At 66.2% G+C, this 331,723-nt stretch carries 285 protein-coding genes, 1 pseudogene and 2 riboswitches (1 of these 288 cut by a window edge); of the genes and pseudogenes, 117 read left to right on the top strand and 169 right to left on the bottom strand.

Features of this window, described 5'->3' with window-relative positions; genetic code table 11:
- A protein-coding gene (locus V9K93_RS10730; protein ID WP_337302533.1) for an FAD-binding oxidoreductase crosses the window boundary here: on the top strand, positions 1 to 1,283 show its 3' portion. The gene continues 103 nt to the left of window position 1, outside the view; 1,283 of the gene's 1,386 nt are visible here — the last part of the coding sequence; its start codon lies beyond the left edge, outside the window; the stop codon is at positions 1,281 to 1,283.
- A gap of 15 nt (positions 1,284 to 1,298) precedes the next feature.
- On the opposite strand, the gene V9K93_RS10735 is transcribed toward V9K93_RS10730, so the two are convergent.
- Positions 1,299 to 3,338, bottom strand: a complete 2,040-nt coding sequence (locus V9K93_RS10735; RefSeq protein WP_337302534.1) for an acyltransferase family protein — start codon at positions 3,336 to 3,338, stop codon at positions 1,299 to 1,301.
- Between the two features lie 154 nt (positions 3,339 to 3,492).
- On the bottom strand, positions 3,493 to 6,720 hold the full coding sequence (locus V9K93_RS10740) for an autotransporter family protein (RefSeq protein WP_337302535.1): 3,228 nt from the start codon (positions 6,718 to 6,720) through the stop codon (positions 3,493 to 3,495).
- 398 nt (positions 6,721 to 7,118) lie between these two features.
- On the opposite strand from V9K93_RS10740, the gene V9K93_RS10745 reads away from it, so the two are divergent.
- The 3 genes from V9K93_RS10745 to V9K93_RS10755 all read left to right on the top strand — a co-directional run bounded on the left by V9K93_RS10745 (position 7,119) and on the right by V9K93_RS10755 (position 13,122).
- On the top strand, positions 7,119 to 9,527 hold the full coding sequence (locus tag V9K93_RS10745; protein ID WP_337302536.1) for an autotransporter family protein: 2,409 nt from the start codon (positions 7,119 to 7,121) through the stop codon (positions 9,525 to 9,527).
- A 335-nt stretch (positions 9,528 to 9,862) separates the two neighbouring features.
- On the top strand, positions 9,863 to 12,247 hold the full coding sequence (locus V9K93_RS10750) for an autotransporter family protein (RefSeq protein ID WP_337302537.1): 2,385 nt from the start codon (positions 9,863 to 9,865) through the stop codon (positions 12,245 to 12,247).
- Positions 12,248 to 12,714: 467 nt separating this feature from the next.
- On the top strand, positions 12,715 to 13,122 hold the full coding sequence (locus V9K93_RS10755; RefSeq protein WP_248151343.1) for a hypothetical protein: 408 nt from the start codon (positions 12,715 to 12,717) through the stop codon (positions 13,120 to 13,122).
- A 45-nt stretch (positions 13,123 to 13,167) separates the two neighbouring features.
- On the opposite strand, the gene V9K93_RS10760 is transcribed toward V9K93_RS10755, so the two are convergent.
- The 9 genes from V9K93_RS10760 to V9K93_RS10800 form a co-directional block, all read right to left on the bottom strand.
- Positions 13,168 to 14,355 carry a hypothetical protein gene (locus V9K93_RS10760; RefSeq protein ID WP_337302538.1) on the bottom strand — a complete coding sequence of 396 codons (1,188 nt, stop codon included), beginning with the start codon at positions 14,353 to 14,355 and terminating at the stop codon, positions 13,168 to 13,170.
- 34 nt (positions 14,356 to 14,389) lie between these two features.
- On the bottom strand, positions 14,390 to 16,831 hold the full coding sequence (locus V9K93_RS10765; RefSeq protein ID WP_337302539.1) for a TcfC E-set like domain-containing protein: 2,442 nt from the start codon (positions 16,829 to 16,831) through the stop codon (positions 14,390 to 14,392).
- Between the two features lie 126 nt (positions 16,832 to 16,957).
- Complete coding sequence (locus V9K93_RS10770) at positions 16,958 to 17,452, bottom strand: CS1 type fimbrial major subunit (RefSeq protein WP_025876629.1); 495 nt, start codon at positions 17,450 to 17,452, stop codon at positions 16,958 to 16,960.
- 109 nt (positions 17,453 to 17,561) lie between these two features.
- Complete coding sequence (locus V9K93_RS10775; protein ID WP_136638846.1) at positions 17,562 to 18,296, bottom strand: CS1 fimbrial subunit B flags: Precursor; 735 nt, start codon at positions 18,294 to 18,296, stop codon at positions 17,562 to 17,564.
- A gap of 442 nt (positions 18,297 to 18,738) precedes the next feature.
- Positions 18,739 to 19,701 carry a thiamine-phosphate kinase gene (gene thiL / locus V9K93_RS10780; protein WP_099782816.1) on the bottom strand — a complete coding sequence of 321 codons (963 nt, stop codon included), beginning with the start codon at positions 19,699 to 19,701 and terminating at the stop codon, positions 18,739 to 18,741.
- Between the two features lie 120 nt (positions 19,702 to 19,821).
- A complete protein-coding gene (gene nusB / locus V9K93_RS10785) occupies positions 19,822 to 20,301 on the bottom strand; it encodes a transcription antitermination factor NusB (RefSeq protein ID WP_025876637.1) in 480 nt (159 codons plus the stop codon).
- Positions 20,298 to 20,765 carry a 6,7-dimethyl-8-ribityllumazine synthase gene (gene ribH, locus V9K93_RS10790; RefSeq protein ID WP_025876639.1) on the bottom strand — a complete coding sequence of 156 codons (468 nt, stop codon included), beginning with the start codon at positions 20,763 to 20,765 and terminating at the stop codon, positions 20,298 to 20,300. The genes nusB and ribH overlap by 4 nt, the downstream gene beginning before the upstream one ends.
- 159 nt (positions 20,766 to 20,924) lie before the next feature.
- On the bottom strand, positions 20,925 to 22,025 hold the full coding sequence (ribB, locus tag V9K93_RS10795) for a 3,4-dihydroxy-2-butanone-4-phosphate synthase (RefSeq protein ID WP_136638844.1): 1,101 nt from the start codon (positions 22,023 to 22,025) through the stop codon (positions 20,925 to 20,927).
- Complete coding sequence (locus V9K93_RS10800; protein WP_088480869.1) at positions 22,022 to 22,624, bottom strand: riboflavin synthase; 603 nt, start codon at positions 22,622 to 22,624, stop codon at positions 22,022 to 22,024. The genes ribB and V9K93_RS10800 overlap by 4 nt, the downstream gene beginning before the upstream one ends.
- A 77-nt stretch (positions 22,625 to 22,701) precedes the next feature.
- Positions 22,702 to 22,847: riboswitch (FMN riboswitch) on the bottom strand.
- Between the two features lie 305 nt (positions 22,848 to 23,152).
- Here V9K93_RS10800 and V9K93_RS10805 point away from each other — a divergent pair.
- From V9K93_RS10805 to V9K93_RS10815, 3 genes are all read left to right on the top strand, one after another.
- Positions 23,153 to 23,773 (top strand): hypothetical protein, encoded by a 621-nt coding sequence (locus tag V9K93_RS10805; protein ID WP_046982679.1) that lies wholly within the window; start codon positions 23,153 to 23,155, stop codon positions 23,771 to 23,773.
- Positions 23,774 to 23,925: 152 nt separating this feature from the next.
- Positions 23,926 to 24,810, top strand: coding sequence for a hypothetical protein (locus tag V9K93_RS10810; RefSeq protein ID WP_337302540.1), 885 nt, complete (start codon positions 23,926 to 23,928; stop codon positions 24,808 to 24,810).
- A gap of 88 nt (positions 24,811 to 24,898) precedes the next feature.
- Complete coding sequence (locus V9K93_RS10815) at positions 24,899 to 25,438, top strand: hypothetical protein (protein ID WP_337302541.1); 540 nt, start codon at positions 24,899 to 24,901, stop codon at positions 25,436 to 25,438.
- Between the two features lie 8 nt (positions 25,439 to 25,446).
- On the opposite strand, the gene ribD is transcribed toward V9K93_RS10815, so the two are convergent.
- From ribD to V9K93_RS10845, 6 genes are all read right to left on the bottom strand, one after another.
- On the bottom strand, positions 25,447 to 26,532 hold the full coding sequence (gene ribD, locus V9K93_RS10820) for a bifunctional diaminohydroxyphosphoribosylaminopyrimidine deaminase/5-amino-6-(5-phosphoribosylamino)uracil reductase RibD (protein ID WP_253079749.1): 1,086 nt from the start codon (positions 26,530 to 26,532) through the stop codon (positions 25,447 to 25,449).
- Positions 26,533 to 26,620: 88 nt separating this feature from the next.
- The gene (gene nrdR / locus V9K93_RS10825; RefSeq protein WP_004143350.1) at positions 26,621 to 27,142 is read right to left on the bottom strand and encodes a transcriptional regulator NrdR; all 522 of its coding nucleotides are present in this window, start codon (positions 27,140 to 27,142) and stop codon (positions 26,621 to 26,623) included.
- A gap of 148 nt (positions 27,143 to 27,290) precedes the next feature.
- The gene (locus V9K93_RS10830) at positions 27,291 to 27,740 is read right to left on the bottom strand and encodes a hypothetical protein (protein WP_295378450.1); all 450 of its coding nucleotides are present in this window, start codon (positions 27,738 to 27,740) and stop codon (positions 27,291 to 27,293) included.
- 27 nt (positions 27,741 to 27,767) lie between these two features.
- Positions 27,768 to 28,187, bottom strand: a complete 420-nt coding sequence (locus V9K93_RS10835; protein ID WP_153856276.1) for a hypothetical protein — start codon at positions 28,185 to 28,187, stop codon at positions 27,768 to 27,770.
- A 124-nt stretch (positions 28,188 to 28,311) separates the two neighbouring features.
- Positions 28,312 to 29,565 (bottom strand): serine hydroxymethyltransferase, encoded by a 1,254-nt coding sequence (glyA, locus tag V9K93_RS10840; protein WP_337302542.1) that lies wholly within the window; start codon positions 29,563 to 29,565, stop codon positions 28,312 to 28,314.
- Positions 29,566 to 29,745: 180 nt separating this feature from the next.
- Positions 29,746 to 30,219 carry an RcnB family protein gene (locus V9K93_RS10845; protein WP_136639790.1) on the bottom strand — a complete coding sequence of 158 codons (474 nt, stop codon included), beginning with the start codon at positions 30,217 to 30,219 and terminating at the stop codon, positions 29,746 to 29,748.
- A gap of 254 nt (positions 30,220 to 30,473) precedes the next feature.
- Between V9K93_RS10845 and ettA the strand changes: the two genes are divergently transcribed.
- The 4 genes from ettA (at position 30,474) to V9K93_RS10865 (ending at position 35,539) form a co-directional block, all read left to right on the top strand.
- Positions 30,474 to 32,138 carry an energy-dependent translational throttle protein EttA gene (ettA, locus tag V9K93_RS10850; protein ID WP_046982668.1) on the top strand — a complete coding sequence of 555 codons (1,665 nt, stop codon included), beginning with the start codon at positions 30,474 to 30,476 and terminating at the stop codon, positions 32,136 to 32,138.
- 245 nt (positions 32,139 to 32,383) lie between these two features.
- Positions 32,384 to 33,073 (top strand): outer membrane protein, encoded by a 690-nt coding sequence (locus V9K93_RS10855; protein ID WP_136639789.1) that lies wholly within the window; start codon positions 32,384 to 32,386, stop codon positions 33,071 to 33,073.
- A gap of 63 nt (positions 33,074 to 33,136) precedes the next feature.
- A complete protein-coding gene (locus V9K93_RS10860; protein WP_136639788.1) occupies positions 33,137 to 34,453 on the top strand; it encodes an NCS2 family permease in 1,317 nt (438 codons plus the stop codon).
- Between the two features lie 81 nt (positions 34,454 to 34,534).
- Complete coding sequence (locus V9K93_RS10865; RefSeq protein WP_337302543.1) at positions 34,535 to 35,539, top strand: DUF4434 domain-containing protein; 1,005 nt, start codon at positions 34,535 to 34,537, stop codon at positions 35,537 to 35,539.
- Here the strand turns inward: V9K93_RS10865 and V9K93_RS10870 are convergent.
- From V9K93_RS10870 to V9K93_RS10905, 8 genes are all read right to left on the bottom strand, one after another.
- Entirely contained in the window at positions 35,533 to 38,370 is a 2,838-nt protein-coding gene (locus V9K93_RS10870) for an NfrA family protein (protein ID WP_337302544.1), read from the bottom strand. The genes V9K93_RS10865 and V9K93_RS10870 overlap by 7 nt on opposite strands.
- The gene (locus tag V9K93_RS10875) at positions 38,367 to 40,514 is read right to left on the bottom strand and encodes a glycosyl transferase family protein (protein WP_337302545.1); all 2,148 of its coding nucleotides are present in this window, start codon (positions 40,512 to 40,514) and stop codon (positions 38,367 to 38,369) included. The genes V9K93_RS10870 and V9K93_RS10875 overlap by 4 nt, the downstream gene beginning before the upstream one ends.
- Positions 40,515 to 40,520: 6 nt before the next feature.
- Entirely contained in the window at positions 40,521 to 42,722 is a 2,202-nt protein-coding gene (locus V9K93_RS10880) for a hypothetical protein (protein ID WP_337302546.1), read from the bottom strand.
- Positions 42,719 to 43,903 (bottom strand): non-hydrolyzing UDP-N-acetylglucosamine 2-epimerase, encoded by a 1,185-nt coding sequence (gene wecB, locus V9K93_RS10885; RefSeq protein WP_046982663.1) that lies wholly within the window; start codon positions 43,901 to 43,903, stop codon positions 42,719 to 42,721. Before wecB ends, V9K93_RS10880 begins: the two co-directional genes overlap by 4 nt.
- Positions 43,904 to 44,170: 267 nt before the next feature.
- A complete protein-coding gene (locus V9K93_RS10890) occupies positions 44,171 to 45,208 on the bottom strand; it encodes a fimbrial protein (RefSeq protein WP_337302547.1) in 1,038 nt (345 codons plus the stop codon).
- Complete coding sequence (locus V9K93_RS10895) at positions 45,199 to 47,763, bottom strand: fimbria/pilus outer membrane usher protein (protein WP_308518049.1); 2,565 nt, start codon at positions 47,761 to 47,763, stop codon at positions 45,199 to 45,201. The genes V9K93_RS10890 and V9K93_RS10895 overlap by 10 nt, the downstream gene beginning before the upstream one ends.
- A gap of 92 nt (positions 47,764 to 47,855) precedes the next feature.
- Complete coding sequence (locus tag V9K93_RS10900) at positions 47,856 to 48,587, bottom strand: fimbrial biogenesis chaperone (protein WP_046982660.1); 732 nt, start codon at positions 48,585 to 48,587, stop codon at positions 47,856 to 47,858.
- Between the two features lie 85 nt (positions 48,588 to 48,672).
- Entirely contained in the window at positions 48,673 to 49,212 is a 540-nt protein-coding gene (locus V9K93_RS10905; protein WP_046982659.1) for a fimbrial protein, read from the bottom strand.
- Between the two features lie 236 nt (positions 49,213 to 49,448).
- Between V9K93_RS10905 and V9K93_RS10910 the strand changes: the two genes are divergently transcribed.
- Positions 49,449 to 49,586 (top strand): hypothetical protein, encoded by a 138-nt coding sequence (locus tag V9K93_RS10910; RefSeq protein WP_337302548.1) that lies wholly within the window; start codon positions 49,449 to 49,451, stop codon positions 49,584 to 49,586.
- Between the two features lie 84 nt (positions 49,587 to 49,670).
- Positions 49,671 to 50,036 (top strand): hypothetical protein, encoded by a 366-nt coding sequence (locus V9K93_RS10915; RefSeq protein WP_014645902.1) that lies wholly within the window; start codon positions 49,671 to 49,673, stop codon positions 50,034 to 50,036.
- Positions 50,037 to 50,052: 16 nt separating this feature from the next.
- Here the strand turns inward: V9K93_RS10915 and pncB are convergent, their stop codons facing one another.
- The 17 genes from pncB to purL form a co-directional block, all read right to left on the bottom strand.
- A complete protein-coding gene (gene pncB / locus V9K93_RS10920; RefSeq protein ID WP_046982657.1) occupies positions 50,053 to 51,234 on the bottom strand; it encodes a nicotinate phosphoribosyltransferase in 1,182 nt (393 codons plus the stop codon).
- 107 nt (positions 51,235 to 51,341) lie between these two features.
- Complete coding sequence (locus tag V9K93_RS10925) at positions 51,342 to 52,181, bottom strand: glycosyltransferase family 2 protein (protein WP_046982656.1); 840 nt, start codon at positions 52,179 to 52,181, stop codon at positions 51,342 to 51,344.
- Positions 52,178 to 53,032: a glycosyltransferase family 2 protein gene (locus tag V9K93_RS10930; RefSeq protein ID WP_046982655.1), complete on the bottom strand. Its 855-nt coding sequence runs from the start codon at positions 53,030 to 53,032 to the stop codon at positions 52,178 to 52,180. The genes V9K93_RS10925 and V9K93_RS10930 overlap by 4 nt, the downstream gene beginning before the upstream one ends.
- 315 nt (positions 53,033 to 53,347) lie before the next feature.
- Entirely contained in the window at positions 53,348 to 55,549 is a 2,202-nt protein-coding gene (gene gspD, locus V9K93_RS10935; protein WP_136638596.1) for a type II secretion system secretin GspD, read from the bottom strand.
- Positions 55,550 to 55,558: 9 nt separating this feature from the next.
- On the bottom strand, positions 55,559 to 56,350 hold the full coding sequence (locus V9K93_RS10940; protein ID WP_337302549.1) for a hypothetical protein: 792 nt from the start codon (positions 56,348 to 56,350) through the stop codon (positions 55,559 to 55,561).
- Positions 56,340 to 57,053, bottom strand: coding sequence for a type II secretion system protein GspM (gspM, locus tag V9K93_RS10945; RefSeq protein WP_337302627.1), 714 nt, complete (start codon positions 57,051 to 57,053; stop codon positions 56,340 to 56,342). The genes V9K93_RS10940 and gspM overlap by 11 nt, the downstream gene beginning before the upstream one ends.
- Positions 57,034 to 58,179, bottom strand: coding sequence for a PilN domain-containing protein (locus V9K93_RS10950; protein WP_337302550.1), 1,146 nt, complete (start codon positions 58,177 to 58,179; stop codon positions 57,034 to 57,036). Before V9K93_RS10950 ends, gspM begins: the two co-directional genes overlap by 20 nt.
- Positions 58,176 to 59,039: a type II secretion system minor pseudopilin gene (locus V9K93_RS10955; RefSeq protein WP_004142842.1), complete on the bottom strand. Its 864-nt coding sequence runs from the start codon at positions 59,037 to 59,039 to the stop codon at positions 58,176 to 58,178. The genes V9K93_RS10950 and V9K93_RS10955 overlap by 4 nt, the downstream gene beginning before the upstream one ends.
- Positions 59,036 to 59,668, bottom strand: a complete 633-nt coding sequence (locus tag V9K93_RS10960; protein WP_136638600.1) for a type II secretion system protein J — start codon at positions 59,666 to 59,668, stop codon at positions 59,036 to 59,038. Before V9K93_RS10960 ends, V9K93_RS10955 begins: the two co-directional genes overlap by 4 nt.
- The gene (xpsI, locus tag V9K93_RS10965) at positions 59,665 to 60,084 is read right to left on the bottom strand and encodes a type II secretion system protein XpsI (protein ID WP_136638601.1); all 420 of its coding nucleotides are present in this window, start codon (positions 60,082 to 60,084) and stop codon (positions 59,665 to 59,667) included. Before xpsI ends, V9K93_RS10960 begins: the two co-directional genes overlap by 4 nt.
- Positions 60,081 to 60,575 carry a type II secretion system protein XpsH gene (gene xpsH, locus V9K93_RS10970; protein WP_136638602.1) on the bottom strand — a complete coding sequence of 165 codons (495 nt, stop codon included), beginning with the start codon at positions 60,573 to 60,575 and terminating at the stop codon, positions 60,081 to 60,083. Before xpsH ends, xpsI begins: the two co-directional genes overlap by 4 nt.
- Positions 60,576 to 60,581: 6 nt before the next feature.
- Complete coding sequence (gspG, locus tag V9K93_RS10975; RefSeq protein WP_004142831.1) at positions 60,582 to 61,025, bottom strand: type II secretion system major pseudopilin GspG; 444 nt, start codon at positions 61,023 to 61,025, stop codon at positions 60,582 to 60,584.
- A gap of 49 nt (positions 61,026 to 61,074) precedes the next feature.
- Positions 61,075 to 62,295: a type II secretion system protein XpsF gene (xpsF, locus tag V9K93_RS10980; protein ID WP_136638603.1), complete on the bottom strand. Its 1,221-nt coding sequence runs from the start codon at positions 62,293 to 62,295 to the stop codon at positions 61,075 to 61,077.
- A gap of 24 nt (positions 62,296 to 62,319) precedes the next feature.
- A complete protein-coding gene (gene gspE, locus V9K93_RS10985; protein WP_136638604.1) occupies positions 62,320 to 64,041 on the bottom strand; it encodes a type II secretion system ATPase GspE in 1,722 nt (573 codons plus the stop codon).
- Positions 64,042 to 64,177: 136 nt separating this feature from the next.
- Positions 64,178 to 66,031 carry a S8 family peptidase gene (locus V9K93_RS10990; RefSeq protein WP_295380585.1) on the bottom strand — a complete coding sequence of 618 codons (1,854 nt, stop codon included), beginning with the start codon at positions 66,029 to 66,031 and terminating at the stop codon, positions 64,178 to 64,180.
- A 158-nt stretch (positions 66,032 to 66,189) separates the two neighbouring features.
- Positions 66,190 to 73,368 carry an ESPR-type extended signal peptide-containing protein gene (locus V9K93_RS10995; RefSeq protein WP_337302551.1) on the bottom strand — a complete coding sequence of 2,393 codons (7,179 nt, stop codon included), beginning with the start codon at positions 73,366 to 73,368 and terminating at the stop codon, positions 66,190 to 66,192.
- 438 nt (positions 73,369 to 73,806) lie between these two features.
- Positions 73,807 to 77,691: a phosphoribosylformylglycinamidine synthase gene (gene purL, locus V9K93_RS11000; RefSeq protein ID WP_337302552.1), complete on the bottom strand. Its 3,885-nt coding sequence runs from the start codon at positions 77,689 to 77,691 to the stop codon at positions 73,807 to 73,809.
- Between the two features lie 839 nt (positions 77,692 to 78,530).
- Between purL and V9K93_RS11005 the strand changes: the two genes are divergently transcribed.
- A complete protein-coding gene (locus tag V9K93_RS11005; RefSeq protein WP_136638607.1) occupies positions 78,531 to 80,642 on the top strand; it encodes a glycosyl hydrolase family 18 protein in 2,112 nt (703 codons plus the stop codon).
- Between the two features lie 80 nt (positions 80,643 to 80,722).
- Here the strand turns inward: V9K93_RS11005 and V9K93_RS11010 are convergent, their stop codons facing one another.
- Positions 80,723 to 81,514: a DsbC family protein gene (locus V9K93_RS11010; protein ID WP_046983859.1), complete on the bottom strand. Its 792-nt coding sequence runs from the start codon at positions 81,512 to 81,514 to the stop codon at positions 80,723 to 80,725.
- A 100-nt stretch (positions 81,515 to 81,614) separates the two neighbouring features.
- Positions 81,615 to 82,592, bottom strand: a complete 978-nt coding sequence (xerD, locus tag V9K93_RS11015) for a site-specific tyrosine recombinase XerD (RefSeq protein ID WP_046983858.1) — start codon at positions 82,590 to 82,592, stop codon at positions 81,615 to 81,617.
- Positions 82,593 to 82,648: 56 nt separating this feature from the next.
- Here xerD and V9K93_RS11020 point away from each other — a divergent pair, with 56 nt between their 5' ends.
- Positions 82,649 to 83,140, top strand: coding sequence for an RDD family protein (locus tag V9K93_RS11020; protein ID WP_046983857.1), 492 nt, complete (start codon positions 82,649 to 82,651; stop codon positions 83,138 to 83,140).
- A gap of 148 nt (positions 83,141 to 83,288) precedes the next feature.
- Here V9K93_RS11020 and lptG read toward each other — a convergent pair whose 3' ends face one another.
- Together lptG and lptF are read right to left on the bottom strand one after the other, a co-directional pair.
- Entirely contained in the window at positions 83,289 to 84,395 is a 1,107-nt protein-coding gene (gene lptG / locus V9K93_RS11025; RefSeq protein ID WP_046983856.1) for an LPS export ABC transporter permease LptG, read from the bottom strand.
- Positions 84,392 to 85,474 (bottom strand): LPS export ABC transporter permease LptF, encoded by a 1,083-nt coding sequence (gene lptF, locus V9K93_RS11030; RefSeq protein WP_295378653.1) that lies wholly within the window; start codon positions 85,472 to 85,474, stop codon positions 84,392 to 84,394. Before lptF ends, lptG begins: the two co-directional genes overlap by 4 nt.
- A gap of 104 nt (positions 85,475 to 85,578) precedes the next feature.
- Between lptF and V9K93_RS11035 the strand changes: the two genes are divergently transcribed.
- From V9K93_RS11035 to V9K93_RS11055, 5 genes are all read left to right on the top strand, one after another.
- A complete protein-coding gene (locus tag V9K93_RS11035) occupies positions 85,579 to 87,057 on the top strand; it encodes a leucyl aminopeptidase (protein WP_136638611.1) in 1,479 nt (492 codons plus the stop codon).
- Positions 87,058 to 87,139: 82 nt separating this feature from the next.
- Positions 87,140 to 87,565, top strand: a complete 426-nt coding sequence (locus V9K93_RS11040) for a DNA polymerase III subunit chi (RefSeq protein ID WP_005415211.1) — start codon at positions 87,140 to 87,142, stop codon at positions 87,563 to 87,565.
- Positions 87,566 to 87,584: 19 nt separating this feature from the next.
- Positions 87,585 to 87,776 carry a YqaE/Pmp3 family membrane protein gene (locus tag V9K93_RS11045; protein ID WP_012510005.1) on the top strand — a complete coding sequence of 64 codons (192 nt, stop codon included), beginning with the start codon at positions 87,585 to 87,587 and terminating at the stop codon, positions 87,774 to 87,776.
- A 33-nt stretch (positions 87,777 to 87,809) separates the two neighbouring features.
- A complete protein-coding gene (locus tag V9K93_RS11050; protein WP_136638612.1) occupies positions 87,810 to 90,638 on the top strand; it encodes a valine--tRNA ligase in 2,829 nt (942 codons plus the stop codon).
- Between the two features lie 135 nt (positions 90,639 to 90,773).
- Positions 90,774 to 91,595: an EamA family transporter gene (locus V9K93_RS11055; RefSeq protein ID WP_337302553.1), complete on the top strand. Its 822-nt coding sequence runs from the start codon at positions 90,774 to 90,776 to the stop codon at positions 91,593 to 91,595.
- Positions 91,596 to 91,737: 142 nt separating this feature from the next.
- Here the strand turns inward: V9K93_RS11055 and rimI are convergent, their stop codons facing one another.
- Genes rimI through pssA form a run of 3 tightly spaced genes read right to left on the bottom strand, consistent with a single transcriptional unit; the run spans position 91,738 to position 93,508 of the window.
- Positions 91,738 to 92,235 (bottom strand): ribosomal protein S18-alanine N-acetyltransferase, encoded by a 498-nt coding sequence (rimI, locus tag V9K93_RS11060; protein WP_046983852.1) that lies wholly within the window; start codon positions 92,233 to 92,235, stop codon positions 91,738 to 91,740.
- The gene (locus V9K93_RS11065; RefSeq protein ID WP_046983851.1) at positions 92,232 to 92,735 is read right to left on the bottom strand and encodes a hypothetical protein; all 504 of its coding nucleotides are present in this window, start codon (positions 92,733 to 92,735) and stop codon (positions 92,232 to 92,234) included. Before V9K93_RS11065 ends, rimI begins: the two co-directional genes overlap by 4 nt.
- A complete protein-coding gene (gene pssA, locus V9K93_RS11070; protein ID WP_046983850.1) occupies positions 92,732 to 93,508 on the bottom strand; it encodes a CDP-diacylglycerol--serine O-phosphatidyltransferase in 777 nt (258 codons plus the stop codon). Before pssA ends, V9K93_RS11065 begins: the two co-directional genes overlap by 4 nt.
- 80 nt (positions 93,509 to 93,588) lie before the next feature.
- Here pssA and V9K93_RS11075 point away from each other — a divergent pair, with 80 nt between their 5' ends.
- The 3 genes and pseudogenes from V9K93_RS11075 to V9K93_RS11085 all read left to right on the top strand — a co-directional run.
- Complete coding sequence (locus V9K93_RS11075) at positions 93,589 to 93,972, top strand: DUF4124 domain-containing protein (RefSeq protein WP_046983861.1); 384 nt, start codon at positions 93,589 to 93,591, stop codon at positions 93,970 to 93,972.
- Between the two features lie 574 nt (positions 93,973 to 94,546).
- Positions 94,547 to 96,250, top strand: coding sequence for a proline--tRNA ligase (locus V9K93_RS11080; RefSeq protein WP_295380176.1), 1,704 nt, complete (start codon positions 94,547 to 94,549; stop codon positions 96,248 to 96,250).
- 222 nt (positions 96,251 to 96,472) lie between these two features.
- Positions 96,473 to 96,850: pseudogene (locus tag V9K93_RS11085) on the top strand (H-NS histone family protein); the annotation flags it as partial.
- 86 nt (positions 96,851 to 96,936) lie between these two features.
- On the opposite strand, the gene V9K93_RS11090 reads toward V9K93_RS11085, so the two are convergent.
- Positions 96,937 to 98,196: a threonine/serine exporter family protein gene (locus V9K93_RS11090; protein ID WP_004142069.1), complete on the bottom strand. Its 1,260-nt coding sequence runs from the start codon at positions 98,194 to 98,196 to the stop codon at positions 96,937 to 96,939.
- A 92-nt stretch (positions 98,197 to 98,288) separates the two neighbouring features.
- Here V9K93_RS11090 and V9K93_RS11095 point away from each other — a divergent pair, with 92 nt between their 5' ends.
- Genes V9K93_RS11095 through V9K93_RS11110 form a run of 4 tightly spaced genes read left to right on the top strand, consistent with a single transcriptional unit; the run spans position 98,289 to position 101,807 of the window.
- On the top strand, positions 98,289 to 99,410 hold the full coding sequence (locus tag V9K93_RS11095; protein WP_046983180.1) for an ABC transporter permease: 1,122 nt from the start codon (positions 98,289 to 98,291) through the stop codon (positions 99,408 to 99,410).
- A gap of 1 nt (position 99,411) precedes the next feature.
- Positions 99,412 to 100,239, top strand: coding sequence for an ABC transporter ATP-binding protein (locus tag V9K93_RS11100; protein WP_046983181.1), 828 nt, complete (start codon positions 99,412 to 99,414; stop codon positions 100,237 to 100,239).
- Positions 100,240 to 100,242: 3 nt separating this feature from the next.
- Positions 100,243 to 101,169, top strand: coding sequence for an MlaD family protein (locus V9K93_RS11105; protein WP_046983182.1), 927 nt, complete (start codon positions 100,243 to 100,245; stop codon positions 101,167 to 101,169).
- Positions 101,166 to 101,807, top strand: coding sequence for an ABC-type transport auxiliary lipoprotein family protein (locus tag V9K93_RS11110; protein ID WP_295380183.1), 642 nt, complete (start codon positions 101,166 to 101,168; stop codon positions 101,805 to 101,807). The genes V9K93_RS11105 and V9K93_RS11110 overlap by 4 nt, the downstream gene beginning before the upstream one ends.
- A gap of 76 nt (positions 101,808 to 101,883) precedes the next feature.
- On the opposite strand, the gene V9K93_RS11115 is transcribed toward V9K93_RS11110, so the two are convergent.
- Entirely contained in the window at positions 101,884 to 102,471 is a 588-nt protein-coding gene (locus tag V9K93_RS11115; RefSeq protein WP_337302554.1) for an alpha-ketoglutarate-dependent dioxygenase AlkB family protein, read from the bottom strand.
- Positions 102,472 to 102,589: 118 nt separating this feature from the next.
- On the opposite strand from V9K93_RS11115, the gene V9K93_RS11120 reads away from it, so the two are divergent.
- Complete coding sequence (locus V9K93_RS11120) at positions 102,590 to 104,638, top strand: glycoside hydrolase family 99-like domain-containing protein (protein ID WP_337302555.1); 2,049 nt, start codon at positions 102,590 to 102,592, stop codon at positions 104,636 to 104,638.
- 37 nt (positions 104,639 to 104,675) lie between these two features.
- Here V9K93_RS11120 and V9K93_RS11125 read toward each other — a convergent pair whose 3' ends face one another.
- Entirely contained in the window at positions 104,676 to 105,308 is a 633-nt protein-coding gene (locus V9K93_RS11125; RefSeq protein ID WP_295380186.1) for a CoA transferase subunit B, read from the bottom strand.
- A 1-nt stretch (position 105,309) separates the two neighbouring features.
- On the bottom strand, positions 105,310 to 106,041 hold the full coding sequence (locus V9K93_RS11130) for a CoA transferase subunit A (RefSeq protein WP_046983187.1): 732 nt from the start codon (positions 106,039 to 106,041) through the stop codon (positions 105,310 to 105,312).
- 172 nt (positions 106,042 to 106,213) lie between these two features.
- On the opposite strand from V9K93_RS11130, the gene V9K93_RS11135 reads away from it, so the two are divergent.
- From V9K93_RS11135 to V9K93_RS11145, 3 genes are all read left to right on the top strand, one after another.
- Positions 106,214 to 108,838: a DEAD/DEAH box helicase gene (locus V9K93_RS11135; protein WP_337302556.1), complete on the top strand. Its 2,625-nt coding sequence runs from the start codon at positions 106,214 to 106,216 to the stop codon at positions 108,836 to 108,838.
- A 96-nt stretch (positions 108,839 to 108,934) separates the two neighbouring features.
- On the top strand, positions 108,935 to 110,281 hold the full coding sequence (locus V9K93_RS11140; protein ID WP_337302557.1) for a phosphohexomutase domain-containing protein: 1,347 nt from the start codon (positions 108,935 to 108,937) through the stop codon (positions 110,279 to 110,281).
- A gap of 12 nt (positions 110,282 to 110,293) precedes the next feature.
- Positions 110,294 to 111,697 carry a mannose-1-phosphate guanylyltransferase/mannose-6-phosphate isomerase gene (locus V9K93_RS11145; RefSeq protein WP_046983190.1) on the top strand — a complete coding sequence of 468 codons (1,404 nt, stop codon included), beginning with the start codon at positions 110,294 to 110,296 and terminating at the stop codon, positions 111,695 to 111,697.
- A gap of 73 nt (positions 111,698 to 111,770) precedes the next feature.
- Here the strand turns inward: V9K93_RS11145 and rfbD are convergent, their stop codons facing one another.
- From rfbD to V9K93_RS11175, 6 genes are all read right to left on the bottom strand, one after another.
- Positions 111,771 to 112,667 carry a dTDP-4-dehydrorhamnose reductase gene (gene rfbD, locus V9K93_RS11150; RefSeq protein ID WP_337302558.1) on the bottom strand — a complete coding sequence of 299 codons (897 nt, stop codon included), beginning with the start codon at positions 112,665 to 112,667 and terminating at the stop codon, positions 111,771 to 111,773.
- Positions 112,664 to 113,221 carry a dTDP-4-dehydrorhamnose 3,5-epimerase gene (gene rfbC / locus V9K93_RS11155; protein ID WP_046983192.1) on the bottom strand — a complete coding sequence of 186 codons (558 nt, stop codon included), beginning with the start codon at positions 113,219 to 113,221 and terminating at the stop codon, positions 112,664 to 112,666. Before rfbC ends, rfbD begins: the two co-directional genes overlap by 4 nt.
- Positions 113,218 to 114,105, bottom strand: a complete 888-nt coding sequence (rfbA, locus tag V9K93_RS11160) for a glucose-1-phosphate thymidylyltransferase RfbA (RefSeq protein ID WP_046983193.1) — start codon at positions 114,103 to 114,105, stop codon at positions 113,218 to 113,220. The genes rfbC and rfbA overlap by 4 nt, the downstream gene beginning before the upstream one ends.
- 14 nt (positions 114,106 to 114,119) lie before the next feature.
- Complete coding sequence (rfbB, locus tag V9K93_RS11165; protein ID WP_046983194.1) at positions 114,120 to 115,175, bottom strand: dTDP-glucose 4,6-dehydratase; 1,056 nt, start codon at positions 115,173 to 115,175, stop codon at positions 114,120 to 114,122.
- A gap of 129 nt (positions 115,176 to 115,304) precedes the next feature.
- Positions 115,305 to 116,180, bottom strand: a complete 876-nt coding sequence (locus tag V9K93_RS11170; protein ID WP_169050336.1) for a class I SAM-dependent methyltransferase — start codon at positions 116,178 to 116,180, stop codon at positions 115,305 to 115,307.
- A 91-nt stretch (positions 116,181 to 116,271) separates the two neighbouring features.
- On the bottom strand, positions 116,272 to 116,646 hold the full coding sequence (locus V9K93_RS11175; RefSeq protein WP_136638619.1) for an EamA family transporter: 375 nt from the start codon (positions 116,644 to 116,646) through the stop codon (positions 116,272 to 116,274).
- 286 nt (positions 116,647 to 116,932) lie between these two features.
- Between V9K93_RS11175 and V9K93_RS11180 the strand changes: the two genes are divergently transcribed.
- From V9K93_RS11180 to V9K93_RS11195, 4 genes are all read left to right on the top strand, one after another.
- Positions 116,933 to 117,679 carry an electron transfer flavoprotein subunit beta/FixA family protein gene (locus V9K93_RS11180; RefSeq protein WP_012509979.1) on the top strand — a complete coding sequence of 249 codons (747 nt, stop codon included), beginning with the start codon at positions 116,933 to 116,935 and terminating at the stop codon, positions 117,677 to 117,679.
- Entirely contained in the window at positions 117,679 to 118,620 is a 942-nt protein-coding gene (locus V9K93_RS11185) for an electron transfer flavoprotein subunit alpha/FixB family protein (RefSeq protein WP_136638620.1), read from the top strand. The genes V9K93_RS11180 and V9K93_RS11185 overlap by 1 nt, the downstream gene beginning before the upstream one ends.
- 125 nt (positions 118,621 to 118,745) lie before the next feature.
- Positions 118,746 to 119,729 carry a glycosyltransferase family 2 protein gene (locus V9K93_RS11190; protein ID WP_046983197.1) on the top strand — a complete coding sequence of 328 codons (984 nt, stop codon included), beginning with the start codon at positions 118,746 to 118,748 and terminating at the stop codon, positions 119,727 to 119,729.
- Between the two features lie 65 nt (positions 119,730 to 119,794).
- On the top strand, positions 119,795 to 121,534 hold the full coding sequence (locus V9K93_RS11195; RefSeq protein WP_337302559.1) for a DUF2142 domain-containing protein: 1,740 nt from the start codon (positions 119,795 to 119,797) through the stop codon (positions 121,532 to 121,534).
- A gap of 114 nt (positions 121,535 to 121,648) precedes the next feature.
- On the opposite strand, the gene V9K93_RS11200 is transcribed toward V9K93_RS11195, so the two are convergent.
- From V9K93_RS11200 to V9K93_RS11250, 11 genes are all read right to left on the bottom strand, one after another.
- Positions 121,649 to 122,788 (bottom strand): glycosyl transferase, encoded by a 1,140-nt coding sequence (locus tag V9K93_RS11200; RefSeq protein ID WP_136638622.1) that lies wholly within the window; start codon positions 122,786 to 122,788, stop codon positions 121,649 to 121,651.
- 5 nt (positions 122,789 to 122,793) lie between these two features.
- A complete protein-coding gene (locus tag V9K93_RS11205; protein WP_136638623.1) occupies positions 122,794 to 123,660 on the bottom strand; it encodes a glycosyltransferase family protein in 867 nt (288 codons plus the stop codon).
- A complete protein-coding gene (locus tag V9K93_RS11210) occupies positions 123,657 to 125,696 on the bottom strand; it encodes a glycosyltransferase (RefSeq protein WP_337302560.1) in 2,040 nt (679 codons plus the stop codon). Before V9K93_RS11210 ends, V9K93_RS11205 begins: the two co-directional genes overlap by 4 nt.
- 34 nt (positions 125,697 to 125,730) lie before the next feature.
- Positions 125,731 to 126,492: a class I SAM-dependent methyltransferase gene (locus tag V9K93_RS11215; RefSeq protein ID WP_169050338.1), complete on the bottom strand. Its 762-nt coding sequence runs from the start codon at positions 126,490 to 126,492 to the stop codon at positions 125,731 to 125,733.
- Complete coding sequence (locus V9K93_RS11220) at positions 126,482 to 127,819, bottom strand: ABC transporter ATP-binding protein (protein WP_337302561.1); 1,338 nt, start codon at positions 127,817 to 127,819, stop codon at positions 126,482 to 126,484. The genes V9K93_RS11215 and V9K93_RS11220 overlap by 11 nt, the downstream gene beginning before the upstream one ends.
- Positions 127,809 to 128,597 (bottom strand): ABC transporter permease, encoded by a 789-nt coding sequence (locus V9K93_RS11225; RefSeq protein WP_046983200.1) that lies wholly within the window; start codon positions 128,595 to 128,597, stop codon positions 127,809 to 127,811. Before V9K93_RS11225 ends, V9K93_RS11220 begins: the two co-directional genes overlap by 11 nt.
- Positions 128,597 to 129,769, bottom strand: coding sequence for a cystathionine gamma-synthase (locus V9K93_RS11230; RefSeq protein ID WP_046983201.1), 1,173 nt, complete (start codon positions 129,767 to 129,769; stop codon positions 128,597 to 128,599). The genes V9K93_RS11225 and V9K93_RS11230 overlap by 1 nt, the downstream gene beginning before the upstream one ends.
- A gap of 123 nt (positions 129,770 to 129,892) precedes the next feature.
- Positions 129,893 to 131,263 carry a pyridoxal-phosphate dependent enzyme gene (locus V9K93_RS11235; RefSeq protein ID WP_046983202.1) on the bottom strand — a complete coding sequence of 457 codons (1,371 nt, stop codon included), beginning with the start codon at positions 131,261 to 131,263 and terminating at the stop codon, positions 129,893 to 129,895.
- 299 nt (positions 131,264 to 131,562) lie between these two features.
- Positions 131,563 to 131,799 carry an HP1242/YdcH family protein gene (locus V9K93_RS11240; protein WP_012509964.1) on the bottom strand — a complete coding sequence of 79 codons (237 nt, stop codon included), beginning with the start codon at positions 131,797 to 131,799 and terminating at the stop codon, positions 131,563 to 131,565.
- Positions 131,800 to 132,122: 323 nt separating this feature from the next.
- The gene (locus V9K93_RS11245; RefSeq protein ID WP_136638626.1) at positions 132,123 to 133,007 is read right to left on the bottom strand and encodes an OmpA family protein; all 885 of its coding nucleotides are present in this window, start codon (positions 133,005 to 133,007) and stop codon (positions 132,123 to 132,125) included.
- Positions 133,004 to 133,369 carry a DUF4398 domain-containing protein gene (locus V9K93_RS11250; protein WP_046983203.1) on the bottom strand — a complete coding sequence of 122 codons (366 nt, stop codon included), beginning with the start codon at positions 133,367 to 133,369 and terminating at the stop codon, positions 133,004 to 133,006. Before V9K93_RS11250 ends, V9K93_RS11245 begins: the two co-directional genes overlap by 4 nt.
- Positions 133,370 to 133,490: 121 nt before the next feature.
- Between V9K93_RS11250 and V9K93_RS11255 the strand changes: the two genes are divergently transcribed.
- From V9K93_RS11255 to V9K93_RS11265, 3 genes are all read left to right on the top strand, one after another.
- Complete coding sequence (locus tag V9K93_RS11255) at positions 133,491 to 134,618, top strand: PilT/PilU family type 4a pilus ATPase (protein WP_046983204.1); 1,128 nt, start codon at positions 133,491 to 133,493, stop codon at positions 134,616 to 134,618.
- A gap of 110 nt (positions 134,619 to 134,728) precedes the next feature.
- Positions 134,729 to 136,012 (top strand): putative DNA modification/repair radical SAM protein, encoded by a 1,284-nt coding sequence (locus V9K93_RS11260; RefSeq protein ID WP_136638627.1) that lies wholly within the window; start codon positions 134,729 to 134,731, stop codon positions 136,010 to 136,012.
- Entirely contained in the window at positions 135,993 to 137,453 is a 1,461-nt protein-coding gene (locus V9K93_RS11265) for a UdgX family uracil-DNA binding protein (RefSeq protein ID WP_046983206.1), read from the top strand. The genes V9K93_RS11260 and V9K93_RS11265 overlap by 20 nt, the downstream gene beginning before the upstream one ends.
- A gap of 46 nt (positions 137,454 to 137,499) precedes the next feature.
- On the opposite strand, the gene maiA is transcribed toward V9K93_RS11265, so the two are convergent.
- Positions 137,500 to 138,168, bottom strand: a complete 669-nt coding sequence (maiA, locus tag V9K93_RS11270) for a maleylacetoacetate isomerase (RefSeq protein ID WP_136638628.1) — start codon at positions 138,166 to 138,168, stop codon at positions 137,500 to 137,502.
- Positions 138,169 to 138,182: 14 nt separating this feature from the next.
- Entirely contained in the window at positions 138,183 to 139,172 is a 990-nt protein-coding gene (locus V9K93_RS11275; protein ID WP_046983207.1) for a fumarylacetoacetate hydrolase family protein, read from the bottom strand.
- 873 nt (positions 139,173 to 140,045) lie between these two features.
- On the opposite strand from V9K93_RS11275, the gene V9K93_RS11280 reads away from it, so the two are divergent.
- Entirely contained in the window at positions 140,046 to 141,464 is a 1,419-nt protein-coding gene (locus V9K93_RS11280; protein WP_337302562.1) for a DEAD/DEAH box helicase, read from the top strand.
- A gap of 556 nt (positions 141,465 to 142,020) precedes the next feature.
- On the opposite strand, the gene V9K93_RS11285 is transcribed toward V9K93_RS11280, so the two are convergent.
- On the bottom strand, positions 142,021 to 144,615 hold the full coding sequence (locus tag V9K93_RS11285; RefSeq protein ID WP_337302563.1) for a M14 family zinc carboxypeptidase: 2,595 nt from the start codon (positions 144,613 to 144,615) through the stop codon (positions 142,021 to 142,023).
- A gap of 74 nt (positions 144,616 to 144,689) precedes the next feature.
- Positions 144,690 to 147,329 (bottom strand): TonB-dependent receptor, encoded by a 2,640-nt coding sequence (locus V9K93_RS11290; protein WP_337302564.1) that lies wholly within the window; start codon positions 147,327 to 147,329, stop codon positions 144,690 to 144,692.
- Between the two features lie 192 nt (positions 147,330 to 147,521).
- Here V9K93_RS11290 and queD point away from each other — a divergent pair, with 192 nt between their 5' ends.
- Positions 147,522 to 147,884, top strand: a complete 363-nt coding sequence (gene queD / locus V9K93_RS11295) for a 6-carboxytetrahydropterin synthase QueD (protein ID WP_046984141.1) — start codon at positions 147,522 to 147,524, stop codon at positions 147,882 to 147,884.
- A gap of 117 nt (positions 147,885 to 148,001) precedes the next feature.
- The gene (locus tag V9K93_RS11300) at positions 148,002 to 148,355 is read left to right on the top strand and encodes a phasin family protein (protein ID WP_046984142.1); all 354 of its coding nucleotides are present in this window, start codon (positions 148,002 to 148,004) and stop codon (positions 148,353 to 148,355) included.
- 447 nt (positions 148,356 to 148,802) lie between these two features.
- Here the strand turns inward: V9K93_RS11300 and asnB are convergent, their stop codons facing one another.
- Entirely contained in the window at positions 148,803 to 150,704 is a 1,902-nt protein-coding gene (gene asnB / locus V9K93_RS11305) for an asparagine synthase (glutamine-hydrolyzing) (RefSeq protein ID WP_136639265.1), read from the bottom strand.
- 349 nt (positions 150,705 to 151,053) lie between these two features.
- On the opposite strand from asnB, the gene V9K93_RS11310 reads away from it, so the two are divergent.
- Positions 151,054 to 151,743 carry a winged helix-turn-helix domain-containing protein gene (locus V9K93_RS11310; protein WP_004141029.1) on the top strand — a complete coding sequence of 230 codons (690 nt, stop codon included), beginning with the start codon at positions 151,054 to 151,056 and terminating at the stop codon, positions 151,741 to 151,743.
- On the top strand, positions 151,740 to 153,086 hold the full coding sequence (locus V9K93_RS11315) for an ATP-binding protein (protein WP_046983053.1): 1,347 nt from the start codon (positions 151,740 to 151,742) through the stop codon (positions 153,084 to 153,086). The genes V9K93_RS11310 and V9K93_RS11315 overlap by 4 nt, the downstream gene beginning before the upstream one ends.
- On the opposite strand, the gene V9K93_RS11320 is transcribed toward V9K93_RS11315, so the two are convergent.
- Both V9K93_RS11320 and V9K93_RS11325 read right to left on the bottom strand, forming a co-directional pair.
- Positions 153,083 to 154,552: a sensor histidine kinase gene (locus V9K93_RS11320; RefSeq protein WP_046983054.1), complete on the bottom strand. Its 1,470-nt coding sequence runs from the start codon at positions 154,550 to 154,552 to the stop codon at positions 153,083 to 153,085. The genes V9K93_RS11315 and V9K93_RS11320 overlap by 4 nt on opposite strands.
- Positions 154,549 to 155,268 (bottom strand): response regulator transcription factor, encoded by a 720-nt coding sequence (locus V9K93_RS11325; RefSeq protein WP_046983055.1) that lies wholly within the window; start codon positions 155,266 to 155,268, stop codon positions 154,549 to 154,551. Before V9K93_RS11325 ends, V9K93_RS11320 begins: the two co-directional genes overlap by 4 nt.
- A 143-nt stretch (positions 155,269 to 155,411) precedes the next feature.
- Here V9K93_RS11325 and msrB (V9K93_RS11330) point away from each other — a divergent pair, with 143 nt between their 5' ends.
- The 4 genes from msrB (V9K93_RS11330) to V9K93_RS11345 all read left to right on the top strand — a co-directional run bounded on the left by msrB (V9K93_RS11330) (position 155,412) and on the right by V9K93_RS11345 (position 160,099).
- Positions 155,412 to 155,984: a peptide-methionine (R)-S-oxide reductase MsrB gene (msrB, locus tag V9K93_RS11330; RefSeq protein ID WP_046983056.1), complete on the top strand. Its 573-nt coding sequence runs from the start codon at positions 155,412 to 155,414 to the stop codon at positions 155,982 to 155,984.
- A 2-nt stretch (positions 155,985 to 155,986) separates the two neighbouring features.
- A complete protein-coding gene (locus tag V9K93_RS11335) occupies positions 155,987 to 157,756 on the top strand; it encodes a cytochrome c biogenesis protein DipZ (RefSeq protein WP_337302565.1) in 1,770 nt (589 codons plus the stop codon).
- 14 nt (positions 157,757 to 157,770) lie between these two features.
- Positions 157,771 to 158,508 carry a peptide-methionine (S)-S-oxide reductase MsrA gene (msrA, locus tag V9K93_RS11340; protein ID WP_337302566.1) on the top strand — a complete coding sequence of 246 codons (738 nt, stop codon included), beginning with the start codon at positions 157,771 to 157,773 and terminating at the stop codon, positions 158,506 to 158,508.
- Positions 158,509 to 158,650: 142 nt separating this feature from the next.
- Positions 158,651 to 160,099, top strand: a complete 1,449-nt coding sequence (locus tag V9K93_RS11345) for an aminotransferase-like domain-containing protein (protein WP_253077867.1) — start codon at positions 158,651 to 158,653, stop codon at positions 160,097 to 160,099.
- A 75-nt stretch (positions 160,100 to 160,174) separates the two neighbouring features.
- On the opposite strand, the gene bioD is transcribed toward V9K93_RS11345, so the two are convergent.
- Positions 160,175 to 160,858, bottom strand: a complete 684-nt coding sequence (gene bioD / locus V9K93_RS11350) for a dethiobiotin synthase (protein WP_046983060.1) — start codon at positions 160,856 to 160,858, stop codon at positions 160,175 to 160,177.
- Positions 160,859 to 160,926: 68 nt separating this feature from the next.
- Between bioD and V9K93_RS11355 the strand changes: the two genes are divergently transcribed.
- Positions 160,927 to 161,409: a GAF domain-containing protein gene (locus V9K93_RS11355; protein WP_046983061.1), complete on the top strand. Its 483-nt coding sequence runs from the start codon at positions 160,927 to 160,929 to the stop codon at positions 161,407 to 161,409.
- The gene (locus tag V9K93_RS11360; RefSeq protein ID WP_046983062.1) at positions 161,406 to 161,768 is read left to right on the top strand and encodes a TfoX/Sxy family protein; all 363 of its coding nucleotides are present in this window, start codon (positions 161,406 to 161,408) and stop codon (positions 161,766 to 161,768) included. Before V9K93_RS11355 ends, V9K93_RS11360 begins: the two co-directional genes overlap by 4 nt.
- Positions 161,769 to 161,859: 91 nt before the next feature.
- On the opposite strand, the gene V9K93_RS11365 is transcribed toward V9K93_RS11360, so the two are convergent.
- Complete coding sequence (locus tag V9K93_RS11365; protein WP_046983063.1) at positions 161,860 to 162,438, bottom strand: histidine phosphatase family protein; 579 nt, start codon at positions 162,436 to 162,438, stop codon at positions 161,860 to 161,862.
- Positions 162,439 to 162,570: 132 nt separating this feature from the next.
- Positions 162,571 to 162,793: riboswitch (cobalamin riboswitch) on the top strand.
- A gap of 114 nt (positions 162,794 to 162,907) precedes the next feature.
- Here V9K93_RS11365 and btuB point away from each other — a divergent pair.
- A complete protein-coding gene (gene btuB, locus V9K93_RS11370; protein ID WP_046983094.1) occupies positions 162,908 to 164,749 on the top strand; it encodes a TonB-dependent vitamin B12 receptor in 1,842 nt (613 codons plus the stop codon).
- 91 nt (positions 164,750 to 164,840) lie between these two features.
- Here btuB and gph read toward each other — a convergent pair whose 3' ends face one another.
- The 3 genes from gph to V9K93_RS11385 all read right to left on the bottom strand — a co-directional run bounded on the left by gph (position 164,841) and on the right by V9K93_RS11385 (position 167,278).
- A complete protein-coding gene (gene gph, locus V9K93_RS11375) occupies positions 164,841 to 165,497 on the bottom strand; it encodes a phosphoglycolate phosphatase (protein WP_136639258.1) in 657 nt (218 codons plus the stop codon).
- Between the two features lie 63 nt (positions 165,498 to 165,560).
- Positions 165,561 to 166,352: a class I SAM-dependent methyltransferase gene (locus tag V9K93_RS11380; protein ID WP_337302567.1), complete on the bottom strand. Its 792-nt coding sequence runs from the start codon at positions 166,350 to 166,352 to the stop codon at positions 165,561 to 165,563.
- Positions 166,349 to 167,278, bottom strand: a complete 930-nt coding sequence (locus V9K93_RS11385; protein ID WP_046983066.1) for a LysR family transcriptional regulator — start codon at positions 167,276 to 167,278, stop codon at positions 166,349 to 166,351. Before V9K93_RS11385 ends, V9K93_RS11380 begins: the two co-directional genes overlap by 4 nt.
- A 108-nt stretch (positions 167,279 to 167,386) precedes the next feature.
- Here V9K93_RS11385 and V9K93_RS11390 point away from each other — a divergent pair, with 108 nt between their 5' ends.
- A complete protein-coding gene (locus V9K93_RS11390; RefSeq protein WP_337302568.1) occupies positions 167,387 to 168,025 on the top strand; it encodes an NAD(P)-dependent oxidoreductase in 639 nt (212 codons plus the stop codon).
- An 85-nt stretch (positions 168,026 to 168,110) separates the two neighbouring features.
- A complete protein-coding gene (locus V9K93_RS11395; protein WP_337302569.1) occupies positions 168,111 to 169,022 on the top strand; it encodes an MBL fold metallo-hydrolase in 912 nt (303 codons plus the stop codon).
- A 311-nt stretch (positions 169,023 to 169,333) separates the two neighbouring features.
- On the opposite strand, the gene dinB is transcribed toward V9K93_RS11395, so the two are convergent.
- Positions 169,334 to 170,428, bottom strand: a complete 1,095-nt coding sequence (dinB, locus tag V9K93_RS11400; protein WP_136639254.1) for a DNA polymerase IV — start codon at positions 170,426 to 170,428, stop codon at positions 169,334 to 169,336.
- Between the two features lie 190 nt (positions 170,429 to 170,618).
- Here dinB and fabA point away from each other — a divergent pair, with 190 nt between their 5' ends.
- Together fabA and fabB are read left to right on the top strand one after the other, a co-directional pair.
- Positions 170,619 to 171,134: a 3-hydroxyacyl-[acyl-carrier-protein] dehydratase FabA gene (gene fabA / locus V9K93_RS11405; protein ID WP_004140661.1), complete on the top strand. Its 516-nt coding sequence runs from the start codon at positions 170,619 to 170,621 to the stop codon at positions 171,132 to 171,134.
- Positions 171,134 to 172,342 carry a beta-ketoacyl-ACP synthase I gene (fabB, locus tag V9K93_RS11410; RefSeq protein WP_136639253.1) on the top strand — a complete coding sequence of 403 codons (1,209 nt, stop codon included), beginning with the start codon at positions 171,134 to 171,136 and terminating at the stop codon, positions 172,340 to 172,342. The genes fabA and fabB overlap by 1 nt, the downstream gene beginning before the upstream one ends.
- Positions 172,343 to 172,505: 163 nt before the next feature.
- Here the strand turns inward: fabB and V9K93_RS11415 are convergent, their stop codons facing one another.
- The 3 genes from V9K93_RS11415 to V9K93_RS11425 are packed head-to-tail and all read right to left on the bottom strand — an operon-like array spanning position 172,506 to position 174,954.
- Complete coding sequence (locus V9K93_RS11415; protein ID WP_046983071.1) at positions 172,506 to 173,189, bottom strand: HAD family hydrolase; 684 nt, start codon at positions 173,187 to 173,189, stop codon at positions 172,506 to 172,508.
- Positions 173,186 to 173,887 carry a pseudouridine synthase gene (locus V9K93_RS11420; RefSeq protein WP_046983072.1) on the bottom strand — a complete coding sequence of 234 codons (702 nt, stop codon included), beginning with the start codon at positions 173,885 to 173,887 and terminating at the stop codon, positions 173,186 to 173,188. The genes V9K93_RS11415 and V9K93_RS11420 overlap by 4 nt, the downstream gene beginning before the upstream one ends.
- Complete coding sequence (locus V9K93_RS11425; RefSeq protein WP_032968446.1) at positions 173,884 to 174,954, bottom strand: class I SAM-dependent methyltransferase; 1,071 nt, start codon at positions 174,952 to 174,954, stop codon at positions 173,884 to 173,886. The genes V9K93_RS11420 and V9K93_RS11425 overlap by 4 nt, the downstream gene beginning before the upstream one ends.
- Before the next feature lie 156 nt (positions 174,955 to 175,110).
- Between V9K93_RS11425 and V9K93_RS11430 the strand changes: the two genes are divergently transcribed.
- Complete coding sequence (locus V9K93_RS11430; RefSeq protein ID WP_005407925.1) at positions 175,111 to 175,374, top strand: hypothetical protein; 264 nt, start codon at positions 175,111 to 175,113, stop codon at positions 175,372 to 175,374.
- A gap of 92 nt (positions 175,375 to 175,466) precedes the next feature.
- On the opposite strand, the gene V9K93_RS11435 is transcribed toward V9K93_RS11430, so the two are convergent.
- Together V9K93_RS11435 and V9K93_RS11440 are read right to left on the bottom strand one after the other, a co-directional pair.
- Positions 175,467 to 175,760 carry a DUF3247 family protein gene (locus V9K93_RS11435; protein ID WP_337302570.1) on the bottom strand — a complete coding sequence of 98 codons (294 nt, stop codon included), beginning with the start codon at positions 175,758 to 175,760 and terminating at the stop codon, positions 175,467 to 175,469.
- Positions 175,761 to 175,803: 43 nt separating this feature from the next.
- Positions 175,804 to 177,792: a hybrid sensor histidine kinase/response regulator gene (locus V9K93_RS11440; RefSeq protein ID WP_337302571.1), complete on the bottom strand. Its 1,989-nt coding sequence runs from the start codon at positions 177,790 to 177,792 to the stop codon at positions 175,804 to 175,806.
- Positions 177,793 to 178,036: 244 nt separating this feature from the next.
- Here V9K93_RS11440 and V9K93_RS11445 point away from each other — a divergent pair, with 244 nt between their 5' ends.
- Positions 178,037 to 178,600, top strand: coding sequence for a DUF3016 domain-containing protein (locus V9K93_RS11445; protein WP_046983095.1), 564 nt, complete (start codon positions 178,037 to 178,039; stop codon positions 178,598 to 178,600).
- A 173-nt stretch (positions 178,601 to 178,773) separates the two neighbouring features.
- Here V9K93_RS11445 and alr read toward each other — a convergent pair whose 3' ends face one another.
- Together alr and V9K93_RS11455 are read right to left on the bottom strand one after the other, a co-directional pair.
- The gene (gene alr, locus V9K93_RS11450) at positions 178,774 to 179,841 is read right to left on the bottom strand and encodes an alanine racemase (protein WP_295376999.1); all 1,068 of its coding nucleotides are present in this window, start codon (positions 179,839 to 179,841) and stop codon (positions 178,774 to 178,776) included.
- A complete protein-coding gene (locus V9K93_RS11455) occupies positions 179,820 to 181,124 on the bottom strand; it encodes a D-amino acid dehydrogenase (protein ID WP_004140565.1) in 1,305 nt (434 codons plus the stop codon). The genes alr and V9K93_RS11455 overlap by 22 nt, the downstream gene beginning before the upstream one ends.
- Positions 181,125 to 181,273: 149 nt before the next feature.
- On the opposite strand from V9K93_RS11455, the gene V9K93_RS11460 reads away from it, so the two are divergent.
- A complete protein-coding gene (locus tag V9K93_RS11460) occupies positions 181,274 to 181,753 on the top strand; it encodes an Lrp/AsnC ligand binding domain-containing protein (RefSeq protein WP_004140558.1) in 480 nt (159 codons plus the stop codon).
- 111 nt (positions 181,754 to 181,864) lie between these two features.
- On the opposite strand, the gene V9K93_RS11465 is transcribed toward V9K93_RS11460, so the two are convergent.
- Together V9K93_RS11465 and V9K93_RS11470 are read right to left on the bottom strand one after the other, a co-directional pair.
- Positions 181,865 to 182,050, bottom strand: a complete 186-nt coding sequence (locus tag V9K93_RS11465; RefSeq protein WP_049424811.1) for a hypothetical protein — start codon at positions 182,048 to 182,050, stop codon at positions 181,865 to 181,867.
- Between the two features lie 116 nt (positions 182,051 to 182,166).
- Complete coding sequence (locus V9K93_RS11470) at positions 182,167 to 182,532, bottom strand: classical arabinogalactan protein 4 (RefSeq protein ID WP_136639250.1); 366 nt, start codon at positions 182,530 to 182,532, stop codon at positions 182,167 to 182,169.
- A 140-nt stretch (positions 182,533 to 182,672) separates the two neighbouring features.
- Between V9K93_RS11470 and msrB (V9K93_RS11475) the strand changes: the two genes are divergently transcribed.
- The 5 genes from msrB (V9K93_RS11475) (at position 182,673) to V9K93_RS11495 (ending at position 185,905) form a co-directional block, all read left to right on the top strand.
- Positions 182,673 to 183,140 (top strand): peptide-methionine (R)-S-oxide reductase MsrB, encoded by a 468-nt coding sequence (gene msrB / locus V9K93_RS11475; RefSeq protein WP_136639249.1) that lies wholly within the window; start codon positions 182,673 to 182,675, stop codon positions 183,138 to 183,140.
- A 91-nt stretch (positions 183,141 to 183,231) separates the two neighbouring features.
- Positions 183,232 to 184,086, top strand: coding sequence for a flagellar motor stator protein MotA (gene motA / locus V9K93_RS11480; RefSeq protein WP_046983079.1), 855 nt, complete (start codon positions 183,232 to 183,234; stop codon positions 184,084 to 184,086).
- Between the two features lie 3 nt (positions 184,087 to 184,089).
- Positions 184,090 to 185,028 (top strand): flagellar motor protein MotB, encoded by a 939-nt coding sequence (gene motB / locus V9K93_RS11485; RefSeq protein ID WP_046983080.1) that lies wholly within the window; start codon positions 184,090 to 184,092, stop codon positions 185,026 to 185,028.
- Between the two features lie 75 nt (positions 185,029 to 185,103).
- Entirely contained in the window at positions 185,104 to 185,616 is a 513-nt protein-coding gene (locus V9K93_RS11490) for a hypothetical protein (RefSeq protein ID WP_136639248.1), read from the top strand.
- A 13-nt stretch (positions 185,617 to 185,629) separates the two neighbouring features.
- Positions 185,630 to 185,905 (top strand): DUF4031 domain-containing protein, encoded by a 276-nt coding sequence (locus V9K93_RS11495; protein ID WP_046983082.1) that lies wholly within the window; start codon positions 185,630 to 185,632, stop codon positions 185,903 to 185,905.
- 40 nt (positions 185,906 to 185,945) lie between these two features.
- Here the strand turns inward: V9K93_RS11495 and V9K93_RS11500 are convergent, their stop codons facing one another.
- Positions 185,946 to 186,488: a DUF6630 family protein gene (locus tag V9K93_RS11500; RefSeq protein WP_046983083.1), complete on the bottom strand. Its 543-nt coding sequence runs from the start codon at positions 186,486 to 186,488 to the stop codon at positions 185,946 to 185,948.
- A gap of 89 nt (positions 186,489 to 186,577) precedes the next feature.
- On the opposite strand from V9K93_RS11500, the gene V9K93_RS11505 reads away from it, so the two are divergent.
- On the top strand, positions 186,578 to 186,826 hold the full coding sequence (locus V9K93_RS11505) for a DUF3297 family protein (RefSeq protein ID WP_012509930.1): 249 nt from the start codon (positions 186,578 to 186,580) through the stop codon (positions 186,824 to 186,826).
- Between the two features lie 81 nt (positions 186,827 to 186,907).
- On the opposite strand, the gene V9K93_RS11510 is transcribed toward V9K93_RS11505, so the two are convergent.
- From V9K93_RS11510 to V9K93_RS11520, 3 genes are all read right to left on the bottom strand, one after another.
- The gene (locus tag V9K93_RS11510) at positions 186,908 to 188,557 is read right to left on the bottom strand and encodes a Na+/H+ antiporter (RefSeq protein WP_012509929.1); all 1,650 of its coding nucleotides are present in this window, start codon (positions 188,555 to 188,557) and stop codon (positions 186,908 to 186,910) included.
- A gap of 118 nt (positions 188,558 to 188,675) precedes the next feature.
- Positions 188,676 to 189,464 (bottom strand): dioxygenase family protein, encoded by a 789-nt coding sequence (locus V9K93_RS11515; RefSeq protein ID WP_046983084.1) that lies wholly within the window; start codon positions 189,462 to 189,464, stop codon positions 188,676 to 188,678.
- Positions 189,465 to 189,495: 31 nt separating this feature from the next.
- On the bottom strand, positions 189,496 to 189,906 hold the full coding sequence (locus V9K93_RS11520; protein WP_337302572.1) for a DoxX family protein: 411 nt from the start codon (positions 189,904 to 189,906) through the stop codon (positions 189,496 to 189,498).
- Between the two features lie 96 nt (positions 189,907 to 190,002).
- On the opposite strand from V9K93_RS11520, the gene V9K93_RS11525 reads away from it, so the two are divergent.
- Positions 190,003 to 190,884, top strand: a complete 882-nt coding sequence (locus V9K93_RS11525; RefSeq protein ID WP_046983085.1) for a LysR family transcriptional regulator — start codon at positions 190,003 to 190,005, stop codon at positions 190,882 to 190,884.
- Positions 190,885 to 190,975: 91 nt separating this feature from the next.
- On the opposite strand, the gene V9K93_RS11530 is transcribed toward V9K93_RS11525, so the two are convergent.
- A complete protein-coding gene (locus tag V9K93_RS11530) occupies positions 190,976 to 194,038 on the bottom strand; it encodes a bifunctional diguanylate cyclase/phosphodiesterase (RefSeq protein ID WP_046983086.1) in 3,063 nt (1,020 codons plus the stop codon).
- A 176-nt stretch (positions 194,039 to 194,214) separates the two neighbouring features.
- Here V9K93_RS11530 and V9K93_RS11535 point away from each other — a divergent pair, with 176 nt between their 5' ends.
- Positions 194,215 to 196,326, top strand: a complete 2,112-nt coding sequence (locus tag V9K93_RS11535) for a M13 family metallopeptidase (protein WP_253077880.1) — start codon at positions 194,215 to 194,217, stop codon at positions 196,324 to 196,326.
- Between the two features lie 206 nt (positions 196,327 to 196,532).
- Here the strand turns inward: V9K93_RS11535 and V9K93_RS11540 are convergent, their stop codons facing one another.
- Positions 196,533 to 197,705 carry an MFS transporter gene (locus tag V9K93_RS11540; RefSeq protein ID WP_337302573.1) on the bottom strand — a complete coding sequence of 391 codons (1,173 nt, stop codon included), beginning with the start codon at positions 197,703 to 197,705 and terminating at the stop codon, positions 196,533 to 196,535.
- Positions 197,702 to 198,916, bottom strand: a complete 1,215-nt coding sequence (locus V9K93_RS11545) for an MFS transporter (RefSeq protein WP_295376971.1) — start codon at positions 198,914 to 198,916, stop codon at positions 197,702 to 197,704. The genes V9K93_RS11540 and V9K93_RS11545 overlap by 4 nt, the downstream gene beginning before the upstream one ends.
- Before the next feature lie 133 nt (positions 198,917 to 199,049).
- On the opposite strand from V9K93_RS11545, the gene V9K93_RS11550 reads away from it, so the two are divergent.
- The gene (locus V9K93_RS11550) at positions 199,050 to 199,637 is read left to right on the top strand and encodes a TetR/AcrR family transcriptional regulator (protein ID WP_253077883.1); all 588 of its coding nucleotides are present in this window, start codon (positions 199,050 to 199,052) and stop codon (positions 199,635 to 199,637) included.
- 111 nt (positions 199,638 to 199,748) lie between these two features.
- Here V9K93_RS11550 and V9K93_RS11555 read toward each other — a convergent pair whose 3' ends face one another.
- The gene (locus V9K93_RS11555) at positions 199,749 to 200,678 is read right to left on the bottom strand and encodes an oxygenase MpaB family protein (protein ID WP_253077884.1); all 930 of its coding nucleotides are present in this window, start codon (positions 200,676 to 200,678) and stop codon (positions 199,749 to 199,751) included.
- Positions 200,679 to 200,987: 309 nt separating this feature from the next.
- Between V9K93_RS11555 and V9K93_RS11560 the strand changes: the two genes are divergently transcribed.
- Positions 200,988 to 201,602 (top strand): hypothetical protein, encoded by a 615-nt coding sequence (locus tag V9K93_RS11560; RefSeq protein ID WP_046983091.1) that lies wholly within the window; start codon positions 200,988 to 200,990, stop codon positions 201,600 to 201,602.
- Positions 201,603 to 201,641: 39 nt separating this feature from the next.
- On the opposite strand, the gene V9K93_RS11565 is transcribed toward V9K93_RS11560, so the two are convergent.
- The 13 genes from V9K93_RS11565 to V9K93_RS11625 all read right to left on the bottom strand — a co-directional run bounded on the left by V9K93_RS11565 (position 201,642) and on the right by V9K93_RS11625 (position 214,206).
- A complete protein-coding gene (locus V9K93_RS11565) occupies positions 201,642 to 201,986 on the bottom strand; it encodes a hypothetical protein (protein WP_046983092.1) in 345 nt (114 codons plus the stop codon).
- A gap of 33 nt (positions 201,987 to 202,019) precedes the next feature.
- On the bottom strand, positions 202,020 to 202,790 hold the full coding sequence (locus V9K93_RS11570; protein ID WP_004140108.1) for a LytR/AlgR family response regulator transcription factor: 771 nt from the start codon (positions 202,788 to 202,790) through the stop codon (positions 202,020 to 202,022).
- A complete protein-coding gene (locus V9K93_RS11575; RefSeq protein WP_012509918.1) occupies positions 202,780 to 204,039 on the bottom strand; it encodes a sensor histidine kinase in 1,260 nt (419 codons plus the stop codon). The genes V9K93_RS11570 and V9K93_RS11575 overlap by 11 nt, the downstream gene beginning before the upstream one ends.
- A 212-nt stretch (positions 204,040 to 204,251) precedes the next feature.
- Positions 204,252 to 205,901 carry a M28 family metallopeptidase gene (locus V9K93_RS11580; protein ID WP_136639240.1) on the bottom strand — a complete coding sequence of 550 codons (1,650 nt, stop codon included), beginning with the start codon at positions 205,899 to 205,901 and terminating at the stop codon, positions 204,252 to 204,254.
- Between the two features lie 381 nt (positions 205,902 to 206,282).
- Positions 206,283 to 207,932, bottom strand: coding sequence for a CsgG/HfaB family protein (locus V9K93_RS11585; RefSeq protein ID WP_337302574.1), 1,650 nt, complete (start codon positions 207,930 to 207,932; stop codon positions 206,283 to 206,285).
- A 16-nt stretch (positions 207,933 to 207,948) separates the two neighbouring features.
- The gene (locus V9K93_RS11590; RefSeq protein WP_136639238.1) at positions 207,949 to 208,638 is read right to left on the bottom strand and encodes a hypothetical protein; all 690 of its coding nucleotides are present in this window, start codon (positions 208,636 to 208,638) and stop codon (positions 207,949 to 207,951) included.
- A gap of 134 nt (positions 208,639 to 208,772) precedes the next feature.
- Positions 208,773 to 209,873, bottom strand: a complete 1,101-nt coding sequence (locus tag V9K93_RS11595) for a hypothetical protein (RefSeq protein WP_136639237.1) — start codon at positions 209,871 to 209,873, stop codon at positions 208,773 to 208,775.
- Complete coding sequence (locus tag V9K93_RS11600) at positions 209,864 to 211,060, bottom strand: hypothetical protein (RefSeq protein WP_136639236.1); 1,197 nt, start codon at positions 211,058 to 211,060, stop codon at positions 209,864 to 209,866. Before V9K93_RS11600 ends, V9K93_RS11595 begins: the two co-directional genes overlap by 10 nt.
- Before the next feature lie 107 nt (positions 211,061 to 211,167).
- Complete coding sequence (locus V9K93_RS11605; RefSeq protein ID WP_337302575.1) at positions 211,168 to 212,430, bottom strand: RNA polymerase sigma factor; 1,263 nt, start codon at positions 212,428 to 212,430, stop codon at positions 211,168 to 211,170.
- A gap of 45 nt (positions 212,431 to 212,475) precedes the next feature.
- Positions 212,476 to 212,832, bottom strand: a complete 357-nt coding sequence (locus V9K93_RS11610) for a DUF1428 domain-containing protein (protein WP_032128771.1) — start codon at positions 212,830 to 212,832, stop codon at positions 212,476 to 212,478.
- A 24-nt stretch (positions 212,833 to 212,856) separates the two neighbouring features.
- Positions 212,857 to 213,267: a VOC family protein gene (locus tag V9K93_RS11615; RefSeq protein ID WP_136639233.1), complete on the bottom strand. Its 411-nt coding sequence runs from the start codon at positions 213,265 to 213,267 to the stop codon at positions 212,857 to 212,859.
- Between the two features lie 34 nt (positions 213,268 to 213,301).
- Entirely contained in the window at positions 213,302 to 213,724 is a 423-nt protein-coding gene (locus V9K93_RS11620) for a VOC family protein (protein WP_005407887.1), read from the bottom strand.
- Positions 213,725 to 213,792: 68 nt separating this feature from the next.
- Positions 213,793 to 214,206, bottom strand: coding sequence for a YciI family protein (locus V9K93_RS11625; protein ID WP_049424778.1), 414 nt, complete (start codon positions 214,204 to 214,206; stop codon positions 213,793 to 213,795).
- Positions 214,207 to 214,854: 648 nt separating this feature from the next.
- On the opposite strand from V9K93_RS11625, the gene V9K93_RS11630 reads away from it, so the two are divergent.
- Complete coding sequence (locus V9K93_RS11630) at positions 214,855 to 215,262, top strand: YciI family protein (RefSeq protein ID WP_049449291.1); 408 nt, start codon at positions 214,855 to 214,857, stop codon at positions 215,260 to 215,262.
- Here the strand turns inward: V9K93_RS11630 and V9K93_RS11635 are convergent.
- Positions 215,240 to 217,321: a gluconolaconase gene (locus V9K93_RS11635; RefSeq protein WP_337302576.1), complete on the bottom strand. Its 2,082-nt coding sequence runs from the start codon at positions 217,319 to 217,321 to the stop codon at positions 215,240 to 215,242. The genes V9K93_RS11630 and V9K93_RS11635 overlap by 23 nt on opposite strands.
- A 167-nt stretch (positions 217,322 to 217,488) precedes the next feature.
- Between V9K93_RS11635 and V9K93_RS11640 the strand changes: the two genes are divergently transcribed.
- The gene (locus V9K93_RS11640) at positions 217,489 to 219,009 is read left to right on the top strand and encodes a tetratricopeptide repeat protein (RefSeq protein ID WP_337302577.1); all 1,521 of its coding nucleotides are present in this window, start codon (positions 217,489 to 217,491) and stop codon (positions 219,007 to 219,009) included.
- Between the two features lie 94 nt (positions 219,010 to 219,103).
- On the opposite strand, the gene V9K93_RS11645 is transcribed toward V9K93_RS11640, so the two are convergent.
- Together V9K93_RS11645 and cycA are read right to left on the bottom strand one after the other, a co-directional pair.
- A complete protein-coding gene (locus V9K93_RS11645; protein WP_046987900.1) occupies positions 219,104 to 219,880 on the bottom strand; it encodes a lytic transglycosylase domain-containing protein in 777 nt (258 codons plus the stop codon).
- Positions 219,881 to 220,198: 318 nt separating this feature from the next.
- On the bottom strand, positions 220,199 to 221,572 hold the full coding sequence (cycA, locus tag V9K93_RS11650) for a D-serine/D-alanine/glycine transporter (RefSeq protein ID WP_004139828.1): 1,374 nt from the start codon (positions 221,570 to 221,572) through the stop codon (positions 220,199 to 220,201).
- Between the two features lie 229 nt (positions 221,573 to 221,801).
- On the opposite strand from cycA, the gene V9K93_RS11655 reads away from it, so the two are divergent.
- Positions 221,802 to 223,418 carry an EAL domain-containing protein gene (locus V9K93_RS11655; RefSeq protein ID WP_295380931.1) on the top strand — a complete coding sequence of 539 codons (1,617 nt, stop codon included), beginning with the start codon at positions 221,802 to 221,804 and terminating at the stop codon, positions 223,416 to 223,418.
- A gap of 314 nt (positions 223,419 to 223,732) precedes the next feature.
- On the opposite strand, the gene V9K93_RS11660 is transcribed toward V9K93_RS11655, so the two are convergent.
- The gene (locus tag V9K93_RS11660; protein ID WP_046984495.1) at positions 223,733 to 224,917 is read right to left on the bottom strand and encodes an MFS transporter; all 1,185 of its coding nucleotides are present in this window, start codon (positions 224,915 to 224,917) and stop codon (positions 223,733 to 223,735) included.
- Positions 224,914 to 226,092, bottom strand: coding sequence for a serine hydrolase domain-containing protein (locus V9K93_RS11665; RefSeq protein WP_337302578.1), 1,179 nt, complete (start codon positions 226,090 to 226,092; stop codon positions 224,914 to 224,916). Before V9K93_RS11665 ends, V9K93_RS11660 begins: the two co-directional genes overlap by 4 nt.
- 228 nt (positions 226,093 to 226,320) lie before the next feature.
- Between V9K93_RS11665 and V9K93_RS11670 the strand changes: the two genes are divergently transcribed.
- Both V9K93_RS11670 and V9K93_RS11675 read left to right on the top strand, forming a co-directional pair.
- A complete protein-coding gene (locus tag V9K93_RS11670; RefSeq protein WP_046984493.1) occupies positions 226,321 to 227,220 on the top strand; it encodes a LysR family transcriptional regulator in 900 nt (299 codons plus the stop codon).
- 240 nt (positions 227,221 to 227,460) lie between these two features.
- Positions 227,461 to 229,068: an ABC-F family ATP-binding cassette domain-containing protein gene (locus V9K93_RS11675; protein ID WP_337302579.1), complete on the top strand. Its 1,608-nt coding sequence runs from the start codon at positions 227,461 to 227,463 to the stop codon at positions 229,066 to 229,068.
- A 104-nt stretch (positions 229,069 to 229,172) separates the two neighbouring features.
- Here the strand turns inward: V9K93_RS11675 and V9K93_RS11680 are convergent, their stop codons facing one another.
- Positions 229,173 to 230,498, bottom strand: a complete 1,326-nt coding sequence (locus V9K93_RS11680; RefSeq protein ID WP_337302580.1) for a GTP-binding protein — start codon at positions 230,496 to 230,498, stop codon at positions 229,173 to 229,175.
- Between the two features lie 69 nt (positions 230,499 to 230,567).
- Between V9K93_RS11680 and V9K93_RS11685 the strand changes: the two genes are divergently transcribed.
- Entirely contained in the window at positions 230,568 to 230,939 is a 372-nt protein-coding gene (locus tag V9K93_RS11685; RefSeq protein ID WP_046984490.1) for a MerC domain-containing protein, read from the top strand.
- A 28-nt stretch (positions 230,940 to 230,967) separates the two neighbouring features.
- Here the strand turns inward: V9K93_RS11685 and V9K93_RS11690 are convergent, their stop codons facing one another.
- Positions 230,968 to 231,252: a metal/formaldehyde-sensitive transcriptional repressor gene (locus V9K93_RS11690; RefSeq protein WP_136639946.1), complete on the bottom strand. Its 285-nt coding sequence runs from the start codon at positions 231,250 to 231,252 to the stop codon at positions 230,968 to 230,970.
- A gap of 48 nt (positions 231,253 to 231,300) precedes the next feature.
- Between V9K93_RS11690 and dmeF the strand changes: the two genes are divergently transcribed.
- On the top strand, positions 231,301 to 232,275 hold the full coding sequence (dmeF, locus tag V9K93_RS11695) for a CDF family Co(II)/Ni(II) efflux transporter DmeF (RefSeq protein WP_046984488.1): 975 nt from the start codon (positions 231,301 to 231,303) through the stop codon (positions 232,273 to 232,275).
- Between the two features lie 88 nt (positions 232,276 to 232,363).
- On the opposite strand, the gene V9K93_RS11700 is transcribed toward dmeF, so the two are convergent.
- A complete protein-coding gene (locus V9K93_RS11700) occupies positions 232,364 to 232,639 on the bottom strand; it encodes a hypothetical protein (protein WP_046984487.1) in 276 nt (91 codons plus the stop codon).
- A 90-nt stretch (positions 232,640 to 232,729) separates the two neighbouring features.
- Between V9K93_RS11700 and V9K93_RS11705 the strand changes: the two genes are divergently transcribed.
- From V9K93_RS11705 to V9K93_RS11715, 3 genes are all read left to right on the top strand, one after another.
- A complete protein-coding gene (locus V9K93_RS11705) occupies positions 232,730 to 233,146 on the top strand; it encodes a hypothetical protein (protein ID WP_337302581.1) in 417 nt (138 codons plus the stop codon).
- A gap of 111 nt (positions 233,147 to 233,257) precedes the next feature.
- The gene (locus tag V9K93_RS11710) at positions 233,258 to 233,920 is read left to right on the top strand and encodes a hypothetical protein (protein ID WP_337302582.1); all 663 of its coding nucleotides are present in this window, start codon (positions 233,258 to 233,260) and stop codon (positions 233,918 to 233,920) included.
- 454 nt (positions 233,921 to 234,374) lie between these two features.
- Entirely contained in the window at positions 234,375 to 235,217 is an 843-nt protein-coding gene (locus V9K93_RS11715; protein WP_337302583.1) for a class I SAM-dependent methyltransferase, read from the top strand.
- A gap of 3 nt (positions 235,218 to 235,220) precedes the next feature.
- On the opposite strand, the gene V9K93_RS11720 is transcribed toward V9K93_RS11715, so the two are convergent.
- Both V9K93_RS11720 and V9K93_RS11725 read right to left on the bottom strand, forming a co-directional pair.
- Positions 235,221 to 236,189, bottom strand: a complete 969-nt coding sequence (locus V9K93_RS11720; protein ID WP_337302584.1) for a polysaccharide deacetylase family protein — start codon at positions 236,187 to 236,189, stop codon at positions 235,221 to 235,223.
- A 70-nt stretch (positions 236,190 to 236,259) separates the two neighbouring features.
- On the bottom strand, positions 236,260 to 236,919 hold the full coding sequence (locus V9K93_RS11725; RefSeq protein ID WP_337302585.1) for a hypothetical protein: 660 nt from the start codon (positions 236,917 to 236,919) through the stop codon (positions 236,260 to 236,262).
- Between the two features lie 133 nt (positions 236,920 to 237,052).
- On the opposite strand from V9K93_RS11725, the gene V9K93_RS11730 reads away from it, so the two are divergent.
- Positions 237,053 to 237,733 (top strand): hypothetical protein, encoded by a 681-nt coding sequence (locus V9K93_RS11730; protein ID WP_337302586.1) that lies wholly within the window; start codon positions 237,053 to 237,055, stop codon positions 237,731 to 237,733.
- Positions 237,734 to 237,824: 91 nt separating this feature from the next.
- Here V9K93_RS11730 and V9K93_RS11735 read toward each other — a convergent pair whose 3' ends face one another.
- Both V9K93_RS11735 and V9K93_RS11740 read right to left on the bottom strand, forming a co-directional pair.
- Complete coding sequence (locus V9K93_RS11735; protein ID WP_004139657.1) at positions 237,825 to 237,998, bottom strand: hypothetical protein; 174 nt, start codon at positions 237,996 to 237,998, stop codon at positions 237,825 to 237,827.
- Positions 237,999 to 238,007: 9 nt separating this feature from the next.
- Complete coding sequence (locus tag V9K93_RS11740) at positions 238,008 to 238,820, bottom strand: alpha/beta fold hydrolase (protein ID WP_337302587.1); 813 nt, start codon at positions 238,818 to 238,820, stop codon at positions 238,008 to 238,010.
- Positions 238,821 to 239,042: 222 nt separating this feature from the next.
- Here V9K93_RS11740 and V9K93_RS11745 point away from each other — a divergent pair, with 222 nt between their 5' ends.
- Positions 239,043 to 239,525, top strand: a complete 483-nt coding sequence (locus V9K93_RS11745) for a nuclear transport factor 2 family protein (RefSeq protein ID WP_337302588.1) — start codon at positions 239,043 to 239,045, stop codon at positions 239,523 to 239,525.
- Positions 239,526 to 239,565: 40 nt separating this feature from the next.
- Here V9K93_RS11745 and V9K93_RS11750 read toward each other — a convergent pair whose 3' ends face one another.
- The 4 genes from V9K93_RS11750 to V9K93_RS11765 form a co-directional block, all read right to left on the bottom strand.
- Entirely contained in the window at positions 239,566 to 240,585 is a 1,020-nt protein-coding gene (locus V9K93_RS11750) for a helix-turn-helix transcriptional regulator (protein WP_337302589.1), read from the bottom strand.
- 70 nt (positions 240,586 to 240,655) lie between these two features.
- Positions 240,656 to 241,681 (bottom strand): hypothetical protein, encoded by a 1,026-nt coding sequence (locus V9K93_RS11755; protein WP_337302590.1) that lies wholly within the window; start codon positions 241,679 to 241,681, stop codon positions 240,656 to 240,658.
- Positions 241,682 to 241,693: 12 nt separating this feature from the next.
- The gene (locus V9K93_RS11760; protein WP_033833675.1) at positions 241,694 to 242,248 is read right to left on the bottom strand and encodes a tellurite resistance TerB family protein; all 555 of its coding nucleotides are present in this window, start codon (positions 242,246 to 242,248) and stop codon (positions 241,694 to 241,696) included.
- Positions 242,249 to 242,334: 86 nt separating this feature from the next.
- Complete coding sequence (locus V9K93_RS11765; protein WP_337302591.1) at positions 242,335 to 243,879, bottom strand: hypothetical protein; 1,545 nt, start codon at positions 243,877 to 243,879, stop codon at positions 242,335 to 242,337.
- A gap of 515 nt (positions 243,880 to 244,394) precedes the next feature.
- Between V9K93_RS11765 and V9K93_RS11770 the strand changes: the two genes are divergently transcribed.
- Entirely contained in the window at positions 244,395 to 245,486 is a 1,092-nt protein-coding gene (locus tag V9K93_RS11770; RefSeq protein WP_337302592.1) for a hypothetical protein, read from the top strand.
- A gap of 55 nt (positions 245,487 to 245,541) precedes the next feature.
- Here the strand turns inward: V9K93_RS11770 and V9K93_RS11775 are convergent, their stop codons facing one another.
- From V9K93_RS11775 to V9K93_RS11795, 5 genes are all read right to left on the bottom strand, one after another.
- Positions 245,542 to 246,687 carry a YncE family protein gene (locus V9K93_RS11775; RefSeq protein WP_337302593.1) on the bottom strand — a complete coding sequence of 382 codons (1,146 nt, stop codon included), beginning with the start codon at positions 246,685 to 246,687 and terminating at the stop codon, positions 245,542 to 245,544.
- 165 nt (positions 246,688 to 246,852) lie between these two features.
- Complete coding sequence (locus V9K93_RS11780; RefSeq protein ID WP_337302594.1) at positions 246,853 to 247,779, bottom strand: XVIPCD domain-containing protein; 927 nt, start codon at positions 247,777 to 247,779, stop codon at positions 246,853 to 246,855.
- 196 nt (positions 247,780 to 247,975) lie between these two features.
- Positions 247,976 to 248,656 carry a helix-turn-helix domain-containing protein gene (locus tag V9K93_RS11785; RefSeq protein WP_136639552.1) on the bottom strand — a complete coding sequence of 227 codons (681 nt, stop codon included), beginning with the start codon at positions 248,654 to 248,656 and terminating at the stop codon, positions 247,976 to 247,978.
- Positions 248,657 to 248,781: 125 nt separating this feature from the next.
- Positions 248,782 to 252,129, bottom strand: coding sequence for an XVIPCD domain-containing protein (locus V9K93_RS11790; RefSeq protein WP_337302595.1), 3,348 nt, complete (start codon positions 252,127 to 252,129; stop codon positions 248,782 to 248,784).
- 37 nt (positions 252,130 to 252,166) lie between these two features.
- Positions 252,167 to 252,805, bottom strand: coding sequence for a DUF1629 domain-containing protein (locus V9K93_RS11795; RefSeq protein WP_046984445.1), 639 nt, complete (start codon positions 252,803 to 252,805; stop codon positions 252,167 to 252,169).
- 167 nt (positions 252,806 to 252,972) lie between these two features.
- Here V9K93_RS11795 and V9K93_RS11800 point away from each other — a divergent pair, with 167 nt between their 5' ends.
- The 8 genes from V9K93_RS11800 to V9K93_RS11835 all read left to right on the top strand — a co-directional run bounded on the left by V9K93_RS11800 (position 252,973) and on the right by V9K93_RS11835 (position 259,520).
- The gene (locus tag V9K93_RS11800) at positions 252,973 to 253,155 is read left to right on the top strand and encodes a hypothetical protein (protein ID WP_197633195.1); all 183 of its coding nucleotides are present in this window, start codon (positions 252,973 to 252,975) and stop codon (positions 253,153 to 253,155) included.
- Positions 253,156 to 253,246: 91 nt separating this feature from the next.
- On the top strand, positions 253,247 to 253,672 hold the full coding sequence (locus tag V9K93_RS11805; RefSeq protein WP_046984447.1) for a TonB family protein: 426 nt from the start codon (positions 253,247 to 253,249) through the stop codon (positions 253,670 to 253,672).
- Positions 253,673 to 254,125: 453 nt separating this feature from the next.
- On the top strand, positions 254,126 to 254,494 hold the full coding sequence (locus tag V9K93_RS11810; RefSeq protein ID WP_337302596.1) for a hypothetical protein: 369 nt from the start codon (positions 254,126 to 254,128) through the stop codon (positions 254,492 to 254,494).
- Between the two features lie 766 nt (positions 254,495 to 255,260).
- Positions 255,261 to 255,872 carry an HNH endonuclease gene (locus tag V9K93_RS11815; protein ID WP_197697520.1) on the top strand — a complete coding sequence of 204 codons (612 nt, stop codon included), beginning with the start codon at positions 255,261 to 255,263 and terminating at the stop codon, positions 255,870 to 255,872.
- Positions 255,873 to 255,968: 96 nt separating this feature from the next.
- The gene (locus V9K93_RS11820) at positions 255,969 to 256,388 is read left to right on the top strand and encodes a very short patch repair endonuclease (RefSeq protein WP_076738390.1); all 420 of its coding nucleotides are present in this window, start codon (positions 255,969 to 255,971) and stop codon (positions 256,386 to 256,388) included.
- Between the two features lie 94 nt (positions 256,389 to 256,482).
- Positions 256,483 to 257,301: a NaeI family type II restriction endonuclease gene (locus V9K93_RS11825; RefSeq protein WP_024957157.1), complete on the top strand. Its 819-nt coding sequence runs from the start codon at positions 256,483 to 256,485 to the stop codon at positions 257,299 to 257,301.
- Positions 257,302 to 257,703: 402 nt separating this feature from the next.
- Complete coding sequence (locus tag V9K93_RS11830; RefSeq protein WP_046984449.1) at positions 257,704 to 258,660, top strand: DNA cytosine methyltransferase; 957 nt, start codon at positions 257,704 to 257,706, stop codon at positions 258,658 to 258,660.
- Positions 258,657 to 259,520, top strand: a complete 864-nt coding sequence (locus V9K93_RS11835; protein ID WP_337302597.1) for an NgoMIV family type II restriction endonuclease — start codon at positions 258,657 to 258,659, stop codon at positions 259,518 to 259,520. Before V9K93_RS11830 ends, V9K93_RS11835 begins: the two co-directional genes overlap by 4 nt.
- Before the next feature lie 1,427 nt (positions 259,521 to 260,947).
- Here V9K93_RS11835 and V9K93_RS11840 read toward each other — a convergent pair.
- Positions 260,948 to 262,222, bottom strand: a complete 1,275-nt coding sequence (locus V9K93_RS11840; protein WP_337302598.1) for a hypothetical protein — start codon at positions 262,220 to 262,222, stop codon at positions 260,948 to 260,950.
- A gap of 92 nt (positions 262,223 to 262,314) precedes the next feature.
- Entirely contained in the window at positions 262,315 to 265,002 is a 2,688-nt protein-coding gene (gene aceE / locus V9K93_RS11845) for a pyruvate dehydrogenase (acetyl-transferring), homodimeric type (RefSeq protein ID WP_337302599.1), read from the bottom strand.
- A gap of 545 nt (positions 265,003 to 265,547) precedes the next feature.
- Here aceE and V9K93_RS11850 point away from each other — a divergent pair.
- Positions 265,548 to 266,108 (top strand): PadR family transcriptional regulator, encoded by a 561-nt coding sequence (locus tag V9K93_RS11850; RefSeq protein WP_136639541.1) that lies wholly within the window; start codon positions 265,548 to 265,550, stop codon positions 266,106 to 266,108.
- A 59-nt stretch (positions 266,109 to 266,167) separates the two neighbouring features.
- On the top strand, positions 266,168 to 266,965 hold the full coding sequence (locus tag V9K93_RS11855) for a siderophore-interacting protein (protein WP_253079207.1): 798 nt from the start codon (positions 266,168 to 266,170) through the stop codon (positions 266,963 to 266,965).
- Between the two features lie 73 nt (positions 266,966 to 267,038).
- Here V9K93_RS11855 and V9K93_RS11860 read toward each other — a convergent pair whose 3' ends face one another.
- Positions 267,039 to 267,872, bottom strand: coding sequence for a hypothetical protein (locus V9K93_RS11860; protein ID WP_337302600.1), 834 nt, complete (start codon positions 267,870 to 267,872; stop codon positions 267,039 to 267,041).
- 206 nt (positions 267,873 to 268,078) lie between these two features.
- Between V9K93_RS11860 and V9K93_RS11865 the strand changes: the two genes are divergently transcribed.
- A complete protein-coding gene (locus V9K93_RS11865; protein WP_164079980.1) occupies positions 268,079 to 268,480 on the top strand; it encodes a hypothetical protein in 402 nt (133 codons plus the stop codon).
- A gap of 138 nt (positions 268,481 to 268,618) precedes the next feature.
- Here V9K93_RS11865 and V9K93_RS11870 read toward each other — a convergent pair whose 3' ends face one another.
- Both V9K93_RS11870 and V9K93_RS11875 read right to left on the bottom strand, forming a co-directional pair.
- Positions 268,619 to 269,326: a YceI family protein gene (locus tag V9K93_RS11870; RefSeq protein WP_136639537.1), complete on the bottom strand. Its 708-nt coding sequence runs from the start codon at positions 269,324 to 269,326 to the stop codon at positions 268,619 to 268,621.
- A gap of 86 nt (positions 269,327 to 269,412) precedes the next feature.
- Positions 269,413 to 270,003: a malonic semialdehyde reductase gene (locus tag V9K93_RS11875; RefSeq protein WP_004139510.1), complete on the bottom strand. Its 591-nt coding sequence runs from the start codon at positions 270,001 to 270,003 to the stop codon at positions 269,413 to 269,415.
- Between the two features lie 127 nt (positions 270,004 to 270,130).
- Between V9K93_RS11875 and V9K93_RS11880 the strand changes: the two genes are divergently transcribed.
- The 6 genes from V9K93_RS11880 to V9K93_RS11905 all read left to right on the top strand — a co-directional run bounded on the left by V9K93_RS11880 (position 270,131) and on the right by V9K93_RS11905 (position 274,080).
- The gene (locus tag V9K93_RS11880; RefSeq protein WP_337302601.1) at positions 270,131 to 271,090 is read left to right on the top strand and encodes a mitochondrial fission ELM1 family protein; all 960 of its coding nucleotides are present in this window, start codon (positions 270,131 to 270,133) and stop codon (positions 271,088 to 271,090) included.
- A 155-nt stretch (positions 271,091 to 271,245) separates the two neighbouring features.
- A complete protein-coding gene (locus V9K93_RS11885; protein WP_046984459.1) occupies positions 271,246 to 271,476 on the top strand; it encodes a hypothetical protein in 231 nt (76 codons plus the stop codon).
- A 48-nt stretch (positions 271,477 to 271,524) separates the two neighbouring features.
- Complete coding sequence (locus V9K93_RS11890) at positions 271,525 to 272,376, top strand: DUF2145 domain-containing protein (RefSeq protein ID WP_337302602.1); 852 nt, start codon at positions 271,525 to 271,527, stop codon at positions 272,374 to 272,376.
- Positions 272,377 to 272,395: 19 nt separating this feature from the next.
- On the top strand, positions 272,396 to 272,899 hold the full coding sequence (locus tag V9K93_RS11895) for a hypothetical protein (RefSeq protein WP_046984475.1): 504 nt from the start codon (positions 272,396 to 272,398) through the stop codon (positions 272,897 to 272,899).
- A gap of 32 nt (positions 272,900 to 272,931) precedes the next feature.
- A complete protein-coding gene (locus V9K93_RS11900; RefSeq protein ID WP_046984461.1) occupies positions 272,932 to 273,444 on the top strand; it encodes a hypothetical protein in 513 nt (170 codons plus the stop codon).
- Positions 273,445 to 273,519: 75 nt separating this feature from the next.
- A complete protein-coding gene (locus tag V9K93_RS11905) occupies positions 273,520 to 274,080 on the top strand; it encodes a queuosine precursor transporter (protein WP_337302603.1) in 561 nt (186 codons plus the stop codon).
- A gap of 168 nt (positions 274,081 to 274,248) precedes the next feature.
- Here the strand turns inward: V9K93_RS11905 and glnE are convergent, their stop codons facing one another.
- On the bottom strand, positions 274,249 to 277,044 hold the full coding sequence (glnE, locus tag V9K93_RS11910) for a bifunctional [glutamate--ammonia ligase]-adenylyl-L-tyrosine phosphorylase/[glutamate--ammonia-ligase] adenylyltransferase (protein ID WP_337302604.1): 2,796 nt from the start codon (positions 277,042 to 277,044) through the stop codon (positions 274,249 to 274,251).
- A 386-nt stretch (positions 277,045 to 277,430) separates the two neighbouring features.
- On the opposite strand from glnE, the gene scpC reads away from it, so the two are divergent.
- Positions 277,431 to 278,945 carry a succinyl-CoA:acetate CoA-transferase ScpC gene (gene scpC, locus V9K93_RS11915; protein ID WP_057501969.1) on the top strand — a complete coding sequence of 505 codons (1,515 nt, stop codon included), beginning with the start codon at positions 277,431 to 277,433 and terminating at the stop codon, positions 278,943 to 278,945.
- Positions 278,946 to 279,036: 91 nt separating this feature from the next.
- On the opposite strand, the gene hglS is transcribed toward scpC, so the two are convergent.
- From hglS to V9K93_RS11960, 9 genes are all read right to left on the bottom strand, one after another.
- Positions 279,037 to 280,401 (bottom strand): 2-oxoadipate dioxygenase/decarboxylase HglS, encoded by a 1,365-nt coding sequence (gene hglS / locus V9K93_RS11920; RefSeq protein ID WP_337302605.1) that lies wholly within the window; start codon positions 280,399 to 280,401, stop codon positions 279,037 to 279,039.
- A gap of 205 nt (positions 280,402 to 280,606) precedes the next feature.
- Positions 280,607 to 281,095, bottom strand: a complete 489-nt coding sequence (locus tag V9K93_RS11925; RefSeq protein WP_136639531.1) for a hypothetical protein — start codon at positions 281,093 to 281,095, stop codon at positions 280,607 to 280,609.
- Positions 281,096 to 281,126: 31 nt separating this feature from the next.
- A complete protein-coding gene (locus tag V9K93_RS11930; protein ID WP_004139358.1) occupies positions 281,127 to 281,879 on the bottom strand; it encodes an HAD family hydrolase in 753 nt (250 codons plus the stop codon).
- Positions 281,880 to 281,974: 95 nt separating this feature from the next.
- Positions 281,975 to 282,385 carry an EF-hand domain-containing protein gene (locus V9K93_RS11935; protein ID WP_337302606.1) on the bottom strand — a complete coding sequence of 137 codons (411 nt, stop codon included), beginning with the start codon at positions 282,383 to 282,385 and terminating at the stop codon, positions 281,975 to 281,977.
- A 232-nt stretch (positions 282,386 to 282,617) separates the two neighbouring features.
- Entirely contained in the window at positions 282,618 to 282,989 is a 372-nt protein-coding gene (locus tag V9K93_RS11940; protein WP_046984467.1) for a hypothetical protein, read from the bottom strand.
- A gap of 296 nt (positions 282,990 to 283,285) precedes the next feature.
- Positions 283,286 to 283,999: a M15 family metallopeptidase gene (locus V9K93_RS11945; RefSeq protein WP_046984468.1), complete on the bottom strand. Its 714-nt coding sequence runs from the start codon at positions 283,997 to 283,999 to the stop codon at positions 283,286 to 283,288.
- Positions 283,932 to 285,482, bottom strand: coding sequence for a serine hydrolase domain-containing protein (locus tag V9K93_RS11950; protein WP_337302607.1), 1,551 nt, complete (start codon positions 285,480 to 285,482; stop codon positions 283,932 to 283,934). The genes V9K93_RS11945 and V9K93_RS11950 overlap by 68 nt, the downstream gene beginning before the upstream one ends.
- 27 nt (positions 285,483 to 285,509) lie before the next feature.
- Positions 285,510 to 288,509: a TonB-dependent receptor gene (locus V9K93_RS11955; RefSeq protein WP_337302608.1), complete on the bottom strand. Its 3,000-nt coding sequence runs from the start codon at positions 288,507 to 288,509 to the stop codon at positions 285,510 to 285,512.
- A 51-nt stretch (positions 288,510 to 288,560) separates the two neighbouring features.
- On the bottom strand, positions 288,561 to 290,051 hold the full coding sequence (locus V9K93_RS11960) for a transglutaminase-like domain-containing protein (RefSeq protein ID WP_337302609.1): 1,491 nt from the start codon (positions 290,049 to 290,051) through the stop codon (positions 288,561 to 288,563).
- 132 nt (positions 290,052 to 290,183) lie between these two features.
- Here V9K93_RS11960 and V9K93_RS11965 point away from each other — a divergent pair, with 132 nt between their 5' ends.
- The 6 genes from V9K93_RS11965 to V9K93_RS11990 all read left to right on the top strand — a co-directional run bounded on the left by V9K93_RS11965 (position 290,184) and on the right by V9K93_RS11990 (position 296,492).
- Positions 290,184 to 291,620, top strand: coding sequence for a C40 family peptidase (locus V9K93_RS11965; RefSeq protein WP_337302610.1), 1,437 nt, complete (start codon positions 290,184 to 290,186; stop codon positions 291,618 to 291,620).
- Positions 291,621 to 292,715 carry a dipeptide epimerase gene (locus V9K93_RS11970; RefSeq protein WP_337302611.1) on the top strand — a complete coding sequence of 365 codons (1,095 nt, stop codon included), beginning with the start codon at positions 291,621 to 291,623 and terminating at the stop codon, positions 292,713 to 292,715. It abuts the gene before it with no gap.
- Between the two features lie 400 nt (positions 292,716 to 293,115).
- Positions 293,116 to 293,964, top strand: a complete 849-nt coding sequence (locus tag V9K93_RS11975) for a MurR/RpiR family transcriptional regulator (RefSeq protein ID WP_337302612.1) — start codon at positions 293,116 to 293,118, stop codon at positions 293,962 to 293,964.
- A 15-nt stretch (positions 293,965 to 293,979) separates the two neighbouring features.
- The gene (locus V9K93_RS11980) at positions 293,980 to 294,741 is read left to right on the top strand and encodes a L,D-transpeptidase family protein (protein ID WP_337302613.1); all 762 of its coding nucleotides are present in this window, start codon (positions 293,980 to 293,982) and stop codon (positions 294,739 to 294,741) included.
- Positions 294,738 to 296,039 (top strand): APC family permease, encoded by a 1,302-nt coding sequence (locus V9K93_RS11985; RefSeq protein ID WP_337302614.1) that lies wholly within the window; start codon positions 294,738 to 294,740, stop codon positions 296,037 to 296,039. Before V9K93_RS11980 ends, V9K93_RS11985 begins: the two co-directional genes overlap by 4 nt.
- A gap of 111 nt (positions 296,040 to 296,150) precedes the next feature.
- Positions 296,151 to 296,492 carry a hypothetical protein gene (locus V9K93_RS11990; RefSeq protein ID WP_004139052.1) on the top strand — a complete coding sequence of 114 codons (342 nt, stop codon included), beginning with the start codon at positions 296,151 to 296,153 and terminating at the stop codon, positions 296,490 to 296,492.
- 52 nt (positions 296,493 to 296,544) lie between these two features.
- Here V9K93_RS11990 and yiaA read toward each other — a convergent pair whose 3' ends face one another.
- Positions 296,545 to 296,997, bottom strand: a complete 453-nt coding sequence (gene yiaA / locus V9K93_RS11995; protein WP_046983882.1) for an inner membrane protein YiaA — start codon at positions 296,995 to 296,997, stop codon at positions 296,545 to 296,547.
- A gap of 170 nt (positions 296,998 to 297,167) precedes the next feature.
- On the opposite strand from yiaA, the gene V9K93_RS12000 reads away from it, so the two are divergent.
- Positions 297,168 to 298,334, top strand: a complete 1,167-nt coding sequence (locus V9K93_RS12000; RefSeq protein ID WP_136639637.1) for a PQQ-dependent sugar dehydrogenase — start codon at positions 297,168 to 297,170, stop codon at positions 298,332 to 298,334.
- 70 nt (positions 298,335 to 298,404) lie between these two features.
- Here V9K93_RS12000 and V9K93_RS12005 read toward each other — a convergent pair whose 3' ends face one another.
- From V9K93_RS12005 to folB, 4 genes are all read right to left on the bottom strand, one after another.
- Positions 298,405 to 298,953 (bottom strand): hypothetical protein, encoded by a 549-nt coding sequence (locus V9K93_RS12005; protein WP_337302615.1) that lies wholly within the window; start codon positions 298,951 to 298,953, stop codon positions 298,405 to 298,407.
- 108 nt (positions 298,954 to 299,061) lie between these two features.
- Positions 299,062 to 301,236, bottom strand: coding sequence for a glycoside hydrolase family 3 N-terminal domain-containing protein (locus tag V9K93_RS12010; protein ID WP_337302616.1), 2,175 nt, complete (start codon positions 301,234 to 301,236; stop codon positions 299,062 to 299,064).
- A 128-nt stretch (positions 301,237 to 301,364) separates the two neighbouring features.
- On the bottom strand, positions 301,365 to 302,636 hold the full coding sequence (locus tag V9K93_RS12015; protein ID WP_046983886.1) for a mechanosensitive ion channel family protein: 1,272 nt from the start codon (positions 302,634 to 302,636) through the stop codon (positions 301,365 to 301,367).
- A gap of 58 nt (positions 302,637 to 302,694) precedes the next feature.
- Positions 302,695 to 303,048: a dihydroneopterin aldolase gene (folB, locus tag V9K93_RS12020; protein WP_046983887.1), complete on the bottom strand. Its 354-nt coding sequence runs from the start codon at positions 303,046 to 303,048 to the stop codon at positions 302,695 to 302,697.
- A 356-nt stretch (positions 303,049 to 303,404) separates the two neighbouring features.
- Here folB and V9K93_RS12025 point away from each other — a divergent pair, with 356 nt between their 5' ends.
- Complete coding sequence (locus tag V9K93_RS12025) at positions 303,405 to 304,058, top strand: hypothetical protein (protein WP_136639634.1); 654 nt, start codon at positions 303,405 to 303,407, stop codon at positions 304,056 to 304,058.
- Positions 304,059 to 304,091: 33 nt separating this feature from the next.
- On the opposite strand, the gene tsaD is transcribed toward V9K93_RS12025, so the two are convergent.
- The gene (gene tsaD, locus V9K93_RS12030; protein WP_004138714.1) at positions 304,092 to 305,117 is read right to left on the bottom strand and encodes a tRNA (adenosine(37)-N6)-threonylcarbamoyltransferase complex transferase subunit TsaD; all 1,026 of its coding nucleotides are present in this window, start codon (positions 305,115 to 305,117) and stop codon (positions 304,092 to 304,094) included.
- A gap of 166 nt (positions 305,118 to 305,283) precedes the next feature.
- Here tsaD and rpsU point away from each other — a divergent pair, with 166 nt between their 5' ends.
- From rpsU to V9K93_RS12060, 6 genes are all read left to right on the top strand, one after another.
- Positions 305,284 to 305,499, top strand: a complete 216-nt coding sequence (rpsU, locus tag V9K93_RS12035) for a 30S ribosomal protein S21 (protein ID WP_002808376.1) — start codon at positions 305,284 to 305,286, stop codon at positions 305,497 to 305,499.
- Positions 305,500 to 305,631: 132 nt separating this feature from the next.
- Positions 305,632 to 306,075, top strand: coding sequence for a GatB/YqeY domain-containing protein (locus tag V9K93_RS12040; protein WP_046983889.1), 444 nt, complete (start codon positions 305,632 to 305,634; stop codon positions 306,073 to 306,075).
- A gap of 103 nt (positions 306,076 to 306,178) precedes the next feature.
- A complete protein-coding gene (locus V9K93_RS12045) occupies positions 306,179 to 307,123 on the top strand; it encodes a YihY/virulence factor BrkB family protein (protein ID WP_046983890.1) in 945 nt (314 codons plus the stop codon).
- Positions 307,124 to 307,183: 60 nt separating this feature from the next.
- Positions 307,184 to 308,923 carry a DNA primase gene (dnaG, locus tag V9K93_RS12050; RefSeq protein ID WP_046983891.1) on the top strand — a complete coding sequence of 580 codons (1,740 nt, stop codon included), beginning with the start codon at positions 307,184 to 307,186 and terminating at the stop codon, positions 308,921 to 308,923.
- A 27-nt stretch (positions 308,924 to 308,950) separates the two neighbouring features.
- Entirely contained in the window at positions 308,951 to 309,451 is a 501-nt protein-coding gene (locus tag V9K93_RS12055; RefSeq protein WP_136639632.1) for a protein tyrosine phosphatase family protein, read from the top strand.
- Positions 309,452 to 309,479: 28 nt separating this feature from the next.
- Positions 309,480 to 310,451: a bile acid:sodium symporter family protein gene (locus tag V9K93_RS12060; protein ID WP_337302617.1), complete on the top strand. Its 972-nt coding sequence runs from the start codon at positions 309,480 to 309,482 to the stop codon at positions 310,449 to 310,451.
- Between the two features lie 177 nt (positions 310,452 to 310,628).
- On the opposite strand, the gene cyoE is transcribed toward V9K93_RS12060, so the two are convergent.
- Genes cyoE through V9K93_RS12080 form a run of 4 tightly spaced genes read right to left on the bottom strand, consistent with a single transcriptional unit; the run spans position 310,629 to position 314,037 of the window.
- Positions 310,629 to 311,522 carry a heme o synthase gene (cyoE, locus tag V9K93_RS12065; RefSeq protein WP_046983893.1) on the bottom strand — a complete coding sequence of 298 codons (894 nt, stop codon included), beginning with the start codon at positions 311,520 to 311,522 and terminating at the stop codon, positions 310,629 to 310,631.
- A gap of 4 nt (positions 311,523 to 311,526) precedes the next feature.
- The gene (locus V9K93_RS12070) at positions 311,527 to 312,690 is read right to left on the bottom strand and encodes a COX15/CtaA family protein (protein ID WP_088479121.1); all 1,164 of its coding nucleotides are present in this window, start codon (positions 312,688 to 312,690) and stop codon (positions 311,527 to 311,529) included.
- Between the two features lie 10 nt (positions 312,691 to 312,700).
- Positions 312,701 to 313,270 (bottom strand): hypothetical protein, encoded by a 570-nt coding sequence (locus V9K93_RS12075; protein WP_489686268.1) that lies wholly within the window; start codon positions 313,268 to 313,270, stop codon positions 312,701 to 312,703.
- 50 nt (positions 313,271 to 313,320) lie between these two features.
- Positions 313,321 to 314,037, bottom strand: coding sequence for an SURF1 family protein (locus tag V9K93_RS12080; RefSeq protein WP_136639630.1), 717 nt, complete (start codon positions 314,035 to 314,037; stop codon positions 313,321 to 313,323).
- A gap of 57 nt (positions 314,038 to 314,094) precedes the next feature.
- Between V9K93_RS12080 and V9K93_RS12085 the strand changes: the two genes are divergently transcribed.
- The gene (locus V9K93_RS12085) at positions 314,095 to 314,313 is read left to right on the top strand and encodes a twin transmembrane helix small protein (RefSeq protein ID WP_010484233.1); all 219 of its coding nucleotides are present in this window, start codon (positions 314,095 to 314,097) and stop codon (positions 314,311 to 314,313) included.
- A gap of 20 nt (positions 314,314 to 314,333) precedes the next feature.
- Here the strand turns inward: V9K93_RS12085 and V9K93_RS12090 are convergent, their stop codons facing one another.
- The 6 genes from V9K93_RS12090 to V9K93_RS12115 all read right to left on the bottom strand — a co-directional run bounded on the left by V9K93_RS12090 (position 314,334) and on the right by V9K93_RS12115 (position 319,130).
- Entirely contained in the window at positions 314,334 to 315,209 is an 876-nt protein-coding gene (locus V9K93_RS12090) for a cytochrome c oxidase subunit 3 (protein ID WP_046983897.1), read from the bottom strand.
- 14 nt (positions 315,210 to 315,223) lie between these two features.
- The gene (locus V9K93_RS12095; protein ID WP_337302619.1) at positions 315,224 to 315,814 is read right to left on the bottom strand and encodes a cytochrome c oxidase assembly protein; all 591 of its coding nucleotides are present in this window, start codon (positions 315,812 to 315,814) and stop codon (positions 315,224 to 315,226) included.
- Positions 315,811 to 316,008, bottom strand: a complete 198-nt coding sequence (locus V9K93_RS12100; protein WP_337302620.1) for a hypothetical protein — start codon at positions 316,006 to 316,008, stop codon at positions 315,811 to 315,813. The genes V9K93_RS12095 and V9K93_RS12100 overlap by 4 nt, the downstream gene beginning before the upstream one ends.
- Before the next feature lie 8 nt (positions 316,009 to 316,016).
- Positions 316,017 to 317,624 (bottom strand): cytochrome c oxidase subunit I, encoded by a 1,608-nt coding sequence (gene ctaD, locus V9K93_RS12105; RefSeq protein WP_025878294.1) that lies wholly within the window; start codon positions 317,622 to 317,624, stop codon positions 316,017 to 316,019.
- A 61-nt stretch (positions 317,625 to 317,685) separates the two neighbouring features.
- Complete coding sequence (gene coxB, locus V9K93_RS12110; RefSeq protein ID WP_337302621.1) at positions 317,686 to 318,603, bottom strand: cytochrome c oxidase subunit II; 918 nt, start codon at positions 318,601 to 318,603, stop codon at positions 317,686 to 317,688.
- A gap of 50 nt (positions 318,604 to 318,653) precedes the next feature.
- Complete coding sequence (locus V9K93_RS12115; protein WP_337302622.1) at positions 318,654 to 319,130, bottom strand: DUF2244 domain-containing protein; 477 nt, start codon at positions 319,128 to 319,130, stop codon at positions 318,654 to 318,656.
- 274 nt (positions 319,131 to 319,404) lie between these two features.
- Between V9K93_RS12115 and putA the strand changes: the two genes are divergently transcribed.
- On the top strand, positions 319,405 to 322,623 hold the full coding sequence (gene putA / locus V9K93_RS12120) for a bifunctional proline dehydrogenase/L-glutamate gamma-semialdehyde dehydrogenase PutA (RefSeq protein ID WP_337302623.1): 3,219 nt from the start codon (positions 319,405 to 319,407) through the stop codon (positions 322,621 to 322,623).
- A 118-nt stretch (positions 322,624 to 322,741) separates the two neighbouring features.
- Here the strand turns inward: putA and pnuC are convergent, their stop codons facing one another.
- Positions 322,742 to 323,314, bottom strand: coding sequence for a nicotinamide riboside transporter PnuC (gene pnuC, locus V9K93_RS12125; RefSeq protein ID WP_019338979.1), 573 nt, complete (start codon positions 323,312 to 323,314; stop codon positions 322,742 to 322,744).
- Positions 323,315 to 323,456: 142 nt separating this feature from the next.
- Entirely contained in the window at positions 323,457 to 324,806 is a 1,350-nt protein-coding gene (locus V9K93_RS12130; RefSeq protein ID WP_046983902.1) for an outer membrane protein transport protein, read from the bottom strand.
- Between the two features lie 226 nt (positions 324,807 to 325,032).
- Between V9K93_RS12130 and V9K93_RS12135 the strand changes: the two genes are divergently transcribed.
- Positions 325,033 to 325,725 (top strand): rhomboid family intramembrane serine protease, encoded by a 693-nt coding sequence (locus tag V9K93_RS12135; protein ID WP_004138280.1) that lies wholly within the window; start codon positions 325,033 to 325,035, stop codon positions 325,723 to 325,725.
- 109 nt (positions 325,726 to 325,834) lie between these two features.
- On the opposite strand, the gene V9K93_RS12140 is transcribed toward V9K93_RS12135, so the two are convergent.
- Both V9K93_RS12140 and V9K93_RS12145 read right to left on the bottom strand, forming a co-directional pair.
- Positions 325,835 to 327,331, bottom strand: a complete 1,497-nt coding sequence (locus V9K93_RS12140; RefSeq protein WP_136639626.1) for a S41 family peptidase — start codon at positions 327,329 to 327,331, stop codon at positions 325,835 to 325,837.
- Between the two features lie 108 nt (positions 327,332 to 327,439).
- Entirely contained in the window at positions 327,440 to 328,738 is a 1,299-nt protein-coding gene (locus V9K93_RS12145) for a murein hydrolase activator EnvC family protein (RefSeq protein ID WP_136639625.1), read from the bottom strand.
- Between the two features lie 95 nt (positions 328,739 to 328,833).
- Here V9K93_RS12145 and V9K93_RS12150 point away from each other — a divergent pair, with 95 nt between their 5' ends.
- A complete protein-coding gene (locus V9K93_RS12150; protein ID WP_046983905.1) occupies positions 328,834 to 329,496 on the top strand; it encodes a DUF4097 family beta strand repeat-containing protein in 663 nt (220 codons plus the stop codon).
- Between the two features lie 86 nt (positions 329,497 to 329,582).
- Positions 329,583 to 331,298: a M28 family metallopeptidase gene (locus tag V9K93_RS12155; protein ID WP_337302624.1), complete on the top strand. Its 1,716-nt coding sequence runs from the start codon at positions 329,583 to 329,585 to the stop codon at positions 331,296 to 331,298.
- Positions 331,299 to 331,723: the final 425 nt, after the last annotated feature.

A 331,723-nucleotide genomic window follows, 5' to 3' on the forward strand; every position in this document is an offset into this window, starting at 1 on the left:
ACAACTCGTGGCGCCACCAGCGCCCGGCTGCGGTGGCACTGCCGGCGGATATCGAACAGGTGCAGGCGCTGGTGCGTGCCTGCCGCGTGCATGGCGTGGCCTTGGTCGCGCGCGGTGCGGGTACCGGCACCACCGGCGCCGCTGTGCCAGTGCCCGGCAGCATCGTGCTGTCGTTCACCCGCATGGACCGCATCCTCGAGATCCGCGCCGGTGACCGCTGCGCGGCGGTGCAGCCGGGCGTGCTCAACGGAACGCTGCAGCAGGCACTGGCACCGCACGGCCTGTTCTGGGCACCCGATCCTTCCAGCGCCGAGATCTGCAGCATCGGCGGCAACCTGGCGTGCAATGCCGGCGGCCCGCGCGCGGTGAAGTACGGCACCAGCCGCGACAACGTGCTGGGCCTGGTGGCGGTGACCGGTACCGGCGAGGTAATCCGCTGCGGTGGCGCCTACACCAAGGACGCCACCGGTTACGACCTGACCCACCTGCTGGTGGGCAGTGAAGGCACGCTGGCGCTGATCGTGGAAGCCACGCTGAAGCTGACCCCGTTGCCGGTCAGCCAGGCTGGCCTGCGCGTGCTGTACCGCGATGCCGATGCCGCCGCCGCTGCCGTGTCGCGGCTGATGTCGCAGCCGGTCGTTCCCACGCGCTTGGAATTCATGGACGCACGCAGCCTGGAGCTGTTGCGCCTCAACGGTGCCGACGTACCCGACGCTGGCGCGATGCTGTTGGTCGAGGCCGATGGTGACCACGACACCCTGCCCTACCTGCTGCAGGCACTGGCCAACGCCGCCGAAGGCGACGGCATGATCGAACTGGATGTGGCGATGGAAGGCCGCGCGCGCGACCAGCTGTGGGCCGCGCGCAAGGCGTTGTCCCCGGCACTGCGGACCGTCGCGCCGGGCAAGATCAATGAGGACGTGGTGGTACCGGTATCGCGCATCCCCGATCTGGTGGCTGGCGTGCAGGTACTGGCCCACGACTATTCGCTGACCATCGTCACCTTCGGCCATGCCGGCAACGGCAACCTGCACGTCAACATCCTCTACCACCCGGACGATGCCGACGAGAACGCACGCGCGCATGCGGCGCTGCCGAAGATCTTCGAGCTGACGCTGGCGCTGGGTGGCACGCTGTCGGGCGAACACGGCATCGGCCTGGCCAAGCGTGATTTCATGGCAAAGGCGTTCACCACGGAAACGCTGGCGGCGATGCGCGCGATCAAGGCCGCGCTGGACCCGGATGGCATCCTCAACCCGGGCAAGGTGCTGCCGCCGGCATAGGGAATCACGAGGGAATCACGACGGTGGAAGTGCGCCGGTAGCGCCGTCGCCGGCAAGATCAATCAGCAACTGCCGGAAGCTGGGCAACAGCACGCGGTTGCCATGGCCGCTCAGGTGATCGTTGTCGAAGAACAGCGGTTCACCGTCCTGCACGGCCGAGCAGGTATCCGGCCCGCACAGCAGCGGCAGCGGATCCCACACGGTCAATGACGGGTAACGCGCGGCCAGCTCGGCCAGCAGTGCCATCTGCGGTGCACGCAGCATCTGCAGATCCGCGCGCGACATGCTCAGGCCACCGGCGCACGCCGGATTGCTACGGTTGAACCAGTCCGAGCAGCGATAGGCCCCGGCCTTGAACAGCGGCAGCGGTGCATCAATGACCATGTGCACGCCCAACCGCTGCAGGCGGCCCAGCACACGCTCGGCTTCATCACGTGCCGCCTGCGCATGCGCGGGCGTGCGTTCGGCCAGCAATTGCCGGTAGACGTCCTGCTCATCCTTGTGCTGCCAATCGAACCCTCGCAGCTCCGGCATGCGCAGCACCGCCAGCAACACGATGTCACCAGGGCGCGCGTCGCGTTCGATGGCCGACAGGCTGTCCTCGATGAAGTCCTGGCAGTCGGCCGGGCTGGCCCGCAGCAGATTGACGAAGCTGCAGCCGCCGCGATCCTCCTGGCGGATCTCCATTCCGGTCTGCCGCGCGACCATGCTGGTCATCGTGCGGTAGGCCGCCGCATGCGAGTCGCCCACAACAAACAGGCGTCGCCCTTCAAGCGCCGGTGCGCCCACCGGCTCCAGCGGTCGCCACGCCGGGTAGCGACGCGCCTGCCATGCGTAGCCATCACGTGTGACGCTGAGCGAGATCTGCTCGTGGTACTCCACCGTCGCCCAGGCACCGGCGCCGCACAGCGCCACCACCGGCAGCGCCATCGCCAGCACCTTCGCCGGCGCCAGCCGCAACAGCGGCAGGGCGCTGCGCAGCGGACGTTCGACGTAATGGTAGGAAGCGGCCGACACGGCCAGCAGCAGCACCGGGTACAGCCACAGCGCAGCGCCCTGCAGCCCGTAGGTCCAGCGCAGCAGCACCAGCAGTGGCCAATGCCACAGGTACAGCGAATACGACAGGCGCCCCAGGTACGACAGCGGTGCCCAGCCCAGGGCGCGGCCGACCCGCGATTGGCCATGCCCCGCTACCGCCGCCAACAGCAGCAGAGTACCGACCACTGTCGCCAGCACACCCGGCACCGGCATCGCCAGTTGCGGCGCGACAAGTACGCCCGCCAGCAGCAGCGCCAGGCCGGGCAGTGCGAGCGCATCCTCGCGCTTGCCGGGACCGCGCGCGCTCATCCACTGGTACAACAGCGCACCGGCCGCCAGTTCCCAGAACCGCGACGGCAGCAGGTAGAACGCCGCCGCCGGGGCGGCCTGCGCCTGCCAGGCCGCCCACGCCAGCGACAACACCGTGAGCGCCGGCAACAGCACACGCGACCACGGCCAGCGGTCGCGGCCGCGCAACCAGACGAAGAACAGCAGCGGGAACACCAGGTAGAACTGCTCCTCCACGCCCAGTGTCCAGGTGTGCAGGAACGGATTGAGTTCGGCGCCGGGCGAGAAGTAGTCATCCTGCTGGCCGGCCAGTACCACGTTGCTGAAACCCACCAGCGCCGCCCAACCGGTCTGGTCGAACTGCTCGTTGCGCCAGGCGCGGGGAATGAACAGCGCCGACAGCACGAAGGTGGCCATCAGCATCACCAGCAACGCCGGCAACAGGCGCAGCACGCGGCGCCGGTAGAAATCGAGCAGCAGCGCGCCCAGTGGCGCGCCTGCACGCGATGCCAGCGACTGGCTGATCACGAAGCCGGAGACCACGAAGAACAGGTCCACGCCGGTGAAACCACCGGGCAGCCACGCCGCATTCGCATGGAAGACGATGACGGCCAGCACGGCCAGTGCACGCAGGCCATCGATGGCAGCGTTGTGGGAGCGTTCGGGGTGAGGCATGCGGGCGACCGTCAGCGAGCGATCGGGCAGCATGACCAGCGCTGGCGCAGTCATTCAATGGACAATCGCGACAGACGCGGACATCGTTCATGTCCGATCCCAACTCAGCACGATGATAGAGCCGAGCCATGCTCGGCGGTTCTGCAGCCAGATCGCCTGGGGTCAGAGCCCATTGCCATGCAATGGGCTCTGACTCCGGCGTCGTGGGTTACCAGGCCATGCGCAGGCCCACCTGGCCGCCCACGTTGCGGTAGCCGTGATCGCCGCGTTGCACGGTCATGCCGCCCCATGCGCCCCAGCGCTGGCCCAGCTTCAGCTCGGCGCCGGCCTGTACCTCATAGCGGTTGCGCGGTACCTCCGCGCCCAGCGTCTCACCGTTGAACTGCGACGCGCTGGTGCCGCTGCCACGCAGCCAGTTCACGCCAATGTACGGCTGCACCACACTGCCCGCCGCAGTGCCTCCACCGAACACGCGCACGCCCACGCGTCCGTTCAGTCCGCCGGCATCGGCACGATCAATCACCGTGCCGTTGTGCTCCACATGACGGTCGGCGCGGAACTCCGCGTACGACAACTGCAGCTGCGGCTGCAGGTACAGCTGGCTCGATTCCCCCTGCCACACATTGAAGGTGTAGCCGGCCTCCAGCGACGCGCTGGTCGTGCGCGAATCGTACTGCTCCGGCTCCAGGCCCACGCCCCGCACCCGGTTGTCGAAACGGCCGTACTGCACGTTCGCATCCACATAGGCGCCGTGAGTGCCCTCGGCGTCCTGCAACCAGGTGCCATAAACACCCAGCGCAGTGCCACGCACGCGGCCGGTAGCGGTGTAGCCGGTCAGATCCGAAACGACGCGGTTGTCGGCACGGCCGCTACCCAGCATCACCCCGAAGGCGGCGCTGCCCCGACGCAGCAGGTCGCTGCCGATCTGCAGTACCGACGTATTGCCGTCCGCCGACAGCTGACCACCCACCGCAGTGAAATCTGCATTGCTGCGACCTACGCGCGCCCACGCAGTGCGCTCGCTGCCGATGGCGCCGGTGCGCTCATGCATGCGGTGGGCAAACATGCTGATGGCCGCCGACTGGTTGGCCAGGTAGGCGCCAGCCTCGGGGCGCAGCACCGGCGGCGGCCGGATCGGGTCCACCGGCCCCACGCCCTCGCCACCGCCCCCGCCCTCACCCGGGTCCGGGCCCGGGCCCGGATCAACCGCACAGCCCGGCGCCGCCGGATCGTCCTGGCACACATCGAACCACTGCGAACGCAGGTACCAGTTGCCATCGGAAGGATCGGCAAGACCGCCCTGGAACAGGAAGTACTCGTACGAACCTCCCACCGCGCGTCCGGCCAGCGCGTAGCGCGCCAGTGATGCACCGTCCACTTCGATCAGCTGGATGCCGTCCACCGTAGGTGCGCCCACTCCGCCGATGTTGTTGACCACGATGCTTGCATCACCCGAGGTATCCCCCCGCACATGCAGGCGATCGATCGCGCTGTCATCGCCCGCCAGTGCGCCCTGGAACAGGAAGGACGCACCTTCGCTGTGCAGGTCGCCGTCTACGGTGAGCGTGTTGAAGCGGCCGCTGCCGTCGGACAACGCCAGCCCGCTGTTGAGCACCTGCAGTTCACCCAACGTGGCGTCACCGGCCAGCGTCCACTGGCTACCGCTTTCGATCGCCATCGTCTGCACAAGATTGGACGAACCCTGCCACAGTGAACCATCGGCCAGGCGCACGTGCACGTCCGACTGCGGCACCAGCCCGGCGTCCTCGTCCTCGGGCGTGGTGACGATGTCGCCCACCATCTGCGAATGCCCTTCCAGCACCACGTCGAAGCGCCCGGCCACCGCCGCATCCAGTGCCAGGCCGATGCCGTTGCCACCGGATACCCGCGTGCCGTTGGACAGGGTCAGGCCCGCGTCACGGCTGCTGCGCAGCCACACACCGCCATGCTGTGCACTGACCAGCGAGCCGCCGTCGATACGCATGCGGCCGTTGTCATTGATCACCGCGGCCCACGCGCCTTCGCCTTCGGTGCGAACGTGGGTGTTGGTCAGCGTCATCTCGCCGGCTCCACCGGACAACACGCCGTGCGAGTTGACGCCGGTGGTGCGCACCACGCTGTCGGCCAAGTGCACGGTACCACCCAGGCGCGCGATGGCGCCGATGGCGCCGGGGCCTTCGGTAAGAATATCGGTGCTGTTGGCCGTAACCAGCGGGTCGGGCCCAGCGGCGCCTTCAGCATACAGACCGTGACCATTCTGGCCGAGGGTTCGCAGTCGGCTGGCGGTAACCTCGGCGGTACCGCCCAGCACCGAAATCGCCTGCCAGTAGGTGCCGTCAGAGGTGATGGTCGAACCCTCGACTGTCAGATCACCGTCGTGCACCAGAATGCCCACGCCGCTGCGGGTGGTGACCGATGAACCAACCACCCGCGCCACGGCATCGCGCTGGTTCATGTTGATGCCGGTCGAAACGCTGTCGAGGTGACTGTCCTGCAGGGTCAGGTCAGCGCCTTCGGTCATATGGATGCCGTGGTGACCGGACAGCTCCACGCCCACCAGCCGCAGCACCCCGCCACCACCGGTGGCGAAGCTGACGGCACTGGCATTGCCACCGCGCGCATGTACGCTGCCACCGTGCATCTCAAGCTCTCCTACCACCAGAAGACCCGCACCCGAACGTTCGTGGGTGAGATGGATGTCCACGTTCTCCAGCACCACGTTGCTGCCCAGCCCCACCAGCACGCCCGATGCACCCGCGCCAGTGCCATCGATCCGCACCGAGCTCAGCCTGACGTCGCTGCTGCCTTCGGCCCAGAGCCCGTGCCCGCTACCACCTACCTCGATGTGGACGCCCTCTGCCTGGAGGGTCCCGCCAGCAATCTCCACGCCGTGGGATCCGCTGCCATGGACGGCGATGGTGCTGTCGCGGACCTGCGCTTCTCCGCCGCGTACGGCTACGCCATGCGACAGCCCGCCACGGGTCACGATCTCCGCGCGCTCAAGTTCGATGCGGCCAGCGAGCGCTTCGGCACCGTGTGCGGTACTGCCCGCCGTCTCGATGCGCGCGCCGATCGCCTGCACATGCCCCCCAGCGGATGCTGACAGACCTGCTGCACCATAGCCGGTCGTCGAAACCTGCCCACCGTTGAGCTGGATGCTGCTGCCCACGCCTTCGGCCCGTGCAGCGGCAGCGCGCAGACCTTCGGTACGCAGATTGACCTCGCCGGTGGGAACAATCGTGCCGCCATTGATCGAATGGAACACATAACCCGCCGGATTGCCGGGCTCCACCGGTTCGGTAGTCGCGTAGTCGCCTGCCGCCGGAACCTGTTCGTCACCATCAGCGATTACCTGCTGCGCCATAGCGACAGACGGAACCAGCGTGGTGGAGAGCGCCATGGCAAGCAGGTGGCGGCGGGGAAGCGTGGGACGCATGCAGGTGGCTCCAATGGAAGGGCCCCACCTTAGAAACGCGTCGCAACTGCGCCCATCGAATAGCTTGCAAATCCGTTGCACCGCAGCTGCTCGGGCCCGCGTCGCCTGCGATGAACAGTGGCCAACCCGATCGGCAGCCTGATCCGGCCTTTACAACAAATTGCATGGGCTGAAGCCAGCGTCCCGCCCAGAATTCGTGCCGATCAAGACATGAACCGGCGAATTCAGCTCATCCCAACCGCTTCACATGAACGCCCAAAAAAAGCGCTTACGTGAACGAATGGATGGGCGAATTCGGCGCAGACGCACTTGCGCACGATGCGGAACTCAATCGCCGCCTCGGCCGATGCCCGCGTCAATCGGGCCCTGCAATCCACTTCTGCCATGAGGACCTACCCATGCGTCACCGCTACAGCATTTCCCAACCCAAGCTGCTGCCACTGGTCCATGGCTTGTTGGCCGCACTGGCTCTGGCTCCTTCTACGGCGGCGTTTGCAGGTGACCTGGACGGAACTGCCGCCTTCGTGCATCCGGGCGATGCCGTCGAGGAGTGGACGTTGAAGAACGACGCATTTCTGGCCGTGCAGGACGCTGAGACGCAGACCATCAGCGCCGATACCTCCCGAATCAACGCCTTCCGCACCACGATCAGCCGCAGCGGCATACATCAGCACGCCGTGGCACTTTACGGCACGGCCTTGTTCCAGTCCGAGGGAAGCACGCTCCGCGGCGGTGGCGTCCTCGTCAGCGGAGCGTCAATGGCGCACATGATCGGAAATCGTGTGCTGGTGACCGCTGAAGATGGTCTGTCACCCACTGAAGCACTCAGCATCGGTCTCTCGATGGGTGGCACGCCGGCCGGCCCGCCGCTGCCCGGTGCATCGGCCATCATCGACTCCACCTATATGCGCGTGGAAGACACCGCCGCCGGCAGCGACATTGCCAGTGGGCTGGGCGTGCGCATGCAGAATGGCAAGGTAAGCATCGTCAACGGATCGCGCATCGACGCGGACAACGTGGGCGTACTAATGATGGGCACGTTCCGCACGCCAGACACCCTGCAGTTGGTGGTTGATGGCTCCACGATCTCGTCTGGCCGCGGCGCCGCCATCCGTGTGGCGGCCGACCAGCCTGCGGACTTCGTCATCAACGTCAGCAATGGCGCCCAGCTGCTGGGCGGCAACGGCAATCTGCTGCAGGTCGATTCCCGCAGCGGCAGCGCCACACCCGGTGCCAGCCACGTAACGTTCAACGTGGATGATGCGCGGCTTGCGGGCAATGTCAGCTTCGACGCCGCCACGGTCGATGGCAGCCTGGACGTCACCCTGCGTAACAAGGCGCAGATCGACGGCCGCTTCATCAACGTCACCAGTGCCAGCATAGACAGCGACAGCACCTGGCTGATGACCGGCGACAGCAACGTCGGCCACCTCGCCCTGGGCAGCACCGGTACCGTGGCACTGGGCAATGCCAGTACGTTCAACACCCTTGCCGTCGACAGCTTCGACGGCGCGGGCGGCACCCTGCTGTTCAACACCCAGCTGGGCGATGACAGCTCAGCAACAGACAAGCTGGTGATCACCGGCGATGCCAACGGCCAAGCCAACGTGCGCGTGCTCAATGCCGGCGGCGCTGGCGCCCAGACCGAGCACGGCATCGAGCTGATCGATATCGGTGGTGCGTCCAACGCGCAGTTCGATCTGGTCGGCCGCGCCGTGGGTGGGCAGTACGAGTACTTCCTGGTGAAGGATGCCAACGGCAACTGGTACCTGCGCTCACAAACCGGTGCCGGTCCGGATCCGTGCGTGGTCGATCCCACCCTGCCCGAGTGCACGCCGATTGATCCGGTTGATCCGGTTGATCCGGTTGACCCGGTGGATCCGCCGCCGCCGGTACTGCGCCCGGAAGCAGGCGCGTACCTGGCCAATCAGTTCGCGCTGGACCAGCTGCTGCGCCACGGCTGGCGCGACCGCCAGGGCGGCAGCACCGCTGCCATCGACGGCGTGCGCGGCTGGGCCCAGGTGGATGCCACGCAGAGCAAGCTCGGTGCGGTGCAAGACCAGCTCGACCTGCGCGTGGACCGCTCGCGCCTGCAGCTGGGTGCGGACATCGGCGTGTTCGACAACGGCCGTGGCCGCGTCGGTGTGATGGGTACCGCTGCACGCAGCAGCGCCACCTCGCGCTCGGACGTGACCGGCTACAGCGCACGCGGCAAGGTGGAGGGCGGCGCACTGGGCGTGTACGGCAACTGGGCCAACGACGCCATGTACGTGGATGCCAGCGTGCAGCGTGGTCAGTTCCGCAACCGCGTGCAGGGTGAAGGCCTGGCCGAGGAGCGTTACAACTCGGACATCTGGCAAAGCTCGCTGGAAGCGGGTTATCGCTTCAACATCGGCCAGATCGGCAGCACGGCGCTGAGCCTGCAGCCGGAACTGCAGCTGGTCTACACCGATGCAAAGACCGACGTGCATACCGAAGCCAACGGCACCGTGGTGCGTGCAGCGGGCAACAGCGGCCTGTCCGGTCGTGCCGGCCTGCGCCTGCAGGGTGCATCGCGCTCGGCGGTGGGTGCCTCGGTCAGACCGTATCTGGCGGCCAACTGGTACCGCGATGGTGCCGGTAATGGCATCGCCTTCGACGACGAAGTGCTGAAGGCCGGCATCCCGCGCAACCGCTATGAACTGAGCGCGGGCGCGCGCGTGGACTTCCGTTCCGGGCTGAGCGCATGGGGCGGGTTTGGCGTGATGCGCGGTGACCACGGCTACCGCGAAGCGACGGCGAACCTGAGCGTGGCTTACACGTGGTGATCTGCTTTCAGTAGCACCGCGCCATGCTCGGCTTCTCTTCGGTCCGACGCCCCTCACCGCAAGCAGCACCGGCACGGCGCCTCATGCCGCCGCGTGCCGTGCTGCTGTCCGGGGGCTGAACCTGCATCACCCCCGACCGTGGCTTTACAACAAGTTGCATGGGACTGGCCAAAGCGCATGACGAAAATGTAGCCATAAGAGACATCTGCTAGCGTAATTCCCACCAATTTCATATTTCATTCACATGCTCTCGACCTATACCCAACGTCGATGTCGAGAAGCAGACCCGGAAGCGCGCAGTTGCACCAGCCTTTTCCATCTGACAGGACAGCCGCATGTGCTACGCCAATAACTCCCGCGACAATCCGCGCCTTCCCCTCGCCCAGGCCGTACTGCTGGCCATCACCGCATTCGCAGCAGGTTCTGTCGAGGCGGGCGACCTGGACAATCAGAACGCCACCGTCGTTGCCGGTGACCCGGCAGAAGCATGGACACTGGTCAATGAGTCGAACCTGATCGGGCAGAACGCACAGATGAACCAGATCACCGCCGGCAGCGACTCGACGGTGACCCTGGAGGGCGGTCGTGTTAGCAGCACAGGCACAGGGGCAAACACGGTCTCGTTATCGGGTGGTGCACGCCTCATCAGCAATGGCACTGACTTCTACGGCGGCAGCGTCTCGCTGCATGGAGGCAACAGCCAAGCCCATTTGACCGGCGGAAAGATCACGGTGCCCGCTGGGACTGCAGGTGGTCCCACGCCAACCGCAGGCGTCGATATCGTCGCGCGTGTTGGCGATCGCGCTGGATATGCTTTGCTGGATGCCATGCAGGTGCATGTCGAGGCATCGAATGATCCTACCGTTCCCGCCTACAACACCGGCAATGGCGTTCGTGTCCAGTATGGCAGCATGGACCTCGTCAACGGCTCGCGGATTTTCGGCGAGAACGCAGGCGTCCTTCTATGGGGCTACGATCCGGTCGGCGGCAGCGTCGATCTGGGCATCGACAATTCGACCGTCCAATCGGGCAAGGGCGCTGCCATCCATGTCATGCCGCTGACTGCCAGTGACTACAACATCCTTGTGGCCAACAACTCCACACTGCTTGGCGGCGACGGCAATCTGTTGCTCGTATCCAGTCTCGCAGGACCGATTTCCAGCCGCACCGATGTCCAGTTCACCGTTGACGACTCGCGCCTGGCCGGCAATGTGCACCTCGATCCGACCACGGCAACCACTGCCACGCTGGACGTCACCCTGCGCAACAAAGCCCAGATCGACGGCCGCTTCATCAACGTCACCAGTGCCGATATTGATGGCGACAGCATCTGGCTGATGACCGGTGACAGCAACGTCGGCCACCTCGCCCTGGGCAGCACCGGTACCGTGGCACTGGGCAATGCCAGCACGTTCAACACCCTTGCCGTCGACAGCTTCGATGGCGCGGGAGGCACCCTGCTGTTCAACACCCAGCTGGGTGACGACAGCTCGCTGACCGACAAGCTGGTGATCGCCGGCGATGCCAACGGCCAGGCCAATGTGCGCGTGCTCAACGCCGGCGGTGCCGGTGCGAAGACTGATCGCGGCATCGAGCTGATCGACATCGACGGTGCATCCAATGCGCAGTTCGATCTGGTCGGCCGCGCCGTGGGCGGGCAGTATGAGTACTTCCTGGTGAAGGACGCCAACGGCAACTGGTACCTGCGTTCGGAACTGGGCGGCGCGCCGGACCCGTGCCTGGCCGACCCGACCCTGCCCGAGTGCACGCCGGTGGACCCGGTGGACCCGATCGAGCCGCCGTTGCCGATCCTGCGCCCGGAAACCGGTGCGTACCTGGCCAACCAGTTCGCGCTGGACCAGATGCTGCGCCACACTTGGCGCGACCGCCAGGGCGGCGCCGCTGCGGTGGATGGCATCCGCGGCTGGGCGCGTGTTGACGCTACGCAGAGCAAGTTCGGTGCGGTGGATGACCAGCTCGACCTGCGCGTGGACCGCTCGCGCCTGCAACTGGGTGCGGACGTGGGCGTGTTCGACAACGGCCGTGGCCGCATCGGCGTAATGGGTACCGCTGCACGCAGCAGCGCCACCTCGCGTTCGGACGTGACTGGTTTCAGCGCGCGGGGCAAGGTGGAAGGTGGCGCACTGGGCGTGTATGGCAATTGGGCCAACGACGCCATGTACGTGGATGCCAGCGTGCAGCGCGGCCAGTTCCGCAATCGCGTGCAGGGTGAAGGCCTGGCCGAGGAGCGTTACGACTCGGACATCTGGCAAAGCTCGCTGGAAGCGGGTTATCGCTTCAATATCGGCCAGATCGGCAGCACCGCATTGAGCCTGCAGCCGGAACTGCAGCTGGTGTACACCGATGCAAAGACCGACGTGCATACCGAAGCCAACGGCACCGTGGTGCGTGCAGCGGGCAACAGCGGCCTGTCCGGTCGTGCTGGCCTGCGCCTGCAGGGTGAAGGCCACTCGGCGGCGGGTGCCTCGGTCAGCCCGTATCTGGCGGCCAACTGGTACCGCGATGGCACCGGCAAGGGCATCGCCTTCGACGACGAAGTGCTGAAGGCCGGCATCCCGCGCAACCGCTATGAACTGAGCGCGGGTGCGCGCGTGGAATTCCGTTCCGGCTTCAGTGCCTGGGGCGGGTTTGGCGTGATGCGCGGTGACAGTGGCTACCGCGAAGCCACGGCGAACCTGAGCGTTGCCTACACGTGGTGATGTAAACACGAACGGCGCCGGAGAGATCCGGCGCCGTTCTGCTTTCTGCTTTCTGTAGCGCCGAGCATGCGCTCGGCGCTACAACAAATGTCGCAACTGGCACGCGCGGGCGTGCTCGACTTCGCCCAGCGCATGCGATACGCGTCTGCAACGTTTTCGAAATTGAAACTTTTCTGATTGGTATAGCAGCACCTGCGTGCACGTCATGGCGCGCCACCGACAACGGGTGGCACGGGCTTGCAATCCCGTTTGGCAACTTTGTTGTTTACGCTTGCCTGTCGGCGTCGCTCTTTCCTTGTTGGGCGGCGTCGGCAGGCAATCCGTCCGTGCCCTATGGCGGGCGGTGCGTGGGGGCCTCGTGCCCGCCGGCGTTTCGCAGAGTTGCCACCGGTATTGCAACCACGCACCGTCCGCCGCCCTCGCCCAACGCGAGGGCGGCCCCTTGCTTCACACTCAAGGACGCCGCCATGACTTCTTCGCTCTATCCCTATCTGTTCGCCACACTGGGCGACGCCGTCGAACGCCTGCCGGATGATCTGGCCAAAGCACTGGAAACCACATTGGGCAGCACGATGCGCGCCCATGCCGACGAAGGCATCACCCTGCTCGGCTGCCTGCAGCGCATCCGCCACGTGGACGCCGCCGACGGCCAACCGTGGCCGGACAAAGGTCGCAAGTGCTTCGGCTTCGCGATGGCGCGCATCGACCGCGCCAATGCCGGGCTGACCTTGCTGCTGGAACTGCTGCACGCCATCGAGCGCGTGCGCGTGGACGGCGATGCCGACCAGCAGGTGGGCGATGACGTGCGCGAAGGGCTGCTGCTGGCCTGCCGTGGGCTGGCCGAGTATGTGGATGTGCAGTTGCGGGTGGCGTGATGCAGCTTCCGCGGCACCTCGGCCACGCCAATCCCTGTCCCTGGCTCAGGGATTGGCGTCGAACAGCACGGTCATGTCTCCTTCCCAGCGCGAGCCCGGTGTCTTCACCATCTCCAGCACCGCGTCACGCCCGGCGGTGAAGCGCAGGGTCGAACGGCGCTGCATCAGGTAGCCATCGGGCGTGAAGCGCGGTGCCTGACCGTCATCGGCCAGCAGTACGGTGTTCTGCGCCGGACGACCATCGCGCAGGTTGTTCATGCCCGGAAGGGTGACGTCCACCTCCACCGGCACCTGCTTGTCCGCCTGCGGATCATGAATGCCGCACTGGTCGCCGACGTGGTGCTGGCAGCGCAGCTTCATGCTGAAGTCCATCGACGTGGTCAGATGAAACGGCAGCTCCTGGCGCAGCCTCGCCGGAGCAGTGCCATGATCGATCCAGGGCGACCAGCCCCCTTCGGGCGCCAACTGTACGCGCGGCGCTTCGGTGGCGAAGCGCACCTGGAAATCGTGGATCACATCGAACACGAAGTTCATGCGCACGGCCTCGACACCGGTGATGTTGTCGCCCAGATCGATGTCGGCCCCGGCGCCGCCGGTGGTCCAGGTTTCCTGGGCCACGTAGCGGCCGTCCTGCAGCGTCATTGCATTGGGCAGGTTGACGTGGATGCCGAGCCCCACGTTCCTGTAGGAGTAGGTGCGGGCATACCGCGTGTTGGTGCTGTAGCACTCGGTGGGGCTGGCTGGCGTCCGCCCCGCCCAACCACCCAGCGAAAATCCAACCCCACCGGCGCCGCGGATGGCCGTGCAACCTCCACTGACGCCGTGGTACCAGGGATCGGCGCCACCACCGAAGTTGATGCGCATGGACAGCGCCGCAAAGCTGATGGTCGCCTCGAAGGTGCGTCCGCTCGACATCTCCTGCAGGGTGATCGTACGCGGCGGCGGGAAGCGGATGTAGGTGGTATCACGCCTTGATGTGTCGTCGCTCGGCCCTTCCTTGCGCCAGTACTCGCGGTTGCCGAGATCGAAGATATAGGCCCCGTTTCTATCGCATTCGGCCGGCCTCCAGTTGCAGAAGCTGCCCCGGGGTGTCGTGTTGCGGAATGCGGTATCGCCCGGATCCAGGGCGTTGGGCCTGAATTCACCGGTGACGTTGACGTCCACCACCTGTGCGGTGGCAGGCAGCGCCGCCATTACGGCCAGCAACGGGAACAGCCGGATGCCAATAGTCATGCTTTAGACCTGCCTGGTTCGTCGGAACAATGGGCTAGTGCGCGACCACCGACGGCGGACAACCGATGCCGCCCACCATCAGTACATCGCCTTCGCGCGGGTGACGGCCCTCCTCCATGGTCAGCACACAGCTGATCCGGTTCGGATAGCGCAACTCGACCACCGGCGCGCGTGCGCTGAGTTCAAGGGTGAAGAAGCCTTCTTCCTGGCTGACGCTGCGGCCGACGTGGTTGATCACCTGCACCCCGCGGATGCCGTTGCCATCGGCATCCAGTACCTGCCCCATCACGGTGAAGGTGCGCAGTACATCCACCGTGGTATGCACCACGCCGCCCTTGTTGAGGTGGTAGCTGATGGTCGACGGCTGCAGGGCCGCCGCAGGTGCGTGCCGGCCGTGGAAGTCGAACTGCACCTGTCCCGCACGATAGGCGGTGACCGGAACGAAGTTGCGTCCCGGGCGCAGCTGCACGCCACCGCCACGACTGTCGTCGGCACGCAACGTGATATCGCGGAAGTCACTGCGCACGTCGACGATGATGCCGGTGTCCACGCTGCCGCTGCGTCCTTGGCCCAGCACGGCAGCATGTCCTCCCCCGATCACCACGGTGCTGTCCAGGTTGGCGCTGCCGCCAACGTGGCCAGAACTGGCACCGCGATACAGCTGCACATCGCCTTCCAGCAGTGGACTCTGCAGATAGGCACCGGCGCCCGCGCCAATGCCGCTGCGTTCAGCTGTGACCATGCCATTGACGCTGCGCAGGATCTTCCCATCCACACGCTGGGTGGCGACCGCGGTGACGTAGCCGTCGCGCTGGCCGGCTTCGCCGGTCCGGCTGCCCAGGCTGCCGCTGTAGCTGCGACGCTCGCTGCCGAGAGACACGCTGACGGTCAGATCGATGCCGCGCTGGCGGCGATAGTGGGTGAAGCGGCTGCCCGGACGGTCGTAGGCCGAGACACGCCAGTTGACGTCATGCCTGCCGAACAGGGTTTCGCGGCGACCGTAGGACACGTCGATGCCGGTGCCACGGGTGAGGCCGGAACTGCGGGCCACGCGCAGGCTCGCATTGTCGCGGTGACTGAAGCGATGGGTGATCGATACGGCCGTGGTGTCCTGCCAGCCTCCCCGGGTTTCCCAACGTGGCGGAGCACCCTCGCTGGCGGGCAGCCGATGACGCTGCTCTGCCCAGCTGCGCGCGTGGTTGGCGACCACCGAACCGGCACGGTAGCGATACAGTCCCTGCAGATCCACGCCGCGCCCTGCATCGCTGGAGGTGTAGAAATTGGTGTAGGCGCTGAAGCGATCACTGGCCTGCCAGTCCATCGACAGGCCGGTGGCGCGGCGCGTGCCGATCTGCTGCACGGTGGCACCGGCCACTGCGCGCGGGTGCAGCAGGTAGTTGACCACCGCACCGGCGGCGATCTCGCCTTCCTGCATTGAACGATCGCTGTCGAGCAGGCTGCGCTGCTGGCCGGCGAACGCGCTGTAGCGCCAGCGCCGGGTGGGATCGCGCCAACGGCTGGGTTTGTGGATCGAGGCGGTTTCGCGCGAGGCCTCCTGCCCGTCTTCAATGACCCGCAGTACCACGTCGTAGATGCCGCCTGGCAGGCGACGCGTGTCGATCTCCTGCACGCCCGGCTTCACGGCCTGTGTGGCCAGCAGGTTGCCGTCGCGCAGAATCTCCACCACACCGTCGCGGTTGGCGGTGACATAGACCGGATAGACGCTGGCGCTGCGCGTGTCGGCCAGCAGTACATCCGACGAACCGAACATCACTCCCAGTGCGGTGTCATTCTGCGTACCAGGCGCGCGTGGCTGGCGGATGATGCCCTCGAACGTGGGCAGGAAATAGCCCGCGCGGACGAAATGATCGCCGAGCTCGCGTTGTGCATACAACGCACTGAGATAGTGCTCCGTGCTGCCGGGTTGGGCGTAGTACTGGTAGCTGCCAACCGTGCTCCACAGACCGATGCTGCCACTCAGTTCAGCGCTGTAGCGTGCGCTGGCCGGCTGGTCCTGGCCGCCATGCACGGCCAGGCTGTTACGTACGATCAAGCCGTGGCTGCCGGACGCCGGCAGGGCAATGTTGCGTTGTTCCGCACTGGCAGTTGCCGGCGTCAACAGGCTCAGCAGCGAATTGGCCAGACTGTAGTGCAGCGCGGCCAGGCCACGGCACTGCGGCGCGCATATGCCAAGCGGCAGCGGTTCGGCCAGCTGCTCGGCCCAGCGCGTGCGCTCGCTCTGCGGCCATGGGCTGTCGATGCTTTCGACGAAGCCGATCAGCTGTACGCGGTTGTCTTCATGCAGCAGTACTTCGGCGTCGCCCAGGTACTGCCCTTCCAGTTCCACGCGCACGGTCAGCGGATTGCCGAACAGATGCTCGCGGAACTCCGCAGGCATGCGGTCGCGCTGCTCCAGCAGGCTGACCTGTGCGTCTGGCACGCCTGCGGTCGCCTGCGCCGAGGCAGCAGCAAGCATGGCGGCAATGGCAACAGCCAGTCGCAGCGGAACCGGTCGCGGAGGTAGGTGTGAAAGGCGCATAGATGACATTGGCCCTCCTGCCGCACGCGCGGTGGGGCAGGAAGGCACATAGCTCGGCAGGCGTCAGATGTCGCTTTCGAAGATCATGTGGAACTGACCGCCGTAAGTACCCTGCTTGTAACCGCCGCCCGGTTCGGTAGGCGCGATGGCGAAGGCCAGAGACTTGCCGGATGCGGCCTGGGCTGCGTTGGCAACGGTGATCTTGGCGGCGGCCGTTGCCGGCACGACCACGTTGTCCAGTTTCACCGCCAGATCCACGACGTCCGCGGCCGATGCCATCTGCGCCGGGGCGGACAGATAGGCGGTGATGGCAGCCGGCGACTTCACGTTGATCACGCGACCGGTCAGTTCGCCGAGCACCTGGCGTGCGGTATCCCACGGCAGATTCTGCGGCAGGCCTTCCCAGCCGTCCGGCGTGGACACCTGCAGGCCGGCAACGTTGGGAACATCAGCCGACACATTGACGGTGATCGATTTGGTTTCGGTAGCCGCAAAGCTGACGGCCGGGGTGATGAGCAGGACTGCCGCAGCCGCCATCGCGTGTTTCAAGAAGGACATTCAGATACTCCAGGGTGAGTGGGTACAAAAGCCAGGACAAGGGCAAAGCAGTCCCATCGGACTCCTGGCGGGCCCGGGCGGGACAATGGCGTTGGTGGGGGACGGACGGTCAGCGGCGACTGTCGATGCTGCGCTGGCGTTCGCCCTCCTTCAGGTCGTAACGGATGAAATGCGTATCGTCAGACGCCAGCACGTGAGAGCGGCCGGGGCGTACGTGCACGATGATTCCGGGCGTACAGGCGTCGACCTTGGCCCGCTCGCACTGGCGCAGGTTTTCCAGAACAATGGTGGCGTTGCCGTGGTTGTGGATCTGGCCGGACTCGATGCGGGTGTCATAGCGCGGGTGTTGTGGCGCGATGAACAGCACGGTGCCGAAGCCGGTGAACACGCGGATGGCCGAGGAAAGCTCTGCGGCCTGCTGTGCCTGTTCCTCGCTGAGCGAGAATTCCTCGGCACTGGGCGCCACCGGCACGAAACGCAGGCGGTAGTAGCGTTCCTCGTCGCGCAGGCCCCGATATACCAGACGTGTGGCCTGCTGGCCGTTGCCTGCGATGATCAGGCGACTGGGACTGGCGATGACCCCACGCGCCCCAGGCGCGTTGCGCACCAGCGACGGCGCATCCACCGGAACTTCGACGGGGTTGTCATCGGCATCGAAAAAGATCTCTGCCACTTCCACCCGGACGTAGGCGGTGCCAGCGCCGGTATTGCGGATGCGTTTGAGCAGGTTGCTGCTGCCGGGCTGCAGGTAGTCGAAGAGGACGCCGACATTGATCTGCGGTGCACCGGCGTGACTGGGGAACGCCAGCGCACACAGCAGCAGGACATGGACGACACGTGACATGGGACCGCTCGTTTTCAGGAGCGTGGAGTGTGTCGTTGCGTCAAACGCCCCGCTATGAAATTAGTTGTAAGCCGAAGCGCGCAGCGTCGAATTCGGACGATTCCTAAATGCTCATCGCCCGTGCTGCCAGCATGGCCGGCAATCAAGGCACCTTGCCCGCTGCCGCGTACCGGCAGGACACGAATCCCTGCCGCACTCAGGCGAAATGCTCGTCTCCGCTCGGGCCGTGGCCTTCGGCGTGCACGCCCTGCCCTTCCATGATGCGGCCGGTGCGGGTGATCGGCGCGCCCAGCGATTCGGCCACGAAGTGGCACGCCCGTTCCGCACGTTTAAGGGTTACGCCAAAGAGGCGGCGCGCAGAGCGGTTACATCCGTGCCAACCAAGGTTGGCACCTACCAGAGCAACACCGTAGCGCCGGGCCATGCCCGGCGTTCTCATGTGTCAGGCGAAGTGCTCGTATCCGCTCGGGCCGTCGTGGCCTTCGGTGTGCACACCCTGCCCTTCCATGATGCGGCCGATGCGGGTGATCGGCACGTCCAGCGATTCGGCGACGTAGTGCAGCGCGTCGCGCTGGTCGGCGGCGGCGGTGAAGCACAGTTCGTAGTCGTCGCCGCCGTGCAGCGCGCAGTCACGGGCGCCATCGCGGCCGAGCAGTTCGCGCAGTGCCGACGACATCGGCAATGCATCGGCATCGACTTCGGCGCGTACACCGCTGCGTGCAGCGATGTGGCCCAGGTCGGCCAGCAGGCCGTCGGAGACGTCGACGGCGGCATGCGCGAATGCACGCAGGCGCAGGCCCAGGGTGACGCGCGGGGTGGGACGCAGCAGGCGCAGGCGCAGGGTTTCGTAGTCGGCCAGCAGGGTGGCGGCGGTGACGTTCAATGCGCCCTGCTGCCACAGGCGCAGCGCACCGGCAGCATCGCCGAGGGTGCCGCTGACCCAGATGTCATCGCCAATCTGTGCGCGATCACGACGCAGCGCCTGGCCGCGTGACACCTGGCCCATCGCGGTGACCGACAGCGACAGCGGGCCACGCGTGGTGTCACCGCCAATCAGGGCGATGTCGTGCTGGTCGGCCAGGGCGAAGAAGCCATCGGCGAAGGCATCGATCCAGTCTTCGCTGGCTTCGGGCAGCGACAGCGCCAGCGTGCACCAGGCCGGGCGCGCGCCCATCGCGGCGAGGTCGGACAGGTTGACGGCCAGCGTCTTCCAGCCGATGTCGAACGCCGGGGTCTCGGCCGGGAAATGCACGCCGCTGTTGAGCGTGTCGGCGGTGACCACCAGTTGCTCGTTCGGGCGCGGCTGCAGCAGCGCGGCGTCATCGCCGATGCCGAGCACGATATCGTCGCGCTCGACGGTGCGGGCGCGGATGCGGTCGATGAGGGCGAATTCGGCCAGGGACATGGGGCGCTCCCGCGTTTGTACGTGCCGCGCCGTGCGCGGTGGGCGGTAGTGCCGGCCGCAGGCCGGCAACCTCAGAATCCCTGCAGTTGCCGGCCAGCGGCCGGCATTACCACAGGTGGGTCAGTGACCCGATTCGACCTTGCGCCATTCCACGGCGGCACGATCCAGCACGCCGTTGACGTAGGTGTGGCCATGTTCGGAACCGAAGCGCTTGGCCGATTCGATGGCTTCGTTGATCACCACGCGGTACGGCACGTCCAGGCGGTAACGCAGTTCGTAACCGGCCAGGCGCAGCACGGCGCGTTCGATCGCGTCCACTTCGTCGATGCCACGGTCCAGGTACGGGCCGAAGGCTTCGTCGATGTCGCGACGGTTGTCGAGCACGCCATGCACCAGCGCTTCGAAGTACGCCAGGTCGGCGATTTCGCGGGCCTGTTCGTGGGCGAACTGGGCGATCAGCGACTGGCCGTTGCCGCCGGAGATCTGCCAGGCATAGATGGCCTGCACGGCACGACGGCGCGCGCGCGAGCGCAGCACCGGATCGATGCCATCGCGGCGGACGGGTTTACCGGAGGGCTTGCCCTGGGTGTTCTTGTTCATGGCAGCTGCTCCAGAAGGTTGACCATTTCCAATGCGGCGAGCGCGACTTCCTCGCCCTTGTTGCCGTGGCTGCCGCCTGCGCGGGCCTCGGCATCTTCCACGCGTTCCACGGCCAGCACGCCGTTCAGCACCGGCACGCCGAAGTCCAGCTGCACGCGCATCAGGCCTTCGGCACAGCGGTCGGCCACGTGTTCGTAGTGGCGGGTGTCGCCACGGATCACGCAGCCCAGGGTGAGGATGGCGGCGTGTTCATGGGCGGCGGCCAGGCGCGCGGCGACCAGCGGCAGCTCCCAGGCACCCGGCACGCGGATCACGTCGATGTTGGCTTCGGCAATGCCGTTGCCGGCCAGGCTCTGGCGGGCGCCAGCAACCAGCACATCGGTGATGCGGGCGTTCCAGCGGCTGGCCAGGATGGCGAAGCGCGCCGACTCGGGAGTGCGAAGATCGCCTTCGTAGTGGCTCATATGCGGCTTGGGATTCGATTAAGGGGTAATTCTACCGTGGATGGGCCCCGGCCGTGGCTGGCGGGGGCCCGGGGGCGTGCCGACCAACGGTCGGCACCCACCAGCTGCAGTGGGCCGCCCCTTTGTGGGTGCCGACCGTTGGTCGGCACACCGAGCGGGTTACGGGGTGACCGTCTCCACCACTTCCAGGCCGTAGCCGGCCAGGCCGATCTGGCGGCGCGGGGTGCCCAGCACGCGCAGCTTGCCCAGGCCCAGGTCGGACAGGATCTGCGCGCCGGCACCGTTGCGGCGCCACTGGCTCACGTCCTTGTCCTTGCCCGGCACGACCGGCGCCGGCTGCTGGCGCAGGCGGGCCAGCAGGCCTTCGCCATCGCGCGGGGCCGACAGCACCACCATCACGCCACTGCCTTCGGCATCGATGGCACGCAGGGCATCGGTGGCCGCCACGCCGAAGTCATCGCGGCGCCAGTGCAGCAGGTCGGCCAGCGGGTTTTCCACCTGCACGCGCACCAGGGTGGGCGTGTCCGCATCCGGGGTGCCGCGGACCAGGGCGAAATGCAGGTCGTGGGCGATGCGGTCGCGGTAGGTGACCAGCTTGAACGGGCCGAACTCGGTCTCGATCTCGCGTTCGTCCACGCGCTCGACGGTCTTTTCGGTGGCCAAGCGGTAGGCGATCAGGTCGGCGATGGAGCCCATCTTCAGGCCGTGCTCGCGGGCGAACACTTCCAGCTCCGGGCGGCGCGCCATGCTGCCGTCCGGGTTGAGGATCTCCACCAGCACACCGGCCGGTTCCAGTCCGGCCAGCATGGCCAGGTCGACGCCGGCTTCGGTGTGGCCGGCGCGGGTCAGCACGCCACCGGGCTGGGCGATCAGCGGGAAGATGTGGCCCGGCTGGTGCAGGTCCGACGGCTTGGCATTGGGCTTCACCGCGGTGCGGATAGTGTGCGCGCGGTCGTGTGCCGAGATGCCGGTGGTCACGCCCTCGGCCGCTTCGATGCTGACGGTGAAGTTGGTCTGGAACTGCGCGGTATTGGCCTGCACCATCGGCGCCAGGCCGAGGTCGGCGGCGCGGGTGCGGGTAAGCGGCAGGCACACCAGGCCGCGGCCATGGGTGACCATGAAGTTGATGTCCGACGGCTTGACCAGCTCCGCAGCCATGATCAGGTCGCCTTCGTTCTCGCGGTCTTCGTCATCGACGATGACGACCATGCGGCCGAGGCGGATGTCTTCCAGGATGTCGGGAATGGGGGCGAAGTTCATGCGCGGGCTCCTTCACCCAACAACCGCTCGACATAACGAGCGACCAGATCGATTTCCAGGTTGATCGCGCTGCCCACGCCGGTGGCGGAGAACGCAGTATTGGCCACGGTGTGCGGGATCAGCGCCACTTCAAAGCCCTCGTCGTCCACTTCGTTGACGGTGAGGCTGACGCCGTCCACGCAGATCGAGCCCTTCTTGGCGATGTAGCGGCGCAGGGCGGCCGGCGCGGCGAAACGCCAGCGCTGGGCACGCGCATCTTCATGGATGGACAGGACCTGGCCGAGGCCGTCGACGTGGCCGCTGACCAGATGGCCGCCGAGGCGGTCGGTCGGGCGCATGGCACGTTCGAGGTTGATGACCGCACCTTCGGCCAGTTGACCCAGCGTGGTCAGGCCCAGGGTCTCGGTGGACGCATCGGCCTGGAAGCTGCCGGCGTCGAATGCGATGACGGTGAGGCAGACGCCGTTGATGGCGATGCTCTCGCCCATCTGCACGTTGTCGAACGGCAGATTCCCGACATTGAAAGTAAAGCGGACATCGCCGCCGATGGATTCGCGTGCGGCCAGACGGCCGACGCCTTCGATGATTCCAGTAAACAAGTAACGTTCTCCGCGAAAAGTGAGCGAAAAACGCCGCAAGGCAAACAGGCGGGCGCAGGGCCGCAAAGGCCCTGTGGCACCGTCTTCTTTCATCCGGACTATACCGTCGGCTCCGGCATTGGACCGGATCTGCTGACCCCCGACGGTAAGGCCGGGGCGCTCGCGGGCTCGTGCTTGCGCACCTACCGCCGGTGGGGAATTGCACCCCGCCCTGAAGACGTTTGTGTACCGGCGAACCGGCCGGCGTAGTGTACCAGCCCCTGCTGAACGGGGTGGATGACGGGGTCGGATCCCTTTCCGCAGGAAAGGGCTCTGAGCCCAGGGACCGGTGGCGCAGCAGGACTGGGGTCAGAGCCGTTTCCCGATGGGAAACAGATCCGACCCCCAACCCCGGCCCGCCCCAGCCTGTGACGGCCGTCGCTCGCAATCTGTAAAAATTTCATTAACATGCGCACCGGACGACATGAGGTCGCCACGGGCCGCCCGCTGGGCAGACCCGCCAATGGACTGAAATTCACAGGAATTCCCATGCGCAAGATCCTGATCGTGGCCGCTCTGCTGGCCGCCGCTCCGTTCTCGGCCTCCGCCGACGCCCTGAGCTACACCTACGTCGAAGGCGGCTGGACGCAGGTCAAGGTTGACGACAACGCACTGGACGACCCGAAGGTCGACGGTGGCTACCTGCGTGGCTCGGTCGCCGTGGCCGAGCAGGTCTACGTGTTCGGTGGCTGGTCGCGCACCAGCAAGACCTACCACTACAGCGATGGCTCGCTGAAGGTTGAACTGAATCAGCCGGAGCTGGGCATCGGCTACCACATGCCGTGGACCGACCGCGTCGACTTCACCGCCGACATCGCCTGGGTGCGTCAGAACGCTGAACTGACCGATCGTTACGACGGCTACAGCGACCGCTACAAGGACCACACCAACCTGGCCCGCGCCACCATGGGCATCCGCGGCAAGCCGTCGCGCATGACCGAAGCCTGGGCCAAGGCCGGCTACATGGACGGCGGCAACAACTACAAGGGCACCTGGGTCGGCACTCTCGGTGGCCAGATCAACTTCACCAAGACCTGGGGTCTGGTGGGTGAGATCTCCGGCTACCGCGACGTTACCCAGTACTCCGCCGGCGTCCGCGCCAGCTTCTGATCCAACGATCGCTCCTCGTCGTGCGATCGAACGGGCCCCGCAAGGGGCCCGTTTTTTTGTCCGCTGCGCACCGTCACCTGGCTGCTTCTCGCCATCGAAAGCGTGGGCAGATGCGCTAGTCTTGCGCGCCTCTGGAACAGGAAAACACCGTCATGAAGACCCCCACCCGTACCCTTCTGGCCAGCGTGCTGCTGTGCGCCCCGCTGGTCGCCACGGCCGCCCCGGCCACGCTGTCGCCCGAACAGGCGTTCGACCTGTATGCACGCACCCTGCTGGAGGACGACGCTGCCGCCACGCGTGCGCTCAACGACGCACTGAAGCCGGCGTTCGAGGGCCAGGATGCAGTGACACCGTCCCCGGGTGCGCTGGCCAAGGCGTTGGCCGAACCCTGGCAGACGGTGCTCGCAAGCGCCGGCGCCAAGGCCGACGCCGCCGCCACCGAAGCGCTGTATGCCAAGGCCCTGCGCGATTCGAAGTGCCGCGCGACCAAGAGCGTGATCGAAGACAACGAATACGTGGACGACCAGAAGCTGGCGCGGATCACCTTCAGCTGCCAGGTGCCCGACCTGGGCAAGGTCCGCCCGCTGTTCGCCGCCAGCCTGGCCGCCGATGCCACCCCGGCCTCGCGCAAGCAGTTCACCGACGCCTACACACAGGCACTGCAGAGTGGCGCGCGCGTGCCGGTCAGCGGCACCTTCACCCTGTACCCGGCCAAGGACAACGGCTACTGGTACAGCGGCAACTTCGATGACCTGGTGGGCACCGTCGCCGGTGCGCTGGCCCCGTTCGAGGACTGGATGCAGGACGCGCAGGCGGCCAACGCGCCGAAGGTAACCGGCGTACCTGGCTGCGACCTGTTGCTGCAGCAGCACCGCGCCTGCGTGGCGAAGATCGCGCCGGACCAGATCAGCGGCGTGGATGCGATGGCCGAGGAACTGAAGGCCAAGGCGCAGGTGAAGTCGGCCGATGAGATGACGCAGGAGTGCAAGGCGCTGCGTCCGATGGCCGAGATGATGTGGACCGATGCGTGCGCGTGAGTTCGCTGCGCTGAAGCGACTGGGGCTGGCTGCATTGCTGGCCCCGGTTGCGGCACAGGCGGCGCCGCCTGTGCCGACGTCCGGACACGTGTTCGAGCTGTACGCACAGGTGATCGTGCACGGCGATACCGCGGCCCAGGCCGAGCTGGGCCGCTATCTGGGTACAGCCAAGGGCCCGGCGATCGCGGCGGCGCTGGCGAGCGTAAGCCATCTCGAGCAAGCGCCTGAAATGGCCGATTGGCCGCAGGCCGCCGCGGCCCTGCGCAGGCGCCAGACATCGGTGCGTTGCAGTGTCGGCAGCGTGCATCATCCGCAGGCAGACGTCGCCGATGTTGACTACCGTTGCCACCTGCCGGACCTGACGGCCCTGCTGCCCGTCTATCGTGCGCATCCGGTGCCATTCAACGGACCACATCCACCGCAGATGTCGAGCGAACTGGTCACGGCGTATACGCAGATGATCGCGACGGCCCCGAACCGGGAGAGGATCATCACCGTGTCCTTCGAGCGCGATCATGACGGTGGCGCTTGGCGCGTACAGAACCCCTCGCCGCTGATGGGCGGGCTGGCCGATGCGTTCCTGCCGTTCTTCGAGTGGAACGAGCACCCGCCTGGCGAGGATCGTTGAACCCCTTTTCATGCCCGCAGCAGCAGGCGCAGGTCGTCGCCCACCTGGCGCTGGTCGATCACGCGCAGTCGGCGCTGCTGGTCCATCGCGCCGATGCCGAGGTCGGCCAGCAGTGGGCGGCCGCTGTCGCCCAGCAGTGTGGGTGCTTGGTAAAGCAGCAGTTCGTCCACCCAGCCACCACGCACCAGCGCGCCGGCCAGGGTTGCACCGGCTTCGGTATGCACCTCGTTGATACCGCGTTCGGCCAGCAGAGCCAGCACCGCGCCCAGATCAAGTCGGCCGTGGCGCATGGCTACGCTGGCGAAGGCCGCGTCGGCTGCGTCAGGCGGGCTGACCATCGCATCGTGCAGGTACAGCGTCGGACCTCCACCTTCGCGCACACGGCTGCATTCCAGCGAGCGCAGGCGTGAATCGAGGACCACGCGCAGTGGCGGCAACACTTCGGTGTCGGCCAGGCGCACGGTCAGCATCGGGTCGTCGGCGATCACGGTGTCGGCGCCGGTGAGGATCGCGCCCGCGCGCGCGCGCCAGTGCTGCACGTCCTCGCGAGCGGCGGGGCCGGTGATCCACTTCGAGCTGCCGTCGGCCATCGCGGTACGGCCATCGAGGCTGGCGGCCAGTTTCACCCGCAGCCACGGACGGCCGCGCTCCACGCGGGACAGGAAGCCCTTGTTGAGTTCGCGCGCCTGCGCCGCCATCAAGCCCTCGGCAACGTCGATGCCGGCGTTGCGCAGCAGGTCAAAGCCCCCGCCATCGACCTTCGGGAATGGATCGCGCATCGCCGCGACCACGCGCGACACACCAGCTTCGATCAGCGCCAACGCGCACGGCGGCGTGCGGCCGTAATGCGCGCACGGTTCCAGGGTGACGTAGGCAGTAGCTCCACGTGCTTCGCTGCCGGCTTCGCGCAATGCGAACACTTCGGCATGCGGGCCGCCAGCACGCTGGTGCCAGCCCTGCCCGACCACACGTTCGCCGTGGGCAATGACGCAGCCCACCATCGGGTTGGGGCGGGTGGTGTAGGCGGCACGCTCGGCCAGACGCAGTGCGTTGGCCATGTGCAGGTGGTCGAGGACGGAGAACAGGGTGGTCATGCGGCCATGGTAACGCCGCCGGTGTTGATCCACGCCATGCGTGGATGAAGCGTACGGCGCCAACCAAGGTTGGCATCTACCGGGGCGGTCAGCCCTTCTTCTTCTTGGTCAGGGCAATCACATCGCCCAGCAGCTGCAGCTGTTCGGTACTGGAAGGCAGGTCGCGTTCAAGCTTCTCGATCTCCTCGCGGAAATCGGCCACGTCCTCGAAGCTGCGATAGACCGAAGCGAAGCGCACATAGCCGACATGGTCGAGCTTGCGCAGTTCGTTCATCACGAACTCGCCGACCTTGATCGAGGGCACTTCGCGCTCACCGCTGATGCGCAGCTGATGGACCACGGCGCGTACCGCCGCTTCGATCTTGTCTTCGGCCACGGCACGCTTCTGCAGCGCGCGGTCGAAGCCTGCACGCACCTTGCGCTGGTCGAACGCCTCGCGGGTGCCATCGCTCTTGACGATGGCGGGCAGCTTCAGTTCGACCGTTTCCATGGTGCTGAAGCGCTCGCCGCAAGCTTCGCATTCACGCCGACGACGGATCGTCGCGCCGTCTTCGGAGACGCGCGAGTCGATGACCCGGGTATCGGCATGTTGGCAGAAGGGGCAGTGCATTGAACGCCTGGCTCAGGGAGTACCTATTGCCACGGTCATGGCAGCGTCGCAAAGGTACCTGAGAAGGGCCGCAGCAGCAAATGCTGGCTGCGCGGAAGCACCTGCATTTCAGCCAATCCAATCGTCCAGCGAGGTCTGGACTACCCACTCAACCGGGTGCGGGCGGCACCGAGGCGGCGCGAGCCCAGCGCAACCACACCAGGTGCCCCGCCATCACCAGCAGCGGTGGGCCAAAGCCAAGGAAGGCCAGGGTCGAGATCTCCCCGTGCTTGAAGGTGAAGTACAGCGTGGCGGCAACCACGCCCAATGCAGCCAGAGCCCCCAGCGCCAGCCCTACCCAGGCGACAACCGGGGAGTGACGCAGGCCGGTAACCCCGCGCCACAGGAAGAGACCGCTCAGCCACAACCAGGACAACACGCCCAGGATTCCGGCCAATGACCACAGCAGCAACAGCCTGTGCTCGTCGCCCGTCAGGTACTTGCCGTCCCATACGACCATCAACCCCAGCACGGCACCTGTGCCGCCTGCCGCCACGGTGGGCAGGCCTACCAGCAGGCCGGCGATCGCCATCCAGCGTTTGTGCAGACGCTCATCCATGCGTTCGATTTCCTTCCCTGGGCCGCGTCATGCGCGGCGTTTGATCCACACCAGCATTGCAGCCGGCACCAGCATCGACGGGCCCAACAGCAACAAGCCGATGCCTTCGCCGTGCACGGCGATGCCCCACCACAGCGCCAGCCCCAGCGGAGGCAAGGCGGCGAGACCGCCCGCCAGCAGCATCCACCACCAGAGGCGGTGCACGTGCAGCCCGGCACGCCCCTGCAGCAGAAAACCCGCGCTGAGCCACAACCAGGCCAGGCAGCCGGCAATGCCGGCCAGGCCCCACAGCGGCATCACCGTCACCGAGGCCAGCGTGCCATGGCCGAACTGGCCCAGCCCCATCAGCAGCAGCATCGTCGCCGCCGCGCCGCCCATCGCCAGGCTGGGCAGGCCAAACAGCACCGCCAGCGCGGTGTAGAGGTACTTGAGGTGGCGCTCATCCATGCGCGGTTACTCCAGTGCAGGGGTCAGAGCCCTTCCCTGCGGGAAGGGATCCGACCCCGGCTTCGATCCGGGTTTCGGGGTCGGATCCCTTTCCGTCAGGAAAGGGCTCTAACCCCTGCTTCGATCAGCCGTAGACCGGATACTTGCGGCACTGCGCGCTGACGGCGTCGCGCACGCGGGCGATGACGGCGTCATCGCTCGGCGCGTCGAGCACGTCGGCGATCCAGTTGGCCAGGTCCACGCAGTCCTGCTCGACGTAGCCGCGGGTGGTCACCGCCGGGGTGCCCAGGCGCAGGCCCGAAGTGACGAACGGCGAACGCGGGTCGTTCGGCACCGAGTTCTTATTGACAGTGATGTGGGCCTTGCCCAGCGCGGCTTCCGCATCCTTGCCGGACACGTTCTTGCCGATCATGTCGACCAGCATCAGGTGGTTCTGGGTGCCACCGGAGACGATCTTGTAGCCGCGCGCGATGAGCGTGTTGGCCATCGCCTGGGCGTTCTTCACCACCTGCTGCTGGTAGGCCTTGAAGCCCGGTTCCAGCGCTTCCTTGAAGGCCACGGCCTTGCCGGCGATGACGTGCATCAGCGGACCGCCCTGGATACCCGGGAACACGATCGACTGCAGCTTCTTGACCAGGTCTTCGTCGGCGCCCTTGGCGACGATGATGCCGCCACGCGGGCCGCGCAGGGTCTTGTGGGTGGTCGAGGTGACCACATGGGCGTGTTCCAGCGGGCTCGGGTAGACGCCTGCGGCGACCAGGCCTGCAACGTGGGCCATGTCGACGAACAGGTAGGCACCGACCTTGTCGGCGATGGCACGGAAGCGCGCCCAGTCGATCACCTGCGAGTAGGCCGAGAAGCCGGCCACGACCATCTTCGGCTTGTGCTCCAGGGCCAGGCGCTCGACTTCGTCGTAATCGATCAGGCCCTGGTCGTTCACGCCGTACTGCACGGCGTTGAACAGCTTGCCCGAGGCGTTCACCTTGGCACCGTGGGTGAGGTGGCCGCCGTGGGCCAGGCTCATGCCAAGAATGGCGTCACCCGGCTGCAGCAGGGCGAAGTAAACGGCCTGGTTGGCCTGCGAACCACTGTGGGGCTGCACGTTGGCGTAGTCGGCGCCGAACAGCTGCTTCAGGCGGTCGATCGCCAGCTGCTCGGCGATGTCCACGTATTCGCAACCACCGTAGTAGCGCTTGCCCGGGTAGCCTTCGGCGTACTTGTTGGTCAGCTGGCTGCCCTGGGCTTCCATCACCGCCGGGCTGGTGTAGTTCTCGCTGGCGATCAGCTCGACGTGGTCTTCCTGGCGCTGGGTCTCAGCGGCGATGGCCTTGGCCAGTTCGGGATCGTAGGATTCGATGCGGACGTCACGCGGGAACATCGGGTACTCCAGCAGGCAGGGAAAGGGGTACGACTCAGCCCTTGATTGTAGCCCCGCACCGGCCTGCTGGGGCCGAAAAGGACGGGGCCGGCATCCCCGAAGGAATCCGGCCCCGTATGGTTTCGTCAGTGGGGTCAGAGGCCTTTCCGGTGGAAAGGGATCCGCCCCCTGCCGCGATCTTCAGCGGTTGCTGAGCACGTACTGGGCGATCACGCCGGTTGCGATGGCCACCAGCAACATGTTGCCGCGGTCATCGCGGATCCATTGGTGCCCGTACGGCGGGCGGCGCAGGTGATAGCGCGGATAGTCGTTCACCACGTAGATCGGGCCGCGGTAATAGTCGCGGTAGCGGTGGCCGACCTTCCAGCCATAGCCCGGGCCATAGGCTGGGCGATAGACCACGCGCGGCGGCGCTGGGCGGTAGTAACGGTCATGGTCGCGGTGCCATTCACGGCGGTCCTGGCGATAGTCGCGCCGGGCCTCGCGGCGATCACGTTCCCACTCACGGCGATCCTGGCGCCATTCGCGGCGATCCTCGCGCCACTCGCGGCGGTCATGGTCGCGGCGGTGATCGTTGTCGGCGAAGGCCGGGGCCACCGCGCCGAGCGCCAGCACAGAGGCCACGGCTCCGGCCATTACTCGATTGATGCGCATGTCAGACCTCTGCTTGGGTGGGTGGTGAGCCCATATTGCGCACCCGATCTGAACCGTTTCCAGCTGGAAACGCTTCCTGCCGCGGGACTGTGACGGAGTATTCAGGCCGCAGCCAGCCCGGCAGCCCTTCCCGGGCGCGGCGCGGAACCGGTTCCGGCTATAATTGGCGGTATTCCTTTTCAGTCTGTGCCCGCTGCCGCAACGGGAAGCTCCCCGTGACGGATCGGGCGCAGGGCCGCGCCTACGGAGACCTCATGTCCTCGCAATACATCTACACCATGAACCGCGTGTCCAAGGTGGTCCCGCCCAAGCGGCAGATCATCAAGGACATCTCGCTGTCGTTCTTCCCGGGCGCGAAGATCGGCCTGCTGGGCCTGAACGGCGCCGGCAAGTCCACCGTGCTGAAGATCATGGCCGGCGTGGACACCGATTTCGAGGGCGAAGCCCGCCCGCAGGCTGGCATCAAGGTCGGCTACCTGGCGCAGGAACCGGAGCTGGACCCGACCAAGACCGTGCGTGAAGCGGTCGAGGAAGGCGTGGGCGAAGTGCTGCAGGCGCAGGCTGCGCTGGAAGCGGTGTACGCGGCCTATGCCGAAGAAGGCGCCGACTTCGACGCCCTGGCCAAGGAACAGGAGCGCCTGGAGGCGATCCTCGCCGCGGGCGATGCGCACACCCTGGAAAACCAGCTGGACGTGGCCGCCGATGCGCTGCGCCTGCCGCCGTGGGATGCCATCGTCGGCAAGCTGTCCGGTGGTGAGAAGCGCCGTGTGGCGCTGTGCCGCCTGCTGCTGCAGAAGCCGGACATGCTGCTGCTGGACGAACCGACCAACCACCTCGACGCCGAGTCGGTGGAATGGCTGGAACAGTTCCTGGCGCGCTACACCGGCACCGTCGTGGCCGTTACCCATGATCGCTACTTCCTGGACAACGCCGCCGAGTGGATCCTGGAACTGGACCGCGGCCGCGGCATTCCGTGGAAGGGCAACTACACCGACTGGCTGACCCAGAAGGATGAGCGCCTGAAGCAGGAAGACAATCAGGAAAAGGCCCGCCAGAAGGCGATCCAGAAGGAGCTGGAGTGGTCGCGCCAGAATGCCAAGGGCGGCCGTACCAAGGGCAAGGCCCGTCTGGCCCGCCTTGAAGAGCTGCAGTCGGTCGATTACCAGAAGCGCAACGAGACCAATGAAATCTTCATCCCGCCGGGCGAGCGCCTGGGCCAGGCGGTGATGGAGTTCAAGAACGTCTCGAAGAAGTTCGGCGACCGCCTGCTGTTCGACAACCTGAGCTTCCTGGTGCCGGCCGGCGCTATCGTCGGCATCATCGGCCCCAACGGTGCCGGTAAGTCGACCCTGTTCAAGATGATCACCGGCCAGGAAAAGCCGGACACCGGCGAGATCGTGGTCGGCCCGACCGTGAAGCTGTCCTACGTGGACCAGAGCCGCGACGCGCTGGAAGGCAACCACAACGTCTTCCAGGAAATCGCTGGCGGCCTGGACATCCTCAACATCAACGGCATCGAGATCCAGTCGCGCGCCTACATCGGCCGCTTCAACTTCAAGGGCCAGGACCAGCAGAAGATGGTCGGTTCGCTGTCCGGTGGTGAGCGTGGCCGCCTGCACATGGCCAAGACCCTGCTGCAGGGTGGCAACGTGCTGCTGCTCGACGAACCGTCCAACGACCTGGACATCGAAACCCTGCGTGCGCTGGAAGATGCGCTGCTGGAGTTCCCGGGCAACACCTTCGTCATCTCGCATGACCGCTGGTTCCTGGATCGCATCGCGACCCACATCCTGGCGTTCGAAGGCGATTCGCACGTGGAGTTCTTCCAGGGCAACTACCGCGAGTACGAGGAAGACAAGCGCCGCCGCATGGGCGACGACGCTGCGCCGAAGCGCCTGCGCTTCAAGGCGCTGAAGTAAGCAAGAACGAAAGGCCGCGCTCGCGCGGCCTTTCGCCTTTCATGGGCCGCAATCGATTTTTATTGACGCTTTTGGCCTCTTCGCGACGCGCTTCAACGCCACCCGGCTGAAGGCTGCCCGTGTAAAGCAGTGTTGATTCCTTGTCGCACACGGCATCCTCCGTACTTTGCAACTCGTTGTATGTTCCCGGCCCAACGCTTCGGTTTTCCTACGCACCCGATTCATCCCCCTCGTAGGAAAACACCATGAAAGCACTGATCTCCACCACGGCAGCGCTGCTGCTGTCGGGCACTGCCGCGGCCGCGCCGGCGAACTGGGAAGGCATCTACCTGGGTGCCCATGCCAGCCATGGCGAAGGCCACAGCCAGGACCGCAGCAACGCCAATGCCTCTGAAAAAAGCATCCGTGGCTTCGCTGGCGGGCTGCAGGTCGGCCGCAACTGGCAGTTCGACAACAATGTGGTTGCCGGGATCGAAGGCACCCTTTCCTTCGGCAGCGTCAACCAGGAGTGGAAGGACCGCGACAACCACCAGTACAGCCCTTACTACGGCAAGGATTCGGTGACCCGTTCGGGCGCAGTCAACCTGACGCTGGGTTACGCGGCAGGCCAGTGGCTGCCGTACGTCAGCGCCGGCGTGAGCGTGGCCCGTCAGGAGTTTTCGCTGGGCTGCGACAAGTCGCTGGTGGAGGCCACCAACGGCTGCCGCGTGGCCGAATTTGAAACCCGCGCATCCCATGTATCCACCGGCGCGAACGTCGGCGCGGGCGTGCTGTACCGCTTCAGCGACCAGCTTTCGGCGGGTGCGGAGTACCGTTACACCCATCTGGGCTCCAGCCCGGTTTACCTGGAAGATCCCAACTACCCGGCTGCGGCGCGACGCAGCTTCCATACCAGCTACAGCAGCGTTACGCTGAAGTTGAACTACCACTTCTAACCGCCTGGCGACGCACCCGCCGGTCCTTCGGGCGGCAGGGCGCGCAGGTACGAGAGATCTGCGATGTCCCTGTTCGAGCGCCTGTTCCAGCTGCAGCAGCACGGCACCACCGTGCGCACCGAGCTGCTGGCCGGTGTCACCACCTTCCTGACGATGTCCTACATCGTCTTCGTGAACCCCGAGATCCTCGGCACCACCGGCATGGACGCCGGCGCCGTGTTCGTGGCCACCTGCCTGGCCGCTGCACTGGGTTCGGCGGTGATGGCACTGGCCGCCAATTTCCCGGTGGGCATGGCACCGGGCATGGGCCTGAACGCGTTCTTCGCCTTCACCGTGGTCGGTGCCGCCGGCCTGCCGTGGCAGCAGGCACTGGGGGCGGTGTTCATCTCCGGCCTGGTGTTCCTGGTGCTGTCGCTGACCGGTGTACGCGCGTGGTTGGTGTCGGGCATTCCTTCGTCGCTGCGCTCGGCGATCGTGGCCGGCATCGGCCTGTTCCTGGCGATCATCGCGCTGCAGAAATCCGGCGTGATCGTCGGCAATGAAGACACGCTGGTGGCGCTGGGCCCGTTGAACACGGCACCGCCGCTGCTGGCGCTGGCCGGCTTCCTGCTGATCGCGGTGCTGGAAGCGCGCCGCATCCGCGGTGCGATCCTGATCGGCATCCTGGCGGTGACCGGCGCTGGCTGGGCACTGGGCGACGTGCAGTACCAGGGCCTGGTCTCGCTGCCGCCGAGCCTGGCACCCACCTTCCTGCAGCTGGACCTGCCGGGCCTGCTGCACCATGACGGCGGCGCGCCGATCGCTGTGCTGCTGCAGGTGGTGCTAGTGTTCGTGCTGGTGGAAGTGTTCGATGCCACCGGCACGCTGTACGGCGTGGTCGGCCGCGCCGGCCTGCTGAAGCTGCCGGGCGCGCAGAAGCGTTTCGGCCGCGCTCTGCTGGCCGACAGCACCGCGATCGTGGCCGGTTCGATGCTCGGCACCAGCAGCACCACCGCCTTCGCTGAAAGCGCCTCGGGCGTGCAGGTCGGTGGCCGTACCGGCCTGACCGCGCTGGTGGTGTCGGCGCTGTTCCTGGCCGCGCTGCTGTTCTCGCCGCTGGCGGCGATGGTGCCCAGCTACGCCACCGCGCCAGCACTGCTGTTCGTGGCCGGCCTGATGCTGCGCGAACTGGTGGAAGTGGACTGGAGCGACCTGACCGAATCGGTGCCGGCCGCGCTGTGTGCGCTGGCGATGCCATTCACCTACTCGATTGCCAATGGCCTGGCGTTCGGCTTCATCGCCTATGCCGCACTGAAGGCCGGTACCGGGCGCTGGCGCGAAGTGCATCCGGCGGTGTGGCTGGTGGCGCTGCTGTTCACCCTGCGCTACGCGCTGGAGTAAGCGTTGGGCGGTGCCGGCCAGCGGCCGGCACTACCGGCGGTGGTTCACCTGCCGCGCACGGTGCTTTGGGATGATGCGGGCATGCCGCCGCCAGTCCTTCCTGCTGATCCGTCCTCGCCGTTGCGCCGCCGGCTGCTGCGTACGGCAGTGCTGGCACCGCTGGCCGCTGCGCTGACCACCCAGCCCGGCTGCTCGCTGCCGGTGCAGATCGATGGCACCTTCCTGCAGCCGTGGCGCAGCCACCTGCAGTGGGGCCTGGCCGACTGGCAGCGTTCCCTGAAGCTTGCACGTACGCTGGGCTGCCGGCAGCTGGTGCTGCAGTGGACCGGCATCGTCGGTGGCAGCGACGGCGACTGGTCATTGCCCGACGGCAGCCTGCAGCAGCTGTTCACCGCTGCCAGCGAGAACGACATCCGCATCCGCGTCGGCCTGCCCTTCCAGCAACGCTGGTGGCAGGCCATCGGCGCAGACGACGCAACGCTGCAGGCCTTCCTGGCCGAGAGCCTGGCGCACGCACGCAGCTGGTTGGCACAGGCGCCCTGGGCACAGCAGCCGGCCTTCGGGGGCTGGTACCTGCCCTACGAACTGGAGCAGTACCACTGGGCCGATCCGGCCCGCCAGCAATGGCTGGCGCAGTGGCTGCACGGGCTGGTGCAGGCCGCCAGCGCACGCGGCGGCGACTGCGCGATGTCCTGCTACTTCAGCCGCCTGCAGACCGACGGCAACCTGGTCACGTTGTGGCAGGCCGTGCTGGCCCAAGCGGCGGTGCGGCCCATGGTGCAGGACGGCGTGGGGGTGACCGGTGCCGGCAACGTGCAGCAGCTGCAACCGCTGCTCGATCATTTCCATGCACACAGCATCGGTTTCGATGCGATCGTTGAGTTGTTCCGCGAACTGCCCGGCGGCCCTGCCGACGGCAGCGCGTTCAAGGGCGAAACCGCCGACGCCGCGCGCATCCAGCGCCAGCTCGCGTGGGCACGCGACAGCGGCGCGCAACACGTGCTGGTCTATGCGCTGGAGCCGTGGCTGACCCAGGATACGCCGCAGGCCGCAGCGTTGCGGCGACGCTGGGGCCTGCCTCAGTAATAGAGGATGGCGGTGGCGAACAGGCCCTTGGCGCGTTGCGTATCGCCACCGCCGATGGCGATGCGGTACTGCACGGTCAGATCCAGGTAGGAACGTGGAGCGTTGTAGTGGTCCTCGCGGAACCAGTAGCGCACGCCTACGCCCGGGCCCGCGCCAAGTGACCAGCTGCGCTGCGTATCGTTGAGCGCGAACGACTGCGCCGGGAACGGCGAGTAACGGATGTCGCGCACACGCGAGCGCTGATCCAGCCAGTCCGCTCCCACCACCACGTACGGCGTGACCACCCAGTGGGTCTGCCCTGCACCGAAGCGGAAGCTTCGCCCGGCGCGCAGTTCACCGGCAGCGAACCACTGTTCGCGATGCAGGCGGCCATTGGCCTCGCCAAGGCGCCGCACCGGCGTGCCGTTGGCATCAAGCGCGTCGAGGGTGAAGGTGGCACCGTTGTCGTCCCAGGTATATCCCCCCTGCGCGTAGCCACTGACCATCCACCACTGATTCACATCGGTGCGTAGATCGGTGCCGTGGTAGTAGCCGTAGGTGAGGTAGGACATCCATCCACCGGAGCCACTGGCCAACCGGTATCGCGCCAGCGTACTGGCTTCCAGTGGTGGGTTCAGCGCCAGCTGCAGGCGGCATTGCACGGCCGCCGATGCGGGGTAGACCTCGCCCTGGCGGGTGGCACTGCCGAGGAACTGGCGGCGCTCGATGCCGGCACTCAGGCCAGTCTGGCCGAACGCATAGCGCATGCCGAAGGACGCGATGGTGGACGGCCAGCCGGTGGTCGAACGCGAATGACTGAGGCGCTCGGCGCGTGCGCGTGCATCCGGTGTCGATTCACCCGTGCAGGGATCCACCGCACGGATGGATTCGTAGGTGCCGCCTTCGTCATACAGCGTGTTGAGCAGCCGCGCGTAGAGCTCCAGCGTGCCGTGCCGGTCGTTGAAGGCCGGGGGCCGCCAGAACGCCTCCAGCGTACTGAACACCGAATCGCCCGGTGTGCTGATCGCCGCACCGCCGACATTGGTTGCGGCTTGGCGTGCGCCTCGGAAACCGGCCGAGGCAATCACGCCCCACTCGCGCGAATAGTTGGCGATGGCATTGCGCACGTTGTAGCGCTGAAGCTCATCCAGTGTCAGCTCGCCGGCATCGGCGCGATCAATGGCACTGCGCAGCAGCGTCACCGCCTGTGGATGGTCGCCGTTGGCGGCACTGGCGTAGGCCTGGTCGAGCACCACGGTCTTTGGCGCCTTGCCGGTGGCCTCTGCGGCGCGGAAGTCTGCCAGCGCCTGTGCCGGGTCACCCGCCTTCTGGTTGAGATAGCCACGCTGCATCAGCGAACCCGCGTCATCAGAATGCTGTGCCAGCGCCGCACCGAGGCGCTGCCGTGCTTCGTCCTGCTGGCCGCGGTTGCCCGCTGCCAGGGTAGTGGTCAGCAAGCCCTGCAGGTTCTCGTCCTCCGGCGCGAGTTGCGCGGCCTGCCGCGCCTCAACGATGGCGTCAGCGTAGTCCCGGCGTGCGTAAGCCGCGTAGGCACGCTGCGCGGCACCGCCATCACCCTGCAGGTCGGCCGGCATCAGCTCGCACGCGTTGCCGGTGTCACTCACCTGGCAGTGCTGGAACGGAGCCGGGTAGCTCTGCGCACTCATTCGGGGAGGCTCGCCGCTGGTGCGGATCGCCTTGGCGCGTTGCTCGATGCCCTGCTGCAGCAGCTGCCGTGTCCGTGCATCGCCTTCACCTGCGGGACCTGCTGCCTGCAGCGGTGCCAGCAGTGCAGCCGCACGCTCCCGATCGCCTGCAGCCAGCGCCGCATCCACCGCCAGCAGGCGCACGTTGCGCTGCTGCTGGGCTGATTGCCCGGGCGTGGCGAGTGCGGTGTCGAAGTCCTCATTGGCGAGCACCGAATTGCCCTGGCGCTGGCGCAGATAGCCCCGCATCACCTGCGCATTGAGGTCCTTGGCGTCGGTCTGCAGTGCCAGGTCCGCGCTACGTTCAGCCTCGGACAGCTGCTCACCCTGCAGCTGCGCGGTGATCAACAGCAGCCGGTAGGAAGCCATATCCGGCGCCAGTTCCACTGCCGCGCGCGCCTGTGCAATGGCGGCGGCATCGTTACGTGCGGACAGTGATCGGTAGGCCTGCTGAGCCTGCAGCAGTGCGCGCTGGCGGTCCAGCGCCGCACGCCTTTCGCGCAGCTCCTCGACGTTGGGCGCGCCCAGCCGCAGCGCGGTGCTGATCGCGGCGTCGGCCTGCTCGGGTTGCTGCTGGGCCTCCAGTGCGGCTACCCACAACAGCGCCCACGCCCCCTGCCCCGGCTGCTGGCGGAACGCCTGTTCGGCCTTGCTGGCCGCCACGCCCATCTGCTTGGCGTCATAGGCCGCGTAGGCCTCGGTGGCCAGCGAGTAGGCCCGCTGCTTGGCGCGGTCTGCGGCGCTGCCGACCGGACGCGATGGGGATGCGGTGCGCACGCCCTTGCCGTCCGTGGACGCGCTACGTGCAGCGGTAGCCGCCGCCAGCGCAGGCAAGGCAGGATCCTTCAACCCCACGTCCAGCGCACGGCGCGCCTGCTGCTGCGCTTCTGCGCCACGACCGAGCTTCTGCAGCGCATAGATCTGCAGCAGGCGCAGCCGCACCACGTCCGGGCGCAGCCGGATCGCTTCACTGGACTGCCGGTAGGCGGTGGGGTAATCGCCACGTTCATAGGCGGCAAAGGCCTGCTCGGCGATGCGGTAGGCCGCACCGGACAATGGCAGCGGCGCATCGGCCTGTGCCAGCACCGGGGTGGTGGCCGTGGCCAATGCCACGGCAATGACGGTGGAGAGCAGCGTGGTCTTCATGCCGGCAAGGCCCCGGGAGGCGGCGACTGCAGCGTGGCCGCGCGCCGGCGTTGTTCCTGCATGGCCTGGGCCACGGCCTCTTCGCTGGTGATGCCCTGCTTCACCAGGTAGTCGCCGATGCGGCCGTCGCGCTGCGGCTTGTACGCGTCCAGTGCAATCTCAAAGCGCGCGTGGTCGATCAGGCGCATCTCCACCAGCAGGTCGCCCAGCAGCGGCACGTTGTTCAGGTGCCATTGCCGGTCGCCGCCGATCAGGCGCAGGCCAGCGTTGATTTCGCTTTCGCGGGCAATGCTCTGTTCGACGTGATCACTGCGGGTTTCCTGCTTCAGCAGTGCCAACGCTTCTTCGGGTAATGGGCTGGCTACTGCCAGCCGCAGTGTTCCCTCCTGGCGTGGAGGCAGCGGCAGCATGCGCCACTGCACGCAGGCATCGGCACTGACCGGGAACTGACAGGCCCGCAGGTAGTCCACATCGATCACCGCGCGCTGCAGGTCACCCTGGAAGGCGATCGCCTCGGCCAGCGTCTCATCATCCAACCAACCCTGGGTAAGCAGGATGCGGCCGAGCGGCTGCTGCCGACCGGCATGCTGCTGGTCCAGCGCCAGCTGCAGGCGTTCGGGTTCAACGGCCTGCCAGGTGCCCAGCAGTTCACCCAGCTGCTTGCGGGTCTGCACCAGCTGCGCCGCATCCGGGAAATCGTGCATGGTCTTGTCCCAGACCATGCGCTTGCCGAACAGCAGGTAGGCCAGGAACACCTTCCAGGCGCGGGCGGTGGCCATGAAATTGATCATGTTGCCGACCACCATGCGCGGGATCGACATCAGCGCATGCTCCCAGCCATACAGCCGGTTGACGAAGTAGAAACGCTGCACGACGCGGGTCACCAATGCAGCCGTGGTCAGCAGCGCCACGTTCATCTGCCAGGTACCGGCCTGGAACACACTGGGAAACTGCATCGTCCATACCCCGGCCATCTTCAGCAGCCAGAACAGCAGCAGCTGCAGGAAGATGACGTAGGCGATGATGCTGACGAACGAAGTGATGATGCCCTTGCGGTCGCGCGCCAGCAGGTACTTGGTGGCCAGCGAGCCGCGCCAGCCCAGCGACTCCCAGCTCTGCAGGCCGATGCCCAGCACCCAGCGTGCCTTCTGCCGGTAGGAAGCGCGGAAGTTGTCGGGGAAGTATTCGCGCACGCACAGGGCCATCTGCTGGGTGCGTTCGCGCACCGGACCCCAGCCGAACCACGAGGGACGGCGCACGCGGAACTGCACCGGGAAGCGCGCGAAGATCGACTGCATGCCCATCGCCGCCAGTCGTGCACCGACGTCGTAGTCCTCGGTGAGGCTGTCGGTGTTGAAGGGCTGGTTGTCGGTCTGCGCACTCAATGCCAGCAGCGCGCGCCGCGAGAAGCAAGTACCGACGCCCGCGGAGGGCACCATGCCGGACACGCTCTCGCGCACCACCAGATCCTTGGCGTGCCATTCGGCGAATTCGTCCATGTAGACGCCCGCCACCAGCTCATACCATTCGCGATCCAGCGAGGTCACCGGCAGCTGGATCATGTCCTTGCGCGGCAGCAGGTAGTTGTAGAAGCGTAGTTCCATCGGGTGCAGCACGTCTTCGCTGTCGTGCAGGATCACGCCGGCGAACTCGATGTCGTGGCGCTTCTCGTAATCGAAGATGGCCAGGATCAGCCAGTTCAGGCAGTCGGCCTTGCTGGTCGGCCCGTCATGCGGCACTTCCACGCGGCGCAGGCGCTTGTAGCGGCGGCGCATGCGCTCGACTTCATCGATGGTCTGCTGGTCGTTGGGATAGGTGCCGACGAACACCACGTACTCGCGGTAGTCGAGTACGTTGATCATGTTCTCCACCATCTGCGCGATGACGTCGTACTCCATCCACGCCGGCACCATGATCGCCAGCGGCTGTTGCGGCCGCTGCAGCAGGTCTTCCTGGGTCAGCGGTTTATACGCTTCGCGACGCTTGATGGTGAGCGCGCGCCAGCTCTCGCGCACCCAGTACCAGACATCGATGAACAGGTCATCGAGGCTGGAGATCAGGATCAGCACGGCCACCGCCGCCGCCGTGGTTTCCAGGGCGGCGTAGTAGTTTGCCAGCTGGATGTTCCAGAACAGACCGTCCACGGTGGATCAGTGCCCTGTGTTGGCGGACTTGCGGCGGCGCACCTGGGTGACGCGGGCGGCCAGCAGCGCGAACACGATCACGCCGACCAGCAGCAGCAACCAGACCATGTGCCGTTCCCACTTCGATTGCGGATTGCCGTCCTGCGCGACACGCGTGCCATAGGGATCCTGGCGGTCGAATTCGCGCACGGCATCACTGCCGTCGAGCACGGCGAGATCACCGCGCAGCAGCCGGAACGGTGCGCCGAACGGCGGTGCCTGTGCGCCAAGGTCGCTGTACAGCACGCCGAGCTGGCCGCCGGAGGTGCCGACCTGCACCACCGCTGCGCGGTCCAGGCCGCTGACATCCAGCAGCGGCTGCGGCTTCCCGCCGATCAGCAGGTGCCCGTCCTTCAGGCCGGCCACATCGACACCGGCCGGTGCCACGCCGAAGGCCAGCCATGGCGCACCCGGGCTGACCACCGCACCGGCATCGACCACCTTCAGTTCCGATGCCTCCGGCGACGCACCCACTGCACTGGCCACAGCGATGACCTTGGCCAGCGATGACGGTGCATCCTGCAGCCACGTGGCGGGCACGAACACCTGGTTGCCGCGTGACAGCTGGCTGCTGGCACCGACGAAATCGCTGCCGAGCGAACGCTTGGCCAGGGTCAGGTGGCTGCTGGGCAGGATCGAGACTGGATAAGCGGTGGCCGGATCGTGGCAATAGGGGCGTGCCGGCTGGCGCAGGAAGCTGACGCGGATCTCGTTGCGCGCCGACAGCGCATAGGCCGGCACCTTGGCCACCAGCCGCTGCGGCTGGCCATTGGCCGACAGCACCTTGCCGCCCAGCAGGTAGTCATTGAAGTAGATCGTGGCTACCGCGCCCTGTCCGGCTGCGTTCGGCGCCGCCGAGACATCGATCACCACTTCCTCGGGCAGGCGGCCATCGGCCGACAGCGCGCCGAGGTCGAAGCTGGCACTGCGATCGGCGCGGGTGACCACGTCCATCGTGCCGGCGATGTTGCCGAGCCGGCTCAGCAGCACCTGGTCGCCGTCGAGCTTCGGCGTGCCGGCCGCGGTGACCTGCAGGCTGCGGCCCAGCGCATAGCTGCGCCAGTGTTCCGCAAACAATCCGGCGACCTTGCCCGCCGCCGCCGGGTCGACCACCAGCGTCGGACGGCCGGCAATGGCGACCACGCTGACCGAGGCGTTGGCCGCGGGCTTTTCCAGGCCGTCCATGCCGGTACGGCGCCACGCGGCGAACGCCGTGCCGGCATCAGCGCCAGCGCCGCCGACCTGTGCAGCGAGTGCGTCCAGCGCCGCGCGTACTCCAGCCCGCAACGCGTTGCTGCCGATCATCACATCGGCGGCCAACGGCCCGCTGTCACGCAGCGACAGCAGCGCCCCCACTTCAGCCAGATCCTTCAGCACATGCGCACGTTCGCCCGACGCCAGCGCGGCATAGGCCGGCACGCCCTGCAGGCTGGCCGGGATGCTGATGCCAGTCAGGTCGACGCTGTCACCAACCTTAGGCAGTGCGACCACCTGCACCTGCTTGCCACCGGCCTGCAACGCGGTACCGATGCGCCAGGCGGCATCATAGACAGGCGCCTGCAGAGCCTTGCCATCCACCAGCAGGCGCACCCGTGGCGGCAGCGCGCCCCAGGCCTTGGACACGGTGTCCACGGCGCGGCCGTCGAAGCGATAGCTGAAACGCGAATCCGGCGACAGCCGCAGCACGTTGGCCGGTGCGCTCTGATCGGCGCACTGGTAATCGGAAACGATCGACCACCAGCCGACGCCGACCCGCACGAAACCGTTCTGGCGGGGTTCGCCATCGATGGCCAGCAGCTGGCTGGCATCACCCTGCGCATCGGTGATCGAACGCGCGGCGATCGGGTCTCCGTCGACCGACCACAAGCCCGAGGTGCGCCCGGCATGCCCGCGCACGTAGCGCCCGTCCAGCTGCAGCTGCGCATCACGGGTGGCGACGCCGGCCGGCACCGGCAGGTAAATCTCGCGCTGGCTTTCCTGCCCGCTCAACACCAATGGCTGGCGGAAGCCGAGTTCGCGCAGGCTCATCTGCCGGTTCACCGTACTGTCGCCGCTCCATTCGGCGAACTGGCCGGCAACGCTGTCTGCGGCATGGGCACTGGCGACCACACCCGAAAGGATGAACGCGGCAGCGGAAGCAAACAAAGGAGAGCGGCCGGTCTGGGTCATGGCATCACTTCATGGGGATGAGGGTGGATGGCCCCGCCGCTGCGGAGACCGGGCGAGAATTCGGGAAGGGGCGTGCCACGCAGGGCGGCGACGATGCGCGCGCTGGCGCGACCATCGCCATAGGGACTGGCATCGGGATCGAAGTGGGTCGGCTGCGGTGGCTGTGCCAACGCTGCGTTGACCGCCTCGACAATGCGCGAAGGCGTGGTGCCGACCAGCGTCACCACACCCGCCTCAACCGCCTCCGGACGCTCGGTGACATCGCGCATCACCAGAACGGGTTTGGCCAGCGCCGGCGCTTCTTCCTGCACGCCACCGGAATCGGTGAGGATCACGTCGGCGCGCTGCATCAGGCGCACGAAACGCAGGTAGTCCTGCGGCGGCACCAGGTGCACGTTGTCGAGATGGCCGAGGTGGGCGTTGACCGGACCCTGCACGTTCGGATTGAGGTGCACCGGGTACAGCACCTGCAGGTCCGGCCGCCGCGCCAGCTCGGCCAGTGCGCGGCAGATATCCTCGAAGCCCTGGCCGAAGCTCTCGCGGCGGTGGCCGGTGACCAGCAGCAGGCGCCGCCGCGGGTCGAGCATGTGGAAGGGCACGTCGGCCTGCGCGCGCAGGGCCGGGTCGGCATCCAACCGCTGTACGGTCTGCTGCAGGGCATCGATGACGGTGTTGCCGGTGACCAGGATCTGCCCGCCCAGATGCTCGCGGGCCAGATTGGCGCGCGAGCTGGCGGTGGGCGCATACAGCTGGTGGCCGACCACGTCGATCACCCGCCGGTTCATTTCCTCCGGCCATGGCCGGTTGATGTCACCGGTGCGCAGGCCGGCCTCGACGTGGCCGATCGGGATGCGGTGATGGAACGCGGCCAGCGCGGCGGTCATCGCCGTGGTGGTATCGCCATGCACCAGCACGCGGTCCGGGCGAACCTGGGTGTAGAGCGCGTCAAGCCGCTCGAACAGCCTGGCGCACAGTCCGTTGAGGGTCTGGTTGGGCACCATGACATCGAGGTCATGGTCGGCGGTGATCTCGAACAACGACATCACCTGGTCGAGCATCGCCCGGTGCTGGCCCGTGATGCAGACCACCGACTCGATATCGGCAGATTCTGCCAAGGCCCGCACCAGCGGCCCCATCTTGATCGCTTCCGGCCGTGTGCCGAACACGGACAGGACCTTCACCGCAGCGCTCCCGAAGGCTGGCGCGGGGGGATGCAGGCAGCTGTAGCCACGTCTGGATCCTTTCGGCGTTCCCGTCCAACACCCGCGGGCAGGAGACGGTCACCTCATGAGGAAACTCCAAATTCGCGACATACATCACATTCATGTGGTTGTACGTGCGTCGTGGCACCGATCTTCATCGTTGGAAGATCAAGACGCAGTCAACGCCACCTGCGGAACAGGTGACGTTGCGGTGGAACGCAGCGGTGGCGGCGGCCTGCGGGCGCCTTACTCGTACTGGATGGTGAAGGTCGCCTGGCCGTTTGCGACACCCGCACCGACGGTACCGGCCTGGGTCTGCACATAGCGGGCACGCAGCGGCAAGGTCATGGTGCTGGTACCGGTGGTGGTGGTACCGACGTTGACGGTCTGGCCGAAGCGCACTTCGCGCTCGGTGCTGCCATCGCGCTGGACCATCTGGATGCCGATGCGGGTGGCGCTGTTGGTGGCCGCGCTCAGCTTCAGCACGCCGGGCATGTTCGAGCTGTCCTGGTCGGCGTCCAGGCGGATGCCGATCTTGCTCTGGTAGGCAGCGACATTGCTGCCCTGGCAGTTCAGGCGGATCTCGAAATCACGATCGACCGCACGCGAACCAACGCCGGTGAAGGTGGTGTTGGGCACGCTGCCGAAATCAACGGCGATGTTACGGCTGCCGGCCTGCACTTCGCAGGTCGGGCTGACCACGGTGGTGCCCGAGCCCCTGAAGGTGGAGGTCAGCACCGGGCGGCTGGGGCCATCACCATCGAAGTAGTAGGTGGTGAAGCGACCGTTCGGTGCGATCACGCCCGAACCGGTCTGTGCGGCGGTCTTGATCAGCTGGATGCGGAACTGGCCGCCGATCAGCGAGATGGTGGAGTTGGCCGCGAAATTGATGGTATGTGGGTAATAGGCCTGGATCGCGCCGGAGTCGCGGAACAGGCGGATGCCCACGCCGGCCACGCCGGTCTCATAGACGTTGGCAAAGCCGGCCACCGGTCGCTTCTGCGGCGCGTTGACGTACTCGCCTGTCGAGTAGCCGCTATACCAGTAGTCGCAGCGGGCAACGTTGTTCTGCTGGTTGATCGGCACACTGATCTCTTTGATCACGCCACCCACCGGTGTACTGGGCAGGATCACGATCTGACCCATGTCCATCTGCACGTCCTGCGCAACGAAACCGTTGACCTGGATGCGGCAGGCCGCACTGGCCTGCTGCGCCAGCAGCATGCCCCCCAGCAGAGCCAACGCGGCCAATGCCTTGCGGCCACGGGAAGAAATCATCGGCATGCTGCCTCCAGCGGGATGAAGCCGGTCTTGGACGCATCGGCGCCCGCCGGTACCTGGTAATCAATGGTGCAGCGCTGGTCGGCACCTGCGCCCCACTCGACCTGCAACTGGCCCTGGTTCTTCTCGCTGCGCACGTACAGGCGGCCACCCTGGCTGACCATGCCCACTGGCTGGCCCTGCTCGTCCTTGACCTGTGCACCGAACGGCATGGTGCGGCCATCGGTGTTGCGCACCTGGATCAGCAGCGCGTTGCCCTTGCGGGTATCGAAGCGCAGGTAGCTGATGGCACCGGCGAACGGCGCGATCGACTGGCTGGTGCTTTCCAGCTCGACGTCGTGGGCCATGCCCTGCGGATCGAGGGTAACGGTGTTGAGGCGGTACGGCGACACGTACGGGACCACAGCGTAACCGCGGCCGTCGACGCGCAGGCCCGGGGCGTTGCTGACGATCGCATCGCGCGCGCCCGGTGCTTCGACCAGCACCATGGTGTCGCCACGCTGCGGGGTGAAGGTGAAGCCGCCCGGATGCACGACCACGCTGCCGTTGGCGCCGACCGAGGCCTGGCGGAAATCGCGCGAGTGGCTGTAGGTGGCGTTCAATGCGCTGTAGCGGCTGCGGTATTCGGCGCTGCCGACCGCGGTGGTGCCACCTTCGCGGGAGTCGGAAAGGGCCACGCCGTAGCTGAAGTTGTTGTCGATGCCGGTCGAACCGGTAATGCCGACACGGCTGTTGTCGTAGCCACCGCGCTCGCGCACGCCGACATCGGCGCTGAACGACACCGGGTGGCTGCCACGGCCCAGCGGCACGCTCATCGACAGCAGGTACTGGGTATCGGAACGGCCGAGCACGCCTTCTTCGGTGCGCAGTGCCGAGAAGCCGTAGTTCACGGAGCGCCAGGCGTTGTTGTAGCCCACCTGGTACTGCTTGGAAGTGCCCGGACGATCGTAGAAGTCACGCACCGAACCGGTCACGTACAGCGCACCGCCGCGACGGCCCAGCGGCTGGTTCAGCGTTACCTGGAACTGGCTGCGCTGACGACCGCGGGTGGTCGGGTCGATGCCGCGCTTGTCCGAATCACGGCCATACAGCGCGTCCTGCAGGCTGTAGAAGCCTTCAGTCGAATACCGGTAGGCGGCCAGGGTCAGGTTGGTCCCGGTCTCGCCGATCATGTTGCTGTAGCTCAAGCGCACGCTGGCACCGGTGTGGTTGCCGTAGTGGTCGAACGTCGTACGTGCATGGGTGACGTCGGCGGCGAACGCGCCGACCGGCGTGGACAGGCCGACGCCGTACAGCAGCGACAGGTAACCATCGCTCAGCGCCGTGCCGCCGTACAGGGTCAGCTGGTTGCCGATACCGCGCTGATAGGTGCCCTGCACAAGCCACGGCTCATCGGCCAGCAGCTTGTTGCGCACCTGGCCGGCGGTCAGCGCGTAACGCGACACGCCTTCGCGCAGCATCTGCGGCACCGAACCGAACGGCACCTTGAATTCGCGGCGGCGGCCATCGGCCTCGATCACGCTCACGTCCAGGTCGCCGCCATAGCCGGTCGGGTACAGATCGTCGATGACGAAGCTGCCCGGCGACACCGTCGAGGAGTAGATCAACTGCTCATTCTGGCGCACTTCGATGCGCGCGTTGGTTTCAGCAATACCACGCACGACCGGCGCGTAGCCGCGCAGCGAGTCGGGCAGCATGCGGTCGTCGCTGGCCAGGCTGGCACCGCGGTACCCGATCGAATCGAACAGTTCACCGGTGGTGTAGGCCTCACCGATGGTGAGCATGCCGCGCACCTGCGGGATGCCGCGCTGTGCGTAGGTGGCGATGCTCTGCCAATGGCGGCCGTCACCCTCGGACCAGGTCAGGTTCGAGTCGTGGCGGAACTGCCAGCCGCCCAGGTTCAGGCCGGCATTGAGGCCGAGGTAGGCACTGCGGTTGCGCTGGCCACCTTCGACGCGGCTGTCGCTGTTGATCGCATTGAAGCTGTAGCCGACGAAGCCGGCATTGATGCCGCGGTCCCACAGCGCCGGGTTGACGTAGCCGCGCGCCTCGCGGCGCAGGAACACCTGCGGAATGCTGAGATCGTAGCGCAGGTTGCCGCTGTCATAGATGCCGTAGGCGTTGCTCATGCGCTGCTGCACCGGCACGCAGCTGGTCTTGTCGGCCGGCACGGACGGGTCCTGCTGCAGCAGCACGGCCTCGCTGTCCACGCCCATTTCTTCCAGCATCGGCAGCGGCAGGCAGGCGTCGACGCGACCCTGCGCATCGGCCTTGAACTGCAGGTCGCGACGGCCCTGCCAGGCACCGTTGACGTAGACGTCGACGCGGTAGGTGCCGGCCACCATCGGGTTGCCGTTGCTGAAGGCCGCCAGGTCGACCTGCTTGGCCTGGCCGGACAGGAAGCTGGAGTTGAACTGGGCCGATTCCGGTGCACGCGCATTGGCCGCACCACTCTGCGCCATCAGCGCCTGTTCGCCGAGATTGGCCGGGGCAGCCAGCGCCCATCCTGGGCAGGCCACGCCAGCAACCAACAGGCAAAGCGCCTGATGGATCGACAATGTCAATCTGTTTCCGATCACACTGACATTCCTTCAATTCGCCGCACGGCGGCGGTGGCGGGATGCGCAGGCCATGGGCCGGCGCGGCGCGTTCAGCCCCCGGTGCTGCCGAGGCGGATGGTGTGTTCCACCCGGCCGCCGTAGTCGTTGATGGTGATGAAGCGGACCTGGTCGGTGCCCGCCGGTGCGGCGAACTCCAGGCTCTGCTTCGGCGCGACCATCGCGCCCTTGTCCTCGACGGCCTTTTCACTGCTGCCGGTCACGGCATGCACTTCAGCCAGCGTGACGTGGAAGGGGCTCGGGTTTTCCACCCGCAGGCGGTCGCCATTGCGGGTCCAGCGCAGTGCTGCCGGTGCGTCGTTGGCGACGCCCTTCAGGCCCTGCGGCCGGTAGAAAAGCTTCAGGCGCGAACGAAACGCGACCTGCAGGTAATTCTGTTCGCCACTGTTGTCGGCGTTGTCCGGCGACGGCGGCACATCCAGCACGTTGAGCCAGAACACCGACTCGCGGTCGGTCGGCAGCTGCGCGCCGGAGAAGATCAGGCGCAGCGCCTGGCTGCGGCCCGGCTCGACGCGCGCGATCGGCGGCGTCAGCACGAACGGTGCATCGCTGGTATCGGCGGTCTGGTTGGCGTCGCCGCTGTCGATCCAGGCCTGCACCAGCGCCGGCGATTCGCCCACGTTGTCGACCTGCACGGTGACTTCGCGCGCCTGCGCCGGATAGATCACTCGCGTGCCGTTGACCACCACGCCGGCCAGTGCGTTCTGGCAGAAGGGCAGCGTGAACGCTGCCAGCAGCAGCGCCCGGGGAAAGATTGCTTTCATCGGAAGTACTACGCTCGAGGTGTGTGGCCAGAGGCCGCGGAGCATTGGCCGGCGCGTACGCCGGCCAATGCGGGTACGGCTACGATCAGTTGTAGATGATCGTGTACTTGACGCTGCTGGTGACGTCGCCCGGGGTGGCGGCGGCAGTGGCGTAGTACTCAGCGTAGTAGCTCAGGTCGGCCGAACCGTCGGTGCCGACGGTGACCCACTGCGAGTTGGTCTGGGCCAGGCCAGCGCCGGCTGCCTTGATCGGCAGGACCTGGTTGTTGGAACCCAGCAGCTGCAGCTGCACGTTGGTGGCAGCGTTGGCCGAAGCCTGGTTCAGCAGGCGGCCGGTGTTGAAGTCAACGGTCGAACCCGGCTCGAAGTAGGTCGCGACGTTGCCGGCGCTGCACTTGGTCAGGTTGATCGCGAACGGGGTACGACCCGCAACGGCACCGGCATTGGCCAGGGTGTTCTTGGACACGGTCGGCAGGTTGACGGCGAAGTCCTTGCCGCCCGGGGTCGAGATGGTGCAGGTCTTGTCGGTCACCTTGCCGTTGAAGGTGATGGTGCCGTCGGCGGCGTTGGCGGCCAGCGGAGCGGCGGCCAGCATCAGAGCGGCGATGATATTGATCTTGTGCATTCGCTTTTACCTAACCCTACTGAAGAGATGAGAAGTAGAGGAGGAAGCAAGGAGCACTGCCGGGCTATCAAGACCCATCCTTGCGTCTCACCTGTGGCCGGACTCGGACATACCTTCCCCTGAATCCGTGACGCAAGTATAGGCACAACTGTGATGAAAGTCTCATTATTTTTCTGAACGACAATTTATTGACGCTCGAAATGTGACGTGGTAGGCGGAACGCCGGAATCGGGGGCATGAGGGATTTGACGGGCGCCATGATCGGCGGTGAGCGCCACCCGCTGACGCATTTGGCTACCTGCGGCGCCAACGCGAGAACAGGCTTTTTCAACGGGAAATCGCCTTATTTGATGCGCATCACTCTTTCTTGGTGATGGCCCTAGCAGATTCGGAAACGTCCTATTAAAGACGGATCGAACCTGTCGCTAACTAGGACACACCGAACCAGAGAACGTGTCATGAGGAACTCCATCCTGCTGTGTGTGGCCCTGATGTCCGTCAGTGCACTGGCCCAGGCCAGCAGCGGCAGCATCCGTTTCAGCGGTCGCATCGCTGAGCCGGGCTGCACGACGAACCTGTCCCAGGGCGAGTTGAGCCTGGCGGCCTGCCCGCCATCGGCCAAGGGCTCGACGGTGGCCGTGACGGCACTGGCCGATGGCCAGGCCGCAACGCTGCGCGATGGCAAGCGCCAGGGCCAGAAGCTGTCGGTGTCGGCCAGCGCGATGCGCGCCGGTGATATCGCCTTCTCCGAGCGCTACAGCGTGCAGGCCTCGAAGCAGCAGCCGCTGCAGGGCGCCTACCTGGTGGTGGTCGACTACCTGTAAGACCCGCAGGCCGGCATTACTCCGGCTGCGGCAGCTCGAAGACCTGGCGCAGGTAAGCCAGGTAACCAGGGTCGTCGCACATGCTCTTGCCCGGCGAATCGCTGAGCTTGGCCACCGGCTGGCCGTTGCAGCGGACCATCTTGATGACGATGTTGAGCGGCGTTGGCCCCAGATCATTGGTCAGGTGGGTGCCGACGCCGAAGGCGACCTGGCAGCGACCACGGAAGTAGTCGTACAGGCGCATCACCTTGACGATGTCGAGGCCATCGCTGAACACCAGCACCTTGCTGCGTGGATCGACACGGCGCTGCTGGAAATGCGCCAGCATGCGGTCACCCCAGTCGAACGGATCGCCAGAGTCGTGGCGCACGCCGTCGAACAACTTGCAGAAGTACATGTCGAAGTCGCGCAGGAACGCGTCCAGGCCGACCACATCGGACAGCGCGATGCCGAGGTCGCCGCGATATTCGCGTGCCCATGACTCCAGTGCCGCCACCTGCGAATCACGCAGGCGCGGGCCCAGCGCCTGGAACGCCTGCAGGTACTCATGGGCCATGGTGCCGTGCGGAGTCATGCCATACAGGCGCGCGAAGTGCACGTTGCTGGTGCCGACCAGCTGCGGCCCGAGTGCATCGCGCAGCAATGGCAGCAGGCGGGCATGCCAGTCACGCGAGTAGCGGCGGCGGCTGCCGTAGTCGGCGATACGGCACTGCTCGAAGCCGGGGGTATCACGCAGCAGCGCGGCCTTGGCCTGCAGGCGGCGCTCGCCTTCGGCGAAGTCGGCGGTGGTGGTGTTGCGGAACCAGACCTCGTTGATGATCGCCAGCAGCGGCACTTCAAACAGGATGGTGTGCAGCCACGGGCCGGTGATATCCAGCTCGATCTCGCCGGGCACGGTCTTCGACGCGCGCAGTTGGATGTACTTGCGGTCGAGGTGGAACAGGCCAAGGAAGTCGGCAAAGTCGGGCTTCACGAAGCGCAGGCCACGCATGTAGTCCAGCTCCACGTCACTGAAGCGCAGGCTGCACAGGTGGTCGATCTCTTCGTCGATCTGGTCGATGTAGCGGGCCAGTTCGATGCCGGGCGTGCGGCACTTGAACCGGTACTGCACCTGGGCGCCGGGATGCTGGTGGAGCACCGCCTGCATCATGGTGAACTTGTACAGGTCGGTGTCGAGCAGGGACTGGATGATAGGCATGGGGCGGATTATGCGCCCGACGGAGTGAACCGTGGGCGCGCCGGCCTTCTGTAGAGCCGAGCCCACGTTCGGCTGGATTGTTGCCTGAGCCGAGCGTGGGCTCGGCTCTACAACGACCTGCGCAGCAGGCGCGGCACCAGCATCAGCGCGTGCGCCCAGATCGCGCCCCACACCGCCACGCGTACCGGCAGCGAACGCTGCCTGGCCTCGAACTTCTGGAAATAGCGCCACAGGCCCTTGTGCTTGTGCCACTCGACGAAGAACGGACGTGAGCGGCTGGATACGCCGCGCACGTGGGTGACCTGCAGATCGTTGGCGATCGCCACCACTGCGCCGGCCTCGCGGGCACGACGGCACAGGTCCAGGTCTTCGGCATGCAGGCGGTAACCAGCGTCCCAGCCACCGATACGGTCGAACAGTGCGCGCGACATCATCAGCAAGGCACCGGACAACGCCGGTACCCGCTGCAGTGCCTGCTGCGGGTCACGGGGAACGGCCAGTTTCGAGCCTTTGCCCGGCGAGCGCAGCATCAACAGGAAATCCGGGTCGCGGCGGCGCACGGCCTCATCGGCGTGGCCATGCTCATCCAGCTGTTCGACACCGAGCAGGCAGTCACCGAGCGCGTCGGCGCGGCTGCGCAATCCGGCCAGCGTTTCCGGTTCGACCATCAGGTCCGGATTGATGAAGGCCAGCCACGGGCTGCCCGAATCGGCCACGCCCTGGTTGTTGGCGGCGGCGAAGCCGGGATTGTCCGGATTACCGATGAAGCGCACACGCGGGTCATGGCTGGCGTGTCGCTGCACGATCTCCAGCGTGCCATCCACCGAACCATTGTCGATCACCCGGATCTCGGCCACGTCCTGCGCTTGGCGCAGCCGTGAGAGGCAGGCATCGATGGTGCTGCCGCTCTGGTAGGTGACGACGATGGCGGCAATGGCAACATTCAAGCGTGAGGCTCCGGCGCGGATGACGGGACGAACAGGTCACCCTGCTCGGCCGGTATTATCGCCTGCTGCATGCGCTGCTGCAGATCGGCGCGCATCCCGTGCAACGGATCGTGCATCAGGAAATCGGCCAGCCGCGGCACCCAGGCCGGCCAGCGCGCGGCCAGCGCTTCAAGATCGCCATCGCGGCTGATGGCCTCCCCTGCGCGGCCGACGAAGGCTGTTTCGCACAGGACATTGCGCCAGCCCAGCCCGGCCATGCGCAGGCTCAGGTCGACCAGCGCCGCGTTCCACCCCGCATAACTCTCCACGTCCAGGCCACCGGCGCGGCGACGCGCGTTGCCGCGCACCAGTACCGCGTGGGTGACTGCCGAGGGCAGCTCCGGATGCAGCACTGGCAGCGTGGCACAGGCGTGTGCCAGCAGCGCCGGGTCCTCCGGCTCGGGATTGATTTCGCCCAATCGCGGCCACGCGGCGGTTTCGCCGGCATTGCACCACGGTGTTGCGGTGGCGATGGCGGCATCGCGGGCGAAGGCGTCCTGCAGCTGCTGCAGCCAGCCGGGTGCGGGCACGCTGTCCGGCGCCAGCACGGCCACGTCCAGGCCCTCGCAGGCGCGCAGCATCTCATCCAGATGGGCGACCTCGCCCAGCGGCCGCGCGCGGCGGGTGTATTCGGCCTGCAACGGCGTATGCGCCAACCAGTGCTCCACCACCGCCTGCGCACGCGGCCCGGTCTGCGCGTCATCGGCCAGCCAGACCGCGGTTCCCGGCGCGGTGCCGGCATCCAGCGCGGCCAGGCAGCGGTCGAGCGCAGCATCGTCCACGCACAGCGGCAACAACACGATCGCCCCCATCCCGCCTCCGTGGTTGTCGGTGGACACAGCCTAGCACTGGGAGGGTATCGGCCGGGTTGCACCCGGCGCCCGCTTCAGGCCGGAGCAACAGCAACAGCCGAAGCAAAGGCTGGGTTCCTGTGGGATGGCGGGGTGGGTTGGCAGGACCGTTGGCGCCATGGATGGCGCCATCGAGCCCCCAGGGACGGGTTTACGGCGTGTCCTGACAACCCACACCGCCCCGCCATCCCGCAGAAACCCGCTATTGCTGTTGCTGTTGCTGTTGCTCCAGCTCTGGCCTCTGCGGTTGCCGGGCGCAGCCCGGCCGTAAACCCCTTACTTCTTTGCGCGCGGCTGGTTCAGCGGTTCCATCGCGCGGAAGCGCTGGCTGTACTCGTCGGTCAGGTTGCGCGCTTCCTGGCTGTTGCGGACGATGCTCGGCGTCAGCAGCACGATCACTTCAGAACGACGGCTGGTGCGGGTCTTCTGCCCGAACAGCGCGCCCACCACCGGAATCCGGCTCAGGCCTGGAATGCCGCTGCTGCCATCGGTGGCCGTATCGGTGATCAGGCCGGCCAGCATGATGGTGTCACCGCTCTGCACCGCCGCTTCGGTCGACAGCTTCTTGGTGGAGATGCGCGGGTTGCAGTTGCGCTCGGTCGGGTTGCAGTTCTCCGGCACGTCGGAAGCGCTGCTCACTTCCTGCACGATGTCGAGGAACACCGTGCCGTCGCGGGTCACCCGCGGGCGTACCTTGAGGATCACGCCGGTGTCGATGTACTGCACCGAGCTGTAGCTGCTGGTGCCGATGCCGGTGTTCACCGTGGTGGTGTTGATCGGCACCTTGTCGCCCACGTTGAGCGTGGCTTCGGCGTTGTTGCGCACGAACACCGAAGGGGTCTGCAGCAGGCGTACATCGGTGACCTTGTCCAGCGCGCTCACCACCGCTGCGCCATTGTGGCCGGTGAACGCCCAACCAGCGCCTTCGGCACCGGTCACCGCGCCCGCGAAGGTGCTCCACGAACCGCCGGCGGCCGGCGGCAGCGTCAGCGCACCCAGCGCGCCGCCCAGTGCACGCCCGGCTACGGCGTTGTCGAAGAACCAGTTCACGCCGTACTTCAGGTCGCCGGTCAGTGCGACTTCGGCCACCTGCGCTTCGATGTGCACCTGCAGCGGCATCACGTCCAGCTTCTCGATCACCTCGCGGATCGAGCGCCAGGCCTGCGGGCTCGAACGGACCAGCAGGGTGTTGGTCTCTTCCACCGCCGACACGCCGACACGGTCGCCCTCCACTTCCAGGCTGACGCTGACGTTGCCGGCCTGGCGCTGCGGCAGGTTCATGCTGCCGTTGCCGGTACCACTGGAACCACTACCTGACGTCGAACCGAAGTTGCTGCTGTTGTTGCTGTCCATGCCACGATCACCATCGCTGCCCAACTGCGACGGAATCGCGCCGGGCGCCAATGAGCCGGAGCTGGAGCCGCCGCGGTTGCCGCTGCTGGCGAAGGCTTCACTGAGGCGTTCGGCGAGGTCGCGTGCCTTGATGTAGCGCAGCTCATAGGAGAACAGGCGGGCGCTGCCACCGGCGGTATCGATGCGATCCAGCCATTGCTGGATCTGGTCCAGGTAACGCACCTGCGGGGTGATCACCAGCACCGCGTTGGCGTTCTCAAGCGGCAGGAAGCGGAACATGCCGGCGCTGGGGGTCTTGCTCTCTTCACCGAACACCTTTTCCAGATCGGCTGCAACCTGCTCGGCCTTGCCCGACTGGATCGGGAACACGCCCACCGACATGCCCGACAACCAGTCGACGTCGAAGATCTCGACGGTGCGCATGTAGTTTTCCAGCTCGGCGCGGGTGCCACCAAGGGTGATCACGTTGCGGCCGCTGTCGACGTTGACGATGGCGTTGGGGCGCGCGTACGGCTCCAGCACCTTCTTCATTTCAGTTGCGGAGATGAACTGCAGCGGGATCACCCGGACCTCGAAACCGCGTGCGCTGGCCGCCGGCGCCGTACTTGGTGCGACAGTGCCGGCCAATGCCTGGTCGGCAGCCACGATGTTGTAGCGACCACCGCTGTACACCATGCGTGCGTTGTTCCAGCCCAGCACCATCTCCAGCAGGTTCAGCGCCTGTGCCGGCGACACCGGCTTCGGCGTGGCCAGGGTGACCGTGCCCTGCACGCCCGGTGCGATCACGTAGTTCTGCCCGAGCATGTCACCGAGGATGGCCTTGACCACCGCGTGCACCGATTCCCCCTCGAAGTTGAAGGTGGCCTCACCGGTACTGGCCCCGTGCAGTGCCGGCGCCGGCGCGCGCGCGGCTTCGCGGTTGATCATGGTGCCGGTGCCGCGGCGGATGACCGCCTGGGGCGCGCCCTGGCTGTCACGGGCGGCATCGGCAGCCACTTCCGCCGCCTGGCCGGCATCGGTCGTGGACGTCAGGTTGCCTTTGCGCTGCACGTGCGGCGCGGACACCGTGCTGCAGCCAACCAGCAGCGCGAGGGCAAAGGACCAGGGAAGGAAACGCAGGTTCATGCATTCACTCTATCGGTTGGTGCCATCGCCCGGGGGCGGCGACGGTTGTTGCTGCTGTTGTTGCTGCAGCTGGCGGCGGCGGGCCTGGATGCGTTCGCGGATGGCCTGCATCTGCGCTTCGCTGGGACCGTTGGTGTTGGCGGGAGGCGTAGTGGCCGCCGGTGTGGCCGCCGGTGCTGCGCTCCCACCTGGCGGCTGCTGTGCCGTTGCTGCAGCGGCAAGCGGTGGCGGCGGAGCACCTGCCGGGGGCGGCACAATGATTCCACCCGCCGGCGGTGCACCGTTGGCGCCGCGCAGCACGGTGGGCGGCTCACCGCCCTGACCGTTGAACACCGCCAGCTCCAGCACCTGGTTGCCACCGGGACCGATCACGGTAGCCTGGCGTGGCGCCAGCGCGACCAGCTGCCAGCCATCAACGGCCTCACCATTGAGGCGCAGGCGCAGCGAGCGGTTCTGTTCGGTAGTGAACGTGGCCATGCCGAAATCGCCAGTCAGCAGCACGCCGGTCAGGCGCAATGCGGCGCTGGCAGCGGGCTCGCTGCCACCAAGCAGATAGGGCTTTGGCTTGCGGTCCTCGGCGAACAACGGGCGCTCGCCGATCGCGCTGTAGCTGTCCGCACTGGCCATGCGTTCGGCGGCAAGCGACGGCAGGCCGGGCAGTGACGGCGCCGCATCGGCATTGCCATCGGCGCCCGGCAACTGGCTGCCGAGGCCGAAGCCGGTGGCCAGCCAGACTGCTGCCGCCCAGCCCGCCAGGGCCAGCAGGAAACCGGTGCGCAGGCTGATCTGCTCAAGTTTCATCGGCCACCTCCTGTCCCTCGGCCGGTGCATCCGGTACCGGTGCAGCCACCGGTGCCGATGCAGGCGGCTGCGGGGTGCCGGCCGGCCCGGTTGCGGGTGTTGGCGTGGCCCCTTCGGCCGCAGCGCCCGGCAGCAGATAGCCGGCCAGTTCGAAGGACACATCCAGGCCCAGCCCGGATTCGTTCGGCGATTGCTGGAAACGCTGTGCGATCAGGTTGAGGTTGTCGACGAACAGGCGCGGGCTGCCGGTTTCCAGGCTGTGCAGCACGGTGGCCAGTTCGGCCACGCCGCAACGCAGGCGTACCTGCATGGCGACGCGCACGAACTCGGCATCGCGACGGTTGTCGGTCAGCGGCGTACGGTTGCTGATGGTGCAGCTGCGGTTACCCGGGCTGGCCATCGCCACGGCATCCTGCAGCTTGCCACCCAGCGCGGCGGCGGCGGCTTCGGCGGTGGCTTCGCGCAGGAAGCCCGGCCGCTGCTGCAACGCTTCGCGGGTAGCGCGCAGGCGCTGTTCGATCTGCGGCTGCTGCTGCAGCTGCGCCTGTACACGCTGCTCGCGCTCGCGCAGGGCCGCGACATCGGCATCGATCTCACGCAGCGGCTGGGTGAACCAGGGGTGCACCAGCAACAGATAGGCCAGGCCGAGCACTGCCAGCAGCAGTGCCAGTGCCAGCCAGCGGTCACGGCGCGCGCTTGGCATCGGCATCGGCCGCCTCCCCTTCCGGAGCCGCAGCCGCCATCGGCTGCAGTTCAGCGGTCATGGTGAAACGGTCACGGCCACTGGCCGCACCGTCGGCCTGCAGCACGCCGGTCAGGTTGACCTTGCGCCACTGCGGCGCATCCTGCAGCAGCTGCACCAGCTGCGAGGCCTCGCGGCTGAGCCCGATCAGCTGCAGGTTGTTGTTCTCGATGGCCAGTTTTTCCAGGTAGGTGCCCTCCGGCAGGCGCCGGGTCAGTTCATTCCAGATTTCCACCGTGCCGGCGCGCTGGCTGCGCTGCTTTTCGAGGAACGCGGCACCGTCGATCAGCGCCTGCAGCTGCGCACGTTCGCTGGCCACGCCACGCGCATTGCGCGCGCTGCGTTCAACCTGGGCACGCAGTTCATCGGCGGCGGCGCGGCGGTTGTCGAGCAGCTGCAGGGCGGCCAGCACCAGCATCACCAGCGCGGCCAGGGCCAGCAGCAGGTTCCAGCGCCGCATCGGGTCCGGTCGCAGCTGGCGCTGCGCGGGCGGCAGCAGATTCACGTGCAGCGGATTGCCCTGCGCATCAATCGCGTCGACGGCGGCCAACGTATCGGCCCACTCGCCCACGCTGCCACGCCAGGCCTCCAGCTGGCGCAGCGGCCAGGCGATCAGTTCAACCTGCAACTGGCCTTCACCGGCGCTGCCCAGTTCACGCACGTCATAGCTGACCTGGCTGGATTCGAACGGTGTCTGCCGGTCGATCTCGAAGCCGACCACCGCGCGCAGGCGGTCGGCCGCCGCCGCCGGCAAGCGCAAATGGCGACGCAGCACTTCGCTGGCCGGCAACAGCCACACCCGCGGCAGGCTGCGCAGGCGCGGCTCCAGAACGCGGTCCAGTTCGGCCGGCGACAACGGCCACGGCAAGGTCGCCACCGCTTCGCGGCGTTCGCCGGCCTCACGCCAGACCTGCAGCTGGTCACCCTCGCGCAGCAGCAGCAGGCGCGCTTGTGCCCAACCCAGCGCCCACTGCCAACGTGCCGGCACCCACGCCAGCAGCGATTGCCGCCACCAGCGCAGGAAGCGGCCAGCGCCCGGGCCGATCCGGCCCTGAACCTGCCGCAGACTGTCCTGCCAAGCCGTCATCTTGCTGTCATTCCCTGCTCCCAGCGAAGCACTGTGTAGGACCGCCCGGGAACCCCGCCCGAGCCATTGCGAACCACTGCCTGCAACACCGACCGGCGTCCACTGCCGTCGATGACACGGGACTCGATACTATAGGTGCCACTGCTGCTGGCAAGCGTTGTCGCACCCGCAGCGGTATCGGCATCACGCTCCTGCTGGGCGCGCTGGGCCAGCACGGTGTCGGCATCCAGCCCCAATGCGGTCAGCACCGGTGCGCTGGCGAACTGCGGATCCGGGCGTGCCTGGCGGCTGTACAGGGTCAGGTGCGGCAGCATCTTCTGGTACAACGGCCCGGGCATGCCGAGCACCCGCTGCAGTTCGCCCAGGGTCTCGAAACGCTTGTTGCGCGGGCCATACGGCAACCCGGCCGCGGCATAGTCGGGCGCCTCGGCACCGCCACCGGGCTGCAGCAGACTGTCCTCGTCGCGCCAGTCGACGATGGCACCGGCCAGCTGCCGTGCGGCTCCTTCGTCTTCGCCCAGCGCCTTGAGGAAAGCGGTCAGCAGAGCCACATCGGCCAGATTCAGGTTGATCTTGCCGTTCTCGTCCAGCACCTTGATCTCGATGCTGGCGTCATCGAACGTCCAGCGATAGGTACGGCCATCGGCCCGCCACGGGGCCCGCTGCGGATCGGCGGACAGGCGCATCAGCGCGTATTCCAGGCCGGCCCGTGCACGCTCCTGGCCGCGCGCGTCGTCATCCAGCACCCGCTGCTGCAGGTGCTCGACCCGCGCGCTCAGTGCAAAGGCGCCGACCAGTGCAGTCATCAACGCGATCAGCCACAACACCAGCACCAGCGCGGCGCCACCCTGCCGGTTCATCGCGCACCTCCGCTGCCACCGGCACGCGGTGCGACCACCAGCACCGGCCAGGGCGCGCCCTTGGCCGGCACGATCTGTACCTCCACCAGCATCGGCAGGCGCCGCGTATCGTCCCAGCGCGGCAGCCAATCGGTCACCTGGCCGGTGCTGGCGTCAATGCCGCGATAGCGCAGTTGCACCGACTTCAGGCCGTCCACCAGCACTTCCGGTGGACGCGGCGGCGTTTCTGCGATGCGCTCGCCCTCCTGCAGCAGCACCAGGTCCAGCAGCAGGCGCTGCTGGCCACTGCGGCCGTCCACCTGCAACGCGTGCAGGTACGGTCCGCCGCGGCCGAGATAGCCGGGCAGGTCGGCGGCGAACAACATGCGCTGTTCTTCGCCCTGGAAGAAGATCGGCTCACGGGTGGGGTCGGGTACTTCCAGCGGTGTGCGCAGCGCGCCGGCCAGCTGACGCCGCAGCAGCGCCTGCACCGCGCGCATGCGTTCGCTCTCGGCAGCGATCTGCTCGCCGCGCTGGCTGACCGCCATCGCCGAGCGCACGCTGGCGAATGCCAGGGCCAGGCCGCCGGCCAGCAGCACCGTGGCCAGCATCACCTCGATCAGGGTGAAACCCGCAGCGCGCCGTTTCATCGCGCGCTCTCCAGATCCGGCGGCAACAGGCGCAGGCTGCGCCAGCGCAGCTGTTCGCGCTCGCTGTCACCCCAGCGCACCTGCAGCTGCAGCTCGGCCAGCCAGGGCGCACCCGGCGACTGTGACTGCACCACGCTACCTGCACGCGGCTCCACCCACGGCTGCACCTGCAGTTCCCAGTGATAGCGGCCCTGCTCCCAGTCGCCCTGCTGGCGGCCGACCTGCAGCGGCGTGGCGACTCCAGTCTCGGCCAGCAGCGACTGCGCATGCAGCACCGCGCGCGTGCGCAGCCCGGCCTCGCGTACCTGCTTCGCACCACCGGACAGGCTGCCCAGCAGCAGCGTCAGCGCCAACCCGAGCAGGGCGAAGGCGATGATCACTTCCAGCAGGGTGAAGCCACGCGCACGCCGCTTCATTGCGCCCGCCATGGGCCGGAGCGCACTTCGCCGGTCAGCCAGCCAACATCGATGCGCCACTCGGCACCGTCGCGCTGCAGGCGGATGCGGCCGCCACTGGAACCACCATCAGGATGGAACTCGATCACGCCCTGCCCCGGTGCGGTGGCCAGCTGCGCGGCGCCTTCGAACTGCACCTGCAGCTGCGCAGGCACTTCACCCTGGCGTTGATTGGCACCTTCCCAGCGGCGTCGCGCCGGTTCAATCACGAAGCGCTGCGGTTCACCCCGGGTGATCGCCTGCGCGCGTACCACCCGCAGCTGGTTGGCGATGTCCTTGCCGGCACTGCGCAGTTGCATGCCGGCAAAGCCACGTGACAGGCCGGCAGCAGTGATCAGGCCGATCGCTGCAATCAGCGCGATCACCAGCAGCATTTCCAGCAGCGACAGGCCCGCTGCGCGCCTGCCGTGCAGGCGCGGGCGAGGCAGCCGGCGCGGCAGGAAATACGTCATGCAGGATCAAGGCTGGTAGCGGATGTCGGCGTCGACGCTGCTGCCGCCGGCCTTGCCATCCTTGCCGAGGCTGATCAGCTCGTACGGCTGGCCTTCACCCGGCGCACGGTATTCCAGCGCGTGGCCCCACGGATCGTTCAGGTCAGCCGGCTTGGCATACGGACCCAGCCAGCCGCCGACGCCCGCCGGTGCGGTCACCAGATCGTTGAGCGAGCCAGGCAGCTTGCCGGTATCGATCTGGTAGTTGTCGACCTTGGACGCGACGGTCTGCACCTGCGCCTTGGCGATGTTGGCCTTGCCGCGATCGGCGCCGCCCAGCACGCGGCTCGCGACCAGGGTCAGCACCGCACCGATCAGCACGATGACGATGATGATTTCCAGCAGGCTCATGCCTGACTGGTTGCGCGCGGCGGTGAAGGAAAGGCGGATCGGTCGACGGGAAGCAATCATGGTCGGTCCTTTCAGTTACGAAGTGTCGGGGTTGCGTAGGAATCCATCGTCAACCGATGGCATTGGTCAGGTCGTACAGCGGCACCAGCACGGCCACGATCACCGCACCGACCACCGAGGCCAGCACCAGAGTGATCGCCGGCACCATCGCTGCCAGCAGGCGGTCGATGCGGCGGGCACTGTCCTGTTCGAAGGTATCGGCCGCCTTCAGCAGCATGGTATCGAGTGCGCCGGATTCCTCGCCCACCTGGATCATCTGCAGGGCCAGCCGCGGGAACCGCTTGCCGCGCGACAGCGCCAGCGACAGGCCGGCGCCGTTCTTCACTTCATCCGCGGCGGCCTCGACATCGGCGGCCAGCGCGCGGTTGCCCAGCACGTTGCGGGCGATGCCCAGCGCGCCCAGCAATGGCACGCCGTTGCGCAACAGGGTACCCAGCGTGCGTGCCAGCCGTGCGGTTTCCAGTTCGCCCAGCAGTCGGCCGATGCCGCGCCGCTGCAGCAGCCAGCCATCCAGCGCCAGGCGGAACACCGGTTGCCGCGCCTTGCGTTCGAAGAACAGCGCCAGCACGGCGGGCACCACCAGCAGCAGCACCCACCAGTCGCGCACGAACAGGCCCAACTGCAGCACCGCGTTGGTGAACCACGGCAGCGCCACGTCCAGGCTCTCGTACATCTGCGCGAACTGCGGCACCACATAGCCGAGCAGGAACAGCAGTGCACCGCCCACCACCACCAGCAGGATGGCCGGGTACACCAGCGCGTTGATCACCTTGCCCTGCAGCGCACGGCTGCGTTCAAGGTAGTCAGCCAGCCGCTGCAGGGTGTCGTGCAGGCTGCCACCCGCCTCGCCGGCGCGCACCATGTTCACGTACAAGCGCGAGAACAGCCCGTGCTGACGCTCCAGCGCAGTGGACAGCGGCGCACCACCGCGCACCACGTCGCGGATGTCGGTGATCGCACGCCGCGAACGTTCGTCTTCCGGCAGGCCGAGCAGGATCGACAGCGCGCGGTCGAGTGGCTGGCCGGCACCGAGCAGTGTCGCCAGCTGCTGGGTGAACTGCAGCAGTGCCGCGCCCTGCAGCGGGCGTTGGCGGAACAGGTTGCGCCAGGTGCTGCCGCCGATCGCCCCGCCGTCAGCCAGCTGCGTCTCCATCGGAAGGTGGCCCTGGTCCTGCAGGCGCGCGACCAGCTCGGCCTCGCTGGCCGCTTCCATCTGCCCGTCGAAGATCTCGCCGTGCGTGTTGAGCGCCTTGTAGCGGTAGTTCGGCATGTCAGCCCCTGCGTCCTGCGCGCATCAGCTTTCCTCGGTCACGCGCAGCACTTCCTCGATGGTCGTCTGCCCGCTCAGCGCCTTGGACAGGCCATCCTCGTACATGGTGCGCATGCCGGCCTCGCGGGCGATGCGCTCGATCTCGCCCATGCCATCACGGCGCATCACCGCACGCCGCAGCGCGTCGTTCATCACCAGGAATTCCATGATGGTGGTACGTCCCAGGTAGCCGGTCGGTGCCAGCGCCGAGGGCTTCGGGCGGTACAGGTGGATCGGCCCCTGCGGCTGCAGGCGGCGCAGTTCGAAGCGTTCGATCTCCTCCGGCGAGGCTTCGTAGCGTTCGGCGTGGGTCGGTTCCAGCCGGCGCACCAAGCGCTGGGCGAGGATGCCGTTGATGGTGGAGGTGAGCAGATAGTCTTCCACGCCCATGTCGAGCAGGCGGGTGATGCCGCCGGCCGCATTGTTGGTATGCAGGGTGGACAGCACCAGGTGGCCGGTCAGCGCCGACTGGATCGCGATGCGCGCGGTTTCCAGGTCGCGCATTTCGCCGATCATGATGATGTCCGGGTCCTGCCGCACGATGCTGCGCAGGGCATTGGCGAAGTCCAGCCCGATCTGCGGCTTGGCCTGGATCTGGTTGATACCCTCGATCTGGTACTCGACCGGGTCTTCGACCGTGATGATCTTGACGTCGGCAGTGTTCAGCTGGCTCAGCGCGGTATAGAGCGTGGTGGTCTTGCCCGAACCGGTCGGGCCGGTCACCAGCAGGATGCCGTGCGGCTGTTCCAGCACCTTGCGGAACTGCGGCAGGAAGGCGTCGGTGAAGCCGAGGCGGTGGAAATCGAACACCACCGTTTCGCGGTCGAGCAGGCGCATCACCACGCTTTCGCCGTGCGCGGTCGGCACGGTACTGACGCGCAGGTCCAGTTCCTTGCCCTGCACGCGCAGCATGATGCGGCCATCCTGCGGCAGGCGGCGCTCGGCGATGTTGAGCCGGGCCATGATCTTGATGCGACTGATCACCGCCGCGGTGAGGTTGGCCGGCGGGCTTTCGCCCTCCACCAGCACGCCATCGACGCGGTAACGGACCTTCAACCGGCTTTCGAACGGTTCGACATGGATGTCCGAGGCGCGCAGCTCCACCGCGCGCTGTATCACCAGGTTGACCAGGCGGATCACCGGCGCTTCCGAGGCAAGGTCGCGCAGGTGCTCGATGTCATCCACCGCACCGCCCTCGCCATCGGCGGTCTCGACAATCGCGCCCATCGCACTACGGCCCTGGCCGAACCAGCGCTCGACCAGATCATCGATCTCGGCGCGCATGCCCAGCACTGGCGTCACCGGTACGCCCAATGCCAGCTGCACGGCCTGCTGCGGATAGGGATCGTGGGCATCGGCCAGCCACAGCCGCACGCCCTGTTCATCAAGCGCCAACGGGCACACATGGAACTGCTTGAGGAAGCGCAGCGACAGCGGCAGGCCCTCGGCCAGCCCCTGTGGCGGCGCCTCGGGCAGCTGCTTGCCTTCCAGCAGCGGCAGCCCCAGCACCTCGGCGCTGGCCTGCGCCTGGTCACGTTCGGAGACCAGCCCCAGCCGCACCAGCAGGCCGAGCAGGCTGCCACCGGCTTCGGCGTGCAGCGGCCGCGCCCGTGCCAGGTCGCCTTCCTTCAGCCGGCCACGCGCCAGCAACGCATCCAGGATGCGACCTTCGGCGGTGTCGGCAGCGGTTGCAGCAAGCGCGTTCACATGACTCTCCTGTCAATCGGTTCGACTTTAGCAGTTAAGCCATGATTTCCGCCGCCCCTCCGCCACCTTTCGTAAAAAGACGAAGCCCGTCACATGGGATGACGGGCTTCGGCCATTCAACTACGACAGTTCAAGCTTACTGCGTGGCGAGAATGCTCACCCCGCTGTAGGCCGCTTCACCCACCACCTTGATGTAGTAGGTGGTCGCCACCGGCTTGGTCACCCGCACTGTCTCGGAGGTGCCCGGACGGGTCGACTTGGCATCATTGTCGCTGGCACTGGGCTCACGGCCTTCAGCCACGTAGACCGAAACGTTGCCGGTGCCACCGTAGGTGATCACGCTGAACTGCTTGCCGGCAGCCGCTTCGAAGCTGTAGAGCCTGCTGCTGCCGGCTGCACCTGACAGGCCACCGATGGCCGCCTTGTTGGTCAGTGGCGTGGCCACCGGCCCGCAGTTCTCGGTGCATGGTTCTTCCAGTGCCTTGGCCAGCGCGGCCTTGGCATCGAGGATGCCGGTACCGATCGGGGTGGCCGCCGGAATGGCGACCGGGAACGGACGCGCGGTTTCCTTCAGCAGGGTCCGCATCGCCGCCGGGGTCAGCGGATCCTTGCCCTTGGCGATCAGCGCGCTCTGCACCAGTGCGGCAACGGCTGCCACATGCGGCGAGGCCATCGAGGTACCGCCCATGCCCATGTAGCCCGGCGTGCCCGATTCCGGCGTGGTCGCCGCATTGGAGCCGGTCTGCCAGATGTAGCCACCGGGATTGCCATCGACGCTGCCGCCACCGCCCGGGCCGGAAAGATCCACGCGGGTACCGTAGTTGGAGTAGTAGGTGATGCCGCCGGTGATGCGGGTGGCACCCACGGTCACCACGCCTTCGCAGCTGGCCGGCTGGTACTTGGACGCGTTGTCGGTTTCATTGCCGGCGGCCACCACCACCGTGGTACCGCGCGAGATGGCGCCGTTGATGGCGTCCTGGTAGGTGCTGGCACAGGCGCCACCGCCGCCCAGGCTCATGTTGATGATCTCGGCCGGATTGGTGTTGGCCGGGATGCCGGTCACCGTGCCACCCGATGCCCAGACCACCGCATCGGCGATGTCGGACAGGTAGCCGCCACACTTGCCCAGCACGCGCACCGGCAGCACCTTGGCCTTGTAGGCGACACCGGCCATGCCGACGCCGTTGTTGGTCTGCTCGGCCACGGTGCCAGCAACGTGCGTGCCGTGCCAGGAACTGTCCTCGGCCAGCGAGCCGTCATAGCACTCGTTGTCGTTCTCGACCCAATCACCGTAATCCTGCGCACCCGGCACGCGATCGTTGGTCGGGCGCCGCGAGGTCTCCGCATCGCTGATGAAGTCGTAACCCTCCAGCAGGTTGCCGACCAGGTCCGGATGCTGCGGCAGGATGCCGGTATCGATCACCGCCACCACGATGCCCTCGCCCTGCGAGACATCCCACGCCGCCGGTGCGTTGATGCCACCGACGGCGTTGTGCAGGTGCCACTGGTTCTGCTGGTAGAAGGGATCGTTCGGCACCAGCGCCGGCTGTACGTTGCCGGCACGCAGTTCGGTGCGGCGCAGCTTCACGTCGGCTTCGGCGTACTGCACCGACGGGTCGGCCTTCAGTTCCTTCAGCACGCGCTGCAGTTCGGCCGGGGCCAGGCGGCCCTGCACGCGGATCAGGTCCGCACCGGTAGCGAGCTTGCGTACCACCTGCGGGCCAAGGGTACTGGCACGTGAGGTACCGCCGGACAGGCTGGCCCGGGTCAGCGCCGACTGCACGGTGGACAGCTTCGCCGAGCGGTCGGTGGCGGCAGCAGCGCCGGCCCGGTACTTGACGATGATGCGCTCAGCACCCGGTTGGGCGGTGCTGGCCTGGCGCACCGGCTCACGGGTCGGCAGGCCGGCGGCGTGGACGGCACCGACGGCCGTCATCGACAGCACGGCGGCGGCAAGCACATTGATGCGAAGGTTCTGCTTCTTGATCACGTCGAAATTCCTCTTCTGGGTCATGGTTCGAACCAACACTGCGGCCATCATTCCTTGACGACTCCCGGCCGGCCCAGCCGGGATTGCCGTGACCTCCCCCCAGGCCCTCACTGCAGGTGCTGCGCCGGCGTGGGTGGCCGCCGGCGCGATGGAATGGCTTACCAGCCGAAACCGGCACCGACGCCGACCGAGCTGTCGTCACTGCTGAAGGCACCGCCGAGGGTGACCGTGGCGCGATCGCTGATCGCACGCTGGTAGCCCAGCGACAACGCCGATTCGCCGCCCTGGAAACCGATGCCGACGCCGACCCGGTTCTGGGTACGGATACCGGCAGCACTGGTGGCCATGTTGAGCATTGCAGCGCTCATCGCACCCTGGCGGTCGATGCGGCGATCCATGTGGCGCAGGCGTCCGTCGATCTCGCCCTTGAACACATCGAAGCTGTCGGTGACAGCCTGGACGCGGCTGTCGGTGTAGCTGTTGGCCGTGGCCATGCCACGATCAAGCTGGCCCTTGTTGACCGCATCGGTAGCCGTGGTACCGGCCGCAACGTTGGTGACCTGGCGTTCGTTGCCCTCGCTGCCCACCGACACCGTGTTGGCCCGATCGGCGACCGAGCCCTGTCCCAGCGCCACGGCATTGGCGGCACTGGCATTCGCCCCCTGGCCGATGGCAGTGGACGAGGCACCGCTGGCGACGGCGCCATCCCCCATGGCGACGGCATTGAGGCCGCTCGCCGGGGTGCCGACCGGAATGCCGGCACCTGCTGCGGCGGCCGTCGGCGTGCCCTGCACGCGTGCGGTGCTGGCCGCTGCCGCATCCGCCGTCACAGGGGCATCGGCGGTGCTGGCCAACGAAGTGTCATCCAGCGAGGCGCTCATCGCGCGCAGGCTGGACGCACCGGCACGCGTGCCACCGGCGCTGCGGCGGTCGATCTCGCTGACCTTGCGGTCGAGTGCGCCCAGTGCATCGCCGACGTTGCTGTAGGTAGCACCCTGGATCACATAGTTCGGCGCCACGAACACACCCTGCATGCCGACACTGGCACCACCGCCGAGGAAGCTGGCGGCATCGCTGAGCGACTGGAACAACTGGCCGCCGTTGATCGCCTGCCGGCTGCCTGCCGCAATGCTGCCGGCACCGACGTTGTCGATGGTGGTGCCCTGGAAGCCGGACAGGGTCAGGCGATCACGGCTGGCGTCGTCGTAGCCCACCGCGCTGGCCGCCGTGGTTTCAACGGTGGCGATGCGCGAATCGAAATCACCGACGCGGGTTTCCACTGCGCCCACGCGCTGGTTGGTGACGTTGAGCTGCGAACCGGTGATCGCATCGGTGCTGCCGGCGGCGATGCGGCCATCGGCCACATTGACGATGCGGCGCGTGGCCGGACCATCGGTGCCGTTGCCACCACCGACCGACACCACGTTGGCATCGAGCGCTCGCGAACCCGCGCCGAGCGCGACCGAGTTGGCACCCGTTGCACCGGCACTGGTACCCAGCGCCAATGCACCGTTGCCGATGGCCAGCGCATTGGCACCCAGCGCGTTGCTGCGTGCACCACTGGCGCTGGCTGCCGAACCGATGGCTGCGGCGTCGGTACCGCTGGCGCTGGCCGTGCCGTTGCCGGTGGCCTTGACGTAGCGCGCCGTGCCGTCTGCGGTGGCGGCAACGGCATCCAGCTGGCCACGGTTGACCGCATCGGTACGCTCGGTACCGGCGGCGACACGGGTGATCTGGCGATCGCTGCTGGCACTGCCAACCGACACGGTGTTGGCACGGTCGGCAACCGAACCAGCACCCAGCGCGACGCTGCCGGCAGCGCTGGCATTGGCGCTGACACCGACCGCTGTCGCATTGGCGCCGGTGGCCTTGCTGCCATAACCGACGGCGGTGCCAAGACGGCCGCTGGCATCGGCGTAGCTGCCAATGGCCGACGCGCCGTCAGCCGAAGCACTGGCGCGGAAACCATTGGCCTGCGACTGCGTGCCGCTGGCGGTGGCCTGCGCACCGCTGGCGGTGCTGTAGGCGCCCTTGGCCTGGGCGCCGGCACCGGTGGCGCTGGCACCCAGCTCACTGGCACTGGCGCCACTGCCGAGGGCGACGCTGTCGACACCGCTGGCCTGCGCCGTGTTGCCCAGTGCAGCGGCATTGTTGCCGGTAGCCAGCGCATCGAAGCCCACCGCGGTGGCATTGGCCGCCATCGCGTTGGCTCCGCTGCCCAGTGCGGTGGCGCCGTTGCCGATGGCGTTGGCCGCATTACCGGCAGCCAGTGCGTTGTCACCATCCACCAGTGCACCGGCCTCGCCATCGGCATTGCCGCTGGCCTGGAACTGGCGGCTGGTCTTGTCGGCGACACTGGCCACTGCATCCAGCTGGCCCTTGTTCACCGCATCGGTGGCTTCGCTGCCTGCTGCGACATGGGTCACCTGGCGCTCGCTACCGGTCTTGCCGACAGCCACGGTGTTGTCACGGTCAGCCTTGGAACCGGCGCCCAGCGCGACGCTGTTGCTGCCATTGGCGGTGGCGTTGGCACCCAGTGCGGTGGCGCTGCCGCCTGCCGCCCACGAGTTCCAGCCGATCGCCGTGGCGTAGTCTTCGGTGGCCCAGGCGCCTGCGCCGAATGCTGCCGCACCGGTACCACTGGCACGCGACGGGATCAGGCCGAAGAAGGTGCTGCCACCTATCGCCACGCTTTCTTCGCCACTGGCTTCGCTGGACTGACCCACGGCAACGGCGCCGGTACCGGCCGCAGCGGCACCGAAGCCGACTGCCGTGGTGTTGGCACCACTGGCTGCCGAGCCGTAGCCCAATGCCGTGCCGAGCCGACCGCTGGCTTCGGCATAGCCGCCGACGGCGGTGGTGCCATCGGCCGACGCGGCGCTGCGGAAGCCACTGGCCAATGCCTGGGTGCCGCTGGCATTGGCTTCGGCGCCGCTGGCGGTGCTGTACGCACCACTGGCCTGCGCACGCGCGCCGGTGGCACTGGCGCCCAGTTCACTGGCACTGGCGCCACTACCCAGCGCCAGGCTGTCTTCGCCGGTGGCCTGTGCCGTGCTGCCCAGAGCAGCCGCGTTGTTGCCGGTGGCCAGCGCATCGAAGCCTACCGCCGTGGCGTTGGCCGCGATCGCGTTGGCACCACTGCCGAGCGCGGTGGCACCGTTGCCGATGGCATTGGCGGCGTCACCTGCGGCCAGCGCATTGTCACCCTCGACCAGCGCCCCGGTTTCGCCATCGGCATTACCGCTGGCCTGGAACTGCTTGCTGGTCTTTTCCGCCGCAGCGGCCACCGCATCGAGCTGGTTCTTGTTGACCGCGTCGTTGCCCTGGGTGCCGTCGGCCACGTTGGTGATCTGGCGGGTGTTGCCACCGCCGCCCACCGATACGGTGTTGTCCCGGTCTGCAATCGAGTCCGCACCCAGTGCCACGCTGTTGGCACCACGCGATTCGGCGGCGTTGCCCAGTGCGGTGCTGTTGATGCCCCCCGACCAGGCACCACCACCCACCGCAGTGGAGTAGTTGCCCGAGGCCTCGGTGGCCAGCACGCCGAACAGCGAGCCGCCGACGGCGACACTGTTGGTGCCGGTGGCCAGGCTGCCCTGGCCGGTGGCGGTGCTGTAGGCGCCGGACGCTTCCGAGTCGCCACCCACTGCCACGCTGTTGGAACCGGACGCATTGGCGAAATTGCCGAACGCCGTGGCATTGAACGCCGATGCCTGTGCATAGCCACCGATGGCGGTGCTGTAGCCACCGGTGGCTTCGGCACCGATACCGAACGCCGCTGACGCCGTGCCGCTGGCCACGCTTTCGCTACCCACGGCGGTTGCCGCGTCACCGCTGGCATTGCTGAAGTAACCCACAGCTACGGCTTCTTCGCCAGAGGCTTCGGACAGCACGCCGGTAGCGGTACTGCCGGCACCGCTGGCGATGCTGGCCGCACCGAACGCTGCACTCTGCTCGCCGCTGGCCTCGCTTTCCGCACCGTGCGCGGTGGCGTACTCGCCGGTGGCCTGTGCGTTGGCGCCGACGGCGCTGGCATTGGCTGCGCTGGCAAGGGCATTGAAGCCCACCGCCTGCGCATTGTTGGCCAACGCATTGGCGCCGCTGCCCAGCGCAGTGGCGCCATTGCCGATGGCATTGGCCGCATCACCGGCGGCCAGTGCGTTGTCACCGTCCACGAGCGCACCGGCTACGTCATCGCCGTTGCCGCTGGCCTGGAAGAAGCGGCTGGTGGTTGTCGCCGTGGTCGCAACCGCATCCAGCTGCGCCTTGTTCACCGCATCGGTGGCCTGGGTGCCGGCGGCGACGTTGGTGACCTGGCGTTCGTTGCCGGCGCTGCCCACCGACACCGTGCGCGCGCGATTGGCGACCGAACCGGCGCCCAGCGCGACCGTGTTGCTGGCGCTGGCATTGCTGCCGGCACCGAGCGCGATGGCACTTTCACCACCGGCCACCGTATTGGTGCCGATGGCGATGCTGTTGATGCTGTTGCCCAGTGCCTGGAAGCCCAACGCCACGCTGTTGTCGCCATAGCCGAAGGCGCCGCGACCGACAGCGGTGGAGCTGGCACCGTTGGCCCAGCTGTTGTAACCGATGGACGTTGCGCCGCTGCCGCTGGCCCAGGCCGCGTTGCCGAACGCCGACGCGTTGGTGGCAGTCGCCCATGCACCCGAACCGAATGCCGCGGCGCCACTGGCGGTGGCCCAGCTGTATCCACCGACGGCGGTGCTGTCATCGCTGCTGGCGAACGCGCTGTCGCCGACTGCAACCGCATAGCTGCCGGTGGCGCGTGACTTGCCGCCTGCGGCGAAGCTGTTGTCACCACTGGCCTTGGCAGCATTGCCAAATGCGCTGCTGGCAGCCCCGGTGGCCTGTGCGCCGCTGCCGACTGCGGTGGCATCGGCAACGGCGGTGGTGCCGACCTGTTGTGCCTTGCCGTCGGCACCGATGATCGGCTGGTTGAATTCATCATAGGCCTGGCCGAGGCCACCGATGGCAACGCCACCATTGCCGGTGGCAGCACTGTTGCGGCCTACCGCCACACTGTCATCGCCGATGGCCGACGCGGCGGCGCCATGCGCAACGGCGCCGGCACCGATCGCATTGCTCGAGGAACCGACGGCGATGGCGCCCTCGCCATCAGCCAGTGCGCCGGCGTCATTGCCCGCCTCCGGCTGCGCCTGGAAGAAACGAGCGGTGGTGTCGGCGGTGCTGGCCACGGCATCCAGCTGCGCCTTGTTCACCGCATCAGTAGCTTCGCTGCCGGCGGCAACGCTGGTGATCTGCCGCTCGTTGCCGGCACTGCCCACCGCCACGCTGTTGGCGCGCACCGCTTCGGAATTCGCGCCGAGCGCGACGCTGTTGGCGCCGCGTGCGGTGGCGTAGTAGCCCACGGCAGTGCTCTGCGCGCCACTGGCCCAGGTCTGAGCGCCGAGGGCACTGGCGTTCTCGCCCGGTGCATAGGCGAAGTAGCCAACGGCAGTGGCTTCGGCACCGGAGGCCTCGCTCAGGCTGCCGTTGGCCACTGCGCGATCGCCACTGGCAATTGCGCCCGCGCCGACGGCGGTCGCGGCTTCGCCACTGGCCTGGGTCTGCACGAAGAAGCCCAGGCCGGGAATCAGATCGGCCGGGCCGCCGATGGCGACGCTGCTGGTGCCGGTGGCATTGCTCTGCGTACCCAACGCGGTGGAGTAATCACCGATGGCATTGGCCACCGCACCGAACGCCGACGCTTGTGCGCCGGCAGCATAGGCACCCACGCCGTAGGACGACGCGGCAAAACCGCTGGCTTCAGCGCTGGCACCGACGGCAGTGCCACCGACGCCGGCGCTGGTGGCGCCGGTTTCCACCGGTACGCCACCGCTGGTGATCAGCGGGTTGCCGTTGGCGTCCACCGCAGCACCGCCCACGGCAACACTGCCCGGGCCGTTGGCCTGTGCGTTGTTGCCGAACGCTGCACTGTTCTGGCCCGAGGCCAACGCGTTGTTGCCGACGGCGGTGGCGTTCTGCGCGACGGCGCCAGCACCAGCGCCAACTGCAGTAGCACCGTTGCCGATCGCGTTGGCAGCCTCGCCTGCAGCCAGTGCGTCGTCGCCCTCGGCCAGCGCACCGGCATCACTGTTGCTGCTGCCGGTGGCCTGGAAGCGCTTGGCGGTGGCATCGGCCACGGCGGCAACGCCCTTCAACTGGCCGACGTTGACCGCATCGTTATCTTCCGTACCGGCAGCCACGCTGGTGATCTGGCGGGTCAGGCCGTATTCGGCGGCACCGACGGACACGGTATCAACGCGGTCGGCCAGCGAGCCGGCACCGAGCGCCACGCTGCCGGTGGCCACCGCAGCGGAGTTCGAGCCCAGCGCCGTGCTGTATTCACCGACGGCGGTGCTGAATGCACCCACTGCAATCGACGCTTCGTTGGCGGCGGTAGCGCCGCGACCGAGCGCGGTGCTGCCCGGGCCCATCGCAACGGCACCGCCGCCGACGGCCGTCGCACCATCAGCGGTGGCTTCGGACAGTGCACCGAGTGCGGTAGCCGCGCCGTTTTCGCTGGCCGCGGTAGCGCTTGCGCCAACCGCGGTGTCGCCGAGACCGAATGCCGCGGCGCTCTGCCCGACCACGACGCTGGCATCGCCGAGCGCGAGTGCGCCCTGGCCGAAGGCGCTCGCGCCGATGCCAGCGGCGATGGCCTGCGTGCCGACTGCCGTGGTGGCGTTGGCCAGCGACTGTGCGCCGGCACCGGCCGCCAGAGCGCCCTGCCCGTCGATCTTCGCCGCGTCGCTGTCATCGCCAGCGCCGTCGGCCTTGAAATAACGGTTACCGTCTGCGGCGACGTCGGCCAGCGCGGCCTGCGTTGCACGCGCCTGCGCATCGAGCTGCGCCTTGTTCACCGCATCGGTGGCCTGGCTGCCTGCGGCAACATTGGTGATCTGCCGTTCCTTGCCGGTGTCACCGACGGACACGGTGTTTGCACGGGTGGCCTTGGAGCCGGCGCCGAGCGCCACGCTGTTGGCAGCACTGGCGCTGCTGTTGCTGCCGATCGCCACCGCGTTGCTGCCCTTGGCCGTAGCCGTGCCTTCGATCAGGCACTTTTCGAGCAGCTTGCCGCTGAATGCGACGCAGGTGGCGCTGCCGCCGATCTGCACCGACTGTGCCGCAGCGATAGCGCTCATGCCCAATCCCAATACCAGGCCCAGTGCCATCGCCAACCGTGCGGGCGCAGCCTGCGTTGCATCGCGGCGCTGGTCGACGACGCCGCCGCTGCTGCCGGAGGAGGCCAGTTCCGAGGCCACCACCAACTGACCCAATGCTTTGTTCCAGACCTTGCGATAAATCCGATTCATCGGTACGGCTCCTGATTGGACTGGTTTTGGGCAAAGCAACGCCACCGCTGGGCTTTCCGGCCCAACGTCCCCTGGGGGCGCTTATTCGCGTGATTTACTGCGGGGTATTGCCGAACGGCGCGCAGCGACAGAAAACCGAGCGCGTGCGCCAAGCGGTTACTGCGAAATGAATGATTCTGAAACGGGGTTCAAGTGTTAACGGCAACTTTGCAGATCGTCAAGACTTTGACACGGCAAATCCTATTGCCGTGAAGCACATCACTATTTCACCTGTTTATGAAATGATTTTGTTATGCATGCGTGACGATTCCTCGACGCATGAAAATGCATGTAACTAGCGGTCACAACTGGAGTTTCAATCGCGCAAAGAAAAACCCGCCGATCAACGGCGGGTTTTTCCATACGCGTTGGCATTGAGGCCTGCGCGATGCAGTGCGATCAGCCGCACCACACCCGCGCGTTGCGGAACATGCGCATCCACGGCGAATCGCCCTGCCACTCGGCCGGGGCCCAGCTCATGTTGAGCGCGCGCGGGGTGCGTTCCGGGTGCGGCATCATGATGGTGACACGGCCGTCGGTGCTGGTCAGGCCGGTGATACCGTCCGGCGAACCGTTCGGATTCAGCGGGTACTGGCTGGCGACGTTGCCATTGCCATCGATGTAGCGCAGCGAGACGCGCGCGGCGGCCTGGTCGACGGCGTTGTCGAACACCGCTTGGCCTTCACCATGCGCCACCGCCACCTGCAGGCGTGATCCGGCCATGCCACGCAGCAGGATCGACGGCGATTCCACCACCTCCAGCAGTGCAGTGCGGGCTTCGAACTGCTCGCTGGCGTTGCGACGGAACTGCGGCCAGTGCTCGGCACCGGGGATGATGCCCTTCAGCTGGCTCATCATCTGGCAGCCGTTGCACACACCCAGCGCGAAGCTGTCCTCGCGGGCGAAGAACGCAGCAAAGGCATCACGCAGCGCGCTGCGCTCCAGGATCGAGGTCGCCCAGCCACGGCCGGCACCCAGCACGTCGCCGTAGCTGAAGCCACCGCAGGCGACCAGGCCGGTGAAGTCCTGCAGCGCCACGCGGCCTTCGATGAGGTCGCTCATGTGCACGTCGAACGCGCGGAAGCCTGCACGTTCGAAGATATTCGCCATTTCGATCTGACCATTGACGCCCTGCTCGCGCAGCACGGCCACGCGCGGACGCGCACCGGTGCTGATGAACGGAGCGGCCACGTCTTCGTTGAGGTCGAAGCTGAGCTTCGGCTTCAGGCCCGGCGCCGTGAAGGCGCGGGCAATCTCGCGCTCGGCGTCGGCGTTGGCCGGGTTGTCACGGCGCTTCTGCATGGCATGGGTGACCGACCACCAGGCATCGAACAGCGCGTCCCAGCGCCATTCAGCCAGGTTCTCGCCGCCCAGCGACACGCGCACCACCGGTGCGGTGGTCGGCTTGGCGATGCGCTGCGCGCATTCGGTCAGGGCATGGCGCTCGACCAGGTCGGCGAAGGCAGCGCGGTCTTCGCGCGCGATCTGCACCACTGCACCCAGTTCTTCGTTGAACAGGCTGCGGAACGGATCATCGCCCCAGGCATCGAGGGTGATGTCCAGGCCCAGGCGCGAAGTGAAGGCCATTTCGCACAGTGCGGCGAAGGCACCACCGTCGCTGCGGTCGTGGTAAGCAAGCAGCAACCCGGACTGGCGCGCATCGCGGATCAGTTCGAAGAAGCCACGCAGGCGCTGCGGGTCATCCAGGTCCGGCGCGGCGCCGGCGAAGGCCGGCAGGTCGCCATGATCGGCATGCACCTGGGCAAGGATCGAACCACCGAGGCGCTGCTTGCCGGCGCCGAGGCCGATCAGCCACAGCTCGCTCTCGACTTCGCGATCGAGCAGCGGGGTCAACTGCTGGCGCACGTCGGCGACCGGCGCGAACGCGGTGATCACCAGCGACACCGGCGACACGCTCTTGTGCGCCTCACCCTGGTCGTGCCACTGCGCCTGCATCGACAGCGAGTCCTTGCCGACCGGGATGCTGATGTCCAGCTGCGGGCACAATTCCATGCCCACCGCCTTCACCGCGTCGTACAGCAGCGCATCTTCGCCCGGGTGGCCGGCAGCGGCCATCCAGTTCGCCGACAGCTTGATCTCGTCCAGCGCATCGACCGGCGCAGCGCACAGGTTGGTCAATGCTTCACCCACCGCCATGCGTGCCGACGCTGCGGCATCCAGCAGCGCCAGCGGGGTGCGCTCGCCGAGCGCCATGGCTTCACCGGCCACGCCGTTGAAGTCGGCCAGGGTGATCGCCACGTCGGCCACCGGCAACTGCCACGGGCCGACCATCTGCTCGCGCGCGGTCAGGCCACCAACGCTGCGGTCGCCGATGGTGACCAGGAAGTTCTTCGAGGCCACCGTCGGGTGCGAAAGCACGCGCAGACCGGCTTCCTGCAGGTCCAGGCCGCCGGTCTTCAGCGCCGGCCAGCGCGGTGCCGGCGGGTGCGCAGTGTCGCGGTGCATCTTCGGCGGCTTGCCGAACAGCACGTCCATCGGCAGGTCGATCGGCGCATCGGCCGGAATGTTGCCCGGAACAGCACCGTAGGCCACCACCAGGTGTTCTTCGGCGGTGGCCACGCCGACCGCGGCGAACGGGCAGCGCTCGCGGGCACACAGTGCGGCGAACTCGGCCAGGCGCTCCTGCGCGACACCGAGCACATAGCGTTCCTGCGACTCGTTGCACCACAACTGCATCGGCGACAGCGACGGGTCGTCGGTCGGTACCTTGCCCAGATCGATGATGCCGCCGACCTTGGAGTCGTGCAGCAGCTCGGGGATGGCATTGGACAGGCCACCGGCACCGACGTCATGGAAGAACTTGATCGGGTTGTCGGCACCCATCGCCACGCAGCGGTCGATGACCTCCTGGCAGCGGCGCTCCATTTCCGGGTTGTCGCGCTGCACGCTGGCGAAGTCCAGGTCCTCGGCGCTTTCACCGGAGGCCACCGAACTGGCGGCACCGCCGCCGAGGCCGATCAGCATCGCCGGGCCGCCGAGCACGATCACGGCATCGCCGTCCTGCAGCAGGATCTTGTCGACCTGCACGCGATCGATGGCGCCGAGGCCACCGGCCAGCATGATCGGCTTGTCGTAGGCACGCACCAGGTCGGCGCCTTCCGGCAGCTCGAAGCTGCGGAAGTAGCCGAGCAGGGCCGGGCGGCCGAACTCGTTGTTGAATGCAGCGCCGCCCAGCGGGCCGTCGGTCATGATTTCCAGCGCCGGCGCCATGCGCGGATTCAGCGCGCGCGGCGCCTCCCACGGCTGCGGCAGCTCGGGAATGCGCAGGTGCGAGACCGAGAAGCCGCTCAGGCCGGCCTTCGGCTTGCCACCGCGACCGGTCGCGCCTTCGTCGCGAATCTCGCCGCCGGCGCCGGTCGAGGCGCCCGGGAACGGAGCGATCGCGGTCGGATGGTTGTGCGTTTCCACCTTGATCTGGAACGCGCTGGGCACGCTCGGCTCGCTGCGGTACTCGCCGCTGGCCGGGTCCGGGCGATAGCGCGACGCCGGATGCCCTTCGATCACTGCGGCATTGTCGCTGTACGCGCTGAGCGTGTGCTGCGGGGTCTGCTGGTGGGTGTTCTTGATCATCCGGAACAGCGAGCGGTCCTGCTCCTGGCCGTCGATGGTCCAGCTGGCATTGAAGATCTTGTGGCGGCAGTGCTCGGAGTTGGCCTGCGCGAACATCATCAGTTCCACGTCCGACGGCGAACGACCCAGCGCGCTGAAGCGCTCGCGCAGGTAATCGATCTCGTCCTGCGCCATGGCCAGACCGAGGCGCTGGTTGGCGGCCTCCAGCTGGTCCACCGGCACGCGCTCCAGTTCGCCCCGGGCCGGAGTCGAGAACAGGGCCTGACCCTGCTCGACGTTCTCCAGCACCGACTGCGTCATCGGGTCGTGCAGCGCCTTGACCAGCGCCTGCTGGGTGGCGGCATCGGCCGGCCAGCCCTGCACATCGATGCGCAGGCCACGTTCGACCCGGCTGACCGGCTGCCCAGCACCGCGCACCAGTTCGGTGGCCTTGCTCGACCACGGCGACAGCGTGCCCAGGCGCGGCACCACGATGCGGCTGACCGCACCTTCGGCCACGGCCTCGGCCTGCGGCGCAGCTTCGAGGATGCGGCACAGGGTGGTGAGGTCGGGGGCGGCGCTGCCTTCGGGCTGCACGAAGTAGACGTGCCAGGCACCGCTGATGCGCAGGGAGGGAGCGATGGACTGCAGGCGGGATTCAAGACGTTCGCGGCGGAACGGCGACAGGGCGGGCGCGCCCTCGAGGACCATCATGTCCGGGGAACCGTAGTTGGGAAACGGGCCCGACATTGTACCGGAAGCGGCGGATGGGCTCTGGCCGGGCGGCGCCCGGCACCCGCAGAGGCGCCCAAGCCAAGGCCACAGCCAGAGCAAGGGCAAAAGCCACAGCAATAGCGGGTTTCCTGTGGGATGGCGGGGTGGGTCCGGTTGCGGGGGACGCCGTAAACCCATCCATGGGGGCTTGGTCGCGGCATCCATGCCGCTCACACCCCCGCAACCGGACCCACCCCGCCTTCAACAATTTCCCGCGATCTGCGGTAGATCCACACCATGCGTGGATGCTCCCCGGTAGTGCCGGCCGCTGGCCGGCAACCAGGGAGATGCCTGCAATCAAACGCCTGAGAGCGAAGCGATCGGCGTTTGATCTTGATTTTTTGTTCGACTTTCGTGGCTGACCGCGCAGGAATCTGTCAGGGGCCGGATGGGTGGGCTGCGCAGGGGCGTGAGCCGCATGGATGCGGCGATCGAGCTTACATGGACGTACTTGCAGCGTCCCCTGCGCAGCCCACCCATCCGGCCACCCCCCAGAAATCCGCTGTTCGCGGAAAGCCCCAGCCACGAGGGGGCTCCGCCGATGGCTACCGACCGCGCGCAGCGCCGCTCTCCGCCCGAATCCCCGAACCATGCACTCGCTCACGGATTGACCACGCGATTGATGACAACGTTGTCCCTACCTGGCGCCGGACTCTCTCCCCGGCCTCCCAGGTACCTCCGTCCGTCCCCCTCCGTCGCCTTCCCGGGCGATGTCCGGACCTGCGTTACGTGCGGCGCCATCCGGGCCCGCGCGCCAACCGATCGATCGGAGACACACCATGTACGACCCGCTTGTGCTGAGTGCCGATGTCCGCAGTGCCGAACGCTCCCTCCACCGCTGTCGCCCGCGCCGTCTGGCCTGGCTGCTGGCCCTTGCCGGGGCCGTTGCCCTGCCCGGCCTGGCGCAGGCCGCCAGCTGTGCCGGGGTGGCCCAGTGGGACCAGGCCAAGATCTACCGGGCCGGCGATACCCTGCAGAAGGGAGGCGTCCTCTATCGGGCGAACCAGGACATCTGGAACGCGCCGCCGGACCATCCTGCCGGTGCGCCCTACTACACCAACCTCGGTGCCTGTGATGGCAGCGGCAGCAACCAGCCGCCGGTGGTCAGCCTGACCTCGCCGGCCAATGGCGCCACCTTCAGCGCCGGCAGCACGGTCAACGTGACCGCCAATGCCAGCGATGCGGACGGAAGCGTCGCCAAGGTCGAATTCTTCCGCGATGGCAGCTCGCTGGGCGTGGCCACCAATGCGCCGTATGCGGCCAGCTGGGCCAATGCCAGCGCCGGCAGCCACACCCTTCGCGCAGTAGCCACCGACAACAACAACGCCACCGCCAGCACGGCGACCATCAGCATCACCGTCAACACCGCCAGTGGCGATACCACCGCGCCGAGCGTGCCGGGCGGGCTGGCGGTCGGCACCCGCACCGCCAACAGCATCGCGCTGAGCTGGAGCCCCTCCACCGACAACACCGGCGGCAGCGGCCTGGCCGGCTATGACGTGTACCGCAACGGCAGCCTGGTCGGCTCGCCGTCCAGTGCCAGCTATGTCGATGGCGGGCTGACCGCGTCGACCACCTACCGCTACCGCGTGCGCGCCCGCGACAACGCCGGCAATGCGTCGGCACAGGGCACCGAAATCAGCGCCACCACGCTGGCCGGCAATGGCGGCGGCACCGGCAAGCGGGTCATCGGTTACTTCACCCAGTGGGGCATCTACGGCCGCAACTACCGGGTCAAGAACATCGACAGCAGCGGTTCGGCCGCGCGCCTGACCCACATCAACTACGCCTTCGGCAACGTGCGCAACAACCGCTGCGAAGTGGGCATCACCCAACCGTCGGATCCGAACAGCGGTGCCGGTGGCGACGCCTTCGCCGATTACACCAAGGCCTTCAGCGCCGCCGAGAGTGTCAGTGGCAGCGCCGATACCTGGGACCAGCCGCTGCGCGGCAACTGGAACCAGCTCAAGCAGCTCAAGGCCAAGTACCCGGGCATGAAGGTGCTGATCTCGCTGGGTGGCTGGACCTGGTCGCGCGGCTTCTCCAGCGCGGCGCGCCCGGAAAACCGCCAGGCCTTCGTCGCCTCGTGCATCGACGCTTACATCAAGGGCAACCTGCCGGTGACCGACGGTGCCGGTGGCGCCGGTGCCGCGCTGGGCGTGTTCGACGGCATCGACATCGACTGGGAATACCCGGTGGCGTGTGGCATCGAATGTGGCAAGCCGGAAGACAACGCCAACTTCACCGCGCTGATGGCCGAATTCCGTCGCCAGCTCGATGCGGTGCGTCCGGGCCTGCTGCTGACGGTGGCGGTGGGTGCCGGCATCGACAAGATCCGCGTCACCGACCCTGCCGCCTACCACCCGTACCTGGACTACATCAACGTGATGACCTACGACTTCCACGGCGCGTGGGATGCGAAGACCAATCACCAGTCGGCGCTGTTCGATTCACCCAATGATCCTTCGACCGGCGACCAGAAGCTGTACAACAGCAACGACGCCATCGAGGCCTTCATCAGCCGTGGCGTGCCTGCAGCCAAGCTCAACCTGGGCATTGGTTACTACGGGCGTGGCTGGACCGGTGTGGCCAACGCCAACAACGGCCTGTACCAGACCGCGACCGGCGCCGCCCCGGGCACCTACGAGGCCGGCATCGAAGACTGGAAGGTACTGAAGAACCTGGCGTGGCCGGGCTACACCGACAACACCGCCGGTGCCACCTGGATCTACAACGGCAGCACGTTGTGGAGCTTCGATACCCCGGCCAACATCACCCGCAAGATGGGTTACGTGAAAACCCAGGGCCTGGGTGGCGCGTTCGTCTGGGAGTTCAGTGGTGACGATGCGCAGGGCACGCTGACCAAGGCGGTCAGTGACGGCCTGCAATAAGAAAAAAGCCGGGGGTGCGACACGCATCCCCGGCTTCGCTCGCATGATGCATCCCCGGGCATGGCCCGGCGGTTTCCTGATCAGCGCTTGGCCGACAGCTTTTCCAACGCGGCGCGCAGCTGCGCCGGCGGCAGGTAGCCGCCCAGCTGGGTACCGTCCGGGGCGAAGATCGCCGGGGTACCGTTCACGCCCAGCTGCTGGCCCAGTGCGTACTGCATCGCCACCGGGTTGGTGCAGTTCTTGGCCGGCACGCTGCCACCGCGCTTGGCGCTGGTCAGCGCCTGGCGACGATCGGCCGCACACCAGACCGAGATCATGTCGGTGTAGTCCTTGCTGCCCAGGCCCATGCGCGGGAACGCGAGGTACTCGACACTGATGCCGTTGCGGTTGAGCTCGGCGATGTCCTGGTGCAGCTTGCGGCAGTAGCCACACTCGATGTCGGTGAACACGCTGATGGTGTACTTGGCATTGGGCGCAGCGAACACGATGCGGTCGCCGTGGTTGGCCTTGGCCAGCAGGTCGCGGCGGTAGCCCAGCAGGCCCTCGCTGTTGGCCGGGCCCTTGGCGCGGGTGTCGTAGGGCTGCGACTGGAACAGGTAGCGACCGTCATCGGACACGTACAGCAGCTGGCCGGAGACCACTACTTCGCGGAAGCCGGGGAACGGCGCGGCGCCGATGTAATCCACTTCGAAACCTGGATTGAGCGCGGTCAGCGCGGCACGCACGGCCTGGTCGGCCGAGCCGTTGGCAGCCGGGCTGGCAGCCTTGGCCGCAGCAGCGGTAGCGGGTGCCTTGGCGGCCGGCGGGGCCGGCTGGGCGCAGGCAGTCAGGCTGAGCGCACCGAACACGGCGGCGATGGCAAATCGGAGCATGGAGCGGTCCGCAGCAGAAGAAGACCCCGGATTCTGACACAGCCACCTGTACCGGGCCGCGACATTGCGCACGGCCCGGGGCCCGGGTTCAGGCCCCCGCTCAGCCGCGCGGGTGATGGCGGGCGTGCAGTTTCTGCAGGTGTTCGCGCGCCACCAGCGTGTAGATCTGGGTGGTCGATAGCGAGCTGTGCCCCAGCAGCATCTGCAGCGCGCGCAGGTCGGCACCGCGGTTGAGCAGGTGGGTGGCGAAGCTGTGGCGCAGGCCATGCGGGCTGATCCGTGCCGGATCGATGCCCGCCACCTGCGCGTGGCGCTTGACCAGATGCCAGAACGCCTGGCGGGTCAGCGCATGCAGCGTGGGCTCTACAAACAATGGGGTCTGCCCATCGGCCAAGGCCTGCACCTTGCCCTTGCCGACCAGCAGCGGCCGCGACTGCTGCAGATAGCGCTCCAGCCAATGCTGCGACTCCTCGCCCAACGGCACCAGCCGTTCCTTGCTGCCTTTGCCGGTGACCCGCAACACCCCCTGCCGCAGGTTGACCGCCGTGGCCGGCAGCAGCACCAGCTCGCTCACACGCAGACCGGCCGCATACATCAGCTCCAGCATGGCGCGGTCGCGCAGGCCCAACGGGCTGTCGATGTCCGGCGCCGCCAGCAGTGCGTCGATCTGGCTTTCGGCCAACGCCTTGGGCAGCAGCCTCGGCAGCTTCGGCGGATCCAGCAGTGCACTGGGGTCCTCGCTGCGATCACCCCGGCGCAGACCATCAGCGAAGAACGCGCGCAGCGCCGACAGCAGGCGCGCGTTGCTGCGCGGCGACCAACCGTGCCGGGTACGCCACGCCAGGTAGTCGAACAACCCGGGACGTTCGATGCCGGCCAGGCCACCCTCGCGCCCATCGATCCAGCGTGCCAACCCTTCCAGGTCGCGCCGGTAGCTGTCGAGGGTGGCGCGGGCCAGGCCGTTCTCGGCCCAGATCGCATCGAGGAACCGCTGGATGCGTAGGCTGTCATCGGCCCGGAGCTCGGGCAGTTGCTGCACCAGCTGGCGGCGTTCGGCGGGGGTGGAAACAAGGGCCATGCGTGCAGGATACGAGGGCGACTGCGGATGCGGCCAGCATTGCGTATGCTCGGCGCATGTCCCGCCCTGCCACCGACACGGCCACTACGGCCGCCACCGAGATGCCCCGCCCGCGCGCACTGCTGCTGTGGCGCATGCTGGCAATGGTCTACGACACGTTGCCGGTGCTGGCCCTGTGGATGCTGGCCGGCACGCTGTTCACCCTCGCCTACACCCTCGACGGCCACACCCAGCGCGAGAACATCGCACCGTTCAGTGCCTGGCAGTGGCTGCTGTGGGCGGTGTGCTGGGCGATCACCGGGTGGTACGCCACCGCCAGCTGGCGCCGCGGCGGGCAGACACTGGGCATGCGGCCATGGCGGCTGAAGCTGGAATCAAGCGATGGCACGCCGCTGCGACGCCGGCAGCTGTGGCTGCGCTTCGCAGTGGGCACGCTGTCTCTGCTGCTGGGCGGCATCGGCTTCTGGTGGGCGTGGTTCGACCGCCAACGGCTGACCTGGCACGACCGTGCCAGCGGCACGCGGCTGGTGCGCATGCCGAAGCGGTGAATTGCCCCCCCTTCAATCCGATCCTGCACGGCGCTCGTGTAGAGCCGAGCCCATGCCCGGCTGGCATGCGGTGCGCGAAAAGCAGCCGAGCATAGGCTCGGCTCTACAGAAATCCGCGCGTTGGCCGTCCTGCCCGGCGCTACCGGAATCAGCCCGATTTGCGCCGGAACAGCAGTCCGGATATCGCCAGCATCACGATCGGTGGCAGCGCATAGGCAATGCGGTAATCGAACTTCAGCGCACCGGCCATGCGGCCGAAGAACAGCTGCAGCAACCAGAAGCCCAGCGCGAACAGGATGCCCAGGAACAGGCGCTTGCCCATGCCGCCGCTACGCAGCGAGCCGAATGCGAACGGCACCGCCGCCAGGCACAGCGCCAGCACGTTCATCGGGTAGAACCAACGGCTCCAGTACACATCCTCATAGTCGCGCGCATCCAGCCCATTGCGTTCGCGGTACTCGATGCTGGTACGGAGCTCGGCCACGCTGAGGTTGCGAGGCTTGGCGATACCGGTCGCCAGCGCGCCGGCATCCAGCTTGGAATTCCACGGCTCGCGCGCCACTTCCTCGCGCGTGGCCGAACGTTCGCCGAACGTATCCCGGCGCACACCGGTCAACACCCAGCCATCGTTGTCGTGCTCGGCGGTGGCCGCGTGGGTCAGCGAGGCGATCTGTCCGTCCTCGGCGATGCGGTACAGGCGCACGTCGCGCAGGATCAACCGCGTGCCCTTGTCACCCACCAGCTGCTCTTCGCCACCGGCGGCGCTGAGGAAGGTGTCGCCCTCCCGCGCCCACAGCCCGGAGTAGCGTGCAGTGGAAATGTCCTGGCCCCATTTGGCGCTGGACTTCAGCGCATCGGCACGATCCTGGCCCCAGGGTCCCAGCGTTTCGGCGCTGAGCACCATCATTGCGGTGAGCAGTGACAGCGCGATCGCCACCGACACGCTCAGGCGCTTGCGCGACAGCCCCAGCGCGCGCAGCGCGGTCAGTTCGGACGTGGCCGCCAGCTGGCCCAGGCCCATCAGCGCACCGATCACCGCGGCGGTCGGGAACATGGTGTAAGCGCGGCGCGGCACCGTATACAGCACCCATGCCGCGGCATGGCCCAGCGAATAACCGTTCTTGCCGATGTCCTTGAACTCGCCGGAGAACGCCATCACTACGTCCAGGCCGACCAGCACCGCCCAGGTCAACAGCACCGTGGTGAACACCGACTGGCCCAGGTACAGATCGAAACGCATCGGGCGCAGCCTCATGCGTGGGCTCCCTTCGGACGGCCCAGGCGGCCATCACGTGCATACATCCAGATCGCCAGCCCCAACAGCGGCAGGGTCAGCCACCACAGGCCGAGCGCGGCCGGGATCTTGCCAGTGGCAATCCAGCCGCTGCCGATGAACATCAGGTTGGTGCCAACCATGTAGGCCAGCAGGGCCAGCATCATCCGTCCGTAGCGCTGCTGGCGCGGAGAGCTGCGGCCCAGCGGCACGGTCAACAGGGCGAAGGCCAGTGCGATCAGCGGCGGGGCCAGCCGGCGATGCAGCTGCGCCTGTGCCTCGGGCCGGGCATCACCGAACAGCTTCGTGGTCGGCATCAGCTCCGGATCGTTCTCGGTACGGGTCTGCGCACCGTCGGGCAGGGCCACGTCGTTGCGCGCGAAGGTCGCCAGGCGGTAGTCCAGCCCACCCGCTACCGGGCCCTCCACCTGGTGCCCGTCATCCAGCTCCAGGAAGCGCTGGCGGGCGCCTTCAAAGAACATCCGGCCACCGGCGGCGGACACCACCTCGAGGCGGTCGTCCTTCTGCCGCTGCAGGAACACCCTGCCCAGCCGGGTGCCATCGGGCGAGATCGAGGACAGGTAGACCACGCCGCCATTGGGCAGCGGGGTGAAGCGGCCCGGCTCCAGGCCGGCCATCAGCACGCTGCGGTTGGCATCGATGATCATCTGCTCTGCCATCCGCCCGGCCCAGGGCCCCAGCCACAGCGAGCAGGCACCCACCAGGGCCACGACCGGCAGCACCAGCATCAGCAGCGGCCGCAGCAGGCGCTTGGGGCCCACGCCCACGGCGGTGATGACCGCCATTTCCGAGTCCCGGTACAGGCGGGCGACCGCCAGCAGCAGGCCCAGCATCAGCGCCAGCGGCAGGATCAGCGGCAGGTAGGCGATGAACTGCAGGCCCAGCTGCGAGAACAGCAGCTTGGCCGGCAGGCGCCCATCGGCGATGTTGCCGAGGATGTCCACCAGCACGCCGCCCACGCTGACCACCAGCAGGACGATCAGGGTAGCCAGGAAACTCTGGACGAAATCGCCCAGCAGGTATCGGTCGAGCTTCAACATGGGGCGGTGGTTTAAACTCTGGGGTTCGTTCGCGGTGCCGCCCAGTCTACTGTCTGGGCGTAAACGGTCCGCGATTGTACGGACTTGCCAATGGAATCTGCTCAATGGCTCTCGAATTCACCCTGAACCACCTCGCCGCGGCTTCGGCCGCCGTTGATTGCCTGGTCGTCGGCGCCTATGCCGACCATACCCTGACTGCGGCCGCTCAGGCACTGGATGCCGCCAGCGGTGGCCGCCTGGCCGCCCTGGCCCAGCGTGGCGACCTGTCCGGCAAGACCGGCGCGACCACCCTGCTGCACGACCTGCCGGGCGTGACCGCCCCGCGCGTGCTGGTGGTCGGCCTGGGCGAAGCGGCCCGTTTCGGCGTGCCGCAGTACCTGAAGGCGGTCGGCGATGCCGTACGCGCGCTGAAGGCCGGCGCTGTCCGCAGCGCACTGTTCACCCTGTCCGAAGTGGCAGTGAAGGACCGCGACGCGGCCTGGGCGATCCGCCAGGCGGTGATCGCCGCCGACCACGCCGCCTACCGCTACACCGCCACCCTGGGCAAGAAGAAGGCCGATGACGCCGGCCTGGCCCAGTTGGCGATCGCCGGTGACGATGCACTGGCGCTGGCCCAGGGCCAGGCCATTGCCGCCGGCGTCGAATTCGCCCGCGAGCTGGGCAACCTGCCGCCGAACTACTGCACCCCGGCCTACCTGGCCGAGGTCGGCGTGAAGTTCGCCGGCGAGCACGAGGGTGCCGAAGCCGAGATCCTCGACGAGCACCAGATGGAAGCGCTGGGCATGGGCTCGCTGCTGGCCGTGGCCCGTGGCTCGGCCAACCGCCCGCGCCTGGTCGTGCTGAAGTGGAACAATGGCGGCGACGCCAAGCCGTACGTGCTGGTCGGCAAGGGCATCACCTTCGATACCGGTGGCGTCAACCTGAAGACCCAGGGCGGCATCGAAGAGATGAAGTACGACATGTGCGGTGGCGCCAACGTCATCGGCACCTTCGTCGCCGCGGTCAAGGCCAAGCTGCCGTTGAATCTTGTGGTGGTGGTCCCGGCGGTGGAAAACGCCATCGACGGCAATGCCTACCGTCCGTCCGACGTCATCACCTCGATGTCGGGCAAGACCATCGAAGTGGGCAACACCGACGCCGAAGGCCGCCTGATCCTGTGCGACGCACTGACCTACGCGCAGCGCTTCGAACCGCAGGCGCTGGTCGATGTGGCCACCCTGACCGGCGCCTGCATGGTCGCCCTCGGCCACCAGACCGCCGGCCTGATGAGCAAGCACGACGACCTGGCCAATGAGCTGCTGGCCGCCGGCGAGCAGGTGTTCGACCGCGCCTGGCGCCTGCCGCTGTGGGACGAATACCAGCCGATGCTGGATTCCAGCTTCGCCGACGTCTACAACATCGGCGGTCGCTGGGCCGGTGCGATCACCGCCGGCTGCTTCCTGTCGCGCTTCGCCGAAGGCCAGCGCTGGGCCCACCTGGACATCGCCGGTGTGGCCAGCGATGAAGGCAAGCGTGGCATGGCCACCGGCCGCCCGGTCGGCCTGCTGAGCCAGTGGCTGCTGGACCAGGTCGCCCGCGCCTGATGCCGTACCCGACCCTGGCCGGCGCCCGCCGGCCAGGGCCTCGCCCGGCAGCGCCGGGCCCCTGCCTGACCCGGATCCTGCCATGCCCCGCGCCGACTTCTACCTGATCGCCAAGCCCCGCTTCCTGACCGAGCCGCTGCGCCTGGTCTGCGAGCTGGCGCGCAAGGCCAACGACGCTGGGCTGTTCACCCTGGTGCTGGCCCGCGACCAGGCCCAGGCCGAGGAGCTGGACGAACTGCTGTGGGCGTTCGACAACGATGCCTACATCCCGCACCAGATCGCCGGCGAAGACATGGACGAGGAAGAAGCCCTGGTGCTGATCGCCGTGCCCGGCACCGAAGCGCCGGCCCGCCCGCTGGTGATCAACCTGCGCGACGAACCCTGGCTGGGCCAGTGCGAGCGCGTGCTGGAAGTGGTCCCGGCCGACCCGGAAGCGCGCGAACCGCTGCGCGAGCGCTGGCGCCAGTACAAGGCCGCCGGTTACGACCTGAACAAGCACGACATGTAAGTCCAGCGAGGACCCCTTGATGCGCCTGCTGATCGCCCTGATTCTTCCCTGGCTGTCCTTTTTCACCATCGGCCGGCCGTTTGCCGGCATCGTCTGCCTGATCCTGCAGATCACCCTGATCGGCTGGCTGCCCGCCGCCATCTGGGCCGCCTACGCGGTCAGCCAGTACCACACCGACCAGAAGATCCGGCGCGCCCTCGGGCCGCGCTGATCTCCCTTCCGCCTTGATTACCGGTTGCCCCGCATGACCCAACTCGCCTCCAGCTACGACCCGAAGTCCTTCGAGACCGACCTCTACGAGGCCTGGGAGAAGGCCGGCCACTTCAAGCCGTCCGGCACGGGCGAGCCGTACACCATCCTGTTGCCGCCGCCGAACGTGACCGGCACCCTGCACATGGGCCATGCCTTCCAGCAGACCCTGATGGATGCGCTGGTGCGCTACCACCGCATGCGCGGCTACGACACGCTGTGGCAGGTGGGTACCGACCACGCCGGCATCGCCACCGAAATGGTGGTCAGCCGCAACCTGGCGCTGGAAGGCAAGGGCGAGACCCGCGATTCGCTGGGCCGCGAGGGCTTCATCGGCAAGGTCTGGGAGTGGAAGCAGCAGTCCGGTGACATCATCGAACGCCAGATGCGCCGCCTCGGTACCTCGGCCGACTGGTCGCGCAGCACCTTCACCATGGATCCGCAGCCCTCGGCGGCGGTGAACGAAGCCTTCGTGCGCTGGTACGAACAGGGCCTGATCTACCGCGGCCAGCGCCTGGTCAACTGGGATCCGGTGCTGAAGACCGCCATCTCCGACCTGGAAGTGGAGAGCGCCGAGGAAGACGGCTTCCTGTGGTCGATCGCCTACACGCTGGATGACGGCCTGAGCTACGAGCACGTCGAGCGCGATGCCGACGGCGTGGAAACCCTGCGCGAAACCCGAGACTACCTGGTCGTCGCCACTACCCGTCCGGAAACCCTGCTGGGCGATACCGCGGTGATGGTGCACCCGGAAGACGCGCGCTACGCGCACCTGATCGGCAAGAGCGTGGTGCTGCCGCTGACCGGCCGCCGCGTGCCGGTGATCGCCGATGATTACGTCGACCGTGCCTTCGGCACTGGCGTGGTCAAGGTCACCCCGGCGCATGACTTCAACGACTACGAAGTGGGCGTGCGCCACAGCCTGCCGATGATCAACCTGTTCACCCCGGTGGCGGCGCTGAATGAAAATGCGCCGGAACGCTTCCAGGGCCTGGACCGCTACGAAGCCCGCAAGGCCGTGCTGGCCGAGCTGGAAGACCTGGGCATCCTGGTCGAGACCAAGGCGCACAAGCTGCAGGTGCCGCGCGGTGACCGTACCGGCCAGGTGATCGAGCCGTACCTGACCGACCAGTGGTTCGTGAAGATGGACGACCTGGCCAAGCGTGGTCTGGAGCTGGTCGAAGACGGCAGTATTTCCTTCGTGCCGCCGAACTGGATCAACACCTACCGCCACTGGATGAACAACATCCAGGACTGGTGCATCAGCCGCCAGCTGTGGTGGGGCCACCGCATTCCGGCGTGGTTCGACGAAGCCACCGGCAGCTGCTACGTCGGTCGCAGCGAAGAGGAAGTGCGGGCGAAGCACAACCTGGGCAGCGACGTGGTGCTGAACCAGGAAAGCGACGTGCTGGAGACCTGGTTCTCCTCGCAGCTGTGGCCGTTCTCCACCCTTGGCTGGCCGAACGAGCAGGCCATGGCCGAGCGTGGCTTCGACCGTTACCTGCCGTCGTCGGTGCTGATCACCGGTTTCGACATCATCTTCTTCTGGGTGGCGCGCATGATCATGGCCACCGACAACCTGGTCGGGAAGATCCCGTTCAAGGACGTCTACTTCACCGGCCTGATCCGCGACGGCCAGGGCCAGAAGATGTCCAAGAGCAAGGGCAACGTGCTCGACCCGCTGGACATCATCGACGGCATCAGCATCGACGACCTGGTCGCCAAGCGCACCGGCGGCCTGATGCAGCCGAAGATGGTGGAGAAGATCGAGAAGGCCACCCGCAGGGAATTCCCGGACGGCATCGCCGCCCACGGTGCCGATGCGCTGCGCTTTACCATCGCCGCGCTGGCTACCCACGGCCGCGACATCAAGTTCGACATGAACCGCGCCGAGGGCTACAAGAACTTCTGCAACAAGCTGTGGAACGCCAGCCGCTTCACCCTGATGAACACCGAGGGTGCAGCGTTCACCGGCGTGCCGACCCCGCGGACCGATGCGGAGCGCTGGATCCTTTCGCGCCTTGCGGCCGTGTCCAGCGAGGCCCAGGGCCACTACGCCAACTACCGCTTCGACCTGCTGGCGCAGTGCCTGTACGAGTTTGCCTGGAACGAGTTCTGCGACTGGTTCCTGGAACTGAGCAAGCCGGCGCTGAACGGTGCCGATGCCGCCGACGCCGAAAGCACCCGTCACACCCTGCTGTACGTGCTGGAAGCGCTGCTGCGCCTGCTGCACCCGCTGACCCCGTTCATCACCGAACAGCTGTGGCAGCAGCTGGCGCCGCGCCTGGGCTTGGCCGAAACCACGCTGTCGCTGCGCCCGTACCCGACCGCCGCTGAGTTCGAAGGCGATTTCGCCCAGGCCGAGGCCGACGTCGAATGGCTGAAGGCGGTGATCAGTGCAGTGCGCCGTGTGCGCAGTGAACTGAACGTCGCGCCCTCCAAGCTGGTGCCGCTGCGCCTGCAGGCCGGGCTGGAGCAGGATCGCGTGCGCATCGAACGTTTCAGCGCGTCGCTGTCGTTCCTGCTCAAGCTGGACAGCATCCAGTGGCTGGCTGAAGGCGAAAGTGCACCGCCAGCTGCCGCCGCGATCGTCGGTGAGCTGAAGCTGCTGGTGCCGCTGGAAGGCCTGGTTGATCTTGACGCCGAGCGTGCGCGCCTGGACAAGGAGATCAAGCGCGTGGAAGGCGAGCAGGAGAAGAGCGAGACCAAGCTGGCCAAGTTCACCGACAAGGTGCCACCGGCGGTGGTCGAGCAGGAGCGCGTGCGTCTGGTCGACTGGAACACCCAGCTGGCCGGCCTGCGCGAGCAGCGCGCGAAGCTGTAAGCGCCGGGCTGGTGGGTGCGGACCTCGGTCCGCACCAATGCAATGTGCCAACCAGGGTTGGCACCCACCGAAGCAGAATCGGAAACGCTGGGCGATGCCCGGCGTTTTCATTTCCCCGCATGGCATCATCGCTGGATGCCTCTTTCCATCTTCCTGCTGGTCCTCGCGGCGGCGGCCCTGCATGCCAGCTGGAATGCGATCGTCAAGCGCGGACCAGACAAGTTCCTCGGCACGGTGCTGGTCACCGGCAGTGCCGCGCTGCTGTCGGCCGCTGCCCTGCCCTTCCTGCCATTTCCCGCAGCACACAGTTGGCCGTGGCTGGGCGCGTCGGTGCTGCTGCAAGTGACCTACTACGGCCTGGTCGCACGTTGTTACCAGCAGGTCGACATGAGCCTGGCCTATCCGCTGATGCGTGGCAGCGCACCGATTCTGGTTGCCCTGGCGGGCACGCTGCTGGGCGAGCGGCTGCCACCGGCGGCGTGGCTGGGCGTTGTGCTGGTCAGCACCGGCATCCTCTGCATGGCACTGGGTGCGCGTGGCGGCCAGCTGCGCCTGCCGCTGCTGACCGCGGCGATGATCGCCACCTACACCCTGGTCGATGCGCAGGGCGCGCGCCAGTCCGGCAGCGCGCTCAGTTACACGCTGTGGCTGTTCCTGCTGTCAGGCATTCCACTGCCACTGTGGGCGTTGTACACCCGCGGCGGCTCGGTGCTGGACTATGCGCGGCAGCATTGGCCGCTGGGGCTGGCCGGCGGCGCTGGCACCACCGCCTCTTACGCGATGGCGCTGTGGGCAATGACCCAGGCACCGGTGGCGATGGTTTCAGCGCTGCGCGAATCGTCGATCCTGTTCGCGCTGCTGATCTCGGTATTCCTGTTGCGCGAGCGCGTTCCGCGTGCGCGATGGCTCGCGGCGGCGCTGATCGTGGGCGGCGTGTTGGCGTTGCGGTTGACGTGAGCAGGGCGTGCCAACCAAGGTTGGCCGCTACCGGAGATGCCATTGCACGCCTTGGTAGTGGCCGACCTTGGTCGGCGCATTCCTGCCAACCAAGGTTGGCAGCTACCGGTAGTGCCGGCCGCTGGCCGGCAACCCTTCTTCGTTACAGCGGCGGCATCACCTGCAGGTCACCGTGGACCAGTTCGATCGCCATCACCACCGCGTCCTCGCGGCCCTGTGCCGCCGGGTAGTAGCGCGGGCGACGGCCGATCTCATTGAAGCCCTCGCTGTGGTACAGCGCCAGTGCCGGTGTATTCGAAGGCCGCACTTCCAGGAACACGCGCTGCGCGCCACGATCGCCGGCCAGTTGCACCAGCGCGCGCAGCAACTGGCGACCCAGGCCACGCGACTGCGTCAACGGATCGATGCAGATGTTGAGGACATGTGCCTCGTCGGCGGCGATGCTGAGCATGCCGTAGCCGATCAGCTCGCCGTCGCGCTCCATGACCAGGCCGGGGTAACCGGCACGCAGGCAATCCACGAAGATGCCGCGGGTCCAAGGAAACGGATAACCGCGCACCTCGATCGCCATCACCACCGTGAGGTCGCTCTCGCGCAGCGCGCGCAGGCTGACCGGACCGGGCTGCCGGACCGCACTCACGGCGTACCCCGCTTGCGCAGGGCGCGCAGCTGTGGCCACAGCGCGCGTTTGGCGGCCGGATCGTGACGCAGCTGGTCCAGCGGCCACCCCTCCATCAGTGTCTGTGTGGCCGGATCGTTGGGATTGCAGCCGGAGGCGCGCAACAAGGCGATCTGCAGACGATCCGGCAGGCGCACGACCGGCTGCCGCGCATTGCCGCTGGGCAGCGGCCGGGCCGGCGCAGGCGCCGTATCCGGTGCGCTGACCGGCGTCTCGCGGCGCGGCGGTGGCGGGCGTTCCGCACGGGGTGCGGGGACGGCTTCGGCGGGGTGCTCGCGGGCGATTGGGCTGCTCGCCCGCGCCGGTTCCGCCGGCTGTACGGCCTCCGCTTCGGCCACGCTCAACTGCAGCGCGGCATCCAGTTCGGCGGCCAGCTGGCCGTCGTGATAGACGGTGTAGCCCATGGCCTGCAGCCAGGCCTGCTGGGCCGACGACCACAGCACGGGCAGGTCCTGGCTCACGCGGCCTCGGGCTTCTTGCGCAGGCGCTGCACCGCCCACATCACCGGGCCGGACAGCGCGTACAGGATGCCGACCGCAAACAGCACGCGCGGCAGATCGATCACCGCGATGGCGATGGCAACCGGCACCAGTGCCAGCACCAGGAATGGCACCCGGTCCGAACGGCCGCCCTTGGCGGCACCGCCCTTGAAGCTCCAGAAGCGGATGCGGCTGACCATCAGCAGTGCAGCGACAATCGTCACCGCCAGCGCCACGTAGCGCAGCTGGTTGCCGTCCCAGCCCAGGTTGCCATCGGCGAAGGCCCAGACGAAGGACATCATCAGCCCGGCCGCGGCCGGGCTGGCCAGGCCGACGAACCAGCGCTTGTCGACCACCGCCACCTGGGTATTGAAGCGGGCCAGGCGCAGTGCCGCGCAGGCGGCATACAGGAAGGCCACGGCCCAGCCGACGCGCCCCAGCAGCGGGTCATCGAACTTCAGCCACGACAGCGACCAGTGGTACATCACCAGCGCCGGAGCCATGCCGAAGCTGACCAGGTCGGCCAGCGAGTCGTACTGCACGCCGAACTCGCTGCTGGTGCCGGTCAGGCGCGCCACGCGCCCGTCCAGGCCATCCATCACCGCCGCTACGAACACGGCGATGCTGGCATTGACGAAATCCCCGTTGGCCGCGGCGATGATCGCGTAGAAGCCAGCGAACAGGCCGGCGGTGGTGAACAGGTTGGGCAGCAGGTAAATCGTGCGCGAGCGCGGCGGCGGTGTGATCGGGTCCATGGAATCCAGTTTAATCGACTTGCCAGTGGTCGGCGGCAATGCTGCAATCGGCGTTCTACGCCCATTCCGTGGAGTTTGCCATGCGTGCCCTGTCCTGCCTTGGATGCCTGCTGCTGTTGGCCAGTGCCAACGCCGTGGCCGGCCCGGTCTATAAATGGAAGGACGCCAATGGCGTGACCCAGTATTCGGAGACCCCGCCGGCGGGCAAGACGTTCGAGACCCGCGAGCAGGCCCGCAGCCCGCAGGCGACGGCAGCAGACGCGCCCGCCGCTCCCGCAGCCACCCCGGTTCCCGAGCAGTGCAGCACCGCCCGCGCCAACCTGGCCCTGCTGGAAGGCTCCGGCACCGTCATGCAGGACACCAACGGCGACGGCAAGGCCGATACCGCGTTGACCCAGGACCAGCGCAGCGCGCAGAAGGGATTGGCTGAAGCCGCCATCAAGGCCTACTGCCCGGCGGAGTGAGGGTATCGGCAGGGCTTGCAGCCCTGCACCTGCTTCAAGCCACATCAACGTCAAATGCCAAAGCGGCTTCCTGAGGGATGGCGGGGCACTGTGGGTTTGCGGGGACGCCGTAAACCCGTCCGTGGGGGCTTGGTCGCCGCATCCATGCGGCTCACACCCCGCAAACCCACAGTACCCCGCCTTCGACAGTTGGCCGGCGGTCAGTAGGTCCACGTCATGCGTGGATCAATCTCCATGGAAATCGAATATTTCGAGAATTGATCGAACAACAGCCGAGCATGGCTCGGCTCTACAAAAGGGCGACAGATCGCGGAAAACTGTCGGAGGCGGGGTGGGTCCGGTTGCGGGGGGCCAGATCAGTCAGCCGCATGGATGCGGCTGCCAAGCCCCCAAGGACGGGTTCACGGCGTCCCCCGCAACCGGACCCACCCCGCCCTACCACGGGAAACCCGTTGTTGCTGTTGCTGTTGCTGTTGACGTTGCTTGAAGCGGGTGCAGGGCGCAGCCCTGCCGATACCCCTCCCCCCGGCCGGGCTGGCAGAATAGGCGTCTCTGCCGTTATCCGAAGCCGCCGATGCGCCTCTCCCAGTTCCACCTGCACACCACCAAGGAAACCCCCAGCGACGCCGAGCTCACCAGCCACCGGCTGATGCTGCGCGCGGGCATGATCCGCAAGCTCGCATCCGGCCTGTACACCTGGTCGCCGCTGGGCCTGCGCGTGCTGCGCAAGGTTGAACGCATCGTCCGCGAGGAAATGGACCGTGCCGGTGCCGTGGAATTCCAGATCCCGACCATCCAGCCGAAGGAACTGTGGGAGCAGACCGGCCGCTGGCAGAAGTTCGGCCCGCAGCTGCTGAAGATCAAGGACCGCAAGGACCAGGTGTTCTGCTACAGCCCGACCGCCGAAGAAGCCGCTTGCGACTTCGCGCGCAGCGAGCTGTCCAGCTACAAGCAGCTGCCGGTGAACTTCTACCAGGTGCAGACCAAGTTCCGCGACGAGATCCGTCCGCGCTTCGGCGTGATGCGTTCACGCGAGTTCCTGATGAAGGACGCCTATTCGTTCCACCTGCACGATGAGTGCCTGGTGCGCGAGTACGAGAACATGAAGTCGGCCTACAGCCGCATCTTCACCCGCCTCGGCCTGGACTTCCGCATGGTGCAGGCCGATTCCGGCGCGATCGGCGGTGACGCCTCGCAGGAATTCCACGTGATCGCCGATTCCGGTGAGGACGCGCTGGTGTTCTCCACCGGCTCGGACTACGCAGCCAACATGGAAGCGGCGATCGCCGCCGATCCGGCGCCGCGTGCGGCCGCCACCGAAACGATGCGCAAGGTGGATACCCCAACCCAGAAGACCTGCGAGGATGTCGCGGCGCTGCTCGGCATCGACCTGCAGCGCACGGTGAAATCGGTGGCGCTGATCGCCGGCGAAGGCAAGGCACAGCAGTTCGTGCTGGTGCTGGTGCGTGGCGACCACGAGGTCAACGAGATCAAGCTGGCCAAGGTTGCCGGCCTGGATGAGCAGCGCTTCGCCAGTGAAGCGGAAATCGCCGAGTTCCTGGGCAGCGTGCCGGGCTTCCTCGGCCCGGTCGCTCCGGCCAAGGCCATCCGCGTGGTGGCTGATCGCGAAGTGGCGGCGATGTCCGACTTCGTCGTCGGTGCCAACGAAGCCGGTTTCCACCTGGCCGGCGTCAACTGGGGCCGCGACCTGGCGGAACCGGAAGTGGCTGACATCCGCAACGTGCGTGCCGGCGATCGTGCCATGGACGGCGGTGAGCTGAAGATCGCCCGCGGCATCGAAGTCGGTCACGTGTTCCAGCTCGGCCGTACGTACGCCCGAGCGCTTGATGCCACCGTGCTGGACGAGAACGGCAAGGCGGCGGTGATGGCGATGGGTTGCTACGGCATCGGTATCTCGCGCGTGGTGGCTGCCGCGATCGAACAGAACCATGACGATGCCGGCATCATCTGGCCGGACGCGATGGCGCCGTGGCAGGTGGTGGTGTGCGTGATCAACCCGAAGGGGGACGCCACCGTGGCCGACGCCGCCGCCAAACTGCTGCAGGAACTGCGTGATGCGGGCCTGGACGCTGCGTTGGACGACCGTGGCCTGCGCCCGGGCGCGATGTTCGCCGACATGGAACTGATCGGTATTCCGCACCGCGTGGTGGTGAGCGAACGTGGCCTTGCCGCCGGTACCTACGAGTACCGCTCGCGCCGCGCCAGCGAAGCGGAAAGCCTGGACAAGGCCACCCTGCTGCAGCGCCTGCAGGGTTGATCAAGAAATGACCGGGGCATGCCCCGGTCTTTTTTTGCGTTGTGTTCATCTGATCGATATTGCAGCGGACATAATCCGGTCAAAATCGACGCAATGCAGCCGGCATGCCGCCAAGCCCTGTCCTGCCTGCATTTGTGCTCTGATTAATTCATCACTATTCTGTCCGCCGACGCCATGGACTGGCTCGTCCCGTCCACACATTAGTTTCCGGAGTAACCGTAAATGAGCATTGACCTGACCGGCCTGTCGGCACGCGAGCTGGGCGCCCTGATCCGCACCGCCAAGAAGCAGCAGACCATCGTCGCCAAGCGCCGGCCGATCACCAAGGTCCGGGCCCAGCTGATCAAGCTGGCCAAGACCGAGGGTTACACCATCGAGGAACTGTTCGGCGATGCCCCGGCCCCGCGCGCGCGCAAGGTGGCCAAGGTCGCCAAGGCCCCCTCGAAGACCGCTGGCCGCAAGCTGGGCAAGGTTGCGCCGAAGTACCGCAACCCGGCCAACCCGAAGGAAACCTGGACCGGCCGTGGCAAGCAGCCGCGCTGGATGGCCGAACTGACCTCCAAGGGCAACAAGAAGCCGGAAGATTTCCTGATCAAGAAGGCCTGAGGCAGGATTGGAATGCAATGAAAAACGCCGGCGAAAGCCGGCGTTTTTCATTCTTCGGTGTGTGGACCAACGGTCCACACCTACAGGGTTTTGCGGGCCGGCATCAGCAGGTTGCCGAATAGCAGGCCGGCGACCAGCGCCATCACCACGTTCAGTACGGTCAGGAACACGCTTTGGCCGGCGCCTACGTCCTGCTGCTGGACCAGGGTCAGCACGCCACGCAGGCTGGTGCTGCCGGGCACCATCATGATGATGCCGGGCAGGCGGATGATCGCGCCCGGACGCCCGACCAGGCGGCCGAACAGGTTGCCACCGGCGGTCAGCAGCATCGCCGACAGGAAGATGCCTGCCGGCGCTCCCCAGGCATGGCCGCCGAACTTTGAGATCGCATAGCCGGCCACCGAGGCGGCGATCACCCACGGATAGTCGCGGCGGTTGGCCTTGAACAGCATCGCGAAAGCGAAGGCCGCGGTAAGCAGCGAACCCCACTCGACCCACGGCCCCTGCGGACGCGTCGCACGGATCACCGGATCCAGGCCGAGCACGTCGGCCAGGGTCACCGCGATCATCGCGCCGACGCTGAGCTTCATGATGGTGGTCAACGCACCGGCGAAGCGCGCGGTACCCGACACCCAGTGCTGGCTGGCCAGCTCGTTGACCGCATTGGTCAGGGACATGCCCGGCAGCAGCACCACCAGCGAGGCGATGATCACCGTGTTGAGGTTGAGCGCGCCAACGAAGGAGGCCACCAGCGTGGCCACGAGGCCGGCCAGCAGCGCAGCCAGTGCCTCGGCTGCCTCGCGGGTGGCCGGGCGGCGATCGGTGACCATGCCGAGCAGGCCGATCATCAAGCCGATGACACCGGCGGTGGCGATGTCCAGCCACGGCAGCTTCCACATGCCGGCCACGCCGGCCGCACCGAGAGTAAACGAAAGGATGGTGCGCAGCTTGCCGCGCCGGCCCGGATCCTTGTCCAGCTGGCGCAGCGCGGTGTGGCCCTGGGCGATGCTCATCCGCCCATTGGCCACTTCCTCGGCGATATGGTCGGCGACGCTGAGCTTGTGCAGATCGTTTTCACCGGGCGCCAGGCGGATCACGCGGGTGATGTCACTGGAGCCGATCGCCTGCGCCGGGTCGCTGAAGCTGAGAATGATACCGGTGGGATTCGACCACGGTTCACAATCCAGATCGAGCTGGCGTGCCAGTGCCACCACTGCCGTTTCCAGGCGCTGGGCCGTTGTGCCGTAGCTGTGCAGGCGTCCGGCGATCTCGGAAACAAAGGCCACGCGCTGTGCGTAGGTGGCCTGGGGCGTGGGGATCGTGTGAGCGTCTGCGGACATGCGCCGTAGTATTACCTAGGCTGGGGCTTACCGGAGAAATTCATCCGAGTTCGACGCGAAGCCCGATTCAGAACGGTTATGCTGCGACCCGAATGGCCCAAGTGACCCCGAACCACGCCCCCCAGCTCGAACAGGATGCCCATGACCCGGGCCTGATCCGCCTGTCCGGTACCTGGACCCTGAAGACCGCGCTGGCCGCGGCCGAAGTCCTGCGCGACGTTCCCGACACGTTGACCGGTATCGATGCCACCGGCATCGAGAAGATGGATTCGGCGGGCGTGCTGCAGGTGCTGCGCGTGGCCCATCGCGCCGACCTCGGCGAGGACGCGCTGCAGTTCCGTCCGGACCATCAGGCGCTGGTGTGCACCATCGAGGAAGTGGCCGACGACCGGCCCAAGCCCAAGCGCGATTTCGGCGTGCTGGCCGCGCTGGAGCGGCTGGGTGTCAGCGTCCACACCACCGGCCACAACATCAAGGCGCTGTGCAGTTTCCTTGGCGAGAACCTGGTCAAGGCCGCCCGCCTGGTCAAGGAGCCGCGCCGTTTCCGCATGACCGCGACCGTGCACCAGATGGAGCAGGTCGGGCTGGACGCGGTACCGCTGGTGGCGCTGCTGTCCTATCTGGTCGGCGCGGTGATCGCCTTCCTCGGCTCGACCATCCTGCGCGATTTCGGCGCCGAGATTTACGTGGTCGAACTGGTCAACATCGCCTTCCTGCGCGAGTTCGCCGTGCTGCTGACCGCAATCGTGCTGGCCGGCCGCACCGCCAGCGCGTTCACCGCGCAGATCGGTGCGATGAAGGCGCGCGAGGAAATCGATGCGATGCGCACGCTGGGCCTGGACCCGATCGACCTGCTGGTACTGCCACGGCTGCTGGCGCTGCTGGTCACCCTGCCGCTGCTGACCTTCATCGCGATGGTTGCCGGCCTGGCCGGCGGCATCACCGTCGGCGCGTTCGACCTGGATATCCCGCCACAGATGTATATCGCCCGCATGCACGACACGATGGAAGTGCGGCACATGCTGGTCGGCCTGTCCAAGGCGCCGGTGTTCGCGCTGGTGATCGGCCTGATCGGCTGCCTGGAAGGCCTGAAGGTCGAAGGCACGGCGCAGTCGGTCGGCGAACGCACCACCTCCAGCGTGGTGCAGACGATTTCGCTGGTGATCATCATCGATGCCTTCGCGGCGTTGTGGTTCATGCACATGGACTGGTGACATGAGCACGCATCCGACGCCCGAAGAAATTCCCATGCAGGACGACGACGGCCACGAGCTGGCCATCCGCGTGCGCGGACTGGTCAACCGTTTCGGCAGCCAGACTGTGCACGAGGACCTGGACCTGGACGTGCGCCGAGGCGAAATCCTCGGCGTGGTGGGCGGTTCGGGTACCGGCAAATCGGTGCTGATGCGCTCGATCCTCGGCCTGCGCGTGCCTGATGCCGGGCAGATCGAAGTGCTCGGCCGCGATGCGCGCGCCGACGACGCCGAGAGCCGCCTGCACATCGAACGCAACACCGGCGTGCTGTTCCAGGACGGTGCGTTGTTCTCCTCGCTGACCGTGGGCGAGAACGTGCAGGTACCGCTGAAGGAGCATCACCGCGAACTGCCCGAGCGCTGGCACTACGAACTGGCGCTGCTGAAGGTGAAGCTGGCCGGCCTGCCCGCCGACGCGATCAACAAGCTGCCCTCGCAGCTGTCGGGCGGCATGCGCAAGCGTGCCGGCCTGGCCCGTGCATTGGCCCTGGACCCGCCGCTGCTGTTCCTGGATGAACCCACTGCTGGACTGGACCCGATCGGCGCGGCGGCGTTCGACCGCCTGATCAAGACCCTGCAGGAAGCACTGGGCCTGACCGTGTTCCTGATCACCCACGACCTGGACACGCTGTACGCGATCTGCGACCGGGTAGCGGTGATCGCCGACCGCAAGGTGGTGGCCAATGCGCCGCTGCCTGACATCGAGAAACTGGATCATCCGTGGATCCAGGAATACTTCCACGGACCCCGCGCGCGTGCCGCGCGTGGCGAACAGATCGAGAGTGCCTGAGCCATGGAAACCAAAGCCAACTACGTGCTGATCGGCGCGTTCACCCTGATCACCGGCCTGGCCCTGCTGGCCTTCGGCCTGTGGGCCGCCAAGTACTCCTCCGACCGCACCTGGCAGGAATACCGCGTGGTGTTCCGCGAGGCGGTCACCGGCCTGTCGGTGGGCAGCCCGGTGCAGTACAACGGCATCGCGGTGGGCTCGATCACCGAACTGAACCTGGTACCGGACGACCCGCGCCAGGTGGTGGCACGCATACGCCTGAACTCCAACACGCCGGTGAAGACCGATACCCGTGCCAAGCTGGCGATCACCAGCCTGACCGGCCCGTCGATCATCCAGCTCAGCGGTGGTACGCCGCAGTCGCCGGCACTGACCACGGTCAACAAGGACCCGGCGCCGATCATTCCGACCACGCCGTCGGCCCTGCAGAACATCACCGACGTCGCCAACCGCATTGTCGAGCGCATGGACCAGATCCTCAGCGACCGCAACGTTGCGTCGATCAACGCAACGCTGGCCAACCTGGAAACCATCAGCGGCGGCCTGGCCGACCGCGACCAGGGCACCCAGGCACTGCTGCTCAGCGCGCGTGACGCCGCACGCAGCCTCGACACCACGCTGAAGACCACCAACGGCACCATCGAGCGGCTGGACAAGAACCTGGTGCAGCAGCTGCCGGGCATCATCGACAAGCTCGACGGCACCCTGGTCAAGCTCGACTCGGCCGCCGGCAACGCCGATTCGATCCTTGGCGAGAACCGTGCCGCGATCAACAGCTTTGCCAACGACGGCCTCGGCCAACTGGGCCCGACGCTGACCGAACTGCGCGGGCTGATCCGCGACCTGCGCCGGGTCAGCGACCGCCTCGAGAACAACCCCGCGCGCTACCTGCTTGGCCGCGACGCCCCGAAGGAGTTCGAACCCCAATGAGCCCGACCACCCTTCCGCGCCTGCTGCTGGCCGCTTCGATGGTCGCCCTGCTGGGCGGCTGCTCCATCCTCGGCAGCAGCGAAAAGACCGCGGTGACGCTGTATTCGCCGTCCGTGCAGGTGAAGCCGGATCCGGCGTGGCCGCAGGCCAGCTGGCAGCTGGTGCTGGCCAAACCCAGCGCCGCGCGCATGGTCGACAGCCCGCGCATCAACGTGCGGCCGACGCCATCGCAGCTGGAGATCTACAAGGGGGCCAGCTGGGCGCAGCCGGCCACCGACATGATCGAGGACACCCTGCTGCGCGGCTTCGAGGATTCCGGCCGGATCCGTGGCGTGGCCCGCAGCACCGCCGGCATCCGTGCCGACTACAAGCTGTCCACCGACGTGCGCCGTTTCGAATCGGACTACCAGGGCCAGGCGACGCCGACGGTGGTGATCGAGGTCAACGCCAAGCTGATCCACGTCGCCGACCAGCGCGTGGTCGCTGACCGTACCTTCCGCCAGGCGCAGCCGGTCGGCAGCACCGACGTGCCGGCGGTGACCGCCGCCTTCGAACGTGGCCTGCAGCAGCTGGCGCAGGATGTGGTCGGTTGGACGCTGCAGAGCGGGCAGGCCGACCAGCCGACCATCGCGCGCTGATCGCCGCATTCGCCGGGCACGTGAGTTACGGGGTCAGATCCCTTTCCGGCAGGAAAGGGATCTGACCCCTTCTTCGTCAACGCGGCGTAATCCAGCGGAAGGTCAGGTTGATGCGCTCACCCTGCACCCGCGCCGTCTTCGGCAACGCATGCTGGTAGAAGCGCTGGGTCTGGCCGGCCATCAGCAGCAGGTCGCCATGGCCAAGCAGGAATTCGGCCTTCCGCGCCGCGTCATCGCGCCGGCGCAGCAGGAACCGCCGCACTGCGCCCAGGCTGAGTGAGGCGATCAGCGGCGCCGGCCCCAGCTCCGGCTCGTCGTCGCTGTGCCAGCCCATGTAGTCGCCACCGCCGCGATAGCGATTCAGCAGCACGCTGTTGAAGCGGCCGATGCCTTCGGTTTCCAGATGCTCACGCACACCCTGTAGCGACAGCGGCCAGGGGTGCGGCACGAATTCAGCACCGGAATAGCGGTAGCGCGCCTGCGGATCGCCGATCCAGCAACTCAACCGCGGCGAATCCACCCAGTTGCCGAACATGCGGATGCGGTGGACCTCCCACGGGACTTCGGCCTGCAGCGCGGTCAGGAGCCGATCGGCATCGGCTGCGGCCAGCCAGCCCGGCAGGTGCTGGACGTCGGCATCGGGCAGGTCATCGGGGAACAGCATGGCCACACGCTAGCACGCCGGCGTTTGCTGTCATGACCGCCAGCACCGAAAATGGCCCCATGACCATTGCCCAGATGCTGATGCCGTCCGCTTGCCCCCTTTCGTGGGGCCCAGCCCGATGAGCGTACGCCAATCGCTGTTCCCGTTGCTGCGCGCCATGTTCCGGGCCTTGCCGCTGCCACAGGCGCAGCGTGACCGGCTGCGCACCCGGCTGTTGGCGCGGCATGGCGACTGGGTACCGCCGCCACCCAAGGGCCAGCAGGCTGAGGGGGGCACCGGCGCCAGCGCCCAGCTGCGCTGGCGTGCAGACGAGCCGGCGATCGGCCACGTGCCATGGCGTGAGGCGACCTTGCCGTCTCCTTTGCCGGCGACGCTGGTCGCGTTCTACCTGCCGCAGTTCCACACATTTCCCGAGAATGACGCCTGGTGGGGCAAGGGCTTTACCGAATGGCGCAACGTGACCCGCGCGCTGCCTCAGTTCGAGGGCCACATCCAGCCGCGCCTGCCGGCAGACCTGGGTTTCTACGACCTGCGCAACCCTCAGGTAATGCGGGACCAGGCACGCCTCGCAGCTGAGTACGGTATCGGCGCGTTCTGCTTCTACTACTACTGGTTCAGTGGCCGCACTTTGATGGAGGACCCGCTGCGCCAATGGCTGGCCGACGACAGCATCGAACTGCCGTTCTGCCTGTGCTGGGCCAACGAGAACTGGGCACGACGCTGGGACGGCCGCGACGAGGACATCCTGATCGGCCAGCAGCACAGCGCCGAGGATGATCTGGCCTTCATCGCACATGTCGCGCCCTACCTGCGCGACCGCCGCGCATTGAAGGTCGAGGGCCGGCCCATGCTGCTGGTCTATCGCCCGCACCTGCTGCCCGACGCCGGGGCGACCACCGAGCGCTGGCGCCGCTGGTGCCGCGACAATGGCGTCGGCGAAATCCATCTGGCGTACGTGCAGGGCTTCGAGCGCCCGGATCCCCGCGACATCGGCTTCGATGCGGCAGTAGAGTTCCCGCCGAACATGAGCAATCCGCGCTCTCTGTCGGCGCAGCAATGGCTGCTCAATCCGGCCTTCAATGGCGATGTCCGCGACTGGCGCGAACTGGCCACCGAGATCGCATCACGGCCGCTGCCAGACTATCCGCTCTACCCTGGCGTGAACCCCGGCTGGGACAATGAGGCGCGTCGCTCCGGTCGCGGCCGCGTCTACCTGCATGCATCACCGCGCGGTTATCGCGACTGGCTGCGCACCACGATCCATGAGCGCCTGTCCGCTGCACCGCAGGCGCAGCGCATGGTCTTCATCAACGCCTGGAACGAATGGGCAGAAGGCGCCGTGCTGGAACCGGATGCGCGGCTGGGTCATGCCTGGCTGCAGGCCACCCGCGATGCGCTGGCGCCTGCTCCGGCACTGCGTCAGAAACCGGCAGTACATCTCCACGCCTGGTATCTGGAAACGCTGCCGGAGGTATTGTCCGCACTGCGCGAGGCCGCCCTCGACTGGACAATCGTGGTGACTACGCCGGCACAACAGGTGGATCTGGCCAGGCAGGCTCTTGTGGCACATGGGCTGCAGGGTGAGGTCATCGCCGTAGATAACCATGGTCGCGACATTCTTCCGTTCCTTGAGGTCTCCGAACGGCTGCTGCAGGCTGGTCACGATGTGGTGCTGAAACTCCACACGAAGCGTTCAACCCATCGCGCCGATGGCGACCAGTGGCGGCAGGAACTACTGCAGCGACTGGTACAGGGCGGACGTGCCGCACGCATCCATGCCGCGTTCCAGGCCGACCCCGCACTGGGCATGGTGGTCGCCGAAGGACATCTGTTGCCCGTCGCCGATTTCATAGGCGGCAATGGTCCCGCATTGGCACGACTGCAGGCGCGACTTGGGCTGGAAACACCAGCGGACGCCACTCAATTTGGCGCCGGCAGCATGGGCTGGTGGCGGCTGCAGGCCCTGCGTCCATTGCTGGACGCGCATCTGCATCGCAGCGCGTTCGAGGACGAGCAGGGCCAGATCGACGGAACGCTGGCCCATGCCATTGAACGTGCGCTGGGCGCCTGCTGCGAACACGCCGGACTGCGCGTCACGACAGCCGCAGCGTGCCTCGGCGAGGCCGATGCCAGCAGCGACGAGTACGCCTACGCCCGACGCAGCTGAGAATGAAGGGGGCACAACGCCCCCCTCCTCGTATCGATCAGCCACGCTGGAACGCGACCCCGGTCTTTTCCTTCAGCTCGTCATCGCTGACGCCCGGTGCCGCTTCCACCAGCAACAGGCCCTTGTCAGTCACGTCGAACACAGCCAGGTCGGTGATGATGCGGTCGACCACACCCACACCGGTCAGCGGCAGCGTGCATTCGGCGAGGATCTTGTGGTCGCCGTTCTTGGCGGTGTGCTCCATCAGCACCACCACGCGCTGTACGCCGGCCACCAGGTCCATCGCACCGCCCATGCCCTTGACCATCTTGCCGGGCACCATCCAGTTGGCCAGGTCACCCTTGTCGGTGACCTGCATGGCGCCGAGGATGGCCAGATTGACGTGGCCACCGCGGATCATCGCGAAGCTGTCGTGGCTGCCGAAGTAGCTGGCACCGGCACGCGCGGTGACGGTCTGCTTGCCGGCGTTGATCAGGTCGGCGTCGACCTCGGCTTCGGTCGGGAACGGACCGATGCCAAGCAGGCCGTTCTCCGACTGCAGCCACACGTCCACGCCTTCGGGAATATGGTTGGCAACCAGGGTCGGCAGGCCGATGCCCAGGTTCACGTATGCACCGTCGGTCAGTTCGCGGGCGGCGCGTGCCGCCATTTCATCGCGGGTCCACGCCATGTCAGTTGCCCTCCGCGCGGATGGTGCGCTGTTCGATACGTTTTTCGGGGGTGGGGTTGTGCACGATCCGGTGCACGTAGATGCCCGGCAGGTGCACCTGGTCGGGATCGATCGCGCCGACCGGCACCACCTCTTCCACTTCCACGATGCAGACCTTGCCGGCCATCGCGCAGGCCGGATTGAAGTTGCGTGCGGTCTTGCGGAACACCAGGTTGCCAGCCTCGTCGGCCTTCCACGCCTTGACCAGCGCGACATCGGCACGCAGCGCGGTCTCCATCACGTAGTGCTTGCCGTCGAACTCGCGGGTTTCCTTGCCTTCGGCCACCACGGTGCCGTACCCGGTGGCGGTGAAGAACGCCGGGATGCCCGCGCCGCCGGCACGCAGGCGCTCGGCCAGGGTGCCCTGCGGGTTGAATTCCAGCTCCAGCTCGCCGGCCAGGAACTGGCGCTCGAATTCCTTGTTCTCGCCCACGTAGGACGAGATCATCTTCCTGATCTGCCGGGTTTCCAGCAGCTGCCCGAGGCCGAAGCCGTCAACGCCGGCATTGTTGGAGATCACGGTCAGGCCTTTGGCGCCACTGTCGCGCAGCGCGGCGATCAGCGCCTCGGGAATGCCACACAGGCCGAAGCCGCCCACGGCCAGGGTCTGGCCATCGGCGATCACACCCTGCAGTGCGTCTGCCGCAGAGGCGAAACGCTTGCTGCGCGTGCTGCTGGAAGTCGATTGCTGCATCTCTACTGCCCTACCCGGTGAGAATCCCGCCATTCTAGCGGCACACCCGTTACCGGCTGGGATGCGCCGCAGCATGACTCGGCATGACGGGCTGCCAATCCGTAGAATGTCCCCTTCCCCGCTTGCGTGCCCCGGGCAACGCCTGCTGCAGATGGAGAGGACAGGACGACGCATGGCCGAAGTATTCACCGGAGGGGAACTGTCCCGCTGGCTGGATGCGGGGACACTGGAAAAGGGCAGACAACGCGTATCGGCAGTGCGTGAACTGGGCTACAGGGCGCCGCTGCTGACCGCGCAGGTCGAAGCCCGGCAGGTGATGATCGACCTGGAAGCCAGCGCCCGCACACCGCATAGCCCCCTGCAGAGTCGCTGCACCTGTCCTGCGGGAGGTCACTGCGAGCATGTTGCCGCCATGCTGCTGGCTGCGCTGGAGACCTCATTGGAGGGAGACAGCGGCTCGCTGCGTCCGGCCGCCCATCCGACACTGCCTACCCTGCAGATCCAGGCGATGACGCCTATTCTCCATCTGCACAGCATGGACTACCGTCCTGCCTGGCTTACCGAGCGCGATGCCTCGCAGTGGCTGGACGTCGCTACCGTCGCCTTCGAGTACGACGAGCACGTGCGCTTTCTCGATGACCCGTCGCTGTTCGTGCATGACGCCGAGGGACAGCTCTACCTGCTGCCGCGTGACCTGCACGAGGAGGCACGGCGGGAAACTGAACTTCACAGCGTGCACCTGCACCGCGAACGGCAACCGCGCATCGCGCTGGATGGTGGTGGGCCACTGTTCGAGCTGCGCAGTTTCGACTGGACCCGCTTCCTTTTGGAGGACGTGCTGCGGCTGGAGGCACTGGGCTGGAAGATAGAGACCGACGATGCCTTCCGCCATCGCATCTTCCGCGTAGACCAGATTGATCTGAACCTGCAGGCGGCGCCGGCCGACAGCGCCACGTTCGACCTGGCCCTGACCATCGAGGTCGATGGCCGCAGCGTCGCGCTGGTTCCGTTGTTGCAGGCCGTACTGCAATCGGATCCACGCTGGCTGCGCGGCCAGCTGGATGCGATCAGCGATGACGAAAACGTGCTGCTGACGACGGCGGACAATGAACGCCTCGCCTTGCGGGCGGGTCGCCTGAAACCGGTGATCGCGCTGCTGGCGGATCTGTTCAGCGACTCTGGACAATCCCTGCGCCTGCAGGCACATGACCGCGGCCGCCTGCAGGCACTGCAGGAAGCCGCCCAGCTGCGCCTGCACGCCAGCGACGATACCCGTGCGCGCGTGCAACGCCTGCTGGATGCGCCGGCCATGGCCGCGGTACCGCCACCCAAAGGGCTGCACGCTACGCTGCGCCCCTACCAGCTGGAAGGCCTGTCGTGGCTACAGTACCTGCGCCAGCAGGGGCTGGGCGGCGTACTGGCCGATGACATGGGGCTGGGCAAGACCCTGCAGACCCTGGCCCATCTGCTGATCGAAAAGGAAAGCGGCCGTCTGGACCGGCCGACGCTGCTGGTGGTGCCGACCTCGCTGCTGCATAACTGGCAGAGCGAAGCCGCGCGCTTCACCCCGGGACTGCGCGTACTGACCCTGCACGGACCGGCCCGCGAGACGCTGTTCGACGCGATTCCCGCACATGACCTCGTGCTCACCACCTATCCCCTGCTGTGGCGCGACGAGCAGGCATTGCAGGCGCACTCCTACCATCTGCTGATCCTGGATGAGGCGCAGCAGGTGAAGAACCCGAAATCACGTGCGGCAGTCACGCTGCGCACGCTGCGGGCCCGCCACCGTCTATGCCTGACCGGTACGCCGCTGGAGAACCATCTGGGCGAATTGTGGACGCAGTTCGACTTCCTGCTGCCCGGGCTGCTCGGCAGCGAAAAGCAGTTCAACCAGCATTGGCGCCACCCCATCGAACGCGGCAGCGACCAGCGCCGTGCCCAGCTGCTGGCACAGCGGCTGCGCCCTTTCATCCTGCGCCGGCGCAAGGACCAGGTGGCTGCCGAGCTGCCACCAAAGACCCTCATCACCCGTGCGGTAACGATGGAGGGCGGGCAGCGTGATCTCTATGAAACCGTGCGTGCGGCGATGGAGAAGCAGGTCCGCGAGGCGATCAGCGACAGCGGACTGGCACGCAGCCACATCAGGGTACTGGATGCGCTGCTGAAGCTGCGCCAGGTCTGCTGCGATCCGCGCCTGCTGCCGGGCGAAACGCCGGCACGCAATGCCGGTTCGGCCAAGTTGGAACTGTTGCGTGAGATGCTGCCGTCGATGGTCGAGGAAGGCCGCCGCATCCTGTTGTTCTCGCAGTTCACCGGCATGCTGGCGCTGATCGCGCAGGCGCTCGACGGGCTGGGCCTGGCCTATGTGACCCTGACCGGTGATACCCAGGACCGGGTCACGCCGGTACAGCGTTTCATGCAGGGCGAAGTGCCGCTGTTCCTGATCAGCCTGAAGGCCGGTGGCGTGGGGCTGAACCTGACCGCCGCCGACACCGTCATCCACTTTGATCCCTGGTGGAATCCGGCGGCCGAGAACCAGGCGAGTGACCGTGCCCATCGCATCGGCCAGCAGCAGCCGGTCTTCGTCTACCGGCTGATTGCCGCCGGTAGCATCGAAGAACGGATCGCCGAACTGCAGGAGCGCAAGGCGATGCTGGCCGAATCGATTCTTGAAGGCGGCGGCAGCGCCGGACCACGCTTCAGCGAAGAGGACGTGCAGGCGCTGCTGGCACCGTTGCCGGGCGCACCGGCCAAACGCCCTGGCCGGGCCGGCAGGCGGCCAGCGCAGGCCTGATATCGAACATCAGTCACCTGGCGTTGCCTGATGGAAACGATTCCCATACGGGTCGGGCGCTACAATGAAAGACTGAGCTCACAAAGGATCTGATCGATGCCCCTGCCCGCCTTCAAGGCCTACGATATCCGCGGCCGTGTGCCGGAAGAACTGAACGAAGAGCTGGCCCGCCGCATTGGCGTCGCCCTGGCTGCGCAGCTCGCTCCCGGTCCGGTGGTGCTTGGCCACGACGTTCGCCTGACCAGCCCGGCGCTGCAGGATGCGCTGGCATCGGGCCTGCGTGGCGTGGGTCGCGAAGTGATCGACATCGGGCTGTGCGGCACCGAAGAGGTCTACTTCCAGACCGATCACCTCGGAGCGGCCGGCGGCGTGATGGTGACTGCCAGCCACAACCCGATGGATTACAACGGCATGAAGCTGGTCAAGGAGAATGCCCGTCCGATCAGCTCCGATACCGGCCTGTTCGCGATCTCCGATGCGGTCGCCGCCGATGCGTCCGAGGCCCAGCCGCCGCGCGCCGGGCAGACCGCCCAGCATGACAAGAGCGCCTATATCCAGCATCTGCTGAGCTACGTCGACGCCGCCAAGCTCACGCCGCTGAAGCTGGTGGTCAATGCGGGCAATGGTGGCGCCGGTGCCATCGTCGACCTGCTGGCCCCGCACCTGCCGTTCGAGTTCATCCGCATCTGCCATGAACCCGATGGCAACTTCCCCAACGGTATTCCCAACCCGCTGCTGCCGGAGAACCGTGCCGCCACCGCTGAAGCCGTGCGCGAACACGGCGCTGATTTCGGCATCGCCTGGGACGGCGACTTCGACCGCTGCTTCTTCTTCGACCACAGCGGGCGTTTCATCGAGGGCTACTACCTGGTCGGGCTGCTGGCCAAGGCCATCCTCGCGCGCAATCCGGGCGGCAAGGTCGTGCATGACCCGCGCCTGGTCTGGAACACCGTGGAAATGGTGGAGCAGGCAGGCGGCGTGCCGGTGCTGTGCAAGAGCGGCCACGCTTTCATCAAGGAAAAGATGCGCGCCGAGGATGCGGTGTATGGCGGCGAGATGAGCGCCCACCACTACTTCCGCGAATTCGCCTATGCCGACTCCGGCATGATCCCGTGGCTGCTGATCGCGCAGCTCGTCTCGGAAAGTGGACGTTCGCTGGCCGACTGGGTGGAGGACCGCATGGCGGCCTATCCCTGCAGTGGCGAGATCAACTTCAAGGTTGCAGATGCCAAGGCTGCCGTGGCACGCGTGATGGAGCACTTCGCAACGCAGTCGCCCGCGCTGGACCACACCGACGGCATCAGTGCCGATTTCGGCGACTGGCGCTTCAACCTGCGCAGCTCCAATACCGAGCCGCTGCTGCGCCTGAACGTCGAGGCACGTGGTGACGCAGCGTTGATGCAGGCGCGCACCGACGAAATTTCCCGTCTTGTCCAGCAGTAATCAAGGAAGATCATGAGCAACATCCAGCCCGTCATCCTCTCCGGTGGTTCCGGAACCCGCTTGTGGCCGCTCTCGCGCGAGGCCTATCCGAAGCAGTTTCTGCCACTGGCGGGCGAGCTGACGATGCTGCAGGCCACCTGGCAGCGCGTTGCACCCATCGCCGCGCATGGCCCGCTGGTGATCGCCAACGAAGAACACCGCTTCGTCGCTGCCGAGCAGCTGCAGCAGGTGGGTGCCGAACCGGCCGCGATCATCCTTGAACCGGTGGGCCGCAATACAGCGCCCGCCATCGCGGTGGCGGCATTGGAGGCCACCCGTGACAGCGCCGATGCGCTGCTGCTGGTGCTGCCCTCGGACCACGTGATCACCGATGAGGCCGCGTTCCGCGCAGTCGTGCAGGCTGCAGCCAGCGCTGCCGAGGCCGGCAAGCTGGTGACCTTCGGCATCGTGCCGACCGGCCCGGAAACCGGCTATGGCTACATCAAGGCCGCTGATGGCCAAGGTCTGCGTGCGGTCGAGCGCTTTGTCGAAAAGCCCGACCTTGAGACCGCCACCGGTTACGTCAGCAGCGGCCAGTATTACTGGAACAGCGGCATGTTCCTGTTCAAGGCCTCGCGCTACCTGCAGGAACTGGAGCGCTTCCAGCCCGACATGCTGGCCGGCAGCCGCCAGGCCTGGCAGCAGGCCCGTCGCGATTCGGATTTCACCCGCCTCGACAAGGAGGCGTTCGCCATCGTCCCCTCGGATTCCATCGACTATGCCGTGATGGAAAAGACCGCAGACGCCGTGGTGATTCCGCTGGACGCGGGCTGGAACGATGTCGGCTCGTGGACGGCACTGCGCGATGTCTCGCAGCAGGACGGCGACGGCAACGCCCACCAGGGTGATGTGATCGCCATCGACTGCCGCAATACCTACGCCTACGCGCAACGCCTGGTGGCGTTGGTCGGCCTGGACGATGTGATCGTGGTCGAGACCGACGATGCGGTGCTGGTCGGCAAGGCCGACCGCATGCAGGAGGTCAAGACCGTGGTGGCGCAGCTGAAGGCCGACGGTCGCAGCGAAGCGACATGGCACCGCAAGGTCTACCGCCCGTGGGGCGCCTACGATTCGATCGACAATGGTGAGCGCTTCCAGGTCAAGCGCATCACGGTCAAGCCCGGCGGTACGCTGAGCCTGCAGATGCACCACCATCGTGCCGAGCACTGGATCGTGGTCAGCGGCACCGCAGAAGTGACCCGGGGCAACGAGGTGATCCTGCTCAGCGAGAACCAGAGCACCTACATTCCGCTGGGCGTGACCCATCGCCTGCGCAACCCGGGCAAGCTGCCGCTGGAGCTGATCGAAGTGCAGTCCGGCAGCTACCTTGGTGAAGACGACATCGTGCGTTTCGAGGATACGTACGGGCGCAGCTAGTGAGGTAGCGCCGGCCCATGGCCGGCGAGCGCAGCGGTTCAATGCATGCGCCGGGCATGGCCCGGCGCTACCGTCAGCGGGTCAGTTCTGCCATGACCCGCTTCAGTCCATCCTGCCACGTTGGCAGTTCGATACCGAAATCCTGCTGCAGCTTGCGGTTGTCCAGCACCGACCATGCCGGGCGCTTGGCCGGGGTCGGATACTCCGAACTGGGAATCGCCTCGACGGCCGGCACCTTCGCCAACACACCGGTCGCCAGCGCCTCGGCGAAGATCGCCTCTGCAAACCCATGCCAGCTGGTCTGGCCGCTGGCGGTCAGATGCCAGGTACCGGACAGCTGCCCCGGATGCTGCAGTGCCTGCGCAGTGACATCGGCAATCAGCGCGGCCGGTGTAGGCGTGCCGATCTGATCAGCAACCACCCGCAGCTGGTCGCGCTCGGCGCCCACCCGTAGCATCGTGCGCAGGAAATTGGCGCCATGTGAGGCATATACCCACGCCGTGCGGAAGATCAGGTGGCGGCCACCGGCCGAACGCACCGCATCTTCGCCATCACGTTTGCTGGTGCCATAAACCCCCAGCGGCGCGGTCGGTTCATCCTCGCGGTACGGGGCCGTGCCCTGGCCATCGAACACGTAGTCGGTGGAGTAATGCACGAAGGGCACGCCATGGGCCGCACACCAGCGCGCGATCACGCCCGGCGCCTCCGCATTGGCGGCGAAGGCGGCCGTCGTGTCCTGCTCGGCACGATCGACTGCGGTATAGGCCGCAGCGTTCACCACTACCGATGGCTGCAGGCGGTCCAGCAATGCCGGCAGGCTATCGGGCTGGCCGAAATCAGCCACCTCGCAGGCGCCGCCATCAGGCAGCTGACCACTGCGGGTGGTGGCAACCACTTCACCCAGCGGCGCCAGCGCACGCAGCAGCTCCTGGCCGACCTGGCCATTGCCACCGAACACCAGAACGGTCATGGCACGAAGACCGGCAAGCGATCTTCAGCGATGTCCTTCAGGAACGGCGCGTTCTCGTCCTTGGCCGACAAGGTCGGCGCGCTGACCGGCCAGTCCACGGCAATGTCGGCATCGTTCCAGCGCACGCCGGCATCAAAGTCCTTCAGGTAGACCTCGGTGCACAGGTAGCTGAACACCGCACGCTCGGACAGCACGGCGAAACCGTGGGCGAAGCCCTCCGGAATCCAGAACTGCTTCTTGTTTTCCGCACTCAGCACCACCGCTTCCCACTGGCCGAAGGTCGGCGAGCCGCGGCGGATGTCCACGGCCACGTCGTAGACCTCGCCTTCCAGCACGCTGACCAGCTTGCCCTGCGGGCGCGGCCACTGGTAATGCAGGCCACGCAGCACGCCCTGCGCCGAGGTGGACACGTTGCTCTGCACGAAGCGATCCGGCAGGCCCAGCGCGGCGAAACGCTCGGCATTCCACGTTTCAAAGAAGTAACCGCGGGCATCGCCGAACACGGCCGGCTCGATCACCACACAGCCGGGCAACTTGGTTTCAATTACTTTCACGGAACAACTCCACGCAAAGCGAGTTTATGCAGGTACTGGCCGTAGCCGTTCTTGATCAGCGGCGCAGCCAGCGCTTCCAGCTGCTCTGCATTGATCCAGCCCTGGCCGAACGCGATTTCTTCCGGGCAGCAGACCTGCAGGCCCTGGCGAGTCTGGATGGTCTCGATGAAGTTGGACGCTTCCAGCAGCGACTGGTGGGTGCCGGTATCGAGCCAGGCATAGCCACGGCCGAGTGCCTCCAGGTGAAGATTGCCTTCTTCCAGGTAGCGCTTGTTGAGATCGGTGATCTCCAGCTCACCACGCGGCGACGGCTTCAGTTCGGCCGCATGATCGCTGGCCTTGCCGTCATAGAAGTACAGGCCGGTCACCGCATAGTTGGAGCGCGGATTCTCCGGCTTCTCCACCAGATCAATGACCCTACCGCTTGTGTCGAACTCGGCCACGCCGTAACGCTCCGGATCGTTCACCCAGTAGCCGAATACGGTCGCACCGTCCACGCGCTCATCGGCACGCTTGAGCACTTCGCGCAGGCCGTGGCCGTGGAAGATGTTGTCGCCCAGCACCAGGCAGCTCGGCTTGCCGGCGACGAAGTCGCGACCGATCAGGTAGGCCTGGGCGAGGCCATCCGGACTCGGCTGCACCGCGTACTGGATGTCCATGCCCCACTGCGAACCATCACCCAGCAGCTGCTGGAACAGCGCCTGCTCGTGCGGGGTATTGATGATGAGCACTTCACGGATGCCCGCCAGCATCAGCACGCTGAGCGGGTAGTAGATCATCGGCTTGTCGTACACCGGCAGCAGCTGTTTGCTGACGCCTTTGGTGATCGGATACAGCCGGGTGCCGGAGCCACCGGCGAGGATGATGCCCTTGCGCTGCGTCATGTTGTCTCCCGGGTTCAGGCCGTGGTGCCGATGCGCTGCAGTCGGTAGCTGCCGTCGAGCACGCCGTTGACCCATTCCTGGTTGTCCAGGTACCAGTCGACGGTGAAGGTGATGCCCTGCTCGAACGTATAGGCCGGCTCCCAGCCCAGGTCGTTCTTCAGCTTGGAAGCATCGATCGCATAACGGCGGTCATGACCGGGGCGATCGGTGACGTAGGTGATCTGGCTGCTGCGCGGCTGGCCATCCTCGCGCGGGCGGCGCTGGTCCAGCAGGGAACAGATCGCCTGCACCACCTCGATGTTCTGCTTTTCCGAGTTGCCACCAACGTTGTAGGTCTCGCCAACCTGGCCCTTGGCCAGCACGGTACGGATCGCTTCGCAGTGATCGGACACGAACAGCCAGTCGCGCACCTGCTTGCCATCGCCGTACACCGGCAGCGGCTCGCCGGCCAGCGCCTTGGCGATCACCAGCGGGATCAGCTTCTCGGGGAAGTGGTACGGGCCGTAATTGTTCGAACAGTTGGTGGTCAGCACCGGCAGCCCATAGGTGTGGTGGAACGCACGCACCAGGTGGTCCGAAGCTGCCTTGGACGCCGAGTACGGCGAATTGGGCGCGTACTGGGTCGTTTCGCTGAATTTGCCGGTCTCACCCAGCGTGCCGTACACCTCGTCGGTGGACACATGCAGGAAACGGAACGCCGCGCCCTGCTCGGCCGGCAGCGTCTTCCAGTAATCCCGCACCGCTTCCAACAGGCCCAGGGTGCCCACCACGTTGGTCTGGATGAACGCGCCCGGGCCGTCGATGGAACGGTCGACATGACTTTCGGCAGCGAAGTTCACCACGGCATCCGGCCGGTGTTCGGCCAACAGGCGGGTGACCAGGGCGCTGTCGCCGATGTCACCCTGCACGAACACATGGTTCGGATTGCCGTCCAGGCTGGACAGGGTCTTCAGGTTGCCGGCGTAGGTCAGCACATCGAGGTTGATGACCCTTACGCCGCGGGCAACTGCCTCGAGAACGAAGTTACCGCCAATGAATCCGGCGCCGCCGGTGACAAGCCATGTGGGCACTACCTGTTCTCCTGATCAGTTTTCATACCAACCGCATCGGGGCGGCCGGATTCCAAAGCTGAAGGATACAACGACTGCGCGCCGAGACCTTGAACAGCCTCGCCCGACGTGGGGAGCGCCGACCGGGGTTCAGCCAACCTGAAGCAGCCAGACCCTGATATCTGCGGGCATCATGGACAGGATCGGGCTGGCCAGGGTCAGCACCGACGTGACCGCCATCGCCTTGGCGAACGAGACGCTGCGGTCGGTGCGGATGCGGGCGTAGAGCCCCCGGGTGCTCATTGACGGCAAGGTGCGGACGTCAGACACCCGCAGCCCATGATGCGCGGCGATGGCGGCCACGCTGGCATCGTCCAGATAATGGACATGTGGCGATGGGAAGTCCTTCTGCCACATGCGGTCGAACGAAGCCGGCATCCCGAGACTGGCCATCGCCCTGGATATGCGGTACAGCACCCCCGTCCGGGCCGGGGCATTGACAACAATCCAGCCTCCGGGAGTCAGGTGGCGGATGCAGGCCTCAAGGGCGGAATCGATGTCCGGAATGTGTTCCAGGACATCGTTGAAGATGATCACGTCGAATCGTTCTTCGTCCGCTAGCACGCCAGGGAAGAAACCCCTGCGCACATCCAGGCCTTTGGCTGCGGCGATCGCCGCGATGCGTGCATCCGGTTCAATTCCAACCACTTCGAAGTGGGGCATGGTTGCTTCAAGAAACCAGCCGTGCGCGCATCCGACGTCCAGCAGGCGTGGGCGTCTGCCATCGGTACGCGTGATCCGCGCCCCCAGATCCGTGGTCAATGTCTGGAAATTGCGTTGCCGCAGATGCTCCAGCCCTTCCTCGCGCATGGCCTCATCGACAACTTCAACGCTTCCATCGATATCGATGTCAACGCTGAGCGTGCTTCCTTCGTAGGTGCAGTCGTCGCATACACGGTGCCAGGGCCGGAGGCCCACCTTCAGCGTGGAATGACAGCCAGGGCAAAGCTCGTCAGGTCCAGTCACCATTTTCTCCTCGGGTTCTTCCCACGGGGTCACGCTAAGGGTGGACAGAGCGTACCGGCGAACCCGATGGTGTCAAATGCCGAGCAGGAAACTAGCTGCCTCGGCCACTCCAGGAAGAGATCACCACACCAATCAGTATCACCACCGAGCCCACCCAAGTCTGCGGCCGGATCGGCTCGTGCAGAAGCCACCAGGAGAATGCGGGCACCAGCAGGAACGTCAGGCCATAGAATGGAAATGCGGCTGAAAGCGGCACACGTGCCAGAACCGCCAGCCATAACAGCGTGGCTGCGCCATACACGAACAAGGCCAGGATCAGGGTGCCGGAGAAGAAGCTGGCCGGACGGCTGAACGACAACTGCGAAGATGCCAGCTTGAAGAGGACCTGTCCGCTGGCCAGCATGGCCAGGGTGGTCAGGATCATCGCGATCACGGCAGGGGTCAGTACAGCGGCAGAACGGGTCATCGAAGATTCCTGGCGGGGCGCTACAGCGGGGCGGCGTGATTGAGCTGCATTGCAACATTAAACCTGCGCATGCCGGTGTAGTCCTCCGCCTCAGCGAGTTGTTCATGGTCATACAGCATATACAGGCGCCAGATGTTCCGGAAATGCGGAACGGCTCTGTACGACGAGACACACCATACGCATTCGCATGGTCACCCCAAGCCAGCTAGAATCAGGGTCCCACCCCCGAACCGGTTGCTGTTGCAGGACCGGACGTTCTCCCTGTTACTGAAGGACCCCGTACCAGATGAAAATCCTCGTCGCGTACAAGCGCGTGGTGGACTACAACGTCCGCATTCAGGTCAAGCCGGACGGTTCCGGCGTGGTCACCGACGGCGTCAAGCTGTCCCCCAACCCCTTCGATGAAATCGCTCTGGAAGAAGCCCTGCGCCTGCGCGACAAGGGCATCGCCAGCGAAGTCGTGGTTGCCACCATCGCCCCGGCCGACGCCCAGGCGCACCTGCGCAACGGCCTGGCCATGGGCGCAAACCGTGCCATCCACGTCGTCACCGACCAGGCCATCCAGCCGCTGACCGCGTCGCGCACCCTGCTCAAGCTGATCGAAAAGGAACAGCCGGACCTGGTGATCCTTGGCAAGCAGGCCATTGATGACGACGCCAACCAGACCGGCCAGATGCTGGCCACGCTCTGGGGCCGCCCACAGGCGACCTTCGCCAGCAAGCTCGAAATTGCCGATGGCAAGGCCACGGTGACCCGTGAAGTCGACGCCGGCCTGGAAACGCTGGAAGTGGATCTGCCGGCCGTGGTCACCACCGATCTGCGCCTGAACGAACCGCGCTTCATCAAGCTGCCAGACATCATGAAGGCCAAGGCCAAGCCGCTGGAGACCCTGCAGCTGGCCGACCTCGGCGTTGAAGCCGCCGACACCTTCAAGACCACCCAGTACGCCGCGCCGTCCAAGCGCAGCAAGGGTGTGATGGTCAAGGACGCGGCCGAACTGGTTGCCGCACTCAAGCAGAAGGGGTTGCTGTAATGAGCAGGATTCTCGTCATCGCCGAGCACCACGACGGCAAGCTCAACGCCGCCACCGCCAAGACCGTCAGCGCCGCCACTGCCATCGCCGGTGCTAGCATCGACGTGCTGGTGCTGGCCGCCGACCCGGCCGCCGTTGCCGCTGAAGCGGCGAAGATTGCCGGCGTCGCCAAGGTCCTGACCGTGGCCAACGCCGCCAATGCCCAGGCCCTGGCCCAGGTGCTGGCCCCGCAGATCGCGCAGCTGGCCAAGGGCTACAGCCACGTGTTCGGCCCGTCGACCACCTTCGGCAAGGACCTGATGCCGTGCGTGGCCGCCCTGCTCGGCGTCAACCAGGTCTCCGACCTGATGAGCGTCGAAGGCAGCCACACCTTCAAGCGCCCGATCTACGCCGGCAACGCGATCATCACCGTCGAAGCCCCGGCCGACCAGATCGTGGTCGCGACCGTGCGTGCCGCCTCGTGGCCGGAAGCCGCCCAGGGCGGCAGCGCCGCCATCGAAGCGGCCAGCGTCGATGCTGCCCTGCCGACCCACACCCGCTTCGTCGGCCTGGCCGCTGGTGCCAGCGACCGCCCTGACCTGCAGAGCGCCAAGCGCGTGGTCTCCGGCGGCCGTGGTGTCGGTTCGGAAGAGAACTTCAAGGTCATCTTCCAGCTGGCCGACAAGCTCGGTGCCGCGGTGGGTGCCTCGCGCGCCGCGGTCGACGCCGGCTACGTACCCAGCGACCTGCAGGTCGGCCAGACCGGCAAGATCATCTCGCCGGAGCTGTACGTGGCGGTGGGCATCAGCGGTGCGATCCAGCATCTGACCGGCATCAAGGATGCCGGCACCATTGTCGCGATCAACAAGGACGCGGATTCGCCGATCTTCGAGATTGCCGATATCGGTCTGGTAGGGGATCTGTTCGCAATCCTGCCGGAGCTGGAAGCGGCGCTGGGTTGAAGCCGATGCCGTACTGCTGAATCATGTCGGGGCCAGCACATCCACCGCTGGCCCCGATGTGTTTTCCCAAGCATGGTTGGCGCGACGCGTGTCCATCCAGCCCTGCAAACCACCTGGATCATTGAATGACCGTTCTGATTGCGATTGTGATTCCTTGCTACAAGGTCAAGGAGCACATTCTTGATGTCATCGCCGGCATCGGTGAAGACGTTGCCCGCATCTATGCCGTCGATGACTGCTGCCCCGTGGGCAGTGGTGATTTCATCGAAACTCATGCGACGGATCCGCGCGTGAAGGTATTGCGCCATGCGGAGAACCAGGGCGTGGGTGGCGCAGTCATGACCGGGTATCGCGCGGCAATCGAGGACGGCATGGATATCATCGTCAAGGTGGACGGTGATGGGCAGATGGATCCCGCGCTGATTCCAGATTTCGTAGCACCGATTGTGGCCGGCGAAGCAGACTACACCAAGGGAAACCGATTCTTCGATCTGGAACAGATCCAGCAGATGCCTGCGCTGCGCCTGTTCGGCAATGGCGGCCTGTCGTTCCTGACCAAGCTCTCATCCGGCTACTGGGACCTGTTCGATCCCACCAATGGCTATACGGCCATCCATCGCGATGTTGCTCGACACCTGCCGCTGACCAAGATCAGCCGCCGGTACTTCTTCGAGACGGATATGCTGTTCCGGCTCAACACGCTGCGGGCAGTCGTGGTCGATGTGCCGATGCACGCTCGCTACGGTGACGAAGTGAGCAACCTGAAGATCTCCAAGGTAATGACCGAATTTCTTGGCAAGAACCTGGCGAACTTCGGCAAGCGCGTGTTCTACAACTACTATCTGCGCAACTTGACGCTGGCTTCGCTGGAGCTTCCGCTCGGGCTTGCATTCACGCTGTTCGGCCTTGCCTACGGCATCAAGCACTGGTTGTTCAGCATCGACAGCGGCCAGGTCGCCAGCAGCGGCACCGTCATGCTCGCCGCCATGCCAGTCCTGGTCGGCGTGCAGCTGTTGCTTGCATTCTTCGGCCAGGACATCGCCAGCACCCCGCGCCGCGCGATCCATCGCCGCCTGGCCCGTTCGGCGCTGCGGGGCCCGAGCGCGTGACGGATACCCGGACCGCATTGCCGCCGCAGCAACCTGTACTGTGGCCATTCTTCCTTGCGTTCGCGATGCTGCTGTCGATCGTTCTCTCCGCGTTGACCCCATCGTTCCAGACCCCGGATGAGCTGGACCATGTCAAGCGTGCCTATCTGTTGAGCAAGGGCCAGCTCCTGCTGCATGCACGCGATGGCAACCCCTCCGGCGGCGAGGTCGATACCGGCCTGCTGTCCTACATGCAGCAGTTCACGCAACTCGTGGGCAAGCGCGCACAGAAGCTGACCGCCGAGGAGCTTGCCCGGTCCGAGTCGATCGCCTGGTCCGGTGAAACGGTGTACCAGGCGCCTTCTGGCACCGCCTATTACTTTCCCGCCGTCTATCTGCCCCAGGCCACTGGACTGGCCGCCGGCCGGGTGCTGGGATGGACCGTGGCGGATTCCTACCGGCTGGCCCGCTACCTCTCGCTGGCCGCAGCCATCGCCCTGCTGGCCCTGGCATTCCGGATCTTTGCTCCACCTGCGGGGGCACTGGCCCTGCTAGTGCTGCCAATGACGCTGTTCCAGTTTGGCGGCGCCGTGCTGGACCCGGTTGCCACCGGACTGACCTTCGTGGCCGTCGCTGCTTTCATGCGTCTTGCCGTCGACGGACGCCAGGCCAACGCTCGCATTTTCATTGCATTGGTCGCGGCCACATTGCTTGTCTGCGCAAGCCGCGCGCACATGTTACCGATGCTCGCATTGCCCTTTGCTGCCGCATGGTTCGCGCGCTGCGGCCGTCGCTTCTGGATCGCCCTGGCCCTGGCAGTGTTCGTACTGGGCTGGACGGCGGTGACCATCAAGACAACGGTATACGCCCCCGGACCGCGCGACGCGGATCACGCAGCGCGCCTGATGCACTATCTCACCCACCCTTCCGAGCTTTGGCACATGCTCTGGGTGACCTGGTCGCACCCGGTCCGCATGAGCGAGTACTGGGAGTCCTTCCTGGGCGTACTGGGCTGGCTCGACATCGGTTTCCCTGCCTCGTTCTATCTCTGGGCGGGCACAGCCTTCCTGGCGACAGTGGCCGCGTCCGTTGCCACCGGTGCCTGGCGCAGCCTGGCCTTGGCTCGTACTCTGCTGGTGGTCGTCTGCTTCTCGGCAATCCTGCTGACCTTCCTTGCGCTGCTGGTGCAATGGACCGAGCCTGGTTCGCGCCTGATCGAAGGCGTGCAGGGACGCTACTTCCTGATTCCTGCCGTCTGCCTGTCCTACGCGCTTCTGGCCCAGCCGCAACCGCGTCCGCGTGCGCTGCACCTGGTGTCACACCTGCTGCTGGCCGGTCTGGTGCTCATCTCCGGCTATGGCACCGCGAAACTGCTGGCCGACCGCTACTACATGCAGCCGGTACGCCCTGTGGCCTTGCCAGCGTACTCGCTGGAGGCGGGGCAGGCGATCGCCACGGACGCGCCCACCCAACTACAGCTTCCACGAGCAGTGACGGGACCTGAAACAGCCATCGATTCGGTCTCCATCCTGCTGGACATCAGGAAAGCCATCACCGATCCGCGGGCCAAGGCGAGCCTGCGCCTGTGGGACTCGGACGGCAGCGAACATCGCTTCGAACTGCCTTTGACCGGAATCGGGGACGACGATTACCACAGCGTGCCGGTTGACGCGCGTGCCTATGTCAGGGGCGATGTCCGGATCGATGGCACAGCTGAGGTTGGATTATGGGAAGCCGTTGACGGCACCGGCCAGCGCACCAGCTGCCTGGCGGTGCATGCCACCGACGGCACCCGACGCGTTACGCCGGGCTGCCCCCTACCCTAGGCCCGAAAAACAAGGCCGAGCCCTTGCCCGGACGCTGGTGTCCATGCAGGCAACAACATGGTCCTCGCACGCTCTGCCTGCGGGACCATCCTGTTGTGCGTGCAGGCCGGTGACTCAACCGCGCAGACGGCGAATGACGGATGCCGGCACCATCTTGCGTACCAGTGATGCCAGTCCCGGCCGACGACGAACAAAACGCTCCAGCGACGACGAGGAAGGATCCAGTGCGACCTCGTCCGGAGCCGAGTCGAAATGCGCGATGATGGCCTCGTACTGTTCGTACGGGCGCGGGATCATGCGCTTGAGCGCGGGCTGGCTGCGATAGTAGCGGCGCCAATCGGCCGGAATCTTGCGACCGTTGGCAAACACGCCGTACTTGTCAGGCAGGCCCGCCGGATTCTTCAGTCGCTCCAGTTCCGAGGTGTACCACTGGGTCATCGCCTGCAGGGTGGTGTTGCCCGCGTCGTGCTTGCCCAGCATCTTCTCATGCGTACCAATGTCGAAGCCCGAGAAGTGATAGAAGCGCAGCGGATAGCTGCCGTTGACCACGATCGTGCCGTCGGCGCGGGTGCTGACTTCGCGGTAGTAAAGATTCCAGGTCGCGACGTTGTAGGACGGCACACGAAGAATTCCCAGCGTCTGGAAGAAGCAGGGAGCCAGGTCCACCCACTTCTGATCAGTGAAAAGCCCACGCTGGTTATCGTCGAAGCAATAGTCGCGGCAGCGATCCAGCCACCACTGCAGGAACGCCGGGCCCTCTCCCTCACGGGTCAGCGCGAGAAAGCCCAGATTGAACACGCCATGGCGCAGGCAACCGAGCATTTCTCCATCCTGAAGGTCATCGGTATCCGTCGCGGGCACTGATACATGCGGAGTCAGCACGATCGGATGGCTGACCATCTCCCGCTCCAGCTCCTCCAGCCGTGCATACAACACCGTATCAGGATCCTGATAGACGACATTGGCAAAACCATGCTTCTGGAACAGGTGTGCAAATGCAAAGGGCTTCACTGCCGTGCACAATTCCACCACCGTATGATCGAACAACCATGACTGGAGTTCGCCGACACCTTCGACGACATCATCCGGGGTCAGGACGATATCGAAATCGGAATAGTCCAGGGCCGGGTCCTGATGATCGCTCAGCATGAGCGCCATCTTGGCTTCAGGATGATGGCGGCGGACCGAAGCGGCGAGGATGCGCGCCTTCGGCAGGTAACCGTTGTTGATGGAGGTAAAGATGCATTCGATCATGGGATTCACTTCTTCATGTTGTCGCGCAAGCGGCGCACCAGCGGCAACAGCCCGGTGGCACCCAGGGTGGATCGGACAGCGTTGCGCCATGCCGTTGAGCCCGCCGGCGCAACCTCACCGCGAAGCTCGCTGATTGTACGCTTGAGGGCCGCGATCTCGTGCTGCAGCTCGGTGTTCTGTTTCTTCAGCAATACCGGATCGGTGATGCTCCATTGACTGGAAATGCCGGCAACCGCCTGCTGGTAGAACATGTCCTCGTCCGAGATCAGCGAGGTGTCCTGATACCAGGGCAAGTGCAGCGCTGAATATGGCGGAGCGGTGCGGATCGAACGCCACCAACGCTCCTCGTCGCAGTGGACGCCAGGGCGGTAGAGAGCGAACGTGGTATCAAGAGCCGCCTCATAGTTGCCGTCCTCCAGCAGGTTCTGCCAGAACGGCGATTCCCAGGCGATCACCTGCTGCTTGAACGCATAGTGGTCAGGCAGGTCATCGATCCTCAGTGACAGCCCGGCCTTGTTGTGCCGCGGATAGCGCTCCAGCAGCTCAGCCAGGTGCTCGGTGATGTCGGACGGGCAATCATGGGCCGGCATGACATCGCTGTCGTTCAGGATGAAACGCTCGCGCTGGATGACGTCGTCGAAACGACCACTGCGCCAAAGCGCAAGATGGCCATAGTTCTTGTCGAGCCGGACCACGCGATGCGGACTGTGGTTGAGATAGTCCAGCAGTGGTTCGTAGGTCGACGCATTGTCGACCACGATGAGATTCTGGAAATCCAGCGCTTCCAGCCGCTCGATCACGCTCCTGATGTAGCCGACCCGGTTGTAGGAAATGATGAAGACCGGAACGGTACGATTGGACAGTACGCTCATCCTTCCACTCCAAAGATGTCGAAGCCGCGCCCAATCACAAGGGCGCCAAGCATCCTTTCCATTACATGCTCCAGCCCGCCCTCAACCTCCCTGCTGTCCAGACTGAACTCATCGAGCGACAAGCCAAGCTCGAGCAGCGGCCTGAGCAATGAGGATCGAATCCAGAACATCGTGCCGGCCACGAACGGAGCTCCCTGCGGCACACCAAAGCGCTCGTACGCCGCTTGGCTGAGCGCTGCATTGGCATCGGGAACACTGGTGATGAACGGTCGTGCTCCCACCATGCCGATCGCCGGATCATCCTGGAACAGTTTCAGCACGTTGTTGATCTGCCAGGTGCTGCCGGTCAATGGCTGCACAAGCGCGCGGCGCCAATGATCGCCATCGCGTATTTCCTGCCCGAACAAGGCAGAAATTGCCTGGAAGTAGCTTTCCGGATTGTGGCTCTTCTTGGAGTGGAGCTTCAGCACCAGATCTGAATCGAGGAGACCTCCATCACGGATCGCCGCCAGCAATCCGCCCACGTCCTTGCCGCGATTGGGGACGACCAGAATCTGCACATCCACACCGCGCGCAACCAGTTCATCCAGTGGACCGTCGAAGTCCTCGCGACTCCAGGGCCCGGTAATGACCACTTTGCGCAGGTTCGGTATGCGCAGCGCATCGGCGATCAGTTCGGGGGCAAGATCACGGTAGAAAATGTGCAGATGGACCGCCACCTCTGCTACCAAGGGCACGATCGGCAGAGGATCACGCGCGACATGCCGGACCGTACCAGCCGTGACTCCATTGCGCAGGAAGCCGATGGATTCGTTGATGCGGCGCGCGCTCCTGATGGCGCGCGACACGCGCTGACGCAAACTCAACGGCATTCCGTAGGCTGGGGAGCCTGGCAGATTTCGCCCTTCAAGGTGTTCCAGCATCCGCACCTCGCGGCAACGCTGCAGGTCCCGCTCGTACCTCACCCGCAGAGAATCGCCGTATACATCCATGCGCTGGGCGTGTGCACGCTTGCGATACTCCGCGTGCACCTGCTCCAGCGACGCCTGCTGCTCCTGCTGCACTATCAGCGCCTCACGCAGCTCTGCTTCGACCACCTGCGCTTGCCGGCGCTCGGCTTCGCTGGCCTGCTCCCGCTGGCGCCGCTCCGCCTCGATCAACTGCTGGCGTTGTTTCAGAAGCTCTACATGAGCATCGCGATCTGCTTCAACTGCATGGAATGACTCGCGGTACTTGTTGACCTGGCCCTGCAGGTAGCGACGCAACAGGCGGTCATGCCGGTGGTGACTGAGCAGCAGGCTCTGGGGTGCATGCATCCGACGACGGTAGATCTGCCGCGTGATCAGCTGAGCCTCGGCCGCAGCGCCGGGCATGCCACTGAGAATCGCGTTGTCACCGTGCAACCGATAGCGCATCAGACGCTGGTCGACGAACTCCACCTTCACGCCCTCGGTATCCAGGCAGCGCAGCACGTAGTCCCAGTCCAGGTTGTAGCGGAAGCGCCGAAACCAGCCAACACTGGCCAACAACTCCCTGCGGAACAGGAAGTTCGACGTGGAAACAGTGAAGTTTCCATACAGCAGCCCGTTCACCACACCTTCGCTGCGCACGCGCTCGCGCAAACGCTGCACGCTGAAGTTCCACCAATGAGACGGGTCATCGATGAACTCGCCATCGGCATCAATCAGGCGGATATCGCTGAACAGGAACTGCGCATCTTCGCGCTCGGCGTGCTTGAGCATCTGCTCCAGCCGCTCAGGCTCCCAGATATCGTCCGAGTTGAGGACCGCCAGCCATGCGCCCCGCGCTTTTGACAAGCCACGGTTGATCGCCGCGTGCGACCCCGCGTTGTCCTGGCGCACCACTCTTATCCGGTCATCCTCTGCCGCCATGGCAGTTGCAACCAACACAGAATCATCCCTGGAACCATCATCGATGATGATCAGTTCCAGAGAAGACATCGTCTGTGCCAGCACAGACTCGATGGCCTCGCCGATGAAGCGCGCGTGGTTGTAGGACGGGATCACCACGCTCACGCGTGGCAGTGCAGCGTGGTCTGCGAGGGTCACTTCAGCCACTCGCCACCTCGTCGGCCCAGCGCTGCAGCGCTTCTGCATCCTCGACCCGCCACGGGCGCTGCGGCACTTCACTGCGACGCGCCTCCAGCACGAACTGGAACACGTTGGCGGTGGGATGTCGGTTGAGCATGTGCTTGATCGGTTCCGGCAGAGGCTGCCAGTACTCAAGGAACTGCTCGTGGTTTCCGCCGGCATTGACTGCTTCGCGCCTGGCAACCTCCAGGCCCTGTGCGTTGAGCATGCGCTCCAGCGAATCCCAGGTGAAGAAGCGCAGGTGGGTTTCGTCGAGCAGCCCTGTCGGCGTGTAGTCGAAGCGCCCGCAGAACAATGCAGCGATGATGCCGGCATGACCCACGTTGGGCACGGACGCCACCAGACGGCCGTCCGGGGCCAGCAGGGTCAGTAGCTGGCCGAGTGTGTATGCAGGATCACGCAGGTGTTCCAGCACGTCCGCGCAGACGATCACATCGTAGGTGCCGCGAACCGCTGCCAACCAGTCGTCACCTTCCAGAGTTCCAACATGCAGCGCATTCAGGTAGGGACGAGCCTGATCGGCACTGATCGGATCGATCTCCACGCCGGTCACTGTGCACCCTTGTGCCTGGCTGAGTTGACGCGATATGACACCGTAGCCGCAGCCAAGTTCAAGCACCCGCTGCCCCTGTCCCACCATCCGCGAGATGCGGGCAGCGGTACTCGGCCCTTCCGGATCGAAACTGTAGTCGTATGGCGAAACGCGATCTTCAATCTTCATTGGCATCCACCTCGATTGCGACCTCCAGCATGGGAATGCCCACCAACCCCGTGGAGACGCTGGTCGACACTGAGCGGACGATCAGTACGTCATGCCCCCACTTGAGCTGCCGATGGTCCAGCTGGGTGCCCTCGGCGATAGCGACGTCAAAACTGTAGTCACCCACCGGCAGGATCGGCATCGGGAAGCTGAACACCGCACGGAAGCGCTCGCCGCTACTGACCATGGGGGGGGCATCCAGGTAAGTCAGGTACGTGTTGTCGCCAAACAGTGTTTGCCCGTGCTTGTCCTTCAGGAAGAAGCCGACAATGGGTTGCGGCAGATCAACCAGTGCGCGCGCCTGCACGACCAGCGATACCGCCTCGCCGCCGACCACCCACGACAGCGGGTTATGTTCGCGGTCCTCCAGCACCACCTGGGTGATTTCCACCCCGCCCTGACCAAAGGATGCACTCTCCGGCGTGAACTGCATCACCTGGATGTCATTGCGCAGCGTGCTGCCATTGATCATCGATTGGCGCTGATCCTTCCAGTCCTCGGCCGACAGGATGTCCTGCACGGCATGGTCTCGTTCCGGTGCGCTGCTCTGCGACTGGTTGAACAAAGAGGCCAGGTACTTCTCTGTCACGCTCTTGGCATCGCCAATCGCTTGCACCCGGCCATGCTCGATCCACATGGCCTGGTCGCACAGGCTTCGCACCGCGCCACTGTCATGGCTGACGAACACCAGCGTGCCGTTCTCCTTGAACTTGCGCAGCCAGCGCATGCACTTCTGCGTGAACTGCGCATCCCCCACGGCAAGCGCCTCGTCGATGACCAGGATGTCAGCGTCGACGTGGGTGATCACCGAGAAGGCCAGGCGCACGAACATGCCACTGGAGTACGTTTTGACCGGGCGATCGATGAATTCACCGATCTCTGCGAATTCGATGATCGACGGCAGGCGTTCGTTGATTTCCGCAGTGGTCAGGCCATAGATGCCGCCACTGAGAATCGCGTTCTGACGCCCGGTGAATTCGGGATTGAAGCCTGCCCCCAGTTCCAGCAGCGCTGCCACTTTGCCGACACGTTCGACGCTGCCGCTGGTAGGCGACAACGTGCCGCACACGATCTGCAGCAAGGTCGACTTTCCAGAGCCATTCTTTCCGATGACGCCGAACGTCGTGCCCTTCCGCACGCTGAAGTCGATATCACGCAGCGCCCAGAAATCGCGGTAGAACTTTCGCCGTCCACCCAATAGACCCTGCCAGAGGCGGTGCGCGGGCTTCTCATAGATGTGGTAGCACTTGGACAGATTGTGGACCCGGATCGAGACGTCAGATGACATCGGCGAAGCCTCCACGCATCTTCTGGAAGAACATGTAGCCCAAGGCGGCCACCGGCAGGGCGATCAGCAGATAGACCCCCAGCGCAGCCCAATCCGGGGATTGGCCAAGCATCAATGCCGCACGTGATTCCTGCATCGGCAATGTCAACGGATTGAACATCACCCAGGTCTGCGCGGCCTTTGGCAACGCGGTGATCTGGTAGAACAACGGCGACAGGAACATGAAGGCACTGATCAGCAACGTCACCATCTGGTTGATGTCGCGGATGTAGGTTCCGAGTGCCGCCAGCAACCAGGTCACTCCCAAGATCAACACCATCAGCGGCAGAAGAATTACCGGGATCCACAGCCCCTGCCAATGCATGGGCGAATCCAGGTACCAGGACACGGCAATGAGCACCAGCATCGCCACGAACGCGTTGAACACAGCCGTGATCAGGGTGACGACGGGCAGCACATCAAGGGGGAAAACAACTTTCTTCACGTAGTTCGCATTGGCCAGGATCAGCGTTGGCGCACGCGTGACGCATTCGGCGAATAGATTGAACACGATCAAGCCGATGAAGAGCGCGACGGTGAAGTTGCCCGACGGATGATCACCCTGCCCCCATCGGTTCTTGAACAGCGTACCGAACACGAACGAGTAAAGCGTCAGCAACAGCAGGTTCTGGATCACATACCAGGAGAGGCCACCGTAGGATCCTTTGAACCGTGCAGCGATCTCACGCTGGGACAATGCCCAGAGCAGCTCAGCCTTGCGTTGTACGCCACTGATCATCACGCCAGCGCCTTTTCCAGATCCACCTGCAGATCCCCCAGATCCTCAACACCCACGCTCAGCCTTACCAGCGCATCACTGATGCCCAGCTGCTCGCGCCGCGCCACCGGGATCGATGCATGCGTCATCACCGCTGGATGGTTGACCAGGCTTTCCACGCCGCCCAGCGACTCGGCCAGGGTGAACAGTTCGGTCTTCTCGCAGAAGCGCTTGGCCGCGTCGAAGCCGCCCTTGAGCACGATCGAGACGATGCCGCCGTAGCCAGCCATCTGCTTGCCCGCCAGCTCGTGTTGCGGGTGCGAGGCCAGGCCCGGGTAGATCACCTTCTCCACCGCCGGATGCTTTTCCAGCCACTGGGCCAGGGCGAGCGCGTTGGCGCAATGTGCCTTCATGCGCAGCGGCAGGGTCTTCAGACCACGCAAGGCCAGGAAGCTGTCGAACGGGCCCTGCACGCCACCCACCGAGTTCTGCAGGAAGGCCATCTGCTCGGCCAGTTCGGCGTTGTCGCCAACCACAACCATGCCACCGACCATGTCCGAGTGCCCGTTGAGGTACTTGGTGGCCGAATGCAGGACCAGGTCCGCGCCCAGTTCCAGCGGACGCTGCAGCATCGGCGAGGCGAAGGTGTTGTCGACGACTACGATCAGGCCATGACGCTTGGCGATGGCGGCGACCGCAGCGATGTCGACGATCTTCAGCATCGGGTTGGTCGGGGTCTCGATCCAGACCATCTTCGTCTTCGACGTGATGGCGGCCTCGAACGCGGCCAGATCGGTCAGGTCGACGAAGCTGAAGTCCAGCGCAGCGGTACGGCGACGCACACGCTCGAACAGGCGGAAGCTGCCACCGTAGATGTCATCCATCGCCACCACGTGGCTGCCGGCGTCCAGCAGCTCGATCACGGTCGAGCTGGCGGCCATGCCCGAAGCGAAGGCGAAGCCACGGGTACCGCCTTCCAGCGAGGCCACGCAACGCTCGTAGGCGAAGCGCGTCGGGTTGTGGGTACGCGAATACTCGAAGCCCTGGTGCTCGCCCGGGCTGGACTGGGCATAGGTCGAGGTCGCGTAGATCGGCGGCATCACCGCACCGGTGCTGGGGTCCGGCGACTGGCCACCGTGGATGGCCAGGGTAGCCAGGGCCAGGGCGCGATCCTGGGAAGTAGCGTTGGACATGTTCTTTCCTGAGGGGCGCCGACGCACGGCGCCATCGAAGGTGCGGAAGTCTATCAGCGCGGCCTTAACGACCTTTGACGCGGATAAACCAGGATTCAGCGGCGAACATCTGCGATCAGCGGCTTATTGAACACGCCGACGCAGGTAGTTCAGCAGGTCGATACGGGTGATCAGGCCCAGGAAGGCGTCACCGTCCATCACGATCGCCACCTGGCCGCGGTCGAACACCGGCAGCAGCGCTTCGATCGGCGACTTCACGTCCAGCCGGTCCAGCTTGCTGACCATCGCGGTCGCCACCGGGTCGCGGAAACGGGCTTCATCGCCATAGACATGCAGCAGCACGTCGCTTTCATCGACGATACCGACCAGCTGGTCGCCGTCCAGCACCGGCAGCTGCGACACGTCATACAGTTTCATGCGCTGATAGGCGGTGGTCAGCAGGTCGTTCGGGCCGATCACCACGGTGTCGCGCTGGCCATACGGGCGCAGGATCAGGTCGCGCAGGTCGCCGTGCTGGGGGCGCTGCAGGAAGCCGTTGTCCAGCATCCAGTAGTCGTTGTACATCTTCGACAGGTACTTGTTGCCGGTATCCGGCACCAGCACCAGCACCTTCTTCGGCGTGGTCTGCTCCTTGCAGTACTTCAGCGCCGCCGCCAGCAGGGTGCCGGTGGAGGAACCACCGAGGATGCCTTCCTTGCCCAGCAGCTCTCGCGCGGTGTGGAAGCTCTCCGCATCGGAGATGGCGTAGGCCTTCTTCACCCGGCTGAAATCGGAGATCGACGGCAGGAAGTCCTCACCGATGCCTTCCACCAGCCAGCTGCCCGACTTGTCGTTCAGATTGCCGTCGTTGATGTACTCGGCCAGGATCGAGCCGACCGGATCGGCCAGCACCAGCTCGGTCTTCGGCGACAGCTTCGCGAAGGCACGCGACAGGCCGGTCATGGTGCCGGAGCTGCCGCAGCCGAACACGATGGCGTCAAGGTCGCCGTCCATCTGCTCCAGGATTTCCGGGCCGGTACCGAATTCGTGCGCGGCCGGGTTGTCCGGGTTGCCGAACTGGTTGATGAAGTAGGCGCCCGGGGTCTGCTCGGCGATGGTCTTGGCCAGGTCCTGGTAGTACTCGGGATGACCCTTGGCCACGTCCGAGCGGGTCAAGCGCACTTCGGCACCCATCGCCTTCAGATTGAAGATCTTTTCGCGGCTCATCTTGTCGGGAACGACCAGGATCAGCTTGTAGCCCTTCTGCTGCGCTACCAGGGCCAGGCCCAGGCCGGTGTTGCCGGCGGTGCCCTCGACCAGGGTCGCGCCCGGCTTCAGGTCGCCGCGCTTTTCCGCGGCCTCGATCATCGACAGGCCGATGCGATCCTTGATCGACCCGCCCGGGTTGGCGCTCTCCAGCTTCAGGTAGAGCTCGCAGACACCGGTGTCCAGGCGCTGGGCCTTCACGATCGGGGTCTGACCGATGAGTTCGAGGACGGAAGAGTGGATGGGCATTCGGGGACTTTCGGTTCGCGCCACGCAGGGCCGGACCGATGATTATCCGACGGATGGCGATGAAAGTCAGGTCGGCATGGCCGCAGCCTGTCCACCGTAAAAAAGGGATGCGGACGGCCCCGGATCGACGAGGAGACCGGTACCGCCCGCATCGGTGAGTTGTGCCTGCAGGCCAAGGCACCACCGCCTGTGGTGCCTTGGCGCGGCCGCCTCATCGGCGGTGCCGCGATGCCGGGGCATGAGCGCCCGGCGGGGCCATCTCTGGCCGGGTCACGCCGTTCCGGGCGTGACGGGGTGCGTCAATGCGCGGGGGACGTCGTTGGAAGCGGTGTCTCGTACATTCGCAGAAGACGTTGCTTGGCCAGCAGCTTCTCACGCTTCATGCGACCCAGGGTGACATCATCGATCGGGAGTACACCCAACTCCGCGTCCATGCACTTCTTGTTCAACTTGCGGTGCTGGTCATGGAGTGCCCGGAACTCCGGATCGCGCGCGCGGCGGGCGTCGATCTCGCTCTGGGGCTGATCTTCAAACATGATGGACCTCCTTCGACAGATACACGAACGCCCCGGCTGCAAGGCACGGGGCGTTGTTCATGGAGGAGCGCCGGTCGATGGCCACCTGGACGCCTGCAACGACCTGCGGCACTGGCCTGCGCACGTCGATTCGCTGCGGTTCGCGCCCTGCTTGCATCGGCCCGGCCCTCCCATCGTCCGGTCCGCGGCATTGCGTCCCGGACGATTGACCCTACGCCTGCTCCGGGCGGGGTTCAAGCCCCTGCGTCAAAAAGACCGAACCCCGCCGGGGCGGGGTTCAGGCTGAATGCTCATCACAACGAAAAACAAACAATATCAATCAATTACGGGGCGATGATGACCTCGGCCGAACGCGCCCGGGTGGACGCTGCCTTCTTGCCGCTGAGCTGTATCCGGTTGCTTGCGACACCGCCGGCAACGAGGGCATCGCGCAGCGCTTCGGCCCGCTTCTGGCCGACGCCATTGGCACTGTCATACGCCTCGATGCGCAGGCGGCCCTTCTTGCCGATGTTCAGATACTCGGCCAGTGCCTTGGCCTGGTTGCGGGCACCACCGGACAGGCTGGAGGCACCGGCGGCGAAGGCGTCACCATTGAAGGTGAACACCTCACCGCGGCCGTCGAACTTCGAGCCCGGCAGCTTCTGCCCGGACACCAGCTCGGCTTCCTCGCGGGCCAGTTTGGCAGCGTTCTGCTGCGCGGCGCTGAGGCGCTGCTGCTGCTTGCCGGCCACGCTGGTCAGGGCATTCTCGGCATCCTGGCGGGCCAGCGTCTCGGCCTCGGCGGCCTGACGCAGGCGCTCTGCCTCCTCGGCCTGCATCTGCGCCTGCATGCGCAGCTGCTCGGCTTCCTGGCGGGCACGGGCAGCATCGCGGCGGCTGGCCTCGATCAGCAGGTCGCTGCGGGTACGCTCGAGACGATCGACCTCACGCGCCGCCAGTGCGGTACGCACGGCGGTCTCGGCGATCTCGACGCGGCGCTCTGCCAGGTAGGTGGCCAATTCCTGGTCGCGGCGCTTGGCCTTGTCCAGGGTGGCGATGGCCTGCTGCGCCTGCATGCGCTCGAAAGCGCCCAGCTCAGCCGTGTCGGGATTGGCCTGGATGGCCATCAGGCGCTGGCTCAGCTGCGCCACCATCGGGTTGTCAGCGGCCACGGCCAGGGTCGGCAGCGCCAGCAGCGCGGCCAGGGTTGCGGCGGTCATCGGCTTCACCGGCGGTCCTCCCCGGTCGACAGCTGGCGTTGCAGCTGGTTGACCTCGTTGCGGCGCAGCTGCAGCTGCGCGGTGGCGGTGGCTTCCTCGCTGCGGACGCGAGCCAGGTCGGCATCGACGGCAGCGCGCAGGGCCATCGCCGGGGCGTTCTTGCGCTCGCGGCGGTCGCCGGCGGCGCGCTGGGCCTGCTCCAGCCCCTGCCGGGCCAGCCCGATAAGGTCCGGAGCGTACTGGTCGGCATCGGCCTGGGTGGCCTTGTCGACCGCCTGCCGGGCCTGCGCCAGTTCCAGTGCGGCGTCCTGCGCCCAAGCGGGGGCAGACAGTGCGAATGCAAACGCCATCACATACAGGCCATGGCGCATTCGTGCGAAGCTAAGTCGTTTCATTGGGGAGGCCGTACCGGTTGTCGGTTCACGGCCATTGTCGTCAAGCCGACACCGTGCTGGCAACGGGCGTCGACCGTTTCGTTGGGGAAAATTCGCAATGGATATCGGCTACTTCCTGAAGCTGATGACCGAAAAGAACGCTTCGGACATGTTTCTGACCACCGGGGCTCCGGTCTACATCAAGATCGAGGGGAAGCTCTATCCGCTGGGCAATACCGGCCTGCCGCCGGGCATGGTCAAGAAGATCGCCTACTCGCTGATGGACGAGGGCCAGGTGCCGCAGTTCGAGCGCGAGCTGGAGCTGAACATGGCCATCGCCCTGCCTGATGCCGGGCGCTTCCGGGTCAATGTATTCAAGCAGCGCGGCGAAGTCGGCATGGTCATTCGCGCCATCCGCAGCCGCATCCCGAGCATCGAAGAGCTGAACCTGCCACAGGTGCTGAAGGACGTCATCATGACCCCGCGTGGGCTGGTGCTGGTGGTGGGGTCCACCGGTTCCGGCAAGTCCACCTCGCTGGCGTCGATGATCGACCACCGCAACAGCACCACCACCGGCCACATCCTCACCATCGAGGACCCGATCGAGTACCTGCACAAGCACAAGATGTCGATCGTCAACCAGCGCGAGGTCGGGCTGGACACCCATGCCTTCCACAACGCGCTGAAGAACGCGATGCGTGAAGCACCGGACGTGATCCTGATCGGCGAGATCCTGGACGCGGAAACGATGGAGGCGGCGATCGCCTTCGCCGAGACCGGTCACCTGTGCCTGGCCACCCTGCACTCCAACAACGCCGACCAGACCATCGAGCGCATCCTCAACTTCTTCCCGGAAAGCGCGCACAAGAATGTGCTGATGAACCTGGCGCTGAACCTGCGTGCGGTGGTCAGCCAGCGCCTGGTGAAGAACAAGGAAGGCCGCCGGCTGCCAGCCACCGAGGTCCTGATCAATACGCCGATGATCCGCGACCTGCTGCGCCGCGGCCAGGTGCACGAGATCAAGGCGGCGATGGAAGGCTCGCTGGAAGAAGGCATGGAGAGCTTCGACCAGTGCCTGTTCCGGCTGGCCAAGGCCGGCACCATCGAGCAGGAAGAAGCGTTGCGTGCGGCTGACTCGCGTGATGGCCTGGCCCTGAAGTTCCGCCTGTCCGAAGGCAGCAGCGGCGACCACGACCCGTACGCCGACTTCTCGGCCGGTGCGCCCAGCATCACCCACGGCTTCTGATCCCCGCACTGCTCTTTCGATACCGGTAGCGCCGGGCCATGCCCGGCGAAAGCCTGAAGGATTCAGGGGCGGTCTCATCCAATGAGACCCCTCATCCGTAGGTTTCCTCAATGGAAACCATCCGCAAGCTGGCCATCCTGGCCGATGCCGCCAAATACGACGCCTCCTGCGCCTCCAGTGGCTCGGGCAAGCGCGATTCGCGCGCCAGCGGCGGCATTGGCAGCACCGAAGGCATGGGCATCTGCCACAGCTATACGCCGGACGGCCGCTGCGTTTCATTGCTGAAGATCCTGCTGACCAACTTCTGCGTCTACGACTGCGCCTACTGCGTGAACCGGGTCTCCAGCAACGTAGCCCGTGCGCGCTTCAGCGTGGACGAGGTGGTCGCGCTCACCCTGGACTTCTACAAGCGCAACTACATCGAGGGGCTGTTCCTGTCCAGCGGCATCATCCGCAATGCGGACTACACCATGGAGCAGATGGTGGAAGTTGCCCGGCAACTGCGCGAAGGGCACCGCTACGCCGGCTACATCCACCTCAAGACCATTCCCGAGGCTTCGCCCGAGCTGCTGGCCAGTGCCGGGCGCTACGCCGACCGCCTGTCGATCAACGTCGAACTGCCGACCGAAGCCGGCCTGATCGCGTTGGCGCCGGAGAAGACGGTGCATTCGATACGCGGCGCCATGGGCGAACTACGCTGGCGCATCGAGGAAGCCAAGGAGGCGCGCAAAGCCCCCGCAGCGTTGGCGCCGACGGCCAGCCGCAGTACACGCCCGCGCCCTCCCCGTTTCGCACCAGCCGGGCAGAGCACGCAGATGATCGTCGGCGCGGACGGGGCCAACGACCAACAGATCCTGGCCAGCGCCGATGCGCTGTACGGCAACTACCGCATGCGCCGGGTGTACTACTCCGCGTTCAGCCCGATTCCGGACGCCAGCCGGCAGCTGCCACTGCAACCGCCCCCGCTGCAGCGCGAACATCGCCTCTACCAGGCCGACTGGTTGCTGCGCTTCTACGGGTACGGCGTGGAAGAAATCACCGATACCGCCCAGAACGGCATGCTGGACCTGGACATCGACCCGAAGATGGCTTGGGCGATCCGCCACCCCGAGCGCTTTCCGGTCGACCTGAACCGGGCACCGAAGGAAATGCTGCTGCGCGTTCCCGGCCTCGGCGTGCGCAACGTCAAGCGCGTGCTGATGGCACGCCGCCACGGGCGGCTGCGCGTGGCCGACATCGCGCGCCTGAAGGCACCGATGAGCAAGATGCTGCCGTTCGTGCTGCTGGCTGACCATCATCCGCGCAAGGCGCTGGACGACCCGGCGGCGCTGCGCGCGCAGCTGGCCCCGCCCCCGCGACAGGGTTCGCTGTTCGATGCACCGTCCGCGGCCTGACGCGCAGCGCTGGTCGCTGCGGGTGGATCCGCCATGGTCGCTGGAGGCCTGGCGCAACGGTGCGCGTGAAGCCCTGCTGCGCGACGTCGCGCCGGAGCAGCTGGACTGGCTGGAGGGCAGCGACGCATCACTGCTGGATGCACCCGCGGTCACCTCGGCGCCCGTGCAGGCCGATGCTGGCACACCGAACGTACCGCGCGACTTCCTGGAGCTGGCGGCCACCTGCCTGTGTCATCGCGACGGGCAGCGCATGGCCCTCCTGTACCGGTTGCTGTGGCGCATCACCCATGGCGAACGCTCGGTGCTGTCAAACCCCGCCGATGCCGACGTACTGCGGGCGATGGCCATGGCCCAGGCGGTCCGCCGTGACACGCACAAGATGAAGGCATTCGTGCGCTTCCGCGAGGTGCCTGGCCAACCTGATGCGTTCATCGCCTGGTTCGAACCACAGCACTACATTGTCGATCGGGTCGCGCCGTTCTTCGCGCGCCGCTTCACCGGCATGCGCTGGGCCATTCTCACGCCTTCGCGCAGCGTCGCCTGGGATGGGCAGGCACTTGCCTTCGGCCCCGGCGCACGGCGCGAGGATGCCCCGGCCGAGGATGCGCGCGAATCACTGTGGCAGACCTACTACGCCAGCATCTTCAATCCGGCGCGACTCAATACACGGATGATGATGCAGGAGATGCCGGCGAAGTATTGGCGCCACCTGCCGGAAGCTCAGCTGCTGCCACGCCTGGTGCGCGATGCGGCCGACCGCGTGCAGGAAATGCATGACCGTCCCGCGCAGGCACCGCAGCGCCGGATTCCCCTGCGAGCGAACGCTGCGACATCGGCGACCGAAGCCAGCAGCCTGGAGAATCTGCGCGGACAGGCCAGCGCCTGCCGCCAGTGCCCGCTCTGGGAGCAGGCCACGCAGACCGTGTTCGGGCAGGGGCCGGCAGACGCCAAGGTGATGCTGGTCGGAGAACAGCCTGGCGATACCGAGGACCTGCGCGGACAGCCGTTCGCAGGACCTGCCGGCCAGCTGCTGGACCGCGCACTGGTGGAACTGGGAATCGATCGCGCCCAGCTGTACCTCACCAACGCGGTGAAGCACTTCCACCATGAACGGCGCGGCAAGGTGCGGCTGCACAAGCGGCCGGAAAGCCGCCACATCCAGGCCTGCCGCCCTTGGCTGATGGGTGAGATCGCCCGCGTGCGACCCCAGGTGATCGTGTGCCTCGGCGCGACAGCGGCAGCCTCGGTATTCGGTCGTGATTTCGACCTCTCACGCGACCGCGGACGCTGGCACGCCCTCGAGGAAGGCACGCGCGGGTACGCCACGGTGCACCCGGCATGGGTGTTGCGGCAGACTGACGATGCGCGCCGCGAGGATGCCTACCGGTTGTTCCGCGATGACCTGGCCCGATTGCAGCAGAAAGGGGACGGAGGGGATTAAGTCGTAAGTGCACATACGACTTAATCCCCTCCGTCCCCTTTTTCTTTCAGGCCGCGTCGAGCTGGTTTTCCGGGCGTGCGCACTCGAAGGCGTCCAGCGCTTGGCAGGCGGCCTCGATGCGGCGCAGAGTCGGGTACGGCGCCAGGTCCAGGCCGAAGCGGTGCGCGTTGTACAGCTGCGGCAGCAGGCAGATGTCGGCCAGGCCTGGGCGGTCGCCGTGGCAGAAGGTGCCGGTGTCGCGGCTGTTGGCCAGCATTGCCTCCATCGCCGTAAAGCCTTCGGCGATCCAGTGCAGGGTCCATTGCGTGCGGGCGTCGGCCGGCACCTGCAGGCTGCGCTCCAGGTACTGCATCACCCGCAGGTTGTTGATCGGGTGGATGTCGCAGGCCACCAGCTGGGCCAGCGCACGCACCCGCGCACGACCGGCAGCATCAGCTGGCAACAGCGGCACCTGCGGAAAGCGCTCATCCAGGTACTCCAGGATCGCCAGCGACTGGGTCAGCGCATGCCCTTCATGCAGCAGGGTCGGCACCAGCTGCTGCGGATTGAGCGCGCGATAGGCGTCGAGATGCTGCTCGCCGCCTTCGCGCACCAGGTGCACCGGCCGGGCCTCCCAGGCCAGGCCCTTCAGCTCCAGGCCGATACGCACGCGGTAGGCGGCGCTGGATCGCCAGTAGGTGTACAGCACGATGCCGTCGTCGACCGGGATCTCCATCGCCGCCTCCATGCTCAGGGCTTGGCCGCCTGTTCGATGCGCTGCTCGATCGCACCGAAGATGCTGTTGCCGGCGGCATCGAGCATCTCGATGCGGACCACATCACCGAAGGACATGAACGGCGTGCTCGGCTTGCCGTCGCGCAGGGTTTCGACCACGCGCTGTTCGGCGAAGCAGGAGGCACCCTTGCTGGTGTCTTCGTTGGCGATGGTGCCCGAGCCAACGATGGTGCCGGCGCTGAGCGGACGGGTCTTGGCCGCATGCGCGACCAGCTGGGCGAAGTTGAACTGCATGTCCACGCCCGCTTCCGGCGCACCGAACCACTGGCCGTTGATGTGGGTCAGCAGCGGCAGGTGCACCTTGCTGTCCTGCCAGGCGGCGCCCAGCTCATCGGGGGTGACGAACACCGGCGACAGCGCCGAACGCGGCTTGGACTGCAGGAAGCCGAAGCCCTTGGCCAGCTCACCCGGAATCAGGTTGCGCAGCGAGACGTCATTGACCAGGCCGACCAGCTGGATATGGCCCGCAGCCTGTTCCGGGGTGGCCGCCATCGGCACGTCGTCGGTGATCACCACGATCTCGGCTTCCAGGTCGATGCCGTAGTCCTCGCTGACCACTTTGACCGCATCGCGCGGGCCATGGAAGCCGGCGCTGGTGGCCTGGTACATCAGCGGATCGGTGTAGAAGCTCTCCGGCACCTCGGCACCACGCGCGCGGCGGACGCGCTCGACGTGCGGCAGGTAGGCGCTGCCATCGACGAACTCATAGGCGCGCGGCATCGGCGCGGCCAGTGCCTGCGGGTCAAGGTCGAACACGCCATCGGCGTCGCCGGCGTTGAGCGATTCGTACAGCGCGTTAAGGCGCGGCGCGATGTGGCTCCAGTCTTCCAGGGCCTGCTGCAGGGTGACGGCAATGCCGGTGGCGCGCACGCCGTGGCGCAGGTCACGCGAGACGACGATCAGGGTGCCGTCACGGCCGCCTTCCTTCAAAGAACCAAGCTTCATGGGTGGGTGTCCGGAGTCATGGGCAAACAAGTTTCAAGTGTAATCAAATATGCGGCGACGCCAAGCTGCAGCGCCGCATCGGCCCACCCTACCGTAGTGAGGGGTTCGGCAGGGCTTGCAGCCCTGCACCTGCTTCAAGCCAAGGCAACGTCAACAGCAACAGCCGGCTCTGGGTTGTCTGTGAGTTGGGCGGGAGGGTGTGGGTGGGCAGGACACGCCGTAAACCCGTCCTTGGGGGCTCGATGGCGCCATCCATGGCGCCAACGGTCCTGCCCACCCACACCGTCCCACCCCCGCCAATTTCCCGATGACGGATCGAACATCCACATCGTTCGTCGTCGAAATCCGTCAGATATCGATATTGATCGAGTGAGATTCGACAGATCGCGGAAAACTGTCGAAGGTGGGGTGGGTCCGGTTGAGGGGGTGTGAGCGGCATGGATGCCGCGACCAAGCCCCCATGGATGGGTTTACGGCGTCCCCCTCAACCGGCCCCACCCCGCCTACCCACAGGAACCCGGCTTTTGACGTTGCTCTGGCCTTGGCTCCGGCCTCTGCGGGTGCAGGGCGCAGCCCTGCAGACAGAACCACTACCTGAACAGGCCGTTTTGCGCGGGGTCTCAACCATCGGTTAGACTATGCGGGTCTGCAGCGGCCGTCCGTTTCCCTCCGGGATCGCCGGCGACCTGGGTCCGCCCACTTCGCCCGCCCCCACTCCGACGCCGTTCGTCACGCATTCCAGCCTGCGCTCCGTGCCGGCTGCACCCAATTCTCGCAGCGCGGTTCACGGGAACGCTCCGAGTCAGCCGATCAGTTTGATCTGCCCCCGTCTGTCCGTTCGGACAGGCGTTTCTTGTACTTGGAGCAATCTCAATGTCTTTTGAATCACTGGGCCTTGCGCCCTTCCTGCTGCGTGCGCTCGCCGAGCAGGGCTACGAAACCCCGACCCCGATCCAGCAGCAGGCGATCCCGCTGGTGCTGGCCGGCCGCGACCTGCTGGCCGGCGCACAGACCGGTACCGGCAAGACCGCCGCCTTTGGCCTGCCGCTGCTGCAGCACCTCGGCACCGCTTCGCAGGAAGTGCGCACCGGCCCGCGCAAGCCGCGTGCCCTGATCCTGGCCCCGACCCGCGAGCTGGCCACCCAGGTGCATGACAGCCTGCGCGGTTACAGCAAGTACCTGCGCATTCCCAGCGCCTGCATCTACGGCGGCGTCGGCATGGGCAACCAGCTGGACATCCTGCGCCGTGGCGTGGACCTGCTGGTGGCGTGCCCGGGCCGCCTGATCGACCACCTGGAGCGTCGCAGCATCGACCTGTCCGGCATTGAACTGCTGGTACTGGACGAAGCCGACCGCATGCTGGACATGGGCTTCCTGCCCTCGATCAAGCGCATCCTGGCCAAGCTGCCCAAGCAGAACCGCCAGACCCTGCTGTTCTCGGCCACCTTCGAGGACAACATCCGCCAGCTGGCGCTGGAATTCATGCGCAACCCGGAGCAGATCCAGGTCACGCCGAAGAACACCGTCGCTGAAACCATCACCCATCGCGTGCACCCGGTCGATGGCGGCCGCAAGCGCGACCTGCTGCTGCACCTGCTGGCGCAGGACAGCCGCGAGCAGACCCTGGTGTTTGCCCGCACCAAGCACGGCAGCGACAAGCTGGCCGCGTTCCTGGAAAAGTCCGGCATCAAGACCGCGGCGATCCACGGCAACAAGAGCCAGGGCCAGCGCCTGCGTGCACTGGGCGATTTCAAGGCCGGCCGGGTGACCGTGCTGGTGGCTACCGATATCGCTGCGCGCGGTATCGACATCAACGAGCTGCCGAAGGTGATCAACTTCGATCTGCCGATGGTGGCCGAAGACTACGTGCATCGCATCGGCCGTACCGGCCGCAACGGCGCCACCGGCCAGGCAATCTCGCTGGTCGCGCAGGATGAAGTGAAGCTGCTGCGTGCGATCACCCGCCTGCTCGGCCGCGACATGGATATCCGCGATGTGCCGGGCTTCGAGCTGCAGGTGCCGATCCGCTGGGGCAACAGTGCACCGGGCAAGGCCGAGCACGAAACCGGTGAGCGCGCACCGCGCAAGAACCACGCGCGCCGTCCGCACGGCGATGCACCGCGTCACGCGCATGCCGGCCCGAAGAAGGCTGGCGGTGGTCGTCGTGAGGGCGGTGGCAATGGCCAGCAGCGTGCCGGTGCAGGCGCCGGTCAGGGCCAGCGTCGTGGCGGTGCTGGCAATGGTGGTGGCCGTGGCCGCGGCCAGGGCGGCGGCGGCGGTCGCGCCGGCTGATCCCAGCTGACAGGGATGGCGTCTCCCGCTGCGCGGGGGGCTATCGAGGGACGGCGCTGACGCGCCGTCCCTTTTTTGTTGCCAGCTACCGTGAGTAGAGCCGGCGGTGTATTGCGCTGAGGGCGGATGGGCGTGGGGCCAGCGCAAAACACGCCGTAAACCCATCCATGGGGGCTCGGTCGGCGCATCCATGCGCCTCACGGTTTTTGCGCTGGCCCCACGCCCATCCGCTTCAAGCATTACCTGCGCCTTCTTCTCCCTCCGGGTAGCCGTGGGAAGAAAGATCAAATTCAAATTCAAATTCAAAGGCAAAAGCCGAAGTCGCAATTCCTGGCTTTGCTTTTGCCCTTGCTCCCGCCTTGCGGTTCGATGCGTCCGCGCCCGCAGGAAACTGTCGAGGGGAGGCCGGGCGGGCTGCGCAGGACCGTGAGGCGCATGGATGCGCCGATCGAGCTTACATGGACGTATTTACAGCGTGTCCTGCGCAGCCCGCCCGGCCTCCTCATACACGCATCAATCAAGGCGCCAACAAGGCGCCAACAAGGCGCCAAACGCCTCAACCCCGCGCTTTACTCGGATTCACCAGATTCCCGAAGAAGATCGCGTTGATCAACAGCCGATCGGTCCCGTGCCAGTACTTGCGGTGCGCCGGATCATCCGCAAACAACACCACGTTGCCCTGCCCCTGCGCCGAGACCAGCAGCCACGCGCTGCCGGCCACGCGGCTGCGGTTGCGCTCGGACAGATAGCCGTTCACCCGCGGCGTGTCATCGATGCGCACCACCGTGGAGAACGGGTTCGCGCTCGGCTGCAACGTCACCGTGTTCTCCTTGTTGATCGCCAGCTGCCGGCGCGGCACGCCGAAGGCCAGCGGATGGCTGGTGTCCACATCAGCGCTGAGGATGTTGCCGCTGACGCGCTCGATCGCAGCAATGTCACGCTGGTCGCCGAACGCGCGGCGGCTTTCGTCAGCAGCGTCTTCTTCCTTGCCGAGCTTCTCGCCGTCGGCCAGCTTCTGTTCGATCGCCCACTTCGAGGCACTACCGTAGGTCACCAGCGAACCACCGGCCTGTACCCAGCGCTTCAGGGCGGCCACCGCTGTGGCATCGACACCGGTGTACGTGCCGCCCGACAGCACGATGGTGGTGTAGCGGTCCAGCGGCACTTTGCCCAGCTGTTGCGGGTCCAGCTTGCTGGCCGGCAGGTGCAGCTGCTGATCGAGCAGGAACCAGGCCGAACCGATTTCGGTGGCGGCCACACCCTCGCCCATCACCAGCGCGACGGCGGGCTTGCGCAGCGCCTTGACACCGTCACTGCCGAGGTCGATGCCCTCGCGACTGCGGCCGCTCGCCAGCGAGTGAAGCTGCACACCGGCGTCGCGTGCGGCAGCGGTCACCGCCTCAAGCAACGCCGCATCCTGCAACCGTTGACCGGCGACCGGAATCACCAGGCTGCCAGCAGCGAAGTTGACCTCGCCCTGTGCGGTCGCTGTGGTGAACGACTGGAACGCCGCACGCGCGCTCAATCCCTTGGCCTGCAGCGCGGCCAGCGCGCGCCCGGCATTGTAGTCACGCCAGTCGATGGCATAGGCGAACCCGGCCTGGCCACCCAGCACCGCGCCCTGCTCCGCCGGCACCGCACTTACGCGCGCGCCGCCTTCGATACGACTGCGGCTGCCGGCGAAGGCCACGCCATACGCCGGTGCGATCGCATAGCTGGTGCTGCCGTAGAACACATCGCCCTTGATCGGCGGTGTCTCGGCAAAAATCGAATGCACCAGGCGGAACTGCGCCTGCTGTACCGGCACCACGTAGGCGCTGCCCGCTTCGAAGTGTTGCCCATCGACACTGACTGCACGATCCAGCGCGCGCACCTCGATGCGATGCAGCAGCAACAGTTCCAGCAGGCGCCGGGTCAATGCAGGGTCATGCGCATCACCGAACACGAAGCTCTTCACCGGCTGCTGCGCGGCCTGCTTCAGCGCGCTCTGGAAGAACTGCTTCTGCAGGTCGAACAGCCCGCTGCGCTCGCTCACCGCGCCGCGCACTGTACCCAGACCGGTAGCGACCTGATTGCGGATGGTGAACGGGAAGGTCAACAGGCCGTTCACTGATTCCTGCACGCGGCCGCGCGAACTGGCCTGTTCAACGGTGACGCCCACTGCACCATGGAAGTCCGGATAGGTTGAGCCGTAGACCGGCGAGAAGTTGTCGAAATTCTCGCCGGTGTAGTACAGCGACCCCAACGCATCCAACGCCTGCGCGTGGTACTTGGCCAGGGTCTTGTTGAACTCGTACGAAGCCGGCGGAATCAGCGGGCTGTGCATGCTCTTCGGCGAGGGCTCGAAGTAGTAGGTACTGTCCTTGCCCATCTCGTGGAAGTCGATCTGCACGTTCGGGTACCACTGGTGGAACACCTCCACCTTCGGCCGCGAATCCTGCTGGGTCAGGGCAAGCCAGTCTCGGTTGAGATCGGTGAAGTAGTGGTTGGTGCGGCCCTGCGGGAACGGCTCGACGTGCTCCTTGTCGGCCGGGTCGGCCGAGGCTGGATCGGAGGCCCACGCGTTGTGCCAGTTGGCCGCACGATCACGGCCATCCGGGTTCTGCGCCGGGTCGAACAGCACCACCGCCTGCTGCAGCCACTGCTGGGTTTCGGCACTACGACTGGCCACAAGGTAGTAGGCGGTCAACATCGCCGCCTCGGCACTGGAGGTCTCGTTGCCATGCACGCTGTAGCCCAGCCACACCACCACCGGGCTGTCACCGGCGGCGCTGCGCGGCTGCGCCGGATCGGCCAGGGTCGCGTGCTGCTGGCGGATCTGTTCCAGCCGCGCATGATTGCCTGCAGCGGTGACGGTGGCGATCAGCAGCGGGCGACCTTCATAGCTGCGGCCGATCTCGCGCACGCTGATCTTGTCCGAGCGTTTCGCCAGTTCCTGGAAGTACGCCACCAGCTGGTCGTGCCGGGTGTAACGGCTGCCGATCGGGTAGCCGAGAAACTGCTCGGGCGTGGGCACCGATGCATCGAACGCCGCTGCGTCGCTGACCTGCGGGAAGAAGTAGGCGCTCTGCGCCTGCGCCGGCTGCGGCGAGGACAGTGCGGTGGCGGCGGCAAGCAGCAACGGAAGAACGGCATGGCGATGCAAGGACACGGTGACTCCCCTGGAACACAACGGCAGACGATCGCGCGGCCGGTCCCTTCAGGTGACCGGCCGCGGCAGATGGATCAGAAGCGATAGTCGAAGCCCAGCGTGAAGTAGCGGCCACGCAGGTCGTACTGACTGAAGTCGTACGGCGCGCGGATGCCCGGGAACGAGGCGTCGTACGGCGGCGTCTTGTCGGCCAGGTTCTGCACCTTGACGTACACGGTCAGCTTGTCGATGCCGGTGTAGGCCAGGTACAGGTCGTACTGGCTGTAGCTGCCGACCTGCTGCTGCACGGCCTTGGCGGCGGTGCTGGCTTCCTGGCGATAGCTGCTGGTGTAGTACCAGGTCACCGCCGCGTTGAAGTCGCCGTACTTCCAGTCCAACGTGGTGGTCGCCTTGTCCTTGGGCAGGGTCGCGCCCAGGTTGCTGCCCGCATAGTCCACCAGCGGGCCACCGACCACGGTCGGGCGACGGTAATCGCGCACATGGGTATAGGCCGAAGACACGGTGAAGTCACCGAACGCAGCGGTCGGGATCCGCTGGCGCAGTTCGACATCGATGCCCGAAGTCTTCAACTCGCTAAGGTTCTGGTAGCGGTTGTAGACCGCCTGCAGCTTGCCGCGCTCGTCGCGCTGCACCGCACCGGCGACATTGTCGTTGACCAGGGTCTGGGTGTTGTTGGTACCGACCAGGTTGTCCAGCTGGATGCGGTAGTAGTCCACGCTCAGGTTGGTATTGGCCCACGGCGACAGCACCACGCCGAAGTTCAGGCTCTTGGTCCGCTCCGGCTTCAATTCGTTGTTGCCAACGGTGAAGAAGGTCGGGTTCTGCCGCGAGCCAGGCACGTCCGGATCACGCGGATCGACCACGCTGCCGTAGGCGATGCTGGTGCTGTTGGAGTTCTCCGACAGCGATGGCGCACGGAAGCCCTTCGACGCCGAGGCACGCACCAGCAGGAAGTCCAACGGCTGCCAACGCAGCCCGATCTTCGGCGAGAACGCATCGCCGAAATCATCGTAGTGATCGGCGCGCGCGGCGGCGGACAGCTCCAGCGTCGAGGCCAGCGGCACGTTCACTTCGGCGTAGGCCGCACTGACCTGGCGTTTGCCGTGCACTTCGGCAATGGCCGGGCGCACCTGCAGGCCGGCATCGATCTGCCACGGGTTGTTGGAGTCGAGCTTCTCGCGGCGCCACTCGGCACCGGCAGCGAAACCGATCTCGCCGGCCCAGGTATGGCCGAGGCTGCCGGAGATCTTCGCGTCGATGCCCTGCAACTTGGACTCGGCCGGACGCAGCGTGGCGATGTTGATCGAGTCACGCACCGACTGCGGCGTGGCGGCCGGATTCAGCAGGTTGTAACTGCCGGTGGCCAGCGCATCGGCCAGCGCCCAGCGGTTGGCGAAGCCGCCGGAGACGGTTTCGCGCTCGCTGCTGCGCGCGCCGAACGCCGCCACTTCCCAGTCCCACTTCGCGGTGGTGCCACGCAGGCCGAACACGCCGCGGTAGGCGGTGGAGCGGTTGGTCTTGAGGGTGCCGCCGAGGTCGAAGAAGGTGTATTCGATCGGGATCGCACGGCCGTACGGGTTGTACGGATTGTTGGCCGGCAGCAGCGACGACACCGGCTCGGCCAGGCCACTGTCCGCGTTCAGTGCGAAGCGGCCACTCTCCAGCGTGAAGAACGGGCTGCTGCCGAACCACGCAGTGCTCTTGATCTGGCTGTACAGCACTTCGCCGAAGGCTTCGACGTTGTCGTTCAGGCGGAAGGTACCGTTGGCATAGGCCTGGTAGCGCTTGGTCGAAGGGATCAGCGTGGTGAACGGCGCTTGGTTGAAACCGCAGGTATCACCGGCCAGGCCGTCGATCGGCGCGCTGGCAACGCGGGTGGTGCCGGTGGGGCAGTTGCCGTTGGCATCGAGCATCGGCACGGAGGTGCCATTGACCAGATAGCGTGCGCCCTTGGCCGACCAGCCGTTCCAGCGGCCGCCGGGCTTGTCGGTGTAGATGCCGCTCTTGGTCAGGTTGCGCTCGTCCTGGTCCAGTCGCTCGCGGTTGTAGCCCTGCAGGCTGAAGAGGATGTTGTAGCCGTCCTTGTCGATGTCGCCCAGGCCACCAACGAACTTCAGGTTCTGCTCGTGCAGGCCGCCCTGGTCGGCGCCGCCGAAGCTGCCACCGATCTCGGCGCCTTCGAAGTTCTGCCGGGTGATGATGTTGACCACGCCGGCCACGGCGTCGGAGCCGTACACCGCCGAGGCACCGTCCTTGAGCACTTCGATGCGCTCGACTGCGACCAGCGGCAGCGCGTTGAGATCGACGAAGGTGTCGGACAGGCCGCCAGCGGGGAAGCCATAGTTGGCCAGGCGGCGGCCGTTGAGCAGCACCAGCGTGTTCTTCTGCGAAAGACCGCGCAGGCCGATGCCGGCCGAGCCGGAGGCCCAGCCGTTGTTGGTGGTTTCGTTGCTGGCGTTGCCGGTATTGGCCGAGATCGAACGCAGCACGTCGGCCACGGTGGCCTTGCCGGTCTGTTCCAGCTGCTGGCGGCCGATCACCTGCACCGGGTTGGAGGCCTCGGTATCGGTGCGCTTGATGTTGGAACCGGTGACGCGCACGGCGGCCAGGGTGCTGGCTTCGCCACTGGCGGCGGCGGAGGTTTCGGCGGCGGCGGACAAAGGCGCGGCCAGAGCGACGGCCAGGGCCGCCACGAGCAGGGTGTGCTTGGGCATGACGATGTGGGGGAGGTGGTAAGGGCGACGAAGTTCCGCAGTAATCCATGCGTGGCCGGGGGGCGGCCAATAACATCTCTTCATACGGATATAAGAGAAACTATCATCTCTTCATCCGGATGGAAAGAATTTCTTCACCGGGACCCAACATCCGCTCAGGCTCGCTGCCCGCGTGCGGCGTACAATCGCGCCATGGAAATCTTCAAAGTCTTCATGCTCGAGGCGGCGCACCGCCTCCCCAACGTGCCGCCGGGGCACAAGTGCGCGCGCCTGCATGGCCACTCGTTCCGGGTGGAACTGAAGGTCGAGGGCGAGCCCGGCGCGCAGACGGGCTGGATCATGGATTTCGGCGACGTGAAGGCGGCCTTCCAGCCGATCTACGACCGCCTGGACCATCACTACCTCAATGACATCCCCGGCCTTGAGAACCCGACCAGCGAGAACCTGGCGGTGTGGATCTGGAACGAACTCAAGCCCAGCCTGCCGGCGCTGAGCGAGATCACCGTGCACGAAACCTGCACCTCCGGCTGCCGCTACCGCGGCCCGACGACCTGATCAACCCATTGATCTGAAAGGTGTTTCAAAGGCGCCTTGGGCGCCTTTGTTATTTTTGTTGCATTGCCGCATCAACGGCGTATGCTGCATTGCATCAAGCCACTCCCTGATGCCCCCATGGCCTCCGCCTTCAGCGATCGCTTCAGTGATGCAACCCGCCAGCTCGCCGCCGCGGCAACGCGCGCGAACCGGTTGGCGTTGGAGAACGCGGAAAGCATGTTCGGGGTGCAGCTGAAGGCAATGGAACGCAACCTGACCGCGACCGGCGGCTGGCTCGGCGAGCTGGCCCGCAGTGACGACGCGGCCGGGGTGCTCAACAAGGGCGCACAGCTGTGGCAGGACAACCTGCAGCGGCTGGGCCAGGCCCAGCAGGACGTGGTCGGCCTCGGCCTCCAGGCCGGCAAGGCCTGGTCCGAACTGGTGCAGGGCTACAACCAATCAACGGCGGACGCGAACGGCAACAGCCACTGACGCGACGCAACGCTCATTGCATGGGTCCCTCCCCCCATGCAATCCGGACCCGGCAGATCCCTCCCTCTGCCGGGTCTTTTTTTGCCTGGCGTCTGAGTTACGAAGCGCGCCTTCGTCCGGATTCGCCGCGAACTGATGGGCCCCGCCGGGGTGGGCAGGGGCTCGGGCAAAGTCCCCCGGCGCCGGCCGTTGGCCGTCACCTCCTCCTTTACTTTGCCCAGACCCCTCCCCGCCCCGACGAGGCTCGGCTTGCGATGAGTAAAGCGCAGCGCTCGCGGCAGCCTTTCAATGAGGCGCCGACGAACTCCGAACGCAGGGCGGAGGCCCTTGCGTACGAAGTAAAGGGGGAGGTGACGGCCAACGGCCGGCGCCGGAGGACATTCGTACGCATGGGCATCCGCGCCGCGCCATGCAGATTGAACCCGCCGCTCGCGATGCAGGAACGGCTCAGCGCCCGCGGCCACCGTGCCAGTGCTGGTGCCACGCCTGGAACATCAGCACGTTCCACAGGTGCGTGTGCCACTTGCGCTCACCCCGCAGGAAGGCCTCCCAGATGCCGCGCACGCGTACTGCATCGAAGCAGCCCTGATTGCGCAGCAGCTGCGGGTCCAGCAGCGCCTCGGCCCAGTCGCGCAACGGACCGGCCAGCCAGCGTGCCATCGGAGGGCCGAAACCGCGCTTGGGGCGGTACACCAGCGGTTCCGGCAGGTAACGCGCCAGCAGGTGTTTGAGGATCCGCTTGTGCTCACCGTCGTGGTATTTCAAATGCTGCGGCAGTCGCCAGGCCAGGCGCACCACCTCCATGTCCAGCAGCGGCGCACGTGTCTCCACGCCGGCCGCCATGCCGGCACGGTCGACCTTGGCGAGGATGCCCTCGGCCAGGTCCATGCGGAAATCCAGCAGCTGGATGCGCGCTTCAGCCGGCAGCGCGGTGTCCTGCTGCTGGAAGATCGTCATTGGTTCGCGCGCGCCCAGCACCACCTGTGCCGGCTGCCGCCAGCGGGTGACGCGCTGCAGGTAATGACCTTCCACGTCATTGGCGGCAACCTCGGCCACCAGCGCGCGCCAGCCACCGAGGCGCCCACGTTCGACGTTCATGCGGTTGCCGCTGCGCCGCGCCAGGTCACGCACCCAGTCCGGCAGGCCACCGCAAAGGCGTGCGTTACGCAGTGCGCGGCCATAGCTGGGATGGCCGAAGAACAGCTCATCGCCACCGTCGCCGGTCAGCGCCACCGGCTTGCGCGCGCCCAGCAGCTCGCTGGCCAACAGGGTCGGCAGCTGCGAGGCGTCGGCAAATGGCTCACACCAGACCTGAGGCAGCCGCTGCAGCAGGTCCAAACCCTGCCGCGCGTCCATCCGGTGCAGGTGATGCTGCACGCCCAGGTGACGCGCGACCTGCGAGGCCCAGTCGCTCTCATCGTGGCCCGGATCGTCGAAGCCCACCGTCCATGCCTCGATCGGCAGCGTCGACTGCGCCTGCATCATTGCCGTCACCAGTGAGGAGTCGGTGCCGCCGGACAGGAACGCGCCGCAGGCCAGCGGCGAATGCATGCGTGAAGCAATGGCCTTCTGCAGTACTGCTTCGAGCTGGTCGGTGGCCTGTTCCAGGCTGGGTGCGGGGTACAAGGGTTCCTGCAGGGCGCTGTGCATCGCATCGCGTGCGCACCAGTAGCGCGAACCACCCTGCGCGGCCTGGCTGGATCCACCGGCGGCGTGGTCGTTCAGGTCGATACGCAGCATCGCGCCGGCCACCAGCTTATGGATGCCGCGGTAGATGGTGTGCGGCGCCGGGACATAGTCGTGGCGCAGCAGCAGGCTCAGCGCATCCTGGTCGATGCTCGGCGCGAAACCGGCGAACGCCTGCAGCGCCTTCAGTTCGGAGGCGAACAGGAACTGGCCCTGGTACCAACCGTAGTACAGCGGCCGCTCGCCTACCGGGTCACGTGCCAGCCACAGCACGCGCGACTCGCGGTCCCACACACTGAAACCGAACGCGCCCTCGATACGCGACAGCGCCCGCTCCACGCCCCACTCGACAATTGCCTGCAGCAGCAGCCGTGCATCGCTGCAGCTGCGCGGCAGATCGCGCAGCTGCGACTGCAGGTCAGCCCGGTTGTACAGGCGACCGTCCAGGCACAGCACGTAACGGCCACAGTCCGAACTCAGCGGCTGCAGCGGGGTGTCGGTCGGCGCCCGGCAGTGGCCCAGCGCCAGGCCAGCCTCGGCATCGGTCCAGTAACCAATGCGGCCACGGCCACGTTGCTGCAGGGCGCGAAGCATCGGCGCCAGCTGCTGCAGCAGGTGCTCGTCCTCGGCCGGCGGCAGCCAGGCGCCGACCACGCCGCTCATCGGATACCCCCGCAATGGCGGCGGCGGGACAGGTTCGGCAGGGAGAAGGCAGCGGGCGACATGAGGACGGCACGCGGAACGGAGGAGACTCCATGCTCGGCCCGGCCCCTGCCCCGCGTCAGTCGCTTTGCTGTCAGCGATGGTCACCGGACGTATCACAAAGGTAACGTTTTGTAACGGCAACAAGCTATGCTGGACGCCAAGTTGTTGCCAGGCCTGAGGCCCGGCCCGCGCGCCAGCAACCCCGGCTGAATGGCGCCCGCCCCCAGGACCCGGGCGGCCCGATGGCTGGGATAGCATCGCCGCGCTCGTGCCGTGGCGGTACGTACGCCCCACGGAGGCCTTGAAAATGCTGGATATCGTACTGGTCGAAGACGATGCCCGCCTCGGTACGATGGTCAGCGACTATCTGCAGCGGCATGGCTACCAGGTCGCCCACGAGCGCAGTGGCGAACGCGCGGTGGCCCGGATCCTGGCCGAAAAGCCCGCCCTGGTCCTGCTGGATGTCGGCCTGCCCGACCAGGATGGTTTCGAAGTGTGTCGGCAGATCAGGCCCCACTATGACGGCATCATCTGCGTGCTGACCGCGCGTACCGACAACATCGACCAGGTGCTCGGGCTGGAACTGGGCGCCGATGACTACATCGGCAAACCGATTGAACCCCGGGTGCTGCTGGCGCGCCTGCGTGCCCATCTGCGCCGCCACCGCCGGGTCGAGCCGCGTGACGGCAGCCTGCGCTTCGGCGAGCTGAACATCGACCCGTCCACCCGTAACGTGCACCTGCAGGGCAGCCTGCTGGAGCTGACCACCGCCGAGTTCGACCTGCTGTTCCTGCTGGCCAGCAACGCCGGGCAGATCCTCGACCGCGATGCGCTGCTGCGCGGCCTGCGTGGCATCGCCTTTGACGGCCTGGACCGTTCGATCGATGCGCGCATTTCGCGCCTGCGCCGCAAACTGGGCGACAACCCGGAACAGCCGGAACGGATCAAGACCGTCCGCGGCCGCGGCTACCTGTTCAGCCGCTCGGCATGGGGATGAAGCGCACGCCCTCGGCGATGCGCGGCCACGCCTTCCACTTCCTGCGCTATGGCATCGGCTTCCTGGTCGCCCACCTGCTGCTGATCGTGCTCGGCCTGTGGGCCTGGGACGCCCTGCTGGAAGACCGCACCGAGGCCGGCCTGCAGGCCGAGATGCGCGGTACCCACTCGCTGCTGCAGCACCGTTTCGCCGAGACACCGCGCGACCAGTGGCCCGCGCTGGCGCGTGAACTCGACGCTGATTTCGCCTATGCGCTGCGCATGCTGCCACTGGCCGAGGCAGTGAAGGAACTGCCAGCCAGCCAGCGTCCCGCCTTCAACAACGGCCGCGTGCAGATCGACCTGGAACACATGCGCAGCCTGCAGCGGATCGGCGACAGCGACTATGCGGTGATGCTGGGACCGTTGGACGAAGCGCTACCCGATGAGGGATGGCAGGACAGCGAAGTGTCCGGCGTGGCGATCCTGCTGCTGATCCTGATGGTGGCCGTAGCCCTGCCGATGTACGTGATGGTCTACCGCCTGTGGCGCGATGTGTCGCAGCTGGCACAGGCCGCGCGGCAGATGCGCGACGGCCAGCTGGATACACGTGCGCCGCGTGCCGGTACCGCGCTGGTGCGGCCGCTGGCCAATGCCTTCAACCACATGGCCGAGCAGCTGCAGCAACTGCTGGAGAGCCAGCGCGTGCTGGCACAGGCGGTGGCGCATGAAGTGCGCACACCGTTGGCACGGATGCGCTTCGGCCTGGCCGATCTGGAGGACACCGCGCTCGACGAGATCCAGCGCGATGCGCTGGGTGGCCTGCGCACCGACGTTGACCGGCTGCAGCACCTTACCGATGCCGGTGTCGAGTACGCCGCGCTTGGCCGCTGCCATCAGCTGACCCGCCAGCGCCTGCAGCTGGCCGCGCTGGTGCGCGGCGTTGTGGCCCAGTTCGCACCGCTGCCGATGCCGGTGCAGCAGGTGCTCTCACCTACCGGCCTGGTCAACGTCAACCGGCACATGCTGGAACTCGCGTTGCGCAACCTGCTCGGCAATGCCTTGCGTTATGCGCGGCGGCAGATCCGCATCGCCAGCACGGTCAACGACGGCTGGCTGTGCCTGCAGGTGGAGGACGACGGCCCGGGCATTGCGCCCGAACTGCGCGGCCAGGTGCTGCAGCCGTATGTGCGGCTGGATCCGGGCAGCCCCGGTTTCGGTCTCGGCCTGGCACTGGTGCAGGTGGTGGCCGACAAGCATGGCGGCCACGTCGAGGTAACCGATTCAGAGCTGGGCGGTGCCTGTATCCGCCTGCACCTGCCGTTGGAAACCGGCGGCATCGTAGAGTGCGAAGCGGCCTGCTAGGCCGCTGGTTCCGCACGCGGCAAGGCAAACACGAACAGCGCGCCACGCTCACTGTCGCGCAGTTCGATGCGGCGGCCATGCAGCTGCACGATCCGCTGCACGATCAGCAGGCCAAGCCCACCGTTCTCGCCACGCCGTGCGCCCAGCGCGGCCGGCGCCTGGAACAACTGCGCTCGCAGCGCCGCTGCCACGCCGGGACCATCATCGGCCACGCTCACCTCGATGCTATCCGCGGTCGCACGCAGGCACACTTCGATCCGGCCACCTTCCGGTGCGTGCCGCAATGCATTGTCGAGCAGGTTGGTCAGCACCCGCTCGACCAGGCCCAGGTCGGCACGTACCAGCGGCAGGCCCGGCGGGAATTCCGCGTGCAGGCGCTGGTTGCGCGCCTGCGCGGCCAGCTCGAACTTCTGCAGTACATCCTGCAGCAGTTCCGGCAGCGCGAACACTTCCCACTCCAGGCGCACTTCGCCGTGCTCCAGCCGCGCCAGCTCGAACAGCGCGCGCGCCAGCCGACCAACCTTGGCGCTCTGTGCAAGCGCGATACCGAGGTACCGGCGGCGCTCGTCCGGCGACAGCGTGGCGTCCTTCAGCGCCAGCGTTTCCAGGTAGCCATGCAGCGACGACAACGGCGTACGCAGGTCGTGCGAGATGTTGGCGACCAGCTCGCGGCGCTGCAGGTCCTGCTGGCGCAGCTGCTGCCATTGTTCACCCAGCCGCTGCGCCATCTGCGCATGCGCATGTTCAAGGATCACCAGTTCGTCGCGCTCGCCTGGGCGCAGCGGCTCGGGTGGCGGCAAGGGTGTCGGCGCATCGATGTCGAAGGCCTGGATGCGCCGGGTAAGCCGCCGCAGCGGACGGGTCACCCAGTAGAACGCCACCAACCCGGCCAGCAGGCCGAGGCTGCCAACCAGCATCACCGACCACCAGGTGGTGTTCCACTGGCTGCCGGCCGCGAGGTCGTCGGCGAGCATCTGCCGGTGTTCGCCGACCAGCACCACGTACACGTAGCCGGCCTGGCGACCCTGGACGATCAACGGTGCGGCGCTGAACACCTTGCGGCCATCAGCGCTGCGCGGGTCATCGCCGAGGATCGGCAGCGGCGCACCGGCCAGCAGGCGGCGCAGCGGTGCCACGTCCACCTTGTTGCGCACCAGATGGCCGCTGGGCGCATCGTGGCCGAGAATGCGGCCCTGATCGTCCAGCAGGTACACCTCGACGCTGGGATTGACCGCCATCAGCTGGCCGAACAGCGCGCGTACCGCCGCATCGCGCATGCCACTGGTGTCCATCAGTTCGCTGCGCTGGGCGATGTGTTCGGCCAGGCCCAGCGACAACCGCTGCACCACCTCCTGTTCGTGACGGGTATTGGCACGCATCTGCAGCGCCAGCAGCGCCATGCAGCACATCAGCATCAGCGCGGCGATCACCGCTGCCAGCTTCTGCCACAGATTGGGCTTGATCATGCCGCCGCTCCGGCCGGGTCGACCAGCTTGTAGCCGCGGCCCCACACCGTCAGCAGCCGCCGCGGGTTGGCCGGGTCCGGCTCGATCTTGCTGCGCAGGCGGTTGATGTGGGTATTGACCGTATGCTCGTAACCATCGTGCTGGTAACCCCAGACCTGGTTGAGCAGTTCCATGCGCGCGAACACCTGGTCCGGGTGGCGTGCGAAGAACAGCAACAGGTCGAATTCGCGCGGGGTCAGTTCCAACGCGTTGCCATCCACCGAGGCGGTGCGCGCGACCGGATCCAGCTGCAGCCCACCCAGCTCGATCGCGCCAGCATCGATACGTGCGCTCTGCGCCATCGCCTCGGCGCGGCGCAACAGGGCGCGCACCCGTGCCACCAGTTCCGGCATCGAGAAGGGTTTTGCCAGATAGTCGTCCGCGCCCAGTTCCAGGCCGACAATGCGCTGGGTCTCGCTGCCGCGCGCGCTGATGATGATGATCGGCACGTAGCGCGCCATCGCGCGTGCACGCTGGCACACCTGCAGGCCGTCCACGCCTGGCAGCATCACATCCAGCACCAGCGCATCCCATGGGCCGTCCTGCTCGAGCAGGCGCAGGCCGGCGTCTCCGCTGGCAGCATGGGCGACGTCATAGCCTTCGTCAGCCAGGTGCATGCGCAGCAGGTCAGCGATGTGGGCATCGTCTTCGACGATCAGCACGCGTTTGGTCGACATCGGCAGCTCGGGGCCAGTGGGGAGGCTGCCCGCATTGTGGCGCGGGACGGCCGCCGATACCTCACGAAAAATTGAATCCTGCGTGAGGATTCGTTGACCCGGGCAGGCGCAGCATGGCCCCGTCGCCCTTCCCGGAGTCCGCCATGTCCCTCACCCGCCGCCATCTGCTGGGCCTGGGCGGTGTTGCCACCGCCGCCGGCCTGCTTGGCCTGGGGGCCTGCAGCCGCGCTGCTCCGGCCGCCGCCGAAGCGCGCCCGTCGCGACAGTTCGAGGTGATGCACAGCGATGCCGACTGGCGCCAGCGCCTGACCCCGGCGCAGTACGCGGTGCTACGCCAGCAGGCCACTGAGCGCCCGTACAGCAGCCCGCTCAACAAGGAACATCGGCAAGGCACCTTCGCCTGCGCCGGCTGTGCGCAGCCGCTGTTCTCTTCCTCCACCAAGTTCGAGAGCGGCACCGGTTGGCCCAGCTTCTGGGCGCCGCTGCACAACGCCATCGGCGAAGACCGCGACGTCACCTTCGGCATGCTGCGGGTAGAGGTGCACTGCCGCCGCTGCGGTGGTCACCTCGGCCATGTGTTCAACGACGGCCCGCGTCCGACTGGACTGCGCTACTGCATGAACGGTGCGGCGATGGTGTTCGTTCCCGGCGCCACTGATGGCACCGCCGATGGCTGGCGGGTGCCGGTCGGTTCTTCCCCTGCTTCCGGAGCCTGACGATGCTGCTGTTGCTGCTTGCCTACCTCGGGGGCGCGCTGACCCTGCTCAGTCCCTGCATCCTGCCGGTGCTGCCGTTCGTGTTCGCACGCGCCGACCGTCCATTCCTGCGCAGCACGCTGCCGTTGCTGCTGGGCATGGCGCTTACCTTCACCGTGGTCGCCAGCCTGGCCGCTGTGGGCAGCCAATGGGTGGCGCAGGCCAACCAGGTCGGGCGCTGGATCGCCCTGCTGCTGATGGCGCTGTTTGCCGTGGCGCTGCTGTGGCCACGACTGGCCGACCATCTGCTGGCGCCGTTCCAGCGTGTGGGTGCACGCTTGAGCGCACGCGCCGATGCCGCGGACGCCGCAGGACGTGGCGGCGCATGGACCTCGCTGCTGATCGGCGTCGCCACCGGTCTGCTGTGGGCGCCCTGTGCCGGTCCGATTCTTGGCCTGGTGCTGACCGGTGCCGCGCTGCACGGTGCCAGCGTCGGCACCAGTACCCTGCTGCTTGCCTATGCATTGGGTGCGATCACTGCGCTGGCGTTGGCGGTGTGGGTCGGCGGCCGCGTGTTCCGTGCGCTGCAGGCGCGGCTCGGCCTCGGCGACACACTGCGCAAGGTGCTGGGCGTGGCCGCACTGCTGGCCGTGGTGGCGATCGGCCTGGGCTGGGACACTGGCCTGCTGACCCGCCTGTCCACGGTCAGCACCGCGCGCATCGAGCAGGGCCTGCTGGACGCCGTGCCCGGTGCGCAGCCGGCGGCACCGCCGATGATGATGATGGCTGGCCCCAATGCGGGTGCAGATGCACCGCTGCCAGTGGAAGGCACCCTGCCCGCACTGGACGGTGCCACGGGTTGGCTCAACAGTCCGCCGCTGACCGCGCAGCAGCTGCGTGGCAAGGTGGTGCTGGTCGACTTCTGGACCTACTCCTGCATCAACTGCCTGCGCGCGATGCCGTTCGTGCACGAATGGGAACGTCGCTACCGTGACCATGGGCTGGTGGTGATCGGCGTACACACGCCGGAGTTCGCCTTCGAACGCAACCCGAGCAACGTGATGAAGGCGGTGCAGGAACTGAAGGTCGAGTACCCGGTGGCGCTCGACAACCAGTACACGATCTGGCGCGCGTTCAACAACCGCTACTGGCCGGCGCAGTACTTCGTCGATGCACAGGGCAACATCCGCGGCCACCAGTTCGGCGAGGGCAACTATGCACGCTCGGAACAAGTGATCCGCCGGCTGCTGACCGAAGCCGGGCAGACCAACCTGCCACCACCGGCCGACCCCGCCGCAACCGACCTGCAGGGCGTGGCCGTGCAGGCCGACATGAGCAACCTGCGCTCGCCGGAGACCTATCTGGGCCACGCGCGTGCCGAGCAGTTCGCCTCACCCGGCGGCCAACGCAGCGATAGCCCGTTCGACTACACGCTGCCAACCGCCCTGGCACTGAACCAGTGGGGCCTGTCCGGACGCTGGACCGTCACCGACGAGGCCGCGCAGCTGCAGCAGGCCGGTGGCCGCATCGCCTTCCAGTTCCACGCGCGGGACCTGCACCTGGTGCTGGCACCGATCCAGGACGGCACGCCTGTACGGTTCCGCGTGTGGCTGGACGGCAAGCCGCTGACCGCTGCCGATGCTGGCAGCGATGTCGGTGCCGATGGCAGCGGCGTGGTCAATGAGCACCGCTTGTACCAGCTGGTTCGCCAGCGCGGCACGGTCGGCCCGCACCGCTTCGAGATCGAATTCCTCGACACGGGCGTGCAGGCCTACGCCTTCACCTTCGGTTGAAACGGGAGCACACGATGAAACTCTCTTTTGAACAAGGTATCGCCGCCGGTGTCGCCGGCCTGGTGGCTACTGCATTGATCGCTGGCGTGCTGCTGGTCGACCACGGTGCAGTCGCGGCACCGCTGGAAGCCAGCGCGCAGGCCAAGGCACTACCGGTGCCCAGCGGCGACGCCGCGTTCCGCGATGACGCCACCCACGCCAGCGTGGTGTTCGCCGGCGGTTGCTTCTGGGGCGTGCAGGGCGTATTCCAGCACATCAAAGGCGTGAGCAATGCAGTATCCGGCTACATCGGCGGCAGCGCTGCCGATGCACGCTATGAGCGGGTCAGCAGCGGCCAGACCGGTCATGCCGAGGCGGTGAAGATCGACTACGACCCACGCCAGGTCAGCTATGGGCAGCTGATGCAGGTGTTCTTCTCGGTGGTGCACGACCCGACCCAGCTCAACCGCCAGGGGCCGGACCACGGCAGCCAGTATCGATCGGCGATCTTCTCTGATGACGCGCGCCAGCAGGCTGCCAGCCGCGCCTACATCGCCCAGCTCGGCCAGGCCGGCAGCTATCGCGCGCCGATCGTCACCCAGCTCGGCAACGGCCAACGTTTCTACCCGGCCGAGAGCTACCACCAGAACTACATGACCAACTACCCGCAGGCGGCCTACATCCGCTACTACGACGCACCGAAGCTGGCCGCGCTGGGCAGGCAGTTCCCGGCGCTGTACCGGCGCGAGGCGGTGCTGGTTCCGATGCGCTGACGGCTCTACACACAAAAAAAGACGCACGGCCATCCAGCCGTGCGCTTGGGAAGTATCGGCCACGCCCCGATCAGGCCCGTCCGACAACGACATGCTAGGCTCGCCATCATCATGGGTACAGAACCAGATGGCGGGAAGTTCGATGGATACAGATGACCAGAGCGCGATGATCCCACCCCGCTACCAACGGCTGTCGGATGAACTGGCCGAAGCCATCCACGGCGGACGTCTTCCGGTTGGCAGCCGCTTGCCTTCGCTGCGGCAGATGGCGTCGCAGCGCCGGCTCAGCCTGAACACGGTGATCGCGGCCTATCGCCAGCTGGAAGATGCCGGCCTGGTGATTCCGCGGCCGAAGGCCGGCTTCGAAGTTGCGCCGCGGCTGTCGGTTCCGGAACGTTCGCTGCGCGACACTCCGTCCGCACCCACCGCGCCGCTGCAGCAGGTACTGATGGCCCGCGTGCTGGAGGCACAACGCCGCTCCGGTGTGATCGATCTGGCCTTTGCCGGTCCGCGCGGACGCCAGTTCTATCCCGGCGCACAGCTGGCCCGGCACACCGCGCAGGTACTGCGCCACGGTCAGCAGACAGTGGAAACCTACGCGCGCCCGAACGGCTCGCCGCGACTGCTGGCGCAGATCGTGCGGCGCGGTCCGCGCATGGGCCTGCACACCCACAGCGAGCGGCTGCTGCTGACCCACGGCGCGATGGAAGCCCTGCAGCTGGCCTTGCGTGCAGTGACCCAACCCGGTGATGCGGTCGGCATCGAAGCACCGTCCTACTTCAACCTGTACCCATTGCTGGCCAACCTCGGCCTGCAGGCCATCGAGCTGCCCACCCATCCGCAGCACGGGCTGGACGTCGACGCATTGGACGCACTGCTGGAGCACACGCCGCTGGCCGCACTGGTGGTGATGCCGACCGTGCACAACCCGCTGGGCTGTACCATGCCGACAGTGGCCAAGCAACGCCTGGCCGAACTGGTCAACGCGCGCCAGCTGCCACTGATCGAAGATGCGGTGTACGCCGAACTGCAGTTCTGCGAGCCGCCGGCACCGCTGCTGAAGGCGTTTGATCGCGATGGCTGGGTGATGGTGGTCGGTGGTTTCTCCAAGACGCTGGCGCCGGACTACCGCATCGGTTGGCTGGACGGGGGGCGCTTCGCCGAGCGCATCGCACTGCTCAAGTTCCAGTCCACCGGTGGCGAACCGCAGCTGCTGGGCGATGCGGTGGCGGCGTATCTGGAAGCAGGCAGCTACGAACACCACCTGCATCGCATGCGCCGCTTGTACCGCGAACAGGTCGGTCGCCTGCGCCAGCTGGTGGCCGAACACTTCCCGGCCGGCACCCGTGCCACCGAGCCACAGGGTGGCTTCCTGCTGTGGCTGGAACTGCCGGGGGTGGATACCCGCGAACTGTTCGAACGTGCGCTGCAGGAAGACATCGTGTTCATGCCCGGCCAGGTGTATTCGCGCGGCGCGCGCTACCGTCACTGCTTGCGACTCTCATGCTGCCAGACGCTGGATGCGCGCTTCATCGGTGCGGTGGAGCGGCTCGGTGCGATCGCGAAGGAGCTGGCAGCTGCAACACGGTAGTGCCGGCCGCTGGCCGGCAACCTCGGGATCGCCGGGTGGATGCAGTTGCCGGCCAGCGGCCGGCACTACTCAGGGTCACTCGAGCAGGTGCGCCGCCAACGCTTCGCCATTCGCCCCCGGAAGGTTGGGCAACCGCCCCCAGCACGGCATTGGCAGGCGCTGCTGCAGCGTGGCGATGTTGTCATCCTGGCGCTGCATCGCCGGGTCGATATGATTGCCGATCCAGCCCAGGCACTCCACGCCGCTGGCCTGCAGTGACTGCGCGGTCAGCCGTGCGTGGTTGACGCAGCCCAGCCGCATGCCGACCACAAGCACTACCGGCAGATGCAACGCACGCACCAGATCGAGCTGGTCCAGCGTGGCCGAGACCGGCGCCAGCCAACCGCCAACGCCCTCCACCACCACGATGTCTGTCTGCGCGCGCAGGCGCTTGAATGCAGCCACGATCGGCGCCAGCTCCACCTGCACGCCGTCCTCGGCAGCAGCCAGCTCCGGCGCCAGCGGCTGCCGCAGCGCATACGGGTTCAGGTCGGCATAGTCCGGCACCGGCCAGCTGGCCGCCTGCAGCGCCAGCGCGTCCTCGTTGCGCAGGCCCTGTCCCAGATCCTCACTGCCGCTGGCCACCGGCTTCATGCCGACCGCGCGCAGGCCGCGCCGGCGCAGTGCATGCAGCAGCGCGGTGCTGGCCGCGGTCTTGCCGATCTCGGTATCGGTGCCGGTGACGAACAGGGCAGGCGGCAGCGTGGCGGGCAACGGCATCGATAAGCTCCAGCGGGGCAACAGAGCGTGCATTATCGCCGGCCCGGCGCGCTTGCTAGACTGCGGGCATGTTCGCCAATGCCTCGCTTACCGGCAGCAAGCCGGAACAATACGCCCAGCTGCTGGAACAGGCCCGTGGCCTGGTCTACGCCGAGTCCGACCGCATCGCCAACGCGGCCAACCTCTCGGCACTGGTCTACCACGCCCTGCCCGACCTGAACTGGGTGGGCTTCTACCTGTACGACGGCAAAGAGCTGGTGGTCGGTCCGTTCCAGGGCCTGCCGGCCTGCGTGCGCATCCCGCTGGACAAGGGCGTGTGCGGTGCCGCCGCCAGCCGGCGCGTGACCCAGCGCGTGGATGATGTCGATGCCTTCCCCGGCCACATCGCCTGCGATTCGGCCTCGCGCTCGGAACTGGTGGTGCCGTTGCTGCGTGGCGATGAACTGATCGGCGTGTTCGACATCGACAGCCCCAAGGTCGGCCGCTTCGATGCCGACGACCAGGCCGGCCTGGAAGCCATCGCCCGCGTGTTCGTCGAGGCGCTGGGATGAGCGCACCGAAGCTGCGCAACATCGGCCCGAAGAGTGCGGCGTGGCTGCGCCAGGTCGGCCTGCGCAGCCGCGAAGACCTGGTTGCGATTGGTGCCGTGGGCGCCTTCGTCAAGGTCAAGCGCGCAGGCTTCAAGCCCAGCCTGAACCTGCTGTACTCGCTGGAAGGCGCACTGCTGGACCGCCATTGGCAGGAACTGAGCGAGCCGCAGCGCGAGGCGCTGGTACAGGACTATGAGGCGCGCATTGCCGCACATCCGTTGAAAGCGGCCGGCCCGGCCTCGGGCCCGGTGCATGAGCAGCGCTTCGACACCGATGATGACGCGGAAGACAGCGTGGCCGAGCACGCCGACGAGGATTGAAGCCTCCGCGTTCCTGGGGATGCCGGCCAGCGGCCGGCACTACCACTGTGATGCGGGATCGGTAGCGCCGGGCCATGCCCGGTGAGTTAGATCAGGGCTGCTGCAGCTCCAGCAGCTCGCCCACCAGACCTACCTCACCGCGTTCCAGCCGCACCCGCAGGCGGGTGCCGTGGTCGATGCGCAGGGCCCAGCACAGCGACATCGGCAGGCCACAGACCTGCGACAGCACCATGCGCAGCGGGCCGCCATGGCTGACCACCAGCGTCGGCACCGGATCGTCATCATCGAGCAGGCGATCCAGCGCGCGCGCGATGCGCCGCTCGAAGTGGCCCCAGCTTTCACCGTTCGGCGGTGGGTACGCATGCGGATCTGCGTGGAAGGCCGCCAGTGCATCCTCCGGCAGGTCGAACAGCGACTGCCCGTCCCAATCACCGAAATCCAGTTCTTCCCATTCCTCGTCCGCGTCCACGTCCAGCCCGCGCGGGGTGGCCAGTGCCATGGCAGTGTGCAGCGAGCGCAGCCGCGGCGAGCTGATCACCCGCTCCCAGGGAAGCCCGCCGTAGGCCTCGACCAGTTCCTGTGGCAGGCGGGCCAGCTGCGGCGGATCGCTGCGGCCATCAAGGAATTCATCGCGACCATTGCCGGCGTGGCGGACCAGGTCGAGGATCATGCGTGCGTCCCATGCGGGCGACGCAGGTACAACGGAAAACGGGCGGACATCGGCAACTGCACCACGGGATCTGAGGGGCCATTCTAAGGGCAGTCGAGCAAGCTCGACGCTACGCGCTGCCTGCGATGCCGTAGACTGCGCGCACTTCCAGGTGACCTGCGGCCATGGCCGGCAGGTTGAAACGGGAAGCCGGTGACGCGTGATTCCACGCCATGCCGGCGCTGCCCCCGCAACGGTAAGCACGTCAGTTCCAGGCAAGACCGCCACTGTGCCGCAGGCATGGGAAGGCGCCTGGACGGTGGCCTCGCGCCACCTGGCGGCAAGCCCGGAGACCGGCCCGGAAGCCTCAGGTCGCGATGCGGTGGGCATGGCGCTGGATGACGCGGCCTGTGCTGCGGCATCGGCGCGTGCCAGCCTTCGCGGCTCCTCCCCTTCGCCACGCGGGCGTGCGTGGCACCTGGAGTCCCCCATGAAGCTGCAGTCCCGAATGCTGTCCCTGGCCGTGCTGGCCGCCCTGCCCGCGCTGGCCCAGGCCGCCGATGACACCACCGCGCTCGACCAGATCCTGGTCACCGCCACCCGCACCCCCATCGCCCTGCAGGACAGCATCGCGCCGGCGCAGGTGATCGACCGCGCGCAGATCGAATCCAGCCAGGCCACCTCGCTGCAGGAACTGCTGCGCGGCCGTGCCGGCATCAACCTGACCAACTCCGGCGGCCTCGGCAAGCAGAGCTCGCTGTTCCTGCGCGGCACCAACTCGGGCCACACCGTGGTGCTGGTCGATGGCGTGCGCATCAACAGTGCCGACCTCGGCCTGGCCATGTACCAGGACCTGCCACTGGCGCAGATCGAACGCGTCGAAATCGTACGCGGCCCGCAGTCAAGCCTGTACGGTGCCGATGCCATCGGCGGCGTGATCCAGATCTTCACCCGCCGCAACCAGGGCGACTTCGCCCCGCACTTCCAGCTCGGTGGCGGCAGCAACGGCCTGCGCGAAGCCAGCGGCGGCATCGGCGGTGGTACCGAGCGCGGCTGGTTCGGCGCCGACATCGCCTACCAGCACTCCGACGGCATTGATGCCTGCCGCGGCTCGGCTACGCTGTTCGCCGGCTGCTTTGCCGACGAACACGACCGCGACGGTTACCGCAACCTGTCCAAGAGCCTGCGCGGTGGCTACAGCTTCAACGACCAGTGGACCGTGGAAGGCAGCGCACTGCGCGCCGACGGCAAGAACCACTACGACGGTTACTACAACTACTCCGAAACCCGCCAGCAGGTGCTGGCCGGCAAGGTGCGCTACACCCCGTCCGAACGCCTGGCATTCACCGCCAATGTCGGCCGCAGCGACAACGAGTCGGACAACTTCGGCGCACCGGGTGTGTTCGGCAGTGCGCAGACCCATCGCAACAGCGCCTCGCTGCAGGGTGATTTCGGCCTGGCCGAGGGCCAGCTGCTGAGTGCCGGCGTGGACTGGAGCGAAGACAACCTGGATGGCAGCAGTGCCGGCTACCTCGTCGACAGCCGCCGCAACACCGGCGTGTTCGTGCAGTACCAGGGCCGCTTCGGCCGCCATCAGCTGCAGGCCAGCGCACGCAACGACGACAACCAGCAGTTCGGCAATCACGCCACCGGCAGCGTTGGCTGGGCCATGGAACTGGGCCACGGCCTGCGCGTCAATGCCAGCTACGGCACGGCGTTCAAGGCACCGACCTTCAGCGACCTGTACGACCCGTGGAGCGGCGTGCCGACGTTGAACCCGGAAAAGTCCAAGAGCGCCAACCTCGGTGTTTCGCAGCAGGGCCAGGGCTGGCATTGGGGCCTGGACGTGTACGAAACGCGCATCGATGATCTGATCACCTACGATGCATTCACGATGAAAATGCAGCAGGTGGAGAAGGCGCGCATCCGTGGCGCCGAACTGACCGGTGGCGTGCTGCTGGCCGGTTTCGACATCAATGCGCAGCTGAGCTACACCGACCCGCGCAACCGCACCCACGGCAGCACCCAGTTCGACAACTGGCTGCCACGCCGCGCGCAACAGACCGCACGCCTGGACATCGACCGCCGCTTCGGCGATTTCCGCGCCGGCCTGACCGTGCAGGGTGCGGGCAAGCGCTATGACGACGCGGCGAACAGAGTGAAGGTGGGCGGCTACGGCACGCTGGACCTGCGCGCCGAGTACGCGCTGACGCCATCGTGGTCGCTGCTGGCGCGTGCCGCCAACGTGTTCGACCGCAGCTACGAGACCGTGGCGTGGTTCAACCAGCCCGGTCGCGAGTACCAGTTGAGCGTGCGTTACCAGCCGAAGTGAGCGCAACGTTCATGGTAGTGCCGGCCGCTGGCCGGCACTACCCATTGCGTCGGCCCGGGTTACCGCCCGGCGACCGGCGTTATCCGTTGAATCAGCCCTGCAACCCCGGCAGTTCACGCAGGTCGTCGATCACCGCCACCGCATGCGCAGTGGCCAGGTCCAGGCCGCGCGGGTAGCCGTAGCGCACCAGCGCGATCGGCATGCCGGCATCTTCGGCGGCGCGGTAGTCGGTCAGCGAATCACCCACCATCAGGCACTGCCCCACGGCCAGGCCGAAGTGCGCGGCGATGTGCCGCAGCGGTTCACCACTGGGCTTGCGCTGCGGCAGCGAATCGCCGCCCAGTATCAGCGCGAACGCATCACCGATGCCCAGGTGCTGCAGCAGCGGTGGCACCAGTGCTTCGGGCTTGTTGGTGCAGATCGCCAGCGGCACATTGCGTTCACGCAGCTTCGCCAGCGCTTCAGCAACGCCATCGAACAGGCGCGGGCTGCGCAGCAGGCATTCGCGGTAGTGCACCATGAACACTGGCATCACCTCGCTCATGTCGACCTCGCGGCCGGCCGCATGCACGGCCTGCTCCACCAGGCGGCGCACTCCGTCGCCGATCCAGCCCAGCACGGTAGCCTCCGGCACGCGCGCAACGCCGATGTCTTCCAGCGTGCGGTTCAGTGCTTCGGCGATATCGGCGGCGCTGTCGACCAGCGTGCCATCGAGGTCGAACACGACCAGCGGATAAGGATACGACAAGGAACGGCACCTGCATGACGTGGGGCCGTCCATTGTACGCCGCCCCTTTTTGGCAGTTCCGCCTCAGCCGATCCGGCGTGCGCGGGTCGCCAGGAAGGTGGGCAGATAGCGGTCGATCAGGAAGCGCGGCTGCGGCTGCCAGTCTTCCATGAAGCGATCGATGACGAAGCCGGCATCGAGCTGGCCGCCGATCAGTTCGGTCAGGCTGTGGCCGAAGGTCAGCGCGTCACCACGGGCCAGCTTCGCCTCGCGCTCGGCCGGTGCCAGGTCTTCCAGGTCCGAATAGGGAATGGCGTACTGCGGCCGGATCAGGCCTTGTGCATCCAGCTGCGGATCGCGCGCGCCGACGAACAGCACCGGGTTGTAGAAGCTGGCCATCAGCATGCCATCGCGCGCCAGCACGCGCCGGCATTCGGTCCACACCGGGCGCACATCGGGCACGTACAGGTTCGAGATCGGGTGGAACACCACATCGAAACTGTCGTTGGCGAACACGTGCAGATCGCGCATGTCACCCTGCACGGTGCGCAGCTGCAGGCCATCGCGCGCGGCGACCGCGCGGTCCTGTTCCAGCTGCCCATCGGACAGGTCGAACACGGTGACCTCGGCACCGGCCGCGGCCAGCACTGGCGCCTGCTGGCCACCGGCCGACGCCAGGCACAGGATGCGACGGCCGCGCACATCACCCAACCAGTCCAGCGGAAGCGCGCGCGGGGTCAGATGTACCTGCCAGCGGCCCTCGCGCGCGGCAGCAATCGTTGAGCTTTCCACCGGGCGCGACCATTCGCGCACTTCGCTGGCCTGGCGGTCCCAGGCAGCACGGTTGTGGTCGATCAAGGCCTGTCCATGGTTCATGTGTTCTCCTTGCCCGGTGGGCGCCAATCCAGATCCTGGAAGGCCGGGCTGGCGAAGCACTCGGCCAGGAAGTCCAGGAATCGCCGCATGATAGCGGGCTGCTGGCGCCGTGACGCGTACACCGCATGAATGCCGAGTTCGTCCAGGCTGAATTCGGGCAGCAGTTCGATCAGTTCGCCACTGCGCAGCAGCGGCGCCACCTGGTAGGTCGGCAGCATGGCGATGCCGGCACCGGCCCGCACCGCCTCCAGCAGCAGCGAAGCCTCATTGGCGCTGATGTTGCCGCCCACCGCCACCGACAGCGAACGCCCATCGCGGTGCAGCTGCCACAGGCTCTTGCCCACGTAGTGATGGGTCAGGCAGTTGTGTGCGGCCAGGTGCTCGGGCGCGGTCGGTGTGCCACGCGCCTGCAGGTAGGACGGCGTCGCGCACAGCACCGAGCGGCAGGTGGCCAACCGCCGTGCGATCAGGCTGGGATCGATCTGGCGCGCGATGCGTACTGCGAGGTCCACCCGCTCCTCCACGAGGTTCACGGTGCGGTCGACCAGCAGCAGCTCGATGCGTGCCGCTGGATGGCGCGCGACGAAGCCGGCCACGGCCCGCGCCAGGTGGCTCTGCCCGAATGAGACGCTGGCGGTCACCCGCAGCGTGCCGTGCGGCTCGGGATCATCACTGGCCAGCTCGCCCTGCAGTTCTTCGCCGATCGCCAGCATCTGCCGGAAGCGCAACAGCGCCGACTCGCCGGGTCCGGTCAGGCTGACCCGGCGCGTGGTCCGGTGCAGCAGGCGCGCACCCAGCCAGCCCTCGACCTCGGCCAGGTAGCGGCTGACCATCGCCCGCGACATGTCCAGCACTTCAGCAGCGGCCGTCAGGCTGCCGCGCTCGGCCACCTCGACGAACACGGTCATGGCGGTCATTCGGTCCATATGCTCGATCCATGCAACAAACAAGCGCGTTATACGCTGTTTTTCGAGCGACTGCAGCGGCCTAGAGTGGCCCCATTCCCACCCCACACCGTTCCACGGAGTCCTGCCATGAAGATCGCCCTCGTTGGTTCCACCGGCAACATCGGCCGCCAGATTGCCCGCCACGCGCTGGCCCGCGGCCACGAACTCACCGTCATCGTGCGCAGCGCACAGGACCTCCCGGCTGAACTGGCCGGCGCCCACCCGGTGATCGCTTCGCTGGATGACCAGGACGCGCTGGTCGCCGCCATCGCCGGCCACGACGTGCTGGCCAGTGCCTACGGCCCGCGCCCGGGCGATGACATCGGCCGCGTCGGCGAGGTCGCCGCGCAGCTGGCTGCCGCCGCACGCAAGGCTGGCGTGCCGCGCCTGGTGGTGGTCGGCGGTGCCGGCAGCCTGGAAGTCGCACCCGGCGTGCAGCTGGTCGATACCCCCACCTTCCCGGAGGCCTACAAGCCTTACGCACTGGCCCACCGTGAGGCGTTCAACCGCCTGCAGGCGGTGGACGACCTGGACTGGACCTTCTTCTCGCCGGCCGCCGAAATCGGCCCGGGTGAAGAGCGCGGTCAGTACCGCGTGCAGGCCAAGGCCTTCCTCGCTGATGCAAGCGGCCACAGCCGCATCAGCTACGCCGACTACGGCGCCGCGTTCGTTGCTGAGCTGGAAGCGCACGCTTATCCGAAGCAGATCATCACCGCGGCGTATTGATGCCAGGCCGCCGGGCATGGCCCGGCGCTACCCACCTGTAGAGCCGCGCCCATGCTCGGCTCGCCATACGCCACAAGGAATTCCCATGCGTACCGCTGCCCTGCTGCTTCCCCTCGCCCTTGCCGCCACCTTCGCCAGCGCTCCGTTGCTGGCCGCACCGGCCACCGCGGCGCCGGCCATGGCGACGAAATCCCAGCTGCACCTGCAGACCTTCCATCCCGGCCCGCAGGCGATGTTCTCGGTGTCCTCGGTGCTGATCGAAGGCCGCCACGACGCGATCCTGGTCAATGCGCAGTTTGGTGCCAGCGACGCGCGCAAGCTGGTCGAGCTGATCCGCGCCAGCGGCAAGCAGCTGACCACGATCTACATCAGCCACGGCGATCCGGATTACTACTTCGGCCTGGCCACCCTGCAGGACGCGTTCCCGCAGGCACGCATCGTCGCCACTGCGCAGACCGTCGCCCACATCCAGCAGACCCAGGCCGGCAAGCTGGCCTACTGGGGACCGAAGATGGGCACCGACGTGCCCGTGCGCATCGTGGTGCCACAGGTGCTGGACGGCGATGCCCTGCAGCTGGAAGGCCAGCGCCTGCCGCTGATCGGCCTGGATGGCCCGACCCCGGATCGCACGGTGCTGTGGGTGCCGTCGCTGCGCGCGATCGTCGGTGGCATTCCGGTGGTGGCGGGCGAGCACGTGTGGATGGCCGACACGCAGACGCCGAAGTCGCACACCGACTGGCTGCAGACCCTGCAGCGGCTGCTGGCATTGAAGCCGAAGGTGGTGGTGCCGGGGCATTACGCGCCGGGTGCAGCACTGGATGCCAGTGCGCTGCGCTTCACCGCAGACTACATTCGTGCGTTCGATGTTGAGGCGGCGAAGGCGAAGGACAGTGCGGCGCTGGTGAAGGCGATGCAGTCGCGCTATCCGAAGCTGGCAGGCGTGGAGTCGCTGGAGTTGAGTGCGAAGGTGGCCAAGGGCGAGATGCAGTGGCCATGAAGTAGGAGTTTCTTTTGCAGGGCTGCGCTCTGCACCCGCTCAATGCAACAGCAACAGCCGAAGCAACAGCAGCAGCTGGCTATCCGTGGGATGGCGAGGTGGGTCCGGTTGCGGGGGACGCCGTGAATCCGTCCATGGAGGCTCGGTCGCGCCATCCATGGCGCTCACGCCCCCGCAACCGGACCCACCCCGCCTTCGACAGTTTCCCGCTATCTGTCGGAACCTGCTGCTGGTGGTGGGTGCCGACCGTTGGTCGGCACGGGGTCGGATCCCGCTGCTGCGCAACGGGCTCTGACCCCACTGTTTGATGATTAGGTATCTGTGGGATTGTTCATGTCGTGCTCGAACAACTCCCCCTGCACCACCGGCTCCTTTTCGCGGAACCCACCAAGCCCGACGCCGACCAGCCGATAGCGGGTCTCGGCCGGCAGGTCGACGCGAGCGCGCAGGGCCAAAGCGATGTCGCGCAGTTCTTCCATCGATTCCGGCGGGCGGTCCGGGGTGAAGCTGCGGGTGAGGATGCGGAACTGTGCGGTCTTCAGTTTCAGTACCACAGTGTGGCCGACACGTTCGGTCTTGCGCGTGGCGTTCCAGGTTTTCTCTGCCAGCTGCACGATCGCCTCACCCAGGTCTTCCAGAGGCAGGTCCTCGGCGAAGGTGTCCTCGGAAGAGATCGACTGCACCTGCTGGTCCGGCTCCACCGGCCGTTCATCGACACCGCGTGCGCGGTTGTACAGGCTGCGGCCGAAGCTGCCGAACGCCTCTTCCAGATCGATCAGTGCCCACTGCCGCAGGTCGCCGCAGGTGACGATGCCACGCGCGGCAAGTTTTCCTTCCATCACCTTGCCGACGCCGGGCACCCGGTTCACCGGCAACGGCAGCAGGAAGGCATCCACCCGCTGCGGCGGAATCACGAACTGGCCATCGGGCTTGCGCCAGTCCGAGGCGATCTTGGCCAGGAACTTGTTTGGCGCGATCCCGGCTGAAGCGGTCAGGTTCGTCTCCTCGCGGATCTGCGCACGGATGGTGCGGGCAATGTCGGTGGCCAGTTCGATGCCACTCTTCGGTTCGGTCACATCGAGGTAGGCCTCGTCCAGCGACAACGGCTCGACCAGGTCGGTGTGGCGCAGGAAGATCCCGCGCACCTGCTGTGACACCGCTTTGTAACGTGCGAAGTCCGGCGGTACGAAGATCGCATCCGGACACAGGCGCTCGGCACGCACGGCCGGCATCGCCGAGCGCACGCCGAACACGCGCGCCTCGTAGGACGCTGCGCACACCACCGAACGCGCGCCACGCCATGCCACAACCACCGGCTTGCCGCGCAGTGACGGATCGTCGCGCTGCTCCACCGACGCGTAGAAGGCGTCCATGTCGACGTGGATGATCTTGCGCAGTCGGGTCATGTCAGGCGTAAAGGGCGGAGGCAGGCTGAACCGACCACACGCACAGGTATGGTCGTTGCACATCAACAGGATGCGCGTATTCCCTTGAAAACACTACGGTTGCGTACGGTTGAAATGTTTGATCGGCGCAGTTTCCACGGGCATTCTCGGGCGCTTGTTTCCCTGTTCTTCGCTTCCAGGATTGTGCTTCATGACCCGTCTCCACGCGTTCAACCGCGAACAGCTGCTGGCCAGCGCACGCGGTGAACTGTTCGGCGCCGCTGCCGGCCGTTTGCCCAACGATCCGATGCTGATGTTCGACCGCATCACCGAAATCCGCGAGGACGGCGGACCGCATGGCAAGGGCATGGTACGCGCCGAACTGGATATCCGCCCCGACCTCTGGTTCTTCGGTTGCCACTTCATCGGCGACCCGGTGATGCCTGGTTGCCTGGGCCTGGATGCCATGTGGCAGCTGACCGGCTTCTTCCTGACCTGGCTGGGCGCCCCCGGCAAGGGCCGCGCACTGGGCTGCGGCGAGGTGAAGTTCACCGGCCAGGTGCTGCCGGACGCGAAGCTCGTGCGTTACGAGATCGACATCAGCCGGGTCATCAACCGCAAGCTGGTGATGGCTCAGTCGGACGCCCGCATGTACGTGGATGACCGCGAAATCTACAGCGCGCGCGATCTGCGCGTCGGCCTGTTCACTGAAACCGGGAGCTTCTGATGCGTCGCGTCGTCATCACTGGCATGGGCATCACGTCCTGCCTCGGCAATGATCTGGATACCGTTTCGAATGCGCTGCGCGAAGGGCGCTCCGGCATCACGGCATTGTCCGACCACGCCGACGCGGGCCTGCGCAGCCAGGTCGGCGGCCGCGTCGACCTCGACCTGGACGCGCTGATCGACCGCAAGCAGAAGCGCTTCATGAGCGATGCGGCGGCCTTTGCCTACCTGTCCATGCGCGATGCCATCGCCGATGCCGGGCTCAGCCCCGAGCAGGTCAGCAACCTGCGTACCGGCCTGATCGCCGGTTCCGGTGGCGGCTCCAGCGAATGGCAGATCGGCGCAGTCGACCTGCTGCGCGAACGCGGTGTGCGCAAGGTCGGCCCGTACATGGTGCCGCGCACGATGTGCTCGACGGTCTCGGCCTGCCTGGCCACCGCCTACCAGATCAAGGGCGTCAGCTACTCGCTGTCGGCTGCCTGCGCGACCTCGGCGCACTGCATCGGCGCCGCCGCGGACATGATCCGCCACGGCGCGCAGGACATCATGTTCGCCGGTGGTGGCGAAGACCTGCACTGGTCGATGAGCGTGATGTTCGATGCGATGGGCGCGCTGTCGACCAGCTTCAACGAAACCCCGGCCAGCGCCTCGCGTCCTTACGACAAGGACCGCGACGGCTTCGTCATCGCCGGCGGCGGCGGCATGCTGGTGCTGGAGGACTACGATCACGCCGTCGCGCGTGGCGCGCACATCCATGCCGAGCTGATCGGCTATGGCGTGACCTCCGACGGCGCGGACATGGTGGCGCCGTCCGGTGAAGGCGCGGTGCGCTGCATGAAGATGGCGCTGCAGGGCGTGGATCGTCCGCTGGACTACCTCAACACCCACGGCACCTCCACGCCGCTGGGCGACGTCACCGAGCTCAACGCGATCCGCGAAGTGTTCGGCGATGCGGTGCCGCCGCTGTCCTCGACCAAGGCGCTGTCCGGCCATTCGCTGGGTGCGGCCAGCGTGCACGAGGCGATCTACTGCCTGCTGATGATGCGTGATGGCTTCGTTGCTGGTTCGGCCAACATCGGCGAGCTGGACCCGAAGGTGGAGAGCTTCCCGATCCTGCGCGAAAGCCGCGAGCAGAAGCTGGATACGGTGATGTCCAACAGCTTCGGCTTCGGTGGCACCAACGCGGCGTTGGTGTTCGGCCGGGTGTGATGGGAAGGCGTGCCGACCAACGGTCGGCACCCACCAAAGCGGTTGCCATGGATGTAGAGCCGAGCCCATGCTCGGCTCAGTGCCAACCAAGGTTGGCACCTACCAGGGCTTTGAAGCATGCCGTGCCGACCAACGGTCGGCACCCACCGTCAGGGGCGGGCTGTTACCTCGGCAGCAACGGCAGCAGCAGCGCGTGCGCGTCCAACAGCGAGCCGACGATGCGGTGGCCGAATGCGCGCAGCTCCTCATCCGGATGCACCAGGTCCGGCACCTGGATCACGGTCATGCCGGCAGCCAGCGCGGCGCGCGTGCCGGCCGGTGAATCCTCCAGCGCCAGGCAGCGCTCTGGCAGCTGCCCCAGCCGCTGCGCAGCCAGCAGGTAGATGTCCGGTGCCGGCTTCGGCCGCGCCACGTCGCCGCTGGTGATCACCGCATCGAAATACGGCAGCAGGCCGGCGGCGGACAGCTTGCGGTTGGCCCGCGGCTGCCGCGTGGTGGTCGCGACCGCACGCGGTATCGCGTGCGCCTCCAGCAGTTCCAGCAATTCGAGAATGCCTGGCCGCAGCGGCAGGCCGGTCTGCGTGCGTTCCTCGTAGAGGTCGTGGCAGCGTGCGGCCACGGCTTCAATCACGCTGTCCTCGACTCCCTGCGCACGCAGCAACGCGTGCGTATCGCGGTCGCCGAGACCGACCATGCGCAGGAACACCGTTTCATCCAGGCCCAGGCCGAATTCATCGGCAGCCTGGCTCCAGCAGGCCAGCGAGACCCGCTCGCTGTCGATCATCAGGCCGTCCATGTCGAAGATGACGGCGTCGGGCAGGAACGGCAGCGCAGCGATGGTGGTCATGGAGCGAACAGCGTATCCAGGTCGGTGGGAGTGAGCTGCCGCCATTGCCCTTCGTCCAGTCCCTGCAGGTCCAGCCCGCCGACTCGGCTGCGGTGCAGGGCCTGCACATGGTTGCCGGTGGCGGCGAACATGCGGCGTACCTGATGGTAGCGGCCTTCATGCAGCACCAGGCGTGCGCGGCGCGCATCCAGCACTTCAAGTTCAGCCGGCAGCAAGGGCGTCTTCTCGGACTCCAGCATCAGCGTGCCACTGGCGAACAGCGCCCCTTCATCGCCGCGCAGGTCCTCGCTCAGTTCCACTTCGTAGACCTTGGGCAGCTTCGACTTCGGCGAGATGATCCGGTGCAGCAGGCCGCCATCGTCGGTCAGCAGCAACAGGCCACTGGTGTCGCGGTCCAGCCGGCCGACGGTGGACAGCACCGGGTCGCGGTCGCGGTAGCGCGGCGGCAGCAGGTCGTAGATCAGGCGACCTTTGTCCTTGGTGGAACAGGTGTAGCCGGCCGGCTTGTGCAGCGCGATCGACAGGCCCACCGGCGGGTCCAGCGGCTCGCCATCGACGCGCACCGCTTCATGCGGCACCTGGTCGTCGGCGTACAGCACCTCGCCATCGGCGTCGGTGACGCGGCCTTCGCGGAACATCCACTGCACCTGCTTGCGGCTGCCATAGCCCAGGTTGGCGATGAGCTTGACCAGCTTCACTTGCCCTTCCCCCTGCCCTTCACTGCCTCGACCAGCTTGAAGCCATCGCGCTCGGCAACCACGCGCACCGCACCGAAACTCTCATTGAGCGTGTACTCGTACGGCAGGTGGCGGTTGGCCACCACGTACAGGCGTCCGCCCGGGCGCAGCGCCTGCGCGGCCACGGCGATGAAGCGCTGGCCGATGTCCGGACGGTCGGCACGCGAGGGCGTGTGGAACGGCGGGTTGCTGATGATGACGTCGTAGTCCGGCTCGATACCGGCGGTGACGTCGCGCCACAGGAAACGCAGCGGCAGCGGGCGCGGCGGCGGCGACAGGTTCAGCTCGGCCAGCGCCAGCGCACGCTGCTCGGCCTCGTACAGGTCCAGCGCGGTGATCTTCGGGCAGCGCTCCAGCAGCTCGCGCGACAGGTAGCCGTAACCGGCACCGAGGTCGGCGGCGCGACCGGCCAGGTCGGCCGGCAGGTGCTCGGCCAGCAGCGCCGAGGCCGGGTCGATCCGGTCCCAGGCGAACACGCCCGGCCGGCTGAGGAAGCGGCCACCGACAATCGGGCGGACCGCGTCCAGGGCGGACCAGCGCTTGGCCAGGTCGGCATCGTGCTGGCCCTGCATCGGCGCGGTCCAGTACGCCCGGCAGTGGTTCTTGGTCAGGCTGCCGCCGAGGCCGGTCAGCTGCTTGAGGTCGCCCTCGCCGGAACGCGCGCCTTCGTTGTTGGACTGGCAGGCGACGATGCGGCCGCCTTCAGCGACCAGCGCCAGAGCGCGGGCGAACAGCGCACGGGCTTCCTCGCGCTGGCGCGGCGGCAGCACCAGCACCAGCGGGTAGCGGCCCTTGCCGGCTTCGTCATCCAGCTGGCCGCTGACGGTCCAGCCGGCGGCCTGCTGCAGCGGCTGCGCGAACGGGGCGAAGCTCTGCTCGCAGTGCACTTCACGGCCACCGGCCACTTCGCGCAGCGGCCAGCCATCGCGGGCACGCAGGAAGGCCACCGGGCCCTCCGGCCAGCGCAGGGCGCCTTGGGAGAACGGCAGGAGCAGGGTCTGCAGAGGGGCGTCGTCGCTGGAGGCCATCGGCGCGGTTACTTCAAAGCGTGAGGGCCGTCCATTGTACCGGCTTGGCCGCGCAGCCCTCGCCGGCCACTTTGCGAAACCCGAACGGGGCCTTGATCCCCCGGAAACATCGCAGCGTTCAGGGTAAAGGCTCCCCCAATCCTCAGGAGAGCCTGCATGCGTGCCTTGTTCGTCGGTGGCGTGGTAGACAACAGCGAGATGGACCTGGAAGGCAGCCATCCGCCCGTGCATTACCCCGAAGATACCGGCGGTGGCCACTCACGCTACCGCCTGCACCAGGTCGGCCACGGCGCCGATGGCAGCGTGGCCTATGCAGTCTACGGCGCGCCGGACCTGGCCGACGACGAGGTGGCGAGGGTCGCAGAGGAGCGCGCATACGCACGCCGTTTCGAAGCGACCCCGACGTTGTTCGAGCATTGACATCACTGCAGCGCCCGAGCCCGAGCCCATGCTCGGGCGGTGGCGCAGCCGCACGGGCGGCAGCCGAGCGGCGGGCTCGGCTCTACACCGGCTCAAGGTGCCTTGGGTGGCAGGCGGTTGATGCTGGCGATCTCGTCCAACCACACATGGTGCTGCTGCACTGGCGTGTCGTAGTCGTCCAAACGCAGCTGGCCGTTGCTGCCTTCGTCGCCGGCATCGTTGCGGTACTGCTGCACGGTCGGCTTCACAGCGACGGTGCCGAGCAGCCGGCGACCGTCCTGCAGGATGAGTTCCACCTGCGTTTCGCCTTCCAGCTGCGGCAACAGGGCCTCCAGGCGCGCGATCTGCGCCGGATCGGTATGGATACGGGGAGCAATACGGGACATCGGCGACCTCCTGCGTGCAGGGTCGCCGATCAGCCGTGAATGCTCAGTGCAGCGCGCTGTCGGCGCGCGGCACCTGCACCTTGCGTACCGCCGACACCAGCTGCGCCACCGAATAGGGCTTGGCCACATGCTCCTGGAAGCCCGACGCCAACGCACGGCGGCGATCGTCAGCGCGCGCCAGTGCTGTCACCGCCACCGCTGGCAGGGTCAGCGCGTCCACCCCCATGTCCTCGCGCAGCGTACGCACCAGGCCGTAGCCATCCATGCCGGGCATGCCGATATCGGTGAGCATCACGTGGTACTGCAGATGGCCGGTGTCGGCCAGCAATGCCAATGCCTCGCCTGCGGAACTGGCCGCGGACACGCTCGCGCCCTGCTCTTCCAGCATGCGCCGCAGGTACTCCAGCACTTCCGGCTGGTCTTCCACCGCCAGCACGTGCATGCCGCGCAGCGGATACGGTTCAACGATCACCGGCTCCAGGATCGGCCCGCTGATTACTTCGCGCAGCGGACGGCGCTCGGCATCCGGAAGGTGCTGCGGCAGGCGCACGGTGAAGGTAGCGCCGTGGCCGTGCCCTTCACTGGCGGCGGTGACCGTGCCGCCGTGCAGCTCGACCAGCTGCTGCACGATCGCCAGACCCAGGCCCAGGCCGCCATGGCGGCGGGTGGTGGTGCCATCGGCCTGGCGGAAGCGGCTGAACAGGTGGTTGAGGAACTCAGGCGCGATGCCGTCGCCGGTATCGCGCACGGTGATCACCCAGTGATTGCCATCGGCCTGCAGGGCCACGTCGATGCGGCCTTCGGCCGGGGTGAATTTGATCGCGTTGGAGAGCAGGTTCCAGAACACCTGCTGCAGGCGGGTGGCATCGCCCAGCACCAGGCTGGGCCGGTCAGGCAGCTGCAGGTACACATCCAGCGCCTTGCCTTCGGCCACCAGCTCCTGCGCACCGATCGCTTCGCCCAGCACGCCGCACAGATCCAGCACTTCCACTTCCAGCTGCACCTTGCCCAGCAGCATGCTGCTGAGATCGAGCATGTCCGAGATCAGCCGCTTCTGCGCGCCAGCGCTGTTGGCGATCACGCCCAGGCCCTTGTACAGCGGGCTGGTGTTGTCCACGCGCTGCAGCAACAATTCGCTCCAGCCCAGGATGGTGGTCAGCGGCGTGCGCAGCTCGTGCGACAACGTGGCCAGGAATTCGTCCTTCAGCCGCGCCATGTTCTCGGCCGCGCTGCGCGCGGCACGCTCGGACTGCAGCAGTTCCTCGCGGGCCAGTTCGATTTCGCGGCGCTCGGTCACGTCCGGGCTGCTGCCGGCAAGGCCGATGAAGCGGCCCATCCGCGAAAAGCGTGGACGTGCATTCATCTCCAGCCAGCGCCATTGGCCATCGGCACGCCGCGCACGCACCAACGCGTGCATCGAGCGCTGCGCCTTCAAGGCCTCCTGCAGCTCGTACTCGAACACCGAGGCGTCGTCCGGATGCACCAGCCCACGCCACACATCCTCGGGAACGCGCGTCTCGTCGCCACCGAAAAACTCACTGAAGGCGCTGTTGACGAAGCGTGCATGGCCGCGCTCGTCCAGCACCCAGACCGGCATCGGCAGGCCATCGGCCAGCGCACTGAAGCGCGCTTCGCTTTCACCCAGCTCAACTTCCATCTGCTTGCGCGCGGTGATGTCGAAGAACAGGATGCCGACCTTGTCCTCACCCGGGCGCCCCACGCGCACCGCGTCGACCGCGAACGAGCGGCCCAGCGCCCGCGCTTCCATCTCGAACTGCGCCGGGCGGCCGCTGCGGGCCACTTCACCGTAGATGCGGAACCAGTCTTCCTCGTGGTGCGGTTCCAGCGCGCTCATGCGCTGGCCGCGTGCGTCCTTCAGTCCGGTATGCCGCTCGAAGGCATCGTTGACCTCGATGAAACGGTAGTCCACCGCACGATCACCATCGAACAGCACCTGGATCACGCAGAAACCTGCGTTGATGCGCTCAAGCACGCCATGATGCAGGTCGGGTTCGGGCGCCGGCACCATCATCGGTGGGCGCTCCACTAGGGGCGGCAGTGTGGACAAGGGCGTTTGGACAGGCCGGGTTGGAGGCACAGCATCTTCCAAAGAGCGTATTCACAGCGTCAAGCGCCGTCAGTCATGCTTGACGACAATGAATTGGCGGCAACCACTCTTGTATGTGACGCAATCGGCCATTGCCGTTGCCTGGAAGCAGGATCACACTCGATCCGTGATCAACATCGTCCCCATCGGTGGGACGCAGGAGACCGTCATGAAACGCTCACTCGCGATTGCCCTGCTGGCAGGCGCCCTGGTGGCGGGCGGCGCCAACGCGGCCCCGCGCACCGTGACCGATGCGCAGGCACCACGTGCGCTGCAGGCCGATGGCCCGGTCAGCGTGAAATGGGATGATCCGGCCAAATTCACCGAGATCCGCCAGAGCACCAACCGCTTCGAAGCCGAGCGCGGCGACTGGGTGCAGCAGCTGGCGCGCTACCTGCAGACCACGGCGGCCAAGCCGCTGCAGCCTGGCCAGACCCTCGACGTGACCCTGGTCGACATCAAGCGCGCCGGCGACTACGAGCCCTGGCATGGCCCCCGCGGCAGTGACATCCGGATCATGCGTGACATCTACCCGCCGCGGATCAGCCTGCAGTACACGCTGAAGGATGCCAGCGGCCGCATCATCAGCGAAGGCGATGCGCGCCTGAGCGACACCGGCTATCTGCACAACGTAGGGCTGAAGAGCGACAGTGATCCGCTGCGCTATGAGAAGCGCCTGATCGATGACTGGGTGAAGCGGCAGCTGGCCAGCCAGGCCACCGCTGCGCGGTAGGCCCATCGGCAGGTGTCGACCTTGGTCGACACGCATTCACGGCGCCGACCAAGGTCGGCCGCTACCAGAGCCGCGCCCGGCGACGCGTACCGTGCGACCGCTGCGCGTAAAGCCCATCGGTAGGTGTCGACCTTGGTCGACACGCAGTCACAGCGCCGAGCATGGGCTCGGCTCTACATGTACACCCTGGCCACGCGCTTGACGCCACACGGCAGCTGGTACGCACTCACGCCGCAGCGCGGCGCCAGCTCGGACAGCGTCGGCGCATTGCCCCACAGCTCCACCACGCTGCCAACGCCCGCCTGCGGATGCGCAGTCAGGTCCACGGTCAGCATGTCCATCGACACGCGACCGATCAGCACGCCGGGCTGACCATCGATCAGCACCGGGGTACCATTCGGCGCGAACTGCGGATAGCCATCGGCATACCCCAACGCGACCACGCCGACGCGGGTGCGTGCCTTGGAGACGAAGCGGGCGCCATAGCCCACCGGTTCCCCCGACTCGATCCAGCGCTCGGCAATAACCTTGGACTGCATGGTCATCACCGGGCGCAGGCGCGCGGTGAGATCGGTGTTGTCCGGCAACGGATTGGCCCCGTACAGCATCAGGCCCGGGCGCACCCAGTCGCTGCGCACATCCGGCCAGCCCAGCAGCGCCGGCGAATTGCACACGCTGGTCTCGCCTTCGAGGCCGTCGATGGCACGGGCGAACGTCGCCGCCTGCTCGTGGGTGCGTTCGCTGTCCAGCTCGTCGGCACGTGCCAGATGGGTCATCAGCACGATGCGTTCGACCTGCGGCAGCGCCGACAGGCGCGCATGCGCGGCGCGGAAGCTGTCCACGCCCAGGCCGAGGCGATGCATGCCGCTGTCCAGCTTCAGCCACACCGTCAACGGACGCGGGCTGTCGAAGGCGGCCAGCGCCTCCAGCTGCCACGGCGAACCGACGGCGAACCAGAAATCGTGCTCGGCCACCAGCGCCATGTCACTGGCTTCGAAGATGCCTTCCAGCAGCAGGATCGGCGCACGGATGCCGGCCTGGCGCAGTTCCAGCGCCTCTTCGATGGTGGCCACGCCGAAACCATCGGCCTCGCCTTCCAGCGCCTGCGCACAGCGCACCGCGCCATGGCCGTAGGCATCGGCCTTGATGATCGCCAGGGCCTTGCCACCGCCCAGTTCGCGGGCGAGGCGGTAGTTGCTGCGCAGGGCGCCCAGATCAATCAGCGCGCGGGCAGGACGCATGTGCGGTTCTCATGTTGCGGGGCGTGACCGTACTGGCCATAGCGGAAAACATCCAGGCCTTCGGTGCTGATCTGCGGCTGGCGTGCGCTCATCAGGTCGGCCAGGTAGCGGCCCGAGCCGCATGCCATGGTCCAGCCCAGCGTGCCGTGCCCAGTGTTGAGGTACAGGTTGCGGAACGGTGTGGCGCCGATCACCGGCGTGCCATCCGGCGTGGCCGGGCGCAGGCCGGTCCAGAACTGCGCGCGCGACAGGTCGCCGCCCTTCGGGTACAGGTCGCTGACCACCAGTTCCAGGGTCTCGCGGCGGCGCTGCGACAGCGACAGGTCGAAGCCGGCCACTTCGGCCATGCCTCCGACGCGGATGCGGTCGTCGAAACGGGTGACCGCCACCTTGTAGCTCTCATCGAGGATGGTCGAGGTCGGTGCCATCGCCGGATCGGTGATCGGCAGGGTCAGCGAATACCCCTTCAGCGGGTACACCGGCAGGCGCATGCCCAGCGGTGCGACCAGCGCCGGCGAGTAACTGCCGAGCGCGACCACGAAGCGGTCAGCGGTTTCCAGGGTGCCGTTGACGTGCACGCCGGTGATGCGCTCGCCATCGGAGACCAGACCGGTGATGTCCTGGTCGAAGCGGAACTCGACGCCGGCGTCCACGCACATCTGCGCCAGGCGGCGGGTGAACAGCTGGCAGTCGCCGGTCTGGTCACGCGGCAGGCGCAGCGCGCCGACCAGGCCGTCGACATGGGCCAGGGCCGGTTCGGCCTGGATGATGCCGGCGCGGTCCAGTACCTCGTACGGCACGCCGTACTGGGCCAGGATCTCGATGTCCTGCGCCGAGGCGTCCAACTGCTGCTGGGTGCGGAACAACTGGGTGGTGCCCAGGTCGCGGCCTTCGAATTCGATACCGATCTGCGCCCGCAGCTCGTTCAGGCAGTCGCGGCTGTACTCGGACATGCGCACCATGCGCGCCTTGTTGATCGCGTAGCGCTCATGCGTGCAGTTGCGCAGCATCTGCCACAGCCAGCGGTACTGAGCCAGGTCCATGCCCGGCTTGATCGCCAGCGGCGCGTGCTTCTCGAACAGCCAGCCGATCGCCTTCTTCGGCACGCCCGGTGCCGCCCACGGCGAGGTGTAGCCGAACGACAGCTGGCCGGCATTGGCGAAGCTGGTCTCCAGCGCCGGGCCGGGTTGGCGGTCGATGACCGTGACTTCAAACCCGGCCTGTCGCAGGTACCAGGCACTGGTGGTGCCGATCACGCCGCTGCCGAGAACTAGGACTCGCATGGAACTTCTCCAACCCGATCATTCCCTGCACTGGAGCGTGCCGGGACCATAATTGGGGAAGTATAGACAGCCAATACCAGTTGATTTGCCTGATTTGCAATCAACCGGCAGGATGTTCTCCTGCAATTCATTCCCCAAGGTTGACGGCCATGGCCACCCGTACCCGCGAACTGGACAAGATCGACCGCAAGATCCTGCGCATCCTGCAGGCCGAGGGCCGTATCTCCTTCACCGAACTGGGCGAGCGGGTCGGCCTGTCGACCACGCCATGCACCGAGCGCGTGCGCCGGCTCGAGCGCGAAGCGGTGATCACCGGCTACCACGCCCACCTGGACCCGGCGGCGGTGAAGGCCAGCCTGCTGGTGTTCGTGGAAATCAGCCTGGCCTACAAGTCCGGCGACATCTTCGAGGAGTTCCGGCGCGCGGCGCTGAAGTTGCCGAACGTACTGGAGTGCCACCTGGTGTCGGGCGATTTCGATTACCTGCTGAAGGCGCGGATCAGCGAGATGGCCTCCTACCGCAAGCTGCTCGGCAGCACGTTGCTGACACTGCCGCATGTACGTGAGTCGAAGAGCTACATCGTGATGGAAGAGGTGAAGGAGACGCTGAGCCTGCCGATTCCGGATTGAGGCGCCGCTGCGGTTGGGGTCAGAGCCCGCGGTGCGGGATCCGACCCCGGTCAGGATTCGGCAAGGGGTCGGATCCCGCGCAGCGGGCTCTGACCCCGGTCATGGCAACCGTCAACGCTGCTGCGGGTGCTTCTGCGAGCGCTGCTCCTGCTGCTTGCCACCCTTGTGCGGCTGCTGCGGGTCCATCTGCTGCTGTTGTTGCTGCTGTTGCTGCTGCGGGTTACGGCCCTGCGGTTCCTTGCCGGGATGACGGTTCTGCTGGTTTTTCATGATCGCGATCCAGTGGACGAAGGACATGCGGCGGCGGAATGCCGGCGCACGGTCACGTTGGTCCCGGAACGGTTAATCGCAGGCGAAAAAGCAGTGATCGGCAGGATGTTGTTTTCGTGCGTTCAGGCCGGGCATGGCCAGCGCTACCGGATCTGTTGGCCGTCACTACTGGGCATGCTGTCGTAATAGCGGCCGGTACGCGAATCGAATACGCGGTTGGGGCCGGCCGGGCGCACACCCGGGATGATGCGGCCGTTGCGGTCGTAGACCTTGCTGGACGGCTTCGGCGCCGGGACCGGCGCAACCTGGGCCGGGCCGGTGGACTTGATCGGCTGCACTGGCTGCGGCGAAGGCAGCACCTGCGGCTGCGGCCTCGCTGGCTGCACGGGCGGCACCACCGGCTGGGGGGCTACGGTGGTGCTGCTGCGGGTGACGGTCGGATTACCGGTCGGCACCTGAGCCAGCGCCAGCGCGGGCAGCAGGGCCAGCAGCAGGGAAAGGGACTTCATGGCACGCTCCGGTATGGATCGCATTCACCTTGCGCCTGCGCCTGTGTGCCGCCCATGAACGGCCATCACACTTGCAAGGTCGCGCCGACAACCCCACGTTTGTGGGCATCCCCAAGCCATCGACCCCACGGAGCGCCGCCATGACTGCCTTCGACCTGACGCCCCCGACCACCACCCAGACCGAGGCGCTGGTTGCCGGTCTCAGCAATGAGGAGCGCCGCGTGCTGCTGCAGCACGGCACCGAAGCGCCGTTCTGCGGTGTGTTCCTCGACAACAAGCGCGAGGGCGTCTATTGCTGCCGGCTGTGTGCGCTGCCGCTGTTCCGCTCCAGCACCAAGTTCGATTCCGGCACCGGCTGGCCCAGCTTCTTTGCTCCGTTCGACCCGGCGCACGTGCGCGAGATCCGCGATACCAGCCACGGCATGGTCCGCACCGAGATCACCTGCGCGCGCTGCGGCAGCCATCTGGGCCATGTGTTCCCCGACGGCCCGCCGCCGACCCATGAGCGCCACTGCCTGAACTCCGTCTCACTTTCGTTCACCGGCAACGGCGAGCCCTGGCCTGACCCGTTGCAGCGTGGCGGTGCGGAAAGCGGCGTGGCGGGCTGAAATACCCCGCTGACCGATTTCACAGAATTCCCTCTTCAGAAAACCGGGCGACGGGCCGACAAGGAGATATCCCCCCTCCTTGCGTCGCCCCATGCTCATCATCGTTGGATTCCTGGTCGTCATCATCAGCGTGCTCGGGGGCTACCTCGGGGCCCACGGACGCCTGGGTGCGCTCTGGCAGCCCTACGAACTGGTCATCATCGGCGGTGCCGCACTGGGCGCGTTCCTGGTCGGCACCCCGGCCAAGACGGTCAAGCAGACCCTGCAGGCCATGGTCGGCGTGTTCAAGGGCCCGCGCTACAAGCAACAGGACTACATCGACGTCCTCAGCCTGGTGTACGAACTGCTCAACAAGGCCCGCCGCGAGGGCTTCATGGCGCTGGAAGACCATGTCGAGCGCCCGGCTGAAAGCGCGCTGTTCGGCAACTACCCGAAGGTGCAGGCCGACCATCACCTGATCGACTTCATCACCGATTGCCTGCGCCTGATGATCGGCAGCAACATCGAGCCGCACGAGCTGGAGCCGCTGCTGGAACTGGAGCTGGAAAAGCACCACGCCGAAGCGATGGCGCCGTCGCAGGTGCTGACCAAGGTCGCCGACGGATTGCCCGGTTTCGGCATCGTCGCGGCGGTGCTGGGCATCGTCATCACCATGGGCTCGATCGGCGGCGACATTGTCGAGGTCGGCGGCCACGTGGCCGGCGCGCTGGTCGGCACCTTCCTCGGCATCCTGCTGGGCTATGGCTTCGTCGGCCCGATGGCAGCGGCGATGGAAGCCCGCGCCGAGCAGGACAGCCGTATCTACGAGTCGGTGAAGACCGCCCTGCTGGCCTGCCTGCGTGGCTACAACCCGAAGATCGCGCTGGAATTCGCCCGCAAGACGCTGCCGTCGAACGTGCGCCCGGCCTTCTCCGATTTCGAGCAGCACCTGAAGACAGTCAAGTAAGCCATGGCCGAAACCAAGCCCACTGTCATCGTCCGCCGGGTCAAGAAGGCCGGCCACGCCGCCCACCATGGCGGTTCGTGGAAGGTGGCCTACGCCGACTTCGTGACCGCGATGATGGCCTTCTTCCTGGTGCTGTGGCTGATGGCCAGCACCAGCAAGCCCGAGCGCGCAGCCATTTCCGAGTACTTCCGCAACCCCAGCCCGCTGGTCGGCTCCAGCGCGACGCCGGCGCCAGGCATGGCCGGGCCGGGCGGTGCCAGCACCTCGATGATCAAGCTCGGCGGCGCCACCGATGTTTCGCGCGGCAACAGCAACGATCCCTTCCAGAACCAGCAGAAGTCGATACCGCAGCCGGTGGACGAGCAGCAGCGCGACAAGCAGCAGCTGGAAGCGCTGATGAAGGAACTGCAGGAAGCGATCAGCCGCAGCCAGGCGCTGGAACCGTTCAAGGACCAGCTGCTGCTGGACCTGACCCCGGAAGGCCTGCGCATCCAGATCGTGGACAAGCAGAACCGGCCGATGTTCGACCTCGGCAGCGCCACCCTGAAACCGTACACCCAGCAGATCCTGCACGAACTGGCCGAGTACCTGAACCACGTGCCGAACCGGATCAGCCTGACCGGCCACACCGACATCACCGCCTATTCGGCCGCGCGCGGCTACGGCAACTGGGAACTGAGCGCCGACCGCGCCAACGCCGCACGGCGTGCGCTGATCGATGGCGGCCTGGAAGACAGCAAGATCACCCGCGTGGTCGGCCTGTCCTCGTCGGTGCTGTTCGACAAAGCCGACCCGCAGAACCCGATCAACCGCCGCATCAGCATCGTGGTGATGACCCAGGCCGCCGAGCAGGCCGCACTGGCCGGTGCCGGCCCGCAGGTGGGGCTGTCGGCCACCACCGCCGACCCGGATGTGCAGGCGGCGCAGGGGCCGGTGCGCTGAATCGGGGTCAGATCCCTTTCCACCTGCGCCCGGCCGCTACAATGGCGGTCTTTCCTTTTCAGGTGATTCCACCCCATGTCCCAGAACTCCAAGGCCAAGCGCGACAAGCGCAAGAAGCAGCAGGCCAAGCGTCCGTTCCTCCGTCTGAACGCGCGCGAGCAGGTGCAGAACCATGCCGTGCTGCTCAGCGAAGACGGCCAGGCCGTGGCCGCCATCGGCCTTCAGGGCCGTGAGTGGCTGCTGGCCATCGGTGGCCAGACCATGGGCAACGCCGACAACCCGGTGCCGATGCTGGCCATGCTCAAGCACCTGTCGAACATGCAGGAAGCCGAAGGCCGCACGGTCACCCTGGAATACTCCGAGCTGATGCAGAAGCTGCTGGACACCCTGGCCGCCGAAGCCGGCCAGACCGCCGAGGAGTACCTGGACAAGCTGGTGGCCGAGTTCGCCAGCGAGCAGGCCGAAGACGCAGCCGCTGAAGGCGAAGCAGCTGCCGATGAGGCTGCTGCAGAGACCACCGGCGCCGAAGGCGCTGCCGACGCCGAGGCCACCCCGGCCGCCGACGCCGACGGTAAGCCGCAGGCCTGATCCGGCCACGGCGGTGTCGGTCTACGTCGATGACGCGGTGCATCCCTGGCGCGGACAGCGCTGGGCGCACCTGATGGCCGACACCCTGCCCGAGCTGCACGCCATGGCCGCGCAGCTCGGCATTCCACCGCGGGCCTTCCAGAACAAGGCCAGCGGCGCGCATTACGATGTCACTGCAGACCTGCGTGCGCAGGCAATCGCGCTGGGTGCCCGCGCGATTTCCCGGCATACCGACCGCGCGCTGGTGAAAGCGGTGATCGCCAACGCCAGGGCGCAGTACCGGCCGTAGATGGTTAGCGCCGGGCATGGCCCGGCGCTACCGATCAATCTCAGAACGGGTCGCTGCCCAAGCGGATTTCCACGTTCAGCAGCGAACACAGCGCCAGCATCGCGTCATCGTCGCGGGTCAGTGCCATCACGCCAGTGAAGCCATCGCTGCCGGCATCCACGCTCCACAGCGTGTAGTTGTGTTCGCGCAGGCGATCAAAAGCGGTGGACATCAGCTGCACACCGTCCAGGTCCTCGGCGAAGTCCTCGTCATCGAGGTCACCACCCCAGTCCAGCTGTACGTTGAAGCGCGCCGACAGCTCATTGACCGCTGACTGCAGCGAATCCAGGTCGTCGCGCTCCACGTCGAAGCCCGATTGCCAGGCGATGGCCGTGAACAGGGCCGGCAGCCAGTCGCTGTCAGCCTCCAGCGGCTGCCCCTGCTCGGCCAGCTGCTCGCGCCAGCGGTTGAACTGCTGCAGGGCCTGTTCGTCATCACCCGGATTGATCAGCACCAGCAGGTTCCAGACACGCGCCTCGAAATCGGCCTCGTCGAAATCCTGGACGTCTTCTTCGAAGTCGAAATAATCGCTGTTGTCGGGCATGGCGGGCACTCCTTGGGGCAGGCGGGCATTCTACGGTTTATCCTGTAGCGCTGAAGCCGGCCTTGGTGGCCGTCACCCTGAATGAAGCGATGAGCGATACCCCTCCCGACCACCTGGCGATCAACCCGGCCAGCCCCTTCCATGATGCGCAGGCGCTGGAGCGCGGCGTCGGCGTGCGTTTCAACGACGTCGAGCGCGACAACGTCGAAGAATATTCGGTCAGCGAAGGCTGGATCCGCGTGCAGGCCGGCAAGGCCCGCGACCGCCGTGGCAACCCGATGACGATCAAGGTCAAGGGCAAGGTCGAGGCGTATTTCCTGGAAACGAAGCCGGAATAAGCACGGCTCTCCGATCCTGGGGTCAGATCCCTTTCCTGCGGAAAGGGATCTGACCCCGATCGACGGCGCCCGACCGCAACGTCATTCGCGCTTGCGCGATTCCAGCAGGTCCAGGTTGCGGATCAGGCGTCGCGAGATCTCATCGGAGATCACGCCGCGCCGGGTCAGCCGGAACAGTTCCTCGCGCTCGGCATTGAGGCCGGCGCTGCGCAGTTGGCGATAGCCCAGTTCCATGCGCTGCACCTTCTCCGGGTCCACGTCGGGCCCGTCGCTGTCCTTCTCCAGGTGCCGCTGGTACAGCAGGCTCACCCGCGAGGCGGCGTCGTTGTACAACTGCACGTTCTCGGTGTTCTGGTTCATCACCATCTGCTGGCGCATGCGCTCCACCCCCGCCAGCGCGGCCTTCGATGACAGCCTGCGTGCCAGGTCTTCTTCCTTGCGTTCGCCCGAATCGGCCGGCAGCTGCAGGCCCTTCAGCAACTGCGGCAGCGCCACGCTGGCGCCGACCAGCGAGAACAGGATCACCGCCGCGGCCAGGAAGATCACCAGGTCGCGCGCCGGGAACGGACTGCCATCGGGCAGGAACAATGGCAGCGTCAGCACGCCGGCCAGGGTGATCGCACCGCGCACACCGGCCACCGAGGTGGCCACCACGATGCGCCAGTTCGGTGCCTCGCCACGCTCCAGCCCGCGACGCCGCGCGCGCAGCAGGTTCCAGCGCAGCGACAGCCATACCCACAGCAGGCGCAGCGTGATCAACGTGGCGTTGATCACCAGCACGTAGACCAGCAACCACCACGCGCTCTGGTGGCCGCTCTCGTTCATGGTGGTGGTGGCACGTTCGACAATGCCCGGCAGCTGCTCGCCCAGCAGCACGAACATGATGCCGTTGAAGCTGAACTGCAGCATGTTCCAGACCCCGGCACGCTGCACGCGCATGCTGCCGGAGACGCGGCCGGTCATTTCCACGTAGCTCATCGAGATGCCGGCCGCGACCGCAGCCAGGATGCCCGAGGCATTGATCTCTTCGGCGAGCAGGTAGGCCGCGAACGGAATCAGCAGGTTGACCAGCATCGCCGCACCCGGCTCCTCGCCGAAGCGGCGCCACAGCCAGCGCTGGAAGGTGGAAACACCGAGGGTGACCGCCACGCCCACCGCCAGGCCAGCCACCGCCACCCACAGGAAGGTCAGCGAGGCCGTGGCCAGCGAGAAGGTACCGGTCATCACCGCCGCCACCGCGAAGCGGAAGCAGACCAGGCCGGACGCATCGTTGAGCAGCGACTCGCCTTCCAGGATGTGCATCAGGCGCTTGGGAATCGGCGCCTTGGAGGCGATCGCCCCGACCGCCACCGGGTCGGTCGGCGACACGATCGCCGCGAGCGCGAAGCACACCGCCAGCGGCATCACCGGAATCATCCAGTGGATCAACAGGCCGGCACCGATGACAGTGAACACCACCAGGCCGAACGCCAGCTCGAGGATCGCGCCTTTATCGCGGAACAGGCCCTGCTTGGGGATGCGCCAGCCGTCGAGGAACAGCAGCGGCGGCAGGAACAGCAGGAAGAACACTTCCGGCTCCAGCGCGTGCCCGCGGTTGAACACCCCGGCGATCACCGCACCCAGGCCGATCTGCACCAGCGGCAGCGGCAGCGAGAACGGCAGGACGCGAACCAGGTAGCCGCTGGCGACAACGGCCACCAGCATCGCCAGGACGACTTCGATGGTATGCATGCTTCTTCCAGGAAGCGGCGCGCGGGGAGGCACGGGGGGCCAGCGCCGGAAACCCGGAAAAAATTACCACACGCGGCCACGACCGCGGCGACCACGGCCGCCGCGCGTCAGCCCCGGCTCATGCCCCGTCGAAGCGGTACAGGTCCATGGCAAGGAATCCGGCGTCGATGCCGGCATCGATGCGACGGGCACCGAAGCCACTCTCGCCGGCCGCGCCCATTGCGAAGAACAGCGGCAGCAGGTGCTCATCGGTGGGATGCGCGCGCTCGGCGAACGGCGCCTGCCGGCGATAGTCCAACAGGGCCTGGCGATCATCAGCAGCCAGGCGCTGCTCCACCCATTCGATGAAAGGCCGCACGTACGGCGCTTCCTTGCCGTCCTGGTAATCGCCCCAGTCGTGCAGGTTGTGGGTGATGCTGCCCGAGCCGACCAGCAGCACGCCCTGCTCGCGCAGCGGTGCCAGCGCGCGGCCCAGCGCGAACTGGTGCTCGGGGCCAAGCAGCGGCTGGATCGACACCGGCACCACCGGGATGTCGGCCTGCGGGCGCAACAACCGCAGCGGCACCCACGCACCGTGGTCGAGGCCACGTTGCGGGTCGAGCGCCACCGGCAGGCCAGCGGCGGCGATACGGCCGGCCACCTCTTCGGCCAGCGCTGGATCACCCGGCGCCGGGTACTGCAGTTCGAACAGCGCGCGCGGGAAGCCACCGAAGTCGTGGATGGTCGGCGGCTGCGGGTGCGCGCCGACCAGCGGCTGCCGGCCCAGCCAGTGCGCCGAGGCCATCACGATGGCACGTGGCGCCGGCAGGTCACGCGCCAGCTCGGCCAGGCGCACGCCGACCTGGCCCGGATGCAGGGCAGTCATCGGCGAACCATGTGAGATGTACAGCGAAGGCAGGCGGGACATGGAATTCTCCAGTTGCAGGATCAAGCGGCGATCAGCGCGAACGCAGGGTCCACTTGCCGTCGCCGACCAGGACCAGCACCACCAGCGCCAGCGCCCAGAACGCCGGGTATTCCCAGCCGCCGCCAGCGTTGGCGAAACTGAAGCCATTGGCGCCATGCACGGTGACGATGGTGCCCAGCAGCAGCGGCACGCCGATCAGGCCCACCCAGCGTGCGTAGATGCCCAGCAGCAATGCGGCGGTGATCACCAGCTCAACGCCGATGGTGAGGTAACCGAGCACGCCAGGCAGGCCCAGCGATTCGAAGAACGCGGCGGTACCGGCCGGGGTGAACACCAGCAGCTTGGTCAGCGCATGGACCAGGAACAGCACGCCCAGGGCCAGGCGCAGCAGGGTGGCGCCATACGGGGCCAGCGGCGAAACAGGAGCAGTCGTGGTGTGCATGGGGGAAACACCTTGAGGGAGTGACCACAGGTTATTGCGCCTTCACGGATCGATAAATACGATCTTTCGACCGTATTTATTTCAAAAGGCGCAACAATGGACACCCTCGAGGCGATGCGCGTGTTCGTGGCGGTGGTCGAGCGCAACGGCTTCAGTGCTGCCGCGCAGGCCCTGGACCTGTCCACCGCCGGCGTCACCCGCCACGTCGCCGCGCTGGAGAAGCGCCTGGCCACGCGCCTGCTCCACCGCACCACGCGCCGGGTCAGCCCGACCAGTGCCGGTGCCGCCTACTACGCCCAGTGCGTGCGCCTGCTGGCCGAGTTCGACGCGCTGGAGGCCAGCATCGGTGCACAGGCGCTGGAGCCCTCGGGCACGCTGCGGATCAACGCGCCGGTCAGCTGGGGCATCGCTCGCCTCGGGCCACTACTGGCCAGCTACCGCGAGCGCTTTCCACAGGTGGAACTGGACTTGGCCCTGTCCGACCGCCTGGTGGACATGGTCGAAGAAGGCTACGACGTGGCCATCCGCATCACCCGCGAGCCCGGCCCCACGCTGATCGCCCGCCGCCTGGGCGAATCGCGGGTGAGCCTGTGCGCCGCACCTTCGTACCTGGCCGTGCACGGTGCGCCGAAGACCCCGCAGGAGCTGCAGGCACATGCATGCCTGAGCTACAGCTACTGGTCCGCCGGTGACCATTGGCCGCTGCAGGGGCCCGGTGGCGAAGTGAAGGTGGCAGTAAGCAGCCTGCTGCACGCCAACAACGGCGACGTGCTGCGCGAAGCAGCAATCGCCGGCATGGGCGTGATCCTGCAACCGGATTTCCTGCTGGAAGACGCGTTGGCTGATGGTCGCCTGGTGCGCATCCTGCCCGAATGGGAGGCCTCGCCGATCGGCATCTTCGCGGTCTACACCAGCCGCAGCCACCTGGCGCCAAAGGTGCGCAGCTTCATCGACCATCTGGTGGATGCGGGGGTGTAGCCGAGTCTGGCGTCTGCCGGCCAGCGGCCGGCACTACTGTCATGTTTCGCTCGGGTAGTGCCGGCCGCTGGCCGGCAGATGCGAAACCCGATCAGGCGGGAACCTCGTCCAGCGCATCAATGATCTGCTCCAGCGGCGCCGGCCGGCCCAGCAGATAGCCCTGTACCTGGTCACAGCCGTGCGCGGCCAGCCAGTCCAGCTGCCCGGGCGTTTCCACGCCCTCGGCGATGATGGTCAGCCCCATGCTGTGGCCCAGCGACAGCAGCGCGCGGCAGATCGAGGCATTGCGTGGGTTGGTTTCCACGTCGGCAACGAAGCTGCGGTCGATCTTCAGGATGTCCAGCGGCAGGTGCTGCAGGTAGGACATGCTCGAGTAGCCGGTACCGAAATCATCCAGCGACACGCTGATGCCCTGCTCGTGCAGGCGCTGCATGGTCTGCATCGCCTGCGCCGGCTTGCGCATCAGGCTGCTCTCGGTCAGCTCCACGTGCAACGCGCCGCGAGCCAGGCCGAAGTCCTGCTGCGCGCGCGTGAACTCGGTTACCAGGTCACTGTTGAAGAACTGCACCGCCGACACGTTGACCGCGATCGGCAGCTCGCCCCAACCGGCATCGACAAGCCGCCGCTGTGCCTTCGCCGCCGCGCGGATCACCCAGCGCCCCAGTGCCAGAATCAGCCCGGTGTCTTCGCACAACGGGATGAACTCGTTGGGCGGAATGAAACTACCATCAGCCTGCGGCCAGCGCAGCAGCGCCTCCAGCGCTGCCGGGCTGCCATCGCCGGCGTGCCGGATCGGCTGGAAGTACAGCTGGAATTCGTTGTCGATGGCGGCATGGATGCGCCCGGCCAGGCGCAGGCGGTCGGCCAGCCGCGTGGTCACCGCCGCGTCGAACCAGACCACCACATTGCCCTCGGCGCGCGCTGCATGCGCGGCCTGTGCCGCCATGCCGATCACCTGCTCAGCGCTGTGCCCGTCACCGGCCACGTGCGTAGCCACGCCGATACGCGGCTCGAACTGGTGCAGCGAATCCTTGCCGCGCATCGGCGCCGATACGATCTGCAGCAGGTCGTCCAGCACGCGCTGGACATCCTGCCCGGTGCTGATGGCGAACACGAAATCCTCTGCCGGCTGAAAGGCCAGCGTGCCGCAGCGTGCACCCAGCCCGCCGAGCCGGGTGGCCATCGACTGCAGCACCGCATCGCCGATCTCGCGTCCCAGCGTATCGGCCACCAGCTGCAGGCCGCGCAGCTGTACGAACGCAATGGTGTAGCCCGCATCGTGCTCGTCCAGCTGTTCGGTCAGCGCGCGCACGTTGAGCAGGCCGGTGGCCGGGTTGTGCCGCGCCTGGTAGGCCAGGTCGCGCTCATAGGCCAGCCGTTCGCTGACATCCTCGGCCAGCACCAGGCATGCCGGCTGGCCGTCGAAGTCGAGCCGGGACAGATGTGCACGTACTTCAAACACGCTGCCGTCCTTGCGCCGGTGCAGTCGCACGGTGGCGTCCTGCAGCTCGCCGACCCGGGCCTTGGCGATCGCGCCCTTCACCTCGTCCCAGCCTTCGCGCGGGCGGATGTCGAGGATGCTCATCGCCAGGAATTCCTCGCGGCTGTAGCCATACTGGCGCACAGCGGCATCGTTGACCTCGATGAAGCGCAGCGTGTCCGGATCGAATACCCAGAACGGCGCCGGGTTGCGGTCGAACAGCAGGCGGAAGCGACGCTCCGCTTCGCCCATCTGCTCCCGCGCCTGGTAGCGCTCGCTCAGGTCGGTCAGTGCACCGATCATGCGCCGCTCACTGTCAGCCACTTCCACCCGCTGGCCACGCGCACCGACCCAACGCACCTCGCCACCGGGCAGCACCAGCCGGAACACCTGGTCGAGCACCGCACTACCGGCAAACGCCTGGTCGAAGGCGTGCTGCAGGCGCGCGGCGTCATCACGGTGCACGCGCGCGAAGAAATCAGCCACCGGCAGCGCATCGGTCTGCACCCCGAAGATCTCTCGGGCCAGCGGCGACCAGCGCAGCAGTGCCGCGTCCTCGTCCACATACCAGGTGCAGACACGGCCCACCTGGTGCGCCAGCCGCAGTTCGGCGTGGCCGGTCTTCAGTTCCTCCGCCATCGACTGCTGGCGGAGGGTGCTGCGGCGCACCGCGTACAGCAGTACCAGCAGCACTCCCACGTAGGCCAGCACGATCGCCACTGACGCCTGCAGGTACGGCCACCAGGGCGCCAGCACGTCCTCATCGGCCAACCCGACCTGCACCGCCAGCGGGCTGCGCTCGAGCGTGCTGATGGTGATGATCCGTGGCACGCCATCGACCACGCCCGGCACGCTGCCCAGCTCGACCACCGCCTGCTTGCCGAGCAGGTCACGCCGAGGCAGGTCGAAGCGACGGCCGACCGTGCCATGCGGATCCGGCACCCGCGCCAGCATGTAGCCCTCGGCATCGCTGATCGAGACCAGTCCGTTCGGGCCCACATCCAGCCCGCCGATGATGCGCTGCAGTTCGCCGCAGCGCAGCCGCGCCAGCAGCCAGCGATCGTCGGCCATCGCCAACGCCAGCGGCACCACCCAGCCATCGTCGCCGGCCTGCTGCGGCGGACCGATGTACAGCGCGCTGCCCTGCCCGCGCCGCTGCGGGTCGGTCCACAGCGGCAGGTTCAGATCACCCTTGCCGGCGGTGATCGCGCGGCCGTGGCGGTCCAGCACCACAATGCTGTGCAGCTCGGCATGGCGGCTCAGCACACCGCCGATGGCGGCATCCAGCAGTGCCGGCGCCTGTACCGGCACGCGGCGGAACAGTTCGGCGGCGTCGGCGGCGATGCCGGACATCGCCCGTTCCAGGTTGCGCAGTTCCAGCGCCAGCAGGCGCTCGCTGCCCACCGCCAGCGCGCGGCTCTGGCGCTGCGCAGCCTCCAGCCGGCGGTGGTGGTCGTTGGCCAGCATGGTGGTCAAGCCAGCCACCAGCAACACGCCCAGCAGCACGCCGCCCCAGGTGATGGCGCGCAGCGGCCGGGCCAACGCCCGTTTCAGCGCGGGCATCGGTCGGTCTTCCTTGTGCAGTCGGCTGGCTTCATGCGCGAACGAATCCTCCACGTCCCCGACCTCAACGGCCGGCGGACGCCATTCTTGACGCCTGGCACCGCCCCGCATGGCCACCTCCCCGTGTCCGCGCAGGGTTCCAGCGGCCAGCATGCACCACGCAGCTGGCGCCGTGAAGATCGTATCCGCGCGTTCAGCCAGATCCTGCACAGGCGCTGCGGTGCAACGGAACGGCCAGCTGGGCCGGGGCGGATTAGACTTGGGGTTTTCCGCTGCAAGAGAAGTCCATGTCCAAGCTGCGCCGTCCCACCCTGGCACTGGCCATCGTTGCCAGCCTGTCCCTGGCCGCCTGCGACCGCCCGGCCGAACCGGCCGCCGGTACCGCCGCGCCGGCCGATGCCGCACCCGCAGCGGCCAAGCCGATGCTGGGCAGCTTCGGCTTCGATGCCAGCGGCATGGACCGCAGCATCGCCGCCGGCGACGACTTCTTCGGCTTCGCCAACGGCACCTGGGTCAAGAACACCGAGATCCCCGCCGACCGCTCGCGCTTCGGCAGCTTCAACGTCATCGCCGAAAAGACCCTGGCCGATACCCGCGCCATCCTCGAAGGTGCTGCCGGCAACGCCCAGGCCAACGGTGACGACAAGCTGATCGGCGACTACTACGCCGCCTTCATGGATGAAGCCGGCATCGAGCAGCACGGCCTCGCGCCGGTGCAGCCGCAGCTGAAGGCGATCGAAGCCATCGCAGACAAGGCCGGCCTGGCGCGCACGCTCGGCGGCGACATGCGCGCCGATGTCGACCTGCTCAATGCGACCAACTTCTACACCGACCGCCTGTTTGGCCTGTGGGTGTCGGTGGACATGCTGCAGCCGGACCGCACCGCGCCGTACCTGGTGCAGGGCGGGCTTGGCATGCCCGACCGCGATTTCTACCTGGGTGGTGGCCGCATGGCCGAACTGCGCAAGCAGTACCAGGCCTACATCGCGCAGATGCTCCAGCTGGCCGGCGTTGCCGACCCGGCCGGCAAGGCGCAGCGCATCCTCGCACTGGAGACAAAGATCGCGCAGGCACACGCCACCCAGGAAGAAACCAACGACGTGACCAAGGGTGCCAACCCCTGGACCCAGGCCGACTTCAATGCCAAGGCACCGGGCATGGACTGGAACGCCTTCCTCGATGCAGCGGCGCTGGGCAAGCAGCAGGACTTCATCGTGTGGCAGCCGAAGGCCGTGGCTGGCCTGTCCAAGCTGGTCGCCACCGAGCCGCTGGACGCCTGGAAGGACTACCTGGCCTTCCACGCGCTGGACCGTGCTGCGGCGTACCTGCCGAAGAAGTTCGCCGATGCCCGTTTCGCCTTCCACGGCACCGCGCTGAGCGGCACCCCGCAGCAGAGCGACCGCTGGAAGCGCGCGGTGGATGACGCCAACCACGCAGTAGGCGAGGCCATCGGCAAGCGCTACGTCGAGAAGCACTTCGACGCGAAGACCAAGGAACGCGCCGACGAGATGGCGAAGAACATCATCGCCGCCTTCGCCAAGCGCATCGATGCGCTGGCCTGGATGTCACCGCAGACCAAGGCCAGCGCCAAGGCCAAGGTCGCCGGCCTGACCGTGGGCATGGGTTACCCGGAAAAGTGGCGTGATTACAGCGGCCTGGAGATCCGCCGCGATGATGCGCTGGGCAACGCCCAGCGTGCCGAATTGTTCGAGTACCAGCGCAACATCGCCAAGCTGGGCAAGCCGGTCGACCACAGCGAGTGGGCGATGCTGCCGCAGACCATCAATGCGATGAACGTGCCGCTGGAGAACCGCCTGGTGTTCCCCGCCGCGATCCTGCAGCCGCCGTTCTTCGACGGCGCTGCCGACGATGCGGTGAACTACGGTGCGATCGGTGCGGTGATCGGCCACGAGATCAGCCATGGCTTCGACAACGCCGGTGCGCTGTTCGACGAGACCGGCAAGCTGCACAACTGGTGGACCGCCGAGGACCTGAAGCAGTTCAACGCCGCCGGTGATGCGCTGGCCGCGCAGTTCAGCAGCTATGAGCCGTTCCCCGGCGTGCACGTCAACGGCAAGCTGAGCCTGGGCGAGAACATTGCCGACGTGGCCGGCCTGGGCACTGCCTACGATGCCTACCAGCTGTCGCTGCAGGGCAAGCCGGGCCAGACCCTGGAAGGCTTCACGCCGGACCAGCGCTTCTTCCTCGGCTTTGCCCAGGCCTGGCGCAGCAAGAGCCGCGAGCAGGCGCTGCGCAACTCGCTGCTGACCGATGTGCATGCACCGGGCCAGTTCCGCGCGCTCACCGTGCGCAACATCGACGCCTGGTACCCCGCGTTCGAAGTGAAGGAAGGCCAGAAGCTGTACCTGGCCCCGGACAAGCGGGTCAAGGTGTGGTGATGTAACTGGAACGGGCGCCGCAAGGCGCCCGTTCCATTTCCCGGTAGCTGCCAACCTTGGTTGGCGCATGCCTCGCTCTGGTGGGTGTCGACCTTGGTTGGCACATGCCTCGCTCTGGTGGGTGCAGACCTTGGTCGGCACATGCCTCGCTCTGGTGGGTGCAGACCTTGGTCGGCACGGGGTGGGAATCCACGCATCGCGTGGATCTACCTGCGGGTGGTGGCAACCATCAGCAGAGCGCTCGCAGCCAACACCGCCGCAGCCCACAGGTTGGCGTGCAACCCGATGCCATCCAGCAGACGGCCCCCGCCCCACGCGCCCGCTGCGATGCCGATGTTGAACACGCCCACATACAGCGCAGTGGCGATCTCGACGGCCTGCGGCACCGCCTTCATCATCCAGCCCATCAGGCCCACCGACACACCGCCGTAGGCCAGGCCCCACAACAGCAGCACCGCAATGCCGCCGGCCGGCGTACTGCCCACCCACAGCAGCAACAGCGGCGTCAGCAGCAGGCCCAAGGCAATCGCCAGCAGCATTCCACGCGGATGCCGTGCGGCCATCGGACCGGCGATGAAGTTGCCGGCGATGCCGGCCAGGCCATAGGCAAACAGCAGGGCGCCGATCCACTTCGCATCCACGCCCGACACCGTCGTCAGCAGCGGCCGCACGTAGGTGAAGGCGATGAAGTGCCCGGACACCAGCAGCACAGTCAACCACAGGCCGCGCTGCAGGCCGCGATGGCCGAGCAGCTGCACGAACTGCGCTGGCCGCACCGACGTTGCCACCGGCAACGCGGGAACCACCACCACATGCAGCAGCAGGACCGCCGCACTGAACAGCGTCATTGCCGCGAATGCGCAGCGCCAACCCAATGCATCACCGATCAGCGCGCCCAGTGGCACGCCAAGGACCGAGGCGGCGGCCACGCCACCGAAGATGATCGAGGTGGCCAGGCCGATCCGCTGTGCTGGCACCAGGCGCGCCGCAAGGCCCCCGGCAATAGCCCAGATGCCGCCCATGCAGAACCCCACCAGCACGCGCGCGGCCAGCAGCCAGGCGATACCGGGTGCCAGAGCCGAGGCGATGTTGGCCACCAGCAACAGGCCCAGCAGCCCACACAGGATGCGGCGGCGATCAATGCCACCGGCGACTACCACCACCAGCGGCGCGAACAACGCCGCCAGCAGGGCCGGCAGCGAGATCATCAGGCCGGCGGTGCCTTCGGAAGCACCGAGGCTGTCGGCGATCGGCGTCAGCAGGCCCACCGGCAGCATTTCGGTAGTGACCACCGAGAACGTGGCGAGGCCGACGGCGGAAACCGCCCACCACGGATGGCGATGCACAGGCGCGGCATGCGCAGGCGATGAAGCGCTCACGGGACGATTCCTTCAGGGGATGTGGTCGACGCAGACGGGCGCAGTGCACGTTGCGCGAGCACGGCAAACAGCAGCACGCCACCGCCTGCCACCAGCGCAACGACAAAGCCGCTGCGCACCCCCCCCGCATCGACACTCTGCCCGGACAGCGCCGCGCCCAGCGCCACGCCGATGTTCAATCCGGCCAGCAGCCAGGTCATGCCCTCGGTCAGGCGCGATTCGGGGACGTGCTGTTCGACCAGCGACATCGCCACGATCATCGTCGGCGCGAAGAACAGCCCGGCCAGCAGCACGGCTGCAGCCAGTGCCGGCACGCTGCCAACCCCCAGCAGCGGCAGCGTGGTCAGCGCAGTGGCCGCTGCGCCCAGCAGCAACAGGCGCTGCAACGGCACCTGCAGCTTCAGCGCACCGAACAGCAGGCCTGCCGCACAGCTGCCCAGCGCATAGGCCGACAGCACCACGCTCGCTGCGAGGGGCTGGCCACGCTGTTCGGCGAAGGCCACGCTGGTGATGTCGACCGTGCCGACGATCACTCCCATCGCCAGCATCAGCAACGCCAGCAGGCGGATCTCCGGTTGCCGCAACAGGGAGCGGCGTGGTGTGGCGCTGTCAACCGGTTGCAACGGCGGCTCGGTGCCACGCTGCAGGACCAGTGCGGTCACTCCGATCACCAGCAGAAGGGCTGCAGCCAGCACGCCAGCCTGTGGCCATACCGCTACTGACAATCCCACCGCCAACGGCGGCCCGGCAATGAAGGTGACCTCGTCGAACACCGTCTCCAGCGAGTAGGCGGTCTGCAGTTGCGGGCGACCGCGATGGATCGCGGTCCAGCGCGCGCGCACCATCGCCGAGACGCTGGGCATGCAGCCGGCCAGCATCGCCATGGCGAACAGGGTCCAGTCCGGTGCGGCCAGCAGCGTGCACGCGGGCAGCAACAGCAGACCGGCCGCACTGGCCGCCGTGGCCCACGGCAGCACCCTGCCCTGCCCATGGCGGTCGACCCAGCGCGATACCTGTGGCGACAGCAGCGCGTAGGTCAGCACGAAGGTGGCCGACACCGTGCCGGCCAGTGTGTAGCTGCCGCGCAGCTGCGACAGCAGGGTGATGATGCCGATGCCGGTCATCGGCAGCGGCAGGCGGGCCAGCAGCCCGGCCAGGGCAAGGCCGGCGGTGCCGGGGGCGGCGAACAGGTCGCGGTAAGGGGTGGCCATCGCAATCTCCAGGGCAGCGACTTGCCTGACGCGGGAAGCGCCACGACAATACATACAGAGCGTATGAATATGAGACTACATTCATACGCCCTGTATGTAAATAATCATGCGCCACGTATGTAAGGAGCTCCGAATGGTCCGCCGCACCCGCGCCGAGATGGAAGAAACCCGCGCCAGCCTGCTGGCCACCGCCCGCCGGGTGTTCAGCGAGCATGGCTATGCCGCCACCTCGATGGACGACCTGACCGCGCAGGCCGGGCTGACCCGCGGCGCGCTGTACCACCACTTCGGCGACAAGAAAGGGCTGCTGGCAGCGGTGGTTGCCCAGCTCGATGCCGAGACCGATGTACGCCTGCAGGCGATCAGCGATGCTGCAGATGACGCGTGGGACGGCTTCGTGCAGCGCTGCCGCGCTTACCTGCAGATGGCGCTGGAACCGGAGATCCAGCGCATCGTGCTGCGCGATGCGCGCGCGGTACTGGGTGGCGCCTCACCGGAATCGCAGCGCCACTGCGTGTACTCGATGCAGCACCTGATCGAACATCTGGTGGCGCAGGGCGTGGTGGCGCCGGTGGACGCGCAGGCGCTGGCATCGCTGATCTACGGCAGCCTGGCCGAGGCCGCGTTCTGGATCGCCGAGGGCGAGGATGGCGACGCGCGCCTGCGGCAGGCGACGGCGGCGCTGGAGATGCTGTTGCGCGGGTTGAAGTCGGCCGGGTGAAGCCCATCCACGCATGGCGTGGATCTACTACGGAATCCGCTCTGGTAGATGCCAACCTTGGTTGGCGCTTCTGCGGCACCGCGCGAAATGCGTGCCAACCAAGGTTGACACCTACCGGAGCAGTTCAGGCCACTCGCGCAACACCGCCACTGACACGCCCACGCGCGTGCAGGCGCGACTGGCGAGGCCATCGGGCAGTGCGCGGCGGAACAGCGGCGCCATGCCCCGCATCAGTTTCGCCGACGCGGCCGCCTGCGCCCGCTGGCGGCCATTGCGTTCGAGCATGCCTTCGGCCCAGTCCGGCAGCAGCGCGGCACCGGCCCCCAGGAACACTTCGCGCGACAGGCCTGGCACCGGCACCGGAAGACGCACACCGGACAACACCTCCAGCACCTCGCGCGAGCGCTCGTCCACGCGCAGCTCCGGCTGCCGCGCACAGAAGTACGCCGCCACTTCCGCTTCGCTGCGCGGCACATCCACCGCACCCAGCGCTTCGGCCACGCGGCGGTACTCGTCGTAATAGCGGTCGGCAATGGGCTCGGGTACCTCGCGCCCGTAGCGGCGAAAACCCTGCAGGAAACCGAATGCTTCGGTCACATGCACCCAGGTCAGCAACTGCGGATCATCGGCGGCATACCCCTCACCCTGCGCGGTCTGGCCACGGATCTGCGCATGGATGCGGCGCACCTTGGCCACCAGCATCTCGACCTCGCCGGCAGGCGCATAGCTGGTGCCGGCCACAAAGGCCGTGGTGCGGCGCAGGCGGCCCACCAGATCCTGGCGGAAATTGGAGTGGTCGTAGACCCCGGCCAACGCGCGCGGGTGCAGGGTCTGCAGCATCAGTGCGCACAGGCCGCCGGCCAGCATCGATGGAAATTCGGCGTGCAGCCGCCAGGTGACGCTGTCCGGGCCGAACCAGCCCGGGTCACCCAGCGGATGGTCGTAATCGATGCCGCTCTGGCCACGCGGGAAGGCCTCCAGGACCCAGCGCCGGATCGGCGCGGTCACGGGGCGGGAGAATCGCTGCAGCAGAGCCGGCATCACAGGTCCAGGAAAGGCGGAAGAACGGCCACGCGCTGCGCGGTCGGCCCTGATTCTGGGCGATCACGACGCCAACGGCGAGTCTCCGCACTCAGCCACGGTTTCATGTGCGGCCGCAGCACGTTTCACCCTGCGACATCTTGTCGCAGGCTGCAGCCGCGATGCTGCAACGCAGCAACATTCACTCATTCAGACAGAAGCCTTACGCCGCTTGGCCTTGGCCCCATTGCACGGCTCGCTGGAAGTGCTAGAACTGAACCCGCCACACCGTCCAACGCTGATCGACGCACGTTCCACAAGGAGCCAGCCATGATTGCTTTGTTCAAGGGTTTGGGAATTCTGCTTCGCGACAACGAGCTCTACAGCAGCCCGTTCGATAAACAGGTCGCGCACTGGCGCAATCTCAGCGAGCAGCAGATCCGCGACGAAGTGGCTGTGCTGGCCCAGGCCAAGTGCCAATGGCTGATCGCCTCGATCGTGGGCTGGCAGGCGGCGTCGCTGCTGATCCTCGGCCTGATTGCCAACTACCTGTGGCGCGACGATTTCCATATCACCTTCACCCGCGTGGTGATCGTGTTCGGCTCATGGGTATCGATCCTGTTCGTGATCTGGTTCATGGCCAACATGTTCGACCACACCGCCGGTTTCGAGCGCTGGATGAAGGCGTTCAACAGCCGCGCGCGGATCAGTTCCAAGGCCGACAGCGTCGAGCACGTGGCCGAGGCGCTGGACCTGGCCGAGCATTATCCGGAAGTGCTGGACTACAAGCAGGCGGTCACCGCCCGGCGTGAACTGCGCCACGAGGACATCCGCATCATGACCGAGATCGGGCGCATGAAGCAGCATTCGGAACTGGTGGGACGCCTCAACCACGTGGGTGAAACCGAGCACCACCACGAACTGACGCTGCAGCCAGCCTACTGACCCTTCGGGGAAGCGGGGGGACCCACAATGCCACCGTGATCACTCACGGTGGCATTGTTCTTTCCGTTCCTCGTTGACGCACTGGTTGAAGCCCTTCGGCAGGTCACTGAACTCCCGCGTCTCGCCCACCGCCACCGCGAACGACCGTATCGGCGCTTTCGCACATACGGCATCGGGACTGCAGGCCGGGTCCAGCACCAGGTAGTGGCACTGGCCGCTGCGGCTGGCGATGCACTCGAAGCGCGCCACCCCATCCACCACGGTGCGCTTGCTGTACAGCGTGTCCACGCCATTGGCGTTGGTGCGGGTGATCGCGGTCTCGGTGGACTTCTGGCAACCGGCAAGTGCCAAAGCAGCGAGGCCCATAAGCAGGAAGGAACGCATGGAAAGCTCCGCGTATCGGAAGATGCGGGGCGGCTACATGCCGCGGAACAGACTCATGAAGGGCTGGCTGACCACCAGTGTTTCCGCACGCTGGCGCAGGCGCAGTACACCGCGCCCGGTATCGTCGCGGCTCACCGCCGCCACCGCCTTCATGTTGACGATGGTCGAACGATGGATCTGGCGGAAGTGCTGCGGGTCGAGTACTTCCAGCAGCTCGCGCAGCGGCGTGCGCAGCAGGCTTTCGCCGGCGGCGGTGACCACCGTGGTGTACTTGTTGTCGGCGCGGAAGTAGGCCACGTCCTCCAGCATGATCAGCTGCGTCTCACGACCGTTGCTGGCGGTGATCCAGGCCAGCGGCGGGTGATCGGCGCTGCCCTGCGATGGACCCAGCCGTTGCAGCAGGCGTTCAAGTACCGCGTCGTCCTGGCGCGTCGATGGCAGCCGCGACAGGATGCGCTCGCGCGTGGCCAACAGGCGCTCGTCGCTCACCGGCTTCAGCAGATAATCCATCGCACCTTGCTCGAACGCATCGATGGCGTACTGGTCATAGGCGGTGACGAACACCACCTGGGTACGCGGGCTCAATTCGGACAGCGAACGTGCCACCTCGATGCCGCTGATGCCAGGCATGCGGATGTCGAGGAAGGCGATATCCGGCTGCTTCTCGGCCAGCTGCTCCAGCGCACTGGCACCGTCCTCGCACTCGGCCACCAGTTTCAGTTCCGGCCACAGCCGGCCCAGCTGCTCCACCAGTGACTGCCGCAGCAGTTCTTCGTCTTCGGCGATCAGCGCTTCAAGCGGCATGGCTGCGTTCCTTGGCCGACTGCGGCAGTGTCATGGTCGCGGCCACGCCGCTGGGGAAGTTGGCAACGATCGCCACACCGGCCTGCTCGCCGCAGGTCAGGCGCAGGCGCTCGCGCAGGTTCTTCAGGCCGATGCCGGTGCCACTGGTGCCCTGGCCGAAGCCGAGGCCATCGTCGGCCACCGTCACCGTCACATGATCATCGAAACCACGCGCGAGGATCCAGATCGTGCCGCCGCCGGGCTTGGGTTCCAGGCCGTGCTTGATGGCATTTTCCACCAGCGTCTGCAGCGCCATCGCCGGCAGCTTCACCTCATGCAGTTCGGTTGGCACCTGCACTTCCACCGCCAGCCGCGCGCCCATGCGGATACGCAGGATCTCCAGGTAGGCGCGGGTGCGCTCCAGCTCCACGCCCAGGGTGGACACCGATTCGTCCACCTGCGGCAGCGAACTACGCAGGTACTGGATCAGATGGCCGAGCATCTGTTCTGCGCGCGCAGGATCGGTGCGGGTCAGCACCTGCGCGTTGGCCAGCGAGTTGTACAGGAAATGCGGTTCGACCTGCGCATGCAGCAGATTCAGCCGCGCCACCGACAGTTCCTTCTCGACCTGGGTCTGTTCGGCGGCGGCCTGCTCGTCGCGACGCTGGTCGGCAACGCGTCGACTGATTGCGCGGGTGACCGCTTCGGCATTCTCGTAGTTGCTGCCCTCATCCAGCGCCAACAGGTCGGCCCACCAGCCTGCGTCCGGTTCGAACAGCAGGGTGACGGTGCTGGTGCCCTGCCCCGGCGTGACCGTGGCCAGCACGCTGTTGCGCTTGATCGCCAGCCGCGCCGGCAGGTTCCAGCGCGATGGCTGGCGGCCATTCCACAGATCGACGCGGCGTACATAGGCGCGCACCTGCAGGCTGCCGGCCGAGCTTTCCACTTCCTCCACCCGCGGCAGCTCGCCCACCGCCGCCTCGACCACCGCGAAGGCGTGGCCGGCATCCATCGGCAGTTCGATCTGCCGACGCTGGCGCCCGGACAGGGTGGCGCCATCGAGGCGGCCGGCCACCAGCCAGACCCGGCGCACATGGGTCACCGCACTGCCCAGCGCCGAGATCATCAGGAACATCACCAGCAGCCCGAACACCCAGCCGGGGCCGTCGTTCATGCCGCTGAAAATGCCGCTCCAGACCATGCCGGCCACGAACAGTGCCGCGGCCCAGGCCAGCAGGTGACGGAGGATGAGGGAGAGGCTGGCGATCACGGCGGCGCCTTGGTGGAAGGGGGTGAGCCGAGCATAGGGCGGCCCATCGGGCAAGCAAGCGGCCTGCGACGAAGGGCCGGAAAGCGGGGATGGAAGCCCATCTGATAGTGCCGGCCGCTGGCCGGCTCCCCATTATCTCCGCATGCATCACAGGGTTGCCGGCCAGCGGCCGGCACTACCAGGGAGGCGCCGGGCAAGCCCGGCGCGTTGCCTTACTTGCGCTGGTCGGCGCTGGCGTCACGCACGGCGCGGAACGACTCGTCCTTGCTCCAGTTCGGCCAGCTGCGCGAGTTGGCCAGCTGATTGCCCAGCGTGTACAGCACTTCCAGGTCGCGGGCGGCACCGGCGAACACCCAGTCCGGCTGCCATTCGTCGCCCTGCTGGTGGTAGCGCTTGGCGGTGTAGTCCTCCGAGGCCTTCTTGCCTGCGGCCACGCCGCCGTCCACCCAGTCCTGGCCAGCCGACCACGACAGCGCGGGCACGCCGCGCTTGGCGAACGGGAAGTGATCGGAGCGGAAGAACAGGCCGGCTTCCGGCTTCGGGTCCGGCGTGTAACGGATGTCCCAGCCCTTCGCGACGTCCTTCAGCTGGTCCAGCAACTCGAAGCGCGCTGCGCCATAGATACCGAAATCACGTGACGGACCGAACGGTGCCATGCCGTCCATGTTGATCATCGCCACGGTCTTTTCCAGCGGATACAGCGGATGGGTGGCGTAGTACTCCGAACCCAGCAGGCCCTTCTCTTCGGCGGTCACCGCCAGGAACAGCACCGAGCGCTGCGGGCGCTTCTGCTTGGCGAAACCGCGGGCAAGCTCGATCAGCGATGCGGTGCCGCTGGCATTGTCCAGAGCGCCGTTGAAGATGCGGTCGCCGCGTGCGTCGGGCTCGCCCACGCCGATGTGATCCCAGTGCGCACTGTAGATGACGGTCTCGTCCGGGTGGCTGCTGCCTTCCAGGCGCGCGGCTACGTTGTGCGAGGTGATCACTTCGGTCTTCACCGCGTACTTCGCATCCAGGCTGGCACCGGTCAGCGGCACCGGCGTGAAGTCACGCTGCTGCGCCTTCTTCTTCAGCGCTTCGAAATCCTGCCCGGCCGAACGGAACAGCTCCACGGCCAGGTCGCGCTGGATCCAGCCTTCCAGCAGCGGATGGCTCTCGGCCGGGTTGTCGCGCACCACGTCGAACATGGTGTTGGTGTTGGAGCCGGCCACGGTGGCCCAGCCATAGGAAGCCGGTGCGGTCTCGTGCACGATCAGCACACCCAACGCGCCCTGGCGTGCTCCCTCTTCGTACTTGTAGGTCCAACGGCCGTAGTAGGTCATGCCCTTGCCGTCGAAATCACCTTGGCCGGTTTCGAAGTCCGGGTCGTTGATCAGCACGACGGCGATCTTGCCCTTCAGGTCCACGCCCTTGAAGTCGTCCCAGTTGCGTTCCGGCGCCTTCACGCCGTAGCCGAGGAACACCAGGGGGGCCTTGCTGATGTCAACGTTGCTGGCGCCGTTCATGGCAGCGCGCACGGCAATCTGCTTGCCCTGCTCAAGCGGCACGGTCTTGCCACCCTGGTGCAGCGCCAGCTGCGGTGCGCCGACGATGTCTCCTTTGCGCAGCGGCACCGCCTGGGTCCACAGGCGCTTGCCGTCCTTGAGATCGCCGCCCGGCTGCAGGCCGGCGTCGGCGAACTGCTTGCTGAGGAAGGCGATGGTCTTCTGTTCGCCGGCGGTGGCCGGGGAGCGGCCTTCGTAGGCGTCGGAGGCCAGTTCCTTGACGTCGGCGGAGATCCGCGCGCCATCGAATTTCGGGGTGGCCGCCATCAGTGCGCTCGACACTGACAGGGCCAGCAGGCCCAGTACTGCTCGTTTCATTGCTCTCTCCAGCAGGGAAATCCTTCTGGAGTGTAATGGGATTCGGCAGGGCTGCGCCCTGCACCTGCCGAAGCCAGGGCAACAGCAACAGCCGAAGCAACAGCGGCATTCCGTGGGATGGCGGGGTGGGTCCGGTTGCGGGGGACGCCGTAAACCCATCCCTGGGGGCTTGGCCGCGGCATCCATGCCGCGGACACCCCCGCAACCGGACCCACCCCGCCTTCGACAGATTTCTGCTGCTGTTGGTGGGTGTCGACCTTGGTCGACACACCGCTGTTGGTAGGTGTCGATCTTGGTCGACACGGGCGGAAACAAGAAGGGGTCAGATCCCTTTCCCGGCGGGAAAGGGCTCTGACCCCATCTGTGTGCTGCCTTGGCGTGTTACCAGTTCGGGTCTTCGGCCGGGGCGGCGGCGGGCTTGGGCTTCGGCTTGCTGGCCGGGCGTGCAGCGGCGGCCGGCGCAGCCGAGGCAGTCGCGCCGCCAGCAGCGGTGGCAGCTGGCTTGCTGCCCAGCTTCTGGCGCAGTTCGATCTGGCCCGGACGGAAGCCGCCGCGCATGGCGTCGACGCCGTCTTCGATGGTGCCGTAGGAGGTCTGTGCGGCCACGCGGTCGATGCGGATGGTGCAGCACGGGTGCTCGCTGCGGCCCAGCGAGCGGCCGGTCTGCGGGTCCTTCAGTTCTTCGCCCAAGCGCACGGCCTGCCAGCGCTGGCCGGCCTGCACGGTGTCACCGCCCTGGCTCAGCACCACCTGGTCTCCGTCCACCGAAACCACCGACACCGGGAACAGCGTGGTGACGATGGTGGTGCCGATCTGGCCGGACAGCGATTCCATCATCGCCGCGGCCATGTTGCGGCCATTGACCACGCGCGGCAGGGTGCTCGGACCGGTCGAGGCCAGCTGATGATCGAAGCTGTCGGACATCACCACCTGGCCGGTGGTGGCGTTGATCAGACGCAGGGTGATGCGGCCGCCACCGGAGTACGAGGTCACCTGGCGGTCGGACATGCGCAGGTTGCGCACGCTGCGCGGATACTCGAAGCGTTCGATGGTCGGGATCAGGATCAGGTCGGTTGCCAGCTGCTGGCCGACGCGAGCGGTGTCCTGCAGACGCACGTTGCCACTGTTGATGTGGTCGATCTCGGCCTGCAGTTCGTCGCCGAACTCGCGATCCAGCACGATGAAACGCTGGGTCTGGGTCAGTGTGTCGGACAGGCGTGCGCGGATCGCATCGGCCACTTCGTCCGCGTCCACGCGGCCGTCGCCGACGGCATAGCTGCCGGCCTTGGTGCGCGGCAGGGCGACCACGATCTTCGGCTTTCCCTGCTCGTCCGGTGCGCGGTACTGGGCGATCTGTGCGCGCACGCGCACCTTCCAGTAGCTGCGCATGCTGCGATGGGTCACATCGGAATCGTAGGAGCTGGCGCCACGCTTGGCATCGACGTTGACCTTCTCGTCATAGCTCTGCTTGACGCTGGCCGACGCCGAACCGCCCTTGGCCGAGGCTTCGCCGGAAGCGCTGGCCGAGGCCGAGCCCTTGAAGCTCCAGCCTTCATCGCTGGCACGCACGCGGGCGATGGTTTCCTCGTCAAGCTGACGCACTTCATCCTGCGACAGGATTTCATAGCCCAGCACTGCGCCCTGCGAGCCGGCGATCATCTGCTGGGTGAACGCGTCGGCGCGGATATCGCCGACGTGTTCGCCATCCACATCCACATGCAGGCCTGCACGCAGGCTCTGCATCTGGCTGGCCACGCGTACGCCGTTGACCTGCGCCACCGCCGACTGCAATGCCGCCAGCACCGCCAGTTCCGGGGTGCTGCCGATGCCGTCGGCTTCACGCGCGACCTGGGTGGTACCGCCGAAATCCGGCGTGCCACGCAGCGGCGTTGCTTCCACTGGCGCATTGCTGGCCAGTGCACTGGTTGCCTTGTCCTTGGCAGGCGCGGCGGCCGGGGCGTCCTGCTTGCCGCACGCTGCAAGCAGCGTGGCGGCCAGGCCCAGGCCGATCAAACGGGTAGTCATACGCATGGAGATTCGCCTCGGATCAGCCCATCTTGTCCAGCTGGCCCAGCATCGAGTCGGCGTTGGACGGCACCTTCACCTTGCTCTGCTTGGCGAAGGTCAGCGCCTGCTTCGACGAGCCGTACAGGCCCTTGATGAAGCCCGGCGATTCCTTGGCCACCCATGCACCGGCAGCAAGCTTGCGGCCGACGGTGGCCAGCTGGGTCGCGCCCAGGTTCTTCATGCCGGCGGTGAAGCTGCTGGCTTCGCCACCCAGCTTCTGCGCTTCAGCGGCTGAAGACAGCAGCGAGACCAGGCCTTCGGCGTAGTGCTGCTTGGACTCAGCGTTCAGTTCCGGCTGTGCGGCCTGGCGCTCATTGATCGCCGCCTGGGCGGCTTCGCTGACCGACACCGACTTCTTCATGGCATCGACGCTGACCGAACCGGACGACAGCGCCTGGCGCTCCGCTTCCAGCAGCTGCACCTGCTCGGCCAGGCCGAAGGCGCGGGCGAACGAGGTCTGGGCCTGCAGCGAGTGCGACTGCGAGCTGACGAAACGACGCACCAGCGCTTCCTGCGCGGCTTCGTCCGGAGCGGCGGCGCTGGAGGCGCTGCTGCTGGAGGTGCCGGTAGCGGCGCCGGCCAGGTCCTTCAGCTTGCCGAACTGGGCGTGGGCCGGCATCGACAGGGTCGCAGCCGCGATGGCCAGGGTGAGAGCAGTGGTACGGATCATGTGAGATTCCTTTGGGAGAGACGGCCGCACTGCGGCGCGCAAGAACGGGTATTGCAGCGGGTCAGTGCCGAGCAAGCGCGGTACCCACCAGAGCCGGTAGCGCCGGGTAATGCCCGGCGAGCGCAGCGGTAACGTCAACGAACCGCCTTGACGTTCAGCTCGTTGATCATCTGCTGGGCAGCCTTCTCGGCGGCCAGCTGCAGGGCATTGGTGCGGGCCACGGTTTCATTCGGACCGGTACCGGAGAACTGCACCGGACCCACCGACGACACGGTGCGCGGGAAGCGCCCGGTCACGTCCAGCACCTTGCCGGTGACGGTAACGAACACGCGGGTGTTGCCACTGGCCGGGTCGCGGTCGCGCATGCCGACGTCGAGGGTGCCGACGGCGATATACGGGATGTTGGCTGCACGGATGCCGTTGGCGGTGTCACGCAGAGTGGCCGCAGACAGATCGTTGCCGGTGCTGAAATCCTTGCGGATGCGTTCAATGCTCAGCAGGCCACGCGACTCGCCTTCCACGTATTCGGCTTCGACCACCTCGTAGCCGGCGGCGCTGAAGGCACCGGTCATCGCGGTGTTGACCTCGGCGGCATTGGCCACCTTCCAGCTGATGTTGTCGCTGCGCTGGGTGGTGCTGCCGCCGCTGGTGACCGACATCGACGCATTCTGGTTGATGCTGCCGTTGGTGCTGACCGAGTTGCCACGGAAGCTGTCGCCTTCACGGGTGTTCTCGTTGTAGCTGGAGCTGACGTCGGTGCGGCGGTATTCCTTGTCCTGGAACGACTGCACGGTGTCCTGCGAGCGTGCCATGAACAGGAAGGTCAACAGCGAGCGCTGCGCAGCGGTGGCGCCAGCAACGGCCGAGCCAGCATCCAGCTTGGTCTGCAGCAGGGTGGTATTGATCTCTGCGCGGACGGTGACGCTGTAGGTCTTGGCCTTCTTGTCTTCGGTGTCCGACAGCTGCACGGCGCTGAGCACGTAGCGGTCGATCTCGCCGATGAACTCGGCGCGACGGGCTTCGAACAGGCGCAGCTTGGCCGCACCGGTTTCAGCGATGTACGCCTCCAGCGCATTGACCTTGGCCTTGTTCATGGCCTGGGCGCGGGTGTCGGCACTCAGGCGCAGGCTGTAGCTGGCCGAACCGGTACCACGCGAGCTGGCGGTCTGCGCGGCGACCGGCGAGGCCACCGCCAGGGCGATGAGGAACAGCAGGATGGTACGCATCAACGACATGACTTGATCAACTCCTGGAGGGCTTGGGTCTGCTGCTGCAACGGGCGGCCGCCCGGCTTCTGCTCGTCCAGCCAGGCGCGCGAATCGGCACGCTTGGCGGCGGCGCCGGCGAAGGCATCAAAGCCGGCCAGCAGGGTTTCGTAGCTGGCCGACCACTGGTCAACCTGCCACTGCGTGACCGGCACCACCTTGGTGGCACCCTTGCGCAGCGGTTGTTCGAAATAGACCTTGCCGGAGAACGGCTCGGTCACCTTGGCGGTGAAGAAGGCGCCGAACAGCATCGTCTTCATCGCCGCGGTTTCTTCGATGACGCCGTTCTTCAGCGCATCGACCTGCACGTTGATGACGTAGTCCGGCTCGGGAATCTTCAGCTGGTAGACCTTGCCGTCGGCAAAGCGTGCAGCCATTGCACCACCGATCGCCTGGCCCGAGGCCGGCGGCAGCAGGCCGACACCGGTGTTGGACGACAGCGTCTTGGACAGCTCATGGGCCAGGGTGGCGCGCAGCGGCGCTTCCCACTTCGGGTCCGGCAACTTGGCCCGCACCGCATCGGACAGGGTCACACCGCCCACCTGCAGGCGGCGCACCGCAGCATCCGGCAGCTTGGCCTGGGCCAGGCTGGCCGCAAGGACCTGCGACAGGCTGGTGCTGGCGTTGCCATACAGCAGATCAGCGACGATCGCGTCGATATCGTCGCTGTCAGGACGGTAGTCCTGCACGTCGATGCGCTGCAGGGTGAGCGGATAGGAAGCGATCACCTGGCGCTCGCGGAAGTCGAAGAACAGCGCCTGCAGCGCCACCTCGACCAGCACCTTGTACTGGTTGCCGATCGGTTCGACCGACACCAGCTCCCGATCCAGTGCTGCGGCCAGCACGGTGGCGCTTGTGGTGCCGTCGAGCATCGCGACCGGCTGATCGATCAGCTCCAGGTGGGCCGGCGCACGGCGCTTGAGCGCCTGCACCAGGGTCTGGTTGAGTGGAATCAGGCCGCGCTTTTCCAGCACCGCGTGCGCATGCGGCGTGGTCGCCTGCACGGCGGCGGCATCGGCGGTATAGGCAAAACCGGCCCAGTAGGCCTGCTGCGATTTGTCTGCGGCCTGCACGGCCATCGGCCATACGGCCACGCACAGGGCACAGGCAAGCAGGCGCGCAAAAGCGCGCGATGCGCTCTTCGTCCTTGAATACATCCAACCGCTCCTCGGTCAATACGCACGGAAAGCAGACGCGCATGCGTCCACTGGGCGCGAAACATAACGGCTCGCGCGCCCGCCGACAAGTGCTGCCTTCGTCGGGGTCACTCCACGGGGGGCAGACCGGCCCTTTGCCGCAGCAGTCCGCGCTCTGCCTGGTTCTGGCTGAGTCTGGCGGCTTCCGCAAAAGCGTGACGTGCGTCGTGCTCGCGCCCCAACGACTGTAGTACCTCGCCACGCACCACCTGCAACGGCGCGTAATCGCGCAGGCGCGCATCGTCCAGCAACGGCTGCAACTGTGCCCATGCAGCGAAGGCACCTTCGCAGCGCAGCACCGCCACTACCCGGTTCAATGCGACAACCGGCGAAGGCTGCACCTGCAGCAACTGTGTATAAAGCGAGACGATACGCGGCCAGTCAGTGGCTTCGGCGCGGCGCGCAGCCGCATGGCAGGCCGCGATGCGTGCCTGCAGCACGTAGGGATCGTCTCCGCCTCCGGCGGCCAGCGCGCGTGCCAGCACCTGCTGCCCGCGCTCGATCTGCAGCCAGTCCCAGCGCGCACGGTTCTGCTGGTCCAGCAGCACCGGCGCGCCGTGCGCATCGGTCCGTGCTGCGGCACGCGAGGCCTGCAGCTCCATCAGCGCCAGCAGGCCCAGCACCGGCGGCACCGGCAGCCGGTGCGCCAGGATGCGCGCAAGCCGCAGTGCCTCCTCGCACAGCGCCGGACGCATCCAGTCGTCACCGGCACTGGCCGCATAGCCCTCGTTGAACACCAGGTAGATCGCCTCCAGCACCGACCCCAGCCGCTCTGGCATCGCCTCCGCGCGCGGCACTTCATAGGGCACCTGCTTCTGCGCCAGCGTGCGCTTGGCACGAACGATGCGCTGCGCAATGGTCGGCTCGGGCTGCAGGAACGCGCGCGCGATCTCCACGGTGGTCAGGCCACCAAGCAGGCGCAGGGTCAACGCCACCCGTGCGTCAGCCGGCAACACCGGATGGCAGGCCACGAACATCAGCCGCAGCAGGTCGTCACCCAGATCATCTTCCAGCGCCTGGCTGTCATCCGGTGCCGGCAAGGGTACCGGATGCAGCTCCTCGCCCCATTGCGCATGCTGCTGCGCCACCCGCTGGTGCTGGCGCAGCACATCAATGGCACGGTTGCGCGCAGTGGTCATCAGCCAGGCTCCGGGGTTGTCCGGGATGCCCTGCTCCGGCCAGCGCTCCAGCGCGGCCAGCCAGGTGTCCTGGGCCAGCTCCTCGGCGCGGCCGACATCGCCCGCGAGCAGCCGCGCCAGGCGCGCGATCAACACCGGCGATTCCATCCGCCAGAGGGTTTCCAGACGCTGCGTCAGTGCGGGCTCGAGCATGCGCCGATCACAGCACGCGCACCGGGCCCGCACAAGCGCCGCAGCTCACGCTTCAACAATCGGCTTGAAGCCGCCCCAGAACATGCGCTTGGTATCGAACGGCATGTCCTTCGGGCCCAGCGATGCCAGCCGCGGGTCCGCCATTACTTTCGCGTTGATACGGTCGCGCGCCGCGCGCGAACGGAACACCACGAAGGCGACGATCACTGTTTCGCCAGGCTTGGCCTTGACCGCACGCGGAAACGACGTGCTCTTTCCCGGTTCCACATCGTCAGCCACGCATTCCATGTACTGCAGCGCTCCATGGTCCTTCCACACCGCACCGGCCTTGCGGGCAAGGCGGCGGTAGGCCGCCACCTTGTCCTGTGGGCACGGCAGCACGTAAGCATCCACGTAAGCCATGAGGGTTCTCCCTTGCGGCGGCCGTCAGCCCGGCTCGCCGTCCATGTGTGCGATTTCCCAGAGATGGCCGTCCAGGTCCTGGAAGCCGCGCTGGTACATGAAGCCGTAGTCGCGCGCCGGCTGCGGTTCGCTGGCACCCGCCGCGAGCGCCTTGTCCACCATCACGTCCACCGCCTTGCGGCTGTCGGCCGACAGGCAGGTGATCACCTCGGTGTGGCTGTGCGCATCGGCAATCGCCTTGTTGGTGAACTGCCTGAAGAACGGCTGGGTCAGCAGCATCACGAAGATGCTCTCGCTGACGACCATGCAGGCCGCATCGTCGTTGGTGAAAGTCGGGTTGAAGCTGTAGCCCAGTGCGGCGAAGAAGGCCTTGGACGCGTTCAGATCCTGCACGGGCAGGTTGACGAAGATCATCTGCGGTTGCGGTGCACTCATCGGTGAAGCTCCTTGTGGATGAAAGAGGCAGGAATCACGGCTGCTTCATGCAGTTGACCATCCACGGCTTGCCATAGCGATCGATCAGCATGCCCCAGCGATGCGCCCAGAACGTTTCAGCGATCGGCATCTGCACCTGGCCACCTTCGGCCAGCGCCGCGAACACGCGTTCGGCTTCTTCGATGCTGTCGACGTCGACATTGATGGTGGTCGAACCACCCTCGCCACCACCGGGACCGTCGGCCGCCATCACGATGGCACTGCCGATTTCCAGCTGGCTGTGCGCGACGTGGTCCAGGGTTTCCGGCGGCATCTCGTTGCAGCCCGGCGAGCCATCGGAGGGCGGCATGTCGCGGTACTTCATTTCCGAGGTGACCTGGCCACCGAGTGCCTTGGCATAGAACGCCATCGCCTCATGGGCCTGGCCGCTGAAGCCGAGGAAGGGAATCAATTTCATGGCAATGCTCCGTCGTGGGTTTCAGGGTGGTAGCGTCGGGCCATGCCCGGCGGGGGAAATGAATCGGGTCAACCTTCCAGCTGTGCACGCAGACGCTGTTCCTGCTGCTGTAATTCGGGGGTGAAGGCCTCGCCGAAATCCTCGGCGGAGATCAGCGGGCGCAGCTCCAGCGTGCCACCACTGTTGAACGGCGCGCGGCTGGCCCACTCGACGGCCTCATCCAGCGAACGCACGTCCCACAGCCAGAAGCCGGCGATCTGCTCGCTGGCGGGGCCAAACGGACCGGCCTCGACCTTGGGCGCGCCACTGCCGAAATGAATGCGGCGACCGCGCTGGGTGGCGTGCAGGCCTTCACCGGCCAGCATGATGCCGGCGGCCACCAGTTGTTCGTTGAAGGCGCCCATTTCGGACAGTTCCTGTTCGCTGGGCATGCGGCCGGCTTCGGAGTCGGCGTTGGCCTTCACGATCACCATCACTTTCATTGCGGTCTCCCGTGGGGACGCGTGGTGCGTGCCCTTCACTGGGTACAACGAACCAGGGGGCTGGAAATCGACACGTCCTCTGAAAATTATTTCTTCCGTGGAAAGCGCGCCTTCGGCGGAGGTCGGCGAACGGCGGAGCCCCTCCGTGGTGGGTGGGTTGGTCGCTGGAAGCTGGTTTCCTGTGGGTGGTCCGGGCAGGTGGGATTGGCGGGGACGCCGTGAACCCGTCCATGGGGCTTGGCCGCCACGGGAAGATCAAGAAAAAAGGCAGAAGCAAAGGCAACGGCAACGGCGGTTGGCCGGCGGCCTCGGCTTTGCGAGCGAAGCGACCCGCTTTTGCTCTTGTTTGTGATTTTCCGTGGTGGGTCAGCCGCAGAGATCTGTCCAAGGCCGGGTGGGGAGGCAGGGCAGGGGCGTGAGCCGCATGGATGCGGCGACCGAGCTTACATGGACGTACTTGCAGCGCCCCCTGCCCTGCCTCCCCACCCGGCCAAATCCAAGAACCCGAGCTTTCAGCGACCAACCCACCCACCACGGAGGGGCTCCGCCGTTCGCCGATCGCCCGCCGCAGGCGGCTTTTCGCGCTGCAGCATGCCCGCAGGCAAACCTGCGCCATCATGGACACCCCGCCCCCGCCAGGACCGTGCCATGCAGCAGTACCTGCTTCTGATCTACATCGAGCCTGCCCTGCTCCAGGCCCTGCCCACCGAAGAATTCAACGCGCTGATGCGTGACTGCCTGGCCCACGCAGACAAGCTGCAGGCCGAAGGCACGCTGCTTGCCGCGCAGAAGCTGCAGCCGGTCGACACCGCGCAGACCCTGCGCGTGCGCGATGGCCACAGCCGTGTATTGGATGGCCCGTTCGCCGAGACCCGCGAACTGCTGGCCGGTTTCAACCTGATCGTCGCCCGCGACCGCGACGAAGCCATGCGCGTCGCCCGCGACTTCCCGTGGGCGCGCTTCGGCAGCATCGAAGTGCGGCCGCTGGAAGACATGGACGCCGAGCGCGAACGCTGCGGCGCCCCGGCTGCGGCTATGGCAGCAGCCGTACTCTGATCTCGCGCGGACCCACGCCTTCGTTGCCGCTGTAGTCGCGCACGCTGGCGCGCACGGTGTACTCGCCCGGTGGCAATGCCGCCGGCTGCCAGCGCCCGGTTTCCATCAGGCCATCACGCACGGTGTTGGTGGCCAGGTAGCGGAAGCGGGTTACCGCACTGCCATGCACGGTGATGCCGCTGTCCGGCGCATAGGCCACGCGCACCGCTGCGTTCTGCGGCGGCATGCGGTTGAACACGATGTTCCAGCGCGGCTGCTCATAGCCCTGCAGCGGCTGTCCGCCGGCATCGAGGATCTGGTAGCCCACCTGGTACATGCCCAGCCGGCGCCGCGGCAGGTTGTTGTCAACCTGGTCCCAGGCCTCGACCACGATCTGCACGCCACGTCCCTGCCGCGCCAGCATCACCACGCCGTCGCTGCCAGCCGCCAGCGGCTGGTCGTTGTCGTCCAGCAGCGCGACATCGGTGATGCGCGGTGCGAAGTGGTCGGCGTAGTTATGGAAGCCCAGCGCCACGGCGTTGGTTTCAAAGCCGCCGGTGCCCACCGCCAGGTGCACGTGCGCCTGGTTGTTGATGCTGCCCAGGCGATCGCCGACGTGGATGCGCGTGCCGCGACGCACCCGCATGCGCTCCAGCTTGCCCTGTTCGTCGTACAGCGCCTGCCAGCGCGCATCGAACGGCTGGTCGCGCGGGGTGCGGCCGACCCGCATGTGGATGTACTTGAGGCGGTCCACTGCCAGGCCCTCGGCCTGCCCCCCCAGGCTCCACGCCGCTACCGGGCTGCTGATCTTGCCATCGGCGATCGCCAACACGGTCTGGCCGACATCGCCGCGCACATCGAAACCGCCGTGCAGGTGGTGGCGGCTCTCGCCCTTGAAGTTGCCGCGCACCTCGCCCAGCGTGCCGACCACTTCATGCCAGCCGTCCTGCGGTGCCAATGGCCAGCGACCACCGGTGTCCGGCAACGCTGCATCGGCAGCGGGCCCGACCAGCGCCGGTGCCGGCAAATCACCCACTGGCAGCGGGCGCAGGCGGTGCAGGCGATAGCTGGCGGAATCGGCGACCAGCACACTGCCGTCGGCATCCATCGCCAGACCGCTGGGCCGGGCCAGGCGCGGCAGGCGGCCGTTGCCCACCAGTGCGATCTGGTGGCCCTGCGGTGTTACCTGCACGATGCGGCCATCAAGGTCACCCACGTAGAGCACGCCATCGTGCGTGGTGGCCAGCGACAGCGGCCCATTGATCACGCCGCCATCGCCCAGCAGCGTGCTGACCGTGCCATCGGCACCGACGCGACGCACCGCGTTGTTGAACAGGTCGGCCACCAGCAGCGCGCCATGGGCATCGAAGGCCAGCGCCACCGGCGTATCGAAGCGCGCCGCTACGCCCAGGCCATCGGCCAACCCCGGGCGCTCGCCGCCGGCCAGGGTACGCACGTTGCCGTCGGTACCGATCATCCGGATGCGGTCGTTGAAGGTGTCGGCCACATAGACCTGGCCCTGCGCGTCCACCGCGATGCCCATCGGTGCATCGAAGCGCGCTTGCGCGGCCGGCCCATCGGCGTAACCCTGCTCGCCACCGGCCAGCGTGGTCACCTGGCCATCGGTGCCGATACGGCGGATCGCGTGGTTGCCGGTGTCGGCTACGTACAGGTTGCCCTGCGCATCGGCGGCGATGCCCGAGGGCGTATTGAAACTGGCCTGCAGTGCAGGGCCGTCGATGCGCCCCTCGCCCTGCCCGGCCACGGTCTCGATGCGGCCATCCGGCAGGCGGCGGCGGATGCGGTTGTTGTCGCCGGCATCGGTGAAGTAGATGCTGCCGTCGGCACTGCGCAGCAACGCATGGGGATCGGCGAAGCGGGCCTGCGCAGACGCACCATCGCGGTCACCGGGATGACCATCGCCGGCCAGCATCTCGATCTGTGCGGTCCAGGCCAGCGGCGTGGGCGCCGGGCCTGCCGGTTCAGCCAAGGTCTGCAGCGGTGAATCCCACCAGGTCGCGGCCAATGCCACCGCCGTTGCCAACGCGACCCCCGCCGCCATCCATTGCCACCGTGCCATCGTGCTGCGTTGCCTCTGCCTGCAATCTGAAGAGGCACCGACGATAGACGCTGCGCGCGCGATCCGCCATGGCCAAACGTACTCCTGATCGCCAGAGTTCCATCCATCACGCTTGTCCTCGCTGCCTGCAGCAGGTTCAATGCTCTTCCCACGGATGGAGAATCTCCATGCCCCGCCTTCTCCCCCTCACTGCCCTGCTGCTCGCCGCCCTGTCAGTTGCCCCTGCCTCCGCCTCCATCGCGGTGGCGCCACAGAAGCCGTCCGCCACCAGCGACGCGGTGCATACGGCCTATGCCACCCGTTGGGACGAAGCGATCCAGCAGTCACGCAGCGGCAATACGCTGGGCGCGTTGATCGCCATGGAACAGCTGATGGAAGATCCGCTGCTGGATGATTTCGATGCCGAGCATCGTGGTCGCGCCGCGCAGGTAGCGGGCTGGACCGCATTGATGCAGAAGAAGCCGGCACAGGCCCGGCGCTATCTGCAGCAGGCGCAGGAATCGTTGCCGGACGATGCACAGATCCTGCTGACCCTGGTGTCTTTGGAACTTTCCGAAAACCAGCCGGCTCCGGCTACCCGGTACCTGGTTCAGGCACTGAAGCACGCCGAGGGCCCGCTGCCGATCGAGCGCCAGCCGATCAATTACCTGCAGTACCGCCTGCGCGACCAGCCACAGCGACGCATGGAACTGCTGCAGGCACTGTTCGACAACGGCTGGAAAGGCGGTGGCGTGGAGCCGACCGGGCTGTGGCTGGCGTTGGCCACGCTGCAGGCCGACAACGGTCGCGGCGACGGCATCCCGGCCACGCTGGCACGCATCAATGGCCCGGCCGAAATCATCCGCCTGCGCAGTGACAAGCGCTTCGATCGCTATGTCGACCGCGGCGATGCACGCTTCGATCCGGTGCAGGCCGCACAGAAGCATCTCGATGAACTGCGTGTGTCCGGCCTGCTCGACCGCGCCCTGGACGCGCGCATGGCCGAGTTCAGCAATACGCTGCTGATGCTCGACCGCAACGAGGAAGTCCTGGCACTGACCGATGGCATGGCGCGCGCAGCGGCCGAAGGTGAATCCCCGTCGGCGGCCGAAGCCGAATGGGTCGCGTGGCTGCTCAACAGCCGGTTCACCGCGCTGCGTCGGTTGGGACGCACCGACGACGCGCTGGCCACCGCGAAGCTGGCTGCGCGCATCGGTGCGCTGGGCCCGGATGGCGCCGAGCACCAGTTCAACGTCGGCTTCGTGCTCAGCTCACTGGGCCGCCTGCAGGACGCCACCGCAGCGGTGAATGACATGCCGGGCCTCGGCGGCTACGGCAAGGCAGCACAGGCGTTGCTGCAGTTTGCCGCCGCGCGCGAACGTGGCGATGCCAAGGCAATGGACGTCGCTCGCGCGGCGATCCTCGCCGAGGGCGGTGACGCCCGCCTGTTCCATCGCGAAATGCTGCTGGACGAGGGCAATCTGGATGGCGCGGCCGCCGTGCTGATCGAACAACTGCGCTCCCCCGTCGAGCGTGGCGAAACACTGGCCAGCCTGCAGGACATGCGTACCTATCCGTCGCTGCCGGGTGACGTGAAGATCGATGCGGCCTGGCGTGCGCTGAAGCAGCGCGCCGACGTGCAGGCAGAAATCACCCGCGTCGGCCGCATCGAACGCTACGAACTGGTCGGCAGCGCGACCTCACGCTGAGCAGACGCCCTGTAGAGCCGAGCCCATGCTCGGCTGCCGGCAGCATGAGCCGAGCATGGGCTCGGCTCTACACGACACATCCAGCACCACCAGCCTATCGCGCGGGCACTTCGGTACGGATGCCCATCGCTTCGCGGTAGCGCGCATACAGGGCCATCACCTTGTCCACGTAGGCCAGGGTCTCGGCATAGGGCGGCACGCCCTTGTAGCGGGTGACCGCTCCGATGCCGGCGTTGTAGGCGGCGGCGGCCAGTGGCCGATCACCGTTGTAGCGGCGCAGCAGCGCGCGCATGTAGCGGGCGCCGCCATCGATCGACTGCTGCGGCGAGAACGGATCGCTCACCCCGTACTCCTGCGCGGTATCCGGCATCAGCTGCATCACGCCCTGTGCGCCCTTGGTCGAGACCGCCAGCGCGTCGAAATTGCTTTCGGCGTGGGCGATCGCGCGCAACCATGCGTCATCCACGCCGGTGGCCTTGGCAGCGGCCTTGAACTGCTTGGCATGCTGCGCCAGCTGCGGCTTGCCGACCTTGCCCAGGCCTTCGTGCGCGGGCTCGCCCGGCGGCGTGGCTACGGTGAACTTCAGGAACACCCGCGAACCGGGCAGGTTGCGGGTGGAATAGACCAGCGCGCCGTCCTGCTCGCGTTCGTACAGCACGCCACTGAACACGCCCATGTTGCCCCACAGATTCGGGGCCTGGACGGCGTTGTCGTCGATCTCCTTCGGCGTGCAGCGCGAGCCGGGTTCGGGAGCGGTGGCCAGGCTGACAGTATTGCCCTGCACGCAGCGGTAGACCGTGCGCGCGGCGGCCAGCCCGGGCCACAGGCTGGGCAGCAGCAACAGCGCGAGCAGGAAGGGGTGGCGGGACATGGCGGCCGGATGATCCGGCCGCGCCCGCTAACACCAAGTGAATGGGGGATTTGGCAGGGCTGCGCCCTGCACCTGCAGAGGCCAGATCACACGCAACGGCAATGGCCGACCTCCTGCGGGGAGGCGGGGTGGGTCCGCTGGCGGGAGACGCCGTAAACCCATCCCTGGGGGCTTGGCCGCGGCATCCATGCCGCGGAGACTCCCGCCAGCGGACCCACCCCGCCTTCGATAGTTCCCTGCGGCTGACAGTAGATCCACGCCATGCGTGGATGAAACGTCTGGAGACGATGGATCAATCGATGGAACGAAGACGATGGATCACTTCGCGGTCCTCCGACGCACCCAGTACCCCACGCCCAGCAGCACGAACCACGCCGGGCTGGCGATCAGGGCCTGGCGGGTGTCGGCCTGCAGGCTCAGCAGTACCAGCACGCCAGCAAAGAACACCAGGCAGGCCCAGCACATCGCAACGCCACCGGGCATCTTGAAGATCGAGGCGGCGTGGCGCTCCGGGTAGCGGCGACGGTAGACCATGTAGGCCACCAGGATCAGCGACCAGACGAAGATGAAGAGCACCGTCGCCAGCGTGGTGACCAGGGTGAAGGCGGTCACCAGGTTGGGGATCAGGTAGATCAGCAGCGTGCCGCCGAGCAGGCACAGGCAGGAGAACAGCAGGCCGCGTGCCGGCACTGCGGCGCGCGAGAGCTTCGACAACCCGCGCGGCGCGTGGCCTTCCTCGGCCAGGCCGTACAGCATGCGGCTGGTGGAGAAGATGCCGCTGTTGGCCGAAGACGTGGCCGAGGTCAGCACCACGAAGTTGATCAGGCTGGCCGCGGCGGGGATGCCGGCCAGCACGAACAGCTGCACGAACGGGCTCTTGTCCGGCACCACCTGGCGCCACGGGGTGACCGCCATGATCGCGATCAGCGCCAGCACGTAGAAAATAATGATGCGCACCGGGATCGAGTTGATCGCCTTGGGCAGGTTGCGCTCGGGGTTGGCGGTCTCGGCGGCGGTGGTGCCGACCAGCTCGATGCCGACGAAGGCGAACACCGCGATCTGGAAACCAGCAAAGAAGCCGACCAGGCCCATCGGGAACATGCCGCCGTCATTCCACAGGTTGGACAGCGCGGCGGTATGGCCGCTGGGCGAAGTGAAGCCCCACGCCACCAGGCCCGCACCGGTGATGATCAGCGCACAGATCGCCACGATCTTGATCAGCGCGAACCAGAATTCCATTTCGCCGAACAGCTTCACCGTCACCAGGTTCAGCGCCAGCAACAGCATCACGCAGGCCAGTGCCGGTATCCAGGCATCCAGCCCCGGGAACCAGAACTGCGCATAGGCGGCAATGGCGATCACATCGGCGATGGCGGTGACGATCCAGCAGAACCAGTACGTCCATCCACAGAAAAAGCCGGCCCAGGGACCTAGCAGGTCGGTGGAAAAGTCGATGAAGGATTTGTACTGCAGGTTGGACAGCAGCAGCTCGCCCATCGCGCGCATCACGAAGAACAGCATCGCGCCGATGATCAGGTAGACGAAGACGATGGACGGGCCGGCCAGACTGATGGTCTTGCCCGAGCCCATGAACAGGCCGGTGCCGATGGCACCGCCGATGGCGATCAGCTGCAGGTGGCGGTTGGACAGGCTGCGGCGCAGGTGCTCGGGGGGCGTTGCGGGCTCGGTCATGGGCGTGGACTGGGGCGGGCGAAGCGTTCGACGTTAGTCCTCCCCGGCCAGGAGCGCCAGCGCCGGATGGCCCGATTACGTCAATGGCGGTCGCTTTCACCACATTGTGACCGAATACCGGATTCGTCCCATTCCGCCCGGCCCGGCGCCATGCTCAGATAGCCGCACCTGCCCAAGGACCGGCCCTGACCATGCGCCCTGACCTGCCTGCCCCACCGGAGCTCCAGCCATGAGCCGCCTGCGCATCATCATTGGTGGCACCGCGCTGGCGCTGCTGGCCGCGGCTGTGCCGATCGCGGTGATGGCCTATGCCACCTGGGACCGTGCGGTCAGTGTCGAGCAGCAGCGCCTGCGCGACATCGCCGGCCGCGCCCTGCGCCGTTCCGACCAGTCCTACCATGACGCGCTGGCCGCGCTGAAGTCGGCGGAGGCAGGCGTCCACGTGCCGTGCAGCCCGGACCATATCCGGCGCATGCAGACCCTGGTGATGACCACGCCGTCGATCGACCAGATGGGCTATTTCGAAGGCGGCACGCTGCGCTGCACGTCGTGGGGCCCGTTCCTGGCCGATGTGAAGCAGCCCAAGGCCGATCATGTGACCAGCGAAGGGGCCGGCATCGCGGTGGACGTGCGCCCCGAAACCAGCGGGCGCCGCCAGGTGCTGTCGATCCTGTACGGCGCCTACGACGTGCTGGTCGACCCGCGCCGTTTCGTCGATGTCATCGCCGACCCCAACGTGCGCCTGGCCCTGGCCAGCCCGGACGGCCGCCTGCTGGCCAAGCAGGACGGCATGGATCCGGCGCTGCTGGAGACCCTGCTGCGCAACCCGGGCGAAGGGCTTGACCGCAACACCCTCTACGCCACCGCCCGCAATGGCGAATGGCTGGCGATCGCCACCACGCCACGCACGGCACTGGCCGCCACCTTCCGCCAGCAGGCATGGCTGTACGTGCCGCTCGGGTTGCTGATGGCTGCCGTGGGTGCCGGCCTGGTGATCTGGCTGTCGCGCCGCCGGCTGTCGCTGCGCGGCGAACTGGCCACCGCGATCCGCCGCCGCGAGCTGTACCTGCACTACCAGCCGATCATCGAACTGGATACCGGCATCTGCGTGGGCGCCGAAGCATTGATTCGATGGCAGCGTCAGGATGGCACCCAGGTCCGCCCCGACCTGTTCATTCCCCTGGCCGAAGAGACCGGCATGATCGGCGCGATCACCGACCTGGTGATCGAGAACGTGGTGCGCGACATGCGCGAGCTGCTGGTGGCCGACCGCAGCGCGCACATCGCGATCAATCTCGCCGCCGAGGACATCAGCAGTGGTCGTGCATTGAAGTTGATCGCCAAGCACATGGCCGGCAGCGGCATCCTGCCGCAGCAGATCTGGATGGAAGCGACCGAGCACGGCTTCCTCGACCTGGACCGCGCACGCACGATGCTGGCGCAGGCACGCCGGGCCGGCCACAGCGTGGCGATCGATGACTTCGGCGTGGGCTTTTCCAGCCTGCAGTACCTGGAGCAGCTGCCACTGGATGCACTGAAGATCGACAAGTCGTTCATCGATGCGATCGGCACCGAGAGTGCGACCAGTCCGGTCACGCCGCACATCATCGACATGGCCAAGGAGCTGGGCCTGTGGGTGGTCGCCGAGGGCGTGGAGACCGAGGCACAGTTGGCGTATCTGCATACCCGGAAGGTCGAGTTCGCGCAGGGTTGGCTGTTCTCGCGGCCGCTGCCACGGGATGAGTTCGTGGTGTTCCATCAGAAGCGGCAGCAGCGCTATGGCGCGGCGCGGGAGCACATGCAGAACCCGCGGAGTGTGCCGATCGAGCGTGAGGGGATCGAGTAAGGCGGCCAACGGCGGAGCCCCTCGTGGTGGGTCGCGTACGGCTATCCCGGGGTTGGCCGGGACGGTCGGGTTCGCGGGGGACGCCGTAAACCCGTCCATGGGGGCTTGGCCGCGGCATCCATGCCGCAGACACCCCCGCGAACCCGACCGCCCCGGCCTCTGACAGGTTCCGGCGGCGTCCCACCACGGAATCAACAGAAGAAAGCAAAAGCAAACGCGGGTCGCTGCGCTCGGTGGATCCACGCGATGCGTGGATGACGTGGACCACGGTAGTGCCGGCCGCTGGCCGGTACCGCGTCATCGCTGATCAACAGCTACGCCCAGGCCTTCGGCCGTGCCAGCAGCCACGCCACGGTCACCGCCAGCAATAGCAACGGCAGCCAGCCCAGCTGGCTCGGGCCGCTGGCCTGCAACAGCACGCCGCCGGCGACGCCACCGCCGGCAATCGCCAGGTTCCAGCCGGTAACCAACATCGACTGCGCCAGATCCGCGGCAGCACCCGCGCGACGTGCCAGTGCGGTCTGGAACAGGGTTGGCACGGCGCCGAACGCCACGCCCCACAGGATCGTCGCCAGCAGCAGCGCCGTTGCCTGTCCCGGCCATAGCAGCAGGGCCAGCACCGGCAGCAGGAAGCCGATCACCGCCGCCCACACCAGCGCACGCAAGTGGCGATCCACGCCCCAACCGGCAATGCCGATACCGACGATGGCAGCCACACCGAAGGCCAGCAGCAGGCGGTCCAGCCATGGACCGGCACCGGCGTCCACCGCCAGCGGTTCGATGTAGGTGTACAGCACGTTGTGCGCCAGCACGTACAGCACCATCACCGCCAGCGCGCTGCGTACGCCGGGCATGCGCCACACCGTGCCCAGTGACATGCGCTGGCCGGCACCGGCAGACGGCAACGCCGGCAGTGTCCAGCGCGCGTACGCCAGCAGCCCGACACCCAGCACGCTCATCAACGCGAACGCCCAGCGCCAGCCGATCTGTTGGCCCAGCAACGTGCCCGCCGGTACACCCAGCGACAGCGCCAACGGTGAACCGACCATCGCCACCGCAATCGCGCGGCCCTGCAGTGACGGCACCACCATGCGAGCGGCGTAGCCGGCCACCAGCGACCACAGCAGGCCACCACAGACGCCAGCAAGGAAGCGCGCGGCGAGGATCAGCGGATAGCTGCTGCTCACGGCGGTCAGCGTGTTGACCACCACGAAGCCGGCAATGGCGGCCAGCAACAAGGGGCGTCGTGGCAGGCGCTGGGTCAACGCGGTCATCGGCAGTGCGGCCATCACCGATCCCAGCGCATACACGCTGACCAGCTGGCCCACCGCGGCATCACTCACACCCAGGCTCTCGCCCATTGGCCGCAATACACCGGCGGGCAGGGTCTCGGTCAGCAGGGTGATGAAGCCGCCACCCGCAAGCGCCAGCAGGCCGGCCCACGGCAGGCGGGTAGCTTCGCCGGCAGGACTCGCCGCATCAATGGCATGGCCGCTCATCGCGCAGCCTCCAGATCGGCATAGACGGCGTCACGCAGTTCATCGACGAAGGCGCCATCCATGCCTTCGTACAGGGTGTTGGTCAGCGCCACCACGCTCAGTCCGCGCGCGGGATCAACGAACCAGCTGTGGCCGTAGGCACCGCCCCAGCGCCAGCTGCCTTCGCTTTGTGGCGTGCCACTGGCGGCGGCATCGCGCAGCACCGCAAATCCCAGCCCGAAGCCCCAGCCGGCCGGCTCCGGCGGCCCCTGCTCGCCCACCTGCGGAGCGGCCATCTCCGCCACCAGCGCGGGCGGCAACAGATTCGAGGCCTGTACGTCACGCAGTGCTTCCAGCACCGCCATCACCTCGTCGGCGCTGCCAATCAGTCCAGCACCGGCCGAGGGGTAACGACTGGCATCGGTAGCACGATCGAGGCTGTACTCGATGCCGACCGTACCTTCGAAGGGTGCGACCACCTCGCCTTCCTGCAGGCGATGCGGCTGCGGTGCGTCACTCACATACGGCGTGGCCAGCCGCGCCACGTCGGTGGTCGCGAATGCAGTGTCAGCCAGCCCCAGTGGTGCGGCCAGCAGGCGCGCGTAAAGGGATTGCAGGGTTTCACCGGTCGCGGCTTCGGCCACGGCACCTGCCACATCCACGCCCAGCGAGTACATCCATTGGCTGCCTGGTGCGAACAACAGCGGCGCCTGCGCGATGCGATGCACGTTGTCGGTCAGCGTCAGCGGATTCGCATCCATGCCATCGCTGACGCCGGCCCGTGCGTACGGGCCATCCGCATCGGCTTCGAGGAAGCGGTAACCCAGCCCGCTGCTGTGGCTGAGCAGTTGGCGCAGGCTGATCGGCGGCGTGCTGCCATCGGCCAGCGCCGGACGGAAGTCCGGCAACCAGCGCTGTACCGGCGCATCCAGGTCCAGCACGCCATCGGCCACCAGGCGCAGGATCACCGTGGTCAGCAGCGGCTTGCTCACCGATGCCAGCCGGAACAGCTGGTCGCGGCGCATCACCGTGGCCGACTCGCGATCAGCCAGACCGGTGGCGCTGGCATGACGCAGCACGCCGTGCTCGCGCACCAGCACCACCGCGCCGACCAGGCGTTGTGGGTGGACCTGCTGCAGCAACCGCTGTACCGACGGCAGAGCCGGCGCGCGGTCAAGGGAAAGGGCTGCGTTCATCGCGGTGATCCGTGGGGAGAGGCCGCCACGTTAGGCAGCATGTCACCGTGCAAAAAGCCGGTTGCCGCTCCGGGCATCATGGACCGTGCAGTCCGCAATCGGCATGATGGCCGGAACTGCAAGGCCGCAACGGTCGCCGCGCCGCCCCGCACCACAGTGTTGCGGTGGCGGTGCCTTCCCACGTGATCGCAGCCACCTACCCTGCCGCTTTCATTCCCCCACACGCCCATGTCAGTCCTGGACAACCTCGCCAATCTGCAGACTTTCGTGCATGCCGCCGACACCCGCAGCTTCGTCGAGACCGGACGCCTGCAGGGCATTTCGGCCTCGGCCGCCGGCAAGTGCGTTGCGCGGTTGGAGCACGCACTCGGCGTGCGCCTGTTCCACCGCAGCACGCGCAGCATCACCCTCACCGCCGAGGGCCAGCTGTTCCTGGCGCGCTGCCGGCGCATCCTCGACGAGCGCGATGCCGCGCGCACCGAACTGGCGCAGCCGCATGCCGCACCGAGCGGCACGCTGCGCATCGGCCTGCCGCTGGTGGGTGATCTCACCCTGCCGCTGATGGCAGAGTTCATGGCCGCCTACCCGGACATCCGTCTGGACCTGGATTTCAGCGACCGGCTGGTCGATGTCATCGAGGAAGGCTTCGACGCCGTGCTGCGCGTCGGCGAACCCAGCGACTCACGCATGAACGCCCGACGCCTTGGCGTGTTCCCGCGCCGCATCGTTGCCTCGCCGGCGTACCTGCAGCGCCGCGGCGTTCCGCGTGCGCCGGCCGACCTGCTCCAACACACCCTGCTGCACTACCGCTTCCCCAGCACCGGCAAGCTGGAGCTGTGGCCGATCCAGTGGCCCGGCAATGAAGCCCCGCAGGAACTGCCCGTGCACATGGTGGCCAACACCATCGAAGCGCGCGTGGCGCTGGCACTGCGCGATATCGGACTGGCCTTCGTTCCAGTGCACTCGGTGCGCGATGCGCTGGCCGATGGTCGCCTGGTCACCGTGCTGGACGAGCATGTGCATTCCTGCGGCATCTTCCACCTGTTGTGGCCCTCCGGCCGCCATGTGCTGCCGAAGCTGCGGGTGTTCATCGATTTCGTCAGCGAACGCCTGGAAACCGTGCCGTAGGCCGGTAGATCCGCGCTCGATGGCCGTGCCACGTAGAGTCGAGCTTGCTCGACTGCTCCTCAAAAGCAGTCGAGCAAGCTCGGCTCTACAATTCGCATGCCCTGCGGGCGGTATAATCTCCCCTCATTCCTCCCAGAGGCTCGCGACCAATGCGCCATTGATGCCGCCGTCTTCGCAACAGACGGCCTGACTCTTCCCGCCCCTGCGCGCAGGGGAGAACCCGGCATCCATGGAGGTCGCATGACCCCGCATTCCCTCACGCTCGATCGCGTGTCGTATCGATTGGCCGACGGCCGCCCGCTGTTTTCCGATCTGACGTTTTCCTTCGAACCGGTTGCTACCGGCCTGGTCGGTGCCAATGGCGCCGGCAAGAGCGTGCTCGCACGCCTGCTGGCCGGACGGCTATCGCCCGACAGTGGCCAGGTGCGTGGCAGCGGCCGCGTGTTCCTGTTGCCCACACCGGGCTATCCACCAGCCGGCACCGTGGGTGAGTTGGCCGGTGTGGGTGAAGCGCTGTCCGCGCTCGCACGCATCGAAGCCGGCAGCGTCAACGAGGCCGACTTCGCCTGCGTTGGCGACCGTTGGGACCTGCGCGAACGCCTGCAGCAACAATGGCAGGCGCTGGGCTTGCCCGATGATCTCGATCACGCCCACCCTGCTGCGCGCCTCAGCGGCGGCCAGGCGATGCAGGTGGCACTGTCCGGCGCGTGGGCCAGCGATGCCGATTGGTTGATCCTGGACGAACCCAGCAACCACCTCGATGCCCGTCATCGCCAGCAACTGTACGAGCAGTTGCAGCAATGGCGCGGCGGCCTGCTGGCGATCAGCCATGACCGCGAGCTGCTGGGCCGCATGCAGCAGATTGTCGAACTCGATGGGCGTGGCCTACATCGCTATGGCGGCGCGTGGCAGCACTATGCCGAAGTGCGCGCCGCCGAACGCGAAGCCGCCGCCGCCCAGCTCGACCATGCACGCGCCCAGCACCGACAGCAGCAACGCAGCGCGCGCGAGCAGAACGAACGCCAGCAGCAACGTCAGGCACGTGGCAATCGCGAAGCAAAGCAGGCCAACCAGGCACCGATCCTGCTCGGCCGCCAGAAGCAGCGTGCCGAAGCCAGTCACGGGCGCGCGCAGCAGGTGCAGGCCGAGCGCCTGCAGGCCAGTGCAGAGCAGCTGCGTGCAGCGGCATCCGCGGTTCATGCGGCACCGGAGCTGGCGCTGTTTGCCGGTGCGGGGGAACGTGGCAGCACGCGCCTGCTGCAGGCCGATGCCTTGGTGCTGCCGCATGGCTGCAGTGCCCCGTTGCAGCTGGAGATCCGTCGCGGCCAGCGCATCGCCGTGGTCGGTGACAACGGCAGTGGCAAATCCACCCTGCTGCGTGTGCTGGCCGGCCAGCTGCGAGCGCGCGATGGCACGGTGCAACGCCACGCGCCACTGGCGCTGCTCGACCAGCAACTGCTGGGATTGTCCGGCGAGCACAGCATCCTCGATAGCGTACAGGCCGCCAATCCGGGTGCGGACCCGGGCGAACTGCGCACTCGGCTCGCACTGCTGGGTCTGGACGCACAGCGCATCCAGCGCCCCGCCAGCAGCCTCAGCGATGGCGAACGGGTGAAAGGCGCACTGGCCAGCGTGTTGTACGCCGATCCCGCGCCGCAGCTGTTGCTGCTGGACGAGCCCGGCAATGCACTGGACCTAAGCGCATTGCAGGCACTGGAAGAACTGCTGGCGGCATGGCCGGGTGCCTTGATGATGGTCAGCCACGACCTGCATCTGCTGCAGGCATTGCGGCCGACGCAGGTGTTGCAGGTCACCGCCAACAGCTGGCAATGGCGCGACAGTCTGTAGAGTCGAGCCATGCTCGACTCCGCCATGCATCCATCCACGCATGACGTATCGACCAGGGGTAGTGCCGGCCGCTGGCCGGCAACCCATGGATCATCAATGCACCGTCAACGCTTCCACACAGGGAACGCCTGCGACAACTGGTGCCACAACAATGGCCCCGCACGCAGCTCCTGGTCGTTGAGAAGGCACGCATCCAGCTCCGCACGCACCGCGCGCTCGTCCATGTGCACACCAATCACCACCAGCTCCTGGCGGCGATCACCCCACAATGGGTGCCACAGCCGCTGCATCGCCGTGTGCGCGGCCGAATCCGGGAATTCCTCAAGCCCCGGCAGCGGCGCGCTCCAGCAATCGGCCTGCTGCCGCGCCCATCCCAGGTCGCTGTAAGGCAACGGCGTCGGCGGCAACAACGGTGTGGTGTCTTCCAGCCCAGCCCGCACGCGGTCGCGCGCGGCATACCAGAAGCCCGCCGCCTGCGTGCGCGTCGCCGCGCCCACGGTGTTCAGTTCACCTACCCAATCCATGCGGTTGGCCAGCCAGAACCAGCCCTTGCTGCGGATCACGCCGGGCATACCCGACTGCAGCGCGCGGGCGAATCGCGCGGGGTGGAACGGACGACGCGAGCGGTAGACGAAGCTGCCAATGCCGTATTCCTCGGTCTCCGGCGTGTGCTCACCACGCAACTCCTTCACCCAACCCGGCGCGCGTTGCGCACGCTCCATGTCGAAGCGGCCGGTATCCAGCAGTTCGGTCAACGGCACGTCGCCGAAGCTCGACAGCAGCAGCTTGGCGTCGCGGTTCAAGCCACGCAGTACTGCCAGCGTGTCCTGCAGCACCTCGTCGTCCACCTGGTCGACCTTGCTGACCACGATCACGTCGGCGAACTCGACCTGCTCGCACAGCAGGTCGACCACACCTCGGTCGTCATCCGGCCCGGCCTGCTGGCCACGCTCGGCCAGCCGCAGGGTCGAACCGAAGTCGGCAAGGAATGCGCTGCCGTCGACCACCGTCACCATCGTGTCCAGCCGCGCGATGTCACTCAGGCTGAACCCGTGCTCGTCGCGCACCGCGAACGTGGCCGCCACCGGCATCGGCTCGCCGATCCCGGTCGATTCGATCAGCAGGTAGTCATAGCGGCCGGCATCGGCCAGGCGCCGCACTTCCTGCAGCAGGTCATCGCGCAGCGTGCAGCAGATGCAGCCGTTGCTGAATTCCACCAGTGTCTCTTCAGTGCGGCGCAGCTCGGCGCCACCTTCGCGCACCAGCTGCGCATCGATGTTGACCTCGCTCATGTCGTTGACGATGACCGCCACGCGCAGGCCCTCGCGGTTGCGCAGGATCTGGTTGAGCAGGGTGGTCTTGCCGGCCCCCAGGAAGCCGGACAGCACGGTGACCGGAAGGCGACGGTCGGCGCGGGAAACAGTGTTCATGTCGGAGCGGGTTGGCTGCGGAACGGAAATGTTACTGTATAACAATTGTCGCGCAAGGAACCTCCCCCGATGAAGTCGCCTTCTGCCGCCCTGCTTGATGCCGGCGCGGTCGCCCTGTCCAGCCTGTGCCTGCTGCATTGCCTGGCGCTGCCCCTGCTTGCCGCCGCGCTGCCGCTGTTCGGCACCTGGGCCGAAGCGGAATGGGTGCACCTGCTGTTCGTGGCCATCGCCCTGCCGCTGACCGGCTACGCGCTGTGGCGGGCCGAGCGCCGTCACCCGCTGCCGGTACTGGCCTGGGCCACCGCCGGCGTGGGTCTAGGCCTGCTGCTGGCCGGCGCGCTCGCGCTGCCAACGCATGCCTGGGAAACGCCGATGACCGTCACCGGCAGCCTGCTGCTGGCCGCAACGCATATCTGGAACGCGCGGCACCGGCACGGGTAGTGCCGGCCGCTGGCCGGCACTACCCCTGCTATTTGCCGTAGCGGCGCAGCAGTTCCACCAGCACTTCGGCCTCGTCCGCCCGCTTCTGCGGGTCGTCGGCACCCACTACGTGTTCCTGCAGGTGCTCGTGCAGCAGCTCCATCAGCAGGCTGTGGGCTGCACCGCGCACGGCGGCGACCTGCACCAGCACGTCCGCGCAGTCACCCGCTTCCCCCTCGGGGGTGTCCAGCGCCTGCTCCAACGCCGCCACCTGACCCGCGATACGGCGTACCCGTGTCAGCAGCTGCTTTCGATTCTTGTGTACATGGGCCATGGCGGGATCATATACCCTATGGGGGTATCCACTCCAGCTCCCACCGCCATGCAATTGGACGCCCTCGCCGCCGCCCGCCGCCACGAACACCGCTTCGACGATGGCAACCCGCTGGCCGAACGCAATACCCGCCGCGCCCTGTGGCTCACCGTCGCCATGATGCTGGTGGAGATCGTCGGCGGCTGGTGGTTCAACTCCATGGCCGTGCTCGCCGACGGCTGGCACATGAGTTCGCACGCGCTGGCGCTGGGCCTCTCGGTGTTCGCCTACCGCTGTGCGCGGCGCTACGCACACGATCCGCGCTTCGCCTTCGGCACCTGGAAGATCGAGATCCTGGCCGGCTACACCAGCGCCATCGCCCTGCTTGGCGTCGCCGCATTGATGGCCGTGCAATCGCTGGAACGGCTGTGGGTGCCCGCCCCCATCCACTACAACGAAGCCATCGCCATCGCTGCGGTGGGCCTGGGCGTGAACCTGCTCTGCGCATGGTGGCTGCACGACAGCCCGGGCCACGCGCATCATCACCACGGGCATGACCATGGCCATCATCACGGGCATGACCACGAACACCACGATCACGGCCATGCACACGGTCACGACCTCAACCTGCGCTCGGCCTACGTGCACGTGCTGGCCGACGCCGCCACCTCGGTACTGGCCATCGTCGCCCTGCTCGGCGGCAAGCTGCTCGGCCTGACCTGGCTGGACCCGGTGATGGGCCTGGTCGGCGCCGTGCTGGTTACTGTCTGGGCGATCGGCCTGCTGCGTGACAGTGGTCGTATCCTGCTCGACGCGCAGATGGATGCACCGGTGGTGGCCGAAGTCCGCCAAGTGATCGAACAGGGTCCGTGGCCGGCACGTCTGGCGGACCTGCACGTCTGGCAAGTGGGTCGCGGCAAGTACGCGGTCAGCGCCAGCGTGGTCACCAGCGACGTCAGTCTGGATGCCGATACCGTGCGCAACGCGCTGGCGATTCATGAGGAGCTGGTGCACGTGACGGTGGAGATTCACCGCAGCGCATGATCCACGCCGGGTAGTGCCGGTCGCTGGCCGGCAACCTCATGAACGACGGATGCACCCTGTTGGTGCCGGCCAGCGGCCGGCACTACCGCTAGAGCTTCAACATCATCCGCAGCAGGTACATCAGCAGCGGCAGCGCGCTCAGCACCGCGCCGGCAATGCCGATCCACGGCCAGCGCTCACCGCGCACGCGCGAAGCTACTGCCAAGCCACCGCCCACCAGTGCCGCGCCCAGCACGCCCACGCCCAGCCCCGCCGCCAGGCTGTTGTCTCCCGCCGCCTGCGCCGCCAGCGTGCCCGCGCCCCAGCCCACCACGATCCCCAGCCAACTGGCCACGCCGCACCACGGTGCCTTGCCCTGCGCCATCCGAAAACCCCTTTGCGCTTGCCGAATTTCTGTACGGACCGTGCCCGCGTGCTGCCTACACTAGCCGCACCTGCCCCGTCGGGACATCCCATGCGCACGCTCCGCCTGCTGCTGCCCGGTGCACTCCTGCTGCTCACCGCCTGTAGCGGTGACGCCGGGCTTCCCTTCTCCGCAGACCCGCTGCAGGGCTGCTTCGCCACCAGCGCGCGCAAACCGGCCGACTTCCGCATCGAGAAGGAAGGCAGCCAGTACTTCGTCTCCTTCAGCCGCGGCGACCAGTGGCAGCGCGAGCCGAATGCCCTGCACAAGGCCACCCGCAGTGAAATCAGCCGCTACTTCCGCGACGACGCCGAACAGATCGACAGCGCCTTGATCCGCATGGCCGGCGGCTTCGGCATCTTCCACTTCAACAAGGGCGCGATGTTGAAGGGCAAGGCCGGCGACAGTGACTACATGGCCTTGATGCTGATCGGGGCCGGGCCGGTGTATGCGGTGAAGTGCCAATAGCGACAGTCAAAATTAAGAAATTTTTGAAATCCGAAGATCTGCCTGATGCGCCCCAAAATGCAATGGGGCAAGTAATGAAGATGGACCCTCACCCAGATCTGAGAGGCTCAAATGAAACTGCAGATAGCGATTCTCACGTTCATTGTCTCTGCATCCGTTCAGGCAAGAGACGGAACTCCAGCTGATGGACAAATCGCTGACGAAGCGAAGACCCCATCAAGAATCGTCCGCAGCGCGGAATGGCCTGACTTCATTGGGGGAACGATCAGTGTGGAGCAGTCCCTCACCCGCAACTCGAAGGGACAATATGTATACCGCTACGACGATCAAACGGAAGCCACGAAGCAGTATCACGAGGCTTCCTGCGCGGATATCGGGATGAACCCCGCCAAGGGCGAGTCCATCACAGTGGGGCCTGGGAGCGCCGCGTGGCATTGCTCAAGCATCGAGTCGAACAGTGCTAGCGACGCAAAGAGTACTGACTATGTAATCGCCTATGCACCCAATGGTCAGGAATCAGCTGGCCAGAACTTCATTTCCTATGGAACCGTAAGATTCAACAGCTCAGTCAGCGGGAACATCCAGGGTAGCGCGCAAATAGACAACGGGAGGTGCCATACCTTCTATAACGAGTATTACCCACCAAACACAGTGGGTAGCCATACCGCAAGAGTACTCTGCTTCGCTCATGTTCCACAGACAATGAATACGTTGATGGAAGGCTGTGTACCGCGCGCCGGTGCAAGCAATCGCGGCTCCATCAGAGCCAATTGACATCCAAACTCCTTGACGAAGCAGTGAGGGTGACGAAGTCGCCCTCCTTGCTCAGGCTCATGATCCGACCCCAATGATCGCCGCCATCTTTCAATCCCTGACTTTCCTATCAGGATCGTGCCTTCCAGACCAACTGAGTGCCGACTACAGTCTGTCCGGGACGCCTATCGTCATCCGTAGCACATCGGCCCCTGACAGTTCTGGAAACATGATATGCATCCAGCAACTTCTCATCAGAAATGAAGAAGGAATACTGACCTATCACTACGCTCTTCAACCCTCAGCGGCACGAGACTTCCACGAAGAATTCTGCGCCGCCATGGGCATGACGCCCTCATTGGGTACTGCATCTCTACCAAGTCCCTCATCCGGTTGGGCCTGTACTACGGAATCTCAGTAACCCTGCCAAGCCCTGCGGTACCATGCCCTCCCCCGAACCGCCCCGGTACCCGCCGTGCCCCATTACACCGGCCCCCTGCTGACCCGCGACAGCGCTGACACCCTGCGCCGTGCCCATGACAAGGGCGCTGCCGACTGGCAGGGATCGCTCGACCTGGGCCGGAGCCAGGACACCGTGGCCCTGAACACCGACGGCTTCCACTTCCGTGGCCAGGCCTACCCGTGGCCGGGCAAGCTGAAGGACCGCACGCTGTACTACTGGGACGGCGAGGACTTCGCGCCGATCTCGCGCTACAGCGGTTCGCTGATCAAGCTGGTGCCGACCGAATGGGGCGCACCGACCTTCGAGATCGACGGTATCAAGATGCTGCCCACCTCGAAGCTGTCACCGTTCGAGGACGCGCGCCGCAAGGTCGAGCTGGTCGCCCCGGCCGGCAAGATCATCCTCGATACCTGCGGTGGCCTGGGCTACTTCGCCGCCTGTGCGCTGGAGGCCGGTGTCGGCCAGATCCGCTCGTTCGAGAAGAATGCCGACGTGATGTGGCTGCGCACGCTCAACCCGTGGTCCCCGGATCCGGATTCGGCTGCCGCCGGTGGCCGCCTGCAGTTCAGCCATGGCGATGTCTCGCAGCAGATCGAACAGGTGGCCAGCAGCAGCGTCGACGCGATACTGCACGACCCGCCGCGCTTCGGCATCGCCGGCGAACTGTACTCGCAGGTGTTCTACGACCACCTCGCCCGTGTCATCCGCAAGGGCGGGCGCCTGTTCCACTACACCGGCGCGCCGAACAAGCTGACCAGCGGCCGCGACGTGCCGCGTGAAGTAGCCAAGCGCCTGGAAAAGGCCGGCTTCAAGGCCGAACTGGCGCTTGACGGCGTGCTTGCCGTCAAGCGCTGAGCTTCATTCCGAGTCAACCTTCGCCAGCTTCATCACCCACTTCGGCACTTCCGGTTCACCGGCGTAGAAGTCTTTCGGCTTCTTCTCGGCCATCGCCCAGCGGTGCAGCCAGCTCGGGCCATAGCGACCGCTGTAGCCCTCGGCGCCACGCGCGTAAGCAGGATCGCGCATCGCGTCCTCCAGCGAGATGAAGCGGTACCCGCGGCGCTTGGTCGCCGCCACCAGTTCGGCGAACGTGGCTGCATTGAGCTCGTTCGCGTGCATCAGCCACACCTGCGGCAGCGCATAGCCCAGCAGCGCCTGCGACTGCTTCTCGTAGTAGTCCAACTTGTTCAGCATGTAGGGCACATAGCCCTTGCGCAGCTGCGCAAGCGTCGCCTCGCGCGACGGGGAATCGGGCTGCTCGTTCATCACGTTGGCATAGGCAAACGCCCACACCCACTCACCGTTGTCGACCGTCACCGGCGCCACGCGGTAGCCGTGCGCCTTGAAGAACACATCCATCTCCGCGCGTTCTTCCGGCGTGCGCCCGGCACGCAGATAGGGATGGCGCATCCATTGCGGTTTCAGGCCGCGCTCGGCCAGCAACGGCCGCAGCACCGTTTCACCACGCAGGAAGTCCTGCTGGAACGCTGGCACGCCCTTGGCATTCAGATCCATGTGCGAGTACGTGTGGTTGCCCAGCGCGTAGCCGGCGTCCAGCCAGTCGCGCAGCATCTGCACCCGCGCCGGCTGCACCTGCCCGTCGATCTCGAGCTTGTTCTCGTTGACGAAGCCGACCACCGGCACGCCCGCCTGGCGGAGCTGCGCCATCAGCGCTTCATGCCGCGACTGCAGGTCCGGCGGAATGATCTCGTCCACCCGCGCCCAGGGCAGGTCGTCGATGGTCACCGCGATCCGGCGATCCACTTCGGCGGCGTGCACCGCCAACGAACACAACAGCAATGGCACAGCACGCAGCAACCAACGCATCAGCACATCCTTGCAGGAGCGAAGTGCTGACTTTAGCGCGATTGCGGGCGCGTGGTTGGTCACACACCCGCTATGGGCTGGGCGACGGCACCTGACGTTCGCGCACGATCGCCCGCCACAGCATGAATCCCGCAGCCATCGCCATCAGCATCAACGCGACCAGCACCAGGGCAAGGTCATCAGGGTTGCGCAGCAGCGGCGCATGCTCATGGGTGAGGATCTCGAACACCACCTGCTGCGCCTGCGCCAGCGGCAACCTGCCCTGCTCACCCAGCTCAACCATGCACGCCGCAGGAGACAGCGTCGCCACGCTGGTCCATGCCGTGTCGTACAGACGCAGCGCCCAACTGGCCAACGCCAGTATCACGCCATGCAGTGCCATCATTCCCCAGTTGGCCAGGCGCAGTCTCCCCGGCAGGCGCCCGAGCCGATAGAGACTGATCGACATCGCACCCAGCATGGCCAGGGTCACGCCGGCCAGCGGAATCCAATGCAGCGGCTGCCAAGGCTCAAGCGCCAGCGAACGGGCCATCAACTGCTCCGCCACCTGCATGCGTGCCACCGGATCCGGGCCGCCGCAGGTTTCATCAACCGGCTCCAGCAGCAGATCCACGCGGTAATGGAAGAAGCCGGCTGTCAGCGCCATCGACAGCAGCGCCACCACCTGCAGCACCATCAGGATCGGGCCGGGACCACAGATACGACAGAAGCGGATAGCAGCAGAGACCATCGGTTCATCCGTGACAACAAAGGACCATCCTAACCAAGCGCCCTGTGCTTGTCGGCTGGCGGATACGACAACCGCCGCGCGGTCCCGGTAGGATGTGGACGAGCATGGACGGTCGTCTGTAGAGGTGTTGTGGATGGTCACGCTGTATCTGTGGGTGCGAACGCTGCTTCCGCTGTTGGCGTTCGTGATCGCGTGGATGCTGCTGTCGCGCCTGATCAAGGCCCGCGCAGCGCGCCTTCCACGGGTTCCTTTGAACCTGCCCGAGCACAGCAGCAGCCCGCGCCGGAAGGACCGGCGCATCTACGCGCGCAAGCTGCGGCGCAAACCGGGCCTGCGCACCGCAACTCGCCCGGCCACCGCGCCGCGCAGCTGGAACCTCGCGGCAGTGCTCGTTTCGCTCTCCGCATTAATCGCCGCCGTGCTCGTCATGCCGGATGGTGCGCGCTTCCAGGTCATGGTCGAGAGCATCACCGGCTACACAGCCACGATTGCTGAAGTACATGTTCCCGCTGCCGGGCAGGCGCATGTGCTGCAGGCCTGGCAGCCAGCGCTGGCGCAGCTGTCGCGGTCGGTAACGATGCGCTACCCGATCGGACGCACCGGCGGCGAGCATGACGCGCACGCTACGCTGCCGGTACAGGTGAGGCATCAGGGTGATCGGCTGCAGGTGGCTACGGCCGTGCCGGTGGATGCCGAATGGCTGCGTGCTGAGCTTGCGCGCTTGGCTGGGGTACCGGTTGAGGCAATCACCGTCCGTCAGGGCAAGATCTCACCCTGGTGGGAACCCGGCTGGATGCCGCTGGCCGACCTGTAGAGCCGAGCCCACGCTCGGCTGCTGTTGCAGTAGATCCACGCCATGCGTGGATGGATGCAGAGCGGAGCCGAGCATGGCTCGGCACTACAGATCAGGATCCCCGCGGCAGCTTCGCCGCCCACATGTTGTCCACGAGATTCGGATAGCGCCGCCCGTTCTCTTCCGCACGCTGCCGCGCCGCCTCCTTCTGGGCGGCCGACAGCGGTTGCGATGTCTGGCCCTTGGGGTTGGGCTTCTTCCACGGCGGTGTCTTCGGTTCGCGCATCGCGGCAGCTTACCGTTTCAGGAAGTTCAGCAGTGCCAGATTGAAGTGATCAGCATGGCTGGTGTTGCAGCCGTGCGGCGCACCTTCCAGGATCACCACTTCGCTGCCCGGAATGGCTCGGTGTGTGCGCTCTCCAGAACCTTCAAACGGCACGATGGCATCGCTGTCACCGTGCAGGATCAAGGTTGGTAACGCGATCTTCTTCAAGTCTTCGCGGAAGTCGGTGGTAGCAAACGCCTTCATGCACCCCAGCGCTGCGTTCTGGTCGGACTGATGGCACAGCGCGATCGCCGCCTGACGCGTCTCTTCGGTCACCATCAACTGGCCATTGGCACTGAAGAAATCGCGGGTAAAGCCATCGAAGAACGCCTCGCGATCCTTCTCCAGACCGCTGCGCATTTCATCGGCCTTTTCCTGGGTGAGCGGCCCTTCCGGATTGTCGTCACTGCGCAGCAGATACGGCGGCACCGCAGCAGCAAACACCACGCTGTGCAGGCGATCCTGCCCGTGATTGGCCACATAGCGCGCCACCTCACCGCCGCCCATCGAGAAACCGACCAGGGTGACGTCGCGCAGGTCACGCTCCTCGATCAACCCGGCCAGGTCCGCCGCCAGCGTGTCGTAGTCGTAGCCCTCGGCCGGCTTGTCGGAGCGGCCGAAGCCGCGGCGGTCGAAGCTGATCACCCGATACTGGGCATCGCGCAGGATCGACACCTGCGTCTTCCAGGCATCGGCGGACAGCGGCCAGCCGTGGATCAGGATGACCGGGCGACCGTCGCCACCGGTGTCTTCAACGTGCAGGCGGATGCGGGAAGCAGGCATGGGAGCTCCTGTGGAAGGGGAGGCTTTCAGGCTATTGGCCGCCGCCTATCGCGACCGTGATGGAATCGTCGGTCGCCATGACATCGCCTGCACAGGCGACGCCGCCTCGGCCGGGCCGCCAATGCGGGCATTCGCTCCGCGGAAAGCCCGTTTCGTCGCAGACCGGCTGCAACGGGCCAAAGGCCATGCGAGCCTGCCTGAACCATCCTTGGAGCTTCCGCCATGCTGCTGCTCACCCTGCCCTTGCTGGCCGCCGGCCTCGTCGCCACAGCGCCGTCCACCGATGACCTGCGCGAACAGATCCGCCAGGCGGATACACAGTTGTTCGCAGTGGCGTTCGAGGCCTGCGACGCCGACCGGGCCGCCGCGATGACGACCGAAGACATGGAGTTCTTCCATGACAAGGACGGCAAGTCGGCCAGCAGCCGCGAGGACTTCCGCCGCAGCGTGGCCAACATGTGCAGCAATGCGCGCAAGGGCGGCTGGAGCCTGCGCCGTGAACTGGTGGAACCTTCGTTGCACGTGTTCCCGCTGCACGACGAACGGGCGCTGGAGATCGGCGACCACCGCTTCCATGAACGCGGCAAGGACGGCGTGGAGCGCTGGGTAGGCCAGGCCCGCTTCATCCAGGTCTGGCGCCGCGTGGATGGGCGTTGGCTGGCCGAGCGGGTGATCAGCTACGACCATCGGCCGGCAACGGAATGAACCCGTCGGCGAGTGTTCACTCGCCCTGAGCAGAACCCTTTCAGCCCAGGGCCTCTTCCAGATCGCGGAGGTAGTAGCTTGCTGCCTGGGCCAACTCCGCGCCGATGGCTTCGCACAGGTGCGATGGGGACTCGACCCGCACGTTGCTCCCGAAGCCCATCAGCCACCAACGCAAGGTCTGGTCGTCCTCCACCGTAGCGCGCAGCCGGATCCATCCATCACCCAGATCACTGATCGTCTGATCGACCGACAGGGGCGTCTCCCTGAGATGCTCCGCAGCCGTCGCCCGGAAGCGCGCCTCCAGTACGATGCGTCCTTGCCCCTGGAACGCGGTGGCGGTGGTCCTCGCATAGCGCTGGAAGTCGAAGTCCGGCAGGCTCCTTGCCTCTAATTCAAGCACCCGGGTTCCACTCAGGCGATGCAACGCCAGGTGGCGGATGTCCGTATAGTCCCGCAGCATGCAGACAAGGTACTGCGCAGAACCGCGCATCAGCAGCCCCAGAGGATGCATGATCATCTCCTTCGGCTCGTCCTTGCCTTTTCTGCGGTACCAGCCTGACAGGCAGCGCCGGGACGCCAATGCCCTGTGGACATCCACCTGTACGGCCGTTTCCACCTCGGGGGCAAGCAGATTCGGGCCCATGGGCAGGATCGCGGTCCTGCTGGCCCACTCCCCCCAGCCCGACGTCGAGACTTCCGCCCGCGCCATGTCGAACACGGGCATCAGCTCATTCATGGCCGTTGCCGGGAGCAGCTGACGCAGATGTGCATGCGAAAGCAGCAGCGCAACGCTCTGGGAAATCGACAGCCTGGGCGTGAAGGCGAAGTTCGCTTCCCTGGACCAACTCCAGCCAAAGGGCTTTTCACTGTCGTCGGCAATGAGCTGGAACCGCGTGGACAGGTTCTGCAGGTCCCGTTCAATGGTGCGGCTGCTGGTCCTGAAGCCCAGCGGCTCTAGATTCTCCAGTATCTGCCTGACAGATATCCTGCGCGGAGCGCGCGGGATCATGCGCAGCATCTCCCACTGCCGCATCAACGTGTCGTTCGAACGGATCTTCATATCAATCTTCCCTTCCAGAGCCGACAGGCAACAAGAGCCCCACCAGAACGGCGTGGGGCTCTGCCCATCGTCAAGCCGCCTTGGCGGGCTCCTCGCCCTTAATCACCGCCATCGCCGCATCCACATCGGCCACGGTCTTCTCGGTCGAAAGCACCAGCGCTCCTGCGTCATCCAGGATCGGCGTATCGATCATCACCTTGATCAGCTGGGCAATCTTCACGGCACGGAAAACCCGCTCCCGCGCCTGCTGGGGGAAACTACTGAAATCGCAGCCGTGCTCCCGGATGACATCACGGATATCGGCTACACCACGACGCAGCGACATGCACAGCTTGGAGAACGTCCTGTTGGCGAGCGTTGTAACGGCCTCGACCGCTGCCAACTGTTCGGCGGCCAACACGGCCTCGTCGTAATGGGTTCGAGCAACCTCTTTGTTACGGCGGGCATCGGCCAGCGCAGCTTCAGCCTTGCTGCCCACCACGTAGCCAAAGATCGCCAACGCCGGACCGGCAACCAGGCCACCCAGCACCAGGGTGCCGCCAGCCATTCCGAATCCGCCCGCCGCCAACGAACCGCCGCCCAGCCACGCCAGCGTTGCGTTGGTTGCTGCAACACCGCTGAGGGTCGAAATGGCAGTGCCGGTGCTGGCACTGGCCAGCAGCATCGTCCCGTTGTACGCACCAAATGCCAGCGCGGCGCCACTTCCCAGCCCGGCGCCCAGGCCCAGGCCCGAGTCCATCAGCAAATGGTAGTCCCGCTTCAGGCCTTCCAGCGACGCCGTGGTGAAATCGCCCTGCACCAGCTTGTCCAGTTCGGGTGAGCCGATGCCCTCAACGTTCTTGAGCTGGCCAAACGCATCGATGAAGTCCGCGATCCCTCCATTGAAAGCACGCAGCTTGCGTGCGCCATAGTCCTCAAGCACCGTGTTGGTGCGCTTGCGCTGCGTCTCCAGCAACGACGAGCCCTTCTCGATCAGCCCTTTGGCATCGGCGTTGGCGATGCCGGCATCCTTGTGATCGACCACGGCCTTGCCGCCCTTGTAGATGCCATACAGCGCGCTGGCCGCCATCGCGGCCCCGACTACGATTGGAATCATGGGTAACTCCCTTTACTCAAGAATGATGGCAACGGTACGGCTGGCCTCGCGGTTGATGCTTTCCGCGCGCTCAAGCAGGTCGTTGTAGATGTAGTCGTCAATACCGAAGATATCGGCCAGGCGACGCAGCTGTGCTTCCTCGACACTCGACACTTCACCGTCGGCCAGTGCAAGCAGCATCAACTCATACAGCATCACCTTCGGTACGGCCGGCTGCGCGGCTTCGACCATGGCCTTGTCGATCAGCGAGTCGAGCACCTCGCACGCCACCCGCGCCCGCTCCACCGGGTCGCTCTGGCGCACCAGCGGCATCGTCTGCAGGCGCGTCAACAGTTCCTTCGTCACCCCGTCGGACCGATAAACCTTGCCGCACTCACGGGAAAAGCTGTCGAAGATCGCACGTTCGTGTTCGGATTCATCCAGCGAAACCTTGCTCAGGTTGGTATCGCCAGTCACTTCTTCGTGGGTCTTTCCGTCCCACAGCATCGGGTTGTCACTCACGCTCAGCAGGCGCGCAACCTTCAGGAAGGTTGCCTGCTCGGTGTCTGGAAGCAGATAAAGGAACATCGTATCTCCAAGGTCCTGGGATCACACACGGAAGCCGGTGTGGCCAACCTGCCCGGAAGGCCACGACCAGAAATGGGTTCGATTGATCAAAGCCGAAGTGGCTCGTCACCCGTCATGAACAGATCAAATTCCTGCAGCGAAGCAAACTGCAGGCGGCTGCCCAGCAGAAGGGCAAAGCGGTTGATTGCAGCCGCAAAGCCATCGGCGTCAATCTCTGACTGGGTGGTATCGAGTGCACACAGCAACTGGGCGGTCTCGTCATTCAGCACTGGAAGCTCGGCCGCAATGAACTGCGCCAGCGCCAGGCGCTGCGTCAGAATTTCTTCACGGGCAGCTTCATTGAGCTCGATTGCCAAGGCCAGCCTCTCGGCAGCCAGATCGGCACTCCTGGCCGCCTCCAACGTTTCCCGATAGAAGATCGATGAAAGCGTGCAGCCAATCATCCCGCCGATGGCGGCGCCAACCACCGGGACCGGAATTGCGATCTGGCCCAATGCCGCCATCATGGCCGAAGCCATCATGCCGGAGCCCTTCTCACCGATCTCATCCAGGAACTGGACGCCGTCGATCTCACCCTTGGCGTAACGACGTATGCAGCTGGTCATGGTCACGCAGACGTCGACCACCATGGCCGGCGCGGCGGTACGGGAAAGGACCTGCAGGCTCTGTCGGCCTGACTGCTGCATCACTGCGGTCAATGCGGCCCCGGACGCAGCCGTTGCGTAGCCCATGCTGGCAGAGACGGCACCATCCACCAGGACTGCGCGGCCCGCATCAATCATCCCCCTGCGCTCGGTTGCCACCGCGTAGGCATTGGTCGCCATGCTGATCGCCGCGCCAACCATGAACGCGCCGCGCGCGCCTTCAACACCTGCCCTGTGGCTGGTATGCGCGATATCGCGCACCGTCGCCATCCGCGGATGGGTGCGATAGAACTTCGCATCGTCACTGGTCAGCCCCGTATCCAGAAGGTTGCCGGCCAGCTGCTCATAGTTGTCTGCCTTCGCACGAAGATGCAGTGCTACCTCAGGCTTGCCCCTCGCGTCGACCACGTCCGCCTGGCGGCGCAGATCTGCTGCCTGCGCCCGGCAATATGCCTCGGCATCGATGTACTGCTCCGAGGGCAGCTCCAACTTCAGCCCACGATAGCGCGAGAACTCTCCATCGGGCGCAGCGATCTTCTCAAGGAGCCGGTCACGATTGCCCACGAACTTCATCTGGGACTGGCTGCCTTCAATGATCTGGCCATCCAAAACCCTTACCCGGTCAACGCGATCATCGTTCCGCCGGTACTGGGGATGGTCATCACTGCGCACCGTGCGAACGGGTGACCCACTGATGATGGCCTCGGCATTGTCACGACTGGTCGCTGCGACCTCAGCCGCATAGCCGGCCTGCTGGGCAATGCTGTTTTCGGGGCGTACCGGATCAAGCTTGTACCTGGAGATCTTCTCCAGGCCATGGGTAAATGTCTGACCGGTCAGGGCGTCTCTTCCGGTATACCCCTTGATGTATTCGGCATTTGCATTGCCATAGCGCTGGACAGTCTCCAGCGTTGACATCGTCGTCGCTGCGTCCAGGATCTGCCTGCCCGAAGTTTCGCGGGCATTGTCATCTGCATTGGGTTCCATTGCGTTTTCCTCCGTGACGCAAAGCATCCAGCTGTGGGCCAATACCCGGGCATGCTTCGCCCGCAGGTTTGGCTGGGAGATCCATCTTCGGCGTACATAGCGACAAACCGTGTCGTAACGCCTGATCCCCCGGATCATCGACAGCACTTCCGAAAACTTTAGGCCTATTACGAACTTTTCGCGGCCGATTGCGACGACACATCGCACTGCGACACAGATTGTCGGAGGGATCCGCATATTCCTCTCCGGGAGGCCACATCGGTGCTGGGCCTCCCTTCCTTCCATTACCTGACGAGGAACGCCATGTTCAGAATCATCGGTGCCACCGTGGTGTACGGGCTCGCGCTGTATGGCCTGGGGTGCTGGGTACGCGACAGCAACGAAGTACGTGACACGAGGTAGACCTTTACTCCCGTCGAAATCCGGACGACCTCAGCGGTCGACAGCAGGCAATCCCCTCATCGGACAGTGAGGGAACACAGATCAGGATGATGGAACCCTCAAAAGAGAGATTGATGAACAAGCGTCATTCCGAGCTCGTGACCTTCATTGACAATGTCGTCGCAGAACTTCGCCCGGTGCTGGCCTGGATCGAGCGCCATACGGTACTCATTGCGTCGATTGCAGTACTTCTGCCCAGCGCAGGCATCCTCTACTACGCAGTCAGGGAGCAGCTGCCTATCAGCCTGCTTTCGTCCGATGCCGTTTCCGCACTCCCCATGATGCTTGCGGTGACCGGGCTTCGCATCCTTGCCCTGGCCGTCATGTTCCTTTCCCCCATCGTGCTGTCACCCAATCGGTTCTCGTACATCCCAGGCCAGGGTATCAAGCTGCTGCCGGACGATCCGGCGAGCCGGAACAGGACGCTCTGGCGCTGGAGCCTTGCGCTTATAACGCCAGGCGTACTGCATTTCAGCGGAATCTATGTCGCGTCCTTCTACACCGAAATTTCAGATGCAGCACTGTGGTTCAGCACAATTGGCTGCCTGCTGATCTTCGTTTTCTTTTCCCGCTGGGCGAAACCCGATGACAGGAAGCAGAAATGGCTTTCCTTGGACAGCTACTTCCTGCTGGGCATGGGGCTCATGCAGCTGCTGTCCATCAACACGATCATGCAGCTCATGCTCGGCCTGGTCTCCAGGGAAAGCGATCTGGTGATTGGCGCGTGCCTGCTCACGGCCGCAGTAGCATTGGGCATATTCCAGTCCATCGTCATCAGAGTGGTCGATGAGCTGAGTGGACGATACGGTGTCGGTGTACTTGCACTCTCGTTCGCCTCGATCATGGTCACTGTGGCCATGCTCTTCCCACCGACCGGTGCATACCTGGCATCGCAGGTTGTCAATCCGCCAAGCGGTAAATCCGGGGGCTGCATGACGCTGGATCTGCGATCGCGTGACAGCGCATCGCGCAGGCTCCTGATCGGTGATGGTACCGCTACCCATCCGATCAACGTTGTCTACTCGACCAGTTCCGTGCTGCTTGTACGCTTGAAGGATGACGACAGCAGGACCATCCATCGCATCCCCATGGACCAGGTTACCGAGTTCAATCCGTGCCCGCGGGAAGCAGACACGAAGAAGTCACCCGCTGCACAAGGCACTTGATACCTGATCCGGGCAGGGCCGCCCGTGCCAGACGCACGGGCGGCCCCGTAGCCGGTTACAGCTGAATCCGCGCCACGCTCTCGTCGGCGCCCTTGTCATCCTTCTCGCCGTTCTTGATGCTCACGAACAACACGTTGTTCTTCGCATCCAGCGCCAGGCTGTTCGGGTGGGTCGGCACCGTGTAGGTCGCCACCTTCTGGTAGCTGTCGCTGTTGTAGGCCGTCACCGTACCGGCTTCGCGATTGGTCACGTACAGGCGCTTGCGCGGTGCATCCAGCAGGATGCCCAGCGGGCCGGCATCGGTCGGGATGCTGGCCAGTTCCTTGCCGGTGCTGCGGTCCAGCACCAGTACGCGCTGGCCCGGATGCTTGCTGACCAGGCCGCTGCTCTTGGCCTGGTAGCCGCGCAGGAATTCCGAGCCCTGGTCGGTCACGAACAGGCGCTTGCCGGCCGGGTCCAGCGCGATGTTCATCGGCTGCTCGGCGGCGATCTTGTGCTGCGCCACCACTTTGTTCGAATCGGTGCCCACCACCACCAGATCGGCCAGCAGGTTGCTGGTGTAGACGCGCTTGTTGGCCGCATCCAGCGCCAGGCCCGGCGCCTTGGCATTGCCCAGGCCGTCGATGGTGTTGATCACCTTCAGCGTGTTGGTATCGATCACGAACAGCACGCTGCTCACGTCCGGCTGGCTGCTGTGGCCGGTCACGTACAGGCGGTTGGCGGCGCTGTCGACCACCAGCTCGCGCAGGTCGTGGGTGTAGGCGGCCTTGCCGTCCTTGCCGGTCTTCTTCTCCATCAACTGGATGGTGCCGACAGCCTTGTTCTGCGCGGTGTCGACCACGGTCACCGACAGGTCCACGGTGTTGCCCACGTACAGGCGGTTGTGGGCGTCATCCAGCACCACGCCGAACGCCTTGCGCTCCAGCGGGATGCGGGTTTCCACGGCCAGCGTGGTCGGGTTCAGGCGCAGCACCTGGGCCGGGCCGGCGTCATCGCCGAAACCGCCGGACGAGGCCACGAACACGGCGTTCTGCTTCGGGCTGTAGGCCAGTTCGTACAGGCCCTTGGCCACGGCCTGGCGCTGCACAGAGGCGGTGGCACTGGCGGCGGGTGCGTTGTCGGCGAACGCGGAGGGCGCGCCGAGGCTGAGCGAAACGGCAACGGCCAAGGCGGCCGAGCGGAAGAGAGGATTACGGAACATGCGAGCGTCCTTGAATGGGCACGGGAGGGTGTCCTGGCTCGCTGGGCCGTTCTACGACGGCCCGACCTGCATCTGTCTGCGCGGGGTGGGCTGGCTGGGTAGCGGGGGAATGGTAGCAGGTGGGGGGCGTGGCGTGCGTCTGAGCGCGTATGGCAAGCGCGCGGATTACTGCTCCTTCAACCGCAGCGAATCGGCCACATCGGTCTTGGCTGCCACTTCAGTGGCGATGCTGGCGCGGCGGTGCCCCGGGTCGTTGCGATCGCCCTGCACGATGAAGATGCTCTCGGCGGCATGGCTGCTTTTTGTCGGCTGGCTGAGCAGCACGTGGTCCACCCGCGAGAGATTGTTCTGCTTGGCCAGCACCAGCAGGCTGGCGCTGATGCGCTGGCTGGCGGCATCGAACGGGCGGCCATGCGCGGCGTCCAGCTCGGCCACTTTCTGGATCAGCTGCGCGAACAGGCGATGGTCCGGATGCGAGGGGTCCAGCAGCGTGCCGGCCACTTCAATCGGCGTCGGCGGCGGCTCATCGCTGGCACGATCGCCCTGACGATGATGCTCGGCCTCGCGCTCGGGCATCGCATGATGGGTTTCAGCATTCAGATCGCTGCCCGGGAACGGTGCGGCAATGCACTGGATTTCCGGCAGGTTGAACAGCACCGCGAACTCGCCAAGATTGCTGCCGCCATCCAGCGGCGCCGGCAGCGGATGCAGACCAGCGTAATGCAACGCCGCCCAGACGAAATCGCTGCAGCGGTTGATGGTGGCCGGGCGATCCACATCGAATTCGAACTCGGCCGGTTCCTCAGCGAAGTCACGCAGACAGCCGTAATGCTCCTCGGTGATTTCCAGGGTGCGGCTGTAGTACGGGTCCAGATGCTCGTCGGCATCGTCGTGGCGCACCTGCGCGTACTGCACGCCGGTGGGAGCTTCGCCCGGTGCGTAGCGCGGTGGTGCGAAGCCGTAGCTGTGGGTCTCGTCGTCTGCCGCCACCTGCAGGTACATATGGCCGCGCGGCGAGATGCCCCCGCTCTTCAGTGGGGTGCCGGGGGCGGCCAGGTACAGCGTTGCGGTGTAGCGTGTTGCCTGCTCCATGCCTGTTCAGCCTTGATGGGTGCTGCGGTCCTGGCTGGATGATGGCATAGGTGGGATGGGGGGCAGGTGGAGAGGCCCAAGCTGCGGGATCGGCTTGCTGAATGTGTGAACCAGACGGCAATCCCGCGAGAGCGGGTACTGCAACCGGTGATCGTTGCGCCGGTGACGTGATTGCACGCCACCCAGCGCGGAACGGTCACTTTCGCGAGTGGGCGAACGTCTCCATGCGGATGTTCAGAAGATCGTTGGCAAAGCCACGAACCATCAGGGCTTCGAGATCATCGATCATCCCCGGGTCCACGTCGTACGCACTGAAGTACCCAGCCAAGTCGAACAGCTCGAGACTGACCCGTTTCGGCTGGCGAAGCTTTTCGTAGCCTGGCTTGAACTCCCGATTCCGATCAGGATGGCTAACCAGCGAGATGGACTGTACATCGCGCCGTCGATTGAAGGCCAGGTTAATTTCCTTCCAGAGCGATTGCTCACGAGCCTTTCCGACGTACAAGGCCTGGCCACGGGAATCATAGAAGATGTAGATGCCACAGCTATTTTCAAGCTCGGCCTTCACTCCCTGCGCATACTTGCTCGCGCCCGAACCACCGTTGAAAACCTGCCAACTCTTCTCTTGCTTGGTCAGGCACCGGTCAATCGTATAGAACTCTACAATTGGCTGGATCGCCCTGAACTGCGACTCATCCACGGCCGCTTCCCGCGACTTCGCCAACGCGGAAGCCACCTGATTGGCACTAAGGTCCTCGTCGCGATTCTTCCAGTTGATCAGCGTTCCCACTGATACCCCCAGAGCAGCGGCCAGCTCACCCTGCGAGGTGGTTCCCAACTTCCGGGTCAACGATTCGATCAGATCTGTTGCTTTCATTGCGGATCCATCTGCATTCACAATTCATCGAAAGCTCATCGATGAGCTTCGGCCCCGCGCGCAACGCACGCGCGTAACGCCCTATCGGCAGCATCCACCTGAACTTGAGTGCACGTTCCATCGAATCACATACTCGCCGCACGAATCTGTATATCGTGCTGCACCCGTTGGTCTTCCAGCTGCTGATCCATCTGATTTGCAAGCGCGCGCTGATGCGCTTCACGGCTGACAGAGTCGAACTGCTGCAGTGACTCCTCCACCGGTGTCTGCGCCGCCATCTCGGTCGGAATCGCAGCGCGCTGATGGGCCGGATTGCTCGGCTCGCCCTGCACCACGAACAGCGTGTGCCCGGCAGAGTGCTCGTGCGTAGCGTTGCTCACCAGCACATGGTCCACCCGTTCCAGGTCGTTGTCCTTGGCCAGTACCAGAAGGCTGGCGGTCATGCGTTCGCTGACTTCATCGAAGCTGCGGCCGTGCTTGGCGTCCAGCGCTTCCACGCCCTCGCGGATCTGCTGATACAGCGCATGGTCGGGGTGACCGGGCTGCGTGGGGTCCTGCAGCGCCCGGTTCGGGCCCGAAGCCTCATCCGGTTCCGGTGCGAACGCGGCCGGTTCATGGCTTGGCGCCGTCTTAGGCTCGGCAGGAACAGTGACAGCCGCAGTGACTGGCTCGTGGTCACCCAACGGAGCCGGTTCGGGCTCTGGCACGTGTTGCGCCACTTCCTGCTCCAAAGGCCACGGATCGCGCGCAGGCTCAGCAGGCAGCGGCTCCTTGAAGGGCACCGGCTCGACCTCCTGCACTGCCATGTCCTGCTTTGGAGTGGGAGCAACCGCAGGTGCGGCCATCTGCTCCGGATCCGGTACCTGCTCTGTGCGCTGCGTGGGCACCGCCCGCGTTGCCGCTGCCAGAGGCGCGGCAGCGTGTGGCGTCGCGCGCTCAGGTGCGGCCGGGTGCGCCTGCATAGGCTCGGTGGGCTCCGGCGTCTGTGAGGCAGTACGGTTTTCGGTGGGCGCCTCGCTGTTTGGATGGGGCTGAGGTTGGGGCTCCGCCTCACGCCGCGGCGGATCGCGCTGCTCGGCGTGCCGCTGAGGCGCGGGCTTGTCCTGTGGCGCGGGCGTAGGTGGTGGTGCGACCGTTGTCGCTGGCGACGATGCCGCAACCGTCGCAGGCGCGATGGGCTGCGCAGTCGCCGGCTCTTCAGGCCGCGCTTCCACGTTCCCGCCCTGCTCCGATGGTTTGTCGCCATGTGCCACCTGCGCGGCCGCTCGTGCAGCCTGCCCTGCATCCACCTGTGCAGCACCTTGCCGATTGGCCTCCTGCAGTGCCTGCCGGTAAGCCTCCTGCTCACCCGCCGACAGCGCGGCAATGCGCAGCTCGGGCGAGTCCGGTAACGGCGCCTGCTCATTGGCACGCGTCCGCACCTCATTCCATGCGGCCTGCAGCTCCTGCGTGCTGGTGGTCGCGACGGCGCGCGCCACGCCATCCTGACCTACCTGGTAATAAGTGATGGGCCGAGAGGCGCCCGCATTGCCCTCGGCTACAGGCCCCAGTTCCTGCAGCGTGGGACCCGTAATGCCGTGCTGCTCGCGCGTGCGCTCCGTGGCCAGCGCAATCGCTTGCTCCCATGCCGGTGACAGCGCAACGCCCGCAGCGTAGTAGCTGTGGCGCAGCTCGTTCTGGTTCACTTCCGCCGCAGACGGCAATGGCCGCGCGTCCAATGCGGCAATGGTCTGGTTGAACTGATCGAGCGACGGCTGCTGGATGGTGCGGGTCAGCTCCAACTCCAGCGCCATGTTGCCCTGCGCGATCTGGCCAGCGTGGTTCCATTGCCCTTGTTCGTCGCGTTGGTAGAGCTGGTTGTCCGAGCCTTGGATGGCATCGGGCCTGGCACGGGCCTGCTCCACCGCTTCCGGCACCAGCGGCACGAAGTCGCTGGCGCGGGTAGCGGCGTAGGTCTCCAGGTAGCTGGCGGCAATGGCGGCCTTGCCGTTGGCGATGTTGTTCTCGATGCGCTGCACCGCCTCGCGATTCAACTCGCTGGCGCGCTCGGGGCTGGCGATCTGCGTCTCATACACACCCCGGTCGTTGGCGCCGGACACGCCAACCTTGACCTGCCGCATCCACTGTTCGGTCTGCGCATCGCGGTGCCAGTTGGGATTGTCCAGACGGCCCTCCCCGTCCCGCGCCGGGATGCTGAAAGGATCCTGTGGCGGCGGCGCCGTGCCCAGCGCCAGCTCTACCGCTTTTACATGGGCATACGCGCCCAGCTCACGGGCCTTCTCGTAACTGGCACCCACACTGCGCTCAGCCGGATTGCCCAGGCCGTCGCCCGCGCTGTCCATGACCGCCTGGCGCTGCCAGTTGAGGCCATTGAACTGCCACGTGACATCGGCTTTGTCGGTCTGCCGGTAGACGGCGCGGTTGTCGAGCAGATCGGCGCCCTTGTCGAACGCCTTGCTCATCAGCAGCGCATCGCCCGCGACGATGGCCGCAGGGACGAAGCTGGACGTGCCGATCACCGATGCCGTGGCCATGCCACCGACCCAGCCACCGCCGTTGCGCGCCAAGGCATGGGTGAGCTCGGACTGGGCGGCGGTCCCGTTGCCTTCTTCCAGCAGCTGCGAGGTTCGGCGGGCGGTGATCACAGCGTCGGCGCCAGAGGCGAGCAGGCCGCCGGAGCGGATCAGTTGGCTGGTGGAGGCTTCGCCGAGGAGGATGCTGGTAGTTGCAAATCCTCGCTGACCTTGCGGAACGCGCAATGGGTCTGCCGCTTCCTTACCCAGAGCATTCTCAACTATCAGGACTCCCTCTGAGGATATGCTCAGCCTGCCACCGTGGTATGCGCTGGAGATTGCCTCCGAAAGGCCTTGACGCTGCAACTCCGCTCCACCTCCACGTGTTAGGGGATTGGGAGATGACTGAACGTGCCGGAGCGTGGCCACTACACGATGCTCCGAATGAGTAACACCCGCCCAGCCGCTATCGATCGGCGTGAAGCTCCTAAGCTGTTGAAGCTGGGGGGCGTTTAACTGGCCATAACGGCCTTCGTTGAAGAAGAAGCTCTGAACTTGTGGCCGAATATCGTCAGGCTTCAGACCATAGGGAGCGTTGGTGTAGAGATCACCATTGATCAAGCCAATCCGTACCGTGTCCCGCAGTGCCTCTACCCGCCCGGAAATCCGCGTCTGTGCGGCAGCGTCTCCGTTGAACGCGGCCACTCCGTCGGGCGTCTGTTCCAGGCGACGCAAACGTTGCAGAAGGCCGATCTGATAGTCGGCGATAGGGCCACCGCTGTGCGGGGTGATTCCCAGCGTTTGAGCGAACGCCGGATCAGCTGGGAGAAAGATCCGATTCTCCGGAGCGTGGATATCAAAATGACCGGTATCGGCGAGCATCCTGAGCAGCGGGCTACGCGCCAGTGTGCGCTGCTCGATGGCGTGATGGTCTTGAAAGTGAGGTCCGTTGCGAGGCATCGATCAGGCTCCTTCCTGCTCAGCAGCTGCAAAGCGGCTAGATATCTGCAGCGTCAATAAACCACATGCCATCGGCATCATTGTCAGTAGCCACGCCAGCGCTTTCCACTGCGTCTTTGAACACGTGGTCGCAAAAGACAGAGGCTGTATAAGGTGTCTTGAAGACGTGCGCCTGGCCGAGCGCGCCACGATCAAACGTCACACTTGCACCACCACCCAGGTCGTAGAACTTCCCGTTGATGAAATCTTCGGAGGTATCAATAAAGAGCTTGGAAGCACCTTCGTCCAACGCATCAACTACCCGGATCACAGTGCACAAGTAGCGGCGGTCGCCTTGGCTGCCATCTTCCAGCCGATAGTCAATCTCCGCAAAGGCAAAGGCGTAAGGATCAACGGAAATCATCACGTCATGTAGTCGTTTCGAGACGAGCCAGTATCCGCTGAATCCCGGCTCCAGATCCCGCGGCGGTGCGCCCATGCTGGGATTGAAAGCCAATCGCGGAACTTCGCGGAGTGGTGGAATGCCCCCCTCCTCTGGTAGCAGGATCATGCGGGGAGGAGACAGCAGACGATCCAGATTCTCGAAGACGACCCCGCATGCAGGGCCGCTGATTGCACCGGCCTCAAGGAGAAAGAACTCCCCCTTCCGGGGGTGATTAGCTGAGGTCGAATCCATGCGCTATCTCCATCTCATTCTGAGTCCTGCACTGGGCACAGCTTACCGGTCACCGGTCACGGATCAAACACTCACACTCCAAAGAAGCGTACTGAATGGGCATGCTCCCTTGTAACCCGGTCGGCAGCAGCCGGTAATCGGATTACAACGAAATCCATTACAGGTAGATCACCCGTCCAATAGGGGCCCTTCGCTTGGTCGCCATCGACCATAGCGATGCCGGCATGGATGAGTACCTGCTGGGCTGCTACGCAGACCTCCCACCGCGCGAGGCAGCGCTGGCGTTCGGCAGCGACTACGACCTGGAACGCGACGATGCGCTGTGGCCACGGCCGGGTGTGCCTGTGTGAACCGTGCAGCCGTCCGGCGCGCCGGCATTCAAGGCAAGCCATGCCAAGGGATGGCCGCTATGCTGGCAGCGCACCGGAATGGAAACCACGTATGCCCCGCTTCAACACCGCCCTGGCACTGAACCTCGCCCTGATGCTGCTGGGCGCTACACCTGCCATGGCCATGGCGGCAGACCCGCAGGTTTCCACTGAAGTGTTCGTAGAGCGCGGTGACAACCCTACCTTCGAGCTGCAGCAGGCGCCTGCCGTTGTGTATTCAACGGTCCCTGCCACGCCGCCCGATACCGTGCTGCAGGTTCCCATGCCGGTGTTGTTGGTTGCTCAACTGGATGAGCTGGGCCACGTTTCCAACGTGATGGTGGTGCGGTCCAGCGGACTGCGGGAGATTGATCGTGCGGCCTTTACCGCAGTGGACCAGTGGCGCTTTGAACCGGTTGTGGTTGAGGGCGTCGCGCGGCATGCGCGGGTTCGGGTGCGTCTGACCTTCGTGCCTACGGCCGAGGCGCCGCCCGGCTGAACTGCTGGTCCAATCTGTCGCGATTGGCCCTAGGCCATGGCCCAGGCTGCGGGCATTCCTGCGCTTGGAGCCAATAACGCCAAGCCCTTCAAGACCGTTGCGGCGCAATCGCTTGCTGGCTTAACACCGTGTGTGACAATGCCGAAAGCGTCAGGACTGGCAATCGCCGGTTCTGCAGTTTCTTGGCATTTGGCAGCTGCGCGGGTATCTCTCGGCGTGCCACCGAAAAAGGGTGGCGCGGGCGTCGAAAACCCGTTTTTCAGAGTCAAGTGTTTACGCTTGTCAGCCGGCGTCACCTCTGTGTGGCGCCGGCTGGCAATCCGTTCGCGTTCCATGGCGGGCGGTGCGTGGGGGCCTTCGGGTCCGCCGACTGACTCTGATCGGTTTTCGAGCCACGCATCGTCCGCCGCCTTTACTGGTGGCGCTGCTGTCTGTCCTGTACGGAGCATTGCCATGAACACATCGGACTTCCGTCCCCTGCACGCGCAGTACGATCCGGACAACGCCGAACCCGAGCGCGAACCGTCTGCCGACCCCAACGCCTTCGTCGCCACGCTGCACCGCATCGGCACCGGTGCGGCTGCGGACGGCCAGCCTTGGCCGGAGCGGCATCAACTGCCTGGGCGCTGTCTTCAGCTGGCGGATGCGGATTGCGCGCTGGCGGGGCTGCGCGTGGTGGCGGAGCTGATGCTGGCTGCGGAGCGGACGCGGCAGAATGGCGCGCCCGAGGAGTACCTGGGCGATCGGGTTATGGAAGGGTTGAAGATGGCGTGTGTGGCGTTGACTGCGCAGGTGACTGAGCGGTTGCAGGAGCGGGAGTAGCGCCCAAGGCTTGAGCCTTAAGCAATGGGCTGCAGGCTATCGTCGCGGCCCCATTATCCGTTCGCCTCTGATCTGCAGGACTTCCAATGAAGTCTCTGACGTACGCAGTACTGTGCTTAGCAGCGCTGATTGGTTCAGCGCTCGCCCACTTCCACTTGCCAAAAGGCGATTTGGAGCTGAAGACTTACCCCAAGGTCTCGGCTACCGAATTTGCTGTCATGCGCGAGGAAGCCCTAAGCCTAGCGGCTGAAGATGCAACGCTCGGTGCCGGACGCTTTGAAGCAAGGTACTTCGAACTCACTTGCCGAGGTGAGCCCGCTCTGCTGGTGGACAACTCCTCATCACAGTTGCTCATCCTAGGCTTCATAGGCCGAGCCAGTGAGACGGCTTGCGTTCAACCTCTACTCCAGCGCTGGAGTAGCCGACTACTTCCGGCCGATTAGGGCTTTGCAACCGAACTCCACATACTGGATGCATCGACGGGCCTGAACAGTCTGCGGTTTGCGCTGACACACTACGCTCCTCCGCCTCAAGCCATTAGCGGCTCATTGCGTCGTTTACGGCATACTTTCCCCAGGAGCGCCACGCGCGGTCGAGGACAGGGAAGGGTGTGAGCAGGTGGACTGACGACGAATTGGCTGCTGCCGTTGAGGCGTATCGCCAAATGGAGGCCCGACTTGCTAGTGGATCAGCCCTTGAGAAGGCAAGGGTCTATCGGGAACTGGCAACCCGCCACGGACGCACGCCCAAGGCGTGGGAATACCGCATGCAGAACATCTCCCATGTTCTAGATCAGGCAGGCAAACCTTGGCTACCCGGGCTTCTCCCAGCATCGAACGTGGGTGCGAGGGTTGAGCCGAAACTTGCCATGCTCCTCGGGCTTTCCTGTGAGACGCTCACGTCGGTCTCTGGTCCTACAAAGGGACTGTTGGAGCAGGAGGCCAAAGCGGCGGAGGCATCTGGTAGTTTCTCCCCAACAGACGAGGTGGACGAGAGGCAACGTGTGCTGGCAGCTATCGTTCGGCGCCGCGGGCAGCCTGCCTTCCGCAAGGCACTGCTGGACGCATACGGCGGCTGCTGTGCTATGACGGGATGCGATGTGGTCGATGCGCTCGAGGCGGCCCACATCCAGCCCTACTCAGGCCTAAAGAGCAACGATGTCAGGAACGGTCTTTTGCTCCGTGCCGATGTGCACACTCTGTTTGATTTGTATCTGATAGCCATCAACCCCGGTTCTCTGCGGATCGCCGTGGCGCCTGCTCTCCAGCAATCAACCTACTTCGAGTTGGATGGCCGTGAGTTGAGCATTCCCATGCCGTCTGAGCTGTCAGCCTGCCAGGAATCAATCAGTTGGCATCGATCGCAGTGCCAGTGGTAGGAAGCAGTGCGGGACCAATGGAACGTTCACTTGCTATCTACCGAGAGCTGAAATAAGCGAGAGTGTGCTTTATCTCAGAAGACCCGAGGCAGGACGATGCCCGACATTCTTAGCCCTGAAGCACGAAGCGAACGAATGTCCAGGATTCGCAGCTCAGATACCAAACCTGAGCTGTGGCTACGCAAAGCTATGCATGCTCGAGGTTTTCGGTATGTGCTGGGAGGAAGCGGGCTTCCTGGACGACCAGATATCGTGCTACCGAAGTACAGAACCGTCATCTTCGTGCATGGCTGCTTCTGGCATCTGCACAGTTGCTTGAACGGAAGGAGACCGGGAACTAACGCGCGCTACTGGTCACCCAAGCTGGAAGCGAATGTCCGGCGCGACCGTAGGTCAGCGCGCCGCTTAAGGGCCGCAGGCTGGAAGGTGATTACTGTTTGGGAGTGCAAGATCAAGCGGGAAGCGGATCGAGCCCGAGAGATCGATCGCATAGTCAGATTGTTGCGGCCCGACTGACACCTCAGGATCACGAGAATTGGGCAGCGGCTAACTATGGGCCGGACACGACATAACCTTACGTAAATTGCCCACATTGTGATAGAAGGGTTCAATGAATGGCCTTTTTTCACAAGTTCCTCAGCTGGATGACCCCGCTTTAGAGCAGGTTGCGGCTGCTCTCTCACGCGACCCTGCTCTGCTGAGCAAAGTGGGGCAAGCGCTCCGCACGGCGTTCGACGAAGTGATTGACGCGCCCCGTACGGGGCGATTTTGCATTGATCAGCTAGAGAAAACAGAAAAGACTTACATCGGCACAAAGGTCGAGATCCTGCTCCGCAAAGCCTTGGCCCTGGAGCGAGGAGTCTTATTGGACAATCTAATTGCCGGCCACGAGGTTGATACCAAATTCACTGTCAAGAACGATTGGATGATCCCGCAGGAGGCGGTTGGGCAGCTTTGCATGCTTGTCCGCGCGGACGATGTGAAGGGGCTTTGCTGGCTCGGCCTGTTGAGAATGACCCCGGCAGTACTGACCAATGGCCAGAACAGAGACGGGAAGAAGTCCATCTCCGCTGCCGGTAAGGCGCAGATTCGATGGCTTGTAGAAGGTCCGATGCCCAGGAACTTCATGCTGGATCTCCCTGAAGTGGTGCGCTCGGCAATCTTGGCCCAGCCTAGTGGGCGGCAGCGAGTGCGCGCGCTCTTCACCATGGCCACGGGCCTTCTCATCCCACGGGACGTCATCGAACAGTTAGCACAGCAAAGGGATGCAGTGAAGCGGGCTCGCGAGATGAAGGAAACGCTGGGGAGGGAGGGCTACCAGGTCCTTTGTGCCACCTATCTCGCGGACCGCGAGATCATGATCGCCCACGGCTTCACCCCTGCAGCCAAAGATGAATGGTTGAGCCTCAGGATCTCTGATAGCCCTTAAGGCTTTGCTATAGAGGCTCACAGCCAGCAGCTTCCAGGACTCGGCTGACTGCGTTACGCAATGGGCCAGCCCGGGCCTTGACATCTCGGGGATTTCGGAAGCGATTTGGCGGAATTGACCTGCATGGATGGCCTCCCAAGCGCCCTGAACTCCAAACACTTGCACTAGCGATCAGGCTTGGTACGCTGGCAGTTGCCAGAGAAGGGGAATCCAGGCATCTGGACACGCCACGCACTGTCATGCGGCTTAGGGGCACGCCTGCCCTAGTCTCAGCATCTGATACGGCGCCAGCGTGTACTTGCTGACCCCATCGCCCCCACCCAACACCTGGCGCTCTAAGGAGCTCGCGCTGTAGCCAGCGCGACACCCTCCTGCCGGGCTCCTTTCTGATCTGAGATCTACATGAGTCAATTCACCTCCCTTGAGATGTGCGCCGGTGCTGGCGGACAAGGCCTTGGCCTAGAGATGGCCGGCTTCGACCACTCTGCGCTCGTGGAATGGGAGCCGGCCGCATGCCAGACGCTCCGCTTGAACCGCCCGAGCTGGAACGTGATTGAGGGTGACCTTCGCGACTTCGACGCATCCCCATACAAGGGTGTGGATCTCGTTGCCGGCGGCGTGCCTTGCCCTCCTTTCTCTAAGGCAGGAAAGCAGCTGGGCGCCGACGACGAGCGCGACCTTTTTCCTGAAGCCATTCGAATTGTTGATCAGGTAAGGCCTCAAGCAATCATGCTCGAAAATGTTCGCGGCCTGCTCGACCCCAAGTTCGATGATTACCGGAAGGGCGTAGAGAAGGAGCTCAAGAAACTCGGATACTTGGGCGATTGGCGACTTCTGCACGCATCCGACTACGGCGTCTCCCAGCTTCGGCCGCGCGTGATATTTGTCGGCATGAAGAAGGAGCTTGCTCCGGCATTCTCATGGCCAGAAGCACTGAAAGAGCCCCCAAAGACGGTAGGTCAGCTCCTGCATGACTTGATGGGCGCGCGAGGCTGGGATCAAGTTGATGCATGGAGGGAAGGTGCCAACGCGATCGCGCCGACTCTCGTCGGTGGATCCAAGAAGCATGGCGGCCCTGACCTTGGGCCAACCCGCGCCAAGAAGGCATGGGCAGCTCTAGGTGTCGATGGCATGGGGCTTTGGGACCAGGCCCCTGAAGCAGATTTTGACGGTATGCCCCGGCTTACCCCACGAATGACGGCTCGAATCCAAGGTTTCCCTGACAGTTGGGAGTTTGCAGGGCGAAAGACCGCGGCCTACAGGCAGATCGGCAACGCGTTCCCTCCCCCCGTGGCTGCGGCTGTGGCTGCTCGTATTTGCGATGCTCTTTCACAGCCGCGCATTTTCAAAGTGGCATGAGCGTAGAAGCCCTCTTCCTTTCAGAACGAAAGAAGTTTCACGCCTCGCTTCTCGAGAACACGCTCACTATTGACAAAAATGGAATCCACTCCAACGCCGACAAAGATAGTCGCGTAAGCAGAGAAATTGCCAAGCATATAGCCGCTCAACTTTGCGTCGAGGTAATGAGCGAACGAGCAGCCGCGCAAACTTCCGGCAGCAATTTTGAGGGCGCTTGCGCAAGCTTTGTTCGCAACACGTTTGGCCAGCTTGATCACATCAGGCCGGGTGACTGGCTTATCCAACAGGTGGGCGGCAGAAACAGGCGATTGATTGCAAACTTTGACCAATATGCACATCTCGCCGCTCTTGATCGAGCAGCCAAGGGCAATCGGGAGTTGGCAGCAGCGTTAGGGAACGACTACACGATCACCCCTGACATCATAGTTTCGCGCAGCCTGATTGATGACCAATTTATAAATTCTAGTAGCCTCATTGTCGACTCGTCCACTGCACAGCAAGCCTCCCTGAGAAGCTCCAATGGAGGCCTACCAATATTGCATGCGAGCATTTCCTGCAAGTGGACGCTGCGTAGTGACAGAGCTCAGAATGCGCGCTCCGAAGCACTTAATCTCATAAGGAACCGCAAAGGAAGATTGCCGCATGCGGTAGTGGTAACTGCAGAGCCTAGTCCCAGCCGAATTGCATCAATCGCACTCGGCACAGGAGATATAGACTGCACCTATCATTTTGCCCTGAATGAACTAAAACTTGCAGTCGAGGATTTGGATTTTCCCGATGCAAAAGAAATGCTGGACATCTTGATCGAAGGGAAGCGACTACGAGATATTTCGGACTTGCCTTTAGATCTGGCCGTTTGAATTGATGGACTGCAAGAATGCGGCGCAGAGGTCGCGATATTCGATCTTCCAACTTGCCAAAGATCGGAGTTGCCTGAGACCGAGTTTTAGTTGGACTTAAGCTACAAATCGACAGAAAACCGAGCAGAATACCCGGATTGAATTCGGCAAGTAGCTTTGAGCGCTGTGATCGGCGCCTTCCAGTTCAGACATGCCAAAGTGCTCATGAAGCCCTGACCGGCGACGGAAGAGCATGTACCGTTGATCCGAGTTGGTAAGCTAGGCTTTTATCCGCCGGAGCTGGTTAACGGCGCGTACATCGGACCAATTTTAGGCCAAATAATTTCTGCACATCGCGCTCAGCGTGTTAGAAGACGCGCCCCTACCTCTTTACCCAGGTCTCGGGGAAGACCGCATGCGAGAACTAAGTAATCGACTAGGCCCACCGAGAATTGCTTCGCTCGCGGCGCACCAGAAACAAAGGAAGCCATTTCAGCGTCCAACCTCGAATCAGCAGATCCTGCTTCTCGGAAAGCCACCTCTCGACAGAAGTGAGCACACTTGAATGTTTCTTGTGGTGCATCAACCACAAGACCAAAATACGAGACCAACCTATCCCAAGCTGGAAAATCAACAACTGCTGCACTCTCAGGCCCAGAACGATCCTTCTGTAGCTGCTGCCGCAACTTGTACGAGTCTCGCCCCCCCCAAAGATACAGACGAAGTATTTTTTCGAACTCATCTTTACTCATACCAGGAAGGTAAAATCTTCTTGCATCTCGCGCGAGCGAGGTCCACAGCACCATCAATGACGCCACTAGATCAAGGAATATCACTATGTGTGCATCCTTGCGCGGATCAAAGTTCCCACGCTGCGATCGGAGCTCGGCAATTATCCGCCTAAAGACTGAGGCTGGCGAAGAAGCCAGAGGAACTACGTTTCTCACTAGTGTTCGCAGCTCGACAGACCATGCATTCTTTGAATAGCATTCATCTACATTGTTCCATCGTCCAATTGACGACTGATAGAAAGACTCGCGTGGAAAAGCGATATCCAAAGTTCTTCCAACAGATATAAATGAGTCTTCCGTGTGGAGATCAACATCAATGCTAAGGGAGGATAGACGATGATTACTAACGGCCTTGCCTTTCAAAAGGACGTATCCGTGATCACATGCCGTATAGGTCATCACCCCCCTGGCCCAGAACGCTCGATTTATTGCACTGAGCTTAGATCCGGTCTTGCAATCAAATAGGACGCGCCGCAGGTCACCATCGCTTATGAACTCCAGACCAAGAACGTCCAAATCGGTGAGAACTTCAAGCGAATCACTTATATCCGAGAAGCTAGGAACGAGCACTTCGGGAAATGGAATCATCCCCCTAGCAAGGCAATATTTTATTGCCAGTTCCTTTTGAAACCTATCCTTATCTAGATTTCCCATTAATTAACTCAACTTTAGCAGAAGCTGTTCAAATTCATACGTTGCCTGCGGATCAGCAACTTGCAACTGCCTTTTCTTTATTTCCGACGCGGAAATGAGAGACTGAATGTACTCTTCACCCTTGCCGAGAGCAATCCTTGCATCGTTATTTACCTCCATATCCGCAAGCTGACCCGTCCGGAGAAGCGATATGGCCAGATTCAATGCAGCATCATTTTCGGGGGTTTTATTAAGGCACAACTGCCACATATTTTGTGCAGTCTGCTTTAAATACGCCACCTTAAGAACCACCAGATTTTGGTACTGGTGACGAGCCTCAGAATTGGAGCCTACGAAACCCTTATCTCGCAAAACCTCGAGAATGCGGACTGGGGAGTGAATCTTAAATCGATCCGCCAGGAGCTGCCCTTTTCTAACTGCCGAGATAAGGGCCATGGCACGTTCATAAACCTCTCTGTTTGATGCATTCAAGCGAGTAGCGCCGGGCCTTGGCGTGAATAGAAAGGACTCACTTTTCACACCAAATTTTATTGTTGGAGGCCTAATTATGCCTTCACCCGCCATTTTATCGACAAGTACTCGCTCAGTTTGAGTAAGCTTAGACCCACCGATCTCCCCCGAAGCGCGCACTACGGAGAGCGGCCAGCCTTGATTTGATTTAACCTTATCAAGCGCACTTTTAATTGATCCGGCGCCGCAGGCGACAGCAGCATCAGCCAATCCATCCAAATTATCCGAGAAATAGAATGGACTAATCAGGATGTCGCGCCCCCGCGCTCGATGCTCGCTAACGATTCCACTCGTTTTTCCGACCACTAGACAGCGATCGATAACCGATTTTTCAGCACCAAGCGAGTTAATGAGCGCATCCTTGTTGATTGGCTCATTCTGCAACCTTCCCAATATATGAATTGTTGCCTGCTCGTGCTCATTCAAGACACACTCACTAGCAGCGTACTGCCCTATTCCTAGGTAGACATCATCAAAAACTGGAATGTTGGGAATAACACTGGAAATTTTTTTCCCGTTCTGGACAAGCTTTACAAACCCTACTTCTTCGAGAATCCTTAAGACTCGCTCCAAAGCTAGGGAAGGTATACCCATGAGATGATCGGAAACCTTCCGCATCACCTCGTATTCGATTTCTCCCAGGCCCTTTATGTGTATAGCCAACGTCCCAGCCATACCGATTAGCCGCAAATCGTCAAACTCAGGAATGAGGCTTGTCGCCAACCCAGAATGTAAGTCGTAGGCTATCTCTGCAAGCTGCTTGCTCACGTCTTCAATCCTTGAACTAGTTCACAATAGTTTTACACGCATTCCCAGCGTCACAACGAAAAAAAGGGGGGACTATGCCCCCCCTTTTTTTTTCAAACCCCAACAGGATTAGCCTTCTCCGGATCAATCTTGTACTGCTTGATCGCCCGGGCCACATCCTTCGCGGTCATCTTCCCGTCCTTCGCCAGCGCCGCAATCGCGGCATGCGCGATGTAGTAACGGTCAACCTCAAAGAACCGACGCAGGTTCGCACGCGTATCCGAACGGCCGAAACCATCGGTACCCAGCACGGTGTACGACATCGGCACGAACGCGCGGATCTGGTCCGCATATGCACGCACGTAGTCGGTGGCGGCAATCGCCGGGCCTTGGCGGCCTTCCAGCAGCTCGGTCACGTAGGCCTTGCGCTGCTCACCTTCCGGATGCAGGCGGTTGGCACGTTCCACGTCGAAACCATCGCGACGCAGTTCGTTGAAGCTCGGGCAGCTCCAGATGTCGGCGGTCACGCCGAAATCCTTGTCCAGCAGCTCGGCCGCGGCAATGGCTTCGCGCAGGATCGTGCCCGAACCCAGCAGCTGCACGCGCAGCTCGCCCTTCTTCGGCTTGCCGGCGTCGGTCAGCAGGTACATGCCCTTGACGATGCCTTCGGCCGCGCCTTCCGGCATTTCCGGGTGGGTGTAGTTCTCGTTCATCAGGGTGACGTAGTAATACTCGTCCACCTGGTCTTCCATCATGCGCTTGGTGCCGTGCTGCAGTACCACGGTCACTTCGAAGCCGAAGGTCGGGTCGTAGCTGCGCACGTTCGGAATGCCACCGGCCACCAGATGGCTGAAGCCATCTTCGTGCTGCAGGCCTTCACCGTTCAGCGTGGTGCGGCCGGCGGTGCCACCCAGCAGGAAGCCGCGGGTACGCATGTCCGCTGCCTGCCAGGCAATGTCGCCCACGCGCTGGAAGCCGAACATCGAGTAGTAGATGTAGAACGGCAGCATCGGCACGTTGCTGACCGAGTAGCTGGTACCGGCGGCCATCCACGAGCTGATCGCACCCGGCTCGCTGATGCCCTGCTGCAGCACCTGGCCGCTCTGGTCTTCGCGGTAGAACATCAGCTGGTCGGCGTCGACCGGCTTGTACTTCTGGCCGAACGGCGCGTAGATGCCGATCTGGCGGAACAGGCCTTCCATACCGAAGGTACGGGCTTCGTCGGCCACGATCGGCACGATGTGCGGGCCCAGTTCCTTGTCGCGCAGGGTGATGTTCAGGCTCTGCACGAACGCCATGGTGGTGGAGTAGCTGCGCTCGCCGCTGCTCTTCAGCAGGCGCTCGTAGGCTTCCAGCTTCGGCGCCACGAAGGTCTTGTCGGCCTTGCGGCGGCGCTGCGGCAGGTAACCGCCCAGCGCGGCACGGCGTTCCTGCAGGTACTGCACTTCCGGCGAATCCGGGCCCGGGTGGTAGAACGGCACCTGGCCGTCGGCCAGCTGCGCGTCAGTTACCGGAATGTTGAAGCGGTCGCGGAAGTGGCGCACCGCTTCGTCGTCCAGCTTCTTGGTCTGGTGGGTCGGGTTCAGTGCCTCACCGGCGCTGCCCATGCCGTAACCCTTCACGGTCTTGGCCAGGATGACGGTCGGCATGCCCTTGGTGTTCACGGCCTGGTGGTAGGCGGCGTACACCTTGTGCGGGTCGTGGCCACCACGGTTCAGGCGCCAGATGTCGTCGTCGCTCAGGCCGGCGACCATCGCAGCGGTTTCCGGGTACTTGCCGAAGAAATGCTCGCGGGTATACGCGCCGCCGAAGGCCTTGCAGTTCTGGTATTCGCCGTCGACGGTTTCCATCATCAGCTTCTTCAGGACGCCGTCGCTGTCCTTGGCCAGCAGGGCATCCCAGTAACCGCCCCACAGCAGCTTGATCACGTTCCAGCCGCCGCCACGGAACACGCCTTCCAGTTCCTGGATGATCTTGCCGTTGCCGCGCACCGGGCCGTCCAGGCGCTGCAGGTTGCAGTTCACCACGAAGATCAGGTTGTCCAGGCCTTCACGGCCGGCCAGGGCGATGGCACCCAGGGTTTCCGGCTCGTCGCTCTCGCCGTCGCCGATGAAGCACCACACCTTGCGGTCGGACTTCTCGATCAGGCCACGGTTTTCCAGGTAGCGCATGAACTGCGCCTGGTAGATGGCGGCCAGCGGGCCCAGGCCCATCGACACGGTCGGGGTCTGCCAGTATTCCGGCATCAGCCACGGGTGCGGGTACGAGGACAGGCCACCGCCGTCCACTTCCATGCGGAACTTGTCCAGCTGCTCTTCGCTGATGCGGCCTTCCAGGAAGGAACGCGCGTAGATGCCCGGGGCGCTGTGGCCCTGGATGAACAGCAGGTCGCCCGGGTGGTTTTCGCTCGGGGCGCGCCAGAAGTGGTTGAAGCCCACGTCGTACAGGGTGGCGCCGGAGGCGAACGAGGCGATGTGGCCGCCCAGGTCACCCGGCTTGCGGTTGGCGCGGACCACGGTGGCCATCGCGTTCCAGCGGATGATCGAACGGATGCGCCATTCCAGCTCGGCATTGCCCGGGCTCTTGGCCTCGAGCTGCGGCTCGATGGTGTTGACGTACTCGGTGGTGGGAGAGAACGGCAGGTAGGCGCCCGAACGACGGGTCAGTTCCACCATGCCTTCCAGCAGCTGATGCGCGCGCTCGGAGCCCTCGACATCAATAACGGCCTTCAACGACTCGATCCACTCCTGGGTTTCCACAGGATTCGGGTCGTTGTTCAGCACCTCGTTCAACCAGTTCATTAGCGCTCCCATAACCGCACGCACGCGCGCGACTGTTGTATAGATTTCTAGACCGCAAAGTGTAGCGCACCAAGGGCTTTCGTCACTTGGCTACGCAGGCGTATGGATGCAACCGGCCAGTGTCCGCAAGGGGCTTGCCAGGCGGTGCGAGGGCGCATTGGCGGGGCTTGGCGGCCGCGCAGGGTGTCGCTTCCGGACCGCTGCGCCCATGCGCAGGACGCAGTGTTACCGCTGCCGATGACGGTTGTAGGGCAACGTGGCCAACCTGCTCGCGAGTGCCCCGGCGCTGGCGCTGAACCGGCGACAACGTGTCGCACCCGCCTCTGGATCGGCGCTGGCGTTGGGCCCAGGGTAGACCGTGAGTGAGGGGCCTGGCCGCCCCGCTCCCTTCCACAGCATCGCCGGGGCGCCTCGCAGGGGGCGCCCCTTTTGCTGTGCACGCGGCCGGCCGTGGCCCAAAACGGACCTGCTTGTGGCCGGATCGATGATTGTCGGCTTCGATATATCGATATATCGTTTGCACACTCGTTTACCGATATATCGAAATGAGCCGTACCGCTTCTCCCAGAGCCCGTTCCACCGATCCGGCGGTGCCGCGCCGCAACGGCCAGCCGCGGGTGCTCAGCCGCGGCGACCTGCGCCTGCTGGTGCTGGCCCTGATCGGCGAGCAGCCGCGCCATGGCTACGAGCTGATGCAGCTGATCAGCAACCAGTTCATGCAGGCCTACACGCCCAGCGCTGGCACCATGTACCCGCTGCTGGCCAGCTTCGAGCAGGCCGGCTGGATCGAGGCCGAGGAAGTGGATGGCAAGCGGATCTTCCGAATCACCACCGCCGGCGAGTTCGAGCTGAAGGTGCAGCGCACCCAGGTGCGGCTGGCGCAGCGACGCGCCTTCGACCGTGCCCGCGAGATCACCAAGGCCTCGCTGCCGCCGCCGCTGGCCGGTGCCCTTCGCGAGTTCAAGCGGGCGCTGGTGCACCACCACGGTCGCTGGGCCGAGGGCGAGGCGGAAGAAGTAGCGGCGCTGCTGACGCGGGCGTCTGCCCTGCTCAATGGTACGGCCGGTAGCGAGACCCAATCCTTTTCAACGACCCAGCCAGACTGAATCCAGCCAGGTCGCTCCCATGCCGCGCGCCCCCGCGCGACACCTTTACAGGTATCCCCATGACCGAACACAACAACACGCGCCTGCGCCTGGATGTGCGCTTCCGTGAACTTACCGTGCTGCGCACCGAAGAGGTCACCCCGCACATGCGTCGCGTGGTGCTGGGTGGCGACGATCTGGCCGGCTTCGATTCGCCCGGCGCCGACGACCACATCAAGCTGTTCTTCCCCAACAGCAGCGGCGAGATGGTGCTGCCGGTGCTGACCGCCGAAGGCCGCAGCTACCCGGACGGCAAGGAGCCCTCGCCGGCCCGCGACTACACCCCGCGCTGGTGGGACCATGAAACCGGCGAGCTGGCCATCGACTTCGTGCTGCACGACCAGGGCATTGCCGGGCCGTGGGCCGAGCAGGCGCAGGCTGGCGACGTGCTGGTGATCGGCGGCCCGCGCGGCTCGTTCGTGGTGGCCGACAGCTACGACGCCTATGTGCTGATCGGCGATGAAACCGCGCTGCCGGCCATCGCCCGCTGGCTGGACGTGCTGCCGGACGGCGCCGAAGTGCAGGCCTTCATTGAAGTGAGCGACGAGGCCGAACGCCAGGACCTGCCGCAGTACGAGAACGTGCGCATCCACTGGCTGGAGCGCAACGGCTTCCCGGCGGCCAGCAGCACGCTGCTGGAAGACATGCTGACCGACTTCGAGGCACCGGACGGCGATGTCTTCTACTGGATCGCCACCGAATCGCGCCGCGCCCGCATGATGCGCAAGTTCATCGAAGGGCATCTTGGCGTGCCGCGCGACTGGATCCGTTCCACCGGCTACTGGAAGGCCCACCCGGACGAAACCGACGGCGATTGAGCAAAAGACGGTAGATGCGGACCGTTGGCCCGCACGCCTTCGAATGGGTAGTGCCGGCCGCTGGCCGGCAACCTCATGAACCTTCGGCAGGTACCCGCAGCTGCCGGCCAGCGGCCGGCACTACCGTGCTGGACGCCACCTGCCGCGTCCATCCGGACCGCTGCGCGGCCCAGATCTCCAGCGCCACCAGCAGCGCAATGATCAACAACGGCAACAGCAGCCCGAAGTACACGCCCGGCATCATGCCGTTGATCTGCGCCTTCACCAGCCGCAGCACGCCACGGGTGTGCAGCAGCTCATCCACGTGCATGGTCAGTGCCTCGCGCACCACCTTGGGCTCCAGGCCGATCGTGCCGGCCTTGTCCACCAGCGTGTCTTCCAGCATGCCGCGCAGCAGTCCCTCGCGCACCTTGCCGATCACCCATCCCGCGCCACGTGCCAATGGGCCGTCACCGAGACGATCGAGGCCGGGCAACGGATGTTCGCTCAGATAGGCCGAGGCAATGGTGTCGGCCACATCGCCCACCGTGCCCTGGCTGCGCAATGCCTCGCGCATGCGCGGGTTGTCCAGTGAATCGGTAAAGCCTTCGCTCCAGCCTTCCACCAGGGTCTGCAGGTGCGGCTGGAAGTGATCGAGCTGCTTGAACAGCGCGCGGTGTGCGCCGGCAGTAAAGCCCAGCTGCAGCCCGAAGAAGGCGGTGGCCAGCGGCAGCAGCACCACGTAGCTGGCCAGCAGCCAGTGATGCCAGCGCTTGCGCCGCTGCAACCAACCACGGCGGTGCAGCCAGCGCCAGGCGACGATGCCCAGCACCAGGCCGAGCAGCGTGCCGAGCAGGCTGCCACCGACCAGATCGAGCACGCTCAGGCCCGTCCAGAATTCGTTCAACCAGTACTGCGTGTCCTGCATGGGTCTTCCTTCCGTGGATGAAAAGCAGGCCATTGTAGAGCCGAGCCCATGCTCGGCTGCTCCTTGCATCAGGTGGATGCGGACCCGCCGACCGGTGGGTGCGGACCGTTGGTCCGCACACTCCCATGCAATTGCCGGCCAGTGGCCGGCACGACCTGGCAAGCGATGCGACAATCGCGCTCCTTTCCTGCAGCAACGAGGCCCACATGGCCAAACTGACCCTGGCCAGCGTGGACGCGCTGCGTACCCGCTTTGCCGATGACGCCGCCTGCGACGCGGCACTGGCCGCCTTCGCCGACACCGCTGCCCTGCGCGTACCGCTGCGTGAGCTGGTGGAGGCACAACACCGCTATCTGCAGGCCGAATTCGAAGTGGCACAGGTGGCCGATGTGCTGCGCCGCGACCAGAAGTACGCGCCGGTGGGCCGACCGTCGATCAACATCGTGCAGTTGCGCAAGCAGCAGGCCGCGACCAAGCAGGCGGCGCTGATCGCACGCCAGGTGGTGGCGCAGGCCGCGCAGACCTTCGCGCGCGTGAGCGGGATGACGGTGAAGGCCAAGCAGAGCCCGAGCGAGGCGTGCGTTGCATGGTTGGGCGCGTTGCGCTGAGGGATCGTGCGGACCAACGGTCCGCACCCACCGAATCCAGGTCCGCAGCCGGCCAGCGGCCGGCTCTACCAGAACCCAAAAAGAAGGCCCGCTTTTCAGCGGGCCTTCTGCCTTCTCACGACGAGTGAGCGGGGTGCATCAAGCGGCCGGCTTTTCGCCGGTGGCTTCGGTGGTGATGCGGATCTTCACTTCATCGCTGACGTTCGGGGCATACGCGCCGACGCCGAAATCGCTGCGCTTCAGGGTGGTGGTGGCATCGAAGCCGGCGGCCGGAACCTTGGCCATCGGGTGCTCGCCGCCGCCGTTCACGGTCACGTCCAGGGTGACCGGCTTGGTGATGCCCTTGATGGTCAGGTCACCGGTCACGCTCAGCTTGTTGGTGCCAGCAGCTTCCACCTTGGTGCTCTTGAAGGTGGCATCGGCGAACTTGGCGGCGTCGAAGAAATCGGCGCTCTTCAGGTGCTCGTCGAACTTGGCGGTGAAGCTGTTCAGGCCGCTCAGCGGCAGCTTCACTTCCACGGTGGACTTGGTCACGTCTTCGGCGTTGTACACCAGGGTGCCTTCAACGTTGCCGAAGTGTGCGCTCGGGTTGGAGAAGCCGAAGTGGCTCCACTGGGCCAGCACGTCGGTGTGGGTCGGGTCCAGCTTGTAGGTGCCCGAGGCGATCTTGATCGCTTCGGCGGCCGGCGCGGCAGCAGCGGCATCGGCGGCCGGGGTGGCGGCCTGCCCGGTGGTGGCCGGGGCGGCGGCATCGGCGGCCGGGGCAGCGGTGTCGGCCGGCTTGGAGCAGGCGGCGATGGCCAGCGTCAGGGCCAGCGGCAGCAGCAGTTTACGGGTGGCGCTCATCTCAGGAACTCTCCGGATCGTAGGGTGGGTACACGGTGTAGCAAGAGCCCGCCGCGGGACGGCGGGCCCGAAACCGATACAACGACTTACGCGATGCGCGCCGCTTCGTCGAACGACAGGCGCGGCAGACGCGGGAACAGGCCCGCCGAGTCACCGTAACCCAGGTTGACCAGGAAATTCGACTTGATGGAGGTGCCGGCGAAGAAGGCTTCATCCACCTTGGCCGCATCGAAGCCGGACATCGGACCGGCATCCAGGCCCAGCGCGCGCGCGGCCAGGATCAGGTAGGCACCCTGCAGGCTGCCGTTGCGGATGGCGGCTTCGTGGCGGCCTTCCTGCGGGCCGTCGAACCAGGCCTTGGCATCGGTGTGCGGGAACAGGTACGGCAGCTTCTCGTGGAAATCCAGGTCGAAGCCGATGATGACGGTGACCGGGGCGGCCATGGTCTTGTCATGGTTGCCTTCGGACAGGGCCGGGGCCAGCTTGGCCTTGGCTTCCTTCGAGGTGACGAAGACGAAACGGGCCGGCGTGGTGTTGGCCGCGGTCGGTCCCCACTTCACCAGGTCGTACAGTTCCTGCAGCAGGCTGGCCGGGACCGGCTTGTCGAGGAAGGCGTTCTGGGTGCGGGCAGTGCGGAACAGCTGGTCGAGGGCAGCAGCGTCGAGCGCGTGGGACATCAGTGGATCTCCAGGGCGGCTAAGGGAAGGTCAGTGCCCGCGGGCGGCGCGGGGCGAATCGACGAGCCGCAGTGTAGAGTGTCGCGACTGTTGCAACACCCAGCAGGACTGAAACGAATTAATGCCAATGGTGAAACGATCGAGCGCGCCTTGGACGGTCACTGACGGCCGTGCCGGCAATGTCCGCCAGGCGGTCGCGCTGGCCTCGGCGCTGCGTCTGGGTACCCATCAGCCGCTGGTCCTGCAGCCCCGTGCGCCCTGGCGCTGGCTGTCGCCGCGGCGGCTGCCGGGCGATGTGGACGGCTACGGCGAGGCCTTCACGACACTGGCTGCGGACGCCCCGCCGTTGGCGATCGGCTGTGGCCGCCATTCCGCCGGCGCCCTGCGCGTGCTGCGTGCGCGTGGCAGCCAGGTGGTGCAGATCCTCGACCCGCGCATCAGCGCCCGCCACTGGGACATGGTGGTGGTGCCCGAGCACGATGCTCTGCGTGGCAGCAATGTGCTGACCCTGCTCGGCAGCCTCAACCCGGTGGACGACGACTGGCTGGCCTGGGGTCGTGCCGCGTTCGCCAGCTTCAGCACCCTGCCCGGCCCGCGCACCGCGTTGCTGGTGGGTGGACCGACGCCGCTGGCCCCGTGGGACGAGGCAGCGATGGTGGGCGTGTTCCAGGCGCTGGCCGATCAGATCCGCGCTGAGGGCGGCAGCCTGCTGGCCACGACTTCGCGGCGCACGCCACCGGCATTGGCCGAGATCCTGCGCGCGAAGTTCGCCGACCTGCCACATGTGATCTGGGGCGATGGCGGCGACGGCGTGAACCCGTACGCGGGCCTGCTGGGCTGGTCCAACCGCGTGGTCGTCTCGCCCGATTCGGTGAACCTGCTTTCTGAAGCCTGTGCCACGCGCATGCCGGTGATGGTGGCGCTGGCTGATACCGCGCAGGGGCGGCTGGCACGTTTCCAGCAGCAGCTGCGTGAGCGCGGGCGGTTGCAGCCGCACTGGCTGGACTGGCAGTACGACCGTATCGAGCCGCTGCGCGAAACCGCGCGGATCGCCGCGCAAGTGAAGCAGCGTTTGGCATTGAGGTAGTGCCGGCCGCTGGCCGGCAACGCTATATGCATTACCGAAGCCCCTGCCATTGCCGGCCAGCGGCCGGCACTACCCCGTTCGTCCAGCGATTTCTGAACACTTGGATCCGCCTGCGCGGTTAGAGTCCAGCTTCCCCCATCACACTGAACGTCTTCATGCGTACCCTGCTCCTGCTGCCCCTAGCCCTGCTCGCTGCCTGCTCCACCACGCCCACCGAGCTGGACCCGATTTCTTACCAGTGCCAGCAGCAGCTGGATGCATACCGCGAACAGCCAGCGCTGCGCGATCCGAAGACTGGCGAGCGCCCACCGCTGCCGATCGCGCCGATCAGCGACGCCTGTGACCGGGAACTCAAGCGCAAGGGCGTGGACCGCCCGCTGCGCTGACCGGCGTATGATCGGCGCGCGGGCCTGCCCGCCGTTGAAGGTATCGACATGGATCGTTTTTCCCGCCTGCCCCGCGCCGCGCTGCTGATCGCCAGCCTGCTGGCGACCGCACCGGCATGGGCCAACAGCACCGAGTGCCGCGAGCGCTACCCGAGCGTGGCCTCGCAGGCGGCGATGCTGGACGTGGCCTGGACCACCGCCGAGCGCCTGGACGCGCTGCCCGACGTGGACGTGGTGGTAGCCGCACGTGGCGGCCAGGACCTGAGCCGCTACGGCCTGCGCCATAGCCATCTGGCCTTCCTGCTGCGCGAGGACGATGGCCGTTGGCGCGCGATGCACCTGCTCAACCGCTGCAAGACCGACAGCTCGCAGCTGTTCCACGAAGGGCTGGGCAACTTCGTCGGCGAGAGCGGCGGCCATACCGACCTGCGCATCGGCGTGCCGTCGGCGCCGCTGCGTGCCGCGTTGAAGGCGATGCTGGTGTCACCGTCGATCCAGCCAAAGGCGCTGCACGAAACCAGGTACAACGTGGTCGCCTACCCGTTCGCCACCGACTACCAGAACTCCAACCAGTGGGTGCTGGAAGTGCTGGCGGCGGCGATGGCGCAGGCCGATGGCGCGCCGGCCATCGTCAAGCGTGAGCAGGCCCAGCAGTGGCTGCGCCAGCAGAAGTACCAGCCCAGCGTGCTGCATATCGGCCTCGGCAAGCGCGTGGGTGCGCGCCTGTTCGTGGCCAACGCCACCACCACCGACCATCCGGCCGGCGAGCGCATCTCCGGCAACTATTCGGTGGTGACGGTGGAATCGGTGTTCGATTTCCTGCACCAGCGCAGCCAGCTGCAGCAGGAACTGGTGATCCCTCACGTGCCGGTGGCCGGTGCCGCCGCAGCCAGCCCCTGAATCCCGCAAGGAGAACGAGATGCGCCTTTCGCACGCTGTCCTGATGCCGCTGTTGATTCTCACCGGCCTGGCCTGCTCGACCGCCGCCCACGCCGAACGCCGCATCGTGATCATCCACGACCCGGGCCCGCAGGGGCCGAGCCTGGAGATGTCCACGCAGATGGTGGCGTCGGCCCGCGCGGCAGCGGCGAAGGAAGCCCAGGATGCAGCCGACGCGGGTCGCCCATTGGCCCGTCAGCAGCAGATCAAGCTGCCGCAGATGCAGGTGAGCGCCATCGCCACCACCGTGGATGGCCGCCGCGAAGTGCTGCTGCGTGATGCCAACGATCCGCAGAACACCGCATCCATGCAGTACCCGCGCGGCATCGGCGATCCGGCCGTGCAGTTCACCGTGGGCCAGACCGTGAACTTCGAGCCAACCGGTGCTGACCAGGGCTGGCAGCTGAAGGACAACCAGGGCCGTCCACTGGAATACCTGCCCGAGGCCACCGGCCCGCGCGACATTTTCGATACCCGGCGCTGAGCCGCCGTCCCCACCCTGACCAGGAGGTCTCCATGTTCCGTTGCCTGCGCATTCCCGCCACTGCTCTGCTGCTTTCGGCGCTGATGGTGCCCACCGTCCACGCTGGCGCTGCGCCGCAGTTGAACAGCAGCGAGGCCAGCGTGCTGATCACCTCGCTGATCGTGGTGTCAGTGCCCCTCGCTGCGTCGGCGGGCTTGTCTGAATTGTCGAAGGCGCCGTTCAAGGCCAGCGAGCGCCGTGAGAAAGCCCACCGCACCAAGGCGGTGCCACTGCCACCGATGGAAGTGAAGAAGGTGGAGACCACGGCGGCGGGCGAACGCCAGGTGCAGCTGCAGGTGCCCGACAAGGCCGACCAGACCGCCACGCTGCGCTGGCCGGCGCGCGTGCATGAGGACCAGACGGCGGCCTTCGTGGTCGGCCAGCAGGTGCATTTCGACCCCACCGAGGCCGGTGCCGGCTGGACCGTGAAGAGCGCGCAGGGCCAGGCGCTGGCCTATGTGCCGACCGCCTACGCCGCCGGCGACGTGATGAGCGAAGCGCTGTAAAGCTGAACGACCGGTTTTGGCTTTGCCGCGGGCCGGGCGGATAATGGGCGATCCCCTTTGTCCCCCTGGCTCGCCATGTCCGTGCGTCCTGCCCCTGTGTTTGCCCCGTTGACCGCCCGCGCCCTGGTGCTGGCGGTACTGGCCATGGGCGCGGTGGTGCTGCTGTCCAACGTGCTGGTGCAGTACCCGATCAACGACTGGCTGACCTGGGGTGCTTTCAGCTACCCGGTCGCGTTCCTGGTCAGCAACCTGATCAACCGCCGCTTCGGCCCGGGCCCTGCCCGCCGCGTGGCGTGGATTGGTTTCGCGGTGGCGGTGCTGTTGTCGGTGTGGGTTGCCACCCCGCGCATCGCCATTGCCTCGTGCTCGGCCTTCATCGTGGCGCAGCTGCTGGACATCACCGTGTTCGACCGCCTGCGCCGTGGCAGCTGGTGGCGTGCACCGATGGTGGCCACTACCTGCAGCGCGACGGTGGATACCACCATTTTCTGGTCGATCGCGTTTGCCGGTTCGACCCTGCCGTGGGTGAGCTGGGCCGCCGGCGACCTGGCGGTGAAGCTGGCGATCGGCGTGTGCCTGCTGGCCCCGTTCCGCGCGTTGTTGTGGAAGATGGCGCCGCTGCGAACCACCAGCTGACCGCACATGCTCTGGCAGGTGCCAACCTTGGTTGGCACGCCGTTGCCGGGGTCATGGACGCTGATGGGTTGTGCCAACCAAGGTTGGCACCTACCAACAGCAGGCCAACAGTCAGATCATTGATCCGGCGGGCCATCGCCAGGCCATTGCTCTGGTGGGTGCAACCCTTCAGGCGAACGGCAGCTCCGCGGCGATGCACGCCGCCGCAATCGCTGCACATGCCTCTTCAATCGCGGGCGTGGTCGGTGCCAAACGCGGCCGCCGGTCCAGCGTGCAGGCCAGGCCAACATCCAACAACGCGGCATGCGCTCCATGCAGCGCCTGTGCGGTGGCTTCCGGCAGGAAACCAACACCCGCCAACGCATCGATCAACGACGGCGTATCGCGGGGTTGCAGCAGCGCCGCATGCTGCGCGCTACGCGCCAGCACACCGGTCTGCAGCAGGAACTCCAGGTCCACCACGCCACCGGCACCCTGCTTCAGGTCCAGCCGCGCGGCATCGCTGCGGTCCAGTTCGGTGCGCATGCGGCCGCGCATCTTCAGCACGTCCGCATACAGCACACCGGCATCGCGTTCGCGCCCCAGCGTCTGCGCACGCACCTGTTCGAAATCGGCCAGCAGACTGGCATCACCGGCCACGCCCCGCGCGCGCACCAAAGCCTGGTGTTCCCAGGTCCACGCGCGCTCGCGCTGGTATTCGGTGTAGCTGGCCAGCGAAGAGACCAGTGAGCCCTTGCCGCCATCCGGGCGCAGGCGAACGTCGATGTCGTAAAGGCGGCCGGCGGCGGTGACTGCACCGAGCAGCGCCATCACCTTCTGCGCAAGGCGTGCGTACCAGCGCCCCGGTTCCAGCGGCCGTGCCCCATCGCTGGCATCCACGCCGGCCGGGTTGTCGTGCAGGAACACCAGGTCCAGATCGGAGCCGAAGCCCAGCTCCAGTCCACCGAGGCTGCCGTAGCCGATGATCGCGAAGCGCCCGCCGGGAATCTCGCCGTGTGCGGCGCGCATGTCCGCCTCGGCCATCGCCAATACGGTAACCACCACCGCCTGCGCCAGTTCGGCCAATTGCCGGGTGCTGTCGACCGCGCCCTGGCGGCCATCCAGCGTGGCCATCGCCATGCGGAAGCTGAGTGCCAGCCGCGTTTCATTGAGCCAACGCAGCGCGGATTCGGGATCTTCCACCGTCAGCACCTGCTGGCACTCGGCCAGCATGCCAGCGGCATCCGGCATCGGCCCGGACACGCGCACGTCCAGCAGTTCGTCCAGCAGCAGCGGATACGCTGCCAGGCGCTCGGCCAGCAACGCGCTGCGCGCCAGCACGTCTACCAGCCGCGCCAGTGCGCTGGGCTGTTCGTCCAGCAAGGCGAGATAGCTGGTCCGGCGCAGCACCGCCTGCAGCAGGCCAAGCACGCGCTTCAGCGCGGCATCGGGCTGTGGCGAGCGCGTGGCCGCATGCAACAGCGCAGGCAGTACGCGATCCAGCCGCGCACGCGCGGCATCGGACAACGACTTCACGCCGGTGCCCTGGGCGAAATCGCGTAGCGACTGGTCGGCGCCGTTGGCATCGAGGAAACCGGCTTCGGCCAGCTGTGGTGCATTGCTGCCTTCGGGCAGGCTGCGCCAATAGTTGGCCAGCGCGTCGGGCGCGGCCTGGCCCTTGCGCGGCGCCAGCAACGCGGCGAATTCAGTACTGACCCGCTGCTGCTGTTCCGCCAGCGCCGCACGCAGCACGTCCCAACCCGGATAGCCCAGACCCACGGCGATGCGTTCGCGGTCGAGTGCATCATTGGGCAGCACATGGGTCTGCGCGTCACGCAGCATCTGCAGGCGGTTTTCCAATCGGCGCAGGAACAGGTAGGCCTCGCGCAGCGCGCTGCCATCCTCGGGCGCGATCTGTCCGGCGGCCACCAGTGCGTCCAGCGCCACCAGCAGGCGACGCTCGCGCAGTGCCGGTTCACGGCCACCGCGGATCAGCTGCAGCGCCTGGCACAGGAATTCGATTTCGCGGATGCCACCGGCGCCGCGCTTGATGTCGTCGTGCAGTTCCCGGCGCGCGACTTCGGCGGTGATTGCCGCCTTCATCTCGCGCAGGCCGTCGAGCGCGGTGAAGTCCAGGTAGCGGCGATACACGAACGGGCGCAGCGTCTGCAGCCACGCCTCGCCGGCATCGATGTCGCCGGCCACCGCGCGCGCCTTCAACCAGGCATAGCGTTCCCAGTCGCGGCCCTCGCGCTGGAAATACTGGTCCATCGCCGCGAACGACAGCGCAACGCGGCCGGCGCTACCGAACGGACGCAGGCGCAGGTCGACGCGGTGGCTGAAACCATCGACGGTGGTTTCGTCCAGCAGCTTGGCCAGGCGCTGGCCGAGGCGGGCGAAATATTCTTCGGCCGCCAACGGACGCGGTCCATCGGATTCACCACCCTGCGGATAGGCGTAGACCAGGTCCACATCGGAGCTGAAGTTGAGCTCGCCACCGCCGAGCTTGCCGAGGCCAAACACCACCAGCTGCTGCGGCGTGCCGTGTTCATCGGCGATCACACCGTGGCGCTGGGCGAATTCCTGCTGCAGGGCGTCCAGTGCCAGCCGCAGGCAGTCCTCGGCGAGGGTGGTGGCACCGGCGAGGGTCTGCGGCACGTCGTCGAGGCCGGCCAGGTCACGCCAGATCAGCCGCGTGGACATCGCGGTGCGCCAGCGCCGGATCTGCGCCGGCCAGTCACTGGGCTGCAGCGGATCGAGCACCGGCGCCGGGATCGGCGGGCAGCCGGGGGCGGCCAGCTGTGCCAGCAAGGCCGGTTGCCGCACGAGGGTGTCCAGCGCGAAGTCGCTGGCCACCGCCAGCTGGTTCAGCAACGGCAGCAGGTCGGCCGGGACGGGCTCGGGCAGGACCTGGGCCAGACGGGCCAAAGCGCGGTCGACAAGGGGCTGCAGGGAGGCGGGCAGGTCAGCGGGGGCGAGGGTCATGGGCTGATTCTCACGGGGTCGGATCCCTTTGCCAACGGCGAAGGGCTCTGACCCCGAGATGCCGCCGGTTGATGCCGCTGGTGGGGTCAGAGCCTTTTGCCTGTGGCAAAAGGATCCGACCCCCGATGGGAGCCGCGCATTCATACTGGGCGACAGGCAATAAAAAAGCCCGCTTGCAGCGAACTGCCAGCGGGCTCTGCTCCCTCCCCCACGTCGGGATGCAGGTCCATCGTGCGGGCTGCGAAAGCACTTTGCACGCTGCACTGCAAAACAAAACCGGCGGGTTTGGGTGACCCCTGCGGGAAAAGCCATTCCACGAAGGTAGAACCCCCCGTACGGCGGGGGATGGCCGATAATCGGGATTCCCCCCAGCAACACGTGTCGTCATGTCTGTTGATCGCATCGCCAACGCGCGTCTCCGTGACCGCGTGGTCTCCGCAGAGGCCGCAGCCGCGCTGATCCAGCCCGGTGAAACCGTGGCCATGAGCGGCTTTACCGGCTCTGGTTACCCCAAGGCTGTTCCCGTCGAACTGGCCCGCCGCATCGAAGCGGTGCACGCCCAGGGCCTGCCCTTCCAGATCAGCCTGATGACCGGCGCCTCCACTGCGCCGGAACTCGATGGCGCGCTGGCCAAGGCCGATGGCATCGCCATGCGCATGCCGTTCCAGAGCGACCCGGATGCGCGCAACCGCATCAACGAGGGCAAGCTGGACTACATCGACATCCACCTCAGCCACGTGGCCCAGCATGTGTGGTTCGGTTTCTATGGCGAGATCGATACCGCCGTGATCGAAGTCTCGGCCATCCGCGAAGACGGTTCGCTGGTGCCGTCCACCTCGGTCGGCAACAACAAGACCTGGCTGGACCTGGCCAAGAAGGTGATCGTTGAGGTCAACGAATGGCAGCCGGCCGGCGTCGACGGCATGCATGACATCTACTACGGCACAGCGCTGCCGCCGCACCGCAAGCCGATTCCGCTGGTGAACGCCAACGACCGCATCGGTGACACCGCGCTGCGCTGCGACCCGGACAAGATCGTGGCCGTGGTGCGCACCAACGGCCCGGACCGCAACAGCCCATTCAGCCCGATCGATGCGACCAGCGAGCAGATCGCTTCGCACCTGATCGAATTCCTCAAGCACGAAGTGAAGAAGGGCCGCCTGCCGCCGAACCTGCTGCCGCTGCAGTCGGGCGTGGGCAATATTCCGAACGCGGTGTTGGCCGGCCTTGCCAAGAGCGGCTTCCGCGACTTGGCCGCGTTCACCGAAGTCATCCAGGACGGCATGCTCGATCTGCTGCGCGACGGCGTGCTGAGCTACGCTTCGTGCACCGGCTTCGCGCTGAGCCCGCAGGCCAACGAGACGTTCAAGGAGAACATCGATTTCTATCGCGAGCGCATCATCATGCGCACGCAGGAAATCTCCAACCATCCGGAGCTGGTGCGCCGCCTCGGCTGCATCGGCATGAACGGCATGATCGAAGTGGACATCTACGGCAACGTCAATTCGACGCACGTGATGGGCACCCGGATCATGAACGGCATCGGCGGTTCGGGTGACTTTGCGCGCAACGGTTTCCTGTCGGCGTTCCTGAGCCCGTCCACCGCGAAGAACGGCACCATCTCGGCGATCGTGCCGATGGCCAGCCACGTGGACCACACCGAACACGACGTGTCGGTGATCGTCACCGAACAGGGCCTGGCCGATCTGCGAGGGCTGACCCCGCGCAAGCGTGCGCAGGTGCTGATCGACAACTGCGCGCACCCGGATTTCCGCCCGCAGCTGCAGGACTACTTCGACCGTGCCAGCCGCGAAAGCTACGGCAAGCACACCCCGCACCTGCTGCCGGAAGCGCTGTCGTGGCACCAGCGTTGGCTGGATACCGGCACGATGAAGGGCTGATTGCCGTCGGGGTCGGATCCCTTTCCATTGGAAAGGGCTCTGACCCCAGGTACGGACATCGGGTAGAGCCGGCCAGCGGCCGGCTCTACCTTCACGCGGTGCGCAGCGCCGCCAGCGATTCGGCCTGCAGCCGCTCGTAGATTTCGAACTCGTCATTCACCGCCACGCCCAGCGCCTGCTCGAAGGCCTCGCGGTTGGCGTGTGCGGCATACGCACGCTGTTCTTCACCGCCCAGGTTCGACTGGAAGATGCCTGCGGCACTGACCGGCAGGAAATCCTCGTAGACGATCGGGTCGGCCGTGGCCAGGCCTGCGGCCACCAGCACTTCGGCCGGTAGGTCGGCCACGCGCTCCGGTGCGGCGCGGCCGGCGTCGGTCAGCTGGTAGCGGTAGTAACCCAGTCCTTCCTGGCGCAGCGTGTCATGGTCATCCGGGAAGCTGGCGAACACCGCCTGCAGGCGCTGGCCGTAGCCGCCACCGGTGCTGCCTTCGCCACCGGCATCGCGTGCCTGCGACAGCAGCTGGTCGTACAGTGCGCGGCCCTTCGGGGTCAGGGCCAGGCCGCGCTGCTCGATCTCGCCGAAGCGCGCGGTGTGGGTGCCGGCGTCGCCGCCCTCACTGTCCGGGAAATGCACGGCTTCTTCCAGCGCCTTGAAACTGGTCTGGCGCAACAGGATCGGGCAGGCACGGCGCGGCGGCCCTTCGATCACCGCTTTGGCCGCCATGCCGTGCTCGATCATTGCCGCCTGTGCGGCGTCGATATCCAGCGTGCGCGGGGTCAGGTGGTTGATGTGCGGGCCGCGGAAGCTGACCACGTCGGCCACCAGCCGGTGCGCGTTGTGCAGCGCGTGGTAGGTCGGCAGATCGACCGTGGCATCGCCGTGCCAGCGGAAGGTTTCCAGTGCTTCATCGACGAAGCGCCCGGCATCGGCCTGCGACAGGCCACCGTCACGCTCAGCCTGGTCGATCAGCGCCAGCGCGCCATCGGTAAAGATGCGGCGGCGGGCAAGGATCTTTGCCGATTCGGCGCGCAGCGCTTCGTCTTCGATCAGCTCCAGGCGCAGCAACGAGGTGAACACGCGGAACGGGTTCTGCGCCAGCGCCGCGCCGGTGAGCGGGCGGAATGCGGTGGAGTGCACCGGCACGCCGGCCACGGACAGGTCGTAGTAGCCGACCGGGTACATACCCATCACCGCGAACAGGCGACGCAGCGTGGCCAGCTCCTGCACGGTGCCGACGCGGATCGCGCCGTGGCGCTCTTCGTCCAGGCGCGCACGCTCGTCGTTGCGCTGCAGCTGCGCGGCCAGCGCCGGGTCCTGCTCCAGCACCTGCGCGTTGATCCGCTCCACCAGTTCCACCAGCGTGCCGTACAACGGTACTTCGGTGCGGTACATGCGGGACATGGCCTGCGCGAACAGGCGGCGGATCACATCAGGCGAAACGAAAGAGGCGCTCATCAGTCACTCGATTACGGGAACGGGGAACAGCTCGAACCCGTATTGTCGCCGGAGCGCGGCGCGGCGGCGATATGCAGAGCAACATGGCGCCCAGCCCGGTAGGCCTGGTGGGTGCGAACCTTGGTTCGCACTGGTCTGGGGGGGGAAGGAGCAAAAGGCGTGCGAACCAAGGTTCGCACCCACCAGAATCAGGCAGCGGCCAGCACTACCGCTTGAGCTGGCGCTTCAGGGTGGCATCCAGGGTGATCGGCCGGTCCCAGTGCTGGTAGCTGGCCACGATGGCGTGGCGCACGGCGCGGTAATGCAGATTGTCCGGCTTGGTCGGCATGCGCTTCACCACCGCCTCCCAACCGCCCTCCGGGTCCTGACTGAAGGCGCGCACGCTGTCGCGGCAGGTCTGGCCGCTGGCCTTGGCCCAGAAGCAGGCGAAGTAGATGTCCCCGGCCTGCCAGCCATGGGTGGTGAACAGCGCGCTGATGTAGCCGCGCGGCACGCTGGCATAACGCGACACTTCGTCGAGGAAGGCGTCCGGGTAGCGTTCGGCGTAGTGATTGACGTCCTGCAGCTGGGCATCGACCCAGCTGTCGCCGGTTTCCACCTCGTAGGCCGCCGAGCGCTCGGCGGTCTGCTGGGCCAGCACGGTGGCCGGCGCCAGCAGCAGGGACAACAACAGTGTGCGCAGTCGGAGGTTCATGCCCCGATTCTGCCGCAGCCGCCGGGTCCTGTCAGGCCGCCGCCGAGGCCTTGGCCTCGATCGCCGCCAGTGCGGCCGGCCAATCGTGGGCGGTGTCGGCGGTGACCATGCGCGGTTCGTCATCGGCCACGCCGTGCTGGGTCTCGTGTGCCCAGGTCACTGCGTACGGGGTATGCACGCCCCAGCCGCCCAGGGTCACCACCGGCTCGATGTCCGAACGCAGTGAGTTGCCGACCATCACGAAGCGCTGCATCGGCAGGTCGAATTCGGCCAGCACGCGGGCGTAGGTTTCCGGGTCCTTCTCCGAGACGATCTCGATGCGCGGGAACAGCTCGGCGAGATTGGCGACCTTGATCTTGGCTTCCTGGTGGAACAGGTCGCCCTTGGTGATCAGCACCACCGGATAATCTTCGGCGATCGCAGCCACCGCTTCGCGCACGCCGTCGATCAGCTCGACCGGGTGGCGCAGAGTGTCGTGGCCGATCTCCAGGATGCGCTGGATGTCCTTGGCCTCGATGCGCTGGCCGGTGATGTCGATGGCCGCTTCGATCATCGACAGCGTCATGCTCTTCACGCCGTAGCCGAAGGTACCCAGATGGCGCTGCTGCACTTCCAGCAGGTGACGCGCGGTCTGGGTGTCATGCACGTCGACGTAGCGCGACAGCAGGTCAAGATAATCCTGCTCGGCCTTGCGGTAGTAGTCCTCGCTCTTCCACAGCGTATCGTCACCGTCAAAACCGACCAGGCCGATGGCGCGCGACGGCGCAGGCGTGGGGGTATTCATCGGCCAAGGATACAGGGGCAGCGATGACGAGAAAAACCCGGGCGGCCGCAGCCGCCCGGGTCCCCATGCACCGGTCTTCCCGAATCAGACGTGGATCAGCGGCCCTGCGCCGCGCCGGCACCCCCACCGGCCTGCTGCGCGGCCACGTAGGCCTTGTACTCATCGGCGCTCAGTTCGCCGTCCTTGTTGGTATCGGCTTGGTCGAACACCTGGGCCAGGCCTGCGTTCACCTGTGCCTCGGTCTTGCTGATGGTGCCGTTGCCATCGGTATCGATGCTGGCCCAGGTCTGGCCACCGCCATTGGCCTGCGCCGAAGCCGCCGCGGCCGCATTGGTCGCCTGGTCAGCGGCCTGCCCTGCCTGCGCTGCAGACTGCTGCGCCTGTGCAGCCTCGTTCTGTGCCTGCGCGGCCTGCTGCTTGGCCGACTGTGCCATCGCCGGAATGGCCAGCACGCTGCCGGCGGCGACGATCAGGGCGATCAGGGGCTTGCGGTTGCGAATAGTCATCAGGGGTGTCTCCTACCAATTGGGTGGTGTTGCGCGGCGTGTTGTCTCCGCACGGCACCTACCCTGCCACCGCCTTTCTGAATCGATTTTGGGCCATGATCCGCCTCCACACGCACGATTAACCACTGGCTCGCGCGCATGCATTAGCGCGGTGGTTAGGGTGGAGTGAGTGGCTCATAAGCTGCGCATTCAGCGCACCCGGATTTAACCGGGTACCAACGAAAAACCTGCGTCAGTCGACGGTTTGTTCCGATGACCGCGAACTGAACATCACCCAGCCGAGGGCAACACCGGCGAGCGCGCCGGCGATTTCCAGCACCACGCGGCTGCCGAGTTCGTTCGGATCGTGGATGGTGGCGAGGAACAGGCGCGCGTACAGCGGCGACTCCAGCCGCACGATGCCCATGTAGAACAGCTTCCAGGCATCGAGGCCGGCGGAGATGATCACGGCGATGACACACGACCAGCCGATCGCGTGGCCCACTGTCCAGTGCAGAAGCCGGCACAGTTGCGACCACAGGAAGTACACCAGCAGCCCGACCAGCAGGGCGATGGCGCCGGCTTCCAGGGTGCCGAGCAGGCCGAAGTGCAGGGGAAGGTTCATCGGGTGGGCAACGGTGGGATGGCGGCCAGTGTAAGGGTATTGGCAGGGTTGCACCCTGCACCTGCCGAGGCCTCAAGCAACAGCCAAAGCCAAAGCGGCATACTGAGGGTTGGCGGGGCACTGTGAGTGCGCGGGGCCGCCGTGAACCCATCCTTGGGGCTCGGTCGAGCTTACATGGACGTACTTGCAGCGTCCCACGCAACCGGACCCACTCCGCCATCCCACGGAATGCCAGCTGTTGCTTCGGCCGTTGCCGTTGCCTCTGCAGGTGCAGGGCGCAGCCCTGCCGATAACCCCTAAAGCACTGGCACGTCGTACGCGGTGCCGGGGTCCGGTTCGGGCTGCAGGGTGTAGTGCCACCACTCCTTCGGATAGTTGGCGAAGCCTCGCCGGGCCATCGCGCTTACCAGCTGCTGCCGATTGGCCTGCTGTGCATCGCTCAGTCCGCTCGTCTGCGTATGCGCACGCGGGCCAAAGAAATCGAAGTCGGTACCCATGTCCATCGGCTTGCAGCGGCCGTTGCGGCAGTCCAGCAGACCGAGATCGACCGTGGCGCCGCGGCTGTGGCCGGAGCGCTCGGCGATATAGCCGTCGGCCAGCAGGCGCGGCTTGTCCAGGTCCGGGTACTGCAGCGCCTTCCGCGAAAGCTCGCTGGGGTCGTTCACCCAGGCCATGAAGGCCTGCACCGAACGCACCGGCCGATAGCAGTCATAGATGCGCAGGCCAAAGCCATCCGCGCGCAGGTCCTGTTCCACATGCGCCAGCGCCTTCGCCACCGGCGCCAGCAGGTAGCAGGACGGCGCCTCGTAGCCCGGCACGCGCGCGCCGGTGAAGTTGTTGGCGCCGGCGTAGCGGATGTCCATCTCGATGCCTGGCGACAACGTGCGGATCTCCACCAATCCGGCGCTGGCTGCATCGGTGGCCGGTGAAACGCGCGGTGGCTCAGCGGCGCTGGCGCTCGCCGCCAGGGCAATCGCCAGTACGAGTGAAATGCAGGTCCTGGAAGTCATAGCTGAAGTCGATGTCCGGGTCGATGGCACGCAGGTCCAGCGTGGGCGGCGCACCGTCACCGGGCTGCAGCCACGCCTGCGCGTCTTCGCCCAGCGTATCCCAGCGCAGCAGCCAACGCCCCTGCAGTTGCAGCACGGCACCCTGCAGCCGCGGCGATCTGTCCACGCTGAAGCGCAGGCCGTCCTTGCCCGGGCACAACGAGGCCGGGCCCAGCCAGGGATCGCTGTAGCGGCCCTGCCAGTGCTGTAGATCGGACGCCGACGTCTGCCGCGCGTCCGACGTCACTGGCCGTCGGTGTCCGGCCGCTGCCCGCGTTGCCTTCTCGCCCTTCAGTTCGGCCAGATAGACATCCGCCGGGCTCGCATCGTCCGGCGTAGTGAAGCGCTTCAGCGCAGCCTGCATCAACGCCGTGCGCGCGTCCTCGCCTTCACCGTTGATCAGCATCACCACGCCCACCTTGCGGTCGGGCAGCAGCGCCAGCGACGAATACATGCCCGACAGCGTGCCGGTGTGCGCCACCTTCCACTGTCCATCCATGTCGGACACCCGCCAGCCGTAGCCGTAGCCATGGAAGTGCGCGTTGTCCCAGCGCCGCTGGCGCTCACCCAGCGGCATCGGCATGTGCAGGGTCCACAACGTGCGTCGCTGCTCGTTGCCCAGCCAGTCCGGCACCAGGGCAGGATCCAGCAGCACCTGCATCCAACGCGTCATGTCACGCAGCGAACAGCGGATGCCGCCAGCTGCCATCGACGGCAGGTCAGGGCTGGTCTCGCCGTCGGCGTTCACCACCTCATTGCGATCTCCGCGCCAGGCGTGCGGCTGCGCCACATTGCCCACGCGCTTCACCGACCATGCCCCCACTTGGCAGCGCGTCATGCCCAGTGGTTCAAACACCTGCTCGCGCATCAGCTGGTCGTACGGTTTGCCACCGGCCGCAGCAGCCACTTCACCGGCCACCACGTACATCAGGTTGTCGTAGGCATAGTGGCTGCGGAAGCTGCTGACCGGCTTCAGGTGCGCCAGTCCGGCGATGATATCGGCGCGGGTGAACGTGTTCGGCTCCGGCCACAGCATCAGATCGCCGGCACCTAATCCGAGCCCACTGTTGTGGATCAGCAGATCGCGCACCTGCATCTGCCGGCCGACCCACGCGTCATGCATTCGGAAGCCTGGCAGATGCCGCTGCACTGGATCGTCCCAGCGCAGCTTGCCCTGTTGCACCAGCCGTGCCAGCAGCGCGGCGGTCATCGCCTTGCTGTTGGAGGCAATCTTGAACAGCGTGTCGTCATCGATGCGGCCTCCATCACCGCGCGCCCCTTCGGCATGGCGATAGACCACGCGCCCGTTCTCGACTACTGCCATGGCCAGCCCGGGCAGATGCTCGACGCGGACCACGGCGGCGATATCCGCATCGATGGATGCGGTATCGACCGCCGAAGCGGAAGGAACCGCCAAGGCCGCCAGAATCAGCAGGCTGTACATGGGCGCCTTGATCTCCGGGACCTCAGCTCAGTAGGCCCAGGTCACGGTCAGCTGCGCATAGCGCGGCGACTGGAAGCCGGTACCGTAGCCATACATCGGATTGGGCGTGCCGATGCTGTCCTGCGGCTCGTAATCCTGGTCCACCGTGACCACGCGCTGCTGGTTCAGTACGTTGTACACCGCCAGCTTCAGACGAAGATCGGTGGGAATCGGCACCTTGTAGGACACGCTCACATCGAGGTCGTAGGTCCACGGCGTGCGGCCGTCGCCACCGCGCGGCGAATGCACGAAGACGCGCTCGGACGGCACCGTCGACTGGCAGTTGGACACGCACACGTAGTAGCTGTGGAAGTCGGTGTCGTCGAACGGGTTGCCGGCGCCGAAGCGGGTGATCGGGCTGCCCGACTGCACGCCCAGGGTCGCGGCCACGCTCAGGTTCTCGGTCAACGCGTAGCTGCCACGGAACTTGAACTGGTGGCGACGGTCGTTGGCCAGGTAGCCGTAGCCCCGGTAGTTGACCCACGGGTTGTCGAAGTTCTCGGTGCGGCCGGCATCAGCAAAGTCGGTATCCGAATTCACCGGTCCTTCGGCGTTACCGCGGCCATAAGCCAGGGTGTACGACGCATTGAAGCCCCACTTGCCGTCCCAGGCCCGGTCGACCTGCAGCTCCAGCGCCTTGTAGTCACGCTTGGGCTTCACCCAGCCGCGCTGTCCCACGTAGTTGCCATCGTCGTCGTACAACGCCCAGCCTTCCTTGGAGGTATCGATGTCGATCCAGCCATCGTTGCTGCCATCGCAGTTGGTATCGCCCCACACCCTGTTGGTGCGCCCCGGATTGCCCATGATCCACACGCCGTCGATCGCACCACACTGACCGGTAGCAGTGATGTTCATGTCATCGATGGCGTTGTGCAGGCGCCGGTAGGTGACACTGGCGGCAACCGACCACGACGCGCTCAGCATGTGCTGGAAACCCAGGATGGCTTCATCCTGGTAGACCGGGTCCATGTCGCGGTTCACTTCCGCACGCAGGTCCGGCACGCTGCCATCGCCCTGCGAGTTGTCGACCGGGCCGATCTGCGCGCCCAGGTTGGGAATGTTGTTGCTGGCACCGGTGTAGCCCAGGAACTCATACCAGGTGCGCTCATCGAGGAAGCCGCCGGCCTGCTTGATGTTGATGACGTTGGCCACCGGCAGGTAGTAGCGGCCCAGGTTGCCGAACACCTTGGTGGTGCCATCGCCACGCACATCCCACGAGAAGCCCAGACGCGGCGCGACCATGTTGTCGATCTTGATGTAGCTGTCGCCGTCGCCACCCTTGTTGTCAAAGCTCTCCACCCGTGCACCGATGTTGAGCAGGAAGTTCGGGGTGACCTGCCAGTTGTCTTCCAGGTAATACGCCGAGTTGATGGTCTCGAACGAGCCGGCCACTTCATAGCGGCGCGTGCGTGCCACCAGGCCGCTGGCCGGTACCGTACCGCCATTGAGCGGGCTGCCCGGCGTGCGGTAGTAGATGTCATAGCGCAGGCCACCGGGGCCAGGATAAGCGCGCTCGTAGTCGGAGGTATTCTCCTCGCGATCCAGGCCGAAGCGCAGCAGGTGATTGCCGATGGACCATTCAAAGTCGGCGCGGGCCGCCTTGCGCGTATCCAGCGCCGATTCCAGCTGCGAGCTGCTGGTGCAGCTGCGGTCACCCTGAAGGCTGGGCGGAATGCCGTCGGCCGCGGTGCGGTTGTCGAACACGCGGTTGCAGTTGTCGTCCATCAGCGAGCTCTGCACGCGGTTGCGCTTGTTCTCGCCATACATCAGCTTCATGGTCAGATCGTTGTTGACCTGCCAGCTGTAGGTGCCCGACCAGTTCTTTCCGCCCACGGTATTGACGACCTGGTTGCTGCGCTCACCGATGATGTCGCCGCTGCCGTAGTCGTAGCGATAGACATCGGTGAGGGTCTTGTTGCGGTCGGAGAAGCCGAACAGCGACAGCATCTGGTTGTCGGTGATCTGCCAGTCCAGCTTGCCGCCCCAGAAGGGTTCATCGGCCTTGCCCTGGTTGAGGAACGTGCCGGCATCGTTGGTGGATTTCGGCCGATAGTCACGGGCTTCGTACATGCCGAAGAAGAACAGCTTGTCCTGCACCAGCGCGCCGGAGGCGAACACGTTCAGCGCACTGCGGCTGTAGTCGTCCTGGCGAGCACTGATGTAGCGGCTGCCGGTGCTGTCATAACGATCGCGTGCCTGCGATTGCCACGCGCGCGGTTCGAACACCAGCTCGGCGCCCGCCTTGAACTCGTTGCTGCCCGAGCGGGTAACAGCATTGATCACGCCGCCGGTGCTGCGCCCGAACTCCACCGAGTAACCGCCGGTCTTGACCTGGAATTCCTGGTAGAAGGCAAACGGCACTGACGAGAAGCCGACCCGGTTGTAGAAATCGGTGACGTTCAGGCCGTTGATGTAGACCGTGTTCTCGGCCACCGACGAGCCGCCGAATGAGATGCCCTGGCCGCCCAGTGAGCCCTTGCCCTTCACTGCGCCAGGCGCCAGCAGCGCCACTGCGGTGATGTCACGATCCACCGGCAACCGCGCCAGTTCCTCGCGGGTGATGTTGGTGGCTGATTCGGTGGACTTCACGTCCACCATCGACACTACCTGCGGAGCGCGCACCTCGACCGTGCCCAGCGTGCTGACCGCACCCAGCGGCACGTTCACCGTGGTTGCACTGCCCAGGCCGACCGTAACCTGGCCCACGCGGCTGGCCGCGCCGCCCGGCAGGCTCACCTCCATGTCGTAGGTGCCGACCGGCAGCAGCGGGATACGGTAGCTGCCCTTGCTGTCGGCCTGCACGGAACGCACAAAGCCGGTTGCTGGATTGCGTACGGTGACCGTGGCGCCTGCGGGTACGCTGCCGGCGTCGCTGGTAAGGCGACCGACCACGGCACCATCCTGTGCCAGTGCGCTGGGTGCCAGTGTTGCCAGGCACGTGCCGAGGGCGATGCACAAGGCCGCCCGCTTGATGGTGTAAGCCTTCATCCCCTGCTCTCTCCTGCAAGAATTGAATGGTGGTGTGGGTGGTGTGTCGCGCTAGCGTTGCCCGGCTGGCAGTACCCGCCACTGGAAGTCGTAGTTCCATTGGTCGAAGTACAGGTTGCCGCCTGACCACTCGGCCTCGCCGCGCTGCGAGTCGACCGTTTCCGAGCGGTAGTACTGCTTGGCCGGCACCAGGGCCTGGCCGAAATCGTCGTTGAAGGCGATGCGGTAGCCGTCGAGGCCACCGAGGTAGAAATCACGCAGGGCGGGCGTATCGCTGGCCAGCGCACCAGTGGTCACGTCCATCGGCAGCCAGCCATACGGCGCCAGGTAGACCTGCCCCCAGTCATGCAGGTTGTTGTAGCCGCTGCCATCGTCGGAGAACACCATGCCCGACTGCCAGCGCGCGGGAATGCCGTTCATGCGCAGCAGCGTGATCAGCAGCAAGGTTTGTTGTCCGCAGTCGGCATGGCCGGCGCGCAGTGCGTAATCGCTGATGTTGCTGATGGTGGAGTATTCGCGCGCGCCGGCCCACGGAATGCGATCGACCGCGGCGAACAGCCTGCGCACCACTTCGTATGGGCGTGTTTCACCCTGCAACACCTGGTCGGAAAACAGCTTCAGCGCCGGGGTGAAGCGCACATGCGGCAGCTGCTCGGACAGGTAGGGTTTCAGTGCCGGGTCGGCCGGTGTCGGCTGCACCTTGGCCGGATCGATCGCGGTGTGGCGCGCGAAGATCGTCAGCGCGTAGCGGATCTCGAAGCGCATCGGCTGCCCAGCCACCGCCTTTGCTTCCAGATAGGCGGTGCGCTGCTGCGTGCTGGCCGGTGCCACGCGCGCCCTGCCGGGGGTGCTGCCCAGCCACTGCACCTGCTCCTGCTGGCCAGGAATTTCGCGCGGGTATGGAATCCACGCTCGAACCATTTCGCCGGCAGGCACCGCATCGGCCTTGACCGTCAGCGACTGGGTGAATTCGATGCGCTGCGGCAGCACCGAGGCCTGGCCACTCTGTTCTGCCGCCGCGATCACGCGCGCATGGTGTGCATTGAGCACTTCGTTCGGGCCGGGCGCCGGCATGGGCGCATCCGCGCGGCGGCGTGCGCGCGCTTCGTCGCTGAGCAGGAACAGGTTCGACGGTGCGCGTTTGAAGTACCAGCGCGTGCCGTCGATATCGAGATGTTCGATCAGGCCAAGCTGGTCCCAGCGTGCGAATTCTTCGTCAGTCAGGTCGGGAATCCAGCGCCGCACCGCCGCCTTGGCAGCGGCTTGGTCCAAGGAGAAATCCAGGCGGATTCGCCGCATGCGCTCCTGCTGGAAGGCGATGTCCTGTTCGCTGACGCCAGGCTCGGCTGCGTCAGCAGCCGACCAGGTATCCAGTTCGCTGCCGGCTTCGGAGAACCGCCCGACATCGATCAGCTGCACCAACTGCGCGAACTGCGTGGCCGACGGCGGTGGCTGCGCTGCTGCGGACCACGCGCACAGCAGCAGCGCGGCACTCAGGCCGGCAGCAGCAGGCAGACGCAGTTTGCGAACGGCAGGATCCACAGCGACACTTCCCAAGCGCGGGTGGTAACGGCTGTGTAACACGGGCCGGGAGACCGGTCAATAATTTATTCTTGCTTTCGACGCCGAAAGGAATAAATATTCCAACAGGCATTCGAGGAGGGTGTGCAGCGCATGATCCTGGCTTCCCGCGAACCGCGCTGGCACTGGCCGCGCCGGTTGACCCTGGCCCTGTGCGTGCTGGCCGCCCCGGCCTTCGCACTCGCTGCCCCGACGCCTGATCCCGGCGCGCCGCTGCCCTATGTGATCGGCCTGCACGAGGCCTACCTCACGCCGGACTACTGGGCAGCACGGCTCGAGAACGCCGACACCCCGGTCCTCGACCGCACGCAGATCGACGCCCAGAACGCGCGGATGCGGGCGCAGGACAGCCACATCCAGGACATCGCCGTGCTGCCCGCACAGCTTGATGCGGCGGCGGTGCGCGGCAGCATCACCGCGCTGTCGAGCTGGCCCACCCGCACTCTGTACAACGACAAGGGCCAGGCCATCACCCCAGCACTGCGCAGCGCAATCGAAGCCAATCTGGGCCTGCAGTCCATTCCCGCGCAGACGACACCGCAATACGGGCTGGTGGTGAAGCGCGCCGCACTGCGCACCTTCCCCACCCGCGAGCGCGTCTTCAGCACCGTCGGCGACACCGACATCGACCGCTTCCAGGAATCGGCACTGTTCCCCGGCGACAAAGTCGCCGTGGTCCATCGCAGCGCCGATGGCCGTTGGCTGTTCGTGCACAGCGAACGCTACAGCGCGTGGATCGAGGCCGACACCATCGCCAGCGGCGACAAGGCCACCGTGCTCGGCTACGGCGCGAAGGGGCCGTACCGGATCGTCACCGGCGCCACCGCACAGACCACCTACACCCCGGAAGAACCGCGTGTCTCGCGCCTGCAGCTGGACATGGGCGTGCGCCTTCCGGTGTTGGCCGGCTGGCCCGCCGCCAAACCGGTGAACGGGCAACAGGCGCACGCCTCGTGGGTGGTGCAGCTGCCGGTACGCGAAAGCGATGGCCGGTTGAAGCTGGTGCCGGCCCTGCTGCCGCGTTCGCAGGACACCGCCGCCGACTACCTGCCGCTGACCCCGCGCCTGCTGTTGCAGCAGGCCTTCAAATTCCTCGGTGAACGCTACGGCTGGGGCCACGACTACGACACCCGCGACTGCAGCGGTTTCGTTTCCGAGATCTACCGCAGCTTCGGCGTGCTGCTGCCGCGCAATACCAGCGCGCAAGCGGTCAGCCCGGCGCTGGACCGCTTGCCGTTCACCACCAAGGACGGCAAGGCCGTGCGCGACCGCGCCGTTACCGACCTGCAGGTGGGCGACCTGGTCTACATCCCCGGCCACGTGATGATGGCCATCGGCCACGTCGACGGCCGCACCTGGGTGATCCACGATACCGCGGGCGGCAGCTGGTTCGGTGCCGACGGCAAGCGCGTGCAGGCCCATCTCAATGGTGTTTCGGTCACCCCGCTGGAGCCGATGATGGCCAGCGACAGCGTCCGCTACATCGACCGCATCACCAACATCCAACGCCTGCGTGCCAAGACCCCCTGAATGAAGATCACTGCCATCGAACTGGGCATGCTGCGCGTGCCGCTGAAAACACCGTTCAAGACCGCCCTGCGCACGGTGGAAACCGTGGAAGACGTGGTGGTGCTGATCCGCACCGATACCGGCCACACCGGCTACGGCGAAGCGCCGGCCACTGCGGTGATCACCGGTGACACCCACGGCTCGATCATCGAAGCGATCCGGCACTTCATCGCCCCGCGCCTGATCGGCCAGGACGTGGTCAACCTCAACCATCTATGCACGTTGGTGCAGACCGCGATGGAGCGCAACAGCAGTGCCAAGGCGGCGGTGGAGATCGCGCTGTACGACCTGTGGGCACAGCTGCATGGCGCGCCCCTGTACCAGATGCTGGGTGGCGGTGACCCGGTGATCACCACCGACATCACCATCAGCGTGGACTACATCGACAAGATGGTGGCTGACTCGCTGTCGGCGATCGAACGCGGCTTCGAGTCGCTGAAGATCAAGGTCGGCAAGGACATCGGCGTGGACATCGAGCGGGTCAAGGCGATCCATGCCGCCGTGGAAGGCCGCGCCCTGCTTCGCCTGGACGCCAACCAGGGCTGGACCGCCAAGCAGGCCGTGCACGCAATGCGCACGCTGGAAGAAGCCGGCGTGGTGCTGGAACTGCTGGAGCAGCCGGTAAAGGCGGCCGACATCAGCGGCCTGAAGTACGTCACCGACCGCGTCAACACGCCGGTGATGGCCGACGAAAGCGTGTTCAGCCCGAGCCAGGTGATGGACCTGATCCAGCAGCGCGCGGCCGACATCATCAACATCAAGCTGATGAAGACCGGTGGCCTGTCCAACGCGATCCGCATCGCCGATATTGCCGGCATCTACGGCGTGCCGTGCATGATCGGCTGCATGATCGAATCGAGCATCAGCGTGGCCGCCGCGGTGCATCTGGCCGTGGCCAAGAGCGATGTGATCACCAAGGTCGACCTCGACGGCCCATCGCTGGGCCAGTTCGACCCGGTCAGCGGCGGCGTGCATTTCAACGAATCGGAGATCAGCATCAGCGACGTGCCGGGGCTGGGTATCACCGAAGTGCGGGGGCTGGAGATGCTGGGTTGATCGGAGCACCGCTGCAAGCAGTGTCTACGGCTGATGCTTGGTCGGGCGTTACTTTTCTTTCTGCGGAAAGAAAAGTAACCAAAAGAAACGCTCCGCCGGCCGCGAGCCGACGTGCTGCGCACGTCGGTGCCCTGCGCTCCTCGGGCCGCCGAGGGACAGCGCGGAACTCGCTGCGCTCAGACACCCGCGCCTCTTCGCCCTCGCCGGACCTGCGGTGCTCGGCTCGCTTGAAGGCGGACTCAACAGCAGCTCCGGGTAGAGCCACGCCATGGGTGGATGCCCTTGCTCCTGCTTTTGCCCCGCTCCGTACACCCTTCGCGGCTGGCACCCGCCCGACCCACTCCATGACAAGCTCTACGCAGCCAACCGCAACGCGCCTACACATGCCCGGACGCCCCGCATGCCGCCCCTGCTGAAGATCCGCTCCGAGCGCGGGCAGATGTCGGCCATCGAGCGCCGCATCGCCGATTTCATTCTCGACAACGCTCACCTGCTGCGCGATTACTCCTCGCAGCAGCTGGCCAGCGCGCTGGGCATCAGCCAGTCCAGCGTGGTCAAGTTCAGCCAGAAACTCGGCTTCAAGGGCTACCCGGACCTGAAGTATTCGATCGGCCAGGACGTGGCCCGCGCGGGTGCCGACCCGCAACAGGCGCCCAGCGAACCCGACAGCGGCGATGACTACCTGCGCCTGGGCGACGCCCTGCGCCGCAGCAAGGCTCTGGCCGAGGAGGAAACCCGCCAGGCCAATCCCCGAGAGGAGATAGAGCGCATCGTGCAGCTGCTCGATGGGGCACCGAAGCTGTTCGTGTACGGCCTGGGTGATGACGGCCTGTACGCGCGTGAGTTCGCCATGCGGCTGTCGCTGCTCGGGCTGCTGGTGGTGCCACATACCGACCCGATCCTGATGCTGGCCAATCTGTCAGCGGCACGCCCGGGTGACGCGCTGTTGATGTTCTCCGAGTTCGGCAACCTGCCCCAGCTCTCGCAGCTGTCGCGGCAGTTCCAGGACATGGGCGGCAAGGTGATTTCCATTACCCGCCACACCGCCAACCCGCTGCGCGCGCATGCTGATGCCGCGCTGGCGATGTGCGCGCACGACCGGACGCCGCAGGTCGCGCAGCTGCTGTACCGTAGCGCCATGCACGCGCTGCTCGATTTCCTGTTCGTGCTGCTCTGCCACGCCAATCCGGACCGCCAGCAGCAACTGGCGGTGAACCTGGAGCGGATCGACCACCTGCTGGATTCCTGACCGGAGCGCACGTTGATGAAATCGCTGGCCCGCCTCGCCACCACTGCGCTGCTGCTTGCCGCTGCGGTGTCCGTCCACGCCGCGCCGCTCGATGGTGCACGCCAGCTGATCGTGGTTACCAGCGACAACTGGGACAGCACCCAGGGGCAGCTGCAGGCCTATGTACGCGACGGCAAGGGCTGGCACGCGCACGGGCAAGCCTTCCCGGTCGCGCTCGGCCGTACCGGCAGCGCGTGGGGCCTGGGCCTGCATCCGGCACAGGGCGAAGGCCCGCAGAAGCAGGAAGGCGATGGCCGCAGCCCGGCCGGCGTGTTCGCGCTCGGCAGCGCCTTCGGCTATGCCATCACCCGTCCCGGCACCGCGATGGCCTACCAACCCATGCTCGAAAGCAGCTACTGCATGGATGTGCCCGGTTCACCGTTCTACAACCGCATCGTCGATGCGAAGAAGGTCGGCAGCGCCGCGATCAAGGGCTCCACCGAGCCGATGCGGCTGGACCTGCACAACAAGGGCGACGTGCGTTACCAGGAAGGCTTCGTGATTGCCCACAACCCGGACAACCAGCCCGGCAAGGGCAGCTGCATCTTCGCCCATCTGTGGCGCGCGCCCGGTGAGGCCACGGCTGGCTGCACCGCCATGCCGCAGCCGCGCATGCAGGCGCTGCTGGACTGGCTGCGGCCGCAGGATACGCCGCGCTTCGTGCTGCTGCCGCGCGCCGAGTACAAGCGCCTGCAGGCACAGTGGCAGCTGCCCGCACTGAGCGGAGACGCCCGTTGAGCACCCCGGACGAACCGCAGCTGCAGCGCGCGGTCAGCCGCTGGCAGATCGTCGGCCTGTCGATCAACGACGTGATCGGCAGCGGCATCTACCTGTTGCCGGCCGCCACCGTCGCCCTGCTCGGCCCCTTCAGCCTGTGGGGCGTGGTCGCCGCCGGCATCGTCGTTGCGTTGCTGGTGCTGTGCTATGCGCAGGCCGCCAGCTACTTCGATGAGCCCGGTGGCAGCTACCTGTATGCCCGCGAGGCGTTCGGCCGTTTCGCCGGGTTCGAGATCGGCTGGATGATCTGGCTGACCCGCATCAGCTCGGCGGCCGCATTGAGCAACGCGCTGGCCGATGCGGTGGCACGCTTCTGGCCGTGGGCCGACGCCGGCATGGGCCGCATCGCGGTGATCGTGGTATCGCTGGGTTTCCTCACCGGCGTCAACATCATCGGCGTGCGCTCGGCCGCGCGGACCGGCGTGGTGCTGGTGATCGGCAAGATGCTGCCGCTGCTGCTGTTCGTGGCCATCGGCGCGTTCTACATCGATCCGCAGCTGGTGTTCTCCGGCCAGCGCCCGGACCCGCACGACCTGCAGCGCATGGGTGAAGCCGCCTTGCTGCTGCTGTACGCCTACGCGGGCTTCGAGAACATCCCGGCTGCGGCCGGCGAGTACCGCAACCCACGCCGCGATATTCCGTTCGCACTGATCACCATGATCATCACCGTCACCGTCATCTATGGAGCGGTGCAGGTGGTGGCGCAGGGCACGCTGGCCGGGCTGTCCAGCTCGGCCACGCCGCTGGCTGACGCCGCCGCCGGCTTCGGTGGTGAGGCACTCGCGCTGATCCTGACCGTGGGCGCGACCATTTCCATCCTCGGCACCAACAGCAACACGATGATGATGGGCCCGCGCTTCCTGTTCGCGCTGGCGCGCGATGGCTACGGGCCGAAGATCCTGGCGCAGGTGCATCCGCGCTTCCATACACCGGCCGCATCGATCCTGTGCCAGGGCCTGATCGCGCTCGGGCTGGCGCTGTCGGGGTCATTCGTGCAGCTGGCGCTGCTGTCGATGACCACGCGCCTGTTCGCCTACATCGGTACTGCCGCCGCAGTACTGGTGTTGGCCAAACGCTACGCCGACCGCCCCGGTGCGCTGAAGCTGCCCGGTGGCCCGCTGATTCCGGTGCTGGCGCTGCTGCTGTGCCTGGCCCTGTTCGCCAGTGCCAGCTGGCAGAACATCGCCGCCGCGCTGGTCGCCTTCGCCATCGGCGCGGTGATCTACAAGTTGCCGCGAAAGGATGCCGACGCCGGGTGATCGGTAGCGCCGGGCCATGCCCGGCGGATTGATCTGACGATCACGCTGCCGGACCGGGCCGTTAACCGCCGCGCAGGCACGATCAGGCTTCGTCCACCACGGAGCCCTTCCATGACCGACTACCAGATTCCCGGCCGCGTGCCGGACGACAGCACCCCGCGCGACGCGGTCAGCAACTACTGGCGCGAGCGCTACACCTCTGAACCGTACTATGACGATCAGCTGTTCTTCGACGACTACGAACCAGCCTACCGTATTGGCCACTCGGCCCGCGCGCAGGACATGATCCGCGCCTACGAGGAAATGGAAGGCGAACTGGAATCACGCTGGGCCAGCGAACGTGGCAAGAGCCGGCTGGAGTGGGCGCAGGCCCGCAATGCCGTACGCCGAGGCTGGGAGGAAGCGATCAATCTCGACCAGCGGCTGGACAAGGGCGTGCCTCGCGGCACCTGACTTGATCGGATGCCGGTAGCGCCGGGCATGGCCCGGCGCTACCGGTCGTTTGTCAATCCTGTTCCGGCAGCGGCGGCACGCCCGCACTGCGCTTGCTTTCACCGTCACCGGCGGCGATCAGATCACGAGTGTTCTTCTGCACCGCCACCGCGCCGAACAGCGACAGCGCGAAGGCCATGCCATAGAAGCCCTTCTCGCTCAGCACCAGAGTCGCGTTCCACAGGCCAACCAGAAGCAGCAGCAGCGCAGACAGCAATGCGAACCAGCACAGCGCGTAATACAGGCCACTCACCGGAATTCCCTCGACACGGTCGCGCACGCTCTTCTGCAGCGACACCGCTGCGAACAGGCCAAACAGGAGCAGGGTTAGGTAGTAGCCCTTCTCGTTCAGCGGCATCTCCGCATTGAACAGGCCTACCAGGTAGGCCACCGCGCCGAGCAGCAGGGCCACCCAGGAGGCGGCAATGAAGGCCGGCGAGGGTCGATGGATGATCGGTGCGTTCATTGCGGTTCCTTGCAGTCAGGCGGGCATGCTTTGCCCGGGCGAACCCACCCTAGACGATCCCGCCGCCGCCGCACAGGGGGAAACAGGACCTTCGGGCCAGGACCGTCACCGCCCCGGTGGTATACAAGGGAGAGCCTGGCCATCCGCATCCCCTTCCGCTGGAGATACCCATGACCCGCACGCCCCTGCTGCTCGCCCTCGGCCTGTTGCCGATCCTCGCCACCACGGCCTGCAGTGCCGCCGGCCCCGATGCCAGTGGGCAGAAGGCTGCCGCCGCCAGCACAGACGCTGCCGACCAGCGACCGTTCACCGCCACCGAAATCAGTCGTTTCGACCAGCCGTGGGCAATGACGTTCCTGCCCGATGGCAGCCTGCTGGTGACCGAAAAGCGCGGCAAGCTGCAGCATCTGGACCTGGCCAGTGGCCAGAAGCATGAAATCACCGGTGTGCCCAAGGTCGCCTACGGTGGCCAGGGCGGTTTCGGCGATGTGATCCTGCATCCGCAGTTCGCCCGCAACCACGTCATTTACTTCAGCTATGCCGAAGAGGGCACGCTGGACACCCGTGGCGCTGCCGTCGCACGCGCCACGCTGGCGCTGGATGCCAAGGGTGGCGGTGAGCTGAAGGACCTGAAGGTGATCTGGCGACAGACGCCCAAGGTCAGCGGCGAAGGCCACTACGGCCACCGCCTCGTCTTCGGCCCGGACGGCAAGCTGTGGATCAGCTCCAGTGAACGGCAGAAGTTCGATCCGGCACAGGACATGGGCGGCAATCTCGGCAAGATCATCCGCCTCAACGACGACGGCAGCCTGCCCGCCGACAACCCGTTCGCCTCGCAGGGCGGTGTTGCCGCGCAGGTGTGGTCGCTGGGCCACCGCAACATCCTCGGCATGGCCTTCGACGCCAACGGCAAGCTGTGGGCGCACGAGATGGGCCCGGCCGGTGGCGACGAACTGAACCTGATCGTGCGCGGCGCCAACTACGGCTACCCGATCGTCTCCAATGGTGACCATTACGACGGCCGCCCGATTCCCGACCACAGCACCCGCCCGGAATTCGCCGCCCCGAAGGTGACCTGGACGCCGGTGATCTCGCCGGCCGGCTTCGTCATCTACAGCGGCAACCTGTTCCCGCAGTGGAAGGGCAGCGGCTTCATCGGCGGCCTGTCATCCACCTCGCTGGTACGTGTGGCCTTCGATGGCGACAGCGCGCGCGAAGCCGAACGCTTCAACATGGGCGAACGCATCCGTGAAGTGGAACAGGGCCCGGATGGCGCACTGTGGCTGCTGGAAGACGGCAACAAGGCGCGTCTGCTGAAGCTCACCCCGAAGACCTGACAGGGTGGTAGTGCCGGCCGCTGGCCGGCACGTTTGTCTGCAACGGCCCCGCACGCGGGGCCGTCTGCGTTCATTGAATGGTGATGACCTTCACCTCGGTCTTCGTGCAGGCCTGGTCCAGGCACTGGCCGTTCAACCACACCTGCCCATCGCCGATCATCACGCCCTGCTGGTTGACGAAGACCTTGCTGAAGTCCTGCTCGGACACCGCCTTGACCACCGCCGGGGTGATGATCTTCTCGTAGTTGCGCTGGAACTCACCGGGACCGGTGATCTTCTTTCCACCGCTGATGTTCAACGGGAAGCGCACTTCCTCGACCACGGCAGCGCGATCACCGCCGATCACCGCGGTCTTGAACGTGTTGAACACCTTCTCGTACTGCGCGGCATCGCCGAGCAGGGTTTCAATGCGCGCACGCGCATCCGCCGCAGGCTCATCCATAGCGGTGGGTGCAGTTGAGGCGGGGTCGGCGGCAGGCTTGGCAGGTTCAGCCGCAGGCGTCGCTGCAGCACGGGCCTCCATCGGCGGCGGTGCATCCACCGCAGGCTCGGCCGGCGGCGCCGGCTGCGAACAGGCCGCCAGCAACAGGGCGGGAATCAACACAGCGATCATGCGCATGCGCGGGCATCCATCGGTTCAAGGATGCCGATGGTAGCGCCGGGCCATGCCCGGCGTGTTTGCCATGGGTGAGGACGCCGGGCATGACCCGGCGCTACCACCCCGCGATCAGCCCTTCAGCAGCTCGAACTGCACCGCTTCACCGGCGGCCGAAGACGCGCACACCCACACGTCGAACAGGCCCGGCTCGGCACGCAGCACGCCATCGCGGCCGGTGAACGCCAACTGCTCGCGGGTCAGGGTGAACACCACCTCGGTGGACTCGCCCGGCTGCAGTGCCACCTTGCGGAAGTCCTTCAGCTCGCGCACCGGACGCACGCGGCTGGCCACGCGGTCGTGGATGTACAGCTGCACCACTTCTTCACCGGCCACATCACCGCTGTTGGTCAGCGTGGTGGTGAGGGTCAGGGTCTCATCCCAGCCCAGCTGGGCTGCGCTCAGCTGCGGCGCGCCGTAGGCGAAGGTGGTGTAGCCGATGCCATGCCCGAACGGATACAGCGGCTCGTTCGGAATCTCGCGCCAGCGCGCCTTGAACTCCGACATGGTCGGCAGTTCCGGCCGACCGGTACGCGGGTGGTTGTAGAAGTACGGCTGCTGGCCCGACACCTGCGGGAAGCTGACCGGGAGGCGGCCCGATGGGCTGTAATCGCCGAACAGCACATCGGCCACGGCATGGCCGGTCTGCGTGCCCAGGTACCAGGTCACCGCCACCGCCTGCGCATTACGCACGGCGCCCTGCAGGGCCAGCGCGCGGCCATTGCGCAGCAGCACCACCAGCGGCTTGCCAGTCATCGCCACGGCCTCGGCCAGCGCCTGCTGTGCCGGCGGCAGGGTGATCTCGACGCGCGACTGCGCTTCGCCGCTGTAACGCTGCGGCTCGCCCAGCGCCAGCACCACCACGTCGGCGCGCAGCGCAGCGGCCACGGCCGCTTCGGTGCCACCGGGGATGGCCACTTCCAGTTCGCAGCCTGGCACGATCTCCAGCAGCGCTTCGTCGCTGATGGCGGCACGCACGCCGGTTTCCAGGTCCACGTAACGCTGCTTGTCGCCAAACAGCGTCCAGCAGCCCTCGATGTTTTCGCGGTCCTGCACGAACGGGCCGATCAGGGCGATCTTCTGCCCGGTCTTCTGCAACGGCAGCACGTTGTCGCGGTTGTTCAGCAGCACGATCGAACGGCGCGCCGCATCGCGCGACAGTTCGTCATGCGCGGCGATGTGCGAGGTGTCGGCTTCGCGCGCTAGGTCCAGCGAACGGTACGGGTCGTCGAACAGGCCGATGGTTTCCTTCAGCCACAGGATGCGGCGCACGCCTTCATCCAGCACCGCCATCGGCACCTCGCCGCTCTCGACCAGGCCCGGCAGGTGTTCGGCATAGAAGCCGCTCTGCATGCTCAGATCCAGGCCAGCGGTGAACGCCTTGGCGGTGGCATCGCGGTCATCGGCGGCATAGCCGTGCGCGACCAGTTCCATGTCGGCGGTGTAGTCGGAGATCACCACGCCCGGGAACTTCCATTCACCGCGCAGGATGTCGGTCAGCAGCTCGGCGTTGGCGCTGGCCGGCACGCCGTTGATGTCGTTGAACGAGGACATCACGGTGATCGCGCCAGCGTCGAAGGCCGCCTTGAACGGCGGCAGGTGCACGTCGCGCAGGGTCTGCGGCGAGATGTCCACCATGTTGTATTCCATGCCGGCCATCACCGCGCCGTAGGCGGCGAAGTGCTTGGGCGTGGCCAGCAGCGAATCGTCGGCGCGCAGGTCGCTGCCCTGGAAGCCGCGCACGCGGGCGGCGGCGAATGCACAGCCCAGCACCACGTCCTCACCGGCACCTTCGGCACCACGGCCCCAGCGCTGGTCGCGGGCGATGTCCACGGCCGGTGCGTAGGTCCAGTGCAGGCCGGCGGCAGTGGCTTCGACGGCGGTGGCGCGCGCGGTGCGCTCGGCCAGGTCCGGCTCGAAGCTGGCGGCCTCGCCCAGCGGAATCGGGAACACGGTGCGCATGCCGTGGATGACGTCAGCAGCCAGGATCACCGGGATGCCCAGGCGGCTCTCTTCGGTGGCGACCTGCTGGATGCGGCGGCCCAGCTCGGCGCCCACACCATTGAACAGCGAGCCGACCTTGCCCTCGCGCACCTGCTGCAGCACCTGGTCGGCATTGCGCACGTTGGCTTCCGGGTTCACGTCCGGGGCGAACGGGCGGACCATGTCCGCGAAGACACCCAGCTGGCCGACCTTTTCCTCGACGGTCATCTGGGCAATGAGGGATTCGATGCGATCGGAGGCCACCGGCAGTCCTTGATGAAAACGTTTACAAGCCCGGCATTCTAGCGATCCCGGGCGATTTGGCGAGAGGTTTTTTCATTCAGTTTCAGCCACCAGCGGGGTCCGTATGGCCCCGCCGGAGGCATCGCAGCTTACTCCGAGCCGGCCAACTGGCGCTGCCCGGCCATCAACATGGCGTCGCTGGAGGCCTGGAACACCCGCAGGCCGAAGGCCGGCAGGATCGCCAGCAGGTGGTCGAAGATGTCCGACTGCACCGCCTCGTATTCACCCCAGGCGGTGCTGCGGGTGAAGCAGTACAGCTCCAGCGGCAGGCCTTCGGTGGTCGGCTGCAACTGCCGTACCAGCAGGGTCATGTCGGTATGGATGCCCGGGTGGCTGCGCAGATACCGTTCCACATAGGCACGGAAGGTACCCAGGTTGGTCACCCGACGGCTGTTGACCTCGGCCACGCCCTGCTCGCGCAGGCGCCCGTTCCACTGCCCCAACTCCTGCTCCTTCTCCTGCAGGTAATCACGCAGCAGCGCGAACTGGCCGAGGAAGGCCAGGTCGCCCTCGTCCAGGAAGCCGACGCTGTGCTGGTCCAGGTACAGCGCGCGCTTGATGCGGCGGCCACCGGCCTCCTGCATGCCGCGCCAGTTCTTGAACGACTCGGTCACCAGCTTCTTGGTCGGGATGGTGGTGATGGTCTTGTCGAAGTTCTGCACGGTGATGGTGTGCAGCGCGATATCGATCACATCGCCGTCGGCGTTCTGGCTGGGCATCTCGATCCAGTCGCCGATGCGCACGCGGCCATCGCCACTGATCTGCACGCTGGCCACCAGCGACAGGATGGTGTCCTGGAAGATCAGCATCAGCACCGCCGTAGCCGCGCCCAGGCCGGTCACCAGCGGGCCCAGCTTCACCCCCAGCAGGGTCGCGATGATGGACAGGCCGGCGGCCACGAACACCACGATCTTGACCACCTGCAGGTAGCCCTTGATCGGCTTGTTGCGCGCATCGGGCTTGCGCTCGTACAGGCTGTTGGCCGCGTCCAGCGCATGCGAAAACGCCATCGAGACCGTCAGCACGGCCCACACGATGCACAGCTTGATGATCACGTTGACCAGGCCGGGCGGCAGGTCGGGGATGAGGGTGATGCCCGAGGCGATCACCTGGCTGGGTACCACGTTGGACAGGCGCGAGATGACCCGCATCAGGTGGCTGCCACGCCCGGACTCGGCGCCCGGCAGGCGCTGCAGCAGGCGCCGCAGGCCACGCACCAGGATGCGCTTGGTCACCCAGTTGGCCAGGCCGGCTGCGATCAGCAGCGCCGAGATCATCAACGCCAGGTAGGCGCCAGGATAGGGTTCCAGTGTGTTCTGCAGCCGTTCCAGCCACTGTACCGCCACCACCGCGTCCACCATCAGTTGTCTCCTTCGTCATTGCCGTTGAGGTTGCCGGCCAGCGGCCGGCACTACCGGATCAGTCCCGCGTGCGTTCGATGATCACGCCGACCGCGCGCGCGCCACGCACCGCGCCCGGCTTGCTCAGCTTCAGGCGCAGCCACTTCACGTCGAATTCGTCCAGCACGATCTGCGCGCAGCGCTCGGCCAGGGTTTCGACCAGGCCGAATTCCGACTCACGCACGAACTGCTCCAGGCGCTTGCTGACCGCCTTGTAGTTCAGGGTGTGAGCGATGTCGTCGGAGGCCGCAGGACGACGGTTGTCGAAGCCCATTTCCAGGTCGAACACCAGGTCCTGGCGGATCCGTCGTTCCCAATCGTAGATGCCGATCAGGGCGTCGATCGTCAGCCCCTCGATGAAAACCTTGTCCATTGCGCTTACCAGCCCGAATACAGGGGGCCATGGTAACGGCACGGCGGTGAGCCTGCCCGGAACGGGCGGCGGGTGGCCGGTAGGGACGCGGCTCCAGAAAAGACAAAGGGCCCTGCTAGCGGGGCCCTTTGGTACCTCTCAACGTCCCCGGGGGGAGCTGGAATCCAGCCGCGAGTCCCGGAGCACACGATGCAGATCATGACGTTCATTCCCTCTACGGTCCAGAGTCAGTCGCGACATGTTGGTGGAAGCTCAAGGTGATAGAGGAATTCTGCTGTCTGACGCAGCGGCGTTGCCCGATATCACGCCAGCGGCAACCAGCGCAGGCTGGTGATCCGCCATGTGGTCCGTATTTGATGAGAGAGCAACGAATACTGCAGGCAGCGCTGTCACGCCCACGATGGGCGACGTACAAACGTATCGCGGACCGGCACTCTTTGGATGCCGCCTCGCTTTACGTATGGAACATGCAGATGTGCGGCGCGCTGCTATCCCCCCTGCACGTCTGTGAAATCGTAATCCGCAACGCGGTGGCCGCGGCGCTGGCGCATGCCTATGGGCCGCGCTGGCCTTGGCATCCTGCACTGCTGCAGCGGATGCCAGCAGATGGCGCGTTGTCGGCCTTGCAGGATATCCATAGACAGGCAGATCGTCGGATGGACACTCAGGAGATCATCGCCAGCCTTCGCTTCGCGTTCTGGCAGCAGCTTTTCACGCGGCGCTTCGAGGGAGCCATCTGGACGCGGGGCTTGAAGATTGCGTTGCCGAACGCGCCACAGAATGCTCTCAGCGTGGTTCGCACGAACATCCACGCAGACATCGGGCGCATCCGCCTCCTGCGCAACCGCATCGCGCACCACGAGCCCATCCTCGAGCGCGACATCGGCGCCGACCTGGCCGCGATCGGGCGGCTGATCCATGCCCGCTGCCCGCATACGCTGGGCTGGCTGCAGCGCCATGAGCGGGCGACAACGGTGTTGGCGGCGTCGCCGTTGGCAGGGCGTCCGTAATGTGTTCGCCGGGCGTGGCCCGGCGCTACGGGCTCAGACCGCCGGCAGGGTCGCCATGTCCCAGCGCGGGGTAACCTCGACCTTTGGCGGGCTGTGCTGGCCGGCCTGCAGGCGCAGCGCGCCGGCGAAGGCGATCATCGCGCCGTTGTCGGTGCACAACGCCGGCCGCGGGAAGCAGGCACGGCCGCCAAGGCGCTCGGCCATCTGCTGCAGGCGTGCGCGCAGGCGCTTGTTGGCGCCGACGCCGCCAGCCACCACGATCACGTTGGTCCCGGCCGCTTCCAGCGCGCGCTCGCACTTGATCGACAGAGTCTCGACCACGGCATCTTCAAAGCCGCGGGCGATGTCGGCACGGGTCTGTTCGCTCTGATCGCTGTCGCGCCAGGCCATCAGGACCTGGGTCTTCAGGCCGGAGAAGCTGAAATCCAACCCCGGGCGGTCGGTCATCGGCCGCGCGAAGCGGTAGGCGCCCGGCGTACCCTGCTCGGCCAGCCTGGCCAGCTGCGGACCGCCCGGATAGGGCAGGCCCATCATCTTGGCGGTCTTGTCGAAGGCCTCGCCGGCCGCATCGTCCAGGGTCTCGCCCAGAAGGCGGTACTGGCCGATCGCATCCACCGCCACCAGCTGGGTATGGCCACCGGACACCAGCAGCGCCACGAACGGCGCCTGCGGCGGGTCGTCTTCCATCAGCGGGGCCAGCAGGTGGCCTTCCATATGGTGTACGCCCACCGCCGGTACCTCCAGCGCCCAGGCCAGCGAGCGGGCCACACCCGCACCGACCAGCAGCGCGCCAACCAGGCCGGGACCGGCCGTATAGGCCACGCCGTCGATATCACCTACACCCAGGCCGGCTTCGGCCAGGGTCTGGCGCACCAGCGGCAGCAGCTTGCGGACGTGGTCGCGGCTGGCCAGTTCGGGCACCACACCACCGTATTCGGCGTGCAGGGCGATCTGGCTGTAGACCGCATGGGCGCGCAGGGCCGCGCTGCCGGCCAGGTCGGTGTCATACACCGCCACGCCGGTCTCATCACAGGAAGATTCGATGCCAAGGACTCGCATGCCTGCTATTATGACGCCCCTGCCGCCCCCTCGGGGGACGCGCAGGTCTCACTGCTTTCGAACCTCTGGCCCGTATTCAGGGTTGGCCGCTTGCAGTTTGTCTATTCGCCGCTATAATGTGCGGCTCGCCGGGCGTGACCCGGTTCTACTGTGTCCCGGAGATTCCATGCCCAGCGTCAAAGTCCGCGAGAACGAGCCCTTCGAGTTTGCTCTTCGCCGCTTCAAGCGCACTTGCGAAAAGGCCGGTGTGCTGGCCGAAACCCGCAAGCGCGAGTTCTACGAAAAGCCGACCCAGGAGCGCAAGCGCAAGGCCGCCGCTGCTGTGAAGCGTCAGCTGCGCCGCTCGTCGCGCGACGTTACCAAGCGTCAGCGCCTGTACTGATCGGACGCATCTTCATTGCGATGGGCTTGCCTGTCGCGATGGAGCCGAAGCCGGCACGCGCGAGCGTCGCCGGCTTTTTGCGTTTCCGGGTTCGGGCATCCGCCCCGCCCCACCACCACCACGAGGTTCCTCATGAGCATGAAGCTGCAGCTCACCGAAGACATGAAGGCCGCCATGAAGGCGGGCGAGAAGCACAAGCTGGGCGTGATCCGCCTGATCAACGCCGCCATCAAGCAGCGCGAAGTGGACGAGCGCATCGAGCTGGATGACACCGCCGTGATCGCCGTGCTCGACAAGATGGTCAAACAGCGCAAGGACTCGGTCAGCCAGTTCGAAGCCGCCAACCGCGAAGACCTGGCCGAGATCGAGCGCGCCGAGATCGTGGTCATCGAAGCCTACCTCCCGGCCAAGATGGGCGAAGCCGAGATCGTCGCCGCGATCCAGGCCGCCATCGCCGAAACCGGCGCTTCCGGTCCGGCCGACATGGGCAAGCTGATGGGCGCACTGAAGCCCAAGCTCGCTGGCCAGGCCGACATGGGCCTGGTCTCCAAGCTGGTCAAGCAGCAGCTGGCGTAAGCCATTGCCGGGGTCGGATCCCTTTCGCATCGCGGAAGGGTTCTGACCCCATTGATGCCCCCGCTTCACCGCACCTTCGACCCCCGGCTGCTACAACATCCCCATGGTCGAGCAATCGCACTCCCCCGCCGACACGCGTCCCCACGGCATTCCCGCACGGCTTCGCCACTACGCTGACCGCCTGCAGGACAGCTTCCCGATGGCCGTCGCCAAGCGCTTCGTCGAAATCGACGTGCTGACCCAGGCCGCCTCGGTCTCCTTCTACGCCCTGCTGTCGATGGCACCGCTGCTGGTGCTGCTGCTGTGGCTGACCGCCTCGCTGTACCCACCTGCACAACAGACGCTGATCAGCCAGATCGGTTCAGTGGCCGGCAGCAGCGTGGCCAGTGTTGCCGACACCGTGCTGCACAACGCCAACAGCCAGCCCAGCGTCGGTTCATTGGCCGGGCTGTGGAGCACGCTGCTGCTGTTCATCGGCGCCACCGCCGTGTTCGCCCAGCTGCAGAACGCGCTGAACCGGATCTTCCACACCAGCGGCCAGCGTCTGGAAGGCATCAAGGCCTGGCTGCGCAAGCGCGTGTTCTCGTTCGGCGTGGTGCTGGCACTGGGCTTCCTGCTGATCCTGTCGATGACCGCCACCACTGCGCTGCAGGTGGTGTTCGCGCAACTGCCCTCGGTACTGCCGGCAATCGGCTACCTCACCTCGCTGCTGCTGTACACGCTGGCCTTCGCCTTCCTCTACCACTACCTGCCGGACCGCCGCGTGGCCTGGCGGCAGGCCTTCATCGGCGGTGCCATCACCTCGGTGCTGTTCACCCTCGGCCGCTATGGCATCGGCGTCTACATCGCCACCGTGGCCCCGGGCAGTGCCTACGGTTCGATGGGCGCGCTGGTGATCTCGCTGGTCTGGATCTACTACGCCACCGCCGTGTTCTTCGTCGGCGCGCTGATGACCGCGGTGATCGACGAACGCCAGCATGCACGGGCGCAACTGGCCAGGGCTGGGGTCGAGTCCGAACAGGCCAGCCCCGGCATCGCCAGCGAGTAAACTAGGGGAACCTGCCGCCCCTGCTGCGCGCCCTGGCGGCCGCGCCCCGTTCTGTTGCCCATGGCCCGTATCCCCGACGCTTTCATCGACGACCTGCTCGCCCGCTCCGACATCGTCGAGGTGGTGGGCAGCCGCGTGCCGTTGAAGCGACAGGGCAAGGAATACGCAGCGCGCTGCCCATTCCATGACGAGCGCTCGGCGTCGTTCACGGTCTCGCCCACCAAGCAGTTCTATCACTGCTTCGGTTGCGGCGCGCACGGCACCGCGATCAGCTTCCTGATGAACTACGACCGCCTCGAATTCCTCGACGCGGTGGATGAACTGGCCAAGCGCGCCGGCATGGAAGTGCCCCGCAGCGAGAACCCGCGCAGCCCCCAGCAGCAGGACGACAGTCGCGAGCTGTATTCGGCGCTTGAGGCGGCCACGAAGTTCTTCCAGAGCAACCTGCAGGGCAGCGAAAAGGCACGCAGCTACCTGGATGGCCGTGGCGTGGACGAAGAGAACCGCGCCCGCTTCCAGATCGGCTATGCGCCGGATGGCTACAGCGGCCTGCGCGATGCGCTGGGCAAGGACGAGCGGCGCATGAAGCTGCTCGACCGCGCCGGCCTGTTCTCCAAGAACGACCGCGGCCACGTCTACGACAAGTTCCGCGACCGGGTGATGTTCCCGATCTTCGACCGCCGCGGCCGGGTGATCGCCTTCGGCGGCCGCGTGTTCGAGAAGGACGACGGCCCCAAGTACCTCAACTCGCCCGAGACCGCGCTGTTCCACAAGGGCCGCGAACTGTACGGCCTGTGGCAGGTGCGCCAGGCCAACCAGAAGATCGAGCGGCTGATCGTGGTCGAGGGCTACATGGACGTGGTCTCGCTGTTCCAGTTCGGGGTCACCCAGGCGGTGGCAACACTGGGTACTGCAACCACGCCGGACCATGCCGAACTGCTGTTCCGCAACGCGCCGGACGTGTTCTTCTGCTTCGACGGCGACGCCGCCGGCCGCCGCGCCGGCTGGAAGGCGCTGGAGTCGGTGCTGCCGCGCATGAAGGATGGCCGCCAGGCCTTCTTCCTGTTCCTGCCCGATGGCGAGGACCCGGACACCATCGTGCGCAAGGAAGGCGCCGAGGCGTTCAACGAACGCCTGAAGCAGGCCACGCCGCTGTCGCAGTTCTTCTTCGACGAGCTCACCCGCGAGGTCAACCTGGGCACGCTCGATGGCAAGGCGCGCCTGGCCGAGCGTGCCAAGCCGATGCTGGCGCAGATTCCCGACGGTGCGTTCGGCGACCTGATGAAGCAGCAGCTGGCGCAGCTGACCGGGCTCGGCGGCAACGCCCAGGCCGCGCGCGCGCCGTTGCCGCAGCGCCAGCCCTCGCGAACGATCCAGCCGGTGGCCAAGCGCAGCCTGGTGCGCGGCGCGATCGCCGTGCTGCTGCAGCAGCCCTCGCTGGCGCTGACGCTGGGCGGCAAGCACCACTTCCAGGGCCTGCGCCTGCCCGGCGTGGAGCTGCTGCTGGAGCTGCTGGGGCTGGTCGAGCAGCGACCGGACATCAGCACCGGCGCCCTGCTGGAGCACTTCGACGGGCGTGAGGAGCAGGCATCACTGCACACACTGGCCGCGCAGACGATGCCCGGCGACGACGCGATGTGGACCCAGGAACTGCACGATGCCGTCGCCCAGCTGGAGAAACAGCTGCTGGTGCAACGTCTGGAAGAGTTGTTGGCAAAGCAGCGCCAGCAGGGCCTGGACGATACTGACAAGTACGAACTGCGCGAGCTGCTGAAGGCCCGCGCCGGACTGCGCCTGTAGCGGCAGAACGTTTTCACGGAGAGGACCATGCTGCTGCGCCTGACCTGCCTGCTGTTGTTGTCGCTCTGCCTGCCGCTGGTGGCCTGGGCTGAAGACGCGCCCCTCAACGAAGTTCGCCCCGGCCTGTATGCAGGTGGCCAACCCAGCGCCGCACAGCTGCAGGCCTTGGCCGCGCAGGGCGTGCGCACCGTGATCGACCTGCGCCAGCCCGGCGAAGACCGCGGCTTCGATGAAACGCGCGTGGCCGAATCACTGGGCCTGCGCTATGTACGCATTCCGGTGGCCGGCGCCGACGGCCTCGATGCAGTCAACGTGCGCGCCGTGCACCGGGCCCTGCAGCAGAGCCAGGGACCGGTGCTGCTGCACTGCGCCTCCGGCAACCGCGCCGGCGCCGTGCTCGCCCTGGTCAACGCACGCTACGAACACGCCAGCCCAGAACAGGCACTGCAGCTCGGCCAGCGCGCCGGCCTGAAGTCGCTGGAAGCCGCTACCCGCCAGCGCCTGGCCACACCGGTCACCTCGCCCTGAACCCTCCGCACCAAGGACCCTGCCCACCATGACCCGCTGGTGGTCGCGCCTGCGACCGGACAACTTCACCCTCGCCCTGCTGTGCACCGTCGGCCTGGCCTCGCTGCTGCCGATGAAGGGCGCCGCCGCCATCGTCCTCGACGATGTCACCACCGTCGCCATCGCCGCGCTGTTCTTCCTGCATGGCGCGCGCCTGCCGCGCGAGTCGATCATCGGCGGCATGCTGCACTGGCGGCTGCACCTGACCATCCTGGCCTGCACGTTCATCCTGTTCCCGCTGCTGGGCCTGCTGTTCAAGCCGCTGTCGGGCTGGCTGCTGACCCCGGAGCTGTATCTGGGTGTGCTGTTCCTGTGCACCCTGCCCTCCACCGTACAGTCGTCCATCGCGTTCACCTCGATGGCACGCGGCAACGTGCCTGCCGCGGTGTGCAGCGCCTCGCTGTCGAGCATCCTTGGCGTGTTCCTGACGCCGCTGCTGCTGACCGCGCTGGCCGGTACCTCCGGCGGCGTGCATGACCCACTGCATGCGATCGGCGGCATCATGCTGCAGCTGCTGGTGCCGTTCGTGGCCGGCCATCTGCTGCGGCCGTGGATCGCCGGCTGGGTGGAAAGGCAGCGCGCGCTGCTGCGCTACACCGACCAGGCCACCATCCTGCTGGTGGTGTACTCGGCCTTCGGCGAAGCCGTCACCGAGGGCCTGTGGAGCAAGACGCCGCTGCTGTCGCTGCTGGCCGTGGCCGTCGTCGCCGCGGTGCTGCTCGGCATCGCCATGCCGCTGATCACCTTCATCGCCCGCCGCCTGCACTTCAACCGCGAAGATGAAATCGCCATCGTGTTCTGCGGCTCGAAGAAGAGCCTGGCCACGGGTGTGCCGATCGCCAAGGTGTTGTTTGCGGGTGGCAGCCTCGGCGCCATCGTGCTGCCGGTGATGATCTACCACCAGATCCAGCTGATCGTCTGCGGCGTGATCGCGCAGCGGTATGCGCGGCGCAAGCCCTGACCCGACGCGCGGGTTGCTGCGGAAGAAACATCCACGCGTGGCGTGGATCTACTGTAGAACCGAGCCGATGCTCGGCTGGGTGCATACGGGGTCAGAGCCCCTTCGGGGATCTGACCCTGAGTCGAGGATTGCTCGAATCCACAGGTAGCGCCGGACCATGCTCGGCGGATCCACCCGCTACAACCAGGGCAGGATCCAGTGATCCACCAGCAGGAAGGCGAACAGCGCCATCAGGTAGACGATGGAGTAATAGAACATCTTCATCGAGAACAGCTCGTCCGGCGGGTCCAGCATGCGCCAGGCGTACCAGAGGAACACGGCGTTGAGCACGATCGCGCCGCCCAGGTAGAACGCGCCGCTCATGCCCACCAGGTACGGCAGCAGGCAGACCAGTGCCAGCACCACCGAATACGCCATGATCTGTTTGCGGGTGTGCACCACGCCGTGGGTCACCGGCAGCATCGGAATTTCCGCCTTGGCGTAATCCTCGCGGCGGAAGATCGCCAGCGCCCAGAAATGCGGCGGGGTCCAGATGAAGATGATCAGCACCAGCAGCGATGAGTACGCCCAGTCCGACGAGCCCTGCATGCCGGTCACCGCGGCCCAGCCCAGCATCGGTGGCATCGCGCCGGCCAGACCGCCGATGACGATGTTCTGCGAGGTCGCGCGCTTGAGGTATACGGTGTAGATCACCGCGTAACCAATCAGCGAGGCGAAGGTCAGCACCGCGGTGATCAGGTTCACCCACAGCACCAGGATCACCATCGACAGCACGATCAGCACGCTGGCGAACACCAGCACCTGCCACGGCTTGACCTTGCCCACCACCAGCGGCCGCCACGAGGTACGTGCCATCTGCGCATCGATGTGCGCATCCAGCAGCTGGTTGATCGCGGCCGCAGCCGACGCCGCCAGCCAGATGCCTAGGAAGCCGAGCACGCCGGCGCGCACCTGCTCCCAGCTGGGCACGCCGGGGATGGCCAGGACCATGCCGACCAGGGCAGTGAAAACAATGAGGGCGACGACCTTGGGCTTGGTCAGGTCCCAGTACTGGCGGTAATTGGAAAACATGGAATCAGTCCGGAGCACGCAGGCGGGCCAGCAGGCTGACCAGCACGAACAACAGGGCAACGGCCACGCCGTTGTGGGCCACCGCCACTTCCAGCGGCAGCGCCAGCTTTACATTGAGGATGCCGAGGGTGACCTGCAGCACCAGCAGCGCGATCAGCGCGCTGGCCCAGCCACGCATGCTCGGCACCCGGAACAGGCGCACGCCCAGCCACAGCAGGTAGACGGCCACCACCACCGCGAACATGCGGTGCGCCATCTGGATGGCGATACGCGAAGCGCCATCCAGCACGCCGCCTTCGTAGTCCACACCGATACCGCGCCACAGGGTGAAGCCCTCGGCGAAGTTGTGCTGCGGCCACCACTGGTTGGCGCAGCGCGGGAAGTTGTCCAGCGAGGCGCTGCCGCCGCCACACGCCAGCGCCGCGTAGTTGGCGCTGACCCAGCCACCCAGCGCGATCTGGGTGACCAGCACCGCCACGCCAATGCGCAGCAGCCACTTCAGCTTCGGCGCCTCAGCCAGGGTGATCGGCATGTGCGTGGCACGCCAGGCCATCCACACCAGCAGGCCGAACATCAGCATGCCGCCCAGCAGATGACCCATCACCACGATCGGCTTGAGCAGCAGGGTCACCGTCCACATGCCCAGCAGGGCCTGGAAGATCACCACTGCCAGCGTCAGCAACGCAGCACGCGCCAGGTCGATGTTGCTCCAGCGCAGCGCGGCGATCAGCAGGATCGCCTCGCCGATCAGCGCCAGGGCGCTGGCCGTCCAATGCCAGCCCATCATGTACAGCGGTATGCCCGCGGCCACCAGCACGCAGGCGGTCACCACCGCCGTGCTTCCGAAACGCCGCTTGCGCGTGGCCAGCAGGGCCAGGGTCAGGATCTCGATGCCGAGCGCGCCAGCCAGGAAGCGGTGCACCTGCTCACGCCAGGCCTTGTGTGTTTCCAGCGGACGGATCTCCGCCGCCGGGTGGCCAATGGTCTCTTCCACGTGTTGCGGCCAGGTGGCCTGGCCATAGCAGGTCGGCCAGTCCGGGCAGCTCAGGCCGGCATCGGACAGGCGCACGAACGCACCGAACATGATCGTGCTCGCAGTCATGATCATGGCGAACCACGCCAGGCGGTGGAAATTGCGGTGCAGCGCCGGACGCGCGGAAAGGCTCATCAAACAGGACTCACTTCAGTTTCAGCAACGTGGCCATGTCCTTGCGCAGGCCACCGAGGTCGCTGCCCGGGGCATGACGCATGATCACGAAGCCGTTCGGATCGATCACGTAGACCGGCAGGCCCGCCGGATCATCGACGCCCGGCAACGCCGCGCGCAGGGCTGGCGACGGAGCCAGCGGCCGCAACGCGGGCAGCGAGGCGATCGACGCCGGTGGCATTCCCAGCCACAGAATCTCGACATTATCGGCGTTATGGCCGAACAGCTGCCACACCTTGCCCAGTCCCTGCGACAAAGTGACGCACTGCGCATCGCAGGCCCCGGCCGGCGCCACCAGCAGACGCCAGGTACGCGCCTCGGGGTTCCAGGGGTAGGGTTGGCCATTGGCCAGGGCCGGAGCCTGCTGCCGCAGGTCGACCGGCGGCTTCAGCAGTTGGCCGGCATTGCGGTGCCCGGTCGGCTGCCAGCCGGTGAAGCGCAGCACGGCGGCCAGCGCCATCGCCCCGAAGAACACGGCAAACAGCAGCACCAGGGTCCGGCGGCCGGAGCCGCGCGCCTGCGGGGACGTAGCAGTGTTCATGCGGGTCATTTTCTCATGGTTGGGAAAGGGATGCCGGCCAGCGGCCGGCACTACCGGGCAACGGGCCGTCTCCTGCGCCGCTCCAGCACCAGCGCAACCACCAGCACGGTGAGGGCCAGCCCGAACCACTGCACGGCGTAGCCCAGGTGGCGCTGCGGCGGCAGCGTGTTCGGCAGCAGGTCCATATCGCGTTCGTCGCCGAAGGGCAGCGCCGGATCCAGCCGCAGGACGCGGTCGGGCAATGCCGGCAGGCCAAGCGCCTGCGCGAGACCCTTGGCGGGCAAGCGGCTGACCAGCCAACGCCCGGCCTCATCGGTAGCGGAGAACGCGGGCCCCAGTGCCAGTCCCGCTGACGGCGGCGGCGCCAACAGCCCGCGCACGGCCACTGGCGAAGGGGGTGCCGGCACATCCGGCAGCGTGCGATCCGGCGGCAGCGCGCGCCACCCCAGATCGACCAGCAGCACGCTGCCTTGGTCACTGCGGAACGGGCGATAGATCTTCACCCCGGCGCGGCCATGCCGGGTCTGGTTGTCCAGCAGCACCACGCCGGGCAGGAAGCGGCCATGGTCGGCCACACCGTGCAACGCGCCGGGGGCCGCGAGTGCCTGCGACAGCGGCAACGCCTGTGCCACAGCTGGACCCTGCGCATCCAACATTGCCTGTTTGGCATGCATGCGCTGCAGTTGCCACAGCCCCAATGCGCTGAAACCGGCCATCGCCAGCACCGCCAACAGCCATCCGATCGCGCGCGTGTGCTGGCGCATCATGACAAGTCCGCGCAAACGCGGTCAGATAGGCGCATCCACCCTGCCCTCGAGCCGCGCATGAGTGATTCGCTGAAGACCCTGCTGGTAATCGCGTTTCTGATCGTCATCGTCTGGAATCTGGGCGCCGGCCTGTATTACCTGCTGGTCGACCGCGGCCAGACCAAGCGCACGGTCAACGCACTGACACGCCGCATCGGGGTGTCGGTGGCCTTGATCGTACTGGTGATCGTGAGCATCTACATGGGCTGGATCAAACCGCACGGCATCGGCGGCTGAGGCCACCGATACGTGCTCGGTCAAAGCACGTAGACGAACATGAAGAGCATCAGCCACACCACGTCGACGAAGTGCCAGTACCACGCGGCGGCTTCGAAACCGAAATGGTTGTCGCGGGTGAAGTGCCCCTTCGCCGAACGCAGCCACATCACGATCAGCATGATCGTGCCCAGCAGCACGTGCGCGCCATGGAAGCCGGTCAACATGAAGAACGTCGAACCGTAGATGCCCGAACCGAGCGTCAGGTTCAGTTCCTTGTAGGCGTGGATGTACTCCTCCGCCTGCAGGGTCAGGAAGCCGAGGCCGAGCACCACGGTCAGGCCCAGCCAGATCAGCAGCTGGCGGCGGTTACCGGCCTTCAGCGCGTGATGGGCGATGGTCAGGGTCACGCCGGAGGTCAGCAGGATCAGCGTATTGATCAGTGGCAGGCCCCAGGCCGGAATGGTCTGGAATGTGCCACCGATCGCCGCCGGGCCATTGGTGGGCCAACCCGCCGAGTAGCCCTGCCAGAGCAGTTCGTTGGTCATCACCCCGCGGCCTTCGCCACTGAGCCACGACAGGCCCAGGTTGCGGGTGTAGAACAGCGCGCCGAAGAACGCACCGAAGAACATCACTTCGGAGAAGATGAACCAGATCATCCCCATCCGGAATGACCCATCGACCTGATGGTTGTAGTTGCCGGCCTGCGATTCGCGCACCACGTCGCTGAACCACCAGAACAGGGTCAGCACCAACATCGCCACGCCGATGTAGAAGGTCCAGCGGCCCCAGCTGGCGTCATTGAGCCAACTGGCCACGCCGACCATGGTCACCATCATCGCGATGGAACCGACGAACGGCCACTTGCTCTGGGCCGGGACGAAGTACACGTTGGCGTCGGTAGGTGTCTGGGCCATGGTCGGTATCCGGGTCAGGGAGCAGCGTGGGCGCCTTCCGACGTGGCGGCGGGCGCCAGCCGATCGGACAACGCATCGTTGCGGTAGAAGGTGTAGGACAAGGTGATCGTGCGGATTTCCGGCGGCAGGTCCGGATCGACGATGAAGCGCACCGGCATGTCACGCTTCTCGCCGGCCTGCAGGGTCTGCGCAGTGAAGCAGAAGCACTCGGTCTTGCTGAAGAACCCGGACGCGCGTGCCGGCGCCACCGACGGCACCGCGCTGCCGACCACGGACTGCTGGCTGTCGTTGCGGGCGAAGTACAGCGCTTCGTTGAGCTCGCCAGGCACCACATCCATGGTCAGCTGCTCGGGATGGAACGACCACGGCAGCCGCGAATTGACGCCACCATCGAATTCCACCCGCACGGTGCGCTTGCCGGTGGCAGCACCGGTACTGGCTTCGCTGCCCGGGCCACGTTCCAGGCGCACGCCGAATACCTTCTCGCAGGCGATGCGATACAGCGGTACCAGCGAGAACGTCAGCAGGAACACCACCACCGCAACGCCGATCAGGCGCGGCAGGCCGGCGCTGCGTGACGGAGCGGTGGCCGGTGTTTCGCTCATCGACCGATCACGCCGCTGAGGATGAAGCCGACGTACACCAGCATGGCGATCGCGCCCACCCACAACGCGGTGCGCTTGGCGCGCTGGCGCTGCTCCGCATAAAGCGGCGCGGTGCCCGGCCGCTGGCCTGGCGATGCGCTTGCGGCCAAGCGTGGCTCGGCTCTGGCCGGGGTGATCGGGCTCTCGTTATGCATGCATCACCTCAATGACCGATATCGTCGTGCGCCAGGTCGCCCGGGCGGATCGTTGGCGGCGTGGTGAAGGTATGCGCCGGTGCCGGCGACGGCAGCGTCCATTCCAGGCCGCGCGCACCTTCCCAGGAGCGGGCCTCGGCCTTCTCGCCATTGCGCAGCGAGGACAGCAGGATCGCAGCCATCATGAACGGCGTGGCGAACATGCCGAACGCACCGATCGAGCTGATCAGGTTCCAGTCGGCGAACGCCACCGAGTAATCGGGGATGCGGCGCGGCATGCCGGCCAGGCCCAGGAAATGCTGCGGGAAGAACAGCAGGTTGACGAACACGATCGACCACCAGAAGTGCACCTTGGCCCACTTCTCGCTGTACATGCGCCCAGTCCACTTCGGCCACCAGTAGTACACCGCCGCGATCAGCGCGAACACCGCGCCGGTCACCAGCACGTAGTGGAAGTGGGCGACCACGAAGTAGGTGTCGTGGTACTGGAAGTCAGCCGCCACGATGGCCAGCATCAGGCCGGAGAATCCACCGATGGTGAACAGGATCACGAAGGCCACCGACCACAACATCGGCGCCTCGAACGTCAGCGAGCCACGCCACATCGTGCTCACCCAGTTGAACACCTTCACGCCGGTCGGGATCGAGATCAGCATGGTGGCGAACATGAAGTAGATCTCGCCGCCCAGCGGCATGCCCACGGTGAACATGTGGTGGGCCCAGACGATGAACGACAGGAACGCGATCGCCGCAGTGGCGTAGACCATCGCCTGGTAGCCGAACAGCGGCTTGCGGCTGAAGGTCGGGATGATCTCGCTGACCACGCCGAAGGCGGGCAGGATCATGATGTAGACCTCGGGATGGCCGAAGAACCAGAAGATGTGCTGGAACATCACCGGGTCACCACCACCGGCCGCATTGAAGAAGCTGGTGCCGAAGAACTTGTCGGTGAGCAGCATCGTCACCGCACCGGCCAGCACCGGCATCACTGCGATCAGCAGAAACGCGGTAATCAGCCAGGCCCAGCAGAAGATCGGCATCTTCAGCAGGTCGATGCCGGGCGCGCGCATGTTCAGCACCGTGGCGATGATGTTGATCGCGCCCATGATCGAACTGATGCCGGCCACGTGGATGGCGAACACGGTGAACGCGACGTTGTAGCCGCCCTGCAGCGACAGCGGCGGGTACAGCGTCCAGCCACCGGCCGGCGCGCCACCGGGCAGCAGGAAGGTCAGCAGCAGCAGGCTGAAGGCCACCGGCAGCAGCCAGAACGACCAGTTGTTCATGCGCGGCAGCGCCATGTCCGGCGCGCCGATCTGCAATGGGATCATCCAGTTGGCCAGGCCGACGAAGGCCGGCATCACCCCGCCGAAGATCATCACCAGCGCGTGTACGGTGGTCAGCTGGTTGAAGATTTCCGGACGGATGTACTGGATGCCGGGCTGGGCCAGTTCCAGCCGGATCAGCACGCTCATGAACGCGCCGATGACGAACATGATGAAGCTGAAACCCAGGTACAGCGTGCCGATGTCCTTGTGGTTGGTCGAGAAGAACCAACGCTCGAAGAAGCTCTGCGGGTGATGGTGATCGTCGTGCCCAACTGCCGAGTGCGCCATTGCAAAACACCTCTCAGGATCGGTTGTCGCCGCAGCCGCGATACGGCCGCGGGCAGTTACATCAGGCTCCGCTGGCCGCCGCCGCAGGCGCGTTGCCGGCCTCGGCGGATGCCGGTGCCGCTGGCTGTGCCGGCGTTTCACTGGCAGGTGCGGTGGGTTCGGCGGGCGCGGCAGGCGCTGCCGGTGCAGGCGCGGGTTTGCGCTGCGCCAGCCACTGCTTGAATTCTTCCTTGGACACCGCCTCGACCACGATCGGCATGAAGCCATGGTCCTTGCCGCACAGCTCCGCGCACTGGCCGCGGTAGACACCGGGCTGCTCGATGCTGGTCCAGGCTTCATTGATGAAACCGGGGATGGCGTCCTGCTTCCAGCCCAGCGCCGGTACCCACCAGGCGTGGATCACGTCGTCGGAGGTGATGACGAAGCGCACCTTGGTATCAACCGGCAACACCAGCCGGTTGTCCACGTCCAGCAGGTAATGCGGATGGCTCTCGCGGGTCGGCACCTTGCCGCTCTGCCGCATGCGATCGGATTCACGGTCCAGGCGGCTGGTGAAGGTGACGTTCTCACCGAGGTATTCGTACTTCCACATCCACTGGTAACCGGTGACCTTTACGGTCATCTCGGCATCGCGGGTGTCGTACATCTTGATCAGGTTGGCCGTGGCCGGCCACGCCATCACCACCAGGATGATCACCGGGATCACTGTCCAGATGATTTCGGCCTTGGTGTTGTGGCTGAAGGTGGCCGCCACCGCGCCTTTCGACTTGCGGAACTTGAACATGGCGTAGGCCATGGCGCCGAACACGATCACGCCGATCACCGTACAGACGATCAGCGAGAGATTGTTCGATTCCCAGGCCAGGCGTGAGGTCTGGGTCACCCCCTTGCCCATGTTCAGCTGCCACGGCTTTGGATCGGCCGCCTGGGCCAGTGCCGTCCCCGGCATCGACAGCAGGGCCGCCATCGTGGCGACCATTGCAACGCACTTCGTGCCCCACCCTCTGCTTTGCTTCATTGCCTAGACCCTTAGCGTCGTCGGTTGCCGCCATCGCTGGCGGCGAGCAAATCTTCAAGCGTTTCAACAAGCGTTTGACGTTCGGCCGGCGCGAGGAAACTCCCCACCTCCACCTGCCGGCCGCTGGATGCCAGCCGGACCTTCTCGTCGTCGGTGAGCAGGCGCACCCAGTGGGGATGGGCCCGGAACACCGGCGATCCACCAAGTACGGGGATGACCTCCACGCACGCTGGCACTACCCGGATCTCCTCCTGCCGTTCACCGCTGCGCCACAACGCGCGCAACGCGACTGCCAACAGCAGGCTGTACAGCAGCGCGAACAGGGGGGCGAATGCATTGCCGGCCAACCACCCGAGGGCGGACACCAGCCACATCGCTCCCGACAACACAGCAAACAACAGGACGAACTGCCGGGCATCGAGCGCCCGTGGGGGACGCAGTCGCAGCTGCGTACCTGATCCATCTGGAGCTGTAAGCACCTCGATCATGTCGCAACCGCGTTCCTGCCGCGGGAAACGTCTCGATGGTAGCCCCGCCCTCTCGCCAGTAGCAAGGGTGCATTCACACTTTTTCCGATGCTGCAACACAGCATGACCCCGGCAACGCGAATGACGAATTCGGCACAAATTCTTCAGGACTTTCTGAACAGGCTGAACCCACCACCGTTAGGGGCTATCAGCCCTTCACGAAGGTGGCTGCGGGGCACTTCCCCAAGGCGCAAAAATGATTAAAATCGCCAAGTTTTCCATTGGCCGGACCGGCATGAACGCACCCTTCTCCTCCCCTGCCGCCAGCGACGCTCCGCGTCCCGGCGCGCTGCTGTCGCCGGAACTGCCGGCGTCCCCCAACCCGTTCCGCCAGGCCATCACCGATGGCTGGTTGAAGGACGAGGCCAGCCACGTGCGCGAACTGCTGGCGCAGGCCCGCCTGCCCGCCGAGGAACAGGCCAAGGTGCAGGCGCTGGCCGCCGATCTGGTCGGCCGGGTGCGCGTGCGCGCCAAGGACCAGGGGGCGATCGAAGCCTTCATGCGCCAGTACGACCTGGGCAGCGAGGAAGGCGTGCTGCTGATGTGCGTGGCCGAAGCGCTGCTGCGCATTCCGGACCAGGACACCGCCGACAAGCTGATCCGCGACAAGCTGGCCGATGCCGACTGGGAAAAGCACCTGGGCGGCAGCGACTCGGTGCTGGTCAACGCCTCCACCTGGGGCCTGATGCTGACTGGCAAGCTGGTGCAGATGAACGATGCCACCCGCGCTGATGCGCCCAGCGCGTTCAAGCGCCTGGTCGGCCGCGTGGGTGAACCGGTGGTGCGCCTGGCCGTGCGCCAGGCGATGAAGATCATGGGCCACCAGTTCGTCATGGGCCGCACCATCAGCGAAGCACTGTCGCGCTCGCACAAGGGCGACAACGCCAGCTACCGCTACTCCTTCGACATGCTGGGCGAAGGCGCGCTGACCATGAAGGACGCGCTGCGCTACCTGGAGGACTACCGTCGTGCGATCCACGCCATCGGTGGTGACCACAAGGCCCGCGGTGGCCGCCCGGACGGCGACGTCAACAACGCCCCGGGCATCTCCATCAAGCTGTCGGCGCTGTACCCGCGCTACGAGCACGCCAAGCGCGCGCGCGTGCTGAAGGACCTGGTACCAGGCGTGCTGGAACTGGCACAGCTGGCCAAGAGCTACGGCATCGGCTGCACCGTCGACGCCGAAGAGTCCGATCGCCTGGAACTGTCGCTGGACATCATCGAGCAGGTGTTCGGCGATGCCTCGCTGGCCGGCTGGGATGGCTTCGGCGTGGTCGTGCAGGCTTACCAGAAGCGTACGCCGTACACGATCGACCACCTGGCCGACATGGCGCGCCGCGCCGGTCGTCGCCTGCAGGTGCGCCTGGTCAAGGGTGCCTACTGGGACGCCGAGATCAAGCGCGCGCAGATCGAAGGCTATGCCGGCTACCCGGTGTTCACCCGCAAGCAGAATACCGACGTGTCCTACCTGGCGTGTGCCAAGCGTCTGTTTACCCATGCCGACGCGATCTACCCGATGTTCGCCACGCACAACGCGCACACCATCGCGGCGGTGCGCAGCATCGCCAATGGCGGCGTCTACGAGCACCAGAAGCTGCACGGCATGGGCGACGACCTGTACGCCGAAGTGGTGCCGGCCGACCGCTTGAACCTGCCGTGCCGCGTGTACGCGCCGGTTGGTTCGCATGAAGACCTGCTGCCGTACCTGGTGCGCCGCCTGCTGGAAAACGGCGCCAACTCCAGCTTCGTCAACCGCATCACCGACGAGCGCGTGCCGATCGCCGACCTGATCCGCGATCCGGTCGAGATGGTGTCCTCGTTCGAATCGATTCCGCACCCCAAGATCCCGCTGCCGGTTGACCTGCTGCGCAGCCAGAACCACGACAGGAAGAACTCCATGGGCGCCAACCTCGCCAACGACAACGAACTGCGCGCCCTGGCCGAGCAGCTCAACGCTGCAGTGAAGCCCTGGCAGGCCGCACCGCTGGTGCCGGGTGCCAACCCGACCGGTGCCTCGCTGCCGGTGACCAACCCGGCCGACACCCGTGAAGTGGTCGGCCAGTGGCAGGCCGCCGATGCCGCCACCGTGCAGAAGGCGCTGGCCAATGCCGTGGCCGCACAGCCGGCCTGGAACCGCACCCCGGCCGCGAGCCGCGCCGCCATCCTCGAGCACGCCGCCGACCAGCTGGAAGCGCGCATGCCCGAATTCATGGCGCTGTGCGTGAAGGAAGCCGGCAAGAGCCTGCCCGACGGCATCGCCGAAGTACGCGAAGCCGTGGACTTCCTGCGCTACTACGCCAAGCAGGCACGCGAGCAGTTCAGTCACGCCGAGAAGCTGCCCAGCCCGACCGGCGAATCCAACGAACTGCAGCTGCATGGCCGCGGCGTGTTCGTCTGCATCAGCCCGTGGAACTTCCCGCTGGCGATCTTCCTGGGCCAGGTGGCTGCCGCACTGGCCGCCGGCAACAGCGTGATCGCCAAGCCGGCCGAGCAGACCAACCTGATCGGCTACTACGCAGTGAAGCTGCTGCACGATGCCGGCGTGCCGGCTGACGTGGTGCAGTACCTGCCGGGCGATGGCGCCACCGTCGGTGCTGCGCTGACCGCCGACCCGCGCGTGGCCGGCGTGGCCTTCACCGGCTCTACCGACACCGCCCGTGCGATCAACCGCGCGATGGCTGCACGCGATGCCGCCATCGGCGTGCTGATCGCCGAGACCGGCGGCCAGAACGCCTTCATCGCCGACTCCTCGGCACTGCCGGAACAGCTGGTCAAGGACGCCATCGGTTCGGCCTTCACCTCGGCCGGCCAGCGCTGCTCGGCCGCGCGCGTGCTGTTCGTGCAGGACGACATCGCCGACAAGGTGATGACCATGCTGGCCGGTGCGATGAAGGAACTGAAGGTCGGCAACCCCGGCCTGCTGTCCACCGACGTCGGCCCGGTGATCGACGCCGATGCACTGAAGATCCTGCAGGACCACGCCTTGCGCATGGACCGCGAAGCGCGCCTGATCGCTGCGGCTGAACTGTCCGCCGAAGCGGCCAACGGCACCTTCTTCGCACCGCGTGCGTACGAACTGAAGGACCTGGGCCAGCTGCAGAAGGAAATCTTCGGGCCGGTCCTGCACGTGATCCGCTGGAAGGGCGACCAGCTCGACGCGGTGATCGACCAGATCAACGCCACCGGCTATGGCCTGACCCTGGGCGTGCATTCGCGCATCGACGAAACCGTCGACCGCATCAGCAACGGCGTCCACGTCGGCAACGTCTACGTCAACCGCAACCAGATCGGTGCGGTGGTCGGCGTGCAGCCGTTCGGCGGCCAGGGCCTGTCCGGCACCGGCCCCAAGGCCGGCGGCCCGCACTACCTGCTGCGCTTCGCCACCGAAAAGACGGTGACGGTGAACACCACCGCCGCCGGCGGCAACGCCTCGCTGCTGACCCTGGGCGACTGATTCCAGGCGTCATGCGGTAAACGAAAAACCCCGCGAAAGCGGGGTTTTTTGTGCCTTGTTTCCTGTAGCGCCGAGCCAATGCTCAGCTTGCACGGTGCAGCCGAGCATGGGCTCGGCGCTACACCCGCATCAGATTGCGCCAGTGGCGCAATGCCACCAGCGCGTTGATCCAGAAGCCCACGTACAGGATCGAGGTCAGGTGCAGGCCACGGCTGTAGTACAGCGGCACCGCAACGGTGTTCACCAGCAGCCACACCCACCACGATTCCAGTTTGCGCCGCATCATCAGGATCTGCGCGATCACGCTCAGCACCAGCACCGCCGAATCGATGTACGGCGCGTAGGCGTTGGTCAGGCGGGTCAGCATCCAGCCGTAGCCGAAGGTCGCCACCACCGCCAGCGGCGCCAGCCAGGCCCATGCACGTGGTCGCAGCGAGGTGATCGGCAGCGGCGCACCATGGTCGCCGCGCAGCCACTGCCACCAGCCCAGCACGCTGATGGCGATGAAGAAGAACTGCAGCACCATGTCGGCATACAGATGCGAGCGCTCGAACACCGCGGCAAACAGCGCACAGCCGACGATGCCCAGCCACCAGGTGTGCACGTTGTTGCGGCCGGCCAGCAGGATCGAGCCGGCGACGGCGATGTTGGCAGCCAGCTCCAGCTGGAAGTTCGGGTCGGACAGGTTCATGGCGCTATTGTCGTGGATCCACGCCGTGGATGGCGGTGCTCTTCAGTAGACCCACGCCACGCGTGGATGACCCGAGGCCACAAAAGAAGAAGGCCCCGCTTGCGCGGGGCCCTCCGTGTACTGCATCAGGCGGAAGCCCTAATCAGAACTTGTACTGGAACGAAGCTGCCAGCACGTCGCCACGGACCTTGTACTTGCCCGACAGCGAGTTGCCCTGGTTGGCGGTGGTCGCCGGCACGTTCACGTTCGGATCGCTGGTGAACAGGTGGGTATAACCAATGTTCCACTCGGTGTTCTGCGATGGGGTCCAGCCCACGCCCAGCGACAGCCACTTGCGGCTGGTATCCGGCACGCGGACGTCGCGGTGGGCGTCGGTGGTCGGGGTCTGGTCCAGTGCAACACCACCGCGCAGGGTGACGGTGTCGCTCAGCTTGTAGTCGGCGCCCAGCGACACGAAGGTGGTGTCGCGGTAGCCGAACTCCAGAACCGAATCGGGCTGCGGCGAAGCGTAGTCAACGGTCACGCTGTCAAACGCGGTCGACCAGGCGGTACGGGTCACGTCGCCCATCACGGTCCAGCGGTCGTTGACCTTGTGGGTCACGCTCAGGGTGGCCGAGGCCGGCATGGTCACCGTGGCCTTGCCGCTGGTGTCCATGAACCAACCGCGAGTACGCGGCGAGTTGGTCAGCAGGGAACGGGCGCGGTCGGCGCCGCTGAAGGTCGCATCACCACCGGTGATCTTGTGCTCGACCTTGGAACGGTAGCTCAGGCCGATGTGGGTGTTCTCGTCGATCGAGAACAGGCCACCAACGGTCCAGCCCACGGCATTGTTGTCACCCTCGATCTTCAGGGTGCCATCCGAACTGCCCGGGGCGAAGCCCGGAGCACCGGCGCCGGCCAGGATGCTGCCGTAGTCGACGGCGTTGCTCAGCTCGATGGTCAGGTGCTCGACGAACACCGACGCGCCGAAGGACACGTACGGGTTGACGTCATACGATGCGGCGAAGCCGAGGTCGATGGCCTTCAGGTCGGTCTTCAGGCCGCTGTAGCGACCGACCCAACCGTTGTCGTATTCGGTCTTGAAGCCGAACGGTGCGGTCAGCGACACACCGAAGTGGGCCTTCTCGCCGACCGGCATGTGGAAGTACGCAGCCGGAACCGGAGCGATCATGCCGGCGTCGCCGCCGTCACCACCGGTCTGCGGGCGGCCTGCCGCATTGCGGCCCTGGCCCTTGAACTCGGCCTTGAAGCTGATGGCGCTCAGGTCGCCCTGGACCATCGTGCCTTCCAGCTGGCGCATGCCGGCCGGGTTGACGGCGATGATGGAGGCGTCGCCCTCGGCGCTGCCGGAACCGGCGAACGCGCGGCCGAGGCCCTTGGCGCTGTTTTCCTTCAGCTGGAAGGCGGCAGCGTTGGCATCGGCGGCGGCCAGCGCACCGGCAACGCCGACGGCCAGCAGGGTCAGTCGGGCAATGGTGGAAGCGGTTTGCATCGTAGTTCTCTCTCCGGTAAGCGGTGATGGTGCTCTGAGTGCGCCTGCGCCCGGCAGGCCCTGGGGCCCTTCGGAGCGCGCCGGATTCCCCTCCCGACATACGACGCCGTATGCGAGTATTACCCAGAGCTGTTAATGAAACAATAACAGCGCAGGCGCTTTTTTCGTCTCAAAAGCTGAACAGGACAAATCCCGCCGCAGGCGCCCGCACGCTAGGCTATTGCCCATGTTCGTCTCCCTCCCGTCGCGCAAGAAGGCGGCCCTGCGCTGGGCCACGCCCGTGCTGTTTGCGGCACTGTGGCTGGCGTTCCTGTGGTCGATCTCGCGTCCGGACGACGCCCGGGGCAGCCTCTGGCTGGACTGGGGCGCCCTGTCCACCGGCCTGACCCATCCGCTGGACTGGTGGGCGACCCTGCAGGACGGCAGCGTGCTGCGGCTGTTCACGGCCCTGTTCCTGCACGCAGACTGGTCACACCTGCTGGGCAACCTGGTGTTCCTGTTGATCTTCGGCCTGCCCGCCGAACGGGTGCTGGGCCCGTGGCGGTTGCTGCTGCTGTTCCTGGTCGGCGGTGCGGTCTCCAACCTGGTGGCGATCTACACCATGGGCAGCCCGGACCAGATCATCATCGGCGCCAGCGGCGCGGTCTCGGCCTTGATCGGCGCCTACCTGGCGCTGTTCCCGGGCGCGCGGCTGGGCGTGGTGATCCCGCTCGGCCTGTTCCTGGAGTTCGTGCGCGCCCCGGCCTACCTGCTGATCGGCGTCTGGGCCGCACTGCAGGTGGTGTTCGCCCACATCGGCCCGAGCTTCGGCATGGTCGCCTGGTGGGCGCACATCGGTGGCTTCATGTTCGGTCTGGTGTACGGGGTCTACGTGCGCGCCGCGATCGCCCGCAAGCTGCGCAAGCGCCACGGGTTCTGACCGGTCCGGTGGTGCCGGCCGCTGGCCAGCTCCACGCTCACCCGCTCGTTCGTAGCGTCAAGCGTGCTCGACTGCGGGTTTCGTCGCCGGGCATGGCCCGGCACTACCGTCAGGGCTTGACCGGGGCCGGAGCGGGCTTTGCTTCCGGCTTGCTCTCCGCCTTCGGCTCGGCCTTCGCATCCGGCGTGGCCTCCGGCTTCGGCTCGGCCTTTGCATCCGGCGTGGCCTCCGGCTTCGCGGCCGCCGTTTTCGCAGCCTTGGCCGCAGCGGCCTTCGCCGCTTCGGCCTTCAACCGTGCAGCCACCGAACCGGGATTCTTCAGCTCGGCCAGCGCATCGTTGATCGGGCCATCACCCGGCAGTACCGCACCGGCGTGGTAGCCCTCGGTGCCTTCGTCGTCGCCGCGCAGGTGGCCCGGCAGGGTCGCTTCGCTGTAGTCGCTCAGGCTGGCCGGCAGCGCCTCGTCTTCCGGGCGCGCCGCAGGCTTCAGCTCGACCTCCGGCACGATACCGGTGGCCTGGATCGACTTGCCGCTGGGCGTGTAGTAACGCGCGGTAGTCAGCTTCACCGAATCACCGTTGTCCAGCGGCAGCACGGTCTGCACCGAGCCCTTGCCGAAGGTGCGGCTGCCGACCACGCGCGCACGCTTGTTGTCGCGCAGCGCGCCGGCCAGCACTTCCGATGCGCTGGCCGAACCAGCGTCGACCAGCACCACCACCGGTGCGCCCTTCAACAGATCGCCAGGGGTCGCATCGAAGCGTGCATCGCTGATGCTGATGCGGCCACGGGTGCTGACGATATTGCCCTTGTCGAGCAGATCATCGGCCACCTGCACGGCGGCGGTCAGCAGGCCACCCGGGTTGCTGCGCAGATCCAGCACCAGACCCTTGAGCTGACCACCGGACTGCTTCTGCAGCTGCTGCACGTGCTTCTGGAAATCAGAACCGGTATCGGCCTGGAAGGTGCTCAGGCGGATGTAGGCGTAACCCGGTTCGAGCATGCGGCTCTTCACACTGGTCACGCGGATGGTCTGCCGGGTGAGGCTGACATCGAACGGCTTAGGCTTGCCTTCGCGCACGATGGTCAGCACCACCTTGCTTCCGGCGGCGCCCCGCAGCGGCTCGCTGGCGTCGATCGCGCTGATCGGCTTGCCGTCGATGGCGATGATCAGGTCACCGGCGAGGATGCCGGCCTTGGCCGCCGGCGTGTCGTCGATCGGCGCGATCACCTTCATGCTGGCGTTGTCCGGCTGCTGCTGCAGCTCCACGCCGATGCCTTCGTAGGCGCCGCTGGCCTGTTCGTCGAAAGCCTGCGCGTCTTCCTTGTTGAAATAGGTGCTGTGCGGATCAAGGTCGAGCAGCAGGCCGCGCACCGCCGACTGCATCAGCTTCTTGTCATCGACCGGGTCGACGTAGGCAGCACGCACCGCGTTGTACACGGCCACGAAACGGCGGATCTCCTCCAGCGGCACCTTCGAGGTCACCGCCTCCTCGCTGTTCGCCGCCTGCCCGCTGGTTTCCTGGCTCGGGGCGGGCGCGGTCTGCTGCGCCCAGGACAGCGCTGGCAACAGAGCCAGCAAGAGGGTGGCGGTACGGGCTGCGCGCATGGATCACTCCTGTCGACGATGGCATCGTGCCCAAGGCACATGCGCCGATTATGCGCGAAGCACAGCTAAATTCCCGTTGAATCCGCCATGCCTGCGGTAGCGCTGGATTCAGCGCCGCTGCAGCCAGCTGTCCGGATTGACCGGCTGCCCGCCACGCCGCAGCTCGAAGTACAGCGCGGTCACGCCCTGGCCGCCGGAATTGCCGACCTTGGCCACCGCGTCGCCACGACTGACCCGGGCACCGGCATCCTTCAGCAGGGTGTCGTTGTGGGCATACAGGCTCATGTAGCCGTTGCCGTGGTCGACGATCAGGATCATGCCGTAGCCGGTCATCCAGTCGGAGAACACCACGGTGCCATCGGCCACCGCAGTAACGGTACTGCCGGCCGGTGCACCGATCAGCACACCGCTGCTGGTGCGGCCGTCAGGCAACTTGCCGCCATAGCGCGCCAGCAGATTGCCGGACAACGGCCAGCCCAGGCCTCCAACCTTCGGCGCAGGCGCCGAGGCCACGGCAGGCGGCACCTTGGTGGGCGGCGGCGGCCGTCCCTGTGCCGCCGCCTGGCGTGCGGCACGTTCGGCGGCGGCCTTCTCCGCTGCCGCACGGCGCGCAGCCGCGCGACGCTCGGCCTCGGCACGGGCGGCGGCCGCACGCAGATTGGCCAGCAGCGTTTCCAGCGCCTTGGCATCCTGGCCCAGCGCCTGTTCTTTCTCGCGCTGGTCCTTGAAGCGCTCGTCCAGCGAGGCAACAGTCTTTGCGCGATCGCGGCGGTCGACTTCCAGCGCCGCTGCCTGCTGCTTCTGGTTCTGCTGCGCGCCCTGCAGCTTCTGCTTGCGCTCAGCGATCTGCGCCTGCAGCGCCTCCAGCTCCTTCAGGTCAGCAGTCAGCGCGGTGATGCGCTTTGCCCGCTCGCGCTGCAGGTAGCGGTGGTAGGCCAGGGCGCGATTGGCATCGGCCACCGTGTCCTGCGACAGCAGCAGCTTCAACGGTGCGTGGTTGCCCAGCTGGTAGGCCGCACGCAGCAGGCCGGCCAGCTCGCGATGCTGCTGGGCGAGGTTGGCCTGCAGCGTGCTGCGGCGTTGTTCGGCCTCGGCCAGGGCCCTTCCCTGCTCGCGCAGCGCGGTTTCTGTCTGCGCAAGCGCACGGCCGGTGCGGGCCACCTTCTCATCCGCCTCGCGCAGCTGCTGTGATGCCTGGCCGCGCTGCCCTTCGATCTGCCGGCGCTCCTGCGCCACGCCCTTCAGTTCGGTGCGCAGCTTCTGCAGCTTGCGCTCGGTCTCGCGGGTGGTCTGCGCAGCACCGGGCAAGGGCAGGGCAAGGGCCAACGCCAGCCCCAGCAGCAGGCAGCGCCCGCCGCGGATGGCGGCGATGTGATGTCGGCGTGATGGGAAGGCGTTGTCGCGCAAGGGCTTTCCAGTGACTTCAGGCAGTTGCAGGGGGTACCGGGGAATGGTGACATCTCCGCACGCGGCCTGCCAGCCGCACATCCATCGAGGTCCCCATGAAAACTCTTTCCATTCCGCTGCTGTTGGGCGTGCTGCTGGCCACCGGGCCGGTTGCGGCCCAGGAAGACATCAGCAAGGTCAACGGCAGCATCAGCGCCGACGCCGGCCAGCGCTACGGCAAACTGGATACCGTCAACGGCGGCATCCGTGTCGGCGAAGGCGTCGAGACCGGCAGTATCGACACCGTCAATGGTGGGGTGAAGGTCGCCGACCGCGCACGCACCGGCCAGATCGAGACGGTCAACGGCGGCGTGCGCCTGGGCCGCGAGGTGATCGCCCGTGGCGACGTCAGCACGGTTAACGGCAGCATCTTCAGCGATCGCGGCAGCCAGATCGAAGGCGGCGTCGAAACCGTGAACGGTGGCATCGGCCTGGTCGAAAGCCGCGTCGGCAAGGACGTGGAGACCGTCAACGGCGATATCACCGTCGGCATCGGTTCGCAGGTGAACGGTGGCGTGCATGTGCGCAAGCCGAACTTCAGCGTCTCGCTCACCGCCAGCCGCAAGCCACGCGTGATCATCGGCCCGAACGCCGTGGTCAGCGGCCCACTGCAGTTCGAACGCGAGGTGGTGCTGTACGTGCATCGCACCGCTCGTATCGGGCCGGTCACCGGCGCCGAGCCGATCCCGTTCGACGCCGAAACCGCTCCGGCGGATTGAGCGCACCGGGCCATTCGGTTCGGTGATACTCGCTGTTACCGGCCACGCTCGAGGTGTGGCCGCCCTTTGTTTTCCAGGAATCGACGATGCCCCGCAAACTCCTCCTGTGCCTGGCCGCTGCGGCCGCGCTCAGTGCCTGCAAAGGCGAAGATACTCCGGCGCCCGCGCCGGCCACTGACACTGCCGCTGCGAAGCCGGCAGCCCATTCGTTCTCGCCGGAAATCAACGCCGGGGACTTCGCCGAGATGGTCAAGACCCTGGCCTCGGATGAGTTCGAAGGTCGCGCCCCGGGTAGCAAGGGCGAAGAACTGACGGTCAACTACATCCGTGACCAGATGCAGCGCATCGGCCTGCAGCCCGGCAACGGCGACAGCTGGTTCCAGGACGTGCCGATGACTGAGACCACGGCCAACGAATCGACCGTGCTGAAGATCACCCAGGGCGGCAAAACCACCGAACTGAAGTTCGGTACCGACATGGTGGTGGGCACCCGTACCGGCCAGGCCGAAGTGAAGGTCGACGCCAGCGACCTGGTGTTCGTTGGCTACGGCGTCGATGCGCCGGAGCAGAAGTGGAACGACTACGCCGGCCAGGACTGGAAGGGCAAGACGGTCGTCATGTTCGTCAACGATCCGGGCTTCCACGTCGATGACGCGAAGCTGTTCGACGGCAAGCGCATGACCTACTACGGCCGCTGGACCTACAAGTTCGAGGAAGCCGCACGCAAGGGCGCCGCCGCCGCGCTGATCGTGCACGACACCGCCGGCGCCTCCTATGGCTGGGACGTGGTGAAGAACTCCTGGGCGGGCCCGCAGTACGACCTGCCGGCCAAGGACGACCCGGAAGCCCGCATCCCGGTGCAGGGCTGGCTGAGTGCGGAAGCCGCCAAGGCATTGTTCGCCGGCGCCGGCCTGGACCTGGCGCAGGCGTACAAGGACGCCAGCAAGCGCGGCTTCAAGCCGGTTCCGCTGAAGGCCACCGCCGCGGTCGACCTGAAGAGCAAGATCGCGCAGAAGCAGTCGCGCAATGTGGTGGGCGTGCTGCCGGGCAGCAAGCGTGCCGACGAGGCCGTGCTGTACATGGCGCACTGGGACCACCTGGGCAAGCACGAGGGCGAGACCGGCGACAACATCTACAACGGTGCAGTCGACAATGCGACCGGCGTGGCCGGCATCCTCGAGGTGGCTGAAGCAATGGCCCACCAGGATCCGAAGCCGGAGCGTTCGGTGGTGTTCCTGGCGGTGACCCTGGAAGAATCCGGCCTGCTGGGTTCGAAGTACTACGTCACGCACCCCACCTTCCCGCTGGACAAGATCGCCGGCGTGATCAACATCGATGCGATGTCGGTGGCTGGCCGTGCCAAGGACGTGACTGTCACCGGTTTCGGCAGCTCGGAGCTGGAAGACATTCTCAAGCCGCTGGCCGCGGCCCAGGACCGTACCCTGCACGGTGAGACCTCGGTGCAGAGTGGCTTCTACTTCCGCTCGGATCACTTCAACTTCGCCAAGGCCGGCGTGCCGGCCCTGTACGCCGATGGTGGCGAGGACCTGCGCGAGGGTGGCGTGGAGGCCGGCCGCAAGGCCGCAGCGGACTACGGCGCCAATCGCTACCACGGCCCGAAGGACGAGTTCGACGCGGCCACCTGGAAGCTGGACGGGACTGTCGAAGACCTGCAGCTGATGTACGGCGTCGGCAAGGAACTGGCCGGCGGCGATCGCTGGCCGAACTGGTATGCAGGCAACCCGTTCAAGGCGGCCCGCGATGCAATGATGAAGGACAAGGCACCGGCTGCGGCGAAGTAGCGTCGAGCCTGCTCGACTCAGTACTGAAGCAATCCAAGGCGGCGCCCGCAAGGGCACCGCATTTTTTGTGCGTGCGATTGCAGCGCGGTGGTAGATGCCAACCTTGGTTGGCGCCGCTCTTTGCGGGAACAATCCATCCACGCATTGCGTGGATCTACTGTGGGTTCGCCTGCCCTAGGTAGCTGCCAACCTTGGTTGGCGCCGTGATTCCTCGCGGAGGGCATCCACGCATGTCGTGGATCTACCGGGTGATGTAACGCCATCGGGTTGCCGGCCAGAGGCCGGCACTACCCGCATTTCCTGCGCACAAAGAAAAACCCCGCTGCGTGAGCAGCGGGGTTTTGGGTGTAAACCCTGGCGATGACCTACTCTCGCATGGCTTAGGCCACACTACCATCGGCGCAGCTACGTTTCACTTCCGAGTT

The sequence above is a fragment of the Stenotrophomonas sp. CCNWLW162 genome, from assembly GCF_037203745.1.
GTDB classification, from domain to species: Bacteria; Pseudomonadota; Gammaproteobacteria; order Xanthomonadales; family Xanthomonadaceae; genus Stenotrophomonas; species Stenotrophomonas maltophilia_AQ.

Excerpts from the sequence above, each read along its gene's own strand:
- xpsI (WP_136638601.1), bottom strand. The coding sequence starts at position 60,084 with ATGAAGCGGCGTGCGCGTGGCTTCACCCTGCTGGAAGTGATCATCGCC.
- V9K93_RS11880 (WP_337302601.1), top strand. The coding sequence starts at position 270,131 with ATGGTGAAACGATCGAGCGCGCCTTGGACGGTCACTGACGGCCGTGCC.
- V9K93_RS12140 (WP_136639626.1), bottom strand. The coding sequence starts at position 327,331 with ATGCGCGCAGCCCGTACCGCCACCCTCTTGCTGGCTCTGTTGCCAGCG.
- V9K93_RS10775 (WP_136638846.1), bottom strand. The coding sequence starts at position 18,296 with ATGTCACGTGTCGTCCATGTCCTGCTGCTGTGTGCGCTGGCGTTCCCC.
- V9K93_RS11630 (WP_049449291.1), top strand. The coding sequence starts at position 214,855 with ATGCAGCAGTACCTGCTTCTGATCTACATCGAGCCTGCCCTGCTCCAG.
- V9K93_RS11190 (WP_046983197.1), top strand. The coding sequence starts at position 118,746 with ATGACCGTTCTGATTGCGATTGTGATTCCTTGCTACAAGGTCAAGGAG.
- V9K93_RS10905 (WP_046982659.1), bottom strand. The coding sequence starts at position 49,212 with ATGCACAAGATCAATATCATCGCCGCTCTGATGCTGGCCGCCGCTCCG.
- V9K93_RS11775 (WP_337302593.1), bottom strand. The coding sequence starts at position 246,687 with ATGTTCCGTAATCCTCTCTTCCGCTCGGCCGCCTTGGCCGTTGCCGTT.
- V9K93_RS11560 (WP_046983091.1), top strand. The coding sequence starts at position 200,988 with ATGATTGCTTTGTTCAAGGGTTTGGGAATTCTGCTTCGCGACAACGAG.
- xpsF (WP_136638603.1), bottom strand. The coding sequence starts at position 62,295 with ATGCCGAACTACCGCTACAAGGCGCTCAACACGCACGGCGAGATCTTC.
- V9K93_RS10770 (WP_025876629.1), bottom strand. The coding sequence starts at position 17,452 with ATGTCCTTCTTGAAACACGCGATGGCGGCTGCGGCAGTCCTGCTCATC.
- V9K93_RS11240 (WP_012509964.1), bottom strand. The coding sequence starts at position 131,799 with ATGTTTGAAGATCAGCCCCAGAGCGAGATCGACGCCCGCCGCGCGCGC.
- V9K93_RS11645 (WP_046987900.1), bottom strand. The coding sequence starts at position 219,880 with ATGTCCCGCCACCCCTTCCTGCTCGCGCTGTTGCTGCTGCCCAGCCTG.
- V9K93_RS11595 (WP_136639237.1), bottom strand. The coding sequence starts at position 209,873 with ATGTCGTTGATGCGTACCATCCTGCTGTTCCTCATCGCCCTGGCGGTG.
- V9K93_RS11255 (WP_046983204.1), top strand. The coding sequence starts at position 133,491 with ATGGATATCGGCTACTTCCTGAAGCTGATGACCGAAAAGAACGCTTCG.
- V9K93_RS11820 (WP_076738390.1), top strand. The coding sequence starts at position 255,969 with ATGCCCGACATTCTTAGCCCTGAAGCACGAAGCGAACGAATGTCCAGG.
- V9K93_RS11515 (WP_046983084.1), bottom strand. The coding sequence starts at position 189,464 with ATGTCCCGCCTGCCTTCGCTGTACATCTCACATGGTTCGCCGATGACT.
- V9K93_RS11390 (WP_337302568.1), top strand. The coding sequence starts at position 167,387 with ATGAAGATCGCCCTCGTTGGTTCCACCGGCAACATCGGCCGCCAGATT.
- V9K93_RS11320 (WP_046983054.1), bottom strand. The coding sequence starts at position 154,552 with ATGATCAAGCCCAATCTGTGGCAGAAGCTGGCAGCGGTGATCGCCGCG.
- V9K93_RS11675 (WP_337302579.1), top strand. The coding sequence starts at position 227,461 with ATGACCCCGCATTCCCTCACGCTCGATCGCGTGTCGTATCGATTGGCC.
- V9K93_RS11415 (WP_046983071.1), bottom strand. The coding sequence starts at position 173,189 with ATGACCACCATCGCTGCGCTGCCGTTCCTGCCCGACGCCGTCATCTTC.
- V9K93_RS10900 (WP_046982660.1), bottom strand. The coding sequence starts at position 48,587 with ATGAAAGCAATCTTTCCCCGGGCGCTGCTGCTGGCAGCGTTCACGCTG.
- V9K93_RS11735 (WP_004139657.1), bottom strand. The coding sequence starts at position 237,998 with ATGCGCGAACCGAAGACACCGCCGTGGAAGAAGCCCAACCCCAAGGGC.
- V9K93_RS11750 (WP_337302589.1), bottom strand. The coding sequence starts at position 240,585 with ATGAAGATCCGTTCGAACGACACGTTGATGCGGCAGTGGGAGATGCTG.
- pncB (WP_046982657.1), bottom strand. The coding sequence starts at position 51,234 with ATGCCTATCATCCAGTCCCTGCTCGACACCGACCTGTACAAGTTCACC.
- cyoE (WP_046983893.1), bottom strand. The coding sequence starts at position 311,522 with ATGTTTTCCAATTACCGCCAGTACTGGGACCTGACCAAGCCCAAGGTC.
- V9K93_RS11940 (WP_046984467.1), bottom strand. The coding sequence starts at position 282,989 with ATGAACCTTCCCCTGCACTTCGGCCTGCTCGGCACCCTGGAAGCCGGC.
- V9K93_RS10890 (WP_337302547.1), bottom strand. The coding sequence starts at position 45,208 with ATGCCGATGATTTCTTCCCGTGGCCGCAAGGCATTGGCCGCGTTGGCT.
- ctaD (WP_025878294.1), bottom strand. The coding sequence starts at position 317,624 with ATGGCGCACTCGGCAGTTGGGCACGACGATCACCATCACCCGCAGAGC.
- V9K93_RS11825 (WP_024957157.1), top strand. The coding sequence starts at position 256,483 with ATGAATGGCCTTTTTTCACAAGTTCCTCAGCTGGATGACCCCGCTTTA.
- nrdR (WP_004143350.1), bottom strand. The coding sequence starts at position 27,142 with ATGCACTGCCCCTTCTGCCAACATGCCGATACCCGGGTCATCGACTCG.
- V9K93_RS11600 (WP_136639236.1), bottom strand. The coding sequence starts at position 211,060 with ATGTATTCAAGGACGAAGAGCGCATCGCGCGCTTTTGCGCGCCTGCTT.
- V9K93_RS11635 (WP_337302576.1), bottom strand. The coding sequence starts at position 217,321 with ATGGCACGGTGGCAATGGATGGCGGCGGGGGTCGCGTTGGCAACGGCG.
- V9K93_RS11945 (WP_046984468.1), bottom strand. The coding sequence starts at position 283,999 with ATGACTTCCAGGACCTGCATTTCACTCGTACTGGCGATTGCCCTGGCG.
- ribB (WP_136638844.1), bottom strand. The coding sequence starts at position 22,025 with ATGAACTTCGCCCCCATTCCCGACATCCTGGAAGACATCCGCCTCGGC.
- V9K93_RS11855 (WP_253079207.1), top strand. The coding sequence starts at position 266,168 with ATGACCGAACACAACAACACGCGCCTGCGCCTGGATGTGCGCTTCCGT.
- gspG (WP_004142831.1), bottom strand. The coding sequence starts at position 61,025 with ATGATTGCTTCCCGTCGACCGATCCGCCTTTCCTTCACCGCCGCGCGC.
- V9K93_RS11055 (WP_337302553.1), top strand. The coding sequence starts at position 90,774 with ATGCCTCTTTCCATCTTCCTGCTGGTCCTCGCGGCGGCGGCCCTGCAT.
- V9K93_RS11265 (WP_046983206.1), top strand. The coding sequence starts at position 135,993 with ATGCACCGTCCGCGGCCTGACGCGCAGCGCTGGTCGCTGCGGGTGGAT.
- V9K93_RS11360 (WP_046983062.1), top strand. The coding sequence starts at position 161,406 with ATGAGCGCACCGAAGCTGCGCAACATCGGCCCGAAGAGTGCGGCGTGG.
- rfbA (WP_046983193.1), bottom strand. The coding sequence starts at position 114,105 with ATGACGCAGCGCAAGGGCATCATCCTCGCCGGTGGCTCCGGCACCCGG.
- V9K93_RS10955 (WP_004142842.1), bottom strand. The coding sequence starts at position 59,039 with ATGAACCGGCAGGGTGGCGCCGCGCTGGTGCTGGTGTTGTGGCTGATC.
- queD (WP_046984141.1), top strand. The coding sequence starts at position 147,522 with ATGGAAATCTTCAAAGTCTTCATGCTCGAGGCGGCGCACCGCCTCCCC.
- V9K93_RS11955 (WP_337302608.1), bottom strand. The coding sequence starts at position 288,509 with ATGAAGGCTTACACCATCAAGCGGGCGGCCTTGTGCATCGCCCTCGGC.
- msrB (WP_046983056.1), top strand. The coding sequence starts at position 155,412 with ATGTCCCTCACCCGCCGCCATCTGCTGGGCCTGGGCGGTGTTGCCACC.
- rfbD (WP_337302558.1), bottom strand. The coding sequence starts at position 112,667 with ATGACCGTTCTGGTGTTCGGTGGCAATGGCCAGGTCGGCCAGGAGCTG.
- V9K93_RS11565 (WP_046983092.1), bottom strand. The coding sequence starts at position 201,986 with ATGCGTTCCTTCCTGCTTATGGGCCTCGCTGCTTTGGCACTTGCCGGT.
- V9K93_RS11830 (WP_046984449.1), top strand. The coding sequence starts at position 257,704 with ATGAGTCAATTCACCTCCCTTGAGATGTGCGCCGGTGCTGGCGGACAA.
- V9K93_RS12025 (WP_136639634.1), top strand. The coding sequence starts at position 303,405 with ATGAGAGAGCAACGAATACTGCAGGCAGCGCTGTCACGCCCACGATGG.
- V9K93_RS11175 (WP_136638619.1), bottom strand. The coding sequence starts at position 116,646 with ATGACCCGTTCTGCCGCTGTACTGACCCCTGCCGTGATCGCGATGATC.
- ribH (WP_025876639.1), bottom strand. The coding sequence starts at position 20,765 with ATGAGCCACTACGAAGGCGATCTTCGCACTCCCGAGTCGGCGCGCTTC.
- V9K93_RS11965 (WP_337302610.1), top strand. The coding sequence starts at position 290,184 with ATGATCCTGGCTTCCCGCGAACCGCGCTGGCACTGGCCGCGCCGGTTG.
- V9K93_RS11395 (WP_337302569.1), top strand. The coding sequence starts at position 168,111 with ATGCGTACCGCTGCCCTGCTGCTTCCCCTCGCCCTTGCCGCCACCTTC.
- V9K93_RS11095 (WP_046983180.1), top strand. The coding sequence starts at position 98,289 with ATGGCCCAAGTGACCCCGAACCACGCCCCCCAGCTCGAACAGGATGCC.
- V9K93_RS11665 (WP_337302578.1), bottom strand. The coding sequence starts at position 226,092 with ATGAACGCAGCCCTTTCCCTTGACCGCGCGCCGGCTCTGCCGTCGGTA.
- V9K93_RS11315 (WP_046983053.1), top strand. The coding sequence starts at position 151,740 with ATGAAGCGCACGCCCTCGGCGATGCGCGGCCACGCCTTCCACTTCCTG.
- V9K93_RS11440 (WP_337302571.1), bottom strand. The coding sequence starts at position 177,792 with ATGATGGTGCCGGCGCCCGAACCCGACCTGCATCATGGCGTGCTTGAG.
- V9K93_RS11130 (WP_046983187.1), bottom strand. The coding sequence starts at position 106,041 with ATGCAGCAATCGACTTCCAGCAGCACGCGCAGCAAGCGTTTCGCCTCT.
- V9K93_RS11755 (WP_337302590.1), bottom strand. The coding sequence starts at position 241,681 with ATGATTCCAATCGTAGTCGGGGCCGCGATGGCGGCCAGCGCGCTGTAT.
- xpsH (WP_136638602.1), bottom strand. The coding sequence starts at position 60,575 with ATGACGTATTTCCTGCCGCGCCGGCTGCCTCGCCCGCGCCTGCACGGC.
- V9K93_RS12095 (WP_337302619.1), bottom strand. The coding sequence starts at position 315,814 with ATGAGCGAAACACCGGCCACCGCTCCGTCACGCAGCGCCGGCCTGCCG.
- pnuC (WP_019338979.1), bottom strand. The coding sequence starts at position 323,314 with ATGAACCTGTCCGACCCGAACTTCCAGCTGGAGCTGGCTGCCAACATC.
- V9K93_RS11730 (WP_337302586.1), top strand. The coding sequence starts at position 237,053 with ATGGTCACGCTGTATCTGTGGGTGCGAACGCTGCTTCCGCTGTTGGCG.
- V9K93_RS10860 (WP_136639788.1), top strand. The coding sequence starts at position 33,137 with ATGTCCCTGTTCGAGCGCCTGTTCCAGCTGCAGCAGCACGGCACCACC.
- coxB (WP_337302621.1), bottom strand. The coding sequence starts at position 318,603 with ATGGTCGCCACGATGGCGGCCCTGCTGTCGATGCCGGGGACGGCACTG.
- V9K93_RS11765 (WP_337302591.1), bottom strand. The coding sequence starts at position 243,879 with ATGGAACCCAATGCAGATGACAATGCCCGCGAAACTTCGGGCAGGCAG.
- glyA (WP_337302542.1), bottom strand. The coding sequence starts at position 29,565 with ATGTTCCCGCGTGACGTCCGCATCGAATCCTACGATCCCGAACTGGCC.
- V9K93_RS10910 (WP_337302548.1), top strand. The coding sequence starts at position 49,449 with ATGAGGGATTTGACGGGCGCCATGATCGGCGGTGAGCGCCACCCGCTG.
- V9K93_RS11135 (WP_337302556.1), top strand. The coding sequence starts at position 106,214 with ATGGCCGAAGTATTCACCGGAGGGGAACTGTCCCGCTGGCTGGATGCG.
- V9K93_RS11795 (WP_046984445.1), bottom strand. The coding sequence starts at position 252,805 with ATGGATTCGACCTCAGCTAATCACCCCCGGAAGGGGGAGTTCTTTCTC.
- V9K93_RS11230 (WP_046983201.1), bottom strand. The coding sequence starts at position 129,769 with ATGTCCAACGCTACTTCCCAGGATCGCGCCCTGGCCCTGGCTACCCTG.
- V9K93_RS10835 (WP_153856276.1), bottom strand. The coding sequence starts at position 28,187 with ATGGATGAGCGCCACCTCAAGTACCTCTACACCGCGCTGGCGGTGCTG.
- V9K93_RS10845 (WP_136639790.1), bottom strand. The coding sequence starts at position 30,219 with ATGCGCATCAATCGAGTAATGGCCGGAGCCGTGGCCTCTGTGCTGGCG.
- V9K93_RS12045 (WP_046983890.1), top strand. The coding sequence starts at position 306,179 with ATGGTCGAGCAATCGCACTCCCCCGCCGACACGCGTCCCCACGGCATT.
- asnB (WP_136639265.1), bottom strand. The coding sequence starts at position 150,704 with ATGAGCGGCGTGGTCGGCGCCTGGCTGCCGCCGGCCGAGGACGAGCAC.
- V9K93_RS10750 (WP_337302537.1), top strand. The coding sequence starts at position 9,863 with ATGTGCTACGCCAATAACTCCCGCGACAATCCGCGCCTTCCCCTCGCC.
- V9K93_RS11225 (WP_046983200.1), bottom strand. The coding sequence starts at position 128,597 with ATGATCAGTGGCGTACAACGCAAGGCTGAGCTGCTCTGGGCATTGTCC.
- V9K93_RS11090 (WP_004142069.1), bottom strand. The coding sequence starts at position 98,196 with ATGTCCGCAGACGCTCACACGATCCCCACGCCCCAGGCCACCTACGCA.
- V9K93_RS10765 (WP_337302539.1), bottom strand. The coding sequence starts at position 16,831 with ATGCTTGCTGCTGCCTCGGCGCAGGCGACCGCAGGCGTGCCAGACGCA.
- V9K93_RS11705 (WP_337302581.1), top strand. The coding sequence starts at position 232,730 with ATGCGCACGCTCCGCCTGCTGCTGCCCGGTGCACTCCTGCTGCTCACC.
- V9K93_RS11180 (WP_012509979.1), top strand. The coding sequence starts at position 116,933 with ATGAAAATCCTCGTCGCGTACAAGCGCGTGGTGGACTACAACGTCCGC.
- hglS (WP_337302605.1), bottom strand. The coding sequence starts at position 280,401 with ATGAGCGCCTCTTTCGTTTCGCCTGATGTGATCCGCCGCCTGTTCGCG.
- rpsU (WP_002808376.1), top strand. The coding sequence starts at position 305,284 with ATGCCCAGCGTCAAAGTCCGCGAGAACGAGCCCTTCGAGTTTGCTCTT.
- V9K93_RS10810 (WP_337302540.1), top strand. The coding sequence starts at position 23,926 with ATGAAGACCCCCACCCGTACCCTTCTGGCCAGCGTGCTGCTGTGCGCC.
- V9K93_RS11975 (WP_337302612.1), top strand. The coding sequence starts at position 293,116 with ATGCCGCCCCTGCTGAAGATCCGCTCCGAGCGCGGGCAGATGTCGGCC.
- V9K93_RS11215 (WP_169050338.1), bottom strand. The coding sequence starts at position 126,492 with ATGAAGATTGAAGATCGCGTTTCGCCATACGACTACAGTTTCGATCCG.
- fabA (WP_004140661.1), top strand. The coding sequence starts at position 170,619 with ATGACCCGTCTCCACGCGTTCAACCGCGAACAGCTGCTGGCCAGCGCA.
- V9K93_RS11690 (WP_136639946.1), bottom strand. The coding sequence starts at position 231,252 with ATGGCCCATGTACACAAGAATCGAAAGCAGCTGCTGACACGGGTACGC.
- V9K93_RS12085 (WP_010484233.1), top strand. The coding sequence starts at position 314,095 with ATGAGTGATTCGCTGAAGACCCTGCTGGTAATCGCGTTTCTGATCGTC.
- V9K93_RS11325 (WP_046983055.1), bottom strand. The coding sequence starts at position 155,268 with ATGTCGACCAAACGCGTGCTGATCGTCGAAGACGATGCCCACATCGCT.
- V9K93_RS10760 (WP_337302538.1), bottom strand. The coding sequence starts at position 14,355 with ATGACTATTGGCATCCGGCTGTTCCCGTTGCTGGCCGTAATGGCGGCG.
- lptF (WP_295378653.1), bottom strand. The coding sequence starts at position 85,474 with ATGTTGAAGCTCGACCGATACCTGCTGGGCGATTTCGTCCAGAGTTTC.
- V9K93_RS12055 (WP_136639632.1), top strand. The coding sequence starts at position 308,951 with ATGCTGCTGCGCCTGACCTGCCTGCTGTTGTTGTCGCTCTGCCTGCCG.
- yiaA (WP_046983882.1), bottom strand. The coding sequence starts at position 296,997 with ATGAACGCACCGATCATCCATCGACCCTCGCCGGCCTTCATTGCCGCC.
- V9K93_RS11465 (WP_049424811.1), bottom strand. The coding sequence starts at position 182,050 with ATGTCCTTCGTCCACTGGATCGCGATCATGAAAAACCAGCAGAACCGT.
- V9K93_RS11710 (WP_337302582.1), top strand. The coding sequence starts at position 233,258 with ATGAAACTGCAGATAGCGATTCTCACGTTCATTGTCTCTGCATCCGTT.
- V9K93_RS11455 (WP_004140565.1), bottom strand. The coding sequence starts at position 181,124 with ATGCGAGTCCTAGTTCTCGGCAGCGGCGTGATCGGCACCACCAGTGCC.
- V9K93_RS11570 (WP_004140108.1), bottom strand. The coding sequence starts at position 202,790 with ATGCCGCTTGAAGCGCTGATCGCCGAAGACGAAGAACTGCTGCGGCAG.
- V9K93_RS11140 (WP_337302557.1), top strand. The coding sequence starts at position 108,935 with ATGCCCCTGCCCGCCTTCAAGGCCTACGATATCCGCGGCCGTGTGCCG.
- V9K93_RS11185 (WP_136638620.1), top strand. The coding sequence starts at position 117,679 with ATGAGCAGGATTCTCGTCATCGCCGAGCACCACGACGGCAAGCTCAAC.
- V9K93_RS11700 (WP_046984487.1), bottom strand. The coding sequence starts at position 232,639 with ATGGCGCAGGGCAAGGCACCGTGGTGCGGCGTGGCCAGTTGGCTGGGG.
- lptG (WP_046983856.1), bottom strand. The coding sequence starts at position 84,395 with ATGAGGCTGCGCCCGATGCGTTTCGATCTGTACCTGGGCCAGTCGGTG.
- V9K93_RS11815 (WP_197697520.1), top strand. The coding sequence starts at position 255,261 with ATGCAGAACATCTCCCATGTTCTAGATCAGGCAGGCAAACCTTGGCTA.
- V9K93_RS11355 (WP_046983061.1), top strand. The coding sequence starts at position 160,927 with ATGTTCGCCAATGCCTCGCTTACCGGCAGCAAGCCGGAACAATACGCC.
- V9K93_RS10930 (WP_046982655.1), bottom strand. The coding sequence starts at position 53,032 with ATGGGGGCGATCGTGTTGTTGCCGCTGTGCGTGGACGATGCTGCGCTC.
- V9K93_RS11220 (WP_337302561.1), bottom strand. The coding sequence starts at position 127,819 with ATGTCATCTGACGTCTCGATCCGGGTCCACAATCTGTCCAAGTGCTAC.
- fabB (WP_136639253.1), top strand. The coding sequence starts at position 171,134 with ATGCGTCGCGTCGTCATCACTGGCATGGGCATCACGTCCTGCCTCGGC.
- V9K93_RS11745 (WP_337302588.1), top strand. The coding sequence starts at position 239,043 with ATGCTGCTGCTCACCCTGCCCTTGCTGGCCGCCGGCCTCGTCGCCACA.
- V9K93_RS12135 (WP_004138280.1), top strand. The coding sequence starts at position 325,033 with ATGTTCGTCTCCCTCCCGTCGCGCAAGAAGGCGGCCCTGCGCTGGGCC.
- V9K93_RS11380 (WP_337302567.1), bottom strand. The coding sequence starts at position 166,352 with ATGAACCATGGACAGGCCTTGATCGACCACAACCGTGCTGCCTGGGAC.
- V9K93_RS11470 (WP_136639250.1), bottom strand. The coding sequence starts at position 182,532 with ATGAAGTCCCTTTCCCTGCTGCTGGCCCTGCTGCCCGCGCTGGCGCTG.
- V9K93_RS11200 (WP_136638622.1), bottom strand. The coding sequence starts at position 122,788 with ATGATCGAATGCATCTTTACCTCCATCAACAACGGTTACCTGCCGAAG.
- dnaG (WP_046983891.1), top strand. The coding sequence starts at position 307,184 with ATGGCCCGTATCCCCGACGCTTTCATCGACGACCTGCTCGCCCGCTCC.
- V9K93_RS11900 (WP_046984461.1), top strand. The coding sequence starts at position 272,932 with ATGTTCCGTTGCCTGCGCATTCCCGCCACTGCTCTGCTGCTTTCGGCG.
- xerD (WP_046983858.1), bottom strand. The coding sequence starts at position 82,592 with ATGGCCCTTGTTTCCACCCCCGCCGAACGCCGCCAGCTGGTGCAGCAA.
- putA (WP_337302623.1), top strand. The coding sequence starts at position 319,405 with ATGAACGCACCCTTCTCCTCCCCTGCCGCCAGCGACGCTCCGCGTCCC.
- V9K93_RS10855 (WP_136639789.1), top strand. The coding sequence starts at position 32,384 with ATGAAAGCACTGATCTCCACCACGGCAGCGCTGCTGCTGTCGGGCACT.
- V9K93_RS11550 (WP_253077883.1), top strand. The coding sequence starts at position 199,050 with ATGGTCCGCCGCACCCGCGCCGAGATGGAAGAAACCCGCGCCAGCCTG.
- folB (WP_046983887.1), bottom strand. The coding sequence starts at position 303,048 with ATGGACAAGGTTTTCATCGAGGGGCTGACGATCGACGCCCTGATCGGC.
- V9K93_RS11020 (WP_046983857.1), top strand. The coding sequence starts at position 82,649 with ATGTCCCGCCCTGCCACCGACACGGCCACTACGGCCGCCACCGAGATG.
- V9K93_RS12075 (WP_489686268.1), bottom strand. The coding sequence starts at position 313,270 with ATGAACACTGCTACGTCCCCGCAGGCGCGCGGCTCCGGCCGCCGGACC.
- V9K93_RS11385 (WP_046983066.1), bottom strand. The coding sequence starts at position 167,278 with ATGGACCGAATGACCGCCATGACCGTGTTCGTCGAGGTGGCCGAGCGC.
- V9K93_RS11115 (WP_337302554.1), bottom strand. The coding sequence starts at position 102,471 with ATGCTGTTCCCCGATGACCTGCCCGATGCCGACGTCCAGCACCTGCCG.
- V9K93_RS11075 (WP_046983861.1), top strand. The coding sequence starts at position 93,589 with ATGCGTGCCCTGTCCTGCCTTGGATGCCTGCTGCTGTTGGCCAGTGCC.
- glnE (WP_337302604.1), bottom strand. The coding sequence starts at position 277,044 with ATGACCCTCGCCCCCGCTGACCTGCCCGCCTCCCTGCAGCCCCTTGTC.
- V9K93_RS11195 (WP_337302559.1), top strand. The coding sequence starts at position 119,795 with ATGCTGCTGTCGATCGTTCTCTCCGCGTTGACCCCATCGTTCCAGACC.
- V9K93_RS11005 (WP_136638607.1), top strand. The coding sequence starts at position 78,531 with ATGTACGACCCGCTTGTGCTGAGTGCCGATGTCCGCAGTGCCGAACGC.
- V9K93_RS11950 (WP_337302607.1), bottom strand. The coding sequence starts at position 285,482 with ATGTACAGCCTGCTGATTCTGGCGGCCTTGGCGGTTCCTTCCGCTTCG.
- V9K93_RS11875 (WP_004139510.1), bottom strand. The coding sequence starts at position 270,003 with ATGTCCCACGCGCTCGACGCTGCTGCCCTCGACCAGCTGTTCCGCACT.
- V9K93_RS11870 (WP_136639537.1), bottom strand. The coding sequence starts at position 269,326 with ATGAGCGCCACCCGTAAACTGCTGCTGCCGCTGGCCCTGACGCTGGCC.
- V9K93_RS12040 (WP_046983889.1), top strand. The coding sequence starts at position 305,632 with ATGAGCATGAAGCTGCAGCTCACCGAAGACATGAAGGCCGCCATGAAG.
- V9K93_RS11110 (WP_295380183.1), top strand. The coding sequence starts at position 101,166 with ATGAGCCCGACCACCCTTCCGCGCCTGCTGCTGGCCGCTTCGATGGTC.
- motA (WP_046983079.1), top strand. The coding sequence starts at position 183,232 with ATGCTCATCATCGTTGGATTCCTGGTCGTCATCATCAGCGTGCTCGGG.
- V9K93_RS11970 (WP_337302611.1), top strand. The coding sequence starts at position 291,621 with ATGAAGATCACTGCCATCGAACTGGGCATGCTGCGCGTGCCGCTGAAA.
- V9K93_RS11445 (WP_046983095.1), top strand. The coding sequence starts at position 178,037 with ATGAAACGCTCACTCGCGATTGCCCTGCTGGCAGGCGCCCTGGTGGCG.
- V9K93_RS10870 (WP_337302544.1), bottom strand. The coding sequence starts at position 38,370 with ATGAAGACCACGCTGCTCTCCACCGTCATTGCCGTGGCATTGGCCACG.
- dinB (WP_136639254.1), bottom strand. The coding sequence starts at position 170,428 with ATGACCCGACTGCGCAAGATCATCCACGTCGACATGGACGCCTTCTAC.
- V9K93_RS11045 (WP_012510005.1), top strand. The coding sequence starts at position 87,585 with ATGCGCCTGCTGATCGCCCTGATTCTTCCCTGGCTGTCCTTTTTCACC.
- cycA (WP_004139828.1), bottom strand. The coding sequence starts at position 221,572 with ATGACCGAGCCCGCAACGCCCCCCGAGCACCTGCGCCGCAGCCTGTCC.
- V9K93_RS11500 (WP_046983083.1), bottom strand. The coding sequence starts at position 186,488 with ATGCCCGACAACAGCGATTATTTCGACTTCGAAGAAGACGTCCAGGAT.
- V9K93_RS11850 (WP_136639541.1), top strand. The coding sequence starts at position 265,548 with ATGAGCCGTACCGCTTCTCCCAGAGCCCGTTCCACCGATCCGGCGGTG.
- V9K93_RS11280 (WP_337302562.1), top strand. The coding sequence starts at position 140,046 with ATGTCTTTTGAATCACTGGGCCTTGCGCCCTTCCTGCTGCGTGCGCTC.
- V9K93_RS11790 (WP_337302595.1), bottom strand. The coding sequence starts at position 252,129 with ATGCCTCGCAACGGACCTCACTTTCAAGACCATCACGCCATCGAGCAG.
- V9K93_RS11935 (WP_337302606.1), bottom strand. The coding sequence starts at position 282,385 with ATGACTATTCGCAACCGCAAGCCCCTGATCGCCCTGATCGTCGCCGCC.
- V9K93_RS11545 (WP_295376971.1), bottom strand. The coding sequence starts at position 198,916 with ATGGCCACCCCTTACCGCGACCTGTTCGCCGCCCCCGGCACCGCCGGC.
- V9K93_RS12080 (WP_136639630.1), bottom strand. The coding sequence starts at position 314,037 with ATGATGCGCCAGCACACGCGCGCGATCGGATGGCTGTTGGCGGTGCTG.
- pssA (WP_046983850.1), bottom strand. The coding sequence starts at position 93,508 with ATGGACCCGATCACACCGCCGCCGCGCTCGCGCACGATTTACCTGCTG.
- V9K93_RS11760 (WP_033833675.1), bottom strand. The coding sequence starts at position 242,248 with ATGTTCCTTTATCTGCTTCCAGACACCGAGCAGGCAACCTTCCTGAAG.
- ribD (WP_253079749.1), bottom strand. The coding sequence starts at position 26,532 with ATGACCACCCTGTTCTCCGTCCTCGACCACCTGCACATGGCCAACGCA.
- V9K93_RS10735 (WP_337302534.1), bottom strand. The coding sequence starts at position 3,338 with ATGACTGCGCCAGCGCTGGTCATGCTGCCCGATCGCTCGCTGACGGTC.
- V9K93_RS11235 (WP_046983202.1), bottom strand. The coding sequence starts at position 131,263 with ATGCCCATCCACTCTTCCGTCCTCGAACTCATCGGTCAGACCCCGATC.
- V9K93_RS12155 (WP_337302624.1), top strand. The coding sequence starts at position 329,583 with ATGCCCCGCAAACTCCTCCTGTGCCTGGCCGCTGCGGCCGCGCTCAGT.
- V9K93_RS12090 (WP_046983897.1), bottom strand. The coding sequence starts at position 315,209 with ATGGCCCAGACACCTACCGACGCCAACGTGTACTTCGTCCCGGCCCAG.
- V9K93_RS11490 (WP_136639248.1), top strand. The coding sequence starts at position 185,104 with ATGTCCCAGAACTCCAAGGCCAAGCGCGACAAGCGCAAGAAGCAGCAG.
- V9K93_RS11895 (WP_046984475.1), top strand. The coding sequence starts at position 272,396 with ATGCGCCTTTCGCACGCTGTCCTGATGCCGCTGTTGATTCTCACCGGC.
- V9K93_RS10755 (WP_248151343.1), top strand. The coding sequence starts at position 12,715 with ATGACTTCTTCGCTCTATCCCTATCTGTTCGCCACACTGGGCGACGCC.
- V9K93_RS11890 (WP_337302602.1), top strand. The coding sequence starts at position 271,525 with ATGGATCGTTTTTCCCGCCTGCCCCGCGCCGCGCTGCTGATCGCCAGC.
- V9K93_RS11585 (WP_337302574.1), bottom strand. The coding sequence starts at position 207,932 with ATGCGTATGACTACCCGTTTGATCGGCCTGGGCCTGGCCGCCACGCTG.
- maiA (WP_136638628.1), bottom strand. The coding sequence starts at position 138,168 with ATGGAGATCCCGGTCGACGACGGCATCGTGCTGTACACCTACTGGCGA.
- V9K93_RS11365 (WP_046983063.1), bottom strand. The coding sequence starts at position 162,438 with ATGATCCTCGACCTGGTCCGCCACGCCGGCAATGGTCGCGATGAATTC.
- V9K93_RS11460 (WP_004140558.1), top strand. The coding sequence starts at position 181,274 with ATGGCCACCCGTACCCGCGAACTGGACAAGATCGACCGCAAGATCCTG.
- V9K93_RS10805 (WP_046982679.1), top strand. The coding sequence starts at position 23,153 with ATGCGCAAGATCCTGATCGTGGCCGCTCTGCTGGCCGCCGCTCCGTTC.
- scpC (WP_057501969.1), top strand. The coding sequence starts at position 277,431 with ATGTCTGTTGATCGCATCGCCAACGCGCGTCTCCGTGACCGCGTGGTC.
- V9K93_RS11685 (WP_046984490.1), top strand. The coding sequence starts at position 230,568 with ATGAAGTCGCCTTCTGCCGCCCTGCTTGATGCCGGCGCGGTCGCCCTG.
- V9K93_RS10865 (WP_337302543.1), top strand. The coding sequence starts at position 34,535 with ATGCCGCCGCCAGTCCTTCCTGCTGATCCGTCCTCGCCGTTGCGCCGC.
- V9K93_RS11810 (WP_337302596.1), top strand. The coding sequence starts at position 254,126 with ATGAACACATCGGACTTCCGTCCCCTGCACGCGCAGTACGATCCGGAC.
- V9K93_RS11590 (WP_136639238.1), bottom strand. The coding sequence starts at position 208,638 with ATGATCCGTACCACTGCTCTCACCCTGGCCATCGCGGCTGCGACCCTG.
- V9K93_RS11725 (WP_337302585.1), bottom strand. The coding sequence starts at position 236,919 with ATGGTCTCTGCTGCTATCCGCTTCTGTCGTATCTGTGGTCCCGGCCCG.
- V9K93_RS11655 (WP_295380931.1), top strand. The coding sequence starts at position 221,802 with ATGAGCCGCCTGCGCATCATCATTGGTGGCACCGCGCTGGCGCTGCTG.
- V9K93_RS11615 (WP_136639233.1), bottom strand. The coding sequence starts at position 213,267 with ATGAGTGCACCGCAACCGCAGATGATCTTCGTCAACCTGCCCGTGCAG.
- V9K93_RS12115 (WP_337302622.1), bottom strand. The coding sequence starts at position 319,130 with ATGATCGAGGTGCTTACAGCTCCAGATGGATCAGGTACGCAGCTGCGA.
- V9K93_RS11785 (WP_136639552.1), bottom strand. The coding sequence starts at position 248,656 with ATGAAAGCAACAGATCTGATCGAATCGTTGACCCGGAAGTTGGGAACC.
- V9K93_RS10995 (WP_337302551.1), bottom strand. The coding sequence starts at position 73,368 with ATGAATCGGATTTATCGCAAGGTCTGGAACAAAGCATTGGGTCAGTTG.
- V9K93_RS11100 (WP_046983181.1), top strand. The coding sequence starts at position 99,412 with ATGAGCACGCATCCGACGCCCGAAGAAATTCCCATGCAGGACGACGAC.
- V9K93_RS11990 (WP_004139052.1), top strand. The coding sequence starts at position 296,151 with ATGACCGACTACCAGATTCCCGGCCGCGTGCCGGACGACAGCACCCCG.
- V9K93_RS11425 (WP_032968446.1), bottom strand. The coding sequence starts at position 174,954 with ATGGCCTCCAGCGACGACGCCCCTCTGCAGACCCTGCTCCTGCCGTTC.
- V9K93_RS12100 (WP_337302620.1), bottom strand. The coding sequence starts at position 316,008 with ATGCATAACGAGAGCCCGATCACCCCGGCCAGAGCCGAGCCACGCTTG.
- V9K93_RS11930 (WP_004139358.1), bottom strand. The coding sequence starts at position 281,879 with ATGAATACCCCCACGCCTGCGCCGTCGCGCGCCATCGGCCTGGTCGGT.
- V9K93_RS11250 (WP_046983203.1), bottom strand. The coding sequence starts at position 133,369 with ATGCGCCATGGCCTGTATGTGATGGCGTTTGCATTCGCACTGTCTGCC.
- V9K93_RS11770 (WP_337302592.1), top strand. The coding sequence starts at position 244,395 with ATGAACAAGCGTCATTCCGAGCTCGTGACCTTCATTGACAATGTCGTC.
- V9K93_RS10745 (WP_337302536.1), top strand. The coding sequence starts at position 7,119 with ATGCGTCACCGCTACAGCATTTCCCAACCCAAGCTGCTGCCACTGGTC.
- V9K93_RS11120 (WP_337302555.1), top strand. The coding sequence starts at position 102,590 with ATGAGCGTACGCCAATCGCTGTTCCCGTTGCTGCGCGCCATGTTCCGG.
- V9K93_RS11620 (WP_005407887.1), bottom strand. The coding sequence starts at position 213,724 with ATGAAATTGATTCCCTTCCTCGGCTTCAGCGGCCAGGCCCATGAGGCG.
- V9K93_RS11885 (WP_046984459.1), top strand. The coding sequence starts at position 271,246 with ATGCGTACCCTGCTCCTGCTGCCCCTAGCCCTGCTCGCTGCCTGCTCC.
- V9K93_RS11430 (WP_005407925.1), top strand. The coding sequence starts at position 175,111 with ATGCGTGCCTTGTTCGTCGGTGGCGTGGTAGACAACAGCGAGATGGAC.
- V9K93_RS10950 (WP_337302550.1), bottom strand. The coding sequence starts at position 58,179 with ATGACGGCTTGGCAGGACAGTCTGCGGCAGGTTCAGGGCCGGATCGGC.
- V9K93_RS11205 (WP_136638623.1), bottom strand. The coding sequence starts at position 123,660 with ATGAGCGTACTGTCCAATCGTACCGTTCCGGTCTTCATCATTTCCTAC.
- V9K93_RS11105 (WP_046983182.1), top strand. The coding sequence starts at position 100,243 with ATGGAAACCAAAGCCAACTACGTGCTGATCGGCGCGTTCACCCTGATC.
- V9K93_RS11835 (WP_337302597.1), top strand. The coding sequence starts at position 258,657 with ATGAGCGTAGAAGCCCTCTTCCTTTCAGAACGAAAGAAGTTTCACGCC.
- V9K93_RS11530 (WP_046983086.1), bottom strand. The coding sequence starts at position 194,038 with ATGCGGGGCGGTGCCAGGCGTCAAGAATGGCGTCCGCCGGCCGTTGAG.
- V9K93_RS11980 (WP_337302613.1), top strand. The coding sequence starts at position 293,980 with ATGAAATCGCTGGCCCGCCTCGCCACCACTGCGCTGCTGCTTGCCGCT.
- V9K93_RS11335 (WP_337302565.1), top strand. The coding sequence starts at position 155,987 with ATGCTGCTGTTGCTGCTTGCCTACCTCGGGGGCGCGCTGACCCTGCTC.
- V9K93_RS11040 (WP_005415211.1), top strand. The coding sequence starts at position 87,140 with ATGCCCCGCGCCGACTTCTACCTGATCGCCAAGCCCCGCTTCCTGACC.
- V9K93_RS11780 (WP_337302594.1), bottom strand. The coding sequence starts at position 247,779 with ATGGAGCAGGCAACACGCTACACCGCAACGCTGTACCTGGCCGCCCCC.
- V9K93_RS11670 (WP_046984493.1), top strand. The coding sequence starts at position 226,321 with ATGTCAGTCCTGGACAACCTCGCCAATCTGCAGACTTTCGTGCATGCC.
- V9K93_RS11925 (WP_136639531.1), bottom strand. The coding sequence starts at position 281,095 with ATGAACCTCCGACTGCGCACACTGTTGTTGTCCCTGCTGCTGGCGCCG.
- motB (WP_046983080.1), top strand. The coding sequence starts at position 184,090 with ATGGCCGAAACCAAGCCCACTGTCATCGTCCGCCGGGTCAAGAAGGCC.
- V9K93_RS10940 (WP_337302549.1), bottom strand. The coding sequence starts at position 56,350 with ATGAAACTTGAGCAGATCAGCCTGCGCACCGGTTTCCTGCTGGCCCTG.
- thiL (WP_099782816.1), bottom strand. The coding sequence starts at position 19,701 with ATGTCCCTGGCCGAATTCGCCCTCATCGACCGCATCCGCGCCCGCACC.
- V9K93_RS11535 (WP_253077880.1), top strand. The coding sequence starts at position 194,215 with ATGTCCAAGCTGCGCCGTCCCACCCTGGCACTGGCCATCGTTGCCAGC.
- V9K93_RS11610 (WP_032128771.1), bottom strand. The coding sequence starts at position 212,832 with ATGGCTTACGTGGATGCTTACGTGCTGCCGTGCCCACAGGACAAGGTG.
- V9K93_RS11145 (WP_046983190.1), top strand. The coding sequence starts at position 110,294 with ATGAGCAACATCCAGCCCGTCATCCTCTCCGGTGGTTCCGGAACCCGC.
- ettA (WP_046982668.1), top strand. The coding sequence starts at position 30,474 with ATGTCCTCGCAATACATCTACACCATGAACCGCGTGTCCAAGGTGGTC.
- V9K93_RS11505 (WP_012509930.1), top strand. The coding sequence starts at position 186,578 with ATGAGCGATACCCCTCCCGACCACCTGGCGATCAACCCGGCCAGCCCC.
- V9K93_RS11345 (WP_253077867.1), top strand. The coding sequence starts at position 158,651 with ATGGATACAGATGACCAGAGCGCGATGATCCCACCCCGCTACCAACGG.
- gspD (WP_136638596.1), bottom strand. The coding sequence starts at position 55,549 with ATGAACCTGCGTTTCCTTCCCTGGTCCTTTGCCCTCGCGCTGCTGGTT.
- V9K93_RS10960 (WP_136638600.1), bottom strand. The coding sequence starts at position 59,668 with ATGAAACGGCGCGCTGCGGGTTTCACCCTGATCGAGGTGATGCTGGCC.
- V9K93_RS11625 (WP_049424778.1), bottom strand. The coding sequence starts at position 214,206 with ATGAAAGTGATGGTGATCGTGAAGGCCAACGCCGACTCCGAAGCCGGC.
- V9K93_RS11660 (WP_046984495.1), bottom strand. The coding sequence starts at position 224,917 with ATGAGCGGCCATGCCATTGATGCGGCGAGTCCTGCCGGCGAAGCTACC.
- V9K93_RS11080 (WP_295380176.1), top strand. The coding sequence starts at position 94,547 with ATGCGCCTCTCCCAGTTCCACCTGCACACCACCAAGGAAACCCCCAGC.
- V9K93_RS11680 (WP_337302580.1), bottom strand. The coding sequence starts at position 230,498 with ATGAACACTGTTTCCCGCGCCGACCGTCGCCTTCCGGTCACCGTGCTG.
- V9K93_RS12000 (WP_136639637.1), top strand. The coding sequence starts at position 297,168 with ATGACCCGCACGCCCCTGCTGCTCGCCCTCGGCCTGTTGCCGATCCTC.
- V9K93_RS11310 (WP_004141029.1), top strand. The coding sequence starts at position 151,054 with ATGCTGGATATCGTACTGGTCGAAGACGATGCCCGCCTCGGTACGATG.
- alr (WP_295376999.1), bottom strand. The coding sequence starts at position 179,841 with ATGCGTCCTGCCCGCGCGCTGATTGATCTGGGCGCCCTGCGCAGCAAC.
- V9K93_RS12130 (WP_046983902.1), bottom strand. The coding sequence starts at position 324,806 with ATGCAAACCGCTTCCACCATTGCCCGACTGACCCTGCTGGCCGTCGGC.
- msrA (WP_337302566.1), top strand. The coding sequence starts at position 157,771 with ATGAAACTCTCTTTTGAACAAGGTATCGCCGCCGGTGTCGCCGGCCTG.
- dmeF (WP_046984488.1), top strand. The coding sequence starts at position 231,301 with ATGCAATTGGACGCCCTCGCCGCCGCCCGCCGCCACGAACACCGCTTC.
- V9K93_RS11525 (WP_046983085.1), top strand. The coding sequence starts at position 190,003 with ATGGACACCCTCGAGGCGATGCGCGTGTTCGTGGCGGTGGTCGAGCGC.
- btuB (WP_046983094.1), top strand. The coding sequence starts at position 162,908 with ATGAAGCTGCAGTCCCGAATGCTGTCCCTGGCCGTGCTGGCCGCCCTG.
- V9K93_RS12015 (WP_046983886.1), bottom strand. The coding sequence starts at position 302,636 with ATGGTGGACGCGGTGGTGGCGGTACAGTGGCTGGAACGGCTGCAGAAC.
- V9K93_RS11905 (WP_337302603.1), top strand. The coding sequence starts at position 273,520 with ATGTCCGTGCGTCCTGCCCCTGTGTTTGCCCCGTTGACCGCCCGCGCC.
- V9K93_RS11740 (WP_337302587.1), bottom strand. The coding sequence starts at position 238,820 with ATGCCTGCTTCCCGCATCCGCCTGCACGTTGAAGACACCGGTGGCGAC.
- V9K93_RS10740 (WP_337302535.1), bottom strand. The coding sequence starts at position 6,720 with ATGCGTCCCACGCTTCCCCGCCGCCACCTGCTTGCCATGGCGCTCTCC.
- V9K93_RS10830 (WP_295378450.1), bottom strand. The coding sequence starts at position 27,740 with ATGGATGAGCGTCTGCACAAACGCTGGATGGCGATCGCCGGCCTGCTG.
- V9K93_RS11580 (WP_136639240.1), bottom strand. The coding sequence starts at position 205,901 with ATGAAACGAGCAGTACTGGGCCTGCTGGCCCTGTCAGTGTCGAGCGCA.
- V9K93_RS11290 (WP_337302564.1), bottom strand. The coding sequence starts at position 147,329 with ATGCCCAAGCACACCCTGCTCGTGGCGGCCCTGGCCGTCGCTCTGGCC.
- bioD (WP_046983060.1), bottom strand. The coding sequence starts at position 160,858 with ATGCCGTTGCCCGCCACGCTGCCGCCTGCCCTGTTCGTCACCGGCACC.
- V9K93_RS11520 (WP_337302572.1), bottom strand. The coding sequence starts at position 189,906 with ATGCACACCACGACTGCTCCTGTTTCGCCGCTGGCCCCGTATGGCGCC.
- aceE (WP_337302599.1), bottom strand. The coding sequence starts at position 265,002 with ATGAACTGGTTGAACGAGGTGCTGAACAACGACCCGAATCCTGTGGAA.
- nusB (WP_025876637.1), bottom strand. The coding sequence starts at position 20,301 with ATGAACAAGAACACCCAGGGCAAGCCCTCCGGTAAACCCGTCCGCCGC.
- V9K93_RS10880 (WP_337302546.1), bottom strand. The coding sequence starts at position 42,722 with ATGACCCAGACCGGCCGCTCTCCTTTGTTTGCTTCCGCTGCCGCGTTC.
- V9K93_RS11300 (WP_046984142.1), top strand. The coding sequence starts at position 148,002 with ATGGCCTCCGCCTTCAGCGATCGCTTCAGTGATGCAACCCGCCAGCTC.
- V9K93_RS12005 (WP_337302615.1), bottom strand. The coding sequence starts at position 298,953 with ATGCGCATGATCGCTGTGTTGATTCCCGCCCTGTTGCTGGCGGCCTGT.
- V9K93_RS12070 (WP_088479121.1), bottom strand. The coding sequence starts at position 312,690 with ATGAGCCTTTCCGCGCGTCCGGCGCTGCACCGCAATTTCCACCGCCTG.
- V9K93_RS11805 (WP_046984447.1), top strand. The coding sequence starts at position 253,247 with ATGCCCCGCTTCAACACCGCCCTGGCACTGAACCTCGCCCTGATGCTG.
- V9K93_RS11260 (WP_136638627.1), top strand. The coding sequence starts at position 134,729 with ATGGAAACCATCCGCAAGCTGGCCATCCTGGCCGATGCCGCCAAATAC.
- V9K93_RS11050 (WP_136638612.1), top strand. The coding sequence starts at position 87,810 with ATGACCCAACTCGCCTCCAGCTACGACCCGAAGTCCTTCGAGACCGAC.
- V9K93_RS11865 (WP_164079980.1), top strand. The coding sequence starts at position 268,079 with ATGGCCAAACTGACCCTGGCCAGCGTGGACGCGCTGCGTACCCGCTTT.
- gspM (WP_337302627.1), bottom strand. The coding sequence starts at position 57,053 with ATGCCAAGCGCGCGCCGTGACCGCTGGCTGGCACTGGCACTGCTGCTG.
- V9K93_RS10915 (WP_014645902.1), top strand. The coding sequence starts at position 49,671 with ATGAGGAACTCCATCCTGCTGTGTGTGGCCCTGATGTCCGTCAGTGCA.
- V9K93_RS11510 (WP_012509929.1), bottom strand. The coding sequence starts at position 188,557 with ATGCATACCATCGAAGTCGTCCTGGCGATGCTGGTGGCCGTTGTCGCC.
- V9K93_RS12150 (WP_046983905.1), top strand. The coding sequence starts at position 328,834 with ATGAAAACTCTTTCCATTCCGCTGCTGTTGGGCGTGCTGCTGGCCACC.
- V9K93_RS11640 (WP_337302577.1), top strand. The coding sequence starts at position 217,489 with ATGCCCCGCCTTCTCCCCCTCACTGCCCTGCTGCTCGCCGCCCTGTCA.
- V9K93_RS11605 (WP_337302575.1), bottom strand. The coding sequence starts at position 212,430 with ATGCTCGAGCCCGCACTGACGCAGCGTCTGGAAACCCTCTGGCGGATG.
- tsaD (WP_004138714.1), bottom strand. The coding sequence starts at position 305,117 with ATGCGAGTCCTTGGCATCGAATCTTCCTGTGATGAGACCGGCGTGGCG.
- V9K93_RS12060 (WP_337302617.1), top strand. The coding sequence starts at position 309,480 with ATGACCCGCTGGTGGTCGCGCCTGCGACCGGACAACTTCACCCTCGCC.
- V9K93_RS11035 (WP_136638611.1), top strand. The coding sequence starts at position 85,579 with ATGGCTCTCGAATTCACCCTGAACCACCTCGCCGCGGCTTCGGCCGCC.
- V9K93_RS11555 (WP_253077884.1), bottom strand. The coding sequence starts at position 200,678 with ATGCCGGCTCTGCTGCAGCGATTCTCCCGCCCCGTGACCGCGCCGATC.
- V9K93_RS11860 (WP_337302600.1), bottom strand. The coding sequence starts at position 267,872 with ATGCAGGACACGCAGTACTGGTTGAACGAATTCTGGACGGGCCTGAGC.
- V9K93_RS11275 (WP_046983207.1), bottom strand. The coding sequence starts at position 139,172 with ATGAAGCTTGGTTCTTTGAAGGAAGGCGGCCGTGACGGCACCCTGATC.
- V9K93_RS11435 (WP_337302570.1), bottom strand. The coding sequence starts at position 175,760 with ATGTCCCGTATTGCTCCCCGTATCCATACCGATCCGGCGCAGATCGCG.
- V9K93_RS11720 (WP_337302584.1), bottom strand. The coding sequence starts at position 236,189 with ATGCGTTGGTTGCTGCGTGCTGTGCCATTGCTGTTGTGTTCGTTGGCG.
- msrB (WP_136639249.1), top strand. The coding sequence starts at position 182,673 with ATGACTGCCTTCGACCTGACGCCCCCGACCACCACCCAGACCGAGGCG.
- V9K93_RS11010 (WP_046983859.1), bottom strand. The coding sequence starts at position 81,514 with ATGCTCCGATTTGCCATCGCCGCCGTGTTCGGTGCGCTCAGCCTGACT.
- purL (WP_337302552.1), bottom strand. The coding sequence starts at position 77,691 with ATGATGGTCCTCGAGGGCGCGCCCGCCCTGTCGCCGTTCCGCCGCGAA.
- V9K93_RS11125 (WP_295380186.1), bottom strand. The coding sequence starts at position 105,308 with ATGGCGTGGACCCGCGATGAAATGGCGGCACGCGCCGCCCGCGAACTG.